Raw genomic sequence first — 344,982 nt, forward strand, 5'->3', positions numbered from 1 at the left:
GCTGCAATACGCGGTCGGGCTCGCAATGGCACTGCTCGTCGCCCCCACGCAACCGTGGCACGTCGACGGCACCTGGGGCTTCTGGCTGCCACTGCTCTATATGGGACTCGTGATCTCGGTGGGCGCCACGCTGCTGCTCTATCGCATGATCGCGTCGGGCAATCTCGTCACCGTGACCAGCCTGTTCTATCTCGTCCCCGTGGTGACCGCGCTGCTCGACTGGGCCATCTTCGGTCACCGCCCCACGGCACTCGCCGTGGCCGGCACCGCAGCAATTCTGCTGGGGCTCCGGTTGGCGTTGCGCTGAGCCCTCTGCGTCAGACGCACCAGGCCCACGGCGTCGAACTGACGCGTCGGCTATGATTGTCTGGTCCAGGGTGACAATGACATGCCAAAACTTGTCGTTGTCACCCGAATCTTTCTTACGATGGGAATCTTGCCGATGGATCTGCTCGACGACATGCGCATTTTCGTGACAGCCGTGGACGCCATGAGCTTTACCGGGGCGGCAACGCGTCTGGGGCTGTCAAAGCAGTTCGTGAGCCGCCGGATCTCGTCGCTCGAACAGGCGCTCGGCGTGCGACTACTGTTACGCACGACCCGACGGCTCGCCGTGACCGATCTCGGACGCATCTACTACGAGCGCGCGCGGCGCATTCTCGACGACGTGGAGGCCGCCAACCTTGCCGTGAGCAGCCAGGGCGAGCGCCCGCGCGGGAATCTGCGAGTCTCGGCGCCGATGTCGTTCGGCACAATGTTCCTGAATTCGGTCATTCCGTCGTTTCTGACGACGTATCCGGACGTCACGATCGAGCTCGAACTCAATGACCGGACGGTCGACATCATCGCCGAAGGCTATGACGTGGCCGTGCGCATCGGCGCGTTGGCCGATTCGTCGTTGATCGGGCGCACCATCGCGCCCATGCGCATGGTGACTTGCGCGAGTCCGCGCTACCTGGAGGCCCATGGCACGCCGCAGACGCCCGAGGACCTGCGTGAGCACGCCCTGCTGCCCTACGGCCATAGCCAGCGTGTGAGCTGGAACTTCCAGCGCGACGGGCGTCCGGTCGACATCCCGGTCAGCGGGCGGTTGCGGGTCAACAACGGCGAGCTCGCACGCGACGCCGCGGTCGCCGGGCTCGGCTTGACCTGGCTGCCGGTGTTCATCGTCGCGCCGGCTTTACTGAGCGGCCAGCTGGTGACGGTGCTCGACGACTTCGCACCCACGGCGTCGGCCATTCACGTCGTCTACCCGCAGCATCGTCAGGCATCGCTGGTGATTCGCGCCTTTTCCGACTTTTTGGCATCGGCGTGCAATACGGCGGGCATGCAGTGGTGATAAGGCGCTACCACCGTGCGGAAATGGTCGGAATTGCGGGGGAATCGGCCGTCAGACTTGACCACCCATAGGCCGGACGGGGATACTTGACAGGTTAAAAACCCAGCTTTTTCACGCCGATGACCACGATTCTGCAACACATTCCCACGGGACAACGGGTCGGCATCGCCTTTTCGGGCGGTCTCGACACCAGCGCTGCGCTGCTTTGGATGCGCAAGAAGGGCGCGATTCCCTACGCTTATACGGCCAATCTGGGTCAGCCGGACGAACCCGACTACGACGATATCCCGCGCCGCGCCATGGCTTACGGCGCCGAAAACGCCCGCCTCGTGGACTGCCGTGCGCAGCTCGTGGCCGAAGGCATTGCCGCCCTGCAATCGGGCGCGTTCCACATCTCCACCGCCGGTGTCACGTACTTCAACACCACGCCGATCGGCCGCGCCGTCACGGGCACGATGCTCGTGGCAGCAATGAAGGAAGATGGCGTCAATATCTGGGGCGATGGAAGCACGTTCAAGGGCAATGACATCGAGCGCTTCTACCGCTACGGTCTCTTGACCAATCCGGGCCTGCAGATCTACAAGCCGTGGCTGGACCAGACGTTCATCGACGAACTCGGCGGCCGCAAGGAAATGTCGGAATTCCTGATCGCCAACGGCTTCGATTACAAGATGTCGGTCGAGAAGGCGTATTCGACCGACTCGAACATGCTGGGTGCCACGCACGAGGCGAAGGACCTGGAGCATCTCAATTCGGGCATCAAGATCGTGCAGCCGATCATGGGCGTGCCGTTCTGGCGCGACGACTGCGCGATCAAGGCCGAGGAAGTCACCGTGCGCTTCGAGGAAGGCCAGCCGGTGGCGCTCAACGGCAAGACGTTCGCCAATGCCGTCGAACTGTTCGAGGAAGCCAACCGTATCGGCGGTCGTCACGGCCTCGGCATGAGTGACCAGATCGAGAACCGCATCATCGAAGCCAAGAGCCGCGGCATCTACGAAGCCCCGGGCCTCGCGCTGCTGTTCATCGCTTATGAGCGTCTGGTCACCGGCATCCACAACGAAGACACCATCGAGCAGTACCGCGAAAACGGTCGCCGCCTGGGCCGCCTGCTGTACCAGGGCCGTTGGTTCGACCCGCAGGCGATCATGCTGCGCGAGACGGCGCAGCGCTGGGTGGCGCGCGCCGTGACCGGCGAGGTGACCATCGAACTGCGCCGCGGCAACGACTACTCGCTGCTCAACACCACGTCGCCGAACCTCACGTACAAGCCGGAACGCCTGACGATGGAAAAGGGCGACTCGGTCTTCACGCCGCTCGATCGTATCGGTCAGCTCACGATGCGCACGCTCGACATCGTCGACACCCGCGAGAAGCTGATGACCTACGCCAAGGCCGGCCTGCTCACCGCCTCGAGCGACGACGCGCTACCGCAGCTCGACAGCAAGAAGGACTAAGCCACACGCGCACGCGCCGCCCCATCGGGCGGTGCGGTTGTGTCGCCTGCCACAACGGGCGGCGCGCCCCGCAAGGAGCGCGCCGCCTTTGTTTTTGGCCTGTCACGAATCACGCGCTAAGATAGCGAAAAAATAGGCCATATCCCAAAATTCTCCCGCACTCGGGGTGCGCGCGACATTGGCGCATGCGATGGAGTCCTAGCGTTGGTACGTCTGATACTGCTGCTGCTCGGCGTGAACTATTTGCGCCGCCGTGCGCGTGCACTGATCTGGATCGGTGCGATTTTCTTTGCATTCGGGCTCGCGCTGATCGTCGATGCGCTGGACGGCGTGGTCCATTTCCCGCTGAAGGTCTTTGCCTGGCTGCTGCTGCTCGAGGGGCTGGCCACGCTCGCCATCGTCGGCATCGGTGTGGGGGGACAACGCATCGTACGTGCGCTCAAGGGCGGGGCGTTCACCCTGGCCGCCCTGCTCGTGCTCTTCTTCGACCAGCGCAACGGCAACTTCTGGCTGTCGATGCTGTTCGGCACCCTCTTTCTCGCCGACGGGTTGCTGCAATGCGTGGCCGCCTACGTGGTGCGCTACCCTCGCTGGGCGTGGGCGATGGCGGGCGGGCTGCTCGAAATCGCCGTGGCGATCTTCTTCTATCAACCGTACCCAACGCACTACAAAGGCACGCTGCCGTACGCCATCGGCCTGGGGCTCGCCTTCACCGGCTGGAATGTGATGGTGCTCGCCATGCGCGCGCGGCGCATGCGTCGCGACTTCCGCGTGGAGGACATCCTGGCGGCGCCGGAAGACAAGCGGGGGTTGTGGGAAGACGCCGGGCGCGCACCGCGCTGGGAGGGCCCACCGAGCGAAGCCGAGCCGGCGCTGACGGTGCACGTATGGACACCTTCCGGGTCGGCCAAGGCGCCGGCACGGCGTCATCCGGTGATCGATCGTTACATCGCCGCGGTCGACAAGAATGGCGTGATCTCGACCGGGCACGCCGCGCTCGAGAGCCACGAAGGCGTGTACGTGAGCCTTTATCCGGCGCAGGAAATCGACCGCTCGCCCGACCAGTTCGGACAGCTTCTTCGCGCCACGCGGGAGAACGACGTGCCCGGCACGTTCCAGCCGGATTACGCCACGGAGTCGAAGGCGTGGTGTCCGTCGACGGTCAAGGTGCGAATCCGCAACTACAGTCCGGAGCAACTGGGCGCTTTTTGGCAGACGTACCGGCAGAACGCCACGTATAACCTGACGCACCGCAATTGCTCGAGCAGCGTTGCCGCGGCCCTCGAAGCCGCGATCGAAGGCCGGGTGGGTCAATTGCGAAACGGACGGGACGCCGGCTGGTGGACGTTCGTGCGACTGTGGCTCACGCCCGAGTTGTGGGTTGCCGCGCAGTTGCGCAAGCGCGCCATGACGATGGCATGGACCCCCGGCCTGGTGCTCGACTACGCCCGTGCCGTGAGCATGCTCGTCGACCCTCGACCGTTCGGCTGGATCACGATGTCCTCGCTTGCACTGCGTCGCATGCGGCGCTCGCGCCGCGCCTGGCGCGAGGCCGCGGAACAGGCCGCCGCCGCGCAGGCCCGGGGCAATCAAGCCTCGCATGGCTAGCGCCGCGCACCGAGGATCGTCGGCGCCGGGCACCCCATTGGCATCCGACGCACAAGACATCGGGAAGCAGACGGTGTAACGTCGTCGGTAGGGGCCAGGGCCAGGGCCAGGGCAACGGCAGCAGGCAATCGGGATGGCGTGGGAGCGCCGCCCGCAGCGAGCTTCATCCGCAACCCGATACGAGGACAGTTCGACATGTTCAACCGCCTGTGGCGCTTCGCCAGTGCCGCCCTGTTTGCCAGTCTGGTCATCGGACGCACCGCCCACGCGGTCTCCCCGGAAGACGCCCCGGCCACCATCCCCCATGGGGCGATGGTCGACCAGCAACCGCTCGACGCCGACCACGGACTCCCGGAAGCCGGCGAGCAGTTCCGCATTCGCTACAGCTCCATCGACGGCGTCGGCGGTATCGAAGCACGCGAGGATACCGGCGCGGTGTTTCTGCCAAAGGGGCCCACGCCGCCTGGCGGATGGCCGGTCGTCGTCTGGGCACACGGCACCGTGGGCATTGCGAGCGCCTGTGCGCCGTCGCTCAACGTTCGCTCCCAACGCGACATCCAGTATCTGGGAACCTGGCTGTCGCTGGGGTTCGCCGTCGTGGCGCCGGACTACGCCGGCCTGGGTTCGCGCGGATTGCATCACTACCTGAATTCGCGGGCGCAAGCATACAGTGTGCTCGACAGCCTGCTCGCCGCGCGCAGCGCTTTCCCGCTGCAGAATCGCGTCGTATTGGTGGGGCAGTCGCAGGGCGCGCACGCCGCGTTCGCCGCCGCGGGTTTTCAGCCGCAATATGCGCCTGACGTCAAAGTCATCGCCACGGTGCTCACCGGCACGCCGTACTTCAATGCGAAAACCTCGGCCGCACAATTGTTCGCGAGCCAGCCGGACCCGGGGGCGCCCGATCCGAAGATTCCCTACGCGATGTACCTGTTCCTCTCTGCGGCGGATCGCGACCCGTCACTGCAGGCGTCGAAGTTCTTTTCGCCGCAGGCGCTGCCCGTACTGGGCGAAGCCCGTGCGCTGTGCATCGGCGAGCTGACCGACCACGCCACCGCCGCGGGCCTCAATGCCGGCAACAGCCTGCAACCGGACATCCAGAAGCTCCTGCATGCACAGACACCGTCGCTGCGTTACCCGACGCTGCGCGTCGGGCATCCGGTCTTCATCGGCATGGGAACGCGGGACATCGACGTGCCGGTCATCATGCAGCAAGCCTTCGCGCGCGACGTCGCCAGCGCGGGAACGCACGTGGTGACGCGCGTCTATGACGGGCTCGACCACGACGCGACCGTCAATCCGTCACTGCGCGACTCCGTCCCGTTCGTTTATCGGCAGATGCCGAAGTCGACCGCGCGTGCGAGCGCACAATAATTAGAGGGATGTTTCGCGATTAGGGATGGAGCGGCATCAGAACGCACATCCCGAAAGATGCGATAACCCTTTGATAGAGATCGTTTTATTTTTCGTTGCACACAAGCAACACCAAAATGATTACGTAAAAATACATATGGTGCGACGCAACACGACGACCTATACTGAACTCGTCTCCTCCATGTCTCCTCCTGATATGGATTAAGCCCGCAAACACGCGGGCTTTCTTTTTTTCCGCAGCCTGAAAAGCACGTCGGCAGCATGTTGCGCGTCGTCGGGCCGTTGCCGTCGGCCGCTTGCCACCGGGTCCGTTCTCGCTCGCCCATCGGCTTCCACGAATCCGCGAGCGGCCAGGCGGTCAGTCGATGACCGCCGCACAGGTGTCCGTGGGCGCCGCCAGCACGCCGCCGACGCCCGGCACGATCTTCAGTCCTGCGGATGCCACGCGGCATGGCGCGGCCATCAATCCGCAGCCCGACACCGACGTCACGAAAGGAAGAATGGCGAACACCGCCCACCACCGGCGCAGATTGCGCGCGGCGGGCCGGGAGATCGCCTCGGAGTCGCCGCCGGCGCGAGGATCGCGTGCGCCCGGCATTGCGTGCGATTCGCGCGCAGCGCCGTCGGTCTGACGGGACATCTGGGAAAGCATCTTCATCAAGAGGGGTCCTGAAGCGGTGAGATGTCGGCGGGAGCGCCTCAGACGGCGGGCGTCGTGTGGCCAAGGTAGGTGAAGCGCGGCACCGGTCCGTCGTCCGTCATCACCGATTCATTCCAGATGCGCAGCCGTCGCGTGCTCATCGGCAGACCTTCTCGGGGGTAGAGACGCGTATAGACGACCACCGGCTCGTCGGTCTCGTCGGCCCGGGCAATACCGAGCGCGAGATAGCAATTGCCTTTGTAATGACGATAGACGCCCGGACGGAACGCTTCGATTTCCGGCGTGGATTCCGCCGTCGGCGTGGGGGGATTCGACAACATTGTGAACTTCTCCTGCTGCGGCAGTCGGAACGCATCCGACGCAAAAGACATGACAAACGTTCCGTGCAACGTCGGACGGCGAGCGTCGGCTAGCGCGGCACGGCCACGCCGACGGATTTGGCCAGCGGCGCGGGCGATATGCCGGAAGCGCCGCGGAACGGTTCATCGAGGTTGACGATGAGCGCGATCACCATGCCGATCGCGCCCATGTGAAGCGCGATGATGACATTGCTCTTCCACGAGCCCGGATAACGTCCGTTCATCGCCATGGCGGCCAGCATGAAGAGCGAGATGACCCACCAGAACACGCCCGGCACCGTCTTCGTCGAATTCTCGAAACGGCCCTGACGCGCTTCTTCCAGCCGGTCGAGCAGGGTGCGAATCGAACTTGCGCTGTCTTCGTGACGCGCCACGACACGGCGTGTTGCGCTCACGAACACGGTCAAGGCGTCTTCCGTTGTCGGCGACAGATCGGGGTCCGAGGTGCTCAATGACTTCCACTCGTCGGTGACGGCAGAGCGCACATAGGCGCGCAGCATCACGCGGGCCGCCTGCGCATCGGGGTCGCCCACAGCCTTGAGCTCGCGGTCCAGCCGTCGCACCACCGACGCTTCGTGCAGCGCCTGGTCGTCGGCATGCCCGAGATTGGCGCGCACGTCGGTGAGCACATGCGCGAGCACGAACACGATGAATGCGAGCAGACTGCCGTGCACCACGTCGGCCACCGTGCCACGCACTTCCGCGGGATCGGCAAGCCGATCGAACAACCAGACGCGCGCCCCCCAGGCGACGATCACCGCAAGCAGTGCAGTGACCAACGCCATGCAGACAAGCAACAGTGCCGTCGGCAGCATCGTCAATTGATCAACCGGCCATTTCATTCTGATCCCCTCGTTTCCATCTCGCCCGCGGTCGTCGAAAGCGTGTCTTGCGCCGCGATGCCTTGGGCACCGCCGCCGATGCGGCGACTATACCCGATGCAGGGGAGACGGCAATGGCCGGCGCACCTCCACGCGTCAAAGGGGCTTGGTCAACAGGACGGTCGTGAAGCCGCTGTCCCACTCCTCGTCGGGATATTGCGCGACTTCCGCAAAGCCATGTCGAGCATAGAAATCCCGACTTTGGCGGTTGAACGTGTCGGTTTCGAGCCTGGCAAGCCGATGCCCGTTCGCGCGCATTTGCGCCTGAGCATGCGCCAACAACATGGCGCCGACGCCACGGCGTTGCGCTGCCGGCGCCACATGCAGCGCGTCGATGAAATCATCCGTCACATGCACCATGCCCACGATCGGGCCGTCTTCGCGCAGGGTCGCGACCGTGAATTCCGGCCAGCGCGATTGCACATAGGCCCGGGTGCGGTCGCCGGACGCGAACGTCGCGGCGACTTCCGGGCGCAGCATGGGCGCCCATGTGGTGTGATAAGTCTGCATGAGGAGCGACGTCAGCGCCGCCTCATCCGATGCGCGGGCGTCGCGCAGTGCGATCTCGAGTGCCGATTCAGGACCAGGCATTACGCAGTTTCCTCGCGACATCGATGTGAACCGTCACGTCGCCCACCGGCGTGCGGGGCGCGTCGTCCTCTCTCGGCTTCGGAAAGATTTCGTACAGCGGCAGCATGCCGTCCGGCACGAAACGGCTTCGCGTGCCATAGACGTGCCGGTCGCCGAGTCCCGTTTGCTGATGCACGTAAAAGCGCTGCGGCACGACCAGTTGCAGCGACTCCCTCGCGCGGGTCATCGCCACGTATAGCAACCGCCGCTCTTCCTCGATGTCCTCGTCGTCTCCCGTGCTCATGTCGGACGGAATGCACCCGTCGACCACGTTGAGCACGTAGACCGAATGCCACTCCTGTCCCTTCGCGCTGTGGATCGTCGACAGGATCAGGTAATCCTCGTCGAGCATCGGCGCGCCCGATTGCGCGCTCGTGGCATCCGGTGGGTCGAGGGTGAGTTCGGTCAGGAACTGTTCGCGCGAGCCGTAAGTATTGGCGATGCGCGCGAGCTGTTCGAGATCGGCCTGACGCACGGCGGCGTCGTCGAACCGTTGCGTGAGCAGCGGGCCGTACCAGCGCAGGGCGAGATCGACGTCGGCCGGCCATGCCAGACGCGTGTCGTGCAGCGTCATGTAGACGTCGACGAACGCACGCCAGTCGGCGGCCGCCGACGACGGGGGCTTGAACTGCGCGAGCACCTGGGCCGGTGTGGCGGATTGGGCCATCGCGTCGAGCAGACGCGTGGCGCTCACCGGGCCGATACCCGGGATCAACTGCGCCACGCGGAAGCCCGACAAGCGGCTTGCCGGATTGTGCGCCCAGCGCAGTATCGACAGCAGGTCCTTGACGTGCGCGGCCTCGAGAAACTTCAGTCCGCCGAATTTCACGAAAGGGATATTGCGACGCGTGAGCTCCAGCTCCAGCGCGGCGCTGTGGCTGCCGGTGCGAAACAGCACGGCTTGCTGCATCAGGCGTGTGCCCGTCTCGCGTTGCGCCAGCACCTGATCGGCGACCCATCGCGCCTGCCCCGATTCGTCGCTCACGTTCACGAGCTGCGGCAGCCGCGTCGACTGGCGGTCCGTCCACAGCGCCTTCGCATAGCGCTCGCTCGACTCGGCGATGACGGCATTGGACGCGTCGAGAATCGGTTGCGTCGACCGGTAATTGCGCTCCAGCGTCACCACGTGCGCGGGCGTGGCGAACTGCCCGGGGAAGTCGAGGATGTTGCGAATGGTGGCCGCGCGAAACGCGTAGATCGACTGCGCATCGTCACCGACGACGGTCAGGCCACGCCCCTCGGGCTTCATCGCGAGCAGAATCTGCGCCTGCAACCGGTTGGTGTCCTGGTATTCGTCGACGAGCACATGATCGAAACGGGCATCGAGCTCGCGCGCGAGTGCCGGCTCGCCCATCGTCTCGGCCCAGTAAAGCAGCAAGTCGTCGTAATCGAGCACCTGCTGCGACTGCTTGGCGTCGACATAGGCGCCGAACAGCGCCTTGAGTTGTGCCTCCCATTGCGCGCACCACGGAAAATACTTCGCGAGCACCTCGGGGAGCGGCGCCTGACTGTTCACCACGCGCGAATAGATCGACAGACACGTGCCTTTGAGGGGGAAGCGCGACTGGGTGGCGGAAAAGCCGAGGTCGTGGCGAACGAGACCGAGCAGGTCCTCGGCATCGCTGCGATCGTGAATCGTGAAGGCCTCCGACAGGCCGATGCGAGGGGCGAAATCGCGCAGCAGCCGGGCGCCCACCGCGTGGAACGTTCCCGCCCACGGCAGCGACGGCGGTTGAGACGACGCGAGTCCCAGCACCTTCTGCAGCACCGCGCCGACGCGCCGCTCCATCTCCCCGGCGGCCCGGCGCGAAAATGTCAGCAGCAGTATGCGGTTGGGATCCGCCCCGCGCACGATCAGATTGGCGACGCGATGCGCGAGCGTGCTCGTCTTGCCCGATCCCGCACCCGCAATGACGAGCAGCGGCCCGCCGGGCGAGCCGTCGTCGCCCACACCGTAGTCGACGGCCTCGCGCTGTCGGTCGTTGAGTTCGGCCCAGGGATCGCCAGCGCTAACGTGTCGCTGGGTTGGCTCGGTTGGCTGAGATGACATGCGAAATTCCGGGGGGAAGGCACCCGCCCACGGGACATTGCCGGCGGACACGCACCATGAGTACTGTATATTTATACATTATAACGATGGCTTCGACGCCCATCATGATTCGTACCGGCACATCTTCCTGGACCGATCCCACGCTCATTGCATGCGGGCGGTTTTACCCGCCGGGCGTGGACACGCCCGAGGCGCGATTGCGCCATTACGCGGCGACGTTCGGTCTGGTGGAAGTCGACAGCACCTATTACCGCCTGCCGCAAGCCACGATGGCCTGGCGATGGACGCAACGCACGCCGGCATCGTTCCGCTTTCACATCAAGGCGTTCCGTGCGTTCACGGGCCACGCGACGCCGCTGTCCGCGCTGCCGGCCGATATCGCGGGCGCGCTCGATCCGGCCGGCGCGATGCAGTCGCAACCGGGCGTGTCGCTCGCACCGAACGCGTTGCCGGCCGAGGTGCGTGACGAACTCTGGCGCCGCTACTTCGAGGGCATCGAGCCGTTGCGTCAAAGCGGGCAGCTCTCGGCGATCCACTTCCAGCTCTCGCCGCGCGTGCGCAATGATCGTGCGGGACGCGCCTTCGTGTTCGAGATCGCGCGGCGACTCGACGCGGAGCGGCACGCCATCGAGTTCCGCCATCGGAGCTGGTTCGATACGCCTTCGCGTGAAGCCGCCACGCTCGCCATGTTGCGCGAGACGGGGGCGGCGCACACGATCGTCGACAGCCCGGCCGGCTTCGAGAATTCGGTACCGGCCGTCTGGGCCACGACGCGCGATGATCTGTGTGTCGTACGGCTGCACGGGCGCAACGCGGCCGCATGGAACCGGCGCGACACCACCGCCTCCTCCGGGCGCTTCGTCTACGAATACAGCGCGGGCGAACTGATCGATATCTCCGCCCGGGTCGAGCGCATCGCCGCCCTCGCGGACGACACCCACGTGCTCTTCAACACGAACCATGAAGACCAGGGCATGAAGAACGCGGCAGCGTTCGAGCGGGCCCTGTCGGATCTGGCCGCCCTCACGCCGGGCCGGCACGGATGACGTCGGCCTGAGGGATCCCCTTGCCGCCGCGCATGCCACGCCTCGGCGTGGCACGGCGTGGCGCCATTGGGCGACGGCACCGATCGACGCCTCCACGTACACACGAGTTCATCGGCGCCGTGACGCGTCGTCGGCTGGCGCCTTCGTCCCGATGGCACTGCGCCACGCGGGCAGATCGGCAAGCCGCGTGCCTTCCGGCGCCCCGCCCCCCGCACCATGCTTGCCGTACCCCACACGTTGCGCACGATAAATGCCGGTGTGTCCGGAGCACAGATACGCGAGCACACAAGCAATGGCTGCATAGCCGCCGATCTGCGGACCGAAGATCTCGATGGCCATCAACGTCGACGCAATCGGTGTATTGGCCGCCCCGGCGAACACCGCCACGAAGCCAATGCCCGCGAGCACCGCCGCCGGCAGCGAGAGCACATGCGAGAGCGCGTTGCCGAACGTGGCGCCGATATAGAACAGCGGCGTCACTTCTCCGCCCTTGAAGCCAGAACCGAGCGTGACGACAGTGAACAGCGTTTTGCCGAGGAAGTCGTACCAGGGCAGCGTCGTGTGGAATGCGTCGACGATGGTCGGGATGCCCAGTCCGAGATACTGCGGCGTGCCGAGTGCCGTGGCGGCGATCGCAACGAGCAGGCCGCCCACGAATGGACGCAGCGGCGCATAGGCGATACGTCGCTTCATGAACCCGGACGTGGCGTGCGTTGCCTGGGCAAAGGCCATGCCGACGAGACCGCACAGCACGCCGGCCGCGGCCGCATTGAGCGCGCCCGAGAGCGACATCGACGCGGCGAAATTGCCCGACGCAATCGCATAAACAGTGTGATGCACGCCCCAGGCGCGCGTAACGGCGTCGCCCACGAGCGCGGCGACGAGGCAGGGCAGCAGCGCGTCGTAGCGCAGGCGGCCGATCGCGAGCACCTCGAGTCCGAAGATCGCGCCGGCCAGCGGTGTGCCGAAGACGGAGGCGAAGCCGGCGGCAATGCCCGACATGAGCACCACACGCCGCTGCTCGCCGGACAGTCTGAGGACATGCGTGAGCTGATCGGCGAGCGCGCCCCCCATCTGCACGGCGGTTCCTTCACGGCCGGCAGAGCCGCCGAACAGGTGCGTGGCGACCGTACCGAACAGCACGAGCGGCGCCATGCGCAACGGCACGACGCGTTGCGGGTCGTGAATCTCGTCGATCAGCAGGTTGTTGCCCGCCTCCACGCGCGCGCCCAGACGCAGATATAGCCAGCCGACCGCGAAGCCGCCCACGGGCAACAGCCAGAGCAGCCATGGATGGGCAAGGCGGGTGTCGGTGGCAAGGTCGAGCGCAACGAGAAACAGCGCGGAGGCGCTGCCGGCCATCACACCAACGAGCGCCGCCACCGCGCTGGCGTAGGCCGCGCGCGGCAACACGCCACTCAGATCGCGCAACGGGGAATCGTGGAACATCTTCATGGTGTCAAATGTGGAGACGAGCAATGCCCGTCGACAAATTGCCTGGCCATGACCGGAAGGAAAAGCGGGGAGCGGGGGGAGCGGAGAAAGCGGGGAGCCCGGTAGCGGACTTCGAACCCAACACGGAATACGCTCGTACGCATGACCCGCAACCTCCCGGCACGCCAGGATCTTGCAGGCATCATCAGCCCCGGGGAGGAGCGGTTCGCGCAGGAACGCCGGAGGTATGCCATCTCCGTGCAGCAGTGGTCATGCTATCAGGAAGCGCGAGCACTCACAATGAGTGACGCATTCCGCGCCGAAATGCCGAACCGGATCGGCGCATTCCGATAAATCGCCCCCCCGTCGTCATCGCTCCCGTGGTGGCCCTAGAATCGTCCGCGGATTCACGGAGATCAACATGGTCGCGGACAAGGAATACGTCGAACGGGTCAAGGATTACGGGTGGAGCGATGTGGCGGCGTTGTGGGATGACCTGCTCGACTGCCGAACACCGGAGTGGGATTCCGGAAAAGCGCTCGAGTATGTCGTTTTGAAAGGATTCGAGCTCAGCGGCGCGACGGTGAGATGGCCGTACGCGGTGACCCTTCTCGAGTCCACACATGTCGAGCAGATCGACGGTATGGTCTACGTGGCCGGCATCGCGGCGATGGTGGAGTGCAAGGACTTCGCGACGTCCTCGAACCGCGCCAGACTGAGCGTCGGGCATGATCCGATCGCCAAGCTTCAGGGGCGCCTGACGCGGCGGCCTTCCACCCTGGTGGGATGCCTGTTCACCAGCGGCAGGTACTCGGAAGCCGCCATTCTGATGAGCCATTTCACCAAACCCGCCACCATCCTTTGCTGGAACGGCGACGACATCGCGCAATGCGTGTCAAGACGGGATTTTGCGGGCGCGCTCACGCATAAGTATCGTGCGTGCCTCGAGGAAGGCGATCATCACGCGGGCGTTCACTCGAGAGAGGGTGCACTATGAAGACGCGAAGCCTCATATGCGACTCTGCGAACGATGTAGCCCTCATGCGAGCCTGGCTGCCTGTTGACATTGTCGAGACGTCGCACTTTTTCGTGCCGTCGCGCCTGAGCGATACGCCATCGACCGCCGCTAGCATATTGAAGTCGTATCCGCTGCAAGCGCTGCTCATCTGCAACGCCTATACGACGAATCGCCAACTGATTTTGAGGTTGGAGGGCAGAGCCGAGGAGAGGCTGACGCTGTCCGCGCCACCACAACGCTTCGAAATCGAACTTGTTTCGCCCTCGTTGCCGGGGATGTTCTTTCAGTCGTCCATCCTCTTCAAGCGCACCTTCGGCAAGGAGGCATCCGATCGCTTGCATTTGATGGGCCGCTACGATCCCGAGCGCGCCATCGGCGAAGCGGGCATGACATTACCCGAAATCATCGAACGCCTCGACGACACATCGCGCGCTCAGTTGCGCGCAACGCCGATAGCGCAAAGCGTTCTCGATCGCATTGCGAGGCTCGAATCGAAATCGACGCGTCATGAAAACAGCGGGGACCGTGCCATGCACAGTCGCCCGCCGCCGTCACTTCATTGGGAGTAAAGCGCTTATTGCTTCGCGCGCTTCACTGCCTGCTCGATACGCGCGCCGACATCCGGATCGATCTTCTTCCAGTAGTCGAAGGCGCGTTCGAGCACGGGACTGCGCACCCCGGCGAGCAGCGCGCCCGATACCGTTTCGACCAGACGCGAGCGCGCCGCATCGTCGTAGACGTTTCGCACCAGATCGCCCGGCTGGGAGAAATCGTCATCGTCCTTGTGCAGCGTGTATGCGCTGCGAACCATGTCGCCGTCCGATTCCCAGCCGTCCGCTGCCGGTCCGGTCTGATCCGCGTACGGACGCCCGCCGCTGTTCGGCGCGTACGTCGGCGCATTGCCGCTGTGATCGAACGCCATATGGCCATCGAACATGTACGTCTGCACCGGCACCTTCGGGCGATTCACCGGCAATTGATGGAAATTGGTGCCGATGCGATTGCGCTGCGCGTCGTTATACGCGAAGGCGCGCCCAAGCAGCATCTTGTCGGGCGAAAGTCCGATGCCCGGCACGGTATTACCCGGCGAAAACGCCGCCTGCTCGATCTGTGCGAAGAAGTTCTCCGGATTGCGGTTGAGCGTCATGCGCCCCACCTTGATCAGCGGATAGTCCTTGTGCGACCACGTTTTCGTCAGGTCGAACGGATTGAAGCGATACTGCTTCGCTTCGGCATACGGCATGACCTGCACCGACATGATCCAGCTGGGATGCTCGCCGCGCGCGATGGCGTCGAACAGATCGCGGCGGTGAAAATCGGCGTCCTGCCCGGACATGGTCGCGGCTTCCGCATTGGTGAAGAACGCCATGCCCTGCTCCGTGTGAAAGTGATACTTCACCCAGAATTTCTCACCGTCGGCATTGATCCACATGTAGGTGTGCGAACCATATCCGTTCATGTGACGCCACGTGCGCGGCAGCCCGCGGTCGCCCATCAGGTAGGCGACCTGATGCGCCGACTCCGGATTGTTCGTCCAGAAGTCCCATTGCATGTGGTTGTCGCGCAGCCCCGAATCCGGCAGGCGCTTCTGGCTGCGGATGAAGTGGGGAAACTTCATCGGGTCGCGCACGAAGAAGATCGGGGTGTTGTTGCCGACGAGATCGTAGTTGCCTTCGTCGGTATAGAACTTGAGCGAGAACCCGCGCACGTCGCGCCAGGTATCGGGACTGCCGGCTTCTCCGGCGACGGTGGAAAAGCGCGCGAGCATGTCGACCCTGGCGCCCTTGCGAAACAGCGACGCCTTCGTGTAGCGACTCACGTCCTCCGTGGTCTCGAAGACGCCGAAGGCGCCCGCGCCCTTGGCATGCGGCTGGCGCTCAGGCACCTTCTCCCGGTTGAAATGCGCCATCTGTTCGATGAAGTGAACGTCATGCAGCAGGAGCGGACCGTCCGCGCCGACCGAAAGCGTGTTTCGATCGCTTGCCGCCGGGGCGCCCGCGCCAGTCGTCGACCCGGTGTCCGGACGTTCTTTCTCTTTGCTCATACTGACCTCCGACATGAAGGTGGGTGGGGAGAGGGAGAGAATTGGAGTGCGTCAAGCCGCAAGTCGTTCAAAGCATAATACAAGTCGACGACGTTGACCCGGCGGCGGGCGTCGGGCGACGTGGGCCGCGCCCGGGGCCGCCGGCCGTCCGGGCAGGCCAACGTGGGCCTCGGCGTATCAGGCCGCCAGCGCGCGGCACTGACAGACCACACGCTCGAAGCACGCCACGGCGAAATCGACGGATGCCTCGTTCGTGAAGCGTCCGAAACTCACGCGAACCGTGCGGCTCGCCGCCTCGGCATCCAGGCCGATCGCACTGAGCACATGCGACGGCCGCCCCGACGCAGAATTGCAGGCGGACGTCGACGACACCGCCAGGTTGCCGTTGAGCATGAACGTGTGGAAGCCGGGGTGCCCGAGCGTCAGGCTGAGCGTGTGGGGAATCCGCCGCGCATGGGCAGCGTTGTGCACCACGCCGGCGAGTCCCAGCACGCCATCGAGCAGGCGACGGCTCAGTCGCGCGATTCGCGCGTTATCGTCGGTCATCGCGTGCATGGCCAGCTCGCACGCCGTGCCCATACCGACGATCTGGTGCGTGGCCAGCGTGCCCGAGCGCAGTCCCCGCTCATGGCCGCCGCCGTGAATCTGCGCAGCGATGCGCGGCATGACGCCTTTATTCACGTACAACGCGCCGATCCCCTTGGGGCCGTAGACCTTGTGCGCGGACATCGAAAGCATGTCGATCCCCATGGTCTTGACGTCGATGGGCGTCTTGCCGAGCGCCTGCGCCGCATCCACGTGCAGGAGCGCACCTGCGGCATGCACGACCTTCGCGATGGCCGCCACGTCGGTCAACGTGCCCAGTTCATTGTTCACCAGCATGAGCGACACCAGCCCCGTGTCGGGCCGCATGGCAGCGGCGACCGCATCCGCCGTGATCTCGCCGCTGGACGAAGGCGCCAGATACGTGACCGGCGAGCCGTGCTTCTCCAGATAGGCCATCGTGTCGAGAATGGCCTTGTGCTCCAGCACGCTGGTCACGAGGTGCGCGCGCGCCTGTCCCAGCTCGGCATAGCCCTTGAGCGCGAGATTGTTCGATTCGGTCGCCCCCGACGTCCACACGATCTCTGCCGCATCGGCGCCGATGAGTGCCGCCACCTGCGCGCGCGAGCGCTCCACGAGACGTCGCGCGCTCACGCCGGCTGCGTGCGAACTCGACGCAGGGTTGCCGTACACGCCGTCCACGCCGAGACAGTCCGCCATCGCCGCGATCACCGCCGCGTCAGCCGGCGTGGTCGCCGCGTAGTCGAAGTAATGAAGTGTGTCTGTCTCGCGCATGATCGGGCCCCGGATAAAAAGTGCATCGATCGTACGCGCCGAAAACGAGAAAAGGCTTGCGGAATCCTCCGTTACAATCGCGATTTGTGGAAATTTGATCCAAAAAATCTCAATAATCAGGATACTTTTTCCCCACATACCTCGGCCACCGCATTGCTCGGGAATCGCACGGTGACGCCCGGCCACGCAGAGCGTGAGCCGCCGGCCGGATCGTCGTCCTTTTTCCCTCTCCCTCCCCCTCTCCCTCTCCCGCCTCAGGAGAGGGACTCGATGTGCGTCGAATGCGCGTACACCTGACCGAAGCGATTGGTGAGGAAATCCGGCAAGGCGATCTGCTCCTGACGTACGAAGCCGCGCTGCGGTAGCTGTCCCGCGAAGAACATGTCGACGGCGGCGCATATCGCGGACGCCGTGGTGATCTGGATGGCGCTCGCGCTGTGCCCGTTGTTACGTTCCGCGAAGATCTTCCGCGCGAAGACTTCCTGCGTCAGCACGCCGCCGCGCAAGCCATTGACCACGACGAAAATCAGTACCACGTCCTGCAGCGTGCTAGGCACCGAACGCTTGAGAATCGCCTTGATCGTGTCCTGATCGTCCTTGAGCCGGAGTTCGTTGAGCAGCACCTTCATCAACGCGCCGTGCCCCGGATAACGCACCGATTTGTAGTCCAGATCGCGCACGCGCCCACTGAGCGTCTCGCACAGCGTACCGAGCCCCCCCGACGTGTTGAACGCCTCGTACTCCACGCCGTCGAGCGAAAAGTGCTCCAGGTCCTCGAGCGGCTGCACGGTCAGGCGAGCACCATCGCGGATCGCCTCGCATGGCTGGCAGTATTCGTTGATGAGACCGTCCACACTCCACGTCAGGTTGTACTTCAGGGAATTCGTCGGGAACGCGGGCAGCGCCCCGACGCGCATCTTCACCGAATCCACCTGGTCGAATGTGGCAGCGAGATGATGCGCGGCAATCGCAATGAACCCCGGCGCCAATCCGCATTGCGGCATCAGCGCGGTCGATGCGCCCTCGGCGAGTTGCTGGATCGCATGCGTCGCGGCAACGTCCTCGGTGAGATCGAAATAGTGGCACCCGGCGGCGACGGCGGCCGTGGCCGCGCGGGTGGCCATCGTATAGGGCAGCGCGTTGACCACGGCGTCGTGACCCGCAACCGCCTGCTGCAACGCCCCCGCGTCCGTTTCGGTCAGCACCACGAAGGCATGCGCATAGTCGCGCACCGATGCCGCGGCAGCGGCGTTGCGGTCGAACACCGTCACCTGGTAATCGCCGCTGTCGTGCAACAGCCGCGCAATGGTCTGACCGATGTGCCCCGCACCGAGCAACGCAATCTTCTTCATATTTCCCCCCATCGTGAACGTCGGTCGATGTCGCGCACCGCCACGCATTGCGATGCACCGACGCTCCAATTCTATGGAGAGTGCCTGATGAAATGTAGCGTCAAATCGTCGAAAAATAAGCTTTCATCGTCATAACGACGAACTTCATGACGGATTATGCCGTCCTTGCTTCGCCCCGCGTTTTGAACGGTGCAGCCAGCGCCGCCGCAGCCCTTCTTGAAAGTCCGATGTCGCGAAGCCGCCGATAATTTCCGTCGATTTGCCGTTTGCGGCTTCGGCGTGCCATCCGCCGATCTCGACACCGCCCCGATCGGAACACTTTAGGGCACATCCCACACGCAGCCCATGGGTTAACTGTCAAGATGAACTCGCGCACCTTCGCCGCCCTGCGGGCGGGCGACACACGCTTCGACAGCGACTTCGCACCTCCGCGCCGGAAAGCGCAGTGCGATGGCGCGCATCCTTCCACGTCGATTCGGTGCTCTCATCGCATTAATTCGCATTACTATGCATCTTGAAAAAAACATGGACGGACGCATTCGCCTGACCACGATGCCGGCGCTCCCCCGGGCGTGCCAGCGCGGCTTCACCCTGCTCGAACTGCTCGTGGTGTTGCTCATCATCGCCTTGCTCGCGGGATACGTTGGCCCGAAGCTCTTCTCCCAGGTCGATCGGGCCCGCGAAAAGACTGCCTTGGCACAGATGAAATCGCTCGCCGACGCACTCGGCCAGTATCGGCTCGACGTGGGTCAGTACCCCACCGAGCAACAGGGACTTCAGGCGCTGGTTGTCGGTCCCGTCGGGGTGACGCGATGGCAGGGGCCGTATCTCGCGAAGTCCCTCCCGAACGATCCCTGGGACCGCCCTTATGTGTGGAAGAACCCGGGCGCCGATCACGAGGTGGAAATCGTGTCGTACGGCCCCGGCGGCGACGGCGACACGGCACGCCTCATCGTGTATGGCTTCTGACAGGAGCGTTCCGCCATGCCGCCTAGCGTGACACCGCGTCTTCGCACCGGCGCGCCAGTGCGCCGGCACGTCCCCCTCCTCCGCGTGCGTTTGGTCATGGCACGCGTGGCGGCGGTCCTCTTCATCGCGACGGTCGGTGCGGCATTCGCGCCCCGCGCCCGCGCCGATTGCTGGGACGTCGCCGCGAATCGCTACCGCCTCGATCCACTGTTGCTGTATGCCATCGCACAAGTCGAATCGAACCTCGATCTGGCGGCTCGCAATGTCAACCGCAACGGCACGCGCGACATCGGCCTGATGCAGATCAACAGCATCCATCTGCCGCGTCTGGCGAAATACGGCGTCACGGAACGCCGCCTGCGCGAAGACGCCTGCACCTCCATCATTACGGGGGCATGGATTCTGGCGGGCTTCGTGCAACAGTTCGGCTACGGGTGGGAAGCGGTCGGCGCGTACAACGCCGGCACGGGCCAGACACGCGCGTCGCTGCGCAAGCGCTATGCCGACAAAGTCCGCAAGCGTTATGCGATCCTCGTGGCCGAGCGAAACCGGCGCCTCGCCCAATCTGCCGTGGCATACGGGCCATGACGACCTTCGAAGCACGCGTGGTTCGCGGCGCCCGAATCTGCGTCGAGTGCATCGAGGCGAGCGACGCCGCCCATGCGCGAGCGCGCCTCGCCGACGACGACTGCCAGGTGGTGTCGATCCGACGCGCAGGGCGCCCGCTCGCCGTGCCGTCACGCTCCCCGCGCTTCGATGTACCGCTCTTCGCCCACGAACTCGGCGCACTGCTCGATGCGGGGCTGACCGTCGTCGAGGCCATCGAAGCGCTGCGAGAGAAGGCACCGCGTGCCGCGGATGGCAGGATCTTCGGGGATCTGCTGAACGCGATGTACGATGGCCTGCCGTGCTCCGTCGCGCTGGGCCGCCTGCCGTCCACTTTCCCGCCGTTGTTCGTGGCAAGCGTCGCAGCCGCCGAGCACACCGGACACCTCGCCGCCGCCCTCCTGCGCTATCGCCAGTACGAGCAGCACGTCGAGACGCTGCGCAAGCGGGTCCAGTCCGCGATGACTTATCCCGCGGTCGTGATCGCTGCCGGCGTGGCGATTCTCACCTTCCTGCTGTTCTACGTCGTGCCGCGCTTCGCTGCCGTCCTGCAGTCCGCGCCGCACCTCCCCGCCACCGGCCGCCTGCTTGTCGGGTGGGGCGCCCTGGTCGATGCGCACCGCGTGGCGCTGCTCGCCGGACTCGGCGCGATGGCAACGGCGCTGCTTTTCGCCGGCCGGTCTCCGGACGTGCGTTCGCGCCTGCTCGCCGCCGTATGGCGACTGCCGCGACTGCGGGAGCAGCACGAGCGATTCGTGCTCACGCGCTTTTACCGCACGCTTGGCATGTTGCTGGGCGGCGGCATGCCCGCGGTGGACGCCATCGGCCTCGCGAGCCGTCTGTTGCCCGCGAGTTACGCACACGCCAGCGTCGGTGCGCTGGCGCAGATTCGCGCCGGTGTACCGATGTCAGACGCCTTCCTCGCCCATGGCCTGACGACCCCCATCGCGGTGCGCCTTTTGCGTGTCGCCGAGCGCGGCGGCGGCATCGACGCGATGTGCGAGCGCATTGCCCAGTTTCACGATGCGTCGCTCGCGCGCGCTCGACACGTTCAGCAGGGTGTTCGAACCGGTGCTGATGCTCATCGTCGGCGGGGTGATCGGACTGGTGGTGTTTCTGCTTTACATGCCGATCTTCGAGCTCGCCGGCAGTCTTCAGGGGTGACGCGATGACATCGTCCTCCCGCCGTCACGACACGCTGCGCCTTTGGCAGCACGATGCGCGGGCCGCGGGCGAGCCACTGGGCGAACACATTGCCCGGCGACTCGTCGCCGACGCGTCGCTGCTTCCCGCCGTCGCGCGCGCGGCCGGACTCGAGGCGCTCGCGCCCGCGTCGCTCGTGGCGGCGACGGACTTCGCCCACCTGCCGCTGTCGGATGCCGTGCGTCACCGAGTGCTGCCCGTGCATGTCGACGGCATGCGCTATGTGGTCCTCGAAGATCCCTTCGATCTGGCCGTACGCAGCTGGTGTGTCGCGCACCGGGCCGCGAGCCGGATGCGCGCCGCCATGACAATGCCCGGCGTAGTGATGCGCACGCTCGAAGACGCCGAACGCCATGAACGTGTACTCGATACGACCGGCGTCGGCGACGACGCCGGCGGCACGGCGCGCCGCGTCACGGAGATCTCGCGGACGAGCATCGACGGGCAGAGCGATGCCGTGGTTCGTCTGGTCGATGCCGCGCTGCTCGACGCGTTGCGCGCGCGCGCCAGCGACATCCACGTGGAGACGGCTGCGGACGGTCTTGCCATTCGCTACCGCATCGACGGTGTCCTGCACCTGGCTGGCCGCTGGCCGGGGCAGGACGATGCCGGGCAGGCGATCTCGCGTCTGAAGGTGCTGGCCGGGCTGGATATCGGCGAGCGGCGCGTGCCGCAGGACGGGCGGTTCAGGGCGCGCATCGAGGGCGGCGATGTCGATTTTCGCGTATCGGTCATGCCGAGCATTCACGGCGAGGATGCCGTGCTGCGCATTCTCGACAAGCGCCATCGCAACGCCGCGCGCTCATTCACCACGCTCGGCCTCGACACGCGCACGGTGACCGGCATTCGTGCCGCGCTGGCCGAGCCGCACGGCATGCTGCTCGTCACCGGCCCGACAGGAAGCGGCAAGTCGACCACGCTTCACACCGCGCTGGCTGAGTCCGACAGCGGCGAACGCAAGCTCATCACCATCGAGGATCCGATCGAGTATGAACTGCCCGGCGTTTTGCAGATTCCCGTCAACGAGAAGAAGGGACTGACGTTCGCTCGCGGCCTGCGCTCGATTCTGCGTCACGACCCAGACACCATCCTCGTCGGCGAGATTCGCGATGGCGAGACGGCGACCATCGCAGTGCAAGCGGCCCTCACAGGACATCTGGTGCTGTCGTCGCTGCACGCCAATTCGGCATTTGGCGTACTCGAGCGCTTGCTGCACATGGGTCTCGACCCCGTGAGCGTGACCGAAGCGCTGCGGGCCATCGTGGCACAGCGCCTGGTGCGCCGCGTATGCGAGGCGTGCGCCGTGCACGACGCCCCCCCGCGCGACGCCACGGCGGCGATGCGGCTGGATGCGGCATCGATCCGGCACGGGCGGTGGCGTCGCGGCGTCGGCTGCGAAGCATGTCGCGACACCGGATATGCCGGTCGGATCGCGGTGGCCGAGTGGTTGAAGATCGACGACGCGATCGCGGCAGCCTTGCGGCATCGCGCGCCGGCTACCGAGTTGCGCCGGATCGCGCGCGAAGGCGGGCACGTTTTCATGAACGACGCCGCCGTGGCCGCCGCACGCGCCGGGGCCACCACCCTGCAGGAGGTCATCCGTGTCTTTGGGATTTCGTGAGCATGTCGTGCTTGTCGAGCGCGACGTGGTATTTGCGGCGTCGCGACCGGTGGGAATTTCGAACGTCCGCCGGCGCACAGACGACATTTGGCGCCTGCGCCTGGACACCGGCGGCGTCGAGGGCTGCGCGCAAGCCATGGCATCGCTGCCGCGCGGGCGACTGTGTCGCATGGATCGCCTGCATGTGTTGGCGGGTTTCGGTCTGGCGCACTATCAGGTCGTGCCATGGCCCGATGGCGCGCGATCGCTGCGCGACCTCGAAGCGCTTGCCGCGGGTCGGTTCGCACGCCGCTTCGGAGGCATGTCGCGCGGATGGAAGATCGCGATGACGCACGCGGCCTTCGGCTGCCCCCACCTCGCGGTGGCCGTCGACGGCGATTGGCTCGACCATGTGCATCGCCTCGTGGTGCAAGCGCGTCTGCGCTGGGTAACCTGCCGCGACGTACTACACGAAGTCGTACGGCGCACGCCGCTCGATGCGAGTGCCGATGCATCGATTGCGGTACATCACACCGGCGGGTTGTCATGCCTGTTGCGACGTGGCGGGCGGTGGCACGACGTCTGTGCGCTGCCGCTCGCGCAGCGATGCGTGGCTCAGACGCTGGACACCCTGCAGACGTTGTGCGGTGTCGACGACGCACCGTTGTGGCTTGCGCGTGCGCACGGTCGGGCACCGTCGCCCAATGACGACCGGATCTGCGTGGGGCGTGAAGCGTGCAGCGCCGCCGCGCCGCACCCCTGGCTGTGGGAGAGCGCATGACACATCGATTTCGTTGCGCGACGGCAGGCATTGCAAAGGTTGCACGGGACGTGTGGCGCCTGACACGGTGGCACCGCGCCGCCGCGCCTCTGGATCTTCGAGCGCGAACCACACGCCACCTGGGCCCATCATGCGCCGCGACGGCGATCGCGCTCACCGGGTTGGCGTGGATCGTCTGGCACGACGCGCAGCGCGTTCGGGCCACGCAGGCCGAAGCCGTCGTACTCGCGCGCGAGGTCGCGAATGCGCAGCGTCGCTGTGATGGCGCCCACGGCACCGGTGCCCCGACACCTGCCGTGCCGTCAGCACACGTCGGGGCGGACACCGCGCGCGCACTGGCACTGCTCGACCGCCTGGGCCCCGCGCTCTCGCCCGATATCGCCTTGCGTCGAATCGAGGTGACGGCCGACGCCGGCACCGCGCGTCTCGGCTTCGAGGCGCGTGACGTCGACGGCATGATCGCGTTCGCCACGCGGCTGGAACCGACGTTCGACATCCAGTGGCACCACAGTGCCCGCAAGGCAGCGTCCGACGCACCCGTCGTCGAGGCATCGATGACGCTCACGCTGCGCGCGCAGGTGACTTCATGAGCATCGCCCGAGATCGCCTCCGCGTGTCGGTCGCCCGCCTCCGATGGGGCTGCGCGGCTGTCGTGCAACGTGTCGGCACCCCTGGCGTTTCGGGGGCTGTCGCCGCCCTCGCCGGCCTTGCGCTGCTCGCTCCCGTGGCCATCGTCGTGCTCGCGATGAAGGTCATCTGGATCGAGCCCGCACTGCGTGACGCCGAGCGCCGTATCGCCGGCTCCGGTGCTGAACTGCGACGCCTCGCACCACGCGCGGCTGCCCTGCCGCAACGCGCGGCGTCACGGGAAGGGCCACAAGGATACTCGGCCGATCTGGGCCGCATCTTCGACATCGTTCGCACCAACAGATTGTTCGTGGGCGACGTGCAGTACCAACTGACTCGTCTGAAGGCCGGCGGCGGGCACCTGGCCGTGACGTTGCCGCTCACCGGCGAGTATCCGGACCTGCGCAAGGCACTGGGCGAACTGGGTGCGTTGCGGGGCGCCGAACTCGAAACGGTCGCCATCGAACGCCAGGACATCGCCGACGCCCACGTCGTCGCGCATGTGCGGCTCACCCTCCGGGAGGACGGCCGATGAACACGTCTCGTATCGTCGGTGGGTTGCTGGCCGCGACACTCTGCGCCAGTGCGTGGCTGGCGTGGCAGGACCGCCGGGCACGGAGCGCCGCAGCGTCCACGCATCGCGCCCGCACCGTGGCCCATCGAAAGCAGCCGCCCTCCGCCCCCGCAAAGGACGGTGCCCTGCCAGACGTCGATCTGTTCGCCGCCCGGCACTGGGGCCCATCGCCGGGCGAACCACGCGCACAAGCCGCATCGAGCCTCACGCCCCCTCGTGCGCCAACCGGGCCGAGAGAGGCGCCGTCACCCGTGTTCGACGTGGCGGCGGTGTGGCGCTTCGACAGCCGCCCGCCTGTCGTCGTACTGGAGCGACGCGGGCAGACGTGGTTACTGTGCGAGGCTTGCGACGCGCCGGGCCGCGTTGCGCCGGGCGACACTTTTGCCGGCGCGTTTCGGCTCGATCGCATCGACGCAACATCGCTGACCTACACGCGCCGGACCGACGCCCGCCACATGACATTGCCGCTGCCAAACCCCATGCGGGGCCTCGCCGGGACTGAACCCGATGTCCATCGCGACCGGTAGTGCGGGCGGCGCGCAGCCTCGCCCCGTGGCCCGATTACTCGCGCGACTCGGCGTGCTCTGCCTGTTTGCGGCGCTCGGGGGCTGCGCCGTGCCGAATGCGTTGTCCGAGAGCGACGCGGCCGTCCGCAAGGGAGATCTCGCCGGCGCCGTCACGCGGCTTGCCGAACACCTGCGCAACGACCCGCAAAGCATCGCTCTGCGAACACGCTATCTGCTCGTACGCGAGCAGCTCGCGGCGCAGTACCTGCGCAACGCGAGCGACGCCCTTACGCGCGGCGACGAAGCGCAGGCCAGGCACTGGCTGACGCAAACGCTGCGCTTCGACCCCGCCAATCAGGCGGCGGCACAGTGGCTCGACCGGCTGCGGATTCGCGACCGCCTTCGAGGATCGTTGGCCGATGCGCAAGCCAGGGCATCGAGCGATCCGCGCGCGGCGCTGCGCATCGTGTCTCGCGTGCTGCGCCAACTGCCCGACTGGGGGGAAGCCATCGCGTTGGCGGAGCGGATTCGAAGCATCCTCGACCGCGCACCGCCTCCCGCACCGGCGTCGGCCGCCGCCGTGCTGCGCAAGCCGGTCTCGCTCAGTATCAAATCGCGTCCGTTGCCCGCGATTTTCGAGATGATTTCGCAAGTCACCGGGATCAACTTCGTGCTGGACAGCGACCTCGATCGCGCAGCACGCGCGAGCCTCGACGCGACACAAACCACCGCCGGGGACGTCATCGATCTGTTGCTCTCGACAAACCGTCTGGAAAAGCAGTTTCTCAATGCCAACACACTGCTCATTTTCCCGGCGACCGCCGAGAAGCTCGCCCGGTACCGGTCGCTCGCGGTGCAGACATTCTTCCTCAGCTATGCCGACGTCAAGAAGGCCGCCGCGCAGATCAGGCAACTCATGCGCCCGCGCAACCTGTTCGTGGACGAGCGTCTGGGCGCGATCACGGTGCGCGACAGTGCCGAGGCGCTCGACGCGATCTCCCGCATGATCGACGTGATCGATCTGCCGACCTCCGAGGTGACGCTCGACGTGCAGGTGCTCGAAGTCTCCAACGATGGTCTGCTCGATCTCGGCATCCGTTATCCGGAGAGCGTGTCGCTGCGCTTCTCCGACGCTGTCCGGGACGCCGGCGGCGGCGTCGCGCTGAGCCGGTTCGGGCGACTGAGCGGCGACGCCGTCGATCTCGACGTTACGGCGCCGCTGGCACGCCTGAATCTGCTGCAGGAGGCGAACAAGGCGCAGATCCTTGCCAACCCGCGCATTCGGGTGCGCAATCGCGAGAAAGCGACGATCAGCATTGGCGAACGCGTACCCGTCGTGAGTACGACCAACCTGAACGGCGCGGTCACGGAATCGCTGACATATCAGGACGTCGGTCTGAAGCTCGACGTGGAGCCCAGCATCAGTCTGAACGACGAAATCGTGATCAAGGTCGCGCTGGATGTGAGCAACATCACCCGGCAGGTGCAGACGAAGACCGGGCTCATCGCCTACAACCTGAGTGCGCGTACGGCGAAAACCACGCTTTCCGCCCGCAACAATGAGACACAGGTGCTTGCCGGACTGATCAATCGGGAGACACGCGAGAAGATGTCCGGCATTCCCGGACTGAGCCGGGTGCCGCTGCTGGGTCGGCTTTTCGGTTCGCAATCCGAGGATCATGCCAAGACGGAGGTGGTGCTGCTCATCACCCCGCACGTCGAACGCAGCCTGGCCGTGCCGGCGTCTCGCGTGAGCCGCTTCGACAGCGGCACGGAGCAACATCCGGGCGACGCGCTGCGACTCGGCCCAACGACGCACATGGTGATCTCCAACTTACCGTCGGACGCGGCGGCTTCATCCGGGCGCCCGGCACGCATCGCGCCGCCTGACGTGGCGGCGGATGCGCTGTCGGATGCGCTGTCGGATGCATTTCCCTCCCGTTCGTCACCGCACGCCTGGCGGCAGATGCCGGCGGCGTCCTCGTCGGGCGGGTCGGAGCCCGCCAGGTCCCCACGGGAGTCATCGCCAGAATCGGCCGCGCAGGACCCCGCCGACAGCGGCTTTCCGTCGTCGCCCGAAGATCGCGACGACCCGCCACGCGTTTTCGGGGGAAAGGTCGTCGGCCCCAAGGTGGACGGGAAGTGAGCGGGCGTCGTCGACACGCGCGAAGCGCGTCGCCTGCCCGGATGTCGGGCTTCACGTTGATTGAAATGAGCGTGACGCTGGCGCTGCTGGCATTGCTCGCGAGCACGGCCGCTCCGTTGACGCAGATGGTTCGGCGCCGCAGCGAGGAAATCGAACTGCGGCGGGCGCTGCGCGACATTCGTCACGCCATCGACGCGTACTACGACGCGGCACGGAAGGGGGAGGTGGCGCGCGGGAGCGACGAGAGCGGCTACCCACCGAATCTCGCGTCGCTCGTGGACGGCGTGCGCGACGCACGCGATCCGAGCGGGACGCGCAGGCGCTATTTCCTGCGGCGGCTGCCGCGCGACCCGATGTGTCACTGCGCAGAGCGGGACGCCGCGTCGACGTGGCGATCGCGCAGCTACGACAGCCCTCCCGATGCGCCGGCCGAAGGGGCCGACGTGTTCGATGTCTACTCCTCCAGCGACGACGAGGCACTCGATGGTACGTTCTATCGCGACTGGTAAGCCGGAACCCCGGGCAGGCGCTCGGCTGAGTTGCGGATTCACGTTGATCGAGCTGCTGGTGGTGCTCGCCATCGTGGCGTTGCTGCTCTCCATCGCCGCGCCGCGCTACTTCCGGCAGTACGACAAGGCACGCGAGACCGTGTTGCGGCACAACCTGGAGACACTTCGTCGGGCGCTCGACGACTATCGCGACGACCGAGGTGAATCGCCGGCGACGCTCGACGTGCTGGTCACGGCGCACTATCTCAAGACGCTGCCGCTCGATCCGGTAACCGGGCGCAACGACACGTGGCGGCTCGCGCCGGGCGACGACAGCCGTCCGGCCGACGTCCACAGCGGCGCGACGGGGCGGGCGCTTGACGGGAGCGCCTATGCGTCCTGGTAATGCTGGCGAGCGGCCCGTCCGGTCACGATGTCCGCGCGCCTGCGCGACGCACCGGGGCAGCGTCTATTTCGGCATGATCGTGGCGGTGACGATCGTCGGTGTTCTGCTCATGCAGACGTCGACGTTGTGGTCGGCGCAGCGGCGACGCGAGCGCGAAGCGGACTTGCTGGCGAAGGGAGACGAGATCCGGCGCGCCATTGCGCGTTACCACGCGTCGGGGCCGGCGCCGGGACGCTATCCGAGGTCGCTCGACGATCTGGTGGTGGACACCCGGCTCGCACGCCCGGCCCATCACCTTCGACGCGCCTATGCCGACCCGATGACCGGTGCCGGCTGGAATATCGTTCGCGCCCCTGACGGGGGCATCAGGGGCGTCTTCAGCGGCGCGAAGGGCACGCCGCTCAGACAGACCGGATTCGACGAAGCCGACAAGACATTCGCCGGACAGGACAGCTATGCGGGATGGGTGTTCCTGTACACGCCACGCTAGCCCGATGCATGCCCAGTCGCATGAAAAAGGCCGGCTCGCGATCCGCGCAGCCGGCCAGGGACGCACCGAAGTCTATGGTACGTCAGACGCCTCGCCGTTATTCCACGGTCACCGACTTCGCCAGATTTCGCGGCTTGTCGACATCGGTACCACGGGCGCAGGCGGTGTGATATGCCAGCAGTTGCAGCGGCACGACGTGCAGGATCGGTGACAGTTGGCCGTAATGCTCCGGCATGCGAATCACGTGGATGCCCTCGGCATTCGAGATCTCCGTATCGGCATCGGCGAAGACGTACAGCTGACCGCCGCGCGCCCGCACTTCCTGCATGTTCGACTTCAGTTTTTCGACCAGTGCGTCTCGCGGAGCCACCGTCACCACCGGCATCTCCTCGGTCACCAGTGCCAGCGGCCCATGCTTCAACTCGCCCGCCGGATAGGCCTCGGCGTGGATGTACGAGATCTCCTTGAGCTTGAGCGCACCTTCGAGCGCGATCGGGTAATGCAGGCCGCGGCCGAGGAACAGCGCATTCTCGCGACGGGCAAATTCCTCCGCCCAGGCAATGATCTGCGGCTCCAGCGCCAGCACGCTGTGCAGCGCCGCCGGCAAGTGGCGCAACTGCGTCAGATAGTCGGCCTCCTGTGCCGCCGTCAGACGACCGCGCAGCTTCGCCAACGTCAGCGTGAGCAGGAACAGCGCCGTGAGCTGCGTCGTGAACGCCTTCGTCGACGCCACGCCGATTTCCGTGCCCGCGCGCGTGAGGTAATGCAGGGCCGTCTGGCGCACCATCGCGCTGGTGCCCACGTTGCAGATCGCCAGCGTATGCGTCATGCCCAGCGATTGCGCATGCTGCAGCGCCGCCATCGTGTCGGCCGTCTCACCCGACTGCGAAATCGTCACGACCAGCGTCTTCGGATTCGGCACGCTGTCGCGATAGCGATACTCGCTCGCCACTTCCACCTGCGTCGGAATCTGCGCCAAGGACTCCAACCAATATTTGGCGGTCATGCCCGAGTAGTAACTCGTGCCGCACGCCAGAATCAGGATCGAATCGACGTTGCTCAACACCTCCTGCGCCTTCTCGCCGAACAACGTCGGCGAAATGCCCTCGACGCCTTCCATCGTGTCGCCGATCGCGCGCGGCTGCTCGAAGATTTCCTTCTGCATGTAGTGGCGATACGGACCCAGCTCGACCGCGCCCGTATAAGCCTGCACCGTGCGCACTTCGCGCTCGACGGCCCCATCGTTGCGATCCACGATCTTCACGCCATCGAGCGTGAGTTCGACGATATCGCCCTCTTCCAGATAGATGAACTGGTCCGTCGTGCCCGCCAGCGCCAGTGCGTCCGAAGCCAGGAAGTTCTCGCCCTCGCCCACACCGACCACCAGCGGCGATCCGGCGCGCGCGCCCACCACCCGATGCGGCTCCTGCTTGCGAAACACTGCAATCGCGTAAGCGCCGTGCAAACGACGCGTCGCCAGACGCACCGCGTGGAACAGATCGCCCGCCGCGCCGTTCGACAGCAGGTGATGGATGAGGTGAGCGATGACCTCCGTGTCGGTCTGCGACACGAACGTGTAACCCAGGCCGCGCAGCTCGTCGCGCAGGCTCTCGTGGTTCTCGATGATGCCGTTGTGCACCAGCGCCACTTCGTCGCGCGAGAAGATCGGATGCGCGTTGTCGGTGACCGGCGCGCCGTGCGTTGCCCAGCGCGTGTGCGCAATGCCGGTCTCGCCGGCCAGATGCGTCTGCGCAAGCTGCTCGTCGAGATCGGCCACACGCGATACGCTGCGCGCGCGCTGCGGTGCACCGTCCTTCAGGACCGCCACGCCGCACGAGTCATAGCCGCGGTACTCCAGCCGGCGCAGGCCCTCGACCAGTACCGGTACTACATTACGTCGCGCTACCGCGCCGACAATGCCGCACATATTCCTTCCCTTTACGCCAGAGGTCCTGGCTCTTTCGATCGGATTCGATCGGATTTGACTCGCCCGGCGTGCACCGTGCGCCCTGGCACACCGCACACCGGTCCATAACCGAGGATTTTACTGCTTCTGCTTGCGCGGGCGAACGTAACCGGTCTTCGCTTCCTGCGCCTTGCCGTTGAGCACCAGCGAGTCTTCCGGCGTGTCCTTCCAGACGGTCGTGCCCGCCGCGATGGTGGTCCCCCGACGGACCGTCACCGGCGCCACGAGTTGCGTGTCCGATCCGATGAACACATCGTCCTCAATGACCGTGCGGTGCTTGTTCGCACCGTCGTAGTTGCACGTAATGGTGCCCGCCCCGATATTCACGCGCGTGCCAACGGTCGAGTCGCCCACGTAGGCCAGATGGTTCGCCTTCGAACCCTTGCCGAGCGACGCATTCTTCACTTCGACGAAATTGCCGATGTGCACTTCGTCGGCCAGGTCCGCCCCCGGACGCAGTCGCGCATAGGGGCCGATGTGCGCGTCGGCACCGACCACCGCGCCGTCGAGATGGCTGAACGCCTCGATATGCGTGCCGGCACCGATGACACTGTTGCGAATCACGCAGTTCGGGCCGATGGTCGCACCGTCGCCGATCGTCACCTTGCCTTCGAAGACGCAGTTCACGTCGATGGTGACATCGGTGCCGCACGCGACCTCACCGCGCATGTCGAAACGCGACGGGTCGATCAGGGTCACCCCCGCGGCAAGCAGGGCCCCGGCCGCATTACGCTGATAGTCGCGCTCCAGTTCGGCCAGTTGCGCCTTGTCGTTCACGCCGTTGGGCTCCCATGCGAACGCCGGCTGTGTGGTCACCACCGGCACGCCGTCGGCCACCGCACAGGCAATCACGTCCGTCAGGTAGTACTCGCCCTGCGCATTCTGGTTCTTCAGCCCGCCCAGCCAGCCCTTGAGCGCTCGCGTGGGCGCCACCACGATGCCGGTGTTGATTTCGCGAATGGCGAGTTCGGCCTCGTTGGCGTCTTTCTGCTCGACGATACGCAGCACGTTGCCCGCGCCGTCGCGCACGATACGGCCGTAGCCGGTCGGGTTGTCGAGGTCGACCGTCAGTACGCCCAGCTTGTCGCCCCCCGCCGCGTCGAGCAGCGCTTGCAGCGTTTCGGCGCGCGTGAGCGGCACGTCGCCATAGAGCACGAGCGTGGGCACCGATTCGTCGAGCAACGGTGCCGCCTGCTGAACGGCGTGGCCCGTGCCCAGTTGCTGGGCCTGCTCGGCGAACAGCACACCGTCGCCGGCCACGGCTTCGCGAACGGCCTCGCCACCATGCCCGATCACGACGATGAGCTTGCCCGGGGCGAGCGTGCGAGCGGTCGCAATCACGTGCGACAGGAGTGGCCGGCCGGCCAGGGGCTGCAATACCTTGGGCAGCTTCGAGCGCATGCGCTTACCCATGCCGGCGGCGAGAATCACAATATTCATGGCGTCGTGACGATCAGAAAGTGAAATGCGGGTGTCGGAATTGGGCGGCACCGGGAAATCCGGCGGGCCGCGTCGTGTCGTGTCGTGTCGTGTCATATGCCGCGTCTGTCGATGCGCCGCGGCCGGCCACAAAACCCGCCGCGCGCCGCCCGTACGCGGCCAGTCAATCGTCGAACTGCGCGATACGGATGATGCCGGCGTCGCTCTCGTCGCCGCACGGCGCCTCATCGAACGCAATATCGCCGAGCGGGTCGGGCTGGCCCGTGGCGCGCAGGTTCTTGAAGTCGTGAAGATTCGTGTCCATCAAATGCGACGGAATCACGTTCGACAGCGCACTGAAGATCGATTTGATGCGCCCCGGATGCTGCTTCTCCCACTGGCGAATCAGCGTCTTCATCTCGGCGCGCTTCAGGTTCGGCTGGCTGCCGCAAAGCGTGCACGGAATGATCGGGAACTGCTTGTATTCGGCGTAGCGCTCCAGGTCCATTTCGCGCACATACGCGAGCGGCCGGATCACCACGTTCTTGCCGTCGTCCGACTGAAGCTTGGGCGGCATGCCCTTGAGCTTGCCCCCGTAGAACAGGTTCAGGAAAACCGTCTCGATGATGTCGTCGCGATGATGGCCGAGCGCGATCTTGGTCGCGCCCAGCTCGCCCGCCACGCGGTACAGAATGCCGCGACGCAGACGCGAACACAGCGAACACGTTGTCTTGCCCTCGGGCACCACGCGCTTGACGATCGAATACGTGTCCTGATTCTCGATGTGGAAATCCACGCCGATCGCGCGGAAGTAATCCGGCAGCACATGCTCGGGAAAGCCGGGCTGCTTCTGATCGAGATTGACCGCGACGATCGAGAAATCGATCGGGGCGCGCTCGCGCAGCTTGAGCAGAATGTCGAGCATGGCGTAGCTGTCCTTGCCACCGGACATGCACACCATCACGCGATCGCCGTGCTCGATCATGTTGTAGTCGCCGATGGCCTGCCCCGTCAGACGGAACAGGCGCTTTTCGAGCTTGTTGTTTTCAAACGCGAGCTTCTGCGCTTTCTTCACGCTGTCGGCGGCAACGCCGCCGGTCGCGGCCAGCGGCGCACCGGTCTCGGGCATCACGGCACTCATGTCAGGCATCCTTCATCTTGAACACTTCGATGCCCACCGAGTGGCAATCGGGATAAACGTCGGGCTTCTCGGTCGACACGCCCACGGCTCGCACGCGCGGATGTGCCAGCAGCGCAGCCGCAACGTCGTCGCAGAGCGTTTCCTGCAAGTGGATGTGGCCCTGCCCCACGCGCCTGGCGATGGTCTCGCGCATGAAGTCGTAGTCCACCACTTCTTCAAGTTTGTCCGCCACCGGCGTGCTGTCCGAGAGCGGCACGAAGAGCTGCACGTTGATCAGCACGCGCTGTTCGCCACGCTTTTCATAATCGTGCACGCCGATGTTGATGAACACTTCGTAGTCGCGCAGGAACATGCGACGGCAGTCCATCAGGCGAGGGTGGGAGAGAGCGCTATGCATTTTGAAAACTCGTAATGACAATCAACGAGACCGGTCGGCGTCGGCCGGCTCGGTCAGAAATTTCACGTCGCGCGATGAACTCGCGAGGTGTTGCCCACCGTCGACATAAAGCACCGTGCCGGTCACGGCAGGCGCTTCGGCCAGATAGGCCACGGCCTGTGCGATGTCGTCGGGCGTCGACGAGGCACCCAGCGGCGTGGATGCGTGCGCGGCCGCAAACCCCGCGGGCGTCTGGTCGACGGACAGCAACGTCACCCCCGGGGCCACGCCGACCACGCGCAGCCGCGGCGCAAAGGCTTGAGCCAGCAAGGTCGTCGCCACATCCAGCGCCGCCTTGGACAACGTGTACGACAGGTAATCAGGGTTCGGATTCGCCAGCTTCTGATCGAGCAGATTGACGACGACGCCGCGCCCCGCCTCGCCCAGCGCCGCGTACATCTCGCGCGCCAGCACGAGCGGCGCCCCCGCGTTCACGCGCATGTGACGCTCGAGCGCCCGGTAGCCGAAATCGCTCGCGCTATCGTACTCGAAGCGCGACGCGTTATTGACCAGACAGCGGGGTACCCCCAGCGCGTCAGCGCATTGGGCGACCAGTCCGGCCGTGGCCGCTTCGTCGGCCAGTGACGCTTGCAGCGCCACCGCGCGGCGTCCCAGCGACTCGATGGCCGCCACGGTCTCGAGCGCCTCGTCGTGCGAGCGCTCATAATGCACGGCCACATCCCAGCCCGCGCCGGCCAGGCGCAGTGCGATCGCGCGCCCGATGCGGCGCGCGCCGCCCGTCACCAACGCCACGCGCGACACGACGGGCGTGGCGGCGAGGTCACGGGCGGGCGTGGAGCGTGGCGTCGATGCAACGGTCATGCGGCGAATTCCTGTCTATGAACGAGTGAGTGGGCGTCGTCGATGCGGCGATTCGCTCGCGCCCATGCGACACGTCGGACGATGCGCGTGCTGCCAAGGGAATGCCAACGGCGGTCGGGGGCGGCAAAAATTGGCGAATTACACGCAAAAAACAGCCAAAATTCGACGAAAACCCTCTCGAATCAAGGCGATTCCGAGCTTCTGCGGTCCTTATCGGCGAAAGCAGCCAGCCGGCACCGTCTCCGTTACAATGCCCGCATGAATCAGGCCGCACCGAAACCCCATAGTTTACCTGTTCCGGAGGCAGACGCGCTCGAACACTCGCGTCGCCTCACGGCTTACCTCGCCGATGCCATCGACGCCGCCGGCGGCTGGTTGCCGTTCGATCGCTTCATGGAACTGGCTCTCTACGCGCCGGGCCTCGGCTATTACGCCGCCGGCGCCGCGAAATTCGGCCGGCTCGCTGCCGACGGCAGCGACTTCGTCACCGCGCCGGAACTCACCCCGCTGTTCGCCGGCACGCTGGCGCGCCAGCTCGGCGAGATCTTCGAACAGACGGGCGACGCCAGCGTGCTGGAATTCGGCGCCGGATCCGGACGCCTCGCAGCCGACCTGTTGCTCGCACTCGAGGCACAGGGCACGCCGTGCGAACACTACTCGATCATGGAACTGTCCGGCGAATTGCGCGCCCGCCAGCGAGACACCATCGCCGGCGCGGCGCCGCATCTGCTCGATCGCGTCACCTGGCTCGATCGTCTGCCCGACGCCTTCCACGGCGTGATGCTCGGCAACGAGGTGCTCGACGCCATGCCCGTACGTCTGTGGGCGAGGCGTCCGGACGAGACGGGGCACCCCGCCTGGTTCGAGCGCGGCGTCGTGCGAACCGCCAGCGGCTTCGCGTGGGAAGCCCGCCGCCATGCCGGCCCGCTGCCCGAGGCTCTGGCGTCGCTCGACAGCCTGCCGCCGATGCAGGAATACCTGACCGAAACGCACGAAGCCGGCGCGGCCTTCGTGCGCAGCGTGGCGCCGCTGCTGGCGCGCGGTGTGCTGTTGCTCATCGACTACGGTTTCCCAGCGCGCGAGTACTATCACCCGCAGCGTGCCCACGGCACGCTGATGTGCCATTACCGCCATCACGCCCACGACGATCCGTTCTATTATCCGGGCCTGCAGGACATCACGGCTCACGTCGAGTTCTCGGGCATCGCCGATGCGGGCGTCGAGGCCGGCCTCGATCTGCTCGGCTTCACGTCGCAGGCGCGATTCCTGATGAACGCGGGCATCGTCGATCTCATGAGCGCGCTCGATCCGACCGATCCGAAAACCTTCCTGCCGGCAACGTCCGCCGCGCAGAAGCTGCTCTCGGAAGCGGAAATGGGCGAGCTCTTCAAGGTGATCGCCTTCGGACGCGGCATGGACGAGTGGGCCGGACTGCTCGGCTTCGCCACCGGCGACCGCAGCCACGCGCTCTGACCCCGCCGCCTCACGCCTTCCGCCCACCCACCCTGCCCCGAGGCCCCATGCCGATGTTTCGCTGGATGTTGACGATCTTCTTTGCGATCTGCATCCTCTCCGCGGCCTCGCCGTGGCTCGCCAAGCTCGGCATCGGTCGCCTGCCCGGCGATCTGCGCCTGCGCTGGCGCGGACGCGAGATGGTGTTTCCCTTCGCATCGACGGTCGTGCTCTCGCTCGTCTTCAACCTGCTGATCCGCTTGCTGTAACGCTGCGGTAATGCCCCGGGGCAGCCTGCAACACCTGTTGCATCCCGCGCCCGCCCCCTCCCCGGACCGGCCTGACCGCCGCGCCCACCTCCGAATCGCCATCCAGCGCCGGCCGGCAGGCCATCGCGCGTCGTTGAACGCGACGTGTCGACAACGTCCCTGCAAGCGCTAGGGTTAACAATGATTTGATCGTTTGTTGCAAAAAAATTAATATGAAACAAATGATTCAATCGTGGATCAGGGTGAGACCATTTCAGGAGCAGGACATGATGAAGATGCGATTGACCGGGGGAGCGTTGGGTGCGGTGCTGGGCGTGACGATGTATGTCGCGGCGGGCGTGGCGCAGGCCCAGCCCGCATCGGAGACCTTGCAGAAGATCGAGAGCAGCGGAGTGATCTCGATCGGCCATCGCGAATCGTCGATTCCGTTCTCGTACTACGACAACAATCACAACGTCATCGGCTATTCGCAGGACCTTTGCAACAAGATCGTCGAGGTGGTGAAGACGCGTCTGAAGAAGCCCGACCTGCAAGTGCGCTTCATTCCCGTGACGTCCCAGAACCGCATCGCGCTCGTGCAGAACGGCACGGTGGACATCGAGTGCGGCGTGACGACGAACCTCAAGTCGCGTCAGGCGCAGGTGAATTTCTCGAACACGTTCTTCGTCGCGGGTACGCGCCTGCTGGTGAACAAGCAGTCCGGCATCAAGGACTTCCCGGATCTGGCGGGCAAGCCGGTGGTCACCAATGCGGGCACGACGTCGGAGCGCATCCTCAACAAGATGAACAACGACAAGAAGATGAACATGAGCGTCATCTCGGGCAAGGACTACGGCGAGTCGTTCACCATGCTCCAGGGCGGTCGTGTGCAGGCGTTCATGATGGACGACGTGCTGCTCGCCGGCGCGCGCACCATGGGCCGCAATCCTGACGACTGGGTCGTCACGGGCACGCCGCAGTCGTTCGAGGCCTACGGCTTCATGATGAAGCACGGCGACACCGAGTTCAAAAAGCTCGTCGACGACACGCTCGCCGGCGTGATGAAGAGCGGCGAAATCAACGCGATGTACAAGAAGTGGTTCGAATCGCCGGTGCCGCCGAAGCACATCAACTTCAACTTCCCGATGAGCGAGCAACTCAAGCAGCTCTACGCAAACCCGAACGACAAGGCGTTCGATTAAGCCGCCGGGGCGGAAGCCGTTCCATGACGCATGAAGCAGGCCGCCCCATGGGCGGCCTTTGCGTCGATCGGGAGCGCCGCGCCGCGGCGCGGGAATTCACGCCGTCGGCGCGTGAAAGCCCGCCGCCTCGACGGCCTCGATGCGCGCCGCCTGCACCGCGTCGCGAATCTTCTGCGGATGATCGGCATACTGACGCGCCACGGCGCCCGCATCGATGCCACGCGCCGCAGCCAACGCCCCCATCAAACGCTCGCGCTGCGGATACGGCGCACCGGCGAAATCTCCCCCACGCCCCCGCGCATCGGCTTCGCAGGCCTGCAACACTTCCACGAAGCGCTCGGGCTTGCGAAGCGCATCGCAACGTTCCAGCAGACGCACCAGCGCCGCAGCACCGAACTTCTGACTGGCGTGGATGTTGCCATGCTCGCGGGCCACGACCTGCGCCAGCTCGCGGCACTCGACCGGCACGCGCAAGCGCGCGCACAGCGGGCCGAGCAGACCGACACCGCGCCCCTCGTGGCCGAGGTGGCGCGGCAGCACGTCCTCGGGTGTCGTGCCCTTGCCGAGATCATGGGTGAGCGCCGCGAAGCGCACCGGCAGCGAATAACCCTGCGACGCCGCGTAGTCGAGCACCATCATCACGTGAACGCCGGTGTCGACTTCGGGATGATAATCGGCCCGCTGCGGCACGCCCCACAGCTGGTCCACTTCCGGCAGGATGCGCGCAAGCGCGCCGGTCCCGCGCAACACGTCGAACATGCGCGACGGCCGTTGCTCCATCAGGCCGCGCGAGAGTTCCTGCCACACCCGTTCGGCGACCAGCGCGTCGACCTCGCCGTCGGCGGTCATGCGGCGCATCAGCGCCAGCGTCTCGTCCGCCACCGTGAAGTCGGTGAAGCGTGCCGCGAAACGCGCGCAGCGCAGAATTCGCACCGGGTCTTCCGCGAAGGCCTCGCCGACATGGCGAAACTGTCGCGCGTCGAGATCACGCTTGCCGCCATAGGGGTCGATCAGCACGTCGGACAGACCGCCGTCGGGCAACACCTCGCGGGCCATCGCGTTGATGGTGAAATCGCGCCGCACCAGGTCTTCCTCCAGCGTGACCTCCGGCGCGAAGTAGAACGAGAAGCCGTGATAGCCGCGAGCGGTCTTGCGTTCGGTGCGCGCCAGCGCGTATTCGGCATGCGTGTGCGGATGCAGGAACACCGGAAAGTCGCGACCGACCGGCTTGAAACCTTGGCGCACCATCTCCTCGGGGGTGGCGCCGACCACGACGTAGTCGCGGTCCTTGACGGGCAACCCCAGCATGGCGTCGCGAATCGCGCCGCCCACAGCATAAATCTTCATGGACGCACTTCGTAGAAAGTCACGGTCTGCGTCTCGGCCCGTCCGGCCGCCACCCATGCCTGCACCGCCGCCACCTCGCGAACGCGATCGGCATACGCCTGCGCGTGCGCCGAGAGCTTGGGTTCGAACGTCGCAAAGCGCATCACGACGGGCGCATAGAACGCGTCGGCGATCGAGAAATCGCCGAACAGGAACGGCCCCTGATAGCGCGCCAGGCAGTCTTCCCAGATGGCCTCCACGCGACGAATGTCGGCAAGTGTCTCGGGCGTGGCGCCGGCACCCGGCCAATGCGCCGCCACGTTCATCCACATGTTCGTGCGCAGCGCGGTAAAGCCACTGTGCATCTCGGCACACACGCTGCGCGCATGCGCGCGCGCTTCGCGGGACTTCGGCCAGAGCGGCAGGTGAGGGTAGCTTTCGGCGAGGTATTCGCAAATGGCGAGCGAGTCCCACACCGTGATGCCGTTGTCGATGAGACACGGCACCTTGCCCGTGGGCGAGTAACGCAGAATCTGCTCGCGCGAGTCCGGCTGTGCGAGCCACACGTTGCGCTCTTCGAACGCGATGTCGAAATGCTTGAGCAGCACCCACGGCCGCATGGACCACGACGAATAACGCTTGTTGGCGACGATCAGTTGCATGAGAACCTTCCTTGCGCGGGCCGCACAGGCCCGCTTCGATTGGCACGTGGCAGGCGTCAGCGCCCGGCGTAACGCCGGTAATCGGACAGACGCCGTTCCCAGTTGTCGCCGTCGAGGTAATCGACAGCGATTTCCAGGCCGTTCGGCGTGAGCCCCAGTTCGGGCGCGAGCGGTCCGGTCATGACGTTGTCGACACGCATCGAGTCGAGATTGTCGCGCGTGATGATCGGCTCGCCCGGCAGCCTTTCGAAAAACGCCGCCTGAAGCCGCGCGGCGCCGTCCGGCAGCGGCACCACCGGCCGCTCGCAGCCGCATGCCGCACCGGCGAATCGCACGAGCGCTTCAAGCGTGTAGATGTCCGGCCCGCCGAGTTCATAGGTCTTGCCGACGGTGGCGTCGTTGTCGATGGCTTCGGCGAACGCTTGCGCGACATCCATCACGAAGACCGGCTGGAAGCGCGCGTGCGCACAGGCAAGCGGCACAATCGGCAGGCGGCGTTGCAGCTTCGCGAAGGTATTCAGGAAATGGTCGCCCGGACCGAACACGACCGAGGGACGGAAGATCGTGGCGGCAATCCCGGTCGAGCGAATCGCAGTCTCGCCATCGCCCTTGGAGCGCAGATACATGCTCGGGCCGTTGGCGTCGGCGCCCAGCGCGCTCATGTGGATGAGGCGCCCGATGCCCCGGTCGCTGCAAGCCTGCGCGATCTTGCGCGGCAGCTCCACGTGTGCGCGGGCGAAAGCGCGGCCATAGGGCGTGCCACGCTCGCCATGCAGAATGCCTACGAGGTTGATCACGACGTCGCTGCCCGCGATCACGCGCTCCAACGCCCGCGGGTCGTGCACGTCGCACTCGACGAGCTCGACGCCGGGCAGCACCCCAAGGGCCTTGGACGCTTCGACCCGACGCGTGGGCAGCCGCACGGCATGCCCCATCGTCACCAGCCGGGCCACCAGATGGCCACCGATGAATCCGGTGCCACCGACGACACAAACGTTATAGCGCATGCGCCACCTCCGTTTCATGACATCGGGCGCGTAAGCCCTGTCCCCGGTATTTCACTGGGGCAGGATGACGCCAAGCCGCTCCTTGAGCGATTGCGGACGCCCCGTGATGAGCGCCGAGTAATACGTGGTGTTGGACAACACGTTCTCGACGTAGGTACGCGTCTCGTTGAACGGAATCGTCTCCGCGAAGATCGCGCCCTCGACCGGACGATCGAGCGTGGAACGCCACGTGCGCGGGCGTCCCGGTCCGGCGTTGTAGCCGGCCGATGCGAGCACGGCCGAGCCGTCGAACTTGTTGTAGATATCCGAGAGATAGCTCGTGCCCAGCCGGATATTGGTGTCGATGTCGTGCATCATGCCCGGCGTGTAATCCATGCCGATCTGGCGGGCCACCATCTTCGCGGTCGCGGGCATGATCTGCATCAGACCGCCGGCGCCCGCCGACGAGCGTGCATTGATGATGAAGCGCGACTCCTGGCGAATCAGGCCGTAGGCCCACGCCTCATCGAGATCGACGGCAGCGGCCAGCGGCTCGACCTTGGCACGGAACGGCATCAGGTAGCGCAACGTGAAATCGTGCTCCACCTTCGTGCGATCGGCCGTGTTGACGGCGCGGTCGAACAACTCGATGTTGTTGGCGTACTGCGCGGCGGCAAGCAACTGACGGTCGGTCATGTTGCGCAACTCCCAGTTCCACTCGCGATTGCCTTCGAAGCGCAGGCCGAGGTCGTAGAACTTGGCGGCGCGGATGAAGCCGGGGTTCGAGCGGTTGGCGTCGATTTCCGCCCTGGTGACGGAAGTGCGCGGCGGCAACGCGGTCTTGTTGCCCAGTTCCTCGTTCGCCAGTTGACCGTAGAAATTCGGTTGCATGGCGATCTTCTGGAATTGCGCACGTGCGGCGTCGCCCTGGCCGGCTTCGCGCAGCGCTCGGCCGTACCAGTAGGTCCACACGCCGTCGTCGCGCAGCGATGCGGGCATGGCCTCGATGCCCGAGCGAACGAGGTTCCAGTCGCCGGCGCGCAGCGCGGCGCGGATCTTCCATTCCTGCGCGGTATTGGAGAGCTTGGCCGATCCGGCCTGGCGGTACCAGTTGATCGCCATCGGATTCTGCGACAGCGCCCCGCGCATGCCGATCGCCCCCCACCCGATGGCACGCTCGTCGGCCGACAGGTTGCCGGCGATGCCGGAGAAGCTGCTGGCGGCGAGCATGGCATCGGAGCGCGCCATGCGCACCGTGGCGAGCAGCGCCAGCTGTCGCGAGGTTTCCGTGCCGTCGATGCCGCGCGCGAGGATCTGCGCCGGGCGCGTGGCCGCCATGTCGAGCAGCGTGTCGTCCGGGCGTGTGGCGCCAAGGGCGTCGGCGATCTGCTTGCCCAGCGACGTATAGTTTTCCTCGTACGCCAGACGGATCTGATGCCAGACTTCCTTGCGCGGCAACTGACCGCTCGCGGCGAGCGTGTTGATCATGTCGACGCAACCCTCGCCGTAGTGCTTCGGCGTGGTCAGCAGATCCATGGCGGCCTGCGTGACATTCTCGCCTCGCGACGCCCGCGACATGAGCGCGTAGCACTTGACCTGCGTGTCGTCGTCGAGCACGAATTTTGGATACTCGGCGTCGAACGTCTGCCAGTCGTGACGCTTGCCGAGCACCAGCAGCCAGTCGTTGCGCATGCGATCGGCGATGGCCTGACCGTCGTACGTGCGCAGGAAGGCCCGGACTTCGTCGTCCGGCGCATCGATGAGCGCCTTGCCCGACCGGTCGAACATGCGCGGCTTGATCTGGAAGTACTGGACGTACGACGGCACGTCGTAGTCGGTGAGCATGGCGGCAAGCGCGGTGGCGCGCGGCGCGTCGTTGCTGCGGGCGGCCTCACGCAGTTGCACGAAGATGTCGTCCGGCGACCGCTGGGACAGGGTATCGGCCGAGGGCGCCGAGCGGCCGGCTGCCGCATGCGCCTTGGGACGTCCAGTCGCCTCGGTCGTGCTGCAGGCGACGAGCGCGGCTGCGGTCAGGACAAGCGCGGCGGCGCGATATACTCGGGTCAAACGTTCGGACATCTTCGTGGAGCGTCGGGTAAAAAGTGGATTCAAGCATAGCACGGGACCCCGCCCAAACGGCGGCCCAGACGTCTGAAAACGGGGCACCGGCAGGCGCCGCGAAGGCCGCGCTGCGCAAGGCGCTGCTCGCGGCGCGCAGCACGCTCGCCGGACGCGCCGCGCGCGACGCCGCGCTCGCCGCCCGGCTTGCCGCCGAGTTGCGCGCCAGGGCGCCGCGCTGTGTCGGGTTCTATTGGCCGATCCGGGCCGAATTCGACGCCCGCGACGTTGTCTCGGCCTGGCTCGCGCAGGCGCCGACAGCCTCGCTGGCCGCCCTGCCGATCGTGACCGCACCGTCGGCGCCGCTCGTCTTCCATCGCTGGACCCCCGACACGCCCATGACCGAGGGGCGCTACGGGATTGCGGTGCCGCGCGACACCGAGGTCGTCGTGCCCGACCTGCTGCTCGTGCCATGCGTGGGCTTCACGCGCAGCGGCCTGCGGCTTGGCTACGGCGGCGGCTTTTACGACCGCACGCTGCATTCGCTCGTCCCCGCACCCCACACGCTGGGCATTGCCTACGACGCCCTGGAGATCGAGCGACTCGATGCCGAAGCGCATGATCTGGCGCTCGACGCGATCGTCACCGAATCGGCCATTTACCCGCGCTCCGGCGACCCTTCCCGCTAATTCATGACAACGCTCAAGATCCTGCCGCTCGGCGACAGTGCCCTGGTGTGCGAGGCAGGTACCACGCCCACGCTCGCCACGCAACGCCGCGTCTGGCATGTGGCGGCCCTCGCACGCGACTGGCCCGACGTGCGCGAAGTCGTGCCGGGCATGAACAACCTCACACTGCTGTTCGACCCGCTCGCCACCGATATCGACGGCCTTGCCGAGCGGCTGCGCGACGCCTGGCAAACACAGCCGGCGGCCGGGGAAGTCGGGCGCGACATCGAGATCCCCGTGCATTACGGCGGGCAACACGGCCCGGACCTGTCCGACGTCGCCAGGCACGCACGCCTGCAACCGAAGACGGTGGTGCAGCGTCACACGGCCCCGGAATACATCGTCTACTTCCTGGGTTTCCAACCCGGCTTCGCTTACCTCGGGGGCTGGACGAGTCGATTGCCACGCCGCGCCGCGCCGAGCCGCGGCTGTCGGTGCCGGCCGGCGCCGTCGGCATCGGCGGCAATCAGACCGGCGTGTACCCGCTTACCTCGCCCGGGGGCTGGCAGATCATCGGCCATACCGAGCGCGCCCTGTTCGACCCTGCCGCATCGCCGCCCGCCCTGCTGGCGCCGGGCGATCGCGTGCGCTTCACCATCGCGAGTCTCGACCTGTGATCGATATCCATCGTGCCGGCCTGCTCACCACGGTTCAGGATCTGGGCCGTACCGGAATGCGTGCGTTCGGCGTGGCCGGCGGCGGCGCCGTCGATCCGCTGGCCTGCGCCGTGGCCAACCGCCTCGTCGGCAATCCGCTGAACGCCGCCACGCTCGAAATCACCATGGGCGCGTGTGTGCTGCGCTTCACGTCCGCCACCCTCGTGTCGTTGACCGGCGCCGACTGCCATGCGGATCTTGACGGCACGCCCGTGTGGTCATGGTGGCGCTTCCCCGTCTCACGCGGACAGACGCTCACGCTGCGCCCGTCGCGCGTCGGCATGCGCACCTATCTCGCGGTGGCCGGTGGCATCGACGTGCCCGAGACGCTTGGCTCGCGCAGCACCGATCTGGCCGCGGGCTTCGGCGGCTTCGCGGGCCGCGCGTTGCGCGACGGCGACCGTATCGCCATCGCGCATCCGGGCGCCGCCGCCCGCCACGCCGCGCCGTTGGGTGTGCGCCCACCCTTGTGGCTGTCGGACCCGCTGGTGCAGCGCGTGCGCGTGCTGCCCGGCCCGGAATACGACGACTTCACCGCCGCCGCGCAAAAGCACTTTTGGGAGAATCCGTGGCAGGTCACGCCCAACAGCAACCGCATGGGCTACCGCCTGTCGGGGCCGGAGCCTCTCGCGCGCAAGAAGAACCGCAGCCAGGACCTGCTCTCTCACGGCGTGCTGCCGGGCGTGATCCAGGTGCCGCCGTCGGGCCAGCCGATCATCCTGCTGGCGGACGCGCAGACCACCGGCGGCTACCCGAAGATCGGCACGGTGATCAGCGCCGATCTGTGGCGGCTCGGCCAGGCGCGGCTCGGAAGTACGCTGTATTTTTCCGAGTGCAGCGCCGCCGAGGCGCGCGAAGCATGGCGAGAACAGCTGCGCTATCTTGCCCAGATCGAGCGCGCGCTCGCGTGGCACGACAGCGGCGTGCTCGCGACGCCGCGCGTGGCGGCCATCACACGCAAGCGCTGAAGCGCGTCATTCGCGGGGGCACGCCGGCAAGGCCGCGGCCCCGCAGGAGACACATCGCATGAAAATCGATCTCAACGTCGACCTCGGAGAGGGGTGCGACAACGACGAGGCACTGCTCGCACTCGTGAGCTCCGCCAATGTCGCCTGCGGCTGGCACGCGGGTGACGCGGGCACCATGCAGCAGGTGGTGCGCTGGGCGCTGGCACACGGCGTGGCCATTGGCGCGCATCCCAGTTTCCCTGACCGCGAGCATTTCGGCCGCACCGAAATGCAGCTCCCGCTCGACGAGGTTCGCGCAGGCATGCTGTATCAGATCGGCGCGCTCGCCGCGATGGTCCGTGCGCAGGGCGGCTGGCTCTCGCACGTCAAGCCGCACGGGGCGCTCTACAATCAGGCCGCGCGCGACCCGGCACTGGCCGAGACGCTCGTCGAAGCGATCCGCGCATTCGACACCGACCTCGCGATCTTCGGCCTGGCGGGCGGCGAGCTGGTGAAAGCGGCGCGCGCGGCGGGCATGCAGGCGGTAGAGGAAGTGTTCGCCGACCGCGGCTACAACGCCGACGGCTCGCTGGTCAAACGCGGCACGCCTGGGGCGCTTATCGAACGCGAGGAAGACGCGCTCGCCCAGACGCTGACGATGGTGCGCGAACAACGCGTGCGTGCGATCGACGGCACTTTCGTCCCGATCCAGGCGCAAACGGTCTGTCTGCACGGCGACGGCGAACATGCCCTCGAATTCGCGCGGCGCATTCGCAGCTTCCTGCTCGACGAGGGCATCGAGATCGCGCCGGTCCGGTAACGGCATTCGCAAAAAAACCGTCCGCGGATTCCCCGGGACGGCTTTTTCATGGCATCGGCGGCGGTGGCGCGGGCGATGCCCGCACGCGCTCCCGCCGGAAGTTGCTCGCTTACTGGCCGAGCGTCGGCATCACGAGCGACGACGTGGCGTTGGCCGCGCGACCCTCCGACCAGCGGCGCGTCACGACCTTCGAGCGCGTATAGAAGCGCACCGACTCCGGCCCGTAGATGTGCTGATCGCCGAACAGCGAATTGCGCCAGCCACCGAACGAGAAGTACGACACCGGCACCGGGATCGGCACGTTCACACCGACCATCCCCACTTCGATCTCGTCTTCGAAACGACGCGCCGCACCGCCCGAGGTGGTGAACACCGCCGTTCCGTTGGCGTAAGGATTGCGGTTGATGAGCGCAATCGCTTCTTCCAGCGTATTCACGCGCACCACCGAGAGCACCGGGCCGAAGATCTCGTTGCGATAGATCGACATTTCCGGCGTGACCTTGTCGAACAGGCACGGGCCGATGAAGAAGCCATTGTCGCGCTGGGCGACCTTCAGGCCGCGGCCGTCGACCACCAGCGCTGCGCCTTCGTCGAGCCCGGCATCGACAAACCCCTTGACCTTGTCGCAATGCACGCGCGTGATCAGCGGTCCCATCTGCGCGACGGGATCGGTGCCGTCGCCCACGGGCAACGCCTTCGCGGCCTGGGCCAGTCGCGCCACCAGTTGATCGGCCACCTCGCCCACCGCCACGGCCACCGAGATCGCCATGCAGCGCTCGCCGGCCGAGCCGTAGGCTGCGCCGATCAGCGCATCGACGGTGAAGTCGAGATCGGCGTCGGGCATCACCACGCCGTGGTTCTTCGCGCCGCCGAGTGCCTGCACACGCTTGCCGTGGGCCGACGCCGTGCTGTAGATGTACTGCGCGATCGGCGTCGAACCGACGAACGACACCGCATTGACGTCCGGATGCGTGAGCAGCGCGTCGACGGCCGCCTTGTCGCCGTTCACGACGTTGAGCACGCCGTCGGGCAGGCCGGCATCCTTGGCCAGCCGAGCGAGCAGCAGCGCGGCCGACGGCACCTTCTCCGACGGCTTGAGCACGAACGTGTTACCGCACGCCACCGCCATCGGGAACATCCACAGCGGCACCATCGACGGGAAATTGAACGGCGTGATGCCCGCGCAGACGCCGACAGGCTGGTGGATCGAATACGTATCGACGCCCGTACCCACCTGCGGTGCGATCTCGCCCTTGAGCAGGTGCGGAATGCCGATGGCGAATTCCACCACTTCGATGCCGCGCGTGACTTCGCCGCGCGCGTCGTCGAGCGTCTTGCCGTGCTCTTGCGTAATGAGTTGCACGAGCGCTTCGCGATTCGCCTCGAGCAGCTCGCGGTACTTCATCATCACGCGCGCGCGCTTCATCGGCGGCGTGGCGCGCCATGCCGGCAGCGCGGCGCGTGCCGCGGCCACGGCTGTCGCCACGTCCTTCTCGCCGCCCAGCGCCACCTGGCGGATCACCTCGCCGGTGGCCGGGTTCGTCACTTCGCCAAAGCGCAGTTCCGTCTCGCCCGACGCCACGCTCGCGCCGCCGATCCAATGCTCGATACGTTCGATGTTGACTCGCTGATTCATGTCGATGTCCGTGAATTCCGTGTCCGGGGCAGACGTCTGTCCCGGGTTGGCTCCGGTCGGAGCCCGTGTGATGAGCGTGCCCGGGCGGCGCGCGGCCGCCCGGTCCCGATGAGGAATGCCGCGACTCAGGCCGTTTCGCGAATGGCTTCGGCCACGATGCCGAACAATTCGTCGATTTGCGCTTCGCTTACGATCAGCGGCGGCGAGAACGCGAGAATGTCGCCGGTGTAGCGGACCAGCGCGCCCTTTTCGAAGCACTTGACGAAAACTTCGTGCGCGCGGGCACCCGGCTTGCCGTCGCGGGTCGACAGCTCGATGCCGCCCACCATGCCGAGATTGCGAATGTCGATGACGTTGGGCAGGTCGCGCAGACCGTGGATGGCCTTCTCGAAGTGCGGCGCGAGCTTCGCGGCGCGTTCAAACAAGCCGTCGCTCTTGTAGAGATCGAGCGCGGCGCATGCGGCTGCCGCGGCCAGCGGATGCCCCGAATACGTATAGCCGTGGAAGAACTCGATGGCGCCCGCGTTACCGGCGTCGACGATGGCGTCGTGCACGCTCGTCTTCACCGCCACGGCACCCATCGGTACGGCCGCGTTGTTCACGCCCTTGGCCATCGTCATGATGTCCGGCGTCACGCCGAAGTACTGCGCGGCGAACGGTGCGCCCAGACGGCCGAGGCCGGTGATCACCTCGTCGAAAATGAGCAGGATGCCATGCTTGTCGCAGATCTCGCGCAGCTTCTGGAGGTAGCCCTTCGGCGGCACCAGCACGCCCGTGGAACCGGCGAGCGGCTCGACGATCACCGCGGCGATGGTCGAGGCGTCGTGCAGCGTGACGATGCGCTCGAGTTCATCGGCCAGATGCGCGCCCCAGGTCGGCTGCCCCTTGGTGAACGCGGCTTCCTTGATGTTGAGCGTATGCGGCAGGTGGTCGACCGCGGGCAGCAACTGGCCCGAGTACGCCTTGCGGTTCGGCGAGATGCCGCCGACCGAAATGCCACCGAATCCCACGCCGTGATAGCCGCGCTCGCGTCCGATCAGGCGCGTGCGCTGACCTTCGCCGCGCGCGCGGTGGTAGGCCAGTGCCATCTTCAGCGCGGTGTCGACCGACTCCGACCCCGAGTTGGTGAAGAAGATGCGATCGAGCCCCTGCGGGGTAATGGCGGCAATCTTGCTCGCGGCCTCGAATGCCAGCGGATGCCCCATCTGGAACGTCGGCGCGAAATCCATCTCGCCCGCCTGCTTGCGGATCGCCTCGACGATCTCGGTGCGGCAGTGACCGGCATTCACGCACCACAGTCCGGCCGTGCCGTCGAGAATCCGGCGGTTGTCCGACGACGTGTAGTACATGCCCTCGGCCCCCACCAGCAGGCGCGGCGAGTGCTTGAACTGACGGTTGTTGGTGAACGGCATCCAGAATGCCGTCATGTCGAGATTCAGGTCTTTCATGTTCATCGCGGGGGCTCCCCAGGTCTTGGGATCGATCAGGACGTCCCGGGAACGGCAAGGCCGTCACGGGTGGACGGGATCGATGCTACGAGAGGCCGACCGGTACAGACATGTACAGTTATCTGGAAAATGTATATTCTGTATCGGTCAATTGCTCAAACTGTATTGGCAACAGCCAAAACACCATGGTCCAGCCCCTCGCCTTTTCCCTGAACCGCGCCCAGCCCGAAGCCCTCGTCGACCAGATCGTGCGCGAGGTGGAGCGCGCTTTGCAGCGCCAGACACTGCATGCAGGCATGCGCATGCCGTCGATCCGGTCGCTGGCCAAGGCACACGGCATCAGCACCTTCACGGTGGTGGAGGCGTACGACCGGCTGGTGGCGCATGGCACACTCGTCGCGCGGCGCGGCGCCGGGTTCTTCGTGGCCGGTGCGGCCGACGCGCGCGAGGCGGGCGCGGCAAACCCCGGTGGGGCGATGACGATGAGCGCCGCCGCCAGCGAAGTCACGAACGCGTGGCTGCTCTCGGAGATCTTTGCCGACGACACCATCGCCGTGAAGAGCGGTTGCGGCTGGTTGCCCGACAGCTGGCTCGACGAGGACGGCCTGCACGGCGCGCTTCGCACGCTCTCCAAGGGCCCGGGCGCCCATTTCGCGCACTACGGGCATCCGCACGGCTATGGGCCGTTGCGGCAATGGCTGGCGCGGCGCCTGGGCGAACTGTCCATCGACGCGCCGCCCGAGCACATAGTGCTCACGCACGGCGCGACGCAGGCGCTCGATCTCGTGGTGCGCACGCTGCTCAAACCGGGCGACACCGTACTGGTCGAGGCGCCCGCGTACTGCAACCTGCTGGCGGTGTTGCGGCTGGCGGGACTGAACGTGGTGGGCATTGCCCGAACCGAAGCGGGACTCGATCTCGCGGCACTGGAGCAGGCGGCGCAGACACATCGCCCGCGCGCGCTGTTCGTCAATCCCGCTTTGCAAAATCCGCTGGGCACGTCGCTCACGCCTGCGTCGGCGCATCGCATCCTGCAATGCGCCGAGCAGCACGGCTTCTGGATCGTCGAGGACGACATCTACCGCGAGCTGGCCCCGGCCGGCACGCCATCGCTCGCGGCCATGGACGGCCTCTCGCGCGTGATCTACGTCTCGAGCTTCTCGAAGACGATCTCGCCGTCGGTGCGGGTGGGCTATCTCGCGTGTTCGCGCGATCTGGCGCACGAAATCGCGCGTAGCAAGATGGTGGCGGGACTCACGTCCTCGGAGATCAACGAGCGCATCGTGCACGCGATCCTCACCGAAGGGCGTCACCGCAAACACATCGAACGGCTCTCCGATCGCCTCACGCGCTCGCGGGCGCGTCTCATCACGCAGTTGCAATCGCACGGCGTGACATTGCTGGCGCAGCCCGAAGGCGGCATGTTCGTGTGCGGCAGCCTGCCGGCGACGGCGCAGCCGGCGCGCGAGCTGGCCGAGGCGGCCCTGCTCGAGAGCATCATGCTGGCCCCGGGCGAGTTCTTCCTCGCGCACAACGATCCTTGCCATTGGTTCCGCTTCAACGTGGCGTACTCCGACGACGCCCGCCTGTTCCGCTTCCTGGATCGCGCAGCCGCGGGGAAGTTGGCCGCGTGAAATGAAGGCCTACGCGCTTTCCCCCACCCCGAACCGCTCGCGGTACGCCGCGGGTGTTACGCCGTACTGACGCTGAAAGGCGCGACGCAGGTTCTGTTCATCGCCAAAGCCCACCCGGGCGGCAATGCGCTTGAGCGGGGCCTCCGAATCGAGCAGGGCAAAACGGGCGGCCTCCAGACGCATGCGCTCGACCGCCTTCGCGGGCGTCGATCCGGTGCGCGCCAGATAGCTGCGCGCAAACGTGCGCGGGCTCATGTTGGCCTGCTCCGCGAGACGCACCACCGACAGATCGCCATCGAGCCGCGCGGACATCCACGCGTGCAGATCACCGAACGGCGTGCCCGCCGCGACTTGCGCCTGCAAGGGCGGGCTGAATTGCGATTGGCCGCCTGCGCGCTTGAGAAACACCACAAGGCGCCTCGCGGCGTGCAAGGCCACGTCCTTGCCACAGTCGTCCTCCACCAGCGCGAGCCCGAGGTCGATGCCCGCCGTGATGCCGGCCGACGTCCACACCGGGTCCTGACGCACATAGATCGGGTCCGATTCCACGATGGCCGCCGGGAAGCAGGTCTGCAGCATGGCGGTATCGAGCCAGTGCGTCGTCGCGCGACGCCCGTCGAGCAGCCCCGCCGAGCCGAGAATGAACGCCCCCACGCACACCGAACACACGCGTCGCACGCGCGGAGCGTACGCACGCAACCACTCGCTCACCTCGGCCGGCACCGCCGGCCGATGCGCCACCGCACCGCCCACGGCGATCAGTGTGTCGACTTGCATCGCGTCGAGCACGCGCATCGGCTCCGTGTGCAGCGTGATACCCGAGCCCGTCTCCACCGGACCGCCATGTTCCGACACCACGATCGTGCGATAGGGTTCGGTCTGTCCCGTCTCCCCGAAGTTGCGGATCACGGCATGGAAGGCGTCGAGCGGCCCGGCGAGATCGAGCAGCACGAAGGGCGGCACGATCAGGAAAGCGATGAGACGTGGGGGTTGGCTCATGGTGTACGAGGGAATGGGAGGGCGTGCGCGCTAGGTCTTCAGGCTGTCGCCTGTGCCGGACGGCGCCGGGCGTCGAGCGCATACCAGACGGTGGCCAACGCGGCGAGCGCGAGCAACGGGAAGGTCGCCTGGTTGATCGTTGCCCAGCCGAAGCGCGCCAGCAGTTGCCCCGCGAACAGGCTCGCCAGCGCGGTACCGGCGAAGGTGATGAACTCGTTGGCCGCCTGCGCACGCGCGCGCTCGGCCGGACGATACGACATCGTGAGCAACGTGGTGCCGCCCACGAACATGAAGTTCCAGCCCACGCCGAGGAACGCCAGCGCGGCATAGAAGTACGGCAGGCTCGTCGACGCCAGGGCGAGCACGCCGCACAGCGCGCTCATCGCGATGCCCGCGAGCAGCACCGGCACCACCCCCCAGCGCTTGACGAGATGCCCCGAGAAGAACGACGGCGCATACATCCCCACCAGATGCCATTCGATGATGTGCGCGCCATCGTCGATGCTGTGGCCGCAGGCCACGGCGGCAATCGGCGTGGCGGTCATCACGAACATCATCACCATGAAACCGATCAGGTTGTTGGCCAGCGCGGCCAGGTAGATCGGCTGGCGCATGATTTCGCCGAGCGGGCGCACGGGCAACGCGTCGGCATTGCCGGCCGCGCCGACTGCCGCATGCACCGGCAGGTCGCGCAGGAAGCCCACGAGCAGCAACAGCGAAATGCCGGAGAGCAGCGTGACGACCAGATACGACCCCGCGAACGTCACCGGGGCGAGCCAGTCCTTGCTGCCGGCCGCGAGTGCCGGACCGATGACCGCCGCCAGCACGCCGCCCGTGAGCACGACCGAGATCGCGCGGGGCTTGTCCTCGACGGGCACCACATCGGCCGCCGCGAGACGGTAATAGCGGGCGAACGCCTGGAATACGCCCACGCACGCCGTACCCGCACAGAACATTGCGAAGTGACGCTCGTAGATCGCCATGACCGACACCAGACCACCGACCGTGCCGAACAGCGCGCCCAGCGCAAAGCCGATGCGCTGGCCGAAGCGCTGGATCAGCATCGACGCGAAGATCGTCGTGATCGCCGAAGCGACGGTGATCAGCGAGAACGGCAGCGTTGCATACCCCTTGTCCGAAGCCAGCATGTAGCCGACCAGACCGGTCAGTGTCAGATCGACGGACAACGCCGCGGTATAGAGCGCCTGACAGGCGGCGAGCACGGCCGCGTAGCGCCGGCCCATGCGGCGGCGACGCTCCGCGGGCCCGGCGGGTTCCGGTGGGGATGGGGGCGTGGCGCGCCCGGCAATGGCATCGGTCATGGTCAGGAGGTCGAACCGGGGAGTCGTAGGGAGCCCTCATCTTGCCGTCGACCACGTTGGCACGAATGCCAATCATGCATCAAAAAATGCCACGTCGTCATTTCTCGCCATCGACCTGCGCGCACGCGAAGCGCCTTACGGGCGCACGCTTTCCCTTCGGTACCCTGAAGCCACGCCCGGCGCCATTTCGGTGCGCACCATCTCGGCACGCCATCGCGCCGGCATGCCTCACCCCGGGGCGCGAAACGCGGCCAATCGGTGCGCCGGGCCGCGCACATTGCACCGGCATCAGGCACTTTCGCCCCCACGACGTGCCTGGCACGGCCCTTGCGTGAGCCCCTCGCATACCGGAACGACCGGTCTAACCAGGAAAAAAGGGGAAGACGTACCATGAAACGACGCACGCTACTCCAGATGGCGGCCCTCTCGGGCGCCGCATCCCTCACCGGCATGGCGCCGAACCTGTTCGCGCAGAGCAAGACGCCGATCAAGGTCGGCATTCTGCACTCGCTCTCGGGCACCATGGCCATCTCGGAGACGTCGCTCAAGGATGTCGCGCTCATGACCATCGCGGACATCAACGCCAAGGGCGGCGTGATGGGGCGCCCGCTCGAGGCCGTGGTCGTCGACCCCGCCTCGAACTGGCCGCTCTTCGCCGAAAAGGCCCGCCAGCTCCTTACCAAGGACAAGGTCGCCGCCGTGTTCGGCTGCTGGACGTCGGTGTCGCGCAAGTCGGTGCTGCCGGTCTTCGAGGAGCTCAACGGCCTGCTGTACTACCCGGTGCAATACGAAGGCGAGGAGATGTCGAAGAACGTCTTCTACACCGGCGCCGCACCGAACCAGCAAGCCATTCCCGCCGTCGAGTATCTGATGAGCAAGGAAGGCGGCGGTGCGAAACGCTTCTTCCTGCTCGGCACCGACTACGTCTATCCGCGCACGACCAACAAGATCCTGCGCGCCTTCCTGCATTCGAAGGGGGTGGCCGACAAGGATATTCAGGAGGTCTACACGCCGTTCGGGCACAGCGACTACCAGACCATCGTCGCCAACATCAAGCAGTTCGCCCAGGGCGGCAAGACCACCGTGGTCTCGACCATCAACGGCGACTCGAACGTGCCGTTCTACAAGGAACTCGGCAACCAGGGGCTCAAGGCCACCGACGTGCCGGTCGTGGCGTTCTCGGTCGGCGAAGAGGAACTGCGCGGCATCGACACCAGGCCGCTCGTGGGGCACCTGGCCGCGTGGAACTACTTCATGTCGATCAAGAACCCGACCAACGACGCCTTCAAGAAGGAATGGTTCGCCTACGTGAAGGCAAAGGGCCTGCCCGGCGGCGACAAGCGCGTGACGAACGACCCGATGGAAGCGACCTTCGTCGGCATGCACATGTGGAAGCAGGCCGTGGAGAAGGCGGGCAGCATCGACGTCGACAAGGTGCGCACGGCGATGATCGGCCAGTCGTTCAAGTCGCCGGACGGCTTCGACATGGTCATGGACGGCAACCACCATCTTCACAAGCCGGTGATGATCGGCGAAATCCGCCCGGACGGTCAGTTCAACGTCGTGTGGAAGACCAAGACCACGGTGCGCGCGCAGCCCTGGAGCCCGTACATCTCGGGTAACGAAGGCAAACCCGACAAGGTCTGACGCTCCTTCCATCTCTTGCACCGGCGCCCGGCCAACGGGCGCCGGACGCATGCCGAGGTTGCAAATGATAACGATAAGACGCTGGTCCGCTGCCGCCCTTGTCCTGCTTTGCCTGGGTGGCACCCTCACGATGTCCTCCGCCGCGCAGGCCGCGGTCACCGACGCCGATCTCACCGCGCTCGCCGGCGACGACTTCGACGCCAAGTCGCAAGCCATCGACCACCTCGCGGCCGACGCCTCGCCGCAAGCCGCCGCGTTGTTGCGTGCACTGGCCGACGATTCGGCCGTGACGATCGGCGATCGCCTCGCGATTCAGGACGGCGACAAGTACGTCGATCCCATCACGGGCGCGCCGGTCAAGGCCGACGACGCCGGCTCGCTCACCCTCAACAACGTGCTGCGCGCGAAGGTCGCCACCGCCGCCGCGGCCGGCGCCCTGCTCTCGACCGATCGCGACGCCCGGGCGAAGGCGATCGACACGATGCTGCAAGACCCGTCACCCGCCTTCAAGACACGCATCGAACAGGCGCGCCGCAAGGAGACCGACCCCGCGCTGCGCAAGCGCCTCGATCAACTCTGGGCACAGTCGGCGTTGCACGACGCCGATCCCGCCAGGCGTCGCGAGGCGATCGATCTGATCGCCGCCGCCGGCGACCCGCAGATGCGCGATCTGTTGCTGCCCATCGTCGCCCGACAGGCCGACGGCAGCTACGCCGAACCCGACGCCACCGTACGCAGCGCCGCGGACATCGCGCTCACGAAACTGGCCTCGGCACAGCGTCGCAGCGAGTTCTTCGGCACGGTGTTCGCGGGTCTGTCGCTCGGCAGCGTGCTGCTGCTCGCGGCGCTGGGTCTGGCGATCACCTACGGGCTCATCGGCGTGATCAACATGGCGCACGGCGAGTTCCTGATGGTCGGCGCGTATGCGACCTATGTCGTGCAGACGCTGTTCCAGCGCTTCCTGCCCGGGGCGTTCGATGTCTACCTCGTGGCCGCCGTGCCCGCCGCATTTCTCGTGGCCGCCGCCCTAGGCTTCGTCCTCGAGCGCACCGTCATCAAACACCTTTACGGCCGCCCGCTCGAGACGCTGCTCACGACCTTCGGTATCAGCCTGTTGCTCATCCAGGGCGTGCGCACGCTGTTTGGCGCGCAGAACGTCGAAGTCATCAATCCGTCGTGGATGAGCGGCGGCGTGGCGGTACTGCCGAACCTGATGCTGCCGTACAACCGCATCGCCATCCTGATCTTCGCGCTGGTGGTCGTGGGGCTCACCTGGTCCGTGCTCAATCTCACGCGCCTGGGACTCTTCATTCGCGCGGTCACGCAGAACCGGTCGATGGCCGCATGCGTCGGTGTGAAGACCGGGCGCGTCGACAGCTACGCCTTCGCCTTCGGCGCGGGCATCGCCGGGCTGGGCGGCTGCGCGCTCTCGCAGATCGGCAACGTCGGCCCGGATCTCGGACAGAGCTACATCATCGACTCGTTCATGGCCGTGGTACTCGGTGGCGTGGGACAACTCGCCGGCACCATCGTGGGCGCGTTCGGTCTGGGCGTTGCCAACAAGCTGCTCGAGCCCGTGTGGGGCGCGGTGCTCGCCAAGATCGCCGTGCTGATCCTGATCGTGCTGTTCATCCAGAAACGCCCGCAAGGCATGTTTGCGCTCAAAGGGCGCAGCGCGGAGGCCTGAATGTCGACCGCTAACTCGTCTCCGATCCCGGTGCAGGCGCCGCCGCGCGCCCGGCTCCTGCCCAGGCACGTCGCACCGGTGCTGCTCGCTTTCGTGCTTGCCGTGGCGATTCTGGTGCCGGTCTGTGCATTGGTGCTCCCGCCGTCGCATCCGCTGCATCTGTCCGCCTACGCCATGACGCTCGTCGGCAAGATCATGTGCTACGCCATCGCGGCGCTCGCGCTCGATCTGGTGTGGGGCTACTGCGGCATCCTGAGCCTCGGGCACGGCCTGTTCTTCGCGCTCGGCGGCTATGCAATGGGCATGTACCTGATGCGCGGCATCGGCCGCGACGGTGTGTACCACAGCGACCTGCCGGACTTCATGGTGTTCCTCGACTGGAAATCGCTGCCCTGGTACTGGACAGGCACCGAGCACTTCGCCTGGGCGATGTTCCTCGTGGTGGCGCTGCCGGGCGCGGTGGCTTGGATCTTCGGCTACCTGGCCTTCCGCTCGCGCGTGAAGGGCGTGTATCTGTCGATCATCACGCAGGCCCTGACCTTCGCCGCCATGCTGCTGTTCTACCGCAACGAGACCGGTTTTGGTGGCAACAACGGCTTCACCGACTTCAAGCGCATTCTCGGCTACCCGATCACGTCGGCCAACACGCGCACGGTCCTGTTCCTCGTGACGTTCGCGGTGCTCGTCGGCGCCTTCCTGCTGTGCCGCGCGCTGGTCATGTCGAAGTTCGGCCGGGTGGTCACGGCGATGCGCGACGGCGAGTCGCGCGCCATGTTCCTGGGCTACCGCCCGCTCGGCTACAAGCTGTTCGTCTGGACGCTGTCGGCGATGCTGTGCGGTGTGGCGGGTGCGTTGTATGTGCCGCAGGTCGGCATCATCAACCCGAGCGAGATGGCGCCGGTCAACTCCATCGAAATGGCGATCTGGGTCGCCATCGGCGGACGCGGCTCGCTCGTCGGCGCGATCGTCGGTGCCTTCCTCGTCAATGGCGCGAAGAGCTTCTTCACCGCGTACTTCGCCGAGTACTGGCTGTTCTTTCTCGGCGCCATGTTCGTCCTCGTGCCGCTGCTGCTGCCGCAGGGCGTGATCGGCCTCGTCACGCGGCGCTCGCGCAAGCCTGCCCAGCAGGCCCCCGCGCAAGCCGAAGGCGACGCGCCCCACCCGCTCACCGGAGACCGCGCATGAGACCCGACTACGACATCGCCTGGCAAATGACGGACGCGCCGGACGCGAGCGTCACCGTCAGCGGCGACACCACGGGCATGTCGCACCTCGTGGTGCCCGGCGAGATCGACACGTCGCACGGCCTGATCCTCTACCTCGAGAACATCTCCGTCTCGTTCGACGGCTTTCGCGCACTCAACGATCTGTCGCTGTCGATCAAGACCGATGAACTGCGCTGCATCATCGGTCCCAACGGCGCGGGCAAGACCACGATGATGGATGTCGTCACCGGCAAGACACGCCCCGACACGGGCCGCGCGTTCCTCGGCCAGACGCTCGACCTCACGCGCCTGGACGAGCCGGCGATCGCGCAGGCCGGCGTCGGGCGCAAGTTCCAGAAGCCAACGGTGTTCGAGCATCACAGCGTCTGGGAGAACCTTGAGCTGGCCTGCGCGGGCGACAAGCGCTGGTTTCGCGCGCTGTGGGCAATCCTCACGCCCGCGATGCGCCGTCGCATCGAGGAAGTGCTGGCGCTCACGCACCTGGAACGTCAGGCACGCGTTCTTGCCGGGCAGCTCTCGCACGGCCAGAAGCAGCGGCTCGAGATCGGCATGCTGCTCATGCAACAACCGCAACTGCTGCTGCTCGACGAGCCCGCAGCCGGCATGACCGACGAAGAAACGGCGCAGCTCGCCGAATTGCTCAACCGCTTGCGCGGCCACTGCTCGATGATGGTGGTCGAACACGACATGGCGTTCGTCGCCTCGCTCGCGGGCGACACGGGCCTCGTCACGGTCATGGCCGAAGGTCGCGTGCTCGCCGAAGGCACGCTCGACGCCGTGCAGCGCGACGAACGTGTGATCGAATCGTATCTGGGACGCTGACCATGCTGGAAATTCACGCCCTCAACCAGTACTACAGTGGCAGTCACATCCTGCGCAACGTGGAGTTCACGGTGCCCGACGCCCAGCTCACGGTGCTGCTCGGGCGCAATGGCGTGGGCAAGACCACACTGCTCAAGTGCCTCATGGGCGTAGTGCCCGTGAAGTCGGGCAGCATCGCCTGGCGCGGCAAGGCGCTCACGTCCTCGCCGCCCTATGCGCGCGTGGCCGACGGGCTCGCATACGTGCCGCAGGGCCGCGAGATCTTCCCGCGCCTGAGCGTCGAGGAGAACCTGCTGATCGGGGCGGCCAGCCGTCCCGCACGCGAGGCCAAGCGCGGCGTGCCCGATCACATCTACGAACTGTTTCCCGTGCTGCGCGACATGAAACAACGGCGCGGCGGCGACCTGTCCGGCGGGCAACAGCAGCAACTCGCCATCGGACGCGCGCTCATGAGCGAGCCGCAATTGCTGATTCTGGACGAGCCGACCGAAGGCATCCAGCCCTCGATCATCAAGGACATCGGCAGAACGCTGCGACGCCTGGTCGACGAGCGCGGCATGACCGTGCTGCTCGTCGAGCAGTATTACGACTTCGCGCTGGAACTGGCCGATCACTATCGCGTGATGAGCCGTGGCGCGATCGTTGCAAGCGGTCTCGGCAAGGATATGGAGCGCGACGGCGTGCGTCACATGGTCGCCGTATGAGCGCGGCCACGAGCGCGCAATGTCGCGCACCGATGTCAGGAGGCGGCAGCCCGTGCTAGATTCGCGCCATCGTCCCGCGCGCGACGGCACGTCGCCGTCGTTGCCATCGCCGCCGTCATTGCCGCTGTCGTTACCATCGCTCATGCATTCACCACACGCCGCTCCCGTGCCCACCGGCTGGCACGCCGAGTTGTCGCTCGGCTTCGCGCGACATGACACCCGCACGGTGCTCGCCACACGGCGGCACCAGGGGCCGCTGGTCGTCCAGAAGTCTCTGCATCCGGAGGGGCCGGGCATCTGTCACGCCGTCGTCGTGCATCCGCCGGGCGGCATCGCGGGCGGCGACGTGCTGTCGATCGACGTCGACGTCGGTGCCGGAGCGCACGCGGTATTGACGACACCCGGCGCCACGAAGTGGTACAAGTCGCAGGGCCGTTTCGGCACACAGGACATCACCCTCGCCGTGCACGACGGCGCGAAGCTCGACTGGCTGCCGCTCGAGAACATCGTGTTCGAGCACGCCGACGCGCGTCAGCGCATCACGGTCCGGCTCGGCGCCGGCGCCAGCGTGATCGGTTGGGATGCGACACTGCTCGGGCGCCAGGCGGCCGGCGAGCAATGGACGCAGGGCCAATGGCGCTCGACGTTCGAATTGCGCGACGCCGCCGACCGTCTGCTGTGGGCCGAACAGGCCGTGCTCGGCGCCGACGACGCGCAGCGCTCCGGCGCAACCGGCCTCGCGGGCTTTCCCGTCTTCGCGGCCCTGTGGGCCGTGGGTGACGCCTGCACGCGGGAGCTCGCGGAATCGCTCGCGCAGGACCTGCCGTTCGACGATGACTTGCGCGCAGGCATCACCTGTCTGCCCGGCAATGTGCTCGTGCTGCGCGTGCTCGGACGCGACATGGAAGCGGTGCGTCAGTTGCTGATCGCGCATTGGCTCGCGCTGCGGCCCCTCGTGCACGGCGTCCCTGCCGAGCCGCTGCGTCTTTGGGCGACGTGATCCGGCACTGAACGGCGAGCGCCGCACGCGCGATCTCGTCGACACCGGCCGATCACGGAAGTCGGCCACCATCCGTGTCGGCGCGGCCCGTCCCGAACGCACCACTTCGGTGACGAACGGCGTCACCCATTGCGCGCCCGCCGGATTTCGCACCAACTCGGCGCACGCTCGCGCCCCCCCCACGGCCAGACTGGCCGCCTCGCGGCCCCATTTCCCCGCCGGGTCGCGCCCGAAACCGAGGCGCGGCGGTGTTCCGCTCGCCCGGGCATGATTCCTGCTACGTCACTGTATCGACCGGTCAGACCAGATGCGCCGGCCGCCGGAACACTCCCGTTGCCGGAACGCTTGCCCCCTGAATCCGAGGTTGCCGATATGCTGCCGTTTTCCCGCACCGCCGTCTCTCATGAAGCCGTTGTCGCCACGCTCGGCGCGCGCACCCGCGCACGCCGCGCCTTCACCACCTTGATGCTCGCCGTGAGCGCGCTGGCTGCCGTTTCCACCCTGGCGCCGCGCACCGCGCACGCCGACGGGCTGGACGACATCGCGAAGCGCGGCACCCTGCGCGTGGCCGTGCCGCAGGACTTCCCGCCGTTCGGCGCCATCGGCCCCGACATGAAGCCGGTCGGCTACGACATCGACACAGCCGCACTGCTGGCCAAGGGCATGGGCGTAAAGCTCGAGCTGGTACCTGTCACGAGCGCCAACCGGATTCCCCACCTCACGACGAACAAGGCCGACCTCGTGATTTCCAGCCTCGGCAAGAATGCCGAGCGCGAGAAGGTGATCGATTTCTCGGAAGCCTACGCGCCGTTCTACAACGGCGTATTCGGGCCGAAGGACCTCGCCGTGTCGAAGCCCGCCGATCTCTCGGGCAAGACCATCGGCGTGACGCGCGGCGCGGTCGAGGATCTCGAACTCTCGAAGGTCGCGCCGCCCGACGTCACGATCAAACGCTTCGAAGACAACAACGGCACCATCTCCGCCTTCCTCTCGGGCCAGGTGCAGTTGGTCGCCACCGGCAATGTGGTGGCGGCGGCGATCGTTGCCAAGCATCCGCCCAAGCTGCCGGAGCCGAAGTTCCTCATCAAGAACTCGCCCTGCTTCGTGGGACTGAACAAGAACGAGCCGCGCCTGCTCGCGAAGGTCAACGCCATTCTCACCGCGTCGAAGAAGGACGGCTCGCTCGGCAAGATCTCGCAGAAGTGGCTCGGCATGCCGCTGCCCGCCGATCTCTGATCGCAGTACGACGCGTCTCGCGACAGGTCTCCGGTTCCCCATGCATTACGTTCTCGACTTTGCCGATCTGCGGCAATACCTGATGCTGTTCGTGCGCGGCGCCGCGCTCACGATGGCGCTCACGGCCGTTTCCACGGTCGTGGGCGTGATCATCGGCGCCCTGTGCGCCGTCGCCCGCGAGACGGGCACGGTGTGGCTCAGGGCGATCGCGGGGCTGTACGTCGAACTCATCCGCAACACGCCGTTCATCGTTCAGCTGTTCTTCATCTTCTTCGGCCTGCCGAGTCTCGGTATTCACATCGACGAGACCACGGCCGCGATCCTCGCCATGAGCGTGAACCTCGGGGCCTATGCCACCGAAATCATCCGCGCGGGCATGCGTGCCGTGCCGCGCGGTCTTTCCGAAGCCGGTCTGTCGCTCGCGATGACGCGGGGACAGATCCTGCGTCACGTGATCCTGCCGCAGGCGTTCGCGAAGGTGTTTCCCGCGCTCGCCAGCCAGATCGTCATCGTGATGCTCGGGTCCGCCGTCGTCTCGCAGATCTCGGTCCCCGACCTCTCCTACGCCGCCAACTTCGTGCAGTCGCGCACCTTCCGCGCGTTCGAGAGCTACCTGATCGTCACCGCGCTCTATCTCGTGCTGGCCATCGTGCTGCGTCGGGTGCTCATGCGCTGCGCGCGTCGCTTGTTCCGAGGCACGACCCAGGGAGGCGCACGATGATCGAGTTCTCGATCTGGGACATGCTGCGCGGCTTGCTGCTTGCCGCGCGCTGGACGCTCGCACTCTCGGCCATCGCCTTCGTGTGCGGAGGACTGGTCGCACTGGCACTGCTGGTGGTGCGCGTGGGACGCGTCTCGTGGGCCGCGCGCGCCGTGGCGCTGTACATCGAGGTGTTCCAGGGCACGCCACTGCTCATGCAGCTGTTCCTGGTGTTCTTCGGCCTGCCGCTGCTCGGCCTGAACGTCTCGCCGTGGGTCGCCGCCGCGGTCTGCCTCACGCTCTACACGAGCGCCTATCTCACGGAAATCTGGCGCGGCTGCGTCGACGCCGTGCCGCACGGCCAGTGGGAGGCATCGTCGAGCCTGGCCATGCGATACGGCGAGCAGTTGCGTCACGTGATTCTGCCGCAGGCGCTGCGCATCGCCATCGCGCCGACGGTCGGGTTCTCGGTGCAGGTCGTCAAGAGCACCGCGCTCGCGTCGATCATCGGCTTCGACGAACTCACCAAGACGGGCACCATGCTCACCAACGCGACGTTCCAGCCGTTCACCGTGTACGGCCTCGTCGCCATGTTCTACTTCGCCGCCTGCTATCCGTTGTCGCTGTGGGCGCGTCATCTCGAAAGGAAACTCCATGTCGCTCATTGAAGTCAGGGGCATGCAAAAGCGCTTCGGCGAGACCCCCGTGCTCAAGGGGATCGACATGGACGTCGAGCGCGGCCAGGTCGTCTCGATCATCGGCAAGAGCGGCTCGGGCAAGAGCACGCTGCTGCGCACCCTCAACGGCCTGGAGCGATTCGATGCGGGAAGCGTCGCCGTGGACGGCGTGCACGTCGGCGCGCGCGACACCGACCTGCGCGCGCTGCGCCTGAAGGTCGGCATGGTGTTCCAGCAGTACAACCTCTTTCCCCACCTCTCGGCCGGAGAGAACGTCATGCTCGCGCAGAAGGTCGTGAAGAAGACCGCCGGAGCCGAGGCGCGCGAGATCGCCCGCGCCATGCTTGCCAAGGTGGGCCTGGCCGACAAGTTCGACAGCTATCCGTCGCAATTGTCGGGCGGGCAGCAGCAGCGCGTGGCCATTGCCCGCTCGCTGGCCATGCGCCCATCGGTGCTGCTTTGCGACGAAATCACCTCGGCGCTCGATCCTGAGTTGGTCGCCGAAGTGCTCAAGGTGCTTGAAGACCTCGCCACCGAAGGCATGACGCTGATTCTGGTGACACACGAAATGCGGTTCGCCCGCCATGTTTCGGATCGCGTGGTGTTCATGCACCAGGGCAAGATCTGGGAGTCCGGCGCGCCCGAGACGCTTTTCACGCAGCCGGCCACGCCCGAGCTACAGCGGTTCATCTGCCAATGACGACGCCGCGCGGCATGGCACGCACCGCCCCACCGCCCTTGTCCGGCACGGTTTTGGTGCGCGAACCGCGCGTGCGCGATCGATATGGCGCGCCGCCCGACTCGTGCTTATGATGAGCGGCAGCTGCGTTGCTCCCATGACCCTTTCGCATTGAATTTCACGTCAAGATGAAGCTCACCCCACGAGAAAAAGACAAGTTGCTGATCTTCACCGCCGCGCTGCTCGCGGAGCGTCGACGCGCACGCGGCCTGAAGCTGAACTATCCGGAAGCCGTGGCCTTCATCAGCGCCGCGCTCATGGAAGCCGCCCGCGACGGGCGCACCGTCGCCGACCTGATGCACTACGGCACCACGCTGCTCACCCGCGACGACGTGATGGACGGCGTGCCCGAAATGATCCCGGACATCCAGGTCGAGGCCACGTTTCCCGACGGGACCAAGCTTGTCACCGTGCATCACCCGATTCCCTGAAGCCCATCGGCGCGCGAACCGGCGCCGTCGGTTCGCATGCGCCGACCACGCCCGGCCATTCGAGGCGCTCGCACGCGACGCGCATAACCGCACCCGATAAGGCCGGACAACATCCGATAACCGACGCCGTGTCGTCAACCACTCTCTCGAAAGGACGTCTCATGTCACTGGTCCGCCCCCCGCTCGTCATCGCCGACTCCGGCACCTTCGCCGTCTCGCGCCAACGCCTCGCGCGTGGTCTCGCCGGCCTGGCCCTGCTCGCCGCGTCGGGCGCCGCACTCGCGCACCCGGGTCATCCCGGCCACGACGCGGCGACCAGTTTCGCGGCGGGCTTCCTGCACCCGCTCACCGGTGCCGATCACCTTTGCGCGATGATCGTCGTGGGCTTGTGGAGCTCGCTCACCGCCCGACGCGTCTGGCTCGCCCCGCTCGCCTTCGTGGCGATGCTGGCCGCAGGCGGCCTGCTCGGCATGTCGCACGCGCTGGCGCTGCCCGGGGTGGAGCCGATGATCGCCGTCTCGCTGCTGGTGCTCGGCCTGCTGCTCGCCACGCGCGCACAGTTGCCCGGCTGGGCGGGCGCGGCCATCGTGGGCGCGTTCGCGATCTTCCATGGCTTCGCGCACGGCGTCGAGTTGCCGGCGCAGGCCAGCGCCATGCATTACCTCGCCGGCTTCGTGCTGGCCACCGGCGTGCTGCACAGTGTGGGCATCGCTGCCGGCGTAGCGCTGCGTCGTCGCTCGGCATGGCTGCCGCGCGTGCTGGGCGCGGGCGTGCTGGCCTACGGCGCGACGCTGCTCGCGGCCGTGGCCTGATGTCGCGGACATCGGCTCTCGCCATCATCTCGGAGACTCACATGATTCCCGGAGAACTCTTGCCCGCCGCCGGCGAGATCACGTTGAACGCGGACCGCCCGACGATCCGCGTCACCGTGGCCAACACCGGCGACCGGCCGGTCCAGATCGGCTCGCATTTCCATTTCTACGAGGTCAACGACGCGTTGCAGTTCGACCGTGAGTCCACGCGCGGCTTTCGCCTGAACATCGCGGCCGGCACCGCGGTGCGCTTCGAACCCGGCCAGCAGCGGACGGTGGAATTGGTCGCGCTCGCGGGCGAGCGGCGCGTATTTGGTTTCGCAGGTCGCGTCATGGGGGCGCTATGAAAATCTCTCGCCGCGCGTACGCGGAAATGTTCGGGCCCACGACCGGCGACCGGCTGCGACTGGCCGACACGGAACTCATCGTCGAAATCGAGCGCGACTTCACGATCTACGGCGAAGAAGTGAAATTCGGCGGCGGCAAGGTGATCCGCGACGGCATGGGGCAATCGCAACGTCCCCGCGCCGACGTGGTGGACACCGTCATCACCAACGCCGTGATCATCGATCACTGGGGCATCGTGAAGGCCGACATCGGCCTCAAGGACGGGCGCATCTGGGGCATCGGCAAGGCGGGCAATCCGGACATCCAGCCCGGCGTGACGATTCCGCTGGGCGGCGCCACCGAAGTGATCGCCGGCGAGGGCATGATCGTCACGGCCGGCGGCATCGATTCGCACATTCACTTCATTTGTCCGCAACAGATCGAAGAGGCGCTGTCCTCGGGCGTGACCACGCTGCTCGGCGGCGGCACGGGCCCGGCGACCGGCACCAACGCCACGACCTGCACGCCGGGGCCGTGGCATCTGGAACGCATGCTCCAGGCCGCCGACGGCTGGCCGATCAATCTCGGCTTTCTCGGCAAGGGCAACGTGAGCCAGCCCGAGCCGTTGATGGAGCAGATCGAGGCCGGCGCCATCGGCCTGAAGCTGCATGAGGACTGGGGCTCCACGCCCGCGGCCATCGACGCCTGCCTGTCGGTCGCCGACGCCACCGATACCCAGGTCGCGATTCATACCGACACGCTCAACGAGGGCGGCTTCGTCGAAGCGACCGTGGCCGCGATCAAGGGACGCACGATCCACACGTATCACACCGAGGGCGCCGGCGGCGGTCACGCGCCGGACATCCTCAAGGTCTGCGGAGAGGCGAACGTACTGCCATCGTCGACCAACCCGACGCGGCCTTACACCATCAACACGCTCGACGAACATCTCGACATGCTGATGGTCTGCCATCACCTCGACCCGGCCATCGCCGAGGACATCGCTTTCGCGGAGTCACGCATCCGGCGCGAGACGATCGCGGCCGAGGACATCCTTCACGATCTGGGCGCACTGTCGATGATCTCGTCCGACTCGCAAGCCATGGGGCGCGTCGGGGAAGTGATCATGCGCACCTGGCAGACGGCTCACAAGATGAAGGTGCAGCGCGGCGCGCTCGGCCCGGACACCGGCGAGGCGGACAACTTCCGCGTCAGACGTTACGTCGCGAAGTACACGATCAACCCGGCCATCACGCACGGCATGGCGCACGAGATCGGCTCGGTCGAAGTGGGCAAATGGGCCGATCTGGTCCTGTGGGAGCCGGCATTCTTCGGCGTGAAGCCGTCGCTGATTCTCAAGGGCGGCATGATCACGACGGCGCTCATGGGCGACCCGAACGCGTCGATCCCGACGCCCCAGCCGGTGCACTATCGCGAGATGTTCGGTGCGCGCGCCGGGGCCATGGCGCGCACTTCGCTCACGTTCGTGTCGCAGGCGGCGTACGATGGCGGCGTGGCCGGACGTTACGGTCTGTCCAAGCGCGTGGTGCCGGTGCGCAATATCCGGCAGGTCACCAAGGCCGACATGGTGAACAACGCCTGGCTGCCGCACATCAGCGTCGACCCCGAGACCTATCAGGTCATCGCCGACGGACAGCTGCTGACGTGCGAGCCGGCGACCGTGTTGCCCATGGCGCAACGCTACTTCCTTTTCTGAACGAACCATGGCGCAAGCTCCCGAATCGCCCTCCTCGCCGGATCCGGCAACGTCGTCCACGGCGCTGCGCCGCGTGGAGAAGTACTTTGCCGCCGGGCGCATCGCCGCACCGCTCGCCCGCCGCGCACCGGCCCTCGTGCTGCCGTTCGACGCGCGCAGCAAGAGCCGCTTGCGCGCCACGCTGGCGACGGGCGAGGACGTTGCACTGTTCCTGCCGCGTGGCACCGTGCTGCGCGGCGGCGACGTGCTCGTGGCCGACGACGGCGGGTTCATCCGCGTGGAAGCCGCCCCCGAAACGGTGCTGCTCGTGACGGCTGCCACGCCGCTGGCGCTCACGCGCGCGGCGTACCATCTCGGCAACCGGCATACGCCGGTGGAAGTGGGCGACGGGTATCTCAAGCTCGAACACGACCCGGTGCTGCGCGATATGCTGCTGCGGCTCGGCGTCGACGTCGCCGAGGCGCTGATGCCGTTCGAGCCCGAAGCGGGCGCCTACGGCGGCGGTCACAAGCACGGGCACGATGCCACCTTCGCCGAGGACTTCGCGCTCGCACAGCGCGTCTTCCACGAGCATCACGGACACGATCACGACCACCCGCATGGGCATTCGCACGATCATGGACATTCGCACGGCTCGGCATGCCAGCACGATCACGCGCATCGCCCCGGCTGCGCGCACACGGAAGACGCCTCGCATGCTCACGCGCATGTGCACGGTGCCGCATGCGGGCACGATCATTCCCACATGCCGCCGGGCCCGACCGACGAACCGGCTTCCCAAGTGAGTCTCTCCGATGACGGCAAGTCTCCCCAGTCCACTCACTGAGCCCGTCGCCGACGCGTCGCTCCAGTCGCTTGCCGCGCTGTTGCACCTTGCGTCGCCGGCACTGCCGATCGGGGCGTTCAGCTATTCGCAAGGCCTGGAAGCCGCCGTCGAACATGGCATCGTTCACGACGCTGCCAGCGCCGGGCGCTGGATCGCCAGTCAGCTCGATGGCGTATTCGCCACGGGCGAACTGGCGCTGCTCGCGCGGCAGTGGCGTCACTGGCAGACGGACGACGACGCGGCGCTCATTCGCGTGAACGACTGGCTGCTGGCCACGCGCGAAGCGGCCGAGCTGCGCGCGGAGACCGAGCAGATGGGCTGGTCGCTCACGCAATTGATCGTCTCGCTCGAATGGGGCACCCCCACGCAGCGCGATCGTCTTTCGGCGCTGCGTCCGATCGCCCTCCCGACGGCATTTTCGCTTGCCGCGCTGGCGCACGGCGCCACGCTCGCCGACACGCTGGTCGCCTACGCCTTCAGTTGGCTGGAGAATCAGGTGGCCGGCGCACTCAAGGCCGTACCGCTCGGACAACTCGCCGCACAGCGCGTGATCGTGGCGTTGCGGCCCCGCATCGTGGCGGCCGCGCGTCGGGCCATGGCATTGCCGGATGATCGAATCAACACGTTCTCCCCCGCGCTCGCGATTCTCGCTTCGCGCCATGAAACACAGTACTCGCGGCTGTTCCGCTCATGAGACGCGAGCGCGGCATCGGGATCGCAGCGGGCGCGACCGTGTCCCCGTGCATCGCGCGTTCTCGCGCGAATGCGTTCCACGGCATCACATGATTGACTCGCGACTGACTCGCAATTGATTCGCTATTGACCAGCACCTGGCCGTTTTTCACGAATCCGCTACTTTCACCGCCACCACGACATTCGCCATGACGACCACTGCCAACGCCCGTCGTACCAAGAAGAATCCGCCGCTGCGTGTCGGCATCGGAGGCCCCGTCGGCTCCGGCAAGACCACCCTGACCGAGATGCTCTGCAAAGCCATGCGCGAGCGCTACGATCTCGTCGTGATCACCAACGACATCTATACCAAGGAGGATCAGCGTCTGCTGACCGTTGCAGGTGCATTGGCACCGGAACGCATTCTTGGCGTGGAGACCGGCGGATGTCCGCACACGGCGATCCGCGAGGACGCCTCGATCAACCTCGAAGCCGTCGACCGGATGCTGGACCGCTTCCCCGACGCGGACGTCGTTTTCATCGAGTCCGGCGGCGACAACCTCGCGGCCACCTTCAGCCCGGAGCTCTCGGATCTCACGATCTATGTGATCGATGTCGCAGGCGGCGAGAAGATCCCGCGCAAGGGCGGCCCCGGCATCACGAAGTCGGATCTGCTCGTCATCAACAAGACCGATCTCGCCCCGTACGTCGGCGCCTCGCTCGACATCATGCGCTCGGACACGCAGAAAATGCGCGGCATGCGTCCATTCGTGATGGGAAACATGAAGGAAGGCAAGGGCCTTCAGGAGATCATCCGCTTCATCGAAGCCCGGGGGATGTTGGCGTAAGTGAGCGTCAGACCCGGCGGTTCGTTCGACCGCCGGCTTCGCGGCACCCGGCGCGCGCTAGCGCTGCGCCACCGAAAACCCGTGTTCGCGCAGCAGTTGCAACACGCCGTGCGGACCGCCGAGATGCAGCGTGCCGACCGCTACGAAGACCGGCTTGCCCGGGTCGGCGAGGAACAGCATGCGCGCCAGAAAGCGCCGGTTGCGCGAATACAGGATGCGCTCGTCGATGGCGTCGGCCAGGGCCGCGTTGCGCCGCACCTGCGCCGCCTTGCCCTGCGACCAGTCGAAGACCAGTTCCGCGTCGCCCGCCCGCCACAGGCGGTGCAACTCCTCGACCTGCGCCGTCGCCTTCTTCGGAGTGAGCACCAGCTCCTGTGCCAGCAACTCGTTCTGCTGCGCGGGCGTGAGGCCGGTGAACGCGTCCATCTGTTCCGCCAGCGACTCGAGGCCGACAATGCGGCCGCGATAGATATTCTCCAACTGGTTCTCGGTACCGTACTCCGTTTGCAGGTCGGCCCCCATCGAATCGAGCGTCTCGACGAGTAGCGCCGCCAGCCACGGCCGCATGTGACGGATCTCGGCAAGCATTGCCGGATTGCCCTTGAGGCGCGCGCGCAGCTTGCGCCAGAGCGGCGCCGGAATCAGCCGGGGCAGACACGACCGCGCGCACATGCCGTACTTCTGCACGTCGTCCTGCGACATCGTCAGGTCGTCCGGCGAAAGCTCGAACGCCACCGTCTTCGATACGCGCAGCGCATCGACCACGACCTTGCGGAACGGATAGTCGTCGGGCTTGCCGACATGCAGGGTACCCATCACGTAGATGGTCATGTCGCCCTTGCGGGCTTCGTAGAACGGGAGATTGGCGCCCGGCGGCGCCTCGCCCGGCTCCGGGACCACCAGCGGCAGCGTGCGCGGCGCGATCGCGCGGGGCGTGCCGGTCGACGCCGCATCCAGCGTGACGGCGAGCGCCATCAACAGGCAACCGAGCAGCCAGCCGGTCAATGCAACGCCCCGACGAACGTGCGTCGCGCGTGGTGGTCCACCCAATCTCGTCATCCCTCAATGTCTTCGACCCGATGGCACGCCACCAGACGTCCTTCGAGCTTGCGCAGTTGCGGCACTTCTTCGCGGCAGTGGTCGACTGCGTACGGGCAGCGCGGCGCGAACGCACACCCGGGCGGCGGTCGCAAGGGCGACGGCAACTCGCCGATCAACGGGATCTTGACCCGCCGCTCGGCCGCCTTGATCGCCGGCGTGGCCGACATCAGCGCCTTGGTGTACGGATGCAGCGGCTTGCCGAACACGGCGGCCTTGGGACCGTGTTCGACCGCGCGGCCGAGGTACATCACCATGACATCGTCGGCCACATGCTCGACCACCGCGAGATTATGCGACACGAATACGTAACTCGTCGCGTATCGGTCCTGCAAATCCATGAAAAGATTCAGGATCTGTGCCTGAATTGAGACATCCAGGGCCGAAACGGGCTCGTCGGCGACCACGATGGCCGGCGACAGGATCATCGCCCGCGCGATCGCCACCCGCTGCCGCTGCCCACCCGAGAACATGTGCGGATACCGCGCCACATGTTCCGGGCGCAAGCCAACCGTGCGCATCATCTCGGCAATCTTCTCCCCGCGCTCCGCGCGGCCGAGCGACGTGTTGATGGCCAGCGGCTCGTCGAGCGCCTGCCCCACCGTCTTGCGCGGGTTGAGCGACGCGTACGGGTTCTGGAACACCATCTGCACCCGCGTGCGCAGCGGCGCCACTTCGCCAGCCGATGCGGACGTGGTCTCGGTCGCGTCGACGACGAGTCTGCCCGACGTGGGCGGTTCGATCAACGTCAAGACCCTGGCCAGCGTCGATTTGCCGCACCCGGACTCGCCGACCACCGCCAGCGTGCGCCCCGCCGCGAGCTCGAACGACACGCCATTGAGCGCCCTGAGCGTCGCCTGCCCGCGCAGCAACCCGCGGTTCACGGTATAGAAGCGCGTCAGGTCGTGCGCGGACAGCACGACACGCCCCTGCCCGGCCAGCGCCCGCGGGGTTTCCTGAGGCGTCGCGAAAACGGTTTCACTCATCGCACACCCCCTGCCACTCGATCGCCCGCCACCGCGTGCGGCAACGGCTTGAAGCACCGCACCGTGGGCGAGCCCATTCCGCCCGCCATGCCCGCCATGCCCGGCGCCGCGTACGGTTCGAGCGCCGGCTGCACCGCGCGGCAACGATCGTCCGCGTACGGACAGCGCGGCGAGAGCAGACAGCCCGCCGGGCGGTCATCGCGCCCGGGCACCACGCCCGGCAAGGTACGCAGTCGACGCACGCCCCGGTTGTGCTCGGGAATCGCCGAGAGCAGCGCTTCGGTGTAGGGGTGATGCGGGGTATCGAAGAGTGCCGGTACCTGCTGGACTTCGATCACCTGGCCTGCATACATCACCGCCACGCGGTGCGCGACTTCGGCCACCACCGCCAGATCGTGGGAAATCAGCACGAGCGACATGCCGTGATCCTTCTGCAACTGGAGCAGCAACGCCATGATCTGGGCCTGGATCGTCACGTCGAGGGCCGTGGTCGGCTCGTCGGCGATCAGCAGTTTCGGTCGGCAGGCGATCGCCATGGCAATCATCACCCGCTGGTTCATCCCGCCGGACAACTGATGTGGATAAGCCCCCAGCCGGTTGGCCGCGTCGGGAATCTCGACCTGCTCGAGCAACTCGACGACGCGCGCTCGAAGGGCGCGGCCGCGCAACCCCATGTGACGGCGCAGCACTTCGCCGATCTGATAGCCGATGGTGTAGCTCGGGTTCAGGCTGGTGAGCGCGTCCTGGAAAATCATCGACACGTCGCGCCCGACGATGTTGCGGCGCTCGCGTGCCGACGCATGCAGCAGGTCGCGGCCGTCGAAGCGTACTTCGTCCGCAAGGACGCGCCCCGGCGCGTCGATCAGTCCCATGAGCGCGAGCATCGTCACGCTCTTGCCCGAGCCGGATTCGCCGACCACGCCGAGGATCTCGCCCTGGGCGACGTCGAGGTCGATGGCATCGACGGCGCGCGCGCCGTCGAAGTCGACCGACAGATTTCGAATGGAGAGCAGATTCATGCGATTCGCTTCAGTTTGGGGTCGAGTGCATCGCGCAGGCCGTCGCCGACCAGGTTGATGGCGAGCACCGAGATGACGATCGCAAGTCCCGGCAGGGTGACAATCCACCAGGCACTTTCCATATAGTCGCGTGCCGACGCGAGCATCGAGCCCCACTCGGCGAGCGGCGGCTGCACGCCCAGACCGAGAAAGCCCAGCGCCGCGGCGTCGAGAATGGCCACCGAGAAGCTCAGCGTGGCCTGCACGATCAGCGGTGCCGCGCAGTTCGGCAGCACCGTCGAGAACATCAACCGCAGCGTTCCCGCCCCGGCCATGCGCGAGGCCACGACGTACTCGCGCTGCAACTCGCCGAGCGCCGCGGCGCGCGTGAGTCGCACGTATGCGGGCAATGTCACGATCGCGATGGCGATCGTCGTATTGGCCAGGCCCGGCCCGATCACGGCCACCACCGCCACCGCCAGCAGCAGCGACGGCAGCGCCATCATCATGTCCATCAACCGCATGATCGGCGTGTCGAGCCAGCGCTGGAAAAACGCCGCAAACAGCCCGAGCAGAATGCCCGGAATCAGCGAGAGCACCACGGACGACAGACCGATCCAGAACGACAGGCGCGCGCCAAAGATCAGGCGCGAAAGGATGTCCCGACCGGCCTCGTCCGTACCCAGGAGGAACCGGGCGTTACCGCCCTCGAACCACACGGGCGGAATCTTGACGTAGTCGCGATATTGCTCGATCGGGCTGTGCGGCGCGATCAGCGGCGCCAGAATGGCAGCCGCGAACATCAGCAGCAGCACCACGGCCGCGGCCGTGGCGCCGCGGTTCGCGGTAAAGCTGCGCAGAAACTCCCGGAGCAGGCGTGCGCGAGGCGTCGCGGTCACGGCGGCGGGAGGCGGCAGCGTGGCAGGGGTGTCACTCATCGTTGACCTCCTTCAGTGCCGAATGCGCGGGTTGACGACGCCGTAGAGCACGTCGACCAGCAGATTGACCAGAATCACGCCCGTCGCGATGAGCAGGATGCCGCCCTGCACCACCGGATAGTCGCGACGAAGAATCGCGTCGATCAGCCATTTGCCGATGCCGGGCCACGAGAACACGTTCTCGGTGAGCACCGCGCCGGCGAGCAACGCGCCGACCTGCAGTCCGATCACCGTGATGACCGGGATCAGCGCATTGCGCAACGCATGCACGACGATCACGCGCCAGGGCGACAGCCCCTTGGCCCGCGCCGTACGGATGTAGTCTTCGCGCAGCACTTCGAGCATGGCCGAGCGTGTCATGCGCGCAATCACGGCCAGCGGCACCGTGCCGAGCACGATGGTCGGCAGGATCAGGTGGCTGAGCGCCGAGGAGAACGCCCCCTCGTCGCCGGAGAGCAGCGTGTCGATCAGCATGAAGCCGGTCACGCTCGGCACGTCGTACTCGACCCCGATGCGCCCGGACACCGGCGTCCATTGCAGATTGACGGAGAACAGCATGATGAGCAGCAACCCCCACCAGAAAATCGGCATGGAGTAGCCGGTGAGTGCCGCGCCCATGGTCGCGTGGTCGAGCGTCTTGCCGCGTCTGAGCGATGCGGCTACGCCGGCGGGCAGGCCCACGACCAGTGCGAAGATCATCGCGCACAGCGCGAGCTCCAATGTGGCGGGGAAGCGGGCGAAGAACTCGTGCAGCACGCCTTCGTTGGTGACGATGGAGCGCCCGAGGTCGCCTTGCGCGGCGTGCTTCAGGTAGACGAAGTACTGGGTGGTGAGCGGCTGGTCGAGCCCGAGCCGCTTCATCGCCTCGGCGTGCATGACGGGGTCGAGATTGCGCTCGCCCACGAGGACTTCGATCGGATCGCCGGGGATGAGGTGAATGAGCGCGAACGCGAGCACGGTGATCCCGATGAAGGTCGGGATCACCATGCCCAGTCGTCTCAGGACGAATCTCAGCATAGGAGGGTTCCGTGGGGGCTTGGCGCATCGCCCGCCCCCGGCGCAGGGACGAGCGGTGCTGTGCCGCGTTAATCAATCGTCGGCGCGTTGCCGACGTGGTGCGACCGCCGACCCCGGGCGCGGCGGCCCGGGCAGCGGTTCGACGCCGGTCGGCGCGCGGGGCGCGGGACCGGTCGATCGTGTCGCGGACTCAGTTCAACGAGACGCCCGCAAAGCTGTTGCGGCTGAACGGGCTCAGCTTGAAGCCCTGCACGCTCGTGGACATCGGCTTGTACTGCGTGGAGTGCGCGATGGGCGAGAACGGCAGTTGCTGCGCGAAGATCTCCTGCGCCTGCGTGTAGAGCTTGGTGCGCGTGGCCTGATCGGTCGTCTGACGCGCCTGCTTGATGAGGTCGTCGAAAGGCTTGTAGCACCACTTCGAGAAGTTGTTGCCGTTGATCGAATCGCAGCCGAGCAGCACGCCGAGCCAGTTGTCCGGATCGCCGTTGTCGCCGGTCCAGCCGATGAGCAGCGCATCGTGTTCTCCGGCCTTGGCGCGTTTGATGTACTCACCCCATTCGTACGTGACGATGTTGGCCTTCACGCCGATTTTCGCCCAGTCGGCCTGGATCATCTCGGCCATGAGTTTGCCGTTCGGGTTGTACGGCCGTTGCACCGGCATGGCCCACAGCGTGATCTCCATGCCCTTCACGCCCGCCTTGTCGAGCAGAGCCTTCGCTTTCTCGGGATCGTAGCTCGCCTGCTTGATGTTCTTGTCGTAAGACCACTGCGTCGGCGGCATCGGGGCACCGTTCGACAACTGACCGGCCGAGCCGTAGACGGACTGGAGAATCGCCTTCTTGTTGATTGCCATGTCGAGCGCCTGACGCACTTCCACGCGATCGAGCGGCTTCTTCTGCACGTTGTACGCCACGTAGCCGAGGTTGAAGCCGACCTGGTCCGGCATCTTCAGTTTCGACGCCTTGCCTTGCGACTGAATCTCCGCCTTGAGCGCATCGACGTCCGCCGGACGCGGATACGTCGCCACCTGGCACTCGTTGCGCTTGAGCTTCTGGATGCGAACGTTCGCGTCGGTCGTGATCGCGAAGATCAGCTTGCTGACCTTTGGCGGCAGGCTCGTGTTCCAGTAGTCCTTGTTGCCGTCCAGGCGCAGCGTGGCGTCCTTCGTGTAGCTGCGGAAGATGAACGGACCGGTGCCAACGGGCTTGAGCGCGATGTCGCGCGCGTTATTGGCGGCGAGCAGCTTGTCCGCGTATTCCTTGGAGAGGATCGACGCGAACGACATGGCCAGGTTCTGGATGAACGGTGCGTCGACCTTCTTGAGCACGAAGCGCACGGTGTACGGATCGACGACCTCGATGCGATCGATGTCCGCCTGCAGGCCCATGTCAACGAAATACGGGAATTCCGCCGGGTATGCCTTGCGGAACGGCATCTCGCGATCGGCCATGCGGTCGAAAGTGAACTTCACGTCTTCGGCGTTGAAGTCGCGGGTGGGCGTGAAGTAATCCGTCTTGTGGAATTTGACACCCTTGCGCAGATGGAACGTATAGACCTTGTTGTCCGGCGAGATATCCCATTTCTCCGCGAGCGACGGCATGACACCGGTTTCCCCGGGCACGAAAGCGATGAGACGGTTGTAGATGGCGTCGGCGGGATCGAAGTCGGTGCCGGTAGTCAGTTGCCCCGGATCGAAACCGGCGGGGCTGCCCTCGGAGCAATAGACGAGGGTCTTGTTCGGGAGCTCGACCGCCGCGGCGGGCGGGATCACGGCCGCACCGGCAAGCAAGGTCGCAGCCAAAAGCAAACGCAGGGTGTGAGTCTGTTTCATAGGCTCCTCGAAATTTGATCTGTTATGACGCCCGACGACGATCCGTCGCCGGGTTCACGGGGATATTACTGAAGCTTCCCGTGCGTCACAACACGCCAAATCCCTAGCAAACCGCCTATTTGTGGTGTTTTTGGATAGGAAATCACCCATTTATGATTAGAATTGACTTCCTGGACACCCCTGCGTTGGCAAACGATTGCGTGCGCCTTAGAGGCCGAGACGCTGCCACATCGCCTTGGTCGCCGATGCCGCGTTGAGCGTATAGAAGTGCAACCCGGGCGCCCCGCCGGCGAGCAGACGCTCGCAAAGTCCGGTCACCACGTCGAGCCCGAAGGCGCGGATCGCCTCGCGATCATCGCCGAAGCCCTCCAGGCGCTTGGCGATCCAGCGCGGCACTTCGGCGCCGCACATTTCCGAGAAACGCATCATCTGCGAGTAGTTCGTGATGGGCATGATGCCCGGCACGATCGGCACCTGCACGCCCAGGCGCGCCACGTCGTCGACGAACCGGAAATACGCATCCGCATTGAAGAAGTACTGCGTGATCGCGGCGTTGGCCCCGGCTTTCACCTTGTTGGCGAAATGCTCCAGGTCCAGACGGGGCGAGCGCGCCTGCGGATGGTATTCCGGGTAGGCAGCCACCTCGACGTGGAACCAGTCGCCGGTCTCGGCGCGGATAAACTCCACGAGCTCCGACGCATAACGAAATTCGCCGATCTCGCCCATGCCCGAGGGCAGGTCGCCGCGCAGCGCCACGATGTGGCGGATGCCGTGCTGACGATACGTCTGCAGGATCTCGCGAATGTTCTCGCGGGTCGAACCCACGCACGACAGGTGCGGCGCGGCCTCCACGCCTTCGCGCTGGATTTCGACGACGGTGTCGAGCGTGCCCTGCTGGGTCGAACCGCCGGCGCCGAACGTCACGGAGACGAACTTGGGCCCGAGCGGGAACAGCTGCTGACGCGTGGCGCGCAGCTTCTCCGCGCCATCGGCCGTCTTGGGCGGGAAGAATTCGAAACTGAAGGAAGGTTGCGTCATGATCGTCTTGTCATCTTGAGAGCCGCATCACGCGCGCCTGGCGTGCACGAAGAACTCCCGGTTGCCGTCGCCGCCCGCGATGGGACTGTCGAGCCATGCGGCGACCGTCAGTCCGAGCGATTCACAGGCAGTGCGGATTTTTGTCTCCACTTGCGCATACTGCGCAGCGTCCTTCACAAGCCCGCCGCGGCCGACATGCTCGCGTCCGACCTCGAATTGCGGCTTGACCAGCATCAGCAGGTCGCCGGCCGGGGCCAGCAACGGCGCGAGCGCGGGCAAGACCAGCGTGAGCGAGATGAACGACACGTCGCCCACGATCAGGTCGAACCCGGCTTCCGGCATGGCGTCCGGTGCGCTCGCCGTTGCGAGACGCTCGTCGAGCAACTCGCGCGACAGGTGCCGCGCGTTGATGCCCTCGAGCGACACCAGCCTCGGCTCGCTCGCGAGACGCGGATGCAACTGTCCATGCCCGACATCCACCCCGACGACACGCGCCACGCCCGCCTGCAGCAGACAGTCCGCGAAACCCCCGGTCGACAGGCCGACGTCGAGGGCCACACGGCCACCGACGCCAAGCCCCGTCTGCGCGAGCGCACCGGCAAGTTTCAGGCCGCCGCGCGACACGTAGCGATCTTCGTCGGGCAGTCCGTCGAGCGCCGCCCGCACTTCGATGTGCTCATCGTCCGCCACGATCTGGCTGGCCTTCTTCAACGCCGTTTCGGTGCCGGCGTAATACACGCGTCCGGCATCGATGAGGCGTTGAGCGGCGGTGCGGGATGCGGCCAGCCCCCGGCAGACGAGGGCCTGATCGGCACGAAGCGCTTGCGACATGACTACGGATTTCCTGCAAGAAGCGGGCGACGGCGATGCGCCGCCATTACACGTTGGTGGCTCGCTCGCCGCCGAACACCAGCGCCGACAGAATCCACGAGATCAGGCTGTACAGCAGCGAGCCGAAGAGCGCCGCCCAGAAGCCCGAGACTTCGAAACCCTTCACGACATGCGAGGCCAGCCAGAACAGCAACGCGTTGATCACGAAAATGAACAGCCCCAGCGTCAGCACCGTGACCGGCAACGTCAGGATGACGAGCAGTGGACGCAGGAACGCGTTGATCAGGCCGAGCACGACCGCAACGATCAGGGCCGTACCGATGCCCTTGAGCTGGATGCCCGAGACGACGTAGGGCAGAACGAGAAGCGCGATGGCATTGATGAGCCAAATCAGCAGCAAACGCATGGCAAGCTCCGAAGAACAGGCCGGGGCGGGAGCGGACTCCCGGCACCGGCAGTGGTGAAACCGCGTCCGACAGCGCCGGGCGGCCCGCACGCCGACGCTCGCGCGTCAACGCCGGCCGCCGGGCGCGTGTCGATCAGTAGCGATAGTGCGCCGGCTTGAACGGGCCGTTCTTGTCGACGCTGATGTACTTCGCCTGATCGTCGGACAGCACGGTCAGCTCGGCGCCGATACGGCCCAGGTGCAGGCGTGCGACCTTTTCGTCGAGGTGCTTGGGCAGCACGTACACGCTGTTCTTGTACTTCGCGCCGTGCACGAACAGTTCGATCTGCGCGAGCGTCTGGTTCGTAAACGAGTTGCTCATCACGAACGACGGGTGGCCGGTGGCGCAACCCAGGTTCACCAGGCGCCCCTCGGCCAGCAGGATGATGCGCTTGCCGTCCGGGAAGATGATGTGATCGACCTGCGGCTTGATGTTTTCCCACTGGTACTTGCGGGTCGACGCCACGTTGATTTCCGAGTCGAAGTGACCGATGTTGCACACGATGGCCTGATGCTTCATCGCGAGCATGTGGTCGTGGTCGATCACGTGGAAGTTGCCCGTTGCCGTCACGAAGATGTCGGCCTTGTCGGCGGCATACTCCATCGTCACCACACGGTAGCCTTCCATGGCGGCCTGCAGTGCGCAGATCGGATCGATTTCCGTGACCCACACGGTGGCGCCCAGGCCGCGCAGGCTCTGCGCACAGCCCTTGCCCACGTCGCCGTAGCCCGCCACGAGGGCGATCTTGCCGGCGATCATCACGTCGGTGGCACGCTTGATGCCGTCGACCAGCGACTCGCGGCAGCCGTACAGGTTGTCGAACTTCGACTTGGTGACCGAGTCGTTCACGTTGATGGCGGGGAACGGCAGCACGCCGTCCTTTTCCATCTGGTACAGACGATGCACACCGGTGGTGGTCTCTTCGGTCACGCCCTTGATCTGCGACAGGCGCTTGCTGTACCACTGCGGATCGATGGCCAGATGACGCTTGATCGACGCGTACAGCGCGACTTCTTCCTCGTTGGTCGGGTTGCCCACGACCGAGATGTCCTTCTCGGCCTTGCTGCCCAGAATCAGCAGCAGCGTGGCGTCGCCGCCGTCATCGAGAATCATGTTGGCGAACTCGCCATTCGGCCATTCGAAAATGCGGTGGCTGTATTCCCAGTACTCGTCGAGCGATTCGCCCTTGAACGCGAACACGGGAATACCGGCGGCGGCAATCGCGGCGGCGGCGTGGTCCTGCGTCGAGAAGATGTTGCACGAGGCCCAGCGCACTTCAGCGCCAAGCGCGACGAGCGTCTCGATGAGCACGCCGGTCTGGATCGTCATGTGCAGCGAGCCGGCAATGCGCGCGCCCTTGAGCGGCTGGCTGGCCTTGAACTCTTCGCGCGTGGCCATCAGACCCGGCATTTCGCTCTCGGCGATGGTCAGCTCTTTGCGGCCCCAGTCGGCCAGCTTGATATCGGCAACGTGGAAATCGGAGAATTTCGAATCGACTACGGCGTTCATCACGCCTCCTTTCTCTAAAGTCTAGATAGTTGGGACGTGAGCGCCGTTCTTGGGGCCCACACGCCAACGATCCGGGGGAAACCGGCGGCCGGCGGGGCCAATGGGAAGGATCTTGAGCCTGGCAGCGGATTCGCTGTCGCAACGCTCCTCAAGACCCCGGCATTGTAGCAAAACTGAGGCACGGCGTCGGCGCCGCGGCGACGCGCGAAGGGTTATTTTTGACGTCTTCGATGGGGAAGGGAAAGGGAAAGGGCAAGGGCGATGGCGGCCGGGCCGCCCGCCGTTCAGAGCGGCAGATGCGTGAGCAACGGTGCGGCGAACACCATCACGATGCCGTTGATCATCATGACGAGGCTGGCCACCACGCCCTCCTCGTTGCCGATCTGGCGTGCCTTGGCGGTGCCGAAGCCGTGAGCCCCCGCGCCGAACGGCGCGCCGCGCGCCATGCGGGTGCGCAGCGGCAGCCACGACAGCAGCGCCTCGCCGAGCAGCATACCGATGAAGCCCGTAATGATCACGAAGAGGCCAACCAGGTCGCGCGAGCCACCGACCTGATCCGAGACCGCAAGCGCAAACGGCGTGGAGATCGAGCGGGCGAGCAGGCTTCGCGCCATCTCCGGCGGCAGTTCGAACAGCCGCGCCAGCACGAACGAGCTGCCCACGGCCACGACCATGGCAACGAGCACGCCCACGATCAGCGCGAAGGCATGACGGCGGATGATGTCGCGATGCTCATAGATCGGCACCGCGAACGCGATGGTCGTGGGCCCGAGCAGCCACACGAGCCAGCGCGAGTCGGAGATGTACGTCTTGTAGGAAATGTCGCCGCCGACCATGACGATGATGAGCAGCACCGGCGCGAGAATCGCCGGGCCGAGCCACACCTTGCCGAAACGCGCGTGGAGGCGCTTCGACACGTAATAGAAGACGACGGTCAGAACGAGCAGCAGCAGCGCCGTATGATTCATGGCAGGACTCGGCGGAAGCGATGGTTGCGCGATGCCTCAGCGCACGTCGTGGACGTGGGCGCGGCGGGCCGGGATGCGCACCAGCGCGCGCTTGAGATGGCGCTCGGCGCGACATGCGAAGTCGACGGCCAGGGCAGTCGAAACCATCACGAGCACCGTGCCCACGCCGATCACGGCAAGCAATTGCAGTCCCTCATGACGCAGCAGGTCGGTGTATTGCATGACGGCGGCGACCATCGGCACGAAGAACAGGATCATCTCGGCCAGAAACCAGTCGGCGCCACGCTTGATCTTCTCAGTCTTGAGCACGCCGCTCATGAGCAGCGCCACCACGGCGAGCAGGCCGAGCACGCCGCCGGGCAGCGGCAAATGAAAATGACGCGATGCAGCATCGGCCACCAGGTAAATGCCCGTGAGGAGCGCGGCCTGCCACACCACGTCCACAATGCGCTTGCTACGGCTGTACAGACGGCTGGCGATCATCTTGGTCATGGTGGACTCCCTAGGGTTTACATCAACATGGATAGCAGTATAGGAAGCGGTGCAACATAAATATAATGAATTAGTCTCATGAAATTGATTCCAATATGGAATAATTTAGGTATTAACCCTTATAGTGCATGCAAGAGGCCGGCAGGACGGGCCGCTTCGGCAAACTGCACCGATGCGGTGCAAGCGAGTGAACCAACATGGAACTGCGTGCGTTGCGAGGATTTGTGGAAGTTGTGCGACAGCAGAGCTTCACGGCGGCCGCCGAGGCCCTGTTCGTGACCCAGCCCACGGTCAGCAAGATGGTCAAGGCGCTGGAAGACGAGCTGGGCACGCCGCTGATGCTGCGCGAAGAGCGTGGCATGGGCCGCCGGCTCCAGTTGACCGATGCGGGGCGCGTCGTGTTCGAGCGGGGCCAGGACGTGCTGGCCGCCTACGCGAGGTTGCAGCAGGAGCTGGCCGACCTCGAAACGGTGGCGCGCGGCGAGTTGTCGATCGGGATTCCGCCGCTGGGCGGCGACCTGTTCATCCCGGTCATCGGTGCGTTTCACCAGCACTACCCGGACATCGAGATGAAGCTCTTCGAGACCGGCTCGCGCGCCATCGAGCAGGCGCTGCTGGCGGGAGACATCGAACTGGGCGCGGTGCTGCTGCCGGTCGATCCGACGATTCTCGACGTGCTGCCCGTGTGCCATTACCAGTTGCGCCTCGTTGCGCCGCGCGAGTCGCGCTGGGACGGGCGAGCCTCCGTCGGGCTAGGTGAACTGCGCGACGAGCCCTTCGTCTTCTATGGGGAGGGTTTCGCCCTTTCAGAACTGGTGATTGCCGCGTGCCGCCGCGCGGGGTTCACGCCAAAGATCGCGGGTCGCTCGAGCCAGTGGGACTTCATCGCCTCGATGGTCGACAACGGCGTGGGGGTGGCGCTGCTGCCCGAACCGTTCTGCGCGCGACTCGATCCCAAACGCTTCGTGATCGTCGACGTGCGCGATCCGGAAATTCCATGGGATCTGGCCATGGCATGGCGGCGCGATTCCTATTTGTCGCACGCCGCGCGGCGCTGGCTCGCACTCGCGCGCGACATCCTCGGCCCGGGTGGCGACGGCGAAGCCAAGGCCGCCATCGCCGGCGCGGCGCGCCGCAATTGATACGGCCGCGCCGTCGCCGCCTGCCGACGCCACCGGGGCGGACGACGTTCCAATGTCGTCGCCCTCGCGAGGTACGGCCCAACCCGGTCGGCGGCGCCCTCGCCATCCGACACGGTGCGGCGATTGCGGTATCCTTGCCGCTGACCAATTCCCCCCCAGCCGCGCGAGCGCGGCGCATCGACACTCATGCGCATCATTACCGCGAATCTGAACGGCGTGCGATCGGCCGCCAAGAAGGGCTTTTTCGAGTGGTTCGGCAACCAGCAGGCCGACATCCTGTGCGTTCAGGAGATCAAGGCACAACTGCCCGACATGACGCCGGATTTCCTCAAGCCGCACGACTATCAGGGCTACTTCCACTTCGCCGAAAAGAAGGGCTACAGCGGCGCTGGCGTGTACGTGCGCCGGGAGCCCGACGACATCCTCATCGGCTGGGGCAACGCCGAGTTCGACGCCGAGGGCCGTTATGTCGAAGTGCGCTATGGTTCGTTGTCGGTCATCTCCGTGTACATTCCGTCGGGTTCGAGCGGCGAGGAACGTCAGGCGGCCAAGTTTCGCTTCATGGCCGACTTCATGCCGCATCTGCTCGAACTGAAGTCCGCTGGCCGGGAAGTCGTGCTGTGCGGCGACGTGAACATCGCGCACAAGGAAATCGACATCAAGAACTGGAAGGGCAACCTGAAGAATTCCGGTTTCCTGCCAGAAGAGCGCGCGTGGCTCACGCAGTTGTTTGACGAACATGGCTATGTCGACGTGTTCCGCACGCTCGACCCGCGCGCGGAACAGTACACGTGGTGGAGCAACCGCGGCCAGGCGTATGCGAAGAACGTGGGGTGGCGCATCGATTACCAGATCGCCACGCCTGGCATCGCGGGCAAGGCGAAGACCACCTCGGTCTTTCGCGACATCAAGTTCAGCGATCATGCGCCCCTGATCGTCGACTACGACCACGCCTTGTAAGACAATACGGCGCCGGGCGCGAATGCACCCGGGTCTGCTTTACACGCCGAGTCGCTACCCCATCGCGGACTCGCGCAAACCGCCGCGCGCATGCCGCGCGGCCGAACGTGACTTCCCATGACGACCCTTTTGTTCTGCACCAGTTATATCAAGGATGCCGACGCCTGGCGGACGCGATATCGACGCTGGCTCGATTTCTACCGCGACGGCCCGATCGCGGCCGACCGGATGATCATGATCGACGACGGCTCGCCATGGCTGCCCGAGCCGGACGTCTTGCCGACAGTGTCCGCTGAGCGCGATCCCGGCGCACTCGATGCCCTCGGTGCGAAGCACTGCATACTGCGCTTCGAGACCAATCTCGGACGCCAGAGCATGAGCGCCTATCCCGGCTGGTGGCGCAGTTTCCTGCATTCGCTCACGGTGGCGAAGGCCATGGGCGCGGACAAGATCGTGCACATCGAATCCGACGCGTTCACCATGAGCCGGCCACTCGCGGACTTCATCAACGAAACGCGCTCGGGCTGGCATGTCCTGTGGGCGCAGCGGTACGCCATGCCGGAGACCGCCATTCAGGTGATCTGCCGGGACCAGTTCGACGCGATGGAAGCCTTCCGCGATTCGCATCCCGACCTGGACTTCCCCGACATCGCGGAGCGCATCCTGCCATTCACGTCGGTGAACCGCAGCTTCAAGGGCGATCGGTACAGCGAATTCAAACGCAACCGGGGCATCTTCCGGTCGCGCAAGTTCAACTTCCTGCCGATCTTTCAGTGGGATTTCTTCTGGGAACCGATTCCCGCCGACGCGGACTTCGCCACCCAGGTGGTGGAGCGTCAGCAGGTGGCCTTCCGCCGCGACTGACGCGGCACCCGTGGACCTTGTGCGCCACGAGGCGGCGTCACGACAAAGGGGCGGATTGACCGCCCCTTTGCATCGTTCAGCACCGCTTCGCGCTGTCTGGCGCCGCCGGATTCCGCTCGATGCCTTTCAGTGCGGCGCGCTCGGCGCCAGCTCACCGTTGCCGTCGCCGTCGTCCGCGCCCCACGGGGCGACCTTGGGCAGCAACAGCATGCCGGGCAGCGCCAGCACGGTACAGATGAGAAAGAACGTCAGCCATCCCACGCCGTCCACGATGTAGCCGGTACCGGCGTTGGCGAATGTCCGCGGCACCGACGCCAGGCTCGTGAACAGTGCGAACTGCGTCGCGGTGTAGCGCGGATCGGTCGTGCGAGCGATATAGGCCGTGAACGCGGCCGTGCCGAGCCCGGCGGTAAATGCCTCGAACGCGATGACCGCGCCCAGGCCCGAGATGACGGGGCCGGCTTCCGCCAGCCACGCGAAGCCCAGCACCGAGACGAGTTGCAGCACGCCGAACACCCACAACCCGCGGTTGATGCCCAGCTTGATCAGCCAGATCCCGCCGATGATGCCGCCCGCCACGCTAGCCCACAGGCTGGTGGCCTTGGCCACCACGCCGATCTGCGTCTTGGTGAAACCCAGGTCGAGATAGAACGACGTCGCCAGCGACGTCGCCATCGAATCGCCCAGCTTGTACAGGAAAATGAACGCCAGCACGAGCAGCGCCTGCGACCAGCCGCCGCGCGAGACGAACTCATGGAACGGCTCGATCACCGCCTCGCGCAGGGTCTTCGGCGGCGTGCCGCGAATTTCCGGCTCTTTCACCACGAGCGTCATGACGATACCCGGCAGCATGAACGCGGCCGTTGCGAAGAACACCTGCGCCCAGGGCAGATGATCGGCCATGATGAGCGCGAGCGAGCCCGGCACCAGCCCCGCGACCTTGTAGGCATTCACGTGCATCGCCGTGCCGAGGCCCTGCTCGCGATCCGACAGGAGTTCGCGTCGGTAGGCGTCCAGACAAATGTCGAGACTGGCGCTGAAGAACGCGAGCGCCGCCGCGAGCGCCGCGATCGTCATCAGGTCGCGCTGCGGCGAATAGGTGCCCATGAGCGCCACCGCACCGGCCACGAGCAACTGCGTGACGAACATCCAGCCGCGCCGCCGCCCCGGCTTCCAGCCGAAGATATTGGGCGCGAAGCGATCCATGAGCGGCGCCCACAGGAACTTCCAGGTGTAGGGAAACTGGATCAGTGCAAACAGGCCGATCGCCTTGAGATCCACATGTTCGCTGCGCAGCCACGCCTGCACGAGATTGAGCAGGATGAAAAGCGGCAGACCGGAGGTAAAGCCGAGAATCACGCAGATGAGCATCCGCGTGGGGTGGAAGACACGCCCGTCGTCGGGCGGCAGCGAATCGGTCATGGGAAAGGCAATAGGGGCCGGCCGACGACGGTGCGCGGCGCCCGGCCCTGATTATCCTCACTGTCAGGGGCCAGGCGCTTCGCTGTCCCGCCGGTTGCCGTCGGTTCAGGAACGCTTGACGCGATAGACCGCAAGACTACCACGCCAGTTCGCGCCCACCGATACGAGCCGGCCGTTGTGCAGCACCGCCCGATCGAGGATCTTCACGCCGACATCCGGCGCGAGCGCCTCGAAATCCTTGATCGTCAGTACGCGCACGTTCGGCGTGTTGTGCCACTGGAAGGGCAGGCTCTTCGACACCGGCATGCGCCCCCGCAGGACGGACAACCGATGCGGCCAGTAGCCGAAGTTCGGAAACGAGACGATGGCCTCGCGCCCCACGCGCACCGTCTCTCGCAGGATGTCTGCCGTGCGATGGATGGTCTGCAACGTCTGCGACAGGATCACGGTATCGAAGCTCTGATCTTCGAACAGCCTCAGGCCGTCTTCCATGTTCTGCTGGATGACATTGATGCCGCGCTGCGCGGAGGCAAGCACGCCGGCGTCGTCGATCTCCACGCCGTAGCCGCTCACGTCGAGCTCGTCCATGAGCAGGCGCAGCAGCGAGCCGTCGCTGCAACCGAGATCGAGCACCTGCGACGACGGCTCGATCCATCGGGCAATGACGCGAAAGTCGGGACGGTCCGACAGCGAGGCCGAAATGCGACCGCGCGATGCGGCCAGTTGCGCCGCCTGCGCGCTGGTGACCGGTGCGGTGGACTGACTCATACCCCAATCTCCCGGGCGATACGTTCGTAGTAGGCGCGCACCAGATTGTGATAGCGCGAGTCGGTGAGCAGGAAGGCGTCGTGACCATGTGGCGCGTCGATTTCCGCGTAGCTCACCGTGCGGCGCGTGTCGAGCAGCGCCTTGACGATTTCACGCGAGCGCGCCGGTGCGAAGCGCCAGTCGGTCGTGAACGAAACGATCAGGTACTTGGCGGTGGTGTGCGCCAGCGCCCTGGCCAGATCGCCGCCCACCGTCCTGGCGGGGTCGAAGTAATCGAGCGCGCGCGTGATCAGCAGATAGGTGTTCGCATCGAAATACTCGGCGAACTTGTCGCCCTGGTACCGAAGATACGACTCGACCTCGAACTCCACGTCGAAACTGAAGCGGTAACCGTCGTCCTGTGGGCTCGCGCCTGCGCTCCCGCCCCCCTTACCCGCATCCTTCACCCCGTCGACGAGCGCTTCGGCGCGCCGCAGCGCGCGACCGAACTTCGTCGCCATGTCCTCGTCGGACAGATAGGTGATGTGACCGATCATGCGCGCCACGCGCAGCCCGCGGCGCGGGACCACGCCGTGGGCGTAGTAGTCGCCGCCGTGAAAGTCGGGATCGGAGAGGATGGCCGAGCGGGCCACTTCGTTGAATGCAATATTCTGCGCCGAGAGCTTCGGCGTGGACGCGATGACCAGACAATGTCCCACGCGCTCCGGGTACATGATGCTCCACGCGAGCGCCTGCATGCCGCCCAGGCTGCCGCCCATCACGGCCGCGAACTTGTGAATGCCGAAGACATCGGCCACGCGCGCCTGTGCGTTGACCCAGTCTTCGACGGTCACGACCGGAAAGCGTGCGCCGTACGGCGTACCCGTGGCTTCGTCGAGGCTCATCGGTCCGGTCGAGCCGAAGCACGAGCCGAGGTTGTTCACCCCGATGACGAAGAAGCGATCGGTATCGAGCGGCTTGCCGGGGCCGACCATGTTGTCCCACCAGCCCACGTCCTTGGGATTGTCGGCGGCGATACCCGCCACGTGATGCGACGCATTGAGCGCGTGGCACACGAGCACGGCGTTGCTGCGATCGGCATTGAGCTCGCCGTAGGTCTCGACCATGAGGTCGTACCCGGCGAGCGTGCTGCCGTTTTGCAGGGCCAGCGGCTCAGCGAAATGCATCCGCTGCGGCGTGACGATTCCGATTGAAGATTCCATAAATCCCTGTCCGAAACATGCCGGCGCCGGCACCCGGATCAACGAGACGACATTGATCGACGGACGGCGTCCTGAAGTGTTCTGTGCGGGAAAAGGGGTCGACGGAAAAACGGCGGGGTACGCGAACGACCTCTTTAGCCGCATTTTTAGTGAATGTCCCGGCCCGGTGAAACCCTGGCCAGGTCATTCGCGCGCCCGCAAGCGAGTCACCAAATCGGCGCGCCAATCGTCGCGACAAGGCCAGTCGATGATCCGGCAGTCCCGTCGCGGGTTGCAAAAGTATAACGTAATCCGCGCCGGGGGCGCAGACGAGCGGCCTTAGCGCAGCAGCGCCGAGACCTGAGGTTCGGCCCCTTCGGCCGGCGAGCGTTTGAACCCGCTCTTGGCGAAGCGGTGCCAGCGGCCGAGCACGTAGGACACGAGCAGGTTGGCCCGCGAATTGGCGTCGAACGTCTCGGGCAACGTGCCCTGCGCGCTTGCCAGGCGCAAGACCTGGCGCAGCGACGCCTCGATGCGATCGAGCAGCTGGTTCATGCGTTCCTGCAAACGCTCGTGCTCGCCGACCAGCGCTTCGCCGGTCAGCACGCGGGTCATGCCCGGGTTCTTTTCCGCGAAACCGAGCAGCATCAGCACGATGGCGCGGGCTTGCGTCACGCCGTCCTGGTCTTGCGCGGAGATCTGGTTGATCAGGCCGAAGATGGTTTGTTCGATGAACTCGATGAGGCCTTCGAACATCTGGGCCTTACTCGCGAAGTGGCGATAGAGCGCCGCTTCGGAGACATCGAGGCGCGCGGCAAGCGCGGCCGTGGTGATCTTCTCGCCCTTGGGGGTCTCGAGCATGGCGGCGAGGGTCTGCAAGACCTGCACACGGCGCTCACCCGGTTTGGGACGGGTTGCCTTCACCGGCGCGGGCGCGGCCTCCAGCGCATCGGCGACGCCGTACCCGGCGCCGGTCGAAGAATTTTCCTGCTGCATCGTCTGGTCGTTATCGGTAGGGATTTGATTGTCGGGCGGCATGGGCCATGGCCCCGGTCGCAAGGCGAGCCCGTAACTCGCGCAGAGATTGTACTTTGATATCCACGTAGTGTGGGCGCCCACTGCGCGGCATTGCGTCACCCACACTGTTTCTCGCCGGCAGATGCCCTGTGATCCATACCGTCCTGATGCCGAAATGCCGCAAGTGCTTGAGGTGCGAGCGTGTGTCTTCGACCAGCCAGGTGCGATGCGGCGAGAGGCCCTCTCTCGCCAACAGACGGCGCAGCATGATGGCGTCTGGCTTGGCGCGCCAGGCACGCCGGTCGGCCATGTCTTCGATGCTCACACAGCGCTCGAAATGGCGGCGGATGCCCAACGCTTCGACGATCGGCAGCGCGTAGTGCGCCGGTGCGTTCGTGAGCAGTATCTTGCGCCCCGGGAGCCCGGCCATCAGGCGGGCGACGCCGCGCTCCGCGCGCAACACCTCCGCCAGCGGCGGCAGCGCGTGCACGCGCGCCAGGAACTCGTGCGGATCGATCGCGTGATGCCGGATCAGTCCGAGCAGCACCGCACCGTAGCGCGACGTGTAATCCGTGCGCAGCCGGTTGGCCTCGTCGTGCGACAGTCCCAGCTTCTCGACGATATAGGCGGTCATCGCACGATTGATCTGCGGGAAGATCGCGTGCGACGCGCGATGCAGCGTGTTGTCCAGATCGAACAGCCAGACCGGACCGCGCGAGCCATATTCGCTGCGTGCGCGTGACGCGCGCCGGCGTCGGCTCAGAACATGGGAAGAAGGCACGGAGATAGCGCAATCATGCGAGCAGATGGAAGAAGATGACGCCGCCGCATCGACAGCCTCCCGATCCCCGGGCAAGACAATGCGGCTTCGGCAAGGCACGATGCTAGCGCGCGATGCCCGCTTTGACAAATCCGCCCGCGCAGCCTGGCAACGATCGCGCGGCGCGCCGCGCTTACGCCCCGGCGGGCTTCACGCGCGTGCGCACCAGACTCACGACCCCGCCCAGTATCGCGAGTGCGGTGGCGGCGACCATGGCCGCACGCGCGCCGTCGTCACCGTACGCATCGAAGAGCAGCGCCACGACGGCGGCGCCCAGCGTCATGCCGACGGTGCGCGCGATCGTCATCAGCCCACTCGCCGCCCCGCTGCGCTCACGCGGTGCGCCCATCATGATGATGCGGTTGTTGGGTGTCTGAAAGAAGCCGAAGCCCACACCGCACAGCGCCATGCGCAAGGCGATGTCCCAATCGCCGGCGCGCGGCGGCAGCCACGCGAGCGAGGCCAGCCCCAGTGCGAAGACGCCGAGGCCGAGCGCGCTCAGGCGAGCGCTGTCGAAGCGGTCCGACAGACGCCCGGCAAGCGGCGCAACGAAAACGATGACCAGTGGCCATGGCGTGATGAGCAGACCGGTCACGGCCTCGCTGCGCGCGAGTGTGTGCTGCAACAGGAACGGCATGCCGACATACGACAGCGTCTGCGACATGTAGCAGGCCACCGACGTGAGCGACGACAGCGCCAGCACCGGCACGCGCATGAGGTCGAGTGGCAGCAGCGGTGTTTCGCGCCTGCGCTGATGACGCACGAGCATCACGGCCACGACGATCCCCAACACGATCTGCAACGTCGCCATACCGCGGCGTCCCGTCTCGCCGAGATGCCCCACACCGATGATGACGAGCGCGAGCGCCGCCGCATTGAGCAGGGCGCCGGGCACGTCGATGCGTCGCGCGGCGCCCGGCGTGCGCGGCAGGCACCGGAACGACGCCGCGAAAGCCACCGCACCGATCGGCAGATTGATGGCGAACAGCCACCGCCAGTCGCCCAACGAGAGAATCGCAGCCGCGACACTGGGCCCCGCGGCGGTGGACAGCGCGACCGTGAGCGCGAGCAGGGAGATGGCGCGTCCGCCCAGATTCGGCGGGAACACCATACGCAACAACGCGGGCACGATCGTCGACATGCACGCCCCGCACAGTCCCTGCGCAACGCGCGCGACGACGAGCCAGGCGAGACTGGGCGCGAGCGCGCAGCCCGCCGAGGCCAGCGTGAAGCCCGCCACGCCGAAGAGAAACACACGCCGGTAGCCGAGCTTCTCGCCGAGCGCGGCCAGCGGCAGCACGGCCATGGCGAAGATCAGCTGATAGGCGTTGACGACCCAGACCGTCGAGGCCGGATCGGATGCCAGATCGTGCGCGATGGTCGGCAGCGCCACGTTGGCGATCGAGGCATCGAGATTGCCCAGAAAGGTGCCCAGCAGGATGGACGGCACGGCGATGCGCCGCGCGTTCGCGCTCAGTCCGTCGGCGAGCGGTGTGCCAGGGGGCGTGGGTCGGGTCATACGGGATACGGGGTGAAACGCACGGGAGAAAAAATGCGGCCCGGGAACACAGTCGCCGTTGCCCAGGCCGGGCAGGAAAATCGCACGCAATGGCGCAGCTCGGGGAATGTTCGGCTGCACACGGTCATGCCGCACGACGTCTGCCGGATCACTCTTTCGTTGTGCGCGACACCGCCACCACGTCGCATGCCGCGCAACTGGGAGTGACGCAGCACCGCGTCACGTGCGACTCGCCCCCCCGGACGTGCCGCACGCGCTTGACGCACGCGATGCCGCGATTTCCGACGCTACTGGCAACGCCCGATCAGAACGTGTGCTGAATGCCCAGCATCGTACCGAACTGGTTGCCGCCCGTCACGACCGAGCCGCCCGCCGCGATTGCCACCGCGCCGTTCTGGCTGTTCGCCACCCAGCCGGCCATGCCATACAGCGACGTGCGTTTCGACAGCGAGTACGTGGCGCGGCCGATGAGCATCGTGGCGTTGGCCTTGCTCTTGAGCTGATAGCGAATGGCCTGTGCGTCGAACGTCCAGGTGATCGTCGGCATGTAGGTCACGCCGAGGAAGTAGATGTCCGAGCGCAGCGATGCCGCGTCGGCGCTCACGTTGCGGTGAATCCAGCCGCCGCCCACGCGTCCCGTCGACCACTTGTAGTAGGCATTGATGACCGAGTGCGAGTCCGTGTAGTTCGAGCTGGTCAGCGGCGCCGCGGCGCCCGTGTTGCCGCGCATCTGGTCGTACGACGCCGAAATGCCGAAGTTCTGGTAGTCGTAGCCGAGCAGGCCGGTGAACTGCTTGCACGCCTGGTAGTTGCCGGCAACGTTACCCGCGCAATTCGTGGCCGACGGCCCGCCCGCGCTCGACCCGTCGCGCCCGAAGCTGTAGGTCGCACCGACGGTCACGCCATCGAACTTGCCCATGTAGCCCACCGCGCTGTCGCTGCGGGCATTGGCGATGTACGGATCGATACTCGCGAGCGAGAAGATCGACGGCCCGATCACATCGGCATTGCCCGTGACGTAGAACGTCATGTTGTTCTGACGGCCAATGAGGAACGTACCCCATGAACCCGACAGACCGACGTTGGCCTGACGGCCGAACAGGCGTCCACCGTAGTTCAGGTTGCCGGTACCCGGCTGGAAGCCGTTCTCCAACGTGAAGACGGCCTTCAGACCGCCGCCCAGATCTTCCACGCCCTTCAGGCCGAAGCGCGACGGCACCTTGCCGGTGAGGGTCGGCTCGCCGATGAAGCTGCCGCCATTGGCGGCGTTGTTGTAATAGGCAACGCCGGTATCGACGATTCCGTACAGCGTCACGTTGCTTTGCGCCTGCGCCAGGCCTGCACCCAGCATCAGGCCTGCGGCCAATGCATGTTTCACTTTCACTTCTGTCCCCTTGTTTTTGAAATACACAGCTACGAGGGTCGCCCCTCAACTACAACCTCCGAACTGGCGCGAAGCCGGTCCAGCCTTTTGTGGAACGGCACTGCGGCCGTCTCGGGTACTGCCCTTCTCAACTGCCTTCCTGCGCTGCCGGGCAACCGGTGCCGCCTCCTGGATGCACCATTCGGCACCGGTACCCGCCGTTTTTCGGCGCGACGTGAGTTGCTGTTTTTTCCTCACGCCTCGCGTACGAAAGTGAAACGTGCTTCGCGCCGGGCGATGCGCCAGCCTTGCGCGGTGCGCACGAACGTATCGTCGAACTCGCCCATCACCTGGCGGCCATGCACCGCACGGCCGAACGGTCCCGGCGCATCCTGCGCCGAGGCGCTCCACAGCAGCACCATGCTGCTGCCGCGCGCCTGCGTCGGCGAAGTGACGTCGATCAGGACATTGCCTACGAGATGCCGTGTGATCCGGTCGGCCGGACGCGCCGCATACGCCTCGGCGATTGCCGCAGGCCCCACGAGGGTGTCGCCGCCCGGGCGCACGAGCACGCCCTGCTCGGCGAACAGGGCCCCGAGCCCCTTCGGGTCGCGATGGTCATTGCACGCGGCGAAACGCATCACGAGGTCGTGACAGGCCTGCTTCGCAAGGCACAGCTCGAGACCATCGAGGCCATCGGGGCCGTCGAGCGCGTTGGCCGATTGAGAGGCGAGGTTCGAAACGCTTTCGGTCATAGGGCGCGCGCCTCCGCCTGCGAGAGCCATGCGCGCATCGCGCCGGCGACATCCTCCGGCCGCTCCATCGGACTCATGTGCCCGCTGTGCTCGACCACGCACAACACCGCGCCGGGAATGGCGCCGGCCATGGTTGCGTGGCGGGCCAGCGGGCTCCATGTGTCCTGACGCCCGCACAACACGAGCGTGGGACACCGCACATCGGCAAGCAGCGATGTCGCGTCCGGGCGCCCGAGCAGCGCGCGAATCTGCGCCGCGAACTGATCCGGATGGCTGCGCTCGATCATGTCGAGAATCGCGGCGAACAACGGTGTGCCGATCTGGTCCGGGTGCACCATGCCGGTCGCCCACACCTGCCCCATCGCGCGCATGCCTTGCTCACGCGCGCGCGCGAGCAAGGTGCCGCGGCCGGCCCGCTCCTTCTCGCCGGCCTCGCCCTCGGGCAGGGCCTGATAGCCGGTGTCGAGCAACGCGAGATGCGTTACGCGATGCGGGGCGCGGCGCACGACTTCGAGCGCCACGCGTCCGCCCATGGAGTGACCCGCCAGCGCGAATTGCGGCTCGGCCGTGCTCGCCAGCACGTGATCGGCCATCGCCGCGATGGTGTCGAGCATGCCCCACGCGGGAACGCGGCAATCGTATTGCGGCAGCAGTGCCGCGGTCGCGGCCCACGCCACCTGGTCGCAGAGCAAGCCGGGAAGCATGAGCAGCGGGGGACGTTCGTTGCTCATGACTTCCCTCCTTGCGCCCAGACGTGAAACGGTATGCACACCTCGCCGTCGAAGAGCCAGCGCGCCGTGCGCAGCAGTCCGGCGCCGGCAACCTCGGGCGCGCCATCGGCGTCGCGGTCGAGCGCCAGACGGACCGTGAACTCGCCAGTCGGATGTTCGATGGCGAGCAACGGCGCGTCGCCCTCGGGCACCACCGCCATGTCGTGGCAGACGGTGCCCGGCAGCGCGGCGGCCGTCGCCACGCTTACGGCCGCGAGCACGCCGATGGACGTGTGACAGCGATGCGGAATGAAACAGCGTGTCGCGAGCGCGCCACCGGCTTGCGGCGGCGCCACGAGACACATTTTCGGCACCGTGCGCGAGCGCACGTCGCCCAGGTTCATGCGCGGCCCGAGCGCGAGACGAATGGCCTCGATACGCTCGCGCAGCGTCTGGAAATCGGCCCCCGACTCCAGCGCCTCACACGGCTCGGCACCGGTCGCGCCCAGGTCCGCCGCGCGCATGAGCACCAGCGGCATGCCGTTGTCGATGCAGGTCACCGCGACGCCCTCGACCGTGTCCTGACGCGCGCCGGTCGGAAACAGTGCACCGCACGACGAGCCCGCGGTGTCACGGAACATCAGCGGAATCGGCGCGGACGTGCCCGGCACGCCATCGATGGCCACGTCGCCCTCGTACTTCACCACGCCGTCCGGGGTCTGGACCGTGGCGACCGCCACCTGCCCGGTATTGACCATGTGAATGCCGACCTCCGTCACGTCTCCACCGACGGCCACGAGCCCGCGCTCGATCGCGAACGGCCCCACGCCGGCGAGGATGTTGCCGCAGTTTTGTCCGTAGTCGACCCGCGCTTCGTCGACCACGACCTGCGCGAACAGATAATCGACGTCGGCATCGGACCGCGTCGCATGCGAGACGATGGCCACCTTGCTCGTGAGCGAGTGCGCGCCGCCCATACCGTCGATCTGGCGTGCGTCGGGCGAGCCCATCGCCGCGAGCAGCACAGCGTCGCGCGCGGCGGGATCCGCGGGCAGATCCTCGGCGAGGAAGTACAGCCCCTTCGAGGTACCGCCGCGCATGACGGCTGCACGAATGCGCGTCTGGGAATGCTTCATGTCGGCCAAGTCGCGCCCCTCACTCGCCTTGCAGCTCGTCGAGTGAGTCGACATAGCGCAGGCCCTTTGCCGCGAGACGCTCACGCATCTTGTAATAGTCGAGTCCGAGCGTGCCGCCGGCGAGCACGCCGCGCTTGTAGGCTTCGTCAGCGCCGCGCGCCTCGGCCGCCCTGGCCACCGCCCGCGCGGTGGCGAACGGCACCACCACCACGCCGTCGTCGTCGGCCACGATCACGTCGCCGGGGTTCACGATCTGGTTCGCGCACACGACCGGCACATTCACCGAGCCGAGCGTCTCCTTGACCGTGCCCTGCGAGGAGACGGCTTTCGACCACACGGGAAACTGCATCTCGGTCAGCGTGCCGATATCGCGACAGCCGGCATCGATGATCAGCCCGGCCACGCCGCGCGCCTTCATCGACGTGGCGAGCAGATCGCCGAAGTAGCCGTCGTCGCACGGCGACGTCACGCCCACCACCACGATGTCTCCCGGTCGGGCCTGTTCCACCGCCACGTGGAGCATCCAGTTGTCGGACGGCGGCGCGAGCACGGTCACGGCACTGCCGGCGACCGACGCGCCGCGATAGATCGGACGCAGGTAGGTGGCCATGAGACCAAGACGGCTTTGCGCCTCGTGCACCGTGGCGCTGCCCGCATTGCGAAGCGTGTCGAGCGTTGCGGCATCGACACGGGGAATCTGACGAACGACGACGCCGCGAATCATGACGGTTGCCCCGTGAATGGTGAGAATGGCTTCATGTATCAGGAGAGTTGCTCGGTCACGACCGGCGTAAGACGCATGAGTCCTTCCGCGTACTTGATGTCGCGCGCGGCCGTGATGCCGATGTTGCGTTTGGCCTGCACGCCGCGCTGCAATGCCACGCGCGTGTAGTAGTCCCACAGATGCTCCTGGCCGGCCATGCATTCGATGGCCGCGCGCTTCTTGTCCCACACCGGCGTGATGTCCACGAACGTGTTCGGAATCCACTCGCACTGTTCGGTCTGGTGCGGCTCGAATGCGAGCACGGCCGGCGCACCGATGATCTTCTGCCCCGGGTTGTGCCCTTCGGCCTGCGCGATCACGCGCGCCTCCTGCGTGACGTGCATCGCCAGCGGGTGATCGAAGTTGTACGGGTCCTTCTCGGAGTGGCTCAGCACAAAGGACGGCTGCACTTCGCGATAGATGTCGACGAGCCGGAACAACGTTTCGTCGGACACGCGCATCGGATAGTCGCCGATATCGAGGAACTCGATCTCCGCGCCGAGAATGTCGGCCGCGCGCTGCGCTTCTTCGCGACGCGCCGCCTTGACCTTCGCCTCGGTCATCTCGGCGCCTTTGCGCCAGAGCTTGGCCGATTCGCCGCGCTCGCCAAACGACAGGCAGACGATCTTCATGCGATAGCCCTGCGCGACGTGCGCGGCGATCGTGCCGGCCGCGCGCCAGACGAAGTCCGCCGAGTGGGCGCTGACCACCAGGCCTGCCAGCCCCTGGGCTTGGGTGTTCTGTGATGTGCTCATGTGTTTGACGCCTTTGTCTCTTTGCTTGCTGCGTGTATCGCGGTATCGCGGTATCGCCGCATTACCGAATTACCGAATTGCCGCCGCGCCGATACATGCCGCGCGGCGCATCGTGCGATCAGACGCTCTCCAGTCCCACCAGCGCGCCGAGCAGTTCCGGCGCGGCCGCGAGTTCGCTGCTGCGCCCGGACCAGACTTCGCGGCCGCGGTCCAGCACCAACGCCCGATCGGTGAGTTCCAGCCCGAGCTCCGCGTGCTGCTCCACGAGCACCACGCCCATGCCGCCGTCGGCGCGCAGCTTCCAGAACGCATCGACCAACTGGTCGACGATCACCGGCGCGAGGCCTTCGAACGGTTCGTCGAACAGGATCACGCGCGGGTTGCCGATCAACGCCCGGCCGATCGCGAGCATCTGTTGCTCACCGCCCGAGAGCTGATTGCCCAGATTGCGGCGACGCTCGTGCAAACGCGGGAACAGGTCGTACACACGCTCGAGCGACCAGTCGGACGTCGCGCGCGTGTCGCCGCCCATGGCCGACACTTGCAGGTTCTCCTCGACAGAGAGCGACTTGAAGATCTCGCGCTCCTGAGGCACCAGCGCGAGCCCGGCCCGGGCGCGCCTGTAGGCGGGCCACGAGGAAATGTCGTCGCCGCGATAGCGCACCACGCCGCCGTGGCGCGTCGTCAGTCCGAGCAGGCTGAGGAGCAGCGTGCTCTTGCCCACGCCGTTGCGCCCGAGAATAGCCACGGCCTCACCCGCCGCCACGCGCAGGCTCAGGTCTTCGAGCACGATGGTTTCGCCGTAACCGGCGCTCAGCCCGCCGGCTTCGAGCAGCATGTCAGTCATGATGGCGACGCCCCAGATAGATATCGCGCACGCGCGGATCGCTGCGCACTTCGTCTTTTTCGCCTTCCATGAGCACCGCGCCTTCGACGAGCACGGTGATGCGTCGCGCGAAGCGGAAGACCAGATCCATGTCGTGCTCGATGACCATCACCGCCACGTCCGACGGCAGGCGTTCGAGCAGCTCGAACAATTTGCGACCCTGCCCCGACGGCACGCCGGCCACCGGTTCATCAAGCAACAACACCTTCGGGTCCAGGGCGAGACCCAGAGCGATCTCGACCTGGCGACGCTGCCCGTAAGCCAGTTCGCTGATGCGCTTGCCGGCCAGATCGAGCATGCCGAGATCGCGCAGGCGTTCGGCCGCTTCGTCGACGACCGCCGAACGGCTCGCGAGCGGCCTGCCGATGCGCCCGTCAAGCCCGCGACGCGAGGACAGCGCAAGCGCCACGTTCTCGGCCACGGTGAGCGAGTCGAACAGCGTGTTGAGCTGGAACGTGCGGGCCAGGCCGAGCTTCACGCGCTTGTGCGAAGGCATCGACGTCACGTCCGTGCCGCCCACGCGCACCACGCCGGCATTCGGTCTGAGCACCCCCGTGAGCAGGTTCATCAAGGTGCTTTTGCCCGCCCCGTTCGGGCCGATGAGCGCGTGTCGCGCGCCGACCGGGAGCGACAGGTTGACGTTGCGGGTCACGTCCAGCTGACCGAAGCGCTTGGACAATCCCTGAATTTCGAGTGCGGCGCTCATGGCGTCACCTCCCCTTCCTTCGACGTCGCGGACGCGCCCTGGATGCCGCTTGCGTGAGACGCGTCGGGCGTGACCGTCGTGCGGCGGCGCAAGCGCGCCGTCAGGCGGTCCACCAGACCGATGAGGCCGTCGGGAGCGAAGCGCACGACGACGATCAGCAGCACGCCAAGCGCGGCCAGCCAGTTCGTGGGATCGATGGCCGCGATGCGGTCGGACAGCACCATGAACACGACTGCGCCGAGCACGGCGCCGTAGAGGCGCCCGGTGCCGCCGAGTGCGAGCATCACGAGCACGTTGGCCGAGAGCGTGAACGACAGCGTGTCGAGCGCCACGATATTGTTGACCTGCGCGGAGAGCGCGCCAGCCACGCCGGCCAACGCGGCGGCCAGCGTGTACAGCATCAGGCGGCGCAGTCCCACGCGCACGCCGAGCAGCGACATGCGCATCGCGTTCTCGCGAATGCCCTGCACCGTCAGGCCGAACGGGGAATTCACCAGAAACTGCGTGAACAGGTAGACCACCAGCAACACCGCCAGCGTGTACAGATACGCGGTGTGACCGTAGATGTCGAACTCGAAGCGACCGAGCAGGGGCGCGATGGTGTAACCGGTCAGGCCGTCGTCGCCCATCGTGATCGACTTCGCGACGTTGCCCGCTTCATACAGGAGCGTGGCGCAGACGAGCGTGAGCATGATCTGCGTGAGGCCGCTCACGCGCAGCACGACAACGCCCGTGACGAGCCCCACCAGCGCGGCGACCACGGCGCCGGCGATCAGCCCGAGCAACGGGTCGGGCGACACGTGCAGCGCGAACAGACCGGCCGCGTAGGCGCCGCTGCCGAAGAACGCCGCATGTCCCAGCGTCTCGATGCCGCCGTAGCCCTGCACAAGATCGAGCGAGAGCGCGAAGATGATCATGATCAGCACGCTCGTGGCGAGCGCGAGATACAGATCGGCGAAGAAATAAGTGGCAATCGCGGCGAGCAGCAGCACGGCGTCGAGCGGGCCGAGCCGCTTTCGGCGCAGTGCCGGCGAGACCTGCGCGGCGCCGGCCGGCATTTGGGAAGGCATCATCCGGGACATCGTTACCTCCGCTCAGGCGCGGCCGACCAACCCTTGCGGGCGGATCAGCAGGATGGCCAGCACGGCCAGGTAGATCATGAAGGCGCCGAGCGCCGGCACGTAGTAACGGCCGAGCGTGTCGATCAGGCCAAGCAGCAGACCGGCGTAGAGCGAACCGCGCAGGCTGCCCAATCCGCCCGCGGCCACCACGATCAGCACCAGCACCAGGTACTTCAGGCCGTAGTACGGTTCGAGCGGCAGGATCTGGCTGGAGAGAGCGCCGCCAAGGCCCGACAGGCCACACCCGATGGCGAACGTGATCGAGAACACGACCGGCACGTCGATGCCGACGCAACGCGCCATGCGCGGATTGTCGACGGCGGCGCGCAACTTCGCGCCGAACGACGTGCGCTCGAGTCCCCACCAGATGCCCAGTGCGACCACGGCACTGCACACCAGCGCGAAGATGCGGTACACCGAGACCGAGAACGCGCCGAAGTCCCACGTGCCGCGCAGGCCCTGCGGCACCGGAATCGATTGCAGCTCGGTGCCCGCGAGGTGTTTGGCGATCGCGCAGATGATGAACGCGAGCCCGATCGTCATGAGCAACTGCCCCAGGCCATTGGCCGTGTAGACCCAGCGATACAGCGTGCGCTCGAGCACCGCGCCGAGCACCATCGTGCCGGCCACGCCCACGAGCAGGGCGACGAAGAAGTCGAGCCCGGCGCGCTGCATGGCCCATAGGGTGAAATAACCGCCGATCATCGCGAAAGCGGAATGTGCGAGGTTGACCACGCGCATCACGCCGAGCGTGACCGTGAGGCCCACGGAGATGAGGAACAGCAGCATCCCGTAGGCCACACCGTCGATCGACAACGACAGGAAAGTGGCAAGCGATTGCGTCATGAGGAATTACCGGAACCGAACGAACTGAACGACGTCGCCTGACTTACTTGGCAGCTACCTGGGGGTGGCTCACATGCCACGGCTCGACCACCGCCTTGAACGTTTCGATAGGCTTGTTGCCGAGCTTGCCGTCGATGGTCTCCACGCGGCGGATGTACACGTTCTGCACGATTTCACGCGTCTTCGGATCGATCGACACCGGGCCGCGCGGGCTGGTCCAGGCGAAGCCCTTCACTGCGGCGATCGCCTTGTCGGCGTCCTTCTTGCCCTTGGTCGCCTTGATCATCTGCGCGATGAGCGTCATCGAGTCATAAGCCGACACGGATGCGATCGAGGGCAGCGCGCCCGGGCCGTATTTGGCCTTGTAGGCCTTCACGAACGCCGTGTTCTCCGGCGTCGTCAGGAACGGCGAGTAGTGCAGCGCGGTGATGGTCCCGAGCGCGCTGTCGCCGATGGCGGGCAGATCGGACTCCATCGTCTCGGTCGTGGCGAACAACTGGATGCCGGCCTTGTCGAGCTCGCGCTCCTTGAAGGCCTTCACGAAACCGGCCGACATCGGGCCCACCGGCATGAACAGGAAAACGGCGTCCGGCTTGGCGTCCTTCACGCGCTGCAGGTAGCTCGAGAAATCGGTCGTCCCCAGCGGCACCTTCACTTCGGTGGCGATCTTGCCGCCGGCCTTCTTGAACGTCTCGCTGTAGGCGTCGATGGCGTCGTAACCCGTGGCGAAGTCGGCCACCACGATGGCGGCATTCTTCACGCCCTTGCTCGCGGCGTACTCGACGAGCGGCACGCTCACCGTCCACTGCGTGAAGCCAGTGCGCACGAAATACGGCGACTTCAGCGTCACGCTCGACGTACCGGAGTTGCCGATGACCAGCGGCGTCTTGGTCTGGTTGACCACGTCGGCCATGGCCAGCACGTTCGGCGTGAACGAGCCGCCGAACAGGTATTGCACCTGGTCGCGCACCACGAGTTCCTGCGCGAGCTGACGCGTACGCTGCGGATTCACGCCGCCTTCGTCACGCTCGAGGATCACGATCGTGTCGTTGCCGACCTTGCTCTTGTTCTGTTCGAGCCACAGATTCACGCCACGGCGATATTCCGTGCCCCACCACGACGCCGAGCCCGAGAACAGGCCCAGCATGCCGACTTTGATGTCTTCCGCGTGGGCCGAAACAGCGGTGAATTGGCAAACACTCGCCATTGCCACAGCGAGCCAAAGATGGCGCTTCATCATGGTGTCGTCTCCTCGTCGGCGTCGGGCGCCGCTCCGTTTTTTGATGTGGCGCGCCGGGGGTTGGCGCGCCTTTTCAAGGTATCCGGAACAGCTTAGGCAACCGAAATGGCGACGTCGAATGAAACTCCCGCGTCGAGCGTTGCGTTTTTCGTATATCCCCGAGCTTTCCCCTACGTAATGTGACCTTTTGTTCGGATCGAATTTCGCGCAGCGGGACGCGACACGTTCCGACGGTGGAACGCCCGCCGTGCAAGGCGCGGCGAGGCGTCGTCGATCCGGGGGACGAGTGGAAAAAGTCGCACGCGTGCCCATACGGGGACACATGCAACTCATGGTGAATCCGGCGATTTTCGCCGCGCTGGCGCACGCCGCGACAAGCGGCGCGCGCACGCATGGCCGCCGTGACGTGGCGACGCCTTCGAATCAGGTGGGATGCTGCATCGTCGGCGCAAGCGCGCGCAGTTCGTCGAGCAGTTGTTCGGCAGCCGGCGAGAGCAACCCGTCGCGCCGTGTCGCCACACCGATGGCGCGGCTGGCGTGTTGCAACGCCACCGGCACCACCGAGAGTTCCCCCGTGCGCAGCTCGGACGTGATCTGCACGGGAGAGAGCAGCGCCAGTCGATCGCTCGCCGCGAGCAGTCCGCGAACCACCGGCGAACTGCTCGCATGGACCTGCGTCTTCGGCAACGGCAGGTCCGCCGCGTGGAACACACGCTCGAACACGCCGCGCGCCGGCGTACACGGCAGCGGACTCACCCAGCCGTACTCGGCCAGTTCGGCCAGCGTCGGCGCAGCGCCGGTGGCAAGACACGGGTGGCCGGCGCGGGCGACGACCGACAGATGGTCCTCGAACAGCGCTTCCTGACGAATGTCCGGCGGCACGTCGCTGGCGCGCAATGCGCCGACGATCATGTCGACGTCCGCCTGGCGCAGTTGGCGAACCAGCGCTTCATACGTGCCATCGACGACCGTCACGCTCAGATACGGCGACTTGTGAAGGAGGCTGTCGATTGCCTTGGGCAGCAGAAAGCCGCTCGAGAGCGGCAGCGCGGCCACGATCACGGTCCCCTGCTGACGACCGCCAAAGGGCGCCAGTTCGTCTTCCGCAATCGCGAGTTCGGCCAGCGCGCGCTTGACCGGTCCGAGCAGGGCCTGCGCCTCGTCGGTCAGACGCGTGCCGCGCGGCGTGCGGCGGAACAACTTGATGCCGATGAGATCTTCGAGCTGATCGAGATTGCGCTGGATGGTCGGCTGCGAACATTGCAGCCGGCTGGCCGCGAGCGGCCCGCTGCCGAGTTCGGCGACCGCGATGAAGCTGGTGAGCTGCTGCGGCGCGACGACCGCCGCGAAGCGGCTCGCCGCGCGGGCCCCGCCGTCGGCCTGCGAGGCCGTGGCCGCGAAGGCTTCGCGGTAGCCGTTGGCCAACTCGGCGAGCGCGCGCGTGGCGCGAACCCCGAGGCGCTGCCCGGCCGCATTCGGAATCAGGCCACGGCCGCTGCGATGAAACAGCGGGAAGCCCAGTTCCGCCTCGATGTCGGAGATCGAGCGCGCGACGGCCGACTGCGAGAGATGCAGCACGCGCGCGGCGCGCGCGACCGAATCGCACTCGAGCACGGCCACCATGGCGCGCAGGCCGCGCAGCTTGCGACACAGCAGTGTCGCCTCGCTGCTCTGCGGCGCACGGCTCCAGGTGCCACGCTCGTGACAGGCCAGCGGCGACCCGGCCGGCACATTGGACAGACTGATGACGGTGTCGACGGACATGCGCAGTGCCTTGTGACGCGAGGAAATGTCGGCTCAGCGCATGGTCGGCACGCGACGCGTGGCCATGAACTCGTCGAGCGTCTCACCCCGCATGAGGGCATACACTTCGAGGTTGGTCCTGCGCACCACGCGCGCGAATTTCTCCAGCACGAAGAAGTTCACGCCATGCCGCACGAGCCCCAGCCAGTCCTGTGCCTGCACCATCGTCTGTTCCTCGGGTGTGAGCCCGGCGGCCGTCATCGCGGCGACCGGGTCGCTCAGGTACGTGTCGCGATGCTCGGCGCGGATCATGTGCCAGAAGAACCGATTGAGCTTGAGCGTGCGGTTGCTCACGCGCAGGTCGAACGCATACGTGCCGGTGATCGCCTCGATCCCTTCGAGTTGGGGATTCATGCGGCCTCCTCTTCGTAAAGCGCCACGGTCATGGCGGTGGTCGTCGCCAGGTAGTAGTTCAGATGAAGGCGCTTGATGCGCGGCCCCATCGCGCCACGCATCGACAGCCACATGATCTGCTCCACGCTTTCCGCGCCGCCACGCTCCACGTAGTCGACGTGCTTGAGTTCGGTCAGCCTCTCCGGCTGGTGCTCCAGCAGCTCCAGGAATTCGCGATCCCACGCCTCGTCGTTGTAGCCCGTGCGCTCGCCGTGAATCTGGTGAGACAACCCGCCGGTGCCGACGACCACCACACGCAGGTCTTCCGGATACGACTCGATCGCGCGGCGCACCGCCTGACCGAGCCGATAGCAGCGACGGCCCGTGGGCAGCGGATACTGCAACACGTTGATGGCAATCGGCACGACCGTGCCCGGCCAGTCCGGCTTGTGCGGCCAGAGCAGCGGCAGCGGCGACGCACAGCCATGATCGATCGGCTTGTCCTGGAACACCGTGATGTCGAATTCGTCGTTCACGAGCGACTCGGCAATATGCGCCTGCAAGGCCACATCGCCGCGAATCGGCGGCAGCGGACGCAAACCGGCCCCCTCGTCGGCGATCGGGAACGACTCGCCCACGCCAAGCGCGAACGTCGGGTACATGTCGAAGAAGAAGGTGGTGGCGTGATCGTTGTAGAAGAACACCAGCACGTCGGCCTGCTTCTCGGCCAGCCACTTCGCCACCGGCTCGTAACCCCGGAACAGCGGCGCCCACGCGGGGTCCTGCTGCTTGCCCTTGTCGTACGCCACACCGATGGTCGGCACGTGCGACGTCCCGATCCCGCCAATGATCTTTGCCACGCTTTCGTCTCCGTCTTGTGTCTTGTATTGCGCGGGCGGCGAATGACGGCCCCCGCATTTATGCAGCGCCGAGTCTATACGGGATCCCATATCTGCATAAACAAGGGTATGTACTGATGCGATTCGTCATTATGGGATCCCATAATGAAAAAAAGCCGGATCGGACGGTATCCCGTGTGTCCGGCAGGCATTCCAGAAAACGAAAGGAGACGCATGCTGCATCCCACGCCGACCACGGTTCAATTGCGCGAGATGATCCTCAAGGGCGAACTGGCCCCGGGCGAGCGTCTGGCCGAGGCCAAGCTCGCGGAGCAGCTCGGCGTGTCGCGCATGCCGATTCGCCAGGCGTTGCCGGTGCTCGCGGAAGAAGGTCTGGTGGTGCGCGCCGGACAGCGCGGATACGCGGTGCGCGCGCATACGCGCGACGAGAGCGTCGAGGCGCTGCATCTGCGTGGCGCGCTCGAAGGCTACGCCGCCCGCTTGCTCGCCGAAAAGGGCGCGAGCGCGGAACTGCTCGCGCAATTGCGCGAGCTGCTTGCCGAGGGCGACGCCCTGCTTGCCGAGCACACCATGACCCCGGAAGTGCAGATCGGTTACGCATCGCTCAATGCGCGCTTTCACGATCTGCTCGTCACGGGCGCACGCAATCCGCTGCTCGAGGGCTTCATCGCGCGCTGCAACCTGGTGCCGTTCGTCGCGCCGCGTACGGTCGCGTTCGGTCACGAGGACCGACGCCAGTACGCCGACATCATCGCGTACGCGCACCGTCAGCATCACGCGATCGTCGAAGCCATTGCCGCGCGCCAGCCCGATCGCGCCGAATTCATGTGTCGCGAGCACATCGTCACACAGGAGCACAGCATGGGGGCGCACGTGCTCTGACTCGCGCCCGGCCCCGATATCCCCCACTTCACCCCCAATCGAAACGAGAGCGCGCCGGACGAAGGCACGCCTAGGAGACAAACGAACATGTTCCTCAAAAACACCTGGTACGTCGCCTGCACGCCGGACGAATTCGCCGAAAAGCCGCTGGGCCGCAAGATCTGCAACGAAGCGATGGTGTTCTTTCGCGACGGCAACGGCAAGGTCGCGGCGCTCGAGGACTTTTGTCCGCATCGCGGCGCCGCGCTGTCGCTGGGCTTCGTGAAGGACGGTCATCTGGTGTGCGGCTATCACGGCCTGACGGTCGATGGCGGCGGCAAGTGCACGAAGATGGTCGGTCAGCGCGTGGGGGGCTTCCCGAAGACGCGCTCGTACCCTTGCGTCGAGCGCTATGGCTTCGTGTGGGTCTGGCCGGGCGACGAAGCGCTCGCCAATGCCGACGAGATCCCGCACCTGGAATGGGCCGTGAGCGACCAGTGGGCGTATGGCGGCGGTCTGTATCACATCAAGTGCGACTACCGCCTGATGATCGACAACCTGATGGACCTTACCCACGAGACCTACGTGCACGCCACGAGCATCGGTCAGGAAGAGATCGAGGAAGCGCCCCCCAAGACCACCGTCGAAGGCGACATGGTCATCACGGCGCGCCATATGGAGAACATCAAGGCGCCGCCGTTCTGGGCAAGTGCATTGCGCGCAAACGGCCTCGACGATCAAATGCCATGCGACCGCTGGCAGATCTGCCGCTTCACGCCGCCGAGCCACGTGATGATCGAAGTCGGGGTCGCGCACGCGGGGCATGGCGGCTACCACGCCCCGGCCAACAAGAAGGCGGGCAGCATCGTGGTCGATTTCATCACGCCCGAGACCGACGAATCGATCTGGTACTTCTGGGGCATGGCGCGCAACTTCAAGCCGCAGGACGCCGAACTGACCGCGCAGATCAAGCGCGGCCAGGGCGGCATCTTCGCCGAAGACCAGGAAGTGCTCGAAGCCCAGCAACGCAATCTCTCGGCGTATCCGGAGAAGAAGATTCTCAAGCTCAACATCGACGCCGGCGGCGTGCAGTCGCGCAAGGTGCTCGACCGCCTGATCGAGGCCGAACGCGCCGGGCGTGGCGTGGAGAACGCGGCATGAAAGTCCGGCTGGCGAACAAACGCGATGTCGCCACCGACATCTGCGAATTCGAACTGGCGAGTGTCGACGGCAGCGCGCTGCCGGCCTTTACCGCCGGCGCGCACATCGACGTGCACGTGGCCAATGGTCTGGTGCGTCAGTACTCGCTGTGCAACCCGCCCGGCGAGACGCATCGCTATTGCGTGGGGGTGTTGCGCGATCCGGCGTCGCGCGGCGGCTCCGTCGGCATGCATGCGCTCGCGCCCGGCGCCGAGCTGGAAATCAGCGCACCGCGCAATCACTTCCCGCTCGCCGACGACGCTCAGCACAGCATTCTGCTCGCCGGGGGCATCGGTGTGACGCCGATCCTGTGCATGGCCGAATCGCTCGCGGCGCGCAACGCTTCGTTCGAAGTGCACTACTGCACGCGCGAACCGGCGCGCACGGCGTTTCGCGATCGCTTCTCCCGCGAAGGGCTCGCGTCGAGAACGCATTTCTACTTCGACAGCGAAGGCGCGCGCGCCGATCTGGATGCGATCCTCGCTCAGCCGTCGGGTGGCAAGCATCTCTACGTGTGCGGGCCGGCCGGGTTCATCGAAGCCGTGCTCGCGCGCGCCGAAGCCAAACAGTGGCCCGAGGGCAATGTGCATCGCGAATACTTCGCCGCGCCGGTGCAGGCCGATGCCAATGGCGAGGGCGACCGGCCCTTCCAGGTAAAGCTGCATTCGAGCGGTCGGGTGATCGACGTGAAGGCGGGCGAAACCATCGTCGCCGCCCTCGCGGCACAAGGCGTGGAAGTGCAGATGTCGTGCGAGCAAGGCGTGTGCGGCACCTGCCTGACCCGCGTGATCGATGGCATTCCCGATCATCGCGACGTCTACCTGACCGACGAAGAGCGCGCCGCCAACGATCAGATGCTGCCGTGCTGCTCGCGCAGCAAGTCGGCCATGCTGGTGCTCGATCTGTGACGCCACCGCAGGGCGTGCCGGAGTGACCGGCACACCGAACCCTCGGAGCTCGCCATGAAAAAGCCCCGCTCGCATCGCGAAGCGGGGCTTTTTTTGCGGGCATCGACCGCGGTGCAACGGGGTCGATGCCCGCTCGGATCGCATCTGCCGCGTCGGTTACAGCGCTCTGTGCCGCGTCTCGCGTACCAGCAGCGTCGAGATCAGCGCCATCGCGGCGAGCACCAGGAAGTAGGCGATGACGGGCCAGATGTGACCGTGACTCCATGCGAGCAGGCTCGCCGCGATCATCGGCGCGAGACCGCCGCCGAGCACGGTGCCGATCTGCTTGCCCAGCGACACGCCCGAGAAGCGCACACGCGTGTCGAAGAGTTCGGAGAAGAAACTGCCCTCGGGGCCGAACATCATCGGGTGAATCACCCCCGCACCGATCACGATGGCGAGCATGACCAGTGCAGCCTCCTTGCTGCCCATCATCAGGAAGAACGGGTAAATGAAGATCGCCGTGGCCGCCAGCCCCATCAGGAACATCGGACGACGCCCGAGCTTGTCGGAGAGCATGCCGAACGCCGGAATGGTGAGCATGGCGAGGATGTTCGCGTAAAGCACGCCGTCGGCCATGACGCTGCGCGGCAGGCCGAGCGTCTTGGTGCCGTACGAGAGCGAGAAGATCGCCACCAGATAAAAGAAGCTCGTCTCGGCCAGACAGATGAAAAACGTGACGAGCGTCGGGCGCCAGTATTGCGTGATGACTTCCGCCACCGGCACCTTCGCGATGTCGCGATGCTGCTCGGCCGCCTTGAAGCTCGGCGATTCCTCCACCTTGAGACGCACATATGTGCCGAGTGCCACGAGCAACAGGCTCACGAGGAACGGCAGGCGCCAGCCCCACGCGAGCAGGTCGTCTTCCGGCAGGCGTGTGATCAGCACGATGGCAAGCGACGCGCCGACGATCGACGTCGGCCCCGCCGCCTGAATCAGACCACCGAAGAGGCCGCGCAGATGCGCGGGAGCGCCCTCGACGGTCATCAGCAGGCCGCCGACCGACTCACCACCCAGCGCGAAGCCCTGAATGAAACGCAACGTGACAAGCATGACCGGCGCCCACATGCCGACCTTGTCGTAGGTCGGCAGCAGGCCGATCAGGGTCGTGGCCACGCCCATCAGGATGAGCGTGAACAGCAGGATCGACTTGCGCCCGATGCGGTCGCCATAGTGACCGAAGACGATGCCGCCAATGGGCCGTGCGATGAAGCCGACGGCGAAGGTGGCGAACACCGCGATCATGCCCGCCATCGGATCGAGCTGCGGAAAGAACAGCCGGTCGAACACGATGGGCGCAAGAAATCCGTAGACGAAGAAGTCGTACCACTCGATGGCGGTGCCAAAACAACTGGCCGCCACCACGCGGCCGTAGCCAGGCGCCGCCGCACGGGCCGCGGCCGGCACGTCGTTGCGATGCCCGTCGCCGGTATTGCCGGCATGACCCGATGCTGCACCCGCCCCCACAGGAGCGGTTTCGAACTGTTGTGACACGATTGTCTCCTCCGGCCGTCTGTTCCGGTGTCCCGGCTGCGGCGGTATGGTGGTATTGCGTTACGTCATGGCGTCCGAGCCGCGCTAAGCTGGCTCAGAACGGGTAATGACGCGGGGTGGTCTGCACCGTCATCCAGCGCAGGTCGGTGAACTCGTGAACGCCGGCCTTGCCGCCGAAGCGCCCCCAGCCGCTCGACTTCACGCCACCGAACGGCATCTGCGCTTCGTCATGCACCGTCGGGCCATTGATGTGGCAGATGCCCGATTCGATGCGTTTGGCCACGCCCATCGCGCGCGCGATGTCGCGACTGAACACGGCCGACGACAGACCGTAAGCGTTGTCGTTGGCACAGCCGACCGCCGCGTCGTCGTCTTTCACGCGCACGATGCCCTTGACCGGACCGAACGACTCTTCGCGGTAAATCAGCATGTCCGGCGTGACGTGGTCGAGCAGCGTCGCGGGCATGAGCGTGGACTCGGCACGGCCGCCGCACAGCAGCGTCGCGCCCTTGGCCAGCGCATCGTCGATCAGCGCGTTGCAGCGTTGCACGGTCGCCATGTCGATCACGGCGCCGAGCACGACCGGCCCCTGGCGCGGGTCTCCCAGCGGCAGCGCGCTGGCCCTCGCGGCAAGCTTCGCGACAAAGGCGTCGGCAACGGATTCCGCCACCACGATGCGCTCCGTGGACATGCAGATCTGGCCGGAGTTGGCAAAGGCGCCGAATGTCACGCCGTCGACCGCATCGTCGAGATCGGCGTCGTCGAGCACGAGGCACGGCGCCTTGCCGCCAAGCTCCAGCACCGCGGGCTTGAGATGCTCGGCGCACAGCCCGGCGATGATGCGTCCCACGCGTGTGGAACCCGTGAAGTTCACGCGGCGTACGGCGGGCTCCGCGATCAGCGCTTCGACGATGGCGCCGGCGTCCTTCGGCGCATTGGTGATGAAATTCACGACGCCGTCCGGCAGCCCCGCTTCGTGGAGCGCATCGGCGATGAGTCCATGCGTGGCCGGGCACAGCTCCGAGCCCTTGAATACGACCGTATTGCCGCACGCAAGCGGCAGGGCGAGAGCGCGCACCCCAAGAATGACCGGCGCGTTCCACGGCGCGATGCCCAGCACCACGCCCGCCGCCTGACGCACGCCCATCGCCAGGCTGCCCGGCACGTCCGACGGGATGATTTCGCCTGCGATCTGCGTGGTCATCGCGGCCGCTTCGCGCAGCCCCTGCGCGGCCAGATGCACGTTGAAGCCGGCCCACAGTCCGGACGCCCCCGTCTCCGCGGCCATGGTCGCCTGAAATTGCTCGATCTTCGCTTCGAGCCTCTCGGCGGCCTTCGTCAACAACGCCCGGCGCTCTCCCGGGCCGGTGTTCGACCATGCCGGAAATGCGGCCCATGCGGCGCGCACGGCGGCGCGGGCGTCGTCGGGCGTGGCGGCAGGCGCGCGCGACGCGATTTCACCGTCGAGAGGATTGCGCCGCTCGAACGTGGCACCGTCAGCTGCGCTCACGCGCTTGCCCGCGATCAGCAGGGTGAGGGCTTGGGGGTCTTGCTGCGATTGCATCGGTTTTCGTCTCCTTGCTCGGTTGTTGGGCGCGCACCGCACGCCGTGGCATCGGCGCATGGCGCGGTGCCGTGCATCATGCCACCACGATTTCGATCAGGCGGGTCTCGCCACTGGCCAGCGCCCGCGACAGAACGTCGCGCAACGCCTCCCCCCGTTCGACGCGCTCGGCACCGACCCCCATGCCCTCGGCCAGACGCACGAAATCGAGATCGGGCAGATCGGTGCCCTGCACCGGGTCTGTCGGGCCGAAGCCGAACGACGGTGCGAAATCCTGCAAGGCCGCGTAACGGCGATTGTTAAGGATAACGAATGTTATCGGCAGCTTCGCCTGCGCCGCGCTCCACAAGCCCTGGATCGAGTACATGGCCGATCCGTCGCCAATGAGGCCGATCACGCGCCGCGCCGGATTGGCCATCGCCACACCGACCGCGGCAGGCATCGAATAGCCGAGACCGCCGCTGTTCATGGTGTAGAACGTGCCCGGCCGAGTGAACGGCAGGTACTGCTGCATTACCGGACGCGCACTCGGTGCCTCTTCCACCACGATGTCGCTTGGGTCGCGCACCTGCGCGAGCGTTTGCAGCGCGAAGGCCGTCGACATCGGTTGGCCGGGCGCATTGGGCGTTGCCTCCGGCGGCAAGGCGCGCGCCGGAGGCAGGGCGCGCTCGCCCGGCACGGCACGCGCAAGCAACGCTTCGACGCCCAGGCGCACGTTGCCCACGACGGAGGCGCCAACCGGCGTCCAGGCGGCCACGCCCGGGTCTTCGATCAGCTGGAACAACGACGCGCCCTCGGGCACGTGCGGTCCCTCGCCCTCCACGTGATAGGTGAATGCCGGCGCCCCGATCACGAGAATCAGATCGTGCCCACCCAGCAGGCCGACGATCTTCTCGCGCATCGGCGGCAGGAAGCCCGCGAAGAGGCGATGATCCTCGGGGAAAGCGCAACGCGCGCACATCGGCGCGGTGAACACCCGGGCGTGGTGCCGCTCGGCCAGCGCGACGACCGCGTCGAAGGCGCCCGCGCGATCGATCGACGAACCGACGACGAATGCCGGGCGCTCGCATGTGTCGAGCGCCGACGCCAACTGCACGAGCGCCGCCGGATCCGGCTGCACGCGTGTGCTCACCTGGCGCGGCGGCAGCGGCTGGGCCGCACGATCCCAGTCGTCCACCGGAATCGACACAAAGACCGGCCCTCTGGGCTCCTGCATGGCGACGTGATATGCGCGCGCAAGCGCCAGCGGCACGTCCTCGGCGCGCGCCGGCTCCAGGCTGAGCTTGACGTAGGGCTGCGGCAGCTCCGTGGCACGCACGGACGCGAGGAACGGATCGAACGGCAGAATGGCACGCGCCTGCTGCCCTGCGGTCACGATCAGCGGTGTCTGATTCTTGTAGGCGGTGAAAATGTTGCCCATCGCGTTACCGACGCCCGCCGCCGAATGCAGGTTGATGAACGCGGCATTGCCGCTCGCTTGCGCGTAGCCGTCGGCCATGCCGACGACGACCGCCTCCTGCAAACCCAGCACGTATTCGAAGTCGGGCGGAAAATCGCGGAACAGCGGCAACTCGGTCGAGCCGGGATTGGCAAAGACCTTGGTCATGCCGTGACGGCGCATCAGGTCGATCACGACTTCGCGAACGGTGAGGGTCTGCGGCGCACCGGTCGGCTGACCGGCGCGGACTTCTCGGCTGTCTTTCATGAAGGCTCCCATGGCGATGGGCTGAGTATAGGCAGCCGATATATGCACAGGAATTGCTTTTGCGTGCCAAAGTCATTACGCTTTTGCATGACTTCGGCGCGCGCCATGCCGGCACCGCCGCCCCTCTCCTCGCGGGACCAGCGTCCTCCATGAGCCTCAATCTCCAACAACTGCGCGCCTTCACGACCATCGTGGCCACCGGAAGTCTCGGGCGCGCCGCCGCGGAACTGCATCTCACGCAGCCCGCGCTCAGTCGCACGATCAAGCGTCTGGAGACCGACCTGGGCGCGCCGCTGTTCGAGCGTCACAGCAAGGGCATGGAACTCACGGCGTTCGGGCATGCGCTGTTGCCGCATGCGATGCTGCTCGAGCGAGAGGCGGAGCATGCGCGAGAAGAGATCGATGCCTTGCGCGGGCTAGCCAGGGGCACGATCAAGGTCGGCGCAGTCGGTGCCATCGCGAGCCACGTCCTGCCGCTCGCCGTCGATCAAGTGCTCAACCGCTGGCCAAATCTGCGCGTGGAAATCATCGAGGGCGTCTGGGACCGGCTCGCACAGGGGCTCATGCGTCACGAAATCGATCTGGCGCTCTCGACCGTCGCCCCGGACACCGACGACATCGTCGCCATCACCGATTGCCATTGGGAGGACGAGAGTTTCGTGGTGGCCCGCTGCGACCATCCGCTGCGCCGGCGCAAGCCCCTCACACTGGCGGACACGCTCGGCGAGCGCTGGGCGATTCCGCCGCGCGGCACCGCGCCATACGCGCACATGCAGGGGGTATTTGCCGCGCACGGACTCGGACTGCCGAACATCGTGGTGGAGACACGTTCCGTGCCGGTGCTCAAGAGCATGGTCGCGCGCTGCGGCTTCCTGACCTGGATGCCGGAGCCAATGTATGACGTCGAGGCACAGGCGAAGGTGATGGACACGCTACCGATCGAGACGGTGCGCGCCACACGCACGCTCACGGCCTTTCGCCGACGGCAGGGCATTCTGCCCAGCCCCGCCGCCAAGCTGCTCGACGAACTCCGCCGGCTCACGTCGCCGGAATGACGACGGCCGTCGCGTGGGGAAACCGATGTGCGGTCCCGGCGATTCAATCCCCGGCGGCCACGATGTGCGCACGATGATAGGGCGTGCCGCCGTATTCCTTAGGAGCATGAATTGTTTCGACGCGTTCGATGCGCCAGGGAACCGGCCGAGCAAAGCGCGGACCGTCATAGGCGAACGTGTGAAATTCGCCGTTTTCCCCGCAGGCATCCACCGTCGGCGGCAGATCGGCCAGCAGCGACGTGTCGTACTCGCGGCCCACGAACTCAGGCCCCAGATGCCGCCCGTCCACGCAAACGAGGACCGCCCGGTACCCCAGCGCGATGAACTCGTGCGCGAGAGACAGGCGCTCGCGCTGCCACAGCGGCAACACCGCTGTCATGTCTGCCGCCGCACACACCTTCTCCTCCCAGACGCGATGCGCCTGAAGATCGATGTCGCCGAACAGGCCATGCGTGATGCCCTGCGCGCGCATGGCGTGCAAACGCGCGATGAACGTCGCTTCGTAATCGCGCCAGCCCGCATGTCCGATGTCGAGCGCGATGCCCAGGGCGTCGGCCTGGGCCTGCATCAGATCGCGCGGCAGACCATGCGAGCGCGAGCTGTCGCCCGACTCGTCGAACATCGCCAGCAGACGTCGCACCTCGAAGTGCGGCTCGCCACTCGCATTGCATGAAAGCGCGTGGTGCAGGGCAAGGCAGGAATCCTTGCCGCCGCTCCACGAGAAAAAGGCCAATGAGGTCATGGGGTCCCGCACTACCGTCAGAATGGATGCCACCAATGCAAAGCGGACCCCACGGGGTCCGCTTCTCGACTCGCTGCGGGGCCGGCCGACATCGGCATGGCCCGCACCGCATCAGGCTCAGTGCGAGCGGATCATCGTGCCGAACGGCTGCTCGGTCAGAATCTCAAGCAGCACCGAATGTTCGATACGGCCGTCGACGATGTGCACCGACTTCACGCCGCTCTTTGCCGCATCGAGCGCCGACGAGATCTTCGGCAGCATGCCGCCCGAGATCGTGCCGTCCGCGAACAGATCGTCGATTTCGCGCGCCGACAGATCGGTCAGCAGGTTGCCGTCCTTGTCCATCACGCCCGGAATGTTGGTCATCATCACGAGCTTTTCGGCGCCGAGCACCGTCGCCAGCTTGCCGGCCACGAGGTCGGCATTGATGTTGTAGGCCTGACCGTCCACGCCCACGCCGATCGGCGAGATCACGGGAATGAAGGCATCGTCCTGCAACGCGCGCACCACGGCCGGGTTGATCGAGTCGACTTCGCCGACAAAGCCGATGTCGATGAACTGACCGGCGTTCTCGCGATCGGGCAGCATCATCTTGCGGGCGTTGATGAGACCACCGTCCTTGCCGGTGAGACCGACCGCCTGGCCGCCGTACTCGTTGATCAGCATGACGATGTCCTGCTGGACTTCGCCGCCGAGCACCCATTCGACCACTTCCATCGTCTCTTCATCGGTCACGCGCATGCCCTGGATGAACGTGCCCTGCTTGCCGATCTTCTTGAGCGCCTGATCGATCTGCGGGCCGCCGCCATGCACCACCACCGGGTTGATGCCCACGAGCTTGAGCAGAATGACGTCGCGCGCGAAGCCCCGCTTCAGTCGCTCTTCGGTCATGGCATTGCCGCCGTATTTGATCACCACGGTCTTGCCGTGATACTTGCGGATGTACGGCATCGCCTCGGCCAGGATTTCGGCCTTGAGTGCGGGAGCGATGTCGTCGATGGAAGACAGTTGCTGATCGGACATGGCAGGAAAGTGCTTTCGCAAATAGAGCAGGTGGACCGGTAAACACGGCGCATTGTACAGCCAAGAAGCCCGGCCGTGCGGGGCTCCGATGGGATTCGGAAGGGGCTGCCGCTTGCGTCGGCAAGCTCGCGTGACTACCCTTTGTCACGTACCGTGCGGCATCCGCGAAAGCGGCGATTTTCGCCCCGTGAGCGGCACACCGCGACGGGTGCGTATCACCCCTTTCACTTGTTAACGGACGCCCGTCAGTGCCCGAAATTTCCCCTGTCGTCTTCTCTTGCCCGAATTGCGCCGCGCGTGCGGCCGAGCGCGGCGGGGCCAAGGACGCGCGTGCAGTGTTGCAGTTGCGCAACTCGTCACGCCCCGCAGGCGCGCGGCGGCTTCGCGCCCGGCCGGGCGCCTCTCTCATCGCATGGAAATCGGGGCCCTCGTCGGCGCCACGAGAGGATGCGGATGCATAGCGCGGCCCCCTCATCGCGCTGCCCGAAGTGTGGTGTCGAGGTCGCCTGTGGGGCAGCGGCATTCGAGGCTTCCGAAGCAGCCCCCGGCGCGGCGGTGCGCTGCTGGTGCATGGACTGGCCTCGCCTGCCGGCTTCCGCACGGCTGGGCGCCAACGCCTGCTTATGCCCCGCCTGCCTTCGTGCGGCGCTGCGGGAAGCCGGTGTGGCCGGTCTGGCGGGCAGCGCCATCGACGCCGCCGACGCCACCGACTGAGCGCTGTTGCCGCCCCTGCACCACCGGCGGCCGAGCGCCGCCCAGGCCGGGTCGTCCCCCCGATCGGGTTCCGGCGATGCCGCGAAACATCAGCTTTTGCCGGGTACCCAGGGATTTGTTGGCCATGGCCGCGCGATTACTGGCTGTGCGCGCCATGCGCCATGCCGGCCATACCCGCCATGCCGCCGCCGTTCGGTGGGCCCGCGGTCAGGTCGCGTACCGTCACCTGGACCTGCTGTTCGGACGTCTTGTGGTCGGCCGTCTCGAAGCGCAACGTCACCGGTACGGTGTCGCCCTTCTTGAGCGGCGCCTTCAGGTCGTTGAGCATGATGTGGTAGCTACCGGGCTTGAGTTGCACAGGCTGATTGGGCGGCAGCGGCAGGCCGTCTTTGAGCGCCCGCATTTTCATGAGCGTGCCTTCGAGCTTCATCTCGTGCACCTCCGCATTGGCGGCCGCCGGCGTGCTGACGCCGACGAGCGTGGTCGCCCGATGCGCTTGCAACGTCATGAACAGCCCCGTGGCGCTCTGGCCGGGAACGGTGCCGCGCACCCACGCGTCCGAGACGTCCACCGACGCCGTCTGGGCGAACGCCGAGGCCATGCCGAGGCTCAGGGCGGCAGCCGCCCATAGCTTGTGCTTCATGCAAACTCCTTTTCGTGATCCCTGGACCGGACGGAGACCCGTCGTCGTTGGCGATGTGCCGCCAGTTCGCACGGCGCGACACCGTGTCGCGAAAGCCGTGGCGAACCATTGTAGTCGCGCGCCGAAGCATGCGCATGGTGGCCGCATTATGTCTGGCATTACGCGGTACACGCGCCCGTGCGGCAGAGTGTCGCAGCGGTCGGTGCGGCAACAGGGGCGGACACGCGGACTTGGTACACTTCCTGTATGACTCATTTTCCCATCGAGCGAACCAACGTCGTGCAGCTCTTCTGGCTGCGTTGCCTGGCCATCGTCGGCCAGCTCGCGACCATCGGCGTGGCGCAACTCTGGCTCGGCGTACGTCTGCCGCTCGAGCCGATGCTCACGATCATCGCGCTCGAAGTCCTGTTCAACGTGCTCACGTGGGTGCGCGCGCGGCGCGGCGTCGAGCGCGCCAAGCGCCGCACCGATCTCGACCTGATGAGCCAGTTGCTCGTCGACCTGGCCGCGCTGACCGCCCTGCTGTTCTTCTCGGGCGGGGCAACCAACCCGTTCGTGTCGCTCTTCCTGCCGGGGCTCGCCATCGCGGCGGCCGTGCTGCCGTGGCGCAATGCGTCGCAACTGGCACTGCTCTCGCTGGTCGCCTACGGCGCGCTGAATTTCCAGTACGTGCCGCTCGATCTGGCGGACCCCGGCAATCTGCTGCGCCTGCATCTGGCCGGCATGTGGGTCAACTTCGTGGTGAGCGTGCTCGTGATCGCCTGGTTCGTGTCGCGCATGTCGCGAGCCCTGCGCGCACGCGACGCCCAACTCGCGCGCGCCGAGCAACGCCTGCTGCGCGACGAGCGCATGGCGGCCCTCGGTGCGCAGGCCGCGAGTGTCGCCCACGAGCTGGGCACGCCGCTCTCGACGATGGCCGTGGTCGTCGGCGAGTTGCGCAGCGAGAGCCGCGGCAACGACGCCTTGAAGCCGTTCGAACCCGATCTTCAGACCCTCGAGCAACAGATCGCGCTGTGCAAGAGCGCCATCGGCCACGTGCAAACGCGGGCGGCGGCGCCGGTGCGTCAGGCCATGGCCGAGTGGTTGCCCGCGTTCACCACCCAGTGGCGCCTGCGACACCCGCAGGTTCAGTTCCAGCTGCACGTGCCGTCCAACCTGACGGCGCGCATCGAAGACACGGTGCAGGTCGGGCAGATCCTGACGATCCTGCTCGACAACGCCGCCTACTTCAGCCCGTCATCGGTCGCGCTCGACGTGTCGGTCACCGCCGAAGATGTGCGCTTCACCGTTTGCGACGAAGGTCCCGGCATGAGCGCCGACCTGCGAGCGCGCCTGGGCAATTCGCCGGTCATGAGCACGCACGGCGGGCACGGCATGGGGCTGTATCTCGCCTTCGCCAGCGCGCAGCGCCTCGGCGGCGACATCACCCTTACCCCCAACACGCCGCAAGGCACGCGCGCCGAGCTGCGCCTGCCGATGGCCACCTTCTTCTTCGGCTCGCGGAGTCAGACATGAACGCCTCCCACTTCCTCCTTATCGACGACGACGTGGTCTTCGCCGAGACGCTCGCCCGTGCGCTCACGCGCCGCGGCTACGACGTGCAGATCGCCGCCGACAGCGCCGCCGCCCTGCTCGCGGCACGCACGCGTCAGTTCGATCTGATCTCGGTCGACCTGCATCTGGGGCATGACTCGGGGCTGCCGCTCATCGCGCCGCTGCGCGCCTTGCAACCCAAGGCCCGCATGCTGGTTCTCACCGGCTACGCGAGCATTGCGACCGCCGTGCAGGCCGTCAAGGACGGCGCGGACAACTACCTCGCCAAGCCCGCCAACGCCGACACGATTCTCGCCTCGCTGCGCAGCGACGCCAGCGAAGCGCAGGCCGACGAAGCCATCGAGAACCCGTCGCCGCTGTCGGTGGCTCGCCTCGAGTGGGAACACATCCAGCGCGTGCTCGCCGAGCACCACGGCAACATCTCCGCCACGGCGCGCGCCCTGAACATGCATCGGCGTACATTGCAACGCAAGCTGCTCAAGCGGCCGGTCAAACAGTAACGTTCGCCGTCAGCGGGCGCGCGATTCCGACATCGACGCGCCGCTCCCTGTCCACATCACACGCCTGGCACGCATCGCGCCCATCGCCAGCGACGGCGACGGCGACGGCCATGAAAAAACCCCAAAGGCCGGAGGTCACTCCAACCTTTGGGGTTCGGCGTATGCCGGCGACGCCGGTTACAGCACGTAGCGCGACAGGTCCTCGTTCTGCGCCACTTCCTCGAGGAAGCGGTTGACGTACTCGGCGTTGATCGTCACTACCTCGTTCGCCTGCTTGCCGGCGGTGTACGAAATGTCTTCAAGCAGCTTCTCGATGACGGTGTACAGACGCCGCGCGCCGATGTTCTCCGTCTTCTCGTTGACCGAGAACGCGATCTCGGCGAGACGCTTGATGCCGTCCGGCGCGAACTCGAGCGTCACGTCTTCCGTGGCGAGCAAGGCCTGATACTGCTTGACGAGGCTTGCGTCCGTCTGCGTGAGAATGGCTTCGAAGTCCTCGACCGACAGTGATTCGAGCTCCACGCGAATCGGGAAGCGCCCCTGCAGTTCCGGAATCAGATCGCTCGGCTTGGCCAGATGGAACGCCCCGCTCGCGATGAACAGGATGTGGTCCGTCTTGATCATGCCGAACTTCGTGCTCACGGTCGTGCCTTCGACCAGAGGCAGCAGGTCGCGCTGCACCCCCTGACGCGACACGTCGCCGCCGCCCACTTCGCTGCGCGTGGCGATCTTGTCGATTTCGTCGAGGAACACAATGCCGTTCTGCTCGACGTTGCGCAGGGCCAGTTGCTTGACCTCTTCGTCGTTGAGCATCTTCGACGCTTCCTCGTCGGTCAGGATCTTGAGCGCGTCCTTGATCTTGAGCTTCTGACGCTTTTTCTTCTGGTTGCCCAGATTCGCGAACATGCCCTTGATCTGCTCGGTCATCTCTTCCATGCCGGGCGGGCCCATGATTTCCATGCCCTGCGCCGGAATCTCGACTTCGAGCTCGATTTCCTTGTCGTCGAGCGCACCTTCGCGCAGACGCTTGCGGAACGTCTGGCGCGTGGCGTTATCCTCGCCGCTCGGCTCGGTGTCGTGCGCGGCCGAACCGAAGCGAATGTCGCGCGACGACTCGCGCCCCGTCGGCAGCAGCAGATCGAGAATGCGGTCCTCGGCGCGATCCTCGGCCTTGGTGCGCACCTTCTTCATTTCGGCTTCGCGCGTTTGCTTGATCGCGATTTCCGCCAGATCGCGCACGATGCTGTCCACGTCGCGGCCCACGTAGCCGACTTCGGTGAACTTGGTCGCCTCGACCTTGATGAACGGTGCGTCCGCCAGCTTGGCCAGACGACGGGCGATCTCGGTCTTGCCGACACCGGTCGGGCCGATCATGAGAATGTTCTTCGGCGTGATTTCCTGGCGCAGGGGCTCGGCCACCTGCTGACGGCGCCAGCGGTTGCGCAACGCCACCGCGACAGCCTTCTTGGCCTTGTGCTGGCCGATGATGTGTTTGTCGAGTTCGGAAACGATCTCGGAGGGGGTCATATGGGTCATGACGTTCGCCAGATTAGGGGTTCGCTCAGAAGGTGACGCGCGGCCGGCCGACAGTCGTTGTGCCGTCGACCGGCCAATCGCGCCGCAGGAGTCCACCTGCTGCGGCGCGCGCGTCGTCCGTCGTTACTTCGCTGCCTTCGGCGGCAGCGATTCGATGATGTGATTGCCGTTGGTGTAGATGCACATTTCACCCGCGATCGTCAGCGCTTTCTTGACGATCTCGGCGGGCGTGAGCTCCGTGTTCTCGACCAGCGCGCGGGCCGCGGCCTGCGCGTACGAGCCGCCCGAACCGATCGCCGCCACACCGCCCTCGGGATCGAGCACGTCGCCGTTGCCGGTGATGACCAGCGTGGTCTCGGCGTCGGCGACGATCATCATGGCTTCGAGTCGGCGCAGCATACGGTCGGTGCGCCAGTCCTTGGCGAGTTCCACCGCCGAGCGCGTCAGGTGCCCCTGGTGTTTCTGCAGCTTCGCTTCGAAGCGGTCGAGCAGCGAGAATGCGTCAGCCGTCGCGCCGGCGAAACCGACCATGACCTTGCCGTCGTAAATCGTGCGCACCTTGCGCGCCGTGCCCTTCATCACGATATTGCCGAGCGTGACCTGTCCGTCGCCGCCAAGCGCGACCTGATCGCCGCGTCGAACGGAGACGATGGTGGTGCCGTGATATTGCTCCATGCCTGTTCCTTTTCGAGGGGCGACACGCGCCCCGTAACGATTGGCCCGGACGACCGGCGCGTCTCACGACCGTGACGACGCACCCGGACCGGGCGAGACGTCACTGTAGTTTAGGGCAATCGAACGAATATCAAGAGGCGTCGACGGCGAAGCGCGAGCCTCGCTGCCGGGCGCCTGCCGACACCGCGCAGCGCGGCATGGATCGGGAAATTCGCGCGGCGTTACACCGCGCGAATTGATGGAGGTGAAGCGAATTCTCGGAATTTGCTTCGTTTTTGCGGCAGGTTTCCACTCAGAATGTGGTGCGCAGCCCCACCCGCACCGCGCGACCGCCCTGCGGCGCAATGTCGCGCAGCACCGAACTCGCCAGACGCACTTCCTGGTTGGTCAGGTTTTCGCCCTTGAGGTAGGCCAGCCACTGCGCACCGCCCGCCTTGAACTGGTACGTGAGCGACGCGCCGAGCGTGGTGTAGCCGCTCGTCGTGAGGTCGTTGGCCGGCACACGGCCCTGCGCGCTCGCGTGCACCACTTCGAGCCGGGCGCCCCAACGCCCCAACCCGTACACAATCGCTCCCGTCAGACGCAACGGCGCGATGCGCGGCAGAGGTTCGCCCGTATCGCGATTGCGGCCCACGGTGTAGTCGCCGCGCAGTTCGACGTCGAGGTTGCCATGGCCCTGCCAGACACGCGCCCGGCCTTCGGCTTCCACACCATAGAGGTCGGCGGGCACGCCAGCATATTGGTAGACGGGAATCGTGTCGTCGTCGAGCGCCTGCGTGCGGCCGGTATTGTTCAGCGCAATGAAGTTCGAGAAGCGGCTGTAGAAGACGCCCACGCTGCCCTTGTTCGGGCCGTTTGCGTAGCGCAGCGAGACGTCTGTCGACACAGCCTTTTCCAATGACGCCTGCGGGCTGCCGATCTCCCACACGCCGGTCGCCAGATGCGGACCGTTGGCATAGAGCTCGTAAAAGGTGGGCGCACGCTCCGTGTAGGACGTGTTCACCGCCAACGACCATGCCGATGCGAGGCCGAACACGGCGCCGGCGGATACGCTGCCCGGCGTGAAATTGCGCGACGGCAGGTTGTCGAAGCGGGCGTTGCCCCCGGCGGTCGGTTTCACGCTCGAATGCTCGACGCGTGCGCCGAACGAAAGCTTCACCGCCGGATCGACGGCCCACTCCTCGAGCGCGAAGAGCGCCACGGTATTCGTATCGCTCTTCGGCACGAAGGCCTCCTCCCCGAGCGCCGAGAAGGTGTTCTGCGAAAACTGCACGCCGACGGCACCCTCCACCGGCCCGATCTTCGCGTGACGCGCTTCGATGCGTCCCTCGTAGCCATGGTTCTTGAACGTCGTGCCCGTCTCGCCGTTTTCGATTTCCTTGTGCTCGTAGTCGGTGTAACCGAAGTCGAACTTGAACGCCGTGAACGGACCGCTCAGATTGCGCACCTCGCTTGCCAGCGCCACGCGCTGCTGACGCAGGCGAATGCGCGTGTCTTCCTCGGCAACGGTGCCGTAGTCGGAGTCGTAACCGGAGTACGACAGCCCGGCGTAGCCGTCGGCCCACGTCCACGACGCCCCGGCAGCCGCCCCGCTGACCTGCCCGTCGCTGTTGGGCAGCGTGCCGGACGCTTGCGGTGCCTCCTCGCCGTCGAGTGCGCGACGCTGTGTCGAGTGGGCGAAGCCGGGAATGCGCAGGTCGGCGCTCTTGCGCGCGAAGCCGTCGACATGGAAGGCGAACTGGCCGTTGCCGAATTCGAGTTGCGCAGCGCCCGCGCGCTCGCGGTTGGCCCCGCCGTAGCTGAAGTCCGTTGCACCGGAAATCCCTGTGAGCGACTCGCGAGGAATTCGGTTGTCGATGGTGTTGACCACACCACCGACCGCATTGCCTCCGTAAAGCAGCGCGGCGGGGCCGCGCACGATTTCGACGCGCTCGATCGACAGCGGATCCTGCGCCACGGCATGGTCGTAGGACAGCGACGAGGCATCGAGCGAGGCGGTGCCGTTTTGCAGCACGCGAATGCGATCGCCGTCGAGGCCGCGGATGATCGGACGGCTGACGTTCGGGCCGTAGGATGTGGCCGAGATGCCCGGCAGGCCGTCCAGTGTCTCGCCGAGCGTGCCGGCGCGACGCAGCGCCAGCGATTTGCCGTCGAGCTCGGTCACCGGCACGGTCAGCTCCGCGGCCGCGCGCCCGAGCGGGTTCCCGGTCACGAAAGTGGCGGGCAGTACGGCTTCCGGTACGGCGCTCGGCGCGGGCGTGGCATCGGCGGCGCGGGTGGACGGGCTCGCCAGCGCGAGCGCACCGACGCTCAGCGCGGCGGCCAGCGGTAGCGGCTTCACCCGACGGCGTGCGCGGCGCGCGGGCGGGTGGCCGGCAACGAAAGGAACGGCCAGGGAAACGGCCGTGAAGGCAGAGGCGAGCGAAGACACCGCGGAGGCTTCCGCGGCGTTGGAAACTAGGTTGGCCATGTCGGTCTGTTTTCTTCGAGTTGGGTCGGGACGCTGTCGTGCGGCGTCCGAATACCCCGTGAATCGACGCGAACGAACGCCTGCCCCGCGCAGATCGCGCGGTCGCACGCCTGCCTCGCGGCTCCGGAGGCCACGACGGTCAGTCGGGAAGTCGGCAGGGATTCGCGCGGAACGTGCGCGTGAAATCAGACTGCGGCCGGCGGCGCGCGGGAATCGAATGGTCGTTGTGACGCACTGACGTGCCGCCGGCCAGTGGTGCGGGTCGGCACCGTCGCATCGGCGCCCGCGTGCTTCCACACGAGTATCGCGACGGCGAAGGCCACGGCGAGCGTGGCGCCCTCGAACAGATGGCAATGATGTTGGTGGCCGCCCAAGCCAATCCGGCTGGCGTACGAGGATTGCTCCGGCAGGATCGCCGCATCGTCGTCATCGTCGTCGGCAGCGATGGCCGCCACGGTGTCCGGCGCGCCAGGCGGCACATCGGCGCCCGGCACGGCGCGTTGGGTGAGCGCACGAGACGTCGCCTGGGCTGCCGCCCCGGAGCGGTGCGCGACGACCTGCGTCAGCCCCCGCGCATGCACGATCTCGTGTTGCAGCCCCCAAATCTGCACGCAAACCAGCGCAACGATGAGCCACGCCGTCCAGCCGCCGCAGGCACGGCCGCGCGCCGCGCGAAGACAAGCGCGCCGGCGTCGGGAGGCGGGATCGATGGACAGCATGGGAGGATGAATTTGCAACTGAGTTGCAATTTTGCCATAAAGTGGGACGTCCCGGGAGGCTTACTGCGCGTTGCACGCAAGCCACAGTCGCGGGCGGGCCGACGGCTGGTCGGCGGCGATGGCGAAATAAAAAAGGCATGTCGTGCAGACATGCCTTTGGCAAACCGAGGGGTCCGACGACCTTGCGGCTGCCGCCACCGCGCGGCATCGGACCGGATTGCGCGTGCGGATCAGTCGCCGAACAGCTTCTGGCGCAGTTCGCGGCGCTCCTGCGCTTCGAGCGACAGCGTGGCCGTCGGACGGGCAAGCAGACGCGGCACGCCGATCGGCTCGCCGGTTTCCTCGCACCAGCCGTATTCGCCGGACTCGATGCGGGCGAGCGACTGCTGGACCTTCTTCAGCAGCTTGCGTTCGCGATCGCGGGTGCGAAGCTCCAGAGCGTGCTCTTCCTCGATCGTGGCGCGATCGGCGGGATCCGGCACGACGACGGTTTCGCGAAGGTTTTCGGTCGTCTGACCGGCGTTGCGCAGAATTTCAGCTTGCAGATTTTCCAGACGATCCTTGAAGAAGGCGAGTTGTTCTTCATTCATGTAGTCCTTCTCGCCCATCTTCAGAATTTCGGCCTCGGTCAAAAGTCTTTTCTTGCTCATGGGTTTTTGTGGCGTCTCTTTCGGATAGTCCGGCGACGCCCCTGCAGCGGGTGGGACGTCTTGCTTACCGGCGATGCCGCGGGCGGCTTCTTGGGTTACGTTCCTGCCGGACGATTTGGGCGCCCCCTTTTTGGCGGCGGCCTTTTCGCCCGTCTTCGAATTGCCTGCTGGAGCACGCTTGGCGCCCGCGTCCGGCGCCGGTTCTGACCGGCGCGTGGGGCGTGCGGTGGCAGTCTTGCGAGAGGCGGTGGCCATGGCGGTGCTCCCCTGCCTACCCTCCGGAATGCCGCGTCAACTCGCTGGCGGCAGCCCAGTGGGCAGGTATTGTAACCGAATCGTTCGACGGCCCCGGTTAAGGGGTTTCCCGTTGCACGGCTCGGCAGTCCCGTTCAGACCAGACAGCGCTCCAGCCCTTGCAGGATGATGTCTTTCGGCAGCTCGGCACCAATGAACACCATCTTGGTGTTCGGCGTCTCACCGGGTTGCCATTTCGCGCCCACGTCGCTGCCCATCATCTGGTGCACGCCCTGGAACACGACCCGGCGGTCGATGCCACGCATGTTTAATACGCCTTTATAACGCAATAAGCGTTCGCCGTACACCTGCAGGATGCTCCCGAGGAAATCCTCGAGCTTGGCCGGATCGAATGCCTTGTCGCTACGGAACACGAACGACTTGATGGCGTCGTCGTGGTGGGCGTGGTGATGGTGGTGGTGCCCGTGGTCGTGCCCTTCGTGGGCGCACTGGCCATGATCGTGATCGCAATTCGCGTGATCGTGGTCATGGTCATGGTCGTGGTGATCGTGGTCGTGCGAATGCTCGTCGGCTGCGAGGAATTCGGGATCGATGTCGAGCTTGTCGTTCAGGTTGAAGCCGTGGATATCGAAGATTTCCTTGAGGTCGGCCTGCCCGAAATCGACCACCTGCTGCGGCGCCCGCGGGTTCATGTGCGCGAGGCGGTGCTTCAGGTCGTCGAGCGCCTCGGGCGTGACCAGATCGGCCTTGGTGATGAACAACCGGTCGGCGAAGCCGACCTGACGCTGCACCACTTCGTGCTGGTCGAGTTGCTGCTGGCCGTGCTTGGCGTCGACCAGCGTGATGATCGCGTCGAGCCGGTAGGTGTCGGCCACCTCGTCGTCGATGAAGAACGTCTGGGCCACCGGGCCCGGGTTGGCCAATCCCGTGGTCTCGATCACAACCCGGTCGAACTGGATCGTGCCGGCGTCGCGCTGGCTGTTCAGGTCCGACAGCGCCTGCACCAGGTCGCCCCGGATCGTGCAGCAGATGCAGCCGTTGCTCATTTGCACGATTTGCTCGGCGTTGTCCTGCACGAGGATGTCATTGTCGATGTTCTCTTCGCCGAACTCATTTTCGATGACGGCGATCTTCATGCCGTGCGCTTCGGTCAGGATGCGCTTGAGCAGCGTGGTTTTCCCACTGCCGAGAAAACCGGTCAGGATGGTGACGGGGGTCATGAATGCAATGTCCTGTTGTGAAGCGGCGTACCCGGTGCCGCCGGAATGTCACTTACTGTACCCGAGGTGACGAAAAGCGGCATGGGACGCGTCAGTTGGGGGCGCCCGCGCACTGCGCGCAGGTGCCGTGAATCAGCAGCTCGACCTGTTCGCCCACGAACCCCCTGGGCAGGCGCTTGAGTTCGCGCTCACTCAATTGGGGATGCTGGGGCCAATCGTCAAGGCAGAAAGTGCGATGGCAGCGTACACAGCGGAAATGACCGTGCTGCGTATGCGGCCGGGGCGAAGCCCCGCGCTGGGGGTCGACGTGCTCCGCCATGACGAAGCGGAAAATGCGGTCGTCGCCGGCCTGCTTGATGGCCCAGCCCTGCGCGACCAGCCAGTCGAGCACGCGATAGGCCGTCACGCGGTCGAGCGGATCGGCGTCGGTCGCCAGGTCGGCCAGCACTTCCTGATGGGTGAGCGGGCGGCCTGCCTTGAGCAGCAGCGCCAGCACACGTACACGCCCCGAAGTCACGCGGCCCGATTGCTCCTGCAAGCTCGCGCGGGCGGCTTCCAGATACGGTTGTAGTTGAGTAAGGCTCATGAATCGATTTAAGCACACCCCCATGAGCGCTGCAACCGAGTTGCAAAAACTGTCGATGCCGGGGCAGTCGCGAGGAAAAAGGCGCCAACTTGACCGAAAGCGGGTGCGCGACGCGTCATACAATTGACACAAAAATACCCGCCACCATGTCGCCCACCGCTCTCGCCCTCGTCGTCACCGCCGCATTCCTGCACGCCACCTGGAATTTCCTCGCCAAGCGCATCGACACGCGTGAAGGAGGTGGCCCGCAGCTCGTCTTCATGTACGCGCTGTCCACGGTCGTGCTCTATACGCCGCTCGCCCTGTATTTCCTGATCGGCTCGCATGCCGACTGGCCGAACGCACTCGGCTGGGGCGTCATCGCGCTGAGCGCCTTTCTGCACTACGGCTACACGCTGGTGCTCCAGCGAGGTTACCGGGTGGGCGACCTGTCAGTGGTGTATCCGCTTGCGCGCGGCACCGGCCCGCTGCTGTCGTCGCTGGGGGCCATCGTGCTGCTCGGGGAGCGTCCGGGCTGGCTCGCGCTGAGCGGCATCGCCCTGGTGGTGGGCGGCGTGCTGATCATTGCGGGCGGCGAGCGCCTGTTCCGGCGCGGCAGCATGCACGCGGGCGCCGGCTGGGGCGTGCTGACGGGCGGTTTCATCGCGGCCTACACGCTCGCCGACGCCTACGCCATGCGCTCCCTGCTGCTGGCTCCGCTCGTCTATTACTACCTGGAAAACGTGCTGCGCGTCGCGCTCTCCGCGCCGGCGGCCTGCGCGCGGCCGGCCCGCATGGTCATGCTATGGCGGGCGAACTGGCGCAAGATCGTGCTGATCTCCCTGATCTCGCCCATGTCGTACTTTCTGATCCTCACGGCGCTGAAGTACGCCCCGGTCTCGCACGTGGCCCCGGCCCGGGAGATGTCGATGATGATCGCCGCGCTGCTCGGGGTGCGCGTGCTGCGAGAGGGCGAAGTGCACCGCCGTATCGGCGGCGCCGTCCTCATTGCGCTCGGTGTGGTGGCGCTGACGCTCGGCTGACGACCCACCATCGACCACGAAGTGATTGCTTACATGCGCTGCAACCAAAGCCCCTTGAGGTATTCACCTTCGGGAAACTGGGTCAGCATCGGGTGATCCATGCCGGCTGAGAGACGGCGCAGAATGCGCGCGTCGACACCGGCATCGACGGCCGCGCCGGCCACGATCTTCTGGAACAGGTCGGCGTCGATGGCGCCCGAGCATGAGTACGTGAGCAACTGGCCGCCCTGGCGCAGCAGCCTGAAGCCGGCCATGTTGATGTCCTTGTACGCGCGTGCGGCACGCTCCACGTGATGCGCCGACGGCGCGAATTTGGGCGGATCGAGCACGATCATGTCGAACGTGCGGCCCTCGTCGCGCAACGCGCGCAACGTCTTGAACACATCGGCATCGCGCCACTCGGCGCGAGCGGCGTCGAAGCCGTTGAGTTCGACGTTGCGCGCGCCGATCGCCAGCGCTTCGCCCGACGAATCGATCGACAGCACGCTTTGGGCGCCGCCGGCCAGCGCCGCCAGCGAAAACCCGCCCGTGTAGCAGAAGCAGTTCAGTACGTCGCGGCCCCTGGCCTGTTGCTGCACGAGCAGACGGTTGTCGCGCTGGTCGACGTAGAAGCCGGTCTTGTGGCCGTTGCGCACGTCGACGTAATACTTCACGCCGCACTCGTGGGTGGTGAGCAGGTCAGGCGCCTGCGGCGGCTCGGCGCCGGCCAGCACGCCGGTGAGGCTCGGCAGGCCTTCGCGCTCGCGCACGGCGGCGTCGGAGCGCTCATAGACATTGGGGCAGCCGGTTGCGCCGACGAGGGCGTTCACGATGGCGTCCTTCCAGGCTTCCACGCCCGCGGCCATGAACTGGCACACGAGCTGATCGGACACCGGAGCGCCGGGCGCCGATTGGTAGCGGTCGACGATCAGTCCGGGGAGCCCGTCGGCCTCGCCGAAGATCAGGCGCGTGGCGCCCGTGTCGCGCACCATCTGCTGCCGATAGGCGAGCGCGGCACTCACACGACGCTTGAAGAATGCGTGGTCGACCGGCTCGCCCTCGTCGAACGTCCACACGCGGGCGCGAATGGCCGAGACCGGACTGAAGGCGGCGCGGGCGAGGAAGCGGCCGTCCGCCGCGCGCACCACGACCGTTGCGCCGGAAGTCGGCTTGCCGTCCACGCGCGCCACGGCGGTGGCGTAAATCCAGGGGTGACGGCGCAGCAAGGACTTTTCTTTGCCGGGCTTGAGGGTCAAGGTATTCATGCGGGACGGACCAACGGTTGCATTCGGAGTGGCGGCAAGTCGCGGGGCATGGCTGGGCGGTCTCGCGCGCGTGAATCGACCAACGGAACGATGCCGACGCGCACGACGCGGGTCACCTGCCGGACTTGCTGGGGAAGGACGCGATTCTACACCGAGTCGCGCCGTCGGCCGGAAAGCCTCAGGGCTTCTTGCGCGAGCGCGGATGCGCCTGATCGTAGACCTTGGCGAGATGCTGGAAGTCGAGCTTCGTGTAGATCTGTGTCGTGGAAATGTTGCTGTGGCCGAGCATTTCCTGCACTGCGCGCAGATCGCCCGAGGACTGCAACACATGCGTGGCGAACGAGTGGCGCAGCATGTGCGGATGCACGTGCGTGGGCAGTCCGGCCGCCTGCGCGTGATGCGCGAGCCCCTGCTGCACCGCGCGCGACCCGATGCGTTTGCCGCGTGCCGACAGGAACAGCGCATGCGGCTCGGCGGTGGCAAGCGGTGCACGCTTGTCGAGCCACTGGGCCAGCGCCTGCGCGGCTTTCTCGCCCACGGGCACCCGTCGACGCTTGTTCCCCTTGCCGGTGACAACCACTTCGCGCTCCGGCAGGTCGAGCCAACTGATCGAGCGGTATCCATCGGCGTCGACGTAGCGATGGTCCAGGCTCGTGAGCTCGGAGAGCCGCAGCCCCGACGAATACAGCAATTCGAACATCGCGCGGTTGCGCACGGCCTCGGCCGACGTGCCGGATTCGAACTCGACGAGCGCCGAAGCCTGATCGGGTGAGAGCGCCTTGGGCAAGGGCTTGGGCTGCTTCGGCGCACGCACGCCTTCGACGGGATTGGCCACGAGCGCGGTGCGCTGCGCGAGCCATGCGAAGTATCCGCGCCACGCCGAGAGCTTGCGTGCGATGGAGCGGCCGACGAGGCCCTCGCCGTGCAGTTGCATCACGAACCGGCGAATATCGCCGTGCTGCAGTGACTCGAGCGCACGTCCGCCCGCCAGACGCTGCAACTGACGCAGGTCGCGCGTGTAGTTTTCCAGGGTGAGGCCGGCGAGCTTGCGCTCGCTGGCCAGCGAGGTGAGATAGGCGCGAATGCCGGGTTCCAGCGGTGGCGTGTTGCCGTCGGGTCCACCGTCGCCGGCGCCGGCCGGCGTGCGGGCTTTCGCCTTGCCGGACGCGGCCTGCCGGGCTGACATCAGTCGTGCGCGCGCAGCTTGCCCAGCGCCGCGCCGGCCAGCTCGCCGATCTGCGTCAGGAAGTCGGTCGCCATGCCCTCGTGGAAACGGCGCGCGTCTTCCGAGCCCATCACGAGCAGGCCGAAGACCGGCCCGTCGGTGACCTGCGGATCGCGAAGCGCAAGCAGCGCCACCGACGCGGGATCGCTCGGCGCGCCGAGCCACGTCACGGCTTCGAAACCGGTGTTCGCACCGCAATACGGCGTGACCAGGCTCGACGCGAAGATCTTCACTTCCTCGCTCACGCTGCGGGCGAAATCGGCCGGCTGATAAGGCGCAGCCACGCTCCACAGACGCACGGCGGCGTACGGTACGTTGAAGACGTCGCGCAGGCCGCGGGCAATCGCCTCGGGCAACGCATGCGGATCACGCTCGCCGAGAAGGCCGAGCGTCCAGCGGTGCAGCTTGGCCGAGATGTCGTCGTTCTCGTGGCCGTAGCGCATCAGTTCGGCGAGGCGCCGCTCGATCTGCTTGGTCTTCTCGCGCTGCATCTCGATCTGGCGCTCCTGCAGCGACACCGCGCGCTGGCCGTGCGGGCTGGTGAGCCGCACGCCGGCTAGCAATTCGGCATGGCGCTCGAAGAAGTCGGGATGCGCAATCAGGTATTCCGCAATATCTCGGTCGTTCATGAGTGTCCGTCTGCTGTTCGTCAACTGCCGCGAGCCGCCCCCGGGCTCAGGGGTGGCCTGCGGCCGCCTGGGTCGCTAAATCAGTATTCGTCAGAAACCAAATATCGTACAGACCTTCCGGGCGTCAGGTCCGACGCGCCGACGTCGCCTGTCAGATCTCGATCGTGCCCTCGAAGACCGTGGCGGCCGGCCCCGTCATGATGACTGAGCCGTTCGCACCGTCCCAGTCGATGGTGAGCATGCCGCCGTGCGTCTCGATCGCGACCGGTGCGCGCAGCAGCCCGCGACGGATACCCGCCACCGCCGCGGCACACGCGCCGGTGCCGCACGCGAGCGTTTCGCCCGCACCGCGCTCATACACGCGCAGTCGCGCCTGGTGCGGCCCGACCACCTGCAGGAAGCCGGCGTTCACGCGGCGCGGGAAACGGGCGTGTCGCTCGACGAGCGGACCGTCCGTCTCGACCGGTGCGGTGTCGACGTTGTCCACGACCTGCACGGCATGCGGGTTGCCCATCGACACCACGGAAATCCACGTGGTCTTGCCGGCCACGTCCAGCGGCCAGAGCGTGTCGTCACCCTCGCCACGCCCTTGCAGGCCGGCGGTGTCGAACGGCACGTCCGACGGCGTGAGGATCGGCGCGCCCATATCCACGCTGACCTGCCCGTCCTCGCGCATCGTGAGCGTGATCACGCCTTGCTGCACCTCGACGCGCACCGAGCGCTTGTCGGTCAGCCCGGTGTCGCGCACGAACTTCACGAAGCAGCGCGCGCCGTTGCCGCAATGCTCGACCTCGCCACCGTCGGCGTTGAAGATGCGGTAGCGGAAGTCCACGCCCGGCAGCGTGGAGCGCTCGACGAGCAGCAACTGATCGGCGCCGACGCCAAAATGACGGTCGGCGAGCGCACGCCACTGTTCGGGCGTGAAATCGATGGTCTGCGAGATGCCGTCGATCACGACAAAGTCGTTCCCGGCACCTTGCATCTTGGTGAATTTGAGCTTCATGCCGCTATTGTAGTGGAGAAGGTCGACGCGCATCCGGCCCCATCAATACACGCCGGGCTGGCCCTCTGGGCGCGTCTTGAAGCGCTTGTGCACCCAGTAGTACTGCTCCGGCATCTTCAGGATTTGCTCCTCGAGGAAGGCGTTCATGCGGCGCGCGTCGGCTTCGGGGTCGCCGCTCGGGTAGTTTTCCCAAATCGGAAAGACTTTCAAGCGATAGCCCTTGTAGTTGGGCAGCACCTCGCCGATGAAGGGAAGCACCTGGGCACGGCCGACCTCGGCCAGACGCGAAACCGACGTCAGGGTGCAGGTCGGTACGCCGAAGAACGGCACGAACACCGAATTGCGCGCGCCATAGTCCATGTCGGCGGCCAGCATGACGGGCTTGCGCTTGCGGAACATGCGCAGCACGTCGCGGGCGCTGTCGCCGCGCGGGATCATCTCGGCGTCGAACCGCCCGCGCTGCTCGCGCGCCATGGCGTCGAACGCCGGGTTCGACATCGGCGTGTAAAGCGACGCGCACGGCCGGTCGAGCAGGTAATTGATGAAGACCGACGCCATCTCGATGCCCACGAAGTGAAAGCCCAGCAAGATTGTCGGGGGCATGTCCGGCGCCTTGAGGTCGACGGCCGAATCGACTTCGATGAGCCGCTCGAGCTTCTTGCCGTCGGCGAACCACTGCACGCTGCGCTCCGCGTAGCTTCGGATCGCATGCACGAACGACGCCTTGGCGACGCGCTCGCGCGTGGCGTCATCCCAGTGCGGAAAACACAGGCGCAGGTTGGTATGCACAACCCGCTTGCGCGAGCTGGGAATGGCGTAAAGCAGACGCCCCAGCCCCGCGCCGAAGCGCGCGACCCAGCTGTAGGGCAGCAGGTTCAGCCCGCGCAGCAGGCCGACGCTCAGGTAGTACCCGAAGGATTTCTTGGTAGTGGATGCCATGTCGCAAGCAGGATTTCTTCAGGGGCGTATAATAAGCGACATCGCCGAGTTAACTGACAACTTGCGGGGCGATTCGGGTGAGCGACCTTACCGGCAGCGCATCCGACCAATTTTCCGCTAAAGCGTCGCCGCTTCGCCTCCGATGACGGCAACGTGAGTCGCCAAATTCGTACAGAGGAGCCAGAAGTGGCGAACGATTATCTTTTTACCTCCGAATCCGTCTCTGAAGGCCACCCGGACAAGGTTGCCGATCAAATCTCCGACGCCGTTCTCGACGCCATCCTGACGCAGGACAAGTACGCACGTGTTGCCGCGGAAACGCTTTGCAACACCGGCCTCGTCGTGCTCGCCGGCGAAATCACCACGACCGCCACGGTGGACTATCAGCAGGTGGCGCGCGACACGATCCGCCGCATCGGCTACGACAACACCGACTACGGCATCGACTACAAGGGTTGCGCCGTGCTGGTGGCCTACGACCGCCAGTCGCCGGACATCGCCCAGGGCGTGGACCGTGCGCATGACGACAACCTCGATCAGGGCGCCGGCGACCAGGGTCTGATGTTCGGCTATGCGTGCGACGAAACGCCGGAACTGATGCCGCTGCCGATCTACCTGTCGCACCGTCTGGTGGAGCGTCAGTCGCAAGTGCGCCGCGACGGCCGCCTGCCGTGGCTGCGTCCGGATGCCAAGTCGCAGGTCACCATCAAGTATGAAAACGGCCGCCCGCACAGCATCGACACGGTCGTGCTCTCGACGCAGCACCATCCGGACATCGCGCTGGACGCGCTGCGCGAAGCCGTGATCGAGGAAGTCATCAAGCCGGTGCTGCCGGCCGACCTCATTAAGGGCGACATCAAGTTCCTGGTGAACCCGACCGGCCGTTTCGTGATCGGTGGCCCGCAGGGCGACGCCGGCCTCACGGGTCGCAAGATCATCGTCGACACCTATGGCGGCGCCGCGCCGCACGGCGGTGGCGCGTTCTCGGGCAAGGACCCCTCGAAGGTGGACCGCTCGGCAGCCTACGCCGGCCGCTACGTCGCGAAGAACATCGTGGCCGCCGGCCTGGCCTCGAAGTGCGTGATCCAGGTCTCGTACGCCATCGGTGTGGCACGCCCGACGTCGGTGATGGTCAACACTTTCGGCACCGGCAAGATCAGCGATCAGCGTATCGCCGAACTTGTCGAGAAGCACTTCGATCTGCGCCCGAAGGGCATCATCCAGATGCTCGACCTGCTGCGCCCGATCTACGAGAAGACGGCCGCCTACGGTCACTTCGGCCGTGAAGAGCCGGAATTCTCGTGGGAAGCGACCGACCGCGCCGACGCCCTGCTCGCCGACGCCGGTCTGCGCGCCGTGGCCTGAGCTGCATTGCACGCAAGCTGGCGCCAACCCGCCGGCACCGAAAGACACAACCCCCGCCCGGGTCGCCCCGGCGGGGGTTTTGTTTTCAAAGGCCAGCGACGGCGATATGGCCACAATATCGTTGCGTGATCACCGCGCCACGGCCGGTTTGCGACCCGGGCGCCGCGGTCATCGCAGAAATCGCCGGATCAGCATGCCGAATGCCTTGCCGTAGGGCGGATTGAGCAGCGCCGTGCCGTTCCAGCGCGACTGCCGGAAGATCGGTTTCTCCTTGGAGAACGTGCGAAAGCCCGCTTCGCCGTGATAGCCGCCCATGCCTGACGGTCCCACCCCGGCAAACGGCAGCGTATGCTCGGCCACGTGCAGCAGCGTGTCGTTGATCGTCACGCCACCGGAGATCGTGTTCCGGACCACGTGATCGATGCGCGTATTGTCGGTATCGAACACATAGAGCGCGAGCGGATGCGGCCTCTCGTTCACGTAGGCAATCGCCGCGTCCAGATCGTCATAAGGCACGACCGGCAGCAACGGCCCGAAAATCTCCTCTCGCATCACGCGCATGCCGTCGTGCACACCCGTGAGTACCACCGGGGGCATACGCCGGCGCGCCGCCTGCGGCTCGGCGTCGAAAAGCGCATGTGCCGTGGCACCCTGCGCCGTGGCCTCGCTCGCCAGGCCGGCCAGGCGCGCAAAATGCCGCGGCGACACGATGCTCGTGTACTGCGGATTGTCCACCGCATTCGGATAGAGCCGCGCCGCCGTCTGCCGTGCGGTCGTCAGGAAGGCGTCGAGTTTCTCGCGCGGCACCAGCACGTAATCGGGCGCGATGCAGGTCTGCCCCGCATTGACCAGCTTGCCGAACATGATGCGCTCCACCGCATGGTCCCAGCGTGCGCCCGGGCCGATGATGGCCGGCGACTTGCCGCCAAGTTCCAGCGTCACCGGCGTGAGATGCTCGCTCGCCGCGCGCATCACGTGATGCCCGATCGAGGTCGCGCCGGTAAACAGCAGATGATCGAATGGCAACGTGGAAAATGCGCGGGCGATCTGCGCGTCGCCGGTCACCACCGTCACCCATTCCGGCGCGAAGGTATCGGCCACGGCCGCCGCGAACACCTCCGCAAAGCGGGGCGTGATCTCCGAGACCTTGATCATCACGCGATTGCCCGCCGCCAGTGCGTCGGTGAGCGGGCCCACGGCGAGCAACAGCGGATAGTTCCAGGGCACGATCACGCCGACGACGCCCAGCGGCTGCGGCACGACCGACCGGCGTCCCGGCAGCAGCCACAGGTGCGCCCAACCGTGCGCCCCCCGCATCCAGCGCCGTGTGTGCGCGAGCGCATGCTTCAGGTTGCCATGCGCGGGAAACAGCTCGAGCATGTCGGTTTCCTGCGACGAGCGTCCGCCGAAGTCCGCGTCGATGGCGGTCGCGAAAGCGTCGCGATACTTGTGCAGCATGGCCTGCAGCGCCTCGAGCTGGCGCTTGCGCATCGGCCAGTCGACGTGCGGCGACGCGTCGTGCGCTCGCCGCATGGCGTCGAAGCGCGGCAGCAATTGCGCGCGCGCGATGTCGTCGTCGACCGAGGTATCGAGTGTCATCGGCGTCGCCTCGTGCAGCCCGCCCGGTTCGTGATTGTGACCCATGCCCTGCTCCTCCCTGCCCGCACTGCGATGCGGGATTGCATCGTGTCGCGGCGTTGTTATGTCGATCTGTTATGTCGTGACGCGCGATGGACCATACCGGCATCGCATTCGTGTCAGCCCGCAGCGCCCGGGAACGCCCGGTCCAGCCACGCGCGCTGCACCGCCGTGGCGAGCGTGTCGGGCATCACCCCGTAGACACGTCCGCCGTGCGTGGCAAAACGGGTCTCGATGAAACCGTGTGCGAGCTCGATCGGGGCATGTTCGAGCAGCAACGCCGCCTGCGCGAGCAACACGATCTGCTGCGCGATGGCGCGCGCGCGCACCGCGTGCGTTGCCGGATCGGCGGCCAGCCACCCGTGGAGCTGCGCCAGCGCCGCGCGCAGTACCGCATGCGAGCCCACGCGTTCGGTCAGCCATTCGAACCAGCATTGGGCGACGTCGGGTTCACGACCGATCGCGCGCAACACGTCGAGACACATGACGTTGCCCGAACCTTCCCAGATCGAGTTGACGGGCGCCTCGCGGTACAGCCGCGCGAGCGGCCCCGTTTCCACGTAGCCGTTGCCGCCCCACACTTCCATGCACTCGCCGGCCAGTTCCAGCGCACGCTTGCATACCCAGAATTTCGCGGCAGGCAGCACCACGCGCCGCCATGCGCGCTCGACCGGCGAGTCGTCGTCAGCGGCGCTCGCATCGAACGCACGTGCCAGCCGCATCGCCAGCCACGTCGCCGCCTCCGATTCGAGCGAGAGATCGGCCAGCACCGCCGTCATCAGATCCTGGTCGACGAGCTTCGCGCCGAATGCCGCGCGATGCCTCGCATGGTGGATCGCCTGCACGACGCCCGCGCGCATCATGGCCGCGCTGCCGATCACGCAGTCGAGCCGCGTGTACGTCGCCATTTCGATGATGGTGGGAACGCCCCGACCCGGTGCGCCCACGCGCGTGCCAAACGCGCCCAGAAACTCGACCTCGCTGCTGGCGTTCGATCGATTGCCGAGCTTGTCTTTCAGGCGCTGCACCTGCACGGCATTCTTGCCGCCGTCGGGGCGATACCGGGGAACGAAGAAACACGAGAGCGCATCGGTATCGCCCTCGCGCGCGAGAACCAGATGGGCGTCGCACTGCGGCGCCGAGAAGAACCACTTGTGGCCGACGAGCGAAAACTCGCCGCGACCGCCGTCGGTCGCCACCGTCGTGTTCGTGCGCACGTCGGAGCCGCCCTGCTTCTCCGTCATGCCCATGCCGACGAGCATGGCGTGCTTCTGCGCGAGCGGCACGTCGCGCGGGTCGTGCTGCGGCGCGAGCAGTTTGTCCTTGATCGAGGGGAACAGCGCGGCTTCCTTCATCAGCACCGGAATGCTCGCGAACGTCATCGTCGTGGGACACAACGCGCCGGCTTCGTTCTGCGCGTGCAGGAAATATGACGCCGTACGCGCCGCCATGACCCCGCCGCGCGGATGCGCCCAGGGCAGCGACTGCAATTGTGCACCGCGCAACAACCCCATCAGGGCATGCCACGCAGGATGAAACTCGACGTGATCGATGCGATTGCCTCGCGCGTCAAACGATTGCAGCTCCGGTTCGTGACGATTGGCCGCCTGCGCCCACTGCTGCACTTCCGCCTCGCCCAGACGCGCGCCCTGACGATGCAGTTCCTTCGCATGCCAGTCGGCATCGAAGACGGCAACAGCGGCCTGCAACGCCGTGTCGGTCGCGTAGAGGTTGTAGTCGACGAGCGGCGGTACCTGATTGGTCACGTCGTGGGTCTGCCAGGCTTCAGTCATCCGTGTCTCCATGGGTCATGTATCGGACGGTCACCCGAGGCGATCATTTCATCATAGCGGTTGGCGTCGGACGTTCGCAGAAATTAGAGGAATGCTTCACTTGCCCCCCGCGCACACGGTTTGTCTGCCTACAATGAGTGCCGCCGCGAATTGACGCTTTGGCGCCGAGAAGCCCCGCCGCGAAGTGCCGCCCGTCAGAGGTGTGCCCGCCGCTGGTCGCGCGATGCGCAGCATGGCATCACGCACGAAGAGAAGCGCCACGACAAGTCGAACGACACGCCGTGCGGAGCGAATCCGTCGGCCAAAAGAAAGCGGCCGGACAGCCGCGCAACAGCGATAGCAGTGCCCATCCAAGGGAGGATGACAGCATGGACTACGACTACGTCATTGTCGGCGGCGGTTCGGCCGGTTGTGCACTGGCCGCGCGACTGGCCGACGGTGCGCCGCAGTGCACGATCGCGCTCATCGAGGCGGGTCCGCCCGACGACAGCTTTCTCGTTCGCCTGCCGCTGGGACTGGCGGCACTCGTGCCGTTTCGCTCGCGCCGCAACTATGGCTATCGCACCACGCCCCAGGCGGGATTGGGTGGCCGCCAGGGTTACCAGCCACGCGGACGTGGCCTGGGCGGGTCCAGCTCGATCAACGCCATGATCTACACGCGCGGCCACCCCGACGATTACAACGACTGGGCGCAGGCCGGGTGCGACGGCTGGGGATGGAGCGACGTGCTTCCCTACTTCCGCCGCAGCGAGAACAACGAACGCAACACGCATGGCGCCGACGCGTGGCACGGCAGCGGAGGTCCCCTCAACGTTGCCGACCTTCGCACGATCAACCCGTTCTCGCGTCATTACGTCGACGCCGCGCGTGAGGCCGGATTTCCGGTGACCGACGATTTCAACGGTCCGCAGTACGAAGGCGCGGGCATCTATCAGGTGACGCAAAAGGATGGGCAACGCTGGAATGCGGCGCGCGCCTATCTGCATGGAAAATCGCGCGCGAACCTGCATGTCATCACCGACGCGCTCGTGCAGCGCATCGTCTTCGACGGCAAGCGCGCGACCGGCGTCAAGCTGCAACGCCGCGGCGCGCTCGAGACGATTCGCGCCCGCGCCGAAGTGGTGCTGAGCGCCGGCGCGTTCAACTCGCCGCAGCTGCTCATGTGCTCGGGCATTGGCCCCGCCGCACAACTTCGCGCACACGGTGTGGCCGTGCTCGTCGACGCGCCGGGGGTGGGAGAGAACCTGCAGGACCACATCGACTTCATCATCAACAAGTACGTTGCGCACCGCGAACTGGTCGGCTACACCCCGGCGGGGCTCTGGCATCTGCTCACGCAGGGTTTCGAATATCTGCGCACACGCCGCGGGCTGTTCGCGAGCAACGTGGCCGAAGCCGGTGGTTTCCTGAAGAGCGATCCGGCGCTCGCGCGGCCGGATCTTCAGATGCACTTCCTGGTCGGGGTTTGCGACAACCACAATCGCCGCTTGCATCTGCCGCGCGGGCTGTCGCTGCACGCTTGCGTATTGCGGCCCAGGAGCCGCGGGCGCGTGACGCTTGCCTCGGCGGACATGCGCGACGCGCCGCGCATCGACCCCGCTTTCCTGCAGGCGCAGGAAGATGTCGATACCTTGCTGCGCGGCGTACGCGTCATTCGCCGCATCCTCGCGGCGCCATCGCTCGCACGATTCGGTGGGCGGGAGTTGCACACCCGCGGCGTGGAATCGGATGAAGCGCTGACCGCGCTGATCCGCGAACGCGCCGACACCATCTATCATCCGGTCGGCACCTGCCGGATGGGCAGCGATGCGACGTCGGTCGTCGACCCGGCGCTGCGGGTGCGTGGCGTGGAGGGCCTGCGCGTCGTGGACGCGTCGATCATGCCCACGCTCATTGGCGGCAACACCAACGCGCCATCGATCATGATCGGCGAGAAGGCGGCCGACCTGATGCTCGCGCACGCCATCGGCTCGCCGCAGGCAAACACCGCCGCCGCGCGCGCGTCGTCGACACCGTCGGAAGGTGCGCCGGCCTTAGCCGCCCGGATACAGCCACAGACCTAGGAACGGCTCGCCCCACAGTGCGCTCGCCAGCGCGCCGAGACTCAGCCACGGTCCGAACGGCAACGGTGCACGCACGGCGCGACCGCGCCAGAGCGCCAGCACGGCAAAGGCGAGCGTGGCCGCGGTGGCGCCGAACGCGAGCATCAGCGGCACGCCAACCCAGCCGAGCCACGCACCGCACGCGGCCACGAGCTTGGCGTCGCCCCCGCCCAGACCGTCCTGACCGGTCAGCGCGCGGTACGCGCCGGCCATCGTCCACATCGCCCCGTATCCCAGCGCGGCCCCGGTCACGGAGGCGTCGACGGGCAGCGTCACCCCCGCGGCGCTGCACAGCAATCCGGCCCACACCAGCGGCAACGTCAGCGCGTCGGGGAGCAGGCGTGTGTCCACGTCGATGAGGGCGAGCGCCAGCATCGTCGCGCCGAACCCACACCAGGCGAGCATGGGCAGATACTGTCTCGAAGGCAGAAAGTGCCACGCAATCGCCGCGAACATGGCCGCCACCGTCACTTCGACGAGCGGATATCGCATGGAGATCCCCGCGCCGCAACCGGCACAGCGTCCGCGCAGCCAGAGGTAACCGAGTACGGGGATGTTGTGCCGCAGGGCGATGCGCGTCTCGCAACGCGGACAGCGCGATGGCGGCCAGGCCAGATTGAAACGTGGCGCAACCGGTGGCAATTGCCCGGTCCATTCGGCCACCTCGCGCGCCCATTGCGCTTCGAGCATGCGCGGCACACGATGCACAACCACGTTCACGAAGCTTCCGACGAGCAGGCCGAACGCCCCCATCATCGCCACCGCGACATCGTTGGGCAATGCGTACAGCGCCTGCCAGAGCGGATCGAGTGACGACGGCATCGTCAGAACATCGTGCGAGCGTATTCGCCCGCCGCATGACCGATTTGCAACATGCCGCCGACCGTGAAGATGATGGTCAGGCCCACGAGCGCCAGCAACACCGAGCGCAGGGTGGCCGAACGCAGTTTGATGCGCTCGGCCACCTCCTCGATCGTCATCAGCCCGATCTTGCGGATGCCGGCGTCGAAGTTGGTCCGCCCCGAATACTCGACAAGCCGGTCGAAGATCTCTTCATTGAAGATGCCCGTGTCCATCGCCTTGATCATGCTGCGTTCGCTCTTGAGCGAGGCGCGCATGCGCAGCAGATGCCATCGCAGCCAAGGCGACGCACGCCCGAGCAGCAGGGAGATGGCGTCGAACACCGAGGTCTTCGCGCCGGTCAGGGCAGCGAGCGCGACCAGAAACTCGCCCGCCCGCACGTCGCGGTACACGGCGTAGGGGCCGATGGTATCGACGCGCTGGCGCAACGGCCCCGTCCACCGACTGAACGACAGCGACATCAGGACGACGAGCGCGACCGGCACGCCATAGAGCAGCGGCCACCAGTTGGCGACGAAGCGCGACATGGCGTACAGTCCCGCGCCGACGAGTGGGAATCTCTCCGGCGGCATGATCTCCGTCATGATCGGCATCATGCCGTACGCCACGCCGAGCTGGATCGCGGCGAGCAGCACCGACATGAAGATCGGCAGCGCCACGGCACCGGCAATGGCCGCGCGCGTCTGTTGCTGGAGCGTGACCACGCGCGCGAGGAATCGCAGCGTGCCGGGCAGGTCACCCTTCTCCCCTGCCGCGATGACGACCAGGTCTTCGTCGGGGATGGTGCCCGCCCATGACTTCTGCAGATTCTTCGAGCTCGCGCGGTCGCGCCAGACGGCGTAAAGCGGCGCCATCGGATTGCGGCGCTCCTTGGCGCGCGCATACCGGCGCGAGAAGAGCTCGAACGGATTGGCACCGTCTTCGATGGCGTCGGCGAAATCGCTGTAGAACTTTGCGCGGCTCTTGCGAAATCGCCGCTTCGCCTTCGCCAGTCCCGGATAGGGATCGCGATCGGCGGTGAGCCTGGCGAGCAGGCGGTTGGCAGCTTCGATCATGAGAGGAACCCGGAGGTGTCAGACATGGCGCGCCCGCGCTCACACACAGGCGAGCCGGCGCGACGCGGCACCGCCCGGCGACGCCGTCTGACGAAGATGAAATTTCTTGAGCTTGCAGAAGGCCGCTTCGACGTCGCGCGGATCGACGAGACCCTGCGACATCTTGAATATCGCGTGCTCCATCGCCGACTTGCCGGTCATGTTCGGGCTGGCGAGATCGCCGTCGTGGCTCGCGCGCCAGTGGCGCTCCGCCTCCCAGAACTGGCCGGCGCGCAACAGCTCCAGCAACTCGTCGGTCAGCTCGCACACTTCGGCGACGACCGTCTGCCCACTGGTGCCGCGCCCGTGACACCGCTCGCAACCCGGCCCCTCCACGCGCAGCGCCGCGGCGTCGACGCCCAACGCACCGATGATCGCGAGCGTGGCATCGTCGAGCCGTTCGCGCGCGGGCCGCTTGCAGTGCTCGCAGAGCACCGGAATGAGCTTCTGATAGATGATCGCCGTGAGAAAATTCGGCGCGGCCACGGCGGCCAGCGGCATGCCGATCTCGTCGCTCACGAGGCGCGACACGATTCCGAACGCGCTCGACGCATGCACGGTCGAGAGCACCTGATGGCCCGTCTCCGTCATCGACTTCGCGAACGACCCGGTCTCCGCGTCGCGAATCTCGCCCGGCATGAGCTTGTCCGGATCTCCCCGCAGCAGCACCTTCGCGGCGGCGCCGAACGCGGAATCTCCCGGACCGTCTTCCGCACGACGCTGAATCGGGATCTGCGTCATGTGTGGCTGGATGTACTCGACGGGATCCTCGATGGAGAAGAATTTCTTGCCGGAGTCGCGCTCGTACGTCATGAGCGTGCGCAGCGTCGTCGACTTTCCCGACCCCGTCTCGCCCGCGATGACGGTCAGCCCGGGGCTGCGATGCACCGCGTCTTCCAGGATCTCGATCTGGTCCGCGGAGTAACCGAGTTGCGCGAGCGTGAGCACGTCGCCTTCCGTCGCCTCGTTCACCAGCAGGCGCAGCACCACGTCCACCCCGCGATTCTCCTTCACGCTCTGGAAGCGCAACTGATACTTGCGCTGGCGCAGCGTGACCGGAATGGAGCAGCTCTGGTGCTGCGCCTCGTCGAAATGATTGTGGCTGCGACTGCTCGGATCGGCCCGCGAGTTGTACGCGGCGGACACAGCATCGAGCATCGCGTGATAGTCGCGTGCGAGACGATCGCTCTCGCCCGTCACGCGCAGCTTGCCATGAATGCGCATGCGCACCCGTACCTGGCGATTGTCGCGAAATTCGAAGTGAATGTCCGACGCCCCCGCGTCGATGGCACGCTCGATGATCAGATCGAAATTTCGATAGGCACCGGTGCGGCGCTCGTCGTGCCGGTCGTCGCCGTCGCCCTGCTGCTGCAGGCGTGACTGCATCAGCAGGATTTCTTCGGTGGTGCCGACGTAGATGCCCTCCAGATCGAGGCGATGCCTGGCGCGCACCGCCTGGTCGAAGCGTTCGAGCAGATCGGAGCCCTGTGTGCCCAGGAATGTCGTGTGTTCGAGCAACACCAGATACAGCCGCGGCTTCATCGCCACGAGGACCAGCGAGCCGTGCTCGGCACCCGCCAACGTGATGCCGAGGTCCTGCCGCCAGCCGAACGCCTGGATCTCCGGCTCGCGCAGGTCGGCAATGGGCTGGGCCATGACGCGCGCACCGGAGCGGCGCCCCAGACGCAGCAGTGCGGCGCGCAGACGCTCAGCGAGGGGACGCATAGGACAACTCCGGCGACGCCCGTCCGCCCGCCGAACGATCCTCGGCCTGCTCCGGCGCCACGGGCGCGGCGCCGAACGTGTTGGGCAGCAACAGGCGGCGCCGCTGCGCCCCACGACGCACGTCGACGAAATCGTCGCCGATGGCCACGATCTGCCAGTCGCCCACCTTGTCGCCGCGGGTCACGTTGCGGCCATAGCGGCCGTCCACGCGAAGATAGGCGACCGTCGTGTTCTCCACGCCGTAGATGAAGAGCAGCTCGGGCGGCACGTCGGGGCGCGCCGGTCTCGCCACAGCCGCCCCCGGTACCTTGTGGGCGGCCTGCGCCTCCCCGGCATCCTTCGCGGCCTGCGCCGCCTGCGACGCCTTCAGATGCGCGCGCGCGAACGCGTCGATGGTCTCTTCGGCGTGCGCGCCGGCAGCCGTCGCGAGCATGCACGGCGCGACCAGCAGCACCACGCATGCCGGGTGGAAGGACTTAATGGACATAGTAGGTTCCTTGAGCGGAGAAGACGGGTTTGCCGTCGTCGATCACGACCTTCAGCTCGGAGAGCGACATGTTGCCCGCCCGCATCATCAGGCCGGCGACCGAATCGACGAATGCCAGATGCCCGGCCATCTTCCATTCGCCTTTCGACAGCGGAGGCGGCACGTCGTCGCGCGACGTCACGCCCGGCGGCACGGGCACGAGCGGTTCGGGCATCGTGAGCGCGATGTCCATGCCGTAGTCGCCCAACGCCTGAAGTCGTGCGCCAGCGGTGCGCAGGAATTGATTTCGTGGCACCGGCGTAACGCGCGCCTCGCCGTCGTCTTCCAGCGACTCGATCTCGTTCCGGGCCGAGGCATCGCCTTTCGCGGCGCCCAGCGACGCCACCACGGTGCTCGCCGCATGCGCCTCGTCCGGCGCGATCGAGACGGTTTCGCGAGCGTGGTCCAGATCGACGATCCTGGCATCGGGCCGTTGCGACAGGAGCAGGTCGAAGGTGCCGCCGTCACGACGGCGCCAGTCGATCTCGCATCGTTGCGCCTTGCAATCGATGCTCGCCGGTCGCCATCCGCCGGCATTCGCCGGCAACTGCTGCACGACACGCTGCAAGTGCCGCGCGTACGACGCGCCGGCCGAGAACGGCTCCGCCGCGATGGCCCGCGCCAGCGCCTGCCGGTACGCTTCGATCGGATCGACCCGATTGGCGGCCGCGCGTTTGGCCTGTTGCGCGTCGTCGTACCATCGCCACCCCCACCATCCGGCCGCCGCCACGACCAAGAGCATGACCAGCACACCGCCCGCGAGCCGGATGGCCCGCGTGGGCAAGGCCTTTCGCACCGGCTTCAGACGCGCCTGCGCAAGCGCTTCGTGCCCGGAGGAAGCGACGATGTCGTCAAGCGTCAGCACCACGTCGGCATGCGGCAGATTGGCGCGCTGGACGCCCGCAATTTTCACCGGCCCGTCGACCTCGGCACACCATTGCTCGAGACGCGGCCTGATCTGCTCGGCCGGCACACTCAGATCGAGCTCGGGACGCCGGTCCCGAAGCGTGACGAACAGGATCATGGCCGGATCGTCGGGGTCGGGATGCAGGAAGGCGACGTTCGGTCCGTCGACGAGCGCGCCGAGCAGGCACGCCAGCGCGGGGCCGCCAGGCTCGGTGCCGTCGGCGGCGTGCGCGGGCAACGACACGAGACCCACGGTACGTGTCCCCGCGCCGTCGTCGATCACGACGAAGTGCGAGGCGTCACGGCTGCGAGCGAGACTGCGGATCTCGGCCATCTCCTTTTGCAGCCCGATGAGCGTCTCCCACTGCGCGCCCACGACCAGGTGATTCGACAATGCGCGCCCCATGTCACACGCCCTCGGTCAGTTCCGGCGAGATCAGGATCACGATCTCGTTCACACGCTGGTGCGCCTCCTTCGTGCCGCCCTGGTAGTTGAAGATGCCGTCGCGGTCGGTGCTGTCATCCTTGCGGCGAAAGCCGCTGAGCACAAGCGTATCGCCCGATTTGAGCGAAGCGCGCTGCATCGTCTGGACCGACGCGGTCAGCGGCAACTGCATGAACGTGCCAATGCCCAGGCCGTCGTCGCTGCGATCGCGCCGATCTCGCCGGTCCCGCGCATCGCCGTCGTCGCGGATGTCCACGCGCGGCCCCTTACCGTCCTCACCCAGCCGCACGCGCGCGCTCGCGCCGTCGCCACCGCTCTCCGACTCCTTGCCCGTGCGCAGGTTGATCTTCTCGAGCCGCTTGAGATCGGACATATCGATCTGCACCTGAAGCATCACGCTGCGGTTATCCATCAGCGTGGGCAGCAGGTTCATGACGAAGCCCGTGGTCAGCACTGCCTGTTCGGCCGTGACCACCGCCTGCCCACCGTAGTTGCCCGGCGTCATCTTCGTTTGCGCGACAAAGCCCTGATTCTGCGTGACGGCCACCGGCGCGGGCTGGTTGTTCAACGTGACCACCGTGGTGTCGATCACCGTGCTCACGCGCCCCTGCTGACTGAGCGCCTTGAAGAATGCCGTGGAGCCGGCCAGGCGCCCGTTCGGAATCTTGGTGAGACTCAGGCCGCCGCGATCGCCCATCAAACCGCCGCTCAGCGCCGGACCTGACAAGCCCGCCACCAGGCCGCTCGCGGACTGGTACACCAGCTTCCAGTCGATGCCGGCCGCCGAACGCTCGGTCAAATCGACGGAATAGACCTGCACCCGGAGTTTCACCTGCCTTCCAAGTACGGCGTTCTCGGCGTCGATGTAACGCGCGACCCGTTCGACGACGTCCGCCGTATCGGTGACGACGAGCGAACTCGTGACGACCGACGGCGTCACGCGCCCGCCCGGCGAGAGCATGTCCGTCACGGTCTTGACGAGGTCCGCCCAATAGTCGAGTTCCGACGCCACCGTGACGTTCGCATCGGCGTTGAAGCTCAGGTCGACACCGCCCGGCGTGCCGCCCCCGCCGCCGTCGGTCGAACCGCGATCGGCCTTCATCTTCGAGGCCTTGCCGACCGACGCGCGATACGACGAACTGCCGGGCATCATCTTGATCTGGAAGGTCTGCGTGACATAGCGCGCGAACTGCACCACGCCGTCGCGATAGCGCCAGTGGGTGCCCGACCGGTGGGCGATGGTATCCAGCAGGCCGGAGAGCGTGCCCTGGTATTGCAGCGGCACGGCAGGCTCGCCCGACTCGGTGCAGTTCACCTGAAAGAGGGCACCGGCACCATGACCGACGGATCCGCCGGGTCCGCTCCTGCCGTCGCGCAGGTCGCGGCCCATGTCGCCGGCGGTGTCGCACGCCACGTCGGAAGCCAGGCGAATCGTCAGCCCGTTGCCACGCGCGACCTGCGCGAGCAACACCGACATGGGCAGCGGGGCGCCGGTCGAGAAGCGCACATTGCGCTTGAAGAATTCGGGAAGTGCGACGGTCGCGCTCACGGCAACCGATTTCTTCGACAGCCACGCGCCGTCGACGTGCTCGATGGCGCGGATCGGCGGCGCCGAGTGCGTTGCCATCGACGACTGTGCGGCAGCACGCGTCTCGGTGACGTTCTCGTCTGTCCTGGTCAGCATCCCCGGCGTGCCGCACGCCGCCAGTAACGTGATGGCGCACAACACGCCGAGTCGCTTTCTCATGGATTACCGCTTCCGTAGTCATTGGCCGCGCGAGACGCGGCACTTGTCATTGTGTGGCGTGCACCACGCGCAGCACGCGGTTGGCGTCGTACACCTTCACGCGAATCGGCGCGTCCGTGTTCTGCAGCGAGCGCACGATCTGTTCGACGATGCCGAGAAAGTCCCCGCGAAACGTGGCCGGATACTCGATCGGGAAGTCGCGCTCGATTTCCCACGCGAGCTGCCAGCCGTGGCGCTCGGCGTAACGCCGCATGGCCTGCGAGACGCGGCCGTCCGCCGGCCGCAGCACGAGTTCGAGACCGGCCGCGCCAGGCGACGGCGAGGCCCCCGGTGGCGCCACGAGGCGCTGAGCGCCGCCGACGGACGCCGGCCGGAGATCGCCGCCGCGCGCCTCCAGCGCCTGCCCGGCCTGGCTCGGACGGCGGTTTGCCGGCGTCTCGGGGTCGGCGCCGGCCGCCTGCGTGAGCGGCTTGTGACTCGCGAACGTCCACGTCGCACCGGGCGCCGACGCCCCCGCTTCGAGCGCGTGCACCGGCGACATTCCGCTACCCAGCGCCGCCAGGAGCGAGGCAATACGCATGCCGGAAAGAGTCATGTTCGGTCCGCCTCCATATCAGGTCCCCCGGGAACCCTTCTCATCCGGCGATGGTGAAGTCCAGATCCGCCTGCGTGACGTCGCTGCCGCCGTTCGATTTGCACGCGTCCACGATCTTGGTCTTGTCGACCGCGTCGCCCTTCTTGATTTCCGCGCCGTTGATGCTCAGTGTGGCGAACGTGCCGATCATCTTGGCGGCGAATTCCTCGCACTGCGCGCTGGGATAGCCGACCGACTTGACCATCACGCCGCTGGACGGATACGTGGTGCCCGGCACCGGATTGATCGTGATGTTGCCGCCGAAGCGATTGAGCAGCGACTTGCCGCCGTTGGTGCGATTGAACGGTTCCGCCACGGCCATCTCCAGGATCTTTTCCGGGGTCGATTGCGTCGTGAGGATGCCCGAGGCCACACCGTTCTGCACGGCCAGCGCCGACATCTGCCAGTCCTTCATTTCCTGCGAGAGCTTCACGCTGTTCATGAGCCGCGGCACACCGACCATCGCGCCGGCCATGATCAGGCCCATCACGGCGACGGCGACCGAGAGTTCCACCAGGGTGACGCCGCGCTGCCGGCGCTGACGCAGTCGTTGAATCCGGGGTGTATTGCGTTTCGCGATGGCGTTTGCGTCGGTACGTACAGTCATTTTTCCGATCCGAATTTTCGAGAGGTTGAAAGAAACGACGCCGCGCTCCGAGATACCTCGCTCGCGACGACAGGGCCGATTTATGCCCCAACGCCGAGCCTCGCGTTGTGGCGTGCAGCACGCGTCTTTCGCAAATTGACATTGGGCGCAAGCAAGAAGTCGCCCATCCATGCGCCATTTCCGACACCGCCGTGCGCACGGCGAAAACCGTTCCGATACGGACGAAACGCACGCCAATACGAACGCGCGAACGCATGCGGCCCACGCGGCGGCGGGCAAGAGGTCAGAAAAAAATCAGAATGTGACTAGACGCAAGCCGAGGACTCACAAAGGCGAGCGCAAACGGGGGAATTCAGCAGATTCACAAGCCGGATGACACGGCCGGATGAGGGTAAGGGTGTGGAGTGAGTTCGGCGGGCGCATCGCCGCGTTTTCGGCCGGCGTCGCTGGCCACCTTGTCGCCGGGCAGCGCGAACGACGCTGCCCGCACGGCTCACTCCACCTTCATCCCGGCCAGTTCGGGCCTGCCCGGCGGGTAGGTCAGCTTCAGTTCGGTCAACGCGTGCACCAGCAACTCGGCCACCATCAGGTTGCGGTGGCGTTTCGAATCGGAGGGCACGATATACCACGGCGCATATTCCGTCGAGGTGGCCGATAACGCCGCCTCGTACGCCCTGGTGTACTGCGGCCAGAAGCTGCGTTCCTTGAGATCGTTCAGCTCGAATTTCCAGTGCTTGTTCGGATCGTCGATACGCTCCTGCAGGCGCTTGCGCTGCTCTTCCGAGGAGATGTACAGGAAGCACTTGATGATGTGCGTGTGGTTGTCCGAGAGCAGACGTTCGAACTGATTGATGTGCTCGTAGCGGCGCTTGCATTCGTCGGCATCGATCCAGTCGTGCACGCGCGTGATGAGCACGTCTTCGTAGTGGCTCCTGTTGAAGATCACGAGTTCGCCCGCCGCGGGCACCACCCTGTGCACGCGCCACAGGAAGTCACGCGCCAGCTCGATGGGTGTCGGCGCCTTGAAGTTGGCTACGCGAATGCCGAGCGGGTCGACATTCTGAAAGACGGCGCGAATGGTGCTGTCCTTGCCGGCGGTGTCCATGCCCTGCAGCACCAGCAGTACGCGATGCTTGCTGTTGGCGTGCAGGATCGTCTGCAATTCGTCGAGCTTGAGGGCCAGCTCGGCCATGCGCACCTTGTCGTCATCCTTGCTGTCGCCGGCGAACGGCTTGTCGGCCGGATCGAATGCCGACAGGTCGAGCTTCTTGCCGAGCGCTACGCGGTATTTCTCGAACATCGCCAACTCCTCGTGACATGCCTGGCCGGCCAACCGGCAGTATCTCGCACTTTGCGCGGGTCATAGAAAAAGCGCCCCAGTTCAGTCGCGCGCAAAAAAAGCGCGGTGCCGTGAGGCAACCGCGCGTTTTCCTTCAGGCCACCGGGGCCGAAGCGGCGTCCGGATCGGAACGCCGATCATGAGCAAATGCCGGATGAGCCGCTTGAGGCAGCGTTCGCGTGGAACGGCCCGGCCGACTCAGGCGCCGAGCTTCTTCTTGAGCAGTTCGTTGACCTGCGCCGGGTTCGCCTTGCCCTTGGTGGCCTTCATCGCCTGACCGACCAGCGCGTTGAACGCCTTCTCCTTGCCCGCGCGGAATTCCTCGACGGACTTGGCGTTGGCCGCCAGCACTTCGTCGATGATCTTCTCGATCGCACCGGTGTCCGTGATTTGCTTCAGCCCCTTCGCCTCGATGATGCGATCGGCGGCGGCGTCGTCGGTGGCACGCTCCTCCCACATCAGTTGGAAGACTTCCTTGGCGATCTTGTTCGAGATCGTGTTGTCGGCGATGCGTGCGAGCAATCCGGCCAGTTGGGCGCTCGAGACCGGGCTGGCCTCGATGGTCAGGTCTTCGCGATTGAGCAGCGACGACAGCTCGCCCATGATCCAGTTCGCGGCCGGCTTGGCGCTCGCCTTGCCGGCCTTGGCGACCACGGCTTCGAAGTAGGCGGCCTGCGCCTTCGACTGCGTGAGCACCGCGGCGTCGTAGTCGGACAGGCCATACGTTTCGACAAAGCGCGCCTGCATGCCCGCAGGCAGCTCGGGCAGCGCGGCGCGCACGCGATCGATCCATTCGCTGTCGATCACGAGCGGCATCAGGTCCGGGTCCGGGAAGTAGCGGTAGTCGTGCGCGTCTTCCTTGCTGCGCATCGAACGCGTTTCCTTCTTGTCCGGATCGTACAGACGCGTTTCCTGCACCACTTCGCCACCATCCTCGATCAGTTCGATCTGACGGCGCACTTCGTACTGAATCGCTTCTTCGAGAAAGCGGAACGAGTTCAGGTTCTTGATCTCGGCGCGCGTGCCGAACGCCTTCTGGCCGACGGGCCGCACGGACACGTTCGCGTCGCAACGGAACGACCCTTCCTGCATGTTGCCGTCGCAGATCCCGAGCCACACGACCAGGCCGTGCAGCGCCTTGGCGTAAGCCACGGCCTCGGCCGCGCTGCGCATGTCGGGTTCGGTCACGATCTCCAGCAGCGGCGTGCCGGCGCGGTTCAGATCGATGCCCGTCATGCCCGCGAAGTCCTCGTGCAGCGACTTGCCCGCGTCTTCCTCCAGGTGCGCGCGCGTGAGCGTGACGACCTTTTCATAAGCCTCGCGGCCGGTGCGCGGGTCGGCGTCGACCTGAATCTTCAGCGAGCCGCCCTGCACCACCGGGATCTCGTACTGGCTGATCTGATAGCCCTTGGGCAGATCGGGATAGAAGTAATTCTTGCGCGCGAAAATGCTGCGCGGCGCGATCGTGGCGCCAATGGCCAGACCGAACTCGATCGCGCGCTCCACCGCGCCGCGATTGAGCACGGGCAGCACGCCCGGCAGCGCCAGATCCACCGGGCAGGCCTGCGTGTTGGGGGCGGCGCCGAACTGCGTCGACGCGCCCGAGAAAATCTTGGAAGCGGTGGAGAGCTGTGCGTGCGTCTCCAGACCAATAACGACTTCCCATTGCATAAGGTTCACCCTGTCTCAACTTGTCGGCGTGGCGCGCTCGCCCCGCCGTCGACGCCAGTCGCCCCCACGTGGGGAACGCCCCGGCCTGTTCTTCCTTTGCGTCGAGCCGACCTGCCTGCCCGCGCGTCAACCCACGAGCCCGTTCGCCGATCACCCGCCGATCACCTGCCGGTCATCCGCCGGTCATCCGCTACGGCTCCGACTCCTTACGACCCTTACGACCCTTACATCCCTTACGAACGACCGGTCACCGGCGCGTATCCGCCGCGCAAATCCCCGAGCGCGGATCGAAGCTCACCGGCCAGGCGTTCTGGTAAATGCCCGGCGTGCAGTACGACTCGCAATTGGCATGCCCGATCGTCACGTTGCCCGGGTCCTGCCAGATGAGCAGCTGGCAGTTGCCGCGGTTCGCGCGCAGCTCGATGCTCGGGCGCCATTTCGTCTGGTGGAAGTCCGCCAGATTGAAGTGACAGCTGCCGCGATTGCCGACCCACAGACGCCAGTCGAGCGTCTGCACCTGGTTGGCCGACACCTTGAGCGTCGCCTGTTCGCGAAAGCCGTCTTCGTCCGTCTGCGAGCAATAGCCCGACAGATTGATCTCGCGGTAGGCAATGGGCGTGGGCCGCCCGATCGGCAACGAGCACGACGCGAGCGTGAGCGCCATGCCCGCCAGCGCGAGCACCTTTGACGCCACACCGGCCGGCCCGGCAATGCCGGCGCGCGCGAGAGAGAGCCTGGTCGACACTTGGGGGGCACGCATGATCAGACGCCCGTCGGCGCACGCTTGTGCCAGTCGGTCGCGCGCTGGAACGCGTCGGCCACTTGCAACAGGCGGGCTTCGTCGAAATAGTTACCGATGAGCTGCAGGCCGACCGGACGCGCGTCGCGTCCCTGCCCGACCGGCAGGCTCATCCCCGGCAGACCCGCCAGACTCACCGACAGCGTGTAGATGTCGGCCAGGTACATCTGGACCGGATCGGCGCTCTTCTCGCCGAGGTTCCACGCCACCGACGGCGCCACCGGTCCCATGATCACGTCGCACTGGGCAAACGCGTTCTGGAAGTCCTGCGCGATCAGGCGACGGATCTTCTGGGCCTGCAGGTAGTAGGCATCGTAGTAACCGTGCGAGAGCACGTACGTACCAACGAGAATGCGGCGCTTGACCTCGGTGCCGAAGCCTTCGGCACGCGACTTCTTGTACATGTCGAGCAGGTCGCGGTACTGCGCGGCGCGGTGGCCGAAGCGCACCCCGTCGAAACGCGACAGGTTGGACGACGCTTCGGCGGGAGCCAGCACGTAGTACACGGGGATCGACAGTTCCGTCTTCGGCAGCGAGACGGGCACGCGCACGGCGCCGAGCTTCTCGAATTCGCTCAGGGCCGAGTCGATGGCGGCACGCACGTCGGCGTCGAGGCCTTCGCCGAAGTACTCGGACGGCAGACCGATGCGCAGACCGGCCAGCGGCTTGTCGGCCGTGGCGCCGTCGAGCGGCTTGCCCAGACCGCGCGCGAAATCCTCGTCGGCGCGCTCGAGGCTGGTCGAATCACGCGCGTCGAAGCCGGCCATGCCGTTGAGCATCCACGCGCAGTCCGCGGCGCTGTGCCCGAACGGTCCCCCCTGATCGAGCGACGAGGCAAACGCGATCATGCCGTAACGCGACACGCGGCCATAGGTCGGCTTGATGCCCGTCACGCCGCAAAAGGCGGCCGGCTGACGGATCGAGCCGCCGGTGTCGGTACCGGTGGCTGCCGGGGCGAGGCGCGCGGCCACGGCGGCAGCCGACCCGCCGGACGAGCCCCCCGGCACGGCGCGCGTGTCCCAGGGGTTTTTCACCGGGCCGAAGTGCGAGTTTTCGTTCGACGAGCCCATGGCGAACTCGTCCATGTTCGTCTTGCCCAGCGTGACCATGCCGGCATCGGCCAGACGCTCGACGACGGCCGCGTCGTAGGGGCTCACGTAGTTTTCCAGCATGCGCGAGCCGGCGGTGCTGCGCCAGCCGCGGGTGACGAAAACGTCCTTGTGCGCAACGGGAATGCCCAGCAGCGGCTGGTTCGCGCCGTCGCCGGCGGCAATGCGGGCGTCAGCCGCGCGCGCCTGCGCGAGGCTCGCCTCGGCGTCGACGTGCACGAAGGCATTCAGGTCGGCCGCACCGGCAATGCGGTCCAGGTAGTGCTGGGTGAGCTCGACGCTCGAGACGCGCTTGGCGTCGAGCGCGGCGCGCAAATCCTGCAGATGAATCAGATCTTGTTCCATGGTGGCTGCTGTACTGGGTGGCGCGTGAGGGAGTGCGCGGTACCGCTCGGCGCGGCACGACGCGGATACGCGAGCGCCCGGCGTGCGGCCCGGGTCGGGCTCGCGTGGCCCGCCGGACTCATTCGATGACCTTCGGCACCAGATAGAGGCCGTCCTGAACGGCGGGCGCCGGACGCTGGTTCGCGTCGCGGTCGACCACCTCGGTCACGGCATCGGCGCGCAGCCGCTGAGCCACCGCCTGAATTTGTTCGATCGGATGCGCAAGCGGTGCCACCCCGGCCGTGTCGACCGACTGCATCTGCTCGACGAGCGCGAAGAAGCCGTTGAGCTCCTTTTCCATGTGAGCCGCCTCGTCATCGGCCAGCTCGAGACGCGCGAGGTGGGCAATGCGTTTGACGTCTGAGAGATTCAAAGCCATGAAGAAATCCCGAAAAATTGCGCATTGAGGAGCAGCCGGGTGCATGTCCGACGCCGAAATTAGGGACGGAATGCGGAGATTCTGCGAACAAAGGGGAATATTCCCATCATTTCAATCCGCGCACCGGGCTGCGCAGGACCGCCGGCACGCCGTGCCGCAAGGCTCCCCGCGTGCACGGCGGGGGCGTCGAATGTGGCGTGAACGTGCTTGTTTTTCCTGCAAAACCTGCGAAATTATAAGGTATCATTGCGCATTAAATTTGCGTCGGAGCGTGTTTTTGCACCCTTCGACGCTGTCGCGCAAGCGGGCCTCGACGCGTTCGGGGGGCGCGACAGACGATCGCGCAGTCCATCGGAAGACCCTGACGCGACGGATTTATGACGGCAGCCCCGCCTCCTGCCCGGTACAGCATTCCTCGGTTTGTCCGCACGTTTCGCGAGCCGCTCAGCAGCGCCTGGCGATTTTTTTGCGAACAGGCCGGAACCCAGATGACAGGCCGCCGTCCCAGTCACATCCATTGGGACGGCCTCACGCAAACACAGGATTTTGCATGTTCGGTTTTCTTCGCAGCTATTTCTCCAACGACCTGGCCATCGACCTGGGCACGGCCAACACCCTCATCTACATGCGCGGCAAGGGCGTCGTTCTCGACGAACCGTCGGTCGTCGCCATTCGTCAGGAAGGTGGCCCGAGCGGCAAGAAGACGATTCAGGCCGTCGGTAAGGAAGCCAAGCAGATGCTCGGCAAGGTGCCCGGCAACATCGAGGCGATCCGCCCGATGAAGGACGGCGTGATCGCCGACTTCACCGTGACCGAACAGATGATCAAGCAGTTCATCAAGATGGCTCACGAGTCGCGTCTGTTCTCGCCGTCGCCGCGCATCATCATCTGCGTGCCGTGCGGTTCGACCCAGGTCGAGCGCCGCGCCATCAAGGAAGCCGCGCACGGCGCCGGCGCCTCGCAGGTATACCTGATCGAAGAACCGATGGCCGCCGCCATCGGCGCCGGTCTGCCGGTGTCGGAAGCCACGGGCTCGATGGTCGTCGATATCGGCGGCGGCACGACCGAAGTGGGCGTGATCTCGCTGGGCGGTATCGTCTACAAGGGTTCGGTGCGCGTGGGCGGCGACAAGTTCGACGAAGCGATCGTCAACTACATCCGCCGCAATTACGGCATGCTGATCGGCGAACAGACCGCCGAAGCGATCAAGAAGGAAATCGGCTCGGCCTTCCCGGGCTCGGAAGTCAAGGAAATGGAAGTCAAGGGTCGCAACCTCTCGGAAGGGATTCCGCGCGCCTTCACCATCTCCAGCAACGAAATCCTCGAAGCACTGACCGATCCGCTCAACCAGATCGTGTCGTCGGTGAAGATTGCACTCGAACAAACCCCGCCGGAACTGGGCGCGGACATCGCCGAGCGCGGCATGATGCTCACGGGCGGTGGCGCGCTGCTGCGCGATCTCGACCGTCTGCTCGCCGAAGAGACCGGCCTGCCGGTGCTCGTCGCCGAAGACCCGCTCACCTGCGTGGTGCGCGGTTCGGGCATGGCGCTCGAGCGCATGGACAAGCTCGGCAGCATCTTCTCCTACGAGTAAGCCAACGTGCGTGGTTCGTCATCCGGCGCGGTGGGACCTTTCCCCCCACACCTCGCCCCGGATGACCTGCCCCGCAGCAAGATCCCGCGCGCGGCGCCTGCGCTCATGCCGCGGCGTCGCACCCGACTGACCTCATTCGTGCACCGCGGCATCTCGCTGCGCGTGCTTCCCTGAAGGGCCCACCATGCAGTACAGTCCGCCGCCACTGTTCAAACAGGGACCGTCGGCGTTGGCCCGGCTGATTTGTTTCGTCGCGCTCGCCATCGGCCTGCTCGTGGTCGACTCGCACTACAACACGCTGGAGCGGGTCCGGGCCGTCGTCGGCACCGCGCTCTATCCCGTGCAACGCATGATGCTGATGCCGCGCGATGCCATTCTGGGGGTCGCGAGCTTCTTCTCGACCGAATCGCAGCTCACCGGCGAAAACAGCGCGCTGCGCGAAAAGAATCTGGCATTGTCCGTTCAGGCCCAGCGCAACGATCAGCTCGTCGCCGAGAATGAGCATCTGCGCCAGCTGCTCGATCTGCGCCAGCGGCTGCCCGTGCCCAGCATTCCCGCCGAGATCGAATACGACACGCGCGACCCGTTCACGCAGCGCGTGGTGATCGATCGCGGCACGAAGCACGGCGTGAAGCTCGGTGCGCCGGTGCTCACCGAACAGGGCCTGCTCGGCCAGGTCTCGCGCGTTTTCCTGCTGCAAAGCGAAGTCACGCTGCTCACCGACAAGGAACAGGCGGTGCCGGTGCAGGTCACCCGCAGCGGCGTGCACAGCGTGATCTACGGCGGCTTGCGCGGCGACGTGCTCGACCTGCGCTTCATTCCGCTGTCGGCCGACGTGAAGGTCGGCGACGAGATCGCCACCAGCGGCCTGGACGGCATTTATCCCGCCGGCCTGCCCGTGGCCCGCATTACGAAGGTCGACCGCGTCTCCGACACCGCGTTTGCACGCATCCTGTGTCAGCCGGTGGCCAATCTGCGCAGTCAGCGTCAGGTGCTGGTGCTGCAATACACCACGCCGCTCGCGCTGCACCCCGACGCCGCCGCCGATCTCGCGCGCGCCTCCGATCCGTCCGCCAGCGGCGCCAAGCCGGCACCCAGGGGCGGCACGCGCGCGGATCCGAAGCTCGCGCCGGGCGCCCGCAAGGGTCATTGAGGAATCGACATGTCACGACCGCAATACATTCTGCTGCCGGTCAACCCGTACTTCATCGCGCTCAGTCTCGTGGTGGCGTTCCTGGTCAACCTGATGCCGTGGGGGCACGCCCCCGCCATGCCCGACTTCGTGGCGCTGGTGCTGATGTTCTGGAACATCCATCAGCCGCGCAAGGTCGGCATGGGCGTGGCGTTCGTCCTGGGGCTGCTCATGGACGTGCACAACGCCGGACTGCTGGGCGAGCATGCGCTCGCGTACACGCTGCTGTCGTACGGCGCGATCATGATTCACCGCCGGGTGCTGTTCTTCACACTGCTCGGTCAGGCGTTGACCGTGCTGCCGCTGCTGCTGCTCGCGCACGTGGTGCCCTTCATCATTCGTCTGGCGACCGGCGCGGCATTCCCGGGCTGGTGGCCGCTCGCGGCAAGCTTCGTCGAAGCGCTGCTCTGGCCGGTCATCAGTATCCTGCTGCTGGCACCGCAGAAGCGGGCCGTCGACCGCGACGACACGCGTCCGATCTGAGGGGCACAATGCCTGTACGACAGCACCACCGAGCCCCGCCCGCCCACTCAGCATGACCGAGTTCAAGAATCCCCAGCAACAGCTGCAGACGTTTCATCTGCGGGTGACGGCGGCCGCGCTTTTCGTGCTGATCTGTTTCAGCCTGCTCGCGGTGCGCTTCGTCTACCTGCAGGTCTTCCGTCATAACCAATACGCCTTGCAAGCGGACGAAAACCGCGTCTCGCTCGCGCCGATCGTGCCCAACCGCGGCGTGATCATGGATCGCAACGGCGTGGTGCTCGCACGCAACTACTCCGCCTACACGCTGGAAATCACGCCCTCGAAGATCGGCCGCCCGCTCGAGGACGTGATCACCGATCTGTCCGATGTGGTCGAGATCACGCCGCGTGACCGCGCGCGGTTCAAGAAGCTCATGGACGACAGCAAGAGCTTCGAGAGCCTGCCGATCCGCACGCGGCTGACCGACGAGGAAGTCGCCCGCTTCACTGCGCAGCGCTTCCGCTTCCCCGGCGTCGACGTGCACGCTCGCCTGTTCCGCCAGTACCCGCTCGGCGAGACAGCCGCGCACGTGATCGGTTATATCGGCCGGATCTCCCAGCGCGACCGCCAGCGCATCGAGGCGATGAGCGAGGAGAACGACAGCGACAGCGCGAAGTACGACATCCGGCGCGACGTGAACAACTACAAGGGCACCGATTACATCGGCAAGATCGGCGTCGAGCAGAGCTACGAGACACAGCTCCACGGCATTACCGGGTTCGAGGAAATCGAAGTGACGGCCGGCGGCCGCCCGGTGCGCACGATCTCGCGCACGCCCGCCACGCCGGGCGACAACCTCGTGCTGTCGATCGACATCAAGCTCCAGCAGGTGGCCGAGCAGGCCTTTGCGGGACGCCGCGGCGCGGTCGTCGCCATCGAACCGAAGACCGGCGACGTGCTCGCCTTCGTGTCGGCGCCGAGTTTCGATCCGAACCTGTTCGTCGAGGGCATCGACCAGCAGAACTGGGACGCCCTGAACAACTCGCCCGACCGGCCGCTGCTCAATCGTCCGCTGCGCGGCACCTATCCGATCGGCTCGACGTACAAGCCGTTCATGGCGCTCGCCGCGCTGGAGCTCGGCAAGCGCACGCCCAACTGGGGCTTCCAGGACACGGGCTCGTTCACCCTGGGCAACCACACGTTCCGCAACGACGTGCGCAATGGTCAGGGCTGGATCGACATGTACCGCTCGATCGTGGTGTCGAACGACACGTATTACTACATGCTCGCGCACGACCTCGGCGTCAACGCCATTCACGACTTCATGGCGCCGCTCGGCTTCGGTCAGCTCACGGGCATCGACATCGAAGGCGAAGCGCGCGGCATCCTGCCGTCGACCGAGTGGAAACGCAAGGCGTACAAGAAGCCGGCGCAACAGAAGTGGTACGACGGCGAGACGATCAGCCTGGGCATCGGTCAGGGCTACAACTCGTTCACCATTCTGCAACTCGCCCACGCCACGGCCACGCTGGCCAACAACGGCGTGGTGATGAAGCCTCACCTGGTGAAAGCGGTCGAAGACCCCGTGACGCACTCGCGCCAGCTGACCGTGCCGAAGGAAAGCGCACGCCTGCCCTACAAGCAGGCCGACATCGACTTCGTCAAACGCGCGATGGTCGGCGTGATCAAGGAAGGCACGGGGCGCCAGGCCTTCGCCGGCGCACCGTACGAGGCGGGCGGCAAGACCGGGACGGCGCAGGTGTACTCGCTCGGCAAGAACGAGAAGTACAACCACAACGCGATTCCCGAGTTCAAGCGCGACCACGCGCTGTTCATCGCCTTCGCCCCCGCCGACGACCCGAAGATCGCCATCGCGCTGATCGTCGAGAACGCCGGCTGGGGTGGCACCCAGGCCGGGCCGGTCGCCCGCCGCCTGCTCGACTATTACCTCATCGACGAACCCAAGGAGCGCGCCGCCGAGGCGGCCGCACTGCAAGCGGCGGCGTCCGGTGCCACCGCGGCGTCGGCGGCAACGGCGGTCTCGGCCACGCCCGACGCCCCGCCCGCGAGCGCGGCCGAACTCGGTGCACGCGCGACGGCGGCAACGGCAACGGCGGCGGCGACCTCGGCCACGCCCGCACGCGACGCCAAGGCATCCGCCGCGGGGGGTACCGTTCCGGGCACGCCGAAGCGCGAGACGCCGGCCGTGAGCCCGACCGTCGCCGACGAGGCCCGTCATCGCGCCGCCATCCGGGCCCAGGGCGCGAAAGGAGCAACGCCATGATGGCGCTCGACAAACACACCTGGAAAGAGCAGGTCCGACGCGTTTTCGCCGCGTTCGACAAACCACTCGCCCTGATCGTCTTCCTGTTGCTTTGCGTGGGGCTGGTCACACTCTACAGCGCGAGCATCGACGTACCCGGGCGCGTGGAAGACCAGATCCGCAACATCGTGCTCACGTTCATTCTGATGTGGGTGCTGGCGATGTTGCCCACGCAGACGCTCATGAAATTCGCCGTGCCGCTGTACACCGCGGGCGTGGCCTTGCTCATTGCGGTGGCGATGTTCGGCCTCACGAAGAAGGGCGCGAAGCGCTGGCTGAACGTCGGCATGGTGATCCAGCCCTCCGAGATCATGAAGATTGCCATGCCGCTGATGTTGGCCTGGTACTTCCAGAAGCGCGAAGGCAATATCCGCTGGTTCGACTATCTCGTTGCCATTGCGCTGCTGGGCGTGCCGGTCGGCCTGATTGCCAAGCAGCCCGATCTCGGCACCGGTCTGCTGGTGGCCGCCGCGGGACTTTACGTGATCTACCTGGCCGGCCTGTCGTGGAAACTCATTCTGCCGGTGCTCGTCGCCGGCGTGCTCGGCATCGGCACGATCCTCGCGCTCGAAGACAAGATCTGTCAGCCCGACGTCGAATGGTACGTCCTGCACGACTACCAGAAGCACCGCGTGTGCACACTGCTGGATCCGACGTCGGACCCGCTGGGCAAGGGCTTCCACACGATCCAGTCCGTCATCGCCATCGGCTCGGGCGGCACAACGGGCAAGGGTTGGCTCAAGGGCACGCAGGCGCATCTGGAGTTCATCCCGGAAAAGCACACCGACTTCATCTTCGCCGTGTTCGCCGAGGAGTTCGGCCTGATCGGTGAAGGCGTGCTGTTGTTGCTGTACCTGCTGCTCGTGGCGCGCGGGCTGGTGATCGCGGCGAGCGGCGCCACGCTTTTCGGCCGATTGCTCGCGGGCGCGGTCACGATGATTTTCTTCACCTACGCCTTCGTGAACATGGGCATGGTCAGCGGGATCCTGCCCGTGGTTGGTGTGCCGCTGCCTTTCATGAGCTATGGAGGCACGGCGCTGGTGACGCTCGGTCTCGGGGTGGGCATTCTGATGAGCGTTGCGCGGGAAAAGCGCCTCATGCAGAGCTAGCAGGTCTATCCCGATCACCCCAGAAAGACGGCAGGGCATCCGCCCTGCCGTTTTTTTTGCCGGTCGCCGCGAACGCGCGTCGTGGGATACGTCCCGAACCCGATTCACCGGTGCCGCACCGCCGCTTGCCACTTCATTTCAATGAGCGAAACGTGGGATACCGCCCGGCGCAATTTGAATAAAAAGAATGCCACCCCGACAACGCATGCGCGCGGGGCGTCGCGCCACGCCGGCCCCGCTGGCATGGCGCAACGCCCCGCGACGTGCAACTCACCGAGAGAGGCTCTGGCATGACGATCTCATTGCAGGCATTGGCCGCAAATTCCGCCCCCCTGATCGACAATCTGGCGGCGGCTGACCCCACGAAGCTCCGATTCGCGATGAGGAACGACGGCACGCTCGTCGTCTACAAGGGGCACAAATACCTGCTTCACCCACAGCAATGCCGACGCGCCATGTCGTTCATGAAACGCAATGACCTGCTGGGCGAGCGCCGCAGCCACCTGAATCCGAAACATCTGCGCCTGAACAGCGAACCCGCCAGGAAGCTGGTCGACCTGGTCCGGTCGGCCACAGGCGTCGGCAAGCCGCTTACCGACGCCGCCTCGCATCGCACAGCGGCGGGCAAGCCGAATCCAATGCTCACGCGGGCGAGCCTGCGGTCGTCGCGCTTGTTCAATGGGTTCGACGCGGCAAGCCCGACGGCGAGCCCCACGCCGTCGCGCGCCTCCAATTATTCGAGCGAGTCGCTTGAATACACGCCGGGCAAGGCGGTCGAATTGCGGTACAAAACGACGCGTGAAGGTATCGAGGCGTCCAACCGTCGCGCGCTTCACGTGCTGGACCGTCCGCCCGAAACGATGGCCTGCGGCGGTCATCCCGACACGCCGCCGCCGCCCTATCGCTCCCCGTATGGCTCCCCGTCGATATCCTCGGTGAATCGTGCCGAACGCCCCTACTCCGACGACCGCACCGCACCACCCGCCTCCCAAGCACTGCCGCCGGTGCCACCGAAATCCGATCGACAGGGCCTGATCCGCACATACAACGCCTTGTTGAACCATGGCGAGGGCCTTCCCACGCAATCACGCATCCTGGCCGACGACGACCCCGTGCCCCAGCGTCCCATCCCCAAACCAAGGCTGCACGCGCAATCCCCCGCCCCCCTCGGCACATCCGGCACACCCGACACACCCGACACACTCGACACGCCCAGCGCACCCCGCACGCCCGACATCGCCCGCCAGGCGTCGGCGGCGTCATCCGCGTCCAGCGACAGCGACACCTCCGCCGCCGGCAGCGAGCGGGGTCAGGCTTACATCGATGATCTGAGTCGGTCGCCCCGCACCGTTCGGCTGGCGCATCGCATGCGGACGAACCAGACGTTGTGACGCCGGGCCGCGCGCCTGGGCATGAGCCAATCCTGCAAGCGACATCGCTCGCCGACCACGACCATTGGCCGACGAACGTTCAGAATTCGGGAGACGAACCACGCATGGCATCGATCCATACCCAGATCAACGCGGCCACCATGACCAGCCTCGAGGCCGAACAGTTGCATCAGTTGATCTGCCGGCACGCGATCGATCCTGCCAGGACGACCGTGGGCGTGACGCGCGACGGCAAGCTCATTTTGCTCATTGGATGGAGCGCCTACCGGCACCCTCGCCTCTGGCGACGCGCGCGCGACATGGCGCTCGCCTCGCTCGCGCTGGCGAGTCTGCCCGCACGCGGCGTGGCGCAAACGCGTCCGGGCCTTCGCGCCATGCGGCTCGACCAGCCGTTTGTCATCGTCTGGCTGGTGCGCAACGCGTCGGCTTGCGTCAAGCAACGCGTGCTGCAAAGCATCCGGCGACAGCTCGACTGGCGTGGCAATCCGGAAGTCTGCGCGATCGACATTCTCGAGCACAGCCGCGCGCACGACGCGCTGTCCGAACTCAAACTGCGCATGGGTTCGGCACAGAACGTCGTGGGGCATTACAAGCTGCTCACCGAGCGCGACTCTCCCTACCGCGATCATTACCACCGTGAGTTGCCAGGCAGCCGTGAGCGCAGGCTCTGGGTCGCACGGCAAACCGCGTTGCGCGCGCACGACGGCACGTGCCTGCCTGCGAGCGTCGTGCGCGTCGGCGGTCGCCCGCTCGCTGTGGTGTGCCAGACACCACAGCCCGGCGCGATCGAAGCCTATCTGGGCATGTTGATGACGCTACGCCCGCCGGTCGTGGTGCATGTCACACCGCAATGCGAGCCGCACGGCGCGGAGCGTCACGACGGGCCGATTCGCGTACAACGGCGGCACGTCACGACGAGCACGGCGGCGGAATTCGTCACCGACTTCAGCGCCTATTCGACCACGCTGCGCTCATGCGAGCGCGACGTCACGTTTTCCGTTCTGCACGCGCCGTATCGTCACACGCCGGATGTCCCGTCCGACCGGCTGTATGTCACGCAGACGCTTCAGTTCGTCGAGAACGCCCTGCGGCACATGCCGATGCCCGACGACACGGCGGCGCGTGGCGCACCTGCCGGCACCGCCGGATGTCCCGTCGTGGTGTTCGACGATACCGACGGCATCGCAGGCGTGCTCGTTGCCGCGCTCGCGCTGTCTCGCGGCTCGCCCGAGGGCCTGAGTGTGGAGGAGGTCGTCACCGATATCCGGTTGACCGGCTCGCCGCAACTCATCGGCACGACCCATCAGCTCGACGTCATCGGTGCGTTCGCCGACGATCTGCGCGTGCCGCTGCTGATGCACCGCTAGCCGCGTGCGAAGTCCCGCGCGGCGGCCCGTCGGCGCGGCCGCGTCAGCGCACGCCGGCCCTCCCGAATTTCGCCACCCCACATTACGCGATGCCATCGTTTGAAGGAGATTGACCATGTTGCCACCCGCGAACGACACCCCCGGCGGCAGCCGTCGGGCATCGACCGCGTCCCGCGCGCGCGGCGGCGCGGCCCGCGGCACGCCCGATCGCCACATCGACGCGGCGTCCGCGGCCGCGCTCAAGCTGCCGCGCGAGTCGCAGGCGATGTCATACGCAAAGCGCACCCTCGCCCTGCGACGCGAGCCCCCGAAAGCCAGCGATGTCGAGCGGTATCTGCGGCGCTGGTTCATCGCACCGCCTTCGGTACTGATCGCGCTTGCCTCCGATGAGGAATTGCGGGCGCGCAACGCGATATACCCGCCCTTGCGTACGACGAGCACGCGCTTCGGCGACATCGCCTATGCGAGCTACGTGGTGGCGCAGGGGGCGTGCGGACACGACGGCACCCATCTGCGCACATGTGTCGTATCGATCACCCAGGGCAACGAGGTCGTGACGTTTCCGGCGCTCCAGGCGTGGACCCATGACGGCGAACCCATCGTTCGCGCCGACGCGCTCTCGCATCTGCACTATGCGACGGAGCGCATCAAGGCCACCACGCCGGCGCAGCACATGCGACGCCACAGCCTGTTTCATGCCGAAACGCGCGATCTCGTCACGCACGATCCGGTGCTTCAATCGGGTCACCGTGCCGCGCGGCTCGGCATGTGGCTGGCCGCCGCCGCATTGCTCGAGCGTGGCAACGCGTCGGTCGATGCGGTACTGCGCGACATCCGTATCGGCGCGCAGTCGTTCGATCCGACCTTTCGCCAGTACCAGGAGCTCGCGCGCCTTGCCCGCTCTCGCCATCGTCGCAACATCGCGTTGCCGTGCGAAATGCCCGGCGGCCCGTCACACAGCCGCGCAGCCATCGAGCCGAGCGCTCAGGCGATCGCCCCCTCATCTCTGTCCAGGACGCTTCCCGATGCACGATCTTCACCCCTTTCACAACGTTGTCAGTGAGCTGCTTCGGCATATCGGCTTCGCGGCGTTCGAGCCGGCGCCGGATCAGGAGGTCGTGAGCCTGGACGTCGAAGACGGCATGTCGGTGCACTTCGGTGCGATCGACCAGGCGTCATGGTTCATGCTCGCCGAGTTCAACGACGCGATCACCTCCGATTCCCTGCTCGTCGCGTTGCAGGCCAACCACCTGCGCGCCGACGCCATTCAGCCCGTGTTCTCCCTGAATGACGACGGCGTGCTGAACTGCTGGGTCAAGTTGCCGCTCTTCGGTCATGACAGATCGACCCTGGCCAACGCGTTCGGTGAATTGCTCGACGTCGCCCAGGCCATGCCCAAAGCCGCCTGACCCCGCTCCCCTATCGCGCGCCACCGCCATGCCCAACGCCATCTCAGGACGCCTCACCCCGCCTCGCGACCTTGCGAAACTGCCGCCGCACACCCGTATCGGACATGCCAAGCGTGGCGTGTGCGTCTCATACGGCGGCATGGACTTTCGTCTGCCTGCGCAGCAGAACACACGGACCGACAAATTCGTGTCGCGCGACAAGCGCGGGCCGAAGCACCGACGCTGGGGTGCCTTCGCCGCCCGGGTGCGCGCCATCTTCGCCGGACTGACGGTCCTGCGATGGGTCGTCATCCCGCATCGCCCGACGCGCGTGTCGGCACCCGGCGCACCAGGTGCGGCACGTGAAGCTCCTCCTTTCGAGCCCATGAGGGTCGTGCCATCGTTGACGGTCCGGGCGGCAGTGCGTCCGAGCGTGCCCGCGCGCGGCGAGACCGCCTCGCCGAGCCGAAACACCGCACCGTCGAGGCGACCGGCGGGCGGTTCGACGCTGAACGTGCAGGGACAGCGAGCGACTGCCGCCAACGGCGACAGCCTCTCCATGCCACGTGGCGCGCCAGGCGTCGGCGTGCCCCCGGTGCGGGCGGTGTCGCTTGGCATTCCCCCGGCACCCGACCTGCGACCGCCACCGGCACCGATACCACCAAAACGTTGAGCGAGGGCTGGCCGGACGGGCGCCCCCCATCAATGCGCCAATGACGCTGCGTCGGGGCGTCATTGGCACGTAAGTAGCGCGCCATTTGACGCCGGCATGGCTTGGCGCCGACCACGCCGGCTGGAAGTCACGCGACACGCGCTCGCTCACATGGCCCGAAGCCTGTCAGGCCATGCCGCCGGCGCGTTGCTGCGAGAACGGCGCGCGCTGCGGTCGCACTGGCGGCGGGCTCGACTCGCGTTGGGGCAGGCGTTTCCGATCGGTCGACAGACTCCAGTGGCTCGAGGTTTTCTCGGCATATCCCCCTTTGACGTAGGCCAGCATGAAGTCGGCCAATGCCCGGTTGGCCTCGGCGCGATGCGACGGCGTCGGCGTTTCGGCGTGGCGGCGCGCCGCCTCGGTCAGCGTATCGAGCAAAGCCCGGGTGGCGGGCACTTCGCGCACGATGCGCTGCAGATCGTCCTCGAGCGGCGTGCCCGGACGACGCTCGGCGATGTTGGCGAACGTGTCGTCGAACTCCTTCCTGTGGTTCTCGGCGAATCCGCTCCACCATTCCGGACCGCCGAAATCGGGCTTGGCCAGTCGCATGCGCGCCAGCGGCGCGAGCAGATCCAGGCAACCGCTGCCGATGGTGAGCACGTCGGCCGAGTGGGTCACGTGCGTCATGCCGACCGAGCCCGAGATCGGCGACGACGGCACGCTCAGTTGCCCACCGAGCGTCGTCTGAATCCCCCGGGTCGAGTACATCAGCGCAATGCCGTTTTCCTTCAGCTTGAAGCGTAGCGTGCTCACCACGCCCACCTCGTACGAGATATCCCCCGCGCGCAGGGCGCTCTCGATATCGGCCAGTCCCCATGTGCCGCCCGCCCTGACACCGGCCGCATTGAGCGACTCCATGATCGAGCCCAGCGCATTGACCGCGCCGGAGATCGTCACGTTCAGAAAATTGCCGCAGTAGTTGGCGTCCTCATCCTCGGTGACCCTCTCGAACGTCACCGTGGCGTGGGCACCGACGGGAAGCCCGATCCCCGTCCCCGCCCCGGCGTCGAGCTCGGCCTGCCACTTGTTCTGACGACAACTGAGCTGGTGGACCGCCAGTGCCTTCGGCCGGAGAATGCGCTGGTTCTCGGTGAAGACGTCCATCAACAGCGATTCCGTGTCGGCCGGCAGGTCGCCGTCGAGCTTGAGCAGCGCGAACTGCTCGAGCAGGTGCTGGGCGCCAGCCTCCATCGCCTTGCGCCCCCCGCCGTCGATGCCGGCCATCGCACCGAGCGTGAATCGCTCGCTCGAAGTTTCGATGTGCGCATGGGCGGCCTGGATCAGCGACGCCGCGTCGTGCACGAGTCGGGTATTCGACAGCAACCGACGCGCGTCGTCCGGCTTGGATTCCGCAAGCGACAGAATGTCCATCTCCGCGTGTTTGAGCGTGATGTACTTGCGCGCGGCCACCTTCACGTTGGCCGACACGCCGATCTCGGCCGAGGCGCCCCCGCTCACCTCGCCGATGAGCGTGTCATGTCGCTCGATGGGGCCGCGCTGCACGTCGCGCCCGACGATGTCGAAACTCTTGCCGCAGAGATTGCGCATGTGCTTGTCGAGAAAGTGACGACTGATATCGGCACGTTCCACGTCGCGCTCGTAGGTTGACGAGAGTGAGAAGAGATCGCGAATCTTGGCGATCAGAGTCAGGGGCCCCTGCCGCAGCCATGTCTTTGTCTTGTGGCTCGCGCTTGCCACATAGTCCGACAGTGACGCGTAGGTCTCGGAGCGCGACGCCGTACCCGAGAGCTTGAGCTCCGCCTTCATGAAGCCCAGCAGTTGCGTGTCACCGGCGAGCGAAATCCTGTGGCCCGACGTGTCCACCAGCCATTCGGTCGGCGTGAACGAGAGCCCCGTGTCGTAGCCATAGCCTGCCTTGACGCCCACGCCGGGTATCACATTCACCCCCGATGCGAGCGACGCGCTCATCGACTCGGAGGAACCGGGCTTCATTGATGCCAACCGGTCATGAAGCGCCTGATCCAGCTTGCGCTTGATCGATTCGTGCGCACTTGCCCTGAATTGCCACTTCAATCCACGGCTCACGTACATCGCACTCTCATAGACGCGGGGAAACCGCGGGGCGGCGTCGGCGTGACGGGTCAGCGCCCGCTGCATCGTGCCAAACAGATCGCAGGCGCGCCGGAGCTCCTTCGCGTCCATTTCGGCGCGCTCGGATGCCTTCATGAATGCCTCGACGCGCGACTTCAGATCGTCGTGCTTCCTCCCGCTGTCGTCGAGCCCCAACGTCTTGCGGCATTGCACGTATACGTTCCAGAGCGAGGACATGGCCGCCCGCGCTTCCGCACGCGAAACGGGGGGCGGGGGCGCGGGTCGCGTCAGGCGAACGGCGGGTATCTCGTCGCTGCCGTTGGCCGCATGCAGCAACCGGGGGTCACTCCCGACCCGCGCATCGCCTTCGTTATGTGAAATGACGACCGGCGACGCGTTGCCAGACGCGCATGCCGTCTGGATGCCGATACGCGAAGGGATCGGTACAGTAGTCATGGGACGAACTCTCCTCAGAATGTTCTGACGCCTGCGCGTGCCATCGGCACGATGCACGCATGCGGGCGTCACAGTGAAATCACGTTGCGCAGGAACATTTCCACGCAGGCGACGATCGCCGCGCGCGTGGCGCCCACGCCACTCCCGTGAATGAGATGCATGCAGCGCGCGCCCATGACGGTCGGCCCGTACAACCAGAAATCGCATTCGGGTGTGCGTTCGCCGAAGCGCACCTCGGGCAACGGCGCGCCCTTCGACGGCGCAACCAGCAGCATGAGATCGCCTCGCGAGTATTCGAGTAACCAGAACGAGTCGGCGTCGTGCGAGGCGCGCGCCTGCAGGAAATCCCCGACGGTGTCGGGCAGCGAAGCAAGCAGCAAGGCGACAATGTCGGTGCTCATACCGGCACCAGTTCGCGTTTGATCTGATCCGAGACGACGACGAAATCGCGCACCGCCGATAGACATCCGTCGAGGCTTTCCCATGGTGTCACATAGCGATGCAGCACCAGGGCCGGTCCGCTCACACCGAAAGCCATCCGCCGACGAAACAGCGTGGGGTTCATGCCGAGCGCCAGCGCGGCGGCGTCATCGTCGGCATCCGGCATGCGGCGCTCGATGTGGGTGCCGTCGACGTGCCGGATAACGTAGACATCGTGGTCAAGCGCTTCGAAAAAAATCGCGTCCCGGCGCAGCGTCACGTCGACTTCCCAACGCTCGCGCATCGCATCGCACAAGGAGGCCATCGAGAGGTGGCCGTGCAAGGCCGGTGGCGCATCGATCGGCACACGCACCGGGTGTGCCGCGATATGCCTGCGAAGGTCGGTCGACGATATCGACCTGCCGAACCCAGTGGGGACATCCATGATTTCTGATAGGTAGTCGGAATTCGGGAACGCGACTTGCTTTCGAGCATCATCCCGGTGTTGTTGTGACAATGCATTTCATCTTTCGCCCATGTAGAACAGTTCCATGGGTACCGTCTACCCTCCTTTCCAGGGATTTAGCCTATTTTTCGGGGCGTCCACCCACGCGAGCGATCGTTCGTCGCATAGTCTCCTCGCTTTGAGGAACATGATTTCCCTGGCCCCCCTGCGCCGATGCACCCGAATTCGCACAAGTCACTCGTCCTTTGCGCGACACCGGTCATGCCGCGATCCGCCGCAGGCGCGCGGAGCGGGGCAAGGGTTGACCGGCAGGAGAGACGGCAAGTGAATCAGATCAGCTCACCGCACATCGGCAAGGTCTACCTGTTCGATGATTTCTCGCTAGACGCCAACGGCATTCTCAAACAGGCCGACCGTCAGATCAGCCTGCCACCGAAGGAAGTGGCGGTGCTGCGAACCCTGCTCGAAGCCTCGGGAGAGATCGTCACCAAGGACAAGCTGCTCAGTCTCGTGTGGCCGCACCAGGATGTCAGCGAGGAGTCGCTGACACGCTGCATCTACGCGATCCGGCGCGTGCTGCGCGAGAAGAAATCGGACCGCATCGTGGAGACGGTCTACGGCACCGGGTACCGGATTCGCCGATCGGTGGCCATTGTGTCTGCCGCGACCCGCGCGGCCGCGCTTTGCACCCTGGCCATCATGCCGTTTCGCCTGCCGACCATGGCGCAAACCCTCATGCTGCACGACCGGCTCGTGACGCGCCTGTTCGAATACACCGCCTATGGGCTGCGCGTGCTGCCCGCGTCAATCACCCGCACCGTGCTCGAATGTCACGACATCGCCGAGTTCGTCGAGCGCTTCACACCGGATTTTTATGTGACAGGGCATGCCATCGGCAGCGATCGGCTGCGCATCGAACTGGTGCGCTCCGACGGCCATGAGCTGAAGTTCAGCGAAGACTTTGCCCTGACCGACTTCGGTGCCATGACCGGTGCAAACGGTGCAAACGGTGCAAACGGTACGAACGGTACAAGCGGTGCACGTGGCGCAGAGAACGCAGCGGGGACGAGCGCCACCTTACCGATCGAGATTCGCATCACCGACATTGTCACGAAGCATCTGCCCGGTCTGGGCGCGTCGGTGCATCTCTCGCACTCGTTCGACACTTTCGATTGCGCCACCACTTTTCTGCACGCGCGCTTCAAACTCCAGCAGCACACGCCGTCGAGCCTGCGCCAGTCGTTGCAGCTGTTTCACCAATGCGTGGGGGAAGGCGCCTCGCGCACAGCACCATATTGCGGTCAGGCCGAGTGTTACCTCGCCCTCGCGCATCTCGGTCTGTTCGATCAGAAGGCTGCACTGCACGGCGCCCGTGCGGCAGTGGAGGCCGCGCTGGCCCTCGCACCGCGCGATCCGCATGCGATCAGTCTGCTGGCCATTCTGCACAGCATGAAGTTCGAATCGAGCGTGGCAAACATTCTGTTCGATCGCGCGCTGTGGTCGGCGCCCTCCAATCCCTACGTGCGCTATCACCACGCCTGGCACTGCATTCTCAAGGGCGAAGCCAAGGCCGCGGAAATGGCGCTCGACATCGCGCTCGAACACGACCCCAGTCTCATCGCCGCCACGATCCTGAAAACGTGGGCGCTGTTTTTCGACCGGCGCACCGACGACGCCATCGCGTTCGCGAGGGAACACCTGCAACGCCTCGGGCAGCATCACCCGGTGCTGATCAGCGCCATGGCAACCATGCTGTCGCACCAGTGCCGTCACAGCGAGGCCGAGTCGCTCGTGCAAGCCGTTCGCGAAACCGGTGACGATACGGGCCTGCTGCGCGTCAATCGCCATTACGTTGAACTGGCGCGCGGCGGCAACGGCGCCCGACGCGCCGCCGAGCAACTGCTCGCGGAAATCGATCCAAGACAGGTGCGCGCCGGACTGTTGCCCCTTATTCTGCGCACCCAGGGTTTGCCCACTGCCCGCGAGGCGTGGCGTCGCATGCATTCGGACTGGTATCCGTGGCAGCGCCTCTACCGCCACGATCCGCGGCTCGAGTCACTGTTCTCGATCTGACAACGCAAAAAGGCCCTGCCGGTGACGACAGGGCCTGGCAACGGTGGCGTCGACGCTGTGTTATTGCAGCGTGTGCGCCGAATTTGCCGAATGCGCAGAAAGCGGCTTCGGTTTTGGAAAGAGCCCGATGCCGGCGAGCATGGTGGCGACGAGCGGATTCCGGCAGATCTGCGCCACCGCGAGCGAATCGCGCTGAAACAACTGCGACGCGAAGGTGCGCAGCGCGTCTCGCTGAGGGTGGGCGACGAGCAGCGTCATCATGTGGCCCAACGCATCGCCCAGATGCTTCGCTTCGCCGCGCGCGAACCGGTCGAGAATTTCGCGCTGGCGCATCGCGTCGCGCGGCAGCACGGCGTCGCGCATGGCGATGCACTGCCGCCGCAGCGCGATGTCCGAAAGCGGCGACGGATCGAACGCATCGCGCACCACCATCATCAACGCCACGCCGAGCGACTGCGCGTCGCCGGTGCGAAGCAACCGCGAGAAGTAGGCCTGCGACGGCAGATTGCGCAGCGGCCCTGCCCGGAAGCCCGCCTCCGGATCCACGGACAACGGCAGATGCAACGCGCCACGACCGCGCACGGAATGGCTGAGGATACCTATCTGGTGCATTACCGGAGGAACCCCTTTGCGACTTCCAACGTCGAGGCGATGGTGGAACTGAGCACCTTCACCAGGTTGTCGTACGTCGAGTTCGCAGTGGTGTAGCGCTGCATCAGTTGCTGCATCATTGTTTTCACCTGATTCTCCTGCGACGTGAATCCCGAGCGCCAGATATCGAGCTCGAACGGGTTCATCTTCTTCTCGTCGCCGTCCTTGGGAATGCTGTCGAGCATTCGATCGATCGGCGACGTATCGATGACGACCACCCACTTCCCACTTCCCTCGGGCTGTTCCTGCACGCTCGACTCGGGCAAGCCGAAGTCGCGCGCCCACTTCTCGGCATCCTCCTTGGTGCCGCCTTCAATGTCGTTGCTGTCCTTGTCCTGCTTCGGATACAACACCGAGTTCTTGTTCGGCGGTTTGAATTCGGCCAGGATGTCATTGAGCGCCTTTCGCAGTTCACCGATGTTGAGCGTCACTTCCTTGCCGTCCGAACTGGTGCTGATCCAGCCCGACAGCTTCGAGATCAGATCGCTGAGTGCCTTGTTGAACGCCAGATACTTGGCGACGGCTTCGGAATAGACATCCAGATAGCCGTCCTTGATATCGCCGATCAAATCGGCGATGTCCTCCCAGAGCTTCGAGTCGCTGTAGGGGTCTTTCTCGTCCTCCGGCGGCGTGTTGTTCACCCTCGGCATCAGCGGCGGCTCGGCATCGGGCTTCGGTCTGTCGGACGGGGGCGGCGCCACCGGCGGCAGATTCGTCACACCGGGGGGCCTGTCCGTCGTGACGGGAGGCAGGTTGCGAAGGCCAGGTCCGGGTAGCGCATCCAGAAGGGCGTTGCGAACATCCGGCGCAATGGGCTCGTCGACCGCCGACAGTCCTCGCAGGCGTGCTTCAAGATCCAGCGCGGCCACCCGCACGTCGTCGCGCAAATCGTCGAGCTCGCCGGGATTGTCACGCTTGCCCAGTGCGTCGTTCATCGCCTCCAGTTGCGCGAGTAACCGCGCCGCGCTTCTTGCGAGCCCCTCGGACAGTGCTTTGGCGTCGTCCGGGGTATCCCTCGCCGTACCGTCAAACGGAGGACCGTCCTCGCCGGGGCCGTCCACCCCGGCCTCCTGGAGTCGATTGAGCGGCTGCAGCCGCAGGTCGTTGGGTAACGGGAGCGGCGGAAGACGCCCGTCGGAAATTGAGTTCATAGTGCATTCCCTTGTGGTCTGACGCGTTCGATGTCACCGGCGCACTGGAGGCCTCAGGCGCGGATATTGCCGGCAATGTTTGACATGGCCCCGGACCTCGACTGCGCGACACTGTCGATCGCCCTGAGCATCTCGGCAAGCAACGCGTTATCACGGTTCGCCACGTCCTGCATGCTGTCGGCGGAATTCTTGTTCACGGTCGATGCTCCGTCGTTGAGCTTCTGCTCCTGCATCGCCAAGCGTTCGGCAAAGGTGCCGCCGGCTGTCGCGATATCGCCCACCGGCCGGGAAAGCATCGTCAGCGCGGTGCCCTTGGCCTGCGCGACTTTCGCGATGTTGTCCATCTCGTCGGCGAGCGAATTCGTTGGCGCGGGTGTGACATCGGGCGCCGGCGCGAGATCGGGCGCAGGCGCGGGGGCATCGGGTCGGCCGGGCGGTGGCTGCGTCGTTGATGGCGTATCGACCGACGGCTGCACCCCAGCCGTTCCCGGAGGCATCGTTTGCGGCGGCGCACCGTCCGGTGCCGTGGCGCGCGCTTTCATCGCATTGCGCTCCCCCGACAGTCCCTGCATGCTCTTGAACGCGCCGGCGCCGGCCATGCCCAGTTGCAGCGACGCACCCGTGATGTTACCCACCATATTGGACAAGCCCTGCTGCCGGATCGACTCGGCCGACGCCAGCACCGCCTGCGCGTTCATCCGGCTCATCGTGTTGCGCAGCTGGATCGAGTTGTCGAACGTCTTCTGATACAAGGCGAAGATTTCCGCCAGCAGGACGGCCGCGTTCGACACGATGCCGCCAATGTGATCAGAGCCACCGCCTTCCCCGCTGTCACTGCTGTCACCGGTTGGCCCGTCGCCGGCGCCCGGTGCGTCGGCCGTGTCCGAATCGTTGAGTTGGTTCAGCAGATCGATCGCGCCGTCCCGATCCGCGTCCGGTGGCGGCAGCTTCAACGACGGGCGGCGCGGGTCGTCCGTCTGACCTTCGGGCCGAAATACGTCGAGTTTCAGCGGTCCGGGCGAAGGGTTCCCGGGCGACAGCACCGGATCGACCCAGTTTGGCGCGTAGGGGCGCCCCGTATCCACAATGTTCATGATGTCCTCCTCGGATTCATGCACGCACGTGATTGAGTGCGAAGCGCTGCGCTTCGTACTTGGCCTTCGCCGCGTCCGACATCTGGGAGACCAGGCGGCTGATGACGCCCTCGGTGCCCGCAAACCGGTCGGCCGCCTGTTTGACGGATTCCTTGACGTTCTCCAGCACCTCCTGAGACACCGAAAGGTCCGCGCGAATATCGGCAGCTTCCTTGTCGAGAATACCGATCGCGGTCTGACCACCGGTCTGTGTCGCGCCCAATCCCAGCTCACCGACTTTGAGAATGCTCTCCAGCATGTTGGCGAACACCCTCGCGTTGCCTTCCTTCAGCCCGATCTTCGTGGCGAGCGCCGCGAACTGGTTCGTGACCATCGAGGCGCCCGACTTCAGCGCCTCGCGGGCCAGATCCGGCACGATCTTCTTGAGCAGGTCGCCCGCGAGATCGCCCAGCATCCTGCCGAGCCTGGCAGCGGCCGTGCCGCCGCCAACGACAACAGCCACGGCAATCAGCGCCACGACCACGACCGCCGCGACGACTGCCCCCACGACACCGCCGATCATGTCGGCGGTGTCCTTGGGCACGCCCGCCTTCTCCAGCAGTCCCGAAATGCCATCGCCGATAAGCGACGCCAGCGGCTGCACGATGTGCGTCATGACTGGCTTGAGGGCCTCGCTGACAACGGAGAAACCGGTCGCGGCGCCGATCACGGAATCGGCCAGCAGCGCCACGCCGACGACCGTCATGGCCATGCTCGCCCCCCCGGTGAAGACCGCGCCCAGCACCCCCACCACCGCCAGGACCGCACCCACGACCTTGCCGATCACGCCGAACAGCTTGCCGAGAAAGCCGGCTTTCTCGACCTTCTTCCTGTATTCCTCGTTCTGACGTTGCATGTCGTTCTCGCGCGTCTTGCGCAGTGCGTCGAAGAACTTCATGTCCTCCTCGATGCCCTTGACCGCGCTGTCACCCAGGAGCTTGGCGAACAGGCCCATGAGGCGGAACAACTCGTCCAGATCGTCGAGATATTGCTTGTCCTTGTCGCCCGGTTGGCGGACGCCGTCGTTGCTCAACGTCTCGAACGCGTCGTCGCTGCGCTTCATCGCGTCCTTCGCCGCGTCGTAAGCACCGTCGACGGCCGTCCTGGCGCTCTGATAGCGACTTGTGGCCCCCTCCAGTTCCGACTTCGCGGCGTCGTACTCCGCAAGCGCCGCATCGTGTTCGGGCGTACCGGGGGTAAGCCCGTCGAGCCGCGCCTTGGCCTGCGACAGACGCGACCTGGCACGCTCGAGCGCATCCTGCGCCTGCGCCAACGCGTCCATGGCCGCCTTGAGCGCTTCCAGCGCCTTCTGGGCTTCGGCCAGGGCTTCCTTGAAGGCTTCGCCGCGCGCATCGGCCAGCGCCTGCTGCGCGGCGGACTGCGCCTCCCATTGCGCGAGCCGGTTCTGCAACTCGGACAGCGACGACGACCCCATGATTTCGCGCATTCGACCGAGCAATAGCGTCAGGTTGGCGCGCGTCGAGTTTGGCGGTGGCTCAAGTTCCGGGGTGTCGGCGTTCAGTGACGGGTTCCGGTCGTTCGCGTCCGTGCGCGCGATACCCTCCAACGCGAGTCTGCGCAGGGATGCGGGGCGGTCCGATGCGCCGGGGTCCGGTTTGTCGGACCGGAGGGTCTCGTCCAGCGCCTTGTCAAGCGTCGGCAAGATCGGCGGCAGGCCCGGAGCAAGAGTGATCGTCACGCCGCCTCCTTGTCATTGGACACGCTGGTCACGCCTGGCGCCGGCGCAAGTTCGCGCATCGTTGGATCCTCCGTCGCCGGCCGCGCGGCATGCGCCGCCTCCAATGCGTTCAGGTACGCCCTCGCCTTCGTACGCAGGTCGGCGTCACAGCTGCTCTCGCACACGAGCGCGAAACAGTCGCTGGCGAGCGTCATGTTGCGCATCATCATCTGGCACTGCCCGGCGTAGAAGACCGGCCGGTAATCGTTCTTGCCGACGGCGAATGCCATGGCGTAAAGATCGATCGCCTTCTGATACTCCTCTTTGAGCTGGCACACGGCCGCCAGACCCACGATGTACTCCGGATTGTAGAAATCGTAGATGCAAAGGAAGCGGAAGAACGCTTCCGCCTGTGCCAATTGGCCATTGCTGTAGAAATCGTAGGCGTGTGCGTACAGGCCATCCATGGTTTCGTTCGGAATGCCATGAATATCTTTCAGGCTCGCACCTGCCAACACAGCCTCCCAGATCGCGCCCGTCATGCGACTGTCTTCCGTTTCCAACTGCGTTGCCGCGTGTGTCATCGTTCTACCTCCTTCCGATACCCGATTTCGGGTCAGTCTTCGGCCTGCCAGCCTGTTGGCAGACATCAATGGGGGATGGGAAATGCTGAAGCGGCGTCGGCCAGGCCCCTTTGCCGGGACGGCCGGGCCCGCTTCGCCGTGGCGCGCGACCCGATGCGCGGGCGACGCATCGGGCATGCACGACAGACAACGCACCCACGACTCGACGCCGCTGTCGCGCACCGCCCGATAGCGGGCGTCGGCCAGCGCCGCCGCACCGCGCGCCTCCTCGATGGCCGAATAGCGCTGCCGGTCGGCTCGGGCATATTGCGGATCGCCTGGCGACAGAATGTCGAGCACCGTTTGCACCTCGGCCAGCGTCGTGTCGGTCTGAATGGCGCGCAACTGGCTTCGTGCGAATGCCTCACGCGCTTGCGCATATCGCTCCAACGCACAGCGGGCGGCGTCGCGCAATGCAACACGTTCGGCCCGGCGCCGGATCGTCGTCGCATCGGCCCGAGCCACGCTACGGGGAAACAGGTCGCGCTCCGAAGGCAGGTCCACGCGGCAGGCGCTCCCATCGCGCGCGGCGTGCACCATCAAGGAAAAGGCCTGTCGGGCCAGCGCTCGCAGACATTCCGACGGCGTTGACGCCGAGACTGACTCAATGGTGTCCGCAGGCATGCAGGTATCACGCATGCGGATGAATTGACGCCTTTCCTGCCGTACCATCGGTCCTCCCGGGATTACGTAAAAGTGGGTCACTGCTTTGCCGCGTATCGCAATTGCCGGCATCCCGATGACTTCATTAAAGCAATCCGCCATCTGCACGACTTCCAAAAAGCGTTCTATCGCGGCGGGTCAATTTCTTTCGGTTCTGCGACTTCGTCATGCGATTCCAAGGGGCGGCCCGGACCCTGCCACTCGACTTCACGGGCGCGGTCCACATCGCGCTGTCCGTCGACGCACACGTCGTGCGCCAGCGGCACTCCAAGCGAGGTTTCCGTCGGCGCCGCGCTCTCCCACGCCTCCTGCATGCCGGCCCGCTCCACGTCTTCGAGCCAGAGCAGCAGTCGCATGATCGCGTCGACTTCCTCGATCGATACGAACGTGTATCGACGATGCGTCTGGTACAAACGGCGTGCAAGCGCCACGTCCTGCACCACGGGAACACCCTGCGACTCGGCGTAGCGCCGTACCGCAAGCGCGCGCTGGTTCGTCTCCATCACCGAGATGAACGGCAGCGAAATCACATCGGGACGGAAGTAGATGCCCACGGCGATGTGCGTGGGGTTGGCGACGATGAGACGCGAGTCGCGAACGTCGGAACGCACGGCCTCCGACAGCATTTCGGTATGCAGCGCACGCCGACGCTGCTTGATCTCGGGATTGCCGTCGGAATCCTTGCGCTCGCGCTTGACCTCATGCAGCTCCATGCGCTGATCGCGCATGAAAAGCCAGTACTCGACCATCGCGTCGAGCACCGCGATCGGAGCCACGCATATCAGCGAAATCCAGACAAGCTTCGCGGACAACGCGACCCATGCCGCCCCCACGCCTGCCACGCTCATGTGCGACTGCGCGAACAGCAGACCCTTGGCGTCCCACCAGAGCGCCGTCGCAATGCCGGCGAAGCTCAGGAGGTAAAGCACGGCCTTGACGGCGTCCTTCAGGGTTCGCGCGCTGAAGATGCGCCTGGCACCCTGGATGGGATTGACGGCTCCGAAATTGAGCTTGAGCGCCTGTGTCGCCCAAATGAAGCCGGTCTGCAGCAGCGTGGGGAGCACGGCGGCGGCGGTGCACACGACCAGCACGGGCAGGATCATCTGGAGTCCATGGCGAAACAACGCCACTGCGTAGCCCTGAGGGTCCGCAAACCGGCCGTCGGCGAGGACCTGGCGGTACTCCTGCATCAACCAGAGCAACGGGTCTGTCGATAGCGTGAAGAGCAGGCCGACGAAGACGAGGATCACCATCGTCAGTTCCTTGCTCTTGAACGACTGCCCTTTGCGCGCGGCTTCCTGCAAACGTTTCGGCGTTGGCTTCTCGGTTTTTTCGCCCATGCTAGCGCTCCATGCCGGTCGTCAGCGCCGGCGAAGCCGGCGACAGCCATCGCACCACGTCGTCGGGGCGCATGACGCGGGCGACAAGTGCCTCGGGCAGGGTTGCCGAGAAGTAAATGAGCAGGATGGCGAAGGCGATCACGCTCTTGATCGTCAGCGACAGGGCGAAGGCGTTGACCTGCGGCGCAAAGCGCGAGAGCAGTCCGAGTACCATCTCCGAGAGAAACAGCGCCGCGACCACGGGCGCCGAGATCGCGATGGCATGCCCGACGAGTCCGTCGAGCAGTTCGTACACGCGAGTGGCGGACAACACGCAGCCGCCGAACGGCTCGCACACGCGATAGCTGCGCGCGAGCACCTCGAGCAGCCAGGACATCCCGCCCAGGTGCAAATAGATCACCGCACCGAACCATTGGCAGAATCCGGCGAATTCCGACGTATCGACGCCATTGGCCGGATCGATCACGCTGCTGAGCGTGGCCCCGCGCTGATTGTCGATGTATGCGCCCAGCGCGTGAAACACCCAGAAGGGAAACGCGAGCGCCACCGCGAGCAACAGGCCGACACTCGCCTCGCGAACCAATAGCGCCCAGACGGGCCCGTTCAACGCGAGAGGGGCACCATAGGGATACGGCCATACGCCCACGGCCATCCACATCGACACCGCAATGCGCACCACCCCCGAGAGTACGTTGGCATTCAGGATCGGCAGCAGGAATATCGTGGGCGCCACGCGCGCGTAAGCAATGGCGGCGGCCAGTATGCCGTCATGGTGTGCAAGGACCAGGCTGGCACCCATCTCAGGACTTCCCCGCCACGGCCAGTCGCATGACCGTGATGCCGAAGTTCACCAACGTCTCGCCATACCAGTCGGCCAGCACGAACAGACTTACCGAGACGGCGAGCAACTTGAGTCCGAACGGCAAGGTCTGCTCCTGCACCTGTGTCACCGTTTGCAGCAGACCGACGATCAGGCCGACGAGCGTGGCGACCGCCACGGGTGCCACCGAGAGGATCAGCACGAGGTACAGCGCGCGATTGCCAGCGAACACCAGGTTATCCATCTGCGGCGCTCCTCATGGCAGGTACTGGCGAACCAGCCCCTGCGAAAGCAGCGACCAGCCATCCATCGCCACGAAGAGAATGAGCTTGATGGGAACCGATATGGTGACCGGGCTCATCATCATCATGCCCAGCGAGAGCAGCACGCTCGACACCACGAGATCGACCACCACGAAAGGCAAATAGAGATAGAAGCCGATGGTGAACGCGTTCTTGATTTCCGTGAGTGCGTAGGCGGGCAGCAGGGCGAAGATCGACGGCGACGCAGCACCGGCGCCGATATCACCCGCGTCTCGCCCCACCTCCTCGCGCGCGAAGAATTGCGTGAGTTGCGGGTCGGCATACTTCACCAGATAGTCGCGGTATGGGGACAGCCCATCGTCGAGGAAGCGGCGCACCGAGTTCGGGTCGCCGAAGTTCACGGGGTTGGCCTGATAGGCATCCATCACGGCGGAGGCCACCGGCAGCATCACGAACAGCGAAATGAGCAGGGCAACGCCGTTGAGCGTCATGTTGCTCGGCACCTGTTGCAGGCCGAGCGCGTTGCGCACCATCACGAAGACGATCGAGAACTTGACGAAGCAGGTGCCCGACGCCACGAGAAACGGCAGCAGCGTGAACAGGCTCAGTATGCCGATGGACGGCACATCACTCCACATGCGCGTTCCCCGCGAACCATTGATCAATCTCCACGCCGAGCCGCCCGTCGAGCTGCACGAGCTCGCCCCTGGCCAGCAGCGTGTCGTTCACGCGCACCTCCACGCGCTGCTCCGCCCCGGGGGACAATGCGAGCATGTGCGTGTGGCCGACCTGTTGCAGTTCGGCGAACGTCATGCGCTCGCGTTGCAGCACGAACACCAGTTCGACCGGCAAGTGTTCGAGCGTCGGTGCCGGCACCGGTAGATGCGCGTCGAAGCCCTCCGGGTCGTCGCCCGCGCCCGGCGCGGCCTGCTCGTCGAATTCCAGCATCACCCTTCCCTCCTCGTATAGATAACTGCCGATGGTCAGCCCACGGCAACTGACTCGCCGCCGCGTGTGGCGGATGAGCAGCACGTCACCCCGTCCGGTCGAGCGCAACATCCCGGCGGTAGTCCGGCTGCGCCCGATCTCCATGTCCAGAAAAACGCTCGCTTCACCCGCGTCGAACCGCCGCGTCGTCTCGACGGCCGGCACACGTGCCAGCCACACCGGACACTCCGCAGCGCGTACCTTGAGCAGTCGGCCCTCGGGCAAGGCAACGCCGTCGATCGGCGATGCGACGTCGAGCATGTCGTAGCGCAGCTCCGGCATCGGCAGATGCAACGGCCTGGAACTCACCGCAAACAGACGTGCCGCCAGTCGCTCCGAGTCGGCACTGCAGGCCAGCGACGCCAGTTCATGCGACACACCTTCGAGCCACATGCCGGGTTCGACCCAGCCCTGCCACGTATGCGAGGTGTCCTGCACCTGAATCCAGGTGCCCATGCGGGGCAGATGTTCCAGCGTGGCCGCCCACCCCCGCGCGCGCCAGGCATCGGCGGCTGCCGTCAGGCGCGCCGCGGCTTCGTCGACACGGCGCAGCCTCAGCATGGGCCGCCCTCATCACCTTCACCACCTTCACTCCCTTCACCGCCCTCGCCCCCCGATTGCGGATCGGCGCCGACGGGTTCGATGGCGTGCACCGCGACCCCGCTCCCGGCGACACAAGCACCCGCATCCGACGCCGCCGACCACATCGCCGATAAACGGCGCTGCACGGTGGGGTCCGACGCCCCAAGCACGAACCCCGGCTGCCCATCGATCTCGGCGGCCCTGATCTGCACGAAATGTCCGTCGCCCCATTGCTGGAACGCATAGCGCATGCCTGGAGCGGGCACGGCGCCGGTGCGAGACGATGCCTCGTGCCGAACGTTGGATCCCGTGCGCATGAAAGGACTTCGCATCGGGGCCGCGGCACGCGGCGGCATCCCTTGCCAGGGCACCCCGGGAGCCGGAAGCGGGCCGACGGCGGCCACGCCAGCAGGGCCGGGCTCGCCCTTGCGACGCTCGCCGACGTCGTGCCCGCCACGGCCGGACATCGACGCAGCCCCGTCATGGCCTGCGATCGCTGCCGTGGTCGCTGTCCCACCGACCGTCGCGTGATGTCGTTCGCTCGCTCCCGCGTCCCGAATCGCGATCGTCTGCAGGCGTGTCGATTCGCGGGCGTCCGGTGCATCCGCGCCACCGTCGTTGCGCCGTACGGCGGCGGCGGCGTCCGGCGAGGTCTGCGCCGATGTTTTCTCCCGGATGCGGTCTGAGGCATCGCCCGGCGCATCGGTGCGCTCCGCTCGTTGCGTGCGCTCGGGGAGCGGCGCTGCCTCCCCGGCGTCGCGCTGCCCCGCCAAGTGAGCGCGCTCGGCGACGTCGGCAGCGAGTGCCGCGCGCCGCGCATCGACATTGAGCGACAGCTGCGGCTCGTACGTCGCGAGCCACGGCAGCCACGTCGGAACACCCCCCGGCTGCGGGTCCGGCTTGCGTTTGCCGGCCTCGCGTTTGCGCAGCGCGTCCTCGAATCGATCGGCCACGGAGCGGTCTCTTTCCGCCCCCTCGACGGATTCCGCCGCCGACGCCGTTCCCGCTGCCCCGACAGGGCCCTTCAGTCCCGAGCTTTCCATGATTGGCGATCCTCCAGTTCTCCGGCTTCGATCCATTCGGCACGCTTGCGCGCGTCTCGACGCATCGATTCCGCCATGCGTGAATACTTCGTTTCCTTGCGCCACCATCGGCGCCACTCCACCTCCGCGATTTCGCGAACCGTGGCCAGTTGCTCGCGCGACTCCTCGAGCGTGGTCAGCCTCACTTCCAGCTCACGCACCTGCGCCCGCAGCAGCGCCACGGCGCGCATCTCGCCGCGAAGCTCGGCCAGCTCGGCATCGACATGCGCGAGCCGCGACGATTCGATCAGCGCCGCCAGGGCGTCGCGCTGCGCGGCAAGCTGGTCGTACCTGGCAGACAGCGTGGCGCTGCGCGCGGCAATGTCCTGCAGTTCCCGCTCCTGCAATCGCTTCATCTGCAAAGCGCCGCGCCCCATGCGTCGCGCGTCAGCCCACGATTTCATGCAGCCGCTCCAGGGTGTCGTCGATCGGTGTCCACTGTCCGTTGCCCTGCCGAAGAAAGGCTTCGATTTGTGGCTTTGCGTCCATCGCCCGATCGTCCTGCGCGTTTGCGCCCGGGCGGTATTCGCCCAGGTCGACGAGCGTTTGCAGGGATTCAAGACGGGCCAGGCATGTGCGCATTGCCCCCGCGAGCCTCAGATGCTCGGGCGACGCCACGCGCGTGGCCACACGGCTCACGCTGCGCAGCACGTCGATGGCCGGATAGTGGTTGCGATTGGCCAGTTGCGCGCTCAGATGGATATGTCCGTCGAGAATCGAGCGAATCTCCTCGGCCATCGGATCGGTCGTCTCATCGTCTTCGACCAGTACGGTATAGAAGGCCGTGATACTGCCGCACGCCGCGGCGCCCGCACGCTCCAGCAACTGCGGCAGACTCGAATAGACCGATGCCGGCACACCGGCGCGCATGGGCATTTCTCCCGTCGCCAGCGCGAGGTCGCGACAGGCGCGCACGTAGCGCGTTAGCGAGTCGACGAACAAGGCAACACGGTGCCCCTGATCGCGAAAGAATTCGGCCACTGTCGTGGCCAGCAGCGCCGCGTTTCGACGCGCGACCGCCGGTGCGTCGGACGTGGCGAAAATCACCACGCAACGCCGGGCGCCCGGCGAGGCCCGCAATGCGTCAACGATCTCCACCACTTCGCGGCCGCGCTCGCCGATCAGCGCGACCACCGTCGTGTCGACATCCACCCCCGCCATCAATGCATTCATGAACGATGTCTTGCCGCAGCCCGCCGGCGCGAAGATGCCCACGCGCTGGCCAACGCCGCAAGGCAGCAACGCGTCGATGGCGCGCAGGCCCGTGTGCAGCGCGACGTCCACCCCCACCCGCGCTTCGTAGGACAGCGCCGGGGCCAGCAGCGCGCGCTCGACGCCCCCCCCGCGCGGCGCTTCGCCCCCGCGACGGTTGCTTCGTTCAGCAGGGTCGGCGCCGTCGATCCGGTCGACGATGCGCCCGCCGGCATCGAGCACGGCGCCACGCCAGGACTCATGCGGGCGGCAAGTGGCCTGGCGTCCGGTCGGCACCAGTGCGGAGTCGCACGACAGCCCCTGCGTGGCCGCGAACAGGCTGAGGATGGCCCGATCGTCGTGCACGGCGATGACCTGCGCCTGCCCGACTACCTGCGCCTCGCGCCACGTGCGGCGAATTTCGCAGATCTCACCGATACTCACGCCCGGCAGACGGGCTTCCGCCGTGTGCCCGGCGATGCGCGACACAAGCGCCAGGCGCTTGACGAGCGCTGCGGCACGTTTCCCAGGGGCGTTCATGGAGGCATTCGATCTCACGTTCGTACGCTCATATCGTGCTGATGACGTTCACCGAAACACCGTCGACCAGTTCGCCGAACGACAGCACTTCCATATCCCGGAAGCGGGTCTCGGCCAGCTTCTTGACGAAGCGCCGCACATCGACGGAGGCGAGCAGCACAACCTCCTTGTGCGCGCGGCCGGATGCATCGAGTGCGAGCGCAACACGATCGAGCAGCGCTTCCGCGTCCTTCGGATCCATGTTGACGAATGCGCCGCCCGCAGTCTGGCGAATCGAACGGCGTACGCTCTCCTCGACGTCCGCCGAGAGCATCACCACGCGCAGTTCCCCGTTGCGCAGAAACTTGTTGCAGATGTAGCGCCCCAGCGCGCCGCGCACGTGCTCGACGAGATTGAGCACGTCCTTTTCCCGTGGCGCCCACATCGCAAGCACCTCCATCACGAGCTTCATGTTGCGCACCGAGATACGCTCCATCACCAGGCGCTGCAGAATTTCCGACACCCGTTGCAATGCCACGTGGCGCAGTACTTCCTTGACCAGATCGGGGTAGTGGCCCTCGACCAGATCGAGCAGTTTCTTCGTTTCCTGAATGCCGAAGAACTCGTTGACGTGGCGCGTGAACAGCACAGCCAGGCATTGGTAGAGTTCGTCGGCCGGCGTATGCACGACGTGGTGCATGGCCCGCAGCATCTCTCCCTGTTCGGGGGTCACCCAGGCGCAGCGTCCGCGCTCCGCGCCGGAGAAAAGCGGGTCGAGATCCAGGGCGGCGATTTCGCCGGTGAAGGCATCGACGCGCACCCGATCGTAGAACACGACGAACTCGTCGGCGCGCACCTCGTTGATGTAGACCGACGCGCGTGTGGCATCGAGTGCGGTCGATCCCTGCAACAGAATCTCGGGCAGGTGCACGCCGAAGTCGTTGAAGAACTGACTGCGAACACGCTGCGGGAACGCCGCGCTTTCGAAGGCGCTCAGTTGCGCCTCGGGCAGCACCACCGCCAGCGGCGCCGTCGAGGGCGCCAGACTGTCTAGATCGTCGATGGACATGAGCGCACTATGCGCTTTGGTCCCCGGCACCGCGCCCCGGCCCGGTTCCGCTCGTCCCCCGGTCGCTCCGGACGTGTCGGCCGCCCTGGCGCGCTTGCCCCTGGCGAGCGCCTCCGGCTTCGCGAAATAGCACGCCAGCGCGAGCAGGCCGGCGAGCAGCGCGAACGTCGTCAGAGGAAACCCCGGCAGGGTGCCGATGACCAGCGTCAGAAGCGCGGTCGCACCGAGCACGAAGCGGTTGCCCATCAGCTGACTGATGATGGTGCGGCCCATGTTGTTGGCCTCGCCGTTCACGCGCGTGACGACGAAGCCCGCCGCCACCGAGATCAGCAGCGCGGGGATTTGCGCCACCAGTCCGTCGCCGATGGTCAGCGACGTGTAGGTGGCCAGCGCACCGCTCAGTTCCATGCCGCGTTGCGTCATGCCAACGATGATGCCGCCGACCAGGTTGACGAAGATGATGACGATGCCCGCGATCGCGTCGCCCTTGACGAACTTCATCGCACCATCGAACGAACCGTAAAGCTGACTCTCTCGCTCGAGCACGCTGCGGCGCTCGCGCGCGCCATCGTTGTCGAGCGTGCCGGCCTTCACGTCGGCGTCGATGCTCATCTGCTTTCCCGGCATGCCGTCGAGCGAAAAGCGAGCCGCCACTTCGGCCACGCGCTCCGAGCCCTTCGCGATCACGATGAATTGCACGATCGTGACGATCGCGAACACCACGAACCCCACGGCCAGGCTGTCGCCAATCACGAACTGGCCGAACGAGTCGATGATCTTGCCTGCATCGGCGTCGATGAGGATCAGCCGCGTGGTGCTGATCGACAGCGCCAGACGAAACAGCGTGGTGATGAGCAGCATCGACGGAAAAGACGAGAAGTTGAGTATCTTCTCGATGTGAAACGCGCCGAGGAACAGCAGGACCGAAAGTGCGATGTTAATCCCGATGAGAAAGTCGACCAGATAGGTCGGCAGCGGAATCACGAGCATCGCGATCACACATGACATCAGAATCAGGATGACAATCTCGGGACGCCCGCGAAGGTCATTGAGCAATGCCGCCGGCATCTCATACGCTCCGGCGATGACGCGATACCGGATCGAGCGCACCGTCGCTGCGCTCGCCACGGTAGGCGGATCCCGCCAGCAGGCGCAGGCCGTCGAGCAGCGCTTCGCGCGCCTGCGGCGTTTGCAACGGCTCGCCCGGCAACGCGCTGCACGCGCGGTGGAGCAGGCCGATCAGGCGGCCATGCGCGCCGTTGTCGTGCAACAGCGCAGCACTGCCGGTCACTTCCCGCATGGATTCGTCGAGCGTCGCCGGGTCGGTCAGCACCGCGAGCACGAAATGCAGCCAGTCTTCCTCGCGTGAGTTGAACGGTGCGGCATGGGGACTCTGGCTGACCTGCGCGACGAACGTGCGCTCGCAGGAACGCAGACGCCGCAGGATACCCAGACGCGCGAGCGGCGTCAGAAACCCGGTCGGCGTGCAGCTCGGGTCGGCCGACTGCATGTCGTCGACAAGCGCACCCTCCACGAACTGGAGAACCAGCGCCCGACGCTCGTAGCCGAAACCTGCGATCCAGCTTTGGTAGACCTCGATATCGGGCGCGTCGCTGCTCAGAAAGCTGCGATAGGTCGCGCGCAACATGGCCGGGGTGTATTCGAGGCGCATCTCGACGCTCGTCAACCGCGCCTTGATGGCGCAGTGAATCCCCGCTTTGCGCTCGCGAACGGCATCGGCCGGAACATCCTGCGCCTGAGCGAGCACCGTGTCGAGCGCCGCCTGCCGATGCGCATCGAGCGTGTCGCGTTCGGTCACAAGCACCTGAAGCGCGAGCCAGCGGTCGCTGATGTCGGCAAACGCGTCGTACAGCAGACGGGTCAATGCCTCGGGCGACACCCACGTCGTCGCGAGAATCGCGCGAATCTTCTGCGGGGCGTCCTCGTCGAGCAGGTACGCATAGCTGTCGTCGACCGACTGGCCTTCGCGGCGCCGCAGCGAGGAACGCACTCCGAACTGCGCCCCGGCAGCAGTGCCCTCATCCGCCGAGCAGGCCGCGCGAACGATGTCCGAAACAGGCCCGCCCGTGAGCAGGCGCAAAGGCCCGTCGTCATCTTCGACCGCTTTGGCCGCAGAGAACCTGCCGCCCTGCGGTTTGGCCGGCGCTTCGGAAAACGATGGCGAGTGCCGAATGGCATCAAGACTTGTCACGGTCGACTCCCGTGTCGTGAGTGGAGGGTTCGTCGCGCGCCACGGGCGGCACGACGGGGGAAGCCGGCACGGCGTTCGACGGCGGCTGCGGCGGCAGGAGTCCGGTCGCCTCGCGCACGTCCCGTCCAACGCCGCTCAAGGCACCGGGCAACGCCGTCATGGTGTCGGCCACAATGTCGCTCGCGTCGCGCTCCATGGGGCCGGCAATCTCGCGCGGCTGGATCAGGAACACGCGCACATCGTTGTTCCGCGCCTGGCTCGTGTAGCGAAACGCGCGCCCGAGCAACGGAATGTCGCCGAGCAGCGGCACCTTCTTCTCGACCGTGTCGCCGCTGTCGCGCGTGTACCCGCCGATAAGCAGACTCTTGCCCTGCGGCACGCGTGCGATGGTGCTGATGCGCGTGCGCGACACGGTCGGTAGCACGGTGTACTTGCTCTCGCCGTCGCCCTCGCGCTTCGGGGTGCTGGTGCCGTCTTCGATATTGAGCGTCATCTCGATCTCGCCCTGACCGGCAAAACGCGGCCACACGCTGATCATGGTGCCGTACGTCACGCTGCGCAGGTCCGTGGTGCGCTCACCTTCGAGTGGCACGTAAAAGGTCTGGCTGCCATCGAACACGGCCGGAATGTTCTCCTGCGTGAGGATTACCGGACGCGACACGACCGTCGCCTGCCCGTTCGACGCCATCGCCTGGATTCTGGCGAGAAAACGCATGCCGTCGAGCGTACTGAGCGGCGTCGTGGCATTGAGCACGAGCCCCAGGCGCGAGCCGATGTTCACGCCACCGGACCAGTCGACACCCAGCGAATCGAGCGCCTCCTTGCGCACGTCGATGATCCAGAGCGAGAGTTCGATATGCCGGCGCGGCCGGTCGAGCCGCGAGACCAATCGCTCGACACGCTCGACCTGCTCCGCAGTGCCGCGCACGAGCAGGCTGTTGCCCGCCGGATACGCCTTCACGATCAGTGAGCCCGCGGGTGGCGCGCGGCGCTCGGCGGGGGTATCGACCGTGCCGACCGGCGAGCCGTCGGCATTCGGCGATAGCGGAAGTTGTGGCGGCAATGGGGGAGGCAGTCCCCCGCCGTGAGCCTCGCCCGGCGCGGGCGACGACGACGACAACCGCGGCAATGGTGTTGCCGGCAACGTGCCCGACGCCCCGCCGCCGCCCGTTGACGACTTCACCAGTTCGGTGACCACGGAGGCCATCCCGGGAATCACGATCTTTTCGTCGCGAAGCTGATACGTGCGGTCCGACACGAATGCGTTGTCCATGCGCACCACGCCGATCTGGTCCGGCCCCGAGACCGGCCCGTCGCTCACACGGCGGTCGATCGAGCGTGCTGCGGCGATCACGAGATCGACGAAGACAGGCGGGCCGGAAACGTAGAAGAGTCGGCTGTGCGCGTCGCCGCGAATCGGATAGCGACGGTCGTACAGACCGGTCGTGCGCAGATACGACACGAGCTCGGACACGCCCGCGTGCACCAGCGACACGGTCGCATTGCGAATTTCCGAGGCATCGTAGACGTAGATTGATTGGCCGTCGTGATACCAGATCAGGCCTAGCTTCGTGGCAATCGAATCGAGTTGCGCCCGTGCGTTCGTCATGTCGAAGTCGCCCGAGACCTGCTTCCTCGCGGCCAGCTTGCTGACGATCACGGTGCGGCCCAGATATGGCGACAGGGCATCGAAAAAGACCCGCAGGTTGTCGTTGCGCGCCACATAACCGCCCCGCGCACGCCCGGTGTCCGGGGCGAAGGTAGCCGCGTGTGATGGAGCCGATGCCTCGACACGGGTCGACGGGACGTCGGTCGTCGACGCCCGGGACACCGGTGGTGTCTGTGGCGGCTGTGGTGACTGTGGTGACTGCCTGGGCACCGCGGCCTGCGCCGCCGGCGTCGCCTCCAGCGAGCCGGCATCCGACAACGCCACGGCCCAGGATGCGACAGCAACGTTCGAGACACCTGCGGCCAGAAGCACGCAGGTGAGATGATGCACTTTCCTCATCGGGCTAACGTTCGCAATGCACCAGCGGCACTGGTCGGCGACATACCGATCAGCTCCTTGATTTCGGTCGAGAAATGCGACGACGAGGCATACCCGTTGCGCAAGGCGATTTCGGTGTAACTGTCGTTGCCCTGGGCCACTTCCAGCATCGAGCGCGCCATGCGCCAATCGCGCAACGCGATCTTCGCGGACTCGCCGAGCGCACCCCGGCAAAGCCGCCGGAAGTGTGAATACGACACGCCGTACTTGGTGCACATGTGGCGTAGCGTGCCGCCGGTTGGCGCACGCGACAGCAAGAACCGGATCAGCTCGTACGACTCGCAACGGCGCAGCACGTCGAGCATGGTGCTAAAGCCGTCGCCCGGAGATACGAGCTGGCTAAGGAACCACAGTTCGCACTGACGACGATCGTTCCACAGACCCGACACCGGCACCCGGTGCAGCGCCGGTATGGCAGAGCGGCGGTGCGCTTCGTGCGGCCCCGCCGCGCGTGCCTCGTCCATGAACGCCAGCAGTTTGACGAGCACGTCGAAGTGCATGCGGTGGTAGTGCAGCGTGCCGCCTTTGACCTGCAGATGGCCGCGCCCGAACAGCACCAGACCGCGGTAGCCCGGCGAAAGCTCGACGCGAGCGGCCGGTGCGGCACCCATCGGTTGCAGCTCAAGCAGCAGGCTGCGCGTGGACGCCTGCGGACACACGAACCACACGCCGTCACACGCCAGCGCACAGGAATGATTGGCGCACAATTCCTGCGCCGCTTCCATGATCTTCATACTTCTCATCGCCCACCTCACTTCCCATCGAATCTCGAGGGTTCCTCGGGGTCTCGACGGCGCAACGCGCCCCGTCAGACAGCGCCCATGTCCTCAAAGCGCTGATTGCCCTCGTCGAACCAGTCCGTCCACATCTTCAGTCGGAAAATGTTCAGAAAAAACACGTTAACATCGACGTCTCCCGGTGCGTCTTCCGCCTCATCGTTCGGCGTGTGTGACGCCGTCTCGACATCCCTCGTCGTTCCGTTGTCGTCAATCGGGTACGCGCCAGGCACATCCGGCACGCGCGCAGCGCCCTCGACACCGCTCGCTTCGCGAATGCGTTGTACGAGCGTCGGGCGGGCGTCGTCGTCGGCGGGCAACGGCAAGACGCCGCGTACGTTCTCAATCGCGTTCAGGTTCATCGGTGCAGCACTCCAGTGATGTGTCAGGGGTAACCGGCAGGGCGGCCGTCGTGTCTGTGGCGCACGCCTTGCCATTCGCGACCGTGTCGCGCGCCAGCTCGCTCACGCGCTCATGCAACGAAGCCAGCGCCGGCGCGAGCAGCGCATGCAGGTCGTCGGGCGCCGGGGGCGTATTGAACGTGAGCGCCGCCTCGGCATGTGCCACGAAGTCGTCCGGGTCGTATTCGATGACCGCCCCCGCCCGATGGGCGGAGATCCGTTCGCCCGCACGGTGGTACTCGAACTTGAGTGGCACCGGGCAGACGGCCTGGACCCGCTCGCGGATGGCATCTGCGCGGACCTTGAGCCGCAAAGGCAGCACAAGCGTGAGCGGCGCGTCCGGTGCGGCGTCGGCGGCGGTCTCGCGAAAGTCGTCGAGCACCTCGTCGAGCACCGCAAGCATCGTGTCGGCGTGCCGCGACGTGGCCGTCAGCCATTCGCGCACCTGCGCGAGCAGATCGCCGCGCCAGCGACGTTGGGCCTGCTCCGTTCGCAGCAGATGCGCCACCACGTCCCCGAGCGCCGCCGCCACGCCGTCGCGATAACCCCGTCGCATAGCGTCGCGGCGCTGCGTTTCGAGCGTGGCCTGCATTTCGACGGCGCGACGCCTCGCCCAGCGGCGGATATCGTCGTCGAGGCGTGCCAGCCGCTCGCCGCGCACGAGTTGCGCGCGGCGCACGACAATGCCGTCAGCGACCACTGTCCGGGGGGGAATGGGGATGATTCTTGGCATATTGCAGAGCCGTCACGAACAGACGCACGTCGAAGCTATCCGGCAGGTCACCGGCACACGGGTCGATGCGAGGAAACAACAGCGGCAGACGCTGGCGAAGCGGCGCCCGCAACGAGGCGGCCAGCGCCATGAGCCGCGCGAAGCCTTCCGCCAGCAGATCGCCGTCCGAGGGGGGACGCGAATGGATTGAAGGCGCGGCGTCGAGCACGGGCAACTGAGTGAACGCAAAAGCCCACGCGGGCAGACGCAACAGTGCCGCGCGGCGGCACAGGCTCGCCTTGCGCGCCTGGCAGCCCATCAGATAAGCCACTTGCGGCAACCGCCGCCAGTTAAGCACCCAGGGCCGCTCCGCCATGCCGACGTGGTCGAACGGCCAATGCACGTCGAGATGGAATCCGGCGATCAGCATTTCGTTGATCACGGCGCGTTGTCTCGGCGAGGCGAACCGGGCCGGATAGACAAAGTGCGCGGCGTGAATGTACGACACCGGGTCGAACATCATCGTGCGCCAGTTCACGGCGACGGCACTCTGCGATTCATGCAGTCCGGGCGTCGGTTGAATTGCCACGCTTAAACCTCCCGGGCGCCGGGCGTGCCGGGTGCCGCGACGCCCGGCGATGCGTCCCGCGCGTCCGGCATTTGCGACATGTGCGGCCCCTGCATGCGCTGCCACCGGCGCGCACGCAGGGCACGCAACGCGGCGAGCGCGCTTCCGACGACCAGTGCCACGGCGATTGCCAGCGTCCATGCGGATGGGCCGGTGTCGTGTGCTTCGGATGGGGTCGGGACCGCGGCGGCGAATGTGCTCGGCTGCTTCGAGAGCACCACGGAGATATTCTCGTAGCGCACGTCATCGAGACTATTCTTGAGAAAGCGCTTCACGTCGTTGATCAGCGCACTGCCGTCGATGTCGCTCTGATGCACCACGACGGCGGAGATATGGGGCGTCGAAGGCGACGGTTCGACCGTCAGCCCATCGACGTCGTAACTTACGTGAACGCGCGCGGCGAGCACGCCGGACATCAAGCGCAGCGACTGCTCCAGACGCTGCTCGATGGCGGAGTACAGCCGCGCGCGCTCGGCACGCGGCGACGCCACCAGCGAATCGGTCGGGAACATCTGTGCGATTTCCATACGCGGACGTGAAGGCAGGTCGTAGGTCTTGAGCCAGTCGACGGCTGCCGGGAAATCTGCGGGTGCGACGGTGATCGAATAACCCGCCTTGCCTCCATCGACCTTCTCCGCGGCAATGCTGTGGCGCAGCAGAACAGCGGCCACTTCGTTGGCCTGCTGTTGATCGAGCGAGGTCAGCAGTGTCTCTGACTTGCGGCATGCCGTGAGCAGCATCACCAGACACAGCACCATGACGTAGCGTGACATCACCGAAGCAGCGCCTCCACAGCACCGACGCTCTTGCGCGCGAGCGTGCTCACCATCGCGACCTGAAGGCTGTAGTCGGCGAGTTTCGTCTGGAGCTCGATCATCGACTTCGGGTCGGTCGCATCGACGCCTCGCACGGCGTAGGCAATACGCTGCCGATCGCCCTCGAAGTCCGCCGACATTTGAGCCACAGCGTTGAAGAAGCGCGACTCCAGCGATTCCCCGATGCCGGTCGCGGCGGAGACCACCTGCGGGGTGGCGTCGGTCAGTGTGGACGGTTCGAGCATCGTCGACAGCGATACATTTGGGGGCAACATCGTGGTCTCCTTCGTGGACAGAACGCGCGAACGTGGTCAGAACTTCGAGATGCTTCCCTGCGCAATTTCCTTCATTGACTTGACGGCAGCCGACTGCGCGCTGCGCATGGTCGTGTAGTCGCCCAGCACGGATTGATAATGGGCGAGGGTGACGGCATCGCTCGCGTCTTTCTTGAGGGCTTCCATCGCCTCCTGAAGCCGCTCCTGAAGATCGCTGACTTTGTCATCGAATTCGGACGACATCTGCTCGAGGTATCGATCGGCGTTGTCGCTTTTGATGCCTGGGAAGTTTGTGTGGTCGGTCATGACGAGTTCCTGCTCCTTGCTGGGATCGGGTGAAGTGTGTGGGGGGGAATGCGTTGCGACGCCGCGGGACGCATGCTCGCAAATCAAATCGGCGTCCCGCGCCTATTGACGATTGATGAAGCGCCATTGCCTCGGCCCTTCCTTCACATACGCGGCGGTGCCGTAGGCATAAGATTGCTGAGCGCTCCAGTCGTCGCGAAGGTCAACGTTGAAGCGCACCAGATGCGTGCCCCAGCGCCGCTCGAATGTCTGCATGAACCCGTAAAGGCGACGCAGTTGCACATCGTCAAGTTCGGTGCTGATGTGAAAGGTCACGCCATCGGGGGTGTCGGTGCGCAGAAACGGCACCATCTGACGCTTGAGTGCATCTTCGGCTTCACCGCTCGCATCGGTCTCGTCGTGCAACGTGAGAGTCACGCGCCTGGCATAGGGAATCTTCTCGAGCAATGCCTGACGGAATTTCGCCGTCTCGCTCTCGGAGAGACGGAACTTCTGCCGGTTGATCCAGAGTTCCGGTGCCGTGGGATCGTCGAGCGACAGCTTGAAGTAGGGTACGTTGGTACGCGACGCATCGATCCACTGTGTGATGCGCGCATTCTCTTCGTCGAGTGCGACGACCTCCAGCCGCTCGCGCTGGATCACCGCCTGGCCGAGCGCGCGCGTGAGTGCGTTGCGTTCCGCGCGATTGGGGGCGATGACGTACATCTGACTATCGTTGCCTGGCAGCACCACCGCACGCCCGCCGAGCGTTTCGAGATAGTCGGAAACGCCTTGCGCCTGACGCTGCGGCGCGCTCTGCCAGTAGAGGTATGCGCCACTCGTGACGAGCACGATCAGCGCAATGGCCCCGATTGCCCGCAGCCAGCGGCGACGTTGCCGTGCGGCCGGGCGAGCCGCATCGTCGGCGCGGGCGTCACGGCACAGGCTGCGCAACACTTCGTCGGACCACGTATCGTCCACGCGCTTCACACCGACATGGACGTCGCCCACGCGAGCGAACTGCGTGGCGTCGATCGCCACTTCCGTACCGGCACCTTCGCCCAGCACACGCAGGAACAACCCCTCGCGCCCGGCGTCGTCCACGAGCACTTCGAAGTTGTCGCCGCCGTCGCCGTCCATCGGCACGTAGATCGCATTCGGCGGCATTTCGGTCTGCCACCCGCGATCGAAGGCCGGATCGCTCGGGCCCACGACGAACAACGTGACGCCACCGGGCAATGCGAATTCGCAGCCACGCATCGGGCCTGTGAGCAGCCGCAGCACAGCGCGGGCCGGGCTGCCGTCGATCGATGCGGGTCGGATGTCTGATTCCATCATTTCTTCGCGAGCAGGCGGGCGCCCACGGGCTGGAAGCCCGGGCGGCATACGGCGTTCGCGCTCCTCAACAATGAATTCGTTGAGGGTGAGAATACCGACGCGGCATCAGCGATTCATGATGGGATTCTTCGCAACTCGTAAAAGCGCGATCAAGATTTTCAGATGGGGCTACGCTATTTCCCGTTGGGGGGCACCGCCAGGGTAGCGCGGGTTTCGCGATCACGTTTCATCGCCTCGAGCTTTCCTTTCGCCGCGACGTCACCTTGCGCCGCCGCTTTCTCGTACCACGCCCGCGCCTGATCGAGGTCCGGTGTCACGACGCCATAGCCGCGCTCGTAGTAACTGGCCACAATGTACTGCGAGGGCAGATCGCCGCCCTGCGCGGCTTTTTCGTACCACCCGAACGCGGTCTTGTAATCCTTGGGAACGCCGCGGCCGATGAAGTACTCGTTGGCGATGGCGGCCTGCGCCTGTACGTGGCCCTGCTTCGCGGCCTTTTCGTACCAGTGGTTGGCCTGCGGTATCGATTTGCCCACGACGTAGCCGTCGTCGAACATCTTGCCGTAGACGTATTGCGCCTGCGTCATTCCGGCATTGGCCGCACGCTCGAGCCAGTGCACGGCCCCCTCGGGATCGGGCGCGCCGCCCTCGCCGTTGAGCAGCATCATCGCGTAGTCGAACTGGGCCAGGCGGTTGCCCTGCTCCGCCGCGCGATGAAATTCATCGAGCGCCTGCGTTTGCTGCCCGGCCTCGTAGTGATGCACCGCCTGCTCGGTCAGCGACTGCGCAGGCGCCTGCGCCGCGGCAACCGCATAGGGCATCGGGGCACACGCGGCGCTGATCAGCGTCGCGACAGCGCCGGCGAGCAGCCGGCGCGCAGCGTAAGACGTCGACATGGCGAACCTCCGGGACGAGCGTTCGCCTATTGTGCGCCAAACGGGCAATACTTGCCGTGGCCCACCAGCGACGCCGCGGCGTGCTGAAAGCGGTCGGGCGCCCGGGCACGCCGGCGCCTCACAAAGCAAGAGCCCCGGCGCGGGGCCGGGGCTCGTGGGCATCGATGGCGATCGCGGAATCGCCGCGTGGCGATGGCGCCGGGGCGGGGCCGTCATCGCCCCGACCGAGGCGGGTTCACGGCTTGATGTACGCGTAGCCCTTCTGCTGCAGACGCGTGAGTTCAACCACCCCCGATGGCGTGAAGTCGGCGTCGAGCACGAACTGCTCCTTCTTCAGGTTGCGCTGCTTCATGGTGATCTCGCATACCTCGAATTTCACGCCGCGGGCATGCAGTGCGGAAATGAGCGGCCCCACGGTCGCGGCGTCCTTGTAATTCTCCATCAGGAAATCGACCCCCTTCGCATGCGCCACGAGCACGACGTCGGTGTCGGGCGCGGTGTCGAGCTGATTGCGAATGTTGCGCAGGCCTGCGAGTGCCTGGTGTTCGGCGTCGTTAATATGGTACACGACCTTGTCGCGCGCCAGTGCCGACGTTGCGGGTACAGCAAATACGGTGAACAGAAAGGCGGTGAGCAGGCCGCGAAGCAGCGTCTTCATGTGAGGTGTCCCCTTTGGTTGCGTTGTGCCAGCTGCATCATAGCGCGTTGACGCACAACGGGGCATCGGGGCCGCCTTCACCCGCTCACATCCGAACGGATTGCCCTCCCGGCCCCGGACTCAGGCCGTGACTTCGGACCAGCAATTCGGCGTCTCGTAAAGACGCAGCCGCACCAGACGCAAATCGCGACCGTAGTGCGCGTCGAACACGCCGCTCAACGTCTCGAACGCCGCGGCGGCAAGATTCTCGACGGTCGGCACGCGATCGAACACGACCGTCTTGTGGTCGGGCATGGTCTCGAGAAAGGCGCGCACGGCGGTATCGCCCTCGTACACGAGGAACGCGTGATCCCACACGGACACGAGGTGCTCGTTGGCCAGCGCCTTCACGTCGGCGAAGTCCATCACCATGCCGTTGTCGGACGCCCCGCTCTCACGGCTCACTTCGCCCGCGAGCGTGATCTCGAGCACATAACGATGCCCGTGCAGGTTGCGGCACTGGCTTCGGTGATCGGGAATGCGGTGGCCCGCATCGAATTCGAGTTTCCGGGTAATCGTAATCACGGCAACGGCTCAGGGAATGTTCAGATATTTGTGCGTCTGCATCGACAGCGACCAGCGCGGGTGCGATTTGCAGTAGTCGATCGCCAGCTTCGTATTGGTGTCGCGCAGCGGCCCGTCCATCGGCTGGAGATAAAAATGCGCAAAGTCGAGGGCTTCGTATTCGAGCAGGCGCTGACGATCCTGCGGCACCACGACCTTCAATTCGTCGCCGCGCGTGACGACCATTTCGGCGTCGGCCTTCGGGCTCACGCACACCCAATCGATGCCCTCGGGAATTGCCTGGGTGCCGTTGGTCTCCACCGCGATGCGAAAGCCTTCGGCATGCAGCGCGTCGATGAGCGGCGCGTCGAGTTGCAGCAGCGGTTCGCCACCGGTACACACCACAAAGCGGTGCGCACGATCGTCTCGCGGCCACAGGGCGACGATCTGCGCGACGAGATCGGCCGGCGTGCGGTACTTGCCGCCGTTTTCGCCGTCGGTGCCGACGAAATCGGTGTCGCAGAACTGGCAGACCGCCCCGGCGCGGTCCTCTTCCCGGCCGGTCCACAGGTTGCACCCCGCAAACCGGCAGAACACCGCCGGGCGACCGGCGTTCGCGCCCTCGCCCTGCAAGGTGTAGAAGATTTCCTTTACCGCGTACGTCATGATTCTCTCGATTTCCGAAGGGTCAGGCCGCGCCGCGGTCCTGATCGTGACCGCGGGCGCGCCATTGTTCGTAGCCGCGCTGCCGCAGTTGGCACGCCGGACATTCGCCGCAGCCGTAGCCCCACGGATGCAGCACGCTGCGCTCACCCAGGTAACAGGTGTGCGTATCCTCACGCACGGTCTCGACGAGCGCCTGGCCACCCAGATCCTGCGCCATTTGCCAGGTGTCGGCCTTGTCGATCCACATCAGCGGCGTCTCGACGATAAAGCGGCGGTCCATGCCCAGGTTCAGCGCGACCTGCAGCGCCTTCATCGTGTCGTCGCGGCAGTCGGGGTATCCCGAAAAGTCCGTCTCGCACATGCCGCCCACGAGCACGCGCAGACCGCGCCGATACGCAATGGTCGCACCGATCGTCATGAACAGCAGGTTCCGGCCCGGCACGAAGGTATTCGGCAGATTGTCGGCCGCCATCGCGATCGTGGTCTCGCGCGTGAGCGACGTCTCGCTGATCTGGCCCAGGATCGACAGGTCGATCATGTGGTCGTCGCCCAGGCGCGGCGACCAGTCCGGGAACCGCTGACGCAGCTTCGCCAGCACGTCGGTGCGGCACTCCAGTTCGACACTGTGACGCTGGCCGTAGTCGAAACCCAGCGTCTCCACTCGCGCATAGCGCGACAATGCCCATGCCAGGCAGGTGGTCGAATCCTGTCCACCGGAGAACAGGACCAGAGCGGAGTCGGTGCTTGTCGTCATGATCATGCGCTTAGCAGTTTCGCCCTCGCCGTCGGAGCGACGGGGGCCGGAGCACGCGCCTGCGGCGGCCGGCTGGATGGGCAACCCATCGGGCCGTCCGGGGCAACCCGCGTGCGGGATATGTCACGCGATTTTGAACCGCGTTGCCCCGCGTCGCTATCGTCGGAGCGTTATACCCATCATCGGGCCGCGTTTTCGTTCAAACGCAAAAAGGGCTTGCGATATGCGCAAGCCCTTCGAATTTGGTGGCCTGGGTCGGAATCGAACCAACGACACGCGGATTTTCAATCCGCTGCTCTACCAACTGAGCTACCGGGCCAAGAGAAAAGCGATTATAGAGACTGAATCCGCTTTGCGCAAGCCCTATCTCGAAAATTCCATGTGTCGGCGGTGTCAGGTCTTGCTCTTGGAAAGCTCCACACCCAGTTGCTTGAGCTTGCGATACAGGTGGGTGCGCTCCAGACCGGTCTTCTCGGCCACGCGCGTCATGCTGCCGTGCTCCTTGGCCAGATGGTAGGCGAAGTAGGCACGCTCGAATGCATCGCGGGCTTCGCGCAGCGGCACGTCGAACGAAATGTCCGCCGACATGGCCGCCCCGGCGGCCCCGGCACCGGTCTCGGCGTCGTGCCCGCCCAGCGGGGCATGGTGCGTTGCCGCGCCATTGAGGCCGGCGCCGGGGTGACGCGTCTCGCTCTCGCCGAAAACCCCGGTGTCGAGCACTTCGTCGTCGGCGTCGAACGCGCTGGGCGCGCTGCCCGACGCGTCGCGCTTGCCGCGCGCCAGCCCCTGCTCGACGGCCTGCAACAGCTTTTGCAGCGCGATGGGCTTTTCGAGGAAATTGAGTGCGCCGATCTTGGTCGCCTCGACGGCGGTATCGATCGTGGCATGCCCCGACATCATGATCACGGGCATTGTCAGCAATTGCTGCGCCGCCCATTCCTTGAGAAGGGTCACGCCGTCGGTATCGGGCATCCAGATATCGAGCAGCACGAGGTCAGGCGTGTTGGCGGCACGATAAGCGCGCGCTTCCTGCGCGTTCTCCGCCACTTCCACGACATGCCCTTCGTCGCTCAGAATCTCCGAGAGCAGCTCCCGGATCCCCATTTCGTCGTCCACCACCAAAATGGTTGCCATTTACGCTACCTTCGTGTGTTCCGTCGGCTTGGTGCCCGACAGGTCCTGGTCGTCAGCCAATTGAGTAAACAAGATCGAAATCTGTGCGCCTGCACTGCCTTCGCCCTCGGGTAATGACCGGTTGCGAATGTCGATTCGGGCCTGATGCTCGTCGATGATTTTCTTGACCATCGCCAGTCCAAGCCCGGTGCCCTTCGCCTTGGTCGTCACGTACGGCTCGAATGCGCGGGTCAGGATGCGTGCCGGAAATCCCGGTCCGTTATCCGTGATGGTCAGACGCACTGCCGTGCGCTTCGGTTCACCCGGATGCACATCCGTTCCTGCGTATTCTACTGTCTTCGTTTCCACCGTGATAAGTGGGTTTTCGGTTCCCCCCACGGCATCTTGAGCATTCTGCAGCAGATTATGGATAACCTGCCGCAATTGCGTCGAGTCGCCGCGAATTTCCGGCAGGTCGGCGTCGAGGTACGGACGAATCGTGCCGCGACCTTCGTCGACACCGTACAGGGTCAGGACCTCGCCGATCAACTCGTTGAGCTGAAGCGGATGCATGATCGCCGGTGGCAGACGCGCGTAATCGCGGAAATCGTCCACCATGCGCTTCATTGCCGCGACCTGATTCACGATGGTCGTGGCCCCCTTGCGCAGCACTTCGGCATCGGCCGGCGGCAGCTTGTCGGACAGCTTCATCTGCAAGCGCTCGGCCGAGAGTTGAATCGGCGTGAGCGGGTTCTTGATCTCGTGCGCAAGACGCCGCGCCACTTCGGCCCACGCCACCGAGCGCTGCGCCGAGATCACGTCGCTGATGTCGTCGAACACCACCACGTATCCGCCGCCCGCGCGCGTCGGAACGCCGGCCACGGCGACCATCGGTTCGGGCAGGTGCGAGCCGCGCACGAGCAGCGTTACCGGATCGGTCTCGCCCGGCAGCGTCAGGCCGATCTGCTGCTGCCAGTGTCCGCCCGGCCCGAGATCGGCATTCGCATCGCGATCGGCAAAGGCCCGCCGCAACGTCTCGCCGAACTCCACGAGCGCGGGAATATGCGCCGGCGAGCGGTTCAGCTCGCCCTGGAAACTCTGCTTGAAGATGCGCTCGGCGCCGGCGTTGGCCGTCGTCAGGCGAAAATCGCGGTCGAACACGAACACACCGGCGGTCAGGCTCGACAGAATACTCTCGAGGTGAGCCTTCGAGCTCTCCAGCGCCAGACGGTTGCGCTCGACCGTGGCGCGGGCATCCGACAGCTGGCGGGTCATCGCGTTGAACGCCTGCGTGAGGAAACCCAGCTCGTCGTTCGTTCGCACTTCGCCCTTGGGCGAGAGGTCGCCCGCCGCCACTTCCTGCGTGCCGCGCGCGAGCAGGAAAAGCGGACGCGCGAGCTGGTTGCCGAGCGCCAGCGCGAGCATCATCGCCACGAAGGTGGCCAGAAAGAGCGACAACGTTAGCGTGCCGATGTACATCTTGCGCAGGCCCGTGCGCCCCAGCGCTTTTTCCTGGTATTCGCGATAGGCGTTCTGGACCGCCTCGGCGTTCTGCGCGAGATTGGCCGGCACCAATTGCGTGACTTGCAGAAAACGCTCCTCGTCCTGCAACGAAGACGTGTAGCCCGACGGAATGCGCATCACCACGCGCCAACGCAGTTGATCGTTCCCCTGGTGTTTGTCGTAGCCCTCGCTGCCTCCCTCGATCGCGGTGTAACCGCGCGATTGTGCGCGCGCCTGGCGCAACATGAGCGGCGTGGGAAGATCGGGCACGAGCGCATTGAAGTTGCCCGACGCGGAGGCCAGCACGCGGCCGTTGCCGTCGACGATCGTCGCGTCCTGCAAGCCGAACTGGTCGCGCATGCGCAGCAACGTGAGCGTGCCGCCCTTGTCGGCGCTCGACGCCAGATTGTCGGCCACGAGCTGTGCTTTCGCGCTCAGGTCCGACAGGCCGTTATTCAGGATCGCGCGCCCGAGCTCAAGGCCGGAATCGAGGGCGGTCTCCACGCGCACGTCGAACCACGACTCGATGCTGCGCGAGACGAATTGCAGCGACACCAGATAGATGATGCCGCCGGGCAGCACACCCACCAGCGCGAAGAAAATCGCCAGCTTGGCGAGCAGGCGCGTGCCGAAGCGTCGCTGACGCAAGCGCACCACGATGATCCAGACGAGTGCGCCGACGATGAAGACGAAAATGATCGCGACGGCGATGTTCGCGGTGTAGAGCAGCGAATAGTAGCGGTCGAAGAATTCGGTATTGGCCGAGGCAAGCGCAAGCAGGCCGAACAACCCGATGGCGACCAGCGCCATCGTGACGATCGACGTTCGGATGACGATGTGCTTGAGCAGGCTGCCGCCGTTATTTGACACGGGCGGCTCCGGGCGGCAACGCCGCATTGAAGGCGAGCGGCAATGTGCCCCTCAAACGGGCCGGGTTGCGCTCGGGCAGCGTCACCGATGGCGTCGCCGCCGCGGTCGCCGGGCCGACACGCCCCGCACTTCCCGCGCTGGGCACGGACGGAGCGTCCGGCGTCGCTGGCGCGGCGGAGACCGATGAGGCGACCGTCACCGTTGCCGGCAGGCTAGCCGCCGGCGGGGGCGTGGGCGTGAACAGGAAGCGCGCCCAGTCGGAGCTGAGATTCCAGTCGCGGTTGTTGACCGCATCGATCTGGAACGGCTTGGGCATGAGCGCGTTGTCGAGACGCATGCGCACCGATGCCTGATATTGCGTGCCAGGCTTCACCAGGCCCTTGTCGATCACGCGCCAGCCACTGACATTGCGAACCAGCGCCAGCGCTTCGCGCAACGAGCCGAAGCCCAGTTGCAGTCCGTTGCTGCTGTTGCCGCTGTTGCTGGAGACGCGATATTGACGCGTGAGCGGCTGGAACCACAGTCGCACGCTCTGCGAGGACGACACGACCTTTTCGTCGAACCAGTACCAGCGCGAGCGCGTGAGTTCGAAGTCGGTCGTGAAGTAAAGGGAGATGCCGCGATTGACGGCGTCTTCGAGGCTGCTGTTGAGTTCGAAGGCGAAGCGCGCATCGAGCGACCAGCCACCGTCGGACGGTTCGAGCCGGGCTTCGCGCACCTGGATTTCGTTTTCGGCGCGCGCCGGCGCTGCGAAGCCGAGCGCGAAAACGCTCAGCAGCAGCGGCAGCACGCAGGCCAGTAGCCGTTGGGAGAAGGTCACCGTTTCTGGAAGCGAGCGTAGTAGAAGCCGTCGTGGGCGCCGCCTGGCGTCATCAGCAGTTGCCCGGGAGCGTCCAATCGTACCGCATCTGTGCAAACACGTTCAAACCATTGCGCCTGCTGTTCGTTTTCCGCCGGAAAGACCGAGCATGTGGCATAGACCAGCTCGCCACCCACGGCCAGCGTGTCCCACAGCGCGAGCAGGATGCGGCGCTGCTCCTCGACCAGCGCGGCGATGTCCGCCTCGCGGCGCAGCCAGCGAATGTCCGGATGACGGCGCACGATGCCGGACGCCGAGCAGGGTACATCCGCCAGAATGCGGTCGAACGGCACGCCGTCCCAACCGCCGCCAGACCATTTCGTCGGTGCGCCAGCATCGCCGATGCGCACGTCAGCCGTCAGTCCCAGCCGCTCGAGATTTTCGTAAATGCGCGGCACGCGCGTGCGATCCGACTCCAGCGCGGTGACCTGCACGTCGGCCGTCTCCAGCAGATGCCCCGTCTTGCCGCCAGGCGCGGCGCAGGCGTCTAGCACGCGCATGCCCGCGCGCGGCGACTCGCCAAGCACGAGTCGCGCGGCCAGTTGCGCCCCGGCGTCCTGCACCGACACCCAACCGTCGGCAAAGCCCGGCAGACGCTCCACCGGCACGGCCTGCGCCAGACGCAAGGCGACCGGCCCGATCACCTCGGCCTGCATGCCCGCCATCGTCAGACAAGCCTGCATGGCGGCCACGCTGATACGACGGGTGTTCACGCGCAGCGTCATCGGCCCGCGCTGGTCGCCCGCGGCGAGCAATGTCTCCCACTGCTCGGGATAGGCGTCGCGCACCATGTCGATCCACCAGGCGGGGTAATTCCAGCGCGCCTCGGGTTGCGCGGCGATCTCGGCCATCAGGGCGTCGCGCTCGCGAAGAAAGCGACGCAGCACGGCATTGGCGAGTCCCTTCGCGGCAACCGTGCGGCGCTGCGCGGCAATGGCCTCGACGGCCTGGTCCACGACCGTAAATTCGGTGTACGCAGCATTTTCGGACGCGTCTTGCAGCAGGGCCAGCGCGCACAGCAGGATGTCGCGCACGCGCGCCTGCAGGGCCGGCTTGACCAGCATGGCGAGCAAGGCGCGGCTGCTGCCCAGACGCCGAACCGCCCGGTAGGCGAGATCCTGTGCGGCGGCGCGCACGGGCGGCGCGCACTGCGCCGTGGCCTGCGCCAGCGCCTGCGGCAACGCGGTGCCCTTCTGGACGGATTCGAGGGCCTGCGCGGCGCGTTGCAGCGCGTAGGCCAGGGATTCGGTGGGCAGGCTCGGTTGCGGCATGGGGCTTCTACAAACAAACATGCCCGCACGACGGCGGGCATGGGAACTATCGGAGGGCTGTCGGGCGACAGGATAGCAGACTGGCGCAGCCCGCCCGCATCAGCCGTGCCGCGCGCGTCGCGCATTCGCGTCGACACACGGCTTCGGTCGCCGCGTGGTCAGTCCTCACTTCGGCGCGTCCGGCCGCGCCGGTCAGGCAGGATACTGGCCCGTGCGCGCCATTTCCATCAGGCGGGCGATGCGCTCCTCGGTGGCCGGGTGGGTCGAGAACAGGTTGGCGATCGTGCCGCCCGAGAGCGGATTCATGATCATCATCTGCGCCGTGGCCGGATGCTGCTCGGCCGCCTCGAACGGAATGCCTTGCGCGTAGCGGTGAATCTTGTCGAGCGCCATGGCAAGCGCCTGCGGATCGCCGGAAATCTCGGCGCCGCCCCTGTCGGCTTCGAATTCGCGCGCCCGCGAAATCGCCATCTGGATCAGCGAGGCCGCCAGCGGCGCGAGAATCGCCACGGCAATGCTCGCGATCGGATTGGCCGGACGGCCGTTCTCGTCGCGCCCGCCGAAGAACATGGCGAAGTTGGCGAGCGCAGAGATGGCGCCGGCCATCGTCGCGGAAATCGTCGAGATGAGAATGTCGCGATGCTTCACGTGCGCCAGCTCGTGCGCCATCACGCCGCGCAGTTCGCGATCGGACAGCACCCGCAGAATGCCCGTGGTGGCCGCCACCGCGGCATGCTCGGGACTGCGCCCGGTGGCGAACGCATTCGGGGCGTCTTCGTTGATCAGGTAAACCTTCGGCATCGGCAGCCCGGCGCGTTGCGACAGCTCGCGCACCATGCCGTAGAACTGCGGCGCGCTCGTCTCGTCGACCTGCTGCGCGTTGTACATGCGCAGCACCATCTTGTCCGAGAACCAGTACGAAAAGAAATTCATCGCGAGCGCGAACGCCAGCGCGAGCATCATGCCCTGCCGGCCGCCGATCATGCCGCCCACCACCATGAACAATGCGGTGATGGCCGCCATCAGCAGGGTGGTCTTCATCCAGTTGAACATGGTGTTCTCCTCTGCAAATCTTGGTGACCCGAGGAACTCACGCACTTTGCGTGTCCTCGGGCGTTAGATGGGGCCGGCCGGCGAAAATTCAACGTCGGCGGCCCCAGCTTAGACTTTTTTCGGACGTTTGCCGGAGTTTCCCGGCTGGATCGACGACGTTTTCCGACGTTTTCATGCAGTTATGACGTTCGGAACGGTGAAAAACGCGCCCCTCACGTCGCCTGAGGTGGGGCAGCGGCGAAGACGTCGCCGGAAGTGAGTGCGAACCCCGCGAGAAATTCGCGAACCGGCAGGCGCTTACCGCCCGGTTTCTGGCATTCGGTCACGCGCAGCGCGCCGTTGCCGCACGCGATGACAATGGCGTCAGCACTCACTTCGAGCACGGTGCCCGGCGCCGCCCCGGCCGGAGCGGCCACGGCGCTCGCGCGCCACAGCTTGACGGCGGTGTCGTGTACCGTGCCGAGCGCGCCCGGGAACGGATCGAACGCCCGCACCTGCCGCGCCAGCACCTCGGCCGGCTTGCGCCAGTCGAGCACCGCTTCGTGCTTGGCAATCTTTTCCGCGTAGGTCACGCCGGCTTCGGGCTGGGCCTCGCCGGGCAGCTTGCCGTCGCGTGCGAGCCGCTGCAGTGCGTCGACGATCATCCGGCCGCCCAGCGCCGCCATGCGGTCGTGCAGCGTGGCCGTGGTGTCATCGGGGCCGATCGGTTCGGCCTCGCGCAAGAGCATCGCGCCCGTATCCAGACCCGCGTCCATCTGCATGATGGTGATGCCCGTCTGGGCATCGCCCGCCTCGATGGCGCGGTGGATGGGCGCGGCGCCGCGCCAGCGCGGCAGCAACGAGCCGTGGATGTTCAGGCAACCATAGCGCGGCAGGTCGAGCACTTCCTGCGGCAGGATCAGGCCGTAGGCGGCCACCACCATCACATCCGGTGCAAGCGCGCGCAGTTGCTCGATCGCGGCGGCCGCTTCCTCGGGGTACTTGCCGTTGCGGCGCAGCGACGGGGGCTGTGAGACCGGCATGCCATGGGCCTGCGCGTAGCGCTTGACGGGGCTGGCCTGCAGTTTCATGCCGCGCCCGGCAGGACGATCGGGCTGAGTGAGCACCAACTCAACGGGAAAGCCTGCGGCATCGATGGCGGCGAGCGCGGTCTGGGCGAATTCCGGTGTGCCGGCGAATACGATGCGAAGCGTCATGACGGACGTTCTCCTGCGCGATACGGTGAATTACTTGACGGCGGGCATCGACGGCGCCACGAAGGCACGGAAGCGCTCGTTGGTGTCGCCGGCGCGGCCCCCTTGCCAGATCTCGCGCCAGCCCGGCGGAGCGGAAATGCGGGCGTTGGCCTTGTCGAGCAGCAACAGCACGCCGCAGCGCGACGCATGTGCCAGGTCCGGCAACTGGGTCGGGCGCACGTCGATGAAGTAATCGAGCATGGCGCGCTCCGACTCGCCGACATTGAACGATCCGATGCACGTGGCGGCCGCGCCGGACGGCACGACCTGTGCGAGCGAGCGTTGCAGCGACGCGAACGGCGTGCGATAGCTGCGCGCCTCGTTGATCCAGGGCAACAGCAGTGTCGAGAGCGTTCCCCAGACGAACATCAGCCCGGCGAAGCCGAAGACGAGCGCCCCGAGCTCGCGACGGCGCATGATCGCGACGATCCACAGGGCCGCGATCGCCACGGCGGCAAGCACCAGCCCCGGCGAAAACGGCAATACATAGTCGAGCGGCAGCCACTTGCCGATCGGCCCTGCGGCGACGTGCCCGTGCCCGGTCAATTGCAATCCCCATCGCACCCACAGGAACACGCCCAGCGCACTCATGAGCACGAGCGCCACGCCCGACCACGTTTTCTCCAGCCATCGCGGCAGGCGTGCCCCGGCGCCCAATACGGCGATCGCCGGGAAGAGCGGCAACATATAGATATCGCGAATCGCCGACGACACCACGAGCGTGAGCACGAAGAGCGCCACGTACAGCCAGAGCATCGCCTGCTCCGGACGCTGCGCGACGAAGCGGCGCACACCGGTCTCGCGCCACTGCGCGACCAGCGCGCCAAGTGCCAGCCAGCCGGCAGGGAACGTCAGACCCAGCAGGCTGGTCACGTCGCTCAGGTAAGAGGTCCGCTCCCCGCCCAGGTGCACGAAGCCGAAGAAGCGTCCGAAGTTGTTGTCCCAGAACCACTCGATGAAGAGCGGCTCGGACGCGCGCCAGAACAGCACCGGCCAGATGACGACCCACGGCAGCGAGGCCAGTACCGCCCAGCCGAGCGCGCCGGCGTAGCGACGCGTGCGATAGGCCGGGATGGCGAGCACCGCGAGCGCGGTCAGCGCCAGCACCCCCGGCACCAGCAGCCCCTTGCTCAGGAAGGCGATGCCGGCACCGGTGCCGAAGAGCAACCCCCACAGGCGCGCCGAATTCTCCGCCTTCGCCAGCCGGGCGAGCGCCGCCAGCGCGAGCGCCGCGCCCGCCAGCTGCGGCACGTCGGCGGTGAGCTTATGGATGTTTTCGATCGCGCCGAAACTGCCCACCATCAGCATGGGCGCGAGCCAGTTGAAGGTGTCGGTGTCATGTGTCGACTCCGGCCCGTAGAGACGCTGGGCCAGACGCCCGACACAGAGCACGGCGACCACCAGCCATGCGAACACAGCCAGTTGCGCGCCGTCGAAGACGGGCAGCACCCCCGCTGCCAGCCGCGCGAAGAACGCGCCCGTCCAATACATGACGGGGGGCTTTTCCACAAATGGGTCGGCGCCCACGCGCGGCACGACCAGGTCGTGACCGCGGAAGAAGTTGAGCACCATGCCGACCGAATACGGTTCGTCGGCTTTCCAGGGGTCGCGATCGAACAGCCCCGCCAACAGGAACGCGAACAGCAGTGCGGCGCTCAGCCAGTAAAGCGTGCGGGTGCGGGAAGACGACGAGGTGATGGCGATGGACATCTCGGCAAACAGTCGGGAAATGGCCCGACGGCAGACGTTCGAGACGCCCCGTCGCAGCAGCGGAAGACAGGCCCCATGGGCCCGCGAGCGCTGCAAGTATAGAGGACTTTGCAGGGCCCGCCCACGTATGAGGCGGGACGACGCTCGTTCAGGCGCGTTCGGCCTGCTTCTTCATCTTCTGCTTGATGCGGTTGCGCTTGAGCGGCGAGAGGTACTCGACGAACACGCGGCCCTTGAGGTGATCCATTTCGTGCTGAATGCACACGGCGAGCAGGCCGTCGGCGTCGAGCTCGAACTTCTCGCCCTTTTCGTTCAGGGCGCGCACGCGCACGCGATCGGCGCGCTCGACTTCGTCGTAGATGCCCGGCACCGACAGACAGCCCTCTTCGTAGACCTTCTGCTCGTCACTGCGCCAGACGATCTCGGGATTGATGAACACACGCAGTTCGTCGCGCGTTTCCGAGAGATCCATCACGATCACCTGCTCGTGCACGTCGATCTGCGTGGCGGCCAGGCCGATGCCGGGTGCGTCGTACATGGTCTCGGCCATGTCCTTGACGAGCTGGCGAATCCGGTCGTCGACCTCGGCGACCGGCTTGGCCACCTTGTGCAGACGCGGATCGGGATATTGAAGAATTGTCAGTAATGCCATGATGAAAACGGGAATTCGCCGCATTGCCCCGCAGGCCGCTGCAATCGCACAATCTTGCGATGACTGCGGCGTCGCGACGTTTGCGCCGACTCCCAGCCTGCCCCGGCCCCCCGGTCAATGCTTACCGGATGATGAAAAATTTTAGCATAGCGCCCCTGTCGGCGCTGGCGCACGGCGACGTGGCGCCTCCCTCCGACGTCCATTCGAAGGCCGCCCCCGGCGCCCCCGTCGAGGCGCACGGCCGGACCGACGACAGCGCGCCGTGCCGTGCGGATCATCGGCATCCGACCGGCGCCAGCCCCGAGGAAATCAAGGACTGGCTTCGGTTGTGCCACACGCCGGGCATACCGCCGGCGGCCGTGCGGCGTCTGTTGACGGTGTTCGGTTTGCCGGCCGCGATCCTTCAGGCGTCGCGCGACGACCTGGCGCGGATCGTGCCGCCGGCGCTCGTCGCTCGGTTACTCGCACGAACGTCGCCCGATCTCGGCGAGCAGATCGCGCGTACCCTGGCGTGGGCTCGCCAACCCGGATGCGGCGTCGTCACCTTGTCCGAACCGGCCTACCCGCGCGCACTGCTCGCGCTCGGGGACGCCCCGCCGATCCTGTACTGCCGGGGCGACGCCGGACTGCCGAATCGGGCGGGGGCGATGACGGCCGCGCTTGTCGGCAGCCGGCGCGCCACGCCGCAGGGATGCGACGATGCGCGGCACTTCGCGCGCGTGCTGGGCGATGCAGGGGTCAACGTCGTGTCGGGACTGGCCGCCGGCATCGACGCCGCCGCCCACGACGGCGCGCTGGACACGCCAGGCGGCACCTGTGCCGTCGTCGGTACCGGTGCGGACATCGTCTACCCGGCCCGACATGGCGCGCTGGCCGAGCGCATTGCCGCAAGCGGGCTGCTGCTGAGCGCCTTTCCCATCGGCACGCCGCCGCGCCCCGACCACTTCCCGCGCCGCAATCGGCTGATCGCCGCGCTCGCGCGATGCACCCTGGTCGTGGAGGCCGCCACGCAATCGGGTTCGCTCATCACGGCGCGCCTGGCGGGCGAACTCGGGCGCGACGTACTCGCCGTTCCCGGATCCATCCACGCGCCCCAGAGCCGGGGCTGCCATGCCCTGATTCGCGATGGCGCCACGCTTGCCACCGGGCCGGAAGACGTGCTCGAAGCCCTTGGCGCCGGCAATCCGCTGCGACCTGCGCCGGACGTGGCCGATCAGGCGAGCGTGGCGTCGACGGCATGCGTGACGTCGCCATCGGCGACATCGCCAGTGAGGCCGCTGCCGCCGGGCCGCGCAGCAATCCTCGAGGCGCTGGGGTATGATCCGGTCAGCGCGGACACCCTTTGCGGACGCACCGGCCTGGGCATTGCCGAGGTGCTCGCCCACCTGGGCGCACTCGAACTGGACGCAAGCGTCGCCCGCTTGCCGGGCGGCCGGTTTGTCCGGCACAGGCCGCGAGGCGGCGCGCGATGACCCGCCCACCTACACACCCCGACCCTTTCCCGGACTTCCACCGCCCAGATCCATGCCTGTTTTCGATCCCGTCACCGACCGCTCCGCGCTGGCCGCCGTACTCGCCGATGGCAAGACGCGTCTCGTGGCCTGCCTGTGCGCAGCGTGGTGTGGCACCTGCCGCGAGTACGCGCAGACGCTCGAAGCGCTGGCGGCCAGGTATCCCGAACTGTGCTTCGTCTGGGTGGACATCGAGACCCACGCCGACTGGCTCGACGATCACGACATCGAGAACTTTCCCACCCTGCTGGTGCAGGATGCCAGCCAGTCCGCCGGACAGGCGCGCTTTTTCGGTCCGGTGCTACCGGCCATCGGTATCCTCGAGCGCATGCTCGACGCCCGGGTGCTGGGCGACGCCACGGTCGCGGCGCCCGCCCTGCGCGAGCATCTGCTGGGCTGACGGCGCTCGCCGGCACGACCGCCGGGGCGCGCCGCGGTGCGGCTTTGCGCGCGTGCGGCGACGCGTCGGTCCACGCTTGCCGCCGGCCTGCGACGCGCTTATGATGTGCCGCTTCCAGGCACGCCTCGTGCTCTATCCGACGGCAACGCCGGAATGGCTATATGTTATAAAGCCAACGAATGTCGCCTGGCGGCACCCCCTCAACATTACCGAACGTCATGTCAAAAGCTCTGATCATTGCCGAGAAACCGTCCGTCGCGAACGACATCGCACGGGCGCTGGGCGGCTTTACCAAGCATGACGAGTACTTCGAGAACGACGATTATGTCGTCTCGTCGGCGGTTGGCCACCTCGTCGAAATCGGCGCGCCGGAAGACTATGAAGTCAAACGCGGCAAGTGGAGCTTCGCCAACCTTCCCGTGATTCCCCCGCATTTCGACCTCAAGCCGATCGCCAAGAGCGAATCGCGCCTGAAAGTGCTCACGCGTCTCATCAAGCGCAAGGACATCGACGTTCTGATCAACGCCTGTGACGCGGGACGCGAAGGGGAGCTGATTTTCCGCCTGATCGCGCAGCACGCGAAAGCGAAGCAGCCGGTCAAGCGTCTGTGGCTGCAATCGATGACGCCGCAGTCGATCCGCGACGGTTTCAAGCGCCTGCGCAGCGACGGCGACATGCTGCCGCTGGCCGATGCCGCGCGCAGCCGCGCCGAAGCCGACTGGCTCGTGGGCATCAACGGCACGCGCGCCATGACCGCCTTCAACAGCAAGGGCGGCGGCTTTTTCCTGACGACTGTCGGTCGCGTGCAAACGCCCACGCTGTCCATCGTGGTCGAGCGCGAAGAGAAGATTCGCAAGTTCGTCTCGCGCGACTATTGGGAAGTGAAGGCCGAGTTCGTGGCCTCGGCGGGCTTCTACGAAGGCCGCTGGTTCGATCCGAATTTCAAGCGCAACGAATTCGACCCCGAGCAGCGCGATTCGCGCCTGTGGAGCCTGGCGGCCGCCGAATCGGTCGTCGCCGCCGTGCGCGGCAAGCATGGCACGGTTACCGAGGAATCGAAACCGTCGACCCAGCTCTCGCCGCTGCTGTTCGATCTGACGAGCCTGCAACGCGAAGCCAACAGCCGTTTCGGCTTCTCGGCGAAGAACACGCTCGGCCTGGCGCAGGCGCTGTACGAAAAGCACAAGGTGCTCACGTACCCGCGTACCGACGCGCGCGCCCTGCCGGAAGACTACCTGGCCACCGTCAAGGAGACGATGGCCGTGCTCAAGGAAAGCAACAATTACCACCAGTTCGCCAACCAGATCCTGAACAAGGACTGGGTCAAGCCGAACAAGCGGATCTTCGACAACAGCAAGATCAGCGACCACTTCGCCATCATCCCGACGCTTCAGGCGCCCAAGAATCTCTCCGAGCCGGAGCAGAAGCTCTACGACCTGGTGGTCAAGCGCTTCCTGGCGGTGTTCTTCCCGGCGGCCGAGTATCAGGTGACGACCCGCATTACGGAAGTGGTGGGGCATCACTTCAAGACCGAAGGCAAGGTGCTCGTGCAGGCCGGCTGGCTGGCCATCTACGGCAAGGAAGGCGCCGACGACGGCAAGGATGCCAAGGCCGGCAAGGAAGACCAGCCGAACCTCGTGCCGGTGGCAAAGGACGAGAAGGTGGGCGTGGACAAGGTCGAGGCCGTGGGGCTGCAGACCAAGCCGCCGGCGCGCTACAGCGAAGCCACGCTGCTCTCGGCGATGGAAGGCGCGGGCAAGCTCGTCGAGGATGGCGAACTGCGCGAAGCCATGGCCGGCAAGGGTCTCGGCACGCCGGCCACGCGCGCGGCCATCATCGAAGGCCTGCTCACGGAAAAGTATCTGGTGCGCGAAGGCCGCGAGTTGCACCCGACGGCCAAGGCGTTCCAGCTGATGACGCTGCTGCGCGGCCTCGGCGTGGACGAACTGACCCTGCCCGAACTCACGGGCGAGTGGGAAGCCAAGCTCTCGCAGATCGAGCACGGCGGGCTCAAGCGCGACGAATTCATGCATGAAATCGCGCAAATGACGCAGACCATCGTCAAGCGCGCGAAGGAATACGACTCGGACACGATTCCGGGCGACTACGCCACGCTGACCACCCCTTGCCCGCATTGCGGCGGCGTGGTCAAGGAGAACTACCGGCGTTTCGCCTGCACGAACTGCGCGTTCTCGATCTCGAAGATCCCCGGCGGACGCCAGTTCGAAATCCCCGAGGTCGAAGAACTGCTGCAAAAGAAGACGATCGGTCCGCTGTCGGGTTTCCGCAGCAAGATGGGGCGCCCGTTCTCGGCGATTCTCAAGCTCTCGCCCGACGACGAAATGGGCTACAAGCTCGAGTTCGACTTCGGCCAGGACAGCGGCGACGAAGACGGCGAAGCGCCCGATTTCACCGGACAGGAGCCGGTCGGCAAGTGTCCGAAGTGCGGCGGTCGCGTCTTCGAGCACGGTATGCGCTATGTCTGTGAAAACGCCGTAGCGAATCCGAAGACCTGCGACTTCACGTCGGGCAAGGTCATCCTGCAGCAGGAAATCACCCGCGAGCAGATTCACAAGCTGCTGACCGAGGGCAAGACGGATCTGCTGACGAACTTCAAGTCCTCGCGCACCGGCCGCACATTCAAGGCTTATCTGGCCAAGCAGAAGGACGGCACGATCGGCTTCGAATTCGAGGCGAAGGCCCCGAAGAAGACGGCCGCGAAGTCGGGCGAGGCCGAAGGCGACGACAAGGCCACCCCGGCGCGCAAGACGGCGGCCAGGACCGCGGCGACGAAGACACCGGCCAAGAAGGCGGCCGCCAGGAAGACGACCGCAAAAGCCAAGCCGGCAACCAAGACGGCGAGCCCGTCGGACGATGCGTCGTTCGACGAGGACGACGCGCCGTTCTGAGGGCGTCGTCAGCGCCCATGGCTGCGCGTCGCGAGACGCCGCCACCATGAGAAACGGCCACGCCCCTCGGGGATGTGGCCGTTTTTTCATGGCGCTTATGCAGCCCGCGTCAAAGGTCAAACGGGCATTTCACTGATCGGCGGGTTGGGCGACGGCATTTTGGGCGGCACCCAGCGCTCGGCGGCCGAAATCCCTTCGTTCTGGCGGAAATACTCAACCGTCAGATCGATGAACCCCCGCGTCTTGGCCGACAGATACTTGCGGCTCGGATAGACGAGCGACACATCGACCGGCGTCTGCGAGAAGTTGCGCAGCAGCGCGACGAGATCGCCGTCGCGCACGTCGTTCCCGACCAGATAGGACGGCAGGAACGCAATGCCATGGCCCAGCAGCACCGACTGGCGCAGCAGCGCCGTGTTGTTGCAGATGAATTTGTTCTGCACGCGCACGCGCACCTCGCCGTCCGGGCCGGAGAACACGCGATCGTCGCTCCAGAAGTCATTTGGCAGGCCGAGCACGCCATGCTCGCCCAGTTCCTGCGGCGTGACCGGCTCGCCGTGCTCGGCGATGTACGCCGGCGAGGCGCACAGCATCACGCGGGTTTCGGCGAGCACCCGCGAAATCAGGCTTTCGCTGTTGATCATGCGCGTGAGCAGAATGCCGCAGTCGTACCCCTCCTCCACCAGATCGATGGCCCGGTCCGTGAGCGTGAGATCGACCACGACCTTCGGGTGCATCTCCTGATACTTCTTGACCAGCGGCGCGAGGTTGCGCAACCCGAAGGACACTGGCGCCACGACCTTCAGCGTACCTTTCGGGTCGCGCGAGGCACTGGAGATGAGCGCATCCGCTTCGTCGACTTCGTCGATGATCTGCCGACAGCGTTCGAGGTACACCTGGCCGGCGCCGGTGAGCGACAGACTGCGCGTGGTGCGATTGAGCAGACGAACGCCGAGATGGGATTCGAGCTCCGCGACGTGACGCGTGACCACGGCGGCCGACAGATCCATCTGGGCAGCCGTGCGGGCAAAACTCCCGTTGTCGGCCACTTTGACGAAAACGCGCATCGATTGCAGACGGTCCATGTTGTTTCCAATCGTGATGTGCCGCGTCGATCCGGCGAAGCGAGGCAAAGGCAGGCGAGCGCGGACCGGAGTGGCTCCGATGCTGCGCAAACCCGCAGGCACTGGCCGGACCGCCGCCCCGGACCGTTCCGGGGAGCGCAACGCGCGTGCCGCCAGGGGTGTCGACACGGCGGGGACTTCAATAAGGCGTTAGCTTACCGTAGGCAGCCAAAAATTGCCTGTCGCGGCAATGATTTTGCGACGTGGCCGTCGGACATCGAGCGCGTGCCGGTGCGAAATTCCACGCCGGGTGACGGTCTTCATGGGGCCGTCCCGCCACATGCACGCGGCCGGGCGCGGCGCGAGCGCCGCCGCCCCGGTGTTTGACGCAGGTCAGGGCGGGGCGGGTGTCGCAAGGCTACATTGAGGAATCTCTCATCGTCCCGTGCCCGTCATGTCCGCCCTGCCCCCGATTACGACGTCCTGCGCCAATGCCTCGCGCACTTCCCACGGCTCGCGGTGCCCCGGGTGCGCCTCGCACGCCTCGCACACCTCAGATGACGACCACGGCGATTCGTCGTGTAAAACACGCCGCAACCCCGGCCCGCCCCATGCGGACGCCCCGCCGGCGCCCATCTTCTTCGACGCCCGCCTGCTTGGCCGATATGACGTGAACGGCCCGCGCTACACCTCATACCCGAGCGCGCTGCAATTCCACGACGCGTTCGGCGCCGAAGACTATGCCCGCGCCGCCGCGCAATCCAAACGTACCGGCAAGCCACTCTCGCTGTACCTGCACGTGCCGTTCTGCGACACGGTCTGCTTTTACTGCGCATGCACAAAGATCGTGACGAACAATCGCGCCCACGCCGACGCCTACGTCGAGCGCCTGCACACCGAGATTGGGCGGCAGGCGTCGTTGCTGGGCGCCGGCCGCGCACTTGCGCAGATGCACTGGGGCGGCGGCACGCCGACGTTTCTCTCGCTGGAACAGATCGCGTCGCTCGTCGACGCCATCGCGCGCCGGTTCGTGATGACCCACGGCGACGACGCCGAGTACGCCATCGAGATCGACCCGCGCAGCGCCGGGCCGGCGTCGATTCGCGCCTTGCGCGCTCTGGGCTTCAACCGTCTGTCCATCGGCGTGCAGGATTTCGATCCGCGAGTGCAGGAGGCGATTCATCGCGTGCAGCCGCGCGCACTCGTCGAGGCCGCGATCGACGCCGCGCGGAGCAGCGGGTTTCGGTCCGTCAACTTTGATCTGATCTACGGATTGCCCTATCAGACACCGGAATCGTTCTCCAGCACGCTCGATGCCGTCATCGAGATGGCCCCGGAGCGGCTGTCGGTATTCAGCTATGCGCATCTGCCGCAGCAGTTCAAGATGCAGCGGTGCCTGCCCGACGCACTGCCGGACGGCCCACAAAAACTGGCGCTGTTGCAGACGATCGTTGCGCGGCTCACCGCGGCCGGGTACGTCCATATCGGCATGGATCACTTCGCGCGCCCCGACGACGAACTGGCGCGGGCACAGGCCGCCGGGACACTCCATCGCAACTTCCAGGGCTACAGCACGCGCGCCGACTGCGACCTCGTCGGCGTGGGCATGTCGGCCATCGGACGCGTCGGCGACAGCTACGCGCAAAACGCCAAGACGCTACGGGACTACTATGACGCCATCGATGCCGGCGGCCTCGCGATCGCGCGCGGCGTGCGGCTCGACGATGACGACCGTATCCGTCGCGACGTGATTTCGCGCGTGATGTGTCACATGTCGCTGGATTTCGGAGCCATCGAGCAGGCACACGCCATCGAGTTCGCCGCCTACTTCGCCAGCGAGCTCGGCGAGCTGGCCGATCTGGCAGCGGACGGGCTCGTGGCCATCGACGAGCACGGGTTGCGCGTGCTGCCGGCCGGGCGCCTGTTGGTTCGCGTCGTCGCCCAGGTATTCGACCGCTACCGACGCAGCGCGGCCAACGCCCGCTGCGCAAAAGTGATGTAGGTGAATTCGCGGACGGGAGCCCAATGACGAAAGCGCCCGGTGGATCTTCCACCGGGCGCTTTTTTATTCCAATGCAGTGACCGCGGCCGAGGCGGCTTGCGTCCTTCGTCGCGACACGCACCACGCGGGACAGAGCGCCGCCGTCAGCTCAGCAGCATCGCCCGCCGCTCTTGCCGCCGTAGCGCGCTTCCTGCCGTTCGCGGAAGAACGCCTCGTAGCTCATGACCGGCTGATCCGGGTGCGTGGCGCGCATGTGCGCCACATACGTGTCGTAATCGGGCAGGCCGACCATCAATCGCATGGCCTGTCCGAGATAGCGTCCGACCTTACCGACTTCGTCGAGCATGAGACTGGCTCCTTCGGTTCGTCAGATCTGACGCCCGGCGGGCATCGGCTCGAACGGCGTTTCCTTGGCCGTCGGCTTGTTGGCCTGGCGTGCCACGAGGATGGTGCGAAGCCCGAACAGCGCCACGGCGACCACCACGAACATAAACACCCCGGACAGCGTGGCATCGACATAGTCGTTGAACACGATCTGCTGCATCTGTGCGGCCGACTTCGCGGGCGCCAGCAGTTTGCCGTCGGCCAGCGCGGCCTGGTACTTCGCGGCGTGGGCGAGGAAGCCGACCTTCGGATCCGGGTCGAACATCTTCTGCCAGCCGGCGGTCAGCGTGCAGGCGAGCAGCCACAGCGTCGGCAGGATCGTGACCCAGGCGAAGCGCTCGCGCTTGAGCTTGAACAGCACGCAGGTCGCCAGAATCAGCGCGATGGCGGCGAGCATCTGGTTCGAGATACCGAACAGCGGCCACAGCGTGTTGATGCCGCCCAGCGGATCGACCACGCCCTGATAGAGGAAGTAGCCCCACGCGGCCACGCACAGCGCGGTGGCGATCAGGTTCGCGGGCAGCGAGTCCGTGCGCTTGAGCGACGGCACGAACGTGCCGAGCAGATCCTGCAGCATGAAGCGGCCTGCGCGCGTGCCGGCATCGACGGCGGTCAGGATGAACAGCGCCTCGAACAGGATCGCGAAGTGGTACCAGAAGGCCATCATCGCTTCGCCGCCCGCCACCTGGTGCAGGATGTGCGCCATGCCGACGGCGAGCGTCGGGGCGCCGCCGGCGCGCGAGATGATCGTGTTCTCGCCCACGGCATGCGCGGTGGCGGTGAGCACGTCGGGCGTGATGGTGAAGCCCCAGCCCGAGACGACATGGGCCACGGCCTCCGGCGTCGTGCCGATCACGGCGGCCGGGCTGTTCATCGCGAAGTACACGCCCGGGTCGATCACCGAGGCGGCGACCAGTGCCATGATGGCCACGAACGACTCCATGAGCATGCCGCCGTAGCCGATGAAGCGCGCGTTGAGTTCGTTATCGAGCAGCTTGGGCGTGGTGCCCGACGAGATCAGCGCATGGAAGCCGGACACGGCGCCGCAAGCGATCGTGATGAAGAGGAACGGGAACAACTTGCCCGACCAGACCGGTCCGCTGCCGTCGACGAACTGCGTGAGCGCGGGCATCTTCAGCTCGGGCGCGACAACCAGAATGCCGATCGCCAGCGCCAGGATCGTGCCGATCTTGAGGAACGTCGAAAGGTAGTCGCGCGGCGCGAGCAGCAACCACACCGGAAGCACCGAGGCCACGAAGCCGTAGCCGATCAGCATCCAGGTCAGCTGCTTGCCGTCGAACGTGAACAGCGGCGCGAGCGCTGCGCTGTCATGCACGCTCTGGCCGAAGTAGATCGCGGCCATGAGCATCACGAAGCCGATGATCGACACTTCGCCGATGCGGCCAGGGCGGATGTAGCGCGTGTAGATCCCCATGAACAACGCGATCGGGATCGTCAGCCCGACAGTGAAGGTCCCCCACGGCGACCCCGTGAGTGCCTTGACCACGATCAGCGCCAGCACGGCGAGAATGATGATCATGATCAGGAAGGCGCCGAACAGCGCGATCACGCCGGGGATCATGCCGAGTTCGGACTTCACCAGGTCGCCCAGCGACCGGCCGTCGCGACGCGTGGAGATGAACAGCACCATGAAATCCTGCACGGCGCCGGCGAATACCACGCCCGCGAGAATCCACAACATGCCCGGCAGATACCCCATCTGCGCGGCCAGCACGGGTCCGACCAGCGGGCCGGCGCCGGCGATGGCGGCAAAGTGGTGACCGAACAGCACGTAGCGGTTCGTGGGCACGTAGTCGAGCCCGTCGTTGTGACGCCAGGCCGGCGTCATGCGCGTGCCGTCGAGTTGCGCCACACGGGTGGCGATGAACTTGCTGTAGAAGCGATACGCGATCAGATACACGCAGATGGCTGCGATCACGATCCAGAGTGCGCTGATGGTTTCACCGCGCGATAGGGCCACCGTGCCGAGCGCGCACGCGCCGACGATGGCCACCGCTGCCCAGGGCAGTTGTTGCCAGATGCGATTCATTGTCTCTCCTCGGAACTGCCTCGCGGGCAGCGATCCCGGAACGGCGCCGTTGCAGCGCTGTTCCGCCTCTTGTTTCGGCACCCCGACGGCGCCGCGAACCGTGGCTCTCTGGACACGCCCCTCTTTTCGGGGGTCTGCATGCAGCGAGGGTCGATGACGCCGCCGACGCGGCGCAAGACGGCGGTGTGGGGGCACACCCGCTTGCAGCGCGTCGTCGGGAGGCTTGCCCGTTACCACTCGGCAGCCCCGGCCACGATTCGGCGTGTAGTATTGGCGTTTGACCGCCGTGCCACAAGCGCGGAACTACGCAGGCCGGCTACGTGCTATTACGTAGCGCACCTGCCGCCATACCCGTGAAAGGCGGTGTTGCAGGTCTCCCGAATGCCATGAATCTCCGACAGAAATTTTTCGTCCTGGCACTACTGCCGGTGGCGTTGGCCATGGTTGCCATCGCGCTTGCCGTGCGTCACCAGGGCAACGAACTCTCGCGCGCGCAGCACGACGCCGTGCAGACCACATCGCTGGCCAACAAGCGGGCCGAGCTGCTGCATTACGTCGGTCTGGCGCGCAATGCCATCGAGCCGCTGTACGACGGCCCCGACACCCCGGCCGCGCGCGAGCAGGCCCTTGCCACGCTGGCCCGCATGGAGTTCGGCAAAGACGGCTACTTTTTTGTCTATGACCTCGAAGGCCGCAGCCTGATGCATCCGCGCCAGCCAGAGCTCGTGGGCCACAATCTCTGGTCGCTCAAGGACGAGTCGGGGGCACCCACGATTCAGCGTCTCATCGCCGCGGCACGCGCCGGCGGCGGCTACGTGCAGTACCCGTGGGAGAAGCCGTCGCTGCACCAGATGGCCCCGAAGCTCGGCTACGTGATCGCGCTGCCGCGCTGGAACTGGATGATCGGCACGGGGATTTATCTCGACGATGTGCAAGCCACGCTGCGCGCGTCGGACGAGCGTGCGCAGGCGAACATCGATCGCACGCTGATCTGGATCACGCTCATCGCGTCGTCGTGTCTGGCCATCGTGGGGCTTTGCGGACTTGTGGTGAACATCACCGAACTCAAGACCGCCGACGCCAAACTGCGCCAGCTCGCGCGTCAAGTGGTGGAGTCGCAGGAAGTCGAGCGTTCACGCATCTCGCGCGAGTTGCACGACGGCATCAGCCAGCTCCTCGTGTCGGTCAAGCTGCTGCTCGAATCGGCGTCGATGCGCCTGCCGGGGTCGCCCGCGGCGGTCAGCGCCACCCTCGGCGTGGCCATCGAGCGATTGAACGGCACGCTCGGCGAGGTCCGCCGGATTTCACAGGCGTTGCGCCCGGCCACACTCGACGACCTCGGACTGGCTGCCGCCATCGATCAGCTCGCGCGCGAGTTCGGCTCGCACGCGGGATTGCCCGTCGACATGCATGTCGAGGGCGAGCCCCCGGTGCTCGACGACAACATCAAGACGATGCTGTATCGCATCGCCCAGGAGGCGTTGACGAACATCGAGCGTCACGCTCACGCGTCGCGCGTCTCGATCCGGCTCATCTTCAAGCCCGACGGCATTCACCTGTCGATCGCCGACGACGGGCGCGGCTTCGACGTGACCGACGTGCACCACGACCCCAGCCACGGCATCGGCTTGCGCAACATGCGCGAGCGTCTCGACGCCGTCGGGGGCATGCTGGGCATCCAGTCGTGGCCCGGCCTCACCACCATCAGCGCGTGGGTCCCGCTCACGCCCGCCGCCGTGAAAGCGGCGCTTCGCGCAACCTCACGCCAATGACGCAAGCCCCTCCCATCCGCCTGCTGTTGATCGACGACCATCCGCTCGTGCGCGACGGACTGCGCGCGCGTTTCGACGCCGCACCGAACCTTCAGGTCGTGGGCGAAGCCGGCAACGCCGCCGAAGCCCTCGCCCGGGCGAAAACGTCGTCGCCGGATCTGGCGTTGATGGACATCAGCATGCGCGGCACGAACGGCATCGAACTGACTGCCCTGTTTCGCGAGCAGTTTCCGCACATCGCCGTGCTGATCCTGTCCATGCATGACAACGCGGAGTACGTCCGCCAGGCCGTGCGCGCCGGCGCGCGCGGCTATGTGCTCAAGGACGCACCGGCGCACGAAATCGTGACCGCCATCGAACGCGTGGCCCGAGGCGACGCGTACTACAGCGCCGCCATCGCCGCGCGCGTGGTGCAGGCCTCGACGTCGCACGCGCCGATCGACTCGCTCACGCCTCGTGAGCGCGAAATCCTCTCGCGCATTGCTCGCGGCCTGGCCAACAAGCAGATCGCGACCGAGATGGATCTCTCGGTCCGCACCGTCGAGACGCATCGCCTGAACATCAAACGCAAGCTCGGCATCGAAGGACAGGCGGAACTGATCAAGTTCGCGGTGGAAAACCGATTGTGATGCAGGCTCGTGAGGCGGCGTCATGAGATGACGGGGCCCCGTGGCGCGGTGGGGTGCCTTCCCGGTTAATGCGCAGTCAGACTGGCGTCACCGGAAGATCGTTGTCCGAACGGAACAACGGAGGAAATGCCATCGCCGCGCAAGCGCGCGAAACCGCCGGAATCCCCACGTCACAAGGCCGTCGGAACGATCACGAGACAAAAAAATCCCGCCGGCGTTTCCACCGGCGGGATCGATTGGCGTTTCGCCTTCAGCGCGCCGGTCATGCCGGCGTGCGCGGCATCACTTGTTCAGGCGACGCTCGATGTCGGCCTTCGTGTCCAGCAGTGCCTGAGGCAGGTTTTGCCTGAGCGTTTCGAACAGCTCCGCGTGCAGCTTCAGCTCGTCACGCCATGCGGCCGGATCCATTGAGGTCACCTCGTCGAACTGCGCCGGCGTGAACGACAGCCCGTTCCAGTTCAGGTCTTCGTAACGCGGCGTGATGCCGAACGCGTGCTCCGCGCCCTGCGCCTTGCCGTCGATGCGCCCGAGCATCCAGGCCAGCACGCGCATGTTCTCGCCGAAGCCCGGCCATACGAACTTGCCGTCGGCGCCCTTGCGGAACCAGTTCACGCAGTAGATCTTCGGCAGGGTCGCGCCCATCTTGTCGAGATGCGCGCCAGTGTCGAGCCAGTGCTGGAAGTAGTCGCTCATGTTGTAACCGCAGAACGGCAGCATCGCGAACGGGTCGCGACGCACCACGCCCTGCTGGCCGGCCGCCGCGGCGGTCGTCTCCGAGCCCATCGTCGCGGCCATGTACACGCCTTCGGTCCAGTCGCGCGCCTCGGTCACCAGCGGCACCGTCGTCGAACGACGCCCACCGAAGATGAACGCGTCGATCGGCACGCCGGCCGGGTTCTCCCAATCGGGGTCGATCGACGGGCACTGTGCGGCCGGCGCCGTGAAGCGCGAGTTCGGATGCGCGGCCTTGCGCCCGGTTTCCCGTGCGATCTCCGGCGTCCAGTCCTTGCCCTGCCAGTCGATCAGGTGCGCGGGAGGCGTGTCGGTCAGCCCCTCCCACCACACGTCACCGTCGTCGGTAAGCGCAACGTTGGTGAAGATCACGTTCTCGCCCAGCGTGGCGAGCGCGTTCGGGTTGGTCTTCTCGCTCGTGCCCGGCGCCACGCCGAAGAAGCCGGCTTCCGGGTTGATGGCGTAAAGACGACCATCCTTGCCCGGCTTGATCCAGGCGATGTCGTCGCCGATCGTCTCGACTTTCCAGCCCTCGAAGCCCTTCGGCGCGATGAGCATGGCGAAGTTGGTCTTGCCGCACGCCGACGGGAATGCCGCCGCCACGTGGTATTTCCGGCCTTCGGGCGAGGTCACGCCGAGGATTAGCATGTGCTCGGCGAGCCAGCCTTCGTCACGCCCCATCTTCGAGGCGATGCGCAGCGCGAAACACTTCTTGCCCAGCAGCGCGTTGCCGCCATAGCCCGAGCCGTAGCTCCAGATCTCACGGGTTTCCGGGAAGTGAACGATGTATTTGGTGCTGTTGCACGGCCACGCCACGTCCTTCTCGCCGGCGGCGAGCGGCTTGCCCACGGTGTGCACGCAGGGCACGAACTCGCCGTCCTCGCCGAGCACGTCGTACACATCGCGGCCCATGCGCGTCATGATGCGCATGTTCACCGCCACATAAGGCGTATCGGACAGCTCCACCCCGATGTGCGCGATGGGCGAGCCGAGCGGTCCCATCGAGAACGGCACCACGTACATCGTGCGCCCACGCATGCATCCCTGGAACAGGCCGTCGAGCGTGGTGCGCATCTCGCGCGGGTCGATCCAATGATTGGTCGGGCCGGCGTCTTCGCGCTTCTCGCTGCAAATGAACGTCCGGTCTTCAACGCGCGCGACGTCCGATGGGTCGGACAGCGCGAGAAACGAATTCGGGCGCTTGGCGGGGTTGAGCCGCTGCATCGTACCGGCGGCCACCATCTGTTCGCACAGACGGTCGTACTCTTGCTGGGAGCCGTCGCACCAGACGACGCGCTCGGGCTGGGTATGCGCCGCGATCTGCGACACCCAGTCGATCAGCTTGCGGTGACGCACCCAGGCGGGCAGGTCACGCGTTGCAACATTGGACGAGGAGGAGGCGTTGAGCGCGCTGGCGCTCACACTGGCTTGCGTCATGGGGGTTGTCTCCATGCAGAGTCGAGGAATCGGGACAGGCACCGGGCGTGCGCATCGCGCAGACGCCGGGTGTGCTTTGCGCGGATAGCTTCGCGAGCACGAAATCTCGCAAGGCGGCCCGTCCGGTTGGGGATACCGGCGGGTTGGCAGGGGGCAACACGCGCACCGATACGTGCGCATCAAGCGTCTCGCTCACCAGGTCCGACTTGCTTTCGCGGGGTGGGTTCGATTTTTTGCCATCGTGTTGAGGCGGTTTCGCCATGGTTGCCAGGACACCTGCCATACTATGCAAAACGAGGCGTCAGCATACCACCGCGCAAAATGCGCCGGTGCTGCGTCGCAACAAGGCCGGCCGGGCGTTTTCGCCGACGCGTCCGCCATGTCAACGACCAGTACGCCCGCCCCTTCGCGGCGGCCTCCGACATTGATTCCGTTGGCGCCGGACGCCTCGTCCGGCGCCAACCCGATTACGTTTTGCCATGAAAATTGCCATTCTCGACGACTACCAGGACGCTGTGCGCAAGCTCGACTGCTTCTCCCTGCTGGCCGGTCACGACGTCAAGGTCTTCAACAACACAGTGAAGGGTGTCGGGCAACTGTCCGCCCGGGTCGGCGAAGCGGAAGTGCTCGTCCTGATTCGCGAGCGCACCGCCATCACCGCACAACTCATCGACAAACTGCCGCGACTGCGCGTCATCAGCCAGACCGGTCGCGCCGGCAACCATATCGACATCGAGGCCTGCACCGCGCGCGGCGTGGCCGTGCTCGAAGGCGTGGGCTCGCCGACGGCTCCGGCGGAACTCACCTGGGCCCTGATCATGGCCGCCCAGCGCCGCATTCCCCAATACGTGGCCAGCCTCAAGCACGGCGCATGGCAGCAGTCGGGACTGAAGTCGTCGAGCATGCCGCCGAACTTCGGCCTCGGGCAGGTTTTGCGCGGCCAGACGCTCGGCCTATGGGGCTACGGCAAGATCGGCCGGCTCGTGGCCGGCTATGGCCGCGCGTTCGGCATGGAAGTCATGGTGTGGGGGCGCGAAGGCTCGCGCGAGGCCGCCGCCGCCGACGGTCTGCGCGTGGCCGACAGCAAGGAAGCACTCTTTGCCCAGAGCGACGTGTTGTCGCTGCATCTGCGCCTGAACGACGAAACGCGTCACGTCGTGAAACTGGAAGACCTGTTGCAGATGAAGCCGACCGCCCTGTTCGTGAACACGAGCCGCGCGGAACTGGTGGAAGAAAACGCCCTCATCACGGCCCTGAACCGCGGGCGTCCGGGCATGGCCGCCATCGACGTCTTCGAGAGCGAACCGATTCTGCAAGGCAATCCGCTGCTGCGGCTGGAGAATTGCGTGTGCACGCCGCATATCGGCTACGTGGAGCGCGAGAGCTACGAAATGTATTTCCGCGTGGCGTTCCAGAACATCGTCGACTTCCTGAACGGCGATCGCGCGCACGTCGCGAATCCGGCCGCGCTGCTTGGCTTCGGACGTTGAGGGTGTCGGCCGGCATCGTCGGTCTTCGCAACGGCGCCTACTTCATCGTGTCCAGATGTCGCAGGAACGTCTCGCCGTCGCGCCGGCCCAGTTCGAAGGCCGGACGCATCATGTCGGGGCGCGTGTAATCCCAGCTGGAGATCGGCACCGCCTCTGACGGCTGCACGTACAGCCGGTCCTGCCCCGCGTGATGCTGCGTGAACATCTGCGGGCGCGGATAGCGGCGCGTTACCATCACGAGCACCTGCCCCGGCACGGCGTCCAGCGCGTCGACAGGAACGTTGTCGACCATGCCACCGTCGAGCACGGCCCGCCCCGCGCGCCGCAGAATCGGTGTGAACGGTGGCGTGCACGACGACTGCAGCATCAGGTCGGCGAGATCGGCCGCGGTGCGGCAGTCCTGCGCGCGCACGAATTCCGGCGTGAAGCCCAGGCGGCGTGCGAGCGTGGGATGCAGCGTGCGGCGCACGTGCTTGTCGATGTTGAACGCGACCAGGCCCGCCGCCGTTGCCGAGCGAGGCCCCAGCCAGCGCGGGATGTGCGAGATGCCCACCCGTATTTCCGGCCCCGCGGCAAGCTTGGCGAGCTGCCCGTCGTAGATGTCGAGCAGCGCCTGACGATAAATCCGGTAGTGCGGGAACACACGCTCGCGCCGCAGCAGATTGCCCCAGTAGGCATTCTTGCGATTGCTCGCCAGTGCCTGCCGGTAATAGTCCATCACCCAGTCCGACTCGCGCATGTGCAGCATGCAGGCCGTGGCGGCGCCGGCCGATATCCCGGTGATCACGCGCGGACGCAGCGGCACGTCGCGCGTTACCCGCTCCCAGAATCCGGCCTGCCACCAGCAACGGTTGCCGCCGCCGGCAAATACGATCTGATCGAACATGGAATACCCCGGTGGGTTGATGTGGTGGCGCAATGGCCTTGCGCGTGCGCGGCCATGAGACTTCCGCCGCGATATCCCCGGATCGTCGCATCGTCAACGCAACGCGTCGACCCGAACGGCCGGCGCCCGCCATGCCGCCGACGCTTACAGCAATGCGTAGGTCGTCGTGGCGTGCACGGCCATCTTGCCGGATGCGTCGTGAATCTCGATTTCGCCGAACACCAGGTTCTTGCCGCGACGCAGAATGCGCGCGACGATGCGCAGATCGCCGTCCGTCACGGGGCGCATGAACTGAGTATTGAGCGTGACGGTCGTCATCGGCTGAAAGCCGCCGAGCGCGGCCGACAGCGCCACCACCATCGCCGTGTCTGCCACCGACATGAACACCTGCCCGCAGATCACGCCGCCGGCATGCTTGAAGGCGGCATCGAACGGCAGCCGCAGCTCGCTCTGCTCGGGCCCGACCGCCTCGACCCGCAAATTCAATTGCCGCACCCACGGCGAGACGAGTTCATCGAGCAGCTTCTGCGCTTGCACCAGTTCCATCCTGCCGGTCCTCCGGTTGTCGTTGTGACGCCGATGATAGCCGTAAAACAAGCGCGCCACCCGGCAAGGGGTGGCGCGCTGGTCATGCATGGGAACGCCCGCTCGCGGCGGGCGGCAACGGCCTGGCCGCTTGCTTAGCCGTTCGTCTTGTCGTGACGGATGCGTTGGCTCTGATGGTTCTCGCGGTGCTGAACGCCCGCCTGCTCGCCAGCGCTCACGTGACCGTTCTTTCCGGCATGCGCCTCGGCGGCGTCCACATGCGCCTGGCCGCGCTCGAGATTACCCACCTGCTGGTGGCTCAGCGTGCCGGCGGCCTGACCTTGCGCAATGCGCTTTTCCTGGTTCACGTTGCGCTGAACGTCGGACTGCATGCGCTCCGACGACGCCGACACGGGGTTGCCTGCCTTACCGTTGTGCTTGAGTTGCTCGATCTTCGCGCTTTCCTTGTTCTGTGCCTTCGCGATACGCGCCTGCTCGGCCGCGGTGTCGCCGGTATGGTCGGCGTGCGCCTGCATCCTGTCGATCTTCGCTTCGCCCTTCTCGAGCCTGGAGGCTTCGTGCGTGGTCAGTTGACCGCTCTTGAGCCCGTTCTCGATGCGTTGCTGCTGCTGGATGTCACGTGCGGTTTGCGTGGCAGTGCCCTGTGCAAACGCCTGCGAGGCGAACACACCGCCGAGGGCAACGGTCACGGCGCTCAGAATCAGGGTTTTACGGACGTTCATGATGGAATCCTTAGTGGCTTTGCAATGCTCGATGGACGCCTGAACACCACGATATCGGGTGGGTTCGGCAAACCGGCGGGGACGCTCGGCGGTGGCGGGATTGCCAACGATTCGCCGCGTCCTTATGCGGATTAACGGCGGACCGCGAGACCGCGCCGACAGCGACCGTGTAACCGCGCAGTCCGAAAAGTAACGGCTTGTAATCGGCGCGTCGTGGCCGATTCGCGCCAGGTCCCTGAAATCGCTGGGACACCCGCAGACAGCGCGGTAACGATTTGATACAGTGATGCCCATTTGGCCGGCACGTCACCCTTTGCGCGTGTCACCCCGTTACTCTCAGCCCCCTTTCGCGACCCCGCGATTCAAGAAGGAGCCTCAACCATGCAGAGCACCAGAGACGACCTCGGCAAACTGATCCTGCGCCTCACCCTCGGTATCCTGCTGCTGTTTCACGGCATCAACAAAGTCATCAACGGCGTGGGGTTCATCCAGGGCATGATCACGTCGCACGGTCTGCCGGGCTGGCTCGCCTACGGTGTCTATCTGGGCGAGGTGCTCGCGCCGGTGCTGCTGATCCTGGGCGTGCTCACCCGACTGGGCGGCCTGCTCGTCGTGGGCAACATGATCATCGCCTTCACCCTGGTTCACTTCGGTCAGCTCGGCGACCTCGCGAAGACCGGCGGCTGGGCGCTTGAACTCCAGGGCTTCTACCTGTTCGCCGGCCTTTGCGTGATGCTCTTCGGCGCTGGTCGATACAGCGTGTCGGGCGGTCGCGGCGCCTGGGACTGATTTCATCGGTCGTCCACCGACAGCCCATCGCTCGCGTCGTGTCGCGCGACGGCTTGATCGGCCCGCCCTTGTCGCTCGACGGCAAGGGCGGGCCGAGTCGTTTCGGAATATTGCGAATGTCGGCGCTGGTAACGTCAGGTAATACAGCGGTTGCACTTTGCAACTTCTTCGCCGCGACGATGACTTACTCTGAAACTGCCAATTCCGGCAGTACCCAAAGGAGTTAACACCATGCGCAAACTGAAGATCGCCGCCGCCTCCGTCGCCCTCGCCGCCCTGACCGCCACTTCGATGGTCGGTCTGGCGCACGCCGCAGATGCCACGGCCCCGGCAACGGGACCGAATGCCGCCATGCATCACATGCGCGGCGAACATGGCCCCTGGGGCCTGGGCAACATTCGCCAGTTGCACGATCAATTGAAGCTCAACCCGCAGCAGGAGCAGGCCTGGCAGCAGGCGGTGAACACGTCGAAGCAGAATCGCGACGCCATGCGCAAGAACGGCGAGCAATTCCGCGAGATGTTCGCGCAGGCGAAGGACCAGCAGGTGCTCGATCTGGCCGGCATGCGCGCGGCCCGCGAGAAGGTGTTCGATCAGAACCGTCAGCTGCGCAGCCAGACCGAAGACGCCTGGCTCAACGTGTACAACGGCTTGAACAACGATCAGAAGGTGCTCGTGAGCAACGCCATCAAGGCGCGCTGGGCCAAGATGAAGGCCTGGCACGACAAGGCACGCCAGCACCGCGGTCCGATGCACAAGAGCGCGCCGGCGACGCAGCCGCCCGCAGGCCAGGCTCAATAAGCGCGAGGCCAGCGCCGCCGGGCGCGATCGCCCGGCATGTCGTGAGACGCCCGGTTCCCGGATTGCCCGGGGATCGGGCGTTTTTTTTCATGCAGTGCGGCGAACCGGTTGATGCGTTCGCGCGCGCCCCTCGTCAGGTCTCGCTCCAGATGCGCAGCAGGTTGTGATAACAGCCGACCAGCGTGCGTCTCGCGGTGTCGTCGGCGTCCGTCGAATTCAACCGCTGGATCGCGTTGTCCATGTCGAACAGCAGTGTGCGCTGGGTGTCGTCTTTCACGAGACTCTGCACCCAGAAGAAGCACCCCACCCGCGTGCCCCGCGTGATCGGGTTCACGCGATGCAGACTCGTCGCCGGGTAGAGCACCATGTCGCCCGCCGCCAGCTTCACCTCGTGCGCGCCGTACTGATCCTCGATCACCAGTTCGCCGCCGTCGTATTCCTGCGGCGATGCGAGAAAAAGCGTGGCCGAGATATCGGTGCGAATGCGCATGCCACTGCCCGGCTGGAGCCGGATCGCCCCGTCGACATGATTGCCGAAGTGCATGCCTTCACCATAGCGGTTGAACATCGGGGCGTAGACCTTGTTGGGCAGCGCCGCGCTGATGAACAGCGGGTTGCGCTCGAGCGCACCAAGTATCACGTCGCCCAGTTCCCGCGCGACGTCGGAGCGCTCGTCGATCTGCTGGTTTTGCTTGACGGGCGCCCCCTGATAGCCTGCCGTCGCCAGTCCGTCTACCCAGGCAGGTCCCGCACCGTCGAGCCGGGCGCGAACCCGGCTCACCTGATCCGGACTGAGGACATTCGGTATGCGCAGCAACATCGACGGATTTCCTTCGAAAGCGATCGGGATTCGATCAGAACCGGTACGTGCCGGTGAGCATGGCCGTGCGTCCGACACCCGGCACTGCGCGGCCCCCGTCCGACGGAATGAGCGAGTCGAAATACGTCTTGTTGAAGACGTTGAGCAGGTTCAGGCGGATGTCGTACTTCGGTTGATGATAGGCGACGGTGGCGTCCCAGCGAGTATAGCCGCCCACCCGGATCAGGTTGGTGTTCGCGGCATAGCGCATCGACATGTAGTTCATGCCGCCGCCGACTTCCCAGTGTCCGAACGTATAGGTGGACCAGAGGGTCAGGGAATGGCGGGGCGTGTTCGCCAGCGCGTTGCCCTGCGTGCCGTCATTGGCCTGCACGACCTGCGAGTTCAGGAACATGTACCCGCCCATCACTTGCCAGTTCGGCGTGAGGTGTCCAGTTGCGCTCACCTCGGCGCCGCGCACGCGCACCTTGCCCGCGTTGGAGTACTGCCCGGAAGTGCCGGTCTGCGTGCGAGCGTTGTTCTTGGTGATCTGGAACAGTGCAGTGTTGATCGAGAGATTGTCGTCGAACAGATTCCACTTGCTGCCGACCTCGAACGACTCGTTCGTCTCCGGCGGCAACGCCTGCGTGTTGTTCGTCACGGTCAGCGCTTCGAGCGACGGATTGAACGACGTGCCGTACGAGAAGTAATACGACTGCGCCTCGCTGGGCTGGTAGATCACGCCCGTGCGCACGCTCGTGTAATTGACCGTTTGCGTGGCGTAGCCCGGTGAACTCGTGGTGTTCGAAAGCTGCGCCTTGTAGCGATCCCAGCGCAGGCCGCCCACCCACTTCCAGTGCTTGCTCAGCGCGATCGTGTCGTTCGCGTAGAACGCCACCGTCTGTGCGCTGCCCTGCGCGAAATTGCCCGCGGTGGTCGTCACGTTCGGCAGATTCGCGTAGTACGCCGTGCTATTGGCGGGAATCCAGCCGAGAAACCCCGTGGACTGCCCGGCGCCGGTGCGTGAGTAGGCCTGGTTCTCGTACGTATCGTGCCCGATCTCCGCCCCGGCGATGAGTGTGTGCGTGAATGGCCCGGTGGTGAACGTTTTCACCACGTCAGTCTGGTTGTAAAGCGACGAGTCGGTGATCTTGCGATCGTGACTCTGCAACTGCACCCAGAGCTGATCGAGCGAATACGAGGGAATCCCTGCCGTGCGTCCGACCGGCAGCGCGGTGAAGCCGCCCGAGCCGTTGCGAATGCCCACCGCGTGCGACGAGGTCTCGATGGCGTCGATGACATAGCGGCTGTACTGCGTCTGGTTGGTAATCTTCAGGCTGTCGTCGACCTTGTGTTCGATCTTCGCCGAGAAGCTCATCACGTCCTGCACCGTGCGATCGGTCGTCAGGCCGTAGAACTGGTTTTTGGAGATGGGCAGCGGACTGCCGTTGTAGCCCACCGTGCCGTAGTCCGCCATGTCGCGGTTGTGCTCGATCAGCGCCGAGAGCGTGATCTGCGTGGGGGTACCGATGCCGAGCTTGAGCGTGGGTGCGACGCCCCAGTCCCGATTGTTCATGACGTCGCGCGTGGTATGGATGTCCTGCGCGAACCCATTGATGCGAAAGGCCGCCGTGTCCGAGAGCGGATGATTGAAGTCGAACGTGCCGCGATACCTGTCGTTCGTGCCGATGGTGCCCGACACTTCGTTGAGCGGCTTGAGGTTCGCCTGCTTGCTCACCTGGTTGATGACACCCCCGGTCGATCCGCGGCCGAAGAGCATCGACGACGGCCCCTCGAGCACTTCGATCGAATCGAGATTGAACGTGTCGCGGTAGTACTGGCCGCGATCGCGGAAGCCGTCCAGATAAATGTCGGTGCGCGCGGTGAAGCCGCGCAGATTGATGTTGTTGCCGATCTGCCCGCCCTCGGCACCGCCGAGCGTGATGGCGGGCGAATTGCGCAGGGCATCGGCAAACGACGTTGCGCCCTGCGCCTGCATCACGGCCTTGTCGATCACCGTGACGGACTGCGGAATGTCGCGGATCGCCGTGGGCACCTTGCCGCCGACGGTAGCCATGTCACGCTGGTACTCGTCGCGAATCGACGCGCCCGACACGTCGGTTTGCGGCAACGTTGCGGCGGGAGCGGCCGGCGTGGTTCCGGAGGTGGCGGCTTCGGCTACCGTGGTCGCCTCGGAAACGGCCCCGCCCTGCGCGGCGGCCGAAGCGGAACAGGGAATGGCGAGCGGCGTGGCGAAGAGCGCCATCATCGTGAGCGCGAGGGGCTTGCGTTGCATCATGATCGTTGTCGAAGAACGGCAAAATTACCGCCGATAGGTGAGCGAAACAGTCTGGGTCGCGAATATAAATAAGAATGATTTGCATTTCAATATCTAATTGCTCGACGGCTTCGCTGAATCTCCGCTTGTTTCTCTCGCCATTCGCCATGATTGCGCACCAATGAGGTGCGCGCCGCGGGTAAGTCACTGAAAGCAAGTGCATTGCGCTTTCGACATGGAAGTCTCGTCGCGGCGGCGGCGTGGATGACTCTACGGGTAATCCCCAGGTATGCCCGAATCGTGGTTGCATAATTTTTGTGCAGGGCGCACGCGAATACGGCGAGATCCGCGTTTCGACTGACAAGACGTCAGGCGAACAGGCCCCCCATCGAGCCCCGACGAATGGCATCGATACCGACGGCGTCCGGTTCCCGGTCCAGCGGAAACGCCGTCCCCGCGGAAAGCCGCGTGTATGGCGCAATTCCGACAGTTTCGCGAGAATTTCTCAGGTATTTCCGACGGAGTTCATGCGTGTGTTTATACTTCGGTCTGTAATACGTGAAGCATTTGGCCGGAGCCCCCCCGGAACGGCCTTGGCGTCACGTCGGAGGTCTGGTGGGTTTGGCCCCGAATGCGGTACTCACGCCGCACTCCGAACCGATCGGGCCGGCGCGACGACATCATGAAATTCGCGACACCGGTGCAACACCTCTGCGTGTGCGCCGGTGTTGCCTATTTGCCGTCCAGGGACAATGCAAGCCACCAGATCGCTCTACCTGCTCGGTCCAATGCGGGTCGAACAAGGCAAACAAGCCTGCGCCGTGAAGTACACCAAGGCGCGCGGCTTGCTGGCCTATCTCGCCCTGCAGCCGGGTTATCACACCCGCGGCGCCCTCGCGGACCTGTTCTGGCCCGATGAAGACGGCCAGGGCGGGCGCGACAAGCTCAAGCGCATGCTGTTCCACCTGCGCGACACCCTGGGCGACGAACTCTTCGAATCCGACCGCCAGGTCGTACGACTGCGTCCCGAGACGGGGCTGTGGATCGACGCCCACGTGTTCGCGAGCATGATCGAGCAGGCAAGCCGTTCGCTCGACACCGTCACCGGTCTGGATCTGGCAGCGCAACTGCAGCATCTGGCCGACGCCGTGGCGCTCTATCAGGGACCGTTCCTGCATGGCCTGTCGGTGCGCGACACGCCTGATCTCGAACAATGGATAGAACTCCAACGCGACGAGTACCAGCGCCGCCGCGTCTTCGGTGAGCGCTTGCTCGCCGACGGTTACGCGCGCCTGGGCGATCTCGATCAGGCGCTCGCGCACGCGCGCCAGCTCGTCACGCTCGCGCCGTTCGACGAGTCCGGCTGGCAGTGCCTGCTCGCGTTGCTGCTGCGCGCCGGTCGCCGCGACGAAGCCGAAACCGAATACCGGCGCCTGTGCGACATCCTGCAGGAGGAACTCGGCGAGCTCCCCGGCAAGGCGCTCACGCAGTTGCTGGAGACACCTCCCGCGCGCATGGAACAACGCGCCACCGGTCCGGAACGTCGTCAGTTGACGGTCGTGGCCATCGAGTTCTCGCCCAACGGCGGCATGGACGATCCCGATCAGTTCGTGGGCATGATGCGCCCGCCGCTCGTGCAATGCGAAACGATCCTGCGCCAGTCGTGGGGCTACACGTTGCGCACGCCCACTGGCGGCCTGCTTGGCTACTTCGGTTACCCGACCGCGCTGGAAGGCGCCGGGCGCCATGCCGTAGAGGCGGCCATGCGCTGCGTGCACGCCGGCACCGCGCACGTCGGCATCGGCGTGGGCGTGCACACCGGCCTGGTCATCAGTTCGGTCGCCGATGACAGCCCCGACACCGGTGGACGCGTTTCACGCTGCGCCACGCAGCTCGCCGACCTGGCGCTGCCCGGCGAGGTCGTGGTTTGCGACGCCACGCAGCGACTCATCGGCGTGTCGATCGCCACCACGCCGCACGGCAGCGTGCGCGAACGCCACGCCAATCGCGACATTCCGGTCTTTCGCGTCAATCCCGACCCGACCCCGGAGCGTCGTTCGCGCCGCCGCGCCGCCATGCTCTTCGGGCGCGATGCCGCGCTCGCCGACCTGGCGGCCGTGCACGCGGCCGTGCGGGCCGCCAACGCCGGACAAGGCCTGCCCGCACTCGTGATCGGCGAAGCGGGTATCGGCAAGTCGGCACTGGTGCGTCACTTCATCGAGACGCGCAGCTTGCGCGCCATCGAACTGACCTGTGCGCAAGACGGCGCCGGCACGCCCTTTCATCCGATCGCGCGCTGGCTGCGCACGCAGTCGTCGGACGACGCTTCGCAATTGCCGCAACCCGCCCTGCTCGCGCACCGGCGCCTTCGCGCGCTGTTCGACATGCAGGCCGACGGCAATGTGCCGCACGCCTGGAAGCAGGCCGTGCTGGACGAAGCGCCCGCCTTGCTCGCCGCCTTGCTGCCCGACGGCGGCGTGCTTGTGCTCGACGATGCGCACTGGGTCGACCCTTCCACGCAGGAACTGCTCGCGTTCATGGCGGAGAACCCGCCCGCCGGTCGTTTGCTCATTGTCTGCGCGCGCCCGGAATTCGAACTGCCCTGGCGCCACACGGTGGCACTGCGCCGCATCGATCTGATGCCCCTCGATGCGGGTGCGGCGGCCTCCATCGTGCGCGCCGCCACGCCCCGCGTCGCACTGCCGGCGGCGATGCGCGAGCGCATTGTGGCACTCGCCGAGGGGGTGCCGCTGTTCCTTCAGGAACTGGCGCGCGCAACCGCCGCGCAGCAAGGCGGACGCGGCGCCGCCAGCGCGATGCCCATGCCCGCGAGCCTGCAGGAGCTGATGATGGCGCGCATCGACGCCGCCGGCAGCGCCAAGCCCGTGGCGCACTTCGCATCGTGTCTTGGCCAGGAGTTCGACACCGCTCTGCTCGCGGCCGCGAGCGGCCGTTCGATGGCGCTCGTCGAGCGCGCGCTCGACACGCTCGTCGCCTGCTCGCTCGTGCACCGCCAGGACAACGGACGCTACGTCTTCCGTCATGCGCTGCTGCACAAGGCCGCATACGATGCGCAACCGCAGGAGCGACGCCAGGACGCCCACCGCCGCATTGCCCTTGCCATGCGCGAACATGGCGCGGCGGCGGTCCATGCGGAGCCTGAAGTGCTTGCCTGGCACTTCCGCCAGGCCGACGAACCCGACGCCGCGATCGAGCACTATCGTCTCGCCGGCCAGTACGCGACCGAGCGCCAGGCGTTCCGCGAAGCCTGCGCGCACTATCAGAGCGCGCTCGACGTGCTGCGTCAGACCGGCGGCGGAGCGCAGACCGCGCAGCGCGAACTGCAACTGCGCATGGCGCTCGGCGTGCCGCTCGTCTCGCTGCATGGGTACGGTTCGGAGCCCGCGCGTCACAACTTCGAGACCGCGCTGGCCCTGGCGCAGCCGATGGGCGACGACATCGCCCTGTTCCCGGTCTACTGGGGGCTGTGGCTCGGGTCCAGTTCGTGGAGCGATTTCGACCGCAGCATCGAACTCGCGCGCAAGCTCATTCTGATCGCCGAGCAGGCCGACGCCGCACCACTGCTCGCGCACGCCTATTACGCACTGGGCAACAGCCTGTGCTGCCACGGCGACTTCGGCGGCGCCGTCACCGCGCTGGAGACCGGGCTCTCGCACTACCGTGCGGAGCATGCCGACACCGGCCTAGGCGAAGACGCCCGCATCACCGGGTTGTCGTTCCTGTCGTGGGCCTACTGGTTCACCGGGCGCCACGATGCGTCGCTCTCGGCCAGCGAGACCGCGCTGGCGTTGGGGCGTCAGAACGGCCGTCGTTACTCGTTCTCGTTCGCCCTGGTGTTCGCGGCGATGTTGCGACGTCTGCGGCGCGAAGTCGCCTCGGCCGAAGCGCTGGCGAGCGAAGCCACCGAAGTGGCGACGGAGACCGGCGTGGCGCTGTGGGCGCTTGCCGGCCAGACGATTCGCGGTTGGGCGCTCGCCTCGCGCGGCGACGCGAGCGGGCTCGAACGCATTACGGACAGTGTCGGACGCCTGAGCGAAATCATGGGCGGCGTCGAGGGCATCTTCTTCGGCATGATGGCCGAGGCGTGCGCGGGCACGGGCGATATCGCGCTCGGTCTGCATGTCACCGAACGCGGCGCGCACGTGGCGGCCCGTCGGGCCGACGGCCACTGGCAAGCAGAATTCCTGCGCCAGAAGGGCGACTTCCTGCGCGCGGGACATCATCCCATCGACAGCGTGCGCCCGTGGCTCGAACACGCGCTGCAGATCGCCCAGGCACAGGCTTCGCCGATGCTCACGCTGCGCGCGGCGCTGAGTCTGCTGCGCCTGGGCGACGACAACCCGCAAGGCGACGCCGACTGTGTCGCGATCCTGCGCGATGCCCTCGATGCGCTGCATGGCGGCGAGACGCTGGCGGACGTGCAGGAAGCGCGCGCCATGCTCGCGGAAGTCGCGGCGCGGCGGCCCGAGCGGCGCACCGCCCGATTCGGCAGCTGAGCGGGCCGCCGCACCGGCTCGCCGGTGGCGTGCGTCGCCCGCCCATTTAAATAGGGGCTATCAGGCGGATCGTATGTCCGGGCGGCGCCCGGTCGCTATATTGGGACGGCCGGTGCCCCCAATTCACCTACGCCTAATCCGTCATGCCCATCGATTCCCTGCGCGTGCCGTCGACCGCCCCGACGGATGCCCGTCTTGCCACCCGCGCCGAAGCGCGATCGATGGCAAGTCCCTCATCCTCTGCGCCCGCATCCGAGCCAGCAGGCGGGCCCGCAGCCACCCGTTCCCCCGCGCCGCTCGCCTCGCACGAGGTCGTCGTGTCCGGTTGCGTCAAGCGCCGTCATTCCTTCGATCTTTGCGCGCTCAAACGACTGCCCACGCAACTGACGGGAGCGCTCGATGTCGTGTGTCTATCCGGGCGCAAGGTGCGCAGCGCGAGCGACTACAAGGGCGTTCGCCTGAGCGCGCTGCTCGACGTCGCGCAATTACGCATGCCGCAGGCACGCGACTTCACACGCGCCTTCGTGCTGGCACAGGGCGCAGACGGCTACACCGTCATGTTCTCGTGGCATGAGCTCTACAACACGCCCGTCGGCGTGGGCGCGCTCGTCGTCTACGAGCGCGACGGGCAACCGTTGGGCGACGACGAGGGAGGCATCGGCCTAATTTCGACAGGCGATCTGCGCGTGGCGCTGCGCCAGGTGCGTGCGCTCAAGCGGCTCTGCGTCCATCTGGCCGATTCGCCACCGCCCTGAGGTCGTGCGCGCGCACCGGGCGCCCCCTACACTGGCGGCAAATTCTCCCGGCACCTCATTGATGGCAGCGCGACCATGACGGACACCATTTCCAGGCGTACCGCGCCTCGAGCCACCCGCACGGCCACCGGCCGTGCCGACAGCGACGCCGACGCCCCGTCCAACGGCCCCTGGCGCATGCCGCCCGAATGGCACCCGCACACGGCGGGCTGGATGGCGTGGCCCGGCCACACGGTCCTGTCGGATACACAGCGCGCCGACGTCGTCGACGAACTTGGGCGCATCGCCTACGCCATTGCGCAGTTCGAACCGTTGCACGTCGCCGTCGATCCCGCGCATCTCGACGAAGCGTTGCGCCTGCTGCCCGCCAGCGCCACGCTCCACCCCATGCCGGTCGACGATCACTGGATGCGTGACACCGGGCCGACCTTCGTGGTCGACGAGACGGCCGCGCTTCATGCGGTGCGCTGGAACTTCAACAGTTGGGGAAGAAAGCTGCGCCCGATGCCCGCGGCGGACCCGCTCGTGGCCGAACGCGTCGCACTGACGCTCGGCGTGGGTGCGTCGGCCGCGCCGATCGTGGCCGAGGGCGGCTCGCTGCTTGTCGACGGCGAAGGCACGCTGATCGTGACGGAGACTTCGATTCTCAACCCGAACCGCAATCCCGGCCTCACGCGTCGCGAGGCCGAAACGTTGTTCCGTCACTGGCTGGGGGCGACGCACGTGGTGTGGTTGCCGGGTTCCTGGCTCGACACGATCACCGACGGTCATGTCGACGGCGTGGCCAGCTTCGTGCGCCCCGGCGTACTGCTCGCAACGGGTGCGGACGGCGACGACGAGTGGTCGCGTGAAGCGCGTGAAAATCTGCGGGCGCTGCTGCTCGCGCGCGACGCGCGCGGCCGGCATTTCGACATCGGCCTGCTGCGCTCGCCCGACTTCGATGCCCTGCCGGCCGATGTGGCGAACGACGCCGACTTTGCGCCCGAGTACGTGAATTTCTATCTGCCGAACGGCGGCGTCGTGATGGCGGCGTTCGGCGATCCGGCGACCGATGCGCATGCGCGCGAAATCGTGCAGCGGGCGTTTCCCGAGCGCCGCATCGTGCAGTTGCCGCTACGCGCCATCGCGCGGCGCGGCGGCGGCGTCCACTGCTGCACGCAGCAACAGCCGGCCGTAGCCGGGCGGTGAACGGCGCGCGCGCAAAGTCAGTCTTCCACGACACGACGCTTTCGCGCCACCGGCGACTTCGCAACGACACCCGCCTTTGCCTTTGCTCTCGCGGACTTCGTTGCTTTCGCCGGCCCGGCCGGCCCGGCCGTCCGGGTGGCCCGAATCGTCTTCGGCACGGCTTTCACCGTCTGCGCCGTGTCACCCTCGCCCGACGTCCTGCGCGGTGTCCGCTTCGTTGCCGCCGCCTCGCGGCCCGCCGACGCCGCACCCGTGGCCGCTTTGCGCCGAGCGCCACCCGCAGGCGCCGACGCCGCCGCGCTGCTGCTCTTGTGCGAGCGCACGCGTTGCTGCATGTCGACGATGTCCGAATCGAGAATGAGGCGTCCGCGCAACTTGCCGTTCATCCGCTTGATGTACGTGCGCGCTTCCTGCATGTGGAACTGCATCAGTTCGCGCACGCGCGACGCATCGCCTTCGCGCGCCGCGTCGGTGATCTGCCGGTGAATGTCGACGTTGGCCGTGCCGAACTTCTCGTGCTCGCGGCGCGGTGTCTCGTTGCCGAACACGATCAGCTGGCGAATCATCTCGTTGACGAGTTCGCACGTGAAACGCAGGAAGCTGTTGGGATTCGCTGCCGCGAGAATGTCGTGAAAGTCGACGTCGGCCTGACGCTGGCGCAGCAGCTCGCGCCGATCCTGCGACGCCGGACTGCAGCACGCCATGTTGTGCTCCAGCGCCTCGAAGTCGGCCTCGGTCAGATGCGGCACCGCGCCGGCGGCGAGCTCGGGCTCGAGCAACTGACGCACCGTGTAGATGTCGTCGATGCTCACTTCCTTGAAGAAGAGATAGTTCTGAAGCAGCTGGAAGGTACGCTCGAGCGGCACTTCCACCACCATGCCGCCGCCCGTCGGACCCGTGCTCACCTTGATGAGCCCCTGCACCTCGAGCGACTTGAGCGCTTCGCGAATGGTGCTCTTCGACACGCCGAACATCTGCTGCAACTCGACTTCGCGCGGCAGACGATCGCCGGGCAGAAGATTGCCTTCCGTGATCAGGCGCTTGATGGCTTCGGCGACCAGATCGCCGCGTTTTTGCTGTTTGATTTCCAACGGCTCGCGCATCGTTTGCGGATCCAATGCCATGTGGCGCCTCGTGAGTTACCGTCGGGAAAGACGGCATCGGCTTCGGGTTTTTTTCCGGTTGACACTGAAAAGCATTATACCTACGATCAAATCCATCCTATTTATCATAATAAATATGACGGATAGGGATAAGGCCCGGACGTTGCAAGTCGTTACTGTCAGGTCGCTTTCTCAGGTCTCTGGCCGGTCGTTGTGTGACGCGCTGCACGTTTGCACCCCATGAACGATTGCTCCCTTCCCTGGAGACCAAATTGAATCGTCGTGAACTGTTGAAGCTCGCCGCCGCAGCGTCTTTGCCTGCCTCCCTATTCACCGCTCGCGACGTGTTCGCACAGGGCTCCGGCGCCATCCAGCTGGCCTGCCCGGTACCGATGTCGGGACCGTTTGCCGCCAACGGCAAGTTTGCCGACCTCGGCATGAAACTTGTCGTGGAGCAGTACGGCAAGGTGCTCGGCCGTCCGCTCGCCTACACCACGCTCGACACCGAGGGTAAACCCGCCACGGCGATCCGCCGCGTGCAGGAAATCGCGCAGCAAAAGGGCGCGCGCTTCTTCGCGGGCGGCATCCTGTCGTCCGAGGCGCTCGCCATGGGCAAGGAAGTCGAGAAAGCGGGCGGCGTGTTCATCACGACCGCCGGCGCCGACGAGATCACCGGCAAGGACTGCAACAGCGCAACGTTCCGCTGGTCCGTGCCGACGTTCGGCGCCATCGAGCAGACCGTGCGCCCGCTCATCGAGTCGATGCCCAAGGCCAAGCGCTGGTACACGATCACGCCGCAGTATGTGTTCGGCGAGGGCCTGCTCACCGCCGCGAAGAACATCTTCAAGGAAAAGGGCATCGAACACGTCGGCAACAGCTATCACTCGCTCTCGGAAAAGGAATTCTCCGGCTACCTCACCAACGCGATGGCGGCCAAGCCGGACGTGTTGCTGTTGCTGAATTTCGGTTCGCAATCGTCCGACGCCCTGCGTCAGGCAGTGAGCTTCGGCATGAAGAAGAACTGCACGATCCTGATGGCGTGGGCCTCGGGTCTGGAGCAGTTCGAGACGCTCGGCGCCGATCTGTGCGACGGCGTGTACTTCGGCGCACAGTACTGGCACGCCGTGGCTTCGCCGCTGAACCTCGATCTGGTCAAGCGCACGCAGGACCGCTTCAAGCAGAACCCGAACTACAGCCTCGCCGGCTCCTACATTTGCACCAAGCTCATGCTCGACGCCATGGTCAAGGCGGGCAGCGCCGAACCGAAGGCCGTGATCGCCGCCATGGAAGGCATGAAGTACGACGGTCTCACGGGTCCGGAAGAGATTCGCAAGGGCGATCATCAGGTGCTCAAGAACTACTATCTGCTCAAGGGCAAGGCCAAGTCGAAAATGAAGAACGCCGACGATTTCGCCGACATCGTCAGCGCCGGGAAGTCCTTCCTTCCGCTCGACAAGACCGAGTGCAAGATGGCTTGATGCCTTGGTCCCATGGCGCCATAACGCCATAACACCGTCGAGGCGTCGGGTATTGCCTGCGGGGGGACGCATCGTCGTCACCCCGCGCGTCGTCCGTGCCACATCGTGCGTCGAGTACGCCGCGGCGCGGAGGACTTCACGTCCACTCACGTTCCCCGGGACGCGCATGAACGTCTATTTGCTGCAAGTCATCAACGGCGTCGGCATCGGAATGCTGTACTTCCTGCTGGCTGTCGGGTTGTCGATCATCTTCGGCCTGCTGCGCTTCGTGAACTTCGCGCACGGCGCTTTCTATCTGCTCGGTGCCTATTTCTGCTATCAGGCGCTGCAGTGGGGCCTGTCGTTCTGGCTCGCCCTGATCGTGTGTCCGATCGTCGTGGGCGCGCTGGCCTGGATCGCCGAGAAGGTGCTGCTCTCGCGCATCTACGAGAAAGCGCACGAATTTCACATTCTCGTCACCGTCGGGCTTGCCCTGGTGGTGCAGGAACTCGTCATCATCGTATGGGGCCCGCTCGGCGACAACGTGGCCGTGCCCGAAATGCTCGACGGCGTGGTGATGTGGGGCAGCTTCATCTATCCCAAGTACCGGCTGTTCCTCATCGGCTTCACGGCCGTGTTTGCCGCCGTGCTCTGGTGGCTGCTCGAAGGCACGCGCCTGGGCAGTGCCGTGCGTGCGGGCAGCGAATCGTCGGAGATGGTGTCGCTGCTGGGCATCAACGTGTTCCGGGTGTTCAGCTTCGCGTTCGCGTTGGGGGCGGGCACGGCGGCACTGGCCGGCGTGCTGGCCGCGCCGGTGCGGGGTGTCGAACCGTTCATGGGCATCGAAGCGCTCGGCATCGCGTTCGTGGTGGTGGTCATCGGCGGCATGGGCAGCTTCGCCGGGGCACTCGTGGGCGGCCTCGTGATCGGCATCGTGCAAAGCCTGATGAGCACGATCTGGCCGGAAGGCGCACGATTGATGATCTACGTGGCCATGGCGGCGGTGCTGCTCATGCGCCCGCACGGCTTGCTCGGGAGGGGATGATGCTGGCACGTTACCGTTTTTGGCTTCTCGCGGCAGCCGTCACCCTGATCCTGCCGCTCACGCTCTCGTCGGGCACGCTCGCCACCGAAGTGCTCGTCTACGCGCTGGCGGTGCTTGGCTGCAACCTGCTGCTCGGCTACACCGGTCTGCTCTCGTTCGGCCAGGGCATCTTCTTCGGCCTGGGCAGTTACACGCTGGGCATCATGCTCACCCGCACGTCGCTGCCGATGCCGCTCGCGGTCGTCATCGCCATCGTGCTCGGCGCGGCAATCGCCGCGATCGTCGGCAGCTTCGCGATCCGGCAGAAGGGCACGTATTTCGTCATGCTCACGCTCGCGTGCGCACAGATGTTCTACTTCGTGGCCTATACCGCCACGGACTGGACCGGCGGCGACAACGGCCTGCTCGACATCCCGCGCCATTCGCTCTCGCTGGGCGGCAAGACGTTGATTCCGCTCGAGTCGCCCTGGCAGTACTACACCTTTGTCGCGGCGATCTTCCTGATCGTCTTCGCCATCCTGTTGCGTGTGGCCGATTCAGTGTTCGGGCGCACGCTGCTCGCGATTCGCGACAACGAAACGCGCGCCGCGGCCATCGGCTATCACGTGAAAACGTTCAAGCTGGTGGCGTTCGCCATCTCCGGCGCCGTCACGGCGCTCGCCGGCGCGCTGCACGCGCTGATGACGGGAATCGCCCCGCTGTCGAACATCGAATATCACACGAGCGAAATGATTCTGGTGATGACGGTCATCGGTGGCACGGGCAATCTCTTCGCCTCGGTCCTCGGCGCCGCGTTCTACGTGCTCGCGGCCGACTGGCTCTCCACGCTCTGGCCACGATGGCTGCTCTTGCTCGGACTGCTGCTCATCGCCGTGAGCCTGTTCGTGCATCGCGGGCTTTGGGGCGTGGGCGAGTCGCTGTGGCAGCGCGTTGCCGGCAAACGCGGTCCGGCGAACGGCAAGAACGGCGAGCGCGGCAAACTGGATACGCAGGGAGACCCGACATGAGCGACGCACTGATCGAAGCCTCGGGCATCGTCAAGCGCTACGGAAAATTCACGGCGCTGCACGGCGTCGACCTGCGCGTGGCACCGCGCACCGTGCACTCCGTCATCGGCCCGAACGGCGCGGGCAAGACCACGCTCTTTCACATGCTGACCGGCACCGTGCCGGTCTCGGGCGGGCGCATCCTGTTCGACGGACACGACGTCACGACCGAGGCTGACTATCGCCGCGTGCAACGCGGCATCGCGCGCTCGTTTCAGGTCACGGCCCTGTTCCAGAACCTGTCGGTTCGCGAGAACCTGCGCCTGGCGGCCCTGGGGGTCACACCGCGACGCGCGCTGTCTTGCTGGCGCAAGGCCGACGGCGCGCGCGCCTGCGCCGAGATTGTCGACGACGTGCTCACCCGCCTCGCGCTCACGCGTCACGCGGACACCGCCGCCGGCTTGCTCTCGCACGGCCAGCAGCGCCGGCTGGAAGTTGGAATGGCGCTCGCCGCGCGCCCGAAGGCGATCTTTCTCGACGAACCCACTTCGGGCATGGGCATCGACGACCTCGACGACATGAAGCAGCTCATTCGCGGCCTGCGCGATGACCACACCGTGGTGCTCATCGAGCACAACATGAACATCGTGATGGACATCTCCGACACGATCACCGTCATGCAGCAGGGCCGCGTCCTCGTCGAAGGCAAGCCCGACGCGATTCGCGCAGACGACCGCGTGCGAGCGGCGTACCTCGGCAACATGATCACTGGAGGCCGCGCATGATTCTCGACGTCGCAGGCATTCACAGCTATTACGGCAAGAGCCACATTCTTCAGGGCGTGTCGCTCACCGTCGGCGACGGCGAGCTCGTCACGCTGCTTGGCCGTAACGGCGCCGGCAAGTCCACCACGCTCAAGACCATTGCCGGCGTGGTTCCCCCTCGCGCCGGCAGCATCGCGTTCCTCGGCAAACCGGTCGCCGGACAACCGGCGCACCGCATTGCCGCGCGCGGCGTGTGCTTCGTGCCGGAGCATCGCGGCATCTTCAAGCTGCTCACCGTCGAAGAGAATCTCAAGCTCGGCGCGCGACGCGATTCGCCGTGGCAGCTGGCCGACATCTACCGGATCTTTCCGCGCCTTCAGGAGCGCCGCAAGAACGGCGGCGCCCAGTTGTCCGGCGGCGAGCAGCAGATGCTGGCCATCGGGCGCGCGCTGATGAACCACCCGCGTCTGCTCATGCTCGACGAGCCGGTCGAAGGGCTCGCCCCGGTGATCGTCGAGGAGATCGTGGCGCAGTTGAAGCTCATCAAGCAGGCGGGCGTGGCGATCCTGCTCGTCGAACAGAACCTGGAAGTCTGCACGCAGCTCGCCGATCGACACTACATCGTCGAGCAGGGCGTGATCGTGTACGGCGCGGACAACGCGACGTTCCTTGCCGACGAAGTGGTCAAGGATCGCTATCTCGGCGTGGGCGTGGCCTGAGCGCCCCCCGCATTTCGCGACGCATGCCGCCTTCCCCGGACCTCCGGCGCGGCATGCGCCATTTGCCAACGCACGCGGCGGCGCGCACACCGTGCCGCGTGCACTGAAGGATCCATGAACATGCAACGTCTCGATCAACCGGCTGCCGCAATGCGCGTGGATGGCGCGCGTCTGTGGGACAGCCTCATGCAGCTCGCACGGATCGGCGCCACGGAAAAAGGCGGTGTCTGCCGTCTCGCGCTGACCGATCTCGACCGCCAGGGCCGCGATCTGTTCGTGAAGTGGGCGAAGGAGATCGGCTGCACGGTGCGTGTCGACGCCATCGGCAATCTCTTCGCGCGCCGCGCCGGACGCGACGACGCCCTGCCGCCGGTCATGACCGGCAGCCACATCGACACCCAGCCGACGGGCGGCAAGTTCGACGGCAACTACGGCGTGCTCGCCGGCCTGGAAGTGCTGCGCACGCTCAACGACAACGGCGTCGTGACGCAGGCGCCGCTCGAGGTCGCCGTGTGGACGAACGAGGAGGGCTCGCGCTTCGTCCCGGTGATGATGGGCTCGGGCGTCTACGCCGGGGCTTTCTCGCTGGAGCATGCGCTCGCGCAGAAGGACCATGACGGCGTGAGCGTCGCCGACGCCTTGCACGCCATCGGCTACGCCGGCGAGACGTCCGCCGTCGGCCATCCCGGCGCGGTCGGTGCGTATTTCGAAGCGCACATCGAGCAGGGGCCGGTGCTCGAAGCGCACGGCAAGACCATCGGTGTCGTGCAGGGGGCACTTGGTCAGCGCTGGTACGACGTCACCGTCACCGGTATGGAAGCCCATGCGGGCCCCACGCCGATGGAACTGCGCCGCGACGCGCTGCTCGCCGCCGCACAGCTGATTCAGGCGGTGAACCGCATTGCCTGCGAGCACGCGCCGCACGCACGCGGCACGGTCGGCTGGGTCGACAACTATCCGAACTCGCGTAATGTGATTCCCGGGCGCGTGAAGCTCTCCGTCGATCTGCGCGCCGCGGACGACGCCACACTCGATGCACTCAACGCCGCGTTGCGCGCCGAGTGTGCCGCACTGAGCACGAACGGGATCGACGTCGCCATCGAGCAGGTCGTGTACTTCCCGCCGCAACCGTTCGCGCCCGAACTCGTCGCCGCGATCCGCGACGGAGCGCAAGCGCTGGGCCTGTCGTCCATGGACGCGATCAGCGGCGCCGGACACGACGCGGTGTATCTCGCACGTATCGCGCCGACGGCCATGATTTTCGTGCCTTGCAAGGACGGCATCAGCCACAACGAAATCGAAGACGCCGATCCCGCGCATCTGGAAGCGGGTTGTAACGTGCTGTTGCAGGCAATGCTCCAACGCGCGGGAGGTGTCGCATGAAAGTGATGATCGCGCGGATGAATCACGAGACGAATACGTTCTCGCCGGTGCCGACCCCGCTCGAGGCGTTTGGCAATCACGGTCCGACTTACGACGAGGCTGCCTATCGCGAGAACAAGGGCATGCGCACGGCCATGGCCGCGTTCATCGATCTGGCCGCGGCGGCCGGTGCGCAGATGATCACGCCCGTATCCGCGAGCGCCAATCCGAGCGGTCCGGTGGCGGCGGGTGCCTACGACGAACTCTGCGGCCGGATCGTGGCGGCGAGCAAGGGGGTCGACGCGATCCTGCTCGACCTGCACGGCGCGATGGTTGCCGAGAACAGCAACGACGGGGAGGGCGATCTGCTCGCGCGGGTGCGCGAGGCGGCGCCCGACACACCGATTGCCGTGGCGCTCGACCTGCATGCGAACGTCACCCCGAAAATCATCGCCAACGCCGACATCGTGGTCGGCTTCAAGACCTACCCGCACGTCGACATGTACGAAACCGGCGAGCACGCCGGGCGGTTGCTCTTCGACATGCTCGCGGGCAAGCGTCGCCCGAAAGTCGTGTGGCGCCAGCCCCCGCTCATGGTGCACTCGCTGCGCAGCACGAGCCACGACGGTGCGATGAAGCGCGCCATCGAGGCGGCGCGGCGCGCCGAAGCCGAGGAGGGCATTCTTGCGGTGTCGGTGTTCTCGGGCTTCTCGCTCGCCGACATTCCCGCGCCGTGTCTTAGCGTCGTGGTGACGGCCGAGGGCGACGCGGCGGGCATCGCGCGCGCGCAGGCGGTGGCGGACCGCATCGCCGCGCAAGCGTGGGATGAGCGCGACGGCTTCGTCTACCGCAGCGCGCCGCTCGCGGCGTCGATCGCCGAGGCGAAACGTCTCGCCGACGGCGCACACAAGCCGGTACTGCTGCTCGACCACAGCGACAACTGCATGTCGGGCGGCACGTGCGACACCATGGACGTGCTCGAAGCCGCGCTCGCGGGGGTCTGACCGGCATTGGCGTGGGGCCGCTGTGCGATCCGGAAGCCGTGGCAGCGCTGATTGCCGCGGGCGAGGGCGCCGAGATCACGCTCGCGCTCGGCAACAAGCGCGCGCTCACGCAGTTGGGCATCACCAAGACGCCGACGGTGCTCACGGGCATCGTGCGCAGGATCAGCAACGGCGAGTACGTCGTGAGCGGTCCGACCTACACCGGCCAGCGCTGCTATATGGGCCGGACGGTGCTCTTCGACATCGGCCCGGCGCGCATCGTGGTCACGGAGCGTACCCACGAGCCGTGGGATCATGGCGTGTTCACGTGCGTCGGCCTCGATCCGCGCAGCGAGCGCTTCCTGCTGCTCAAGTCGCGCATGTATTGCCGCCCGGTCTTCGTGCCGATCTCGGCCGGTCTGGTGGAATGCGACAGCGACGGCGTCACCAGCTCGAACTACGGCCTGTTCCCGTTCTCGCGGGTGAAACGGCCGGTGTATCCGCTCGATGGCGACGCGACATTCCAGGGTTAGGCAGTACCGTTCGCGCCTGACCCACGCGGGGCACCTGTCAACCTTGTCAGGTGCCCCGCGAGCGATTGCGTCCTACGCTTAGACGTCGGGCGATCCTCATCCGATCTTCCTCGACGCCGGGCCGCATGCGTGCGCCGGTCGATCGCCCGACGTGTTCGGGGGACAGGACGATGGACAACGACGTGGTCATTCTCGGGGCGGTTCGCACCCCCATTGGCGAGTTCGGCGGCAGCCTGCGACACAAACCGCCCGCCGAGCTCGGCGCATGCGTCGTGCGTGCGCTGCTCACGCGCACGGGCGTCTCCGGCGAGGACGTCGAGCAGACGGTCTTCGGCAACGTGCATCAGACGGCGCCGGCCGACATGTACCTCGGCCGCGTGGCGGCCCTCGGCGGCGGCATCGCGCCGCATGCGGGGGCGCTCACGGTCAATCGTCTGTGCGGCTCGGGGCTCGAAGCCGTTCTGCTCGCCGCGCATTTCATCCAGTCGGGCGAGGCACAAGCCGCCGTGGGCGGCGGCGCCGAGACGATGAGTCTGGCGCCGTACCTGCTGCCCGCGCACCGCTTCGGCGCGCATCCGGGCGACGTCGTCGCGGCCGACACGCTGATGGGCGGACTGATCGATCCGATGACCGGTGCGCACATGGGAGAGCTGGGCGAGCGCATCGCTGCGCGCTTCGACATCAGCCGCGCGCAACAGGACGCCATCGCACTCGCCTCGCATCAACGGGCCGCGCGCGCCATGGCCTCCGGATACTTCGACGAACAGACGGTGCCGGTGGACGTCGGGTCGCCGGGCAAGCCGGTCACGTTCGCGCGCGACGAGCGCGTGCGCGCCGCCGCGCACGCAGACGATTTCGCGAAGCTCAAACCGGCCTTCCGTCGCAATGACGGCACCATCACCGCGGCGAACGCCTCGGGCATCAACGACGGCGCCGCCGCCGTCCTGCTCGCAAGCCGTGAGCGCGCGCGCGCACTCGGTCGGCACCCGGTGGCGCGTCTGATCGCCCACGCGCGCGTGGGTGTGATGCCGGAGGACATGGGCATCGGCCCGGTGATCGCCACGCGCGAGGTGCTTCGGCGCGCCGAGCTTCGGATGAATCAGATGGACGTGATCGAGCTCAACGAAGCGTTCGCCTCGATCGTCGGTGCGTTCCTGCGGGAGATGGCGCTGGACGCGTCCCGCGTCAATCCGAACGGGGGCGCCATTGCGCTGGGGCATCCGGTCGGGGCGACCGGTGCGGTGATGGTGACGAAGGCCGTGCACGAACTGCGACGCACCGGCGGGCGCTATGCGCTCGTGACGACCTGCATCGGCGGCGGACAAGGCATCGCCGCCATCTTTGAACGTCTTTGACGTTCACGACGCATCGGCCAGGCGCGCGGAAACGCGCGGCCGATGCGCCTTGGGGCGTGCGCCTTATTCGTCGAGCACCTTGTTGCCGGTTTCCTCGAACATCGACACGGCGACGAGCGAGATCAGCACGCAGACGATCATGTACCACGCCGGCGCCATCTTGTTGCCGGTCACGCGAATCAGCCAGCCCGCGACGAGCTGGGCAGTACCACCGAACACCGACACCGCAATCGCGTATGCGCTCGACATGTAGCCCGCACGCAGGTGCTTCGGGAAGTTCTCCGGCATGAGCGCATACGCCGGGGCCGAGCCCATGGTGTAGCACAGCATCAGTACGACCAGCGCGGCGAGCACGACCGGCAGCGACGGGAAGTGCGTCATGATCCAGAACGCCGGGTACAGCAGCACGATGAGCGCCACCCGGCCTGCCATCGTGAGCGGCTTGCGACGGCCCATCCTGTCCGACCATGCACCGTAGATCGGGCACATCACCAGCGAGATCGTGCTGGCCGCCACCCCCGCGAGCATCGACATCTTCGGCGGCAGACCCAGGTACTGGATACAGTACGTCGGCATGTAGTACATCATCACGTACGTCGACACCGACATGCCCATGATCGAGAAGATCGTGAGGAACCAGTTGCGCACGTACACGCCATGCTTCGGATCGTGGCGACCGGCCACGACCTTGACCTTGGGCGGCTCCTCCTGAATGTGCCGGCGCAAATAGATGCCGACCGGCGCGATCAGCGTGCCGAGCAGGAACGGAATGCGCCAGCCCCAGCTGTGCATGGTGTCGTCCGAGAGCAGGAAGCCGAGGCTCGCCGCCAGCCCCGAACCGAGCAACGCCGCCGCACCCTGGCTTGCCAGCTGCCAGCTCGCGCGGAACCCACGGCTTTTCGCGCCGCCAACTTCCAGCAGCGTGGCCGTGGCCGCGCCGAATTCGCCGCCCTGCGCGAAACCCTGAAGCAGACGCGCGCCGACGATCAGCAACGGCGCGGCCAGCCCGATCTGCGCATAGGTCGGGGCCAGACCGATGGCGGCCGAACCAAGCGCCATCAACAGGATGGTCAGCGTGAGCGCGGGCTTGCGTCCGGCGCGGTCGGCGTAACGGCCGAGCACGATGCCGCCGAGCGGGCGCATCACGAAGCCCACCGCGAACACCGCGAACGCGAGCAGCGACGACGTGATCGGATCATGCGACGGGAAGAACTGCTTGCCGATGGTCAGCGCGAAATAGCTGTAGACAGTGAAGTCGAAAAATTCCAGCAGGTTGCCGATGACGGCGGCGAAAACGATCTTGCGCTGCTGCGCGGCATCCATCGGCAAGGGCTGTGCACCCTCGGTCGGAAGCGATCGCGCGGATTGCGTGGATTGTGCGGCGGTGTTCATGCGCGGTCCTTGGCAAGAAAGCGTTCGACCAGACGCGTCCAGAAAGCGGCCCCGATGGTCAGATTGTCGTCGTTGAAATCGTATTTGGCGTTGTGCAGCATCGGCTTGCCTTCGCCGTTGCCCAGGCGGATGAAGCAGCCCGGCACCTTTTGCAGGTAGTACGCAAAGTCCTCGCTGCCCGCGATGGGCGGGAACGGGGCGATGACATGATCGGCGCCGACCAGTTCTTCGGCCACGCCGCGCGCGAATTCCGTTTCCGCCTCGGTGTTGACGAGCACCGGATAACCGCGGATGTAGTCGATGTCGACGCTCGCGCCGTAGCCTTCGGCATGCGACTTCGCCAGCGCGCAGATGCGCGACTCGAGCGTGGCGCGCACCGTCGCCGAGAACGAACGCACGCTCATCTCGATGACCGCCTCCTCGGGAATCACGTTCGGTGCGAAGCCGGCATGGAAGGTACCGACAGTGACGACGGCCGCTTCGGTCGGATCGATGTTGCGGGCCACCACCGTCTGCAGCGCCATCACGAGGCTGCTGCCGATCATCACCGGATCGATTGCCAGATGCGGGCGCGCGGCATGCCCCCCGCGCCCGTGAATGCGAATCTTCACGGTGTCGCACGCGGCCATGAGCGGGCCGACGCGAAAGCCGAACGTGCCCGTGGCAACGCCCGGGTGATTGTGCAAACCGAAAATTGCGTCGCACGGGAAACGTTCGAACAAGCCATCCGCGATCATCTGCTCGGCACCGCTGTTCGAACCGGCTTCTTCCGCCGGCTGGAAAATCAGGTGGACGGTGCCGTCGAAGTTGCGCGTCTTCGCGAGTTGCTGGGCTGCGCCCAGCAGCACGGTCGTATGGCCGTCGTGACCGCACGCGTGCATCTTGCCGTCGTGCACGCTCGCGTACGCCAGGCCCGTCTGCTCGTGAATCGGCAGGGCATCCATGTCGGCGCGCACGCCCACGGTGCGCCCGCTGGTGCCCGCGCGCAGCGACGCCACCACGCCATGACCGCCAACGTTGCGCGTGACCTGATAGCCCCACTGCTCGAGCTTATCGGCCACGTAGCGCGAGGTGTCGACTTCCTCGTAGGACAGCTCGGGATGCTGGTGGATATGGTGCCGGATGTCGGCCAGTTGCTCGCGGGCGTCGGCCAGATCGCCGACTTCGCAATAGCGAGTCTCACTCATCGGGGTTCCCTCTCTTTTTCGAATATCGCGGAGTATTGCACCGACGAAAATTCCCACCCATGACGCAATCCAGGCCAAAATGTTGCTCTCAAGGCAACAATCGGACGCACAGCGCGCCATGACGATCGACACCTGGATGGACGACATCGGCGAGCGTCCGCTCAAATATCTCGCGGAAATTGCGGCGACCGGCGGCGTTCGCATGGCGGCCGAGTCATTGGGAGTGAATCCGTCGGTGGTGAGCCGGCAGATCGCGGCGATGGAAAGGCGCCTGCGCTTTCCGCTCATCGAGCGGCGCGGGCGCAACGTCAGCGTGACGGAGATCGGGCAAGTGCTCATCGACTATTACCGCGACGGCCAGCGCCGCCAGCGCGACCTCTCGGCCCGGCTCGAGGAGTATCGCCATCTGAAACGGGGAAAGGTGGCGATCGGGGTCGGCGAAGGCTTCATCGGCCGCCTGATCGCCCAGGCATTGCAACGCTTTTCGATGAGTTATCCGGACATCCTGGTCGAGATCCGATCCGGTCCCACGCCCGCCGTGCTGTCGCTCGTGCGCGACGACGTGGTGGACATCGGTCTGTGCGCGCGCTCCGCGGACGATCCGTCGATGCGCATCCACCCCTTCGCGCCGAAAGCGCTGTGCGCCGTGGTCGCACCGACACACCGCTTCGCGAAGCTCGCCAGCGTGCCGCCCGCCGAGCTGGAGCACGAGCGACTCATCTTCATGACCGAAGCCCACGGCGTGCAGCAGTTCGTGCACTCGGTGCTCGATACGGCTCGTCTGAATGTCACGCCCGCCTATCGCGTCGACCTGTTCAATACCGCGCAGACGCTGGCGGCGGCTGGTCTGGGTGTGGCGTTCATGTCTGCCATCACCGCACGACGCGGCATCGATCTGGGCGAACTCGTGGCCGTGCCGATCGATCACCCGATCGCGCTCGGGTTTTCCAGCCAGATGATGACGCGCGTCGGGCGGCGCCTCTCGCCGGCGGCCGATCACCTGTGGAAGCAACTCGCGCAGAGTCTCGCCCATCGGTAACTTGGGAATGCGTCGAAGTCCCGCACCGCAGATGGCGTATTATCGGCCGGGTGTTGGATAAAGCCTGCCTGATCGATGAAGACCGACTCGAACCAACCCGCCCATCGGCGACTCCGTGCGCGCTTCGTCGCGATTTCCTGGCGTGATCTCGCCGTTTCCTTCGGGCCTGTCGTGCTCGTGTCGATTGCCGCCATCTGGCTCGCGGTGTGGCTGGTCAAGCCGGCGCCGCCGCGCACCGTCACGATCAGCGCCGGGCCGCAAGGCAGCTCGTTCTGGAACGCGGCGCAGCGTTACAAGACGATCCTCGCGCGCGACGGCATCACGCTCAACGTTCTGACGTCGGAAGGCTCGCGGCAGAACGTCGAGCGTCTGGCCGACGACTCGCAGAACGTCGATCTCGGTCTGGTGCAGGGCGGCGTATCGCAAGGCCTGAACGTCGACGGCCTGGTGTCGCTCGGCAGCGTGTTCTACGCGCCGATTTCCGTGTTTTATCGCGGGCCGCGCGTGACCAAGCTCTCCGACTTCACCGGCAAGCGCATCGCGATCGGCCGCGAAGGCAGCGGCGCGCGTGCCCTCTCCCTGACGCTGCTCAAGGCCAACGGCATCGAGCCGGGCGGGCCCACGACGCTCACCGCGTACGATGGCCAGGAAGCCGCCCAGGCCCTGATCGAAGGGCGCGTGGACGCCGCCATGCTCACCGGCGACACGGCCACCGGCCCCACCATGGGCAAGCTCATCCGCGAACCGGGCATCCGGTTGATGGACTTCGCGCAGGCCGACGCGTACACGCGCCGCTTCACGTATCTGAATCAGCTCACGCTGCCGCGTGGCGTCTTCGATCTCGGACGCAACCTGCCCGCGCAGGCGGTCCACGTCATCAGCCCGACCGTCGAACTCGTGGCCCGCGACAGCCTGCATCCCGCGCTGTCGGATCTGCTCATCGAGGCCGCGAAGGAAGTGCACGGCAAGGCGAACCTGCTGCAACGGGCAGGGGAATTCCCGTCCGCGCAGGTGCACGAATTCCCGCTCTCCGACGATGCGGCGCGCTACTACCAGTCAGGCAAGGGATTCCTGTACCGGCATCTGCCGTTCTGGATCGCGAGCCTCGCCGATCGCATCGTCGTGCTGCTCGTGCCCATCATCGTGGTCCTGATTCCCGCGTTCCGCCTGGTACCGGCGTTGTACAGCTGGCGCGTGAAATCGCGTCTTTACCGCTGGTACGGCGCGCTCATCGCGCTCGAGCGCGAGGCGCTGGCCGACGACGCGCACGCCGAATCCACGAACCTGCGGCATCGACTCGACGCCATCGAAGCCGCCGTCAACCGACTGAAGATTCCGCTCGCCTATGCGGATCAGTTTTATGTGCTTCGCGAGCATATCGGCTTCGTGCGCCAGCGGCTCGATGCCATGCACCCCGAGCCCGTCGGCGCGGGTGCGGGCGGGCTGGCGGGCGCGCACGCGGTCCAGCGCGCCGGAGGGGTGCCGCCCGAGGCGGGCGCCAGCGCCTGAGCCGATCGAACCGGCGGCATCTCAAAGTAATGCTTATGCAATTCATAATGAGCACAAGCTTTTCTTATGGACGTACGCGGCGCACACTGCCCGCAGGTAGCGGCCGGTTCGCCGGTCCGTCGTGTTCCTCAACGAATTAGCGTGTCCGAATGCCGTCGTCTTCCGTCCCCTCATCCAGCAACGCGCAACGCGTGGGCACCGAGCTGGCGCGCAGCGCCTGCGCCGTGCGTCCCGTAGCCGAGGCCGATTTGCCGGCCATCACGGCCATCTATGCGCACCACGTGCGCACTGGATCGGCCTCGTTCGAGGAAATTCCGCCGGACGAGTCCGAGATGCGCGCGCGGTGCGCGAAGGTACTCAACGCCGGTCTGCCTTATCTCGTCGCCGAACGCGACGGCAAGGTGCTCGGCTATGCCTATGCCACCCATTACCGACCGCGCTCGGCCTACCGCTTCACGTTGGAAGACTCGGTGTACATCGCCGCCGACGCGACCGGACAGGGGATCGGGCGCGCGCTGCTGCTCACGCTCATCGCGCGGTGCGAGGGCGGTCCGTGGCGGCAGTTGATCGCGAACGTCGGCGACAGCGGCAATGTGGCTTCGCTTGCGCTGCACAGCGCCTGCGGCTTCGTTCAGGCAGGCGTGCTCAGATCGGTCGGCTTCAAGTTCGGCCGATGGGTCGACACCGTGCTCATGCAACGCCCGCTCAACGCCGGCGATGCCACGCTGCCCGAGTCATCGCGCTGACGCGCCGCTCGAGCGGCAAGGGTCAAAACGGCGAGGCGCGGTCCAGTTCCCTGTAATGCCGGAAGATGCCCGTGGTGTTGAAGGCGATACGGCGGGAAGACTTCAGATATGCCGCGATGCGCGGCTCACGCGCCACGGCGTCGCGCACCGCCTGGCAGCGTGGGAATGCCTTGGCAAAGCCCGTCATCGCGCGGGGAAACGCGTAGTACAGCCCCTCGATGACCTGGAACAGCGAGAGGTCGGCGTAGGACATTGCCCCCTCCGAGAGCCACCCACCGGGGTGCGGGTTATGCGCCAGCACGCGCTCGAAGTACTCGAAGAACTTCGGCAGGCGGTAGTCGATCAGGTCGGCGGTGCGCTTGCGCGCCTCGGCGCGCTGATTGCTGTAGTAAAGCCGGCTGGCGATCGGGTGGTGACCGTCGTGCACTTCGGCCACGAGATCCGCCAGCGTGAGTTGCAGTTGATTGACCCAGCGTCGCGCACGCGGCGATTCCCCCACGAGACCAAGCAACGGACCGAGATAGGCGAGGATGTTCGCCGTCTGCCCGATCAACTCGTCGCCCACGCGCAGGAAGGGCGGCGCGTACGGCGGATCGATGCACGCGGGATCGTCCATCGCGTGGAGCAGCGCGTCGAGTCCCTGACCGGGGCCATCGCCCCGCACGATTTCCACATATGGCGTGCCGGTGGCCTCGAAGGCAAGCCGGACGAACTCGCCGCGCCCCTGCAGGCCCGGCCAATAGAACAGCTCGAAGGTCATGCACCCTCCTCGGGCTCAGGAAGCGCCGGGCTGCATCTCCACGCGATTCTTGCCCTGTTGCTTGGCGCGATACAGCGCCAGATCCGCCGACTCGATCAGCGACGTCGACGCCATGTGCGTGCGCGGCACCAGCGCCGCGCCGCCGACACTGACTGTCACGTGGCGGCCGTTGGCCGAGCCGATGTGCGGAATCGCCATCGCGTCGATCTGCGCGCGCACCTTTTCGGCGATCACCGCCGCACCGGCAGGCGACGTGTTCGGCAGCACCATCACGAATTCCTCGCCACCGAAGCGCGCCGCGAGATCGGCCGGACGCGCCGCCGCTTCAGCGATCGTGCCCGCCACGCGCCGCAGCACGTCGTCGCCGGCAATGTGGCCGTAGGTATCGTTGTAGATCTTGAAGTTGTCCACATCGATCATCAACAGCGCCATCTCGCGCTGCTCGCGCAATGCACGGCGCCATTCCGCGCCGAAATACTCGTCGAAGTAACGTCGGTTCGCCAGCCCCGTGAGACCGTCGGAATGCGTGAGACGCTGCAACTCCAGATTGGTCTCGAGCAACTGTTGCTGGCTCTCGCGCAACGCGCGATACGCTTCGTCGCGTTGCAGCAGGTTCATGTACGAGCGCGAGTGATAGCGAATGCGCGCCACCAGTTCGATCGTGTCGGGCAGCTTGACCAGATAATCGTTCGCTCCCGCGGCAAACGCCTCGCGCTTGATGGTCGACTCTTCCTTGGTGGACAGCACAATGATAGGAATGTCGCGCGTGAGCGGGCTTGCGCGGTACTGGCGAACCAGTTGCAGACCGTCGGTGCCCGGCATCACCAGATCCTGCAGGATCACGGTCGGGCGCGTCTGCTCGGCCACGCGCAACGCGTCGTCCGGATTGGCGCAATAGTGAAAGTCGATGTTCGACTCGCCGGCCAGCGCGCGCCGCACCGCCTCGCCAACCATCGCCTGGTCGTCGACAAGCAACACCATCGCCGACGAATCGTTCAGGCTGCTCTCGCCGCCGATCGGCTGCACTGCGGGATTGAGTTGGCGCGGGGTTGTCGTCATGATTGGCTTCCTGTCATACGGTTCCAAATAGCGCCACCAGTTGTGGCGCAATGGTCGGCAGCGGCAGAATCTCCGACGCGGCCCCTGCCTCGGCCGCCGCCTTGGGCATGCCGTACACCGCGCTCGTTGCGCGGTCCTGCGCGATCGTAATGAAACCTCGCGTGCGCATGTCGCCGAGCCCGGCCGCGCCGTCGCGCCCCATGCCCGTGAGCAGCACGCCCACGGCGCGCGCGCGCCAGTGTTCGGCCACGCTGCTCAGGAATACGTCGATCGACGGCCGGTAGACCGCGTCTTTCGGTTCGTCACTGTACGTGCAGCGTCCGCTCCCGTCGACCCGCAAATGGCGATTGCCGCCCGCGAGCAACACGGTGCCCGCCGTCGGCCGGTCGCCCGCTTTCGCGAGGCGCACCGTGAGCGCCGTCTGCTGATCGAGCCACGTCGCCATGCCGGGCGTGAACGCGTCGTCGACGTGCTGCACCACGATCACCCCGGCGCCAAAGTTAGCGGGCAGGCGCCCGAGCAGCGTTGCAAGCGCCGCCGGTCCGCCCGCCGACGCGCCGATCGCCACCAGCGCGTCGCTGACTGCCGCCGCCGCGGGCGCCACCACGAGCGCGGGCTTGCGCGCGTCGGCCTGCTGCGCCGCCACGGCGTCGATCTTCGCGAGCAGCGACGACGCCGGGCGTGTCATGTCCGCCGCACCGAGCACCGGAGTGTCGACGGCGTCCAGCGCGCCCGCGCCCATGGCGTCGAACACCAGGCTCGCATGATGGCCGACGTCGGACGTCACGATCAGGATCGGGCAGGGCGTGCGCCGCATGATTTCCCGTGTGGCGGCCACGCCGTCCATGACCGGCATGACGAGGTCCATCAGCACGAGGTCCGGCGGATTCGGCCCGCACATCGAAACGGCTTGTGCGCCGTCGTGCGCTACCCACGCCACTTCGAGACCCGGTCGTTGCGCGAGCGTGCGGCGCAACGCCTCCACCGCAATGGCCGAATCGTTCACGATACCGATTTTCATGACCCCGACTCCCCGATGAGATCCACCACGGCGCGCAGCAGCGCGTCGTCATGGAAGCTGCCTTTCGCGAGGTAATAGTCGGCGCCCGCATCGAGCCCGCGCTGACGGTCTTCCTCGCGATCTTTATAGGAAACAATCATGACCGGCAGTTCCGCGGTACGGGCGTCGCGCTTGATCAGCGTGACCAGTTCGATACCGTCCATGCGCGGCATGTCGACGTCCGTGATCACCATGTCGAACGTCTCGCTGCGCACCACGTTCCAGCCATCCATGCCGTCGACGGCGACACTCACTTCGTAGCCGCGTGCCGCGAGCAGTTTGCGTTCGAGTTCGCGCACGGTCAAGGAATCGTCGACGACGAGCACGCGCTTGCGGCCCCGTCCGCTCGTCTGTGCCGCGCGTACCGGCAGCCGTTCGAGCGAGCCCATCTCCACGGCCTTGGCGATCGAGCGCACCAGATCCGCCGTGTCGATGATGAGCAACGGCGAGCCGTCTTCGTTGAGCGCCCCGGCCGCAATATTCGGCAGCTTGCCGAGCCGCGGATCGAGCGGCTGCACGACCAGCATGCGCTCGCCCAGGAATTTGTCGACCGCCAGGCCATAGCGCGACTCGCCGTCGCCGAACACGACCACCGGCTGATCCCCCGGCGCGGCCGACGGCTCGCTGCCGCACAGCACCTGCTGTGCGCTGACGAGCCCGATCTGCCTGTCGTCCAGCGTGAAATGCGGGCGCCCTTCGAGCATGTCGATCCGCTCGCGCGGCAACGCAAGCGTGCGCGACAGGTTCGCGAGGGGCAAGGCATAGGGCTCACCCGCAATCTCGACGAGCAGACTGCGCATGACCGAAAGCGTGAGCGGCAACTGAAGGATGACTTTCGTGCCGCGCCCTCGCGCATGCTCGATACGCACCGTGCCGCGCACCTGCGCCACCATGGCGCGTACGGCGTCCAGGCCGACGCCGCGTCCCGAGATATCCGTTACCGTGCTGCGCAGCGTGAAGCCCGGCAGCATGAGGAATTCGACGAGTTCGTTGTCGTCGAGCCGCTGCGCGGTCTCCGGCGGTGCCAGACCGCGCGCGACCACCGCCGCACGCACCCGTTCGAGATCGATTCCCGCACCGTCGTCGGCCACGCTCACGAGCAGCAGTCCCGCGCTGTGCCGCGCACTGAGCGTGATGACCCCCTCGGCTGGCTTGCCCGCCGCTGCCCGTAGCGCCGGACTCTCCAGACCGTGATCGACGGCGTTGCGCAACAGATGTCCAAGCGGCGCTTCGAGCTGGTCGAGAATATCGCGATCGACCTGCGTGTCCGCCCCGCGGATCTCGAGCCGCGCGGGTTTGCCGAGCGAGCGTCCAAGATCGCGCACCATGCGCGCGAAGCCCCCCAGGCGGTCGTCCAGCGGACGCATGCGACACGCGAGCGCTTCGTCGTACAGACGCTGCGACAGTTGCGTCGAGCGTCGGTCGAACTGGTCGAGCTCGTGAATCTGCTCGGCGAGCAACTGGCCGCCGACGCCCAGCGCGCGACGCAAGTCGGCCAGCGCCGCGAGCAACATCTGACGGTTCTCGTCGGCACGGTCCGCGACACCCTCCAGTGCGGCACTCACGCGATCGAGCGCGTCGCCCGCCTCATGCTGATGACGCTTGAGCCGCAGCAGCGACTGCGCGAAGGGCTGCGACCAGCGCGACGCCACGAGCGCTTCGCTCGACAGACGCAGCAGCCGGTTCAAACTGTCGGCGGAAACGCGCAGCGCCCGCGATGCGTTGTCCACGCCTTCGCCGTCGGTCTTGTCCTGGCGCCCATCGTCATGCCCGTCGTCGCGCCACCCGCCGCGCATTCCGGTGCGGTCGACGCCACCATCAGGCGCCCATGCCTCCGGGACCTCCCGGCTCGCCTCGGTTGCCGCCGCCGTCTCGCCCCCGTAGCTGGCGTAATCGAAAGCGGCGTCCTCGTCCAGCGACGCCTCCCCTTGCGCGCCTCCGGCGGCGGCGTCCCGCCCGGAGCCCTGCGGTGTCTGCGGTGCGGGTTCGTGCGCAGCATCGTTCGTCAGCCCCGTGAGGGCTTCGGTGAAGGCGGCGACATAGGCGTCGATCTCTGCCTTGCCGGCGCCCTGCGCCCATCCCGGATCATGGCTGGGCGGGTGAGCAAGCCGCATGAGCAAATCGACGCCCTGCAACATGCGATCGATGACCGGGACGTCGATGGCGAGCGCGCCGCGCTGGGCGGCAACGAACGCGTCCTCGAGCACGTGGGCCAGCGCAACGCCGGCGTCGACGCCAACAATGCGCGCCGCCCCCTTGAGCGAATGCGCGGCGCGCATGCACGCTTCGAGGCGCGATGCGTCGGTCGGCGTGCGCTCGAGTGCCAGCAACCCGTCGCCGAGCACCTGCGCCTGGGTTTCCGTCTCCATTCGGAACAGGTCGAGCAACGTGGCGTTGCGCAGATCGTCGCTCATGCGAGACTCCGATCGAACGCCGCGCCTACCCGCAACGGATCGAGCACGCCCACCACCTGCTCGCGCCAGTGCAGCACCGCCACGGAAAACCCGTCGGCCGCGCCGAGTGCCGTCGCGGGCACGGCCCCGAGCCGTTCGGTCGTGGGCGTCACCGTGCCGTGCACTTCGGTCACGGGGAAGGCGCTCAGATGGTGGCCATGGCGCAACGCCAGCAATCGTGACGTGCCCGCGCGCGGAGCGCCTGTGGGTGTCGTCTGGGCAACCGTGGGCTGTACGCCGATCAACTCGCCCAGCGACAGGCACGGCACCAGCGCGCCACGCAGATTCACCAGTCCGAGCAGCGCACGCTGGCGATGCCCCGGCACGGAATGCCAGCCCCGCATCGGCGCGACCTCCTCGATGGCGGACGCCGGCAATGCGAGCCATTCGTCGCCGAGCCGAAACAACAGCAGCGATGCCCCCCGCGTGGCGCCCTGTGCATCGGGTGCGGCGCGCCACGGCGATGGATCGGCGGGCACGACCGGCAGCCGGTCGAGCAGCGTCGCCGCCTGCCGATGCAGCGACTGGCGGTCTGCGTCCGGTCGCAGCATTCGCGGGTGCTCGCCGGACACGGAGCCGGCCTCATGGGCGATGTCGCGTTGAGTCATCGATGTCGGGTCCCGTGACGATGGTCGCGATCAGGGGTTTCGGCAGGCGCGACGCGCCCGGCGCGTTCGAGCAGGCGCCGGGCGCCTTGCGTGTCGCCGCGCGCTTCGAGTTGTGCCGCGCAGTGCACGAGGGCCTCGTAGTGGCCGGGGTCGAGATACAACGCCCGGCGGTAGTGAATCATCGCACCTTGTGCGTTGTTGCGTGCGTCCTCGACCAGTCCCAGCAAGTACTCCGCCTGCGCGTTGGCACGATCCGCCGCGAGCACGTCGCGGCACAGCGCGACGGCGCGCACGAAGTCGCCCGCGTCGGCCGCCAGGCGCGCCTGTTCGAGCAATGCGCCCGTGTCGGCCCGCTGCGCCGACGGCGCGGCGGGGCGCGCCACGGCGGCGGATACCGAAGCCACGGGCGCGGGCGCCGATCGTGCCGATCGTGCCGGCGATGCGGGCGAGGAAGACGCGGGAGGCGCGACCGGTGCGAGCGGTGCCGTCGGCGCAACGTGGCCAGATGCCGTGAGCCGCTGCGCGAACGCCGCCATCGCGTTGGCGGGCGCCGTGGTGCTGAACGTGTCGAGCGTGCCCGTGAAGCGCGGCGCCCCTGGCGCGGGCGGCGTCACGTCGCGCACCGGCCCGGCGACACGAAACGAGAAAGCCTGCACGTGCCCGGTCGATGTCATGCCGTTGCTGGTCAGCGTGCCGCCCTCGGCGGGTCCGGCAAACAGCGTGGCCCCCATGCGCATGAGGCGTTCCAGCGCGGCAATGGCACGTCGCTGCCCATCGCGGTCGAAGTAGATCAGCACGTTGCGGAAAAAGACGAAGTCGAACGTACCCAGCCGGTCGATCAGTGTTTCGTCGAACAGATTCCCCGCGTGCCAGCGCACTTGCGTGCGCAAGGCATCGACGACGCGATGATGCTCGCCGACCGGCGTGAAATACCGGTCGCGAAACTGCAGGGTGGCGGGTGGACCGCGAAAGGAATTGCGGCCGTAGACCCCCGCGCGCGCCACCGAGAGCGCGCGCTCGCTGATGTCCAGGGCATCGACGGTGAATTCGTCGGCGCCGAAGCCCGCATCGAACAGGGTCATCGCCATCGAATACGGCTCTTCACCGGTGGAGCACGGCAGGCTCAGCAAACGCAGCGGCTGCGCCTCGCGCACCGTGCCTCGCCGCGCGCGCCGTTCATCCTGCGCCATTTCCGCGAGGGCCGTGAAAGCGTCGCGATGCCGGAAGAACCATGTCTCCGGCACCACAAGCGCCTCGATCAGCGCCTGCAATTCGTCCGGCGACTGTTGCAATCGCTGCCAATACAAGACGTCGGCGGAACCGTCGCGTGTTTCCGGCCACGATTCGGCGAGCGCGGCAAGCCGGGCGCGCACCGCCCGCTCCACCGCGTTCGCGCCGAGCGTCTCGGCATCGAGGCCCATCGTGTCGCGCAGCAGGCGCTCGATGTCGCGCACATGGCTCATGGCGACTCTCCCGATGCCGGGCGCGCCGCGGCGGCTTCGGCCATCGCATCGCGCGCGGCGTCGAAGAGCAGGGCGCGCGCCGCATCGGTGAGCAACTGATCGACCCGCACCCATTGCACGAGCCCGTCGTCGGTGTCGAGCACCGGCCCGAGGTAGCGGCCCTCGGACAGATCGACACCACTGGGCTGAAACGCCGCCGCGTCCGCCCGCAGCGTGTCGGTCGCACGCTCGACGAGCACCCCGAGCCGGCGCGCGGCGGGACCGGGGGCGGGGTAGTGCACGAGCACCAGGCGCGTGGATCGTCGCGCCGGCGCCGGCACGCCGGTCGCCAGATGCGTCAGGTCGATCACGGGTACGGATTCGCCGCGATAGCTGAACGCCCCGGCCACCCAGGGCGGGGCCGCCGGCAGACGTTTGAGCGCGAGCCACGGCAGCACCTCGGCCACATGGCTGGCCTCTATGACATAGTGATCGGTCGCGATGGCGAAACGCAGGAACAACATATCGGTGTGCGCGATGGTCGAAGACAGCGTGCTAAAACGGCTCGGTGAGCGCTGTGCGCGGCACTTTCCCGTCACACGAGCCCGGCGAGCGGGAGCGTCTGTATCTTGAAGCGCGACACGCCGCTCTTGAGGCCGTTGGCGACGTGATTGAGTTCTTCGATGGCCTGGCTCGACTGTTGCAGCGATTCGGCGGTCTGCTGCGCCGCCTCCGAGAGTTGCACCAGCGCCTGATTGATCTGTTCCGCCCCCGTCGCCTGAGCCTGCATGCCTTCGTTGACGACCTGGAAGCGCGGCGGCAACGTCTGCACCTGCGCGATGATCTGGGCGAGCTGGTCGCCCACCTGGCGCATCTCGTCCATGCCGCGACGCACTTCCTCCGAGAACTTGTCCATGCCCATCACACCGGCCGACACGGCCGACTGAATCTCCTTGATCATCTGTTCGATGTCGTAGGTGGCCACGGCGGTCTGATCGGCAAGGCGGCGGATCTCGGTGGCCACGACCGCGAAGCCGCGCCCGTACTCACCCGCCTTCTCGGCTTCGATCGCCGCATTCAGCGACAGGAGGTTCGTCTGGTCGGCGACCTTGGTGATCGTGGTCACGACCTGGTTGATGTTGCCCGCCTTCTCGTTGAGGATGCCGAGCTTGCCATTGACCGACCCGGCCGCGTCCATCACGTGCCGCATGGCGTCTTCCATGCGGGTGAGGCCCACGTGGCCGGTGCCCGCGAGCGACGCCGCATGCTCGGCCACGCCCGCGACTTCGGTCATGGTTCGGGCCAGGTCGCGCGAAGTGGCGAAGATCTCGCGCGACGTGGCGCCGATTTCGGTGGTCGTCGCGGCGGTTTCCGAGGCGGTCGCCTGCTGCTGGCGCGACGTGGCGGCGATCTCGGTGACCGATGTGGTCACCTGCAATGCCGATTTCTGCGCCTGCCCGACGAGCCCCGTGAGTTCGTCCGTCATGCGATTGAAGCCCGATTCGAGGGCGCCGAATTCGTCGCGACGCGCCAGATCGAGCCGCTTGGTCAGGTCGCCCGAGCGCATGACCTCCAGAATTTGCATCACGCTCGCCAGCGGCACGCTGATCGCGCGGAACAGCAACCATCCGGCGAGTATCGCGGCCGCGAGCGCCACGCACAGTGCGATGAGCAATGTCGCCTTGGCGGCCGCCACCGATTCACCGATGCTGTGGGTCGACGCCTCGGCAAACGCCTTGTTGATGTCGACCAGTCGCTGGGTCGCCACGCGCCCGCGCCCCCATTCGGGATACAGCTGTTCCGTGAGCGCCGCACGCGCGGCGGCGATCTGACCGTCCGCCGTCAGCTTGAGGATCTGGCCGACCACGCGGCTGTATTGCTGACGCACCCCGCGCACTTCGTCGTACTGCGCGCGGTCGGTGGCACGATTGACCGTGGTGCCGTAGTCCTTGATCCAGCCGTCGATGCGGGCTTCGGCGGCGCGCAGCGCGTCCAGGTCGACCGCACGGGTCTTCTCGTTGTCGTCGATGGCCACGGCCTGCTGGAGCAGTTGATAGCTCTCGAACCAGGCACCGCGCAACATCGTGCTGTAGTAAAGCCCCGGCGTGGAGTCGGTCTCCACACTGTTGGCCTCCTGATCGATGGCAACCAGGCGCGTGTAGGCGATGCCGGCCATGAAGGCCATCAAGGCGAGGATCAGGCCAAAACTGGCCAGAATGCGATGTCGGATCGACCAGTGTTTCACGCCGCGCTCCCGTTCGTTGTTCACGCCCGGTGCCGGGGGAGGGCGACGCGGGCCTTTTTTGAGGTTACGCCGATTCTATTACAGCGTCCCGGCCCGGCAACGCCGGTCAGGACGTGTATTTGCTTTTATTTTTGGGTTTCCGGCGTCCCGGCGCGTGACATCAAGCCTCCCAAAGCGCGTGCAACGAACACACCGCGATGCGCACGGGCACCCGGCCGCTCAGCGCGTCAGCGCCCGCAGGGCCTGCGCCGTCATGGGTGCGAGCGCGAGCGGCGCGGCGGCGGCCGTGAGCGCGCGCAGCGACGCCGCGTTGTCCGGCGAGACGCTCCCGTCGGGCAGATACAGGTTGTTCTCGAAGCCGATGCGGGCGTGGCCGCCATGCAACACGGCCGCAAGCGCGCATTCCGCCTCGCGCGGACCGAAGGCGCACATGGCCCACGGCGTTGCGGTAACGGCCTCGCCCTGCGCCTGCGCGCCGGCCTCCCAGGCCGCGAGGAACGGCAGCAAGTCCGACGGCGACGACAACTGCCCCTTGCTGTAGCGGCCCAGCACGAACAGCACCCAGTGACGGCCCGGGCGGATCGCGCCGCTCGCGCGCAAACGCCAGTAGTGCGCCACGTCTTCGGTGTCGTAAAGGATGTACTGGGTCGTGATGTGTTCCTGCCAGAGCCAGGCGAAAAACGCGTGCGCCGCCGGTTCATGCGCGGCATCGGGCAGCACTTCGCGCAGGGCCACCGAAATCGCTTCAGGATGCAACGCACGCACCGTCTCGATCTGCTGCGCCGGCGTGTAGATGCCCACGGCTTCGGTCGTGACCTGCACCACCAGTTCGTTGCCGACGGCGCGGTGCACGGCGTCGATGCCGGCCGTGTAGTCCGCCACTTCGAGGCTGTGCGTGCCGTCCGCCTTGCGCACGTGCAGATGGATCATGGCCGCGCCCGCCGCCAGGCAGGCCTTCGCACAGTCGCCGAGTTCGGCGGGCGTCATGGGTAGCGCCGCGTGATCGGCGTGCGTGCGTCGCGCGCCGTTCGGCGCGACGGCCAGTGCAAAGGCGCGCGTCATGCCGCGACCCCGACCTTCGCGCCCACCACGTCGCCCACGGCCAGCGCGAACAACGCCACGATACGGTCGATGTCGCCCGGCTCGCAGATGAACGGCGGCGCGATGAGCGCGTGGTCGCCATGGACGCCGTCGACCGTGCCGCCCATCGGATAGATCAGCAAACCGCGCGCCTTCGCCGCGGCCTTCAGCCGGGCGTGCGTCCTGTCCTCCACGGGCAGCGTCTGCCGGGTCGTCCGGTCGGCAACGAACTCGACGCCGACGAACAGACCCCGGCCGCGCACGTCGCCCACATTCGGATGCTCGGCGAAAACCTCGCGCAGACGGGCGCGCAATTGTTCGCCGCGTGCCTGCACGTTCTCCAGCAGGCGCGATTCGGCAATGGTCTGCTGCACGGCGAGCGCCGCCGCGCAGGCCATCGCGTGTCCCAGATACGTGTGACCGTGCTGGAAGAAGCCGGAGCCACCCACCACGGCGTCGTAAATCCTGTCCGAGCACAGCATGGCGCCGATCGGCTGATAGCCCGCGCCCAGCCCCTTGGCGATGACGAGGATGTCCGGCACCACACCGTCTTCCTCGCAGGCGAACAGATAGCCGGTGCGGCCCATGCCCGACATGACTTCGTCGAGCAGCAGCAGCACGCCGTACTTGTCGCACACGGCGCGGATACGCTTGAAGTAATCGCCCACCGGCGGCACGGCGCCGGCCGTCGCGCCGACCACCGTTTCCGCCACGAAGGCGATCACCTTGTCGTCACCGAGTTCGAGAATCTTCGCCTCGAGCTCGTCGGCCAGGCGCTGCACATAGGCGTCGTCGGTTTCGCCCTCGAATCGCTCGCGGTAGGCAAAGCATGGCGAGACATGGTGCGCCGGCACCAGCAACGGCAGGAACGGCTCGCGGCGCCACGCGTTGCCGCCGATGGCCAGCGCCCCGAGCGTATTGCCGTGATAACTCTGGCGCCGCGCGATGAAGTACTGACGCTGCGGCTGGCCGATCTCGACGAAGTACTGGCGCGCCAGCTTGAGCGCGGCTTCGACGCCTTCCGAACCGCCGCTCACGAAATACACGTGATTCAGGTCTCCCGGCGCGCTCGCCGCGAGCGTATCGGCCAGCGCTTCGGCGACTTCGGTGGTGAAGAACGACGTGTGGGCATAGGCCAGTTGCGCCGCCTGGCGTTGCATCGCCTCGATCACGCGCGGGTGTCCGTGACCCAGGCACGAGACGGCCGCGCCGCCGCATGCGTCGAGATAGCGCTTGCCGGTGCTGTCGATCAACTCGATTCCCTGGCCGCCGACCGCGACGGGCAGTGTCTGGCGCGGATTGCGGTGAAACACGTGAGTCATGCCTGAACCTCTGACGGAGAAAGTTGACGCGAGACGGTGGGGCACCACGGCCACCCGGCCGTCGCCTCGCGAACGATGACGCTCAGTGTAGGCGCAACACACCGCATTTGCAACATATGTTTCATTCATTTTATCTTCGCAACACTTCGCGCAACCCCATTACCCCACACGATGTTGCGTCGCAGCCGACGAACGTCGGGGAAAGCGCGTGCGCGGTCGCGGCATTTCATGCAACAATCGTTACATTCTTTCGCCACCGTGTTGCCATTTTCCCAATGACACAAGTCTCAGCGCCGCCGCAGACGCTCGAACAACTCAATACCCTGTTGCGCGAGCGCTATTCGCAGCTCAGCCCGCAGTTTCAGTCGGGAGCGCGTTTTCTGCTCGACCATCCGCAGCGCGTGCCGATCAGTTCCATGCGGGCGATAGCCGCCGAGGCGGGCGTGCAGCCCGCGACCTTCGTACGACTCGCGCAACACCTGGGTTTCGACGGCTGGCATGGCCTGCGCGAGTTGTTTCTCGAATCGATCCGCCTCGGGCCGCAACCGTATGCGAGCCGCGCGCGTCAGGTGATCCGGGAGGGCGACGCCGCGCGCATGGTGCCGGAAATGTTTCGCGTTCAGCACAACAACCTCGACCTGACCGAAGCGGGCGCGAACGCGTCGCTGGGCGCAGCGGTCGACCTGCTCGCCAACGCGGGCACCGTGCATGTCGCGGGCTTTCGGGCGTGCTTTCCCATCGCCTTCACATTTCAGTATGTCTATCGGCTGTTCCGCCCGACGGTGCATCTGATCCGCGGCGAAGCGGGCACGCTGGAGATGGAATTGCGTGCGCTGTCGGCACGCGACGTCGTGGTAGTGATCAGCTTTGCGCCCTATTCGAACGAGGCGCTGATCGTGGCCCGTGCAGCGCGCGCGGCCGGGGCACGGGTGTTGGCGCTCACGGACTCGACCGTCTCGCCGCTCGCGCTCGACGCCGACGTGACAGTATTGTTCTCGCACGAGAGTCCGTCGTTCTTCCCGTCGATCACGGCGGGCATTGCCGTGGTCGAGACACTCGTGGAAATGTTGCTCGCCCGCAAGGGGCGCGGCGCCGTGCGCGCGCTGGAGATGGCCGAGGATCAATTGCACGGCACCGGCGCCTACGTCACCCCGGCGGGCGCGCGCGTCAAACCGGACGCGTGACCGACGCCGTCCCGCGGCGCAGGCTGAGCCCGAGTGCGGCGCTGCCCGCGATCAGCGCCCCCGCGAACACGATCAATGCCACCGGCATGCCAAAGCGATCGGCAAGCCACCCGCTCGTGACCACCGGCACCGAGAAGCCAAAGTACGCGAACAGGAAATAGCCGGCGACGGCGCGCGCGCGCAAGGCCGGTGCCACGGCAGCGTTGACGGCCGCCAGTCCGCCCAGGTATGTGAAGCCGTAGCACGCCGAACTCGCGATGGCGGCGCCCACGAGCAGCGCCGGCAGGTTCGCATGAACCACGCCAAGCGCCAGCACGACGAAGCCCGACGGCACGAGCACCAGCCCGATGCGCACCGCGCGCACGGGTGACAGGCGTCGCGCGGCCGGCTGAAACAGCAACCCGGTCGAGACGACGAAAAACGTGGCGAAGCCCGCCCACGCCGCGTGCCCGTGCACCGCCAGCGCGGCCGGTACCACGCCGATGACCACGCCCACCGCCGCCCAGGCGAGCAAAATCGCCACACCCAGGGGCACGGTGCCCGGGGCCACGACCGGCCAGCGCAACCAGGCAGCGCCCGGATGACGCGCGGGCGACGGGAGCGCGATCACGGCCATGGCCGCCATCAGCGCCACCGGCAGGTAGGCCCACAGGCTCACCGGCGGCAACGTCGTCGGCGCCGCGATCAGGCACAGCCCCGTCACGAGCGCGCCGGTGCCGAACCCGAGCGACGTGGCGGCGGCCACCAATGCCGCGCCTCGCGTGGCGGCATCCTCGCGCGCGCCATACAGCTCCGTCATATAGGCCGTGCCGCTGCCCGCCACCAGGCCGGTCGCCAGTCCATAACACGCGCGCGCGCCGCCCAGGGCCACAAGCGTCGGCCATTTCAGCGTCAACCACGTGCCCGCCACCCCGAGCAGCAAGGCGGCGGCGAGCGGCAATCGCCGCCCCACCCGGTCCGAAAGTCCCGCAAGCAGCAGCAGCGTCGGTACGAGCGCACCCACGTAACAGGCGAACGCCAGCGCCTGTGCGCCGGCGCCGTAGCCGCTCGCGGCGGCGTAGTGCGGCACCAGCGGCGCCTGAAGATTGACGGAGAACGTCACCAGAAAGAGTTGCAGCGCGAGCAGCGGAATGGCGTGGCGCGGCACGCGAATCGCGGGCGTCGGGGCAGGTGTTGGACGAGACATACGGCGAATCCGTTGGGGAAGACGACTGGCGCAAGGCACGCGCCCAGTATTGCCACGCCGCCACCTCGGTGCAATTATTGAATTGTCCTGATATCAATGTTTCCCCCGCGCGCTTCCCTCCCTTGCGCATGGATTGCACATGGCCGCCCCTGCCCGCTATCTCGAACATGTCGAACGTCTGTCCGACGCCATCGCCCGCGGCGATCTGGCCTCGGGCACGCGTCTGCCGCCGCAGCGCGACTACGCCGATGCGCACGGCCTGGCGGTCTCCACGGTGACCCGGATCTACGCCGAGCTGGCGCGTCGCGGCCTTGCGGTCGGCGAGGTCGGGCGCGGCACGTTCGTGCGGTCGCCCGCCGTCGGCGCGGCGGCCGCGTTTGCCCAGTGGTCACCGGCGCCCGGCGCCCTCGGCGGCGTGGATCTGGCGTTCAACTACCCGGTGTTGCCGGAACAGACCGAGGCATTCCGGCAGGCATTGCGGGAGACGGCCGCCGCCGGAGACCTGCGCGCCTTGCTCACTCATGCTCCGCACGACGGCCATCCGCACGACCGGCGCGCGGCCGCGCAATGGCTGTCGCGTCGCGACGGCGTGGCGCTCTCGCCGGATGCCCTGGTGGTGTGCGCCGGTGGCCAGCACGCGCTTGACGTGCTCCAGTTGGCGCTGTGCCGGGCGGGCGAACCGGTTGCCGTGGAGTCGCTGACTTATCCCGGCTGGAAGGCGCTGGCCGCATTGCGCGACATACCGCTCGTCGCCGTCGCCATGACGCCCGACGGCATGGACCCCGCCGCACTCGACACGGCTTGCCGAACGCATGCCGGCCGGTTGCGGATCGTCTACACGATGCCGACGTTGCACAACCCGCTGGGCGGCGTGATGCCGCTGGCGCAGCGTGCCGCCCTGGTGGAGGTCGCCCGCCGCCATGATCTGCTGCTCATCGAGGACAGCGCGTACGGATTTCTCGTGGCCGACGCACCGCCCCCGCTCCGGCACCTGGCCCCGGAGCGCACGTTCGAGGTCTGCAGCCTTTCCAAGCCGGGCGCCCCGGGCTTACGCGTGGCGTATTTGCTCGCGCCGCCCGAACTGCTGCCGCGCGTGCATGCCGCTATGCGGGCCAGCGTGTGGAGCGCCGCGCCATTGATGGCGCAACTCGCTTCCCGATGGATCGAGGACGGCACGCTCGATCTCTGGATCGGGCGCAAGCGCGCGCTGGCGCAGCGGCGTCAGGCTATCGCGAAAGCCTGTCTCGCGGGGCTCGATTCGACGGGACACGACAGTTCCTTCCATCGCTTGCTGCCGGTGCCCGCGCCCATGCGCTGCGACGACGCGGTCGCCGCCCTGCACGCGCGAGGCATTGCCGTCACGCCGGTCGATGCCTTCGCCGCGCCGGGCCAAAGCGCGCCGTCGGCCATTCGCGTCGCGCTCGGCTCGCCCGGCAGCGACGAGGCACTGCAAGCGGCGCTCAGGCAAGTCGCCGATGTCGTGCGCGCCGCCAGACGGCAATAGGGGCAGCATCTTCGGCCCGCCGGGATGACGCCGCCCGCTGTTTCTTTTATGATCGCTTTGCTCCCTGCCGCCGGGCGCCGGCCCAAGCGCCGGACCGGTGTCGTGCAGGCTCCGTCCCCTGTCCACAATCTCAAGGACTCCGAATGTCACATATCCGCTTGTCGCGTGCCCGCTCCCTCGCGCTTGGCACGGCGCTCGCCATCGGCGCAGGCGCGTTCACGCCCGCGTTCGCCGCTTCGAATCTCGCGTTCATGGATAACTCGCCGCTCGCTTTCATGCGCAAGGCCGACAACGCCTCGATCGCCAAGGCCGCGGGTGCGGCGCTGTCCGATCAGCAAGACAACGAAACCGTCGAGTGGAGCAACAAGGGCACGGGCAATCCGACCGCCATCACCGCGCAACTCACCCCGACCAACACCCAGAAGACCGACGCCCAGACCTGCCGCGATCTGATCGTGCTGCTCGGCGCGCGCGGTCAGGAAGTCACGCTGCGCCTGGCGGCGTGCCGAAAGGGCGAGAACGGCCGCTGGGAATTGCAGAAGCGCGGTTCGAAGTAAGCGCGCCGTGGCAGCCATCCGAACCGCGTCGCCGCGCGGACAGGAAAAAGCCGGTTCCGACATCTCGGAACCGGCTTTTTTCATGGCGGTGCCGGTGTGCGGATACCGGCAATGTCGTGCGCCTTCCCGCGTCAGGCGGCTGCCGTCTTCTTGTGGCCTTCGACGTTCGGCAGCAGGATCGTGACGATGCCGAGCAATGGCAGGTAAGCGCACACGTGATAGACGAAGTCGATACTCGTCGCATCGGCGAGCTGACCGAGCACCGCCGCGCCCACGCCGCCCATGCCGAAGGCGAAGCCGAAGAACAGGCCCGAGACCGTGCCCACCTTGCCCGGAATCAACTCCTGCGCATAGACGAGAATCGCCGAGAAGGCCGAGGCGAGAATCAGGCCGATCACGACCGTCAGAATGCCGGTCCAGAAGAGGTTGGCATACGGCAGCATCAGCGTGAACGGCGCCGCCCCCAGGATCGAGCCCCAGATCACATACTTGCGACCGATCCTGTCGCCCAGCGGACCGCCGATCATCGTGCCCGCCGCCACGGCGAACAGGAACACGAACAGGTGCACCTGCGCGCTTTGCACCGATACGTGGAACTTGCTGATCAGGTAGAACGTGAAGTAGCTGCTGATGCTGGCGAGATAAAAATACTTCGAGAAGATCAGCACCAGCAGAATGCCGATCGCGAACATCACCTGGTTGCGCGAGAGATGCGCCGTGCCGCCGCGGCGCGCGGCCGGCTTGCCCTGGTGCGCGGCGCGCTGCGCGGCGTACCAGCGGCTCACCTGGAACAGCACGAAGATGGCGACGAGCGCCGCCACCGAAAACCACGCCACGCTCCCGCGGCCGTGCGGTGCGATGATGAGCGCGGCGAGCAACGGCCCGAGCGACGAACCCACATTGCCGCCGACCTGGAAGAACGACTGCGCCATACCGTGACGGCCCCCCGAGGCCATTCGGGCCACACGCGACGACTCCGGATGGAACACCGACGAACCCATGCCCACCAGCGCCGCCGCCACGAGCAGCACGCCGAAGTTCGGTGCAACGGCCAGCAGCAGCAGGCCCACGAGCGTGAAGCCCATGCCGACCGGCAGCGAGTACGGCTTCGGATGCCTGTCGGTATATAGGCCTACCACCGGCTGCAGCAGCGACGCCGTGACCTGATACGTCAGCGTAATCAGGCCGACCTGCGCGAAGCTCAGATTGAAGCCGGCCTTGAGCAGCGGATAAATCGCCAGGATCAACGACTGGATCATGTCGTTGAGCAGATGGGAAAAGCTGATCGCGGACAGCACGCGAAACGCGGTGCCCTGCGCCGCCGGCGCGGGGGTGCCGGGGAGGGTCGTTGCAGGTTGACTCGACATGGACGGGAACAATGACGTCAAAGGCTTAGGAAAACGCGGCAATTCCGACGGCTTTCGCCCAGCTATGCGCAAAAGTTGGGATTAATCCCAATTTTCGTCGGAAATGGAATGACTGAAGTGTAGAGCATGCGTAAATCGTCGTTACGCCAAGTTTTGTCGCGATTGCGCCATCTCCGGTCTCCGCAAACTGCGGATTCCTCGGAAACCGATGACGCCTGAAATCGCAAGACGATCCGGGCGCATTCTGCTGCGGTGGACTCGCGGCAAATCACACATCCCGAGGCTCGGCGGCAGGTTTTCCGGGGCTGTGCGGGTTTATCGGGGGTCGGACGCCGTCGGGGATTCGTGTAGAGTCGATTGACGAGTTGTGCCGTGCAACACGGCGCGCGCGAGCGGCATTCCAGGCGTCCCGGATGGTCGAGGCGCCCGGTGCAGTGGGCGGCCCGACGCTTTCCTTGGTTGGCAGCAGAACATGATTCAACACTCCAGAGTCGTGCAGTGGCTGGTGACCGGACTTGTCGTGGCGGTCACGCTCGTCGTCGTCCTGGTGCTGGGCTGGTTGCGCATCTATCACATGTCGCAATCGGTGCTTCAGGAAAATGCCGAACGTCAGCGCGATGCCATCGAGCGCATCATCGCGCAAGCCGACGGTACGCTCCGGGGCGCCGCCCCCTGGGTGGGGCGCGCTTGCGGCGAAGTGAGTACTTCGCTCCAGGCGGCCGGCACGCTCAGCCCATACTTCCGCTCCATTTGGCTTGTCTCTCGCGGCCAGCTCTATTGCTCGTCGGTGGTTCGGTCAGATATGCCCGTGAGCTTGCCGCTACCCGCCGATCTCGTGCCGATGCTGACCGGCACGCGTACCCTGCTCGTCGGCGGTTCGCCGTACGTCCCCGACGCACCGGCACTCGCCCTCTACGTGCCGACCTCGGCGACGGACGGCGTGCTCGGCTTCGTCGACGGCATCTATCTCACGGAAACCCTCCTGAGCATCAAGAACAGCGACCTGGCCTGGACCGCCATGACGGTGGGCAAGGTGGCACTCACTTCCGAGGGTCCGAGACTGGAGTCGGCCGGGATCGCGACACGCGGCGCGCAGGTAACGCTGGCGTCGGAGCACTTCGTCACGTCGCTCGCAGGCAGCCCGTCGCTGATGCAATCGCTCGCGGCCAACCAGGCGCCGATCTTTCTTTCGTTCGGAGGGGTCGTCGCATTCCTGCTCGGCGTGATGACATTCCGCCGCCTGGGCCCCGCCCAGTTCATGAAGCGACAGATCGCGCAGGGCATCCGGCATAACGAATTCAAGGTCTACTACCAACCGGTGATGGAGCTCGCCACGGGCCGCTGCGCGGGCGCCGAGGCGCTGGTGCGTTGGCATCATCCGGTCGCGGGGCTGGTCCGGCCCGACGCGTTCATTCCGATTGCCGAAGACAACGGCCTCATCATCGAACTCACCCGCTCGCTGTTGCGTCAGATTCGCAACGACGTGGCCAAAGGCGCGTTACCGCAGGGCTTTCATATCGGCATCAACCTCGCCGAGCGCCACTTGCGCGACATGACCATCGTGCATGACATCGAGCGGTATTACGGCACGCTGAACGACACCTATCCGATGGTCGCCGAGATCACCGAGCGCTACGTGATTCGCGACACGGCCGCCGCACGCGGCGTGATGGCCGAGCTCCAGCGGCGCGGCATCGAGACCGCGCTCGACGATTTCGGCGCCGAGAACAACTCCATCGGGTATCTCAAGCGCTACGACTTCAACTATCTGAAGATCGACAAGGAATTCCTGCCCGTGACCGAGGACGATGTGGTCACGCGCAACATTTGCGATTCCATCATCCACCTCGCGGAGCGGCTGGACATGACGATCGTGGCCGAGGGCGTCGAGAACGAGATGCAGGCGAGCTACCTGCGCACGCGCAACGTCACCTATGCCCAGGGGTATCTGTTTGCCCGCCCGATCTCGTTCGACGAGCTGGTGCAATTCGCGATCGCCCATGCGGGCACCGGGCTGACGGCGGTCAAGCGCGGGGCGCCGGCGCCGTCCCGGCTGCCGTCTCCACGCATGACGGGATGATGCCCCGTCCCGAGGCGACGCAGACGCATCGCGAAAACGCCGGCCCAGGCCGGCGCTTCGCGACTTCGATCCTGCCGTGGACGTCAGAAGACCAATTGCGGCATGTTGCTGCGAGGCGCCGGCGTGGCGGCCGCGCGCGTGCTGGCCCGCATTTCGGCGCGCAGCAACCACAATCGCTGTGCGACGAAACTTCTGAAGCGCATTTCACCTGCGGAGAAAGAGATTTGCATCTGATGTCGCTTGCCGTTGGGCAGCGTGCGAACCAGACGATAGTATCGAGCCCCGTCAACCGTTTCCTTGATATTCCTGACGCGCATCATTTCACCCCGTTTCTGTTGTGTCAGGTGAGTGGGCACTTCGGCAAACGTCGCATTCCCGGTGCGCGCTGATCCGGCCAAAACTCGACCTGACGCGATACGACCGGCTTTTTGGGGGGGGCATGCGGCAAATTCAATGTAGAGGAGAAACGTCCCCCATTCGTCCCCCAAAGGAATCGCCGAAGCGTGCTTCGTTGGTGCGCCGCAACAGTTCGCCGTCCAGCGTTGTTTTCCGCCGGTTCGCCCGCCCTCTACAATGCGGCCACCCGCTGTATTGAATCGAAAAAATCATTATGGTTTCCGAACCTTCTTCAACGCCGCCCAGCGTTTTGCACAACGAAATGGACACCTCTCTGCAAGTCAGCGGTTCGCTGTGGTTGCATCGTGGCAATTCGTCGCTCGGAGGCCAGGCGCGCATCGCCCTGCTGGAACACATTGCCACCACCGGTTCGATCACGGCGGCGGCCAAGGCGGCGGGCATGAGCTACAAGGCCGCGTGGGATGCCGTGGACGCCATGAATCAGTTGGCAGGCGAGCCGCTCGTGGCGCGCAGCACGGGCGGGCGCGGCGGTGGCGGTACGCGACTGACCGTCCGCGGCGCGAAACTGGTCGCCGCGTTCCGTGCCGTGGAGGCGGCGCAGCAGCAATTCCTCGCGCGCGTGGCGGCCGATCTGGAGCGTTTCGACGAACAGTGGCCGATCATCGCGCGCCTTGGACTCCAGACCAGCGCGCGCAACCAGTTGCACGGCACGATCAGCGGCATCCGGCATTGCGGCGTGAACGACGAAGTGACGCTGACGCTGCCGGGCGGCGAGGCCATCGTCGCGTCGCTCACCCATCACAGCGCGCAGGCATTGGGATTGGCGACCGGCGGCGAGGCGTTTGCGTTGATCAAAGCGCCCTGGATCGAAATCGCGCGCGGTGTCGATCTCGCCGGCTTGCCCACGGCCAACCGGCTCTGCGGCACGGTGGACGCCATCGAGGACGACGAGGGGCAGGCCGAAGTGATCCTCGCCCTGCCCGGCGGCACGCGGCTCGCAGCCGTCATGCCGCACGATACGCTCGCGGCGCGCGGGCTGGCGCCGGGTGTGGGGGCCACGGCCGCGTTTACCGCCGCCAGCGTGATCATCGGTGTGATGGCCTGATGGCGCGGTGGCCTGACGCCCCGAAGACGGGGACCCCGGCCGCCATGCGATTTACAGCGCTGGCGTTTCGCAGTTCGGCACGGCCTGACGGAGGGCATCACGTCGATCCAGTCGCAGGCTCAGCACGGCCACGCCGGCGCCGGCGAGCGGCACCAGCGCCGCGACCCAGGGCACGGCAGCCAGCCCGGGGCCGTGGTCGATGACGAAGCCGCCCAGCCACGCGCCGATGGCGTTGCCGAGGTTGAACGCGGCGATGTTGAAGCTCGATGCGAGACTCTCGCCCGCCCCCGACGTCTTCTCCATCACCCACAACTGCAACGGCGCCACCGTCCCGAAGGCGGTCACGCCGAGCAGCGCCACGAAAACGACGGCCAGCCAGTGCGAGTGCATGGCGAACGTCATCAGGCCGAGCACGACCGAGAGCGCCATCAGGCTTCCCAATACCGTACGCACGACATGACGGTCCGCGAGCTTGCCGCCCAGCAGGTTCCCCACGACCAGACCCCCGCCGAAGACCAGCAGGATCGGCGACACGGCCCCTTCCGCAAACCCCGTCACTTCGGTCAGCAGCGGCGCGATATAGGTGAACACGCCGAATACGCCAACCCAGCCGAGCACGGTCGTGAGCAGGCCCAGCAACACCGGACGGCGCGCCAGCGCGCGCAGGTCGGCCCGCCAGTCACCCGCGTGCGTCGGTGCGGCAATCCTCGGCACGAACCCCGCAATGACCAGAAATGCGATCACGCCAATGGCCGTCACGGCCCAGAAGCTGGCGCGCCATCCGAAATGCTGTCCAAGCCACGTACCGAACGGCACGCCCAGAATGTTGGCGACGGTCAGTCCGGTGAACATCACGGCGATGGCGGACGCCCGACGCTCGCGCGGCACCAATCCGGTCGCGACCACGGAGCCGACGCCGAAGAACGTGCCATGGGCGAACGAGGTGAGCACGCGCGCGGCCATGAGCGCGCCGTACGTCGGGGCGAGCGCACAGGCGGCGTTGCCGACAGTGAAGATCGCCATGAGCACGAGCAGCACGGTCTTGCGCGGCCAGCGGGCGGTCGCGGTGGTCATGACCGGGGCGCCGACCACCACACCGAGGGCATAGCCGGAAATCAGCAGGCCCGCCGCCGCGATCGACACGCCGAAGTCGGCGCCGACGTTGAGCAGCAGGCCCATGATGACGAACTCCGTCACGCCGATGCCGAAGGCACCGGCGGTGAGGGCGTAAAGGGCGATGGGCACGGAAAACTCCTTTCTGGACGAGGGAATGGCCGCGCCGTCGACATGTTCGACGGCGCGGCAATGTGCGGAATATAGACGCCCTTTCATTGATGAAATAGACTGCCGTCGGGAATATGATTTGTGACACCAAGGCACAAATCAGCGAATAGCGAGCGCTGACGCGGGACGCCAAGGGACAAGGCGGGACGAAGGCGGCCGCCCGGGCGGCCGAGACAGACAGGAATCACGGGTATCGAATGGGTCGACAGGACGTCAATCGCTCCGGCGATATGGAAGTATTCACACGTGTGGTGGAACTCGGCGGGTTCTCTGCCGCCGCGCGGGCATTGCACATGACGCCTTCGGCCGTGAGCAAGTTGATCGCGCGGCTCGAAACGCGTCTGGGCACGCGCCTGTTCAACCGTTCGACTCGTCGGCTGCAACTTACCCCCGAGGGCGGCGCATTCCATGAGCGCGCGATGCGCGTGCTCGCCGATATCGACGCGGCCGAGCGCGAAGCGGCCGCGGGCGCCGTGCCGCGCGGATGGTTGCGGGTGAATTCGAGCGTGCCGATCGGCACCCACTACCTCTTGCCGGTGATTCCGGCGTTCCTCGCCCGGTATCCCGAAATCCGGCTCGATCTCACGCTCACCGACACCGTCGTCGACCTGCTGGAGCAGCGCGCCGACGTCGCCGTGCGCGCCGGTCCGCTACGCGACTCGCGACTCGTGGCACGAAAGCTCGGCGAAAGTCAGGTGCACGTGGTGGCGTCACCCGATTATCTTGCGCGCAGCGCCCCGCTGCGCACGCCTGCCGACCTGGTGCATCACAACGTCATGGCGTTCAACTTCGATCGCCAGGTGCAGGGCTGGCCGTTTCGCGACGGCTCGGGCGGCGTCACGCACTTCCACCAGACCGGCAACCTGTCGCTGAGCGACGGCGAGACAATGCGCAAGCTTGCACTCCAGGGGGTGGGGCTGGCGCGTCATGCGCGGTACCACGTCGACGACGACCTGCGCGCCGGACGCCTCGTCACCGTGCTCGAGGACTACAACGCGGGCGAGGCGGAGCCGGTGCACGCAGTGTACGTCGGGCAGGGCGGTCATTTGCCTGCGCGCGTGCGAGCGTTTCTCGACTTCCTCGTGGACAACGTGCACCTGCCCTGACGCGGCGGCCCGAGCGCGCGAGCGCTACGCACGTATGTCGTACGTAGCGTACCGACAGACAGAAAGGCCGTTAGCGCAGCTCAGAGTCACACGAGCCACGCGATTCACGCGATTCACGCGCGTTGGCGGTGCGACCAGACAAACAACGGCCACGCGATGGCCGCGCAAAGCAGGCCGCCCGCCCACACCAGCCCCCATCCAGCGATCGACAGCAGCAGCGGGATACTAAGCGGCGTGAGGAACATCGTGAGGAAGACGCCGGTGTTTCCGATACCGAGTGCCGTGCCCGCGCGCGACGCGCCGGCGAGCGTGGCCAATTCGGTAAACGCCACCCCGTGCCACGCCGACGCCACCACACCGCCCGCAATCAGCAGGATCACCACCCACGGCGTGCCGTGCGCGAGCCAGTCGGGACGCAGCGATAGCAGCGCCACGAGCAGGGCGAGCAGCGCGAACACCGCGCCGACCACGATCGTGCACACGCGCAGATACTGCGGACGATTGCGACGCTTGTCGGTAAAGCGTCCGCTCCACACACGGGTGATCGCCGCACCGGCCTGCACCGCGCCCAATGTGAGCGAAATCGTCGCCACGCTGGCGTGCGCGAAGTCGTGGAGAAACACCGTGCCGAACGTGAGCACGGCGATCTGCGGCATGGCGAGCACCGCCATGCCCAGCGCCGTACTCAGCAGTCGGGCATCTCGCAGCGGCGAGTAATGCCTGTCCTGCATCGGCAAGCCGCCGCCGTTGGTCGGGGCCGGCTGGTTGGCGTCGCGCGCTTTCGCCGCGACGCTCGCCGGCGGCGCCGCACTGCCGTTCGCCCCCTGCGGCGGTTCGAGCAACCAAAGCCAGGCCATGCCGGCCGCCGCCAGCGACGCCGCCGCAAGCCCGATGTACACGGCGCCGAAGCCGAAGTGCACGGCGGTGCCCGGGAGTACGAGCGCACCGATCCCGCCCCCCAGGGGCACGGCACATTGCCGTACGCTCATCGCGAGGCCGCGCTCGCGATCGTGAAACCAACGCATGATCGCGCGCCCGCTCGACCCATTGACGCTGCCGCCCAGCGCGCCGATGAGCAGCATGCCCGCCGCGAGCACCGGCGCCGACGGAATGAACGGCGCCCTGGGCACCACCCAGGCCCCCAGACCGACGAATGCCAGCGCCGTCACCAACAGACCGACGAGGAGCACCCTGCGGTCGCCCCAACGATCGGTCAACATGCCCCACGGCAATTCGGACAGGGCGATGCCCAGGCCAATCATGCCGAGCACGATACCGAGATCGCCGGTGCCGAGCGCGTAGGCGCTGCGCATTTGCACGGCCGTCGCGGGAATGCCGCCCATCGCGGCGGCAAAGCTGGCGTTGGCGACCACACCGACGCCGAGCACCTTCCAGCGATGGTTTGGGCCGAGACCCCCTGAGATGGGCGGCGTCGACGCAGTGGGCGCCGCTGCCTTCGGGGAAACGGCGGGAGCAGGACAGAGACGTTCATTCATGGATGACACGGTGCGCGAACCGAACGGCACGCGACTCAGAGCGGAGGGAGGTCGGCGGCGTCGCGTCCCCTCGGCCATGCAGCCATGGGGACAGTCCAACGCCACGGCCTCATCCTACGGATGGACATTGCATCGGAAAAGCGGGAAAATTCGATGACTTATATCGAGTTTTCCGGATTAACCAGAACGGATACTCCCGTTCGTCCGGACGGGGTCCTGCCCGATAACCGCGCGGTGTGATCCGCCGAAGGCGTCGTCACGGGCGCCTGCGAAGGGCATGATTCCCGTCGGGGGTTTCCGCGACATCCGAGAGCCGCCATGAACGCCCGAGCCTTCGATCTCACGCAGTTGCGCACCTTCATCGCCATTCACGACGCAGGCAGCATTTCCGCCGCGGCCGAACAGATCTTCCTGTCACAGTCCACCGTCAGCGAGCAACTCAAGAAGCTCGAAGAACGTGCTGGACAGCCACTGCTGGTGCGCTCGCGCAAGGGCATGCGCCCCACGCCCGCGGGGACACGGCTGCTCGCGTATGCCCGTCAGATATCGGCGCTCTCCGAAGCCGCATTCGAAGACCTGCAGGGCGTGTTGCTCGACGGAGAACTGCGCATCGCGATCACGGACTACTACCGACCGCACGACGTCGGTCGCGTGCTCAAGCGATTCACGAGTCTGTACCCGCGGTTGCGGCTGCATGTGAGCGCCATGCAAAGTGCGCAGATCGAGCGAACGGCGATGACCGGCGAGCACTTCGACGTGGGATTGGCGCTGCGGCTGATGAATGAAGATATCGGCAAAGGCCCCAGGGCGCTGGGGTATCGCACGCCAGGCACGCTTGTGCGGCGCGAACGTCTCGTGTGGGCCATGTCGTCGACGCTGGCGGAGCCCGTCGGCGAGCCGCTGCCGCTCGTGACCCTGCCGCCGTCGTGCGCTTTGCAAAGCCTCGTGCTGGGTGTGCTCGAGCGTCACAAGGTGCCATATCGCGTATCGCACTCGGCGGCGGGCGTCGCCGGCATGCAGCTGGCGCTGAGCGCAGGGTTGGGTATTTCGTGTCTGAACGAATCGGCGCTCACCGCCGACCTCGTCGTCTGCCCGCCATCGCTCGGCCTGCCGCCGCTGCCGCGCGCGGAATTCCACCTGCTGCCCGGACGCGCCGACGAAACGGAGCTGATCCGCCACGCGCGCAATGCGCTGTTGCGCCTGTTCGCGTGATACCTTTGCCCCCTGATCCCGTTTTTGTCCGCATTCTGCGGTTCCCGTCATGCCGGAAAATACCCCGATTCGTCTGAATTTCAACACGCGTCGCGCGCTGCTGTTCGCGCTGACGGCCGAGCGTCTGTCGGCATTCTACGAACATGGGCAGTGGATGACGGACAAGCAGGGTGCGACGCTCGCGCAGATGTGGCTGTCGCGCTCGAAGCTGCAATTGCCGCTGGAAGAGCGGCGTCTGCTCTCGACACTGAGCGACGACTTTGCGCGCGAACTGGCCGGCACGCTCTCGCGCGAGGCGGGGCTATACACGGCGCACGAGATGATGGAATCCCTCGACGCGGACTATGCGTACGCGTCGGTGGTGGCGCAGGATTTGCTGGAAGATTGCACGCGCCGCCTCGTGGAGGCGGGCATTACCGAATAAGCGGCGGGGAACACGTCGGAGGGCGCGGCCGCGCGGGCCCGTCAGGCGACGGTGCCGCGCTCCTGCACGAGCACCCACGGTGCCACGACGACGGCCCAAAGTTCGGGCGTGCGCGCCGCGAAATCCGACGCCTGTTCGGCCTGCATTCGCTGCACCAGGCCCGACGAAAGCCACTGCGACACGGTGGTGGTGTCGTCGTCGGCAACCGCTTGCGCGACCGACACGAGATCGACGCCGGGGGCGACGTAGAGCAGCGCGCCGCGCGCGAAGAACGACTCCAGGTCCTTCCAGTCGATCTTGGCAGTCTCGCCGAGCAGACGCAGATAGGTGTCGCTTGCCCCGGCGGCAGCGGCCTGGGCGGATGGGTCGGACGGGAGAGGCTTTGGGGAATCCATGACGACAGGTACCGGGAGCACCGCAAGTAACGAAAACCGCATTGTAATGCGCCCCGGCATGCGCGACGGTGGTAGCATCGGAACCCCCTGCAAGGCACCGGCGTCGCAATGACATGACACGGCCGCCAAGGGGTGGTCAACGTTTTACCGAGGAACCGCATGTCCAATCAAAAAACCAATCCCAAGCTGGAACAAGCCCTGACGCGCGGCGATCTCGCCATGCGCCAGATCAACTCCGCCCGTGCCACGGCGCTGCTGCGCGCACTTGGCGAGATGATCGTGGCGGCGTCGGCAACGATCGGCGTCGAGGCGGTGGTGGACGTGCCCAACGGCGACAAGGTCTACGACCCGGAAGACGGTGTGTGGCCGCAGACGCTCGTGCTGTCGTTCGACGGTCCGATCGAGGACGCGGACGAAGAAGAGTTGCGTACCGTGCAACTGATCGCCGACAGGCATCCGGAGACCTTCCAGGTCGTGTGGCATCGCGCCGACGGCAAGATGGGGCGCCATGAGGCGCGTCCGCTGGCCATGGTCGCCTTCCTGACCGACGTCGAAGTGCCCTGGCTCGACGACGACGCCTGATCAGATCGACGCCAGCGCGAACGTGCTGCCCGGGGCGAGCTTCTCGACGATGCCGCCCTGCCTGAAGCACAACGCGTCGAAATCTCCCATCACGGTCGCCTGATCGCCCTGCACGTGCAACGCGGTGCCTTCCGGAATGGCGACGACGCACTCATCGGGATTGATCGCCAGATACTCCGCCAGGCGCTCCTCGCGCGACTCGCCGTTGTGGCCGTCGGGCTTGCCGCTGATGAAATGCGGGTTCACCTGGAACGGAATCAGGTTGAGGGCCTTGAGCGTCGGCGGCTCGACGATGGGCATGTCGTTCGTCGTACGAATCGTGGGACACACCACGTTCGCCCCGGCGCTCCACCCCACATACGGCATGCCCGCATTCACGCGCTCGCGCAACAGACCCACGAGCCCCGCGTTGTAGAGGCGATCGAGCAGGGCGAACGTGTTGCCGCCGCCCACCACCACCGCGTCGGCGAGCGCCACCGCGGCGCGTGGGTCCGGGCTTCGGTGGATCGACTCGAGCGCGTAGCCGAGCCGCTCGAAGGTAGGTTTCACGCGTGCCTCGTAGTCATCGAAGCTGGACGTGATGCCGCCCGCGTACGGCACGAACAACACACGCCGGGCACGCCCGCGCAGTACCGCGTGCACCTGATCGTCGACCTGCTCCAGATACCCCAGGTTGCCCTTGCGGGAACTGCTCATCATCAGAATCTGTTTCACGACACATGCCTCCGGGGGCAAAGAATTTCTCGGGGGACCACGCCGGATCGGCCGGCCAGAGCATCGAGTGTACCCGCCGCACGAACCGACAAATTCCGGGGTATCCGATGGCCATCGCGCGCCACCGGCGGGTCGCGGCCATTTCTCATGAAGTGAAACGCCATATCGAATGCTGCAACTGACGATGAAAAAATGCGCACGGGGCGCAAAGCCTTGTCGCACCGACGTCATACGCAAACCCTTATGCCACCTATAACCGACGGTGGTGTCGCCACCTGAAATCCCGGGTTTCCGAGCGCGCGGAGAAGGATTACACTCAGAGTCTTATATAAGACTGCCCCTTATCGTCCGCCCTGCCGACGACTCCCCGGTGAAACGAGTGCCGGAACGTCGAAGCCGGGCGACGAAGTCGCGTCAACCAGGTTTTCAAACTCGAGTACAGCATCATGACTTCCACTTCCCAGCGTGGCGGCCTGAAGGTCGCAGACAATCTGATCGCGTTCATCGAAAAGGAAGCCCTGCCGGGCACCGGTGTCGATGTCGACGCATTCTGGAAGGGCTTCGACGCCATCGTCCACGACCTCGCGCCGAAGAACCGCGCCCTGCTCGCCGAGCGCGACCGCCTGCAAGGCGAACTGGACAACTGGCACCGCGCCAATCCGGGCCCGATCGCCGACGCGCCCGCGTATCGCGCGTTCCTCGAGAAGATCGGGTACCTGCTGCCCGCGCCCGCGAGCGTGAAGGCCACCACGGCGAACGTCGATGACGAAATTTCACAGCAGGCCGGCCCGCAACTCGTCGTGCCGCTGTCCAATGCCCGCTACGCGCTCAATGCCGCGAACGCGCGCTGGGGCAGCCTGTACGACGCCCTGTATGGCACCGACGCCATTCCCGAGACCGACGGCGCCGAGAAGGGCGCGGGCTACAATCCGAAGCGCGGCGAACGCGTGATCGCCTTCGCGCGCGGCTTCCTCGATCAGGCCGCGCCGCTGGCCGAAGGCTCGCACAAGGATGCGACCGGCTATCGGGTGGAGAATGGCAAGCTCGTCGTCACCACGAAGCAGGGCACGACCGGCCTGGCCACGCCGTCGCTGTTCGTGGGCCACCAGGGCGACGCTGCCGCACCGACCGCCGTGCTGCTCAAGCACAACGGCCTGCACTTCGAGATCCAGTTCGATGCCAATCATCCGATCGGCAAGACCGACGCCGCTCACATCAAGGACGTGCTCGTCGAGGCCGCCGTCACGACCATCATCGACTGCGAAGACTCGGTCGCGGCCGTGGACGCCGACGACAAGGTCGACCTGTATCGCAACTGGCTCGGCCTGATGCAGGGCACGCTGACCGAGGAAGTCGCCAAGGGCGGCAAGACCTTCACGCGCCGCCTGAACGCCGACCGCGAATACACCGGCGCCGATGGCAAGCCGGTCAAGCTGCATGGGCGCTCGCTGCTGTTCATTCGCAACGTCGGCCACCTGATGACGAACCCGGCGATCACCGATCGCGATGGCCACGAAATTCCGGAGGGTATTCTCGACGGCGTGGTCACCGTGCTCGCCGCGCTGCACGATCGCAAGCACCAGCTGAACTCGCGCACCGGCTCGATCTACATCGTCAAGCCGAAGATGCACGGCCCGGCCGAAGTGGCTTTTGCCGACGAACTGTTCGGTCGCATCGAAGATCTGTACGCCCTGCCGCGCAACACGCTCAAGATGGGCATCATGGACGAGGAGCGCCGCACCAGCGTGAACCTCTCGGCCTGCATCGCGGCGGCGGCGGCGCGCGTGGCGTTCATCAACACGGGCTTCCTCGATCGCACGGGCGACGAAATGCACACGGCGATGGAAGCCGGTCCGATGATGCGCAAGGGCGACATGAAGTCGTCGGCATGGATCACCGCGTATGAAAAGAGCAACGTGCTCGTGGGCCTGGCGGCCGGGCTGCGCGGACGCGCCCAGATCGGCAAGGGCATGTGGGCGATGCCGGACCTGATGCACGCGATGCTCGAACAGAAGATCGCGCATCCGAAGGCCGGGGCGAACACGGCATGGGTGCCGTCGCCGACCGCCGCCACGCTGCACGCGCTGCACTACCATATGGTCGATGTGCAGGCCGTGCAGCAGGCGCTCGAGAAAATCGACTACGCGAAGGAGCGCGACGCGCTGCTCACCGGTCTGCTGACCGTGCCGGTCGTGGCGAAGGCCGAGTGGACTGCCGATGAAATCCGCAAGGAGATCGAAAACAACGCACAGGGCATTCTGGGTTATGTCGTGCGCTGGATCGATCAGGGTGTGGGTTGCTCGAAGGTGCCGGACATCAACGACATCGGCCTCATGGAAGACCGTGCGACCTTGCGCATTTCGAGCCAGCACCTGGCCAACTGGCTGCGTCACGGCGTCATCACGCGCGAGCAGGTCGAAGAGACCATGAAGCGCATGGCCGTCGTGGTCGACAAGCAGAACGCTGGCGACAAGCACTACGTGCCGATGGCACCGAACTTCGACGATTCGCTCGCGTTCAAGGCGGCCAGCGCGCTCGTGTTCGAAGGGCTCACGCAGCCCAACGGCTACACCGAACCGCTGCTGCACAAGTACCGTCTGGCGTTGAAGGCGAAGCAACGCGGCTGATGACGCGTGACGGATGCCGCGATGTATCGCGGCATCCGGTCACGGCACAAGACGCCCGGTGGGGGAATCCCCGCTGGGCGTTTGTCATTGTGGCGAAGCCGCGACGTGTGCACCCCGGGGAACGAAAACGTTGTTCAACGCACGTCGACACCCGCCGCCATGAGTGAGCCGATGACGTCCTGGTAGTCGACGAACGCGGCTTGCCCCTGCGGCCAGTGTTCCCGGAACAGCGTGACGTCATATCCCGCCTCGTGCGCCGCCTTCGCGCGCGCTTCGGTGGGTGAGTCGGCGCCGAAGCACAACATCGTGCCACCCGCCCCCTTGGGGCCGTTGGCGATCCGCATTGCCGCCACGAACAGATCCTCCCCGGAGGTCGGCATCGCGGTGCCCCGGTCGAACGTACCGGGCACGTGCTTGACCTCGACAAACCGATCACAATGGGTCGTGTCGAGCGCGCCCTCGAGGTAGATGCCGGCCGTCGTCATGCCGAGTTCCTGCGCCAGGGCGTAGACAACCCCGATATTCGCATCGCTACCGCCCCCGATGACGACGATCCGACGTCCATTCTGCGCATCGCGCGTCGTCAGCAACTGCTGGGTAAGCGCGAGCTTCAGTCCCTCGGGTTGCGCGTATTCCGAATTCGCAAATCCTTGAACGACCACGAGATACTTGCCGTCGATGATGTCGGTCAGCGTTCGCTCGAAAAAGTCATCCGTGTCCGGCAAATCCTGGGCCGGCGGCGTCACCGGGGAAAGCGGCGGGTGGTTGCCGCAGTAGTCAACAGTGGATGGCATGACATGGCTCCTATCGCGCGTGGCGAGCAAGATCCTCGGGAACGCCGCGTCCGGACGACGCGCCTGCGCGTCGGACCGACGTCACGATGCGCCACGACGACGCACGCCTTGGCCCAATGGCGTCGAAGCACGCGCAAAGTGTCCTCCCCGGTCCGCCGACGCGACTTCCGGGTTTCGCTTCACGGACAGCGCGAATCGGCCCAACACCGCGCACGCGAGCGCGCCGACGCGCGCCAATATGGACTTGCAAACGCGAATTCGGGACTTATCATCACGCGGCCGTCGCGGTAACCTGTCGAGCGTCGTCGTCATTTCAGGAGCCGGCTGCGCATGGATTCCGCAGATTCCGCCGATCCCGCCATTGCCTTGCAGCGCGCCGAGCGCCGGGCCCTGTCCTTTCTGCTGGTCGCGCTGGCGATCTTCATCGCCACGCTATTCATGCCCGTGCACTTCGTGACGGGCTGGATTCGCGCGGCGGCCGAAGCCGCGATGGTCGGCGGGCTGGCCGATTGGTTCGCGGTCGAAGCGTTGTTCCGGCGCATCCCGATTCCGGGGCTTTCGCGACACACGAACATTCTCATTCGAAAGAAGGACGCGCTGGGCGACGGCCTGGCCCGATTCGTGCGCGAGAAGTTTCTCGACACGCCGTCGGTCGTGCGGCTCATTCGACAGCAGAATCCGGCGGACGCCGTCACGCACTGGCTCGGCTCGTACGAAAACACCCGGCAATTGAGTGCCGTCCTGGTGAAGGTGACGGGCGGCGTGCTCGACGTGATGGACGAGCGCAACGTGCAGGCGTTCATCCGTCGCGCACTCGACACGATGATCGACCGGCTGGACTTCTCGCAATCGGCGGCGGCGATTCTGGATACCCTCACGCGCGACGGGCGTCATCAGGCGTTGCTCGACGAGACGCTCGACTATCTCATCGCACTCCTGAACGAACCGCGCACGCGTGAATTCATTTCGGCGCGCATCGTCGACTGGCTCAAGAGCGATCACCCGAAAAAGGAGAAAGTGCTGCCCTCGGAGTGGATCGGCGACAAGGGATCGGACATGATCTCGGCGGCCCTCACGCGCTTGCTTGCGCAGATGGAGGCCGACGAGACGCACCAGTTGCGGCAGGCATTCGATCGTGCGGTCGCCGGGCTCATCGAACGGCTCAAGCATGACGCGACCTTGCAGGAGAAGCTCGACGCGTTCAAGGCCCAACTCAAGGGCGATACGGCGCTCAACGCCTACGTGGGCGGGCTGTGGAACGAATGGCGAAACTGGGTGAAGCACGACCTCGCGCGCGACGATTCCGTCATCGGCGCGAAAATCACCGGCGCCGCGGCGTGGATCGGCCAGGAGCTTGCCCGCAGCGAATCGCTGCGCCGCGCGCTCGACGCCCAACTGCTCGACACCGCCGAGCGCATGGCACCGGGCTTCGCCGACTTCGTGACGGAGCACATCCGCGCCACGGTGCACGGCTGGAACGCGGAACATCTTTCGCGGCAGATTCGGCTCAGCGTCGGACAGGACCTGCAATACATCCGCATCAACGGCACGCTCGTCGGCGGGCTGATCGGCGCCGTGCTATACCTGATCGCACAGGCGCCGGTGTTGTTTCTGTGAAGGCGATGTGCACGACCGTGTCGTCCCCACCGCCACTCAGGGGTTGCGAACATCGCCGTAACCGTCTGCGGACGCATGGATCGGCCCGGCGGCAAGAACGCGCCACACTTGTCTGCAATCGCACAACCGACAAAGCCGCCGGCCCGTGTGGGCTGGCGGCTTCGCGTCGCTTGATATCGACGTGTGCGCAGCTTACGAACGGTTGTCCTGCAGCAGGGTGCGATCGCTCAGTTGAGCGCGCACGTCGGCACGCGTGAGCGGATCGGCGATCGCGGCGGCCTGCGTCGGGTTGGCCGTGACCAGCGGTGCGCCGGTTTCGACTTGATTCAGCACACCGGCAGCGGCGGCCTGAGCAAGCTCGCTGCGCACTTCGGCGCGGCTCAGTTGGCTTTGACCGGTCACGGCGATGTCGGGCACGTTGTTGTCATAACGTGCATCGGCGAATGCAGAGGCCGACACAAACGAAGCGGCGGCAACCACGGCGGCAAGGATACGAGTGTTCATGGTGAGACTCCTGTCAATGTTGGATAACGGCTTGGTCAGCTAGCGTTCGGGGCATCGAACCACCTGGTTTGTTGCGTTGCGGTGTCCGTCGCGTTGGCATGGATGAATCTTAGGGAAAACCCGTGGTTTTTTCGCAACTAAGCGTCCACAAAACGCAACCGATCGTCCGATTCGAAAAAACTATTGAAAATCAATTTGTTAGCGCCGTTAAACCTCATAAGTGGCAGGTAAATGACTCCTTCGGGGCGCGAAATCGACCGGATATGCCGCCACGCGCAACAAGGTCTTTGACGCGACGGGGTTTATTGCAAAGTGCGTCGGCAGTAGAGTGACAACATGATGAAGTCAACCGGCATCGTGGCTCGCAAGGTGCGCCGCACCGCGGACGACCCGGTTCGAACAGGAGCATTACCATGGCTGCCCTCGGGTCTTTCCTTTTGCTGGTGAGCGCCTCGCTGCTGACCGCCTCGTATCTGCGCAGCCGCGCCGCGCGTGCGCGCCGCCAGCCGGTACGTATCACCCGCCGGTAAGTTGCGCACGGCGCACGCCTTGCCGCACTGCAAAAAGGATGTCGCCGACACGTCGGGTCGGCGCGAGCACATATCGTCCCTGACTTGCCGCCCAATAGGGAAAATCGGCATTTTTGAAGGGTGATTATTTCGTTTTCAGCAATGCGCCCTTCCTCGGGATCGCATTTTTCTCCCTCACGCGCGAGCGTAGATTTGGCAACCATGACGACGCCCATGGTGGACGTCTCGCCAGACAGGAGAAATGAAAATGAAGCCGATTCTGATTGCCTCGACCCTTGCCCTCGCGCTCGTTGCCGGTGCCGCCAGCGCCGCAGAGAGCGCACAGCAGCCGGCCGCTCAGCCGCAGCAAGCCCAGCAGCAAGCTCAGGCGAAGACTCAGGCACAGGCCCAGCCGGGTCCGGTCGCGGCACAATCGTCGACGGTCGTCGCTCCGGTGTACGAAGTGCCGGGTCGCGTGAACCGCGCCGGTTCGATCTACTTCGGCCAGTAAGTCCGTAAAAAAAGCGGCAAGCCGGGGAGCCATCCACCGGCCTGCCGCGCTCCCGACTCACCGGGACGAGATTTCTCTCTCGCGCGCCTCCTCGCGCAACCTTCTCCCCGCCTTCCCCCTGCGCCGCGTCTGCCTCAATAGGTCCGTTTCATCGCTGCCGCACAGGCCGCGGACAGGCATCCCACCACGAGCACGTACACCGCAATCCACCACGGCTTGTGTCCCCCGTATTCGAGCAGCGTTGCGGCCACGAGCGGCGTGATCGAACTCGAGACGATTCCCGACACCTGATAGACCACCGAGATGCCGGTGTATCGCACGCGTGTGTCGAACAGCTCGCAGAACATCGATGCCTCGGGCCCATACACGAACGCATACACCACACCCAGCGGCACGATCACCGCAAGCGACACCCACCAGACGTTCGACGAGTAATGCATGAGCGCCAGCGCCGGGATCGAACACACGCCGCATGCCAGCGCGCCCCAGCCGAACACGCGGCGACGCCCGACGCGATCCGAGAGTTTCGACGCATAAGGAATCGTGACGATCAGCACGAGCGCCGCCACCGTCACCGCGAGCAACACCGGTGTCTTCGGGAAATGCAGCGTGCCTACGAGATAGGAAATCGCGAACACCGCATAGACGTTGAACACCACCCCGTCGATATAGCGCGCGCCCCAGCCGAGCAACACATTGCGCCGATAGTCGCGAGCGATCTCCGAGAGCGGCACGTGGGCCACGTGCTGGCTGTCCTTGATGCGGGCGAACTCCGGTGTCTCCAGCACACGTAGCCGGATGAACATGCCCACGGCCACGAGTACCAGACTGAGCATGAAGGCCAGACGCCAGCCCCAGGCCATGAACTGCGCGTCGGTCAGCGTGGACGAGAGCAGCGCGACCACACCCGTCGACAGACACAATCCCACTGCCAGACCGATCTGCGGATAGGCGGCGAACTGCCCGCGTTTGTCTCTCGGCGCGTATTCGAATGCCATGAGCACCGCGCCGCCCCATTCGCCGCCCAGCCCGATGCCCTGCAACAGGCGCAGGAACAGCAGGATCAGCGGCGCCGCAATGCCGATGCTGTCGTAGGTCGGCACGAGTCCGATGAGGAACGTCGAAACGCCCATGATCGTCAACGTAACGATCAGCAAGGGTTTGCGCCCGAGCTTGTCACCGAAGTGTCCGAAGAGAATTCCGCCGAGCGGGCGCGTGGCGAAGCCCACGGCATAGACGGTGTAGGCGAGCGCGGTGGCGACGAACGCGTCGCCGCTGGGGAAGAAGAGTTTGTTGAACACGAGCCCGGTGACGGTCCCGTACAGAAAGAAGTCGTACCACTCGACGGTCGTGCCGATCAGACTGGCCAGCGCGACCGTGCGCACCGCTTTTTCGGCATTGGCGGCAGCGCGGTCGCCGACACCGGTGAGAACCTGTTCCATTGCGCCTCCTGTTGTGCGCCGCGCCATGGCGGCGCGCTGCGACGCACCGGTCTGCGCCGGGCGTCTGTCTCCTGGATGTCTCGGTGCCGCGAGTTCATGACGCGGCGGTTGTTGTGATGATGGGTATTGCGGGGACTGCGGGTAAGACTCGAAAACACGCATGCGCACGGGCATGCGCCCAACACATCGGTCGGGCCCATTCGAGCGCAGGCGCGCCCTTGGCGACGATTGCGCCGATGGTGCCGACAGCAGCCCGGGCCGCTCAGGCTTCTCAGGCTGCGGCGCCGATGAAATTGCGCCCGCGCGGGCCGTCCAGCGCGGCGGCGATCATCGCGCTCGACTCGGTCTCGCTCACGCCGTAAGCGGAGAATTCCGTGGCCACGCCGAGGTCATGGAGAAACGCCGTGAGCTTCCCGGGTGCATTCGCGATATCGCCGTCGAAAACCCGGGCGAGCACCGCGTCGCGATCGGGCCGTCGGCCAATGGCCAGACGCATCACCGCCGGCAGCGTGAATGAACAGGCGATGCCGTGCGGTAGCCCGTGCCGCAGCGTCATGTCGTACGAAATCGAGTGCGCGAGCGCCGTCTTCGTGTTCGAGAACGCCATGCCGGCCTGCAGCGCGGCGAGCGCCGCGTGCGCGCGCAGATCGGCATCGTCGAGCGACGCCATGAGACGGGGCAGCACGCGCATCATGTCGCGCGCGGCCGTCACGGCGAACGTGTCCGAGATCGGATTGGCATTGACGTTCCAGATCGCCTCGAGCGCGTGCGACAAAGCGTCCAGACCGCTTTGCAACGTCACGGCGCGTGGCAGCGAGCGCGTGAGATCCGGATCGACGATGGCGGCTTCCGGCCACGTCTGCGGCAGGTGCAGCGAGTATTTCTTGCGCTTCACATGGCGGTCCCAGAGCGTCGCCCAGGGCGTGACTTCGCTGCCGGTGCCGGCGGTCGTGGGAATCGTGATCAGACGCTTGGTGCGTGTCGGCCGCAGGGCGACGCCCGCGTCGAGCGCGTCCACGAGCGTGGCGAAACGGTCGTCGTCGCCCGCCACCATCAACAGCTTGGCGGTATCGAGCGCGCTGCCGCCGCCCAACGCGACAATCACTTCGCATTGGCCGTAACGCCGCCAGAAGTCGCCGTACATCGGCGCCAGCTCGCGCACGTCCGGGTTCGGATTCACCTGGTCGATCACGCCGGCCAGACGCTGCCCCAGCAACGCCTCGACCTGCCCCGTCATGCCCAGCGCGCGCGCTTCGGGCATGGTGACGAGTACCGCGCGGCGAGGGCCGACCAGCGCCGGCAAGTGCGACAGTGCGCCTGCACCGAAGTGAACATCGACCGGATTATGAAAATGGGAACGAGCTGTCATGGTGAGAGCGGTGCCGCCGCGCCCGCAGGCGTTGCGATCGATTGACGAAGATTGAGCTGGATTATGGTGAGCGTTCTCCTATACTTCCAATTCACATTTTTTCGACGAAGTATTGATAAAACCTATACCTCGCGAGAGACCCTCCAGGAGCGGTATCGATGCGAATTACCCAATTGCGCTCATTCCACGCGGTCGCGCACCACGGCAGCGTGACGCGCGCGGCGCAGGCGTTGCATGTGAGCCAGCCGACCATGACCACGCAGATCCGTGCGCTGGAGGAAACCTACGGCGTCGAACTCTTCTACCGGCACGGCCGGGGATTGACGCTCACGCCGACGGGCCGGGCGCTTTACGCGGTGAGTCTGCGCATTTTCTCGGACGAGGCCGAAGCGCTCGGCCTGCTCAAGGAGCATGGCGGGCTGCGCACCGGGGAGTTGCGGCTGGGCGCCGTGGGGCCGCATCACGCGATGGAAATCGTGGCGGCGTTCCAACCGCGCTATCCGGGCATTCGCATCTCGATGCGGCCGGGCAACTCGGAAGAGATGATCGACGGCTTGCTCGCGTATCGCACGGATGTGGCAGTGCTCGCGCGCTATCACGATGACGCGCGGTTACACACCGTGCCGTATCGCACGCATCCGGTCGTGCTGCTGGTGCCCCGCACCCACCGGTTCGCGCGACGCCGCAGCGTAAAGCTCTCGGAACTGGCCAGCGAGCCGATGCTCATGCGCGAGCCGGGCTCGACCACGCGTCACGCGCTCGAAGCGGCCCTTCAGGACGCGGGCGTGACACCGAAGGTGGCGATGGAGATCGGCAGCCGCGAGGCGATTCGCGAAGCCGTGATGTTGGGACTGGGGATTGCCGCCGTGTCGGCCCGCGAACATACGCCCGACGAGCGGCTCGCCACGGTGTCGATCAGCAATGCGCGCGTGGAGACGACCACCGTCGTCGTGTGCCTGGCGGAGCGCCGCGCCGCGCGGGTCATCGCGGCGTTTCTGGAGGTGGTCGCGGGTCTGGTGTGATGTGCGGCGGGGATGCGCGACCACCCCCGCCAATCAGTTACTGCGGCACTTCGGTGTTACAGGATCCGACTCGACGCCAGCACGGCAACCGACGCCACCAGGCAGTAGATGCCGAACAGGTACCAGCGGCCGTGCTCGAGCCAGCGCGAGAGCCAGCGTAGCGCCACGAGGCCGGCGAGGAAGCTGAAGACCATGCCGACCAGGCTCGGCGTGAGCACGGTCATGAAGTGACCGGACAGCGTCTGCGCGCCACCCGACTTATACAGGCGGTACGCCTCTTTCGCGATCACGGGCGGCGTGAGCACGACCGCCAGCGCGAAGCTGAATTCCTCCACCCGCACCTTGTCGAGCCCGCGAAGCATGCCCGTGGAGATCGTCGAGCCCGAGCGCGAGAAGCCGCGAAACGGCAGGCACAAGCCCTGTACCGCACCAATCCACGCGGAGTCGCCCGCGCGCATCGGACGATCGCCCATCGGCGCGCGCTTGCGACCCGAGATCAGGATCAGGACGCCCGCCATCGCGAGGCCCGCCGAGATGATGTACAGGTTGCCGAACAGATGCTCGATCTCGGCGTGCTCGCTACCGCGCATCAGCACCTTCTCGATGAAGAACATCAGCGCCAGACCGATCACCCCGGTAAAGCCGGTCGCAATGACGACCTGCTTCGCGTTGTGGACGAAGTCGCGCTTCGACGAAAAATACCGCTCGCGCCACGAATTCCAGAAGTAGACGATGACAGCGAGCATCGTGCCGGTGTGCAGCATGACGAGCAGCAACGTCATGGCAGGCGCCGACGGATCGAGTCCCATCGCCTTCTCGGCCATGATCACGTGTGCCGAGCTCGACACGGGAAGTAACTCCGCGACCCCCTGCACAATCGCGAGCACGAGCACTTGCAAATAGTCCATGCGCAATCCTTTTGAAATGGGCAAGGACACTACGCCGCGTTCGTGACAATTTCATGACGGTCACATGGCGACGGCGCCGGTCGCTTGCCCGCCACCGGCTGCCGCGCATGATACGCCGTCAGAAACGACTGCCATCCGGGATTGGCACCCGCCGCGCCGCGCGGCACGGCGGCCCGTTCAGTTTCGTCGTGCTGTCAGTGCCTGATCGAGATCGGCGAGCAAATCGTCGATATGCTCGATGCCGATGGACAGCCGCACGGTCTCCTCGCTCACACCGGCCTTGCGCAGTTCCTCGGGCGAGAGCTGGCGATGGGTGGTCGACGCCGGATGCGTGGCGAGCGACTTGGCATCGCCGATGTTGACCAGGCGCGTGAAGAGCTGCAAGGCGTCCTGGAATGCGGCGCCCGCTTCGCGTCCCCCCTTCACGCCGAACGTGAGAATGCCGGGGCCGCGACCCGAGAGGTATTTCTCGACAAGCGCATGCTCCGGATGGTCGGGCAGACCGGCATAGTTCACCCACTCCACCTTCGGGTGCGTCTGCAGGAATTGCGCGACCTTCAGGGCGTTGTCGGTGATGCGATCGAGCCGTAGTGCGAGCGTTTCGATACCTTGCAGGATCTGGAAGGCGTTGAAGGGCGAGATCGCCGCGCCCGTGTTGCGCAGCGGCACCACGCGCGCGCGTCCGATGTACGCGGCCGGGCCGAACGCTTCGGTGTACACCACGCCGTGATAGCTCACGTCCGGCTCGTTGAGCCGCTTGTAGCGCGCCTTGTGCTCGGCCCAGGGGAACTTGCCCGAGTCGACGATGGCGCCGCCGAGGCTCGTGCCGTGACCGCCCAGGTACTTGGTGAGCGAGTGGACCACGATATCCGCACCGTGCTCGAACGGGCGCAGCAGGTACGGCGAGGGCACCGTGTTGTCGATGATGAGCGGAATGCCGTGACGATGGGCGATGTCGGCAAGCTTCGCGACATCGGTGACGTTGCCCAGCGGATTGCCGACCGATTCCGCGAAAATGGCCTTGGTCCTGTCGTCGATGAGCGGCTCGAAGGACGCCGGGTCGCGCGGATCGGCGAAGCGGGTGGTAATGCCCGAGAGCGGCAGCGTGTGCGCCAGCAGATTGTACGTGCCGCCGTAGAGCGCGCTCGCGGCGACGATGTTGTCGCCCGCTTCGGCGATCGTCTGGATCGCGTAGGTGACCGCAGCCTGCCCCGACGCGAGCGCCAGCGCCGCCACGCCACCTTCGAGTGCCGCCACGCGTTGCTCCAGCACGTCTTGCGTGGGGTTCATGATGCGCGTGTAAATATTGCCCGGCACCTTCAGGTCGAACAGGTCGGCACCATGCTGGGTGTCGTCGAAGGCGAAGGCCACCGTCTGGTAAATGGGCACCGCCACGGCGCGGGTGGTCGGGTCCGGTCGGTAACCGCCATGCACGGCCAGCGTCTCGAGACGCCATTGCGGGGCTTGCGGGGCTGCGTTCGTCTTCTCGGTCATGTCGAATGTCTCCGGACAGGTTTGGCGCTCTCTCTTTGCGGAGCGCATTGGTTAGGTATCCGAGGCCATTCTAAACGGCTGCCCGCTCCCGGCTTATCTTCGTTTTGCGAATGCTTGGCTGCGGTGAGTTGGGGACCCGGCAGGCGCGCAATCGTTCGTAATATGGGAGACGGCGCACGCGCTATCTGGCGCACCCGCGGCTGGCTATACTCGTCTCGCATCGGGTTCGCCGTGACGGCAGCCACGTTGGCGGCGTTGGCGGCGGTGGCAGCGTTCGTCGCGCTCATCGCATCGCACGGGGCCGATCCGGCACCGCGGGAGGCCCGCGACTTCAGGAGGCATTCGATCATGCTGCGCAGATTCGCCGTCGCACGCCCCCAAGGATTACCCGCTGTGCTTCGGGTCGGATTCGCCGCCGTCGCCTTTTCCGCGCTCGTCCTGAGCGACGCCGCGTTCGCCCAGCAGAAAGTCAGCCTGCCCTCGTTGGACACCGACGGCGACGGCAAGCCGGTGATGATCGACGCGTACCTGTTTCCCGTCGCAAACGCCACAAGCCCGACGCCCGCCGTCGTGTTCATGCATGGGTGCAATGGCATGTTCACGCGCAAAGGCGGCATCGACCGGCGCGAACTCGATTGGGCGCAGCGCTTCAATGCGCTCGGATACGCCGTGCTTGCGGTGGACAGCTTCACTTCGCGCGGGCAGGCCAGCGAGTGCCGGGGTGGCGGCACCGCGCGTGCCTCCGTCGAACGTCCGAAGGACGCCTACGGGGCATTGCGCTACCTGCAGCGCCAGCCCGGCATTCGCCCCGATCGCATAGCGCTGATGGGCTGGTCGCACGGTGGCGGCACGGTTCTGTTTTCCATCGGCCCCAGAGGCCCTGCCAGCGCCCCGGACGCCGCACAGCCTCCCGACTTTGCCGCCGCTGTGGCGTTCTACCCCGGCTGGTGCAACACGAGGGCGCAGGGTGTGGACTGGTCCACGCGCATCCCGCTGCTGGTGCTGAGCGGGGCCGACGATGTCTGGAGCAAAGCGGCGCCGTGTGAGGCCCTGATGCAGGACGTGATCGCAAGAGGCTCACCCGTTACCTTCCACCTCTATCCCGGCGCGGTGCATGACTTCGATTATCCGAACCTGCCGGTACGGCGCCGCCCGGAGTTCACCAATCCGGTCACGCATGTGGTGCCGATCACCGGCACGCAGCCCGAGGCGCGCGCCGACGCCATCGAGCGCGTCACCGCCTTTCTCGCCAAGGCCTTCGACAAATAGCGGCACACCTCGGATTTCCACAGGAAATCCACTGGCTTATCCACGCATTTTTGCCACTTATGCACCACCTGTTCACTGGATACCCACAGGTTACCCACCGCATTCAATCGCGTTTTCCCCGAGATATTCACTGGATATCCACGGGCTATCCACCGCTTTTCCAACGTACAGTCCACAGGGTTGCCCACACCTTTGGCACAGGTTGTACACAGCGTTATCGACAGGCTTGTCCACAGGCTGCGCCCGCTCGAATACCGGCGGACAAAACAAGATCGGCCGCCATAAGTGCGGCCGATTTGTCATCGGAGACGGCTACCCGGAGTCACGTTGCGCCCTGATGGCACAGGCTCACGGGGAATGCGAGTATCGCGATCGGTGCGGCAATCAGTTGCCGAAGTACGTGCTGCCAGCCTGGGCGATCTGACCGACCGAACCCGGCGTCACGCCGGCTGCGGCTGCACCGCCCGCCGTGGCGACCAGCTTCGGATACACCGAGTCATGCTGCTGGAGCAGGCCGGCCTGTTGCGCTTGCACCAGCTCGTTACGAACCTGTGCGCGGCTCAGCACGCTGGTCTGAGGAACCCACGAGAACTCCGACGGACCGTCGAAGGCATCGCTGGCAAAAGCCGAACCGGCTGAAACGGCCAGCATGGCGGAAATCAGGGCAGAGGTGATAAGAGTGCGCTTCATGAGGGTTTCTCCTGTCTGTTTGAAACGCGGCGATGTTCAATTCATCGTCGACAGTTGCAGTCTATTGCCATCATCATTCGCAATAAAGTCTATAGTCGTCTATTTTTAATTTCATTTTCAGAAACAATAAACGACAAACCACCGCAAGTCTTCGCAGGAGGCGTGGCGTGTGCTCACTTCGAATCATCGATTCGGGTTGGCGATCTCCGAATGAAAACGGGACACCCGTGGGTGTCCCGTGGTGATGAGGCACCGACGGCGGCTCGCGATGCGAGGCCGCCGGCCCATGCGTCGCACGATTTTCTATTTCGCCGTGGCGGTCGCGTCGAGCGATGTCTTCGCAGCGGTGCTGGCGCCGGGCGTTTGCGCCAGCACCGGTCTGAGCGCAATGCCGGTGTGACTCGCCGCCACCCTGGCCAGCGCATCGGGCGAAGTTGCCGCCACGACGGTGCCGCCGTCCTTGCCACCCTCCGGACCCATATCGACGATCCAGTCGGCCTCGGCAATCACATCCAGGTTGTGCTCGATGACGACGACCGTGTGCCCGCCGTTCACCAGACGATGCAGCACGTTGATCAAACGCGCCACGTCCGCCATGTGCAGGCCCACCGTCGGCTCGTCGAGCACGTAAAGCGTGTGCGGCGACTTCTGTCCGCGGCGGGTGACGTCGTCACGCACCTTGGTCAGTTCCGTCACGAGCTTGATGCGCTGTGCCTCACCGCCCGAGAGCGTCGGCGAGGGCTGGCCCAGCGTGAGGTAACCCAGCCCGACGTCCTTCATCAGTTGCAGCGGATGCGCAATGCTGGGCATCGACGCGAAGAACGCCACGGCCTCGTCGACCTCCATCGTCAGCACGTCGCCGATGCTCTTGCCACGCCACGTGACCGCCAGCGTCTCGGCGTTGAACCGCTGGCCGTGACAAACGTCGCACAACACCTTCACGTCCGCCAGGAAGCTCATGCCGATGGTGCGCACGCCTTGCCCCTCGCATGCCGGACAACGCCCCTCGCCGGTGTTGAAGGAAAAGCGCGAGGCGGAGTAGCCGCGTGCGCGCGCTTCGAGCGTATCGGCAAACAGGCGGCGAATCGTGTCCCAGAAGCCGATGTAGGTCGCCGGACAGGAGCGTGGCGTCTTGCCGATCGGCGTTTGATCCACTTCGAGCACGCGATCGATCGTTTCCCACCCCGTGACCGATTCGCAACCGTGCCACGCGTGGACCACCGGGCGACGCGGCTCAGCGGACGCCTCCGATTTCGCTCGCGGACGGCCGTCCGCCTTCACGGCATGGCGCACCGCTCCCTTGCGGGCGCGCCGTTCCGCCGGCGACGACAGCACGGAACGTCCCACGGCGTCGAGCAGATTGGTCATCAGCACGTCGCGCGCCAGGGTCGACTTGCCCGAACCCGACACGCCGGTAATCGCGGTGAGCCGCGAGAGCGGCAACGACGCCGTGACATGCTTCAGGTTGTGCAGCGTGGCGCCGTGGACGGTCAGCCAATGCGGCGGCACGGCATCGACGCCCTTCGCCGGGGCCACCACCTCGCGGCGCGGGGCGATCGGGTGCTGCAACGGATGCGCGAGGAACTGACCCGTCAGCGAATCGGGATGCGCCGCCAGATCGGCCACGTTGCCCTGCGCGACGAGCGTACCGCCGCGCTTGCCCGCCCCCGGGCCGATATCGATGATGTGATCGGCCCGGCGAATGGTGTCCTCGTCGTGCTCGACCACCACGAGCGTGTTGCCCTGATCGCCGAGCTTGCGCAGCGCGCTGAGCAGAATGCCGTTGTCGCGCGGGTGCAATCCGATGGTGGGTTCGTCGAGCACGTAGCAAACGCCCTGCAGATTGCTGCCGAGCTGCGCCGCGAGACGAATGCGCTGCGATTCGCCACCGGAGAGCGTCGGCGCTGCGCGATCGAGCGTGAGATAGCCAAGCCCGACTTCCTCCAGGAATTCCAAACGCCCCTGAATCTCGCTGATCAGATCGCGTGCGATGCTCGCGTCGCGCCCCTTCAGCTCGAGGCCCTGAATCCAGACGCGCACGTCGGTGACGGTCCACTGCGCGACATCGGAGATCGCATTCTTATCGAAGGTCACCGCGCGCGCGACCGGGTTCAACCGCGCGCCGTGGCAATCCGGACACGGCTGATCGCCGACGTCTTCCGGCTCCTGCTCCTGCGATGGCAGCGAATGCTCGCGTCCGCGATTGTCCTGATTGAGCACGGTGTCGTCGAACGCCTCGCGCTGCTCGCGCGTGAGCGCAAGCCCCGTGCCGACGCAAGTCGAGCACCACCCGTGCTTGCTGTTGAACGAGAACATGCGCGGATCGAGATCCGGGTAGCTCGTGCCGCACACCGGGCAAGCGCGCTTGACCGAAAACACCTCGATGTCGCCGACCCCTTCGCCCGCCCCTTCGCCCGGCTGAGCACCGTTCATGGCGTCGCCCAGGCCGTCGAGCGGTGCGAGCAGGTGCATCACGCCCTTGCCCAGTTCGAGCGCCGCCGCCAGTTGCGTGCGCAGCAGCCCTTCGTTCTCGGGCGTGACGACGACGTCGCCCACCGGCAGCTCGATGGTGTGCTCGCGAAAACGGTCGAGCTTCGGCCACGGGTCCACGGGCAGGAACACGCCGTCGACGCGCAAGTGGGTATGACCGCGCGCCTTGGCCCACTTCGCCAGATCGGTATAGATGCCCTTACGGCCGACCACCAGCGGCGCGAGCAAACCGACATGCTGGCCGCGACGATCGCGCATGAGCTGGGCCACGATGGAATCGGGACTCTGTGCCGTGACGGGTGCGCCGTCGTGGATACAGTGCTGAATACCGAGCTTCACGTAAAGCAGCCGCAGGAAGTGCCAAACCTCCGTCGTCGTCGCCACGGTACTCTTGCGCCCGCCGCGCGAGAGCCGCTGCTCGATGGCCACCGTGGGCGGAATGCCGTACACGGCGTCCACCTCCGGACGCCCGGCCGGCTGCACGATGGAGCGGGCGTAGGCGTTGAGCGATTCGAGGTAGCGGCGCTGCCCTTCGTTGAAGAGGATGTCGAACGCAAGCGTCGACTTGCCCGAGCCGGACACGCCGGTGATCACGCTGAACTTGCCGCGCGGAATGGCGACGTCCAGCGACTTGAGATTGTGCTCGCGCGCATTGACGATGCGAATGTCGTCGCCGCCCGCCGGCTTGCGATGCGCGCGCGCGGCGCGCAACGCCGTTTGCAGCGGCATGCCCGGATCGCCCGCCCTGGCCGCAACAGTCCGCGTCGGCGCCACCACGGTGCGTTCGTAATCCGCCAGCGCACGGCCGGTGTGCGAGCCCTCGCACGCCACGACGTCGGCCAGCGTGCCCGCGCACAACACTTCACCCCCGCCTTCGCCGCCTTCCGGCCCCAGGTCGATGATCCAGTCGGCCGCGCGCACCACATCGAGATTGTGTTCGATGACCAGCAGGGAATTGCCACCGTCGAGCAACTTGGCGAACGCCCGCATGAGCTTGGCGATGTCGTCGAAGTGCAGGCCGGTCGTGGGCTCGTCGAAGATGAAGAGGCGACCGCGATGCGCCACCTTCTGCCCGCTTGCCGTCTTCTTCTGCGCCGCCTCGGCGAGAAACCCCGCGAGCTTCAGGCGCTGGGCCTCGCCGCCCGAGAGCGTCGGGACCGGCTGGCCAAGCTTCACATACTCAAGGCCCACGTCCACGATCGGCTGCAATACGCGCAGCACGTCGCGATCCGAGGAAAACAGTTTGACGGCTTCGTTGACGGTCAGCTCGAGCACGTCCGACACGCTTAGCTCGCGCATCGCCTCGCCGGGTACGGCGCGCTGAATCTTCACGTCCAGCACCTCGGCGCGATAGCGTTTGCCGTCGCAATCGGGACAGCGCAGGTAGACGTCGCTCAGGAACTGCATCTCCACGTGTTCGAAACCCGAACCGCCACACGTCGGACAACGCCCGTTGCCCGAGTTGAAGCTGAACGTGCTCGCGTTGTAGCCACGTTGCAGGGCGACCGGCTCTGCCGCGAACAACTTGCGGATCTCGTCGAACGCGCCCACGTAACTTGCCGGATTCGAGCGCGCGGTTTTGCCGATGGGCGACTGGTCGACGAACACCACGCCCGCGAGTTGTTCGGCGCCGACGAGCGAATCGTGTGCGCCCGGCGCCTCGGTCGGATCGCCGAAGTGACGCGCGAGCGCCGGACTGAGAATGTCCTGCACGAGCGTCGATTTTCCGGAGCCCGACACGCCGGTCACGCACACGAGGCGCCCGAGCGGAATGTCGACGCTGACGTGCTTGAGGTTGTGCTCGCGCGCACCGGTGAGCGAGAGGCGCGGCGTGGCGTCGTCGACGGGACGCGCCCGCCAGTTCGACGCGTTGGCCACGTGCTTGCGCCCGCCCAGGTAACTGCCGGTCAACGTGTCGGCGCTGCGCACCTCGTCGGGCGTGCCGTCGAACACAATGCGGCCGCCGCGCTCGCCGGGGCCCGGCCCCATGTCGATGACGCGGTCGGCCGCGAGCATCACGGCCGGATCGTGTTCGACCACGACGAGCGTGTTGCCCGCATCGCGCAGCCGGTGCATGGCCGCAACGATACGGTCCATGTCGCGCGGATGCAGGCCGATGCTGGGCTCGTCGAGCACGAAGAGTGTGTTGACGAGCGACGTGCCGAGCGCGGTCGTCAGGTTGATACGCTGCACTTCGCCGCCCGAGAGCGTGCGACTCTGGCGATCGAGCGTGAGGTAGCCGATGCCCACGTCACACAGATACTTCAGGCGCGTGCCGACTTCTTCCTGCAACAGCTTCAGGGCGTCGTCGAGCAGGCTCGACGGCAAGGTCAGCGAATCGAAGAACTGACGCACGCGCGAAATCGGCATGAGCATCAGGTCGTGCATCGTCAGGCCCGGCAATGCCTCGAGCTGCTCGCGCGACCACGACACCCCACGCGGCATGAAGCGCTGTGCGGGAGGGAGCACGGCGTCCGCGTTTTCCTTGGTACCGAGGCGCCACAGCAGCCCTTCGGTCTTCAGACGCGCGCCGCCGCAGGTCTCGCACGTGGTGTAGCTGCGGTACTTCGAGAGCAGCACCCGGATGTGCATCTTGTACGCCTTCGACTCGAGATAGCCGAAGAAGCGACGAATGCCGTACCACTGCTTGTTCCACTCGCCCTTCCACTCGGGGTCGCCCTCGATCACCCATTCTCGATGTTCGGGCGAGAGCTTCGACCAGGGCGTATCGCGCGGAATGCCGGCCTTGCCCGCGTATTCGAGCAGATCGTCCTGGATTTCCTTCCATGCCGGCGTCTGGATGGTTTTCACCGCGCCGCCGCGCAACGTCTTGCGCTCGTCGGGAATCACCAGTCCGAGATCGACACCGATCACCCGGCCGAACCCGCGGCAGGCTTCGCACGCGCCGTAGGCGGAGTTGAACGAGAAGAGCGCGGGTTGCGGATCGGCGTAGTGCAGATCGCTGTCCGGGCAATGAAGATCCTGCGAGTAACGCCAGATCTCGGGCTCGCCTTCGTCAACCGGCAGATAGACATTCACGCGCCCGCGGCCGCGCTTGAGCGACGACTCGATGGCCTCCATCGCGCGCGCTTTCTCGGTGTTCTGCAAACGGAACCGGTCGGCAACGACGTCGAGCACCTTGCGGGCGCCCTCGGCCGTGGCGACCTCCCGCTCGGCCTGCACGCGCGTGTAGCCCGACGCCGAGAGCCATTGCTCGACCTCGTCGGGGGTGACGCTGGCGGGCAACTCCACCGGGAACGTGACGACCAGGCGCGGATCCCCCTGCGCGGTGCGTGCCATGAGGTCGGCGTAGATGGTCTCGGGCGTGTCGTGACGCACTGGCTGCGCGGTTTCGCGATCGAACAGCGCCGCCGCGCGTGCGTAAAGGAGCTTGAGGTGATCGTTGAGTTCGGTCATCGTGCCGACCGTCGAGCGCGAGCTGCGCACCGGGTTGGTCTGATCGATGGCGATCGCGGGCGGCACGCCCTCGACATGGTCGACCTGCGGCCGGTCCATGCGGTCGAGGAACTGGCGCGCATAGGCGCTGAAGGTCTCGACATAGCGGCGCTGACCTTCGGCGAACAGCGTGTCGAACACGAGGCTCGACTTGCCGGAGCCGGAAGGACCGGTCACCACCGTCATCTCACCGGTCTGGAGATCGACGTCGAGGTTCTTGAGATTGTGCTGGCGAGCGCCGCGAATGCGAATGGCGTGGCTGGCCGACGGGTCGGGTTTCGAGGAGGACTTATCCACTTGATATCGAGGCCGCTTGATTGACTGACGATGACAGCGTGACGTCTGACGGCGCGCGTACGCGCCTCGGGGGAACTACTGTATCAGGCCGATGCGTCAGTCGCTGGCAGCATCCGGACAACGCTCGGCACGGGTCGATTGTACTGTATATTTGTACAGCACCCGACCAATCCCCCACGGCCGGTGTTCCTTCTTCGAAAGCGTCGTTGCAACACCCGCCAGCCCCATGGGGCCCGGCCGGGATCGGTCGGGTCGCGATGGAGTAGCATGGCGACATCAAGGCTCTCTATCGCACGACATGGGTGCAATTCTCGCGACGCGCGGCGCCATCCGGCGCATGCGCATTCGTCTGACCCGCCGTGTCGGCTCGACGCGTACCGCCGACGGACCGCGCCCGACGACGCGGCACGCCAACCGTCTTCGCGCCATCGCGGCATTGCTGGTCCCGGCCGTCCTGCTGGCTGCCTGCGCGGTTGCGCCACAACCGCCCCGCACGTCCGCAATGCCCCCGGCCGCGACGTCGGTCACGCGCGAGAACATCGACCGCTTCCCCATCGAACATTACGATCAGGACGTCGATCACTGGATTCGCCCCGACGCGCCCGGCTATGACCGGCCACTACTTTCCTCGCAGGCACAGGCGCGACGTTTCGACGCGTTTCGCGCGCGCTACTTCGGTACCGCGCCGCGCGATCCGTCGCCATGGAACGGCACCTGGCTCGCCGCGTCGCTGCTCGATGCCGCAAGCCTGCGGCAGATCGGCGATTCCCAGGCACGGCGCGTCAGACGCTTCGACAATGGCGCAACCGGTGTGCGCAAAACGTACGGTGAGAATTTCCAGCCGCACACCGTCGCATGGATCCGGGCGCTCGAAGCCAACATGGCGCTCTCGCAACTCGATCCCGATCGGACGAATCCGGGATACGATCCGCGCCGTCGCGGCATCACGGTGGACAATGCGCTGGTGCGGCAACTGCCCACGAACGATCCCGCGTTCTACAACTTTCGCGAAGCGGGCGAGGGCTATCCGTTCGACGCCTTGCAGGACTCCGCGCTGCGTCCCGGCACACCGGTCTACACGCTGGCGCGCAGCGTCGACGGTGCGTGGCTGCTCGTCTATTCGCCCGACCTGATCGGGTGGGTCGACGCGCGCACGGTCGCATCGGTGGACGAGCGCTTCGTCACCACGTGGCGCAGCGCCGCCCTGCAACGGCTCGGTGCCATCGTGCGCGCCAATACGCCGCTCGCCGACGCCACCGCCGACGCCACCGACGCCCCGGCCCCGATATACCGGACGTTCGCACCGATCGGCACCGTACTCCCGCTCATCCGCGCCGCCGATGACCGCCAGGCCGCGATGTTCCCGGTGGCGGACATCGAGCGTCGCGCGCAGATCCGCACGGCTGCGCTCGACACCGACACCATCGTGGCGATGCCCTGGACCCTTACGCCGCGCCATCTCGCACAGGTAATGAAGCAGCAGATCGGGCGTCCGTACGGGTGGGGCAACACGCTCTTCTACAACGATTGCTCGGCCGAGACACGCAGCCTGTTCGCGCCGTTCGGCGTGTGGCTGCCCCGGCATTCGTCGGACCAGTTGCGCGCCGGAAAGCGCACCGACCTGCGCCACGCCGACATCGACACGCGACTGCGCACGCTCTCCGAGCAAGGGCGGCCGCTCATGACACTGATCCACATCAATGGGCACATCATGCTGTATCTGGGCAATGCCCAGCGAGATGGCGAGCGCGTGCCGATGACGTATCAGAACGTGTGGGGACTATTACCGGCCGACAACAGTCGCCGCAACGTGATCGGCGGCTCGGTGATACTGCCCTTGCTCAAGACCTATCCGGAAGATCCGGAGGCGCAGTCGCTCGCCGGCAAGCCGCTATTCGAAATCAGCGTGATCGGGGCGGAGGATGCGGCAGGACAACCTCGGGGAGAAGCCATACGGGCACCCGGTCTCGATTCGCAGGAGGAGATGCCGCAGTAGTGCTGGAGTGCAGTAGTGCAGTAGTGCAGTAGTGCGGACATTCGAAACCCCGACGGGTGAAGGCCGTTTTTCCGAGATGTACGAGGCGGGAAGCGGGGCTCGCGCGCCGTGCGCGACATCGCGAGCCCCGTGGACTGACGACGGTTACGCCAGGGCAGTCACGGCAATTTCCACATCGATACCGTCGCGCATGAGCGGCGACTGCACGCAGGCGCGCGTGGGCGCGTGGCCTTCCGGCACCCAGGCATCCCAAACGGCATTGAATTCGGCGAAGTGCCTGGCGTCCGACAGCCAGATGTTGGCCGTGAGCAGCCGCGTCTTGTCCACGCCGGCCTCGGCGAGCAGCCCGTCGATGCGCTCCAGAATCTGCTGCGTCTGCTCGGTAATCGACAAGAGGTTGACATCCGGCACCTGGCCGGCCAGATACACGACGCCGTTGGCGATCACGATCTGGCTCATGCGAGCGTTGGTGTGCAGACGCTTGATTTCGTTCGACATTGGGGGGCACCGTATAGAGAAAACGCGAGCCGGGAGTGGCCCGAGTGCCGCTATCTTAAACGACGGGTATCGCAACGCCCGCACGCCCCACGATTCGCGTCACTGCCGGATGAGCGCCATCGCGCAGTCGAGCACCGTGCGCTTCAGATCGGCCATGCCTTCCGGCGGCAGGAACGGCCCCATCATGTGCCGGTACGACACGGTCTTGCTGATGGCTGACGTCAGCATGAAGAACATCACGTCGGCATCCTGCACCGGTCGGTGCTGCGTGACGAGCCAGTCGGACACGAGCGGCACCATCGCATCGCGGTACGGCCGCACCAGCCGTTGCGTGATGATGTCCAGACGCTCGCCCTCCTCGGTGGCCGCGGTGGAGAAGAACATGCCGACGTCCGGGTTCTCGAACACCGCCTCCACGAACTCGCGCACCGCCTGCTCGAGTCGCTCCGCGGGCGCCATCTCGGACTGACGCAACAGGTGCGTTTGCTCGATCAGCGACTGCGTGAGCGTGGCGATCTGGTCGACGACGGCAATCCAGAGCGCTTCCTTCGAACCGAAGTGATGCGAAATCAGCGCCGCATCCACGCCCGACGCTTCGGCGATCTGCCGCACGCTGCTCGCATAAAACCCACGTTGAGCAAAAATACGCCGCGCGTTGAGCAGCAACGCATCGGCGCCATGCGCGCAGTCGCACGTCGGGCGTCCGCGGGAACGCTTGCGGGGTGAATCGGCTTGCGAGACGGCTTTTTCGGGAGTCATTGAGCGATGGGGTAACGATTTCGCGACAGCAATGCGCCAAGTCTACCCGACCCGAACGCGCCTGCCTGCCCAGACACATCCCATTTGACACGCCGGGGCCACGCTCTATATTATGCCCTTATTCATCACTTGTTGAATTTGACATTTCCCCCCAAATGTCTCGCGCGAACCGAATCGTGATCGTCGGTGGCGGTATCGCCGGCTTGATGCTGGCAACGCGCCTGGGCCGCACGCTCGGGCGCGACGGGGCCGCGCGCGTGACGCTCGTCGATCAGCATCCCACGCATCTCTGGAAGCCGATGCTGCACACCGTGGCTGCCGGCACGCGCGATGTGGCGCACACACGGGTGGCGTATCTCGCCCATGCGTGCGGCAATGGCTTCACGTATCAGGCGGGACACCTGTGCGGGCTGGATCGCGTGCGCCGCGAAATCGTGCTGGGAGAGATGGTGGCGCCGGACGGATCGCGCTTGCTGGGCGAGCGTCGCGTGCCGTACGACGCCCTCGTGCTCGCGCTGGGTTCGCAGGCCGACGACGCCGGTCTGCCCGGTGTGCGCGACGTATGCCACTTCATCGACAGTCAGACACAGGCCGAGGCGTTCCACGCGGCGCTGCGCTGCGAAGCCCTGCGCAGCGCCGTGAATGACGACGCGGTGCGCATCGTGATTGCCGGAGGCGGCACCACGGGCGTGGCGCTGGCGGCGGAGTTGAGCCGCACGTTTGCGCTGGCCGCGGGGTATGGCGATCCGCGGATCGGGGAACGCCTGAAACTCACGCTGGTGGAGGGCGGCCCGCGGGTGCTGGGTGCCTTTCCCCCCGGCGTTTCCGCCTCGACGCAGGGGCAACTCGAAGCGCTGGGCTTTCGTGTCCTGACGGACACCCGCATCGTGTGCGCCGATCGCGATGGTTTCTATCGCGACGACGGTCAGTTGATCCCGGGCGATCTGCTGGTGTGGGCCGCGGGCGTGAAGGCGCCCGACGTGCTCGCCGGTATCGGCGGCCTTGCGACCAACGACGCGAACCAGATCGTGGTGCGTCGTTCGCTGCAGAGCGCGCAGGACGAGCGGATCTTCGCGCTTGGCGATTGTGCATCGCTCACGCGGTCGGACGGTGAACACACACTGCCGCCAACCGCTCAGGTGGCAACACAACAGGCGGCGCATTTGGGCCGTCACTTTGGCGCGTGGCTCGAAGGCCGCGCTATTCCGCCGTTCGCTTATCGCGATCCCGGCGCGTCGGTGTCGCTGTCGGGCTACAACGCGTGCGGTGCGCTTGGGCAATTCGGCTTCTTCAAAGGTGGCATCGTGCGCGGACGGTTTGCGCAGTGGAGCCACGCCATGTTGTATCGGCGTCATCAGCAAGCGTTGCACGGGTTCGCCCGCGCCACGATGTTGCTGGGGGCGGAAAAACTCGGCGGCCTTCGCGGGCCGCGCATCCGGCTGGCCTGACTATGCGAAGCGACCGAACCAACTGTTCCAACCGAAGCGGCGGCAGCCGCGCTCCCGTCAACGCCTCGGCGACCTCCCGCGCCTCGCGCGCCGCACGTGCTTCGGCGCGTGACAAGGGCGTGTGGCAGCACACCGTGGCGATGCTCGATGCCGAGCCCATGGTGTGCCTGCCGGTCATCCCATACACGCGGCGGGCGCCGATCGTGCGCGTGCTGGAAATATCCAGCGAACTGACGATCACCGTGTCGTGGAACGACGCCATGGGCGGTAACTACGGCGCTCAGATCTGGCGCATCCGCAAAGCACATCATCCCGGCGTTTGTGCGTTGACCGGAGTGTCGATCGACGTGGGCGATTTCGTCTACCGGCCGCTGTTCGGCGACGTACCGCCGCTCAACGCCGACGCCATGATCTCGGCCGACGCGATTCGTGCAATGCGCGCCGCGGAGAGCCGCGAGCTGGAAGCCGCCCTGTAAGGCGCGACCAACCCACGCGCTGAAAAGACCGATCCCCCCGATCCCCCGTTTCGTTTCAGCGTGTTGCCGCCCTTCGAGGGCGGTTTTTTTTGCGCGGCATTTCCGAGCCGGCGATTTACGGCGATTTACGGCGATTTACGGCGGTTCCCGAGGTTACGACCGTTACGACCGTTACGCCGCACACCGCCGGATGCGGTGGCATTTGGGATTACCCTTCGGTCATCGCATCAAGCGCTTCACAATGGCATCGACCGGCCCCGGCCAGTGCCGTATCTGCGCAATGCCCCCTCACACGGAGACCCTCGCCGATGACCAAGCCACACCTCACGCTGTTTGCCTCGCTCGTCGCCACCGCCGCCATTGGCTGGATGGCATTCAGTGCGCGCAGTTTCGCGGCCGAGCCGGACGACGCGACGACTCGGACGAATCCCCGTCAGGAGGAGATCCGGTCGCTGGTCGACAAGACCATCCGCCCACTCATGGCGCGGCAGGACATTCCCGGCATGGCCGTCGGCATCCTGTTCGACGGCCACACGTACGTCTTCGACTACGGCGTCGCGGACAAGGCCGCCAACAAGCCCGTGACCGCCGACACGCTGTTCGAGATCGGGTCGGTCAGCAAGACGTTTACCGCCACCCTCGCCGCCTATGCGCAGGCCGACGGGGCGTTGTCGCTCACCGACAAGGCGAGCCGCTTCGCCCCCGAATTCGCCGGCACGCCGTTCGGCGACGTCAAGCTGGTGAACCTCGGCACGCACACCAGCGGCGGCATGCCGCTCCAGTTGCCCGACAACGTCCGTACGACCGACCAGATCGCTGACTACCTCAAGGCGTGGAAGCCCGCGAAGCCGACCGGGACCGTGCGCACGTATTCGAACGTCAGCATCGGCGCGCTCGGCTGGCTCACCGCACGGGCCATGCAAGGCGACTTCGCGACACTGATGGCGGAACACGTCTTCAAGCCGCTCGATCTGCGGCACACCTTCATTCGCGTGCCCGAGTCCGAGCAGGCGAACTACGCGTGGGGTTACAAGGACGGCAAGCCGGTTCGGGTCACACCCGCGCTGCTCGAACCGGAAGCCTATGGCGTGAAGACGACCGCCGCTGACCTGCTGCGCTTCGTCAATGCCAATCTCGGACAGCCGGTACCCGATCGCAAATTGCGCCATGCGATCTACGCCACGCGCACCGGCTATTACTTCGATGCCCCCATGACACAGGATCTGGTGTGGGAGCAATACCCGTATCCCGTGACGCTCGACGCCCTGCTCGAAGGCAATTCGTCGCACATGGCGCTCAACCCCACGCCGGTGCGGGAACTCTCGCCGCCGATGGCGCCGACACCGGTCGCCTGGGTCAACAAGACCGGATCGACGAACGGCTTCGGCGCATACGTTGCGTTCGTGCCGTCCAAACAGATGGGCATCGTGCTGCTGGCGAACAGGAATTACGCGATGGACGAGCGCATCCGTGCCGCGCATCTCATCCTGACGACGCTCGACGGCGCCCGGCCCTGACGGCGGAGTGCCTTAGCCGAACACCTCCGCCAGCGCGGCCGCCATGTCGTCGATCAGGTCTTGCGGGTCTTCCAGGCCGACGTGCAGGCGAACGATGGGGCCGGCCGCGCTCCAGTCCTCGCACGTGCGCGTACCCGGCACGTTGACGACTGTCGCCAGGCTCTCGTAGCCGCCCCAGGACGCCCCGATGCCGAACAGCGCCAGCGCATCGACGAACCGGTTCGCCTGCGCGGTCGTGGCGTTGGCGAATTCGAACGAGAGCAGACCGTTCGTGCCCACGCAGTCGCGCTGCCACAGGGCGTGCCCCGGATGCGTCGGCAGCGCCGGACAGAACACGCGCGCCACTTCGGGCAACGTCTCGAGCCAATGGGCGACCTCGAGCGCATGGCGCTCATGCATCTGCAAGCGCGCCGCCAGCGTGCGAATGCCGCGAAGCACGAGATAAGCATCGTCGGGGCTCACCGCCACGCCTTGCGCGTCGGCCATGGTGGACAGCGTCGGCCACACCGCCTGCGTCGTGGTGACGGTCCCCATCATGACGTCGGAGTGACCGCTGAGATACTTCGTCGCGGCCATCACCGAGATGTCGGCACCCAGCGCGAGCGGCCGGCACTGCACCCCCGAGCCCCACGTGTTGTCCGCCACGAGCCATGCGCCATGACGATGTGCCAGATCGGCCAGCGCGGGAATGTCGCACATCTCGTAGACGAGCGACCCCGGCGTTTCCACATAGATCAGCTTGGTGCGCGCCGTCATGTGCTCGGCCGCGTCGCTGCCATCCGCGCGGAAATACGTCACGTGCACGCCCCACGGCTTCAGGAATGTCTCCACGAAATGCCGCAGCGGCTGATATACGCAATCCGAAATCAGCACATGGTCGCCCGGTCTCACATAGGCGAGGAACACCATCGAAATCGCCGCCAGGCCCGTCGGAAAAAGACGCGTGCGGTAGCCGCCCTCCATGTCCGCCACGACATCTTCCAGCGCGAAGCCGGTCGGATTGCCGCGCGCGCCGTAGGTGAACATGCGTTCGGTGCCGCGACGGCGGCGGGCGTCGTTCATGTCGTCCATCGAGTCGAACAGCACGGTGGACGCGCGCACCACCGGCGGATTGACGGCGTGGCCGCCAATGACGGGCGTGTGCGTGCCGCCCTTGATCAGGCGGGTGGCGAGACGTTGGGAAGACGATTGTCGGGACATGGTTCGGGGGCGTGGCGTAACAGGAAGCGTCGGCGAATCGGGAAATGGGGGAATGGGACATGCGTCACCGCCGCGGTGCGCACGCCCATGTCGGAGCTTACTTCGAAGCGACGGACTCACCAACTCGGAAGGCGCCTCGCTCTTCATCGTCAAGTTGCGCGAGCAGACCCGTCTCCCATGCCAGGTACTGACGCGCGGCCGCCTTGTTGCCGTCGTGACGGTCGTGTACGAAGAACAGGTAGTCGATGCACTCGGCATCGGGCGGGACATCGGCTGAACCGACCACCGGGTAGCCGGCCGCCATCCAGGCCTTGATGCCCCCCGCAAGCAGCGAGAACGTTCGCGTGTCTTCCGGGTGCGCGCGCCGCCAGTCGGCAACGAACAACTCCGCCACGCCGCGCTCGTCGGCCACGAGCACGACGTGATGTGCCGCATTCAATACCGAAGAGACCGCCGGTGCCGACACACGCGGACGAATCGCCCAATGGGCGCCCGGCACGTGCTCGCGGCGGAAGTTCATGCTCGGGCGCAGATCGACGACCGCCACGCTGCCGTCGGCCAGCGCCGCATCAAGCGCGGCCGCGTCGATCTCGGGCAGCGTAGCGCTCACGCCCGGTGAACGCACCGGCAGCGATGCGCCGCTCGACAGGCCGTCACGCAGCACGTACGCGTCGTGACCCAATTGACGCAGCCAACTGGCAACGATGGGCGCTCGCACGCCGTCGTTGTCGAACAGCACCACGCGCGCGTGGCGCACGCCGACGTACTGGTCCGTCGCCTGGATCAGTTGGCCGCCCGGCGTGTGTTGCGCGCCCGGCAGCGTTCCCGCGGCGAATTCCTCCGGCGTGCGCACGTCGCACAGAAACAGCGTGCGCGTGGGATCGGCGGCCCACTGCGCGAACGTCGCGGCATCGACTTCGGGTACCGCGAAGCGCTCGGCCAGCGCACGGCTTGCCTCGCGCATCTGCGCCGCACTCGACGGCGCGACCGTGTCCGGGTAGCGCCGCGTGCTGCCGCGCTCGAGCGGCAAGTCTTCCAGATACCAGCCCTGCGTGCCGTTCTCCAGCGCCATGACCGGGTTGGGAATGCCGAGATTGATGAGCGTCTGCGCGCCGATGATGCTACGCGTGCGCCCGGCGCAGTTCACGACGATGGGCGTCGTGGCGTCGGGCACCAGCTCGCGAATGCGATAGCCGAGTTCCCCGTTCGGACAACAGATCGACGACGGGATCGTCATCTTCAGATACTCGTTCACGGGACGGCCGTCGAGAATGACCACGTTGTCGCCACGCGCTCGCATCGCCGCCAGTTCGCGGGCCGTCACGCGCGGCGTGTGATATGCCATCTCGACGAGTTCGCCGAATGTTTTCGACGGCACGTTCACGCCGGCGAACAACGTGTAGCCGGCCTGCCGCCATGCGTCGGTGCCGCCTTCGAGCACGTACACGCCGGTGTAGCCGAGTTCGGCCAGACGCTGCGCCGCCTGCACGGCCACGGTGGCGTCGGTGTCGTAGACGACCACGCGGGCATCACGCCGCGGCGCGAGCCGCACGATATCGAGTTCGAGACGGCTGTAAGGCAGCGTCACGCCGTAAAAGAGATGGGCTTCACCGTATTGACCGTGTTCGCGCACGTCGAACACGGCGATTTCGGCGCCGTCGTGCAGCCATGCCTTGAGACGGGCGGCCGGCACGAATTGAGGAGTGAACGAAGTCATCACGTGGTATCGGTTCTCTGGTTTCGCCCGGCCGTTGCCGAAGCGTAGGGATGAGCGCGCCCGCACCGCCCTTCGGGGGCGATGTGTCGCGCTTGGCGCAAGGGGCGCTTGCGCCGTGTGGAAAGGCCGTCGGGCCGCGCCGGGACGGCGCGGCTTCAGCGGATCAGCGGATCAGCGGCGGGTCTTCACGCCGATGTCCATGACCTGATACGTGCCCTTCTCGAGGTCGAACGTAATACGCTCGGTCAGCGTCTCGAGCGCGCGTCCGTACATGTGCAGGTGACGAATCGGCGCGTCGCCCTTGATCTCGACGGCGTGAATGTCGTCCGACGCGAGCGCGATGCCGTTGCCCGGATCGACCACCACGGTCTCGCTCACCTCGAGCGTGCCGACACCGGGGGTCTTGCCGTCGTCGGTGCGGCGATAGACGTAGTTGTATTCCACGCCGTCCACGGCTGCGATGCAAGCCCACGTGGTGTGGTTGTGCGGCGTGATTTTCTTGCCGGGGCGCATGACGTTCAGATACAACGCATACGTCTTGTCGGCGTCTTCATGGATCAGGTAACGCGCCTGGAGTTCGCCGTCGGTCGGGGGCGGAAAGTCCGCCTCGCTCCACAAGGCGCCGCGAGCGGCCAGCGACTTGACCTGTTCGAGCACGGCGGCCAATGCCGGGCGTGTCTCACCGGCCGGCGCGAGGGCGGCCTTCATGGCGGCAATGGCGTCGCCGACGGCGGCCTGACGTTGTTCGGAAAGTTGGGACGTGGACATGATGAAAGTCTTCTCCGTGAAACCTTGTTATTTCGACGCGCTCCGATGAGACGCGCTCGTGTGTGTCGTCAATGGCTTGCGGGCGTCGGGCCGGCTAGCCTGTCAAACCGTCGCGGCCTCGCGTGGCACGCTGATCGTCGGCGACGGGCGCAGTACATCCTGAAGGAAGCGTTGCGCACGCGCGTGCCTGGGCCGACTGAAGAACTCGGCGGGCGGTGCGTCTTCGAGCAATTGCCCCTGATCCATGAACCAGACGCGGCTCGACACGTCGCGCGCAAAGCCCATTTCGTGCGTGACGATCATCATCGTGAGCCCCTCCCCGGCCAGCGATCGCATGACCTGCAGCACCTCCTGCACCATCTCCGGATCGAGTGCGCTCGTCGGCTCGTCGAACAGCATGAGCGGCGGCTTCATGGCCAGCGCCCGAGCGATGGCCACACGCTGCTGCTGGCCACCCGAGAGATTGGCGGGCATGGCGTCGATCTTGTGCGCGAGCCCCACCTTGGCCAACAGCGTCTCGGCCTGCGCCTCGGCCGCCTCGCGCGACATGCCGAGCACCTTGGTCGGCCCGAGCACCAGGTTCTGGCGCACCGAAAGGTTCTGGAACAGGTTGAAGCTCTGGAAGACGAAACCGATGCGCGCACGCAGCTGGTTGAGCTTTACGTCGCGGGCATTGACGTCCTTGCCCTCGAAGAGAATGCGTCCCTTCTGAATGGCCTCGAGCCGCGTGACGGTGCGAATCAACGTCGACTTGCCCGACCCCGACGGTCCACACACCACCACGACTTCACCGCGGCCGATGGTGGCATCGATGCCCTTGAGGACATGGTGCTCACCGTAGAACTTGTCGACTTTCTCGAATGCGAGCATGGACATGGTCGCGTTCTCCTTGTGGAAACCTGTGCTTACGCCAGTCCCGCGCGCTGGCGGGCGATGCGACGCTCGAGCCAGCCGGCGAAGCGCGAAATGGCGAAACACAACACGAAATAGAAAGCTGCAAGCACGAGGAACGTCTGCAGCGGCTTGGTCAGCACGATCGTATTGACCTGAGCGGCCGAGTAGGTGAGCTCCGGTACACCGATAACGTAGGCCAGCGACGTCGCCTTGATGATCGATACGAACTGATTGACGATCGACGGCAGCATGTTCGCGAGCGCCTGCGGCAATTGCACGTAGCGCATGCTTTGCAGCCAGGATAGTCCGTTCGAGCGCGCCGCCTCCATCTGGCCGCGCGGCAACCCTTCGAGACCGGCGCGCACGATCTGGGACAGGAACGCACTCTCGTAGACGATGATCGCGCACACCGCCGTGGTGAAGGCCGACACTTCGGCGCCCACCAGCAGCGGCACGGCGAAGTACGCCCAGAAGATGATCATCAGCAGCGGAATGCCGCGCACGAGCCGCGTCCAGACGCCGGCCGCACGCCGCATGGCGCGCCAGGGCGAGACCTGGGCCATGCCGATCAGCACCGAGATCGGAAACGAGATCAGCAGCCCGAGCGCCGACAGAATGAGCGTGACGGCCACGCCGCCCAGCGGACCGTTAGGCCAGCTGCCGACGAGGAACAACGCGAAGTAATCATGCAGGATCTGGTACATCGGCTCAGACTCCCGAGGGCGCCGCGCGGCGTTTGGCGAAGTGCTCGGAGAGCGCCATCAGAGCGAGCGTGCCGATGAGGTAGAGAATCGTGGCCACCAGAAACACGTCGAAGGTGCGAAACGTCAGGTTGTCGATCTGACGCGTGCGGTACAGCAGTTCGTGCACACCGATGGCCATTGCCAACGAGCTGTTCTTGAAAAGAAGCAACGCCTGGTTGAGCAGGGCGGGCAACGCCACCCGAATCCCCTGCGGCAGGATCACGTAGCGGAATGATTGGAGGTACGTCAGGCCGATCGACCACGCGGCCTCCTGTTGCGTATGCGGTATCGCGCGCAGCCCCGAGCGCAGGTCTTCCGAGATGAAGGCCCCGGCGTTGAGCGCGAGCGCCACCGAGGCGAAGAAGAACTCGGTATTGCCGGCGTTGATCCAGTCGCGCATGCCGGCAGGCAGCAGTTGCGGCACGCCGAAGTACCACACGAGGATCTGCACCAGCACCGGCACGTTGCGGTGGTACTCCACGATCACGATGACGAAGCCCTTGAAGAGCTTCACCGGCAGGGCGCGCAGCGTGGTGAGCACAATGCCCACCACGATCGCCATCAGACCCGACACCACGAACAGCCGCAGCGTGGTCAGTACCCCGTCGCGAAGCAGCTTCAGGTAGCCGTCGTCGAGCAAAAACGAAAGATCGAACATTGTGCCGCGTCTCGCTTACTGCACCTTGATCGGCTCGACCTTGTAGTCGCGCGTGAACTTGTAAGCCGACTTGCTGCCGAGCCACTTGTCGAAGCTTTCCTGCAGGCCGTTCGACTTGTCGTAGTCGAGCAGAATCTTGTTCACGGCCTCGCGCAGCGCGGGCTCGCCCTTGTTCATCACCACGCCCCAGCGCTCCTCGAACACCGGCTTGGCGAGCAGACGATACTGCTGCCCACCCTTGGTGGCCGCTTCGTTGGCGAAGCGCGCGAGAATCAGCTGACCGGCGACCAGCCCCTCGACCTTGCCTTGCTGCAGGGCGAGGAAGGCCGATGAGATGTCATGGAACGTCAACAGGTTCGAATCGGGCAGGCGCGTGACCGACACGGCCGCCGAACTCGAGCCTTCCGATGCGGCGATCTTCTTGCCGGCGAGCTGGTCGAGTGTCTGCACCGGCGAGTCGGCGCGCACCAGCACGCGAATCGGGGCGACGAAGTACTGGTCGCTGAAGTCGACCTGTGCCGCGCGCGCGGGCATCCACGCCACGGCGGCCGCCTCGACGTCCACGCGGCGCGTCTTCAGTTCGGGGATGCGCGCGTCGGTCGACAGGGCGCGGTGGTCGAGCTTCACGCCGAGCCCCTTGGCGAGGGCGTTGCACACGTCCACGTCGAAGCCGACGATCCTGCGCGTCGCGGCGTCGGGGAACGCGTAAGGCTCGCTCGCGTTCTGCGTGCCGCAAACGAGCGTGCCGCGCGCCTTGATGTCGGCCAGTTGATCGGCGCGGGCGACGCCCGTCACGGCGAGTGTCGCGAACAGCGCGGCTGCAAGGTGTCGTTGCCACATGCTCCTGAGTCTCCTTGGGTGCGATCCTGGGGCGATCATGGATCGGCGAATCGATTAGCGGGGGACCGGTCAGCGCCGGCTTTGCCCCCCGTCACATAAATATTGCTTGAGTGTCAGGCAGGTTATCCACCAAAATTCCTGAGAACAATTTAATTTTTATCCCGGAAACATTAGCGTTTCTGAAGTATTGACTTTGACGATCATGCGAAATCTGGACATCGACCTGCTGCGCACCTTCGTGGCGATCGCGCAGCACGAGACGTTTGCGGCGGCCGCCACGCGGGTGGGGCGCACGCAATCGGCCATCACGCAGCAGATGCAACGGCTGGAACAGGAAATGGGATGCGCCCTGTTTGAAAAGCAGGGGCGGCAGAAGACGATGACCGCCGACGGCCTGCGGCTCGTCGCGTATGCGAACAAGATTCTCGCGCTCAACGATCAGGCGGTGCAGGTCATGCAAACGCGCGGCCCGGCCGAGAAATTGCGGATCGGCTCGCCCCACGACGTCGCCGATTCGATCCTGCCGAGCATGCTGCGACGACTCTCGAAGCTGTCGGCGGAATTGCAGTTGGAGATCATCGTCGGACGCAGCCCCCACCTGATGGATGCGCTGCGCGACAAGGAGCTGGACCTGGCGATCTCCACGCGTTACGACGAGGGATTTCCGGGGATCAAGCTCCGGACGTCGCCGATGGTCTGGATCTGCGCGGACGATTTCATCTTCAACGCGTCGGCGCCGGTGCCGCTGGTGATGGCTGACGAACTGAGCCTGTTCCGGCGACTGTCCATCGAACGGCTGAACGCCGCGGGCATCGCGTGGCGCACGAGTTTCATCTCGCCCACGCTCACCGGCATCAAGGCGGCGATCAGCGCAGGGCTGGGCGTGACAGCGCGCACCACCGAACTGCTCGACGCGAACATGCGTGTGCTCTCGGAAGCGGACGGCCTGCCGCGTCTGCCCGATGTGGCGTTCTATCTGTACGTGCAGCCCACGTGCACGAGTCAGGTGCTGCGCGAACTGTTCGAGTCGACGGAGCACATCGCCACGCGCTTCGGACCGCCGTTCCTGATGGCGGAATGACGCGCGGCGAGGGGTGCGGCAAAGCGTGTGGCGACGAACTTAACCTTGCGGCGCGGTCCCCGGGCGCAGATACCCAAGCACGTGCGCCACGTAATCGGCCTTGCCAAGTTCCACGCCGTGCTGACGCAGGATGCCGTAGGCGGTGTTGATGTGGAAATAGAACTGCGCGAGCGACCAGTCGCGCGCGTACTGCTCGCCCGTCATGTCGAAGATGACACCGTTGGGGAGCGACAGGGAAATGTCGATGTATTCACCGGCGTCGAGCGCATTCCCGGCCAGCGTGTCGAGAAAGGCGAGCGCGTTCGCAAGGCACGCCTTGGCGTCGGCGAACGTGCCGGGATGCTGTTCCGCATTCCAGCCTTCCTTCTGAAGCGTCACGAGCGCTTGCGGAATCGCTTCGCTGCGCAGGCGGTAAGCGGGCTCCATCGCCTGGTAGCACACGAAGCGCACCTGCGCGGCGAGCGGATACATGTCCGGCGCGAGCCGCAGCGTCATGAGCGCATCGGGATGCTTGCCATTCGCGCTTTCGTAGTCGGCAGCCTTGTCGAGCCATGCCGACAGGCCACGCAGCATCTGCGAAAAGGTCGGAACGAGAAGTTCGGTCAATGTCATGCCACGCCTCCGTTAGCGGTATCGATTCTTGCGCAGCGGGCAGCATAGCGCGAACGCGTCGGCGTCACAGCGCAGGATCGATGCGATGCGGCGGCGGACGGTTTCGGGCAACGCCGGCCGCACGCGAGCGCATCGCTCACGTCGTCGCAATCAGCAGTTCCTCGGCATTGCGCGGCGGGTGCAGGCCATCGGTACGGTTTGCGAAATACCGCTCGGTCAGCGCGGCCGCCGAGATGTGCCGGGCATCCTGAAAGCCGTTTTCGAGGGCGAACGCCATCATCGCGTCCGGAGTGAAGAAGCTGATGAACGGCGTGCCGCTGGCGCGCGCGCCCTTCTCCGCCATCTCCAGCCCGGGGCGTACGTCCGGATCGGCCATCTCCAGCGGCAGCAGGAACGTCATCGCCAACGTCGAGCCCGGCGCGAAGGACGACACCTCGCGCAGCGTCGCGGCATTGGCCTCGCGCGACAGATACATGCTCACGCCCGTCGAAACGATCACGGCCGGTCGGCTCGCATCGAAGTCGTGCCGCAACAGTGCCTCGCGCCACGATTGTCCGGCTTCGAAATCGACCGGCACAAAACGAAGCCAGTCCTGCACGCCGTAGCCGAGCGCGATGAGGCGATCGTGCTTCCATCGCTGCGGCCCTGGGCGGTCGACTTCGAAAATCGTAAGCGACGACGCCAACGACGCGTGCCGCTGCGCGAAGCTGTCGAGCCCCGCGCCGAGAATCACGTACTGGCTCACGCCGCGCTGCACCTGCTCGATCACGAGGTCCTCGATGAAGCGCGCCCGCGCGACGATGGACGCCCGAAACGGGCGCGTGAACGTCGGATCCATGTCGCCGCGCTCCCGCCAGTCGTCCGGCGGATCGAGCAGCTTCAGTCCGATGTCGTCGGCGAGCACGGGCGGGGCCGCGTCGGCTTCGAGATGCAGTGCGCGCCATAATGCAACGCGCGCAGCCGTGGGTTCGGGGGCGATGTCCTTCGGAGCGGTCATGATGGGGCCTCATCGGAGCGATACCGGATGAGCCGATTCTTGCACACCGTGGGGCAACGCGCCGCACACGTCGGTCCGGCGCCGATGGCGTCCATGCGCCCCGCCCGGCTGGCGTCGCTTCAAGCGCCGAAGAACAGATGCGACGCGCCCTGATAGGCCACGTAAAGTCCTACGAGAACGATGAGCGCGCCGGAGACGTAGGGTGCCTTGCGAGCGAACTCGCCGAACCCGCCCCATCGCTGCGACACGTGTCGCACGCTGAGCGCGGCCAGTGTTCCCGAGGCCACCATCGTCAGCGCCAGGCCGATGCTGAAGCACAAGACGAGGCCCGCGCCCAGCGCAAAACGCTTCAGTTGCAGGCACAGCAGCAGCACCGTGATCGACGCGGGACACGGCACCAGCCCGCCCGTCAGTCCGAACATCACGATCTGCCCCGTGGTGACATTGCGGTCGGCGAACCGCCGCTGAATGTCGCGGGCGTGAGCTCGCTCGTGAGCGTCCTGATACTCATCAGCCGCCAGCGCGAGCCCGGCGGGTTGGGCGGATGCATGCGGATGCTGGGCGGGGCGCTGATCGCGGGGATGCCCGTGATCGTGATCGTGATCGTGGCCGTGGTCGTGGCTGTGGTCGTGGCTGTGGTCGTGGTCGTGGTCGTGGTCGTGGTCGTGGTCGTGCCCATGATTGTGACCGTGCGCGTGAGCGTTATCGCGCCAGGTGCGCCAGAGCATCCACGCCGCCACGCCGAGTATCAGCACACCCGACGCCAGTTGAAAGTACGGTTCGGTAGCTTCCGCGTTCCAATTGCGCCCGAAATAGAGGCCGGCCATGGCCACGAGCCACACGACCGCCGTGTGCGAGATCGTGGCGGCGAGGCCGAGCAACACGGCCTGCCCCACCGTGCCGCGAATTGCGACGATGAACGCCGCCATCATCGTCTTCGAATGGCCGGGCTCCAGACCATGCAATGCGCCGAGCAGGATCGCGCTCGGGATGAAAAGCCAGGCATTGCCTTGCTGCAGAAGGGTCGAGAACTCCGTCATGACGCCACGCTCGATCGAGTTGAACAGGGAACCGCGAATATACTCCCCCAGAGTATATTTGTGTTAGCATTTTTCGCACATTGATCGTCAGAAAATTGCGAGGGCGCGACAGACCGTGCACACGATTCGGGACAAGAGCAAATTGCTGGCACGCGTGCGTCGCATACAAGGGCAGACGCAGGCGTTGGAGCGTCAGTTGAGCGAGGAAGGCGACTGCGTGGAGATTCTCCAGCAGATTGCCGCCATTCGAGGCGCCGTCAACGGTCTGATGGGCGCGGTGATCGAAGGACATCTGGTCGATCACCTCGTTCATGAGTCCGATGAAGCGCATCGCGAAGCCGAATTGGCACCTGTCCTCCACGTGATCAAGGCCTATCTGAAATGACACGCCCCGGCCCCCTGCTCCGCTTCGCGCATCTCACCCAACGTTTCGGCGACTTCACTCTGTTCGAGAACCTCGGGTTTCAGGCCGACTGCGGCTGCTTCGCATTGCGCGACGAGGGCGGTGGCGGCAAGACCACGCTGCTCGGCATGCTCGCGGGCACGGTCGATGCCCACGGCGGCCGGGTTTGGATCGACGGGCATTCGATGCAGAGCGCGACGGACGCCGCGCAAGCCGCGCTGGCCGTGGTGCCGTTCGATTGCCTGACCGAGCCCGCGCAGACGGGGATGGGGTTTCTTGCGCAGCGTGCGGCTGCGCGACGAGTCGATGTGAGCGCGGACGTTCTGCAATGGGTGGAGCGCTTTGGCTTGATGCCTCACATGGAAAAGCGGTTCGATCAGATGTCACTGGGTACGCGCCGGAAGTTCTATCTGAGCGCCACGCGATTCGGCTCGCCGCGCGTGATCCTTGCCGACGAACCGAGCGGCGGCCTGGACGGTCCGTCGCGCAGCGTGCTGATCGATCTCTTCAGCGAGCTGGGCAAGAACAGTTGCGTGTTCTTTTCGACGCATGACGACGAACTGGCCGAAGGCTGCCACGCCACCCAGCTGCGATTCCCGGATCTCGCGAGCGTCGCGACCAGCGGTCCTTGATCGCCCAGCCGGGGGCCGACAGATTTACGTCGAGCGCCATCCCGTCATGTCGGGTCGCAGCGTGCCGAAACCGTCAGGTTCACCTCGCGCCGGTCCCCGGCGGCAACGGCACGCGTCACCTTGACTGCCGGGTCAAAGGCGGCTTCGAATCAGCACGCCGGCAGGAAATGAGGCGCCTTCGGCCGCAGTGTCCGAGCGTACCGACGCTACCGCAGCGCTATCCTCCTGATCCTCCGTGACCGAAGCCGTGGCCGGCATTGCGGCGGCGTAGTAATCCCTGACCATCCCGTAGCTCGTCATCTGGCCGCGAATATAGGTGCCGTCGGCGCCGGCCGAGGACCCCATGCGGCTGAAGTCGTTGTAGTCCCGCCGGCTGATCGTCCCTCGGTAATACGGCCCCAGGGCGCCCGTCAACATCAACGCCTTCCAGAAATTGTTCCGGTTGAGTCCGACGGCCTCGTCAACGATCCACTGCACACACCGACGTTTCTCGATCTCGCTCAAGCTGTTGAACGAGGCGGGGACCCGAACCGCCCGCATGGATGACCATCGGCTTTCGCTATTCGCCGCCGCATGCCAGTCCTTGCGCAATTCCGTGTATGCGACTTCCACGGAATCGTTGCTTGCGGCACCGGCAACCGAGGCGCCCTTGCGTGTACGCAGCGGTGCGGCGTCGCCATCAAAACGTGCGGTGGCCGAGTGTGTCACGCGCGACAGATCGCCGGCGACGCCACCCTGCGCCGGCGCATGCGGCTCGATGAACGCCGGAGCAGGCGGGATGCCGCGCACTTCCATCTCTGAAACAATGCCCATGACTCGACTCCTCAGGTAGGTTGGTATTTCAGATTGGCACCGAAAACGCGGCACACTTTCAGTTGTCGACGCCGGATTTTGGCATCGGGCCACCCGTCGAGAACGCTTGGGATATTCGCGGGGTGGTCCGCTGGCCGTATTCGGCGACCGCAAGCGACGACAACCGCTCATCGATGGCGGCCGTCGCTTGTGACATCATTCGGGAATTGTTTCGACGACAGGAGACAGCCATGCGCAGCCGATGGTTCTCGAAGTTTTCGAGCTACCTTTCCACGCTCACCGGACGACCGTCAGCGTTCGTGCTGGCGGCGTCGCTAGTACTTCTCTGGGCTGTCACCGGCCCCATGTTCGACTACAGCGATACGTGGCAACTGGTCATCAACACGTCCACGACCATCGTGACCTTCCTGATGGTCTTCCTCATCCAGAACACCCAGAACCGCGACACGGCGGCCATGCACATCAAGCTCGATGAGCTGATCCGGGCCATGGAAGGGGCGCATAACGCCTTGCTCGACCTCGAGGAGCTCGACGAGAAGGAGCTCGCGCGCTTTCGCAAGCGCTACGAAGCCCTCGCGAACGAGGCCCGCCTGGCGCTTCGCAACGGCAAGCGCGATACCGGGTCGCCCTTCGTCGACGACAAGCATTGAGACGAATCCGAGGGGCGCCCGGTGTATGCCTCGGCATCGACGGTTGAAACGCAACGCGGGCGCATTGACTTTCGCTCACTAAAGTTCCCGCCCCGCGCGGCCGTAAGCGAGGGAGTAGCGCAGCACTGTCTCCACGCGAGGGCACCGCAAGTCCCGCGCCGACCGGTTGCCCCCCCGACCCCACGGCTCGCATGCGAGCCTATCGAAGATCGCCCATGAAAGTCACTTCCTTGCGAACCCGGATTTTGCTCATTGCCTGCCTGACGGTGGTCGGCGCGCTGATTCTCTCAGGCGTCACGACCTACGTGATCGTGCGCGGGAGCATGATGTCGAGCATCGACGATACGCTCTCGGCCGTGGCCGACGGCAACGCCAGCGCCATCGATCGCTGGTCGGCCGACAAGGCGCAGGCTGTCGTCGCCACGTCGCAGGTCGTGGAAAAGGGCGATCCCGCGGGCCTCGTCAAGCTCATGGGCAAGACCAACGACTTCCCGATCACCAGCGTCGGCTGGTCGGACAAGACGTTCTTCTCCACCGCGGCCACGCCGGCAGACTACGACCCGACCGCTCGCCCCTGGTACAAGAGTGCCGTTTCGGCTGGCAAACTTACCGTCACCAAGCCGTATGGCGATTCGTCGACGGGCATTCCGTACGTGGCTTTTACCGCGCCGATCGTGCGCGACGGCCAGACCACCGGCGCGGTGAGCGGTGCGGTCGCCCTGACCGGCGTGCAGGACATCATCAAGGCGGTACATCCCACACCGTCGAGCCTTGCGCTCGTGGTGGCCAGCGACGGGCAGGTGATCGCCCACCCGGACAACAAGTTCTCGCTCAAGCCCTCCACCGAAGTCGCACCGCAACTGACCGCCGAATCATTGCCCGGCATGGCCGCCGATGGCGCGGCGCCGGTGCAAATGTCGCTCGCCGGCGCACCGAAGCTGCTCCGGGCGAAGCGCATTCCCGGCACCGACTGGTACCTCGTGGTCGCACTCGACCGCGCGGAGGCGACCGCCGGGCTGACGCGCGTGCTCACCGCCACGGTCGTCACGCTGGTGGTGCTGACCTTGCTCGCGCTGGTCATCGCCACGATCTTCACGTCGCGCGCCTTCAAGCGCCTGTCGATCGTACGCGACGCGATGGATACCATCGGTTCGGGCGACGGCGACATGACGCAGCGTCTGGACGTGATCGGTCACGACGAAGTGGCGCAGATCTCGAAGTCGTTCAACGCCTTCGTGGACAAGATCAGTTCGGTCATGCTCGACGTGCGCTCCGGCGTGTCGTCGATGACCTCGGCCACCAGCGAGATCGAAATGGGCAACCGCGACCTGTCGCAGCGCACCGAGGCCTCTGCCGGTTCGCTGCAGGAGACGTCGTCCGCGCTCACGGAACTCACCTCCAGCGTGAAACAAACCGCCGACACGGCCGAACACGCCACGCGTCTGGCCAACGACGCGAGCGCCGCCGCCGCCCGCGGCGGCCAGGTGGTGACCGACGCCGTCGGCACCATGGCCGCGATCACGCAGTCGTCGGAGCGCATCACGGAAATCATTGGCGTCATTGACGGCATCGCCTTCCAGACCAACATTCTCGCGCTCAACGCGGCGGTCGAAGCCGCCCGCGCGGGCGAGCAGGGGCGCGGCTTCGCCGTGGTGGCCGGCGAGGTGCGCACGCTGGCGCAGCGCAGCGCGGCGGCCGCACAGGAGATCAAGGCGCTCATCGAGACATCGGTGCAAAACGTGAAAAGCGGCACCGAGCGGGTACAGGCGGCGGGCACGACGATGCATGAAATCGTCGACGGCATTGCCCGCGTGCAGCGTCTGGTGAGCGAGATCCACGGGGCGATGACCGAGCAGAGCACCGGCATCAGCCAGATCGACCGGTCAGTCTCGGAAATGGATCAGGCCACGCAGCAGAATGCGGCGCTGGTGGAGGAGTCGGCGGCGGCGTCGGCCATGCTCAGCGAACAGGCCCGCATGCTGGCCGAGACCGTGGCGCGCTTCCGCCTGCGCGACAGTCAGTCGTTCGAGTCGCGCGGCCCGGGCGGCGCACATGCGCCGTCGTTGTCCGTCGTCGGCGGCACGAAGCGGCTCGCCGCCTGAAGGGAACCGGCGCGGGCGGCAGGGGCTTTCGTGAGCGAGGCATTCACAAAAGTCGATTTTCCCGTTACAATCGCGCTCCCTTGCAGGACAAAGCCGACGTGGTGAAATTGGTAGACACGCTATCTTGAGGGGGTAGTGGCGCAAGCTGTGCGAGTTCGAGTCTCGCCGTCGGCACCAAGGTTAAAAAAGGCAGAAGATCGAAAGGTCTTCTGCCTTTTTCGTTTTTCGGCGTCGTCACGCCCCCGGGTGATCGCCTGGATGACGCATCGCCTGCGCGATGACGTTCGAGGCGGATCCTTCAATGGCACTGCTCACGGCTTCGCGCATGGAAACCCACAGGTAATTCGGGAATTGACTGATCCAGCTCCACTCATAGGTTTTCGCCTTGACCGCATGCAAATCGAGTGGCACGTAATCGTACGACGGGAGCCGAAGCAGAATATTGAATGCGTGAAGGACGTCCGTCTCGTGCAGTCTCTTGAGCTCATCGAACAGGCGCAAAGCCGCAGCTTCAGGGGGCTCGCCCCTCGCACAAAGGAGCTCGCGCAGCCAGCGCAGGTCCTTGCAAATCTTTATTGCGTAATGGAATTCTTCCTTGAGTGCCCGGCACAAATTCCCGAAAGCGATTTCGATAAGTTCAGACTCCGTGAAACCTGGTGAACCCGCAATGCCGACGGGAGCGTGGCCAACGCCTGCCATGTCGTCGACGAATTCATGAAACGCGCCGGCGCCCGGCACTGGACCTTCGGCGCCACGCACGTCCGGGACCGCAAAGGGAATGGCTGAAAAGCCGGTGTTCTGCGCAGGATTCATGGTCGATCTCCATACGGTGGAAGGAAGAACCATCCTGTCACCGGATCGATAACGCCCTTTGCGTTACACTCGCTCGACTTTCATTTTCCGTACCCTGCCGGGCCGATGCCCAGCGCGCTTTGCGGGACATCGACCCGCCCGCGTCTGAATCGGCGGCGCCAGATTCACCGCGCCATCGCGGCGTCGCGCAACAGACGACGCACTGTCGGCCAGTGCGCTCGCGCGAATCTTCCGAGTCCAAGCCGCCGCCAATGGCGCAACACTGCGGCGCGTCCATCGGGACCGTCAGTGAGCACGCACTCCAGCGCCGCAAGCCGCAGATGGATCTCGAGCCGGTCGAAGTTACGAATCAAATGTTGAAAAAGCGCGTAGCGCTTATCGTCACCGGGCATTCGTGCCATCCAGTACCTGACGAACGCCTGCCAACCGGGGGTACCGCCGCCATGGCGAACCGCCTGCGCCCAATGCGCCACGAAGTCCTCCGGGATGTCGTGTGCGAACCCCAGAAAATCCGTCTGAAACTGAAATGCCGTATCGGTATCCACCGACACCGGAGGGAAGGGAAGCGACCACGCCGGTTCCGGCACGTTGGCCACGCCATCGAGCGGCCATCCGATGTCGGGCGTCGCGCTCGAACGGCACGACTCCTCCATGTCGGATGGCAGCACCAGACTGATATCCGGGATCGGCAACGGCGGCATATCGCGATTTCCTTGGCAGCGAATGGCTCTCGCTGCCATGCTTATCGCACCGCGTCCAGCGGATTCGCTATCCGATTTCGCCAATTCCGAATACATCGGCTGGCGCAGCGTCAGCCGTGCGGCCCACGCGACGACGGCGCGGACGGCCAATGTGCCGCGTCGGAAATCGGGGGCGTTTGCCGCGGGCGAGGGCGCGCGTCGGGAAATTTCATGTCCGCGTACTTCACGAAGCGCGTGCGGCGCGCCAGTCGGTAACCCGCCCAGATCAGCAAAAACAGGGGAATGCCGATGTAGGTGGCAACCACGCCGCCCCAGTCGATCCGGTCTTGCAGGAACGCCTCGTAGTTCTGCCCCAGCGTGATGATCACGCACAGCACGAACGCGAAGATGGGTCCGAACGGGAAGCACGGCGACACGTAGGGCAGATTGGCCAGATCGCCGCCCCGCTTCAGATAGCCGCGACGGAACCGGTAATGGCTGATGGCGATACCCAGCCAGGCGATGAAGCCGGTCATGCCGGACGTATTGAGCAGCCAGATGTAGACCGCGTTCGGGCTGAACACGAAGGTGAAGAAGCACAGCGCGGCCACGGCGGCGGTGGCGAACAGCGCCCAGAGGGGCACACCGTTGCGCGAGACATGGGCAAACACGCGCGGCGCCTTGCCGTCGCGAGCCAGGCTGTAGAGCATGCGGGTGGCCGCGTACATACCCGAATTACCTGCCGAAAGTACCGATGTGAGCACCACGGCGTTCATGATCGATGCCGCGCCCAGCAGCCCGGCACGCTCGAATATCAGCGCAAACGGGCTCACGCTGATGTCGGTCACGTCGTTGCGCAACAGATGCGGGTCGGTATACGGGATGAGCAGGCCGATGACCAGAATTGCCGCCACGTAGAACAGCAGGATGCGCCAGAACACCTGACGCACGGCGCGCGGCAGATTGCGCGCGGGGTCCTGGGATTCGCCCGCGGCGATGCCGATGAGTTCGGTTCCCTGGAACGAGAAGCCCACGACCATCGCCACACCGATCAATGCGGCAAAGCCACCGGCGAATGGCGCGTTGCCCACTGTCCAGTTGACCGCCCCGCCGGCTTCACCGCCACGGATGATGCCGAGCAGCATCATCACGCCCATCGCCACGAAGGCCAGCACGGCGATCACCTTGATGAGCGCGAACCAGAATTCGGCTTCGCCGAAGCCCCGGGCGGAAAGGGCGTTGAGCCCGAAGGTGATGGCGAGGAACAGCGCGCTCCAATAAACGCCGGGCACATGCGGAAACCAGTACGCCATGACCAGTTGCGCCGCCACCAGATCGACCGCCACGGTGACGGCCCAGTTGTACCAGTAATTCCAGCCCAGCGCGAAGCCGAATCCCTCCTCGACGTAGCGCGCGCCATAGGTGGAGAACGAGCCCGAGACCGGCATGGCTGCCGCCAGTTCGCCAAGGCTCGTCATCAGGAAGTAGACCATGAGCCCGATCAGGACGTAGCCGAGCAAGGCGCCGCCGGGCCCGGCCTGCGCAATGGTGGCGCCGGAGGCGACGAACAGGCCGGTCCCGATGGACCCGCCCACTGCGATCATCGTCAGATGGCGCGCCGACAATGTACGGCGCAACTCGCCCGGCGCGGGCGCGCCTGCCTTGCCGCCGTCGCGGTGCTGATCGTGTTCCGATAATGCCAAGATGGTGTTCCCTTCAATCAAAAAAGTGCGTTGGGTAAAAGAAAAGGCCTTGAATACACATCAAGGCCTTTCCAGTTTCCGTCCCGCGTCGGTGTTGCCGGTTGGCTTGAACGTCGCCTCGACGCCATGCCTGTCGCACGCCCCCCTGGCGGTCCGCAGCTCCCGCAGCGCCGATGCAACACGGCCACGCACGCAGGAAAATCAATGAGTTAGCGTTGTCATCGCCAATGGGCGCATATGGTAACACTACAGATCTTCCAACCAGCCTGCGGACGCTCCGGAGGACGCATGCCTTCTACGCCAGTCCCGCCACCTTTCTCAGACGTTGCGCAGAACGCGTGGCGTCGCGAATGATCGCATCGGCGTCGATCGACACGAACTTGCCGTCTCGGCGCAGCATGCGACCGTCCACGATCACGGTGTCCACGTTGTCGGGCTGCGCCGAGTACACCAGCGAGTTGAACGGATCGACCACGGGCGCGATATCGAGATCGTCCATGCGAACGAGGATGATGTCGGCCTGCTTGCCCGGTGTCAGTGAACCGGTGCGCTCGGCGAGACTGAGGGCTCGCGCACCGTCGATGGTTGCAAGTTCGACCAGCCGGCGAGGGGTGAGCCGCACTTGTGTGCCGCGCGCCTTGTGCGCCCACAGCAACGCGCGCATTTCATTGAAGAAATTCGCGTTGGCCGACGCCGCCGACGAATCGACCGAGATCCCCATGCGCGCGTGAAGCGCCTCCATTTCCGCGAACTGGGTGTAACCGCTTCGTACTGTCGAGTATTGCAGCTCGATGACCGGTGCGATGCTGATATTGACGTTCGATGCCACGAGCGTTTCGCGTTCGGCTGCCGTGAAGCCCTGGGGGTGCACCAGCAGCAGATCGGAGTCAAGCCATCCATGCTTCGCCATGACGTCGACGATGCCATGCGTCAGATTGCCGTAGTGCAGCGTGTACGGCAGATGCATGGCCCGGATGTGCGCCATCGACACGCTCAGATCATCGAAAACACTCGGGCGCATCATGCCGTCGTTGTCCGTCGTCGGTGCGATGACCACTCCCAGTGTCAGACGCGAGCGCTTCGGCACGATGGTCTGACGCACGCGCTCGACGTCCTGCCAGTCCATCGGTCGGGTCGAAGGCTCGCCGAACCTGCCGTATGAGAAGCGCGCGCGTACGCCGAGATCCTCGAGCGCCTGCATGTCCGCATCGGCGTGTGCGGAAGATGGCACGTTATGGCAGAAGTCGTGTACCGTCGTGATGCCCGACGCGAGGTTCTGCGCCACACCAAAACGCACCGAGTGGTAGAAGTCGTCCGGTGTCATGACCGCACCTGCGCGCGCCTTGCTCGGGAAATAGCCGAACAGCGGATCGTCCCCGCGCAGCGAACCTCGCAGCACGCTCGTCCACAGATGCTGATGCGTGTCGACGAAGCCCGGCATCACGATCTTTCGGGTCGCGTCGACGATGCGCACGTCCCGCCTATCGATGCGTGGGGCCACGGCGACGATCCTCCCCGCCTTCACATGCACATCGCCGGACGGGAGTTCGCCGAGTGACGGGTCCATCGTCAGCACGTAACCCCCGCGCAGAATGTATTCGTCGTCCGACGCCGCCTTGCGGGTGTCTTCCGCATAGGCGATCCCCGAAACGGGCACCAGCGATGCCGGCGCGAGGGTACTTGCGGCAAGCGAGCCGCAGAGCTTGAGCAGATCGCGCCGGCGTTGCTGTACTTCGTCGTTCATATGCGGCCTCCTTGGGCGCGGTTGCCTCAGAAAGTGTGTTGGATGCTGAGCGTGCCGATGAACTGGCGGTCACTGCCCGATGGTCCGGTCGACGCGTTCACCTGGGCTTTGGCGCCCGCGCCGTACGCGATCTGATACGCGGCATCGACATACACGGTCGTGCGCTTCGAGAAGCGATAGCCGATGAGCGAAGTCACCTGATTGGCGCGGTGGTTGTCGAGTTGCGCGTTGCCGTGCATGTAGCTGTATGTCACTGACGCATACCACGCCGCCGTGAAGTCGTAGCCGGCGCTGACGTCGAACACGTCGATCTGCGCGCCGGTGGCCGTGTTGCGCGAAACGGTGGCGAGGCCGGAGATCGTGAGCTTGTCGAAGCCGTAGCGAAGGCCGAGTCCGATGTTGCGGATACCGTCGTTACCGTTGTTCGTTTGCGGCGCCTTGACCATGGTGTATGCCGCGCCGATGCCCGCGTTGCCGCGCTCGTAATTGACGCCGAAGCTCGTGGCGCTCGACCGCCCGAAGCTGCCCGCCACGCCGCCGAAACCGTACATGGCGCCAAACGTCAGGCCGGAGAAATCGGCGCTCTTGAACTTGACCGTATTGGCGATCGCCTCACCGTTGACGCGATCGAAATCGAACGAGCCTTGCGCAGAGTACGAGACGCCGAACCTCGGGAACGGTCCCTGGTGCGCGGCATACGCGCCTTCGAAGAAGCTGCCCGGATAGCGGTTCAGCGTGAGGCTGTCGAACATGAAGTCGCGCTGGTTGCCAACGCTCAGCGTGCCGAAGCGATTCGCCAGCCCGACATACGACTCACGCGAGAACAGCGCCGCCGGGCCGCCGAACACGTTGCCATTGAGGATGCTGAACAACGTGCCGAGGTAAAACACGGCGCGTTGTCCGTCGCCGAGGTCTTCTCCGCCGCGAATGATCACTGCGTTCGGGCGCAACACACCCGGATTTGCCGTGACGGCTGCACCGCCGTCGACATTGCTCGTATAGCCGACGCCCGCGCCAAGCAGGCCGCTGATTTCAAGATTGCTCTGTGCCGACGCCGTCGTGGCGAATGCGCCACTCAGGAAGCCCGCGGCGACCAGCGAGCGCGTGCCAATGCCATGAAGATTCACGTTATCTCCCCTGAATTGTTTTGGATGCATCACAAAGACAGCTTTCGCAAGGCATTCGCCGGTAGGCATGGCCTGCTACGCATCGGTCGCATCCCCGAGTTGTGTTCAGGGGGCAGGATTGCGTTATGCTTTAAATATATATAATTGACGTTTAAACATATTGAAGGCATTGCGGCCCGCATGCCCCTGCGGGGGCGCGCAGACCCGCGCTCGGGGATCCGGGATCCGTCCGCTGGCGCACGTCGGCTCTGGGAAATGATTCTAGGTTCGGCACAACCCTCGGCCGGTGAATTTTTGGAACGGGCCATCAACCGCGGGTTGACGTGATGAGCACGCGCACGCGAGACCGGTGAGAGGATGTCGGAGCGGCAAGCGGGCCGCCTTTGCGGCGTTGAGTGGGAACGAAACTGACTTGCGGTCGATGTACCGTCGGAGATTGAAAATGAATGTCAGCACCGGTCAGGCGCCGCCGTCGCGCCTCAAGCTCAAATACCTTCAGGTTGTGGCCGTGCTCGACGAGACGCATAGCCTGGCGAAGGCCGCCGATCATCTGAACCTTACCCGCGCGGCGCTCTCGAAGACGCTCGCCGGGCTTGAAGAACTACTCGGCGTAAAGCTTTACGAGCGCACGGCGGCCGGCGTGGTGCCGACGACGTTCGGGCGTACGCTGGCACGCCACGCGCGGTTGATCCTCGGAAATCTTCGGTCCGCCGAGGATGAGCTTCGCGATCTGATGAACGAGCATCGGCAGAGCCTTGCCGTGGGTGCGCTCTTCGTCGCCATGCCGCAATTGCTGCCGCAGGCCATCGCCCTGATCACGCGGTCGGCGCCCAGATGTGTCATTACCGTACGCGAGAGCGGCTCGTTCGGATTGGCGGCCGGTCTTCACGACGGAAGTTTCGACCTGGTGGTGGGGCGTCTCGTGCCGGAGTATTTCCGCTCGGCGGTCAATCTCGAGCCATTGTTCGAAGAGGAATTGCTCGTGATTTGCCGCAGCGGTCATCCGTTGGAAAACGTGCCGGCGTTGACGTGGCGCGAGGTGGCGAAATACCCCTGGATGTTGCCACCGAAAGAATCGCCGATCAGCCACGCGATTCAGTCGCAGTTCCTCGCGGATGGCGTGCAGGGGCCGGCGGTGATCGTGGAGGCGTTTTCCATCCCGCTCGCATTGGGTATGTTGCAGTCGTGCGATGCGATGACGGTGTTGCCGAGTCGTCTCGCGTATGCGTTGCGCGACAAGGGCGAGATCTCGATCCTGTCGTTGCGCTCGCCGAGATTGCCGGCCCCGATGGGGGTGGCATGGCGCAAGGACTGTCCGCTCTCACCGCTCGCATCGTTGTTCATCGCGGCGCTGAAAACGTGCGCGGGCGAGCGGGCATGACATTCACCGATGGCTGGGACCGGCGGCGACGGCATACGACACGTCGCCCGGTGGTTCAGCGCATGTCGAACAGTTCCCGGTGGAAGGCTGCCGGATCCAGGCCCCACTTCTGCATGTTGGCCTGAAGCGATTCGCCCATGGCGGCAGGGCCGCAAAACCAAATACTGGCGGACTGCCAGTCCGGCAGCACTTCCCGAACGACCTCTCCCGTCAGGCGCGGGTCTCGTCCCTTGATGTGAAGGTGCAAGGTGACGTCGGCCATTTCCGCGTGCTTCCGCAATCTTTCCACGAACACCGGATCGGGCAGTTGGGTCACGTAGAACAGGTCGATCTTGCGTTTGTCGTGCTCGACGGCCAACGCCTTCAGGCGCGCGATGAAGGGGGTAATGCCAATGCCGGCGCCGATCCAGATCTGCCGCTGCTGAGGCCCCGTGAATTGGAAGGTCCCATAAGGCCCCTCGACCCTGGCGTGGCCGCCGACCTGCAGGGTGTCCGGCAACCGGCGCGTGTAGTCGCCCACGCCCTTGATCAGAAAGGTCAGCGTGTCGTCACCGGTCCAGGCGGACGAGATGGTGAAGGGATGCGCTCCCTCCCGGGGGTCAAAGGTCACAAAGGCGAACTGGCCGGGTTGATGGCCGGGCCATGGCTTTTGCAGATGCAACACGACCTTGAGCACGCGATTGTGCTCGAAGCGTTCGAGTTCGGTAATTCGCGCCGATACCTGCCGGCGGCGTCCGATGTGGCCCAACAGACCCACGATCGATCCCACGACACAGCCGGCCACGAGCAGGGCCGTCAACCAGCCAACCGGATTGGACCAATCGCGAAACTCGGTCAGCACGACGGCATGCCAGCAAAACACGAGGGCAATGACGGCCATCAGCCGGTGCGTGTATCGGAAGTAGCCGTAAGGGATGCGTCGAATCAGTGCAATGAGAACCAGAACGATCAACGCGTAGAAGGCCCATTCGCCCATCGTCTCGGCCAGGCCGCGCTGCTGGCGAAAAAAGGCCTCCACGCCTTCCAATTGCGGACGCGCACCTCTGGGTGGACGCACAAGCCAGCCCCAGCCCACGGCCCATTTCGGGGCCTTGATCCACAGCCAATGCACAACGGCGGCCGACAAGGCAGTCACCCCCAGCCACTTGTGCAGACGGTACATCTTGTCCAGTCCGCCCATTGGCGGCTCGATGGACACTGGACGTACCGACAGCATCACCGCCACCGCCATGGCCGCGAAAGCGAACAGGCCCGTCAACAGGATCCATTCGTGACGCATCGCAAAAACTTCGCTCAGAAAGAAGATCTGCCTGTGCGCAGCCAGCCAGATAGCCACCACGATCGCCATTCCCGCCACCAACGCCCAACGTATCCTGTGCATTCGGATCACCTTGAAGGACATTTTTCAAAGCATGCACGCCTATCGCCGAAGTGGCAAACCCTTTTCCACCGGAACATGATGTCAGTCAAGCGGTGGGGTGAGGAACCTTCGCGAATACCGTTGCCGCGACCGGTGTCGGGCGTGCCAGCATTGCCCGTCAACCCCGTCAACCTTATCGCTCGCCTGCATCGATACGCCGCCGAGCTGACATTCGACGCGCGCGCGGATTCCTGACCGTCACCATGCACGCAAGCATCTTTTGCTCGAAGTTCATGACATCCGGAATCTCATTTCCGTGCTGCGCGTTGGTACCGGGTGTGCCGTGGTGAATGCGACGGTCTTCCTCACCCGCCTTCGGCGGACCTGCATCTTAGAGAAGAAGAGGCGAGGCACGGCACCTTGATTGGGACCCAGGTTGCGACTTCCAGAGGGAAAGACAATCGTTCGCCCTCCGAAGTCGCGCTGCTTCATGCTCCCATCTCCTTGTCACAAAGCTGGACTCCGAGTGATGCAGCCACTCAATCCTCAGGAAATGGGGTATGCATATTTTTATGGACGAACAGTCGATACAAATCCGGAGCAATGCAACTCATGTTCAATGAAGTTCTTCGGCGTCTTCACGTCAGAAATGGTGTACCTACTCCTCATATTGGTTTCGCCAAGCGAGGACAATTCATCACGCAGCAGTTGTTCGCCATTCAGTTTCACTATCTCTCCCCAAGCTTTTTTAAAACTGATGTTCGCTCCGACCGGAACTTCGTCACTATCCGACAAGTATTTCAGCAATTGAAGATCCGCGTAAGTTAAATTCTCATGCGCCAAAGAACTCATTTTTTCTTTCCATTGATACAAAGACAAGGGCGGCTCCTTTCCGAACCCGCGAAGCAAAAGCTGCCGATCTTCGCCCATACTCTTACCAATGCAAATCAAATTATGCGAGTTCATTGAGGATGCAGGATGAAATGCAGATGCATTGACGCTGCGAATAAACAGGATATCGCCTTTCGTTAGCTCCTCCACGGCGCGCGCCTCGGTTTTCATACCAAAATCCTCCAATAATTTCAGCATTCCATCCGGGCCTAGCGACAACCTGCCCCCATATTTATTTGACACCAGCTTATTAAACTCCACATTACCAAGCTCATCCTTTATGGAAAGTGCGATGCACAAATGGACGAACAACCTGCAATCCAGCAGGAACGGCGTGTTGACGATAAGTTTCTCCAGCGCGCCACAACAATCGTCGCCTTGGTACGTATACTCCTTTCTTTTGTGAACGATATCAAAGCTCATCCCAGCGATACTCTTGCCAATCTCCGTCCGATACCACCCCTCCAGAGCTCCTTTCTCCTGCCCGAACTTTTCTGCGGTACCGGTATTACGTCCATTGCTGAATGCACTATAGAACTCCGCCTCGTACAGAAGGTTACTTCTTTTATTCAATTCGTCGAGACGACGAACCACGCCATTTGAAAATCTTTTGATTTTATTAGATTCATTGCTGACCACATTAGTTTTACAACGAATCTCCAACCCCGGAAATTCATCAACAATGGCCTTCTCGATATAAGCTGCCCTCGGCAATGAATCGTTGTTAAAACTATGAAACTTGATATTTACTGATTTGCAATCCTTATTATTCGCCAGGAAGGCCTGAATATTGTCGATCAGAATTTTCGCAACCCTTGGAGATTCCACGTTAGGACCAATACTCAACGAGTAAAAACCAGGATTCATCCTGCGCGAATCAGTTCGCTGAAGACGATCCTTCTCCGAAGAGTCACCATTATTGAAGTAAAGGTTGGCCGTGTTGGTACAAGGCGTGAGAGAGTCTTTTTTGTTCGGATCCTGCTTTTTGTATACGGATCTGTGGCCAGCGACGTTTTTCTGTGCGGATATCATTTTCGTACCTTATTTAAAAAGTGCCGGATGTTCGGGAAGAGCAATTTAATTTATGGCTTTACGGAATTACACTTGCTGCGAATGAACTGCGGCTGCCGGCGCCGAAGCGACGCTCGGCAAGCGTGCGGGTGATTCAGTGGGCTCACCGTGGTGGTGGGAGGGCCGTGCCCTTCAAACTCCCGACCAGCTTGTCGGTTGAACACCATGCCAATGAGTAACGTCGCTCGGGCAATGGGTTCCGGCGTAGCCGAGAAGTGACGATTAACCCGCGCCGAAGGACGGGGGCAAGGTTGGGCGGGATAGATGAGGCATTCGGGAGAAGGTCGGCATCTCCGAGCACCGCGCCTGCCGGCTGCTCGGGCGTTCTCGCAGCGTTCTGCATTAGGACACGAGGCCAGACCACGAGAATGAGGTGCTAGCGGTGTGTCTGGTGGAGTTGGCGCACGGACGTCGTCAATTTGACTACTGCACGCTCTGGCGGAGCGCAAAGGTACAACACGCCAATCGCAAGCGCATCTACCGCCTGTACCGTGAAGCGAGGCTGGCTGTGCGGCGCCGTCGCAGGCGCCACGGCGAAATGATTGATCGCCGGCAACCCGCATTGCCGGGCGCAGCCAACGAGGCAGCGCAGAATGCGTACGCTGAATCGTTCAACGGCAAGTCTCGCGACGAATGCCCTGGCAAGCACTGGTTCACGGCGCTCGCGCAGGCTCGGGCTGTCGTCGTGGCATGGCGTACTGCTGAAGCGCCTGCAATAACTTAAACCAACCGACTTCCGCGAAAACCGGGGCGATTCAGGATCTCCACTACAAGCAGTGATTATCCATTGAATAGTTAGTGTTCCTATACAAATTAACGACTAAATTCGGAACCATCCCATATCCATTTTTTCCCGGTGCGACTAGATTCTGAAGGTCAAATTCTTCAAGTATCGAGCCTTCCGTGCCAACCGTAAGCCGCGCGATATCGCTCCTAATGTTCACCATCCGACGAACGACTCCGACGCCCAGGTATGTTGGACGTCACCGTCAAGTCCGTCTCCCTCCAGCTCTGCAAATTTTCGGGGATCGGTGAATGGGAGACTCCTCGTCCACATTGCCTGTCTGTGTCGAGACAACGGAGCGTGATTTGACGGAAGCGCACCTCCTGTTCACCATCCGCGAAAAACTCCCATCGCTCTGCAGGCTAAGGCTTGAAGAAATTTGCGGTGGCGCGGAAGCCGGGACCGTCGTAAAGGTCGATGCACATTGCAGCGTGGTGGTAAAGGCAATCCGTTCCCGCCTTGCGGCAGAAGAAGTTGCTCATATAAGGCGAATGAACGCCGCGATCCCCGGCACTTGTCCCCCCGTCGTCTATTTCGAGGCAGACAGGGGCATCTACGCTACTGAATTCGCTTCGGGAGAAACGCTGGAGCGGCAATTACGCGATTCGGTGATCGACGTCATGGGTTCGGTTTGCGCCGAGCCTGAAAGGCTCAACTCAGCCTTGCATTTATGAGCGATATGGTTAATGATAATCATTTGTATTTTCATTAATTTTTTCACAACGTAAGCGCGACATGGAGTTTTGTCATGCCACTTCAACTAGGGCTCTCGCGAGAGGCTTTTTATTCGGATTATTTCGAGAAGATGCCATGCCATCTAACAAACGTTGTATCCGGTGATGATTTTTCATGGCGTGCACTGAGCCAGACGATTTATGGTCTGAATTTCGAGAGCGACACGGATGTCAAGGTTCATCTTGATGGTGTGCTCAAGCTGGCCCAATACACCGAACGATATCAGGACATTTCCGATATCAAGGTTAGGTTATCCAAAGAGCGTCTGGAGTCTCTTCTCCGGGACGGCGCAACGCTCGTTGTAAATCGCCTGGATTTGAAAAACACCGCAATTGCGGCCCTGTGTAAGGCGTTATTCTTGGAATAGCGGCACATTCCTAACCTGCTTTCTGATCGGCAATGGTTTCGGCATAACGGCCGGCATCCTGTCGGAGAGTCCAATGGTGGGGGTACTGACCCAGCGAATGGTCCAGATGGGGTGTAAGTACGTAATGGACAATATCAATACGCCTCAAACAAATGATGACGGGGATGGTTGAACGAAAACGATTACGTTAAGGAGTCTTGATGAAAAAATATCGACATAGACTGGCGTGGTACTTCGCGGTTTTTATCATAAACCTTGGGATTTTATTCTCCGGTAGCAAGTTACTGTTTTCGGCATCCTCTTCGGCACTTTTGTACTATTTGCCGACGTCTGTATTTTGGCTGTTCGCCGGGCCGTGGTTGTTTGGGCGCCGATTTCGATCGAGTTCGGTGTTTGGCATTAAAGTAGAACGATTTGGGTTTTGGATTATCGGTATCGCTACTTTCGGCACCGTGATCTTTCTGCTCCAGGGTAACGACAAGCTTGCGGCCATCGCAATCTTCGCTGCCATGTGCGGTGTCGAGGATGTGATTTGGTCCAGGGAGGGTCGGTGTTCCGCCGACCAGCCGGGATTCCAGTCCTAAACAATAAAAAGTATTGGGGATGCCCTCTGCTTCGAGCCTCGCAGTGATGACGAGCGTGAGGCAGGGGGTGCCGAACAAAAATGAGCTACGTTGACCCCGCGAAGTCGAAGTTGTTTCGTCAGGAAGCATTGGATGCCCGTCGAGATCGCTTCCAAGGCAGTGTGTTACTGACCTTTCCCATTTCCAGTTGGCTGATCAACGCCAGCTGTGGGGACGATGATGGTTGTAGTCGTGCTGTCAAGCCGTCATTTTTTCTCGGAGGTCGTATAGCGTGACGAATTCATGCACGTTAAGGAATTCATCACGCAATCGACCATTGAAAGACTCGATCAGTCCATTATCGGTCGGCTTACCGGGGCGTGTGTAGTCGAGTTTCACCCCACGCCGGTATGCCCAGTCGTCTAGAGCGCGGGAGGTGAACTCGGTGCCGTTGTCCACGGTGATGGATTCGGGCCATCCACGAAGGAGCGCAGAACGATCCAGTGCTTGGCCAACCGCACGGCCGGTCTGTCGAAAGTTGGCCTCCAGACAGACACTCTCGCGACTCCATTGATCGATGACGGTCAGAATGCGAAAGCGGCGCCCATCAAGCATCTGATCATGAACGAAGTCCATGCTCCAGTGCTGATTCGGCCCAGTGGGCACCGGCGGCTTGCCTCGCAGCAGGGCGATGCGTTTGCGGCGCTTGACCTTCATCCGCAACTGCAACCCCTCCAGGCTGTAGAGCCGATAGACGCGCTTCTTGCCCACGTCCCAGCCCTCGCGATGCAGCATCACCAACACTCGCCGGTAGCCGAACCGCGGGCGACTTAAGGCGATGTCCCGGATGCGTTGGCGCAGCGCCCTTTGATCTCGCGCATGACTCTTCGCGTACCAAGTCGAACGCTGTAGCAACGCCAGCGCGCAGGAACGTTGCACGCTGATCTGAAAGCGCTCTTGCATCCAAGCCGCCAGCTCGCGCCGTTTGGCGGCCTTCAGACTTTTTTTCGCACCACCTCTTGCAGGATCTGCTTATCCAGCGTCAGGTCGGCGACGATACGCCGCAGGCGTGCGTTCTCGTCTTCGAGCTGCTTGAGCTTGCGCAGCTCGCTTACGCCGAAGTCGGCGTACTTCTTCTTCCATGTGTAGAAAGTTGCCTCCGACACGCCAAGCTGCCGACAAACGTCGACCACCGGCGTGCCGCTCTCGGCTAATCGCAATGCATAGGCGATCTGCTCTTCGGTAAATCTCGAGCGTTTCATGGCGACTCCTCGCCCCGTTTGGGGCGCTGAGAAGCAACTTTACCTCTAGTTTTGACCTGTACCGATATTCCGGGGACACGTCACCGTGTCTCAAACAAAAAGAGGGCCTTGAAATTCAAGGCCCTCTACGCATGTCTCGCGACGGTCGACGTGCCGTTATCTAGGCTCGAACCCGGCAGTGCAAATGCCACCACAATTCGAGTCCAGATAATCTCAGCAACTTCGTTATTTCAGTCTTACAACCCAGTGTGTAATCTCACGAATTCTGTTTCCCTGCAACGAGAACAAACCTCAAACATCAATATTCCCAGCCCGCAGCGCGTTCGTCTCGATGAAAGCGCGGCGCGGTTCGACGTCGTCGCCCATGAGCGTGGTGAAGATGCCGTCGGCGGCGATCGCGTCTTCGATCTGCACGCGCAGCAGGCGGCGGACCGTCGGGTCCATCGTGGTTTCCCACAGCTGCTCCGCGTTCATCTCGCCCAGACCCTTGTAGCGCTGCTTCGATACCTTGCTCTCGGCATCGGCCATCAGCCACTTCATCGCCGTCTTGAAGTTCGACACCGGCTGCGAACGCTCGCCACGCCTGATCGTCGCACCCTCGCCAATCAGCCCCTTGAACGTCTCAGCCGTCTTCTGCAGCTGCGCGTAATCCGCCGATTGCAGGAAGTCCTGCGTGATCATGCTCAACTTCACGTTGCCATGATGCCGACGCTCCACACGCAGCGCCGCCACCGGATCCGCGTTCTCGACGTCTTCCATCACCGCCGTGATCGTGATCTCCGGCGCCAGCGGATCGTCGCTCAACGCTGCCTCCAACGCCAGTGCCGATTGCTTCGCCGCTTCCTCATCGTCGAGATTGATCTCCACGCCTTCGGTCACCGCCGTCAGCACCGACGCCTCATAAACCCGGCTCAAACGCTCGATGACGCTGTCAGCCAACTGATAGCTGCGCGTCAGCTCGCCCAGCGCATCGCCCGAAATCGGCGCAGCACCCGTCGACGGCGTCAGCTCAGCATTGTTCATCGCCAGCTTCAGCATGTACTGCGCCAACTCGCCTTCATCCTTGATGTAACGCTCGTCCTTGTTGTGCTTGACCTTGTACAGCGGCGGCTGCGCAATGTACACGTAACCACGCTCGATCAACTCCGGCACCTGACGATAGAAGAACGTCAGCAGCAGCGTGCGAATGTGCGCACCGTCCACGTCGGCATCGGTCATGATGATGATCCGGTGATAACGCAGCTTGTCGATGTTGTAGTCGTCCTTGCCGATACCGCAACCAAGCGCCGTGATGAGCGTGACGATCTGCTCGCTCGAAATCAGCTTGTCGAAACGCGCCTTCTCGACGTTGAGCACCTTGCCGCGCAACGGCAGAATCGCCTGGAACTTGCGATCGCGCCCCTGCTTCGCCGAACCGCCCGCCGAGTCGCCCTCAACCACGTAGATCTCGCACAGCGCCGGATCCTTCTCCTGGCAATCCGCCAATTTGCCCGGCAGACCCACGCCGTCAAGCACGCCCTTGCGACGCGTCATCTCACGCGCCTTGCGCGCCGCATCACGCGCGCGCGCGGCTTCGACGATCTTCGAACAAATGATCTTGGCGTCGTTCGGCGTTTCCTGAAGGAAGTCCTCCAACGCCTTCGCCACGTATTCCTCCACCGGCGCACGCACTTCCGACGACACCAGCTTGTCCTTCGTCTGCGACGAGAACTTCGGCTCCGGCACCTTCACCGACAGCACGCACGTCAGACCCTCGCGCATGTCGTCGCCGGTCGTCTCGACCTTGGCCTTCTTGGCCATCTCGCTCTCGACGATGTACTTGTTGATTACGCGCGTCATAGCCGCGCGCAGCCCCGTGAGGTGAGTGCCGCCATCACGCTGCGGAATGTTGTTCGTGAAGCACAGCACCGTCTCGTTGTAGCTGTCGTTCCACTGCATGGCGACTTCCACGCCAATACCGTCGCGCTCGCCCATCACGTGAAACACCGTCGGATGTAACACCGTCTTCGACTTGTTGATGTACTCGACGAACCCCTTCACGCCACCGCCAAAGGCGAAATCGTCTTCCTTGCCCGTGCGCAGATCCGTCAGACGAATCCGAACGCCATTGTTCAGGAACGACAGCTCGCGCATACGCTTGGCGAGAATGTCGTAGTGGAACTCAACATTGCCGAAGATCGTTTCGTCAGCGAGGAAGTGCACTTCCGTGCCACGCTTGTCGGTATCGCCCAACACCTTCAGCGGCGACGTCTCGACGCCGTCGACCACCTCGATCTCGCGATTCTGCGGCACCCCACGGTGAAATTCCATGAAGTGCTTCTTGCCATCGCGACGCACGGTGAGCTTCAGATACGACGACAGCGCATTCACGCACGACACGCCCACGCCGTGCAGACCGCCCGACACCTTGTAGCTGTTCTGGTCGAACTTGCCCCCGCATGCAGCTCGGTCATCACGATTTCCGCCGCGCTACGCTTCGGCTCGTGCTTGTCGTCGAACTTGATGCCCGTGGGAATGCCGCGACCGTTGTCCGTCACGGAAATGGAGTTGTCCGCGTGAATGGTCACGTGGATGTCATCGCAGTAACCGGCAAGCGCCTCGTCGATCGAGTTGTCCAGCACCTCGAATACCAGGTGATGCAGGCCCGTGCCGTCCGACGTGTCGCCAATGTACATGCCGGGACGCTTGCGCACAGCCTCCAGACCCTCGAGGATCTGGATGGAGGCTGCACCATAGCCGCTTTCGGCCTGCTTTTGCTGTTCGCTCATGACAATCTTCCGGTTACTGCGTCATTAACTGACGAATTACTGCTTCATGACCTGTCGGCTCCGTGCGCTTTTCGCGCCACGAAGTCGGCTTATCCCGCAAAAGGATAATTCTCTAGAAACGCCAAAGGGGCGCTCGGCCCCTTCGCGCATGTGACGGCGCGTATGGCGGAAACTCCGCTCAAATGCGCATCGGCATCACGACGTACTTGAATTCGTCGTTGTCCGGCAAGGTGATCAGCGCGCTCGAATTGGCGTCGCCAAGGCTCACCTTCACCTGCTCGACCTTGAGGTTCGACAGCACATCGAGCAGATACGTGACGTTAAAACCGATATCCACCGATTCGCCCGTGTAATCGATCTCGATTTCTTCCTGCGCTTCTTCGTTCTCGGTGTTGTTCGCGCTGATCTTCAGCAGGTTCTCGCTCACGAGGAAGCGAACCCCCTTGAACTTGTCCGACGTCACGATCGCCGCACGCTGCAACGAGCGATGCAGCTCTTCACGGCTGATCACAAAACTCTTGTTGTACCCCTTCGGGATCACGCGGTTGAAGTCCGGGAACTTACCCTCGACCAGCTTCGACACCAGCTCGACGTTCGCGAAACGGAACTTCACCTGGCTCGGCGCCACGTCGATCTGCACCGGATCGTCGATGTCCTCGAGCAGACGCTGCAACTCGAGAATCGTCTTGCGCGGAATGATGACTTCCTGACGCGCGAACTTCTCGCCCGCGATCGTCGTGTTGCAGTACGCCAGACGGTGACCGTCCGTGGCGACCGCCTCGATCTTCTCGCCTTCGACCACGAGCAGCATGCCGTTCAGGTAGTAACGGATGTCCTGCTGCGCCATCGCGAAGTGCACCATGCCCAGCAGTTGACGGAATGCCCGCTGCGGCAGCGCAAAGCTCGCGGCGTAATCCTTCGCCTCGGCCACCGTCGGGAAGTCTTCCGCGGCCAGCGTCTGCAACTGGAAACGGCTCTTGCCTGCCTGCACCGTCAGACGCTTGTCCGACAGCGACAGTGCCACTTCGGCGTCCGGCATGTTGCGCAGAATGTCGAGCAGCTTGCGCGCCGCCACGGTCGTCGCCACATCGTCGGCGCCGGCACCGCAGTCGGCGGTGGTGGTGATCTGCAACTCGAGGTCGGTCGACAGGAACGAAATGTCCTGCCCGTGCTTGCGAATAAGCAAATTGGCCAGAATCGGCAACGTGTGGCGACGCTCGACGATGCCACTCACAATTTGCAGCGGCCGCAGCAGATTGTCTCGTTGAGTTTTGACCAATTGCATATTTATCCTTCGTAGTAACTGTTAACGGGTGCCGGTTGCGGCTGAAAACCCGAAGATTCCCTTATCTATCAATCGCTTGCAGATGGGATAACAGGGCGGAAAACACGGTGGACGAGCCGGGGACGCGTTGTGCGCCGATCCGCTATTGTGCCCGAAAACACCAGTTCCCCCCAAACCACCCCCAGCTTATCCACAGGGACGCCGGCGACCCCGCCTCGCCGTCCCCCGGACACACCGGTTTACCCCTTGAGCGTCTGCTCCAGCACGTGCAACTCGTGATTGAGTTGCGCATCCTTGCCTCGCTCTTCCGCAATCTTGCGTACCGCATGCAGCACTGTCGTGTGGTCGCGTCCGCCGAACAGCTCGCCAATTTCCGGCAGGCTCTTCTGGGTGAGCTCCTTCGCCAGGTACATCGCAATCTGACGCGGCCGCGCAATATTGGCAGGCCGCTTTTTCGAATACATGTCGGCGACCTTGATATTGTAAAAATCGGCCACCGTCTTTTGAATGTTCTCGACGGAAATCTGACGATTCTGAACCGTCAGCAGATCTTTCAGCGCTTCCTTGGTCAGCTCGATGGTGATTTCCCGGCCGTGGAACTTCGAGTACGCCAGGATCTTGCGCAACGCGCCTTCCAGTTCACGCACGTTGGAGCGCAGGTGCTTGCCCACGAAGAACGCCACGTCCTCCGACAAGCCCACACCCTCGGCCTGCGCCTTCTTGATCAAAATCGCCACGCGCATTTCGAGCTCGGGCGGTTCGATGGCTACGGTGAGGCCTGAATCGAAACGCGAAATCAGACGGTCGTCGATCCCCGTGATTTCTTTCGGATACGTGTCGCTCGTGATGATCACCTGCGCACGATTCGCGATCAGCGCCTCGAACGCGTAGAAGAATTCTTCCTGCGTGCGGCTCTTGCCCGAGAAGAACTGAATATCGTCGATCAGCAGCAGATCGAGCGAATGGTAGTAACGTTTGAACTCGTCGAACGCCTTTCGCTGGTATGCCTTGACCACGTCGGACACGTATTGCTCCGCGTGGATGTACCGGATTCGCGGATTCTGTTTCTCGGCCAGCAACTGGTTGCCGATGGCATGGATCAGGTGGGTCTTGCCCAGGCCGACGCCGCCATACAGGAACAACGGGTTATACGACGTGCCCGGGTTGTTCGCGACCTGGATCGCCGCCGCGCGCGCCAACTGGTTCGACTTGCCCGTCACGAAGTTGTCGAACGTGAGCACCGGGTTGAGCTTGGAACGCTCGTAGATCGACTCGGCCTCGCTGATTTGCGCGGGCTCCTGCGGCGTGACGCGCCAATTGCGGCGCACCGCCTCCGCTTCGCTCGCTTCCAGATCCGGACGCTCACCGTCGAGCGACGCCACATCGGCCGCATGCGCACCGGCCACCGCCGTTTGCGCCGCAGCCGCGGCCGGATTCTGGCGCGCCACGCCGGCAGGCACGGCCGGCGGGGCCGGAATCGGTGCGGGCGCCGGGGCGGGCGTCGACGAGGGAACACGCACGCCCGCCTTGGGATCGAGCACGAACGTCACCTCGATCGGTCCATTCCAATAGTCCGACGCCATGCTCTGGATACGCCCCGAGAATTGGCTCTTCACCCAATCCAGCTTGAAGCGATTGGGTGCGCCGATCTTGAGCGTGCGCGCCTGTTCGTCGAAGTCGAGCGGCGCCAGCGGTTTGATCCAGGTGCGGAATTGCTGGGGCGTCAGCTCTTGTTCGAGACGTGTCGCGCAGTGTTGCCAGAAGTCGTTCAT

300 protein-coding genes, 2 tRNA genes, 8 pseudogenes and 2 riboswitches (1 of these 312 running past the window's edge) are annotated in these 344,982 nt (G+C 65.7%); of the genes and pseudogenes, 120 read left to right on the forward strand and 190 right to left on the reverse strand.

Features of this window, described 5'->3' with window-relative positions:
- The 5 genes from LV28_RS46650 to LV28_RS46670 form a co-directional block, all read left to right on the forward strand.
- Positions 1-307: the 3' end of a DMT family transporter gene (locus tag LV28_RS46650; RefSeq protein ID WP_023597961.1), read on the forward strand. The gene continues 542 nt to the left of window position 1, outside the view; only the last 307 of its 849 coding nucleotides appear in the window; its start codon lies beyond the left edge, outside the window; it ends in the stop codon at positions 305-307.
- 120 nt (positions 308-427) lie between these two features.
- Complete coding sequence (locus tag LV28_RS46655; RefSeq protein ID WP_369798686.1) at positions 428-1,339, forward strand: LysR family transcriptional regulator; 912 nt, start codon at positions 428-430, stop codon at positions 1,337-1,339.
- Between the two features lie 119 nt (positions 1,340-1,458).
- Complete coding sequence (gene argG / locus LV28_RS46660; protein ID WP_023597963.1) at positions 1,459-2,793, forward strand: argininosuccinate synthase; 1,335 nt, start codon at positions 1,459-1,461, stop codon at positions 2,791-2,793.
- Between the two features lie 204 nt (positions 2,794-2,997).
- Positions 2,998-4,401, forward strand: a complete 1,404-nt coding sequence (locus LV28_RS46665) for an HdeD family acid-resistance protein (protein ID WP_025249975.1) — start codon at positions 2,998-3,000, stop codon at positions 4,399-4,401.
- Positions 4,402-4,596: 195 nt separating this feature from the next.
- Positions 4,597-5,772, forward strand: a complete 1,176-nt coding sequence (locus LV28_RS46670) for an alpha/beta fold hydrolase (protein ID WP_023597965.1) — start codon at positions 4,597-4,599, stop codon at positions 5,770-5,772.
- 358 nt (positions 5,773-6,130) lie between these two features.
- Here the strand turns inward: LV28_RS46670 and LV28_RS49635 are convergent, their stop codons facing one another.
- The 5 genes from LV28_RS49635 to LV28_RS46695 form a co-directional block, all read right to left on the reverse strand.
- Positions 6,131-6,301 carry a DUF6726 family protein gene (locus tag LV28_RS49635; protein ID WP_369798688.1) on the reverse strand — a complete coding sequence of 57 codons (171 nt, stop codon included), beginning with the start codon at positions 6,299-6,301 and terminating at the stop codon, positions 6,131-6,133.
- A 170-nt stretch (positions 6,302-6,471) separates the two neighbouring features.
- Entirely contained in the window at positions 6,472-6,753 is a 282-nt protein-coding gene (locus LV28_RS46680; RefSeq protein ID WP_048806798.1) for a DUF1653 domain-containing protein, read from the reverse strand.
- Positions 6,754-6,842: 89 nt separating this feature from the next.
- Positions 6,843-7,634: a bestrophin-like domain gene (locus LV28_RS46685; RefSeq protein WP_023597967.1), complete on the reverse strand. Its 792-nt coding sequence runs from the start codon at positions 7,632-7,634 to the stop codon at positions 6,843-6,845.
- Between the two features lie 135 nt (positions 7,635-7,769).
- A complete protein-coding gene (locus tag LV28_RS46690) occupies positions 7,770-8,264 on the reverse strand; it encodes a GNAT family N-acetyltransferase (protein WP_023872860.1) in 495 nt (164 codons plus the stop codon).
- Positions 8,251-10,353: an ATP-dependent helicase gene (locus LV28_RS46695; RefSeq protein ID WP_038619519.1), complete on the reverse strand. Its 2,103-nt coding sequence runs from the start codon at positions 10,351-10,353 to the stop codon at positions 8,251-8,253. Before LV28_RS46695 ends, LV28_RS46690 begins: the two co-directional genes overlap by 14 nt.
- Positions 10,354-10,439: 86 nt before the next feature.
- On the opposite strand from LV28_RS46695, the gene LV28_RS46700 reads away from it, so the two are divergent.
- Positions 10,440-11,399: a DUF72 domain-containing protein gene (locus LV28_RS46700; RefSeq protein WP_023597970.1), complete on the forward strand. Its 960-nt coding sequence runs from the start codon at positions 10,440-10,442 to the stop codon at positions 11,397-11,399.
- A gap of 108 nt (positions 11,400-11,507) precedes the next feature.
- Here the strand turns inward: LV28_RS46700 and LV28_RS46705 are convergent, their stop codons facing one another.
- The gene (locus tag LV28_RS46705) at positions 11,508-12,854 is read right to left on the reverse strand and encodes a voltage-gated chloride channel family protein (protein WP_024788414.1); all 1,347 of its coding nucleotides are present in this window, start codon (positions 12,852-12,854) and stop codon (positions 11,508-11,510) included.
- Between the two features lie 168 nt (positions 12,855-13,022).
- A riboswitch (Fluoride riboswitch) is annotated at positions 13,023-13,100 on the reverse strand.
- 154 nt (positions 13,101-13,254) lie between these two features.
- On the opposite strand from LV28_RS46705, the gene LV28_RS46715 reads away from it, so the two are divergent.
- Together LV28_RS46715 and LV28_RS46720 are read left to right on the forward strand one after the other, a co-directional pair.
- The gene (locus tag LV28_RS46715; RefSeq protein WP_038619513.1) at positions 13,255-13,830 is read left to right on the forward strand and encodes a hypothetical protein; all 576 of its coding nucleotides are present in this window, start codon (positions 13,255-13,257) and stop codon (positions 13,828-13,830) included.
- Between the two features lie 92 nt (positions 13,831-13,922).
- Positions 13,923-14,420 (forward strand): hypothetical protein, encoded by a 498-nt coding sequence (locus LV28_RS46720; protein ID WP_144347436.1) that lies wholly within the window; start codon positions 13,923-13,925, stop codon positions 14,418-14,420.
- Between the two features lie 5 nt (positions 14,421-14,425).
- Here the strand turns inward: LV28_RS46720 and LV28_RS46725 are convergent, their stop codons facing one another.
- The 3 genes and pseudogenes from LV28_RS46725 to LV28_RS46735 form a co-directional block, all read right to left on the reverse strand.
- Positions 14,426-15,895 (reverse strand): catalase, encoded by a 1,470-nt coding sequence (locus tag LV28_RS46725; protein ID WP_023597975.1) that lies wholly within the window; start codon positions 15,893-15,895, stop codon positions 14,426-14,428.
- Between the two features lie 180 nt (positions 15,896-16,075).
- Positions 16,076-17,233: pseudogene (locus LV28_RS46730) on the reverse strand (cysteine desulfurase family protein); the annotation flags it as partial.
- Between the two features lie 254 nt (positions 17,234-17,487).
- Positions 17,488-18,585 (reverse strand): saccharopine dehydrogenase family protein, encoded by a 1,098-nt coding sequence (locus LV28_RS46735; protein ID WP_038619510.1) that lies wholly within the window; start codon positions 18,583-18,585, stop codon positions 17,488-17,490.
- Positions 18,586-19,110: 525 nt separating this feature from the next.
- Between LV28_RS46735 and gspG the strand changes: the two genes are divergently transcribed.
- From gspG to LV28_RS46795, 12 genes are all read left to right on the forward strand, one after another.
- Entirely contained in the window at positions 19,111-19,554 is a 444-nt protein-coding gene (gspG, locus tag LV28_RS46740; protein WP_081327026.1) for a type II secretion system major pseudopilin GspG, read from the forward strand.
- 96 nt (positions 19,555-19,650) lie between these two features.
- The gene (locus LV28_RS46745) at positions 19,651-20,142 is read left to right on the forward strand and encodes a transglycosylase SLT domain-containing protein (protein ID WP_048806500.1); all 492 of its coding nucleotides are present in this window, start codon (positions 19,651-19,653) and stop codon (positions 20,140-20,142) included.
- A complete protein-coding gene (locus tag LV28_RS46750) occupies positions 20,139-21,332 on the forward strand; it encodes a type II secretion system F family protein (RefSeq protein ID WP_218026214.1) in 1,194 nt (397 codons plus the stop codon). The genes LV28_RS46745 and LV28_RS46750 overlap by 4 nt, the downstream gene beginning before the upstream one ends.
- Positions 21,329-22,984 carry a GspE/PulE family protein gene (locus tag LV28_RS46755; RefSeq protein ID WP_023872851.1) on the forward strand — a complete coding sequence of 552 codons (1,656 nt, stop codon included), beginning with the start codon at positions 21,329-21,331 and terminating at the stop codon, positions 22,982-22,984. The genes LV28_RS46750 and LV28_RS46755 overlap by 4 nt, the downstream gene beginning before the upstream one ends.
- The gene (locus tag LV28_RS46760) at positions 22,965-23,744 is read left to right on the forward strand and encodes a hypothetical protein (protein ID WP_141570629.1); all 780 of its coding nucleotides are present in this window, start codon (positions 22,965-22,967) and stop codon (positions 23,742-23,744) included. Before LV28_RS46755 ends, LV28_RS46760 begins: the two co-directional genes overlap by 20 nt.
- Positions 23,741-24,334: a hypothetical protein gene (locus tag LV28_RS46765; protein WP_058371710.1), complete on the forward strand. Its 594-nt coding sequence runs from the start codon at positions 23,741-23,743 to the stop codon at positions 24,332-24,334. Before LV28_RS46760 ends, LV28_RS46765 begins: the two co-directional genes overlap by 4 nt.
- Positions 24,331-24,906, forward strand: a complete 576-nt coding sequence (locus LV28_RS46770; RefSeq protein ID WP_038619503.1) for a hypothetical protein — start codon at positions 24,331-24,333, stop codon at positions 24,904-24,906. Before LV28_RS46765 ends, LV28_RS46770 begins: the two co-directional genes overlap by 4 nt.
- A complete protein-coding gene (locus LV28_RS48950; protein WP_147291590.1) occupies positions 24,903-25,472 on the forward strand; it encodes a hypothetical protein in 570 nt (189 codons plus the stop codon). The genes LV28_RS46770 and LV28_RS48950 overlap by 4 nt, the downstream gene beginning before the upstream one ends.
- A complete protein-coding gene (locus tag LV28_RS46780; protein WP_058371711.1) occupies positions 25,453-27,597 on the forward strand; it encodes a secretin GspD/PilQ domain-containing protein in 2,145 nt (714 codons plus the stop codon). Before LV28_RS48950 ends, LV28_RS46780 begins: the two co-directional genes overlap by 20 nt.
- A 41-nt stretch (positions 27,598-27,638) precedes the next feature.
- Positions 27,639-28,106, forward strand: a complete 468-nt coding sequence (locus tag LV28_RS46785) for a type II secretion system protein (protein ID WP_038619500.1) — start codon at positions 27,639-27,641, stop codon at positions 28,104-28,106.
- Entirely contained in the window at positions 28,081-28,491 is a 411-nt protein-coding gene (locus LV28_RS46790; RefSeq protein ID WP_023597986.1) for a type II secretion system protein, read from the forward strand. Before LV28_RS46785 ends, LV28_RS46790 begins: the two co-directional genes overlap by 26 nt.
- Positions 28,478-28,981 (forward strand): type II secretion system protein, encoded by a 504-nt coding sequence (locus LV28_RS46795; RefSeq protein ID WP_023597987.1) that lies wholly within the window; start codon positions 28,478-28,480, stop codon positions 28,979-28,981. The genes LV28_RS46790 and LV28_RS46795 overlap by 14 nt, the downstream gene beginning before the upstream one ends.
- A 97-nt stretch (positions 28,982-29,078) precedes the next feature.
- Here LV28_RS46795 and glmS read toward each other — a convergent pair whose 3' ends face one another.
- From glmS to LV28_RS46820, 5 genes are all read right to left on the reverse strand, one after another.
- Positions 29,079-30,908 (reverse strand): glutamine--fructose-6-phosphate transaminase (isomerizing), encoded by a 1,830-nt coding sequence (gene glmS / locus LV28_RS46800; RefSeq protein WP_023597988.1) that lies wholly within the window; start codon positions 30,906-30,908, stop codon positions 29,079-29,081.
- A 117-nt stretch (positions 30,909-31,025) separates the two neighbouring features.
- On the reverse strand, positions 31,026-32,387 hold the full coding sequence (gene glmU, locus LV28_RS46805; RefSeq protein ID WP_038619497.1) for a bifunctional UDP-N-acetylglucosamine diphosphorylase/glucosamine-1-phosphate N-acetyltransferase GlmU: 1,362 nt from the start codon (positions 32,385-32,387) through the stop codon (positions 31,026-31,028).
- Positions 32,388-32,550: 163 nt separating this feature from the next.
- On the reverse strand, positions 32,551-33,495 hold the full coding sequence (gene ttcA / locus LV28_RS46810) for a tRNA 2-thiocytidine(32) synthetase TtcA (RefSeq protein WP_115344608.1): 945 nt from the start codon (positions 33,493-33,495) through the stop codon (positions 32,551-32,553).
- A 13-nt stretch (positions 33,496-33,508) separates the two neighbouring features.
- The gene (locus tag LV28_RS46815; RefSeq protein WP_023597991.1) at positions 33,509-33,904 is read right to left on the reverse strand and encodes a dihydroneopterin aldolase; all 396 of its coding nucleotides are present in this window, start codon (positions 33,902-33,904) and stop codon (positions 33,509-33,511) included.
- Between the two features lie 21 nt (positions 33,905-33,925).
- Positions 33,926-34,765 (reverse strand): SDR family oxidoreductase, encoded by an 840-nt coding sequence (locus LV28_RS46820; RefSeq protein ID WP_023597992.1) that lies wholly within the window; start codon positions 34,763-34,765, stop codon positions 33,926-33,928.
- Between the two features lie 258 nt (positions 34,766-35,023).
- On the opposite strand from LV28_RS46820, the gene LV28_RS46825 reads away from it, so the two are divergent.
- The 3 genes from LV28_RS46825 (at position 35,024) to LV28_RS46835 (ending at position 37,667) form a co-directional block, all read left to right on the forward strand.
- On the forward strand, positions 35,024-36,238 hold the full coding sequence (locus LV28_RS46825) for a class I SAM-dependent methyltransferase (RefSeq protein WP_025249981.1): 1,215 nt from the start codon (positions 35,024-35,026) through the stop codon (positions 36,236-36,238).
- Between the two features lie 53 nt (positions 36,239-36,291).
- A complete protein-coding gene (locus tag LV28_RS46830; protein ID WP_023872838.1) occupies positions 36,292-36,486 on the forward strand; it encodes a DUF2905 domain-containing protein in 195 nt (64 codons plus the stop codon).
- 275 nt (positions 36,487-36,761) lie between these two features.
- On the forward strand, positions 36,762-37,667 hold the full coding sequence (locus LV28_RS46835; RefSeq protein WP_023872836.1) for a glutamate/aspartate ABC transporter substrate-binding protein: 906 nt from the start codon (positions 36,762-36,764) through the stop codon (positions 37,665-37,667).
- A 96-nt stretch (positions 37,668-37,763) separates the two neighbouring features.
- Here the strand turns inward: LV28_RS46835 and LV28_RS46840 are convergent, their stop codons facing one another.
- The 4 genes from LV28_RS46840 to LV28_RS46855 are packed head-to-tail and all read right to left on the reverse strand — an operon-like array spanning position 37,764 to position 42,720.
- On the reverse strand, positions 37,764-39,014 hold the full coding sequence (locus LV28_RS46840) for a multifunctional CCA addition/repair protein (protein WP_025249982.1): 1,251 nt from the start codon (positions 39,012-39,014) through the stop codon (positions 37,764-37,766).
- Positions 39,011-39,655 (reverse strand): glutathione S-transferase family protein, encoded by a 645-nt coding sequence (locus LV28_RS46845; protein ID WP_025249983.1) that lies wholly within the window; start codon positions 39,653-39,655, stop codon positions 39,011-39,013. The genes LV28_RS46840 and LV28_RS46845 overlap by 4 nt, the downstream gene beginning before the upstream one ends.
- A gap of 56 nt (positions 39,656-39,711) precedes the next feature.
- Positions 39,712-40,662: a complex I NDUFA9 subunit family protein gene (locus LV28_RS46850; RefSeq protein WP_023597998.1), complete on the reverse strand. Its 951-nt coding sequence runs from the start codon at positions 40,660-40,662 to the stop codon at positions 39,712-39,714.
- Between the two features lie 51 nt (positions 40,663-40,713).
- The gene (locus LV28_RS46855; protein WP_023597999.1) at positions 40,714-42,720 is read right to left on the reverse strand and encodes a lytic transglycosylase domain-containing protein; all 2,007 of its coding nucleotides are present in this window, start codon (positions 42,718-42,720) and stop codon (positions 40,714-40,716) included.
- Between the two features lie 110 nt (positions 42,721-42,830).
- Between LV28_RS46855 and LV28_RS46860 the strand changes: the two genes are divergently transcribed.
- The 4 genes and pseudogenes from LV28_RS46860 to pxpA all read left to right on the forward strand — a co-directional run bounded on the left by LV28_RS46860 (position 42,831) and on the right by pxpA (position 45,850).
- Entirely contained in the window at positions 42,831-43,388 is a 558-nt protein-coding gene (locus tag LV28_RS46860; RefSeq protein ID WP_081327027.1) for a 5-formyltetrahydrofolate cyclo-ligase, read from the forward strand.
- Between the two features lie 3 nt (positions 43,389-43,391).
- Positions 43,392-44,044 (forward strand): annotated as a pseudogene (pxpB, locus tag LV28_RS46865) (5-oxoprolinase subunit PxpB).
- Positions 44,041-45,051: a 5-oxoprolinase subunit C family protein gene (locus LV28_RS46870; RefSeq protein ID WP_023598002.1), complete on the forward strand. Its 1,011-nt coding sequence runs from the start codon at positions 44,041-44,043 to the stop codon at positions 45,049-45,051. The pseudogene pxpB and the gene LV28_RS46870 overlap by 4 nt, the downstream one beginning before the upstream one ends.
- A 58-nt stretch (positions 45,052-45,109) precedes the next feature.
- Positions 45,110-45,850 (forward strand): 5-oxoprolinase subunit PxpA, encoded by a 741-nt coding sequence (gene pxpA, locus LV28_RS46875; RefSeq protein WP_038619492.1) that lies wholly within the window; start codon positions 45,110-45,112, stop codon positions 45,848-45,850.
- A gap of 109 nt (positions 45,851-45,959) precedes the next feature.
- Here the strand turns inward: pxpA and LV28_RS46880 are convergent, their stop codons facing one another.
- Positions 45,960-47,486: a CoA-acylating methylmalonate-semialdehyde dehydrogenase gene (locus LV28_RS46880; RefSeq protein WP_023598004.1), complete on the reverse strand. Its 1,527-nt coding sequence runs from the start codon at positions 47,484-47,486 to the stop codon at positions 45,960-45,962.
- A gap of 125 nt (positions 47,487-47,611) precedes the next feature.
- Entirely contained in the window at positions 47,612-48,940 is a 1,329-nt protein-coding gene (aptA, locus tag LV28_RS46885) for an omega-aminotransferase AptA (protein WP_023872831.1), read from the reverse strand.
- Positions 48,941-49,119: 179 nt separating this feature from the next.
- Between aptA and LV28_RS46890 the strand changes: the two genes are divergently transcribed.
- Positions 49,120-50,568: an aminotransferase-like domain-containing protein gene (locus tag LV28_RS46890; RefSeq protein ID WP_023598006.1), complete on the forward strand. Its 1,449-nt coding sequence runs from the start codon at positions 49,120-49,122 to the stop codon at positions 50,566-50,568.
- A gap of 9 nt (positions 50,569-50,577) precedes the next feature.
- Here the strand turns inward: LV28_RS46890 and LV28_RS46895 are convergent, their stop codons facing one another.
- On the reverse strand, positions 50,578-51,567 hold the full coding sequence (locus LV28_RS46895) for a GlxA family transcriptional regulator (RefSeq protein WP_023598007.1): 990 nt from the start codon (positions 51,565-51,567) through the stop codon (positions 50,578-50,580).
- A gap of 38 nt (positions 51,568-51,605) precedes the next feature.
- Entirely contained in the window at positions 51,606-52,889 is a 1,284-nt protein-coding gene (locus LV28_RS46900; RefSeq protein WP_081326973.1) for an MFS transporter, read from the reverse strand.
- Between the two features lie 480 nt (positions 52,890-53,369).
- Here LV28_RS46900 and urtA point away from each other — a divergent pair.
- From urtA to ureG, 17 genes and pseudogenes are all read left to right on the forward strand, one after another.
- Positions 53,370-54,536 (forward strand): annotated as a pseudogene (gene urtA, locus LV28_RS46905) (urea ABC transporter substrate-binding protein); the annotation flags it as partial.
- Positions 54,537-54,600: 64 nt separating this feature from the next.
- The gene (urtB, locus tag LV28_RS46910) at positions 54,601-56,223 is read left to right on the forward strand and encodes an urea ABC transporter permease subunit UrtB (RefSeq protein WP_038619485.1); all 1,623 of its coding nucleotides are present in this window, start codon (positions 54,601-54,603) and stop codon (positions 56,221-56,223) included.
- Complete coding sequence (gene urtC / locus LV28_RS46915; RefSeq protein WP_023598011.1) at positions 56,224-57,408, forward strand: urea ABC transporter permease subunit UrtC; 1,185 nt, start codon at positions 56,224-56,226, stop codon at positions 57,406-57,408.
- Positions 57,409-57,434: 26 nt separating this feature from the next.
- The gene (gene urtD / locus LV28_RS46920; protein ID WP_028731276.1) at positions 57,435-58,271 is read left to right on the forward strand and encodes an urea ABC transporter ATP-binding protein UrtD; all 837 of its coding nucleotides are present in this window, start codon (positions 57,435-57,437) and stop codon (positions 58,269-58,271) included.
- A gap of 2 nt (positions 58,272-58,273) precedes the next feature.
- Positions 58,274-58,975, forward strand: coding sequence for an urea ABC transporter ATP-binding subunit UrtE (gene urtE, locus LV28_RS46925; protein WP_023598013.1), 702 nt, complete (start codon positions 58,274-58,276; stop codon positions 58,973-58,975).
- 142 nt (positions 58,976-59,117) lie between these two features.
- Positions 59,118-59,975, forward strand: coding sequence for an urease accessory protein UreD (locus LV28_RS46930; RefSeq protein WP_025249985.1), 858 nt, complete (start codon positions 59,118-59,120; stop codon positions 59,973-59,975).
- Positions 59,976-60,440: 465 nt separating this feature from the next.
- The gene (locus tag LV28_RS46935) at positions 60,441-61,211 is read left to right on the forward strand and encodes a transporter substrate-binding domain-containing protein (protein WP_038621915.1); all 771 of its coding nucleotides are present in this window, start codon (positions 60,441-60,443) and stop codon (positions 61,209-61,211) included.
- A 40-nt stretch (positions 61,212-61,251) separates the two neighbouring features.
- The gene (locus LV28_RS46940) at positions 61,252-61,932 is read left to right on the forward strand and encodes an amino acid ABC transporter permease (protein ID WP_023598016.1); all 681 of its coding nucleotides are present in this window, start codon (positions 61,252-61,254) and stop codon (positions 61,930-61,932) included.
- Positions 61,929-62,579 (forward strand): amino acid ABC transporter permease, encoded by a 651-nt coding sequence (locus LV28_RS46945; protein ID WP_023598017.1) that lies wholly within the window; start codon positions 61,929-61,931, stop codon positions 62,577-62,579. The genes LV28_RS46940 and LV28_RS46945 overlap by 4 nt, the downstream gene beginning before the upstream one ends.
- On the forward strand, positions 62,566-63,288 hold the full coding sequence (locus tag LV28_RS46950) for an amino acid ABC transporter ATP-binding protein (RefSeq protein WP_023598018.1): 723 nt from the start codon (positions 62,566-62,568) through the stop codon (positions 63,286-63,288). Before LV28_RS46945 ends, LV28_RS46950 begins: the two co-directional genes overlap by 14 nt.
- 167 nt (positions 63,289-63,455) lie before the next feature.
- Positions 63,456-63,758: an urease subunit gamma gene (locus LV28_RS46955; protein WP_023598019.1), complete on the forward strand. Its 303-nt coding sequence runs from the start codon at positions 63,456-63,458 to the stop codon at positions 63,756-63,758.
- Positions 63,759-63,919: 161 nt separating this feature from the next.
- Positions 63,920-64,570 carry a HupE/UreJ family protein gene (locus tag LV28_RS46960; RefSeq protein ID WP_023872823.1) on the forward strand — a complete coding sequence of 217 codons (651 nt, stop codon included), beginning with the start codon at positions 63,920-63,922 and terminating at the stop codon, positions 64,568-64,570.
- 41 nt (positions 64,571-64,611) lie between these two features.
- The gene (locus tag LV28_RS46965; RefSeq protein ID WP_023598021.1) at positions 64,612-64,917 is read left to right on the forward strand and encodes an urease subunit beta; all 306 of its coding nucleotides are present in this window, start codon (positions 64,612-64,614) and stop codon (positions 64,915-64,917) included.
- Positions 64,914-66,614, forward strand: a complete 1,701-nt coding sequence (gene ureC, locus LV28_RS46970; protein ID WP_038619482.1) for an urease subunit alpha — start codon at positions 64,914-64,916, stop codon at positions 66,612-66,614. Before LV28_RS46965 ends, ureC begins: the two co-directional genes overlap by 4 nt.
- A 64-nt stretch (positions 66,615-66,678) precedes the next feature.
- Positions 66,679-67,323 (forward strand): annotated as a pseudogene (gene ureE / locus LV28_RS46975) (urease accessory protein UreE); the annotation flags it as partial.
- An 85-nt stretch (positions 67,324-67,408) separates the two neighbouring features.
- On the forward strand, positions 67,409-68,134 hold the full coding sequence (locus LV28_RS46980) for an urease accessory protein UreF (RefSeq protein ID WP_023598024.1): 726 nt from the start codon (positions 67,409-67,411) through the stop codon (positions 68,132-68,134).
- Between the two features lie 187 nt (positions 68,135-68,321).
- Positions 68,322-68,960 carry an urease accessory protein UreG gene (gene ureG, locus LV28_RS46985; protein WP_023598025.1) on the forward strand — a complete coding sequence of 213 codons (639 nt, stop codon included), beginning with the start codon at positions 68,322-68,324 and terminating at the stop codon, positions 68,958-68,960.
- A 57-nt stretch (positions 68,961-69,017) separates the two neighbouring features.
- On the opposite strand, the gene LV28_RS46990 is transcribed toward ureG, so the two are convergent.
- From LV28_RS46990 to LV28_RS47045, 12 genes are all read right to left on the reverse strand, one after another.
- Positions 69,018-69,965 (reverse strand): TraB/GumN family protein, encoded by a 948-nt coding sequence (locus LV28_RS46990; RefSeq protein WP_023598026.1) that lies wholly within the window; start codon positions 69,963-69,965, stop codon positions 69,018-69,020.
- A gap of 50 nt (positions 69,966-70,015) precedes the next feature.
- Positions 70,016-71,044 (reverse strand): peptide ABC transporter ATP-binding protein, encoded by a 1,029-nt coding sequence (locus LV28_RS46995; protein ID WP_224785223.1) that lies wholly within the window; start codon positions 71,042-71,044, stop codon positions 70,016-70,018.
- Entirely contained in the window at positions 71,041-72,063 is a 1,023-nt protein-coding gene (locus LV28_RS47000; RefSeq protein WP_038619479.1) for an ABC transporter ATP-binding protein, read from the reverse strand. Before LV28_RS47000 ends, LV28_RS46995 begins: the two co-directional genes overlap by 4 nt.
- Entirely contained in the window at positions 72,060-72,980 is a 921-nt protein-coding gene (locus LV28_RS47005; RefSeq protein ID WP_023598029.1) for an ABC transporter permease subunit, read from the reverse strand. Before LV28_RS47005 ends, LV28_RS47000 begins: the two co-directional genes overlap by 4 nt.
- A gap of 12 nt (positions 72,981-72,992) precedes the next feature.
- Positions 72,993-73,997 (reverse strand): ABC transporter permease subunit, encoded by a 1,005-nt coding sequence (locus LV28_RS47010; RefSeq protein WP_023598030.1) that lies wholly within the window; start codon positions 73,995-73,997, stop codon positions 72,993-72,995.
- Positions 73,998-74,187: 190 nt separating this feature from the next.
- Entirely contained in the window at positions 74,188-75,828 is a 1,641-nt protein-coding gene (locus LV28_RS47015) for an ABC transporter substrate-binding protein (RefSeq protein WP_023872819.1), read from the reverse strand.
- 207 nt (positions 75,829-76,035) lie between these two features.
- The gene (gene metF / locus LV28_RS47020; RefSeq protein WP_023598032.1) at positions 76,036-76,866 is read right to left on the reverse strand and encodes a methylenetetrahydrofolate reductase [NAD(P)H]; all 831 of its coding nucleotides are present in this window, start codon (positions 76,864-76,866) and stop codon (positions 76,036-76,038) included.
- Positions 76,867-76,893: 27 nt separating this feature from the next.
- The gene (locus tag LV28_RS47025; protein ID WP_038619476.1) at positions 76,894-77,697 is read right to left on the reverse strand and encodes a TlyA family RNA methyltransferase; all 804 of its coding nucleotides are present in this window, start codon (positions 77,695-77,697) and stop codon (positions 76,894-76,896) included.
- Between the two features lie 46 nt (positions 77,698-77,743).
- On the reverse strand, positions 77,744-78,103 hold the full coding sequence (locus LV28_RS47030) for a phage holin family protein (protein ID WP_023598034.1): 360 nt from the start codon (positions 78,101-78,103) through the stop codon (positions 77,744-77,746).
- Positions 78,104-78,236: 133 nt separating this feature from the next.
- The gene (gene ahcY, locus LV28_RS47035; protein WP_023598035.1) at positions 78,237-79,652 is read right to left on the reverse strand and encodes an adenosylhomocysteinase; all 1,416 of its coding nucleotides are present in this window, start codon (positions 79,650-79,652) and stop codon (positions 78,237-78,239) included.
- Between the two features lie 31 nt (positions 79,653-79,683).
- Positions 79,684-79,808: riboswitch (S-adenosyl-L-homocysteine riboswitch) on the reverse strand.
- A 128-nt stretch (positions 79,809-79,936) separates the two neighbouring features.
- Positions 79,937-80,620 carry an LrgB family protein gene (locus LV28_RS47040; RefSeq protein ID WP_023598036.1) on the reverse strand — a complete coding sequence of 228 codons (684 nt, stop codon included), beginning with the start codon at positions 80,618-80,620 and terminating at the stop codon, positions 79,937-79,939.
- 36 nt (positions 80,621-80,656) lie between these two features.
- Positions 80,657-81,112 (reverse strand): CidA/LrgA family protein, encoded by a 456-nt coding sequence (locus tag LV28_RS47045; RefSeq protein ID WP_023598037.1) that lies wholly within the window; start codon positions 81,110-81,112, stop codon positions 80,657-80,659.
- 197 nt (positions 81,113-81,309) lie between these two features.
- Here LV28_RS47045 and LV28_RS47050 point away from each other — a divergent pair, with 197 nt between their 5' ends.
- The 3 genes from LV28_RS47050 (at position 81,310) to LV28_RS47060 (ending at position 84,078) form a co-directional block, all read left to right on the forward strand.
- On the forward strand, positions 81,310-82,254 hold the full coding sequence (locus LV28_RS47050) for a LysR family transcriptional regulator (protein ID WP_023598038.1): 945 nt from the start codon (positions 81,310-81,312) through the stop codon (positions 82,252-82,254).
- A gap of 186 nt (positions 82,255-82,440) precedes the next feature.
- On the forward strand, positions 82,441-83,214 hold the full coding sequence (locus LV28_RS47055) for an exodeoxyribonuclease III (RefSeq protein ID WP_023872815.1): 774 nt from the start codon (positions 82,441-82,443) through the stop codon (positions 83,212-83,214).
- Between the two features lie 117 nt (positions 83,215-83,331).
- Positions 83,332-84,078, forward strand: a complete 747-nt coding sequence (locus tag LV28_RS47060) for a hypothetical protein (protein ID WP_023598040.1) — start codon at positions 83,332-83,334, stop codon at positions 84,076-84,078.
- A gap of 126 nt (positions 84,079-84,204) precedes the next feature.
- Here the strand turns inward: LV28_RS47060 and LV28_RS47065 are convergent, their stop codons facing one another.
- From LV28_RS47065 to LV28_RS47165, 20 genes are all read right to left on the reverse strand, one after another.
- Positions 84,205-85,500, reverse strand: a complete 1,296-nt coding sequence (locus LV28_RS47065; protein ID WP_023598041.1) for an AmpG family muropeptide MFS transporter — start codon at positions 85,498-85,500, stop codon at positions 84,205-84,207.
- A gap of 105 nt (positions 85,501-85,605) precedes the next feature.
- A complete protein-coding gene (gene metW, locus LV28_RS47070) occupies positions 85,606-86,268 on the reverse strand; it encodes a methionine biosynthesis protein MetW (protein WP_023598042.1) in 663 nt (220 codons plus the stop codon).
- On the reverse strand, positions 86,265-87,470 hold the full coding sequence (metX, locus tag LV28_RS47075) for a homoserine O-acetyltransferase MetX (RefSeq protein WP_023598043.1): 1,206 nt from the start codon (positions 87,468-87,470) through the stop codon (positions 86,265-86,267). Before metX ends, metW begins: the two co-directional genes overlap by 4 nt.
- 318 nt (positions 87,471-87,788) lie before the next feature.
- Positions 87,789-88,445, reverse strand: a complete 657-nt coding sequence (gene slmA / locus LV28_RS47080; protein ID WP_023598044.1) for a nucleoid occlusion factor SlmA — start codon at positions 88,443-88,445, stop codon at positions 87,789-87,791.
- 10 nt (positions 88,446-88,455) lie between these two features.
- Entirely contained in the window at positions 88,456-89,247 is a 792-nt protein-coding gene (locus LV28_RS47085; protein ID WP_023598045.1) for a pyrimidine 5'-nucleotidase, read from the reverse strand.
- Between the two features lie 172 nt (positions 89,248-89,419).
- Positions 89,420-90,805 carry an MFS transporter gene (locus LV28_RS47090; protein WP_023598046.1) on the reverse strand — a complete coding sequence of 462 codons (1,386 nt, stop codon included), beginning with the start codon at positions 90,803-90,805 and terminating at the stop codon, positions 89,420-89,422.
- Positions 90,806-91,109: 304 nt separating this feature from the next.
- Positions 91,110-92,156, reverse strand: a complete 1,047-nt coding sequence (locus LV28_RS47100) for a porin (protein WP_174234938.1) — start codon at positions 92,154-92,156, stop codon at positions 91,110-91,112.
- Between the two features lie 266 nt (positions 92,157-92,422).
- Positions 92,423-92,923 (reverse strand): nuclear transport factor 2 family protein, encoded by a 501-nt coding sequence (locus tag LV28_RS47105; protein WP_023598049.1) that lies wholly within the window; start codon positions 92,921-92,923, stop codon positions 92,423-92,425.
- Entirely contained in the window at positions 92,920-93,654 is a 735-nt protein-coding gene (locus tag LV28_RS47110) for an alpha/beta fold hydrolase (RefSeq protein ID WP_023598050.1), read from the reverse strand. The genes LV28_RS47105 and LV28_RS47110 overlap by 4 nt, the downstream gene beginning before the upstream one ends.
- Complete coding sequence (locus LV28_RS47115; RefSeq protein WP_038619472.1) at positions 93,651-94,769, reverse strand: 4-oxalomesaconate tautomerase; 1,119 nt, start codon at positions 94,767-94,769, stop codon at positions 93,651-93,653. Before LV28_RS47115 ends, LV28_RS47110 begins: the two co-directional genes overlap by 4 nt.
- 19 nt (positions 94,770-94,788) lie before the next feature.
- Positions 94,789-95,493 (reverse strand): 4-carboxy-4-hydroxy-2-oxoadipate aldolase/oxaloacetate decarboxylase, encoded by a 705-nt coding sequence (locus tag LV28_RS47120; RefSeq protein ID WP_023598052.1) that lies wholly within the window; start codon positions 95,491-95,493, stop codon positions 94,789-94,791.
- 38 nt (positions 95,494-95,531) lie between these two features.
- Positions 95,532-96,287: a PIG-L deacetylase family protein gene (locus tag LV28_RS47125; protein ID WP_023598053.1), complete on the reverse strand. Its 756-nt coding sequence runs from the start codon at positions 96,285-96,287 to the stop codon at positions 95,532-95,534.
- A gap of 118 nt (positions 96,288-96,405) precedes the next feature.
- Positions 96,406-97,134, reverse strand: coding sequence for an ABC transporter ATP-binding protein (locus LV28_RS47130; protein ID WP_023598054.1), 729 nt, complete (start codon positions 97,132-97,134; stop codon positions 96,406-96,408).
- On the reverse strand, positions 97,127-97,879 hold the full coding sequence (locus LV28_RS47135) for an ABC transporter ATP-binding protein (protein ID WP_023598055.1): 753 nt from the start codon (positions 97,877-97,879) through the stop codon (positions 97,127-97,129). Before LV28_RS47135 ends, LV28_RS47130 begins: the two co-directional genes overlap by 8 nt.
- Positions 97,876-98,952, reverse strand: coding sequence for a branched-chain amino acid ABC transporter permease (locus LV28_RS47140; RefSeq protein ID WP_223272064.1), 1,077 nt, complete (start codon positions 98,950-98,952; stop codon positions 97,876-97,878). The genes LV28_RS47135 and LV28_RS47140 overlap by 4 nt, the downstream gene beginning before the upstream one ends.
- A gap of 21 nt (positions 98,953-98,973) precedes the next feature.
- Positions 98,974-99,846: a branched-chain amino acid ABC transporter permease gene (locus tag LV28_RS47145; RefSeq protein WP_023598057.1), complete on the reverse strand. Its 873-nt coding sequence runs from the start codon at positions 99,844-99,846 to the stop codon at positions 98,974-98,976.
- 43 nt (positions 99,847-99,889) lie between these two features.
- Positions 99,890-101,086 carry an ABC transporter substrate-binding protein gene (locus LV28_RS47150; protein ID WP_023598058.1) on the reverse strand — a complete coding sequence of 399 codons (1,197 nt, stop codon included), beginning with the start codon at positions 101,084-101,086 and terminating at the stop codon, positions 99,890-99,892.
- A 423-nt stretch (positions 101,087-101,509) separates the two neighbouring features.
- On the reverse strand, positions 101,510-102,850 hold the full coding sequence (locus LV28_RS47155; protein WP_023598059.1) for a LysR family transcriptional regulator: 1,341 nt from the start codon (positions 102,848-102,850) through the stop codon (positions 101,510-101,512).
- Between the two features lie 33 nt (positions 102,851-102,883).
- On the reverse strand, positions 102,884-103,243 hold the full coding sequence (locus LV28_RS47160; protein WP_023598060.1) for a protocatechuate 3,4-dioxygenase subunit alpha: 360 nt from the start codon (positions 103,241-103,243) through the stop codon (positions 102,884-102,886).
- On the reverse strand, positions 103,240-104,082 hold the full coding sequence (locus tag LV28_RS47165) for a gallate dioxygenase (RefSeq protein ID WP_023598061.1): 843 nt from the start codon (positions 104,080-104,082) through the stop codon (positions 103,240-103,242). Before LV28_RS47165 ends, LV28_RS47160 begins: the two co-directional genes overlap by 4 nt.
- Positions 104,083-104,295: 213 nt before the next feature.
- On the opposite strand from LV28_RS47165, the gene LV28_RS47170 reads away from it, so the two are divergent.
- The 3 genes from LV28_RS47170 (at position 104,296) to LV28_RS47180 (ending at position 107,051) form a co-directional block, all read left to right on the forward strand.
- Positions 104,296-104,964, forward strand: a complete 669-nt coding sequence (locus tag LV28_RS47170) for a GntR family transcriptional regulator (RefSeq protein ID WP_023598062.1) — start codon at positions 104,296-104,298, stop codon at positions 104,962-104,964.
- Positions 104,965-105,051: 87 nt separating this feature from the next.
- Complete coding sequence (locus LV28_RS47175) at positions 105,052-106,104, forward strand: aromatic ring-hydroxylating dioxygenase subunit alpha (RefSeq protein WP_025249995.1); 1,053 nt, start codon at positions 105,052-105,054, stop codon at positions 106,102-106,104.
- A complete protein-coding gene (locus tag LV28_RS47180) occupies positions 106,101-107,051 on the forward strand; it encodes a PDR/VanB family oxidoreductase (RefSeq protein ID WP_025249996.1) in 951 nt (316 codons plus the stop codon). Before LV28_RS47175 ends, LV28_RS47180 begins: the two co-directional genes overlap by 4 nt.
- Positions 107,052-107,207: 156 nt before the next feature.
- On the opposite strand, the gene LV28_RS47185 is transcribed toward LV28_RS47180, so the two are convergent.
- The 3 genes from LV28_RS47185 to mdlC all read right to left on the reverse strand — a co-directional run bounded on the left by LV28_RS47185 (position 107,208) and on the right by mdlC (position 111,853).
- Positions 107,208-108,584 (reverse strand): MFS transporter, encoded by a 1,377-nt coding sequence (locus tag LV28_RS47185; protein WP_028731266.1) that lies wholly within the window; start codon positions 108,582-108,584, stop codon positions 107,208-107,210.
- 94 nt (positions 108,585-108,678) lie between these two features.
- Positions 108,679-110,148, reverse strand: coding sequence for an aldehyde dehydrogenase (locus LV28_RS47190; RefSeq protein WP_038619469.1), 1,470 nt, complete (start codon positions 110,146-110,148; stop codon positions 108,679-108,681).
- Positions 110,149-110,224: 76 nt separating this feature from the next.
- Entirely contained in the window at positions 110,225-111,853 is a 1,629-nt protein-coding gene (gene mdlC / locus LV28_RS47195) for a benzoylformate decarboxylase (protein WP_023598067.1), read from the reverse strand.
- Positions 111,854-112,002: 149 nt separating this feature from the next.
- Between mdlC and LV28_RS47200 the strand changes: the two genes are divergently transcribed.
- Entirely contained in the window at positions 112,003-112,908 is a 906-nt protein-coding gene (locus tag LV28_RS47200) for a LysR family transcriptional regulator (RefSeq protein ID WP_023872805.1), read from the forward strand.
- Positions 112,909-112,951: 43 nt separating this feature from the next.
- Here LV28_RS47200 and LV28_RS47205 read toward each other — a convergent pair whose 3' ends face one another.
- On the reverse strand, positions 112,952-113,650 hold the full coding sequence (locus LV28_RS47205; RefSeq protein WP_023598069.1) for a Dph6-related ATP pyrophosphatase: 699 nt from the start codon (positions 113,648-113,650) through the stop codon (positions 112,952-112,954).
- A 117-nt stretch (positions 113,651-113,767) separates the two neighbouring features.
- Positions 113,768-114,673 carry an acetylglutamate kinase gene (gene argB, locus LV28_RS47210; RefSeq protein WP_038619466.1) on the reverse strand — a complete coding sequence of 302 codons (906 nt, stop codon included), beginning with the start codon at positions 114,671-114,673 and terminating at the stop codon, positions 113,768-113,770.
- Between the two features lie 570 nt (positions 114,674-115,243).
- Between argB and LV28_RS48955 the strand changes: the two genes are divergently transcribed.
- A complete protein-coding gene (locus LV28_RS48955; protein WP_155252873.1) occupies positions 115,244-115,387 on the forward strand; it encodes a hypothetical protein in 144 nt (47 codons plus the stop codon).
- A 136-nt stretch (positions 115,388-115,523) separates the two neighbouring features.
- Here the strand turns inward: LV28_RS48955 and LV28_RS47215 are convergent, their stop codons facing one another.
- Entirely contained in the window at positions 115,524-116,030 is a 507-nt protein-coding gene (locus tag LV28_RS47215) for a copper chaperone PCu(A)C (RefSeq protein ID WP_023598072.1), read from the reverse strand.
- A gap of 246 nt (positions 116,031-116,276) precedes the next feature.
- Here LV28_RS47215 and LV28_RS47220 point away from each other — a divergent pair, with 246 nt between their 5' ends.
- Positions 116,277-117,545, forward strand: coding sequence for an ATP-binding protein (locus LV28_RS47220; protein ID WP_023598073.1), 1,269 nt, complete (start codon positions 116,277-116,279; stop codon positions 117,543-117,545).
- On the forward strand, positions 117,542-118,084 hold the full coding sequence (locus LV28_RS47225) for a response regulator transcription factor (protein WP_023598074.1): 543 nt from the start codon (positions 117,542-117,544) through the stop codon (positions 118,082-118,084). The genes LV28_RS47220 and LV28_RS47225 overlap by 4 nt, the downstream gene beginning before the upstream one ends.
- A 177-nt stretch (positions 118,085-118,261) precedes the next feature.
- On the opposite strand, the gene hslU is transcribed toward LV28_RS47225, so the two are convergent.
- The 7 genes from hslU to LV28_RS47260 form a co-directional block, all read right to left on the reverse strand.
- Positions 118,262-119,620: an ATP-dependent protease ATPase subunit HslU gene (hslU, locus tag LV28_RS47230; protein ID WP_023598075.1), complete on the reverse strand. Its 1,359-nt coding sequence runs from the start codon at positions 119,618-119,620 to the stop codon at positions 118,262-118,264.
- A 123-nt stretch (positions 119,621-119,743) separates the two neighbouring features.
- The gene (hslV, locus tag LV28_RS47235; RefSeq protein WP_023598076.1) at positions 119,744-120,295 is read right to left on the reverse strand and encodes an ATP-dependent protease subunit HslV; all 552 of its coding nucleotides are present in this window, start codon (positions 120,293-120,295) and stop codon (positions 119,744-119,746) included.
- Positions 120,296-120,587: 292 nt separating this feature from the next.
- Positions 120,588-122,765 (reverse strand): TonB-dependent receptor, encoded by a 2,178-nt coding sequence (locus tag LV28_RS47240; RefSeq protein WP_081326976.1) that lies wholly within the window; start codon positions 122,763-122,765, stop codon positions 120,588-120,590.
- Between the two features lie 185 nt (positions 122,766-122,950).
- Positions 122,951-123,484, reverse strand: coding sequence for a hypothetical protein (locus LV28_RS47245; RefSeq protein WP_038619463.1), 534 nt, complete (start codon positions 123,482-123,484; stop codon positions 122,951-122,953).
- Positions 123,485-123,714: 230 nt separating this feature from the next.
- Entirely contained in the window at positions 123,715-124,134 is a 420-nt protein-coding gene (gene dksA, locus LV28_RS47250) for an RNA polymerase-binding protein DksA (protein ID WP_023598079.1), read from the reverse strand.
- Between the two features lie 389 nt (positions 124,135-124,523).
- Positions 124,524-125,609, reverse strand: coding sequence for a CobW family GTP-binding protein (locus LV28_RS47255; RefSeq protein WP_023598080.1), 1,086 nt, complete (start codon positions 125,607-125,609; stop codon positions 124,524-124,526).
- Positions 125,610-125,700: 91 nt separating this feature from the next.
- Entirely contained in the window at positions 125,701-126,195 is a 495-nt protein-coding gene (locus LV28_RS47260; protein ID WP_023598081.1) for a Fur family transcriptional regulator, read from the reverse strand.
- 146 nt (positions 126,196-126,341) lie between these two features.
- Here LV28_RS47260 and LV28_RS47265 point away from each other — a divergent pair, with 146 nt between their 5' ends.
- Complete coding sequence (locus LV28_RS47265) at positions 126,342-127,217, forward strand: EamA family transporter (RefSeq protein ID WP_023598082.1); 876 nt, start codon at positions 126,342-126,344, stop codon at positions 127,215-127,217.
- Between the two features lie 29 nt (positions 127,218-127,246).
- Here the strand turns inward: LV28_RS47265 and LV28_RS47270 are convergent, their stop codons facing one another.
- The 5 genes from LV28_RS47270 to LV28_RS47290 form a co-directional block, all read right to left on the reverse strand.
- Complete coding sequence (locus tag LV28_RS47270) at positions 127,247-128,461, reverse strand: class I SAM-dependent rRNA methyltransferase (RefSeq protein WP_023872802.1); 1,215 nt, start codon at positions 128,459-128,461, stop codon at positions 127,247-127,249.
- A gap of 178 nt (positions 128,462-128,639) precedes the next feature.
- The gene (xerC, locus tag LV28_RS47275) at positions 128,640-129,647 is read right to left on the reverse strand and encodes a tyrosine recombinase XerC (protein ID WP_023598084.1); all 1,008 of its coding nucleotides are present in this window, start codon (positions 129,645-129,647) and stop codon (positions 128,640-128,642) included.
- Positions 129,647-130,315: a DUF484 family protein gene (locus LV28_RS47280; RefSeq protein WP_023598085.1), complete on the reverse strand. Its 669-nt coding sequence runs from the start codon at positions 130,313-130,315 to the stop codon at positions 129,647-129,649. Before LV28_RS47280 ends, xerC begins: the two co-directional genes overlap by 1 nt.
- 151 nt (positions 130,316-130,466) lie before the next feature.
- Positions 130,467-131,318 (reverse strand): diaminopimelate epimerase, encoded by an 852-nt coding sequence (gene dapF, locus LV28_RS47285; protein WP_038621908.1) that lies wholly within the window; start codon positions 131,316-131,318, stop codon positions 130,467-130,469.
- A 42-nt stretch (positions 131,319-131,360) separates the two neighbouring features.
- Complete coding sequence (locus tag LV28_RS47290; protein ID WP_023598087.1) at positions 131,361-132,257, reverse strand: lipid A biosynthesis lauroyl acyltransferase; 897 nt, start codon at positions 132,255-132,257, stop codon at positions 131,361-131,363.
- Positions 132,258-132,443: 186 nt separating this feature from the next.
- Between LV28_RS47290 and metK the strand changes: the two genes are divergently transcribed.
- On the forward strand, positions 132,444-133,622 hold the full coding sequence (gene metK / locus LV28_RS47295; RefSeq protein ID WP_023598088.1) for a methionine adenosyltransferase: 1,179 nt from the start codon (positions 132,444-132,446) through the stop codon (positions 133,620-133,622).
- A 168-nt stretch (positions 133,623-133,790) separates the two neighbouring features.
- Here metK and LV28_RS47300 read toward each other — a convergent pair whose 3' ends face one another.
- Positions 133,791-135,155: a coniferyl aldehyde dehydrogenase gene (locus LV28_RS47300; RefSeq protein ID WP_048806792.1), complete on the reverse strand. Its 1,365-nt coding sequence runs from the start codon at positions 135,153-135,155 to the stop codon at positions 133,791-133,793.
- Between the two features lie 224 nt (positions 135,156-135,379).
- Positions 135,380-137,053 (reverse strand): acyl-CoA dehydrogenase family protein, encoded by a 1,674-nt coding sequence (locus LV28_RS47305; protein ID WP_115344445.1) that lies wholly within the window; start codon positions 137,051-137,053, stop codon positions 135,380-135,382.
- Positions 137,054-137,421: 368 nt separating this feature from the next.
- Between LV28_RS47305 and LV28_RS47310 the strand changes: the two genes are divergently transcribed.
- The gene (locus LV28_RS47310) at positions 137,422-139,116 is read left to right on the forward strand and encodes a GMC family oxidoreductase (protein WP_038619460.1); all 1,695 of its coding nucleotides are present in this window, start codon (positions 137,422-137,424) and stop codon (positions 139,114-139,116) included.
- Here the strand turns inward: LV28_RS47310 and LV28_RS47315 are convergent.
- From LV28_RS47315 to gatC, 13 genes are all read right to left on the reverse strand, one after another.
- Positions 139,087-139,977: a prepilin peptidase gene (locus tag LV28_RS47315; RefSeq protein ID WP_023598093.1), complete on the reverse strand. Its 891-nt coding sequence runs from the start codon at positions 139,975-139,977 to the stop codon at positions 139,087-139,089. The genes LV28_RS47310 and LV28_RS47315 overlap by 30 nt on opposite strands.
- Positions 139,978-139,979: 2 nt before the next feature.
- Positions 139,980-141,071 carry a type II secretion system F family protein gene (locus LV28_RS47320; protein ID WP_023598094.1) on the reverse strand — a complete coding sequence of 364 codons (1,092 nt, stop codon included), beginning with the start codon at positions 141,069-141,071 and terminating at the stop codon, positions 139,980-139,982.
- Between the two features lie 39 nt (positions 141,072-141,110).
- Positions 141,111-142,835, reverse strand: a complete 1,725-nt coding sequence (locus LV28_RS47325) for a GspE/PulE family protein (RefSeq protein WP_038619455.1) — start codon at positions 142,833-142,835, stop codon at positions 141,111-141,113.
- Positions 142,819-143,322: a hypothetical protein gene (locus tag LV28_RS47330; protein WP_023598096.1), complete on the reverse strand. Its 504-nt coding sequence runs from the start codon at positions 143,320-143,322 to the stop codon at positions 142,819-142,821. Before LV28_RS47330 ends, LV28_RS47325 begins: the two co-directional genes overlap by 17 nt.
- A complete protein-coding gene (gene pilO2, locus LV28_RS47335) occupies positions 143,312-144,673 on the reverse strand; it encodes a type 4b pilus protein PilO2 (protein WP_038619452.1) in 1,362 nt (453 codons plus the stop codon). The genes LV28_RS47330 and pilO2 overlap by 11 nt, the downstream gene beginning before the upstream one ends.
- Position 144,674: 1 nt before the next feature.
- On the reverse strand, positions 144,675-146,459 hold the full coding sequence (locus LV28_RS47340) for a secretin GspD/PilQ domain-containing protein (RefSeq protein WP_023598098.1): 1,785 nt from the start codon (positions 146,457-146,459) through the stop codon (positions 144,675-144,677).
- A 46-nt stretch (positions 146,460-146,505) separates the two neighbouring features.
- A complete protein-coding gene (locus tag LV28_RS47345) occupies positions 146,506-147,054 on the reverse strand; it encodes a toxin co-regulated pilus biosynthesis Q family protein (RefSeq protein ID WP_080738805.1) in 549 nt (182 codons plus the stop codon).
- Positions 147,055-147,094: 40 nt separating this feature from the next.
- On the reverse strand, positions 147,095-147,700 hold the full coding sequence (locus LV28_RS47350) for a type II secretion system protein (protein ID WP_023598100.1): 606 nt from the start codon (positions 147,698-147,700) through the stop codon (positions 147,095-147,097).
- A gap of 493 nt (positions 147,701-148,193) precedes the next feature.
- Positions 148,194-149,000, reverse strand: a complete 807-nt coding sequence (locus LV28_RS47355) for a polyphosphate kinase 2 family protein (RefSeq protein ID WP_023598101.1) — start codon at positions 148,998-149,000, stop codon at positions 148,194-148,196.
- A gap of 237 nt (positions 149,001-149,237) precedes the next feature.
- On the reverse strand, positions 149,238-150,710 hold the full coding sequence (gene gatB / locus LV28_RS47360) for an Asp-tRNA(Asn)/Glu-tRNA(Gln) amidotransferase subunit GatB (protein WP_174234937.1): 1,473 nt from the start codon (positions 150,708-150,710) through the stop codon (positions 149,238-149,240).
- 247 nt (positions 150,711-150,957) lie between these two features.
- Complete coding sequence (locus LV28_RS47365; RefSeq protein ID WP_223272260.1) at positions 150,958-151,374, reverse strand: hypothetical protein; 417 nt, start codon at positions 151,372-151,374, stop codon at positions 150,958-150,960.
- A gap of 98 nt (positions 151,375-151,472) precedes the next feature.
- Positions 151,473-152,963: an Asp-tRNA(Asn)/Glu-tRNA(Gln) amidotransferase subunit GatA gene (gene gatA, locus LV28_RS47370; RefSeq protein WP_023598104.1), complete on the reverse strand. Its 1,491-nt coding sequence runs from the start codon at positions 152,961-152,963 to the stop codon at positions 151,473-151,475.
- A gap of 118 nt (positions 152,964-153,081) precedes the next feature.
- Positions 153,082-153,381: an Asp-tRNA(Asn)/Glu-tRNA(Gln) amidotransferase subunit GatC gene (gene gatC, locus LV28_RS47375; RefSeq protein ID WP_023872786.1), complete on the reverse strand. Its 300-nt coding sequence runs from the start codon at positions 153,379-153,381 to the stop codon at positions 153,082-153,084.
- A gap of 550 nt (positions 153,382-153,931) precedes the next feature.
- Here gatC and LV28_RS47380 point away from each other — a divergent pair.
- The 9 genes from LV28_RS47380 to LV28_RS49055 all read left to right on the forward strand — a co-directional run bounded on the left by LV28_RS47380 (position 153,932) and on the right by LV28_RS49055 (position 164,228).
- A complete protein-coding gene (locus tag LV28_RS47380; protein WP_010805637.1) occupies positions 153,932-154,975 on the forward strand; it encodes a rod shape-determining protein in 1,044 nt (347 codons plus the stop codon).
- 184 nt (positions 154,976-155,159) lie between these two features.
- Entirely contained in the window at positions 155,160-156,128 is a 969-nt protein-coding gene (gene mreC, locus LV28_RS47385; protein WP_023598105.1) for a rod shape-determining protein MreC, read from the forward strand.
- A 9-nt stretch (positions 156,129-156,137) separates the two neighbouring features.
- Complete coding sequence (gene mreD / locus LV28_RS47390; RefSeq protein WP_023598106.1) at positions 156,138-156,650, forward strand: rod shape-determining protein MreD; 513 nt, start codon at positions 156,138-156,140, stop codon at positions 156,648-156,650.
- 52 nt (positions 156,651-156,702) lie between these two features.
- Positions 156,703-158,913 (forward strand): penicillin-binding protein 2, encoded by a 2,211-nt coding sequence (mrdA, locus tag LV28_RS47395; RefSeq protein ID WP_023598107.1) that lies wholly within the window; start codon positions 156,703-156,705, stop codon positions 158,911-158,913.
- A complete protein-coding gene (gene rodA / locus LV28_RS47400) occupies positions 158,913-160,061 on the forward strand; it encodes a rod shape-determining protein RodA (RefSeq protein ID WP_023872785.1) in 1,149 nt (382 codons plus the stop codon). The genes mrdA and rodA overlap by 1 nt, the downstream gene beginning before the upstream one ends.
- 290 nt (positions 160,062-160,351) lie before the next feature.
- On the forward strand, positions 160,352-161,452 hold the full coding sequence (locus LV28_RS47405) for a hypothetical protein (protein ID WP_038619448.1): 1,101 nt from the start codon (positions 160,352-160,354) through the stop codon (positions 161,450-161,452).
- Between the two features lie 104 nt (positions 161,453-161,556).
- Positions 161,557-162,819: a protein-tyrosine phosphatase family protein gene (locus LV28_RS47410; protein ID WP_023598110.1), complete on the forward strand. Its 1,263-nt coding sequence runs from the start codon at positions 161,557-161,559 to the stop codon at positions 162,817-162,819.
- 115 nt (positions 162,820-162,934) lie between these two features.
- Positions 162,935-163,882 carry a hypothetical protein gene (locus LV28_RS49050; protein WP_023598111.1) on the forward strand — a complete coding sequence of 316 codons (948 nt, stop codon included), beginning with the start codon at positions 162,935-162,937 and terminating at the stop codon, positions 163,880-163,882.
- On the forward strand, positions 163,845-164,228 hold the full coding sequence (locus LV28_RS49055) for a CesT family type III secretion system chaperone (RefSeq protein WP_023598112.1): 384 nt from the start codon (positions 163,845-163,847) through the stop codon (positions 164,226-164,228). The genes LV28_RS49050 and LV28_RS49055 overlap by 38 nt, the downstream gene beginning before the upstream one ends.
- 817 nt (positions 164,229-165,045) lie before the next feature.
- Here the strand turns inward: LV28_RS49055 and LV28_RS47430 are convergent.
- The 3 genes from LV28_RS47430 to LV28_RS47440 all read right to left on the reverse strand — a co-directional run bounded on the left by LV28_RS47430 (position 165,046) and on the right by LV28_RS47440 (position 168,364).
- A complete protein-coding gene (locus LV28_RS47430; protein WP_147291589.1) occupies positions 165,046-167,427 on the reverse strand; it encodes a hypothetical protein in 2,382 nt (793 codons plus the stop codon).
- 68 nt (positions 167,428-167,495) lie between these two features.
- Positions 167,496-167,828, reverse strand: a complete 333-nt coding sequence (locus LV28_RS47435; protein WP_023598115.1) for a hypothetical protein — start codon at positions 167,826-167,828, stop codon at positions 167,496-167,498.
- On the reverse strand, positions 167,825-168,364 hold the full coding sequence (locus LV28_RS47440; RefSeq protein WP_141570591.1) for a hypothetical protein: 540 nt from the start codon (positions 168,362-168,364) through the stop codon (positions 167,825-167,827). The genes LV28_RS47435 and LV28_RS47440 overlap by 4 nt, the downstream gene beginning before the upstream one ends.
- A gap of 273 nt (positions 168,365-168,637) precedes the next feature.
- Here LV28_RS47440 and LV28_RS47445 point away from each other — a divergent pair, with 273 nt between their 5' ends.
- Entirely contained in the window at positions 168,638-170,386 is a 1,749-nt protein-coding gene (locus tag LV28_RS47445) for a winged helix-turn-helix domain-containing protein (protein ID WP_038619435.1), read from the forward strand.
- 60 nt (positions 170,387-170,446) lie between these two features.
- On the opposite strand, the gene LV28_RS47450 is transcribed toward LV28_RS47445, so the two are convergent.
- The 38 genes and pseudogenes from LV28_RS47450 to def all read right to left on the reverse strand — a co-directional run bounded on the left by LV28_RS47450 (position 170,447) and on the right by def (position 207,410).
- Positions 170,447-170,998, reverse strand: coding sequence for a hypothetical protein (locus LV28_RS47450; RefSeq protein ID WP_023598118.1), 552 nt, complete (start codon positions 170,996-170,998; stop codon positions 170,447-170,449).
- Positions 170,998-172,188 carry an IpaD/SipD/SspD family type III secretion system needle tip protein gene (locus LV28_RS47455; RefSeq protein WP_038619432.1) on the reverse strand — a complete coding sequence of 397 codons (1,191 nt, stop codon included), beginning with the start codon at positions 172,186-172,188 and terminating at the stop codon, positions 170,998-171,000. The genes LV28_RS47450 and LV28_RS47455 overlap by 1 nt, the downstream gene beginning before the upstream one ends.
- A gap of 53 nt (positions 172,189-172,241) precedes the next feature.
- On the reverse strand, positions 172,242-173,282 hold the full coding sequence (locus LV28_RS47460) for an IpaC/SipC family type III secretion system effector (protein WP_036656230.1): 1,041 nt from the start codon (positions 173,280-173,282) through the stop codon (positions 172,242-172,244).
- Between the two features lie 16 nt (positions 173,283-173,298).
- Positions 173,299-175,020 carry a type III secretion system translocon subunit SseC family protein gene (gene sctE / locus LV28_RS47465; RefSeq protein ID WP_023872774.1) on the reverse strand — a complete coding sequence of 574 codons (1,722 nt, stop codon included), beginning with the start codon at positions 175,018-175,020 and terminating at the stop codon, positions 173,299-173,301.
- On the reverse strand, positions 175,017-176,126 hold the full coding sequence (gene sicA, locus LV28_RS49550) for a type III secretion system translocator chaperone SicA (protein ID WP_278652886.1): 1,110 nt from the start codon (positions 176,124-176,126) through the stop codon (positions 175,017-175,019). The genes sctE and sicA overlap by 4 nt, the downstream gene beginning before the upstream one ends.
- Positions 176,127-176,410: 284 nt before the next feature.
- Positions 176,411-177,625 carry an EscU/YscU/HrcU family type III secretion system export apparatus switch protein gene (locus LV28_RS47475; RefSeq protein ID WP_069106854.1) on the reverse strand — a complete coding sequence of 405 codons (1,215 nt, stop codon included), beginning with the start codon at positions 177,623-177,625 and terminating at the stop codon, positions 176,411-176,413.
- A gap of 1 nt (position 177,626) precedes the next feature.
- The gene (gene sctT / locus LV28_RS47480; protein ID WP_023598124.1) at positions 177,627-178,424 is read right to left on the reverse strand and encodes a type III secretion system export apparatus subunit SctT; all 798 of its coding nucleotides are present in this window, start codon (positions 178,422-178,424) and stop codon (positions 177,627-177,629) included.
- Between the two features lies 1 nt (position 178,425).
- Complete coding sequence (locus LV28_RS47485) at positions 178,426-178,689, reverse strand: EscS/YscS/HrcS family type III secretion system export apparatus protein (protein WP_023598125.1); 264 nt, start codon at positions 178,687-178,689, stop codon at positions 178,426-178,428.
- Positions 178,690-178,701: 12 nt separating this feature from the next.
- Positions 178,702-179,346: an EscR/YscR/HrcR family type III secretion system export apparatus protein gene (locus LV28_RS47490; protein ID WP_023598126.1), complete on the reverse strand. Its 645-nt coding sequence runs from the start codon at positions 179,344-179,346 to the stop codon at positions 178,702-178,704.
- On the reverse strand, positions 179,336-180,256 hold the full coding sequence (locus LV28_RS47495; RefSeq protein ID WP_023598127.1) for a YscQ/HrcQ family type III secretion apparatus protein: 921 nt from the start codon (positions 180,254-180,256) through the stop codon (positions 179,336-179,338). Before LV28_RS47495 ends, LV28_RS47490 begins: the two co-directional genes overlap by 11 nt.
- Positions 180,250-181,230, reverse strand: coding sequence for a SpaN/EivJ family type III secretion system needle length determinant (locus tag LV28_RS47500; protein WP_023598128.1), 981 nt, complete (start codon positions 181,228-181,230; stop codon positions 180,250-180,252). Before LV28_RS47500 ends, LV28_RS47495 begins: the two co-directional genes overlap by 7 nt.
- Before the next feature lie 71 nt (positions 181,231-181,301).
- Positions 181,302-181,763 carry a SpaM family type III secretion system protein gene (locus LV28_RS47505; protein WP_081326978.1) on the reverse strand — a complete coding sequence of 154 codons (462 nt, stop codon included), beginning with the start codon at positions 181,761-181,763 and terminating at the stop codon, positions 181,302-181,304.
- Positions 181,747-183,090, reverse strand: a complete 1,344-nt coding sequence (locus LV28_RS47510) for a FliI/YscN family ATPase (protein ID WP_023872768.1) — start codon at positions 183,088-183,090, stop codon at positions 181,747-181,749. The genes LV28_RS47505 and LV28_RS47510 overlap by 17 nt, the downstream gene beginning before the upstream one ends.
- A gap of 28 nt (positions 183,091-183,118) precedes the next feature.
- Positions 183,119-185,266, reverse strand: coding sequence for an EscV/YscV/HrcV family type III secretion system export apparatus protein (locus LV28_RS47515; protein ID WP_272945132.1), 2,148 nt, complete (start codon positions 185,264-185,266; stop codon positions 183,119-183,121).
- Positions 185,208-186,350 carry a type III secretion system gatekeeper subunit SctW gene (gene sctW, locus LV28_RS47520; protein WP_025250014.1) on the reverse strand — a complete coding sequence of 381 codons (1,143 nt, stop codon included), beginning with the start codon at positions 186,348-186,350 and terminating at the stop codon, positions 185,208-185,210. Before sctW ends, LV28_RS47515 begins: the two co-directional genes overlap by 59 nt.
- Positions 186,337-188,358, reverse strand: a complete 2,022-nt coding sequence (gene sctC / locus LV28_RS47525) for a type III secretion system outer membrane ring subunit SctC (protein WP_072619071.1) — start codon at positions 188,356-188,358, stop codon at positions 186,337-186,339. Before sctC ends, sctW begins: the two co-directional genes overlap by 14 nt.
- Positions 188,355-189,131, reverse strand: coding sequence for a helix-turn-helix domain-containing protein (locus LV28_RS47530; protein ID WP_023598134.1), 777 nt, complete (start codon positions 189,129-189,131; stop codon positions 188,355-188,357). Before LV28_RS47530 ends, sctC begins: the two co-directional genes overlap by 4 nt.
- 74 nt (positions 189,132-189,205) lie before the next feature.
- Complete coding sequence (locus LV28_RS47535) at positions 189,206-189,535, reverse strand: hypothetical protein (RefSeq protein WP_023598135.1); 330 nt, start codon at positions 189,533-189,535, stop codon at positions 189,206-189,208.
- A complete protein-coding gene (locus LV28_RS47540; protein ID WP_141570586.1) occupies positions 189,516-190,307 on the reverse strand; it encodes a hypothetical protein in 792 nt (263 codons plus the stop codon). Before LV28_RS47540 ends, LV28_RS47535 begins: the two co-directional genes overlap by 20 nt.
- Positions 190,264-190,875, reverse strand: a complete 612-nt coding sequence (locus tag LV28_RS47545; RefSeq protein WP_023598137.1) for a type III secretion apparatus protein OrgA/MxiK — start codon at positions 190,873-190,875, stop codon at positions 190,264-190,266. The genes LV28_RS47540 and LV28_RS47545 overlap by 44 nt, the downstream gene beginning before the upstream one ends.
- A gap of 2 nt (positions 190,876-190,877) precedes the next feature.
- Positions 190,878-191,687: an EscJ/YscJ/HrcJ family type III secretion inner membrane ring protein gene (locus LV28_RS47550; protein WP_023598138.1), complete on the reverse strand. Its 810-nt coding sequence runs from the start codon at positions 191,685-191,687 to the stop codon at positions 190,878-190,880.
- Positions 191,687-192,004 (reverse strand): type III secretion system inner rod subunit SctI, encoded by a 318-nt coding sequence (gene sctI / locus LV28_RS49555; protein WP_023872763.1) that lies wholly within the window; start codon positions 192,002-192,004, stop codon positions 191,687-191,689. The genes LV28_RS47550 and sctI overlap by 1 nt, the downstream gene beginning before the upstream one ends.
- A gap of 36 nt (positions 192,005-192,040) precedes the next feature.
- The gene (gene sctF, locus LV28_RS47560) at positions 192,041-192,310 is read right to left on the reverse strand and encodes a type III secretion system needle filament subunit SctF (RefSeq protein ID WP_023598140.1); all 270 of its coding nucleotides are present in this window, start codon (positions 192,308-192,310) and stop codon (positions 192,041-192,043) included.
- A 102-nt stretch (positions 192,311-192,412) separates the two neighbouring features.
- A complete protein-coding gene (locus LV28_RS47565; RefSeq protein WP_031627463.1) occupies positions 192,413-193,624 on the reverse strand; it encodes a PrgH/EprH family type III secretion apparatus protein in 1,212 nt (403 codons plus the stop codon).
- A 176-nt stretch (positions 193,625-193,800) separates the two neighbouring features.
- Positions 193,801-194,523, reverse strand: a complete 723-nt coding sequence (locus LV28_RS47570) for a tetratricopeptide repeat protein (protein WP_048806496.1) — start codon at positions 194,521-194,523, stop codon at positions 193,801-193,803.
- Positions 194,524-194,758: 235 nt separating this feature from the next.
- Complete coding sequence (locus tag LV28_RS47575) at positions 194,759-195,181, reverse strand: DsrE family protein (protein ID WP_038619425.1); 423 nt, start codon at positions 195,179-195,181, stop codon at positions 194,759-194,761.
- A 120-nt stretch (positions 195,182-195,301) separates the two neighbouring features.
- Positions 195,302-195,742, reverse strand: a complete 441-nt coding sequence (queD, locus tag LV28_RS47580; protein ID WP_412177685.1) for a 6-carboxytetrahydropterin synthase QueD — start codon at positions 195,740-195,742, stop codon at positions 195,302-195,304.
- A 12-nt stretch (positions 195,743-195,754) separates the two neighbouring features.
- The gene (gene queE, locus LV28_RS47585) at positions 195,755-196,390 is read right to left on the reverse strand and encodes a 7-carboxy-7-deazaguanine synthase (RefSeq protein WP_038619422.1); all 636 of its coding nucleotides are present in this window, start codon (positions 196,388-196,390) and stop codon (positions 195,755-195,757) included.
- Between the two features lie 22 nt (positions 196,391-196,412).
- Positions 196,413-197,150, reverse strand: coding sequence for a 7-cyano-7-deazaguanine synthase QueC (gene queC / locus LV28_RS47590; RefSeq protein ID WP_023598146.1), 738 nt, complete (start codon positions 197,148-197,150; stop codon positions 196,413-196,415).
- Between the two features lie 237 nt (positions 197,151-197,387).
- Positions 197,388-197,463: transfer RNA gene (locus tag LV28_RS47595), tRNA-Phe, on the reverse strand.
- A gap of 74 nt (positions 197,464-197,537) precedes the next feature.
- Positions 197,538-198,278 (reverse strand): response regulator, encoded by a 741-nt coding sequence (locus tag LV28_RS47600; protein WP_023598147.1) that lies wholly within the window; start codon positions 198,276-198,278, stop codon positions 197,538-197,540.
- Positions 198,279-200,570, reverse strand: coding sequence for a sensor histidine kinase (locus LV28_RS47605; protein WP_272945160.1), 2,292 nt, complete (start codon positions 200,568-200,570; stop codon positions 198,279-198,281).
- A gap of 295 nt (positions 200,571-200,865) precedes the next feature.
- Positions 200,866-201,450 (reverse strand): annotated as a pseudogene (locus LV28_RS49450) (DUF4390 domain-containing protein); the annotation flags it as partial.
- Complete coding sequence (gene rsmB, locus LV28_RS47615; protein WP_023598150.1) at positions 201,447-202,760, reverse strand: 16S rRNA (cytosine(967)-C(5))-methyltransferase RsmB; 1,314 nt, start codon at positions 202,758-202,760, stop codon at positions 201,447-201,449. The pseudogene LV28_RS49450 and the gene rsmB, both read right to left, overlap by 4 nt.
- A 192-nt stretch (positions 202,761-202,952) precedes the next feature.
- Positions 202,953-203,813: a zinc metalloprotease HtpX gene (gene htpX / locus LV28_RS47620; RefSeq protein ID WP_023598151.1), complete on the reverse strand. Its 861-nt coding sequence runs from the start codon at positions 203,811-203,813 to the stop codon at positions 202,953-202,955.
- A 212-nt stretch (positions 203,814-204,025) separates the two neighbouring features.
- On the reverse strand, positions 204,026-205,009 hold the full coding sequence (fmt, locus tag LV28_RS47625; RefSeq protein WP_025250016.1) for a methionyl-tRNA formyltransferase: 984 nt from the start codon (positions 205,007-205,009) through the stop codon (positions 204,026-204,028).
- 30 nt (positions 205,010-205,039) lie between these two features.
- A complete protein-coding gene (locus LV28_RS47630) occupies positions 205,040-206,758 on the reverse strand; it encodes an ArnT family glycosyltransferase (protein ID WP_023598153.1) in 1,719 nt (572 codons plus the stop codon).
- Positions 206,759-206,906: 148 nt separating this feature from the next.
- On the reverse strand, positions 206,907-207,410 hold the full coding sequence (gene def / locus LV28_RS47635; RefSeq protein WP_023872755.1) for a peptide deformylase: 504 nt from the start codon (positions 207,408-207,410) through the stop codon (positions 206,907-206,909).
- A gap of 128 nt (positions 207,411-207,538) precedes the next feature.
- Here def and dprA point away from each other — a divergent pair, with 128 nt between their 5' ends.
- The 3 genes from dprA to LV28_RS47650 all read left to right on the forward strand — a co-directional run bounded on the left by dprA (position 207,539) and on the right by LV28_RS47650 (position 212,230).
- The gene (dprA, locus tag LV28_RS47640) at positions 207,539-208,882 is read left to right on the forward strand and encodes a DNA-processing protein DprA (protein ID WP_023598155.1); all 1,344 of its coding nucleotides are present in this window, start codon (positions 207,539-207,541) and stop codon (positions 208,880-208,882) included.
- Between the two features lie 52 nt (positions 208,883-208,934).
- Positions 208,935-209,321 carry a thioredoxin family protein gene (locus LV28_RS47645; RefSeq protein WP_023598156.1) on the forward strand — a complete coding sequence of 129 codons (387 nt, stop codon included), beginning with the start codon at positions 208,935-208,937 and terminating at the stop codon, positions 209,319-209,321.
- A 218-nt stretch (positions 209,322-209,539) separates the two neighbouring features.
- Complete coding sequence (locus LV28_RS47650) at positions 209,540-212,230, forward strand: DNA topoisomerase III (RefSeq protein ID WP_038619419.1); 2,691 nt, start codon at positions 209,540-209,542, stop codon at positions 212,228-212,230.
- 116 nt (positions 212,231-212,346) lie between these two features.
- Here LV28_RS47650 and LV28_RS47655 read toward each other — a convergent pair whose 3' ends face one another.
- Positions 212,347-213,315 (reverse strand): LysR family transcriptional regulator, encoded by a 969-nt coding sequence (locus tag LV28_RS47655; RefSeq protein ID WP_023598158.1) that lies wholly within the window; start codon positions 213,313-213,315, stop codon positions 212,347-212,349.
- Positions 213,316-213,928: 613 nt separating this feature from the next.
- Between LV28_RS47655 and hemN the strand changes: the two genes are divergently transcribed.
- Entirely contained in the window at positions 213,929-215,296 is a 1,368-nt protein-coding gene (gene hemN / locus LV28_RS47660; RefSeq protein WP_029754459.1) for an oxygen-independent coproporphyrinogen III oxidase, read from the forward strand.
- Positions 215,297-215,444: 148 nt separating this feature from the next.
- Here the strand turns inward: hemN and LV28_RS47665 are convergent, their stop codons facing one another.
- Together LV28_RS47665 and LV28_RS47670 are read right to left on the reverse strand one after the other, a co-directional pair.
- Complete coding sequence (locus LV28_RS47665) at positions 215,445-215,642, reverse strand: YbdD/YjiX family protein (RefSeq protein ID WP_023598160.1); 198 nt, start codon at positions 215,640-215,642, stop codon at positions 215,445-215,447.
- Positions 215,643-215,663: 21 nt separating this feature from the next.
- The gene (locus LV28_RS47670) at positions 215,664-217,730 is read right to left on the reverse strand and encodes a carbon starvation CstA family protein (protein ID WP_038619416.1); all 2,067 of its coding nucleotides are present in this window, start codon (positions 217,728-217,730) and stop codon (positions 215,664-215,666) included.
- 386 nt (positions 217,731-218,116) lie between these two features.
- Here LV28_RS47670 and LV28_RS47675 point away from each other — a divergent pair, with 386 nt between their 5' ends.
- Positions 218,117-219,502, forward strand: a complete 1,386-nt coding sequence (locus LV28_RS47675) for a cache domain-containing protein (RefSeq protein ID WP_023598162.1) — start codon at positions 218,117-218,119, stop codon at positions 219,500-219,502.
- Positions 219,499-220,131, forward strand: a complete 633-nt coding sequence (locus LV28_RS47680; protein WP_023598163.1) for a response regulator — start codon at positions 219,499-219,501, stop codon at positions 220,129-220,131. The genes LV28_RS47675 and LV28_RS47680 overlap by 4 nt, the downstream gene beginning before the upstream one ends.
- 282 nt (positions 220,132-220,413) lie before the next feature.
- On the opposite strand, the gene LV28_RS47685 is transcribed toward LV28_RS47680, so the two are convergent.
- Positions 220,414-222,300, reverse strand: a complete 1,887-nt coding sequence (locus tag LV28_RS47685) for a phosphoenolpyruvate carboxykinase (GTP) (protein ID WP_023598165.1) — start codon at positions 222,298-222,300, stop codon at positions 220,414-220,416.
- A gap of 479 nt (positions 222,301-222,779) precedes the next feature.
- On the opposite strand from LV28_RS47685, the gene LV28_RS47690 reads away from it, so the two are divergent.
- Positions 222,780-223,790, forward strand: coding sequence for a D-2-hydroxyacid dehydrogenase family protein (locus tag LV28_RS47690; RefSeq protein ID WP_023598166.1), 1,011 nt, complete (start codon positions 222,780-222,782; stop codon positions 223,788-223,790).
- A gap of 37 nt (positions 223,791-223,827) precedes the next feature.
- Here the strand turns inward: LV28_RS47690 and LV28_RS47695 are convergent, their stop codons facing one another.
- From LV28_RS47695 to LV28_RS47705, 3 genes are all read right to left on the reverse strand, one after another.
- Positions 223,828-224,676, reverse strand: a complete 849-nt coding sequence (locus tag LV28_RS47695; protein ID WP_038619412.1) for a patatin-like phospholipase family protein — start codon at positions 224,674-224,676, stop codon at positions 223,828-223,830.
- Between the two features lie 144 nt (positions 224,677-224,820).
- Entirely contained in the window at positions 224,821-225,222 is a 402-nt protein-coding gene (locus LV28_RS47700) for a PaaI family thioesterase (RefSeq protein WP_023598168.1), read from the reverse strand.
- 134 nt (positions 225,223-225,356) lie between these two features.
- The gene (locus LV28_RS47705; RefSeq protein ID WP_023872747.1) at positions 225,357-225,944 is read right to left on the reverse strand and encodes a hypothetical protein; all 588 of its coding nucleotides are present in this window, start codon (positions 225,942-225,944) and stop codon (positions 225,357-225,359) included.
- A gap of 381 nt (positions 225,945-226,325) precedes the next feature.
- Here LV28_RS47705 and LV28_RS47710 point away from each other — a divergent pair, with 381 nt between their 5' ends.
- Both LV28_RS47710 and LV28_RS47715 read left to right on the forward strand, forming a co-directional pair.
- Positions 226,326-226,733 carry a DoxX family protein gene (locus LV28_RS47710; RefSeq protein WP_023598170.1) on the forward strand — a complete coding sequence of 136 codons (408 nt, stop codon included), beginning with the start codon at positions 226,326-226,328 and terminating at the stop codon, positions 226,731-226,733.
- A 231-nt stretch (positions 226,734-226,964) separates the two neighbouring features.
- Positions 226,965-227,534 carry a Spy/CpxP family protein refolding chaperone gene (locus tag LV28_RS47715; protein WP_023598171.1) on the forward strand — a complete coding sequence of 190 codons (570 nt, stop codon included), beginning with the start codon at positions 226,965-226,967 and terminating at the stop codon, positions 227,532-227,534.
- 133 nt (positions 227,535-227,667) lie between these two features.
- Here LV28_RS47715 and LV28_RS47720 read toward each other — a convergent pair whose 3' ends face one another.
- On the reverse strand, positions 227,668-228,354 hold the full coding sequence (locus LV28_RS47720) for a Fe2+-dependent dioxygenase (protein WP_023598172.1): 687 nt from the start codon (positions 228,352-228,354) through the stop codon (positions 227,668-227,670).
- A 34-nt stretch (positions 228,355-228,388) separates the two neighbouring features.
- Positions 228,389-230,632: a TonB-dependent receptor gene (locus LV28_RS47725; RefSeq protein ID WP_038619409.1), complete on the reverse strand. Its 2,244-nt coding sequence runs from the start codon at positions 230,630-230,632 to the stop codon at positions 228,389-228,391.
- 731 nt (positions 230,633-231,363) lie between these two features.
- Here LV28_RS47725 and LV28_RS47730 point away from each other — a divergent pair.
- The 3 genes from LV28_RS47730 to LV28_RS47740 all read left to right on the forward strand — a co-directional run bounded on the left by LV28_RS47730 (position 231,364) and on the right by LV28_RS47740 (position 237,071).
- Positions 231,364-235,128, forward strand: a complete 3,765-nt coding sequence (locus tag LV28_RS47730) for an AfsR/SARP family transcriptional regulator (protein ID WP_081326980.1) — start codon at positions 231,364-231,366, stop codon at positions 235,126-235,128.
- Between the two features lie 143 nt (positions 235,129-235,271).
- A complete protein-coding gene (locus LV28_RS47735; RefSeq protein ID WP_048806493.1) occupies positions 235,272-235,883 on the forward strand; it encodes a molybdopterin-dependent oxidoreductase in 612 nt (203 codons plus the stop codon).
- A gap of 75 nt (positions 235,884-235,958) precedes the next feature.
- Positions 235,959-237,071, forward strand: a complete 1,113-nt coding sequence (locus LV28_RS47740) for an agmatine deiminase family protein (RefSeq protein ID WP_023598176.1) — start codon at positions 235,959-235,961, stop codon at positions 237,069-237,071.
- A gap of 17 nt (positions 237,072-237,088) precedes the next feature.
- Here the strand turns inward: LV28_RS47740 and LV28_RS47745 are convergent, their stop codons facing one another.
- Positions 237,089-238,195 (reverse strand): FadR/GntR family transcriptional regulator, encoded by a 1,107-nt coding sequence (locus LV28_RS47745; protein WP_023872741.1) that lies wholly within the window; start codon positions 238,193-238,195, stop codon positions 237,089-237,091.
- A 251-nt stretch (positions 238,196-238,446) separates the two neighbouring features.
- Between LV28_RS47745 and LV28_RS47750 the strand changes: the two genes are divergently transcribed.
- From LV28_RS47750 to LV28_RS47785, 8 genes and pseudogenes are all read left to right on the forward strand, one after another.
- Positions 238,447-239,652, forward strand: a complete 1,206-nt coding sequence (locus tag LV28_RS47750; protein WP_023598178.1) for an ABC transporter substrate-binding protein — start codon at positions 238,447-238,449, stop codon at positions 239,650-239,652.
- Between the two features lie 166 nt (positions 239,653-239,818).
- Complete coding sequence (locus LV28_RS47755) at positions 239,819-240,676, forward strand: branched-chain amino acid ABC transporter permease (protein ID WP_023598179.1); 858 nt, start codon at positions 239,819-239,821, stop codon at positions 240,674-240,676.
- Positions 240,676-241,683 carry a branched-chain amino acid ABC transporter permease gene (locus tag LV28_RS47760; RefSeq protein ID WP_038621889.1) on the forward strand — a complete coding sequence of 336 codons (1,008 nt, stop codon included), beginning with the start codon at positions 240,676-240,678 and terminating at the stop codon, positions 241,681-241,683. Before LV28_RS47755 ends, LV28_RS47760 begins: the two co-directional genes overlap by 1 nt.
- Positions 241,680-242,447, forward strand: a complete 768-nt coding sequence (locus LV28_RS47765) for an ABC transporter ATP-binding protein (RefSeq protein ID WP_029754467.1) — start codon at positions 241,680-241,682, stop codon at positions 242,445-242,447. Before LV28_RS47760 ends, LV28_RS47765 begins: the two co-directional genes overlap by 4 nt.
- Positions 242,444-243,145, forward strand: coding sequence for an ABC transporter ATP-binding protein (locus LV28_RS47770; protein ID WP_023874607.1), 702 nt, complete (start codon positions 242,444-242,446; stop codon positions 243,143-243,145). Before LV28_RS47765 ends, LV28_RS47770 begins: the two co-directional genes overlap by 4 nt.
- A gap of 120 nt (positions 243,146-243,265) precedes the next feature.
- The gene (locus LV28_RS47775; protein ID WP_115344601.1) at positions 243,266-244,528 is read left to right on the forward strand and encodes a Zn-dependent hydrolase; all 1,263 of its coding nucleotides are present in this window, start codon (positions 243,266-243,268) and stop codon (positions 244,526-244,528) included.
- Positions 244,525-246,023: pseudogene (locus LV28_RS47780) on the forward strand (M81 family metallopeptidase). Before LV28_RS47775 ends, LV28_RS47780 begins: the two are co-directional and overlap by 4 nt.
- Positions 246,024-246,193: 170 nt before the next feature.
- Entirely contained in the window at positions 246,194-247,378 is a 1,185-nt protein-coding gene (locus tag LV28_RS47785) for an acetyl-CoA C-acyltransferase (RefSeq protein ID WP_038621886.1), read from the forward strand.
- Positions 247,379-247,441: 63 nt separating this feature from the next.
- Here the strand turns inward: LV28_RS47785 and LV28_RS47790 are convergent, their stop codons facing one another.
- Together LV28_RS47790 and LV28_RS47795 are read right to left on the reverse strand one after the other, a co-directional pair.
- A complete protein-coding gene (locus LV28_RS47790) occupies positions 247,442-248,770 on the reverse strand; it encodes an MFS transporter (RefSeq protein WP_023598184.1) in 1,329 nt (442 codons plus the stop codon).
- Entirely contained in the window at positions 248,767-249,957 is a 1,191-nt protein-coding gene (locus LV28_RS47795) for a M20 aminoacylase family protein (protein WP_038619398.1), read from the reverse strand. The genes LV28_RS47790 and LV28_RS47795 overlap by 4 nt, the downstream gene beginning before the upstream one ends.
- 118 nt (positions 249,958-250,075) lie before the next feature.
- On the opposite strand from LV28_RS47795, the gene LV28_RS47800 reads away from it, so the two are divergent.
- From LV28_RS47800 to LV28_RS47810, 3 genes are all read left to right on the forward strand, one after another.
- Positions 250,076-250,996, forward strand: coding sequence for a LysR family transcriptional regulator (locus LV28_RS47800; RefSeq protein ID WP_023598186.1), 921 nt, complete (start codon positions 250,076-250,078; stop codon positions 250,994-250,996).
- A 75-nt stretch (positions 250,997-251,071) separates the two neighbouring features.
- Positions 251,072-252,505, forward strand: coding sequence for a TAXI family TRAP transporter solute-binding subunit (locus tag LV28_RS47805; protein ID WP_023598187.1), 1,434 nt, complete (start codon positions 251,072-251,074; stop codon positions 252,503-252,505).
- Positions 252,506-252,654: 149 nt separating this feature from the next.
- The gene (locus LV28_RS47810; protein WP_081214872.1) at positions 252,655-253,251 is read left to right on the forward strand and encodes a GNAT family N-acetyltransferase; all 597 of its coding nucleotides are present in this window, start codon (positions 252,655-252,657) and stop codon (positions 253,249-253,251) included.
- A gap of 22 nt (positions 253,252-253,273) precedes the next feature.
- Here the strand turns inward: LV28_RS47810 and LV28_RS47815 are convergent, their stop codons facing one another.
- From LV28_RS47815 to LV28_RS47860, 10 genes are all read right to left on the reverse strand, one after another.
- Positions 253,274-254,011 carry a glutathione S-transferase gene (locus LV28_RS47815; protein WP_038619395.1) on the reverse strand — a complete coding sequence of 246 codons (738 nt, stop codon included), beginning with the start codon at positions 254,009-254,011 and terminating at the stop codon, positions 253,274-253,276.
- A 15-nt stretch (positions 254,012-254,026) separates the two neighbouring features.
- The gene (locus LV28_RS47820) at positions 254,027-255,070 is read right to left on the reverse strand and encodes a diguanylate cyclase (RefSeq protein WP_023872733.1); all 1,044 of its coding nucleotides are present in this window, start codon (positions 255,068-255,070) and stop codon (positions 254,027-254,029) included.
- 13 nt (positions 255,071-255,083) lie between these two features.
- Positions 255,084-256,091 carry a chemotaxis response regulator protein-glutamate methylesterase gene (locus tag LV28_RS47825; RefSeq protein ID WP_023598191.1) on the reverse strand — a complete coding sequence of 336 codons (1,008 nt, stop codon included), beginning with the start codon at positions 256,089-256,091 and terminating at the stop codon, positions 255,084-255,086.
- Positions 256,088-258,544 (reverse strand): hybrid sensor histidine kinase/response regulator, encoded by a 2,457-nt coding sequence (locus tag LV28_RS47830; RefSeq protein ID WP_038619392.1) that lies wholly within the window; start codon positions 258,542-258,544, stop codon positions 256,088-256,090. The genes LV28_RS47825 and LV28_RS47830 overlap by 4 nt, the downstream gene beginning before the upstream one ends.
- Positions 258,541-259,191, reverse strand: coding sequence for a chemotaxis protein CheW (locus LV28_RS47835; RefSeq protein ID WP_023598193.1), 651 nt, complete (start codon positions 259,189-259,191; stop codon positions 258,541-258,543). Before LV28_RS47835 ends, LV28_RS47830 begins: the two co-directional genes overlap by 4 nt.
- A complete protein-coding gene (locus tag LV28_RS47840; RefSeq protein ID WP_023598194.1) occupies positions 259,188-260,654 on the reverse strand; it encodes a CheR family methyltransferase in 1,467 nt (488 codons plus the stop codon). Before LV28_RS47840 ends, LV28_RS47835 begins: the two co-directional genes overlap by 4 nt.
- A complete protein-coding gene (locus LV28_RS47845) occupies positions 260,651-261,157 on the reverse strand; it encodes a chemotaxis protein CheW (protein WP_025250030.1) in 507 nt (168 codons plus the stop codon). Before LV28_RS47845 ends, LV28_RS47840 begins: the two co-directional genes overlap by 4 nt.
- A gap of 71 nt (positions 261,158-261,228) precedes the next feature.
- Positions 261,229-262,902, reverse strand: a complete 1,674-nt coding sequence (locus tag LV28_RS47850; RefSeq protein ID WP_371328136.1) for a methyl-accepting chemotaxis protein — start codon at positions 262,900-262,902, stop codon at positions 261,229-261,231.
- 195 nt (positions 262,903-263,097) lie between these two features.
- Entirely contained in the window at positions 263,098-263,940 is an 843-nt protein-coding gene (locus tag LV28_RS47855; protein ID WP_025250032.1) for a beta-keto acid cleavage family enzyme, read from the reverse strand.
- Positions 263,937-265,280: an aspartate aminotransferase family protein gene (locus LV28_RS47860; RefSeq protein ID WP_023598198.1), complete on the reverse strand. Its 1,344-nt coding sequence runs from the start codon at positions 265,278-265,280 to the stop codon at positions 263,937-263,939. Before LV28_RS47860 ends, LV28_RS47855 begins: the two co-directional genes overlap by 4 nt.
- Positions 265,281-265,555: 275 nt before the next feature.
- On the opposite strand from LV28_RS47860, the gene LV28_RS47865 reads away from it, so the two are divergent.
- Complete coding sequence (locus LV28_RS47865; protein WP_023872726.1) at positions 265,556-266,464, forward strand: MurR/RpiR family transcriptional regulator; 909 nt, start codon at positions 265,556-265,558, stop codon at positions 266,462-266,464.
- On the opposite strand, the gene LV28_RS47870 is transcribed toward LV28_RS47865, so the two are convergent.
- On the reverse strand, positions 266,448-267,650 hold the full coding sequence (locus LV28_RS47870) for an MFS transporter (protein WP_048806491.1): 1,203 nt from the start codon (positions 267,648-267,650) through the stop codon (positions 266,448-266,450). The genes LV28_RS47865 and LV28_RS47870 overlap by 17 nt on opposite strands.
- A gap of 139 nt (positions 267,651-267,789) precedes the next feature.
- On the opposite strand from LV28_RS47870, the gene LV28_RS47875 reads away from it, so the two are divergent.
- Together LV28_RS47875 and LV28_RS47880 are read left to right on the forward strand one after the other, a co-directional pair.
- Complete coding sequence (locus tag LV28_RS47875) at positions 267,790-269,154, forward strand: aminotransferase-like domain-containing protein (RefSeq protein WP_038619386.1); 1,365 nt, start codon at positions 267,790-267,792, stop codon at positions 269,152-269,154.
- 143 nt (positions 269,155-269,297) lie between these two features.
- On the forward strand, positions 269,298-269,711 hold the full coding sequence (locus tag LV28_RS47880) for an RT0821/Lpp0805 family surface protein (RefSeq protein ID WP_023598202.1): 414 nt from the start codon (positions 269,298-269,300) through the stop codon (positions 269,709-269,711).
- A gap of 131 nt (positions 269,712-269,842) precedes the next feature.
- Here LV28_RS47880 and LV28_RS47885 read toward each other — a convergent pair whose 3' ends face one another.
- Entirely contained in the window at positions 269,843-271,078 is a 1,236-nt protein-coding gene (locus LV28_RS47885; RefSeq protein WP_038619383.1) for an MFS transporter, read from the reverse strand.
- 472 nt (positions 271,079-271,550) lie between these two features.
- Between LV28_RS47885 and LV28_RS47890 the strand changes: the two genes are divergently transcribed.
- On the forward strand, positions 271,551-273,158 hold the full coding sequence (locus LV28_RS47890) for an EAL domain-containing protein (protein WP_023598204.1): 1,608 nt from the start codon (positions 271,551-271,553) through the stop codon (positions 273,156-273,158).
- Positions 273,159-273,241: 83 nt separating this feature from the next.
- Here the strand turns inward: LV28_RS47890 and LV28_RS48960 are convergent, their stop codons facing one another.
- Positions 273,242-273,646 (reverse strand): hypothetical protein, encoded by a 405-nt coding sequence (locus tag LV28_RS48960; protein WP_145864913.1) that lies wholly within the window; start codon positions 273,644-273,646, stop codon positions 273,242-273,244.
- A gap of 170 nt (positions 273,647-273,816) precedes the next feature.
- Between LV28_RS48960 and LV28_RS47900 the strand changes: the two genes are divergently transcribed.
- The gene (locus LV28_RS47900; RefSeq protein WP_255315200.1) at positions 273,817-274,620 is read left to right on the forward strand and encodes a TOBE domain-containing protein; all 804 of its coding nucleotides are present in this window, start codon (positions 273,817-273,819) and stop codon (positions 274,618-274,620) included.
- 51 nt (positions 274,621-274,671) lie between these two features.
- Here the strand turns inward: LV28_RS47900 and LV28_RS47905 are convergent, their stop codons facing one another.
- Positions 274,672-275,865: an MFS transporter gene (locus tag LV28_RS47905; protein WP_023598207.1), complete on the reverse strand. Its 1,194-nt coding sequence runs from the start codon at positions 275,863-275,865 to the stop codon at positions 274,672-274,674.
- A 236-nt stretch (positions 275,866-276,101) separates the two neighbouring features.
- Between LV28_RS47905 and LV28_RS47910 the strand changes: the two genes are divergently transcribed.
- On the forward strand, positions 276,102-277,010 hold the full coding sequence (locus tag LV28_RS47910) for a LysR family transcriptional regulator (protein ID WP_023598208.1): 909 nt from the start codon (positions 276,102-276,104) through the stop codon (positions 277,008-277,010).
- Between the two features lie 113 nt (positions 277,011-277,123).
- Here LV28_RS47910 and LV28_RS47915 read toward each other — a convergent pair whose 3' ends face one another.
- Positions 277,124-278,506: an MFS transporter gene (locus LV28_RS47915; protein WP_081327030.1), complete on the reverse strand. Its 1,383-nt coding sequence runs from the start codon at positions 278,504-278,506 to the stop codon at positions 277,124-277,126.
- A 318-nt stretch (positions 278,507-278,824) separates the two neighbouring features.
- On the opposite strand from LV28_RS47915, the gene LV28_RS47920 reads away from it, so the two are divergent.
- Together LV28_RS47920 and LV28_RS47925 are read left to right on the forward strand one after the other, a co-directional pair.
- A complete protein-coding gene (locus tag LV28_RS47920) occupies positions 278,825-279,718 on the forward strand; it encodes a LysR family transcriptional regulator (protein ID WP_038619378.1) in 894 nt (297 codons plus the stop codon).
- 49 nt (positions 279,719-279,767) lie between these two features.
- Positions 279,768-280,142: a hypothetical protein gene (locus LV28_RS47925; RefSeq protein WP_023598211.1), complete on the forward strand. Its 375-nt coding sequence runs from the start codon at positions 279,768-279,770 to the stop codon at positions 280,140-280,142.
- A gap of 41 nt (positions 280,143-280,183) precedes the next feature.
- Here the strand turns inward: LV28_RS47925 and LV28_RS47930 are convergent, their stop codons facing one another.
- Positions 280,184-280,537 carry a DUF2288 domain-containing protein gene (locus LV28_RS47930; RefSeq protein WP_023598212.1) on the reverse strand — a complete coding sequence of 118 codons (354 nt, stop codon included), beginning with the start codon at positions 280,535-280,537 and terminating at the stop codon, positions 280,184-280,186.
- 159 nt (positions 280,538-280,696) lie between these two features.
- Between LV28_RS47930 and LV28_RS47935 the strand changes: the two genes are divergently transcribed.
- Positions 280,697-281,119: a hypothetical protein gene (locus tag LV28_RS47935; protein WP_023598213.1), complete on the forward strand. Its 423-nt coding sequence runs from the start codon at positions 280,697-280,699 to the stop codon at positions 281,117-281,119.
- Here LV28_RS47935 and pepE read toward each other — a convergent pair whose 3' ends face one another.
- Positions 281,120-281,833 (reverse strand): dipeptidase PepE, encoded by a 714-nt coding sequence (gene pepE / locus LV28_RS47940; protein WP_038619375.1) that lies wholly within the window; start codon positions 281,831-281,833, stop codon positions 281,120-281,122.
- Between the two features lie 446 nt (positions 281,834-282,279).
- Here pepE and LV28_RS47945 point away from each other — a divergent pair, with 446 nt between their 5' ends.
- Complete coding sequence (locus tag LV28_RS47945; protein ID WP_023598215.1) at positions 282,280-284,460, forward strand: malate synthase G; 2,181 nt, start codon at positions 282,280-282,282, stop codon at positions 284,458-284,460.
- Between the two features lie 134 nt (positions 284,461-284,594).
- On the opposite strand, the gene LV28_RS47950 is transcribed toward LV28_RS47945, so the two are convergent.
- Positions 284,595-285,254: a hypothetical protein gene (locus LV28_RS47950; RefSeq protein WP_115344441.1), complete on the reverse strand. Its 660-nt coding sequence runs from the start codon at positions 285,252-285,254 to the stop codon at positions 284,595-284,597.
- Positions 285,255-285,584: 330 nt separating this feature from the next.
- On the opposite strand from LV28_RS47950, the gene LV28_RS47955 reads away from it, so the two are divergent.
- Complete coding sequence (locus tag LV28_RS47955; protein ID WP_038619370.1) at positions 285,585-286,871, forward strand: DUF445 domain-containing protein; 1,287 nt, start codon at positions 285,585-285,587, stop codon at positions 286,869-286,871.
- 192 nt (positions 286,872-287,063) lie between these two features.
- Here the strand turns inward: LV28_RS47955 and LV28_RS47960 are convergent, their stop codons facing one another.
- Positions 287,064-287,375, reverse strand: coding sequence for a DUF4148 domain-containing protein (locus tag LV28_RS47960; RefSeq protein WP_023598219.1), 312 nt, complete (start codon positions 287,373-287,375; stop codon positions 287,064-287,066).
- Positions 287,376-288,152: 777 nt separating this feature from the next.
- On the opposite strand from LV28_RS47960, the gene LV28_RS47965 reads away from it, so the two are divergent.
- Positions 288,153-288,395 (forward strand): hypothetical protein, encoded by a 243-nt coding sequence (locus LV28_RS47965; RefSeq protein WP_023598221.1) that lies wholly within the window; start codon positions 288,153-288,155, stop codon positions 288,393-288,395.
- A gap of 134 nt (positions 288,396-288,529) precedes the next feature.
- On the opposite strand, the gene LV28_RS47970 is transcribed toward LV28_RS47965, so the two are convergent.
- Positions 288,530-289,837: an MFS transporter gene (locus LV28_RS47970; protein ID WP_023598222.1), complete on the reverse strand. Its 1,308-nt coding sequence runs from the start codon at positions 289,835-289,837 to the stop codon at positions 288,530-288,532.
- A 271-nt stretch (positions 289,838-290,108) separates the two neighbouring features.
- Positions 290,109-291,206: an iron-containing alcohol dehydrogenase PsrA gene (psrA, locus tag LV28_RS47975; protein ID WP_023598223.1), complete on the reverse strand. Its 1,098-nt coding sequence runs from the start codon at positions 291,204-291,206 to the stop codon at positions 290,109-290,111.
- Between the two features lie 158 nt (positions 291,207-291,364).
- Here psrA and LV28_RS47980 point away from each other — a divergent pair, with 158 nt between their 5' ends.
- A complete protein-coding gene (locus LV28_RS47980; RefSeq protein WP_023598224.1) occupies positions 291,365-292,228 on the forward strand; it encodes a LysR substrate-binding domain-containing protein in 864 nt (287 codons plus the stop codon).
- Between the two features lie 56 nt (positions 292,229-292,284).
- On the opposite strand, the gene LV28_RS47985 is transcribed toward LV28_RS47980, so the two are convergent.
- Together LV28_RS47985 and LV28_RS47990 are read right to left on the reverse strand one after the other, a co-directional pair.
- Positions 292,285-293,136 carry an undecaprenyl-diphosphate phosphatase gene (locus LV28_RS47985; RefSeq protein WP_023598225.1) on the reverse strand — a complete coding sequence of 284 codons (852 nt, stop codon included), beginning with the start codon at positions 293,134-293,136 and terminating at the stop codon, positions 292,285-292,287.
- Positions 293,137-293,313: 177 nt separating this feature from the next.
- Positions 293,314-294,630: an O-acetylhomoserine aminocarboxypropyltransferase/cysteine synthase family protein gene (locus LV28_RS47990; protein WP_023598227.1), complete on the reverse strand. Its 1,317-nt coding sequence runs from the start codon at positions 294,628-294,630 to the stop codon at positions 293,314-293,316.
- A gap of 264 nt (positions 294,631-294,894) precedes the next feature.
- Here LV28_RS47990 and LV28_RS47995 point away from each other — a divergent pair, with 264 nt between their 5' ends.
- Entirely contained in the window at positions 294,895-295,899 is a 1,005-nt protein-coding gene (locus LV28_RS47995) for a dienelactone hydrolase family protein (RefSeq protein WP_160117965.1), read from the forward strand.
- 384 nt (positions 295,900-296,283) lie between these two features.
- Here LV28_RS47995 and LV28_RS48000 read toward each other — a convergent pair whose 3' ends face one another.
- Together LV28_RS48000 and uvrA are read right to left on the reverse strand one after the other, a co-directional pair.
- Positions 296,284-296,589, reverse strand: a complete 306-nt coding sequence (locus tag LV28_RS48000; protein ID WP_023598229.1) for a DUF4148 domain-containing protein — start codon at positions 296,587-296,589, stop codon at positions 296,284-296,286.
- A 303-nt stretch (positions 296,590-296,892) separates the two neighbouring features.
- The gene (uvrA, locus tag LV28_RS48005; RefSeq protein ID WP_038619367.1) at positions 296,893-302,832 is read right to left on the reverse strand and encodes an excinuclease ABC subunit UvrA; all 5,940 of its coding nucleotides are present in this window, start codon (positions 302,830-302,832) and stop codon (positions 296,893-296,895) included.
- Positions 302,833-303,130: 298 nt separating this feature from the next.
- On the opposite strand from uvrA, the gene LV28_RS48010 reads away from it, so the two are divergent.
- Complete coding sequence (locus LV28_RS48010) at positions 303,131-304,828, forward strand: SH3 domain-containing C40 family peptidase (RefSeq protein WP_052408620.1); 1,698 nt, start codon at positions 303,131-303,133, stop codon at positions 304,826-304,828.
- Positions 304,829-304,972: 144 nt separating this feature from the next.
- On the opposite strand, the gene LV28_RS48015 is transcribed toward LV28_RS48010, so the two are convergent.
- A complete protein-coding gene (locus tag LV28_RS48015; RefSeq protein ID WP_023598232.1) occupies positions 304,973-305,326 on the reverse strand; it encodes a RidA family protein in 354 nt (117 codons plus the stop codon).
- A 99-nt stretch (positions 305,327-305,425) separates the two neighbouring features.
- A complete protein-coding gene (locus LV28_RS48020) occupies positions 305,426-306,085 on the reverse strand; it encodes a TetR/AcrR family transcriptional regulator (protein WP_023598233.1) in 660 nt (219 codons plus the stop codon).
- Between the two features lie 155 nt (positions 306,086-306,240).
- On the opposite strand from LV28_RS48020, the gene LV28_RS48025 reads away from it, so the two are divergent.
- The 3 genes from LV28_RS48025 to blaPNC all read left to right on the forward strand — a co-directional run bounded on the left by LV28_RS48025 (position 306,241) and on the right by blaPNC (position 309,526).
- Entirely contained in the window at positions 306,241-307,533 is a 1,293-nt protein-coding gene (locus LV28_RS48025) for an NAD(P)/FAD-dependent oxidoreductase (RefSeq protein ID WP_023872707.1), read from the forward strand.
- Between the two features lie 2 nt (positions 307,534-307,535).
- Positions 307,536-308,009 carry a DUF3331 domain-containing protein gene (locus LV28_RS48030; RefSeq protein WP_052408619.1) on the forward strand — a complete coding sequence of 158 codons (474 nt, stop codon included), beginning with the start codon at positions 307,536-307,538 and terminating at the stop codon, positions 308,007-308,009.
- Positions 308,010-308,317: 308 nt separating this feature from the next.
- Positions 308,318-309,526: a PNC family class C beta-lactamase gene (blaPNC, locus tag LV28_RS48035; RefSeq protein WP_023598236.1), complete on the forward strand. Its 1,209-nt coding sequence runs from the start codon at positions 308,318-308,320 to the stop codon at positions 309,524-309,526.
- 12 nt (positions 309,527-309,538) lie between these two features.
- Here blaPNC and metC read toward each other — a convergent pair whose 3' ends face one another.
- From metC to LV28_RS48070, 7 genes are all read right to left on the reverse strand, one after another.
- Entirely contained in the window at positions 309,539-310,726 is a 1,188-nt protein-coding gene (gene metC / locus LV28_RS48040; RefSeq protein ID WP_023872704.1) for a cystathionine beta-lyase, read from the reverse strand.
- A gap of 97 nt (positions 310,727-310,823) precedes the next feature.
- Positions 310,824-312,443 (reverse strand): rhodanese-like domain-containing protein, encoded by a 1,620-nt coding sequence (locus LV28_RS48045; RefSeq protein ID WP_038619363.1) that lies wholly within the window; start codon positions 312,441-312,443, stop codon positions 310,824-310,826.
- A gap of 171 nt (positions 312,444-312,614) precedes the next feature.
- Positions 312,615-313,211 carry a cysteine dioxygenase family protein gene (locus LV28_RS48050; protein WP_023598239.1) on the reverse strand — a complete coding sequence of 199 codons (597 nt, stop codon included), beginning with the start codon at positions 313,209-313,211 and terminating at the stop codon, positions 312,615-312,617.
- 102 nt (positions 313,212-313,313) lie between these two features.
- Positions 313,314-314,081, reverse strand: coding sequence for an amino acid ABC transporter ATP-binding protein (locus LV28_RS48055; RefSeq protein ID WP_048806784.1), 768 nt, complete (start codon positions 314,079-314,081; stop codon positions 313,314-313,316).
- 35 nt (positions 314,082-314,116) lie between these two features.
- Positions 314,117-314,809 carry an amino acid ABC transporter permease gene (locus LV28_RS48060; protein WP_023598241.1) on the reverse strand — a complete coding sequence of 231 codons (693 nt, stop codon included), beginning with the start codon at positions 314,807-314,809 and terminating at the stop codon, positions 314,117-314,119.
- A 4-nt stretch (positions 314,810-314,813) separates the two neighbouring features.
- Complete coding sequence (locus LV28_RS48065) at positions 314,814-315,506, reverse strand: amino acid ABC transporter permease (RefSeq protein ID WP_023598242.1); 693 nt, start codon at positions 315,504-315,506, stop codon at positions 314,814-314,816.
- A 15-nt stretch (positions 315,507-315,521) separates the two neighbouring features.
- Positions 315,522-316,346, reverse strand: coding sequence for a transporter substrate-binding domain-containing protein (locus tag LV28_RS48070; protein WP_023598243.1), 825 nt, complete (start codon positions 316,344-316,346; stop codon positions 315,522-315,524).
- Between the two features lie 202 nt (positions 316,347-316,548).
- Between LV28_RS48070 and LV28_RS48075 the strand changes: the two genes are divergently transcribed.
- Positions 316,549-317,427 (forward strand): LysR substrate-binding domain-containing protein, encoded by an 879-nt coding sequence (locus LV28_RS48075; RefSeq protein WP_023872701.1) that lies wholly within the window; start codon positions 316,549-316,551, stop codon positions 317,425-317,427.
- A gap of 39 nt (positions 317,428-317,466) precedes the next feature.
- On the opposite strand, the gene LV28_RS48080 is transcribed toward LV28_RS48075, so the two are convergent.
- The 3 genes from LV28_RS48080 to LV28_RS48090 all read right to left on the reverse strand — a co-directional run bounded on the left by LV28_RS48080 (position 317,467) and on the right by LV28_RS48090 (position 320,076).
- The gene (locus LV28_RS48080; protein WP_025250047.1) at positions 317,467-318,039 is read right to left on the reverse strand and encodes a DUF1993 domain-containing protein; all 573 of its coding nucleotides are present in this window, start codon (positions 318,037-318,039) and stop codon (positions 317,467-317,469) included.
- A gap of 136 nt (positions 318,040-318,175) precedes the next feature.
- Positions 318,176-319,036, reverse strand: coding sequence for a class I SAM-dependent methyltransferase (locus LV28_RS48085; protein WP_038619359.1), 861 nt, complete (start codon positions 319,034-319,036; stop codon positions 318,176-318,178).
- A 119-nt stretch (positions 319,037-319,155) separates the two neighbouring features.
- A complete protein-coding gene (locus LV28_RS48090; RefSeq protein ID WP_038619356.1) occupies positions 319,156-320,076 on the reverse strand; it encodes a nickel/cobalt efflux protein RcnA in 921 nt (306 codons plus the stop codon).
- A 115-nt stretch (positions 320,077-320,191) separates the two neighbouring features.
- Between LV28_RS48090 and LV28_RS48095 the strand changes: the two genes are divergently transcribed.
- Positions 320,192-320,461 (forward strand): metal/formaldehyde-sensitive transcriptional repressor, encoded by a 270-nt coding sequence (locus tag LV28_RS48095; protein WP_023598248.1) that lies wholly within the window; start codon positions 320,192-320,194, stop codon positions 320,459-320,461.
- Positions 320,458-321,111, forward strand: coding sequence for an ABC transporter ATP-binding protein (locus LV28_RS48100; protein ID WP_023598249.1), 654 nt, complete (start codon positions 320,458-320,460; stop codon positions 321,109-321,111). The genes LV28_RS48095 and LV28_RS48100 overlap by 4 nt, the downstream gene beginning before the upstream one ends.
- Positions 321,112-321,243: 132 nt before the next feature.
- On the opposite strand, the gene LV28_RS48105 is transcribed toward LV28_RS48100, so the two are convergent.
- Positions 321,244-321,906: a hypothetical protein gene (locus LV28_RS48105; protein WP_038619354.1), complete on the reverse strand. Its 663-nt coding sequence runs from the start codon at positions 321,904-321,906 to the stop codon at positions 321,244-321,246.
- Positions 321,907-322,154: 248 nt separating this feature from the next.
- On the opposite strand from LV28_RS48105, the gene LV28_RS48110 reads away from it, so the two are divergent.
- The 3 genes from LV28_RS48110 to LV28_RS48120 all read left to right on the forward strand — a co-directional run bounded on the left by LV28_RS48110 (position 322,155) and on the right by LV28_RS48120 (position 324,853).
- The gene (locus tag LV28_RS48110) at positions 322,155-322,574 is read left to right on the forward strand and encodes a low affinity iron permease family protein (RefSeq protein ID WP_038621869.1); all 420 of its coding nucleotides are present in this window, start codon (positions 322,155-322,157) and stop codon (positions 322,572-322,574) included.
- Between the two features lie 215 nt (positions 322,575-322,789).
- A complete protein-coding gene (locus LV28_RS48115; protein WP_038619353.1) occupies positions 322,790-324,676 on the forward strand; it encodes a methyl-accepting chemotaxis protein in 1,887 nt (628 codons plus the stop codon).
- 92 nt (positions 324,677-324,768) lie between these two features.
- Positions 324,769-324,853 (forward strand) — tRNA-Leu (locus tag LV28_RS48120).
- Positions 324,854-324,910: 57 nt separating this feature from the next.
- Here LV28_RS48120 and LV28_RS48125 read toward each other — a convergent pair.
- The 5 genes from LV28_RS48125 to LV28_RS48145 all read right to left on the reverse strand — a co-directional run bounded on the left by LV28_RS48125 (position 324,911) and on the right by LV28_RS48145 (position 330,743).
- The gene (locus tag LV28_RS48125; RefSeq protein ID WP_023598253.1) at positions 324,911-325,489 is read right to left on the reverse strand and encodes a hypothetical protein; all 579 of its coding nucleotides are present in this window, start codon (positions 325,487-325,489) and stop codon (positions 324,911-324,913) included.
- Positions 325,490-325,653: 164 nt separating this feature from the next.
- Positions 325,654-326,340, reverse strand: a complete 687-nt coding sequence (locus tag LV28_RS48130; RefSeq protein ID WP_041612623.1) for a hypothetical protein — start codon at positions 326,338-326,340, stop codon at positions 325,654-325,656.
- Positions 326,301-327,872 (reverse strand): amino acid permease, encoded by a 1,572-nt coding sequence (locus LV28_RS48135; protein ID WP_255315199.1) that lies wholly within the window; start codon positions 327,870-327,872, stop codon positions 326,301-326,303. Before LV28_RS48135 ends, LV28_RS48130 begins: the two co-directional genes overlap by 40 nt.
- A gap of 295 nt (positions 327,873-328,167) precedes the next feature.
- A complete protein-coding gene (locus tag LV28_RS48140; RefSeq protein WP_081326981.1) occupies positions 328,168-329,616 on the reverse strand; it encodes an amidohydrolase family protein in 1,449 nt (482 codons plus the stop codon).
- Between the two features lie 26 nt (positions 329,617-329,642).
- Complete coding sequence (locus LV28_RS48145; RefSeq protein WP_052408618.1) at positions 329,643-330,743, reverse strand: porin; 1,101 nt, start codon at positions 330,741-330,743, stop codon at positions 329,643-329,645.
- A gap of 442 nt (positions 330,744-331,185) precedes the next feature.
- On the opposite strand from LV28_RS48145, the gene LV28_RS48150 reads away from it, so the two are divergent.
- The gene (locus tag LV28_RS48150) at positions 331,186-332,124 is read left to right on the forward strand and encodes a LysR family transcriptional regulator (RefSeq protein ID WP_038619349.1); all 939 of its coding nucleotides are present in this window, start codon (positions 331,186-331,188) and stop codon (positions 332,122-332,124) included.
- A 55-nt stretch (positions 332,125-332,179) separates the two neighbouring features.
- On the opposite strand, the gene LV28_RS48155 is transcribed toward LV28_RS48150, so the two are convergent.
- Positions 332,180-333,505 carry a ferredoxin reductase family protein gene (locus LV28_RS48155; RefSeq protein ID WP_038621859.1) on the reverse strand — a complete coding sequence of 442 codons (1,326 nt, stop codon included), beginning with the start codon at positions 333,503-333,505 and terminating at the stop codon, positions 332,180-332,182.
- 549 nt (positions 333,506-334,054) lie between these two features.
- Entirely contained in the window at positions 334,055-335,407 is a 1,353-nt protein-coding gene (locus tag LV28_RS48160; RefSeq protein ID WP_147291588.1) for a hypothetical protein, read from the reverse strand.
- 310 nt (positions 335,408-335,717) lie between these two features.
- Here LV28_RS48160 and LV28_RS49640 point away from each other — a divergent pair.
- The 4 genes and pseudogenes from LV28_RS49640 to LV28_RS48175 form a co-directional block, all read left to right on the forward strand.
- Positions 335,718-336,143, forward strand: a pseudogene (locus tag LV28_RS49640) (integrase core domain-containing protein); the annotation flags it as partial.
- A gap of 392 nt (positions 336,144-336,535) precedes the next feature.
- Positions 336,536-336,904 (forward strand): hypothetical protein, encoded by a 369-nt coding sequence (locus tag LV28_RS48965; RefSeq protein ID WP_147291587.1) that lies wholly within the window; start codon positions 336,536-336,538, stop codon positions 336,902-336,904.
- 74 nt (positions 336,905-336,978) lie between these two features.
- Positions 336,979-337,332, forward strand: a complete 354-nt coding sequence (locus LV28_RS48170; protein WP_038619341.1) for a hypothetical protein — start codon at positions 336,979-336,981, stop codon at positions 337,330-337,332.
- Positions 337,333-337,532: 200 nt separating this feature from the next.
- The gene (locus LV28_RS48175; protein ID WP_038619339.1) at positions 337,533-337,916 is read left to right on the forward strand and encodes a hypothetical protein; all 384 of its coding nucleotides are present in this window, start codon (positions 337,533-337,535) and stop codon (positions 337,914-337,916) included.
- Between the two features lie 240 nt (positions 337,917-338,156).
- Here LV28_RS48175 and LV28_RS48180 read toward each other — a convergent pair.
- The 5 genes and pseudogenes from LV28_RS48180 to dnaA all read right to left on the reverse strand — a co-directional run.
- Positions 338,157-339,157: pseudogene (locus tag LV28_RS48180) on the reverse strand (IS3 family transposase); the annotation flags it as partial.
- A 291-nt stretch (positions 339,158-339,448) separates the two neighbouring features.
- Positions 339,449-341,563, reverse strand: coding sequence for a DNA gyrase subunit B (locus LV28_RS48190; protein ID WP_371328137.1), 2,115 nt, complete (start codon positions 341,561-341,563; stop codon positions 339,449-339,451).
- Positions 341,524-341,925 (reverse strand): ATP-binding protein, encoded by a 402-nt coding sequence (locus LV28_RS49645; RefSeq protein ID WP_371328138.1) that lies wholly within the window; start codon positions 341,923-341,925, stop codon positions 341,524-341,526. The genes LV28_RS48190 and LV28_RS49645 overlap by 40 nt, the downstream gene beginning before the upstream one ends.
- A gap of 178 nt (positions 341,926-342,103) precedes the next feature.
- Positions 342,104-343,210 (reverse strand): DNA polymerase III subunit beta, encoded by a 1,107-nt coding sequence (gene dnaN, locus LV28_RS48195; protein WP_023598268.1) that lies wholly within the window; start codon positions 343,208-343,210, stop codon positions 342,104-342,106.
- 239 nt (positions 343,211-343,449) lie between these two features.
- Positions 343,450-344,982 (reverse strand): chromosomal replication initiator protein DnaA, encoded by a 1,533-nt coding sequence (dnaA, locus tag LV28_RS48200; RefSeq protein ID WP_038619333.1) that lies wholly within the window; start codon positions 344,980-344,982, stop codon positions 343,450-343,452.

The organism is Pandoraea pnomenusa (assembly GCF_000767615.3).
Taxonomy (GTDB): Bacteria; Pseudomonadota; Gammaproteobacteria; order Burkholderiales; family Burkholderiaceae; genus Pandoraea; species Pandoraea pnomenusa.

Excerpts from the sequence above, each read along its gene's own strand:
- LV28_RS46655 (WP_369798686.1), top strand. The coding sequence starts at position 428 with ATGGGAATCTTGCCGATGGATCTGCTCGACGACATGCGCATTTTCGTG.
- argG (WP_023597963.1), top strand. The coding sequence starts at position 1,459 with ATGACCACGATTCTGCAACACATTCCCACGGGACAACGGGTCGGCATC.
- LV28_RS46670 (WP_023597965.1), top strand. The coding sequence starts at position 4,597 with ATGTTCAACCGCCTGTGGCGCTTCGCCAGTGCCGCCCTGTTTGCCAGT.
- LV28_RS46680 (WP_048806798.1), bottom strand. The coding sequence starts at position 6,753 with ATGTTGTCGAATCCCCCCACGCCGACGGCGGAATCCACGCCGGAAATC.
- LV28_RS46685 (WP_023597967.1), bottom strand. The coding sequence starts at position 7,634 with ATGAAATGGCCGGTTGATCAATTGACGATGCTGCCGACGGCACTGTTG.
- LV28_RS46690 (WP_023872860.1), bottom strand. The coding sequence starts at position 8,264 with ATGCCTGGTCCTGAATCGGCACTCGAGATCGCACTGCGCGACGCCCGC.
- LV28_RS46695 (WP_038619519.1), bottom strand. The coding sequence starts at position 10,353 with ATGTCATCTCAGCCAACCGAGCCAACCCAGCGACACGTTAGCGCTGGC.
- LV28_RS46700 (WP_023597970.1), top strand. The coding sequence starts at position 10,440 with ATGGCTTCGACGCCCATCATGATTCGTACCGGCACATCTTCCTGGACC.
- LV28_RS46705 (WP_024788414.1), bottom strand. The coding sequence starts at position 12,854 with ATGAAGATGTTCCACGATTCCCCGTTGCGCGATCTGAGTGGCGTGTTG.
- LV28_RS46715 (WP_038619513.1), top strand. The coding sequence starts at position 13,255 with ATGGTCGCGGACAAGGAATACGTCGAACGGGTCAAGGATTACGGGTGG.
- LV28_RS46725 (WP_023597975.1), bottom strand. The coding sequence starts at position 15,895 with ATGAGCAAAGAGAAAGAACGTCCGGACACCGGGTCGACGACTGGCGCG.
- LV28_RS46735 (WP_038619510.1), bottom strand. The coding sequence starts at position 18,585 with ATGAAGAAGATTGCGTTGCTCGGTGCGGGGCACATCGGTCAGACCATT.
- gspG (WP_081327026.1), top strand. The coding sequence starts at position 19,111 with ATGGACGGACGCATTCGCCTGACCACGATGCCGGCGCTCCCCCGGGCG.
- LV28_RS46745 (WP_048806500.1), top strand. The coding sequence starts at position 19,651 with ATGGCACGCGTGGCGGCGGTCCTCTTCATCGCGACGGTCGGTGCGGCA.
- LV28_RS46750 (WP_218026214.1), top strand. The coding sequence starts at position 20,139 with ATGACGACCTTCGAAGCACGCGTGGTTCGCGGCGCCCGAATCTGCGTC.
- LV28_RS46755 (WP_023872851.1), top strand. The coding sequence starts at position 21,329 with ATGACATCGTCCTCCCGCCGTCACGACACGCTGCGCCTTTGGCAGCAC.
- LV28_RS46765 (WP_058371710.1), top strand. The coding sequence starts at position 23,741 with ATGACACATCGATTTCGTTGCGCGACGGCAGGCATTGCAAAGGTTGCA.
- LV28_RS46770 (WP_038619503.1), top strand. The coding sequence starts at position 24,331 with ATGAGCATCGCCCGAGATCGCCTCCGCGTGTCGGTCGCCCGCCTCCGA.
- LV28_RS48950 (WP_147291590.1), top strand. The coding sequence starts at position 24,903 with ATGAACACGTCTCGTATCGTCGGTGGGTTGCTGGCCGCGACACTCTGC.
- LV28_RS46780 (WP_058371711.1), top strand. The coding sequence starts at position 25,453 with ATGTCCATCGCGACCGGTAGTGCGGGCGGCGCGCAGCCTCGCCCCGTG.
- LV28_RS46785 (WP_038619500.1), top strand. The coding sequence starts at position 27,639 with ATGTCGGGCTTCACGTTGATTGAAATGAGCGTGACGCTGGCGCTGCTG.
- LV28_RS46790 (WP_023597986.1), top strand. The coding sequence starts at position 28,081 with ATGGTACGTTCTATCGCGACTGGTAAGCCGGAACCCCGGGCAGGCGCT.
- LV28_RS46795 (WP_023597987.1), top strand. The coding sequence starts at position 28,478 with ATGCGTCCTGGTAATGCTGGCGAGCGGCCCGTCCGGTCACGATGTCCG.
- glmS (WP_023597988.1), bottom strand. The coding sequence starts at position 30,908 with ATGTGCGGCATTGTCGGCGCGGTAGCGCGACGTAATGTAGTACCGGTA.
- glmU (WP_038619497.1), bottom strand. The coding sequence starts at position 32,387 with ATGAATATTGTGATTCTCGCCGCCGGCATGGGTAAGCGCATGCGCTCG.
- ttcA (WP_115344608.1), bottom strand. The coding sequence starts at position 33,495 with ATGCCCGAGACCGGTGCGCCGCTGGCCGCGACCGGCGGCGTTGCCGCC.
- LV28_RS46815 (WP_023597991.1), bottom strand. The coding sequence starts at position 33,904 with ATGCATAGCGCTCTCTCCCACCCTCGCCTGATGGACTGCCGTCGCATG.
- LV28_RS46820 (WP_023597992.1), bottom strand. The coding sequence starts at position 34,765 with ATGACCGTTGCATCGACGCCACGCTCCACGCCCGCCCGTGACCTCGCC.
- LV28_RS46825 (WP_025249981.1), top strand. The coding sequence starts at position 35,024 with ATGAATCAGGCCGCACCGAAACCCCATAGTTTACCTGTTCCGGAGGCA.
- LV28_RS46830 (WP_023872838.1), top strand. The coding sequence starts at position 36,292 with ATGTTTCGCTGGATGTTGACGATCTTCTTTGCGATCTGCATCCTCTCC.
- LV28_RS46835 (WP_023872836.1), top strand. The coding sequence starts at position 36,762 with ATGCGATTGACCGGGGGAGCGTTGGGTGCGGTGCTGGGCGTGACGATG.
- LV28_RS46840 (WP_025249982.1), bottom strand. The coding sequence starts at position 39,014 with ATGAAGATTTATGCTGTGGGCGGCGCGATTCGCGACGCCATGCTGGGG.
- LV28_RS46845 (WP_025249983.1), bottom strand. The coding sequence starts at position 39,655 with ATGCAACTGATCGTCGCCAACAAGCGTTATTCGTCGTGGTCCATGCGG.
- LV28_RS46850 (WP_023597998.1), bottom strand. The coding sequence starts at position 40,662 with ATGCGCTATAACGTTTGTGTCGTCGGTGGCACCGGATTCATCGGTGGC.
- LV28_RS46855 (WP_023597999.1), bottom strand. The coding sequence starts at position 42,720 with ATGTCCGAACGTTTGACCCGAGTATATCGCGCCGCCGCGCTTGTCCTG.
- pxpA (WP_038619492.1), top strand. The coding sequence starts at position 45,110 with ATGAAAATCGATCTCAACGTCGACCTCGGAGAGGGGTGCGACAACGAC.
- LV28_RS46880 (WP_023598004.1), bottom strand. The coding sequence starts at position 47,486 with ATGAATCAGCGAGTCAACATCGAACGTATCGAGCATTGGATCGGCGGC.
- aptA (WP_023872831.1), bottom strand. The coding sequence starts at position 48,940 with ATGAACATGAAAGACCTGAATCTCGACATGACGGCATTCTGGATGCCG.
- LV28_RS46890 (WP_023598006.1), top strand. The coding sequence starts at position 49,120 with ATGGTCCAGCCCCTCGCCTTTTCCCTGAACCGCGCCCAGCCCGAAGCC.
- LV28_RS46895 (WP_023598007.1), bottom strand. The coding sequence starts at position 51,567 with ATGAGCCAACCCCCACGTCTCATCGCTTTCCTGATCGTGCCGCCCTTC.
- LV28_RS46900 (WP_081326973.1), bottom strand. The coding sequence starts at position 52,889 with ATGACCGATGCCATTGCCGGGCGCGCCACGCCCCCATCCCCACCGGAA.
- urtB (WP_038619485.1), top strand. The coding sequence starts at position 54,601 with ATGATAACGATAAGACGCTGGTCCGCTGCCGCCCTTGTCCTGCTTTGC.
- urtC (WP_023598011.1), top strand. The coding sequence starts at position 56,224 with ATGTCGACCGCTAACTCGTCTCCGATCCCGGTGCAGGCGCCGCCGCGC.
- urtD (WP_028731276.1), top strand. The coding sequence starts at position 57,435 with ATGACGGACGCGCCGGACGCGAGCGTCACCGTCAGCGGCGACACCACG.
- urtE (WP_023598013.1), top strand. The coding sequence starts at position 58,274 with ATGCTGGAAATTCACGCCCTCAACCAGTACTACAGTGGCAGTCACATC.
- LV28_RS46930 (WP_025249985.1), top strand. The coding sequence starts at position 59,118 with ATGCATTCACCACACGCCGCTCCCGTGCCCACCGGCTGGCACGCCGAG.
- LV28_RS46935 (WP_038621915.1), top strand. The coding sequence starts at position 60,441 with ATGCTCGCCGTGAGCGCGCTGGCTGCCGTTTCCACCCTGGCGCCGCGC.
- LV28_RS46940 (WP_023598016.1), top strand. The coding sequence starts at position 61,252 with ATGCATTACGTTCTCGACTTTGCCGATCTGCGGCAATACCTGATGCTG.
- LV28_RS46945 (WP_023598017.1), top strand. The coding sequence starts at position 61,929 with ATGATCGAGTTCTCGATCTGGGACATGCTGCGCGGCTTGCTGCTTGCC.
- LV28_RS46950 (WP_023598018.1), top strand. The coding sequence starts at position 62,566 with ATGTCGCTCATTGAAGTCAGGGGCATGCAAAAGCGCTTCGGCGAGACC.
- LV28_RS46955 (WP_023598019.1), top strand. The coding sequence starts at position 63,456 with ATGAAGCTCACCCCACGAGAAAAAGACAAGTTGCTGATCTTCACCGCC.
- LV28_RS46960 (WP_023872823.1), top strand. The coding sequence starts at position 63,920 with ATGTCACTGGTCCGCCCCCCGCTCGTCATCGCCGACTCCGGCACCTTC.
- LV28_RS46965 (WP_023598021.1), top strand. The coding sequence starts at position 64,612 with ATGATTCCCGGAGAACTCTTGCCCGCCGCCGGCGAGATCACGTTGAAC.
- ureC (WP_038619482.1), top strand. The coding sequence starts at position 64,914 with ATGAAAATCTCTCGCCGCGCGTACGCGGAAATGTTCGGGCCCACGACC.
- LV28_RS46980 (WP_023598024.1), top strand. The coding sequence starts at position 67,409 with ATGACGGCAAGTCTCCCCAGTCCACTCACTGAGCCCGTCGCCGACGCG.
- ureG (WP_023598025.1), top strand. The coding sequence starts at position 68,322 with ATGACGACCACTGCCAACGCCCGTCGTACCAAGAAGAATCCGCCGCTG.
- LV28_RS46995 (WP_224785223.1), bottom strand. The coding sequence starts at position 71,044 with ATGAGTGAAACCGTTTTCGCGACGCCTCAGGAAACCCCGCGGGCGCTG.
- LV28_RS47000 (WP_038619479.1), bottom strand. The coding sequence starts at position 72,063 with ATGAATCTGCTCTCCATTCGAAATCTGTCGGTCGACTTCGACGGCGCG.
- LV28_RS47005 (WP_023598029.1), bottom strand. The coding sequence starts at position 72,980 with ATGAGTGACACCCCTGCCACGCTGCCGCCTCCCGCCGCCGTGACCGCG.
- LV28_RS47010 (WP_023598030.1), bottom strand. The coding sequence starts at position 73,997 with ATGCTGAGATTCGTCCTGAGACGACTGGGCATGGTGATCCCGACCTTC.
- LV28_RS47015 (WP_023872819.1), bottom strand. The coding sequence starts at position 75,828 with ATGAAACAGACTCACACCCTGCGTTTGCTTTTGGCTGCGACCTTGCTT.
- metF (WP_023598032.1), bottom strand. The coding sequence starts at position 76,866 with ATGACGCAACCTTCCTTCAGTTTCGAATTCTTCCCGCCCAAGACGGCC.
- LV28_RS47025 (WP_038619476.1), bottom strand. The coding sequence starts at position 77,697 with ATGTCGCAAGCGCTTCGTGCCGATCAGGCCCTCGTCTGCCGGGGGCTG.
- LV28_RS47030 (WP_023598034.1), bottom strand. The coding sequence starts at position 78,103 with ATGCGTTTGCTGCTGATTTGGCTCATCAATGCCATCGCGCTTCTCGTT.
- ahcY (WP_023598035.1), bottom strand. The coding sequence starts at position 79,652 with ATGAACGCCGTAGTCGATTCGAAATTCTCCGATTTCCACGTTGCCGAT.
- LV28_RS47040 (WP_023598036.1), bottom strand. The coding sequence starts at position 80,620 with ATGAATCATACGGCGCTGCTGCTGCTCGTTCTGACCGTCGTCTTCTAT.
- LV28_RS47045 (WP_023598037.1), bottom strand. The coding sequence starts at position 81,112 with ATGACCAAGATGATCGCCAGCCGTCTGTACAGCCGTAGCAAGCGCATT.
- LV28_RS47050 (WP_023598038.1), top strand. The coding sequence starts at position 81,310 with ATGGAACTGCGTGCGTTGCGAGGATTTGTGGAAGTTGTGCGACAGCAG.
- LV28_RS47055 (WP_023872815.1), top strand. The coding sequence starts at position 82,441 with ATGCGCATCATTACCGCGAATCTGAACGGCGTGCGATCGGCCGCCAAG.
- LV28_RS47060 (WP_023598040.1), top strand. The coding sequence starts at position 83,332 with ATGACGACCCTTTTGTTCTGCACCAGTTATATCAAGGATGCCGACGCC.
- LV28_RS47065 (WP_023598041.1), bottom strand. The coding sequence starts at position 85,500 with ATGACCGATTCGCTGCCGCCCGACGACGGGCGTGTCTTCCACCCCACG.
- metW (WP_023598042.1), bottom strand. The coding sequence starts at position 86,268 with ATGAGTCAGTCCACCGCACCGGTCACCAGCGCGCAGGCGGCGCAACTG.
- metX (WP_023598043.1), bottom strand. The coding sequence starts at position 87,470 with ATGGAATCTTCAATCGGAATCGTCACGCCGCAGCGGATGCATTTCGCT.
- slmA (WP_023598044.1), bottom strand. The coding sequence starts at position 88,445 with ATGCAGCAGGAAAATTCTTCGACCGGCGCCGGGTACGGCGTCGCCGAT.
- LV28_RS47090 (WP_023598046.1), bottom strand. The coding sequence starts at position 90,805 with ATGACCCGACCCACGCCCCCTGGCACACCGCTCGCCGACGGACTGAGC.
- LV28_RS47100 (WP_174234938.1), bottom strand. The coding sequence starts at position 92,156 with ATGCTGGGTGCAGGCCTGGCGCAGGCGCAAAGCAACGTGACGCTGTAC.
- LV28_RS47105 (WP_023598049.1), bottom strand. The coding sequence starts at position 92,923 with ATGACCGAAAGCGTTTCGAACCTCGCCTCTCAATCGGCCAACGCGCTC.
- LV28_RS47110 (WP_023598050.1), bottom strand. The coding sequence starts at position 93,654 with ATGAGCAACGAACGTCCCCCGCTGCTCATGCTTCCCGGCTTGCTCTGC.
- LV28_RS47115 (WP_038619472.1), bottom strand. The coding sequence starts at position 94,769 with ATGAAGCATTCCCAGACGCGCATTCGTGCAGCCGTCATGCGCGGCGGT.
- LV28_RS47120 (WP_023598052.1), bottom strand. The coding sequence starts at position 95,493 with ATGATTCGCGGCGTCGTCGTTCGTCAGATTCCCCGTGTCGATGCCGCA.
- LV28_RS47125 (WP_023598053.1), bottom strand. The coding sequence starts at position 96,287 with ATGAGCACATCACAGAACACCCAAGCCCAGGGGCTGGCAGGCCTGGTG.
- LV28_RS47130 (WP_023598054.1), bottom strand. The coding sequence starts at position 97,134 with ATGACTGACATGCTGCTCGAAGCCGGCGGGCTGAGCGCCGGTTACGGC.
- LV28_RS47135 (WP_023598055.1), bottom strand. The coding sequence starts at position 97,879 with ATGAGCGCCGCACTCGAAATTCAGGGATTGTCCAAGCGCTTCGGTCAG.
- LV28_RS47140 (WP_223272064.1), bottom strand. The coding sequence starts at position 98,952 with ATGATGCCTTCCCAAATGCCGGCCGGCGCCGCGCAGGTCTCGCCGGCA.
- LV28_RS47145 (WP_023598057.1), bottom strand. The coding sequence starts at position 99,846 with ATGACGCAATCGCTTGCCACTTTCCTGTCGTTGTCGATCGACGGTGTG.
- LV28_RS47150 (WP_023598058.1), bottom strand. The coding sequence starts at position 101,086 with ATGATGAAGCGCCATCTTTGGCTCGCTGTGGCAATGGCGAGTGTTTGC.
- LV28_RS47155 (WP_023598059.1), bottom strand. The coding sequence starts at position 102,850 with ATGTCCGTCGACACCGTCATCAGTCTGTCCAATGTGCCGGCCGGGTCG.
- LV28_RS47160 (WP_023598060.1), bottom strand. The coding sequence starts at position 103,243 with ATGAATCCCCAACTCGAAGGGATCGAGGCGATCACCGGCACGTATGCG.
- LV28_RS47170 (WP_023598062.1), top strand. The coding sequence starts at position 104,296 with ATGCTGCATCCCACGCCGACCACGGTTCAATTGCGCGAGATGATCCTC.
- LV28_RS47175 (WP_025249995.1), top strand. The coding sequence starts at position 105,052 with ATGTTCCTCAAAAACACCTGGTACGTCGCCTGCACGCCGGACGAATTC.
- LV28_RS47180 (WP_025249996.1), top strand. The coding sequence starts at position 106,101 with ATGAAAGTCCGGCTGGCGAACAAACGCGATGTCGCCACCGACATCTGC.
- LV28_RS47190 (WP_038619469.1), bottom strand. The coding sequence starts at position 110,148 with ATGCAATCGCAGCAAGACCCCCAAGCCCTCACCCTGCTGATCGCGGGC.
- mdlC (WP_023598067.1), bottom strand. The coding sequence starts at position 111,853 with ATGAAAGACAGCCGAGAAGTCCGCGCCGGTCAGCCGACCGGTGCGCCG.
- LV28_RS47200 (WP_023872805.1), top strand. The coding sequence starts at position 112,003 with ATGAGCCTCAATCTCCAACAACTGCGCGCCTTCACGACCATCGTGGCC.
- LV28_RS47205 (WP_023598069.1), bottom strand. The coding sequence starts at position 113,650 with ATGACCTCATTGGCCTTTTTCTCGTGGAGCGGCGGCAAGGATTCCTGC.
- argB (WP_038619466.1), bottom strand. The coding sequence starts at position 114,673 with ATGTCCGATCAGCAACTGTCTTCCATCGACGACATCGCTCCCGCACTC.
- LV28_RS48955 (WP_155252873.1), top strand. The coding sequence starts at position 115,244 with ATGGACTGGCCTCGCCTGCCGGCTTCCGCACGGCTGGGCGCCAACGCC.
- LV28_RS47215 (WP_023598072.1), bottom strand. The coding sequence starts at position 116,030 with ATGAAGCACAAGCTATGGGCGGCTGCCGCCCTGAGCCTCGGCATGGCC.
- LV28_RS47220 (WP_023598073.1), top strand. The coding sequence starts at position 116,277 with ATGACTCATTTTCCCATCGAGCGAACCAACGTCGTGCAGCTCTTCTGG.
- LV28_RS47225 (WP_023598074.1), top strand. The coding sequence starts at position 117,542 with ATGAACGCCTCCCACTTCCTCCTTATCGACGACGACGTGGTCTTCGCC.
- hslU (WP_023598075.1), bottom strand. The coding sequence starts at position 119,620 with ATGACCCATATGACCCCCTCCGAGATCGTTTCCGAACTCGACAAACAC.
- hslV (WP_023598076.1), bottom strand. The coding sequence starts at position 120,295 with ATGGAGCAATATCACGGCACCACCATCGTCTCCGTTCGACGCGGCGAT.
- LV28_RS47240 (WP_081326976.1), bottom strand. The coding sequence starts at position 122,765 with ATGGCCAACCTAGTTTCCAACGCCGCGGAAGCCTCCGCGGTGTCTTCG.
- LV28_RS47245 (WP_038619463.1), bottom strand. The coding sequence starts at position 123,484 with ATGCTGTCCATCGATCCCGCCTCCCGACGCCGGCGCGCTTGTCTTCGC.
- dksA (WP_023598079.1), bottom strand. The coding sequence starts at position 124,134 with ATGAGCAAGAAAAGACTTTTGACCGAGGCCGAAATTCTGAAGATGGGC.
- LV28_RS47255 (WP_023598080.1), bottom strand. The coding sequence starts at position 125,609 with ATGACCCCCGTCACCATCCTGACCGGTTTTCTCGGCAGTGGGAAAACC.
- LV28_RS47260 (WP_023598081.1), bottom strand. The coding sequence starts at position 126,195 with ATGAGCCTTACTCAACTACAACCGTATCTGGAAGCCGCCCGCGCGAGC.
- LV28_RS47265 (WP_023598082.1), top strand. The coding sequence starts at position 126,342 with ATGTCGCCCACCGCTCTCGCCCTCGTCGTCACCGCCGCATTCCTGCAC.
- LV28_RS47270 (WP_023872802.1), bottom strand. The coding sequence starts at position 128,461 with ATGAATACCTTGACCCTCAAGCCCGGCAAAGAAAAGTCCTTGCTGCGC.
- xerC (WP_023598084.1), bottom strand. The coding sequence starts at position 129,647 with ATGTCAGCCCGGCAGGCCGCGTCCGGCAAGGCGAAAGCCCGCACGCCG.
- LV28_RS47280 (WP_023598085.1), bottom strand. The coding sequence starts at position 130,315 with ATGAACGACCGAGATATTGCGGAATACCTGATTGCGCATCCCGACTTC.
- dapF (WP_038621908.1), bottom strand. The coding sequence starts at position 131,318 with ATGAAGCTCAAATTCACCAAGATGCAAGGTGCCGGGAACGACTTTGTC.
- LV28_RS47290 (WP_023598087.1), bottom strand. The coding sequence starts at position 132,257 with ATGGCATCCACTACCAAGAAATCCTTCGGGTACTACCTGAGCGTCGGC.
- LV28_RS47300 (WP_048806792.1), bottom strand. The coding sequence starts at position 135,155 with ATGCGGCGAGCGCACGACGCGTCGCCGCACGTCGACTGGCCGATGCGC.
- LV28_RS47305 (WP_115344445.1), bottom strand. The coding sequence starts at position 137,053 with ATGACTGAAGCCTGGCAGACCCACGACGTGACCAATCAGGTACCGCCG.
- LV28_RS47310 (WP_038619460.1), top strand. The coding sequence starts at position 137,422 with ATGGACTACGACTACGTCATTGTCGGCGGCGGTTCGGCCGGTTGTGCA.
- LV28_RS47315 (WP_023598093.1), bottom strand. The coding sequence starts at position 139,977 with ATGCCGTCGTCACTCGATCCGCTCTGGCAGGCGCTGTACGCATTGCCC.
- LV28_RS47320 (WP_023598094.1), bottom strand. The coding sequence starts at position 141,071 with ATGATCGAAGCTGCCAACCGCCTGCTCGCCAGGCTCACCGCCGATCGC.
- LV28_RS47325 (WP_038619455.1), bottom strand. The coding sequence starts at position 142,835 with ATGCGTCCCCTCGCTGAGCGTCTGCGCGCCGCACTGCTGCGTCTGGGG.
- LV28_RS47330 (WP_023598096.1), bottom strand. The coding sequence starts at position 143,322 with ATGTCCATTAAGTCCTTCCACCCGGCATGCGTGGTGCTGCTGGTCGCG.
- pilO2 (WP_038619452.1), bottom strand. The coding sequence starts at position 144,673 with ATGGGGCGCGCATTGTCGAATCACCTGGTCGTGGGCGCGCAGTGGGAG.
- LV28_RS47340 (WP_023598098.1), bottom strand. The coding sequence starts at position 146,459 with ATGAGAAAGCGACTCGGCGTGTTGTGCGCCATCACGTTACTGGCGGCG.
- LV28_RS47345 (WP_080738805.1), bottom strand. The coding sequence starts at position 147,054 with ATGACTCTTTCCGGCATGCGTATTGCCTCGCTCCTGGCGGCGCTGGGT.
- LV28_RS47350 (WP_023598100.1), bottom strand. The coding sequence starts at position 147,700 with ATGACTGTACGTACCGACGCAAACGCCATCGCGAAACGCAATACACCC.
- LV28_RS47355 (WP_023598101.1), bottom strand. The coding sequence starts at position 149,000 with ATGTTCGAGAAATACCGCGTAGCGCTCGGCAAGAAGCTCGACCTGTCG.
- gatB (WP_174234937.1), bottom strand. The coding sequence starts at position 150,710 with ATGCAATGGGAAGTCGTTATTGGTCTGGAGACGCACGCACAGCTCTCC.
- LV28_RS47365 (WP_223272260.1), bottom strand. The coding sequence starts at position 151,374 with ATGGCGCTCACGCTCGCGTCGTGCTCGTTGCCGATCGGGCGGCCCACG.
- gatA (WP_023598104.1), bottom strand. The coding sequence starts at position 152,963 with ATGGAACAAGATCTGATTCATCTGCAGGATTTGCGCGCCGCGCTCGAC.
- gatC (WP_023872786.1), bottom strand. The coding sequence starts at position 153,381 with ATGGCTTTGAATCTCTCAGACGTCAAACGCATTGCCCACCTCGCGCGT.
- LV28_RS47380 (WP_010805637.1), top strand. The coding sequence starts at position 153,932 with ATGTTCGGTTTTCTTCGCAGCTATTTCTCCAACGACCTGGCCATCGAC.
- mreC (WP_023598105.1), top strand. The coding sequence starts at position 155,160 with ATGCAGTACAGTCCGCCGCCACTGTTCAAACAGGGACCGTCGGCGTTG.
- mreD (WP_023598106.1), top strand. The coding sequence starts at position 156,138 with ATGTCACGACCGCAATACATTCTGCTGCCGGTCAACCCGTACTTCATC.
- mrdA (WP_023598107.1), top strand. The coding sequence starts at position 156,703 with ATGACCGAGTTCAAGAATCCCCAGCAACAGCTGCAGACGTTTCATCTG.
- rodA (WP_023872785.1), top strand. The coding sequence starts at position 158,913 with ATGGCGCTCGACAAACACACCTGGAAAGAGCAGGTCCGACGCGTTTTC.
- LV28_RS47405 (WP_038619448.1), top strand. The coding sequence starts at position 160,352 with ATGACGATCTCATTGCAGGCATTGGCCGCAAATTCCGCCCCCCTGATC.
- LV28_RS47410 (WP_023598110.1), top strand. The coding sequence starts at position 161,557 with ATGGCATCGATCCATACCCAGATCAACGCGGCCACCATGACCAGCCTC.
- LV28_RS49050 (WP_023598111.1), top strand. The coding sequence starts at position 162,935 with ATGTTGCCACCCGCGAACGACACCCCCGGCGGCAGCCGTCGGGCATCG.
- LV28_RS49055 (WP_023598112.1), top strand. The coding sequence starts at position 163,845 with ATGCACGATCTTCACCCCTTTCACAACGTTGTCAGTGAGCTGCTTCGG.
- LV28_RS47430 (WP_147291589.1), bottom strand. The coding sequence starts at position 167,427 with ATGACTACTGTACCGATCCCTTCGCGTATCGGCATCCAGACGGCATGC.
- LV28_RS47435 (WP_023598115.1), bottom strand. The coding sequence starts at position 167,828 with ATGAGCACCGACATTGTCGCCTTGCTGCTTGCTTCGCTGCCCGACACC.
- LV28_RS47450 (WP_023598118.1), bottom strand. The coding sequence starts at position 170,998 with ATGCACCAGATAGGTATCCTCAGCCATTCCGTGCGCGGTCGTGGCGCG.
- LV28_RS47455 (WP_038619432.1), bottom strand. The coding sequence starts at position 172,188 with ATGAACTCAATTTCCGACGGGCGTCTTCCGCCGCTCCCGTTACCCAAC.
- LV28_RS47460 (WP_036656230.1), bottom strand. The coding sequence starts at position 173,282 with ATGAACATTGTGGATACGGGGCGCCCCTACGCGCCAAACTGGGTCGAT.
- LV28_RS47475 (WP_069106854.1), bottom strand. The coding sequence starts at position 177,625 with ATGGGCGAAAAAACCGAGAAGCCAACGCCGAAACGTTTGCAGGAAGCC.
- sctT (WP_023598124.1), bottom strand. The coding sequence starts at position 178,424 with ATGGGTGCCAGCCTGGTCCTTGCACACCATGACGGCATACTGGCCGCC.
- LV28_RS47485 (WP_023598125.1), bottom strand. The coding sequence starts at position 178,689 with ATGGATAACCTGGTGTTCGCTGGCAATCGCGCGCTGTACCTCGTGCTG.
- LV28_RS47490 (WP_023598126.1), bottom strand. The coding sequence starts at position 179,346 with ATGTGGAGTGATGTGCCGTCCATCGGCATACTGAGCCTGTTCACGCTG.
- LV28_RS47495 (WP_023598127.1), bottom strand. The coding sequence starts at position 180,256 with ATGCTGAGGCTGCGCCGTGTCGACGAAGCCGCGGCGCGCCTGACGGCA.
- LV28_RS47505 (WP_081326978.1), bottom strand. The coding sequence starts at position 181,763 with ATGAAATCGTGGGCTGACGCGCGACGCATGGGGCGCGGCGCTTTGCAG.
- LV28_RS47510 (WP_023872768.1), bottom strand. The coding sequence starts at position 183,090 with ATGAACGCCCCTGGGAAACGTGCCGCAGCGCTCGTCAAGCGCCTGGCG.
- sctC (WP_072619071.1), bottom strand. The coding sequence starts at position 188,358 with ATGAGGAAAGTGCATCATCTCACCTGCGTGCTTCTGGCCGCAGGTGTC.
- LV28_RS47530 (WP_023598134.1), bottom strand. The coding sequence starts at position 189,131 with ATGAAGATCATGGAAGCGGCGCAGGAATTGTGCGCCAATCATTCCTGT.
- LV28_RS47535 (WP_023598135.1), bottom strand. The coding sequence starts at position 189,535 with ATGAACCTGAACGCGATTGAGAACGTACGCGGCGTCTTGCCGTTGCCC.
- LV28_RS47540 (WP_141570586.1), bottom strand. The coding sequence starts at position 190,307 with ATGCCAAGAATCATCCCCATTCCCCCCCGGACAGTGGTCGCTGACGGC.
- LV28_RS47550 (WP_023598138.1), bottom strand. The coding sequence starts at position 191,687 with ATGTCACGCTACGTCATGGTGCTGTGTCTGGTGATGCTGCTCACGGCA.
- sctI (WP_023872763.1), bottom strand. The coding sequence starts at position 192,004 with ATGTTGCCCCCAAATGTATCGCTGTCGACGATGCTCGAACCGTCCACA.
- sctF (WP_023598140.1), bottom strand. The coding sequence starts at position 192,310 with ATGACCGACCACACAAACTTCCCAGGCATCAAAAGCGACAACGCCGAT.
- LV28_RS47565 (WP_031627463.1), bottom strand. The coding sequence starts at position 193,624 with ATGGAATCAGACATCCGACCCGCATCGATCGACGGCAGCCCGGCCCGC.
- LV28_RS47570 (WP_048806496.1), bottom strand. The coding sequence starts at position 194,523 with ATGTCGACGTCTTACGCTGCGCGCCGGCTGCTCGCCGGCGCTGTCGCG.
- LV28_RS47575 (WP_038619425.1), bottom strand. The coding sequence starts at position 195,181 with ATGAAGACGCTGCTTCGCGGCCTGCTCACCGCCTTTCTGTTCACCGTA.
- queE (WP_038619422.1), bottom strand. The coding sequence starts at position 196,390 with ATGACGTACGCGGTAAAGGAAATCTTCTACACCTTGCAGGGCGAGGGC.
- queC (WP_023598146.1), bottom strand. The coding sequence starts at position 197,150 with ATGATCATGACGACAAGCACCGACTCCGCTCTGGTCCTGTTCTCCGGT.
- LV28_RS47600 (WP_023598147.1), bottom strand. The coding sequence starts at position 198,278 with ATGGCAACCATTTTGGTGGTGGACGACGAAATGGGGATCCGGGAGCTG.
- LV28_RS47605 (WP_272945160.1), bottom strand. The coding sequence starts at position 200,570 with ATGGCGCTGGTCGCCATCGGGTTGTTCGGCCTGCTTGCGCTTGCCTCG.
- rsmB (WP_023598150.1), bottom strand. The coding sequence starts at position 202,760 with ATGCCGCAACCGAGCCTGCCCACCGAATCCCTGGCCTACGCGCTGCAA.
- htpX (WP_023598151.1), bottom strand. The coding sequence starts at position 203,813 with ATGTTCAACTGGATGAAGACCACCCTGCTGATGGCGGCCATCACCGCA.
- fmt (WP_025250016.1), bottom strand. The coding sequence starts at position 205,009 with ATGACGCTTCGCATCGTATTCGCCGGCACACCGGAATTCGCCCAGACC.
- LV28_RS47630 (WP_023598153.1), bottom strand. The coding sequence starts at position 206,758 with ATGTCCATCGCCATCACCTCGTCGTCTTCCCGCACCCGCACGCTTTAC.
- def (WP_023872755.1), bottom strand. The coding sequence starts at position 207,410 with ATGGCATTACTGACAATTCTTCAATATCCCGATCCGCGTCTGCACAAG.
- dprA (WP_023598155.1), top strand. The coding sequence starts at position 207,539 with ATGATGAAAAATTTTAGCATAGCGCCCCTGTCGGCGCTGGCGCACGGC.
- LV28_RS47645 (WP_023598156.1), top strand. The coding sequence starts at position 208,935 with ATGCCTGTTTTCGATCCCGTCACCGACCGCTCCGCGCTGGCCGCCGTA.
- LV28_RS47650 (WP_038619419.1), top strand. The coding sequence starts at position 209,540 with ATGTCAAAAGCTCTGATCATTGCCGAGAAACCGTCCGTCGCGAACGAC.
- LV28_RS47655 (WP_023598158.1), bottom strand. The coding sequence starts at position 213,315 with ATGGACCGTCTGCAATCGATGCGCGTTTTCGTCAAAGTGGCCGACAAC.
- LV28_RS47665 (WP_023598160.1), bottom strand. The coding sequence starts at position 215,642 with ATGCTCGACGAAGTCGGTAAGGTCGGACGCTATCTCGGACAGGCCATG.
- LV28_RS47670 (WP_038619416.1), bottom strand. The coding sequence starts at position 217,730 with ATGAATCGCATCTGGCAACAACTGCCCTGGGCAGCGGTGGCCATCGTC.
- LV28_RS47675 (WP_023598162.1), top strand. The coding sequence starts at position 218,117 with ATGAATCTCCGACAGAAATTTTTCGTCCTGGCACTACTGCCGGTGGCG.
- LV28_RS47680 (WP_023598163.1), top strand. The coding sequence starts at position 219,499 with ATGACGCAAGCCCCTCCCATCCGCCTGCTGTTGATCGACGACCATCCG.
- LV28_RS47685 (WP_023598165.1), bottom strand. The coding sequence starts at position 222,300 with ATGACGCAAGCCAGTGTGAGCGCCAGCGCGCTCAACGCCTCCTCCTCG.
- LV28_RS47690 (WP_023598166.1), top strand. The coding sequence starts at position 222,780 with ATGAAAATTGCCATTCTCGACGACTACCAGGACGCTGTGCGCAAGCTC.
- LV28_RS47695 (WP_038619412.1), bottom strand. The coding sequence starts at position 224,676 with ATGTTCGATCAGATCGTATTTGCCGGCGGCGGCAACCGTTGCTGGTGG.
- LV28_RS47700 (WP_023598168.1), bottom strand. The coding sequence starts at position 225,222 with ATGGAACTGGTGCAAGCGCAGAAGCTGCTCGATGAACTCGTCTCGCCG.
- LV28_RS47705 (WP_023872747.1), bottom strand. The coding sequence starts at position 225,944 with ATGAACGTCCGTAAAACCCTGATTCTGAGCGCCGTGACCGTTGCCCTC.
- LV28_RS47710 (WP_023598170.1), top strand. The coding sequence starts at position 226,326 with ATGCAGAGCACCAGAGACGACCTCGGCAAACTGATCCTGCGCCTCACC.
- LV28_RS47715 (WP_023598171.1), top strand. The coding sequence starts at position 226,965 with ATGCGCAAACTGAAGATCGCCGCCGCCTCCGTCGCCCTCGCCGCCCTG.
- LV28_RS47720 (WP_023598172.1), bottom strand. The coding sequence starts at position 228,354 with ATGTTGCTGCGCATACCGAATGTCCTCAGTCCGGATCAGGTGAGCCGG.
- LV28_RS47725 (WP_038619409.1), bottom strand. The coding sequence starts at position 230,632 with ATGATGCAACGCAAGCCCCTCGCGCTCACGATGATGGCGCTCTTCGCC.
- LV28_RS47730 (WP_081326980.1), top strand. The coding sequence starts at position 231,364 with ATGCAAGCCACCAGATCGCTCTACCTGCTCGGTCCAATGCGGGTCGAA.
- LV28_RS47735 (WP_048806493.1), top strand. The coding sequence starts at position 235,272 with ATGCCCATCGATTCCCTGCGCGTGCCGTCGACCGCCCCGACGGATGCC.
- LV28_RS47740 (WP_023598176.1), top strand. The coding sequence starts at position 235,959 with ATGACGGACACCATTTCCAGGCGTACCGCGCCTCGAGCCACCCGCACG.
- LV28_RS47745 (WP_023872741.1), bottom strand. The coding sequence starts at position 238,195 with ATGGCATTGGATCCGCAAACGATGCGCGAGCCGTTGGAAATCAAACAG.
- LV28_RS47755 (WP_023598179.1), top strand. The coding sequence starts at position 239,819 with ATGAACGTCTATTTGCTGCAAGTCATCAACGGCGTCGGCATCGGAATG.
- LV28_RS47760 (WP_038621889.1), top strand. The coding sequence starts at position 240,676 with ATGCTGGCACGTTACCGTTTTTGGCTTCTCGCGGCAGCCGTCACCCTG.
- LV28_RS47765 (WP_029754467.1), top strand. The coding sequence starts at position 241,680 with ATGAGCGACGCACTGATCGAAGCCTCGGGCATCGTCAAGCGCTACGGA.
- LV28_RS47770 (WP_023874607.1), top strand. The coding sequence starts at position 242,444 with ATGATTCTCGACGTCGCAGGCATTCACAGCTATTACGGCAAGAGCCAC.
- LV28_RS47775 (WP_115344601.1), top strand. The coding sequence starts at position 243,266 with ATGCAACGTCTCGATCAACCGGCTGCCGCAATGCGCGTGGATGGCGCG.
- LV28_RS47785 (WP_038621886.1), top strand. The coding sequence starts at position 246,194 with ATGGACAACGACGTGGTCATTCTCGGGGCGGTTCGCACCCCCATTGGC.
- LV28_RS47790 (WP_023598184.1), bottom strand. The coding sequence starts at position 248,770 with ATGAACACCGCCGCACAATCCACGCAATCCGCGCGATCGCTTCCGACC.
- LV28_RS47795 (WP_038619398.1), bottom strand. The coding sequence starts at position 249,957 with ATGAGTGAGACTCGCTATTGCGAAGTCGGCGATCTGGCCGACGCCCGC.
- LV28_RS47800 (WP_023598186.1), top strand. The coding sequence starts at position 250,076 with ATGACGATCGACACCTGGATGGACGACATCGGCGAGCGTCCGCTCAAA.
- LV28_RS47805 (WP_023598187.1), top strand. The coding sequence starts at position 251,072 with ATGAAGACCGACTCGAACCAACCCGCCCATCGGCGACTCCGTGCGCGC.
- LV28_RS47810 (WP_081214872.1), top strand. The coding sequence starts at position 252,655 with ATGCCGTCGTCTTCCGTCCCCTCATCCAGCAACGCGCAACGCGTGGGC.
- LV28_RS47815 (WP_038619395.1), bottom strand. The coding sequence starts at position 254,011 with ATGACCTTCGAGCTGTTCTATTGGCCGGGCCTGCAGGGGCGCGGCGAG.
- LV28_RS47820 (WP_023872733.1), bottom strand. The coding sequence starts at position 255,070 with ATGACGACAACCCCGCGCCAACTCAATCCCGCAGTGCAGCCGATCGGC.
- LV28_RS47825 (WP_023598191.1), bottom strand. The coding sequence starts at position 256,091 with ATGAAAATCGGTATCGTGAACGATTCGGCCATTGCGGTGGAGGCGTTG.
- LV28_RS47830 (WP_038619392.1), bottom strand. The coding sequence starts at position 258,544 with ATGAGCGACGATCTGCGCAACGCCACGTTGCTCGACCTGTTCCGAATG.
- LV28_RS47835 (WP_023598193.1), bottom strand. The coding sequence starts at position 259,191 with ATGACTCAACGCGACATCGCCCATGAGGCCGGCTCCGTGTCCGGCGAG.
- LV28_RS47840 (WP_023598194.1), bottom strand. The coding sequence starts at position 260,654 with ATGAGCCATGTGCGCGACATCGAGCGCCTGCTGCGCGACACGATGGGC.
- LV28_RS47845 (WP_025250030.1), bottom strand. The coding sequence starts at position 261,157 with ATGTTGTTCCTGCGTTTCGCCATCGCGACCGATCACTATGTCATAGAG.
- LV28_RS47855 (WP_025250032.1), bottom strand. The coding sequence starts at position 263,940 with ATGACGCGCGCCTTTGCACTGGCCGTCGCGCCGAACGGCGCGCGACGC.
- LV28_RS47860 (WP_023598198.1), bottom strand. The coding sequence starts at position 265,280 with ATGACTCACGTGTTTCACCGCAATCCGCGCCAGACACTGCCCGTCGCG.
- LV28_RS47865 (WP_023872726.1), top strand. The coding sequence starts at position 265,556 with ATGACACAAGTCTCAGCGCCGCCGCAGACGCTCGAACAACTCAATACC.
- LV28_RS47870 (WP_048806491.1), bottom strand. The coding sequence starts at position 267,650 with ATGTCTCGTCCAACACCTGCCCCGACGCCCGCGATTCGCGTGCCGCGC.
- LV28_RS47875 (WP_038619386.1), top strand. The coding sequence starts at position 267,790 with ATGGCCGCCCCTGCCCGCTATCTCGAACATGTCGAACGTCTGTCCGAC.
- LV28_RS47880 (WP_023598202.1), top strand. The coding sequence starts at position 269,298 with ATGTCACATATCCGCTTGTCGCGTGCCCGCTCCCTCGCGCTTGGCACG.
- LV28_RS47885 (WP_038619383.1), bottom strand. The coding sequence starts at position 271,078 with ATGTCGAGTCAACCTGCAACGACCCTCCCCGGCACCCCCGCGCCGGCG.
- LV28_RS47890 (WP_023598204.1), top strand. The coding sequence starts at position 271,551 with ATGATTCAACACTCCAGAGTCGTGCAGTGGCTGGTGACCGGACTTGTC.
- LV28_RS47900 (WP_255315200.1), top strand. The coding sequence starts at position 273,817 with ATGGACACCTCTCTGCAAGTCAGCGGTTCGCTGTGGTTGCATCGTGGC.
- LV28_RS47910 (WP_023598208.1), top strand. The coding sequence starts at position 276,102 with ATGGGTCGACAGGACGTCAATCGCTCCGGCGATATGGAAGTATTCACA.
- LV28_RS47915 (WP_081327030.1), bottom strand. The coding sequence starts at position 278,506 with ATGAATGAACGTCTCTGTCCTGCTCCCGCCGTTTCCCCGAAGGCAGCG.
- LV28_RS47920 (WP_038619378.1), top strand. The coding sequence starts at position 278,825 with ATGAACGCCCGAGCCTTCGATCTCACGCAGTTGCGCACCTTCATCGCC.
- LV28_RS47925 (WP_023598211.1), top strand. The coding sequence starts at position 279,768 with ATGCCGGAAAATACCCCGATTCGTCTGAATTTCAACACGCGTCGCGCG.
- LV28_RS47930 (WP_023598212.1), bottom strand. The coding sequence starts at position 280,537 with ATGGATTCCCCAAAGCCTCTCCCGTCCGACCCATCCGCCCAGGCCGCT.
- LV28_RS47935 (WP_023598213.1), top strand. The coding sequence starts at position 280,697 with ATGTCCAATCAAAAAACCAATCCCAAGCTGGAACAAGCCCTGACGCGC.
- LV28_RS47945 (WP_023598215.1), top strand. The coding sequence starts at position 282,280 with ATGACTTCCACTTCCCAGCGTGGCGGCCTGAAGGTCGCAGACAATCTG.
- LV28_RS47950 (WP_115344441.1), bottom strand. The coding sequence starts at position 285,254 with ATGCCATCCACTGTTGACTACTGCGGCAACCACCCGCCGCTTTCCCCG.
- LV28_RS47955 (WP_038619370.1), top strand. The coding sequence starts at position 285,585 with ATGGATTCCGCAGATTCCGCCGATCCCGCCATTGCCTTGCAGCGCGCC.
- LV28_RS47960 (WP_023598219.1), bottom strand. The coding sequence starts at position 287,375 with ATGAACACTCGTATCCTTGCCGCCGTGGTTGCCGCCGCTTCGTTTGTG.
- LV28_RS47965 (WP_023598221.1), top strand. The coding sequence starts at position 288,153 with ATGAAGCCGATTCTGATTGCCTCGACCCTTGCCCTCGCGCTCGTTGCC.
- LV28_RS47970 (WP_023598222.1), bottom strand. The coding sequence starts at position 289,837 with ATGGAACAGGTTCTCACCGGTGTCGGCGACCGCGCTGCCGCCAATGCC.
- psrA (WP_023598223.1), bottom strand. The coding sequence starts at position 291,206 with ATGACAGCTCGTTCCCATTTTCATAATCCGGTCGATGTTCACTTCGGT.
- LV28_RS47980 (WP_023598224.1), top strand. The coding sequence starts at position 291,365 with ATGCGAATTACCCAATTGCGCTCATTCCACGCGGTCGCGCACCACGGC.
- LV28_RS47985 (WP_023598225.1), bottom strand. The coding sequence starts at position 293,136 with ATGGACTATTTGCAAGTGCTCGTGCTCGCGATTGTGCAGGGGGTCGCG.
- LV28_RS47990 (WP_023598227.1), bottom strand. The coding sequence starts at position 294,630 with ATGACCGAGAAGACGAACGCAGCCCCGCAAGCCCCGCAATGGCGTCTC.
- LV28_RS48000 (WP_023598229.1), bottom strand. The coding sequence starts at position 296,589 with ATGAAGCGCACTCTTATCACCTCTGCCCTGATTTCCGCCATGCTGGCC.
- LV28_RS48010 (WP_052408620.1), top strand. The coding sequence starts at position 303,131 with ATGGGTGCAATTCTCGCGACGCGCGGCGCCATCCGGCGCATGCGCATT.
- LV28_RS48015 (WP_023598232.1), bottom strand. The coding sequence starts at position 305,326 with ATGTCGAACGAAATCAAGCGTCTGCACACCAACGCTCGCATGAGCCAG.
- LV28_RS48020 (WP_023598233.1), bottom strand. The coding sequence starts at position 306,085 with ATGACTCCCGAAAAAGCCGTCTCGCAAGCCGATTCACCCCGCAAGCGT.
- LV28_RS48025 (WP_023872707.1), top strand. The coding sequence starts at position 306,241 with ATGTCTCGCGCGAACCGAATCGTGATCGTCGGTGGCGGTATCGCCGGC.
- LV28_RS48030 (WP_052408619.1), top strand. The coding sequence starts at position 307,536 with ATGCGAAGCGACCGAACCAACTGTTCCAACCGAAGCGGCGGCAGCCGC.
- blaPNC (WP_023598236.1), top strand. The coding sequence starts at position 308,318 with ATGACCAAGCCACACCTCACGCTGTTTGCCTCGCTCGTCGCCACCGCC.
- metC (WP_023872704.1), bottom strand. The coding sequence starts at position 310,726 with ATGTCCCGACAATCGTCTTCCCAACGTCTCGCCACCCGCCTGATCAAG.
- LV28_RS48045 (WP_038619363.1), bottom strand. The coding sequence starts at position 312,443 with ATGACTTCGTTCACTCCTCAATTCGTGCCGGCCGCCCGTCTCAAGGCA.
- LV28_RS48050 (WP_023598239.1), bottom strand. The coding sequence starts at position 313,211 with ATGTCCACGTCCCAACTTTCCGAACAACGTCAGGCCGCCGTCGGCGAC.
- LV28_RS48055 (WP_048806784.1), bottom strand. The coding sequence starts at position 314,081 with ATGCTCGCATTCGAGAAAGTCGACAAGTTCTACGGTGAGCACCATGTC.
- LV28_RS48060 (WP_023598241.1), bottom strand. The coding sequence starts at position 314,809 with ATGTACCAGATCCTGCATGATTACTTCGCGTTGTTCCTCGTCGGCAGC.
- LV28_RS48065 (WP_023598242.1), bottom strand. The coding sequence starts at position 315,506 with ATGTTCGATCTTTCGTTTTTGCTCGACGACGGCTACCTGAAGCTGCTT.
- LV28_RS48070 (WP_023598243.1), bottom strand. The coding sequence starts at position 316,346 with ATGTGGCAACGACACCTTGCAGCCGCGCTGTTCGCGACACTCGCCGTG.
- LV28_RS48075 (WP_023872701.1), top strand. The coding sequence starts at position 316,549 with ATGCGAAATCTGGACATCGACCTGCTGCGCACCTTCGTGGCGATCGCG.
- LV28_RS48080 (WP_025250047.1), bottom strand. The coding sequence starts at position 318,039 with ATGACATTGACCGAACTTCTCGTTCCGACCTTTTCGCAGATGCTGCGT.
- LV28_RS48085 (WP_038619359.1), bottom strand. The coding sequence starts at position 319,036 with ATGACCGCTCCGAAGGACATCGCCCCCGAACCCACGGCTGCGCGCGTT.
- LV28_RS48090 (WP_038619356.1), bottom strand. The coding sequence starts at position 320,076 with ATGACGGAGTTCTCGACCCTTCTGCAGCAAGGCAATGCCTGGCTTTTC.
- LV28_RS48100 (WP_023598249.1), top strand. The coding sequence starts at position 320,458 with ATGACACGCCCCGGCCCCCTGCTCCGCTTCGCGCATCTCACCCAACGT.
- LV28_RS48105 (WP_038619354.1), bottom strand. The coding sequence starts at position 321,906 with ATGGAAGTGCGCGGCATCCCGCCTGCTCCGGCGTTCATCGAGCCGCAT.
- LV28_RS48110 (WP_038621869.1), top strand. The coding sequence starts at position 322,155 with ATGCGCAGCCGATGGTTCTCGAAGTTTTCGAGCTACCTTTCCACGCTC.
- LV28_RS48115 (WP_038619353.1), top strand. The coding sequence starts at position 322,790 with ATGAAAGTCACTTCCTTGCGAACCCGGATTTTGCTCATTGCCTGCCTG.
- LV28_RS48125 (WP_023598253.1), bottom strand. The coding sequence starts at position 325,489 with ATGAATCCTGCGCAGAACACCGGCTTTTCAGCCATTCCCTTTGCGGTC.
- LV28_RS48140 (WP_081326981.1), bottom strand. The coding sequence starts at position 329,616 with ATGAACGACGAAGTACAGCAACGCCGGCGCGATCTGCTCAAGCTCTGC.
- LV28_RS48150 (WP_038619349.1), top strand. The coding sequence starts at position 331,186 with ATGAATGTCAGCACCGGTCAGGCGCCGCCGTCGCGCCTCAAGCTCAAA.
- LV28_RS48155 (WP_038621859.1), bottom strand. The coding sequence starts at position 333,505 with ATGCACAGGATACGTTGGGCGTTGGTGGCGGGAATGGCGATCGTGGTG.
- LV28_RS48160 (WP_147291588.1), bottom strand. The coding sequence starts at position 335,407 with ATGATATCCGCACAGAAAAACGTCGCTGGCCACAGATCCGTATACAAA.
- LV28_RS48170 (WP_038619341.1), top strand. The coding sequence starts at position 336,979 with ATGCCACTTCAACTAGGGCTCTCGCGAGAGGCTTTTTATTCGGATTAT.
- LV28_RS48175 (WP_038619339.1), top strand. The coding sequence starts at position 337,533 with ATGAAAAAATATCGACATAGACTGGCGTGGTACTTCGCGGTTTTTATC.
- LV28_RS49645 (WP_371328138.1), bottom strand. The coding sequence starts at position 341,925 with ATGAGCGAACAGCAAAAGCAGGCCGAAAGCGGCTATGGTGCAGCCTCC.
- dnaN (WP_023598268.1), bottom strand. The coding sequence starts at position 343,210 with ATGCAATTGGTCAAAACTCAACGAGACAATCTGCTGCGGCCGCTGCAA.
- dnaA (WP_038619333.1), bottom strand. The coding sequence starts at position 344,982 with ATGAACGACTTCTGGCAACACTGCGCGACACGTCTCGAACAAGAGCTG.